389 protein-coding genes, 10 tRNA genes, 18 rRNA genes, 1 other RNA gene, 9 pseudogenes and 1 riboswitch (2 of these 428 only partly in view) are annotated in these 461,373 nt (G+C 46.4%); of the genes and pseudogenes, 251 read left to right on the plus strand and 176 right to left on the minus strand.

Annotation, left to right across the window (positions count from 1 at the left end; all coding sequences use genetic code 11):
- From FJQ87_RS01490 to birA, 5 genes are all read left to right on the plus strand, one after another.
- Window positions 1–2,164 (plus strand): 23S ribosomal RNA (locus tag FJQ87_RS01490) (it extends 728 nt beyond the left edge of the window).
- A gap of 89 nt (window positions 2,165–2,253) precedes the next feature.
- Window positions 2,254–2,329 (plus strand) — tRNA-Val (locus tag FJQ87_RS01495).
- Between the two features lie 34 nt (window positions 2,330–2,363).
- A 5S ribosomal RNA gene (gene rrf / locus FJQ87_RS01500) occupies window positions 2,364–2,479 on the plus strand.
- A gap of 381 nt (window positions 2,480–2,860) precedes the next feature.
- Window positions 2,861–3,883 carry a UDP-N-acetylmuramate dehydrogenase gene (gene murB, locus FJQ87_RS01505; RefSeq protein WP_168195237.1) on the plus strand — a complete coding sequence of 341 codons (1,023 nt, stop codon included), beginning with the start codon at window positions 2,861–2,863 and terminating at the stop codon, window positions 3,881–3,883.
- Window positions 3,880–4,845, plus strand: coding sequence for a bifunctional biotin--[acetyl-CoA-carboxylase] ligase/biotin operon repressor BirA (gene birA, locus FJQ87_RS01510; protein ID WP_140930178.1), 966 nt, complete (start codon window positions 3,880–3,882; stop codon window positions 4,843–4,845). Before murB ends, birA begins: the two co-directional genes overlap by 4 nt.
- On the opposite strand, the gene coaA is transcribed toward birA, so the two are convergent.
- Window positions 4,834–5,781 (minus strand): type I pantothenate kinase, encoded by a 948-nt coding sequence (gene coaA, locus FJQ87_RS01515; protein WP_140930179.1) that lies wholly within the window; start codon window positions 5,779–5,781, stop codon window positions 4,834–4,836. The two genes, birA and coaA, sit on opposite strands and share 12 nt — an antisense overlap.
- A 208-nt stretch (window positions 5,782–5,989) precedes the next feature.
- Here coaA and FJQ87_RS01520 point away from each other — a divergent pair.
- The 45 genes from FJQ87_RS01520 to rplQ all read left to right on the plus strand — a co-directional run bounded on the left by FJQ87_RS01520 (window position 5,990) and on the right by rplQ (window position 38,455).
- A tRNA-Thr gene (locus FJQ87_RS01520) sits at window positions 5,990–6,065 on the plus strand.
- A gap of 7 nt (window positions 6,066–6,072) precedes the next feature.
- Window positions 6,073–6,157 (plus strand) — tRNA-Tyr (locus tag FJQ87_RS01525).
- A 33-nt stretch (window positions 6,158–6,190) separates the two neighbouring features.
- Window positions 6,191–6,264 (plus strand) — tRNA-Gly (locus tag FJQ87_RS01530).
- An 8-nt stretch (window positions 6,265–6,272) separates the two neighbouring features.
- Window positions 6,273–6,348: transfer RNA gene (locus FJQ87_RS01535), tRNA-Thr, on the plus strand.
- A 108-nt stretch (window positions 6,349–6,456) separates the two neighbouring features.
- Window positions 6,457–7,641 (plus strand): elongation factor Tu, encoded by a 1,185-nt coding sequence (gene tuf / locus FJQ87_RS01540; RefSeq protein WP_140930180.1) that lies wholly within the window; start codon window positions 6,457–6,459, stop codon window positions 7,639–7,641.
- A gap of 350 nt (window positions 7,642–7,991) precedes the next feature.
- Window positions 7,992–8,363 carry a preprotein translocase subunit SecE gene (secE, locus tag FJQ87_RS01545; protein ID WP_140930181.1) on the plus strand — a complete coding sequence of 124 codons (372 nt, stop codon included), beginning with the start codon at window positions 7,992–7,994 and terminating at the stop codon, window positions 8,361–8,363.
- A gap of 9 nt (window positions 8,364–8,372) precedes the next feature.
- Window positions 8,373–8,924: a transcription termination/antitermination protein NusG gene (gene nusG / locus FJQ87_RS01550; protein WP_140930182.1), complete on the plus strand. Its 552-nt coding sequence runs from the start codon at window positions 8,373–8,375 to the stop codon at window positions 8,922–8,924.
- A 127-nt stretch (window positions 8,925–9,051) separates the two neighbouring features.
- Window positions 9,052–9,480 (plus strand): 50S ribosomal protein L11, encoded by a 429-nt coding sequence (rplK, locus tag FJQ87_RS01555; RefSeq protein ID WP_140930183.1) that lies wholly within the window; start codon window positions 9,052–9,054, stop codon window positions 9,478–9,480.
- A 4-nt stretch (window positions 9,481–9,484) separates the two neighbouring features.
- Window positions 9,485–10,186 carry a 50S ribosomal protein L1 gene (rplA, locus tag FJQ87_RS01560; RefSeq protein ID WP_140930184.1) on the plus strand — a complete coding sequence of 234 codons (702 nt, stop codon included), beginning with the start codon at window positions 9,485–9,487 and terminating at the stop codon, window positions 10,184–10,186.
- Between the two features lie 244 nt (window positions 10,187–10,430).
- The gene (gene rplJ, locus FJQ87_RS01565) at window positions 10,431–10,928 is read left to right on the plus strand and encodes a 50S ribosomal protein L10 (protein ID WP_140930185.1); all 498 of its coding nucleotides are present in this window, start codon (window positions 10,431–10,433) and stop codon (window positions 10,926–10,928) included.
- Window positions 10,929–10,982: 54 nt separating this feature from the next.
- Entirely contained in the window at window positions 10,983–11,351 is a 369-nt protein-coding gene (rplL, locus tag FJQ87_RS01570) for a 50S ribosomal protein L7/L12 (RefSeq protein WP_140930186.1), read from the plus strand.
- Between the two features lie 239 nt (window positions 11,352–11,590).
- Window positions 11,591–15,619 (plus strand): DNA-directed RNA polymerase subunit beta, encoded by a 4,029-nt coding sequence (gene rpoB, locus FJQ87_RS01575; protein ID WP_140930187.1) that lies wholly within the window; start codon window positions 11,591–11,593, stop codon window positions 15,617–15,619.
- An 81-nt stretch (window positions 15,620–15,700) separates the two neighbouring features.
- On the plus strand, window positions 15,701–19,912 hold the full coding sequence (gene rpoC / locus FJQ87_RS01580) for a DNA-directed RNA polymerase subunit beta' (protein ID WP_140930188.1): 4,212 nt from the start codon (window positions 15,701–15,703) through the stop codon (window positions 19,910–19,912).
- Between the two features lie 179 nt (window positions 19,913–20,091).
- Window positions 20,092–20,466: a 30S ribosomal protein S12 gene (gene rpsL / locus FJQ87_RS01585; protein WP_140930189.1), complete on the plus strand. Its 375-nt coding sequence runs from the start codon at window positions 20,092–20,094 to the stop codon at window positions 20,464–20,466.
- 78 nt (window positions 20,467–20,544) lie between these two features.
- A complete protein-coding gene (gene rpsG / locus FJQ87_RS01590; RefSeq protein ID WP_140930190.1) occupies window positions 20,545–21,015 on the plus strand; it encodes a 30S ribosomal protein S7 in 471 nt (156 codons plus the stop codon).
- Between the two features lie 78 nt (window positions 21,016–21,093).
- Window positions 21,094–23,190, plus strand: coding sequence for an elongation factor G (gene fusA, locus FJQ87_RS01595; protein ID WP_140930191.1), 2,097 nt, complete (start codon window positions 21,094–21,096; stop codon window positions 23,188–23,190).
- 78 nt (window positions 23,191–23,268) lie between these two features.
- Window positions 23,269–24,453, plus strand: coding sequence for an elongation factor Tu (gene tuf, locus FJQ87_RS01600; protein ID WP_140930180.1), 1,185 nt, complete (start codon window positions 23,269–23,271; stop codon window positions 24,451–24,453).
- A gap of 382 nt (window positions 24,454–24,835) precedes the next feature.
- Window positions 24,836–25,147, plus strand: coding sequence for a 30S ribosomal protein S10 (rpsJ, locus tag FJQ87_RS01605; RefSeq protein ID WP_006083601.1), 312 nt, complete (start codon window positions 24,836–24,838; stop codon window positions 25,145–25,147).
- A gap of 27 nt (window positions 25,148–25,174) precedes the next feature.
- Window positions 25,175–25,813, plus strand: a complete 639-nt coding sequence (rplC, locus tag FJQ87_RS01610) for a 50S ribosomal protein L3 (protein WP_140930192.1) — start codon at window positions 25,175–25,177, stop codon at window positions 25,811–25,813.
- Window positions 25,814–25,830: 17 nt separating this feature from the next.
- Window positions 25,831–26,436 carry a 50S ribosomal protein L4 gene (gene rplD / locus FJQ87_RS01615; RefSeq protein ID WP_140930193.1) on the plus strand — a complete coding sequence of 202 codons (606 nt, stop codon included), beginning with the start codon at window positions 25,831–25,833 and terminating at the stop codon, window positions 26,434–26,436.
- Entirely contained in the window at window positions 26,433–26,732 is a 300-nt protein-coding gene (gene rplW / locus FJQ87_RS01620) for a 50S ribosomal protein L23 (RefSeq protein ID WP_140930194.1), read from the plus strand. Before rplD ends, rplW begins: the two co-directional genes overlap by 4 nt.
- A 17-nt stretch (window positions 26,733–26,749) precedes the next feature.
- Window positions 26,750–27,574: a 50S ribosomal protein L2 gene (gene rplB / locus FJQ87_RS01625; RefSeq protein WP_140930195.1), complete on the plus strand. Its 825-nt coding sequence runs from the start codon at window positions 26,750–26,752 to the stop codon at window positions 27,572–27,574.
- A 14-nt stretch (window positions 27,575–27,588) separates the two neighbouring features.
- Complete coding sequence (gene rpsS / locus FJQ87_RS01630; RefSeq protein ID WP_140930196.1) at window positions 27,589–27,867, plus strand: 30S ribosomal protein S19; 279 nt, start codon at window positions 27,589–27,591, stop codon at window positions 27,865–27,867.
- Window positions 27,868–27,882: 15 nt separating this feature from the next.
- Window positions 27,883–28,215 (plus strand): 50S ribosomal protein L22, encoded by a 333-nt coding sequence (gene rplV, locus FJQ87_RS01635; RefSeq protein ID WP_140930197.1) that lies wholly within the window; start codon window positions 27,883–27,885, stop codon window positions 28,213–28,215.
- 9 nt (window positions 28,216–28,224) lie between these two features.
- Window positions 28,225–28,914: a 30S ribosomal protein S3 gene (gene rpsC, locus FJQ87_RS01640; RefSeq protein ID WP_140930198.1), complete on the plus strand. Its 690-nt coding sequence runs from the start codon at window positions 28,225–28,227 to the stop codon at window positions 28,912–28,914.
- An 11-nt stretch (window positions 28,915–28,925) separates the two neighbouring features.
- Window positions 28,926–29,336 (plus strand): 50S ribosomal protein L16, encoded by a 411-nt coding sequence (gene rplP / locus FJQ87_RS01645; protein WP_039036042.1) that lies wholly within the window; start codon window positions 28,926–28,928, stop codon window positions 29,334–29,336.
- Complete coding sequence (gene rpmC / locus FJQ87_RS01650) at window positions 29,336–29,527, plus strand: 50S ribosomal protein L29 (RefSeq protein ID WP_140930199.1); 192 nt, start codon at window positions 29,336–29,338, stop codon at window positions 29,525–29,527. Before rplP ends, rpmC begins: the two co-directional genes overlap by 1 nt.
- On the plus strand, window positions 29,527–29,784 hold the full coding sequence (gene rpsQ, locus FJQ87_RS01655; RefSeq protein ID WP_140930200.1) for a 30S ribosomal protein S17: 258 nt from the start codon (window positions 29,527–29,529) through the stop codon (window positions 29,782–29,784). The genes rpmC and rpsQ overlap by 1 nt, the downstream gene beginning before the upstream one ends.
- Before the next feature lie 177 nt (window positions 29,785–29,961).
- Entirely contained in the window at window positions 29,962–30,330 is a 369-nt protein-coding gene (rplN, locus tag FJQ87_RS01660) for a 50S ribosomal protein L14 (RefSeq protein ID WP_140930201.1), read from the plus strand.
- A 12-nt stretch (window positions 30,331–30,342) separates the two neighbouring features.
- A complete protein-coding gene (gene rplX, locus FJQ87_RS01665) occupies window positions 30,343–30,657 on the plus strand; it encodes a 50S ribosomal protein L24 (protein WP_140930202.1) in 315 nt (104 codons plus the stop codon).
- Between the two features lie 12 nt (window positions 30,658–30,669).
- On the plus strand, window positions 30,670–31,209 hold the full coding sequence (gene rplE / locus FJQ87_RS01670) for a 50S ribosomal protein L5 (protein WP_140930203.1): 540 nt from the start codon (window positions 30,670–30,672) through the stop codon (window positions 31,207–31,209).
- A 10-nt stretch (window positions 31,210–31,219) separates the two neighbouring features.
- Window positions 31,220–31,525, plus strand: a complete 306-nt coding sequence (gene rpsN, locus FJQ87_RS01675) for a 30S ribosomal protein S14 (protein ID WP_140930204.1) — start codon at window positions 31,220–31,222, stop codon at window positions 31,523–31,525.
- A gap of 23 nt (window positions 31,526–31,548) precedes the next feature.
- On the plus strand, window positions 31,549–31,941 hold the full coding sequence (gene rpsH, locus FJQ87_RS01680; RefSeq protein WP_140930205.1) for a 30S ribosomal protein S8: 393 nt from the start codon (window positions 31,549–31,551) through the stop codon (window positions 31,939–31,941).
- Window positions 31,942–31,951: 10 nt separating this feature from the next.
- On the plus strand, window positions 31,952–32,485 hold the full coding sequence (gene rplF / locus FJQ87_RS01685) for a 50S ribosomal protein L6 (RefSeq protein ID WP_140930206.1): 534 nt from the start codon (window positions 31,952–31,954) through the stop codon (window positions 32,483–32,485).
- 10 nt (window positions 32,486–32,495) lie between these two features.
- Window positions 32,496–32,846 (plus strand): 50S ribosomal protein L18, encoded by a 351-nt coding sequence (rplR, locus tag FJQ87_RS01690; protein ID WP_140930207.1) that lies wholly within the window; start codon window positions 32,496–32,498, stop codon window positions 32,844–32,846.
- Window positions 32,847–32,858: 12 nt separating this feature from the next.
- The gene (gene rpsE, locus FJQ87_RS01695) at window positions 32,859–33,362 is read left to right on the plus strand and encodes a 30S ribosomal protein S5 (RefSeq protein WP_140930208.1); all 504 of its coding nucleotides are present in this window, start codon (window positions 32,859–32,861) and stop codon (window positions 33,360–33,362) included.
- A 6-nt stretch (window positions 33,363–33,368) separates the two neighbouring features.
- Window positions 33,369–33,551, plus strand: coding sequence for a 50S ribosomal protein L30 (gene rpmD, locus FJQ87_RS01700; protein WP_140930209.1), 183 nt, complete (start codon window positions 33,369–33,371; stop codon window positions 33,549–33,551).
- Between the two features lie 3 nt (window positions 33,552–33,554).
- Window positions 33,555–33,989, plus strand: coding sequence for a 50S ribosomal protein L15 (gene rplO / locus FJQ87_RS01705; protein ID WP_140930210.1), 435 nt, complete (start codon window positions 33,555–33,557; stop codon window positions 33,987–33,989).
- Window positions 33,990–33,996: 7 nt separating this feature from the next.
- Window positions 33,997–35,337 (plus strand): preprotein translocase subunit SecY, encoded by a 1,341-nt coding sequence (secY, locus tag FJQ87_RS01710; protein WP_140930211.1) that lies wholly within the window; start codon window positions 33,997–33,999, stop codon window positions 35,335–35,337.
- A gap of 21 nt (window positions 35,338–35,358) precedes the next feature.
- Entirely contained in the window at window positions 35,359–35,472 is a 114-nt protein-coding gene (gene rpmJ / locus FJQ87_RS01715) for a 50S ribosomal protein L36 (RefSeq protein ID WP_140930212.1), read from the plus strand.
- Between the two features lie 117 nt (window positions 35,473–35,589).
- Window positions 35,590–35,946 (plus strand): 30S ribosomal protein S13, encoded by a 357-nt coding sequence (rpsM, locus tag FJQ87_RS01720; protein WP_140930213.1) that lies wholly within the window; start codon window positions 35,590–35,592, stop codon window positions 35,944–35,946.
- Between the two features lie 14 nt (window positions 35,947–35,960).
- On the plus strand, window positions 35,961–36,353 hold the full coding sequence (gene rpsK, locus FJQ87_RS01725; protein WP_140930214.1) for a 30S ribosomal protein S11: 393 nt from the start codon (window positions 35,961–35,963) through the stop codon (window positions 36,351–36,353).
- Between the two features lie 31 nt (window positions 36,354–36,384).
- A complete protein-coding gene (rpsD, locus tag FJQ87_RS01730) occupies window positions 36,385–37,005 on the plus strand; it encodes a 30S ribosomal protein S4 (protein ID WP_140930215.1) in 621 nt (206 codons plus the stop codon).
- A gap of 24 nt (window positions 37,006–37,029) precedes the next feature.
- Window positions 37,030–38,019: a DNA-directed RNA polymerase subunit alpha gene (rpoA, locus tag FJQ87_RS01735; RefSeq protein WP_140930216.1), complete on the plus strand. Its 990-nt coding sequence runs from the start codon at window positions 37,030–37,032 to the stop codon at window positions 38,017–38,019.
- Window positions 38,020–38,059: 40 nt separating this feature from the next.
- Complete coding sequence (rplQ, locus tag FJQ87_RS01740; protein WP_140930217.1) at window positions 38,060–38,455, plus strand: 50S ribosomal protein L17; 396 nt, start codon at window positions 38,060–38,062, stop codon at window positions 38,453–38,455.
- A 942-nt stretch (window positions 38,456–39,397) separates the two neighbouring features.
- Here the strand turns inward: rplQ and ccmE are convergent.
- Genes ccmE through ccmA form a run of 5 tightly spaced genes read right to left on the minus strand, consistent with a single transcriptional unit; the run spans window position 39,398 to window position 42,167 of the window.
- On the minus strand, window positions 39,398–39,886 hold the full coding sequence (ccmE, locus tag FJQ87_RS01745; RefSeq protein ID WP_140930218.1) for a cytochrome c maturation protein CcmE: 489 nt from the start codon (window positions 39,884–39,886) through the stop codon (window positions 39,398–39,400).
- Window positions 39,883–40,083 (minus strand): heme exporter protein CcmD, encoded by a 201-nt coding sequence (gene ccmD / locus FJQ87_RS01750; RefSeq protein WP_140930219.1) that lies wholly within the window; start codon window positions 40,081–40,083, stop codon window positions 39,883–39,885. The genes ccmE and ccmD overlap by 4 nt, the downstream gene beginning before the upstream one ends.
- Entirely contained in the window at window positions 40,083–40,829 is a 747-nt protein-coding gene (gene ccmC / locus FJQ87_RS01755) for a heme ABC transporter permease CcmC (protein ID WP_140930220.1), read from the minus strand. Before ccmC ends, ccmD begins: the two co-directional genes overlap by 1 nt.
- A 1-nt stretch (window position 40,830) precedes the next feature.
- Entirely contained in the window at window positions 40,831–41,520 is a 690-nt protein-coding gene (gene ccmB, locus FJQ87_RS01760; protein ID WP_140930221.1) for a heme exporter protein CcmB, read from the minus strand.
- An 11-nt stretch (window positions 41,521–41,531) separates the two neighbouring features.
- Entirely contained in the window at window positions 41,532–42,167 is a 636-nt protein-coding gene (ccmA, locus tag FJQ87_RS01765; RefSeq protein WP_206194358.1) for a cytochrome c biogenesis heme-transporting ATPase CcmA, read from the minus strand.
- A 325-nt stretch (window positions 42,168–42,492) separates the two neighbouring features.
- Here ccmA and FJQ87_RS01770 point away from each other — a divergent pair, with 325 nt between their 5' ends.
- Window positions 42,493–42,786: a c-type cytochrome gene (locus FJQ87_RS01770; protein ID WP_140930223.1), complete on the plus strand. Its 294-nt coding sequence runs from the start codon at window positions 42,493–42,495 to the stop codon at window positions 42,784–42,786.
- A 72-nt stretch (window positions 42,787–42,858) separates the two neighbouring features.
- Here FJQ87_RS01770 and ccmI read toward each other — a convergent pair whose 3' ends face one another.
- Complete coding sequence (gene ccmI, locus FJQ87_RS01775) at window positions 42,859–44,145, minus strand: c-type cytochrome biogenesis protein CcmI (protein WP_140930224.1); 1,287 nt, start codon at window positions 44,143–44,145, stop codon at window positions 42,859–42,861.
- 405 nt (window positions 44,146–44,550) lie between these two features.
- Here ccmI and FJQ87_RS01780 point away from each other — a divergent pair, with 405 nt between their 5' ends.
- The 8 genes from FJQ87_RS01780 (at window position 44,551) to rrf (FJQ87_RS01815) (ending at window position 53,635) form a co-directional block, all read left to right on the plus strand.
- Window positions 44,551–46,518 (plus strand): heme lyase CcmF/NrfE family subunit, encoded by a 1,968-nt coding sequence (locus tag FJQ87_RS01780; protein WP_140930225.1) that lies wholly within the window; start codon window positions 44,551–44,553, stop codon window positions 46,516–46,518.
- A gap of 14 nt (window positions 46,519–46,532) precedes the next feature.
- Window positions 46,533–47,096 (plus strand): DsbE family thiol:disulfide interchange protein, encoded by a 564-nt coding sequence (locus tag FJQ87_RS01785; RefSeq protein WP_140930226.1) that lies wholly within the window; start codon window positions 46,533–46,535, stop codon window positions 47,094–47,096.
- Window positions 47,093–47,566, plus strand: coding sequence for a heme lyase NrfEFG subunit NrfF (nrfF, locus tag FJQ87_RS01790; protein WP_140930227.1), 474 nt, complete (start codon window positions 47,093–47,095; stop codon window positions 47,564–47,566). The genes FJQ87_RS01785 and nrfF overlap by 4 nt, the downstream gene beginning before the upstream one ends.
- Complete coding sequence (locus tag FJQ87_RS01795; RefSeq protein ID WP_140930228.1) at window positions 47,563–48,123, plus strand: TlpA disulfide reductase family protein; 561 nt, start codon at window positions 47,563–47,565, stop codon at window positions 48,121–48,123. The genes nrfF and FJQ87_RS01795 overlap by 4 nt, the downstream gene beginning before the upstream one ends.
- A 459-nt stretch (window positions 48,124–48,582) precedes the next feature.
- Window positions 48,583–50,129 (plus strand): 16S ribosomal RNA (locus FJQ87_RS01800).
- A gap of 299 nt (window positions 50,130–50,428) precedes the next feature.
- A 23S ribosomal RNA gene (locus FJQ87_RS01805) occupies window positions 50,429–53,321 on the plus strand.
- Between the two features lie 89 nt (window positions 53,322–53,410).
- A tRNA-Val gene (locus tag FJQ87_RS01810) sits at window positions 53,411–53,486 on the plus strand.
- Between the two features lie 33 nt (window positions 53,487–53,519).
- A 5S ribosomal RNA gene (gene rrf, locus FJQ87_RS01815) occupies window positions 53,520–53,635 on the plus strand.
- Together the 16S, 23S and 5S rRNA genes with 1 tRNA gene alongside form the textbook arrangement of a ribosomal RNA operon.
- A 149-nt stretch (window positions 53,636–53,784) precedes the next feature.
- On the opposite strand, the gene FJQ87_RS01820 is transcribed toward rrf (FJQ87_RS01815), so the two are convergent.
- From FJQ87_RS01820 to FJQ87_RS01835, 3 genes and pseudogenes are all read right to left on the minus strand, one after another.
- Window positions 53,785–55,287 (minus strand): IS66 family transposase, encoded by a 1,503-nt coding sequence (locus FJQ87_RS01820; RefSeq protein ID WP_140930229.1) that lies wholly within the window; start codon window positions 55,285–55,287, stop codon window positions 53,785–53,787.
- An 80-nt stretch (window positions 55,288–55,367) separates the two neighbouring features.
- A pseudogene (tnpB, locus tag FJQ87_RS01830) lies at window positions 55,368–55,718 on the minus strand (IS66 family insertion sequence element accessory protein TnpB).
- Window positions 55,715–56,071: an IS66 family insertion sequence element accessory protein TnpB gene (locus FJQ87_RS01835; protein ID WP_168195121.1), complete on the minus strand. Its 357-nt coding sequence runs from the start codon at window positions 56,069–56,071 to the stop codon at window positions 55,715–55,717. The pseudogene tnpB (FJQ87_RS01830) and the gene FJQ87_RS01835 overlap by 4 nt, the downstream one beginning before the upstream one ends.
- 450 nt (window positions 56,072–56,521) lie before the next feature.
- Here FJQ87_RS01835 and FJQ87_RS01840 point away from each other — a divergent pair, with 450 nt between their 5' ends.
- Both FJQ87_RS01840 and FJQ87_RS01845 read left to right on the plus strand, forming a co-directional pair.
- Complete coding sequence (locus FJQ87_RS01840) at window positions 56,522–56,794, plus strand: YkgJ family cysteine cluster protein (protein ID WP_140933944.1); 273 nt, start codon at window positions 56,522–56,524, stop codon at window positions 56,792–56,794.
- A complete protein-coding gene (locus FJQ87_RS01845) occupies window positions 56,785–57,219 on the plus strand; it encodes an Rrf2 family transcriptional regulator (RefSeq protein ID WP_140930233.1) in 435 nt (144 codons plus the stop codon). Before FJQ87_RS01840 ends, FJQ87_RS01845 begins: the two co-directional genes overlap by 10 nt.
- Here FJQ87_RS01845 and FJQ87_RS01850 read toward each other — a convergent pair.
- From FJQ87_RS01850 to gpmM, 4 genes are read right to left on the minus strand one after another with little or no spacing between them, the layout of a single operon-like run.
- Window positions 57,211–57,924: a divergent polysaccharide deacetylase family protein gene (locus tag FJQ87_RS01850; protein ID WP_140933946.1), complete on the minus strand. Its 714-nt coding sequence runs from the start codon at window positions 57,922–57,924 to the stop codon at window positions 57,211–57,213. The genes FJQ87_RS01845 and FJQ87_RS01850 overlap by 9 nt on opposite strands.
- Window positions 57,925–57,961: 37 nt before the next feature.
- Window positions 57,962–59,158, minus strand: a complete 1,197-nt coding sequence (locus FJQ87_RS01855) for a S41 family peptidase (protein ID WP_140930234.1) — start codon at window positions 59,156–59,158, stop codon at window positions 57,962–57,964.
- Between the two features lie 20 nt (window positions 59,159–59,178).
- Window positions 59,179–60,315, minus strand: coding sequence for a peptidoglycan DD-metalloendopeptidase family protein (locus tag FJQ87_RS01860; protein WP_240778793.1), 1,137 nt, complete (start codon window positions 60,313–60,315; stop codon window positions 59,179–59,181).
- A 9-nt stretch (window positions 60,316–60,324) separates the two neighbouring features.
- Window positions 60,325–61,869 (minus strand): 2,3-bisphosphoglycerate-independent phosphoglycerate mutase, encoded by a 1,545-nt coding sequence (gpmM, locus tag FJQ87_RS01865; protein WP_140930235.1) that lies wholly within the window; start codon window positions 61,867–61,869, stop codon window positions 60,325–60,327.
- A gap of 288 nt (window positions 61,870–62,157) precedes the next feature.
- Between gpmM and FJQ87_RS01870 the strand changes: the two genes are divergently transcribed.
- The 14 genes from FJQ87_RS01870 (at window position 62,158) to FJQ87_RS01940 (ending at window position 79,602) form a co-directional block, all read left to right on the plus strand.
- Window positions 62,158–62,592: a rhodanese-like domain-containing protein gene (locus FJQ87_RS01870; RefSeq protein ID WP_140930236.1), complete on the plus strand. Its 435-nt coding sequence runs from the start codon at window positions 62,158–62,160 to the stop codon at window positions 62,590–62,592.
- A 151-nt stretch (window positions 62,593–62,743) separates the two neighbouring features.
- Window positions 62,744–63,229, plus strand: a complete 486-nt coding sequence (gene secB, locus FJQ87_RS01875; protein ID WP_140930237.1) for a protein-export chaperone SecB — start codon at window positions 62,744–62,746, stop codon at window positions 63,227–63,229.
- 6 nt (window positions 63,230–63,235) lie between these two features.
- Entirely contained in the window at window positions 63,236–64,258 is a 1,023-nt protein-coding gene (gpsA, locus tag FJQ87_RS01880; protein ID WP_140930238.1) for an NAD(P)H-dependent glycerol-3-phosphate dehydrogenase, read from the plus strand.
- 164 nt (window positions 64,259–64,422) lie between these two features.
- Entirely contained in the window at window positions 64,423–65,616 is a 1,194-nt protein-coding gene (locus FJQ87_RS01885) for an NAD(P)/FAD-dependent oxidoreductase (RefSeq protein ID WP_140930239.1), read from the plus strand.
- A gap of 92 nt (window positions 65,617–65,708) precedes the next feature.
- Window positions 65,709–66,875: a sugar diacid recognition domain-containing protein gene (locus FJQ87_RS01890; RefSeq protein ID WP_206194359.1), complete on the plus strand. Its 1,167-nt coding sequence runs from the start codon at window positions 65,709–65,711 to the stop codon at window positions 66,873–66,875.
- A 121-nt stretch (window positions 66,876–66,996) separates the two neighbouring features.
- On the plus strand, window positions 66,997–68,262 hold the full coding sequence (locus FJQ87_RS01895; RefSeq protein WP_140930240.1) for a GntP family permease: 1,266 nt from the start codon (window positions 66,997–66,999) through the stop codon (window positions 68,260–68,262).
- 11 nt (window positions 68,263–68,273) lie between these two features.
- Window positions 68,274–69,416: a glycerate kinase gene (locus tag FJQ87_RS01900; protein WP_140930241.1), complete on the plus strand. Its 1,143-nt coding sequence runs from the start codon at window positions 68,274–68,276 to the stop codon at window positions 69,414–69,416.
- Between the two features lie 61 nt (window positions 69,417–69,477).
- Entirely contained in the window at window positions 69,478–70,770 is a 1,293-nt protein-coding gene (gene eno, locus FJQ87_RS01905) for a phosphopyruvate hydratase (RefSeq protein WP_140930242.1), read from the plus strand.
- Between the two features lie 124 nt (window positions 70,771–70,894).
- The gene (pyk, locus tag FJQ87_RS01910) at window positions 70,895–72,334 is read left to right on the plus strand and encodes a pyruvate kinase (RefSeq protein ID WP_140930243.1); all 1,440 of its coding nucleotides are present in this window, start codon (window positions 70,895–70,897) and stop codon (window positions 72,332–72,334) included.
- Between the two features lie 219 nt (window positions 72,335–72,553).
- On the plus strand, window positions 72,554–73,453 hold the full coding sequence (locus tag FJQ87_RS01915) for a diguanylate cyclase (RefSeq protein ID WP_140930244.1): 900 nt from the start codon (window positions 72,554–72,556) through the stop codon (window positions 73,451–73,453).
- 11 nt (window positions 73,454–73,464) lie between these two features.
- Entirely contained in the window at window positions 73,465–74,397 is a 933-nt protein-coding gene (locus FJQ87_RS01920) for an ABC transporter substrate-binding protein (RefSeq protein ID WP_140930245.1), read from the plus strand.
- Between the two features lie 11 nt (window positions 74,398–74,408).
- Complete coding sequence (locus FJQ87_RS01925) at window positions 74,409–77,576, plus strand: ATP-binding protein (RefSeq protein WP_140930246.1); 3,168 nt, start codon at window positions 74,409–74,411, stop codon at window positions 77,574–77,576.
- A gap of 144 nt (window positions 77,577–77,720) precedes the next feature.
- Window positions 77,721–78,254, plus strand: coding sequence for a molybdopterin adenylyltransferase (mog, locus tag FJQ87_RS01930; RefSeq protein WP_140930247.1), 534 nt, complete (start codon window positions 77,721–77,723; stop codon window positions 78,252–78,254).
- 343 nt (window positions 78,255–78,597) lie between these two features.
- On the plus strand, window positions 78,598–79,602 hold the full coding sequence (locus FJQ87_RS01940; RefSeq protein WP_140930249.1) for a helix-turn-helix domain-containing protein: 1,005 nt from the start codon (window positions 78,598–78,600) through the stop codon (window positions 79,600–79,602).
- Between the two features lie 139 nt (window positions 79,603–79,741).
- On the opposite strand, the gene FJQ87_RS01945 is transcribed toward FJQ87_RS01940, so the two are convergent.
- From FJQ87_RS01945 to FJQ87_RS01955, 3 genes are read right to left on the minus strand one after another with little or no spacing between them, the layout of a single operon-like run.
- Window positions 79,742–80,890 (minus strand): ABC transporter permease, encoded by a 1,149-nt coding sequence (locus FJQ87_RS01945; protein WP_140933951.1) that lies wholly within the window; start codon window positions 80,888–80,890, stop codon window positions 79,742–79,744.
- On the minus strand, window positions 80,890–81,624 hold the full coding sequence (locus FJQ87_RS01950) for an ATP-binding cassette domain-containing protein (protein ID WP_140930250.1): 735 nt from the start codon (window positions 81,622–81,624) through the stop codon (window positions 80,890–80,892). The genes FJQ87_RS01945 and FJQ87_RS01950 overlap by 1 nt, the downstream gene beginning before the upstream one ends.
- Window positions 81,621–83,123, minus strand: coding sequence for an alpha/beta hydrolase (locus tag FJQ87_RS01955; protein ID WP_240778795.1), 1,503 nt, complete (start codon window positions 83,121–83,123; stop codon window positions 81,621–81,623). Before FJQ87_RS01955 ends, FJQ87_RS01950 begins: the two co-directional genes overlap by 4 nt.
- Window positions 83,124–83,670: 547 nt before the next feature.
- On the opposite strand from FJQ87_RS01955, the gene FJQ87_RS01960 reads away from it, so the two are divergent.
- The 4 genes from FJQ87_RS01960 to FJQ87_RS01975 all read left to right on the plus strand — a co-directional run bounded on the left by FJQ87_RS01960 (window position 83,671) and on the right by FJQ87_RS01975 (window position 87,346).
- Window positions 83,671–85,485, plus strand: a complete 1,815-nt coding sequence (locus FJQ87_RS01960) for a long-chain fatty acid--CoA ligase (protein ID WP_140930252.1) — start codon at window positions 83,671–83,673, stop codon at window positions 85,483–85,485.
- Window positions 85,486–85,720: 235 nt separating this feature from the next.
- Entirely contained in the window at window positions 85,721–86,413 is a 693-nt protein-coding gene (locus FJQ87_RS01965) for an aspartate/glutamate racemase family protein (RefSeq protein ID WP_140930253.1), read from the plus strand.
- A gap of 30 nt (window positions 86,414–86,443) precedes the next feature.
- Complete coding sequence (locus FJQ87_RS01970; RefSeq protein ID WP_140930254.1) at window positions 86,444–86,896, plus strand: isoprenylcysteine carboxylmethyltransferase family protein; 453 nt, start codon at window positions 86,444–86,446, stop codon at window positions 86,894–86,896.
- A gap of 57 nt (window positions 86,897–86,953) precedes the next feature.
- Window positions 86,954–87,346 carry a thioesterase family protein gene (locus tag FJQ87_RS01975; RefSeq protein ID WP_140930255.1) on the plus strand — a complete coding sequence of 131 codons (393 nt, stop codon included), beginning with the start codon at window positions 86,954–86,956 and terminating at the stop codon, window positions 87,344–87,346.
- 36 nt (window positions 87,347–87,382) lie between these two features.
- On the opposite strand, the gene FJQ87_RS01980 is transcribed toward FJQ87_RS01975, so the two are convergent.
- A complete protein-coding gene (locus FJQ87_RS01980; protein WP_140930256.1) occupies window positions 87,383–87,823 on the minus strand; it encodes a thioesterase family protein in 441 nt (146 codons plus the stop codon).
- Window positions 87,824–87,992: 169 nt separating this feature from the next.
- Window positions 87,993–88,673, minus strand: a complete 681-nt coding sequence (gene mtnC / locus FJQ87_RS01985; protein ID WP_140930257.1) for an acireductone synthase — start codon at window positions 88,671–88,673, stop codon at window positions 87,993–87,995.
- A 279-nt stretch (window positions 88,674–88,952) separates the two neighbouring features.
- Between mtnC and FJQ87_RS01990 the strand changes: the two genes are divergently transcribed.
- Window positions 88,953–89,369 (plus strand): BLUF domain-containing protein, encoded by a 417-nt coding sequence (locus tag FJQ87_RS01990; RefSeq protein ID WP_140930258.1) that lies wholly within the window; start codon window positions 88,953–88,955, stop codon window positions 89,367–89,369.
- Between the two features lie 57 nt (window positions 89,370–89,426).
- Here the strand turns inward: FJQ87_RS01990 and hutI are convergent, their stop codons facing one another.
- A complete protein-coding gene (gene hutI / locus FJQ87_RS01995; RefSeq protein WP_140933952.1) occupies window positions 89,427–90,653 on the minus strand; it encodes an imidazolonepropionase in 1,227 nt (408 codons plus the stop codon).
- Between the two features lie 176 nt (window positions 90,654–90,829).
- Between hutI and hutC the strand changes: the two genes are divergently transcribed.
- Genes hutC through hutH form a run of 3 tightly spaced genes read left to right on the plus strand, consistent with a single transcriptional unit; the run spans window position 90,830 to window position 94,784 of the window.
- Window positions 90,830–91,534, plus strand: a complete 705-nt coding sequence (gene hutC, locus FJQ87_RS02000; RefSeq protein ID WP_140930259.1) for a histidine utilization repressor — start codon at window positions 90,830–90,832, stop codon at window positions 91,532–91,534.
- A 44-nt stretch (window positions 91,535–91,578) separates the two neighbouring features.
- Entirely contained in the window at window positions 91,579–93,252 is a 1,674-nt protein-coding gene (hutU, locus tag FJQ87_RS02005; RefSeq protein WP_140930260.1) for a urocanate hydratase, read from the plus strand.
- A complete protein-coding gene (gene hutH / locus FJQ87_RS02010) occupies window positions 93,252–94,784 on the plus strand; it encodes a histidine ammonia-lyase (RefSeq protein ID WP_140930261.1) in 1,533 nt (510 codons plus the stop codon). The genes hutU and hutH overlap by 1 nt, the downstream gene beginning before the upstream one ends.
- A 59-nt stretch (window positions 94,785–94,843) precedes the next feature.
- On the opposite strand, the gene FJQ87_RS02015 is transcribed toward hutH, so the two are convergent.
- The gene (locus tag FJQ87_RS02015; protein ID WP_140930262.1) at window positions 94,844–95,497 is read right to left on the minus strand and encodes a DUF3157 family protein; all 654 of its coding nucleotides are present in this window, start codon (window positions 95,495–95,497) and stop codon (window positions 94,844–94,846) included.
- 175 nt (window positions 95,498–95,672) lie between these two features.
- Here FJQ87_RS02015 and FJQ87_RS02020 point away from each other — a divergent pair, with 175 nt between their 5' ends.
- The gene (locus FJQ87_RS02020) at window positions 95,673–96,041 is read left to right on the plus strand and encodes a VOC family protein (RefSeq protein ID WP_140930263.1); all 369 of its coding nucleotides are present in this window, start codon (window positions 95,673–95,675) and stop codon (window positions 96,039–96,041) included.
- Window positions 96,042–96,068: 27 nt separating this feature from the next.
- On the opposite strand, the gene FJQ87_RS02025 is transcribed toward FJQ87_RS02020, so the two are convergent.
- The gene (locus FJQ87_RS02025; protein WP_140930264.1) at window positions 96,069–97,349 is read right to left on the minus strand and encodes a mechanosensitive ion channel domain-containing protein; all 1,281 of its coding nucleotides are present in this window, start codon (window positions 97,347–97,349) and stop codon (window positions 96,069–96,071) included.
- A gap of 257 nt (window positions 97,350–97,606) precedes the next feature.
- Between FJQ87_RS02025 and FJQ87_RS02030 the strand changes: the two genes are divergently transcribed.
- Window positions 97,607–98,785: a PAS domain-containing protein gene (locus FJQ87_RS02030; protein WP_140930265.1), complete on the plus strand. Its 1,179-nt coding sequence runs from the start codon at window positions 97,607–97,609 to the stop codon at window positions 98,783–98,785.
- 74 nt (window positions 98,786–98,859) lie between these two features.
- On the opposite strand, the gene FJQ87_RS02035 is transcribed toward FJQ87_RS02030, so the two are convergent.
- Window positions 98,860–99,825 (minus strand): alpha/beta fold hydrolase, encoded by a 966-nt coding sequence (locus tag FJQ87_RS02035; protein ID WP_140930266.1) that lies wholly within the window; start codon window positions 99,823–99,825, stop codon window positions 98,860–98,862.
- A 271-nt stretch (window positions 99,826–100,096) separates the two neighbouring features.
- Here FJQ87_RS02035 and add point away from each other — a divergent pair, with 271 nt between their 5' ends.
- Both add and FJQ87_RS02045 read left to right on the plus strand, forming a co-directional pair.
- Entirely contained in the window at window positions 100,097–101,104 is a 1,008-nt protein-coding gene (add, locus tag FJQ87_RS02040; protein WP_140930267.1) for an adenosine deaminase, read from the plus strand.
- A 105-nt stretch (window positions 101,105–101,209) separates the two neighbouring features.
- Window positions 101,210–101,476: pseudogene (locus FJQ87_RS02045) on the plus strand (transposase domain-containing protein); the annotation flags it as partial.
- A 169-nt stretch (window positions 101,477–101,645) separates the two neighbouring features.
- Here FJQ87_RS02045 and hemN read toward each other — a convergent pair.
- From hemN to FJQ87_RS02070, 5 genes are all read right to left on the minus strand, one after another.
- Window positions 101,646–103,022 carry an oxygen-independent coproporphyrinogen III oxidase gene (gene hemN, locus FJQ87_RS02050; protein WP_140930268.1) on the minus strand — a complete coding sequence of 459 codons (1,377 nt, stop codon included), beginning with the start codon at window positions 103,020–103,022 and terminating at the stop codon, window positions 101,646–101,648.
- 226 nt (window positions 103,023–103,248) lie between these two features.
- Window positions 103,249–103,716: a DUF2489 domain-containing protein gene (locus FJQ87_RS02055; RefSeq protein WP_140930269.1), complete on the minus strand. Its 468-nt coding sequence runs from the start codon at window positions 103,714–103,716 to the stop codon at window positions 103,249–103,251.
- Between the two features lie 26 nt (window positions 103,717–103,742).
- Complete coding sequence (gene yihI / locus FJQ87_RS02060) at window positions 103,743–104,294, minus strand: Der GTPase-activating protein YihI (RefSeq protein WP_140930270.1); 552 nt, start codon at window positions 104,292–104,294, stop codon at window positions 103,743–103,745.
- A gap of 52 nt (window positions 104,295–104,346) precedes the next feature.
- Window positions 104,347–105,009, minus strand: coding sequence for a methyltransferase domain-containing protein (locus FJQ87_RS02065; RefSeq protein WP_140930271.1), 663 nt, complete (start codon window positions 105,007–105,009; stop codon window positions 104,347–104,349).
- Between the two features lie 795 nt (window positions 105,010–105,804).
- Entirely contained in the window at window positions 105,805–106,425 is a 621-nt protein-coding gene (locus FJQ87_RS02070; protein ID WP_140930272.1) for a c-type cytochrome, read from the minus strand.
- 158 nt (window positions 106,426–106,583) lie between these two features.
- Here FJQ87_RS02070 and yihA point away from each other — a divergent pair, with 158 nt between their 5' ends.
- Window positions 106,584–107,240 (plus strand): ribosome biogenesis GTP-binding protein YihA/YsxC, encoded by a 657-nt coding sequence (gene yihA / locus FJQ87_RS02075; RefSeq protein ID WP_140930273.1) that lies wholly within the window; start codon window positions 106,584–106,586, stop codon window positions 107,238–107,240.
- Window positions 107,241–107,901: 661 nt separating this feature from the next.
- Here yihA and polA read toward each other — a convergent pair.
- From polA to FJQ87_RS02105, 6 genes are all read right to left on the minus strand, one after another.
- Complete coding sequence (polA, locus tag FJQ87_RS02080; protein WP_140930274.1) at window positions 107,902–110,673, minus strand: DNA polymerase I; 2,772 nt, start codon at window positions 110,671–110,673, stop codon at window positions 107,902–107,904.
- Between the two features lie 536 nt (window positions 110,674–111,209).
- Window positions 111,210–112,052 (minus strand): rhomboid family intramembrane serine protease GlpG, encoded by an 843-nt coding sequence (gene glpG, locus FJQ87_RS02085; protein WP_140930275.1) that lies wholly within the window; start codon window positions 112,050–112,052, stop codon window positions 111,210–111,212.
- On the minus strand, window positions 112,049–112,354 hold the full coding sequence (gene glpE, locus FJQ87_RS02090; protein ID WP_140930276.1) for a thiosulfate sulfurtransferase GlpE: 306 nt from the start codon (window positions 112,352–112,354) through the stop codon (window positions 112,049–112,051). Before glpE ends, glpG begins: the two co-directional genes overlap by 4 nt.
- A 41-nt stretch (window positions 112,355–112,395) precedes the next feature.
- Window positions 112,396–113,421, minus strand: coding sequence for an L-threonine 3-dehydrogenase (tdh, locus tag FJQ87_RS02095; RefSeq protein WP_140930277.1), 1,026 nt, complete (start codon window positions 113,419–113,421; stop codon window positions 112,396–112,398).
- 8 nt (window positions 113,422–113,429) lie between these two features.
- Entirely contained in the window at window positions 113,430–114,623 is a 1,194-nt protein-coding gene (locus FJQ87_RS02100; RefSeq protein ID WP_140930278.1) for a glycine C-acetyltransferase, read from the minus strand.
- A 160-nt stretch (window positions 114,624–114,783) separates the two neighbouring features.
- The gene (locus tag FJQ87_RS02105; protein ID WP_140930279.1) at window positions 114,784–115,425 is read right to left on the minus strand and encodes a TetR/AcrR family transcriptional regulator; all 642 of its coding nucleotides are present in this window, start codon (window positions 115,423–115,425) and stop codon (window positions 114,784–114,786) included.
- Between the two features lie 123 nt (window positions 115,426–115,548).
- Here FJQ87_RS02105 and waaA point away from each other — a divergent pair, with 123 nt between their 5' ends.
- Window positions 115,549–116,826: a lipid IV(A) 3-deoxy-D-manno-octulosonic acid transferase gene (gene waaA, locus FJQ87_RS02110; protein ID WP_140930280.1), complete on the plus strand. Its 1,278-nt coding sequence runs from the start codon at window positions 115,549–115,551 to the stop codon at window positions 116,824–116,826.
- A gap of 21 nt (window positions 116,827–116,847) precedes the next feature.
- On the opposite strand, the gene FJQ87_RS02115 is transcribed toward waaA, so the two are convergent.
- Window positions 116,848–117,579, minus strand: coding sequence for a 3-deoxy-D-manno-octulosonic acid kinase (locus tag FJQ87_RS02115; protein WP_140930281.1), 732 nt, complete (start codon window positions 117,577–117,579; stop codon window positions 116,848–116,850).
- A gap of 80 nt (window positions 117,580–117,659) precedes the next feature.
- Between FJQ87_RS02115 and FJQ87_RS02120 the strand changes: the two genes are divergently transcribed.
- Both FJQ87_RS02120 and FJQ87_RS02125 read left to right on the plus strand, forming a co-directional pair.
- Window positions 117,660–118,715 (plus strand): glycosyltransferase family 9 protein, encoded by a 1,056-nt coding sequence (locus FJQ87_RS02120; RefSeq protein WP_140930282.1) that lies wholly within the window; start codon window positions 117,660–117,662, stop codon window positions 118,713–118,715.
- Window positions 118,712–119,431 (plus strand): glycosyltransferase family 25 protein, encoded by a 720-nt coding sequence (locus tag FJQ87_RS02125; protein ID WP_140930283.1) that lies wholly within the window; start codon window positions 118,712–118,714, stop codon window positions 119,429–119,431. Before FJQ87_RS02120 ends, FJQ87_RS02125 begins: the two co-directional genes overlap by 4 nt.
- Window positions 119,432–119,491: 60 nt before the next feature.
- On the opposite strand, the gene FJQ87_RS02130 is transcribed toward FJQ87_RS02125, so the two are convergent.
- The 3 genes from FJQ87_RS02130 to FJQ87_RS02140 form a co-directional block, all read right to left on the minus strand.
- Window positions 119,492–120,589, minus strand: coding sequence for a glycosyltransferase (locus FJQ87_RS02130; protein WP_140930284.1), 1,098 nt, complete (start codon window positions 120,587–120,589; stop codon window positions 119,492–119,494).
- Between the two features lie 61 nt (window positions 120,590–120,650).
- The gene (locus FJQ87_RS02135) at window positions 120,651–121,415 is read right to left on the minus strand and encodes a glycosyltransferase family 2 protein (RefSeq protein WP_140930285.1); all 765 of its coding nucleotides are present in this window, start codon (window positions 121,413–121,415) and stop codon (window positions 120,651–120,653) included.
- 98 nt (window positions 121,416–121,513) lie between these two features.
- Window positions 121,514–122,551, minus strand: coding sequence for a CDP-glycerol--glycerophosphate glycerophosphotransferase (locus FJQ87_RS02140; RefSeq protein WP_140930286.1), 1,038 nt, complete (start codon window positions 122,549–122,551; stop codon window positions 121,514–121,516).
- Window positions 122,552–122,889: 338 nt separating this feature from the next.
- Here FJQ87_RS02140 and FJQ87_RS02145 point away from each other — a divergent pair, with 338 nt between their 5' ends.
- Together FJQ87_RS02145 and FJQ87_RS02150 are read left to right on the plus strand one after the other, a co-directional pair.
- Window positions 122,890–123,966 carry a hypothetical protein gene (locus FJQ87_RS02145; protein WP_140930287.1) on the plus strand — a complete coding sequence of 359 codons (1,077 nt, stop codon included), beginning with the start codon at window positions 122,890–122,892 and terminating at the stop codon, window positions 123,964–123,966.
- 241 nt (window positions 123,967–124,207) lie between these two features.
- Window positions 124,208–125,302 carry a glycosyltransferase gene (locus FJQ87_RS02150; RefSeq protein ID WP_276613152.1) on the plus strand — a complete coding sequence of 365 codons (1,095 nt, stop codon included), beginning with the start codon at window positions 124,208–124,210 and terminating at the stop codon, window positions 125,300–125,302.
- A gap of 1 nt (window position 125,303) precedes the next feature.
- Here the strand turns inward: FJQ87_RS02150 and FJQ87_RS02155 are convergent, their stop codons facing one another.
- The 4 genes from FJQ87_RS02155 to FJQ87_RS02170 are packed head-to-tail and all read right to left on the minus strand — an operon-like array spanning window position 125,304 to window position 128,963.
- Complete coding sequence (locus FJQ87_RS02155) at window positions 125,304–126,281, minus strand: WavE lipopolysaccharide synthesis family protein (protein ID WP_140930288.1); 978 nt, start codon at window positions 126,279–126,281, stop codon at window positions 125,304–125,306.
- Window positions 126,278–127,012 carry a glycosyltransferase family 2 protein gene (locus tag FJQ87_RS02160; protein WP_140930289.1) on the minus strand — a complete coding sequence of 245 codons (735 nt, stop codon included), beginning with the start codon at window positions 127,010–127,012 and terminating at the stop codon, window positions 126,278–126,280. Before FJQ87_RS02160 ends, FJQ87_RS02155 begins: the two co-directional genes overlap by 4 nt.
- On the minus strand, window positions 127,009–128,592 hold the full coding sequence (locus FJQ87_RS02165; RefSeq protein WP_140930290.1) for a phosphotransferase: 1,584 nt from the start codon (window positions 128,590–128,592) through the stop codon (window positions 127,009–127,011). Before FJQ87_RS02165 ends, FJQ87_RS02160 begins: the two co-directional genes overlap by 4 nt.
- Window positions 128,583–128,963, minus strand: a complete 381-nt coding sequence (locus FJQ87_RS02170; RefSeq protein ID WP_140930291.1) for an HAD hydrolase family protein — start codon at window positions 128,961–128,963, stop codon at window positions 128,583–128,585. The genes FJQ87_RS02165 and FJQ87_RS02170 overlap by 10 nt, the downstream gene beginning before the upstream one ends.
- Before the next feature lie 249 nt (window positions 128,964–129,212).
- Here FJQ87_RS02170 and coaD point away from each other — a divergent pair, with 249 nt between their 5' ends.
- Both coaD and FJQ87_RS02180 read left to right on the plus strand, forming a co-directional pair.
- A complete protein-coding gene (gene coaD / locus FJQ87_RS02175) occupies window positions 129,213–129,692 on the plus strand; it encodes a pantetheine-phosphate adenylyltransferase (RefSeq protein WP_140930292.1) in 480 nt (159 codons plus the stop codon).
- A 7-nt stretch (window positions 129,693–129,699) separates the two neighbouring features.
- Window positions 129,700–131,187 (plus strand): capsule assembly Wzi family protein, encoded by a 1,488-nt coding sequence (locus FJQ87_RS02180; protein ID WP_140930293.1) that lies wholly within the window; start codon window positions 129,700–129,702, stop codon window positions 131,185–131,187.
- A gap of 91 nt (window positions 131,188–131,278) precedes the next feature.
- Here FJQ87_RS02180 and mutM read toward each other — a convergent pair whose 3' ends face one another.
- From mutM to FJQ87_RS02220, 8 genes are all read right to left on the minus strand, one after another.
- Complete coding sequence (mutM, locus tag FJQ87_RS02185) at window positions 131,279–132,091, minus strand: bifunctional DNA-formamidopyrimidine glycosylase/DNA-(apurinic or apyrimidinic site) lyase (protein ID WP_140930294.1); 813 nt, start codon at window positions 132,089–132,091, stop codon at window positions 131,279–131,281.
- Window positions 132,092–132,098: 7 nt separating this feature from the next.
- Window positions 132,099–132,548: a hypothetical protein gene (locus FJQ87_RS02190; protein WP_140930295.1), complete on the minus strand. Its 450-nt coding sequence runs from the start codon at window positions 132,546–132,548 to the stop codon at window positions 132,099–132,101.
- A 99-nt stretch (window positions 132,549–132,647) separates the two neighbouring features.
- Window positions 132,648–133,634 carry a GTP 3',8-cyclase MoaA gene (moaA, locus tag FJQ87_RS02195; RefSeq protein ID WP_140930296.1) on the minus strand — a complete coding sequence of 329 codons (987 nt, stop codon included), beginning with the start codon at window positions 133,632–133,634 and terminating at the stop codon, window positions 132,648–132,650.
- Between the two features lie 9 nt (window positions 133,635–133,643).
- Entirely contained in the window at window positions 133,644–135,473 is a 1,830-nt protein-coding gene (locus FJQ87_RS02200) for a bifunctional molybdopterin-guanine dinucleotide biosynthesis adaptor protein MobB/molybdopterin molybdotransferase MoeA (protein WP_140930297.1), read from the minus strand.
- Between the two features lie 7 nt (window positions 135,474–135,480).
- Window positions 135,481–136,083 carry a molybdenum cofactor guanylyltransferase MobA gene (gene mobA, locus FJQ87_RS02205; protein ID WP_140930298.1) on the minus strand — a complete coding sequence of 201 codons (603 nt, stop codon included), beginning with the start codon at window positions 136,081–136,083 and terminating at the stop codon, window positions 135,481–135,483.
- Window positions 136,070–136,747, minus strand: coding sequence for an energy-coupling factor ABC transporter ATP-binding protein (locus tag FJQ87_RS02210; RefSeq protein WP_140930299.1), 678 nt, complete (start codon window positions 136,745–136,747; stop codon window positions 136,070–136,072). The genes mobA and FJQ87_RS02210 overlap by 14 nt, the downstream gene beginning before the upstream one ends.
- Window positions 136,748–136,758: 11 nt before the next feature.
- A complete protein-coding gene (locus tag FJQ87_RS02215; protein WP_140930300.1) occupies window positions 136,759–137,466 on the minus strand; it encodes an ABC transporter permease in 708 nt (235 codons plus the stop codon).
- Window positions 137,463–138,284, minus strand: a complete 822-nt coding sequence (locus FJQ87_RS02220; RefSeq protein WP_140930301.1) for a substrate-binding domain-containing protein — start codon at window positions 138,282–138,284, stop codon at window positions 137,463–137,465. Before FJQ87_RS02220 ends, FJQ87_RS02215 begins: the two co-directional genes overlap by 4 nt.
- Before the next feature lie 288 nt (window positions 138,285–138,572).
- Between FJQ87_RS02220 and FJQ87_RS02225 the strand changes: the two genes are divergently transcribed.
- Both FJQ87_RS02225 and FJQ87_RS02230 read left to right on the plus strand, forming a co-directional pair.
- Window positions 138,573–139,958, plus strand: a complete 1,386-nt coding sequence (locus FJQ87_RS02225) for a sigma-54 dependent transcriptional regulator (RefSeq protein WP_140930302.1) — start codon at window positions 138,573–138,575, stop codon at window positions 139,956–139,958.
- 39 nt (window positions 139,959–139,997) lie between these two features.
- Window positions 139,998–142,127 carry a HAMP domain-containing sensor histidine kinase gene (locus tag FJQ87_RS02230; RefSeq protein ID WP_240778797.1) on the plus strand — a complete coding sequence of 710 codons (2,130 nt, stop codon included), beginning with the start codon at window positions 139,998–140,000 and terminating at the stop codon, window positions 142,125–142,127.
- 419 nt (window positions 142,128–142,546) lie between these two features.
- On the opposite strand, the gene FJQ87_RS02235 is transcribed toward FJQ87_RS02230, so the two are convergent.
- Both FJQ87_RS02235 and FJQ87_RS02240 read right to left on the minus strand, forming a co-directional pair.
- Complete coding sequence (locus FJQ87_RS02235; protein WP_140930304.1) at window positions 142,547–143,206, minus strand: 7-cyano-7-deazaguanine/7-aminomethyl-7-deazaguanine transporter; 660 nt, start codon at window positions 143,204–143,206, stop codon at window positions 142,547–142,549.
- A gap of 131 nt (window positions 143,207–143,337) precedes the next feature.
- Entirely contained in the window at window positions 143,338–144,675 is a 1,338-nt protein-coding gene (locus FJQ87_RS02240; RefSeq protein ID WP_240778889.1) for an isochorismate synthase, read from the minus strand.
- Window positions 144,676–145,186: 511 nt separating this feature from the next.
- On the opposite strand from FJQ87_RS02240, the gene FJQ87_RS02245 reads away from it, so the two are divergent.
- On the plus strand, window positions 145,187–146,356 hold the full coding sequence (locus FJQ87_RS02245) for an HD-GYP domain-containing protein (RefSeq protein WP_140930306.1): 1,170 nt from the start codon (window positions 145,187–145,189) through the stop codon (window positions 146,354–146,356).
- Window positions 146,357–146,511: 155 nt separating this feature from the next.
- On the opposite strand, the pseudogene FJQ87_RS18790 reads toward FJQ87_RS02245, so the two are convergent.
- Together FJQ87_RS18790 and FJQ87_RS02255 are read right to left on the minus strand one after the other, a co-directional pair.
- Window positions 146,512–147,747 (minus strand): annotated as a pseudogene (locus tag FJQ87_RS18790) (IS4 family transposase).
- A gap of 219 nt (window positions 147,748–147,966) precedes the next feature.
- Complete coding sequence (locus FJQ87_RS02255) at window positions 147,967–148,830, minus strand: YicC/YloC family endoribonuclease (RefSeq protein ID WP_140930307.1); 864 nt, start codon at window positions 148,828–148,830, stop codon at window positions 147,967–147,969.
- 173 nt (window positions 148,831–149,003) lie between these two features.
- Between FJQ87_RS02255 and rph the strand changes: the two genes are divergently transcribed.
- Complete coding sequence (gene rph, locus FJQ87_RS02260; RefSeq protein WP_140930308.1) at window positions 149,004–149,717, plus strand: ribonuclease PH; 714 nt, start codon at window positions 149,004–149,006, stop codon at window positions 149,715–149,717.
- A 137-nt stretch (window positions 149,718–149,854) separates the two neighbouring features.
- The gene (gene pyrE, locus FJQ87_RS02265) at window positions 149,855–150,496 is read left to right on the plus strand and encodes an orotate phosphoribosyltransferase (protein ID WP_140930309.1); all 642 of its coding nucleotides are present in this window, start codon (window positions 149,855–149,857) and stop codon (window positions 150,494–150,496) included.
- Between the two features lie 195 nt (window positions 150,497–150,691).
- Here pyrE and folE read toward each other — a convergent pair whose 3' ends face one another.
- The 4 genes from folE to coaBC all read right to left on the minus strand — a co-directional run bounded on the left by folE (window position 150,692) and on the right by coaBC (window position 153,932).
- Window positions 150,692–151,336 (minus strand): GTP cyclohydrolase I FolE, encoded by a 645-nt coding sequence (folE, locus tag FJQ87_RS02270; protein WP_140930310.1) that lies wholly within the window; start codon window positions 151,334–151,336, stop codon window positions 150,692–150,694.
- 287 nt (window positions 151,337–151,623) lie between these two features.
- A complete protein-coding gene (slmA, locus tag FJQ87_RS02275) occupies window positions 151,624–152,217 on the minus strand; it encodes a nucleoid occlusion factor SlmA (RefSeq protein WP_140930311.1) in 594 nt (197 codons plus the stop codon).
- 35 nt (window positions 152,218–152,252) lie between these two features.
- Window positions 152,253–152,711 carry a dUTP diphosphatase gene (gene dut, locus FJQ87_RS02280; RefSeq protein ID WP_140930312.1) on the minus strand — a complete coding sequence of 153 codons (459 nt, stop codon included), beginning with the start codon at window positions 152,709–152,711 and terminating at the stop codon, window positions 152,253–152,255.
- Window positions 152,712–152,738: 27 nt separating this feature from the next.
- Entirely contained in the window at window positions 152,739–153,932 is a 1,194-nt protein-coding gene (gene coaBC, locus FJQ87_RS02285; protein ID WP_140930313.1) for a bifunctional phosphopantothenoylcysteine decarboxylase/phosphopantothenate--cysteine ligase CoaBC, read from the minus strand.
- A 162-nt stretch (window positions 153,933–154,094) separates the two neighbouring features.
- Between coaBC and radC the strand changes: the two genes are divergently transcribed.
- The 4 genes from radC (at window position 154,095) to argA (ending at window position 156,813) form a co-directional block, all read left to right on the plus strand.
- Entirely contained in the window at window positions 154,095–154,772 is a 678-nt protein-coding gene (gene radC / locus FJQ87_RS02290) for a DNA repair protein RadC (RefSeq protein ID WP_140930314.1), read from the plus strand.
- A 121-nt stretch (window positions 154,773–154,893) separates the two neighbouring features.
- Window positions 154,894–155,130, plus strand: a complete 237-nt coding sequence (gene rpmB / locus FJQ87_RS02295; RefSeq protein ID WP_140930315.1) for a 50S ribosomal protein L28 — start codon at window positions 154,894–154,896, stop codon at window positions 155,128–155,130.
- A 6-nt stretch (window positions 155,131–155,136) separates the two neighbouring features.
- Window positions 155,137–155,310, plus strand: a complete 174-nt coding sequence (gene rpmG / locus FJQ87_RS02300) for a 50S ribosomal protein L33 (RefSeq protein ID WP_007651290.1) — start codon at window positions 155,137–155,139, stop codon at window positions 155,308–155,310.
- 177 nt (window positions 155,311–155,487) lie between these two features.
- Window positions 155,488–156,813 carry an amino-acid N-acetyltransferase gene (gene argA, locus FJQ87_RS02305; protein ID WP_140930316.1) on the plus strand — a complete coding sequence of 442 codons (1,326 nt, stop codon included), beginning with the start codon at window positions 155,488–155,490 and terminating at the stop codon, window positions 156,811–156,813.
- A 101-nt stretch (window positions 156,814–156,914) separates the two neighbouring features.
- On the opposite strand, the gene rarD is transcribed toward argA, so the two are convergent.
- Window positions 156,915–157,838 carry an EamA family transporter RarD gene (gene rarD / locus FJQ87_RS02310; RefSeq protein WP_140930317.1) on the minus strand — a complete coding sequence of 308 codons (924 nt, stop codon included), beginning with the start codon at window positions 157,836–157,838 and terminating at the stop codon, window positions 156,915–156,917.
- A 147-nt stretch (window positions 157,839–157,985) separates the two neighbouring features.
- Between rarD and recQ the strand changes: the two genes are divergently transcribed.
- The 6 genes from recQ to FJQ87_RS02340 all read left to right on the plus strand — a co-directional run bounded on the left by recQ (window position 157,986) and on the right by FJQ87_RS02340 (window position 166,833).
- Window positions 157,986–159,809, plus strand: a complete 1,824-nt coding sequence (recQ, locus tag FJQ87_RS02315; protein ID WP_140930318.1) for a DNA helicase RecQ — start codon at window positions 157,986–157,988, stop codon at window positions 159,807–159,809.
- A gap of 528 nt (window positions 159,810–160,337) precedes the next feature.
- Window positions 160,338–161,906: a 2-isopropylmalate synthase gene (gene leuA, locus FJQ87_RS02320; protein WP_140930319.1), complete on the plus strand. Its 1,569-nt coding sequence runs from the start codon at window positions 160,338–160,340 to the stop codon at window positions 161,904–161,906.
- The gene (gene leuB, locus FJQ87_RS02325) at window positions 161,903–162,988 is read left to right on the plus strand and encodes a 3-isopropylmalate dehydrogenase (protein ID WP_140930320.1); all 1,086 of its coding nucleotides are present in this window, start codon (window positions 161,903–161,905) and stop codon (window positions 162,986–162,988) included. The genes leuA and leuB overlap by 4 nt, the downstream gene beginning before the upstream one ends.
- Window positions 162,988–164,397 carry a 3-isopropylmalate dehydratase large subunit gene (leuC, locus tag FJQ87_RS02330; RefSeq protein ID WP_140930321.1) on the plus strand — a complete coding sequence of 470 codons (1,410 nt, stop codon included), beginning with the start codon at window positions 162,988–162,990 and terminating at the stop codon, window positions 164,395–164,397. Before leuB ends, leuC begins: the two co-directional genes overlap by 1 nt.
- Before the next feature lies 1 nt (window position 164,398).
- Window positions 164,399–165,004, plus strand: a complete 606-nt coding sequence (leuD, locus tag FJQ87_RS02335; protein WP_140930322.1) for a 3-isopropylmalate dehydratase small subunit — start codon at window positions 164,399–164,401, stop codon at window positions 165,002–165,004.
- A 500-nt stretch (window positions 165,005–165,504) separates the two neighbouring features.
- Window positions 165,505–166,833: an outer membrane protein transport protein gene (locus FJQ87_RS02340; RefSeq protein ID WP_140930323.1), complete on the plus strand. Its 1,329-nt coding sequence runs from the start codon at window positions 165,505–165,507 to the stop codon at window positions 166,831–166,833.
- Between the two features lie 71 nt (window positions 166,834–166,904).
- Here the strand turns inward: FJQ87_RS02340 and nrfD (FJQ87_RS02345) are convergent, their stop codons facing one another.
- The 4 genes from nrfD (FJQ87_RS02345) to FJQ87_RS02360 form a co-directional block, all read right to left on the minus strand.
- Window positions 166,905–167,852 carry an NrfD/PsrC family molybdoenzyme membrane anchor subunit gene (gene nrfD, locus FJQ87_RS02345; RefSeq protein ID WP_140930324.1) on the minus strand — a complete coding sequence of 316 codons (948 nt, stop codon included), beginning with the start codon at window positions 167,850–167,852 and terminating at the stop codon, window positions 166,905–166,907.
- Window positions 167,849–168,421, minus strand: a complete 573-nt coding sequence (locus FJQ87_RS02350) for a 4Fe-4S dicluster domain-containing protein (RefSeq protein ID WP_140930325.1) — start codon at window positions 168,419–168,421, stop codon at window positions 167,849–167,851. The genes nrfD (FJQ87_RS02345) and FJQ87_RS02350 overlap by 4 nt, the downstream gene beginning before the upstream one ends.
- 12 nt (window positions 168,422–168,433) lie before the next feature.
- Window positions 168,434–170,728, minus strand: coding sequence for a thiosulfate reductase PhsA (gene phsA / locus FJQ87_RS02355; RefSeq protein WP_206194362.1), 2,295 nt, complete (start codon window positions 170,726–170,728; stop codon window positions 168,434–168,436).
- Between the two features lie 574 nt (window positions 170,729–171,302).
- Window positions 171,303–173,048 carry a sensor histidine kinase gene (locus FJQ87_RS02360; protein WP_140930326.1) on the minus strand — a complete coding sequence of 582 codons (1,746 nt, stop codon included), beginning with the start codon at window positions 173,046–173,048 and terminating at the stop codon, window positions 171,303–171,305.
- 311 nt (window positions 173,049–173,359) lie between these two features.
- Between FJQ87_RS02360 and FJQ87_RS02365 the strand changes: the two genes are divergently transcribed.
- Both FJQ87_RS02365 and glpK read left to right on the plus strand, forming a co-directional pair.
- A complete protein-coding gene (locus tag FJQ87_RS02365) occupies window positions 173,360–174,025 on the plus strand; it encodes a response regulator (RefSeq protein ID WP_140930327.1) in 666 nt (221 codons plus the stop codon).
- A gap of 149 nt (window positions 174,026–174,174) precedes the next feature.
- Window positions 174,175–175,659: a glycerol kinase GlpK gene (glpK, locus tag FJQ87_RS02370; RefSeq protein ID WP_140930328.1), complete on the plus strand. Its 1,485-nt coding sequence runs from the start codon at window positions 174,175–174,177 to the stop codon at window positions 175,657–175,659.
- Here glpK and FJQ87_RS02375 read toward each other — a convergent pair.
- Window positions 175,656–175,973 (minus strand): hypothetical protein, encoded by a 318-nt coding sequence (locus tag FJQ87_RS02375; protein WP_140930329.1) that lies wholly within the window; start codon window positions 175,971–175,973, stop codon window positions 175,656–175,658. The genes glpK and FJQ87_RS02375 overlap by 4 nt on opposite strands.
- A 465-nt stretch (window positions 175,974–176,438) precedes the next feature.
- Here FJQ87_RS02375 and mraZ point away from each other — a divergent pair, with 465 nt between their 5' ends.
- From mraZ to lpxC, 15 genes are all read left to right on the plus strand, one after another.
- The gene (gene mraZ / locus FJQ87_RS02380; RefSeq protein WP_140930330.1) at window positions 176,439–176,909 is read left to right on the plus strand and encodes a division/cell wall cluster transcriptional repressor MraZ; all 471 of its coding nucleotides are present in this window, start codon (window positions 176,439–176,441) and stop codon (window positions 176,907–176,909) included.
- 26 nt (window positions 176,910–176,935) lie between these two features.
- Window positions 176,936–177,874 carry a 16S rRNA (cytosine(1402)-N(4))-methyltransferase RsmH gene (rsmH, locus tag FJQ87_RS02385; protein WP_140930331.1) on the plus strand — a complete coding sequence of 313 codons (939 nt, stop codon included), beginning with the start codon at window positions 176,936–176,938 and terminating at the stop codon, window positions 177,872–177,874.
- 7 nt (window positions 177,875–177,881) lie between these two features.
- Entirely contained in the window at window positions 177,882–178,196 is a 315-nt protein-coding gene (gene ftsL, locus FJQ87_RS02390; RefSeq protein WP_140930332.1) for a cell division protein FtsL, read from the plus strand.
- A complete protein-coding gene (locus FJQ87_RS02395; RefSeq protein ID WP_140930333.1) occupies window positions 178,193–179,929 on the plus strand; it encodes a penicillin-binding transpeptidase domain-containing protein in 1,737 nt (578 codons plus the stop codon). The genes ftsL and FJQ87_RS02395 overlap by 4 nt, the downstream gene beginning before the upstream one ends.
- A complete protein-coding gene (gene murE / locus FJQ87_RS02400) occupies window positions 179,926–181,389 on the plus strand; it encodes a UDP-N-acetylmuramoyl-L-alanyl-D-glutamate--2,6-diaminopimelate ligase (protein WP_140930334.1) in 1,464 nt (487 codons plus the stop codon). The genes FJQ87_RS02395 and murE overlap by 4 nt, the downstream gene beginning before the upstream one ends.
- On the plus strand, window positions 181,386–182,753 hold the full coding sequence (gene murF, locus FJQ87_RS02405) for a UDP-N-acetylmuramoyl-tripeptide--D-alanyl-D-alanine ligase (protein WP_140930335.1): 1,368 nt from the start codon (window positions 181,386–181,388) through the stop codon (window positions 182,751–182,753). The genes murE and murF overlap by 4 nt, the downstream gene beginning before the upstream one ends.
- Window positions 182,754–183,836, plus strand: coding sequence for a phospho-N-acetylmuramoyl-pentapeptide-transferase (gene mraY / locus FJQ87_RS02410; protein ID WP_140930336.1), 1,083 nt, complete (start codon window positions 182,754–182,756; stop codon window positions 183,834–183,836).
- Between the two features lie 5 nt (window positions 183,837–183,841).
- Window positions 183,842–185,206, plus strand: coding sequence for a UDP-N-acetylmuramoyl-L-alanine--D-glutamate ligase (gene murD / locus FJQ87_RS02415; RefSeq protein ID WP_140930337.1), 1,365 nt, complete (start codon window positions 183,842–183,844; stop codon window positions 185,204–185,206).
- Entirely contained in the window at window positions 185,193–186,398 is a 1,206-nt protein-coding gene (gene ftsW, locus FJQ87_RS02420; RefSeq protein ID WP_140930338.1) for a cell division protein FtsW, read from the plus strand. Before murD ends, ftsW begins: the two co-directional genes overlap by 14 nt.
- 44 nt (window positions 186,399–186,442) lie before the next feature.
- Window positions 186,443–187,534, plus strand: coding sequence for an undecaprenyldiphospho-muramoylpentapeptide beta-N-acetylglucosaminyltransferase (gene murG / locus FJQ87_RS02425; RefSeq protein ID WP_140933955.1), 1,092 nt, complete (start codon window positions 186,443–186,445; stop codon window positions 187,532–187,534).
- Window positions 187,534–188,979 (plus strand): UDP-N-acetylmuramate--L-alanine ligase, encoded by a 1,446-nt coding sequence (gene murC / locus FJQ87_RS02430; protein ID WP_140930339.1) that lies wholly within the window; start codon window positions 187,534–187,536, stop codon window positions 188,977–188,979. Before murG ends, murC begins: the two co-directional genes overlap by 1 nt.
- 127 nt (window positions 188,980–189,106) lie before the next feature.
- Window positions 189,107–189,871 carry a cell division protein FtsQ/DivIB gene (locus FJQ87_RS02435; protein WP_140930340.1) on the plus strand — a complete coding sequence of 255 codons (765 nt, stop codon included), beginning with the start codon at window positions 189,107–189,109 and terminating at the stop codon, window positions 189,869–189,871.
- Window positions 189,872–189,874: 3 nt separating this feature from the next.
- Window positions 189,875–191,110 carry a cell division protein FtsA gene (gene ftsA / locus FJQ87_RS02440; protein ID WP_140930341.1) on the plus strand — a complete coding sequence of 412 codons (1,236 nt, stop codon included), beginning with the start codon at window positions 189,875–189,877 and terminating at the stop codon, window positions 191,108–191,110.
- Between the two features lie 25 nt (window positions 191,111–191,135).
- Window positions 191,136–192,338 (plus strand): cell division protein FtsZ, encoded by a 1,203-nt coding sequence (gene ftsZ, locus FJQ87_RS02445; protein WP_140930342.1) that lies wholly within the window; start codon window positions 191,136–191,138, stop codon window positions 192,336–192,338.
- 184 nt (window positions 192,339–192,522) lie between these two features.
- Entirely contained in the window at window positions 192,523–193,446 is a 924-nt protein-coding gene (gene lpxC, locus FJQ87_RS02450; protein WP_140930343.1) for a UDP-3-O-acyl-N-acetylglucosamine deacetylase, read from the plus strand.
- On the opposite strand, the gene FJQ87_RS02455 is transcribed toward lpxC, so the two are convergent.
- Entirely contained in the window at window positions 193,443–193,904 is a 462-nt protein-coding gene (locus FJQ87_RS02455) for a DciA family protein (protein ID WP_140930344.1), read from the minus strand. The genes lpxC and FJQ87_RS02455 overlap by 4 nt on opposite strands.
- Before the next feature lie 27 nt (window positions 193,905–193,931).
- On the opposite strand from FJQ87_RS02455, the gene FJQ87_RS02460 reads away from it, so the two are divergent.
- The 9 genes from FJQ87_RS02460 to rrf (FJQ87_RS02500) all read left to right on the plus strand — a co-directional run bounded on the left by FJQ87_RS02460 (window position 193,932) and on the right by rrf (FJQ87_RS02500) (window position 203,779).
- Window positions 193,932–194,831, plus strand: a complete 900-nt coding sequence (locus tag FJQ87_RS02460) for a M23 family metallopeptidase (protein ID WP_140930345.1) — start codon at window positions 193,932–193,934, stop codon at window positions 194,829–194,831.
- Window positions 194,832–194,891: 60 nt separating this feature from the next.
- The gene (gene secA / locus FJQ87_RS02465; protein ID WP_140930346.1) at window positions 194,892–197,618 is read left to right on the plus strand and encodes a preprotein translocase subunit SecA; all 2,727 of its coding nucleotides are present in this window, start codon (window positions 194,892–194,894) and stop codon (window positions 197,616–197,618) included.
- A gap of 653 nt (window positions 197,619–198,271) precedes the next feature.
- Window positions 198,272–199,816, plus strand: a 16S ribosomal RNA gene (locus FJQ87_RS02470).
- 80 nt (window positions 199,817–199,896) lie between these two features.
- Window positions 199,897–199,973, plus strand: a tRNA-Ile gene (locus FJQ87_RS02475).
- A 67-nt stretch (window positions 199,974–200,040) separates the two neighbouring features.
- Window positions 200,041–200,116: transfer RNA gene (locus FJQ87_RS02480), tRNA-Ala, on the plus strand.
- A 324-nt stretch (window positions 200,117–200,440) separates the two neighbouring features.
- Window positions 200,441–203,333, plus strand: a 23S ribosomal RNA gene (locus FJQ87_RS02485).
- A 100-nt stretch (window positions 203,334–203,433) separates the two neighbouring features.
- Window positions 203,434–203,549: ribosomal RNA gene (gene rrf / locus FJQ87_RS02490) — 5S ribosomal RNA — on the plus strand.
- A gap of 9 nt (window positions 203,550–203,558) precedes the next feature.
- A tRNA-Thr gene (locus FJQ87_RS02495) sits at window positions 203,559–203,634 on the plus strand.
- Between the two features lie 29 nt (window positions 203,635–203,663).
- Window positions 203,664–203,779 (plus strand): 5S ribosomal RNA (gene rrf / locus FJQ87_RS02500).
- A 123-nt stretch (window positions 203,780–203,902) separates the two neighbouring features.
- Here the strand turns inward: rrf (FJQ87_RS02500) and FJQ87_RS02505 are convergent.
- From FJQ87_RS02505 to FJQ87_RS02530, 5 genes and pseudogenes are all read right to left on the minus strand, one after another.
- Window positions 203,903–205,384, minus strand: a complete 1,482-nt coding sequence (locus FJQ87_RS02505) for an IS66 family transposase (protein ID WP_140930347.1) — start codon at window positions 205,382–205,384, stop codon at window positions 203,903–203,905.
- 80 nt (window positions 205,385–205,464) lie between these two features.
- Window positions 205,465–205,815: pseudogene (gene tnpB, locus FJQ87_RS02515) on the minus strand (IS66 family insertion sequence element accessory protein TnpB).
- The gene (locus FJQ87_RS02520) at window positions 205,812–206,156 is read right to left on the minus strand and encodes an IS66 family insertion sequence element accessory protein TnpB (RefSeq protein WP_140930349.1); all 345 of its coding nucleotides are present in this window, start codon (window positions 206,154–206,156) and stop codon (window positions 205,812–205,814) included. The pseudogene tnpB (FJQ87_RS02515) and the gene FJQ87_RS02520 overlap by 4 nt, the downstream one beginning before the upstream one ends.
- A gap of 151 nt (window positions 206,157–206,307) precedes the next feature.
- Window positions 206,308–207,516: an IS4 family transposase gene (locus tag FJQ87_RS02525; RefSeq protein WP_206194382.1), complete on the minus strand. Its 1,209-nt coding sequence runs from the start codon at window positions 207,514–207,516 to the stop codon at window positions 206,308–206,310.
- A gap of 362 nt (window positions 207,517–207,878) precedes the next feature.
- Complete coding sequence (locus FJQ87_RS02530; protein ID WP_140933956.1) at window positions 207,879–209,213, minus strand: MATE family efflux transporter; 1,335 nt, start codon at window positions 209,211–209,213, stop codon at window positions 207,879–207,881.
- Window positions 209,214–209,233: 20 nt separating this feature from the next.
- Between FJQ87_RS02530 and FJQ87_RS02535 the strand changes: the two genes are divergently transcribed.
- The gene (locus FJQ87_RS02535) at window positions 209,234–210,325 is read left to right on the plus strand and encodes a polysaccharide deacetylase family protein (RefSeq protein WP_140930351.1); all 1,092 of its coding nucleotides are present in this window, start codon (window positions 209,234–209,236) and stop codon (window positions 210,323–210,325) included.
- Between the two features lie 22 nt (window positions 210,326–210,347).
- Here FJQ87_RS02535 and FJQ87_RS02540 read toward each other — a convergent pair whose 3' ends face one another.
- The 12 genes from FJQ87_RS02540 to FJQ87_RS02595 all read right to left on the minus strand — a co-directional run bounded on the left by FJQ87_RS02540 (window position 210,348) and on the right by FJQ87_RS02595 (window position 222,623).
- Window positions 210,348–211,367 (minus strand): chemotaxis response regulator protein-glutamate methylesterase, encoded by a 1,020-nt coding sequence (locus tag FJQ87_RS02540; RefSeq protein ID WP_140930352.1) that lies wholly within the window; start codon window positions 211,365–211,367, stop codon window positions 210,348–210,350.
- 1 nt (window position 211,368) lies between these two features.
- Window positions 211,369–212,238 (minus strand): protein-glutamate O-methyltransferase CheR, encoded by an 870-nt coding sequence (locus tag FJQ87_RS02545; RefSeq protein WP_240778800.1) that lies wholly within the window; start codon window positions 212,236–212,238, stop codon window positions 211,369–211,371.
- Window positions 212,239–212,364: 126 nt separating this feature from the next.
- Entirely contained in the window at window positions 212,365–215,364 is a 3,000-nt protein-coding gene (locus tag FJQ87_RS02550; RefSeq protein ID WP_168195123.1) for a methyl-accepting chemotaxis protein, read from the minus strand.
- 21 nt (window positions 215,365–215,385) lie between these two features.
- Window positions 215,386–215,949, minus strand: a complete 564-nt coding sequence (locus FJQ87_RS02555) for a chemotaxis protein CheW (RefSeq protein ID WP_140930353.1) — start codon at window positions 215,947–215,949, stop codon at window positions 215,386–215,388.
- A gap of 12 nt (window positions 215,950–215,961) precedes the next feature.
- Window positions 215,962–218,004, minus strand: a complete 2,043-nt coding sequence (locus FJQ87_RS02560) for a chemotaxis protein CheA (protein WP_140930354.1) — start codon at window positions 218,002–218,004, stop codon at window positions 215,962–215,964.
- Window positions 218,005–218,018: 14 nt separating this feature from the next.
- Entirely contained in the window at window positions 218,019–218,381 is a 363-nt protein-coding gene (locus FJQ87_RS02565; RefSeq protein WP_140930355.1) for a response regulator, read from the minus strand.
- A gap of 11 nt (window positions 218,382–218,392) precedes the next feature.
- Window positions 218,393–218,674, minus strand: coding sequence for an STAS domain-containing protein (locus tag FJQ87_RS02570; RefSeq protein WP_168195124.1), 282 nt, complete (start codon window positions 218,672–218,674; stop codon window positions 218,393–218,395).
- Window positions 218,675–218,794: 120 nt separating this feature from the next.
- Window positions 218,795–219,424, minus strand: a complete 630-nt coding sequence (locus FJQ87_RS02575) for an SCO family protein (RefSeq protein ID WP_140930357.1) — start codon at window positions 219,422–219,424, stop codon at window positions 218,795–218,797.
- An 8-nt stretch (window positions 219,425–219,432) separates the two neighbouring features.
- The gene (cyoE, locus tag FJQ87_RS02580; protein WP_140930358.1) at window positions 219,433–220,338 is read right to left on the minus strand and encodes a heme o synthase; all 906 of its coding nucleotides are present in this window, start codon (window positions 220,336–220,338) and stop codon (window positions 219,433–219,435) included.
- Between the two features lie 10 nt (window positions 220,339–220,348).
- A complete protein-coding gene (locus FJQ87_RS02585; protein ID WP_140930359.1) occupies window positions 220,349–221,332 on the minus strand; it encodes a COX15/CtaA family protein in 984 nt (327 codons plus the stop codon).
- Window positions 221,332–221,871: a hypothetical protein gene (locus FJQ87_RS02590; RefSeq protein ID WP_140930360.1), complete on the minus strand. Its 540-nt coding sequence runs from the start codon at window positions 221,869–221,871 to the stop codon at window positions 221,332–221,334. The genes FJQ87_RS02585 and FJQ87_RS02590 overlap by 1 nt, the downstream gene beginning before the upstream one ends.
- Window positions 221,868–222,623 carry an SURF1 family protein gene (locus FJQ87_RS02595; RefSeq protein WP_168195125.1) on the minus strand — a complete coding sequence of 252 codons (756 nt, stop codon included), beginning with the start codon at window positions 222,621–222,623 and terminating at the stop codon, window positions 221,868–221,870. Before FJQ87_RS02595 ends, FJQ87_RS02590 begins: the two co-directional genes overlap by 4 nt.
- Between FJQ87_RS02595 and FJQ87_RS02600 the strand changes: the two genes are divergently transcribed.
- Complete coding sequence (locus FJQ87_RS02600; protein WP_140930362.1) at window positions 222,622–222,849, plus strand: DUF2909 domain-containing protein; 228 nt, start codon at window positions 222,622–222,624, stop codon at window positions 222,847–222,849. The two genes, FJQ87_RS02595 and FJQ87_RS02600, sit on opposite strands and share 2 nt — an antisense overlap.
- Before the next feature lie 6 nt (window positions 222,850–222,855).
- Here FJQ87_RS02600 and FJQ87_RS02605 read toward each other — a convergent pair whose 3' ends face one another.
- The 6 genes and pseudogenes from FJQ87_RS02605 to lexA all read right to left on the minus strand — a co-directional run bounded on the left by FJQ87_RS02605 (window position 222,856) and on the right by lexA (window position 228,649).
- The gene (locus tag FJQ87_RS02605; RefSeq protein ID WP_140930363.1) at window positions 222,856–223,734 is read right to left on the minus strand and encodes a cytochrome c oxidase subunit 3; all 879 of its coding nucleotides are present in this window, start codon (window positions 223,732–223,734) and stop codon (window positions 222,856–222,858) included.
- Window positions 223,731–224,285, minus strand: a complete 555-nt coding sequence (locus FJQ87_RS02610; RefSeq protein WP_140930364.1) for a cytochrome c oxidase assembly protein — start codon at window positions 224,283–224,285, stop codon at window positions 223,731–223,733. Before FJQ87_RS02610 ends, FJQ87_RS02605 begins: the two co-directional genes overlap by 4 nt.
- On the minus strand, window positions 224,278–225,882 hold the full coding sequence (ctaD, locus tag FJQ87_RS02615) for a cytochrome c oxidase subunit I (protein ID WP_140933959.1): 1,605 nt from the start codon (window positions 225,880–225,882) through the stop codon (window positions 224,278–224,280). Before ctaD ends, FJQ87_RS02610 begins: the two co-directional genes overlap by 8 nt.
- Window positions 225,883–225,965: 83 nt before the next feature.
- Window positions 225,966–227,036, minus strand: a pseudogene (coxB, locus tag FJQ87_RS02620) (cytochrome c oxidase subunit II); the annotation flags it as partial.
- A 510-nt stretch (window positions 227,037–227,546) separates the two neighbouring features.
- The gene (locus FJQ87_RS02625; protein WP_140930366.1) at window positions 227,547–228,032 is read right to left on the minus strand and encodes a SulA-like leucine-rich domain-containing protein; all 486 of its coding nucleotides are present in this window, start codon (window positions 228,030–228,032) and stop codon (window positions 227,547–227,549) included.
- A complete protein-coding gene (lexA, locus tag FJQ87_RS02630) occupies window positions 228,029–228,649 on the minus strand; it encodes a transcriptional repressor LexA (protein WP_140930367.1) in 621 nt (206 codons plus the stop codon). The genes FJQ87_RS02625 and lexA overlap by 4 nt, the downstream gene beginning before the upstream one ends.
- Window positions 228,650–228,807: 158 nt before the next feature.
- Between lexA and plsB the strand changes: the two genes are divergently transcribed.
- A complete protein-coding gene (gene plsB, locus FJQ87_RS02635; RefSeq protein WP_140930368.1) occupies window positions 228,808–231,225 on the plus strand; it encodes a glycerol-3-phosphate 1-O-acyltransferase PlsB in 2,418 nt (805 codons plus the stop codon).
- A gap of 73 nt (window positions 231,226–231,298) precedes the next feature.
- Window positions 231,299–232,549: a tryptophan permease gene (gene mtr, locus FJQ87_RS02640; RefSeq protein WP_140930369.1), complete on the plus strand. Its 1,251-nt coding sequence runs from the start codon at window positions 231,299–231,301 to the stop codon at window positions 232,547–232,549.
- A 74-nt stretch (window positions 232,550–232,623) separates the two neighbouring features.
- On the opposite strand, the gene potE (FJQ87_RS02645) is transcribed toward mtr, so the two are convergent.
- A complete protein-coding gene (gene potE / locus FJQ87_RS02645; RefSeq protein WP_140930370.1) occupies window positions 232,624–233,946 on the minus strand; it encodes a putrescine-ornithine antiporter in 1,323 nt (440 codons plus the stop codon).
- A 505-nt stretch (window positions 233,947–234,451) separates the two neighbouring features.
- Between potE (FJQ87_RS02645) and adiA (FJQ87_RS02650) the strand changes: the two genes are divergently transcribed.
- Window positions 234,452–236,746 carry an arginine decarboxylase gene (gene adiA, locus FJQ87_RS02650; RefSeq protein ID WP_140930371.1) on the plus strand — a complete coding sequence of 765 codons (2,295 nt, stop codon included), beginning with the start codon at window positions 234,452–234,454 and terminating at the stop codon, window positions 236,744–236,746.
- 66 nt (window positions 236,747–236,812) lie between these two features.
- Here the strand turns inward: adiA (FJQ87_RS02650) and potE (FJQ87_RS02655) are convergent, their stop codons facing one another.
- On the minus strand, window positions 236,813–238,147 hold the full coding sequence (potE, locus tag FJQ87_RS02655) for a putrescine-ornithine antiporter (RefSeq protein WP_140930372.1): 1,335 nt from the start codon (window positions 238,145–238,147) through the stop codon (window positions 236,813–236,815).
- 535 nt (window positions 238,148–238,682) lie between these two features.
- Between potE (FJQ87_RS02655) and adiA (FJQ87_RS02660) the strand changes: the two genes are divergently transcribed.
- The gene (adiA, locus tag FJQ87_RS02660; RefSeq protein WP_140930373.1) at window positions 238,683–240,974 is read left to right on the plus strand and encodes an arginine decarboxylase; all 2,292 of its coding nucleotides are present in this window, start codon (window positions 238,683–238,685) and stop codon (window positions 240,972–240,974) included.
- Between the two features lie 101 nt (window positions 240,975–241,075).
- Window positions 241,076–241,870, plus strand: coding sequence for a VOC family protein (locus FJQ87_RS02665; protein WP_240778802.1), 795 nt, complete (start codon window positions 241,076–241,078; stop codon window positions 241,868–241,870).
- 84 nt (window positions 241,871–241,954) lie between these two features.
- Here FJQ87_RS02665 and FJQ87_RS02670 read toward each other — a convergent pair whose 3' ends face one another.
- From FJQ87_RS02670 to FJQ87_RS02685, 4 genes are all read right to left on the minus strand, one after another.
- The gene (locus tag FJQ87_RS02670) at window positions 241,955–243,013 is read right to left on the minus strand and encodes a ribonuclease T (RefSeq protein ID WP_140930374.1); all 1,059 of its coding nucleotides are present in this window, start codon (window positions 243,011–243,013) and stop codon (window positions 241,955–241,957) included.
- Between the two features lie 230 nt (window positions 243,014–243,243).
- On the minus strand, window positions 243,244–246,378 hold the full coding sequence (locus FJQ87_RS02675; RefSeq protein WP_140930375.1) for an efflux RND transporter permease subunit: 3,135 nt from the start codon (window positions 246,376–246,378) through the stop codon (window positions 243,244–243,246).
- A gap of 9 nt (window positions 246,379–246,387) precedes the next feature.
- Entirely contained in the window at window positions 246,388–247,845 is a 1,458-nt protein-coding gene (locus FJQ87_RS02680; RefSeq protein WP_140930376.1) for an efflux RND transporter periplasmic adaptor subunit, read from the minus strand.
- 27 nt (window positions 247,846–247,872) lie between these two features.
- Window positions 247,873–248,373: a heavy metal-binding domain-containing protein gene (locus FJQ87_RS02685; RefSeq protein WP_140930377.1), complete on the minus strand. Its 501-nt coding sequence runs from the start codon at window positions 248,371–248,373 to the stop codon at window positions 247,873–247,875.
- Window positions 248,374–249,306: 933 nt separating this feature from the next.
- Between FJQ87_RS02685 and FJQ87_RS02690 the strand changes: the two genes are divergently transcribed.
- A complete protein-coding gene (locus FJQ87_RS02690) occupies window positions 249,307–249,870 on the plus strand; it encodes a NapC/NirT family cytochrome c (protein WP_140930378.1) in 564 nt (187 codons plus the stop codon).
- Window positions 249,871–249,927: 57 nt separating this feature from the next.
- Here FJQ87_RS02690 and FJQ87_RS02695 read toward each other — a convergent pair whose 3' ends face one another.
- The gene (locus FJQ87_RS02695; RefSeq protein WP_140930379.1) at window positions 249,928–250,218 is read right to left on the minus strand and encodes a DUF1145 domain-containing protein; all 291 of its coding nucleotides are present in this window, start codon (window positions 250,216–250,218) and stop codon (window positions 249,928–249,930) included.
- The gene (gene rsmD, locus FJQ87_RS02700; RefSeq protein WP_140930380.1) at window positions 250,218–250,886 is read right to left on the minus strand and encodes a 16S rRNA (guanine(966)-N(2))-methyltransferase RsmD; all 669 of its coding nucleotides are present in this window, start codon (window positions 250,884–250,886) and stop codon (window positions 250,218–250,220) included. The genes FJQ87_RS02695 and rsmD overlap by 1 nt, the downstream gene beginning before the upstream one ends.
- A 238-nt stretch (window positions 250,887–251,124) precedes the next feature.
- Between rsmD and ftsY the strand changes: the two genes are divergently transcribed.
- From ftsY to rpoH, 4 genes are all read left to right on the plus strand, one after another.
- Window positions 251,125–252,513: a signal recognition particle-docking protein FtsY gene (ftsY, locus tag FJQ87_RS02705; RefSeq protein ID WP_140930381.1), complete on the plus strand. Its 1,389-nt coding sequence runs from the start codon at window positions 251,125–251,127 to the stop codon at window positions 252,511–252,513.
- A 9-nt stretch (window positions 252,514–252,522) separates the two neighbouring features.
- On the plus strand, window positions 252,523–253,197 hold the full coding sequence (gene ftsE, locus FJQ87_RS02710; protein ID WP_140930382.1) for a cell division ATP-binding protein FtsE: 675 nt from the start codon (window positions 252,523–252,525) through the stop codon (window positions 253,195–253,197).
- 18 nt (window positions 253,198–253,215) lie between these two features.
- The gene (gene ftsX, locus FJQ87_RS02715) at window positions 253,216–254,181 is read left to right on the plus strand and encodes a permease-like cell division protein FtsX (RefSeq protein ID WP_140930383.1); all 966 of its coding nucleotides are present in this window, start codon (window positions 253,216–253,218) and stop codon (window positions 254,179–254,181) included.
- A gap of 209 nt (window positions 254,182–254,390) precedes the next feature.
- Entirely contained in the window at window positions 254,391–255,251 is an 861-nt protein-coding gene (gene rpoH / locus FJQ87_RS02720; RefSeq protein WP_140930384.1) for an RNA polymerase sigma factor RpoH, read from the plus strand.
- An 84-nt stretch (window positions 255,252–255,335) separates the two neighbouring features.
- On the opposite strand, the gene menE is transcribed toward rpoH, so the two are convergent.
- Genes menE through menD form a run of 4 tightly spaced genes read right to left on the minus strand, consistent with a single transcriptional unit; the run spans window position 255,336 to window position 260,417 of the window.
- Entirely contained in the window at window positions 255,336–256,706 is a 1,371-nt protein-coding gene (gene menE, locus FJQ87_RS02725; RefSeq protein ID WP_140930385.1) for an o-succinylbenzoate--CoA ligase, read from the minus strand.
- Window positions 256,706–257,752 (minus strand): o-succinylbenzoate synthase, encoded by a 1,047-nt coding sequence (menC, locus tag FJQ87_RS02730; protein ID WP_140930386.1) that lies wholly within the window; start codon window positions 257,750–257,752, stop codon window positions 256,706–256,708. The genes menE and menC overlap by 1 nt, the downstream gene beginning before the upstream one ends.
- Before the next feature lie 8 nt (window positions 257,753–257,760).
- A complete protein-coding gene (locus tag FJQ87_RS02735; protein WP_240778804.1) occupies window positions 257,761–258,690 on the minus strand; it encodes an alpha/beta fold hydrolase in 930 nt (309 codons plus the stop codon).
- 8 nt (window positions 258,691–258,698) lie between these two features.
- Window positions 258,699–260,417, minus strand: a complete 1,719-nt coding sequence (gene menD, locus FJQ87_RS02740) for a 2-succinyl-5-enolpyruvyl-6-hydroxy-3-cyclohexene-1-carboxylic-acid synthase (RefSeq protein ID WP_140930387.1) — start codon at window positions 260,415–260,417, stop codon at window positions 258,699–258,701.
- Between the two features lie 280 nt (window positions 260,418–260,697).
- Here menD and FJQ87_RS02745 point away from each other — a divergent pair, with 280 nt between their 5' ends.
- The 8 genes from FJQ87_RS02745 (at window position 260,698) to FJQ87_RS02780 (ending at window position 271,302) form a co-directional block, all read left to right on the plus strand.
- Entirely contained in the window at window positions 260,698–261,654 is a 957-nt protein-coding gene (locus FJQ87_RS02745; protein ID WP_140930388.1) for a LysR family transcriptional regulator, read from the plus strand.
- Between the two features lie 462 nt (window positions 261,655–262,116).
- Window positions 262,117–263,025, plus strand: coding sequence for a DmsE family decaheme c-type cytochrome (locus FJQ87_RS02750; RefSeq protein ID WP_140933962.1), 909 nt, complete (start codon window positions 262,117–262,119; stop codon window positions 263,023–263,025).
- A gap of 15 nt (window positions 263,026–263,040) precedes the next feature.
- Window positions 263,041–265,044 carry an MtrB/PioB family decaheme-associated outer membrane protein gene (locus FJQ87_RS02755; protein WP_140930389.1) on the plus strand — a complete coding sequence of 668 codons (2,004 nt, stop codon included), beginning with the start codon at window positions 263,041–263,043 and terminating at the stop codon, window positions 265,042–265,044.
- 27 nt (window positions 265,045–265,071) lie between these two features.
- Window positions 265,072–267,588: a DMSO/selenate family reductase complex A subunit gene (locus FJQ87_RS02760; RefSeq protein WP_140930390.1), complete on the plus strand. Its 2,517-nt coding sequence runs from the start codon at window positions 265,072–265,074 to the stop codon at window positions 267,586–267,588.
- Window positions 267,589–267,602: 14 nt separating this feature from the next.
- A complete protein-coding gene (locus tag FJQ87_RS02765; RefSeq protein ID WP_140930391.1) occupies window positions 267,603–268,283 on the plus strand; it encodes a DMSO/selenate family reductase complex B subunit in 681 nt (226 codons plus the stop codon).
- A 68-nt stretch (window positions 268,284–268,351) separates the two neighbouring features.
- Window positions 268,352–269,029 (plus strand): molecular chaperone TorD family protein, encoded by a 678-nt coding sequence (locus tag FJQ87_RS02770; RefSeq protein WP_140930392.1) that lies wholly within the window; start codon window positions 268,352–268,354, stop codon window positions 269,027–269,029.
- 64 nt (window positions 269,030–269,093) lie between these two features.
- Entirely contained in the window at window positions 269,094–269,579 is a 486-nt protein-coding gene (locus FJQ87_RS02775; RefSeq protein WP_140930393.1) for an Lrp/AsnC family transcriptional regulator, read from the plus strand.
- A 367-nt stretch (window positions 269,580–269,946) separates the two neighbouring features.
- The gene (locus tag FJQ87_RS02780; RefSeq protein ID WP_140930394.1) at window positions 269,947–271,302 is read left to right on the plus strand and encodes a sodium-dependent transporter; all 1,356 of its coding nucleotides are present in this window, start codon (window positions 269,947–269,949) and stop codon (window positions 271,300–271,302) included.
- Between the two features lie 99 nt (window positions 271,303–271,401).
- On the opposite strand, the gene dsdA is transcribed toward FJQ87_RS02780, so the two are convergent.
- Together dsdA and dsdX are read right to left on the minus strand one after the other, a co-directional pair.
- Window positions 271,402–272,724 (minus strand): D-serine ammonia-lyase, encoded by a 1,323-nt coding sequence (dsdA, locus tag FJQ87_RS02785; RefSeq protein ID WP_276613153.1) that lies wholly within the window; start codon window positions 272,722–272,724, stop codon window positions 271,402–271,404.
- 21 nt (window positions 272,725–272,745) lie between these two features.
- Entirely contained in the window at window positions 272,746–274,083 is a 1,338-nt protein-coding gene (gene dsdX / locus FJQ87_RS02790) for a D-serine transporter DsdX (protein ID WP_140930396.1), read from the minus strand.
- Window positions 274,084–274,304: 221 nt separating this feature from the next.
- On the opposite strand from dsdX, the gene dsdC reads away from it, so the two are divergent.
- A complete protein-coding gene (gene dsdC / locus FJQ87_RS02795) occupies window positions 274,305–275,261 on the plus strand; it encodes a DNA-binding transcriptional regulator DsdC (RefSeq protein WP_140930397.1) in 957 nt (318 codons plus the stop codon).
- A gap of 20 nt (window positions 275,262–275,281) precedes the next feature.
- Here dsdC and FJQ87_RS02800 read toward each other — a convergent pair whose 3' ends face one another.
- On the minus strand, window positions 275,282–276,157 hold the full coding sequence (locus tag FJQ87_RS02800) for a LysR substrate-binding domain-containing protein (RefSeq protein ID WP_140930398.1): 876 nt from the start codon (window positions 276,155–276,157) through the stop codon (window positions 275,282–275,284).
- A gap of 307 nt (window positions 276,158–276,464) precedes the next feature.
- Between FJQ87_RS02800 and FJQ87_RS02805 the strand changes: the two genes are divergently transcribed.
- From FJQ87_RS02805 to FJQ87_RS02875, 16 genes are all read left to right on the plus strand, one after another.
- Window positions 276,465–276,698, plus strand: coding sequence for a DksA/TraR family C4-type zinc finger protein (locus tag FJQ87_RS02805; RefSeq protein WP_140930399.1), 234 nt, complete (start codon window positions 276,465–276,467; stop codon window positions 276,696–276,698).
- A gap of 242 nt (window positions 276,699–276,940) precedes the next feature.
- Window positions 276,941–278,071 (plus strand): S-(hydroxymethyl)glutathione dehydrogenase/class III alcohol dehydrogenase, encoded by a 1,131-nt coding sequence (locus FJQ87_RS02810; RefSeq protein ID WP_140930400.1) that lies wholly within the window; start codon window positions 276,941–276,943, stop codon window positions 278,069–278,071.
- Between the two features lie 127 nt (window positions 278,072–278,198).
- The gene (gene fghA / locus FJQ87_RS02815; protein WP_140930401.1) at window positions 278,199–279,041 is read left to right on the plus strand and encodes an S-formylglutathione hydrolase; all 843 of its coding nucleotides are present in this window, start codon (window positions 278,199–278,201) and stop codon (window positions 279,039–279,041) included.
- A 569-nt stretch (window positions 279,042–279,610) separates the two neighbouring features.
- Entirely contained in the window at window positions 279,611–280,273 is a 663-nt protein-coding gene (locus FJQ87_RS02820; RefSeq protein WP_140930402.1) for a response regulator transcription factor, read from the plus strand.
- Window positions 280,274–280,277: 4 nt separating this feature from the next.
- Window positions 280,278–281,504: a HAMP domain-containing histidine kinase gene (locus tag FJQ87_RS02825; protein WP_240778806.1), complete on the plus strand. Its 1,227-nt coding sequence runs from the start codon at window positions 280,278–280,280 to the stop codon at window positions 281,502–281,504.
- 281 nt (window positions 281,505–281,785) lie between these two features.
- A complete protein-coding gene (locus FJQ87_RS02830) occupies window positions 281,786–283,543 on the plus strand; it encodes a flavocytochrome c (protein WP_140930403.1) in 1,758 nt (585 codons plus the stop codon).
- Window positions 283,544–283,742: 199 nt separating this feature from the next.
- On the plus strand, window positions 283,743–285,008 hold the full coding sequence (locus tag FJQ87_RS02835) for an MFS transporter (RefSeq protein ID WP_140930404.1): 1,266 nt from the start codon (window positions 283,743–283,745) through the stop codon (window positions 285,006–285,008).
- A gap of 116 nt (window positions 285,009–285,124) precedes the next feature.
- A complete protein-coding gene (locus tag FJQ87_RS02840) occupies window positions 285,125–285,463 on the plus strand; it encodes a hypothetical protein (protein ID WP_140930405.1) in 339 nt (112 codons plus the stop codon).
- A 272-nt stretch (window positions 285,464–285,735) separates the two neighbouring features.
- Complete coding sequence (locus FJQ87_RS02845) at window positions 285,736–286,782, plus strand: lipoate--protein ligase (RefSeq protein WP_140930406.1); 1,047 nt, start codon at window positions 285,736–285,738, stop codon at window positions 286,780–286,782.
- A gap of 114 nt (window positions 286,783–286,896) precedes the next feature.
- Window positions 286,897–287,028: a hypothetical protein gene (locus FJQ87_RS18905; protein ID WP_276613154.1), complete on the plus strand. Its 132-nt coding sequence runs from the start codon at window positions 286,897–286,899 to the stop codon at window positions 287,026–287,028.
- A 392-nt stretch (window positions 287,029–287,420) separates the two neighbouring features.
- Window positions 287,421–289,976, plus strand: coding sequence for a DMSO/selenate family reductase complex A subunit (locus FJQ87_RS02850; protein ID WP_140930407.1), 2,556 nt, complete (start codon window positions 287,421–287,423; stop codon window positions 289,974–289,976).
- A 3-nt stretch (window positions 289,977–289,979) separates the two neighbouring features.
- Window positions 289,980–290,714 (plus strand): DMSO/selenate family reductase complex B subunit, encoded by a 735-nt coding sequence (locus FJQ87_RS02855; protein WP_140930408.1) that lies wholly within the window; start codon window positions 289,980–289,982, stop codon window positions 290,712–290,714.
- Window positions 290,715–290,820: 106 nt separating this feature from the next.
- A complete protein-coding gene (locus tag FJQ87_RS02860; protein WP_168195127.1) occupies window positions 290,821–291,435 on the plus strand; it encodes a molecular chaperone TorD family protein in 615 nt (204 codons plus the stop codon).
- Between the two features lie 66 nt (window positions 291,436–291,501).
- Window positions 291,502–291,972 carry a hypothetical protein gene (locus tag FJQ87_RS02865; RefSeq protein WP_140930410.1) on the plus strand — a complete coding sequence of 157 codons (471 nt, stop codon included), beginning with the start codon at window positions 291,502–291,504 and terminating at the stop codon, window positions 291,970–291,972.
- Between the two features lie 292 nt (window positions 291,973–292,264).
- Window positions 292,265–293,524, plus strand: a complete 1,260-nt coding sequence (yjeH, locus tag FJQ87_RS02870; protein ID WP_140930411.1) for an L-methionine/branched-chain amino acid transporter — start codon at window positions 292,265–292,267, stop codon at window positions 293,522–293,524.
- A 66-nt stretch (window positions 293,525–293,590) separates the two neighbouring features.
- Window positions 293,591–294,415, plus strand: a complete 825-nt coding sequence (locus FJQ87_RS02875; RefSeq protein WP_140930412.1) for an HDOD domain-containing protein — start codon at window positions 293,591–293,593, stop codon at window positions 294,413–294,415.
- A gap of 129 nt (window positions 294,416–294,544) precedes the next feature.
- Here FJQ87_RS02875 and FJQ87_RS02880 read toward each other — a convergent pair whose 3' ends face one another.
- Window positions 294,545–295,000, minus strand: a complete 456-nt coding sequence (locus FJQ87_RS02880; RefSeq protein WP_140930413.1) for a TerB family tellurite resistance protein — start codon at window positions 294,998–295,000, stop codon at window positions 294,545–294,547.
- A gap of 167 nt (window positions 295,001–295,167) precedes the next feature.
- Window positions 295,168–295,704 (minus strand): DUF2780 domain-containing protein, encoded by a 537-nt coding sequence (locus tag FJQ87_RS02885; protein ID WP_140930414.1) that lies wholly within the window; start codon window positions 295,702–295,704, stop codon window positions 295,168–295,170.
- A gap of 158 nt (window positions 295,705–295,862) precedes the next feature.
- On the opposite strand from FJQ87_RS02885, the gene FJQ87_RS02890 reads away from it, so the two are divergent.
- Both FJQ87_RS02890 and FJQ87_RS02895 read left to right on the plus strand, forming a co-directional pair.
- Window positions 295,863–296,597 carry a hypothetical protein gene (locus FJQ87_RS02890; RefSeq protein ID WP_140930415.1) on the plus strand — a complete coding sequence of 245 codons (735 nt, stop codon included), beginning with the start codon at window positions 295,863–295,865 and terminating at the stop codon, window positions 296,595–296,597.
- 7 nt (window positions 296,598–296,604) lie between these two features.
- Window positions 296,605–298,026: a DUF4145 domain-containing protein gene (locus tag FJQ87_RS02895; protein WP_140930416.1), complete on the plus strand. Its 1,422-nt coding sequence runs from the start codon at window positions 296,605–296,607 to the stop codon at window positions 298,024–298,026.
- A gap of 106 nt (window positions 298,027–298,132) precedes the next feature.
- On the opposite strand, the gene FJQ87_RS02900 is transcribed toward FJQ87_RS02895, so the two are convergent.
- The 6 genes from FJQ87_RS02900 to FJQ87_RS02925 form a co-directional block, all read right to left on the minus strand.
- Window positions 298,133–298,468 (minus strand): hypothetical protein, encoded by a 336-nt coding sequence (locus FJQ87_RS02900; RefSeq protein ID WP_140930417.1) that lies wholly within the window; start codon window positions 298,466–298,468, stop codon window positions 298,133–298,135.
- A gap of 206 nt (window positions 298,469–298,674) precedes the next feature.
- The gene (locus FJQ87_RS02905) at window positions 298,675–298,962 is read right to left on the minus strand and encodes a cytochrome c3 family protein (RefSeq protein ID WP_140930418.1); all 288 of its coding nucleotides are present in this window, start codon (window positions 298,960–298,962) and stop codon (window positions 298,675–298,677) included.
- Between the two features lie 11 nt (window positions 298,963–298,973).
- Complete coding sequence (gene nrfD / locus FJQ87_RS02910) at window positions 298,974–299,915, minus strand: cytochrome c nitrite reductase subunit NrfD (protein WP_140930419.1); 942 nt, start codon at window positions 299,913–299,915, stop codon at window positions 298,974–298,976.
- Complete coding sequence (locus tag FJQ87_RS02915; RefSeq protein WP_140930420.1) at window positions 299,912–300,589, minus strand: 4Fe-4S dicluster domain-containing protein; 678 nt, start codon at window positions 300,587–300,589, stop codon at window positions 299,912–299,914. Before FJQ87_RS02915 ends, nrfD (FJQ87_RS02910) begins: the two co-directional genes overlap by 4 nt.
- A 5-nt stretch (window positions 300,590–300,594) precedes the next feature.
- Window positions 300,595–300,918 (minus strand): cytochrome c3 family protein, encoded by a 324-nt coding sequence (locus FJQ87_RS02920; RefSeq protein WP_140930422.1) that lies wholly within the window; start codon window positions 300,916–300,918, stop codon window positions 300,595–300,597.
- Between the two features lie 160 nt (window positions 300,919–301,078).
- Window positions 301,079–301,579 carry a DUF2726 domain-containing protein gene (locus tag FJQ87_RS02925; RefSeq protein ID WP_140930424.1) on the minus strand — a complete coding sequence of 167 codons (501 nt, stop codon included), beginning with the start codon at window positions 301,577–301,579 and terminating at the stop codon, window positions 301,079–301,081.
- 524 nt (window positions 301,580–302,103) lie between these two features.
- Between FJQ87_RS02925 and FJQ87_RS02930 the strand changes: the two genes are divergently transcribed.
- Both FJQ87_RS02930 and FJQ87_RS02935 read left to right on the plus strand, forming a co-directional pair.
- On the plus strand, window positions 302,104–303,531 hold the full coding sequence (locus tag FJQ87_RS02930; RefSeq protein WP_140930426.1) for an IS4 family transposase: 1,428 nt from the start codon (window positions 302,104–302,106) through the stop codon (window positions 303,529–303,531).
- Between the two features lie 42 nt (window positions 303,532–303,573).
- Window positions 303,574–304,488, plus strand: a complete 915-nt coding sequence (locus tag FJQ87_RS02935) for a LysR family transcriptional regulator (RefSeq protein ID WP_276613165.1) — start codon at window positions 303,574–303,576, stop codon at window positions 304,486–304,488.
- On the opposite strand, the gene FJQ87_RS02940 is transcribed toward FJQ87_RS02935, so the two are convergent.
- Entirely contained in the window at window positions 304,448–305,440 is a 993-nt protein-coding gene (locus tag FJQ87_RS02940; RefSeq protein WP_140930430.1) for a LysR family transcriptional regulator, read from the minus strand. The genes FJQ87_RS02935 and FJQ87_RS02940 overlap by 41 nt on opposite strands.
- A 107-nt stretch (window positions 305,441–305,547) precedes the next feature.
- Between FJQ87_RS02940 and FJQ87_RS02945 the strand changes: the two genes are divergently transcribed.
- A complete protein-coding gene (locus FJQ87_RS02945) occupies window positions 305,548–306,783 on the plus strand; it encodes a multidrug effflux MFS transporter (RefSeq protein WP_140930432.1) in 1,236 nt (411 codons plus the stop codon).
- Window positions 306,784–306,986: 203 nt separating this feature from the next.
- Window positions 306,987–307,595, plus strand: coding sequence for a tRNA-uridine aminocarboxypropyltransferase (locus tag FJQ87_RS02950; RefSeq protein ID WP_140930434.1), 609 nt, complete (start codon window positions 306,987–306,989; stop codon window positions 307,593–307,595).
- 27 nt (window positions 307,596–307,622) lie between these two features.
- Here the strand turns inward: FJQ87_RS02950 and FJQ87_RS02955 are convergent, their stop codons facing one another.
- Window positions 307,623–309,674: an EAL domain-containing protein gene (locus FJQ87_RS02955; RefSeq protein WP_140930436.1), complete on the minus strand. Its 2,052-nt coding sequence runs from the start codon at window positions 309,672–309,674 to the stop codon at window positions 307,623–307,625.
- A gap of 359 nt (window positions 309,675–310,033) precedes the next feature.
- Here FJQ87_RS02955 and FJQ87_RS02960 point away from each other — a divergent pair, with 359 nt between their 5' ends.
- The 8 genes and pseudogenes from FJQ87_RS02960 (at window position 310,034) to FJQ87_RS02995 (ending at window position 318,439) form a co-directional block, all read left to right on the plus strand.
- Window positions 310,034–311,590, plus strand: a complete 1,557-nt coding sequence (locus FJQ87_RS02960; RefSeq protein ID WP_140930438.1) for an EAL domain-containing protein — start codon at window positions 310,034–310,036, stop codon at window positions 311,588–311,590.
- Between the two features lie 58 nt (window positions 311,591–311,648).
- On the plus strand, window positions 311,649–312,044 hold the full coding sequence (locus FJQ87_RS02965) for a hypothetical protein (protein WP_140930440.1): 396 nt from the start codon (window positions 311,649–311,651) through the stop codon (window positions 312,042–312,044).
- A gap of 74 nt (window positions 312,045–312,118) precedes the next feature.
- Complete coding sequence (locus FJQ87_RS02970) at window positions 312,119–312,772, plus strand: class I SAM-dependent methyltransferase (RefSeq protein ID WP_140933963.1); 654 nt, start codon at window positions 312,119–312,121, stop codon at window positions 312,770–312,772.
- Window positions 312,773–313,007: 235 nt separating this feature from the next.
- A pseudogene (locus FJQ87_RS02975) lies at window positions 313,008–314,333 on the plus strand (pitrilysin family protein).
- The gene (locus FJQ87_RS02980; protein WP_140930442.1) at window positions 314,330–315,799 is read left to right on the plus strand and encodes a pitrilysin family protein; all 1,470 of its coding nucleotides are present in this window, start codon (window positions 314,330–314,332) and stop codon (window positions 315,797–315,799) included. The pseudogene FJQ87_RS02975 and the gene FJQ87_RS02980 overlap by 4 nt, the downstream one beginning before the upstream one ends.
- A gap of 122 nt (window positions 315,800–315,921) precedes the next feature.
- Window positions 315,922–317,241 carry an IS4 family transposase gene (locus FJQ87_RS02985; RefSeq protein WP_140930444.1) on the plus strand — a complete coding sequence of 440 codons (1,320 nt, stop codon included), beginning with the start codon at window positions 315,922–315,924 and terminating at the stop codon, window positions 317,239–317,241.
- Between the two features lie 129 nt (window positions 317,242–317,370).
- Window positions 317,371–317,946 (plus strand): hypothetical protein, encoded by a 576-nt coding sequence (locus FJQ87_RS02990; protein WP_240778810.1) that lies wholly within the window; start codon window positions 317,371–317,373, stop codon window positions 317,944–317,946.
- On the plus strand, window positions 317,933–318,439 hold the full coding sequence (locus FJQ87_RS02995; RefSeq protein ID WP_168195129.1) for a hypothetical protein: 507 nt from the start codon (window positions 317,933–317,935) through the stop codon (window positions 318,437–318,439). Before FJQ87_RS02990 ends, FJQ87_RS02995 begins: the two co-directional genes overlap by 14 nt.
- A 36-nt stretch (window positions 318,440–318,475) precedes the next feature.
- Here FJQ87_RS02995 and trmL read toward each other — a convergent pair whose 3' ends face one another.
- The 3 genes from trmL to FJQ87_RS03010 all read right to left on the minus strand — a co-directional run bounded on the left by trmL (window position 318,476) and on the right by FJQ87_RS03010 (window position 321,067).
- A complete protein-coding gene (gene trmL / locus FJQ87_RS03000) occupies window positions 318,476–318,937 on the minus strand; it encodes a tRNA (uridine(34)/cytosine(34)/5-carboxymethylaminomethyluridine(34)-2'-O)-methyltransferase TrmL (protein WP_140930448.1) in 462 nt (153 codons plus the stop codon).
- Between the two features lie 73 nt (window positions 318,938–319,010).
- On the minus strand, window positions 319,011–320,384 hold the full coding sequence (locus FJQ87_RS03005; protein ID WP_140930450.1) for an ATP-binding protein: 1,374 nt from the start codon (window positions 320,382–320,384) through the stop codon (window positions 319,011–319,013).
- Entirely contained in the window at window positions 320,384–321,067 is a 684-nt protein-coding gene (locus FJQ87_RS03010) for a response regulator (RefSeq protein WP_140930452.1), read from the minus strand. Before FJQ87_RS03010 ends, FJQ87_RS03005 begins: the two co-directional genes overlap by 1 nt.
- A 189-nt stretch (window positions 321,068–321,256) precedes the next feature.
- Here FJQ87_RS03010 and FJQ87_RS03015 point away from each other — a divergent pair, with 189 nt between their 5' ends.
- Both FJQ87_RS03015 and FJQ87_RS03020 read left to right on the plus strand, forming a co-directional pair.
- Entirely contained in the window at window positions 321,257–321,736 is a 480-nt protein-coding gene (locus FJQ87_RS03015) for a Spy/CpxP family protein refolding chaperone (RefSeq protein WP_140930454.1), read from the plus strand.
- Window positions 321,737–321,835: 99 nt separating this feature from the next.
- Entirely contained in the window at window positions 321,836–322,729 is an 894-nt protein-coding gene (locus tag FJQ87_RS03020; protein WP_140930456.1) for a cation diffusion facilitator family transporter, read from the plus strand.
- On the opposite strand, the gene glnG is transcribed toward FJQ87_RS03020, so the two are convergent.
- From glnG to FJQ87_RS03035, 3 genes are all read right to left on the minus strand, one after another.
- Window positions 322,677–324,113 carry a nitrogen regulation protein NR(I) gene (gene glnG / locus FJQ87_RS03025; RefSeq protein ID WP_140930458.1) on the minus strand — a complete coding sequence of 479 codons (1,437 nt, stop codon included), beginning with the start codon at window positions 324,111–324,113 and terminating at the stop codon, window positions 322,677–322,679. The two genes, FJQ87_RS03020 and glnG, sit on opposite strands and share 53 nt — an antisense overlap.
- The gene (glnL, locus tag FJQ87_RS03030) at window positions 324,106–325,233 is read right to left on the minus strand and encodes a nitrogen regulation protein NR(II) (RefSeq protein ID WP_240778812.1); all 1,128 of its coding nucleotides are present in this window, start codon (window positions 325,231–325,233) and stop codon (window positions 324,106–324,108) included. Before glnL ends, glnG begins: the two co-directional genes overlap by 8 nt.
- A 449-nt stretch (window positions 325,234–325,682) precedes the next feature.
- Window positions 325,683–326,234 carry a DUF4124 domain-containing protein gene (locus tag FJQ87_RS03035; protein ID WP_168195130.1) on the minus strand — a complete coding sequence of 184 codons (552 nt, stop codon included), beginning with the start codon at window positions 326,232–326,234 and terminating at the stop codon, window positions 325,683–325,685.
- A 230-nt stretch (window positions 326,235–326,464) separates the two neighbouring features.
- Here FJQ87_RS03035 and FJQ87_RS03040 point away from each other — a divergent pair, with 230 nt between their 5' ends.
- Complete coding sequence (locus tag FJQ87_RS03040; RefSeq protein ID WP_140930462.1) at window positions 326,465–328,015, plus strand: AbgT family transporter; 1,551 nt, start codon at window positions 326,465–326,467, stop codon at window positions 328,013–328,015.
- Between the two features lie 60 nt (window positions 328,016–328,075).
- Here the strand turns inward: FJQ87_RS03040 and ovoA are convergent, their stop codons facing one another.
- Window positions 328,076–330,181: a 5-histidylcysteine sulfoxide synthase gene (ovoA, locus tag FJQ87_RS03045; protein WP_140930464.1), complete on the minus strand. Its 2,106-nt coding sequence runs from the start codon at window positions 330,179–330,181 to the stop codon at window positions 328,076–328,078.
- A 451-nt stretch (window positions 330,182–330,632) separates the two neighbouring features.
- Window positions 330,633–330,718: riboswitch (cyclic di-GMP riboswitch) on the plus strand.
- Window positions 330,719–330,774: 56 nt separating this feature from the next.
- On the opposite strand from ovoA, the gene FJQ87_RS03050 reads away from it, so the two are divergent.
- Both FJQ87_RS03050 and FJQ87_RS03055 read left to right on the plus strand, forming a co-directional pair.
- Window positions 330,775–332,961 (plus strand): immunoglobulin-like domain-containing protein, encoded by a 2,187-nt coding sequence (locus FJQ87_RS03050; RefSeq protein WP_206194363.1) that lies wholly within the window; start codon window positions 330,775–330,777, stop codon window positions 332,959–332,961.
- 255 nt (window positions 332,962–333,216) lie between these two features.
- Window positions 333,217–334,026, plus strand: coding sequence for a hypothetical protein (locus tag FJQ87_RS03055; RefSeq protein ID WP_140930466.1), 810 nt, complete (start codon window positions 333,217–333,219; stop codon window positions 334,024–334,026).
- 73 nt (window positions 334,027–334,099) lie between these two features.
- Here the strand turns inward: FJQ87_RS03055 and glnA are convergent, their stop codons facing one another.
- A complete protein-coding gene (glnA, locus tag FJQ87_RS03060) occupies window positions 334,100–335,509 on the minus strand; it encodes a glutamate--ammonia ligase (protein WP_140930468.1) in 1,410 nt (469 codons plus the stop codon).
- A 400-nt stretch (window positions 335,510–335,909) separates the two neighbouring features.
- Between glnA and typA the strand changes: the two genes are divergently transcribed.
- The gene (gene typA / locus FJQ87_RS03065) at window positions 335,910–337,721 is read left to right on the plus strand and encodes a translational GTPase TypA (protein WP_140930470.1); all 1,812 of its coding nucleotides are present in this window, start codon (window positions 335,910–335,912) and stop codon (window positions 337,719–337,721) included.
- 536 nt (window positions 337,722–338,257) lie between these two features.
- Here typA and FJQ87_RS03070 read toward each other — a convergent pair.
- Both FJQ87_RS03070 and FJQ87_RS03075 read right to left on the minus strand, forming a co-directional pair.
- On the minus strand, window positions 338,258–338,908 hold the full coding sequence (locus FJQ87_RS03070) for a DUF2959 domain-containing protein (protein ID WP_140930472.1): 651 nt from the start codon (window positions 338,906–338,908) through the stop codon (window positions 338,258–338,260).
- 10 nt (window positions 338,909–338,918) lie between these two features.
- Window positions 338,919–339,140 (minus strand): hypothetical protein, encoded by a 222-nt coding sequence (locus FJQ87_RS03075; RefSeq protein ID WP_140930474.1) that lies wholly within the window; start codon window positions 339,138–339,140, stop codon window positions 338,919–338,921.
- 183 nt (window positions 339,141–339,323) lie between these two features.
- On the opposite strand from FJQ87_RS03075, the gene FJQ87_RS03080 reads away from it, so the two are divergent.
- Both FJQ87_RS03080 and dtd read left to right on the plus strand, forming a co-directional pair.
- Complete coding sequence (locus tag FJQ87_RS03080; RefSeq protein ID WP_140930476.1) at window positions 339,324–340,199, plus strand: virulence factor BrkB family protein; 876 nt, start codon at window positions 339,324–339,326, stop codon at window positions 340,197–340,199.
- 77 nt (window positions 340,200–340,276) lie between these two features.
- The gene (dtd, locus tag FJQ87_RS03085; RefSeq protein ID WP_140930478.1) at window positions 340,277–340,714 is read left to right on the plus strand and encodes a D-aminoacyl-tRNA deacylase; all 438 of its coding nucleotides are present in this window, start codon (window positions 340,277–340,279) and stop codon (window positions 340,712–340,714) included.
- Window positions 340,715–340,972: 258 nt separating this feature from the next.
- Here dtd and FJQ87_RS03090 read toward each other — a convergent pair whose 3' ends face one another.
- From FJQ87_RS03090 to FJQ87_RS03105, 4 genes are all read right to left on the minus strand, one after another.
- A complete protein-coding gene (locus FJQ87_RS03090) occupies window positions 340,973–341,896 on the minus strand; it encodes a DUF3014 domain-containing protein (protein WP_140930480.1) in 924 nt (307 codons plus the stop codon).
- Window positions 341,897–342,035: 139 nt separating this feature from the next.
- Window positions 342,036–344,111, minus strand: coding sequence for an ATP-dependent DNA helicase RecG (gene recG / locus FJQ87_RS03095; RefSeq protein ID WP_140933967.1), 2,076 nt, complete (start codon window positions 344,109–344,111; stop codon window positions 342,036–342,038).
- Window positions 344,112–344,340: 229 nt separating this feature from the next.
- Window positions 344,341–345,273, minus strand: a complete 933-nt coding sequence (locus FJQ87_RS03100; RefSeq protein WP_140930482.1) for a calcium/sodium antiporter — start codon at window positions 345,271–345,273, stop codon at window positions 344,341–344,343.
- Between the two features lie 62 nt (window positions 345,274–345,335).
- Entirely contained in the window at window positions 345,336–347,930 is a 2,595-nt protein-coding gene (locus tag FJQ87_RS03105) for a PBP1A family penicillin-binding protein (protein WP_140930484.1), read from the minus strand.
- A 179-nt stretch (window positions 347,931–348,109) separates the two neighbouring features.
- Between FJQ87_RS03105 and FJQ87_RS03110 the strand changes: the two genes are divergently transcribed.
- The 9 genes from FJQ87_RS03110 to FJQ87_RS03150 all read left to right on the plus strand — a co-directional run bounded on the left by FJQ87_RS03110 (window position 348,110) and on the right by FJQ87_RS03150 (window position 357,385).
- Complete coding sequence (locus FJQ87_RS03110; RefSeq protein WP_140930486.1) at window positions 348,110–349,189, plus strand: pilus assembly protein PilM; 1,080 nt, start codon at window positions 348,110–348,112, stop codon at window positions 349,187–349,189.
- Window positions 349,177–349,767 carry a PilN domain-containing protein gene (locus FJQ87_RS03115; RefSeq protein WP_140930488.1) on the plus strand — a complete coding sequence of 197 codons (591 nt, stop codon included), beginning with the start codon at window positions 349,177–349,179 and terminating at the stop codon, window positions 349,765–349,767. Before FJQ87_RS03110 ends, FJQ87_RS03115 begins: the two co-directional genes overlap by 13 nt.
- A complete protein-coding gene (locus FJQ87_RS03120; protein WP_140930490.1) occupies window positions 349,764–350,381 on the plus strand; it encodes a type 4a pilus biogenesis protein PilO in 618 nt (205 codons plus the stop codon). The genes FJQ87_RS03115 and FJQ87_RS03120 overlap by 4 nt, the downstream gene beginning before the upstream one ends.
- On the plus strand, window positions 350,378–350,893 hold the full coding sequence (locus tag FJQ87_RS03125) for a pilus assembly protein PilP (RefSeq protein WP_140930492.1): 516 nt from the start codon (window positions 350,378–350,380) through the stop codon (window positions 350,891–350,893). Before FJQ87_RS03120 ends, FJQ87_RS03125 begins: the two co-directional genes overlap by 4 nt.
- Window positions 350,894–350,914: 21 nt before the next feature.
- The gene (locus FJQ87_RS03130) at window positions 350,915–352,963 is read left to right on the plus strand and encodes a type IV pilus secretin PilQ family protein (protein WP_140930495.1); all 2,049 of its coding nucleotides are present in this window, start codon (window positions 350,915–350,917) and stop codon (window positions 352,961–352,963) included.
- Window positions 352,964–353,194: 231 nt separating this feature from the next.
- Window positions 353,195–353,710, plus strand: a complete 516-nt coding sequence (gene aroK / locus FJQ87_RS03135; protein WP_140930497.1) for a shikimate kinase AroK — start codon at window positions 353,195–353,197, stop codon at window positions 353,708–353,710.
- A 7-nt stretch (window positions 353,711–353,717) separates the two neighbouring features.
- The gene (gene aroB / locus FJQ87_RS03140) at window positions 353,718–354,797 is read left to right on the plus strand and encodes a 3-dehydroquinate synthase (protein ID WP_140930499.1); all 1,080 of its coding nucleotides are present in this window, start codon (window positions 353,718–353,720) and stop codon (window positions 354,795–354,797) included.
- Between the two features lie 12 nt (window positions 354,798–354,809).
- Entirely contained in the window at window positions 354,810–356,447 is a 1,638-nt protein-coding gene (locus tag FJQ87_RS03145; protein WP_140930501.1) for an AAA family ATPase, read from the plus strand.
- Window positions 356,448–356,512: 65 nt separating this feature from the next.
- Window positions 356,513–357,385 carry a Dam family site-specific DNA-(adenine-N6)-methyltransferase gene (locus FJQ87_RS03150; protein ID WP_140930503.1) on the plus strand — a complete coding sequence of 291 codons (873 nt, stop codon included), beginning with the start codon at window positions 356,513–356,515 and terminating at the stop codon, window positions 357,383–357,385.
- A gap of 45 nt (window positions 357,386–357,430) precedes the next feature.
- Here FJQ87_RS03150 and FJQ87_RS03155 read toward each other — a convergent pair whose 3' ends face one another.
- Entirely contained in the window at window positions 357,431–357,613 is a 183-nt protein-coding gene (locus tag FJQ87_RS03155; RefSeq protein WP_140930505.1) for a DUF2970 domain-containing protein, read from the minus strand.
- Window positions 357,610–357,909: a hypothetical protein gene (locus FJQ87_RS03160; protein WP_140930507.1), complete on the minus strand. Its 300-nt coding sequence runs from the start codon at window positions 357,907–357,909 to the stop codon at window positions 357,610–357,612. The genes FJQ87_RS03155 and FJQ87_RS03160 overlap by 4 nt, the downstream gene beginning before the upstream one ends.
- 181 nt (window positions 357,910–358,090) lie before the next feature.
- On the opposite strand from FJQ87_RS03160, the gene rpe reads away from it, so the two are divergent.
- From rpe to trpS, 3 genes are read left to right on the plus strand one after another with little or no spacing between them, the layout of a single operon-like run.
- A complete protein-coding gene (gene rpe / locus FJQ87_RS03165; RefSeq protein WP_140930509.1) occupies window positions 358,091–358,765 on the plus strand; it encodes a ribulose-phosphate 3-epimerase in 675 nt (224 codons plus the stop codon).
- The gene (locus tag FJQ87_RS03170; RefSeq protein ID WP_140930511.1) at window positions 358,765–359,445 is read left to right on the plus strand and encodes a phosphoglycolate phosphatase; all 681 of its coding nucleotides are present in this window, start codon (window positions 358,765–358,767) and stop codon (window positions 359,443–359,445) included. Before rpe ends, FJQ87_RS03170 begins: the two co-directional genes overlap by 1 nt.
- A 22-nt stretch (window positions 359,446–359,467) precedes the next feature.
- The gene (gene trpS / locus FJQ87_RS03175) at window positions 359,468–360,466 is read left to right on the plus strand and encodes a tryptophan--tRNA ligase (protein ID WP_140930512.1); all 999 of its coding nucleotides are present in this window, start codon (window positions 359,468–359,470) and stop codon (window positions 360,464–360,466) included.
- Window positions 360,467–360,495: 29 nt separating this feature from the next.
- Here trpS and FJQ87_RS03180 read toward each other — a convergent pair whose 3' ends face one another.
- Complete coding sequence (locus FJQ87_RS03180; RefSeq protein ID WP_140930514.1) at window positions 360,496–361,398, minus strand: LysR substrate-binding domain-containing protein; 903 nt, start codon at window positions 361,396–361,398, stop codon at window positions 360,496–360,498.
- Window positions 361,399–361,518: 120 nt separating this feature from the next.
- Here FJQ87_RS03180 and FJQ87_RS03185 point away from each other — a divergent pair, with 120 nt between their 5' ends.
- Window positions 361,519–362,421 (plus strand): DMT family transporter, encoded by a 903-nt coding sequence (locus FJQ87_RS03185; RefSeq protein ID WP_140930516.1) that lies wholly within the window; start codon window positions 361,519–361,521, stop codon window positions 362,419–362,421.
- Here FJQ87_RS03185 and FJQ87_RS03190 read toward each other — a convergent pair.
- The 4 genes from FJQ87_RS03190 to FJQ87_RS03205 form a co-directional block, all read right to left on the minus strand.
- Complete coding sequence (locus FJQ87_RS03190) at window positions 362,390–362,962, minus strand: BON domain-containing protein (protein ID WP_140930518.1); 573 nt, start codon at window positions 362,960–362,962, stop codon at window positions 362,390–362,392. The two genes, FJQ87_RS03185 and FJQ87_RS03190, sit on opposite strands and share 32 nt — an antisense overlap.
- Entirely contained in the window at window positions 362,959–363,552 is a 594-nt protein-coding gene (locus tag FJQ87_RS03195) for a phosphoheptose isomerase (protein ID WP_140930520.1), read from the minus strand. The genes FJQ87_RS03190 and FJQ87_RS03195 overlap by 4 nt, the downstream gene beginning before the upstream one ends.
- A 67-nt stretch (window positions 363,553–363,619) precedes the next feature.
- Complete coding sequence (locus FJQ87_RS03200; protein ID WP_140930522.1) at window positions 363,620–363,949, minus strand: YraN family protein; 330 nt, start codon at window positions 363,947–363,949, stop codon at window positions 363,620–363,622.
- On the minus strand, window positions 363,946–365,757 hold the full coding sequence (locus FJQ87_RS03205; protein WP_140933968.1) for a penicillin-binding protein activator: 1,812 nt from the start codon (window positions 365,755–365,757) through the stop codon (window positions 363,946–363,948). Before FJQ87_RS03205 ends, FJQ87_RS03200 begins: the two co-directional genes overlap by 4 nt.
- Before the next feature lie 108 nt (window positions 365,758–365,865).
- Here FJQ87_RS03205 and rsmI point away from each other — a divergent pair, with 108 nt between their 5' ends.
- Together rsmI and rnpB are read left to right on the plus strand one after the other, a co-directional pair.
- Window positions 365,866–366,732, plus strand: a complete 867-nt coding sequence (gene rsmI / locus FJQ87_RS03210; protein ID WP_140930524.1) for a 16S rRNA (cytidine(1402)-2'-O)-methyltransferase — start codon at window positions 365,866–365,868, stop codon at window positions 366,730–366,732.
- Window positions 366,733–366,807: 75 nt separating this feature from the next.
- An RNA gene (rnpB, locus tag FJQ87_RS03215) (RNase P RNA component class A) lies at window positions 366,808–367,177 on the plus strand.
- Window positions 367,178–367,272: 95 nt separating this feature from the next.
- On the opposite strand, the gene FJQ87_RS03220 is transcribed toward rnpB, so the two are convergent.
- Both FJQ87_RS03220 and FJQ87_RS03225 read right to left on the minus strand, forming a co-directional pair.
- Window positions 367,273–368,991, minus strand: coding sequence for a hypothetical protein (locus FJQ87_RS03220; RefSeq protein WP_240778814.1), 1,719 nt, complete (start codon window positions 368,989–368,991; stop codon window positions 367,273–367,275).
- Between the two features lie 151 nt (window positions 368,992–369,142).
- Window positions 369,143–370,363: a threonine/serine exporter family protein gene (locus FJQ87_RS03225; RefSeq protein ID WP_140930528.1), complete on the minus strand. Its 1,221-nt coding sequence runs from the start codon at window positions 370,361–370,363 to the stop codon at window positions 369,143–369,145.
- A 344-nt stretch (window positions 370,364–370,707) separates the two neighbouring features.
- On the opposite strand from FJQ87_RS03225, the gene FJQ87_RS03230 reads away from it, so the two are divergent.
- The 3 genes from FJQ87_RS03230 to FJQ87_RS03240 all read left to right on the plus strand — a co-directional run bounded on the left by FJQ87_RS03230 (window position 370,708) and on the right by FJQ87_RS03240 (window position 374,234).
- Window positions 370,708–373,104 carry a YgiQ family radical SAM protein gene (locus FJQ87_RS03230; RefSeq protein ID WP_140930530.1) on the plus strand — a complete coding sequence of 799 codons (2,397 nt, stop codon included), beginning with the start codon at window positions 370,708–370,710 and terminating at the stop codon, window positions 373,102–373,104.
- 61 nt (window positions 373,105–373,165) lie between these two features.
- The gene (locus FJQ87_RS03235; protein ID WP_140930532.1) at window positions 373,166–373,492 is read left to right on the plus strand and encodes a YkvA family protein; all 327 of its coding nucleotides are present in this window, start codon (window positions 373,166–373,168) and stop codon (window positions 373,490–373,492) included.
- A gap of 157 nt (window positions 373,493–373,649) precedes the next feature.
- Entirely contained in the window at window positions 373,650–374,234 is a 585-nt protein-coding gene (locus FJQ87_RS03240) for a hypothetical protein (protein WP_140930534.1), read from the plus strand.
- A 180-nt stretch (window positions 374,235–374,414) separates the two neighbouring features.
- Here the strand turns inward: FJQ87_RS03240 and FJQ87_RS03245 are convergent, their stop codons facing one another.
- From FJQ87_RS03245 to FJQ87_RS03260, 4 genes are all read right to left on the minus strand, one after another.
- Complete coding sequence (locus FJQ87_RS03245; protein ID WP_240778891.1) at window positions 374,415–374,960, minus strand: lipid-binding SYLF domain-containing protein; 546 nt, start codon at window positions 374,958–374,960, stop codon at window positions 374,415–374,417.
- A 98-nt stretch (window positions 374,961–375,058) separates the two neighbouring features.
- Window positions 375,059–376,012: a hypothetical protein gene (locus FJQ87_RS03250; RefSeq protein WP_140930538.1), complete on the minus strand. Its 954-nt coding sequence runs from the start codon at window positions 376,010–376,012 to the stop codon at window positions 375,059–375,061.
- A gap of 103 nt (window positions 376,013–376,115) precedes the next feature.
- The gene (locus tag FJQ87_RS03255; RefSeq protein ID WP_140930540.1) at window positions 376,116–376,484 is read right to left on the minus strand and encodes a nitrous oxide-stimulated promoter family protein; all 369 of its coding nucleotides are present in this window, start codon (window positions 376,482–376,484) and stop codon (window positions 376,116–376,118) included.
- An 87-nt stretch (window positions 376,485–376,571) separates the two neighbouring features.
- Entirely contained in the window at window positions 376,572–376,931 is a 360-nt protein-coding gene (locus tag FJQ87_RS03260) for a DsrE family protein (protein ID WP_140930542.1), read from the minus strand.
- A 188-nt stretch (window positions 376,932–377,119) separates the two neighbouring features.
- Here FJQ87_RS03260 and FJQ87_RS03270 point away from each other — a divergent pair, with 188 nt between their 5' ends.
- The 7 genes from FJQ87_RS03270 to FJQ87_RS03300 all read left to right on the plus strand — a co-directional run bounded on the left by FJQ87_RS03270 (window position 377,120) and on the right by FJQ87_RS03300 (window position 382,291).
- The gene (locus tag FJQ87_RS03270; protein WP_240778816.1) at window positions 377,120–377,812 is read left to right on the plus strand and encodes a hypothetical protein; all 693 of its coding nucleotides are present in this window, start codon (window positions 377,120–377,122) and stop codon (window positions 377,810–377,812) included.
- A 106-nt stretch (window positions 377,813–377,918) separates the two neighbouring features.
- Window positions 377,919–378,209, plus strand: coding sequence for a hypothetical protein (locus tag FJQ87_RS03275; RefSeq protein ID WP_140930548.1), 291 nt, complete (start codon window positions 377,919–377,921; stop codon window positions 378,207–378,209).
- 78 nt (window positions 378,210–378,287) lie between these two features.
- Entirely contained in the window at window positions 378,288–379,736 is a 1,449-nt protein-coding gene (locus tag FJQ87_RS03280) for a protein adenylyltransferase SelO (RefSeq protein ID WP_140930550.1), read from the plus strand.
- 15 nt (window positions 379,737–379,751) lie between these two features.
- On the plus strand, window positions 379,752–380,084 hold the full coding sequence (locus tag FJQ87_RS03285) for a DUF3630 family protein (protein ID WP_140930552.1): 333 nt from the start codon (window positions 379,752–379,754) through the stop codon (window positions 380,082–380,084).
- Window positions 380,081–381,079: a serine/threonine protein kinase gene (locus FJQ87_RS03290; RefSeq protein ID WP_140930554.1), complete on the plus strand. Its 999-nt coding sequence runs from the start codon at window positions 380,081–380,083 to the stop codon at window positions 381,077–381,079. The genes FJQ87_RS03285 and FJQ87_RS03290 overlap by 4 nt, the downstream gene beginning before the upstream one ends.
- Window positions 381,080–381,173: 94 nt before the next feature.
- Window positions 381,174–381,788, plus strand: coding sequence for a thiol:disulfide interchange protein DsbA/DsbL (locus tag FJQ87_RS03295; protein ID WP_140930556.1), 615 nt, complete (start codon window positions 381,174–381,176; stop codon window positions 381,786–381,788).
- Window positions 381,789–382,078: 290 nt separating this feature from the next.
- Window positions 382,079–382,291: a DUF1107 domain-containing protein gene (locus FJQ87_RS03300; protein WP_140933969.1), complete on the plus strand. Its 213-nt coding sequence runs from the start codon at window positions 382,079–382,081 to the stop codon at window positions 382,289–382,291.
- Window positions 382,292–382,462: 171 nt separating this feature from the next.
- Here FJQ87_RS03300 and FJQ87_RS03305 read toward each other — a convergent pair whose 3' ends face one another.
- Window positions 382,463–382,687 carry a cell division protein ZapB gene (locus tag FJQ87_RS03305; protein WP_140930558.1) on the minus strand — a complete coding sequence of 75 codons (225 nt, stop codon included), beginning with the start codon at window positions 382,685–382,687 and terminating at the stop codon, window positions 382,463–382,465.
- Between the two features lie 395 nt (window positions 382,688–383,082).
- On the opposite strand from FJQ87_RS03305, the gene FJQ87_RS03310 reads away from it, so the two are divergent.
- The 3 genes from FJQ87_RS03310 to FJQ87_RS03320 all read left to right on the plus strand — a co-directional run bounded on the left by FJQ87_RS03310 (window position 383,083) and on the right by FJQ87_RS03320 (window position 386,913).
- Entirely contained in the window at window positions 383,083–384,591 is a 1,509-nt protein-coding gene (locus tag FJQ87_RS03310; RefSeq protein ID WP_140930560.1) for a Na+/H+ antiporter NhaC family protein, read from the plus strand.
- Between the two features lie 385 nt (window positions 384,592–384,976).
- Window positions 384,977–385,726, plus strand: a complete 750-nt coding sequence (locus FJQ87_RS03315) for a TetR/AcrR family transcriptional regulator (protein ID WP_140930562.1) — start codon at window positions 384,977–384,979, stop codon at window positions 385,724–385,726.
- A gap of 98 nt (window positions 385,727–385,824) precedes the next feature.
- Window positions 385,825–386,913 (plus strand): branched-chain amino acid aminotransferase, encoded by a 1,089-nt coding sequence (locus tag FJQ87_RS03320; RefSeq protein ID WP_140930564.1) that lies wholly within the window; start codon window positions 385,825–385,827, stop codon window positions 386,911–386,913.
- A 105-nt stretch (window positions 386,914–387,018) separates the two neighbouring features.
- On the opposite strand, the gene FJQ87_RS03325 is transcribed toward FJQ87_RS03320, so the two are convergent.
- From FJQ87_RS03325 to katG, 10 genes are all read right to left on the minus strand, one after another.
- Complete coding sequence (locus FJQ87_RS03325; RefSeq protein ID WP_140930566.1) at window positions 387,019–387,360, minus strand: hypothetical protein; 342 nt, start codon at window positions 387,358–387,360, stop codon at window positions 387,019–387,021.
- A gap of 187 nt (window positions 387,361–387,547) precedes the next feature.
- Window positions 387,548–388,741, minus strand: a complete 1,194-nt coding sequence (gene prpF, locus FJQ87_RS03330; protein ID WP_140933970.1) for a 2-methylaconitate cis-trans isomerase PrpF — start codon at window positions 388,739–388,741, stop codon at window positions 387,548–387,550.
- Window positions 388,742–388,832: 91 nt separating this feature from the next.
- Window positions 388,833–391,427 (minus strand): Fe/S-dependent 2-methylisocitrate dehydratase AcnD, encoded by a 2,595-nt coding sequence (gene acnD, locus FJQ87_RS03335; protein WP_168195132.1) that lies wholly within the window; start codon window positions 391,425–391,427, stop codon window positions 388,833–388,835.
- A 164-nt stretch (window positions 391,428–391,591) separates the two neighbouring features.
- Complete coding sequence (gene prpC / locus FJQ87_RS03340; RefSeq protein WP_140930569.1) at window positions 391,592–392,716, minus strand: 2-methylcitrate synthase; 1,125 nt, start codon at window positions 392,714–392,716, stop codon at window positions 391,592–391,594.
- A gap of 145 nt (window positions 392,717–392,861) precedes the next feature.
- Window positions 392,862–393,740 carry a methylisocitrate lyase gene (gene prpB / locus FJQ87_RS03345; RefSeq protein ID WP_140930571.1) on the minus strand — a complete coding sequence of 293 codons (879 nt, stop codon included), beginning with the start codon at window positions 393,738–393,740 and terminating at the stop codon, window positions 392,862–392,864.
- A complete protein-coding gene (locus tag FJQ87_RS03350; RefSeq protein ID WP_240778893.1) occupies window positions 393,733–394,452 on the minus strand; it encodes a GntR family transcriptional regulator in 720 nt (239 codons plus the stop codon). The genes prpB and FJQ87_RS03350 overlap by 8 nt, the downstream gene beginning before the upstream one ends.
- 410 nt (window positions 394,453–394,862) lie before the next feature.
- Window positions 394,863–395,657 (minus strand): tetratricopeptide repeat protein, encoded by a 795-nt coding sequence (locus FJQ87_RS03355; RefSeq protein ID WP_140930575.1) that lies wholly within the window; start codon window positions 395,655–395,657, stop codon window positions 394,863–394,865.
- A gap of 251 nt (window positions 395,658–395,908) precedes the next feature.
- Window positions 395,909–396,850 carry an acyltransferase gene (locus tag FJQ87_RS03360; RefSeq protein WP_140930577.1) on the minus strand — a complete coding sequence of 314 codons (942 nt, stop codon included), beginning with the start codon at window positions 396,848–396,850 and terminating at the stop codon, window positions 395,909–395,911.
- A gap of 1 nt (window position 396,851) precedes the next feature.
- A complete protein-coding gene (locus FJQ87_RS03365) occupies window positions 396,852–397,757 on the minus strand; it encodes an acyltransferase (protein ID WP_140930579.1) in 906 nt (301 codons plus the stop codon).
- A gap of 267 nt (window positions 397,758–398,024) precedes the next feature.
- On the minus strand, window positions 398,025–400,226 hold the full coding sequence (katG, locus tag FJQ87_RS03370; protein ID WP_140930581.1) for a catalase/peroxidase HPI: 2,202 nt from the start codon (window positions 400,224–400,226) through the stop codon (window positions 398,025–398,027).
- 246 nt (window positions 400,227–400,472) lie between these two features.
- Between katG and FJQ87_RS03375 the strand changes: the two genes are divergently transcribed.
- Entirely contained in the window at window positions 400,473–400,895 is a 423-nt protein-coding gene (locus FJQ87_RS03375) for a hypothetical protein (RefSeq protein WP_140930583.1), read from the plus strand.
- Between the two features lie 61 nt (window positions 400,896–400,956).
- Here the strand turns inward: FJQ87_RS03375 and FJQ87_RS03380 are convergent, their stop codons facing one another.
- Both FJQ87_RS03380 and FJQ87_RS03385 read right to left on the minus strand, forming a co-directional pair.
- The gene (locus tag FJQ87_RS03380) at window positions 400,957–402,483 is read right to left on the minus strand and encodes a YifB family Mg chelatase-like AAA ATPase (protein WP_140930585.1); all 1,527 of its coding nucleotides are present in this window, start codon (window positions 402,481–402,483) and stop codon (window positions 400,957–400,959) included.
- On the minus strand, window positions 402,474–403,301 hold the full coding sequence (locus tag FJQ87_RS03385) for a GGDEF domain-containing protein (protein WP_140930587.1): 828 nt from the start codon (window positions 403,299–403,301) through the stop codon (window positions 402,474–402,476). The genes FJQ87_RS03380 and FJQ87_RS03385 overlap by 10 nt, the downstream gene beginning before the upstream one ends.
- Window positions 403,302–403,467: 166 nt before the next feature.
- On the opposite strand from FJQ87_RS03385, the gene FJQ87_RS03390 reads away from it, so the two are divergent.
- Window positions 403,468–404,811, plus strand: a complete 1,344-nt coding sequence (locus tag FJQ87_RS03390; RefSeq protein WP_140930589.1) for a hemolysin family protein — start codon at window positions 403,468–403,470, stop codon at window positions 404,809–404,811.
- 19 nt (window positions 404,812–404,830) lie between these two features.
- Here the strand turns inward: FJQ87_RS03390 and ilvY are convergent, their stop codons facing one another.
- Entirely contained in the window at window positions 404,831–405,694 is an 864-nt protein-coding gene (ilvY, locus tag FJQ87_RS03395) for an HTH-type transcriptional activator IlvY (protein ID WP_140933971.1), read from the minus strand.
- A 124-nt stretch (window positions 405,695–405,818) separates the two neighbouring features.
- Between ilvY and ilvC the strand changes: the two genes are divergently transcribed.
- From ilvC to rrf (FJQ87_RS03440), 9 genes are all read left to right on the plus strand, one after another.
- Window positions 405,819–407,297, plus strand: a complete 1,479-nt coding sequence (gene ilvC / locus FJQ87_RS03400) for a ketol-acid reductoisomerase (RefSeq protein ID WP_140930591.1) — start codon at window positions 405,819–405,821, stop codon at window positions 407,295–407,297.
- A gap of 349 nt (window positions 407,298–407,646) precedes the next feature.
- A complete protein-coding gene (gene ilvG / locus FJQ87_RS03405) occupies window positions 407,647–409,332 on the plus strand; it encodes an acetolactate synthase 2 catalytic subunit (protein WP_140930593.1) in 1,686 nt (561 codons plus the stop codon).
- Complete coding sequence (gene ilvM, locus FJQ87_RS03410) at window positions 409,329–409,577, plus strand: acetolactate synthase 2 small subunit (RefSeq protein ID WP_140930595.1); 249 nt, start codon at window positions 409,329–409,331, stop codon at window positions 409,575–409,577. The genes ilvG and ilvM overlap by 4 nt, the downstream gene beginning before the upstream one ends.
- 9 nt (window positions 409,578–409,586) lie before the next feature.
- Window positions 409,587–411,443 (plus strand): dihydroxy-acid dehydratase, encoded by a 1,857-nt coding sequence (gene ilvD, locus FJQ87_RS03415; protein ID WP_140930597.1) that lies wholly within the window; start codon window positions 409,587–409,589, stop codon window positions 411,441–411,443.
- A 2-nt stretch (window positions 411,444–411,445) separates the two neighbouring features.
- Complete coding sequence (gene ilvA, locus FJQ87_RS03420; RefSeq protein WP_140930599.1) at window positions 411,446–413,005, plus strand: threonine ammonia-lyase, biosynthetic; 1,560 nt, start codon at window positions 411,446–411,448, stop codon at window positions 413,003–413,005.
- A gap of 81 nt (window positions 413,006–413,086) precedes the next feature.
- The gene (locus FJQ87_RS03425; protein ID WP_140930601.1) at window positions 413,087–414,229 is read left to right on the plus strand and encodes an alanine--glyoxylate aminotransferase family protein; all 1,143 of its coding nucleotides are present in this window, start codon (window positions 413,087–413,089) and stop codon (window positions 414,227–414,229) included.
- Between the two features lie 657 nt (window positions 414,230–414,886).
- Window positions 414,887–416,432, plus strand: a 16S ribosomal RNA gene (locus tag FJQ87_RS03430).
- Window positions 416,433–416,731: 299 nt separating this feature from the next.
- A 23S ribosomal RNA gene (locus tag FJQ87_RS03435) occupies window positions 416,732–419,624 on the plus strand.
- 102 nt (window positions 419,625–419,726) lie between these two features.
- A 5S ribosomal RNA gene (gene rrf / locus FJQ87_RS03440) occupies window positions 419,727–419,842 on the plus strand.
- A 128-nt stretch (window positions 419,843–419,970) separates the two neighbouring features.
- Here the strand turns inward: rrf (FJQ87_RS03440) and FJQ87_RS03445 are convergent.
- The 3 genes from FJQ87_RS03445 to FJQ87_RS03455 form a co-directional block, all read right to left on the minus strand.
- Window positions 419,971–421,452, minus strand: coding sequence for an IS66 family transposase (locus tag FJQ87_RS03445; protein WP_140929968.1), 1,482 nt, complete (start codon window positions 421,450–421,452; stop codon window positions 419,971–419,973).
- Window positions 421,453–421,532: 80 nt separating this feature from the next.
- Window positions 421,533–421,883 carry an IS66 family insertion sequence element accessory protein TnpB gene (gene tnpB, locus FJQ87_RS03450; protein ID WP_140929967.1) on the minus strand — a complete coding sequence of 117 codons (351 nt, stop codon included), beginning with the start codon at window positions 421,881–421,883 and terminating at the stop codon, window positions 421,533–421,535.
- On the minus strand, window positions 421,880–422,224 hold the full coding sequence (locus tag FJQ87_RS03455; protein ID WP_140929966.1) for an IS66 family insertion sequence element accessory protein TnpB: 345 nt from the start codon (window positions 422,222–422,224) through the stop codon (window positions 421,880–421,882). Before FJQ87_RS03455 ends, tnpB (FJQ87_RS03450) begins: the two co-directional genes overlap by 4 nt.
- A 199-nt stretch (window positions 422,225–422,423) precedes the next feature.
- On the opposite strand from FJQ87_RS03455, the gene FJQ87_RS03460 reads away from it, so the two are divergent.
- Window positions 422,424–423,402, plus strand: a protein-coding gene (locus tag FJQ87_RS03460; RefSeq protein WP_168195118.1) for an IS630 family transposase whose coding sequence is annotated in 2 segments (ribosomal slippage) — window positions 422,424–422,837 and window positions 422,839–423,402 — 978 coding nt in all. Because the reading frame shifts where the segments join, the coding sequence is not laid out codon by codon here.
- A 53-nt stretch (window positions 423,403–423,455) separates the two neighbouring features.
- On the opposite strand, the gene FJQ87_RS03465 is transcribed toward FJQ87_RS03460, so the two are convergent.
- From FJQ87_RS03465 to FJQ87_RS03485, 4 genes and pseudogenes are all read right to left on the minus strand, one after another.
- Window positions 423,456–424,910 (minus strand): IS66 family transposase, encoded by a 1,455-nt coding sequence (locus FJQ87_RS03465; RefSeq protein WP_140930603.1) that lies wholly within the window; start codon window positions 424,908–424,910, stop codon window positions 423,456–423,458.
- 80 nt (window positions 424,911–424,990) lie between these two features.
- Window positions 424,991–425,341, minus strand: a pseudogene (tnpB, locus tag FJQ87_RS03475) (IS66 family insertion sequence element accessory protein TnpB).
- Window positions 425,338–425,682, minus strand: a complete 345-nt coding sequence (locus FJQ87_RS03480) for an IS66 family insertion sequence element accessory protein TnpB (protein WP_140930349.1) — start codon at window positions 425,680–425,682, stop codon at window positions 425,338–425,340. Before FJQ87_RS03480 ends, tnpB (FJQ87_RS03475) begins: the two are co-directional and overlap by 4 nt.
- Before the next feature lie 171 nt (window positions 425,683–425,853).
- A complete protein-coding gene (locus FJQ87_RS03485; protein ID WP_140933972.1) occupies window positions 425,854–427,122 on the minus strand; it encodes an IS4 family transposase in 1,269 nt (422 codons plus the stop codon).
- A gap of 139 nt (window positions 427,123–427,261) precedes the next feature.
- On the opposite strand from FJQ87_RS03485, the gene FJQ87_RS03490 reads away from it, so the two are divergent.
- The 4 genes from FJQ87_RS03490 to rrf (FJQ87_RS03505) all read left to right on the plus strand — a co-directional run bounded on the left by FJQ87_RS03490 (window position 427,262) and on the right by rrf (FJQ87_RS03505) (window position 434,124).
- A protein-coding gene (locus tag FJQ87_RS03490; protein WP_140930607.1) for an IS630 family transposase occupies window positions 427,262–428,324 on the plus strand; the annotation gives its coding sequence in 2 pieces (ribosomal slippage) (window positions 427,262–427,687 and window positions 427,689–428,324; 1,062 coding nt in all).
- A gap of 845 nt (window positions 428,325–429,169) precedes the next feature.
- Window positions 429,170–430,715: ribosomal RNA gene (locus FJQ87_RS03495) — 16S ribosomal RNA — on the plus strand.
- A 299-nt stretch (window positions 430,716–431,014) separates the two neighbouring features.
- Window positions 431,015–433,906: ribosomal RNA gene (locus tag FJQ87_RS03500) — 23S ribosomal RNA — on the plus strand.
- 102 nt (window positions 433,907–434,008) lie between these two features.
- A 5S ribosomal RNA gene (rrf, locus tag FJQ87_RS03505) occupies window positions 434,009–434,124 on the plus strand.
- Between the two features lie 128 nt (window positions 434,125–434,252).
- On the opposite strand, the gene FJQ87_RS03510 is transcribed toward rrf (FJQ87_RS03505), so the two are convergent.
- The 3 genes from FJQ87_RS03510 to FJQ87_RS03520 all read right to left on the minus strand — a co-directional run bounded on the left by FJQ87_RS03510 (window position 434,253) and on the right by FJQ87_RS03520 (window position 436,506).
- A complete protein-coding gene (locus FJQ87_RS03510; protein ID WP_140929968.1) occupies window positions 434,253–435,734 on the minus strand; it encodes an IS66 family transposase in 1,482 nt (493 codons plus the stop codon).
- An 80-nt stretch (window positions 435,735–435,814) separates the two neighbouring features.
- Complete coding sequence (gene tnpB / locus FJQ87_RS03515; RefSeq protein ID WP_140929967.1) at window positions 435,815–436,165, minus strand: IS66 family insertion sequence element accessory protein TnpB; 351 nt, start codon at window positions 436,163–436,165, stop codon at window positions 435,815–435,817.
- On the minus strand, window positions 436,162–436,506 hold the full coding sequence (locus FJQ87_RS03520) for an IS66 family insertion sequence element accessory protein TnpB (protein ID WP_140929966.1): 345 nt from the start codon (window positions 436,504–436,506) through the stop codon (window positions 436,162–436,164). The genes tnpB (FJQ87_RS03515) and FJQ87_RS03520 overlap by 4 nt, the downstream gene beginning before the upstream one ends.
- A gap of 199 nt (window positions 436,507–436,705) precedes the next feature.
- Here FJQ87_RS03520 and FJQ87_RS03525 point away from each other — a divergent pair.
- A protein-coding gene (locus FJQ87_RS03525; protein ID WP_168195118.1) for an IS630 family transposase occupies window positions 436,706–437,684 on the plus strand; the annotation gives its coding sequence in 2 pieces (ribosomal slippage) (window positions 436,706–437,119 and window positions 437,121–437,684; 978 coding nt in all).
- Between the two features lie 53 nt (window positions 437,685–437,737).
- Here the strand turns inward: FJQ87_RS03525 and FJQ87_RS03530 are convergent.
- The 4 genes and pseudogenes from FJQ87_RS03530 to FJQ87_RS03550 form a co-directional block, all read right to left on the minus strand.
- Window positions 437,738–439,192: an IS66 family transposase gene (locus FJQ87_RS03530; protein WP_140930603.1), complete on the minus strand. Its 1,455-nt coding sequence runs from the start codon at window positions 439,190–439,192 to the stop codon at window positions 437,738–437,740.
- 80 nt (window positions 439,193–439,272) lie between these two features.
- Window positions 439,273–439,623, minus strand: a pseudogene (gene tnpB, locus FJQ87_RS03540) (IS66 family insertion sequence element accessory protein TnpB).
- Window positions 439,620–439,964: an IS66 family insertion sequence element accessory protein TnpB gene (locus FJQ87_RS03545; RefSeq protein ID WP_140930349.1), complete on the minus strand. Its 345-nt coding sequence runs from the start codon at window positions 439,962–439,964 to the stop codon at window positions 439,620–439,622. The pseudogene tnpB (FJQ87_RS03540) and the gene FJQ87_RS03545 overlap by 4 nt, the downstream one beginning before the upstream one ends.
- Window positions 439,965–440,135: 171 nt before the next feature.
- Complete coding sequence (locus FJQ87_RS03550; protein WP_140933972.1) at window positions 440,136–441,404, minus strand: IS4 family transposase; 1,269 nt, start codon at window positions 441,402–441,404, stop codon at window positions 440,136–440,138.
- 139 nt (window positions 441,405–441,543) lie between these two features.
- Between FJQ87_RS03550 and FJQ87_RS03555 the strand changes: the two genes are divergently transcribed.
- From FJQ87_RS03555 to FJQ87_RS18800, 11 genes and pseudogenes are all read left to right on the plus strand, one after another.
- Window positions 441,544–442,606, plus strand: a protein-coding gene (locus tag FJQ87_RS03555; protein ID WP_140930607.1) for an IS630 family transposase whose coding sequence is annotated in 2 segments (ribosomal slippage) — window positions 441,544–441,969 and window positions 441,971–442,606 — 1,062 coding nt in all. Because the reading frame shifts where the segments join, the coding sequence is not laid out codon by codon here.
- 845 nt (window positions 442,607–443,451) lie between these two features.
- Window positions 443,452–444,998: ribosomal RNA gene (locus FJQ87_RS03560) — 16S ribosomal RNA — on the plus strand.
- Window positions 444,999–445,297: 299 nt separating this feature from the next.
- Window positions 445,298–448,189: ribosomal RNA gene (locus FJQ87_RS03565) — 23S ribosomal RNA — on the plus strand.
- 87 nt (window positions 448,190–448,276) lie between these two features.
- Window positions 448,277–448,352 (plus strand) — tRNA-Val (locus FJQ87_RS03570).
- Window positions 448,353–448,385: 33 nt separating this feature from the next.
- A 5S ribosomal RNA gene (rrf, locus tag FJQ87_RS03575) occupies window positions 448,386–448,501 on the plus strand.
- A 173-nt stretch (window positions 448,502–448,674) separates the two neighbouring features.
- Complete coding sequence (locus FJQ87_RS03580; protein ID WP_140930609.1) at window positions 448,675–449,019, plus strand: IS66 family insertion sequence element accessory protein TnpB; 345 nt, start codon at window positions 448,675–448,677, stop codon at window positions 449,017–449,019.
- Complete coding sequence (gene tnpB / locus FJQ87_RS03585; protein WP_140930611.1) at window positions 449,016–449,366, plus strand: IS66 family insertion sequence element accessory protein TnpB; 351 nt, start codon at window positions 449,016–449,018, stop codon at window positions 449,364–449,366. Before FJQ87_RS03580 ends, tnpB (FJQ87_RS03585) begins: the two co-directional genes overlap by 4 nt.
- Before the next feature lie 80 nt (window positions 449,367–449,446).
- Complete coding sequence (locus FJQ87_RS03590; protein ID WP_140930613.1) at window positions 449,447–450,901, plus strand: IS66 family transposase; 1,455 nt, start codon at window positions 449,447–449,449, stop codon at window positions 450,899–450,901.
- A gap of 136 nt (window positions 450,902–451,037) precedes the next feature.
- Window positions 451,038–452,241 (plus strand): annotated as a pseudogene (locus FJQ87_RS03595) (IS256 family transposase).
- A gap of 537 nt (window positions 452,242–452,778) precedes the next feature.
- Entirely contained in the window at window positions 452,779–453,348 is a 570-nt protein-coding gene (locus tag FJQ87_RS18795; RefSeq protein WP_240778817.1) for a LysR family transcriptional regulator, read from the plus strand.
- A 30-nt stretch (window positions 453,349–453,378) separates the two neighbouring features.
- Entirely contained in the window at window positions 453,379–453,663 is a 285-nt protein-coding gene (locus tag FJQ87_RS18800; protein WP_240778818.1) for a substrate-binding domain-containing protein, read from the plus strand.
- 204 nt (window positions 453,664–453,867) lie between these two features.
- Here the strand turns inward: FJQ87_RS18800 and FJQ87_RS03605 are convergent, their stop codons facing one another.
- The 8 genes from FJQ87_RS03605 to pilB all read right to left on the minus strand — a co-directional run.
- Window positions 453,868–455,556, minus strand: coding sequence for an amidohydrolase (locus FJQ87_RS03605; protein WP_240778819.1), 1,689 nt, complete (start codon window positions 455,554–455,556; stop codon window positions 453,868–453,870).
- Window positions 455,557–455,967: 411 nt separating this feature from the next.
- Complete coding sequence (gene mutT, locus FJQ87_RS03610; RefSeq protein ID WP_140930615.1) at window positions 455,968–456,369, minus strand: 8-oxo-dGTP diphosphatase MutT; 402 nt, start codon at window positions 456,367–456,369, stop codon at window positions 455,968–455,970.
- Window positions 456,366–456,584 (minus strand): DNA gyrase inhibitor YacG, encoded by a 219-nt coding sequence (gene yacG, locus FJQ87_RS03615; RefSeq protein WP_140930617.1) that lies wholly within the window; start codon window positions 456,582–456,584, stop codon window positions 456,366–456,368. The genes mutT and yacG overlap by 4 nt, the downstream gene beginning before the upstream one ends.
- A gap of 126 nt (window positions 456,585–456,710) precedes the next feature.
- Window positions 456,711–457,442 carry a cell division protein ZapD gene (zapD, locus tag FJQ87_RS03620; RefSeq protein WP_140930619.1) on the minus strand — a complete coding sequence of 244 codons (732 nt, stop codon included), beginning with the start codon at window positions 457,440–457,442 and terminating at the stop codon, window positions 456,711–456,713.
- Window positions 457,443–457,449: 7 nt separating this feature from the next.
- Window positions 457,450–458,055: a dephospho-CoA kinase gene (coaE, locus tag FJQ87_RS03625; protein ID WP_140930621.1), complete on the minus strand. Its 606-nt coding sequence runs from the start codon at window positions 458,053–458,055 to the stop codon at window positions 457,450–457,452.
- A gap of 7 nt (window positions 458,056–458,062) precedes the next feature.
- Window positions 458,063–458,992: an A24 family peptidase gene (locus FJQ87_RS03630; protein ID WP_140930623.1), complete on the minus strand. Its 930-nt coding sequence runs from the start codon at window positions 458,990–458,992 to the stop codon at window positions 458,063–458,065.
- Window positions 458,993–459,252: 260 nt separating this feature from the next.
- Window positions 459,253–460,515: a type II secretion system F family protein gene (locus FJQ87_RS03635; RefSeq protein ID WP_140930625.1), complete on the minus strand. Its 1,263-nt coding sequence runs from the start codon at window positions 460,513–460,515 to the stop codon at window positions 459,253–459,255.
- A gap of 59 nt (window positions 460,516–460,574) precedes the next feature.
- Window positions 460,575–461,373: the final stretch of a type IV-A pilus assembly ATPase PilB gene (pilB, locus tag FJQ87_RS03640; protein WP_140930627.1), read on the minus strand. It continues 908 nt past the right edge of the window; 799 of the gene's 1,707 nt are visible here — the last part of the coding sequence; its start codon lies beyond the right edge, outside the window; its stop codon occupies window positions 460,575–460,577.

Genomic DNA, 461,373 nt, shown 5'->3' on the forward strand with positions numbered 1-461,373 from the left:
ACTAATGTTGAAAAATTAGCGGATGACTTGTGGCTGGGGTGAAAGGCCAATCAAACCGGGAGATATCTGGTTCTCCTCGAAAGCTATTTAGGTAGCGCCTCGCACGAATACCATTGGGGGTAGAGCACTGTTAAGGCTAGGGGGTCATCCCGACTTACCAACCCTTTGCAAACTCCGAATACCAATGAGTACTATGCGGGAGACAGACAGCGGGTGCTAACGTCCGTTGTCAAAAGGGAAACAACCCAGACCGTCAGCTAAGGTCCCAAAGTACTAGCTAAGTGGGAAACGATGTGGGAAGGCTTAGACAGCTAGGATGTTGGCTTAGAAGCAGCCATCATTTAAAGAAAGCGTAATAGCTCACTAGTCGAGTCGGCCTGCGCGGAAGATGTAACGGGGCTAAGCTAGTCACCGAAGCTACGGGTGCATTTCATTAGAGATGCGCGGTAGAGGAGCGTTCTGTAAGCCGTTGAAGGTGAAGGGGTAACCCACGCTGGAGGTATCAGAAGTGCGAATGCTGACATGAGTAACGATAAAGGGGGTGAAAAACCCCCTCGCCGGAAGACCAAGGGTTCCTGTCCAACGTTAATCGGGGCAGGGTGAGTCGACCCCTAAGGCGAGGCCGAAAGGCGTAGTCGATGGGAAACGGGTTAATATTCCCGTACTTGTGCTAACTGCGATGGAGAGACGGAGAAGGCTAGGCTAGCGCGGCGTTGGTAGTCCGCGTTTAAGGTAGTAGGCGGTATTCTTAGGCAAATCCGGGAATACTTACGCTGAGAGCTGATGACGAGGTCCTAAGGGACTGAAGTAGTTGATGCCATGCTTCCAGGAAAATCTTCTAAGCTTCAGGTTAGCAGGAATCGTACCCCAAACCGACACAGGTGGTCGGGTAGAGAATACCAAGGCGCTTGAGAGAACTCGGCTGAAGGAACTAGGCAAAATGGTACCGTAACTTCGGGAGAAGGTACGCTCCTGCCGGTGATGAGACTTGCTCTCTAAGCTAGCGGGAGTCGCAGATACCAGGTGGCTGCAACTGTTTATCAAAAACACAGCACTGTGCAAAATCGCAAGATGAAGTATACGGTGTGACGCCTGCCCGGTGCCGGAAGGTTAATTGATTGGGTTATCTTCGGAGAAGCTCATGATCGAAGCCCCGGTAAACGGCGGCCGTAACTATAACGGTCCTAAGGTAGCGAAATTCCTTGTCGGGTAAGTTCCGACCTGCACGAATGGCGTAATGATGGCCACGCTGTCTCCAGCCGAGACTCAGTGAAGTTGAAATTGCGGTGAAGATGCCGTATACCCGCGGCTAGACGGAAAGACCCCGTGAACCTTTACTATAGCTTGGCACTGAACATTGAACCTACATGTGTAGGATAGGTGGGAGACTTTGAAGCATGAACGCTAGTTTGTGTGGAGTCGTCCTTGAAATACCACCCTTGTAGTTTTGATGTTCTAACCTAGGTCCCTTATCGGGATTAGGGACAGTGCCTGGTGGGTAGTTTGACTGGGGCGGTCTCCTCCCAAAGAGTAACGGAGGAGCACGAAGGTTGGCTAAGTACGGTCGGACATCGTACGGTTAGTGCAATGGCATAAGCCAGCTTAACTGCGAGACAGACACGTCGAGCAGGTACGAAAGTAGGTCATAGTGATCCGGTGGTTCTGAATGGAAGGGCCATCGCTCAACGGATAAAAGGTACTCCGGGGATAACAGGCTGATACCGCCCAAGAGTTCATATCGACGGCGGTGTTTGGCACCTCGATGTCGGCTCATCACATCCTGGGGCTGAAGTCGGTCCCAAGGGTATGGCTGTTCGCCATTTAAAGTGGTACGCGAGCTGGGTTCAGAACGTCGTGAGACAGTTCGGTCCCTATCTGCCGTGGGCGTTGGATGATTGAGGGGAGCTGCTCCTAGTACGAGAGGACCGGAGTGGACGAACCGCTGGTGTTCGGGTTGTCATGCCAATGGCATTGCCCGGTAGCTACGTTCGGAATCGATAACCGCTGAAAGCATCTAAGCGGGAAGCGAGCCCCAAGATGAGTCATCCCTAGGACTATAAGTCCTCTGAAGGGCCGTCCGAGACTAGGACGTTGATAGGCAAAGTGTGTAAGCGTTGTGAGGCGTTGAGCTAACTTGTACTAATGACCCGAGAGGCTTAACCATACAACCCAGATGGGTTTTACTGAACAAGCCTGATAAAGAATCGAAAAATACTTGATTGAAGATTGAGTACTCAATAGCAAAAAATCCCAGGTCGCTTAGCTCAGCTGGGAGAGCACCTCCCTTACAAGGAGGGGGTCACTGGTTCGAGCCCAGTAGCGACCACCATATTTTTTCACAGCTTTCCGAATTTCCAAATTTGTCTGGAGACCATAGCACTGTGGCACCACCTGATCCCATTCCGAACTCAGAAGTGAAACGCAGTCGCGCCGATGGTAGTGTGGGGTTTCCCCATGCGAGAGTAGGTCATCTCCAGGCGCCTAATTTCTCGCAAGAGAGTCGATAAAGCCTGTTGCTCACGCAACGGGCTTTTTTCGTTTAGATTTTTTAAAGATTTATATACTACTTTTTGCTAGTTAGGGTACACGATGAGCACAGATTTCCAAGAAATTACCACTATCAGCGAGGGCGTAAGCTTCGGATGGCTAACGTTACTTGAAATATAAAGTCGGTTCCTGAGCAAGGTGCCAATGACAAAGCCAATCATTCCTTGAAAAGAGGCAATTACTGGCAATGCCGTCATGGAGCAGAGCAATTCTCATAGCCCTAAATGTCATTGTTTTCGCTATTCACTCCTCACCATGGTCAATTATTTAAAATTGGCTGATACAATGGTGTCATTATTTCTAAATGAACAGCATCATGATTGGTAATTCACTCAAGTCCTTTAACACCTTTGGTATCGATCAATCTTGTCTCGAATTTAAACTGGCCAATAATCGGCAGCTGTTAATTGCTATGGCGCTTGCGTGTCATCAACAAAGCCAACCAATGTTAATCATAGGTGGCGGTAGTAATCTGGTGCTGTTAGATGATTTTCTTGGGTGCGTCATTAAAGTCGATTCCCAAGGGCTAAAGGTGAGTGAAGATCAAGATTGGTATTATTTAGACGTTGAAGCTGGCGTTAACTGGCATGCCTTAATTGAGCAAACGTTAGCGCTGAATATGCCAGGTTTAGAGAATATGGCATTGATTCCTGGCTGTGTTGGCGCTGCTCCCATTCAAAACATTGGCGCTTACGGTAAAGAGTTTTGTGATGTTTGCGCTTGGGTTGAGTATCTTGATTTAACGTCTGGCGAAATCGTTAGATTAACCGCCGAGCAATGCGGCTTTGATTACCGTGAATCGGTTTTTAAGCACGAGTTACAACAGACGGCCGTCATCTTAAGTGTTGGTATTAAATTAGCCAAATCATGGACGCCGCTACTCAATTACGGGCCGCTACAAGACTTTGATAAAGCCACAGTTACACCCAAGCAAATATTTGACTGCGTGTGTGAAGTTAGGCGCAGTAAATTACCCGATCCCGCTATTTACGGTAATGCTGGCAGTTTCTTTAAAAATCCCATAGTCAATGTTGTCACCTACCAGCAGCTAGCTCGTAAGTTTCCGAGTATTGTTGGCTATGCACTTGATGATGGCCGCGTGAAATTAGCGGCCGGTTGGTTGATTGAGCATGCTGGCTTAAAGGGGTTTGAGTTAGGGCGAGCGGCAGTTCACAAACATCAAGCGTTAGTGCTGATTAATCTTGGTGGCGCCAGTGGCGCTGAGGTGGCAGCATTAGCGAATCATGTCGTGGCTAAAGTATATAGTTTGTTTGCAGTAACACTTGAGATTGAGCCCCGTTTAATTGCGAATCAGGGAGTAATAGCAGCGCTATGATAGATCACTGGCAGCGGAAGCGACAAATTTTAGAATTATTAACCAGCGGGCATTTTATCTCTGGTGAGCGCATAGCGCAGGAGCTGGGCGTGAGCCGCAGCGCTATCAACAAACATATTGATGGCTTAATCGCGCTCGGCGTGGCGATATACAGCGTCAAAGGCAAAGGTTATAAACTGGCGAGTGCAGTGCAACTTGCGGATGCTGATAAGCTTAAAAGTGCGATTTCCTCGCGCAGCTTTTATTTCGATCAAATAGATTCAACCAATGCCTTTGTGTTGAGTCATGTTAATGATTTAGAGCGTGGTGATATTTGTGTGGCAGAAAGCCAAACCAGTGGCCGCGGTCGTCGTGGTAAAACTTGGGCTTCGCCTTATGGTAGCCACTTGTATTTTACCCAGTATTGGCAAACCAGTAGCAACATGACTCAATTAATGGGATTGAGCCTAGTCGTTGGCTGCAGTTTAGTTAAGGTGCTTGAGTCTTTTGGTGTCAGCGAGTTAGGATTAAAGTGGCCTAATGATATTTATCGCTCAGGCAAAAAGTTAGCTGGAATTTTAGTTGAGCTGCAAGGACAGGCCGATGGCGGCTGTCATTTGGCCATTGGCATAGGCGTCAATATTTGTATGCCAGAGCAAAGTGGACTAGATATCAGTCAGCCATGGAGTGATTTAGCAGATATAGTCAAAGACTTGAATAAGAGCGATATCATTATAGCTCTGCAGCAAGAGTTAACGCGTGATTTACTGCAATTTGAGCAAGCAGGATTAGCGGCGTTTATGAGTCGCTGGCAACGCAGTGACATCTTTATTGGCAAAACTGTGAATATTCATATGGGCGATAAGATGGAAACTGGTCGCTATCTGGGGATTGATGAGCAGGGAGGGATAAGGCTTGCCACCGAACTGGAAGAAAAAAGCTTTATCGGTGGCGAAATAACCCTGAGACAATCACATTCTTAAAAACACTTGATCCATGCGATGCTGCCCGCCTTTGCGCAAAATAAGGTGGGCTCGCTCTCGCGTTGGTAAGATGTTTTGGCGTAAATTGGGGCCATTAATGGTGTCCCAAATATTACTTGCTGTCTCAATAGCTTGCTGATCGTTAAGGCTTGCGTAGTGATGGAAAAATGATTTCGGATCACTGAAGGCACCACTTCTAAAACGTAAAAACCTATTGATATACCAGTTTTTCAATAAGGTATCATCAGCATCTACGTAGATAGAAAAATCAACAAAATCAGAAACAAAAGGCCGTTTTATATCAACTGGCGCATCAAGACCTGTCTGTAAAACATTGAGGCCTTCGATGATAAGAATGTCTGGTTGATTAATGACTTGCTGCTCAGCCACGCGATCATAGGTGATGTGCGAGTAGATGGGCGCTGTCACATTCTTAAGTCCTGCTTTAATAGCAGACACAAACTCAATCAGCATTTTAGTGTCATAGCTTTCAGGAAAGCCTTTGCGCTTTAGGAGGCCTTTACGCTTAAGGGTGGCTAACGGATAAAGAAAGCCATCGGTAGTCACTAAGTCTACTCTTGGGTGTTCAGGCCAGCGCTGCAACAAAGCCTGTAAAATGCGGGCAGTCGTACTTTTACCCACAGCAACACTACCCGCAATACTGATGATATAAGGGCTACGATGAGGTTGCTGACCTAAAAACTGTTCCACGACTTGGCCGCGAACTTGTTTAGCACCAATAATGAGGTTTAATAGTCGACTCAGAGGCAAATAAATGTCAGTGACCTCTTGCAAGGAAAGATCTTCGTTGAGTCCCTGTAAATCAGCGATATCTTGCTGAGATAAAGTCAAAGGTACTGCATTACGTAACTCAGCCCACTGTTGGCGCGCAAAAGGCATATACAAGGCGGCTTGGGTGCTATTTTGTACTGGCATTCGAGGTCCTCTATTAAGCCCTGCACAGTACACCATACTAACAGTTGTCGACAACCCTTGGCGTGAGTAAATGTTAATGGCATAAAAAATGAACGGCAAGCCTTGTATTCGTTCAAAAAAGCAGCCGTTGATGCAATGTTTGAGAATAATTGCATTTTTCTATTGCGCTCGCGGCAATTATTCCATATTATCCGCTCCGAAATGACACGCCGGCATAGCTCAGTTGGTAGAGCAACTGACTTGTAATCAGTAGGTCCCGAGTTCGACTCTTGGTGCCGGCACCATTTTTCTGGAGGGGTTCCCGAGTGGCCAAAGGGATCAGACTGTAAATCTGACGGCTCAGCCTTCGAAGGTTCGAATCCTTCTCCCTCCACCATATTCCTAGTGTTAGGTAGCCTGATTAGGTTGCGCGGGCATCGTATAATGGTATTACTCCAGCCTTCCAAGCTGATAACGCGGGTTCGATTCCCGCTGCCCGCTCCAAATTTGTTGCTGATATGGCTCAGTCGGTAGAGCGCATCCTTGGTAAGGATGAGGTCCCCAGTTCGATTCTGGGTATCAGCACCATCATTTCAAGCTCCTTTATACTAAATAACGATTCGATGCTAATAATATGCATCGAATTTTTTCACATGTGCAGTTTTCATCACCAAGATGTTGGATTGAGGCAAAACCATGGCTAAAGCTAAATTTGAACGTAAAAAACCCCACGTTAACGTGGGCACCATCGGTCACGTTGACCATGGTAAAACCACTCTGACCGCTGCTATTTCACACGTACTGGCTAAGACCTACGGTGGTGAAGCTCGTGATTTCGCACAAATCGATAACGCTCCAGAAGAGCGTGAGCGCGGTATTACCATTAATACCTCTCACATCGAATATGACACTCCTTCACGCCACTATGCGCACGTAGACTGTCCAGGCCACGCCGATTATGTTAAAAACATGATCACTGGTGCTGCTCAGATGGACGGCGCTATCCTGGTAGTTGCTTCTACTGATGGTCCAATGCCACAGACTCGCGAGCACATCCTGCTTTCTCGCCAGGTAGGTGTACCTTTCATCATCGTATTCATGAACAAGTGTGACATGGTAGATGACGAAGAGCTGCTGGAACTGGTTGAGATGGAAGTTCGTGAACTGCTGTCTGAATACGACTTCCCAGGTGATGATTTACCAGTAATTCAGGGTTCTGCTCTGAAAGCACTGGAAGGCGAGCCTGAGTGGGAAGCTAAGATCATTGAACTGGCAGAAGCCCTGGATTCTTACATTCCAGAGCCAGAGCGTGACATCGATAAGCCATTCCTGCTGCCAATCGAAGACGTATTCTCTATTTCAGGCCGTGGTACAGTAGTAACTGGTCGTGTAGAGCGCGGTATCGTTAAAGTTGGTGACGAAGTAGAAATCGTTGGTGTTCGTGACACTACTAAGACTACTTGTACTGGCGTAGAAATGTTCCGTAAGCTGCTGGACGAAGGTCGTGCAGGTGAGAACTGTGGTGTTCTGTTACGTGGTACTAAGCGTGATGACGTAGAACGTGGTCAAGTACTGGCTAAGCCAGGCTCAATCAACCCACACACTACTTTTGAATCAGAAGTATACGTACTGTCTAAAGATGAAGGCGGACGTCACACTCCATTCTTCAAAGGCTACCGTCCACAGTTCTACTTCCGTACAACTGACGTAACCGGTACTATCGAACTGCCAGAAGGCGTTGAAATGGTAATGCCAGGCGACAACATCAAGATGGTTGTTACCCTGATTTGCCCAATCGCGATGGACGAAGGTTTACGCTTCGCTATCCGTGAAGGTGGCCGTACTGTTGGTGCTGGTGTTGTTGCTAAGATCATCGCTTAATTGCGAACTTAGTTAGACACTAAAAGAGGAGACTTAGGTCTCCTTTTTTGTTTTCTGAATTTAATCAGGGTTAACTAGATTGCTATAGGATTACTGGTCTGAATAAAAATCATCTCATTAAGCGTGGATTTTTAAAAATCTTGAATTAATGCGAGATCATCGAGGCTGTACAACCTTGCGGTTGAGGCTGATTCAGAATACAATCTATGGCCGATTTTTAACCCTTTAACTGTTTCTGCATGGGCAGTTAGCTTGGGCAAGTTGAACTATCCGGGATGCTCTTGTGTATAATGCCGGATATTGGTATTTACTAAACAAGCACAGCTCCAAGCGAATAACGGACTAAACCGATGACAACGAATACTGAAGAACAGGGTAATTCTCTGGATATGGTGAAATGGGGTGTAGTCATCCTGTTGCTGGCAGCCGCTGTGATCGGCAACCAGTATTTTAGCGATACCAGCGTATTGGTTCGCGTTTTAGCGGTTGTGGGTGCGTTTGCTGTTGCAGGCGTAATTGCATTGCAAACAGCCAAGGGCCAGATGGCTCTGGCATTTGCTCGTGAATCGCAAATTGAAGTACGCAAAGTTATTTGGCCAACACGCCAAGAAGCGCTGAATACGACTTTTATCGTATTAGCTGCTACTGGTGTTTTGGCATTAATTTTGTGGGGACTGGACGCCATTCTGCTACGAATTGTAAACTTTATCACTGGCGTATAGGCACCATAGATGACTGAAGCTAACGAAGTAAAAAAAAGATGGTATGTAGTACAGGCATTCTCTGGTTATGAAGGCCGTGTATGTAAATCTCTGATCGAACATATCAAAATGTACGAAATGGAACGCTACTTCGGTGAGGTTTTAGTACCTACAGAAGAAGTTGTTGAAATGCGTGCAGGTCAACGTCGTAAAAGCGAACGTAAATTCTTCCCTGGCTATGTATTAGTGCAGATGGAAATGAATGACGAAAGCTGGCACTTAGTAAAAAGCATCCCACGTGTAATGGGCTTCATCGGCGGTACTTCTGACCGTCCGGCGCCTATTTCTGATAAAGAAGCTGATGCTATTTTACGTCGTTTACAAGAAACAACGGCGTCACCAACTCACCGTGTTATTTTTGAACCAGGTGAAGTGGTACGTGTTACTGAAGGTCCATTTGCTGACTTCAACGGCACCGTTGAAGAAGTGGATTACGAGAAGAGCCGCGTTAAGGTTTCTGTAATGATCTTTGGTCGCTCAACACCTGTTGAACTGGATTTTGGTCAGGTTGAAAAAAACTGATTAAATAAAACACTAAATCCGTTTGGCAACGGGAGCGGATTTCTATATAATCCGCTCCCATTGTTTTCGGGGGAGCTTATTGGCATGTCGTCAATTAGCGTTTGAACCCAAATAGAGGAAATGTCACATGGCAAAGAAGATTGAAGCTTATATCAAGCTGCAAGTTAAATCTGGTTCAGCGAATCCTTCGCCACCAGTTGGTCCAGCTCTGGGTCAGAAAGGCGTGAACATCATGGAATTCTGTAAAGCGTTCAACGCTCGTACAGAAAAACTGGAAAAAGGCATGCCAATTCCAGTTGTTATCACTGTATACAGCGATCGTTCATTCACTTTCGAAACTAAGACTCCACCTGCATCTTTCTTATTATTGAAAGCTGCTGGCCTGAAGTCTGGTTCAAGCCGTCCAAACACTCAAAAAGTAGCTACCATCAAGCGTTCTGCTGTGCAGGAAATTGCTGAATTGAAAGCTACTGATATGACTGGTGCTGACATTGAAGCGATGACTCGCTCAATCGAAGGTACTGCACGTTCAATGGGTTTGGTAGTAGAGGACTAAGACAATGGCAAAGCTGACTAAACGCATGCGCGTAATTCGCGAAAAAGTAGACGTAACCAAGAGCTATGACATCAATGAAGCTGTTGCTTTATTGAAAGAACTGGCTACTGCCAAGTTTTTAGAAAGTGTTGACGTTGCCGTTAACCTGGGCGTAGACCCACGTAAATCTGACCAAAACGTTCGTGGCGCCACTGTGCTGCCACACGGTACTGGTCGTGACGTACGTGTAGCTGTGTTCACCCAAGGTGCAAACGCTGAAGCTGCTAAAGCTGCTGGCGCTGAACTGGTAGGTATGGAAGAGCTGGCTGAGAAAGTTAAAGCTGGCGAAATGAACTTCGACGTAGTTATCGCATCTCCAGATGCAATGCGCGTTGTTGGTATGTTAGGTCAGATCTTAGGCCCACGTGGTCTGATGCCTAACCCTAAGACTGGTACTGTTACTCCTAACGTTGCTGAAGCCGTTAAGAATGCCAAAGCTGGTCAAGTTCGTTACCGCAACGACAAGAACGGTATCATTCACACTACCATCGGTAAAGTGAACTTCGAAACCGCTCAACTGAAAGAAAACCTGGAAGCCCTGCTGTCTGCTTTGAAAAAAGCCAAGCCAGCTGCAGCTAAAGGCGTTTACGTTAAGAAAGTAACCATCTCCACCACTATGGGTGCAGGTGTAGCTGTTGACCAGGGTACTCTGGACGCTGCTAACTAATTTACAAGGTGCGTGTATTAGTCTATAATGCGCGCACTTTGGTGGGTTGAAGTCTGTTTAAACAGATTTCCGTCCAAGACCGCAGGTGTAAATCATTAGATTCACTTAATTTCCTGCGTAGACGGTGTCAGGCCCCAGTTTAGATTTTTATCTGCTGGAATATCTGCGCCGTAAGTCATTAACAACATAAGTTGTTAATAGGTAAATACTGGGGTAACCCAGGTAGAATCCAGGAGTATAGCCAATGGCATTAAGACTCGAAGACAAAAAAGCGATTGTTGCTGAAGTCAACGAAGCTGCCAAAGGTGCGCTTTCTGCAGTTGTTGCCGATTCTCGCGGCGTAACTGTAGGTGCCATGACCACTCTGCGTAAAGCTGCCCGTGCTAACGGTGTATACGTGAAAGTTGTACGTAACACTCTGGCTCGTCGTGCAGTTGAAGGTACCTCTTATGAGTGCCTTAGCGATGTGTTTACTGGCCCAACTTTGATTGCTTTCTCTACTGAGCACCCAGGTGCTGCAGCTCGTCTGTTAAAAGACTTTGCTAAAGAGCAAGCTAACTTCGAAGTTAAAGGCGCAGCTTTTGAAGGGAACTTTATCCCTGCAGCTGACATTGATCGTTTAGCAAAACTGCCAACTTACGAAGAAGCACTGGCACAGTTGATGATGACTATGAAAGAAGCATCAGCTGGCAAGTTCGTTCGTACTCTGGCCGCACTGCGCGATCAAAAAGAAGCCGCTTAATTTTAAGCTGGCTGCTTGAACTAATTGAATTCAGAACAATAGGAAATATTTCTTATGTCTATCACTAAAGACCAAATGTTAGAAGCCTTTGCAGCTATGTCTGTAATGGAAGTTGTTGAACTGATCGAAGCTATGGAAGAGAAGTTCGGTGTTTCTGCTGCTGCTGCTGTAGTAGCTGGCGGCGCTGATGCCGGTGCTGCTGTTGAAGAGCAAACCGAATTCGACGTAGTTATGACTTCACACGGTGCAAACAAAGTAGCTGTTATTAAAGCAGTTCGTGGCGCTACCGGTTTAGGTCTGAAAGAAGCTAAAGCTATGGCTGAAGCTGCTCCAGTAGCAGTTAAAGAAGCTGTTTCTAAAGAAGAAGCTGAAGCTCTGAAGAAAGAACTTGAAGAAGCTGGTGCTTCTGTAGAGATCAAGTAAGCTATTTTAGTTTACTGCCACTCAAAGTAATTTGAGTGAGGCTGACGGTTTTTAACCGTCAGCCTTTTTTGCGCTATAAGCGCTGGCGATTTTTTCACCGTGTGTCGCCGGATTTTTATGCAGTCCCTAGCAGAGATTACTGGTTAGGTTCTTGCCATCAACGGTGATGGGCAAACGTGCTGGGTTAACACATGAGTGTTGGTTCAGTCTTGGTCACATCTCGCAAGCAGAGGAAACCCATGGTTTACTCCTATTCTGAAAAGAAGCGTATTCGTAAAGACTTTGGTAAGCGTCCAAAGGTTTTGGATATCCCTTACCTGTTGTCTATTCAGTTAGACTCTTTCAAGAAATTCACCGATCAAGATCCTACGGGTGAGCGTGGTTTCGAAGCCGCTTTCCGTAGCGTTTTTCCCATCAAGAGCTTTTCTGGCAATTCTGAGCTGCAGTATGTTAGCTACAAGCTAGGCGAGCCTGTCTTTGATGTGAAAGAGTGTCAAATTCGCGGTGTTACTTATTCCGCTCCACTGCGCGTTAAACTGCGCATGGTTCTGTATGACCGTGAAGCTGCACCGGGCACAGTAAAAGATATCAAAGAGCAAGAAGTCTACATGGGGGATATCCCTCTGATGACTGACAACGGTACTTTTGTTATCAACGGTACTGAGCGTGTAATTGTATCTCAGTTACATCGTAGCCCTGGTGTGTTCTTCGACCACGATCGTGGTAAGACTCACTCATCAGGCAAGGTTTTATATAATGCTCGCATTATTCCTTACCGCGGTTCATGGTTGGATTTCGAATTCGACCCTAAAGATGCGTTATTCGTACGTATCGACCGTCGTCGTAAGTTACCTGCGACCATTATGTTGCGTGCACTGGATTTCAGCACTCAGCAAATCTTAGACACCTTCTTCGATCGGGTTGAATTCAGCCTGAAAAAAGACTCATTAGTCATGAGCCTGTGTCCTGACCGCTTACGTGGCGAAACTGCAAGCTTCGACATCAAAGATTCTGAAGGAACTTTGTTGGTTGAATCTGGCCGTCGTATCACTGCGCGTCATATTCGTCAGTTAGAAAAGACCAATACTACTGAACTGGAAGTTCCAGTTGAGTACATCATTGGTAAAGTGGCTGCACAAGATTATATCGATCCAGATACCGGTGAAGTGTTGGTTAGTGCCAACAATCACCTGAGCCTGGAAGATTTAGCTCAGCTGTCTCTGGCCGGCATCAAAGACATTAGCACTCTGTATATCAATGAATTAGATAACGGTGCTTATATCTCTGACACTCTGCGTATCGATTCAACTACCAATCGCTTAGAAGCGCTGGTAGAAATCTATCGCATGATGCGCCCAGGCGAGCCACCAACCAAGGACGCGGCAGAAGCCTTGTTCCAGAACTTGTTCTTCAGCGAAGAGCGTTATGACCTGTCTAAAGTAGGTCGTATGAAGTTCAACCGTCGTTTAGAAATCGAAGAAGACCAAGGTTCTGGTGTTCTGAGCAATGATGATATCGTTGCTGTGATGAAGAAAATCATCGATATACGTAACGGCAACGACGAAGTCGACGATATTGACCATTTGGGCAACCGTCGTATTCGTAGTGTTGGTGAAATGGCTGAAAACCAGTTCCGTGTTGGTTTAGTCCGTGTTGAGCGTGCAGTTCGTGAGCGTCTGTCTTTAGGCGACTTGAACGAATTAATGCCACAAGACTTAATTAACGCTAAGCCAATTTCTGCGGCAGTGAAAGAATTCTTCGGTTCTTCACAGCTGTCTCAGTTTATGGATCAGAACAACCCATTGTCAGAAGTAACGCATAAGCGTCGTATTTCTGCCCTTGGTCCTGGTGGTTTGACACGTGAGCGCGCGGGCTTCGAAGTTCGAGACGTTCACCCAACTCACTATGGTCGTCTGTGTCCAATTGAGACCCCAGAAGGTCCAAACATTGGTTTGATCAACTCATTGGCGACATTCGCCCGTACTAACTCTTACGGTTTCTTGGAAACTCCTTACCGTAAAGTTATCGACGGTGTGGTAACCGATGAAGTGGAATACCTGTCTGCGATTGAAGAAGGTCGCTATGTGGTTGCTCAGGCAAACATCACATTAGACAGTGAAGGCCGTATCATTGAAGAGCAAGTAGCTTGTCGTCATAAGGGTGATGCCACCTTTATGCGTGCTGCTGACATTCAATATATGGACGTTTCTCCACAGCAGATTATTTCTGTAGCGGCATCTTTGATCCCGTTCCTCGAGCACGACGATGCTAACCGCGCCTTGATGGGTGCGAACATGCAACGTCAGGCTGTACCAACTTTACGCGCTGATAAGCCGTTGGTAGGTACCGGTATTGAACGCGCTCTGGCTGTCGACTCTGGTGTAGTTGTGGCTGCTAAGCGTGGCGGTGTGGTTGATTACGTTGACGCAAGTCGTATCGTAGTTAAGGTTAACGAAGAAGAATTACACGCTGGTGAAGCGGGTATTGATATCTACAACTTAACCAAATACACCCGTTCTAACCAAAACACTTGTATCAACCAGCGTCCATGCTGCAGCGTAGGTGATCCTATTGTTCGTGGTGACGTACTGGCTGACGGTCCTTCAACCGACTTAGGTGATTTGGCGTTAGGTCAGAACATGCGTATCGCATTCATGACTTGGAACGGCTATAACTTCGAGGATTCTATCTTAATCTCTGAGCGTGTAGCTCAAGAAGATAGATTCACCACTATCCATATTCAAGAGCTGTCATGTATTGCTCGTGATACTAAATTGGGTAGCGAAGAAATCACGGCTGACATTCCAAACGTGGGCGAATCTGCTCTGTCTAAATTAGACGAGTCAGGTATCGTTTACATTGGTGCAGAAGTGAAGGGCGGCGACATTCTGGTAGGTAAAGTAACGCCTAAAGGCGAAACTCAGCTGACTCCAGAAGAAAAGTTACTCCGCGCTATCTTCGGTGAAAAAGCCTCTGACGTTAAAGACAGCTCGCTGCGTGTACCTAACTCTGTGAAAGGTACCGTAATCGACGTTCAAGTATTTACCCGTGATGGCGTAGAGAAAGACAAGCGTGCCGTAGAAATCGAAGAGATGCACATAGCTCAAGCTCGTAAAGACTTGACTGAAGAGTTCAAGATCCTTGAAGAAGGTGTTTTGGGCCGTGCACGTAACTTGTTACTGGGTGCTGGATTTAGCGAAGCTAAGCTGACCGAAATTCCACGGAAGGAATTACTGGTACAAGTGATCGACGACGAGACTAAGCAAACTGAATTAGAGCAGTTGGCAGAACAGCACGAAGAGCTGAAAGCTGATTTCGATAAGAAGTTTGATATCAAGCGTCGCAAGATCACCCAAGGTGATGATCTGGCTCCAGGTGTACTGAAAATCGTTAAAGTTTACTTAGCGGTTAAGCGTACTATCCAACCTGGTGACAAGATGGCTGGTCGTCACGGTAACAAGGGTGTTATCTCTAAGATCTGTCCAATTGAAGACATGCCATACGATGACAAGGGTAACCCTGTTGACATCGTACTGAACCCGCTGGGTGTACCATCGCGTATGAACATCGGTCAGGTATTGGAAGTTCACTTGGGTGCTGCTGCTAAGGGTATCGGTAATCGTATTACTGAGATGCTTGAAGAGCAACGCGAGTTAGCTGAGCTGCGTGAGTATCTGAAGAAAGCTTACGAGCTGGGTGATGCACTGCAGCGTGTTGATATTGACAGCTTTACCGATGAAGAAGTGTTGCGCTTGGCTAAACACCTGAAAGGTGGTTTACCTGTTGCTACCCCTGCATTCGACGGTGCAAAAGAATCTGAAATCAAGCAGATGCTGGAATTGGCAGGCTTGCCAACTTCAGGTCAGTTGAAACTGTTTGATGGTCGTACCGGTAATGAGTTTGAGCGTGAAGTAACCGTAGGTTACATGTACATGCTGAAGCTTAACCACTTGGTTGACGACAAGATGCATGCCCGTTCTACCGGTTCTTACAGCTTAGTTACTCAGCAGCCGCTGGGTGGTAAAGCTCAGTTCGGTGGTCAGCGTTTCGGTGAGATGGAAGTATGGGCCCTGGAAGCGTATGGCGCTGCTTATACCTTGCAGGAAATGCTTACCGTTAAGTCAGATGACGTGAATGGTCGTACACAGATGTATAAGAACATCGTGGACGGAAATCATCAAATGCAACCTGGTATGCCTGAGTCCTTCAACGTATTGCTGAAGGAAATCCGTTCACTTGGTATTAATATCGAGTTGGATCAGGACTAAGCGAAGCCCGCTTCGTTTGGCAACATAAATTGGTGTCCCGCCTCGGCGGGGCATCCGGTTTAACTCCTTCAGGAGAGAAACGTGAAAGACTTATTAAAGTTTCTGAAACAGCAAAGTAAGACTGAAGAATTTAATGGTATCAAGATTGGCCTTGCGTCACCTGATCTGATCCGTTCTTGGTCATTTGGTGAAGTTAAGAAGCCTGAAACCATTAACTACCGTACTTTCAAGCCTGAGCGTGAAGGTTTGTTCTGTGCGCGTATTTTTGGTCCGGTAAAAGATTACGAATGTTTGTGTGGTAAATACAAACGCCTTAAGCATCGCGGAGTGATCTGTGAGAAGTGTGGCGTTGAAGTGACTCAAACTAAAGTGCGTCGTGAGCGCATGGGTCACATTGAACTGGCAAGCCCAGTTGCCCACATTTGGTTCTTGAAATCACTGCCATCCCGTATCGGTTTGATGCTGGATATGACCTTGCGTGATATCGAACGTGTTCTGTACTTTGAATCTTTTGTAGTTATCGAAGCTGGTATGACTAGCCTCGAGCGCGGTCAAATGTTGACTGAAGAAACCTACTTAGATGCCTTAGAAGAGTACGGTGATGAGTTTGAAGCTAAGATGGGTGCTGAAGCAGTATTAGAACTGCTGCGCGCAATTGATCTCGAAAAAGAAATCGAGCAAATGCGTGAAGAGCTGCCATCAATCAACTCTGAAACACGTCGTAAGAAAGTCACCAAGCGTTTAAAGCTGATGGAAGCTTTCTTCACTTCAGGCAACAAGCCTGAGTGGATGATCTTGAAAGTGCTGCCAGTACTGCCACCTGACTTACGTCCTTTGGTACCACTGGATGGCGGTCGCTTTGCGACGTCAGATCTGAACGATTTATATCGTCGCGTGATCAACCGTAACAACCGTTTGAAGCGTCTGTTAGATCTGGCTGCGCCAGATATTATCGTACGCAACGAAAAGCGTATGTTGCAGGAATCTGTTGATGCCCTGTTAGATAACGGTCGTCGTGGTCGTGCTATCACAGGTTCTAACAAGCGTCCTCTGAAGTCTTTGGCCGACATGATCAAAGGTAAGCAAGGTCGTTTCCGTCAGAACTTGCTCGGTAAGCGCGTTGACTACTCTGGTCGTTCGGTAATTACCGTAGGTCCAACCTTACGTCTGCATCAGTGTGGTCTTCCTAAGAAGATGGCTCTGGAACTGTTCAAGCCGTTCATCTATGGCAAGTTAGAAGGTCGTGGCTTAGCTACTACCATTAAAGCTGCTAAGAAAATGGTTGAGCGTGAAGTAGGCGAAGTGTGGGACGTATTGGATGAAGTGATCCGCGAACATCCAGTATTGCTTAACCGTGCACCAACACTTCACCGTCTGGGTATCCAGGCGTTTGAACCAGTACTGATCGAAGGTAAAGCGATTCAACTGCACCCATTAGTGTGTGCGGCATACAACGCCGACTTCGACGGTGACCAAATGGCTGTTCACGTTCCTCTGACTCTGGAAGCTCAGTTAGAAGCTCGTGCGTTGATGATGTCAACCAACAACATTCTGTCACCAGCAAACGGTGAACCAATTATCGTTCCTTCTCAGGACGTGGTATTGGGCCTGTACTACACCAGCCGTGAAAAAGTTAACGGTAAAGGTGAAGGCATGGCATTTGCCTGTGTGGCTGAAGCTGAGAAAGCTTACCGTGTAGGTGTTGTTGAACTGCACTCACGCGTGAAAGTACGTATCACTGAAACTCACATTGCTGAGAACGGTGAGCGTACTCAGAGCCGTCGCATTGTAGATACCACTGTTGGTCGTGCACTGCTGTCGATGATCCTGCCACAAGGCATGTCATTTGACTTAGTGAACCAAGACATGGGTAAAAAGCAGATCTCTAAGCTGCTGAACACTTGTTATCGTCAAATGGGTCTGAAAGATACTGTTATCTTCGCTGACCAATTGATGTATACCGGTTTCCATTTCGCCACTATCTCTGGTGCCTCTGTAGGTATCAACGACATGGTGATCCCAGATGAGAAGATTGAATTAGTTGCTGATGCGGAAGCTGAAGTACTGGAAATTCAAGAACAGTTCCAGTCTGGTTTGGTTACTGCAGGTGAGCGTTATAACAAGGTTATCGATATCTGGGCCCGGACAAACGAAAAAGTGTCTAAGGCGATGATGGAGAACCTGTCGACTGAAGCCGTTATCAACAAAGATGGCGTTGAAGAAAGACAGAAGTCATTCAACAGTATCTTTATGATGGCCGACTCAGGCGCTCGTGGTAGTGCTGCCCAGATCCGTCAGTTGGCGGGTATGCGTGGTCTGATGGCGAAACCAGATGGTTCGATCATTGAGACCCCAATTGTGGCAAACTTCCGTGAAGGTCTGAACGTACTTCAGTACTTTATTTCGACTCACGGTGCGCGTAAGGGTCTTGCCGATACCGCATTGAAGACAGCTAACTCGGGTTACCTGACTCGTCGTCTGGTTGATGTTGCTCAAGACTTAGTTGTTATTGAAGACGATTGTGGTACTCACGAAGGTCTGACCATGAAGCCGCTGATTGAAGGTGGTGATGTGGTTGAGCCATTACGCGAACGCGTACTGGGCCGTGTGGTTGCTATTGACGTATTCTATCCAGGTACTAATGACGTATTAGCTCCTCGCAATACCCTGTTAGACGAAGCTTGGTGTGACAAGTTAGAAGAAAACAGCGTTGATGAAGTTATCGTTCGCTCTGTGATCAGCTGTAATACTGACTTTGGTGTGTGTGCTAACTGTTATGGTCGTGACTTGGCTCGTGGCCATATCATCAACCACGGTGAGGCTATCGGTGTTATCGCCGCACAGTCAATCGGTGAACCTGGTACACAGTTAACGATGCGTACCTTCCACATCGGTGGTGCGGCGTCTCGAGCGTCTGCTGAAAACAATGTTCAAGTTAAGAACTCTGGTAGTTTGAAACTGCACAATGCTAAGCACGTAACTAACAACGAAGGTAAGCTGGTAATCGTTTCTCGTTCTTCTGAACTGGCCATCATCGATGAGTTAGGTCGTGAGAAAGAGCGCTATAAAGTACCTTACGGTACCGTGCTTGAAAAACTGGATGATACTTCGGTAAACGCTGGCGAAATCATCGCAAACTGGGATCCACATACTCACCCAATCATCACTGAAGTGGCGGGTTATGTTAAGTTCCAGGATATGATCGATGGCGTGACCATGACTACACAAACCGACGAACTGACTGGTTTGTCTTCAATTGTGGTTCTGGACGTTGGTCAACGTAACTCAGCGGGTAAAGAAATGCGCCCAATGATACGTCTGGTTAACGAGCACGGCGCTGATCTGATGATCCCTGGTACCGAGATTCCAGCTCAGTACTTCTTGCCAGGTAACGCGATTGTGAACCTGCAAGATAACGCGCAAATTCGAGTGGGTGATGCGTTAGCTCGTATTCCACAAGAATCGTCTAAGACACGCGATATTACCGGTGGTCTGCCACGCGTAGCGGATCTGTTCGAAGCACGTAAACCGAAGGAGCCTGCTATTTTGGCAGAGATCTCAGGTACCATTAGTTTCGGTAAAGAAACTAAAGGTAAGCGTCGATTGGTGATTACACCGAACGACGGCGATGCTTATGAAGAGATGATCCCTAAGTGGCGTAACCTGAACGTGTTCGAAGGTGAAAAAGTTGAGCGTGGCGAAGTGATTGCTGACGGCCCAGAAGCCGCTCACGACATTTTGCGTCTGCGTGGTATCCACCATGTCGCCAACTACATCACCAACGAAGTGCAGGACGTTTACCGTCTGCAGGGTGTAAAGATTAACGACAAGCACATCGAAGTGATCGTTCGTCAGATGCTGCGTAAGTGTATCATTACCGAAGCCGGTGACACTGAGTTCTTAGAAGGTGAGCAAGTTGAAGTGGCGCGCGTGAAAATCGCAAACCGCGAACTGGAAGCACAAGGCAAGATTACCGCTAAATTCGATCGTGAATTACTGGGTATCACCAAAGCATCGTTGGCAACTGAGTCATTTATCTCAGCAGCATCGTTCCAGGAAACAACTCGTGTGTTAACTGAAGCTGCCGTTGGTGGTAAGAGCGATGATTTACGTGGTCTGAAAGAAAACGTAATCGTTGGTCGTTTGATCCCTGCTGGTACTGGCTATGCTTATCACATTAAGCGTAACCAAGCTCGTGGTAAGTCAGAGGCTAAAGTTGCCCCGACTATCAGTGCAAGTGAAGCTGAACAAAACTTAGCTGATCTGCTGAACATGACATCTGGGCAGGATTAATAACCTCGCGCACTGAAAAAGGCGCCTTAAGGCGCCTTTTTTATCGGAATTTCACACTAAAGTTGGCTATTTCTTGACAGGCTGGCATTAGCTTTCTAAAATTCCGCCTCCCACACTTGTGGGAATAGATTTTTTACACCCTTACAACTTCAGTTATTATCAACTGATTGGAGCTTTAAATGGCAACAGTTAACCAGTTGGTACGTAAGCCACGTCGCGCATTGGTAGAAAAAACCAATGTTCCAGCGTTGGCCGCGTGCCCACAAAAGCGTGGTGTTTGTACTCGTGTGTACACCACTACCCCTAAGAAACCAAACTCTGCTCTGCGTAAAGTAGCACGTGTGCGTTTGACCAACGGTTTTGAAGTTACTTCATACATCGGCGGTGAAGGCCACAACCTGCAAGAGCACAGTGTGATCCTGATCCGTGGTGGTCGTGTTAAAGACTTACCAGGTGTGCGCTATCACACTATTCGTGGCGCATTAGACTGTGCTGGCGTGACTACTCGTCGCCAAGCTCGTTCTAAGTACGGTGCTAAGCGTCCTAAGTCTTAACGTATCCGTTAAGTAAGGCCAAGCTAGATTAATTGAGATTCCAGTTTTGGAAATCCCTGAAGCATACGGAGAATTGTTATGCCAAGACGTCGCGTTGTAGGACAACGTAAAATCCTACCTGATCCAAAGTTCCACAGTGAGTTGCTGGCTAAGTTCATCAACGTCATTATGCAGGACGGCAAAAAGTCGACTGCTGAAAAAATTATCTACAAAGCATTAGATGTTGTTTCTGCCAAAAAAGGCGAAGATCATCTGGTAATCCTGGAAGCAGCTTTAGATAACGTACGTCCAACTGTCGAAGTTAAATCTCGTCGCGTTGGTGGTTCTACTTATCAAGTTCCTTGTGAAGTTCGCCCAGTTCGTCGCAATGCGTTAGCAATGCGTTGGTTGGTTGAAGCTGCTCGTAAGCGTGGTGAAAAATCTATGGCTCTGCGCCTGGCTGGTGAAATGCTGGACGCATCCGACAACAAAGGCACTGCCGTTAAGAAGCGCGAAGACGTGCATCGCATGGCAGAAGCAAACAAAGCGTTTGCTCATTACCGCTGGTAATTGCTTTATATGGGGGTGGGCGCAAGCCCACGCCTTTATCGATTTGCCCAGGACAACCTGGTTAAGAGGGAATAAATCGTGGCTCGTACAACTCCAATTGAGCGTTACCGTAATATCGGTATTTGTGCTCACGTTGACGCTGGTAAAACCACTACGACAGAACGTGTACTGTTTTATACCGGATTGTCTCATAAGATCGGTGAAGTTCACGATGGTGCAGCAACAACTGACTGGATGGTGCAAGAGCAAGAGCGAGGCATTACTATCACCTCTGCGGCCGTGACCACCTTCTGGCGCGGTATGGATGCTCAGTTCACTGAACATCGTATTAATATCATTGATACTCCTGGTCACGTTGACTTTACCATTGAAGTTGAGCGCTCATTACGCGTGCTTGATGGTGCTGTGGTAGTCTTTTGTGGTTCATCTGGAGTAGAGCCCCAATCTGAAACAGTATGGCGTCAAGCTGACAAATACCACGTTCCGCGTATGGTGTTTGTGAACAAGATGGACCGTGCTGGCGCTGATTTTGATCGCGTAGTGAATCAAATTCGTAAGCGCTTGGGTGCGACCTGTGTACCTATTCAAATGAATATCGGTGCCGAAGAGAATTTTAAAGGGGTTGTTGACCTGATTAAGATGAAAGCCATTAACTGGAATGAAGCAGACCAGGGTATGACTTTTACTTATGAGCCAATTCCTGAGCACTTAGTGGCGAAAGCAACTGAGATGCGTGAGTACCTGGTTGAAGCAGCGGCAGAGGCCACTGACGAGCTGATGGATAAATACCTAGAAGAAGGTGATTTGTCAGAAGAAGAAATTAAGCTCGCGCTGCGCCAACGTACCATTAATAACGAAATTGTATTAGCAACCTGCGGTAGTGCCTTTAAGAATAAAGGTGTTCAAGCTGTGCTTGATGCCGTGGTTGAATATCTGCCAGCCCCAATCGATGTGCCTGCCATTAAAGGTATCGATGAGGATGAGCAAGAAGTTGAGCGTCATGCTGAAGATGATGCCCCGTTCTCTGCGTTGGCATTTAAAATTGCAACTGACCCATTTGTCGGTACCTTGACCTTTATTCGTGTATATTCCGGTGTATTAGAGTCAGGTTCAGCCGCTTATAACTCAGTAAAAATGAAACGTGAGCGTATTGGCCGTATCGTGCAGATGCATGCTAATGACCGCAACGAATTAAAAGAAGTACGTGCCGGTGATATCGCCGCATTGATTGGCTTGAAAGATGTGACCACAGGCGATACCTTGTGTGACCCTGATCACAAAGTAATTCTTGAGCGCATGGAATTTCCTGAGCCAGTGATTACTATCGCAGTAGAGCCAAGATCGAAAGCTGATCAAGATAAGATGGGTATCGCGCTACAAAAGTTAGCCGCAGAAGATCCATCTTTCCGTGTAGAGACCGATGAAGAGTCAGGGCAAACCCTGATTTCTGGTATGGGTGAGCTACACTTGGATATCATCGTTGACCGCATGCGCCGTGAGTTTAGCGTTGAATGTAACGTTGGTAAGCCACAAGTTGCCTATCGTGAAACTATCCGCTCAGCGGTTGAAGTTGAAGGCAAGTTTGTTCGTCAGTCAGGCGGTCGCGGTCAATTTGGTCACGTATGGTTAAAGCTGGAGCCGCAAGAAGAAGGCTTTGGTTATGAATTCGTCAACGCTATTGTTGGTGGTGTTATTCCAAAGGAATACATTCCAGCCGTTGACAAAGGTATCCAAGAACAGACGAAGAATGGCGTACTTGCCGGCTTCCCTGTGTTGGACGTGAAAGTCACTTTATTCGATGGTTCATATCATGATGTGGATTCGAATGAGATGGCTTTCAAGGTTGCAGGTTCTATGGGCTTCAAGAAGGGTGCGCTTCAAGCCAACCCTGTGTTGCTCGAGCCTTGCATGAAAGTTGAGGTAACTACCCCTGAAGATTATATGGGTGACGTGGTCGGAGATCTGAGCCGTCGCCGCGGAATAATCGAAGGAATGGACGATGGCATCGGTGGTGTTAAACTGGTCCATGCTGTAGTACCTTTATCTGAAATGTTTGGTTATGCGACTGATTTGCGGTCCGCATCTCAGGGTCGTGCTTCATACTCTATGGAGTTTTTGAAGTACGCTGAAGCACCACAAAACATTGCTAAGGCAGTGATCGAGTCCCGCAATTAATTTTGGCTGGGGCAGGCCTGCAATTTTGACTGATTATCTCCCGAATGACGGGTATTTCTGAAAAGAAAGGAATTTATCGTGGCTAAAGCTAAATTTGAACGTAAAAAACCCCACGTTAACGTGGGCACCATCGGTCACGTTGACCATGGTAAAACCACTCTGACCGCTGCTATTTCACACGTACTGGCTAAAACCTACGGTGGTGAAGCTCGTGATTTCGCACAAATCGATAACGCTCCAGAAGAGCGTGAGCGCGGTATTACCATTAATACCTCTCACATCGAATATGACACTCCTTCACGCCACTATGCGCACGTAGACTGTCCAGGTCACGCCGATTATGTTAAAAACATGATCACTGGTGCTGCTCAGATGGACGGCGCTATCCTGGTAGTTGCTTCTACTGATGGTCCAATGCCACAGACTCGTGAGCACATCCTGCTTTCTCGTCAGGTAGGTGTACCTTTCATCATCGTATTCATGAACAAGTGTGACATGGTAGATGACGAAGAGCTGCTGGAACTGGTTGAGATGGAAGTTCGTGAACTGCTGTCTGAATATGACTTCCCAGGTGATGATTTACCAGTAATTCAGGGTTCTGCTCTGAAAGCACTGGAAGGCGAGCCTGAGTGGGAAGCTAAGATCATTGAACTGGCAGAAGCCCTGGATTCTTATATTCCAGAGCCAGAGCGTGACATCGATAAGCCATTCCTGCTGCCAATCGAAGACGTATTCTCTATTTCAGGCCGTGGTACTGTAGTAACTGGTCGTGTAGAGCGCGGTATCGTTAAAGTTGGTGACGAAGTAGAAATCGTTGGTGTTCGTGACACTACTAAGACTACTTGTACTGGTGTTGAAATGTTCCGTAAACTGCTTGACGAAGGTCGTGCAGGTGAGAACTGTGGTGTTCTGTTACGTGGTACTAAGCGTGATGACGTAGAACGTGGTCAAGTACTGGCTAAGCCAGGCTCAATCAACCCACACACTACTTTTGAATCAGAAGTATACGTACTGTCTAAAGATGAAGGCGGACGTCACACTCCATTCTTCAAAGGCTACCGTCCACAGTTCTACTTCCGTACAACTGACGTAACCGGTACTATCGAACTGCCAGAAGGCGTTGAAATGGTAATGCCAGGCGACAACATCAAGATGGTTGTTACCCTGATTTGCCCAATCGCGATGGACGAAGGTTTACGCTTCGCTATCCGTGAAGGTGGCCGTACTGTTGGTGCTGGTGTTGTTGCTAAGATCATCGCTTAATTGCGAACTTAGTTAGACACTAAAAGAGGAGACTTAGGTCTCCTTTTTTATTGGCTGCGATTTGGATATGGTTAATTGTTCAGAAAAAGCAGATTGTCACGAAATAATTGCACTCATCAAAAAAAGACCGTATAATCCGCGCACTTTAATAAACAGCATTAATGTTGATTATTCGCACAGCAGGGTTGCTATTTAAAAGTAGCCGTGTATAATGTGCCCCTCACTTACTTAAAGTAAGCGAATATATTGATTAAGCAATTGCCTTAATCATAAACAGCGGCTCCGATTGGGAGTCGAACGGTTAAATCATCTCGCTCTGCCTTTCTATATTGAAACGGCTAGAGGGTGATTTTTTATGTGTCCATTTTAGGAGCTCTGGTCAATGCAGAACCAAAGAATCCGTATCCGCTTAAAAGGATTCGATCATCGTTTGATTGATCAGTCTACTGCGGAAATCGTTGAAACTGCTAAACGTACTGGCGCCCAGGTACGTGGTCCTATTCCACTACCTACGCGTAAAGAGCGTTACACCATTTTGATCTCTCCGCACGTTAATAAAGATGCACGTGACCAGTACGAACTGCGTACTCACAAGCGTCTGGTTGACATCGTAGAGCCAACCGAGAAGACCGTTGACGCTCTGATGCGTCTGGATCTTGCCGCTGGTGTAGATGTTCAGATTAGCTTGGGTTAATTGAGATCCAAAGAAGAGGTTTGAGAGATGGCTATCGGTCTTATTGGTCGTAAAGTGGGTATGACTCGCATCTTCACTGAAGATGGCGTTTCAATCCCGGTAACCGTAATTGAAGTTGCCGCTAACCGTGTTACCCAAGTGAAAACTTTGGAAACTGACGGTTACCGTGCACTGCAAGTTACAACAGGTGCCAAAAAAGCCAATCGCATCACTAAGCCAGAAGCTGGCCATTTTGCCAAGGCAGGCGTTGAAGCCGGCCGTGGTTTGTGGGAAGTTCGTCTGGCAGACGGTGAAGGCGAAGGCATTGAAGTTGGTGCTGAGCTGAACGTTGATATCTTCGCTGATGTAGCGAAAGTAGATGTTACCGGTCAATCAAAAGGTAAAGGTTTCCAGGGCGGCGTTAAGCGTTGGAACTTCCGTACTCAAGATATGACTCACGGTAACTCCTTGGCGCACCGCGCGAACGGTTCTATCGGTCAGAACCAGTCGCCAGGTCGCGTATTTAAAGGCAAGAAAATGTCAGGCCACATGGGTGCCGAGCAAGTAACTACTCAAAATCTAGACGTTGTACGTGTAGATGCTGAGCGTAACCTGCTACTGGTGAGAGGTGCCGTTCCTGGCGCTACCAATGGCGACTTGATTATCAAGCCTGCTGTTAAAGCTTAAGGTCTGAGGAGATAGTAATGGAATTGGTATTGAAAGACGCGCAACGCGCTCTTGAAGTTTCCGAAACTACCTTCGGCCGTGACTTTAATGAAGCACTGGTTCATCAGGTAGTTGTAGCATACGCTGCAAACGCGCGTCAGGGCACTCGTGCTCAAAAGACTCGCGCGGAAGTAACTGGCTCAGGCAAAAAGCCTTGGCGCCAGAAAGGTACGGGCCGTGCTCGTGCTGGTAGTGTGAAAAGCCCAATTTGGCGTGGAGGCGGCGTAACATTTGCTGCTAAAACTCAAGATCACAGCCAAAAAGTTAACAAGAAGATGTACCGTGGTGCTCTGATGAGCATTCTGTCTGAATTGGTACGTCAAGACCGTCTGATCGTAGTTGAAGAGTTCTCTGTAGAAGCTCCTAAAACTAAAGAGCTGAAAGCAAAGCTGGCAGCCATGGATTTAGAAGACGTGTTAATTGTTACTGCTGAAGTTGATGAGAACTTGTTCTTAGCTGCTCGCAATCTGTACAAGGTTGACGTTCGTGATGTTGCAGGTCTCGACCCTGTAAGTCTGATCGCTTTCAACAAAGTGCTTGTGACTGCTGCTGCTGTGAAGCAAATCGAGGAGATGCTAGCATGATCCGCGAAGAACGTTTGCTGAAAGTTATTCTGGCTCCGCACATCTCTGAAAAGAGCACCGTGAACGCCGAAAAAACTAACACTGTAGTTTTCCGTGTAGCTATCGATGCCACTAAGGCTGAGATTAAAGCTGCCGTAGCAAAGCTATTCGAAGTTGAAGTTGACTCAGTTCGCACTTTGGTAAACAAAGGTAAAACTAAGCGCACCGGTGGCCGTGTTGGTCGTCGCAGCGATTGGAAAAAAGCCTATGTTACCTTGGCTGCTGGTGCTGATATTGATTTCGTTGGCGCTGAGTAAGCAAAGGGAGAATTATCATGGCAATTGTTAAATGTAAGCCAACCTCTCCAGGTCGTCGCCACCTTGTAAAAGTGGTTAACACCGACCTGCATAAGGGTAAACCTTTTGCTGGCCTGCTGGCGAAAAAATCTAAGTCTGGTGGTCGTAACAACACCGGTCGTATCACTGTCCGTCATGTGGGCGGTGGTCATAAGCAACATTATCGTCTGATCGACTTTAAGCGTAACAAAGATGGTATTCAGGGCAAAGTAGAACGCCTGGAATACGATCCGAACCGTACCGCGAACATCGCGCTGGTTCTGTACGCTGACGGTGAGCGTCGCTATGTTCTTGCCGCTAAAGGCATGAAAGCTGGTGACCTGATCAAGTCTGGTGTTGATGCTGACATCAAAGTAGGTAATGCACTGCCACTGCGTAACATTCCAGTGGGTTCTGTAGTACACGCTGTTGAAATGAAGCCTGGTAAAGGCGCTCAGATCGCACGTTCTGCAGGTGCTTATGTACAAGTTGTAGCTCGTGATGGTGCCTATGCAACTCTGCGTCTTCGCTCTGGCGAAATGCGTAAAGTTCCAGTAGATTGCCGCGCGACTTTAGGTGAAGTTGGTAACGCCGAACACATGCTGCGCCAGTTAGGTAAAGCAGGTGCTAAGCGCTGGAGAGGCATTCGCCCGACAGTGCGTGGTGTTGCAATGAACCCTGTAGATCACCCACATGGTGGTGGTGAAGGTCGTACTTCAGGTGGTCGTCACCCAGTGACTCCATGGGGCGTTCCTACTAAGGGTTATAAGACTCGTAGTAATAAGCGCACTGACAAGTACATTGTACGTCGTCGTAATAAGTAATAAGAGGATTCGCCATGCCACGTTCTCTCAAGAAAGGTCCTTTCATTGACCTGCACTTGCTGAAGAAGGTAGAGAAAGCGATGGAAGCCGGTGACAAGAAGCCAATTAAAACTTGGTCTCGCCGCTCAATGATCATCCCAACTATGATTGGTTTGACCATCGCTGTCCATAATGGTCGTCAGCACGTACCTGTTTTCGTAACTGACGAAATGATAGGCCATAAACTGGGTGAATTCTCACCAACTCGCACTTATCGCGGCCATGCTGCAGATAAGAAAGCGAAGAAGCGTTAATACGGGAGGAATAAGATGGAAGTTTTAGCTAAACATCGTTTTGCCCGTACTTCAGCGCAAAAAGCTCGCTTAGTTGCTGATCAGATCCGCGGTTTGCCTGTTTCAAAGGCCCTTGAGATCTTGACCTTCAGCCCTAAGAAAGCGGCCGTACTGGTAAAGAAAGTAGTTGACTCAGCTATTGCAAACGCAGAGCACAACGAAGGTGCAGACATCGACGAGCTGAAAATAGCCAAGGTTTTCGTAGACGAAGGCCCAACTATGAAGCGCATCATGCCTCGTGCTAAAGGTCGTGCTGATCGTATCATGAAGCGTACCAGCCACATTACTGTGGTTGTATCAGATCGCTAGGAGAGAGCAATGGGACAGAAAGTACATCCTAATGGTATCCGTCTGGGTATCACTAAGCCTTGGATCTCTACCTGGTACGCAGATAAGTCAGACTATGCAAATAATCTGAACAGCGACTGGGAAGTGCGTAAGTTTCTTGAAAAGAAGCTGAAAGCCGCATCAGTATCTAAGATTGTTATCGAACGCCCAGCGAAAAGCATTCGCATTACTATTCACACTGCCCGCCCAGGTATTGTGATTGGTAAGAAAGGCGAAGATGTTGAAGTATTGCGTGCCGAAGTTGCAAAACTGACTGGTACCCCTGCTCAGATTAACATCGCTGAGATCCGTAAGCCTGAAATGGACGCAAAACTGGTAGCTGACTCTATTGCTCAGCAGCTAGAGCGTCGCGTAATGTTCCGTCGTGCTATGAAGCGCGCAGTACAAAACGCCATGCGTATCGGTGCCCAAGGTATCAAAGTAGAAGTTAGTGGCCGTTTAGGCGGCGCTGAGATTGCGCGTTCAGAGTGGTATCGTGAAGGTCGTGTACCTTTGCATACCCTGCGTGCTGACATCGACTATTCTACTGCAGAAAGTCACACCCAATACGGTGTGATTGGCATTAAAGTTTGGATCTTCAAAGGTGAAGTTCTGGACGGTATGCTGCCTCAGATCGAAGAGCCGAAGCAGCAACCTAAGCGCAAGCCTCGTAACAAGTAGGAGAGCCAGCAATGCTGCAACCTAAACGTATGAAGTTTCGCAAGATGTTCAAAGGCCGCAACCGTGGTCTAGCGAACGGTACTGAAGTAAGCTTCGGTACTTTCGGTCTGAAAGCAGTCGGCCGTGGCCGCTTAACTGCTCGCCAGATCGAATCTGCGCGTCGTGCAATGACACGTCACATTAAGCGTCAGGGACAAATCTGGATTCGGGTTTTCCCAGACAAGCCAATTACCTCTAAGCCTCTTGAAGTGCGTATGGGTAAAGGTAAAGGTAACGTTGAATACTGGGTATGTCAGATTCAACCTGGTAAGGTACTCTACGAAATGAATGGCGTATCTGAAGAGTTGGCCCGCGAAGCTTTCGCACTGGCCGCTGCCAAGTTGCCAATCAAGACTACCTTCGTAACTAAGACGGTGATGTAATGAAAGCGAGCGAACTAAGAGAAAAGGGCGTTGAAGAATTAAACGCTGAATTACTTGGTCTGCTGCGTGAGCAGTTTAACCTGCGCATGCAACACGCAACTGGTCAACTGGCTCAAACTCACCAGCTGAAAACAGTGCGTCGTAACATTGCGCGCGTTAAGACCATTATTACTTCTAAGGCAGGTGCATAATGTCTCAGGCAATCCGTACTTTGCAAGGTCGTGTGACCAGCAATAAGATGGACAAGTCCATCACTGTTGCCATTGAACGTCAAGTTAAGCACCCAATCTATGGCAAGTACATCAAACGTACTACCAAGATTCATGCCCATGACGAGCAAAATCAGTGTCAAGAAGGCGATGTAGTCACTATCCGTGAATGTCGTCCTCTGTCTAAGACTAAGTCTTGGACTCTGGTTGAAGTAGTTTTTAGACCTAACGTAGCGTAAGGTCTTTTTAGCGAAACGGCCCCTTTTTTGGGGCCGTTTGTTTTTTAATACTATCCAAGCCTATTTTATGGTGTTATAATTGCGCTCCATTTTTGACCAATATTGGCCAAAAATGAGGTAAGAAAATAACCCCGTCTAAACGGGATTTTGTGTAGTAACGATAGCGGAGCACTTAAAATGATCCAAATGCAATCGACTCTGGATGTCGCGTGTAACAGCGGCGCTCGCAGAGTTCAGTGTATTAAGGTCTTGGGTGGCTCTCATCGTCGTTATGCCGGTATCGGCGACATCATCAAGGTTTCTGTTAAAGAAGCTATTCCTCGCGCTAAAGCGAAGAAAGGTGATGTGTATAACGCGGTGGTAGTCCGTACTAAGAAAGGCGTACGTCGTCCAGATGGTTCTGTCATTCGCTTCGATCGGAATGCAGCAGTTTTGCTTAACGCAAACCTTGCACCGATTGGTACTCGTATCTTTGGACCAGTGACACGTGAATTGCGCAATGAGCAATTTATGAAAATCGTATCGCTGGCACCAGAAGTACTGTAAAGGAGCTTCAAAATGGCAGCTAAAATCCGTCGTCAAGACGAAGTAATTATACTGGCAGGCAAAGACAAGGGTAAACGCGCAAAAGTTTCCCAAGTACTTCCTACTGGTAAAGTGATTGTTGAAGGTATCAATCTCGTTAAGAAGCACACCAAGCCAAACCCACAACTGGGCGTAACTGGTGGCATCGTTGAGAAAGAAGCACCACTTCAATCATCAAACGTTGCGATCTTCAACCATGCCACAGGCAAGGCTGATCGTGTTGGTTTCCGATTTGAAGACGGCAAAAAAGTTCGTTTCTTTAAATCGAACGGTGAACTCGTTAAGTAACTGGAGTAAACGATGGCGAAACTGCATGATAAATATAAAGAGACTGTGATCGCTGAACTGGCTAAAAAGTTCGGTTATAGCAGTGTCATGCAAGTCCCTCGGATTGATAAAATCACCCTGAACATGGGTGTTGGTGAAGCTGTTGCAGATAAGAAAGTTATGGACGCTGCTGTTCGTGACATGACTGCAATCGCTGGCCAAAAGCCAGTAGTGACTGTTGCTCGTAAGTCAGTTGCTGGTTTTAAAATCCGTGAAGGCTACCCTATTGGTTGTAAAGTAACCCTGCGCGGTGAGCGCATGTGGGAATTTTTAGAGCGTTTGGTTGACATCGCAATCCCACGTATTCGTGATTTCCGCGGTCTGAGTGCTAAGTCATTCGACGGTCGTGGTAACTACGCTATGGGTGTGCGTGAGCAAATCATCTTCCCAGAAATCGATTATGATAAAATCGATAAGATTCGCGGTATGGATATTGTTATCACTACCTCTGCGAAGACTGATGAAGAAGGTCGAGCTCTGTTAGACGCTTTTAACTTCCCATTCAAAAAATAAGGGTAGCGTAATGGCAAAAACTTCAATGAAAGCACGTGAAGTCAAACGTGCAAAGCTCGTGGCCAAGTACGCTGAAAAGCGCGCGGCACTTAAGCAAATCATTAACAGCCCACTGACTTCTGACGAAGATCGTTGGGATGCGGTTCTTAAGCTGCAAGCTCTACCACGTGATTCCAGCGCCGCGCGTCAGCGTAATCGTTGTAATCAAACTGGTCGCCCGCATGGCTTCTTGCGCAAATTCGGCTTAAGCCGTATTAAACTGCGCGAAGCAACAATGCGTGGTGAAGTTCCTGGTCTGCGTAAGGCCAGCTGGTAATACTTGTCACGGAGTAAGCTAATATGAGCATGCAAGATCCTATTGCGGATATGTTAACCCGTATCCGTAACGGCCAAGCTGCTAACAAAGTATCTGTGAAGATGCCTTCTGCTAAGCTGAAAGTTGCTATCGCAAAGCTGCTTAAAGAAGAAGGTTATATCACTGATTACGCAGTTGCAGGTGAAGCCAAACCTGAACTGGAAATCACTCTTAAGTATTTCCAGGGTCAGCCAGTCGTTGAGACTATCCAGCGTGTAAGCCGTCCTGGTCTTCGTATTTACAAAGGTAAAGACGAGTTACCAAAAGTGATGGGCGGACTGGGTGTCGCAATCGTTTCCACTTCTCAAGGCCTGATGACTGATCGTGCCGCCCGCCTTGTAGGCATGGGTGGTGAGGTTATCTGCTACGTAGCTTAAGGAGCTAGGAATGTCTCGTGTAGCAAAAGCACCAGTCACTATCCCAGCTGGCGTAGAGGTGACTGTAAACGGTCAGGAAGTTACCATCAAAGGTGGTAAAGGTTCTCTGACTCGAGTTTTCAACAGCGCGGTTGCTGTTGTTGTTGAAGAAGGCGTTATCAAGTCTCAACCTGTTGAAGGCGTTGTTAACGCTTGGGCACAGGCTGGTACTGCACGCGCTTTATTAAACAACATGGTAATCGGTGTATCTCAAGGCTTTGAGAAGAAGTTGAAGTTAGTTGGTGTTGGTTACCGCGCGAAAATCGTTGGTGCTGATCTTGATCTGACTTTAGGTTTCTCTCACCCTCTGGTACACAAGCTGCCCGCTGGCGTAACAGTAGAATGTCCAACTCAGACTGACATCATCCTTCGTGGTGTTGATAAGCAAGTTGTTGGTCAAGTTGCTGCTGAGATTCGTGGTTATCGTCCACCAGAGCCTTATAAAGGCAAAGGTGTTCGTTATGACGACGAAAACGTTCGCCGTAAAGAGGCTAAGAAGAAGTAGGTAACGCGATATGGATAAGAAAACATCTCGCTTACGCCGCGCATTACGCGCCCGTAAGAAGATCCAAGAGCTAGGCGCGACACGTCTGGTTGTACATCGTACACCACGTCACATCTATGCTCAGGTGATCAATGCCGATGCCCAAGTAATTGCAGCAGCTTCTACCGCTGAAAAAGCAGTAAAAGAAGCTCTGAAATCTACCGGCAACGTAGACGCAGCTAAAGCAGTAGGTAAAGCTATTGCTGAACGCGCGATCGAAAAAGGCGTGACTGTTGTTGCCTTCGATCGTTCTGGTTTCAAGTATCACGGTCGTGTAGCTGCGCTGGCAGATGCTGCTCGTGAAGCTGGCCTCCAGTTCTAAGGGGTTATAACAATGGCTAAATTAGAAGCTCAGCAAAAAGACGATCTGCAAGAGAAATTAATTGCAGTTAATCGTGTTTCTAAAGTAGTTAAGGGTGGCCGTATCTTTAGCTTCACCGCACTGACAGTAGTGGGTGATGGCAATGGTAAGGTTGGCTTTGGCTATGGTAAAGCGCGCGAAGTTCCAGCTGCTATTCAAAAGGCAATGGAAAAAGCACGTCGTAACATGGTAACCGTTGAACTGAATAAAGGTACCCTTCACCACCCAGTGAAAGGTCGCCACTCAGGTTCACTTGTTTACATGCAACCGGCGTCAAAAGGTACCGGTATTATTGCCGGTGGCGCGATGCGTGCCGTATTGGAAGTAGCAGGCGTTCATAACGTTCTGTCAAAAGCATACGGTTCTACTAACCCGATCAACATCGTTCGCGCGACTGTAGATGCTCTGGTGCACATGAAGTCACCTGCGCAAATCGCAGCTAAGCGTGGCCTGAATGTTGATGAAATTCGGGGGTAATGCACCATGGCTACTAAAACTGTAAAAGTCACTCAGACTAAAAGTGCTATTGGTCGTTTGCCAAAGCACAGAGCGACCCTGACTGGTTTAGGTCTACGTCGTATTGGTCACACTGTTGAACTGCAAGATACTCCTGCTGTTCGCGGTATGATTAACAAGGTCTACTACATGGTTAAGGTGGAGGATTAATAGATGCGTTTAAATACTCTATCTCCAGCTGCAGGCTCTAAGTCTGCACCTAAGCGTGTAGGTCGTGGTATTGGTTCAGGCTTGGGTAAGACTGCTGGTCGCGGTCACAAGGGTCAAAAATCTCGTTCTGGCGGCGGTGTACGTCCTGGATTCGAGGGTGGTCAAATGCCACTGAAGATCCGTTTACCTAAGTTCGGCTTTACTTCACGTATCGCTTTGGTAACTGCTGAAGTTCGTTTACTCGAACTGGCAAAAGTTAACGGTGATGTTATCGACCTGAACGCATTAAAAGATGCGAACGTAATTACTCGCAACATCCTGTTTGCGAAAATCGTTCTTTCAGGTACCATTGAACGCCCAGTGACTGTTAAAGGTCTGCGGGTTACTAAAGGTGCTCGCGCAGCTATCGAAGCTGCTGGCGGTAAGATCGAGGAATAATACGTCGATGGCAAAACCAGGACTTGATTTAAAAAGCGCGAAGGGCGGTTTTTCAGAATTGAAACGTCGTCTCCTGTTCGTGATTGGTGCGATTATCGTCTTTAGGGCGGGTTCATTTGTACCGATTCCTGGTATTGACGCTGCTGTATTAGCCGAGCTGTTTACTCAGCAAAAAGGAACCATCCTGGGCATGTTTAACATGTTCTCGGGTGGTGCCCTTGAGCGCGCTTCCATCTTTGCACTAGGGATCATGCCGTATATCTCGGCATCGATCATTATGCAATTATTGACTGTGGTACATCCTGCATTAGCTGAATTGAAAAAAGAAGGCGAGTCAGGACGTAAGAAAATCAGTCAGTATACTCGTTGGGGTACACTCGTGCTGGGTACATTCCAGTCGGTCGGTATTGCAACAGGATTGCCGAATCTGGTTCCGGGTTTAGTAGTAAACCCAGGTGTAGGATTCTATTTCACTGCTGTGGTGAGCTTAGTCACTGGAACTATGTTCCTGATGTGGTTAGGTGAGCAAATTACCGAACGGGGCATAGGGAATGGTATTTCGATCCTGATTTTTGCAGGTATCGTAGCCGGACTGCCTTCAGCTATTGGCCAAACGGCCGAGCAGGCGCGTCAAGGCGACTTGAACGTATTAGTATTGCTACTGATTGCGGTTATCGTATTTGCCGTTACTTACTTTGTAGTGTTTGTTGAGCGTGGTCAGCGACGTATTGTTGTTAACTATGCCAAGCGTCAGCAAGGCCGTAAGGTGTTTGCCGCGCAATCAACGCATTTACCGTTGAAAGTGAATATGGCTGGTGTGATACCACCAATTTTTGCGTCCAGCATTATTCTGTTTCCTGGAACCCTGGCTCAGTGGTTCGGTCAGAATCCGTCTATGTCATGGTTAAGTGATTTTTCACTGGCTGTGTCCCCTGGACAACCGCTGTACTCATTATTGTATGCAGCAGCAATTATCTTTTTCTGTTTCTTCTATACTGCGTTGGTGTTTAACCCTCGCGAAACAGCAGATAACTTGAAGAAGAGTGGTGCGTTCATCCCCGGGATCCGTCCTGGCGAACAGACTTCGCGTTACATAGATAAAGTAATGACTCGACTGACCTTAGCGGGCGCCTTGTATATTACCTTTATCTGCTTAATTCCGGAGTTCATGTTAATTGCGTGGAAAGTACAGTTCTATTTTGGCGGTACTTCACTACTGATTATGGTAGTCGTGATCATGGACTTTATGGCTCAGGTTCAGACACATATGATGTCACATCAATATGAGTCTGTGATGAAGAAGGCTAATCTGGTCAACAAAGCGAATTTAGATCGCTTTGGTCGATAAGTTAGCTTACGGAGTGTTGAAATGAAAGTTCGTGCTTCCGTGAAGAGGATCTGCCGTAACTGCAAGATCATCAAGCGTAGTGGCGTTGTTCGCGTTATCTGTGTTGAACCAAAACACAAACAGCGTCAAGGCTAAAAACATTTAATCAGCCCTATTTGATAGGGCTGATTAAAAATTGATTGCAAAACTGTCATCTGTTGAGTATCCTTTCGGGCTTTTCACAGATGGCCTTTAACTTATAAGGAGTGCATAGTGGCCCGTATAGCTGGCATTAACATTCCTGATCAAAAGCATACAGTCATTGCTTTGACTGCAATTTTTGGTATTGGACGTACTCGCGCTAGAGCAATCTGCGCAGCTACTTCAATCGCCGAAGATGCTAAGATCAAGGAATTGAGCGAAGCTCAAATTGATACTCTACGCGAAGAAGTCGCCAAATACACTGTAGAAGGTGACTTGCGTCGTGAGATTTCCATGAACATCAAACGTCTTATGGACCTTGGTTGTTATCGTGGTCTCCGCCATCGTCGTAGCCTGCCTCTTCGTGGGCAACGTACTAAGACCAATGCGCGTACACGCAAAGGTCCACGTAAACCAATCAAGAAGTAACGGGAAGGTAGACAATGGCTAAAGTTCCGTCACGTTCTCCGCGTAAGCGCGTACGTAAACAGGTTGCGGATGGTATGGCGCATATCCATGCGTCTTTCAACAATACAATTGTTACTATCACTGATCGTCAGGGTAACGCATTGTCATGGGCGACGTCAGGTGGTTCAGGTTTCCGTGGTTCACGTAAATCTACTCCATTTGCTGCGCAGGTGGCTGCTGAGCGCGCAGGTGCTGCTGCTCAGGATTATGGTGTTAAAAACCTTGAAGTTTTCGTGAAGGGTCCAGGTCCAGGTCGTGAGTCAGCCATTCGTGCGCTGAACGCTGTTGGTTATAAAATTACCAACATTACCGATGTGACGCCTATCCCTCATAACGGTTGTCGTCCTCCTAAAAAGCGTCGCGTATAACGACGTCTAGCTAGGATATTGGAGAAAGATCATGGCAAGATACTTGGGTCCTAAGCTCAAGCTCAGCCGCCGAGAAGGTACAGACCTTTTCCTGAAAAGCGGTGTGAGAGCAATTGATTCGAAGTGTAAGCTTGAAGCTGCACCAGGCCAACATGGCGCTCGTAAGCCACGTTTGTCTGAGTACGGTACTCAGCTGCGCGAGAAACAAAAAGTTCGTCGTATTTATGGTGTGCTGGAAAAGCAGTTCCGTAACTATTACAAAGATGCAGCACGTGCAAAAGGCAACACTGGTGAAAACCTGTTGCAACTTTTAGAATGCCGCCTGGATAACGTAGTTTATCGTATGGGCTTTGGCGCGACTCGTGCTGAATCACGTCAGCTAGTTAGCCATAAGTCTATTATGGTCAACGGTCGTGTTGTTAATATTCCGTCATTCAAAGTGTCTGCGAATGATGTTGTAAGCATTCGTGAGAAGTCACGCACTCAAGCTCGTATTAAAGCGGCTTTAGAAGTGGCAGCTCAACGCGAAAAGCCTACATGGGTTGAAGTAGATACCGCTAAGATGGAAGGTGCTTTCAAGCGTCTGCCAGAACGTAGCGACTTGTCTGCGGAAATTAACGAACAGCTGATCGTCGAGCTTTACTCTAAGTAAAGCTAACAAACAAGAGAGGACACAATGCAGGGTTCTGTTACAGAATTTCTTAAACCGCGTCTCGTTGATATCGAGCAGGTTAACCCAACGCGTGCCAAGGTGACTCTGGAGCCACTTGAACGTGGTTTTGGTCACACTTTAGGAAACGCGTTGCGTCGCATCCTATTGTCGTCTATGCCCGGCTGCGCAGTTACCGAAGTCGAGATCGACGGCGTGCTGCATGAATATAGCAGCAAGGAAGGCGTACAAGAAGATATCCTTGAAATCTTGCTGAACCTGAAAGGGTTAGCAGTGACTATCGAGGGTAAAGACGAGGCTATGCTCACATTGAGCAAGTCCGGCGCAGGCCCTGTTACTGCAGCAGATATCACCCACGACGGCGATGTCTCTATCGTGAACCCAGATCATGTTATCTGTCATCTGACAGGTAACAATGATATCAGCATGCGTATTCGTGTTGAACGTGGTCGCGGTTATGTACCGGCTTCTGCCCGTGCTCAAACCGAAGACGACGATCGCCCGATTGGTCGCCTGTTGGTAGACGCTTCTTTCTCACCAGTTGCTCGCATTGCTTATAATGTTGAGTCAGCTCGTGTGGAACAACGTACTGACCTGGATAAACTGGTAATTGATATGACCACTAATGGTACTATCGACCCAGAAGAAGCTATCCGTCGCTCTGCAACAATTTTGGCTGAACAGCTAGATGCGTTTGTAGAATTGCGTGATGTTTCTGAACCAGAACAGAAAGAAGAGAAGCCAGAGTTTGATCCGATTTTGCTGCGTCCTGTCGACGATTTAGAGCTAACTGTACGTTCAGCCAACTGTTTGAAGGCTGAAGCGATTCATTACATCGGTGATCTGGTACAGCGTACTGAAGTTGAGTTGCTCAAAACTCCTAACCTGGGTAAGAAATCTCTTACCGAGATCAAGGATGTGTTGGCTTCTCGCGGACTGTCGTTAGGTATGCGTTTGGAAAACTGGCCTCCAGCTAGTTTAGCAGACGACCTATAAGTCCCAGGTTTGTACAGATTTAGGTTATAAGGATTAGGTCATGCGCCATCGTAAGAGTGGTCGTCAACTTAACCGCAACAGCAGCCACCGCCAAGCTATGTTCCGTAACATGGCTTCATCACTGGTTCGTCATGAGATTATCAAGACGACTTTAGTGAAAGCGAAAGAGCTCCGTCGCGTAGTTGAGCCTCTGATAACACTTTCTAAAAGTGACAGCGTTGCAAATCGTCGTCTGGCATTTGCTCGTACCCGCGACTCTGAAGTTGTAGGTAAATTGTTCAATGAATTGGGTCCACGTTACCAGGAACGTCCTGGTGGCTATACCCGCATCCTGAAGTGCGGTCTGCGTGCCGGTGATAAAGCCCCTATGGCTTACATCGAGCTAGTTGGTCGTCCTGAAGCTGCTCAAGCTGTTGAAGTTGAAGCTGCTGAGTAATAATCAGGTTGTATGAAAAAACCGGGCCTAGTGTCCGGTTTTTTATTATCTTAAATCTGTTGAATTCTAAGGTTTGTCTTCGCTCTAGCTCCATTATCTAGCTAAATTAAACTATCCAGCTTTCTCCCCTTATTTACACTGTGCTGTATGCCTGCATTAAGTTTGACTATGCTTATGGTTATTCATTATTGGCAGACTCTTTCTATTGCTGAAAAACACTATGGGTATGACTATACCTGATAAGCCACTTCAGAAAGCTCTCACACCCTGCTACGGGAAAGTTCCACTTCAAACGCATCTCGATTACACAATTTATTTTTAAGCCTGTATCTGGCTCTGTGGGCGTCAGGGTGGCGTTTATATATGTCAAATTAATGAGTTTAATTTGGGGGTAAACTGGCTATTCCCTAAGATTTATCTTTAACAGCCAAGCTCATAGTTAATCACTCTAAAGTACCATGATCCCGATTGATGAAACTTCTTATGTATCGACTTAAGTTAGCGATAATTTTCACCGCCTTGTGTTTTTTGGCTCAATTTGAGTCCAGAACTTTTACTTTGGATTAATCGAGTCTGTAAGCATGCTCTACCGGTCGTTGATACCCTTCAGAATGGCAATGGTAACAATGAACTTAACGTTGGCAGAACGGCGATTGTGGGCGTTTGAAACCTGTAAACCATCAGCGGTATTACATGGGAATCAGTATTTTGTTGGGTTATGGTAAGTAAGGGTGGTTTTTAGGCTATTTATGGGGAAGCTAAGGAAGTTTGCCATACGCTAGATGACAGATGTGCTTGAGGCGCTAATCACAAGAGGCATGACTATGTGCGAGCATCTAATCCATTGACGCCACTAAACTTGTTATTGCTTGAATGTCGGTATACTTAAGCGCGTTATTGCAGTTAAAAAAATGCCGCAAACTGAGTTGCGGCATCTTGGTATTATTGTACTGATTTCACTTGTTCATCGTTATAGTCGAGTTTTTCATGGGTCTTACCCATGGCTTCAGCGACTTCTGGCGGCATGTAGTTTTCATCATGCTTGGCCAATACTTCAGAAGCTTGCAGTTTATAGTCGTCAGTTAATACGCCTTGGGCAACAATACCTTGGCCTTCACGGAATAGATCTGGCAGCAGATCGTCATAAGTCACTATGATTTCGCCACCGGCAGCATCATGCACTGCAAACTCAATGTGTAGACTTTCAGGATCGCGAACTAACGATCCAACAGTAACCATGCCACCAACGCGGATCCGTTGGCCTGGCTCTGGTTTAACGCCGGTATCTTTCTTGCCTTGGGTAATCTCGGTTGGTGTATAGAATAAATTCAGGTTTGAATTTAAGGCATACAATAACAAGGATGCAATTGCAGCAACGCCAGCAATTAATCCAACGGCTAATACGAGTCTCTTTTTACGTCTTGGATTCACTGTTTATTGCTCCGATTCTGTTTAAGTCGTTCTTCGCGTTCGAGCTTCTTCGCTATTTCAGTCAGGACTCGTTTCTTGCGGCCAACACTTGCTATGGTCAAAATTAATAACGAACCAAAGCTCACACCATAGGCTAACCACACGTAGAAGCCGTAACCGCCCATGTTCAGAAATTCACTGAATGAATTAAATTCCATTATTTAGCTCCTTGTGCCAGCGCTAATTGGCGTACCCATGGGCGCATACCGTTACGTGCCAGTACTTCAGCACGGAAGCGGACGATAGTCAGCGCACCTATCATAAGGGCGAAACCTAAAATATTGATTAAAAGTGGATACAGCATATCAGTCGGCATGGCTGATTTTTCAGTAATTCTAATGGTTGATGGCTGATGCAGCGAGCTCCACCAATCCACTGAATACTTAATAATTGGAATATTAATGACACCGACAATGGCAAGAATGCCAGCAGCGCGCGCCGCGAGTACTTTATCCTCAAAAGATGAGTACAAAGCTATTACGCCTAAGTATAAGAATAATAATACTAATTCAGAGGTCAGACGTGCATCCCATACCCACCATGCGCCCCACATAGGTTTACCCCAAGTGGCGCCTGTCACTAATGCAATAAAGGTGATAACAGCGCCGATAGGCGCGATAGCGGCAGCAGCCCAGTCGGCGGCTTTAATTTGCCATACTAGACCAACAAAAGAGGCGGTAGCCATGGCCATATAAGCAGCCATCGACATAGACGCAGCTGGCACATGAATAAAGATGATGCGATAGCTATCGCCTTGCTGATAATCAGTTGGCGCAAATAACAGTCCCCACAGGGTTCCGGTGGCTAACATGCCAATCGCTAGGGCCGCAAACCAAGGCAGTAATTTCCCAGCGAGCTGATATGCTCGTTCTGGATCCGCGTAAGGGTGTAACCATTTCCACATTTTAGTTAGTACTCACTCTTAGAGAGGCGCCAATTGCAAATGGTGCCAAGGTTAACGAACCGACCAACATAGCAGCAATAATCGCTAGTTGACCATCAAAAGGTAGATTCATGCTCGCAGCATCGATAGCACTGGTGGCAAATATCAACACTGGAATATAAAGAGGTAAGATTAATAGGCTCACTAACACGCCGCCTTTGCGTAAGCCAACGGTTAGCGCCATACCAATGGCGCCCAGTAAACTCAGTACTGGCGTACCTAAGGCTAAGGTGGCGATAAGTGCGACATAGCTGTTTTCATCTAAGTGCAGCAATACGGCTAGCAGTGGCGCTATGATGATAAGCGGCACACCAGTTAGTAACCAATGAGCTATTACTTTGGCCAATATCATTAATGGCAGTGGCTGCGGGCTTAACAGCATTTGCTCTAAGCTGCCATCGCTATAATCTGTTTTAAATAGTCGCTCTAACGACAGCATTGAAGCCAATAGTGCGGCCACCCAAATTACCCCGGGGGCAATGCGGCTCAGCATCTGCGGCTCTGGTCCTACACCTAGAGGGAATAGGGTCACTACCATTACGAAAAATAATAACGGGTTAAAAATATCACCGCGATGACGCACCGCAATTTTCAAATCACGATTGAGTACGGTAAAAAATGCTTGGGTGTAATTGAGGTTTCTGCTTTTCATCCAGGTAAACCTTATAGGAAGCGATAATCTAGTCGGATTTTGCGAACTCTATCATGTGCGATAACACCCATGTCTTGGTGAGTCGTCATGATGACGCAGCCGCCATTTGCGGCATGTGCTAAAAATAAGTTCTCTAAATCTTCAACACCTTTCTTATCGATGGCAGTAAACGGCTCATCTAATATCCATATTTTACAATTAGTGTGCCAAAGTCTGGCAAGCGCTGTGCGGCGGTGCTGGCCTGCCGACAAGTGTCCTGCCAGCGCATCCTCAAAACCAGTGAGATTAACATTACTCAAGATGGCAGCCGCTTTGGCGTCATCGTAGCCACTTAAGCGTAAGTTAGTGTTAAGGTTTTCTTCTGCCGTTAATTCACTTTTTACGCCAGCTAGATGGCCTAAATAGAGCAGGTCAGAGTTAAATTCGTCGCGGTAGCGGGTGATATTTTGCTGCTGATAATAAACATCACCGGCATAGGGTCGCGATAGACCCGCTAAAATGCGCAGTAAGCTAGTTTTGCCGGCACCGTTAGGACCTTCGATTTGAACAATATCTCCAGCACCAATATCAAAACTTAAACCATCAAACAGAATGCGTTCTTCGCGAATGCAGGTAAGTTCACAGGCTGATATTAATGGGGAATTCATTTGGTCCGTCACTGTATCCTCTATCGGGTGCTGAAAATCTAACATTAGTGATACTAACATAAAGGTAAATAGGGAGTTACTGTGGTTAAGCGCTATATTCCAGCAATTTGAAGTGCTTCCAAGAAACCAATTAAAGTGGGAACTTTTGCTCAAGTTGCTAATATACAAAATCTTTGACATCAATTTCATCAATGTTGCAAATCTATAGATAGGGATCACAAAAACGTGAGTTTTTGTATAGATTGTAGTAACCTTTGTTTGTCAAAAGGAGTCTGCCCAGTTTTGGCAGCGATGAGCTTTGTATATTAGCATTAGGAAAATAAGCATGAAAAAAATGTTAGCCATGACTGCATTCGCTGTGATGACTATGTCACCAAGCGCTTTTGCTCAGGATGGAGAGGCTGTTTACAACAAGGCATGCCAAGTTTGTCATAGTATGGGTGTTGCTGGTGCACCTAAAGTTCATGATGTAGCGGCTTGGGAGCCTCGCTTGGCACAAGGTATGGATACTTTAGTAGCTACTATAAAAACTGGTAAAGGCGCTATGCCACCAGGCGGTATGTGTACTGACTGTACCGATCAAGATTACAAAAGCGCGATTGAGTTTATGTCTAAATAAGACTCTTTCTGCAATAAAAAAACCGGCTAAGGCCGGTTTTTTTATGAGCTTTTAATGGTGTTAGTGGCAGGCTTAGTTCACTAAGGTATCAATCACTAAAGTGCCGTTACCACCGACGCTGACGTTAGCCAGTTTGCCTTGTAAGTCACCTGCTTGTGGTCTGACGCTACCGTGTTTAGATAAAACTGCGATAATCTCAACCGCAGTAGCATCACTTAACTTCATGTCGCCGCCCATATTGGTGGTGTCATCCAACACGACATTGGCAGGCAAGGCTTTCACGCTGATTTTGGTCGCCGCTAACGGTACCTTGGCACCAGTAACTGGGCGTGCGAAGACAAATAGCATATCTGATGGACCGACTTTATCGGCCAATTCAGGCGCTATACTAATGGCAATAGTCACAGTGGCAGCGCTTGGCATGGTTTTAGGTGCTGGCGCAGTGTTATTTTTCGTCATAGCTTTTTGATGGGTGGCATCTTGTGGCATTTCGCCAGTTTCAGCCCCTAAACGCATTTTTGCGGTTTCAATGGCGTTAATCACAGCGCTGCGATCAACATCAGTGCGATCACTACCTAAGATAGTTTCCCACGCATTAATGGCTTCGCTGTAGTTAGCATTGAAGAAAGCATTCATGCCGACTAATAACAAGGTTGATGGATCTTTTGAGTCTAACGATAACGCTTGATCAATTAAGGCCTGAATAGCTGGCGTCATTTGCTGATTATTTTTATAAAACAAAGCCGTGGCTTTCGGACCAATAAGCTCAGCATGCAATCCAACTAAATCAATCACTTTATCAAAAGAAGTTACGGCTTCATCGTAACGATTAGCTGAAATGTAAGCGTGACCTAAGTTAAACCAAGCCTGGCTATTATCTGGCTGAGCCTTAACTTGCTGCTCCATCATCATCACTTGTTGCGACATGATTTGATCGGCTGTCATGCCTGCATGAGGATTAGCGGCAGTCATAGGTTGATCTAGCATTTGGTAAGCGCCTAAATGCTGATAGCAGTAAGCAGAAATACCGACTAATACTATTGATAAGACGGCTGGGATCAGTGGGCTTTTTGGCTTGATGGTGGCAGTGAGTGACTCATCACTTCCTTGCTTCATGTCCTGCAGCAGACTGATTTCCAGTTCTTGCTTCAGTGCGGCAAACTCTTGCTGATCCAGTAATTCTTCGTCGAGTTCTTTTTCTAACACGGCTAAGCGTTCGTTAAAAAGTTCGATATTGGTCTGGTTGCGTATGCCAGCGGCTTCAGCAATTAGCAACTTTTGCTGCCGAAAATGAGGTACCCAAATCAGCAGTAAGCTGACTAACACGACAAGAGCGATAAAAATCCAAAAGGTGGTCATTATTTCACTTCACGTTAGTTACAAAATTGCGGCAATATTGCCACACATAATGCGGCGATTATACGCAAAGATGCTTCATTGAACATGAATATAAGAGCTAGCTCGCAGTCTATATTCTAGTTTGAGGACTGGTTCACATATTGAATCATAAAGAAAAAATCCCGAAACTTTTGCTGTGATTGACTGTCAGACTGCCGATGCACGTAATTTTTGTTAACGATTTGACAGTTTTGTATTAACTCAGAATGCGACACCTGACCCATTATTCGGTCAAACTAGCAGACAGATACAATAGCAAACACTAAAATGAGCAAAAATTCGTACAATCTAATGTGTGATTCATATTTTTGTGCGTTGATCAGCGTAACGTTGTATCAACATTCACTGTGACACCGAGGAACCCCAATGATCCCTGAACTTGGACACTTCTCACTGATAATAGGTTTAGCGTTTGCGATCTTATTATCTTGTGTGCCCTTAATCGGAATTGCCCGCAAGGACCAATATCTGGTGCGCTATGCCTGGCCATTAACTTATGGCATGTTTTTCTTTATTACGTTATCGGTCATCACATTAGGCTATTCATTTGCTATCGATGATTTCTCTGTTGCATACGTTGCGCATCATTCTAATTCGCAGTTACCAATTTTCTTTAAAATTGCAGCTGTTTGGGGTGGGCATGAAGGATCGCTGCTGTTTTGGGTCTTTTCATTAACTGTGTGGGCTGCGGCGGTAGCGACTTTTAGTCGTGGCCTCGAAGAAGTGTTTACGGCTCGAGTGTTAAGCATTTTAGCCTTTATCACTATAGGCTTTACGCTGTTCATGTTGCTGACATCAAGCCCATTTGAGCGCTTATTCCCAGTTCCTGGGGAAGGGCGTGACCTTAACCCTATGCTGCAAGACGTGGGTCTGATTTTCCACCCTCCAATGCTGTATCTAGGCTATGTAGGTTTTGCCGTAAGCTTTGCATTCGCGATTGCCGCTCTTATGAGTGGTCGTCTTGATTCTGCTTGGGCTCGTTGGAGCCGTCCTTGGATATTATCGGCTTGGGTATTCCTTACCGGTGGTATCGCTTTAGGTTCGTGGTGGGCATATTACGAATTAGGTTGGGGCGGATGGTGGTTCTGGGATCCGGTTGAAAACGCATCGTTCATGCCTTGGTTGATTGGTACCGCCTTAGTTCACTCAGTGATTGTGACTGAAAAGCGCGGCGCCTTCCGTAACTGGACGGTATTACTGTCTATCTTTGCTTTCTCACTGAGTTTGCTTGGCACCTTTATTGTTCGTTCTGGCGTATTAACCTCTGTGCATTCATTTGCTGCCGACCCAAGCCGAGGCATGTTCATTCTATTGCTGCTTGGTTTAGCCGTGGGTGGTTCGCTGACGTTATTCGCATTCAGAGCCAGTGAAATGAGCAGCCCAGCTCGTTTCGAGTTGTGGTCAAGAGAGACCATGCTGCTGGTTTGTAACGTATTGCTGACCGTTGCCTGCGGAACTGTATTGCTTGGAACATTATATCCACTGCTGATTGATGCTCTGAACATGGGTAAGATTTCGGTTGGCCCACCATATTTTAATGCTGTGTTTGTGCCTATCGTTTTAGTGCTGTTTGTGTTTATGGGTATAGGCCCTAACCTGCGCTGGAAAAAAGCTAAAGCCGGTGAACTTAAGCGCTCACTCACAGTGCCTGCTTTGATTGCTGCAGCGTCTGGTATTGTTGCCCCATTTATTTTCGGTAGCGAATTTAATGTTTGGGTGATGTTAGGTGTCGGCACCACTGTATGGGTGGTTCTAGCAACGTTAGTGGCGGCTTACCATATCGTTAAGGGTAAGCAAGGCGATATTAAGTTGACTCGCATGGGTCGTAGTCAATTGGGTATGGTACTTGCCCACTTGGGTATCGCTATGTCTATTTTTGGCGCAACTATGGTGTCTAACTACTCGCTTGAAAAGAGCGTACGTATGGGGCCTGGCGCTAGCCATGAATTAGCCGGTTATACCTTCAACTTCCTTGAAACTAAGAATGTAGTAGGTCCTAACTATACCGCTAAACAAGGCCAAGTTGAGATCCTTAAAAACGGTGAGTTCGTTAGCTTGCTTAAACCTGACCGTCGTCAATATAACGTTCAGGTTATGGATATGACCGAAGCCGGTATTGACTGGGGCTTTACTCGCGATTTGTACGTGACCATGGGTGACCCAATTAGCCCAACGGAATTTGCTGTGCGCTTGAACTATAAGCCATACGTTCGTTGGATTTGGTTTGGCGGCATTTTCATGATGATGGGTGGTTTCTTCGCCGCGTCTGATAAGCGTTATCGTCAAAAGCAAACGGTTAAAGAATCTCATGCAGCAGTAATTGCGACCGCTTAATAGGTAAGAAAGTAATGAATAAAAATAGAGTTATTCTTTTTATTCCATTGTTTATTTTTCTGGGCATGTCAGTCTTTTTATTCAAAGGATTGTTTTTAAGCCCAGAGAAATTAGATTCAGCACTTGAAGGAAAGCCGATCCCGGCTTTCCAGTTGCAACAATTGGAAAACCCGAACCTCATGATTACTAATGAGGATTTAAAAGGGCAGGTCGCTTTGATGAACGTTTGGGCGACTTGGTGCCCAAGCTGCAAATACGAGCATCCTTTCTTAATGAGCTTAGCGCGTCAGAATATTGTGCCAGTTTACGGTATCAATTATCGCGACGAGCGCGGCTTAGCGATTCGTGAACTTAATCGTGAAGGCGATCCTTACGCGAAAAACATCTTCGATAAAGATGGTCGCTTAGGATTAGATCTCGGAGTGTATGGCGCGCCAGAAACTTTCATCATAGATCACAACGGGATCATCAGATATCGCTTCGCAGGTCCTATTGATCCGACTGTGTGGCGTGAAACTTTGCTGCCTATGGTGCAACAGTTAAAAGCCGAAGCCGCTAGCGCAGGAGCAACGTCATGAAATTATCCCACTTAATCATGTCAGCAGTGCTATTAGTCTCTGCGGCTGTACAAGCGACCCCCATAGATACTTATGAATTCAAAAATCAAAGTAATCAGCAGCGGGCGTTAACACTGGCCAATGAATTACGTTGCCCTCAGTGTCAAAACCAGAACTTGGTAGACTCTAACTCACCAGTTGCCCGCGATCTGCGTCTTGAAGTGTATAAGATGGTCGATGAAGGCAAGAGTGATGACCAAATTGTAGAGTTTATGACTAGCCGTTATGGAGAGTTCGTACTCTATAAGCCAAGAATGGAAGCTAAAACCTACGTATTATGGCTAGGTCCTGTGTTGTTACTGCTTATTGGTCTGTTCATTGCGTTTAAATTTATTCGTCGTCAGCGCATTGAGCCTAATGCGCCAGTGAATTTATCCGCCGAAGATCAACAAGAGCTGCAGCGCTTGCTAAAAGGAAAGCAATCTAAATGAGAGTATTAGCTAAGGCATTGGTTATTGGTATGCTATGCGCGAGTCTGCCTGTGAGTGCATACCCTGGCATGCAGGCCGCGTCAGAGCAGGCTAAACCGCAATCAACGGTTGATAAAATTCAAGTGTTACCCAAAGCTTACTCATTAGATAAAGTCAGCTTTAGTGATAATCAAGGTAACCCGATTGATTTTAGCCAATATCAAGGTAAGGTCGTAATGGTTAACATGTGGGCCACTTGGTGTCCTCCTTGTGTCCGTGAGCTACCAGCCCTTGACGCCTTAGCTAAAAAGTTTTCAAACGCCGATTTTGTCGTTCTGCCTATCTCTATAGATGCAGAGGGTCAGAAACTAGTTAAGCCTTTCTTGGCTGACTTAGGCATGAATAACTTCACTTCTTATTATGATCCTAAGCAGGCCTTGGGTGAGATCTTCCCACTTGACTATATACCAGCGACTTTTATCCTGAATAAGCAAGGTGAGCTAATCGCCTTTGTTCGTAGTTATGTCGATTGGGCCGATCCACAAGCTGAAAAGCTGATCCAGCAATGGATTAACTAGCGTTTTAGTTTAGAATTCACTCGCTTTGTCTATAAAATGTCGCTTTTGGCTAAACCCTAGCCGAGCGGCATTTTTTATAGCGAAAAGCGCTTGCGCAATAGCGAACACTCCCTATAATGCAGCCCATCGACACGAGATGATGCGGCAACGCAATTGATAGTGACGACTTACTGACTACTTAAGGTACTCAGTAGTGACGACAAGGTGTTGAATAAAACACTTGACGCACAACAGGAAATGCGTAAAATACGCATCCCTAGCCCGTAGCGGCAACGTTCTTTAACAAGTAGAAGACAAGCAAATCTGTGTGGACATTCACAGTAGTTGATAAATCGACAACGATTTAACACGTCTCGCAAGAGACTTCAACGAAGATGTCCGCATAACATGCAAATTCGGTGATTTATCATCGAATCGACAGAATTCATTGAGCAGGACTTTCGGGTCCGAACAAAACTTTAATTGAAGAGTTTGATCATGGCTCAGATTGAACGCTGGCGGCAGGCCTAACACATGCAAGTCGAGCGGCAGCGGGAAGTAACTTGTTACTTTGCCGGCGAGCGGCGGACGGGTGAGTAATGCCTGGGAATTTGCCCATTTGTGGGGGATAACAGTTGGAAACGACTGCTAATACCGCATACGCCCTACGGGGGAAAGCAGGGGAGCCTTCAGGTCCTTGCGCTGATGGATAAGCCCAGGTGGGATTAGCTAGTAGGTGAGGTAAAGGCTCACCTAGGCGACGATCCCTAGCTGTTCTGAGAGGATGATCAGCCACACTGGGACTGAGACACGGCCCAGACTCCTACGGGAGGCAGCAGTGGGGAATATTGCACAATGGGGGAAACCCTGATGCAGCCATGCCGCGTGTGTGAAGAAGGCCTTCGGGTTGTAAAGCACTTTCAGTAGGGAGGAAAGGTTGACGGTTAATACCCGTTAGCTGTGACGTTACCTACAGAAGAAGGACCGGCTAACTCCGTGCCAGCAGCCGCGGTAATACGGAGGGTCCGAGCGTTAATCGGAATTACTGGGCGTAAAGCGTGCGCAGGCGGTTTGTTAAGCGAGATGTGAAAGCCCCGGGCTCAACCTGGGAATTGCATTTTGAACTGGCAAACTAGAGTCTTGTAGAGGGGGGTAGAATTTCAGGTGTAGCGGTGAAATGCGTAGAGATCTGAAGGAATACCGGTGGCGAAGGCGGCCCCCTGGACAAAGACTGACGCTCATGCACGAAAGCGTGGGGAGCAAACAGGATTAGATACCCTGGTAGTCCACGCCGTAAACGATGTCTACTCGGAGTTTGGTGTCTTGAACACTGGGCTCTCAAGCTAACGCATTAAGTAGACCGCCTGGGGAGTACGGCCGCAAGGTTAAAACTCAAATGAATTGACGGGGGCCCGCACAAGCGGTGGAGCATGTGGTTTAATTCGATGCAACGCGAAGAACCTTACCTACTCTTGACATCCAGAGAATTCGCTAGAGATAGCTTAGTGCCTTCGGGAACTCTGAGACAGGTGCTGCATGGCTGTCGTCAGCTCGTGTTGTGAAATGTTGGGTTAAGTCCCGCAACGAGCGCAACCCTTATCCTTATTTGCCAGCACGTAATGGTGGGAACTCTAGGGAGACTGCCGGTGATAAACCGGAGGAAGGTGGGGACGACGTCAAGTCATCATGGCCCTTACGAGTAGGGCTACACACGTGCTACAATGGTCGGTACAGAGGGTTGCAAAGCCGCGAGGTGGAGCTAATCTCACAAAGCCGATCGTAGTCCGGATTGGAGTCTGCAACTCGACTCCATGAAGTCGGAATCGCTAGTAATCGTGGATCAGAATGCCACGGTGAATACGTTCCCGGGCCTTGTACACACCGCCCGTCACACCATGGGAGTGGGCTGCACCAGAAGTAGATAGCTTAACCCTTCGGGGAGGGCGTTTACCACGGTGTGGTTCATGACTGGGGTGAAGTCGTAACAAGGTAGCCCTAGGGGAACCTGGGGCTGGATCACCTCCTTACCTATGCGATTTAGAATTACTGTTGAGTGTTCACACAGATTGCCTTGTCTTGTTGACGAGCAAAACATTACCTTCCTTTGAAGGGATGTCGTTCTTTAAAAATTTGGAAAGCTGATAGTAGAACTTAGTGCGCGAGCATTAGGTGATACAAAATTGAGTTCTCAAAATACTTTAATCAAGTGTTTTGGATATTCTTTAACTTCAGAAATGAAGTAAATCAAGGCGTTCTTTTGCGAAAGCAAGAGACAGTAAAACCAGCTAGTTGCAATACGCTCAAGTGAAACTCATTTGGGTTGTATGGTTAAGTGACTAAGCGTATACGGTGGATGCCTTGGCAGTCAGAGGCGATGAAGGACGTAGTAACTTGCGAAAAGCGTTGGCGAGCTAGTAACAAGCATTTGAGCTAACGATGTCCGAATGGGGAAACCCGGCCACATAAGTGGTCATCATACAGTGAATACATAGCTGTATGAGGCGAACCTGGGGAACTGAAACATCTAAGTACCCAGAGGAAAAGAAATCAACCGAGATTCCCTAAGTAGCGGCGAGCGAACGGGGATTAGCCCTTAAGTCTAGGGGGTGTTAGTGGAATGGTCTGGAAAGTCCAACGGTACAGGGTGATAGTCCCGTACATGAAAACTAACCTTAGATGAAAACGAGTAAGGCGGCACACGTGATATGTTGTCTGAACATGGGGGGACCATCCTCCAAGGCTAAATACTCCTGACTGACCGATAGTGAACCAGTACCGTGAGGGAAAGGCGAAAAGAACCCCTGTGAGGGGAGTGAAATAGAACCTGAAACCGTATACGTACAAGCAGTGGGAGCGGTTCTTGAGACCGTGACTGCGTACCTTTTGTATAATGGGTCAGCGACTTACATTTAGTAGCGAGGTTAAGCGAATAGCGGAGCCGTAGGGAAACCGAGTGTTAACTGCGCGTTTAGTTGCTAGGTGTAGACCCGAAACCCGGTGATCTAGCCATGGGCAGGTTGAAGGTTGAGTAACATCAACTGGAGGACCGAACCGACTAATGTTGAAAAATTAGCGGATGACTTGTGGCTGGGGGTGAAAGGCCAATCAAACCGGGAGATATCTGGTTCTCCTCGAAAGCTATTTAGGTAGCGCCTCGCACGAATACCATTGGGGGTAGAGCACTGTTAAGGCTAGGGGGTCATCCCGACTTACCAACCCTTTGCAAACTCCGAATACCAATGAGTACTATGCGGGAGACAGACAGCGGGTGCTAACGTCCGTTGTCAAAAGGGAAACAACCCAGACCGTCAGCTAAGGTCCCAAAGTACTAGCTAAGTGGGAAACGATGTGGGAAGGCTTAGACAGCTAGGATGTTGGCTTAGAAGCAGCCATCATTTAAAGAAAGCGTAATAGCTCACTAGTCGAGTCGGCCTGCGCGGAAGATGTAACGGGGCTAAGCTAGTCACCGAAGCTACGGGTGCATTTCATTAGAGATGCGCGGTAGAGGAGCGTTCTGTAAGCCGTTGAAGGTGAAGGGGTAACCCACGCTGGAGGTATCAGAAGTGCGAATGCTGACATGAGTAACGATAAAGGGGGTGAAAAACCCCCTCGCCGGAAGACCAAGGGTTCCTGTCCAACGTTAATCGGGGCAGGGTGAGTCGACCCCTAAGGCGAGGCCGAAAGGCGTAGTCGATGGGAAACGGGTTAATATTCCCGTACTTGTGCTAACTGCGATGGAGAGACGGAGAAGGCTAGGCTAGCGCGGCGTTGGTAGTCCGCGTTTAAGGTAGTAGGCGGTATTCTTAGGCAAATCCGGGAATACTTACGCTGAGAGCTGATGACGAGGTCCTAAGGGACTGAAGTAGTTGATGCCATGCTTCCAGGAAAATCTTCTAAGCTTCAGGTTAGCAGGAATCGTACCCCAAACCGACACAGGTGGTCGGGTAGAGAATACCAAGGCGCTTGAGAGAACTCGGCTGAAGGAACTAGGCAAAATGGTACCGTAACTTCGGGAGAAGGTACGCTCCTGCCGGTGATGAGACTTGCTCTCTAAGCTAGCGGGAGTCGCAGATACCAGGTGGCTGCAACTGTTTATCAAAAACACAGCACTGTGCAAAATCGCAAGATGAAGTATACGGTGTGACGCCTGCCCGGTGCCGGAAGGTTAATTGATTGGGTTATCTTCGGAGAAGCTCATGATCGAAGCCCCGGTAAACGGCGGCCGTAACTATAACGGTCCTAAGGTAGCGAAATTCCTTGTCGGGTAAGTTCCGACCTGCACGAATGGCGTAATGATGGCCACGCTGTCTCCAGCCGAGACTCAGTGAAGTTGAAATTGCGGTGAAGATGCCGTATACCCGCGGCTAGACGGAAAGACCCCGTGAACCTTTACTATAGCTTGGCACTGAACATTGAACCTACATGTGTAGGATAGGTGGGAGACTTTGAAGCATGAACGCTAGTTTGTGTGGAGTCGTCCTTGAAATACCACCCTTGTAGTTTTGATGTTCTAACCTAGGTCCCTTATCGGGATTAGGGACAGTGCCTGGTGGGTAGTTTGACTGGGGCGGTCTCCTCCCAAAGAGTAACGGAGGAGCACGAAGGTTGGCTAAGTACGGTCGGACATCGTACGGTTAGTGCAATGGCATAAGCCAGCTTAACTGCGAGACAGACACGTCGAGCAGGTACGAAAGTAGGTCATAGTGATCCGGTGGTTCTGAATGGAAGGGCCATCGCTCAACGGATAAAAGGTACTCCGGGGATAACAGGCTGATACCGCCCAAGAGTTCATATCGACGGCGGTGTTTGGCACCTCGATGTCGGCTCATCACATCCTGGGGCTGAAGTCGGTCCCAAGGGTATGGCTGTTCGCCATTTAAAGTGGTACGCGAGCTGGGTTCAGAACGTCGTGAGACAGTTCGGTCCCTATCTGCCGTGGGCGTTGGATGATTGAGGGGAGCTGCTCCTAGTACGAGAGGACCGGAGTGGACGAACCGCTGGTGTTCGGGTTGTCATGCCAATGGCATTGCCCGGTAGCTACGTTCGGAATCGATAACCGCTGAAAGCATCTAAGCGGGAAGCGAGCCCCAAGATGAGTCATCCCTAGGACTATAAGTCCTCTGAAGGGCCGTCCGAGACTAGGACGTTGATAGGCAAGGTGTGTAAGCGTTGTGAGGCGTTGAGCTAACTTGTACTAATGACCCGAGAGGCTTAACCATACAACCCAGATGGGTTTTACTGAACAAGCCTGATAAAGAATCGAAAAATACTTGATTGAAGATTGAGTACTCAATAGCAAAAAATCCCAGGTCGCTTAGCTCAGCTGGGAGAGCACCTCCCTTACAAGGAGGGGGTCACTGGTTCGAGCCCAGTAGCGACCACCATATTTTTCCACAGCTTTCCGAATTCCAAATTTGTCTGGAGACCATAGCACTGTGGCACCACCTGATCCCATTCCGAACTCAGAAGTGAAACGCAGTCGCGCCGATGGTAGTGTGGGGTTTCCCCATGCGAGAGTAGGTCATCTCCAGGCGCCTAATTTCTCGTAAGAGAGTCGATAAAGCCCGTTGCTCACGCAACGGGCTTTTTTCGTTTAGATTTTTTAAAGATTTATATACTACTTTTTGCTAGTTAGGGTACACGATGAGCACAGATTTCCAGTAAGCGTCTGGGCAACTACACCTATCTTTTAAAATTCCATGGTAACAGGCTGTCGATATCCGGTGCTGGTTGGCACAGTTCATTAAGACAAGCCATGATGTAATCAAATGGTACTAAGCCATTGACCTTGGCCGTTTCTACTATGCTGTAAAGCGTGGCACTGGCATTAGCCCCATTAGCTGTCTGACTGAATAACCAATTTTTTCGGCCAATCACAAACGGTTTTACGGCTCGCTCTGCACGATTGTTATCAATACTCAGCCTGCCATCATCAACATAACGAATGAGTTTGTGCCATTGATTAGCCAGGTAATTAGCTGCCTCCATCAGTTTGGTATTACCCACTAAATTGGGCTGATTTTGCTCAAGCCATGCTTTTAGCTTGACTAGGATAGGCAGGCTAGCCTCTTGTCTGGCAATGTACTTTTCATCTGTAGTTTTATCTTTGATGTGTGACTCTACACCGTACAATTTCTGGATAAGACTCAATACCACATCCGCTTTGCCGGTTTTGTTTTTACCTTGCAGCTTTTTTGCTTCAATAAATTTACGCCTAGCATGAGCCCAGCATCCCACTAAGGTTGCCTGTGTTTTTTCATAAGCTTGATAACCATCTACGTGCAAGTAGCCTTGATATCCATCAAGATAATTGACCACGCAGGCGGCAGCCCGACTGTTATGGAAGTCGTAAAGTACAATATTAGGGATAGGATTATTCGGGGCTGGTGAATCTCGACCTGAGCAATAGACCCACATGTAGCTGTTTACTTTATCGGATTTCACCACTTTTAATGGCGTTTCATCAGCAAACAACGTGGGCTGTTTTAACAACGCTGTTTTAAGCCGTTCAACTAATGGTGCGAAGAGTGTGGCTGATTTGTCTATCCAGCTGCTCATTGTCTGGCGACTGAGCTCAATGCCATATTGCTTAAACATCGCTTCCTGGCGATAAAGCGGTAACCCGTATTGATATTTACTGGTGATAAGCTGACTGAGTAAACTGCTTGTAGCAATGCCTTTATTGATTGGCATTGCTGGCATTGAGGCTTGTTTAATCGGCGTTTGAGTCGAGGATTTATCACAGTGGCGGCAAGCATATTTAGGCATAATGTGCTCAATCACTTTGATTTGGGCTGGAATAAACTCAAGCTTTTCTGATTTATCCTCGCCCATTTTATGTAACTCACCGCCACAGCAATCACAGGTCTTATCTTCGATATCGTGGATAACCTGCTCACGGGGTAAGTCTTTTGGCAGTGGCTTACGCACAGGCTTTTTACGGGTATAGCTAATGGATTGTTGCTCGGCCTCAACGGCTTCAACAATCTCTTCTACTTCATTGAATAACTCGCCTTGCCCTACAAAGCCTTCAGCACTTTTGCCGAATTGTTTTTGTTGAGCCAAGCGCCAGCGCTCTTCTAAAGCTGCGATGAGTGCATCTTTTTGTAGAGATAATTGACGCTCATTTTCGAGCAGCTTTTCAAGCTCAGCAATGCGCTGTTTAAGGGCGAGTTCATTTTTCATGACGCCTATGTTAAGGCATATCGAAAGGCTTTGTAGTGCTAATTGACCTTGTTTTGATGATCATCAATTGATCGCAAATATTAACGTAGTTGCTTACTCGTCACATCAATTTTACTGTGGCCAATCACATCATAACCCCCTAATAACCAGTGTAATTGCTGCTCGGATAATGTCATGGTGGGTGATATGAGTTTGGGCCATTTGAACTTATGCTTATCTAATCGCTTATACCACAGCGCAAAGCCAGTGTTATCCCAATAAAGTCATTTGAGTTTGTCACGGCCTTTATTACAAAATACAAATAGCGCACCACTGAGCACCGGTAGTTCAAGCTCGGCTTCGACTAAGGCGGCTAATCCATTAATCGATTTACGAAAATCGACAGCATCGGCACATAAATAGACGGAAGGCACATCAACAAACATCCTCATGCCATTAGCCCCTTAATGATGGTAAGGATATCCGTTGTTGCTAAATCCGCTGGAAGAGTGAGTTGGCCGGTTCGCGTATTAAACAGCATAGGTTGTTGGTGAGTTTGCGCGCAGACTTCAGTCGTGGTTTGTTTTAGTTGTATAAAGCGAGATTGAGTGGCGTTAGACGTTTGCGCTGGCACGATTAGATGTTGCTGTTGCTGTTGCTGTTGCTTAACCAGTAAAGCGCGCTGTTTATAATAAGTGGTAATCGAGACATTATGATGTTGGCAGAATTCAACATTAGTGCCTTTGAAATTGCTGCGCTGCTGAAGTAACCCTAGCCACTGTGCCGCTGTTTTGTATGTTTTCATCACCTGCTCCAAATTTATCATTGAGCAGGTATTTTTAGACAATCAGAACATCGATGCGAGGTGTGGTTCGCTAGACGGTCACGATTAATTCAGCTTACCTAGTGATGTTATGGATAGGTTTTGCGATCAAGTGTTAATTGAGTTGGTTCACCTGCATTTTTTGCTAATTATGCTTTAAGATACCTACGAAATATTTTCAAATATTAAGGTTAACTTGAAGCTGAACTTACTGCTTATTTCTGCTTATTTGTTTTGAGACTGAATCATTAATGAAAAGGTTAATGGCTAAATGTTGATGTTAGCTGGGATTAGGCGTGATATTCCATGTGTTTGATTACTGAACTTCGGTTTATTGATGAACTTAGGTTTGATTGATGAACTTAGGCGGGGATCAGGTATAATCGATGGCTACGATTAGCGAGTCGTAATTTCTTTGATATGAGGCTGTTCATGCAATGTCGTCTTGGCTGTGGAGCTTGTTGTATTGCTCCAAGTATTTCTACACCTATACCAGGTATGCCACAAGGTAAACCAGCCGGCGTTCGTTGCATTCAGTTGAGTGGTGACAACCTATGTTTATTATTTGGCTCTGAGACTCGCCCTGCTGTCTGTCATGATTTCGACGCTAGTATGGATGTCTGCGGCACTCATAATGCAGAGGCTATGTGGTTAATAACTGAGCTCGAAGCTCTGACAGGATCTGGTGATAAACAATGCAATTAACTCGTTATACCGATTATGCATTACGCACACTCATGTATTTGGCCATTGAGCCTAATCGTGAAGAATTATATCGTATTGCTGAAATTACTCAGGTGTTTGATTTATCACCTAATCATGTATCTAAGATCATTCATAACTTAGGTAAGCTTGGTTATCTGCATACGGTTCGCGGTAAGAATGGTGGCTTTAAATTAGCTAAGGCTGCGGAGCAAATTAATATAGGTCAGTTAGTGAGAGAGCTGGAGCCGACCATGAATGTCATTGATTGTCATCAGCCAGCTTGTCAGTTAATTAACGCTTGTCAGCTTAAAGGCGCCTTAGCTCAGGCAGTTAAAGCATTTTTGACTGTGCTTGATCACTATAATCTGCAGGATATGGTGTCTAATCGCGATCAATTAGTGCAGCTATTACCATCATTAGCTTGATGGTTTATCTTGCTGAGTTAACGCCAGTTTGTAAGGGAGTAAGCTTGATACTGGCACTAAGCTAATGCCTTCACTCTCTAAACGCTGCAAGTTATTCCTCAAAAATCGAACCGTTTCTGGGTGTGGGTGTGCAATCATTACAGCGTAGCCTTGGCTGTGGCTTAGTTGCATTAAGTGCTTAAATTGCCGCTCAAGTGAGGCGTTATCTAGCTGATTATCTAAGAATATTTGGCGAGTGAGTAATGGAATACCTTGTTGCTCGGCTTTTTGCGCTGCCTTACTAAAACGCGTGGTATTGCTATCAACAAAGAATAAATCATGCTGCTTTAACTCTTGCATCAACCAAGTCATAGGCTCTGCCAGTTGAGTCAATAAACTTCCCATATGATTATTCACCCCAATAGCATGGGGCACGCTACCTACCGATGCCTTGATTGAGCGCCTTATTTGTTCCTCATCCATATGATTGGTTAAACCGCCGAGCCCAAGTGCTTTGCCATTGAGCGCCTGCATGGGAAGGTGCACCATAATGTCATGGCCGTTGTGATGAGCCTGCGTGGCTATGTCTGAGCCAATCTTGGTATGAGGCAAAATAGATAAAGTCACAGATGCTGGCAAACTTAATACTTTACTATCCGTATGGCGATAACCAATATCATCGATAATGATGGCGACTTGTCCAGCTAATACTGGCTTTGCAAGCATCCCACCAAGAGCGGCTAATAACAAAAAAATCTGGGGATTACGGCGAAGCGGAAAACCAATGGATTGCAGTGGCCAAAATCTCATCTGATTGTTTTTCTTTGTTATTGGATGAATTGCCGATTATATCCACATTCTTGGCTGTTAATATATCATTAACATTTATTTTTATGTCGGGCTCTATTCCTTGTTGATGAACCTTGTTGCCTGCAGGGGTTAGATAATTAGCGATAGTGAGTTTCATGGCGCTAAGTTGTGATGCCATAGGTAAGACAGTCTGCACTGTCCCTTTGCCAAAGCTAGTTTCCCCCATGAGTAAGGCGCGGCGATTTTCTTGTAGGGCGGCTGCAACAATTTCAGCTGCTGATGCTGAACCATGATTGATGAGTACAACTATGGGAATGCCGTTAATTATGCTGGCCTCATCGGCAAAGTACGCTGTATTAGCCGCAAAATAGCGCCCTTGGACAGAAACAATCTTGCCATCATCGAGTAATAAATCAGCCACTTGTACGGCTTGATCTAATAAGCCGCCGGGGTTATCGCGTAAATCGAGTATGACACCAGTTAATGTTTGCAGTTGCCATTGCTGTAGAAAACCTTCGAGTTTACTGGCGGTATCTTCTTGAAAATGAGTTATTTTTACGTAGCCGATATTATTTTTAAGCATATCAACCGACACAGATTCAATGTGAATTTCATTGGGTGCTAGCTCAACATTTACGACCGTGCCCTGACGATTTAAACTCAATTCGATATTCTGCCGCTGATGGCTGTAGCGGCGAATCGCTGCTAAGAAGTCGTTAAGCTTAGCGGCGTTAACTGGTTCAGCAAATAGATGTGTGATGATGTCGCCAGGCTCTATACCTGCATGCGCCGCAGGTGAAGAGTAGAATGGGGTAAGTATACGAATTTCATCGGTTTTATTATCAGCAGCCACTTCAAAGCCAAAACCAAAATATTCGCCTTTATTGCTTTGTTCTAACAGTAGTAAATCTGGCTGGGATAAGTAACTTGAATAAGGGTCGAGCTGGCTGACTATGCCTTGCAGGGCCGCGTCTATCAATTGCTGCTCACTCAAGCTATCAACATAATGAGTTTGCACCAGATTAATGACTTCACTTATTGTGTTAGTTGCTGGGACTGGCGGCGCTGCGTCACCTTGATGCCAAAGGGTCGACAGTACGCCTAGCACCGCCCCGCAAATTAGCAGAATTATCGCCTTTACTATTGCCATTCAGCCCCCTGTGGGACTGATTAATTCCGACAATAAGTAGCCGGATTAACGGCTTGTCCCTTATGCCGTATTTCAAAGTATAGGCCAGGCTCGGTTTGTCCACCGGATTGACCGACTAAGGCAACATTGTCCCCTTTGGCTACTGTATCACCAGGGTTTTTTAGCAAGGCTTGGGCATAACCATATAGGCTCATATAGCCTTGACCGTGATCTACCACCAATACCATGCCAAAGCCTTTTAACCAATCGGCATAAATCACTTTGCCTGAGGCAATAGCTTTGACAGTGCGCCCTTCGGGGGCTTTGAGTAACACGCCTTTCCAGCTGACATTGCCCGAGCGTTGACTGCCAAAACTTGCCTGCACTCTGCCGGACACTGGCCATGCTAATTTGCCTTTCTGTTTGGCTAAACCACTCATGCTGGGATTAGCTTTGCTGGCTTCGGCGGCTTGCTTCAATAAATGCTTAATACTGCCTTCTTCTAACTGCAACTGTTCAAGCTGAGCGCCTTGAGTATTGAGCGTTTGTTGTAGCTGGCTTAATGTTTGTTTTCTTTGCGTTTGCTCGTCGGCCAATTGTTCTTGCTGCTGGCGCTGAGTCAAAATGAGCTTATTGAGTTCATCCTGGCGGCTTAATTGCTGCGCTTTGACTTGCTCGAGTTGCGTTTGCGTGTTTTTGAGCGATTCAATAGCCTTGATGCGGGCTTTATTGAGGTATTGATAATAAGCCAGCATTCTTTCTATGGTGGCGGGTTGCTGTTGATTGAGCAGCATTTTACTGTAATCGTGATTACCGGCTAAATAGGCCGCAGACAGTTGTTTTGATAGCGTTTGTTGTTGTTTCTGCTGGTCGGCGTTTAGCTGTTCAAACTCACTAGATAATTGCTCGAGTTGATTTTTTGTGGTCTGTAATTGTTGCTTGGTGAGGTTAGCTTTGCGAGCGATAGTCGCAATGGCTTGCTCGTCTTGCTTCAGTAAAGATTGCAGCTTTTCTCTCTGCTTACTGATTTTCGAGACAGCATTGTGCTGCTTATTGATCTCTTGCTGGATCTGCTTGAGTTCAGCCTGGCGACGACTGAGCTCGCTGGCATCAGCCGGCAAGGATAAGATCAAAAAGCCTGCGATAAGGCAGGCTTTTAATTGGGGTAAAAAGCTCACGAGTTAGTGTTACTCAGTTAAATGGATCAATGGCTTACCAGTCATTTCTGCTGGAATGGCTTGTCCTAACAACTGTAACATGGTTGGCGCTATATCACTTAAGCGGCCGCCAGCATCGATATTGGCATCACGACCAACATAAATAAAAGGCACCAATTCGCTGGTATGGGCTGTGTGTGCTTGGCCTGTGGTTTCATCCACCATTTGCTCAGCATTACCGTGATCGGCAGTAATAATACATTCGCCGCCCACTTTTTGCAGGGCATCGACGACTCGACCAATACAAGCATCAACCGCTTCACAGGCGCTTACAGCCGCCTCAAAAACACCAGTATGGCCAACCATATCGCCATTAGGGTAATTACAGATGATGACATCATACTTAGTGGATTCAATTGCTTCCACTAATTTGTCTGTGAGTTCGGCCGAGCTCATTTCAGGCTTTAAGTCATAAGTCGCGACGTTAGGCGAGTTAATCAGAATTCTGTCTTCACCGACAAAGTTCTCTTCTTTACCGCCATTGAAGAAGAAGGTTACATGGGCATACTTTTCAGTTTCAGAAATTCGTAACTGAGTTAGCCCTTGGTTTTGCAGGGTTTCACCTAAAGTATTGACTAAATCTGTGGATGAGAAAGCAATGGCAGCTTGGATATCGGCGGCATATTCAGTCAGCATCACGAAATTAACATCGGGATGTACTGAACGCTCAAAGCCATCGAAATCAGCATTAATAAATGAGCGGCTAATTTGACGAGCGCGGTCGGCGCGGAAATTCATAAAGATCAGCGCGTCATTATCTTGTAATTTCGCGGCTTGGCCTTGGCTATTAACCATGGCTGAGGCTGCTACAAACTCATCATTCTCATCACGAGCATAGGCCGCATCAAGCGCGTCTAAGCTATTGGCGTAATGGTATTGCGCGCAGCCTGCGGCGATTAACTCATAGGCTTTAGACACTCTATCCCAGCGATTGTCTCTATCCATAGCAAAGTAACGGCCAATAACAGAGGCTACTTTGCCTGTGCCTAAGGTGCTAAATAGGGTTTCAAAGTGAGCTAAACTCGCTTTGGCGCTGCGCGGCGGGGTATCGCGACCATCTAAAAAGGCATGTAAATATACTTGAGTGGCGCCGCGACTGACGGCCATTCTACACATGGCATCAATATGATCTTGATGGCTATGTACGCCGCCTGGCGATAATAATCCCATGATGTGTACTGCGCCGTTAGCCGCAATGGCGGCATCAATGGCTTGGCAAAGTACTGGGTTTTGTTCAAATTCGTTATCTTCTATCGCTTTAGTGATCCGCGTTAATTCTTGATAAACCACGCGGCCAGAGCCGATATTGATATGACCTACCTCTGAGTTACCCATTTGGCCATCGGGTAAACCGACATCCAAACCTGAACCAGAAATAAGGCTATTAGGGTACTGTTGGTAGAGTTTATCCAGTACCGGAGTATGCGCATGATGCACAGCATTCATGTGCTCGCTGTCGCGATGACCCCAGCCATCAAGAATGATCAGCGCCAGAGGGCGTTTTACTGCAGACATAAAGATTCCCTTAGAATTATGAAAATAGAAATCGAAACTGTATGAATCTTACTACTTAAGCGGGCTGTGACAAAGGGAAGTTGTTCGATTAGTGTTATCGGTGCTTTCATTGAGGTTAATGGTTATTTGGCTCAGTGTTTGCCGTCATTTAGTTACTATTGGCTGCGCCTGTGTTGCAACTGGGTTCTGTGACGGGAAATGTTGTCCTAAACTCGCCAGCGAGGGGCGCTTGGGTATATACTCTGCGACCAGATAATTCCAATTAGCTGATACAACAGGCAGAGACAGATGCAAGAGTACATCGAATTTTTGAAAGCAAACCCAATGTTAAGTGTGGCATGGGTGGGTTTATTTATTGCTGTTTTGGTAACTATGGTGAAATCTAGCCTGTCTAAGGTCAAGAACGTCAACAATCACGAATTAACTATGATGATTAATCGTGAAGACGCCAAAGTCATCGATGTTCGTGGTAAAGAAGATTTCAAGAAAGGCCATATTGCTGGAGCTATGAACGTTCCTATGGCTGACATTAAAAATAACCAAGCAACCAGTCTTGAAAATCTTAAAACAAGCCCCATTGTAATAGTGTGTAGCGCAGGCATGACATCATCACAGGCTGCTCAGTTGCTGTCAAAGCAAGGCTTCGAGCAAGTATTTAACCTGAAAGGTGGCATGGGTGAATGGCAAGCCGCTAACTTACCTGTCCAAAAGAGCAAACGCTAATCATTATCTCCGTTCGGCTTCATCCTAATCGGGGGAGCCGAGAGTGAAAAACCTGGGATGGTTCTGAGTTTCCACCATTGGAATTCAGTTATTATCATTAAACCCAAGGTATGTAATATACCGGAAACACATTGATAGGATAAATCGAGTCATGGCTGAAGCAATCAATAACGAACAACAAGCCCCACAATTTCAAATTCAACGCATCTTTACTAAAGACGTATCGTTTGAAACTCCTAATAGCCCAAATGTCTTCCAAAAAGAATGGCAACCAGAAGTTAAACTCGATTTAGATACTCGCAGCAACAAGTTAGCTGATGATGTGTTTGAAGTTATTTTATCTCTGACGGTAACCGCCACTAACGGTGATGAAACCGCTTTCCTGTGTGAAGTGCAGCAAGCCGGTATTTTCTCAGTGTCTGGTTTAACTGAGCCACAATTAGCGCATTCACTGGGCGCCTATTGCCCTAACATCCTTTTCCCATATGCTCGTGAATTAGTTGGCAGCTTGGTTGCTCGTGGTACTTTCCCACAGCTGAACTTAGCGCCAGTTAACTTTGATGCCCTGTTTGCTCAATATGTACAGCAACGTCAGGCACAAGCTGCACCAGCAACTACTGAAGAAGCTAACGCTTAATTATTTATGAAAGACACTGCCGATATTACGGTGTTGGGGGCGGGTTCATACGGCACCGCCCTTGCCATTTCTTTAGCCAGCAATGGCCATAAGACCTTACTCTGGGGTCATGAGCCTGAACATATTGCTGAACTGCAACGTGATCGGGAGAATCGTGAATTCTTGCCAGGTATCGCTTTACCTAAGTTATTGCAGCCAGAAGCTTCACTTGCTAAGGCGCTGAGTGCTAGTCGCAATGTATTAGTGGTCGTTCCTAGCCATGTGTTTGGCTTGGTATTGGCGCAAGCTAAGCCATTATTGCGACAAGATAGCCGGATTGTATGGGCGACCAAGGGCTTAGAGCCTGAAACCGGTCGGTTATTGCAAGATGTGGCCCACGATGTGTTAGGTGATATCTATCCGTTAGCGGTATTGTCAGGCCCAACCTTTGCTAAAGAATTAGCCGCCGGTTTACCGACAGCTATTTCGGTTGCTGGCACTGATACTCACTTTACTCAAGACTTGATTGAATTACTGCATAGCCCTAAGCGTTTACGCGTGTATGGCAATGATGATTTTATTGGTCTGCAGTTAGGTGGCGCGGTTAAGAATGTTATCGCCATTGGCGCTGGCATGTCCGATGGTATTGGTTTTGGTGCCAATGCTCGCACAGCATTAATCACTCGCGGTTTAGTTGAACTGACTCGCTTGGGTGAGGCGTTAGGCGCGCAGGCTGATACCTTTATGGGTATGGCTGGCTTAGGCGATCTGGTATTAACTTGTACCGATAACCAATCGCGTAATCGTCGTTTTGGCTTAGCCTTAGGCAAAGGTCAAGATGTTGATTCGGCTCAAAAAGAGATTGGCCAAGTGGTCGAAGGTTACCGCAATACCAAAGAAGTGCACACCTTAGCGTTGCGCTTAGGGGTGGAAATGCCAATTACTGAGCAAATCTACCAAGTATTGTATGAAGGTAAATCACCTTTTGATGCTGCCGCAGGGTTATTAGCGCGTGAGCGTAAGTCTGAAACCTCAAGTCGCAAAGTTTGAGCGATAGACGCCCCATTAAAGGATGCTAAAATGGCATCCTTTTTTATTGCCGTTATCGCCTAAATCCCGTCATTCACCTGTGCTTGGCCGTTTAGGTCAAATAGTATTTATCCTAAGTACCTTCCCAGCCATGCTGCGGTACCCGTACCAAAATGAGACTTGTTATGTCACAAACCCAATTCGATGTCATCATCATAGGCGCCGGCGCCGCTGGCTTGATGTGTGCACTTACGGCTGGCTATAGAGGCCGCAAGGTGTTGTTAGTCGACAACGCTAAGCAGCTCGGACGAAAAATCCTCATTAGTGGTGGCGGGCGCTGTAATTTCACTAACTATCATACCGATGCTAATGCCTACTTATGTGCTAACCCGCACTTTGTTAAATCCGCCTTGGCGCGTTTTAGTCAGTTTGATTTTATCGCTATGGTTGAGCGTCATGGCATTAATTTCCATGAAAAAACCTTAGGTCAGCTGTTTTGTGATGAGTCAGCGAAAGACATAGTCACTATGCTAACGACTGAGTGTGAATGGGCTGGGGTAACAACGCAGCTGCGCACTGATATCAATGCCATTACCACGAATGCCGATGGAGAGTATTGCTTAGCAACCTCAGCGGGTGCCTTTAGTTGTCAGTCGTTAGTTATAGCGACAGGCGGCTTATCTATGCCAAAACTTGGTGCCACCCCTTATGGCTATAAAGTTGCGGAGCAATTTGGTTTGCAAGTATTGCCGACCACAGCGGCCTTAGTGCCTTTTACTTTGCAGCCAGATGATAAAGCTAAATATGAAGAGCTGTCAGGCATTGCCTTACCCGTAGTGATTACAGCCGAGTGCGGTCAAAGTTTTAAAGAAGCCATGCTATTTACCCATAGAGGCTTGAGTGGACCTGCGGTATTACAAATCTCATCTTACTGGCAACCAGGGCAAGCCGTTGCCGTCAACTTGCTGCCAGAACACGACTTTGTACAGTGGCTAAATACAATCACCCAAGAATCACCAAAATTGTCTTTCAAGAATGCACTAAGTCGCTTATTACCTAAGCGTTTGGTGGAGAGATTAGTGGAGCTGGGGGAGTTACCAGACAAGCCAGTTAACCAATTAGGCAAAAGCGAAATTCAGCAGTTAGGTGAGTATCTGCATCAATGGCGCATTGCGCCCAATGGCACAGAAGGCTATCGCACCGCCGAAGTCACTTTAGGCGGCGTAGATACCGACGAGCTATCTTCCAAAACCATGGAAGCTAAGCGTCAGGCCGGATTATTCTTTATTGGTGAAGTGGTTGATGTCAGCGGTTGGCTTGGGGGTTATAACTTCCAATGGGCGTGGTCAAGTGGCTATGCCGCCGGCGAAGCTGTATAGCTAATTGCTTGAGCTAAAGGCTTATCGGTGTGATGGTTTAGCGCCTATAGCGTTAGCACTCAGTATTGGCGAGCATTTCATTAAGGGACATTATGTTATCCAAGAGTATTGCCCAGAAAATTGTTGAGCGCGTAATGAGTGCGCTCAACTATTCAATCAATGTGTTTGATGCCAATGGCATTATCATAGGGTCGGGGGATGCTTCGCGGATTAATGATATTCATGAAGGCGCCCAACTGGCGTTTAATGATTGCCGCATGGTAGAAATTAATGACAACATCGCCAATCAGCTTAAAGGCGTAAAACCCGGCATCAATGTGCCGATTTTCTATGGCAATAATCCTGTGGGGATTGTTGGGATTTCCGGCAATCCCAATGACATTCGCGAGCAAGTGCCTCTGGTAAAATCCATTGCTGAGCTCATCATTGAGCAAGCCGAAGCTATGTCGCATGTGCAGTGGGACCGGCGCCATAGAGAAGAATTGGTGTTTCAATTGATCAATGGCGACGGTTTTTATGAAGAGCAATTAACCGACATAGCTGAAAGATTAAAACTGGATCTCAGACAACCCAGAATTGCCACCATCATTAAATTGTTCCCTAAAAATGGCCATCAGATCACGTCCGATCACCTTATTCGTTTGGTGTACCTGTTAGAGAATCCAGAGCGCGACAATATTGTTGCCATTAAATCTGTGACTCGAAGAGAAGTAGTAGTGCTAAAACCCGTCAAACTCCTTAATGACTCTTGGTCAAAAGAGCATGAATTGACAAGAATTAAAGCGCTATTTTCCCGGATTGAAGATGATAAAAAATATGCCGCAAAAATCTACCTCGGTGATTATTATCCAAATATCAATGGATTAAGCCTCTCCTATTTGTCGGCAAAAGCCACCATGGAGGTTAATGAGAACTCCACAAGCAATAATGGCAATGAATTTCATTTTTATAATGAAGCCATGATCCCCATCAGTTTGCATTACCTTAAAAATATTAAGTGGCATTCCGATCGCATTCTCAAACCTTATGAGTTACTTAAGGTGCAGGATAAGAAAGGCTTGTTAATTGATACCCTCAAGACTTACTACAAGCAAAACTGCAATATTAATGCGACCTGTGATGCCATGGCATTGCACCGCAATACCATTCGTTACCGACTCGAGCGGATATGCGAAATCACCAATCTTAATATTTTTGACTTTGATGCCAGTGTGCATCTGTATATGTCACTGCAAGCCCATGAAGGGGCTAATTTTTAATTTGTACATGTGCACAAAAAATCGCGATTTTTATTGGTTTGCTTTCCACCATGTACACAAAGACTTAAAAATTTAATATTGTTAAATTACTCCCCGACATTATTCAGTCGGAGAATATATTGTGGTGGAAGTTTCCATGCTCGGCGCGCTGGTGGCGTTGCTTGTAGCTATTTTTCTTATTTTAAAAAAGGTGCCGCCTGCATACGGTATGATGCTGGGCGCATTGGTTGGCGGTATCGTCGGTGGCGTGTCATTAACTGAGACTGTGTCACTTATGATAGGTGGCGCGCAGGGCATAGTTACTGCTGTGCTTCGTATTCTGGCCGCAGGTGTATTAGCTGGCGTGCTGATTGAATCTGGCGCCGCGACTGCGATTGCCGAATCCATCATTAAAAAAATCGGTGAAACCCGCGCCTTGTTCGCGCTGGCACTGGCAACCATGATCCTCACCGCTGTCGGCGTGTTTGTTGACGTCGCCGTTATTACTGTGGCACCTATTGCTCTGGCTATTGCTCATCGCACTGATATTTCCAAAATGGCGATTTTGTTGGCCATGGTGGGTGGCGGTAAAGCCGGTAATGTCATGTCCCCTAATCCTAATTCTATCGCCGCTGCTGATGCCTTTAACGTGCCACTGACCAGTGTTATGGCTGCAGGTATTATCCCTGGGCTGTGCGGTATGTTATTTGCTTACTTCATTGCCAAAAAACTGGTTAATAAAGGCAGCAAAGTAGAAGCCCATGAACTGGTTAGCGTTGATACTCATCTGTTACCAAGCTTTGGCGCTGCCATTGTTGCTCCTCTTGTTGCCATAACCTTACTGTCGTTAAGACCTATCGCAGGTATCGCCATTGATCCTCTGCTGGCACTGCCTTTAGGTGGTTTAGCTGGCGCCATAGCGATGAAGCGCTATAAAGAAATCAACCGATTTGCCATCTCTGGCCTGAGCCGTATGGCACCTGTGGCCGTCATGCTGCTAGGTACTGGTACTTTGGCGGGCATTATTGCTAACTCTGGCCTTAAGTCAGGTCTTATTGATGGCCTTACCGCTTCAGGCTTGCCTTCTTATTTACTGGCTCCGATATCAGGCGCCATGATGTCACTGGCAACAGCGTCGACCACAGCAGGCACCGCCGTTGCTTCTAGCGTATTTAGTCAAACCATTCTTGAGCTGGGCGTTCCTGCGCTGGCCGGTGCTGCCATGATCCACGCCGGTGCCACAGTGTTTGACCATATGCCACACGGCAGCTTCTTCCATGCCACAGGCGGTTCAGTGAATATGCAAATGAGTGAACGACTGAAACTGATCCCTTATGAAACCGCGGTTGGTCTGATGATTGCCTTCGTATCCACCATGATGTTCGGCGTGTTCGGATTCACTTTCTAAGGTAATAAATAATGAAAATTGTAATTGCTCCTGATTCTTACAAAGAAAGCCTGACCGCGATGGAAGTGGCTCAAGCCATTGAGAATGGTTTTAAAAAAGTTATGCCTGATGCGCAGTACATCAAGTTGCCTATGGCTGATGGTGGTGAAGGCACAGTGCAGTCGCTGATTGATGCCACTGGCGGTGAATTGTTCAACTGCAAGGTTACTGGTCCACTTGGTACTCCAGTTGATGCTTTCTTTGGTATCACAGGTGAGCAGGGCGGTAAGCAGACTGCCATTATTGAAATGGCTGCGGCCTCGGGTCTGCATCTGGTGCCAAGCGCCCAGCGCAACCCGCTGATCACTACCACCTTTGGTACTGGCGAGCTGATTAAAGCGGCGCTGGACAAAGGTGTGTCTCACATCATTATCGGTATTGGCGGCAGCGCCACCAATGATGGCGGCATAGGTATGGCGCAGGCTCTCGGTATCAGCCTGACTGATGCTGCTGGCACAGAGCTCGGCTTTGGCGGCGGAGAGCTAGCAAAACTTGCGAGCATTAATATAGCGAAGCTCGACCCACGTTTGGCTGAAGTCACTATTGAAGTTGCTTGTGATGTTGATAACCCACTGTGTGGCCCTAAAGGTGCGTCGCAAGTGTTTGGACCGCAAAAAGGTGCAACGCCAGACATGGTGGCAGAGCTTGATAGCAATCTTGGCCACTATGCCGAGGTGATTGCTAAGCAGCTTGATGTTGAAGTGAATCATGTGGCAGGGGCGGGCGCCGCGGGTGGTATGGGCGCTGCATTAATTGGTTTACTTAAGGCCAATCTGCGCCCAGGCATTGAAATCGTGATGGACGCCGTCAACTTGAAAGCCCATTTGCAAGACGCAGATCTCGTCATCACAGGTGAGGGTCGCATCGATAGTCAAACCATTCACGGTAAGACACCCATTGGCGTAGCACGTTGTGCCAAGCAATTTAATCTGCCTGTTATTGGTATTTCAGGCTGTTTGAGCCAAGACTGCGCCGTAGTGCACGACCATGGCATAGACGCTGTGTTTGCCGTGGTATCTCGCTCGGTATCGCTGGAAGAGGCGCTCAAAGAAGCAGAATTTAACGTTGAATTGACTGCCCGTAATGTCGCGGCTGTATATCAGTTCAAGTGCTGAGACCTAAGCTAGTCTCAGAACCAACAAATTTCATATTTAACAATTAATAAGAATAATCAAAATGACCAAAATAATTCAAATTAAAGCTCGTGAAATCATGGATTCCCGCGGTAACCCAACCGTAGAGGCCGAAGTACACTTAGAAGGTGGTTTTATTGGTATGGCGGCCGCGCCATCGGGCGCCTCTACTGGTAGCCGCGAAGCGCTGGAACTGCGTGACGGCGACAAGAGTCGTTATTTAGGCAAAGGCGTATTAAAGGCTGTGGCTAACATCAATGGTCCAATCCGCGCGGCTTTGCTGGGTAAAGACGCCACAGCTCAAGCTGAGCTTGATGGCATAATGATCGCCCTTGATGGTACCGACAACAAAGACCAGCTGGGCGCTAACGCTATTTTGGCTGTGTCTCTGGCCGCTGCCAAAGCCGCTGCGGCTGCCAAGGGCATGCCACTGTATGCTCATATCGCTGAGCTCAATGGCACTGCGGGTCAGTACAGCATGCCAGTTCCTATGATGAATATTCTAAACGGCGGTGAGCACGCAGATAATAACGTCGATATTCAAGAGTTTATGGTTCAGCCTGTGGGCGCTAAGAGCTTCCGTGAAGCTTTGCGTATGGGCGCCGAAATTTTCCATCACTTAAAGCAAGTGCTGTCAGCCAAAGGCTTGAGCACCTCAGTGGGTGACGAAGGCGGTTTTGCGCCTAACTTGTCTTCTAACGCTGAGGCGCTGGCCGTGATTAAAGAAGCGGTTGCTGCGGCAGGTTATGAGCTGGGTAAAGATGTGACGCTGGCGCTCGACTGCGCGGCCTCTGAATTCTACAAAGAAGGCAAATATAAGTTATCTGGTGAAGGCAAAGAGTTCAGCGCAAACGAGTTTTCAGATTTCCTTCAATCACTGACCGAGCAGTACCCAATAGTCTCTATTGAAGATGGTTTAGATGAGTCTGACTGGGATGGCTGGGCCTACCAGACACAAATCATGGGCGATAAAATTCAGCTGGTGGGTGATGACTTGTTCGTGACTAACACTAAGATCTTAAACCGCGGTATCGAGAATCATATTGCTAACTCGATTCTGATTAAGTTCAACCAGATTGGCTCTTTGACTGAAACCTTAGCCGCTATCCGTATGGCGAAAGAGGCAGGTTACACAGTCGTGATTTCCCATCGCTCGGGTGAAACTGAAGATGCCACTATTGCTGACCTTGCAGTAGGTACTGCGGCTGGCCAAATCAAGACTGGTTCACTGTGCCGCTCTGATCGCGTCGCTAAATACAACCAACTGCTGCGTATCGAAGAGCAGTTAGGTGAAAAAGCGCCTTATCGCGGTTTGACTGAAATTAAAGGTCAGTAATAGCCCTGACTACTAAGCCTAAGGGTTTGAGCGAGTCTGATTAAAAGATTGCCCAAACCCCATCAGGCTTAAACATTGGCAAGCAGTGCCACATGACACAGACATCAGAAATTTGGAAATCAATATGTTTCGTAGAACCAAGATAGTAACCACCTTAGGCCCAGCAACGGATAAAGATGATAATCTCAAGCGCATTATTGCCGCAGGTGCCAACGTAGTGCGTCTGAACTTTTCTCACGGCTCAGCAGAAGATCATCTAGCCCGCGCTGAAAAGGTTCGAGAAATCGCCAAGTTACTCAACAAAAATGTGGCAATTTTGGGTGACTTGCAAGGCCCTAAAATCCGCGTGTCTACTTTTAAAGATGATCAGAAAATCAAACTGAATATCGATGATAGCTTTACCTTAGATGCCGAAATGGCCAAAGGTGAAGGCAATCAAGTTGCCGTAGGTATCGATTACAAATCACTGCCACAAGACGTAATCGTTGGCGATATCCTGATGCTGGATGACGGCCGCGTGCAGTTGCAAGTATCAGCCATTGATGGCGCTAAAATTCATACTAAAGTGACTGTTGCAGGCGTGCTGTCTAACAACAAAGGCATCAACAAGAAAGGCGGTGGTCTGTCTGCTGCGGCTCTGACCGATAAAGATAAAGCCGACATAATCACAGCCGCTAAAATCGGTGTGGATTATCTGGCGGTATCTTTCCCGCGCTCTGGTGCCGATATTGAATACGCTCGCCAATTGGCGACAGAAGCCGGTTGTAATGCCTTAATCGTTGCTAAGGTTGAGCGCGCTGAGACAGTGCAATGCGAAGCGGCTATGGATGATATTATCCACGCCAGTGACGTTATCATGGTAGCTCGCGGCGATTTGGGGGTTGAGATTGGTGATGCTGCGCTGGTTGCTGTGCAAAAGAGCCTTATCCGTCGCAGTCGTCAATTGAATAAAGTCGTGATCACTGCCACTCAGATGATGGAGTCAATGATCACAAGCCCAATGCCAACTCGCGCCGAAGTCATGGATGTGGCTAATGCCGTGCTAGATGGTACTGATGCTGTGATGCTATCGGCTGAAACTGCTGCGGGTGATTTCCCAGAAGAAACAGTAAAAGCCATGGCCAGTGTATGTCTTGGTGCAGAAGAGCACCCAAGCATTCAGTTGTCAGGCCATCGCCTGAACATTCGCTCAAGCTCTACAGAAGAGACCATTGCGCTGTCGACCATGTATGCCGCTAACCATTTAGACGGTATCAAGGCGATTGTTGCCCTGACTGAATCAGGACGCACTGCTAAGCTGATGTCGCGCATTAACTCTAATCTGCCGATTTTTGCCTTGTCTCGTCAGCAGGACGTACTCAATAAAATGGCGCTGTACCGCGGTGTTATGCCAATTGCTTTTGATACCCAAAGCTGCGGAGCAGACAATATCGCCACTAGCGCCCTGAATATGCTCAAGCAAACCGGTCATTTGCAAGCTGGTGATTTAGTACTGCTTACCCATGGCGATGCTATGGATGTGGTTGGTAGCACTAACACACTCAAGACTCTGATAGTAGCCTAAACTAAGGGCTCATGGAGCCTAGCGCCGAACAAACAAAAGCCGTAGCCTTGCTGCGGCTTTTTCGTTTACCGGCTTGAATCTAGCTTCTGCTAAAAAAGGTAAAATTTATTAGCTAAGATTTTTTCATCTATAAATTCATAAACTTTCACTATAAGCCTTGGCTGCTACACTTGGTAAAGGACGAATTTTAGGTTTGAGTTATGAAGGCAGGATGCACTTATGGATGAACTTGAAACTGTGCTGATAGTTGATGATATTAAAATGAATCAACTCATTATGAGCCAGTGTTTAAAAGGGTTATACCATGTAAGAGTGGCGCATAGCGGCCATGATTGCATTCGGCTAGCGAATATTGACCCGCAGCCCGATCTTATTTTGTTAGACGTGGTTATGCCTGAGTTCGATGGTTATCAAGTATGTCGCCATTTAAAAGATGATCCCAATACCTCAAAAATCCCCATCATATTTGTCACAGGTAAAGATACCGATGATGACGAGCAATACGGCTTAGAGTTAGGCGCCGTTGATTATATTACTAAACCTATTCGCCCAGCGATTGTAAAAGTTCGCGTATCCACTCATATCCAGCTTAAAAAACAGCGAGATACCTTGCAGTACTTAGCGCTGCACGATGCGTTAACCGGCCTTTTTAATCGCTATTTTTTAGAAGAATGCGCGCTGCAACGCATTGCTCGTTTTAAGCGCCATGATGAACCTTTATCTGTCGTTATGTTTGATGTGGATAACTTTAAAGCCATTAACGACACCTACGGCCACGACATGGGCGACTTGGTGCTTAAAAGTATTGCTGAATTATTGCGTAAATTAACCCGTAAGGAAGATGTAGTCGCCCGCATTGGTGGAGAAGAGTTTGTGATTTTAATGGATTGTTCGTTAGAAGTAGCGGCCACCAAAACTGAAAAAATCAGGCTAGCTTTAGCTGAGTCATATCCCGGCGCTTTATTAGTGACGGCCAGTTTTGGGGTAGCAACTGCGACTAAAGAGCTAATGGTGTTTGCCGACTTACTTAAAAAAGCTGACTTGGCTGTGTATCAAGCGAAAGCTAATGGTAAAAATCAGGTGGTTTGCGCAGATGACGCCGCATCGACGGCTAAGTAAAGGAATACGGAATGCAAAAGCTATTATGGATATTGGTCTTTAGCTTGCTGGGATGCGGCGCTAAAGAGCCAGAAAAAGTCACTTTAGCCATTAATCCTTGGCCTGGGTACGAGTTACTGTATCTCGCCCATGAAAAAGGTTTTTTGCGCGGCGAAAACTTGCAGATAGAGTTGATGGAAGTGATGAGCTTAGCCGATAGTCAGCGCGCTTATTTAATGGGGAATGCCGAAGGTTTTGCCAGTACCATGATAGAAGCTACGCAAGTGGCCTCTCTTGGCGGCGAGCCGGTGCAAGTGGTGTTATTAACCAATTACTCCAGTGGCGGCGATGTGGTTTTGGGGCAAGCTGGGATCACTTCAATGAAGGATTTGAAAGGTAAGTTAGTCGGCTGCGAGGTCGGGGTGCTTGGCATCTATATTTTAAGTCGCGCGCTGGCGCTACACGGCATGTCGCTCGCTGATGTTAATGTTATCAATGTCGAGCAAGCTGATAGCTTTGACATGATGAATGCCGGCAAAATTGATGCGGTAGTCACTTATGCGCCTTTCATGAGTAAAACCATGAATATTGATGGCGTGCACCCGCTGTTTAGTAGTCTAGAGGTGCCCGGTGAAATTATCGATGTCGTGTCGTTTTCGCAAGCTAGCATCAAGAATCATCCCGATTTAGTACCATTGCTTAAGAGTGCGTGGGAAAAATCCTTAGCACAACTGGAACAATACCCAGAACAATCCATGGCGATTATGGCAAAACGCGAAGGCGTGAGCGTTCAAGATTATGCGGAATCATTAAAATTATTGACCTTATTACCCTTGGCAGAACAGCAAAAAATTAAACAGAACAAGCAGCAGCTCAAGGCTATGGGCAAGGCCTTATGTCAGGCGCTCAACAACATAGGCTCAATAGAATCTGACTGTAAGCATATGGACAATATTTTTAACTAGGATAGTAATCAATGACTGAGATGCTGGCGATTCGACCAAGGCGCAATATTGTCTACAAGTTGAACTTACCCACTATTATCTGTGCGATTTGCGTCAGTATTATTATTTCGATTTTATATCTTACGGATATGAAACAACGTATTCGCAGCCAAGTGGCGCATGAGTTAACTGACTTAATTAGTACGTTAAACTTAACTTTGGAAGCCAATCCTTCGGTCACCAATATGCAGCAGGTGGTAGCAACCTTAGCCTCGAAAGATCATATCAATCGACTCAGCTTGATTGACCCTAAAACCCATCGAATTCTGGCCGATAACCACTTACGCTATGTGGGCGAAGAATTTAAATTACCGTTGGCCGTTAAGGATATTTCCTACAACCCAAGTATCGGATTACAACAGTTTTCGGATGTAGACCTGATGCAGATAGATCATCTTGAGCAGTATTTATTACTGCATTTGATATCACCCACAGAGCAGCGTCTACGCCCTTATGTTGTGTATGTAGATTATGATCTGCATGAGTTACAGGCGCTATATAGCGGTTTATTGCTGACCTTTATCATGATCCAACTGTTTGGTTTTGCCCTATTGCTTGGGGTGAATTTATACATACAGCAAAAAGTTGTCATTCGGCCAATAACCTCTATTCGTCAGCAAATTATTGATAACCATGGCACTGCCGCCATCAAGTTTTCGAGCAATGATGAATTTGAATCTTTAGTAAATGGGTATAACGAGGTAATAGGTAAGCGTTTACAGCAAGAATTAGAGTTAGAAAGCTCGCGGCGCTATATCGATAATATTGCCAAAGTACTGCCTATTCAGATGGCCTATATAGATCAATATTTTCATGTGAGATTCATTAACGCCAATTATCTACAGTGGCTTGAATCTGAATTAGATCAAGTGCTTGGCCAGCAGTTAAGCGAAGTGTTATCGCCCTATGAGCATGGACTCATTAGTGCCTATTTTACTAAGGCGATGGCCGGCGACATTGAAACTTTTGAGTTTGAATGTTTCTCTAAGCGCTTGCAGCGTAAAGAGTATTTTCAGGCGAGTTTAATTCCCGATATAGATAAACAAGACGCAGTGTGTGGCGTGATTATCTGTATCGAAAATTTAAGCAACATTAAGCTCAACGAGATCAAAATTGAGCGTTATGCCCAAGAGTTAGAATTTAATAACTGGGCATTATCCGATGCTACCGAAAAGGCCGAAGCCGCCACACGGGCTAAATCTGATTTCTTGGCGTGTATGAGCCATGAAATTCGCACCCCCATGAATGGCGTCACAGGTATTTTAGCCATTTTGTCTGAAAGCGAGCTCAATGAGCAGCAGCGCCACTATGTCGCGCTTGCCACCAATAGCGCTGACTCCTTGTTATTGCTAATTAACGACATTTTGGATTTTTCTAAAATCGAGTCAGGCAGGTTTGATATTGAGCATATCGCTTTTGATTTTGTGAGCCTGCTAGATGGTGTATTGCAGTCGATGTCGCTTAAGGCTGAAGATAAACACATTAAGCTAATTTATGACATAGGTCAGTTACGGGTGCGCTGGATGGAGGGCGATCCTAATCGCATTCGGCAAGTGCTAACCAATATCATAGGCAACGCCATTAAATTCACTGAAGCGGGCTGGGTTGAAGTCTATGTGACCACGGCAGTGCTCGACGACGGTAAATTGCAGCTATTAGTCAGTATCGAAGACACAGGCATAGGCATTAGCGAGCAAGTGCAAGCTACACTGTTCTCACCTTTTACTCAGGCAGATAGCACCACGACCCGCCATTTTGGTGGCACAGGTTTAGGCTTATCCATTGCTAAGCGACTATGCGAGCTTATGGGCGGCAGCATTAGTCTTGAAAGCTTACAAGGGGTGGGCAGTTGCTTCAAAATTCAGTTAGAGCTTGGCGTGCAGGCCAAGCCGCAAGGCATCTGGCCACCGCAACTACAAGGTAAAACCATTCACTTCTTTGGTCATATTAGTGATGAAGAGCGCTTACTGGTGGATTTGTTTGAGACTTGGGGCGCTGACATTAAGATGGCCGCCTTGCCACCAAACCTTAAGCAAGTGGCGCATGACGATAATACCTTAGCTATTTTCTATTACAGTCATCGCGCTGATAATCAATTACACGACTTGATAACTACTTTTGCCGCGCCTTTACCTGCGAACTCGCCGCCGGTGGTGATTGCCATTACGCATCAGCAGCGAGTGCTACTTAAAAATATTGATGACTCCTATTTAACCTTAACGCGGCCGTTATCGTTAATGCTGCTACTGAATGTTATTGGGCTTGGTAATAATCAAACTCGTAACTACATGATAAATGATGATTTCTATAGTAATGGCACCCACCTTTTATTGGTCGAAGACAATAAAATTAATCAAATCGTCGCGACTGGCATGCTGCAAAAATTTGGGATTAGCGTGGATTATTGCAATAACGGTGTTGAGGCATTAGTTCATTTAAGTTCACCTGATTGCCCGGATTACCCCGCGATTTTAATGGATTGCCTCATGCCAGAAATGGATGGCTATCAAACCACGCGCGCCATCAGGGCAGGGCAAGTGGGCGAAAGATGGCTGCATATTCCAATTATCGCCATTACCGCCAATGCCATGAAGGGCGATAAAGAGCACTGCTTGGAAGCGGGCATGAATGATTACCTGTCTAAACCTTTGCAAGAAAGCGAAATTTCTTTGGTATTAAGTCGTTGGCTAATGCAGATTGAAGCCAATAGCGTAATAGATATTAATCCAGATAAGGCGCTGCCTATGAATAGTCAATTGCCACCGCCATTAAGTGCGGTGGCGGGAGTGAAATCCGCGGGCGAAGTGTTTAATAGCGCCGCTGCCTTAAGGACTATGTCGGGCGACAAGCAATTGCTGGCTGAAGTGTTAGCTATGTTCGTATTAGAGATGCAAGAGTATGAAGATACCGTTGGCCGCAGTATTGAGCATTGTGATTTTACGGAGCTGCGCAATTGCACTCATACCATCAAAGGTGTGGCGGCGAATCTTGCCATGCCGGTGTTATCTGAGTTGGCCAAACAAGTTGAATTGGCGGCTAAGCATGAAGATCAATCCTTAGTCGATGTGCTTGGGCCGGAATTACTGCAGCAAATGCGCTGCTGTATTGATGTCGCTCGCACCTATGATTTAGCGGGCTAGTAGGCAAAGGCTACAATCTGATTTTTGCTGGCAATTAATCCATGATATTTTACGCTAAATATTTGCCTCAGTAGGGCTGCGGTGCGCGATGAGTTGCATTGCACCTGTGATTACTCGAGGCTGGGTTAATAAAGGATATAAATAATGACGGCAGCAAAAATCGGTATCGTGACAGTCAGCGATCGCGCGAGCGCGGGTATCTACGAAGATTTATCTGGCAAGGCGATTATTGACGTGCTCAATGAATACCTGACATCAGCATGGGAGCCTGTGTATGAGGTTATCCCAGATGAGCAGGATGTGATTGAAGCCACACTGAAAAAGATGGCCGATGAATGTGGTTGCAGTTTAATTGTGACTACTGGCGGCACGGGTCCTGCCAAGCGCGACGTTACCCCAGAAGCCACTGAAGCAGTGTGCGATCGCATGATGCCAGGCTTTGGCGAGTTAATGCGCGCCGAGTCGTTAAAGTTTGTACCTACCGCCATTTTATCGCGCCAAACTGCAGGTTTACGCGGTGATACCTTGATAGTTAACTTGCCAGGTAAGCCTAAGTCGATTCGTGAATGTTTGGACGCTGTATTCCCAGCTATTCCTTACTGCATCGACTTAATGGAAGGACCATTTCTTGAGTGCAATGAAGACGTGATTAAGCCGTTCCGACCTAAAGCTAAATAAGCACCTGCAAGCTCAACCACACCGGCATATGCCGGTGTGGTTGTTTATGGGCCATTAACAGCAATGCCGGTTGGCCAGTTTCCAGGCGGCGAAGCCTGTCAGTAACACCAAACTGGGTATGGCAATCAAGTGTGCAAAAATACTCGGCAATATATTGAAGTGTAACCACAACAATAAGCTCCAACTGATTACCATAAAGCCGATAGCGGTAAGCATGGTTGCGATTGGCGATGTCATAGATTTAGCCTCGATATTGTTAACTGATATTCAGTATAAAGACTGGACAAATGGTTAGTGAGAGTCATTATTGACAATATTGGGGTCATAAGTGACAGGTTCGGCGATGAAAACAATTATGATTTTGGCCGCAGGTAATGTGGTAGCTAGCGGTATTACTAGTCTCTTGGATGTCTTTAGTTTCTGTAATATTTATTGGCGTCGCATCCATCCTGAGGTCAATAGTGACTTATTTCATGTCCATATCGTTAGTCCTGATGGCAAGCCTGTCACCACTAACCATGGCTTTACCATCCCAGCTATCGCTTTAGATGAAGTCGAATTGGCCAGTGCCGATGCCGTCTTACTTACCTCGGCATTTGTCACTGATATGGATGAATATATTGAGTTTCGTGATGCCTTTTCGCCGCTGATGCCAGCGTTAGTCGGTTACGCCAAAACGACTAAGCCCATCGCGGCATATTGCTCAGGTACCTTGATCTTGGCCGCTAGCGGCTTATTAGCGCAGCACAAGGCCACCACTGCTTGGTGGCTCGCGGACTTATTTCGCCAGCAATTCCCTGAGGTCACGCTTTGCATGGATTCGCTGGTGGTCACCGATGGACAATTTTATAGTGCTGGGGCAACCAGCTCTTGCCTTAGTTTGGCACTGAGTGTAGTGGAAATGCTTGCAGGTTCGCAGCTGGCTAATCAATTGTCTAAGGTATTGCTAGTGGCCCCTAATCGCGGTTCGCAGCAGCCTTTTATGACCATAGCCATGACCACAGAGTTTCACCAAGACAGCCTGATCACTGAAATACAGCAATGGATGCAAGTGCATTTGGCTGAACAATATCAGCTAGATGACATTGCCGCACACTTTGCCCTAGGTAAGCGCACTTTAATTCGACGCTTTAAAAAAGCCTTACATGAAACGCCAGCCAGTTATTGGCAACGGCTGCGAATTGATGAGGCCAAGCGGCTATTAGAAAGCACAGATCTAGCCCTGGCACAGATAATGATGAAAGTTGGCTATGAAGATGTGGGTTCTTTTCGCAAGTTGTTTATCCAGCAAACGTCATTGTCGCCGCGGGCTTATCGAGCCAAGTTTGCCAGCCATTGTTGCGAATAAAAAGGCACAGTCAATTCTGTGCCTTTGTTTAAACATTAATAACTAAATATGTTATTTAAGGCTGTTTATTTCCTGATTTGGCATATATCCAGGAGCAGTGACATTTTCCATTAGTTCGTCCAGTTTCTTCGCGTTGAGATTACAAACCAAACACTACTTTTTCACTCTTGAGCATACGCTCAAGCCCTAAGGCCATAATCAAGGCTATGACTAAGGTGCCAACCGATGATGCCAGTAATTGCAGCATAGGGATTTCTTTGCCCTTAATAAACGCCATTAAGGCTTGTTGCTGACCTGATACCGGCAACCACTGCAAGGCATCTGGGGCTATGTTGTAGCTGGCTGCCATAGATAAGGCCAAAGGCACAAATAGCACTATGGTGAGATACGACTGCGCCTCTTTAAAGGTTTTCGCCATAAATGACACAAAGATTTGTAAGCTTGCCGCCATTAGCGCCACCGGCAAGCCTATGATCAGCATTAGGCCGATAAACTCAGGGGTGAGATTGATGCTAAAGCCCAGTTGTTGCCAAGGCACTAAGCTGTAAGCAATTTTTGATACCCCAAGAATTAACGCTAAACCTAACATGGCAAATACCGCCACAGCTAAGATTTTGGAAATAACCAATTCACGGGTGGTGATCGGGTGGCTCAAGAGCAAGGCGAGTGAGTTACGTTCCCGCTCACCCGCGCTGGTATCTATGGCGAGATTCATGCCGGAAATAAAGACGGCGTAAATCATGGTAAAGATGGCTATGCCTAAAATCATACCGCCGCGCGAATCGGCCGTAGACTCATCTTGAACTTGCACCTTTAGCGGCTGCACTACGCTTGGGTCTATGCCGCGGGCAATTAATCTTAGGCTTGCCATTTCACTGCTGTAGTTTTGCAATTCACGCTCTAAGCGGCGAATGGATTTTTGCAGTTTCTCGTCAGAATTATCCGCGATTAAGGTTAATTCAGCGCGCTCTGCTTGCGCCATTTGCTGCGGGTACTCTGGGCTTATCTCTAAGCGAATGGCTGATACTTTAGCATTATCACTATTAGCACCATCACCATGAGAAATACCGCGGTTATCTAAGTAGCGCACTAAGTCGGGGGCGCTGGCTTGATTCACCATAGTGATTTTTAAATCTTCTGGACTCGTTAACTGGCCAATCAGCACCATAAACAAACCACACATGATTAATGGCGTGCCTATGGCGTAATAGAGCCCAGCCATCACAGAGCGTTTATCCCGCGCCGCATCAATTAACTCTTTGCGTACTAAGGTGATTATCTTAGTTATCATGCGGCTATCCCCTCATCTGTGCCTATTAACTGGATAAAGGCTTCTTCTAGGGAGTCGTGACCAGTTTGTTGGCACAATTGCTGCGGACTACCGACAGCCACTACCTTGCCTCTAGCCATGACGATGACTTGATCGCACAAGGCCGCCACTTCTTGCATGACATGGCTTGAAAACAGCACGCAGTGACCTTGGTCGCGCAAGTCTTTAAGCATGCCGCGCAGTACGCGGGTGCTCATAACATCAAGGCCGCGGGTTGGTTCATCCAGAATAATGTTGCGCGGTCTATGGACTATCGCCTGCGCCAGCGCGGTTTTCATGCGTTGCCCTTGAGAGAAGCCTTTGCAGCGCCTATCGGCAATATCATCTAACTGTAAATCGTGAATGACTTGGGTTGTCGCTACTTTTGCCTGCGCGCGATTAAGGCCACTTAATTCGGCAAAAAAGCTGATGTATTCCCGCGGCGTTAAACGTTCATATAAACCAAAAGGGTCGGGAAATAGCCCGAGTTGCTGCTTTGCGGCAAGGGGGGAAATGACTACATCTATGCCTTCAACGGTAGCATTGCCGCTATCTGGTTGCAGCAGACCGAAAATGGTGCGCAGGCAAGTCGTTTTACCGGCGCCATTAGGCCCTAATAAGCCGGTGATTTGGCCATCGAGTGCCTGAAAGCTCAGGCCATCAAGCGCCTGCACTTCGCCAATTTTTTTGGATAAATTTGTCACTTGGATCATGGCGTTACTCCGGCATTGGTGCTGGTGGCGGCTGTTGATGGCTTAGGCGCGCTTAAGGTTTCTAGGCTGTTGGCATTAAGATAAAAGCTGCGGCGCACATCTTTTTGTAAACACTGACTATCTAATGCCGTTAAGTTGCCTTGTTTAACTAAGGTCGCGATTAACTCGTTAGCGCAGCTTTGATAGGCCACGCCGTGACCCGCATACGGCGCGACTAGATGCTGGGCATTGGTGAGATTCACTGCCGCTAATTCTCCCCAGCTTGGCGGCGTGGCAGGATCTAGCTTGCCAGATAAGAGTAAGGTCGGGATGTCGCTAGCCACAGCTTGATGAAATTCAGGCGTAACGGCTGGTACTTGCCAAGCGCCGCAGGCAAGAGTTAACGCATGTAGCATGCTTTTGCCTGTAGGGGTGGCATTGGCTTGCGCTGCTAACTCATCGGTAATAAACGGAATATCTTCAGCGCACACTACGCTGGCATGCATCCCCATGGCTATGCCTGCGCCATCTAAGGTTAGGGCGTGTAATCCAAGCAAGGGCTGCACATTGCCCGCGGCGGCTTGCTCTATGGCATAAGGCAGTAAAGCGCGAGTGGTGGGGGAGTAGAGCGCCATCCGAATAGTGCCTAAAAACTTACTGGCAGTCAGAGTAAACTCAGCAGGCTCACCACTTTTAGGCTGCATGATAGTCATTACTTTAGGTTTAAGCTTTAGCTCAGCTTCAACTTGGATAAGCTGCCTAGACAGGTTAGGAAAGCGCTGGTGGCACAAGGCATCTTGCTCGCAGTCGCTTAACATTAAGTGGGTGGCGCGGGCGATGGCATCACTAATCACGATAATGTTTTGCTGCATAGGGACAACGCCATCTAAGGTGACGGTGCGTAGCGCTTGCGGGTATTGCTTCATATAGACTTGTGCCATGCGGCTGCCATAAGAAATGCCATAGAGATCAAGCTGCTTATACCCTGCTTGCTGACGCACAGCTTCAAAATCGGCAATGGCGTTAAGGCTGCCATATTGACTGACATCGGCATCTATCTTAGCTAAGCACTTAGCCATTTCCGCTTTCGGGTCTTGTAATTCATCATTGATAGCAAAGGCATCTAATGTCGTTAACTGCTCGCACCCGAGTAGATGAGATTTACCTGTGCCGCGCTGATCAATCAGCAGTACATCTTTAAATTGGCGCACTTCTTTAAGCATGCGATCAAAGCCGGCGGCATTGTCTATGGCTGATTGCCCTGGGCCGCCCGCAATGGCGAGTAAGGCTTGTTCTGGGTTAGCATTTTTTATGGCAGGCAGAATAACGTAATGAATATCTAACTGTTTGCCATCGGGTTTAGCTGGGTTTTCAGCAACCGACACCTTACCGCACAGTACCTTTTCGGCAATACCATCGACGTAACAGGCGTGTTCTTTCGTGGCGGGCGCTATTGCGGGATTATGATTTTCAGCAAGCGGCGCGCTTTTGGCTAATGCCAACTCAGGAATTGCTAACATTGTGGATACTAGCATGAGAGAGAGTGGTAGCCGTGAGCTTAGGCGCCTAAGCGCTCGGCGCGGTGAACTTTTGTAGGGGTCAATGTGGCTCATGCCTAAGCTTCCTGTTTGCATGCTGCTATCAAAGTAAGTGGTAAACTATATCTCATATCAAAGCGTTAATGGATGTAATGCAGCTGTTAAATTTTGATGCCAGTAAACATTAGTGGCAACTAGCCCAAGTTTTAGCCAACACTCGCCCCCCAATTAATAGCTATTAGTCTGAATTACCGCGCTGAGTTTGTTGGCGAAAGCGAGTTTGCTGACATTTTAAATGCGGGGAAATAACAAAAACAGCGGGTCAAAAAGAGTCATATGTCGCGAATTTTTCGAGGGTTTTTACACACTGGTTTGACCATAAATGAATTTCTGTAAATGTGAAGTGAGGTCAATCCTGAGTAATTGTAGAGCTAAAACTCTTATTATTTAGCATGGCATGGAGTAGAATAGAAAAAAAGCGGTACACATGTAAGCCCAATTTTAGGTTTTCATTAAAGCGAAGTCATCTATGTCCTTACAGCAATATCATATTATCCAACTGCTACAACAACAGTGGCAGGCCCGTCCTGATGCCATTGCCTTAGAAGGTTTTGGTTTGAAAGGTGCTTGGGCAAAAGTCAGCTGGCAAGCGTTTGCTGACATCAGCGAAAAGATGGCGAAGGTACTACTGTCTTTCAATATCCAGCCACAAGATAAGACAGTTATCTTGTCCCAGAATTTACCGCAATGGACCTGTGCCGACGTCGGCTCATTAATGGTTCGTGCTGTGGTTGTGCCTGTGTATCCGACCAGCACCGAAGAGCAAGCGGCCTACATCATCAATGATGCTGGCGCTAAAGTGGTGTTCGTTAATGACGCCAAACAGTATCAAATGGCCTGCGCTTTAGAAGCTCAGTGTCCAAGTGTTGAACAAGTGATTGTCTTTGATCCAGAAGTTAAGCTACAGGCCGCTAACCATTGGCATTTTGATGCGCTATTAGCCACTGAACTGGCAGACGATCAACGTCTACAAGCTGAATTACAGCAGCGCTTAGCGGATAAAAACTTAAATGATTTACTGACCCTGATTTATACCTCGGGCACCACAGGTGAGCCAAAAGGTGTGATGCTGGATTATCGTAATATCGCTTCAACCATTAAGTTGCATGATAACGAATTAGCATTCACCCAAGGGGATGTCTCCTTAGCCTTTTTACCATTAAGCCATGTGTTTGAACGCTGCTGGAGCTTCTATGCCCTCGGCCGCGGCGCGCATAATGTTTACTTGCCAGACACGGTTAAAATAAAAGAGGCCATCGCTGAAGTTAAGCCGCATACCTTATGCGTAGTGCCGCGCTTCCTTGAAAAAGTGTATAGCGCTGTGTACGACAAGGTCGGCAAGGCGCCTAAAGTGCGTCAGCAGTTATTCCACTGGGCCATTAAAGTGGGTGAGCGTCAGTTTGAAGTCAGTCAAGGCCGTCAACGCGGTAACCCTTGGTTAGCGCTGCAATATCAGTTGGCGCAAAAGTTAGTGTTCTCAAAGTTAAGACTGGTATTGGGCGGTCGTCTGAAATTTATGCCATGTGGCGGCGCCGCTTTAGATAGCAAGGTGGCGAGTTTCTTCTATGCCATTGGTGTGCCAGTACTTTGTGGTTATGGCATGACAGAAACCACAGCGACTGTGACCTGTCAGGCGTTGAATAACCAAGTGAAAGGCTCGAATGGACGCGTTTTGTCAGGCTTAGAAATTAAGCTTGGCGCCGATAACGAGATTTTAGTGCGCGGCGATACGGTAATGCGTGGATATTACAATCGCCCACAAGACACAGCCGAAGCCTTAGATGCTGATGGCTGGCTGCGTACCGGTGATGCTGGTCAAATTGATGCTAACGGCAATTTATTTATTACCGACCGTATCAAGGAGTTAATGAAGACTTCTAACGGTAAGTACATAGCGCCGCAGCGGGTTGAAGGTACTGTTGGCAGCTGTCCTTTCATCGAGCAAGTGGCCATTGTGGCTGATGCTCGCAATTATGTGACCGCCTTGATTGTGCCAGCCTTTGAAGCCTTAGAGCATTGGGCCCGTGAAAAAGGCCTGAAGTATGAGTCGCCGATGGAATTGCTGCGTCACAGCTATGTGGTTGAGCATTTTGAAGCGCGTCTTAAGACTATGCAGCAAGGTTTAGCTGGCTTTGAGCAAATTAAGAAATTTACTCTACTGCCTGAAGCCTTCTCGATGGAAGCTGGGTTAATTACTCCGACCATGAAGCTGCGCCGTAAGATGATTTATCATAAATATGCGCATGAAATTAATGCCATGTACGCAACAGCCGCTAGCCGCTAATAGCTAAGGCTAGATGCGACAGCTAAAAAAGGGACGCTTATAGCGTCCCTTTTCTGTATGTAAACTTTGTATGCAAAGACTTTTGATTTTAATGGTATTTAATTTTATCGGTAAAAAACTGTGGATGGCTGCGGCAATTAAAAGCCGTTATGCTGATGCGCAAGAGAGTGGCTAAAGTTCAAGATGGAATAGTAAAAAGCCAATAGCTCAAAAGGGAATAGCGCAGGAGATAGTAATGAAAACCATAGGCTTATTGGGCGGCATGAGCTGGGAGTCCAGCGCGAGTTACTACGCCATGATCAATCAAGGGGTAAAGGCGCAGCTGGGCGGTTTGCACAGCGCTAAACTTGTACTCAATAGCGTTGATTTTGCTGAAATAGAAGCGCTGCAGCATCAAGGTAATTGGACGGGCGCAGCCACTTTGTTGGCGCAGGCGGCGCTGAATGTTGAAGCCGCGGGTGCTGATTTTCTGCTTATTTGTACTAATACCATGCACAAGGTCGCCGCCGAAATAGAGTCGGTCATCAATATCCCGCTGCTACATATTGCTGATGCCACCGCCGATATTTTGTTGCAGCAAGGCATAGATTGCGTGGGTTTACTCGGTACGCGCTTTACCATGGAGCAAGACTTTTACATTAGTCGCCTTGAAGCCAAAGGCATTCAGGTGTTAGTGCCTGATGTCGCGGGGCGCGAATGCGTGCATCAGGTAATTTATCAAGAGTTGTGCCTTGGCAAAATACTTGCTGAATCAAGACAAGCCTATGTAGAAATTATGGAGCAGCTGGTAGCAAGGGGAGCGCAGGGCGTGATCTTAGGCTGCACTGAAATCGGCTTACTCGTGCGTGAGCAAGACACTCATATTCCATTATTTGATACCACAGCTATTCATGCTAACGCCGCGGTAACGCTGGCGTTAACTGAATAACACTGCATATAACCCATGTAAGGTGAGCTTATGTCACTAAAAATACCGCCATTGTTCCTCTTGGTCTTATTTGCGTTTGCGGCGTGGGCGCTCTCCAATGTCTCTCTGGCTTTGGATTTTGCTCCTTGGCTGCGCTGGAGCTTATTGCTAGTTTATGGCGGTGTTGGGATTATTTTTGCTGTGGCGGGTGTGCGCGAATTTAGGCGCTGCAATACCACGGTTGACCCTACTAAACCGAATAACACCTCGGCCTTAGTGACGTCCGGTATTTATAGTGTTACTCGCAATCCCATGTATGTGGGTATGGCCATGTGGTTATTAGGTTGGTCTGGTTTTTTAGCAAGCCCGGTGGCTATGATGCTGGTATTAGTGTTTGTGTGGTATCTCACGCGTTTTCAAATTAAGCCTGAAGAGCAAGTGTTAACTCAGCTGTTTGGTGATGAGTTCAAACGCTATAGCGCAGCAGTGCGCCGCTGGTTATAACCGCATTGAGCTAACGGATAAGGCTTAACGGCTAAAACATAACGACAAGGAATCAACATGTTATCCATTGAATTAGCCCCTAGATTTAATGAAACCGATGCTTTGGGGCATATCAATAATACCGTGATCCCCGCATGGTTTGAGGCTGGGCGCACAGAGGTGTTTGCCGTGTTTAACCCAAGCCTTAGTATTGCGAACTGGAATCTCATCGTGGCAGGTTACACAGTCGCCTTTAAGGCACCGACCTTTTATGGCGCTGTGGTGACTATCACCACCGATGTCAGCAACATTGGTAACTCAAGCTTTGAGCTGCGCCAACGCTGCTGGCAGCAAGGTAAGTTAACGGCGGAGGCTCATACCAGCATGGTGCATTATAACTTTCAAGATGAGCGCAGTGAGCCCATTCCTGCGATCGTGCGCGCCGCTCTCGCCGAGCACTTAATTAGCTGACGATTGAGTGGTTTAAGGGGCTTAGCGCTTAACACCCTATGATTCAATCTCTGCGCGGCAATGCTGCTCTAATACGCTAAGTACAGCGTTTGGCAGCAGAGCTTTTTTGCCAGTACTGAAGTTGAACATTACGACTTGGGCTGAACCTAGGGTGGTAATGGCTTGCTGCGCCTGACTAAAGGCGGCGTAATGCATGGTAAAGCGATCAGACTGTATGTCGCTGATACGAGTACCTATAGTCAGAGTATCTGGGAAGGTCACTGGGCGTTTATAGCGCGCCTGTGTTTCACTGATAACCGGCCCAATTTTTTCATCTTGCAGCAGGCTAATTAAGCCAGTTTGCAGTAAAAAATCGATTCTGGCGGTTTCAAAGTAGCGGAAATACACCACATTATTGACATGCTTAAGGGCGTCCATCTCCCCCCAAGCCACATTTATATCGGTGCGAATGTGGTAATCAGCTAATAACTCTTCCATGAAGTTCTCAATTAACCTGTGTTTGAATCGAGGTTAACAGCTGTTGCTTTTATGAGCAAGCAAGGTGCCGTGCTCAACAATTACCAATTTAAAAGTAGCCATAACAAAAATGGCGGCCAGAGCCACCATTAGGTTATCCATCAACGCTCGCTAAGCGCTAGTTGATGCGCTAGTCGATAGTCAGCTCATCAAAGCTAGTAATCTGGCTAAATTCACCGGTGCGAGTGTTAGGCTCACGCACCATTTGGCAGACTTTCATGCCCGCCGATGCTGCGGCTTTTAATTCGTCCAGATTATCTGATACAAATAAAATCTGCTTACTGGTTAAGCTAATGGTATTGATAATGTTTTGATAGGCTTGCTTATCAAGCTTGCTGCCAGTACGGGTATCAAAATGACCGTTAAATAGCGGGTTCAAATCACCGCCATCACTGTGGCCAAACAGCATAGACTGAGCTTCAGCAGAGCCAGAAGAGAAGCTGTAAATGCGCAGATTCTGTTGCTGATAACGCTTTATCGCTTCAATAAAATCAGGGTAGATATGACCTTTAAATTCGCCCTTGGCATAGCCTTGTTTCCAAATCATGCCTTGCAGGGTTTTTAGTGGCGTTGCTTTGCGATCTTCGCCAACCCACTGCTGCAAAATAGCGATAACTCGGGCAAGGTCAGCTTCAGGTTCAAGCGCGATATCACGCACATCACTCAAACAAAAATCCACTAAGAAATCATTTTGGTGCTGTTGAATAAACTCAGGCAGCATCTTGGCTGAGTAAGGAAATAGAGTGTTATGGATAAAATCTAAATCGGTTGTCGTGCCTGCGGTATCGACTATGATTGCCCTGATTGTCATGCGAACTACTCCAGCCTAAGTCATTTGTTATTTTTGTTACCCAGTGAATTTTGCTTGCCCTTGAGACAGATTAACGGGCGTTAGGTACTGAGTAATGATGCCTGATCCTAAGCTGAAACGCTTGATTTAGCCAGTGTTTATCAAGCAAAACCTGAGCTAAGTGCCGCCTAAAACTAGTAAAGCCTGTGACTATCTGCCATTGTTAATGGTAACTTTTTTTGCGGGTGTAGATTCACAGCAACAGGCTTAGATACTCATAAAGCTTAAGGATAATTATCGATGGATTTGATACAAATTATTTACGCTAGTAGCCACAATCAAATGCCGCCTAATGCCATTCGCGCCATGCTTCAGCAAGCGAGTACGGCCAATCAAAATAATCAGATCAGTGGCTTTGTGTGTGCTGATAATTATTACTTTTTACAGGCTATTGAAGGGGATGCTTACCAAGTCGATAAGCTGTTCGCTGCCATTTGTAACGATACTCGCCACTTTAACATTAGTCTTATCAAGCGGCGCGCCATCCCCCAACGTGATTTTGCGCACTGGGGCATGGGCGCTGTGCTGCAGCTTGAAACCCATAAACACTTGCTCGAGTCGGTACTCCCTGAACCAGAATTTAATCCCTATCAATTAGATAGCTTGCAGAGTATTGCCTTGCTTAAGGGCTTTATGAACTTAAAAACCCTGCGTTAATCTTGCGCCTTTTGTCGCCTACGCTTAGTGGCTTGGGCTGTTAAGCGCTAAGCATATTTACTGATGAATAAGCTTGCCCGCTTTTACTGCATGCTTAAACGGATTAGTGCCATAACTGTAAGCGAGCTCAGCTGGGTGAGTGATATCCCACAAGCAAAAATCAGCCTGCATACCAACGGCTAAGACGCCGACCTTATCTTCTATCCCTAAGGCTTTGGCGGCATGGCGGGTAACGCCTGCTAATGCTTCGGCTGGCGTTAAACGAAATAAGGTGCAGGCCATATTCAGCATCAACAAGGTGGAGCAAATAGGTGATGATCCTGGGTTATAGTCACTGGCTATCACCATAGGTACTTGGTATTGGCGCAATAGCTCTATGGGAGGCAGTTTAGTTTCCCGCAGAAAGTAAAACGCGCCCGGTAACAAGGTGGCACAAGTACCGCTAGCAGCAATGGCTTTGACGCCCGCTTCATCTAAATATTCAAGGTGATCCACCGACTTTGCCCCAAGGCTGGCAGCCAGCTGTGAGCCGCCAAGATTAGATAACTGCTCGGCGTGCAGCTTGATATCAAGACCAGCCGTTTTGGCGGCGCGCAGCAGTTTTGCGGTTTGCTCGGGACTAAAGGCGATATTTTCACAAAAGACATCGAACGCATCGGCAAGGTTTTCTGCCATTACCGCTGGTAGCATCTCGTTAATGATGGCATCGACATAGGCATCGCTATCATGCTGATATTCTGGCGCTACCGCGTGAGCGCCAAGGAAGGTGGTTTTAACATCCACATGATGATGCTTACCTAGCTCGCGGGCAACGCGCAAAATCTTAAGTTCGGTATCAAGTTCGAGACCATACCCAGACTTAATTTCGATAGTCGTTACCCCTTCTTTGGCGAGGGCATTTAAGCGTTTGCGCCCGAGCTCAAATAAGTCAGCGTCGCTAGCGGCGCGAGTGGCTTTAACTGTGGCTAAAATCCCGCCGCCCGCCTTAGCTATGTCTTGATAGCTAGCGCCTTGCAAGCGCATTTCAAATTCGTTGGCGCGATTACCCGCAAAGAGTAAATGGGTGTGGGCATCAATTAAGCCTGGGGTAATCCAGCCGCCACCGCCGCGATAGACAGGGGTTGATAACACATCAAAGGCGGGCAATTGGTCTCTTGGGCCTATCCATACAATTTTGTCATTGATGATGGCCATAGCGGCATCAGTGATCTCACCGTAACCTCCTGAAAGTGCAGGATCCATACTGGCGATATTAATATCAATCCACACTTGATCCCATTCCATGCCCATCTCCACTTGGTTAATCATATGTTCGCCACTTGTTGCTTTTTTAGTCTGCCTTGTATATACAAGATAGCACTCTCTCTGGTTTTTCAATAGAGCTAACTCAGAGGCTCAATACTAGTAATAGCTAAGCAGAGCGTTAGGAATACTTAGATGACAGCTGCCAAGGAATTGCAATGACAGTGCCGATGTTTGCCCAAATCAAACAGATGATCCTAGATCATATTCATGCCGGTGACTGGCAAGAGCACATGAAAGTGCCGTCAGAAAATCAGTTGGCGCAGCGCTTTCATTGCAGCCGGATGACGGCTAGGCGAGCCTTAACTGAATTGGTGGATGGCGGTGTATTAGAGCGTAGTCAAGGCGCTGGCACTTTTGTGGCCTCGCTTAAGTCGCAATCTTCGTTACTGTCCATTCGCAATATTGCCGATGAAATTAAAGAGCGCGGTCATGGTTATAGCGTCAAGGTGCTGACCTTGGAAACTATGCCGGCACTGGCGCCGATTGCCATAGCTTTGGGGATAGAGCCTGCCAGTCCGATTTTTCATTCTATCTTGCTGCACTGCGAGCAAGACTTGCCGCTGCAATTAGAAGAGCGCTTTGTTAACCCAGCGCTGGCGCCAGAGTATTTATCCCAAGATTTTAATCAGCAAACTCCCCACGAATATTTATGCCGCGTAGCGCCGCTGACTGAAGCGCGCCACACCATAGAAGCCGTAGCCGCAAGTGCAGCGCTGCGAGAGCATTTGTTGCTTAAAGAGGGCGAAGCTTGCTTACAGATCATTCGTCGCACTTGGAGTCAGCAAGGGGTGGTGAGTTTCGCCCGTTTAGTGCATCCAGGTAGCCGCTTTCGTTTAGGCGGCCATCTCACATTTCGATAAAACAACAACCTATAACAAATCATCGTTAGTTTGGAGAAGCCTTTATGGATAAGCGTCACGACCCCACTCGCCGCATTATTGCGCCTCATGGTAATCAGCTCACTTGTAAAAGCTGGCTGACGGAAGCGGCCATGCGCATGTTGATGAATAACCTGCACCCAGATGTGGCTGAACGCCCTGAAGATTTAGTGGTATATGGCGGCATTGGCCGCGCGGCGCGCGACTGGCAATGCTATGACAAGATCATCGAGGTTTTGACCCGCCTTGATGATGATGAAACCTTGTTAGTGCAATCGGGCAAGCCGGTGGGAGTCTTTAAGACTCATAAGCAGGCGCCGCGGGTGATTATCGCCAACTCTAACTTAGTGCCTCATTGGGCCAATTGGCAGAATTTTAATGAGCTCGATAAACAAGGGCTTGCCATGTATGGCCAGATGACGGCGGGCTCTTGGATTTATATTGGCACCCAAGGCATAGTTCAAGGCACTTATGAAACCTTTGTGGCCATGGCGAAACAGCATTTTAACGGTAACTCGGCGGGTAAGTGGATTCTCACTGGCGGATTAGGCGGCATGGGGGGCGCGCAAACATTGGCAGGCACTATGGCGGGTTACTCAGTGCTGGCATGTGAAGTCGATGAAACTCGTATCGACTTTAGATTGCGCACTCGTTATGTGGATAAAAAAGCGCATAGTCTGGATGAAGCGCTAGCTATTATCACGGCCGCCAATCGCAGTGGTCAGCCAGTATCGGTCGGCTTATTAGCGAATGCTGCCGATGTATTTAGTGAATTAGTGCAACGCGGCATTACCCCAGATGTAGTGACAGATCAAACCTCGGCGCACGATCCCCTCAATGGCTATTTACCTCAAGGCTGGAGCTTAGAGCACGCCAAAGCCATGCGTAATAGCGATGAGGCGGCGGTCGTTAACGCCGCTAAAGAGTCGATGGCAGTGCAAGTCAGGGCCATGTTGGCCTTGCAAGCCGCAGGCGCTGCCACCACAGATTATGGTAACAACATTAGGCAAATGGCGTTCGAGCAAGGTGTGGAAAATGCCTTTGATTTTCCAGGCTTTGTGCCTGCCTATGTGCGGGCACTCTTTTGTGAGGGCATAGGGCCATTTCGCTGGGTTGCTCTTTCTGGCGATCCCCAAGATATCTATAAAACCGATGCCAAAGTAAAAGAGCTAATTCCTGATAACCCTCATTTACATCAGTGGCTCGATATGGCGCGCGAGCGCATTGCCTTTCAAGGCTTACCTGCCCGAATTTGCTGGGTTGGGCTTAAAGATCGGGCGCGTTTAGCCTTAGCATTTAATGACATGGTGAAAAGCGGCGAGTTATCTGCGCCCATAGTCATAGGTCGCGATCACTTAGATTCAGGTTCAGTGGCAAGCCCTAATCGTGAAACTGAGGCCATGCTCGATGGTTCAGATGCAGTATCGGATTGGCCGTTACTCAATGCGTTACTCAATACGGCGAGCGGCGCGACTTGGGTGTCCTTGCATCATGGCGGCGGCGTAGGTATGGGCTTTAGTCAACATGCTGGGGTCGTGATAGTGGCCGATGGCACTGATGATGCGGCGGCAAGGCTTGGGCGAGTGTTATGGAATGATCCCGCCACTGGCGTTATGCGTCACGCCGATGCGGGATACGAGCTTGCTAAGAGCTGCGCCCATGAACAGGGCCTTGATTTACCTATGCTGGAGAATAATTAATGGAGCATTTTATCTTAACTCCTGGCAGCTTAACCTTAAGTCAGTTACGCGCCATTAGCCGCAACAAGGTGACATTGTCGCTAGCGCCAAGCGCCATCAGTGCTATCAATGGCAGCGCGGCGATAGTGCAACAAGTGCTGGATGAAGGCCGCACTGTCTATGGCATTAATACGGGTTTTGGCTTGTTAGCCAATACCAAGATAGCCCCGCAAGATTTGCAGTTATTGCAGCGCTCAATCGTGTTATCCCACGCGGCGGGTATTGGCCAATATATGCAAGATGCGACTGTGCGCTTGATGTTAGTACTTAAGATTAACTCCCTAGCGCGAGGGTTCTCAGGTATTCGTCTTGAAGTGATTAACTTTCTGATAAGCCTAGTTAATGCCGGCGTGTATCCTTGTATTCCTGAAAAAGGCTCAGTCGGCGCCTCTGGGGATTTAGCGCCTTTGGCTCATATGTGCTTGCCTCTTTTAGGGGAAGGTGAGATGAGTTATCAGGGCGAGCTTATTTCGGCCAGCGAAGGTTTAGCCATTGCTGGCTTAGCGCCGCTCGCTTTAGCCGCCAAAGAAGGCTTAGCGCTGCTTAATGGCACCCAAGCATCGACGGCCTTGGCATTAGAAGGCTTGTTTCACGCCGAAGATTTATTTGCCGCAAGTTCTGTGATTGGCGCCATGAGTGTTGAAGCTGCTATGGGTAGCCGTAGCCCATTTGATGCTCGTATTCATGCCGCTCGCGGTCAACGTGGGCAAATAGATTCAGCCGCCATATTTAGGCACTTACTTGAGGCTGAGTCAGAAATTAGTTTAAGCCATGCCAATTGCGACAAAGTGCAAGACCCTTATTCGCTGCGCTGTCAGCCGCAAGTGCTCGGCGCCTGCTTAACGCAAATTCGTCAAGCGGCGGAAGTGCTAGGGGTTGAAGCCAATGGCGTAACGGATAATCCGTTAGTGTTTCAAGACACGGCTGAGATTATTTCTGGCGGGAATTTTCATGCCGAACCTGTGGCTATGGCTGCCGATAACTTAGCCATTGCTATTGCTGAGCTGGGCTCAATCGCTGAGCGCCGAATTGCGCTACTGATTGACTCGAGCTTATCTAAATTGCCGCCATTTTTAGTTAATAATGGCGGGGTTAATTCGGGCTTTATGATAGCGCAAGTCACGGCAGCGGCTTTGGCCTCAGAGAATAAAACCTATGCTCATCCCGCGTCAGTCGATAGCTTGCCAACGTCGGCTAATCAAGAAGATCACGTGTCTATGGCGACCTTTGCGGCGCGAAGATTAAGGGATATGGCGGAAAACACCCGCGGCGTATTGGCGATTGAGTGGTTGGCGGCGGCGCAAGGCTTAGATTTCAGAGCGCCATTACTGCCAAGCGCGGCGGTAGCCCAAGCTAAGGCTGAGATCCGCGAGCAAGTGGCTTATTACGATAAGGACAGATATTTTGCCCCAGATATTGAGGCGGCCACTGAGCTACTTTATGGCGCGAGCTTGAATCGTTATTTACCAGCAGGTTTGCTGCCAAGTTTCTAAAGCATCAGTTGAGTTATGCAGCCTGAGGCTCTTGGTATTACCAAGAGCCTCAGTGTTAATTACATTCTTGAGTCCATCTCAGTAATGCGTAAGCTTAATAATTGCTGTTGCCATTGCTGCTGATTAAGCCCTTCAATCCAAAACGTGTTACTGGTGCGCTGCTGATTTTTACGCAAATAAGTGTCAGGCATTCTATTAATTGCGCGCCACACGTTAATTGTCTCGGTTGCCATTTCTTGGCCATTATCGTTAAAGAAGCGTACTTCAAGTTCAACCAACACATAATGCTCAGGGCTAGTGCTGGCTAGATCAAAGGTGAGGCCGAGCCTACCATCGTTATCCCACTCGATTTGGCTGACACTCACTTTAACGCCATTTTTAGCTGTGCTTTTAAGTAATTGCGCCTGCACCATAGCGTCGGCAGTCAAGGTCTTAACGCTGCTAAGGACAACGGCGCTCGCGGCTGTGTTTTCAGCAGCCTTAATGGCAGTCGTGCTGGTGTTTAATGGCGTTGATGGGGCGTTTGCTGACGGTATTTGGCTAGTAACTGGCACTTCTTGGGTGTTGGTTAAGATGACGTACTCCCAAGTAAAGTCATCATTCAGCCTAACCTTAGCGCCATTTTCTAAAGTAATTATGCTTAGCTCGGCGGCACTAATGGGTAAGGTGAGCCATAACAGCGCTGCGGTAATGAGTTTATAGGGGGAAATCATAAGCTGGCCAAGGTGATTTTTAGTGGCTATAGAGTAAACGCAATCGCGGATATTTGCATGAATAAGGCGAGGTTTAGAGTCACAGATTTGGCGGCATATTTATGGCAATCGACTAAAATAAGACTGGGTTGGCCGCTAAGCGGCCGCAACATTTAATCTTGATGAGGGTATCAATATGGCAAATCCCGTTGGTTGGTTTGAAATTTATGTCGATGATATGGCGCGAGCTAAAGCTTTTTATCAGCAAGTATTGGCCACTGAATTAACCGCTCTTGAGTTTCCGGGGATGGAGATGCATACCTTTCCTATGGATATGCTGACCTATGGTGCTTCTGGAGCGTTAGTCAAAATGCCTGGCATTGCCGCCGGTGGTAACAGTGTACTGGTGTATTTTAGTTGTGATGATTGCCAAGTTGAACAAGAGCGAGTGACTGCTGCAGGTGGCAGTATTGTGAAGCCTAAGTTTTCCATCGGTGAGCATGGCTTTATTGCCCTAGGTTATGACACCGAGGGCAATATGTTTGGCATGCACTCTAACCGTTAAGCCAGCAATTATTGCAGTGTGTTTTGGTTATTGAGCATCTCTAATAGAATCAGGCGCCAAGCGCATTTGGCGCATATCTTCACCGGTCGGCACTTGGAAGGCACGTAAGCCAAATTCAGGCAAAATGGCATACAAGTGATCAAAGATATCGGATTGAATACCTTCGTAAACATCCCAGCGCGTGTCATTAGTAAAGGCATACACTTGAATGGGCAATCCATCGGGCCCAGGTTGCAGTTGGCGCACTAACAAGGTCATGTTTTTATGGATGCAGTTGTGGTGCTTAAGGTATTCCAATAAGTAAATGCGCAGGGTACCAATATTGGTTAAGTGGCGACCATTAATCAGCTCATCATTGTCGATAAGACCTGTGTTGTAGTCGCTTAGCTCATGGCGCATTTTAGCTATGTAGTCTTTGAGTAGATTTACTTTGGTGAGGCGGGTTAGTTCGCTCTCACTTAAAAAGTGAATCGAGCTGACATCAATATTGACCGAGCGGCAAATGCGTCGCCCCCCAGATTCTGACATGCCGCGCCAGTTCTTAAAGGCGTCTTGCACTAAGCCGTAGGCGGGGATCATAGTTAACGTGTTGTCGAAGTTTTTCACTTTCACTGTGGTCAGGGATATTTCTTCTATGGTGCCATTGGCGCCATATTTATCCATTTGAATCCAATCGCCTAGGCTCACCATGCGGTTAGCCGCTAACTGAATACCTGCCACAAATCCCAAAATAGTGTCGCGAAACACTAACATCACCAAACCCGTGGCCACACCTAAACCACTTAAGAAGTAGATGGGGGATTGGTTGGCTAGAATCGAGATGGCGACTATGACGCCCACAAAGAATAAGAACAGTTTTATTAACTGCACAAAACTTTTAATCGGCAAGCGGCGACTGACAAGATTGACGTCGGCAATCTCGTTAGTGGCATCTAAGGCTGAAAATGCCGCGCGAATAAATAGCATCACAATCAAGATGCTTAAGGTGCGATCTATTAGCACAGACAAAATAGAGTGTGCGGTTAACACTATCGGCACTAACAGATTCATCACTAAGGCGGGCACCAGCAGTGCGAGCTTTTCCAGCACTCGAAAGCGCATAAAGCTGTCGTCCCACGAGGCTCTTGAATGTTTAATCACTATATTGAGGGCGCGGATCACTCCGCGTCTAACGATGAGATAGGCAACAGTGGCTAAGACAATGCACGCCAGTAGCAATACAAAAGTCGGCAGGCCATCTGTCGGCTGGCTATTGATCCCCACTTGGCTGAGCCAGTGAGCAATTTCGCCACGTAATTCGTTATTCAAGTCTTACTCTCCAGCAGCACTATTGGCTCTACTTTAGCATAATTAGTCTAAGAGTTTGTAGGTTGAACATTAATCAATGCAATTGTAAATTAAGCGTTTTTAGCTAAAAGTTGACGTGTTGGTCAAAGACCTTTTGCGTGCTAGCACTTAACTGGTTAGCATAGATGCGAGTAGGTTTGTACTTAACTCACCGGATTGGCGCGGTAGTGATTTCTATCTGTCTTATAGTCGCATAATAATAACTCAAGGATTCACGGGTGCGTTCTTTTTATCGACCGCCGCTTGCGGTACTAGTGCTACTGACAATTGTCAGTTTCTTTTTGATCTTAGTAGTGACAGCCTACGTCTATGAAAGGGATCAAATTCATCGACAATTAATTCAAGAGCATAGTCAGCGTTTAGATAAGTCGTTGGCGCGATTGCAGTATGTAGCAGCAGAAACTGAGCTGCATGGTGGCTCGCATCGTCTTAAAACCGAAGTGTCCTTGGCATCGACGGATTTACAGGTGTTAGTCTTACTTCTGCTTGATAAGCAGCATGTCATTAAACACGCTAACTATTTGGTATGGCGCGGCAGTGTTGCCGATAGCTTTATTGATGGTTATCAAGCCAAGTTACATCAAGAGGCCATTGAGCAGCAAAGCTCGATTTTACAAGTCAATCCGCTGCGCAAAAGCATACAGGCCTATTACCCGATTTTTCACAGCAAGAAAAACCCTAAGATAGATCTCATTTATTTAGAATTTGATTTAACCCCTGTGATGCTTACCGCCGATAGTGAATTACGTGAGCGCTACTTGTGGTTTTGGGGGCTCGCGGCAACTCTGGGGATGGGATTCATGGGGTTATTATACCTGTGGGTCATTCGGCCACTGAATCAGTTATCAGCGCAACTAAAGGGCTATATTGCTGCGGGTTCCTCTGCCTGCCAAAAGCCTGTGTCTATGCGCCCCATTGCGTGGAGCTGTAGTGAGGTGGCGCAGTTGCAATCGGCCATGCATGAAAACCTTGAGCAAAAACAGAAGCTGCAGCAAAAGTTACAAGACTACGAGTATCGCTGGTTCTATGCAGTTGAAAGCTCAGGCAACGGCATTTGGGATTGGAATATCATCACAGGCGCCGTGTATTTCTCTAACCGCTGGAAAGAGATGTTAGGTTTTCAGCAGCATGAGATTAACGATGATTTTCAGGAATGGGAAAGTCGCGTTCATCCCGATGATAAAGAGGCTGTGATGTTGAAATTGCAGGCCTATATCTCTGGCACGCACACTGAATTTGAAAGTATTCATCGTCTCAAACATAAGCTTGGGCATTATATCTGGGTAATGGATAGAGGCATGCTGGTGGAGTGGGACTGTGAAGGTCGCCCCGAGCGCATCATAGGCACTCATACAGATATGACAGAGCTAATGGCGGCTAAAGAGCAGCCGCAGTAACTATGTGCGTTATGTCAGTATCAGCACAGGCTAATGGCGATGCAATATTGCCATTAGCCATTCTCGGCTTAGCTTCAACTGGCTTGGCTAAACCAGTGTAATGCCGCGCTTAAGCCTTGCTCTCGACGTACATCGGTTTCAATAAAGATTTCATGGCGAGCGCCATCAATCCGCAATAACTGACACCGGCCGTTAACCGCCGCCGTTTGGGCGTGATTATCAACAATACTATCGTCCCCCGCTTGCAAAATCAGTAACGGAATGTCTGACTGACTCGCAGCATCCTTGGCCTTATTGGCAGCGCTAAGAGCTTGCAATAACCAATGATTGCTTGGCGCGCCTAGTTGCAGTTGTGGCAACTGCTGATATAACTGCCGATACCTAAGATAACGCACTTGGCTATGAGTGAGCTCATTGCTTTTAAAGGCAATATCTTGGTAGCCCTTACCTGTTAACACATAATGCGGCTGGCCGCCTTTAGGTACTTTATTAAACCAAGTGGCCAGTGGCTTGATGATGCATTCAGGCGCAGGCAAGCGAATACCGTACATAGGCGCGCTAAACGCCGCAGCACTAAAATTATGGCCGTATTGCTGCAAATACAAGGTGCCAATGGCGCCGCCCATGGAGTGACCGAGCATAAATAGCTGAGTATGGCGGTCGGTTAAGACCTTGTTTTGCACAAATTGATGTAAATCTTGGACATAGTCATCAAACTCATCCACATGACCTAAGTGTGGGTTCGCTGTTAATCGCGCCGATAAACCTTGGCCGCGATGATCCATGGCGTAAATGCTAAAGCCTTGGCGGTAGCAATCAAAAATCAGTTCTTGATACTTTAAATAGCTTTCCACTCGGCCACTGCAAAACACAATCGCCGGCGCAATTTTGGGTTGGCGCACGGCGCAGTAGTTGAGCCTAATGCCATCAACACTGGTTATTTCACCTTGTTCAACTTGCTGCCAAAACTCTGCTAACTGCTCCTGATAATGAGCATCTTGCAGTTGAGCTTCTGTGGTGAAAGAACTGGGGGTTAACATGGGATATCCTAGCGTCAATAACTATCCAGAATGCCAGTGTATCAAAAAGTGGCGATGTTGGCAGGCTGTTGAATATCAGCACTATTAAGCTTGGTTCACTTAGCGCTGGGTGTTTAACTCGCCAGCAGATGCTACACCTAACAGAATAAAAGGTTCTTAAAGCGAAAATACCTTGTTAAATAATCTGATGGTGTAATAAAATTCAAAACGGCCGTATGATAATCAGAACAATGGCAAGTGCGACTTGCTAGAGCCTTATTGGAGTAACTAAATGATAAATACCAGCATTCCCTTAGTCGACTTACATCGCCATTTAGATGGTAATGTTCGAGTCGGAACTATTTGGTCGTTAGCCGATCAACACGGTATTGCATTGCCTGCGGACTCGCTTGAAACCTTGGCTCCCTATGTGCAAATTCAAGGCAAAGAAGCCAGCTTAGTGGCTTTTTTAACAAAACTAGATTGGATGGTAGCGGTATTAGCCGACTTAGATGCCGTTAAGCGCGTCGCCTATGAAAACGTGCTTGATGCTGCCATTTCAGGGCTGGATTACACTGAATTACGCTTTAGCCCTTATTACATGGCGATGAACCATAAGTTGCCGCTAGAAGGCGTGGTTGAAGCTGTGATTGAGGGCGTTGCCCACGGCATGCGCGATAGCGATGTAAAAGTGAATCTTATCGGTATTATGTCGCGCTCATTTGGCGTGGATGCTTGCCGCGCTGAACTGAATGCAATTTTATCGCAACGAGCCAAAATCGTGGCGATAGATTTAGCGGGTGATGAGTTGTCATATCCTGGCGACTTGTTTGTGGAGCATTTCCGCCGTGCCCGCGATGCAGGTTTAGCTGTCACAGTGCATGCCGGTGAAGCTGATGGCGCCAGTAGCATTTGGCAGGCTATTCGCTCTTTAGGCGCGACTCGTATTGGTCATGGGGTTAATGCAGTAAAAGATCCGCAGTTAATGGAGTATTTGGCCAAACATAGAATTGGGATTGAATCTTGCCCAACCAGCAACTTACATACTTCAACGGTTGCGAGTTACCAAGCTCAGCCTTTAAAGGCTTTTTATGATGCCGGCGTGTTAGTCAGCATTAATACTGATGATCCAGGTGTGAGCAATATTGATATTGGCCATGAATATCGCGTGGCCGAGCAAGAAATGGGATTATCCGCTGATGTGTTAGCGCAAATTCAGCGTAATGGCGTCGAGATGGCGTTTTTATCTGATAGTGAGCGCCGCGCCATGTATTTTGCTAAAGAAGCCAATTTACCTTAAGCCTTTTGGCTGCAAATAGTAAAAAGCCACTGCATGCAGTAATGCCGATCAGTTAAGACAGATCGCTTGACGATCTCACTGAAAGGATCAAAATCCGATGACCCCATGTCATCGGATTTTTTTATGCAACTTTCAGAAGCTTTGGCGCGTACTCATATCAATCGCCATACCGAATTCACCTGTCTGGCCGATGTGCTTGAGCCAGATTTAATTCAGTCGTGCCTTGATTCACATGGTGTTGCCAGTTTACGGCGACGTAAGTTACCTATGGATGCCATGATTTGGGCGGTGATTGGTATGGCTCTGTTCAGAGGCGAGTCCGTCCGCTCTCTCATCAATAAGCTTGATATCGTCTTACCTCAAGAGGTTGAAGCTTGATGGGAAACGGGATAGAGCCTATCCACGTACGTTAAAAATGAGTAAAAACAAGTATCCCATTAAGCCTAAGAAAAATGCCGCTCACACTAAGTGAGCGGCATTACTGTATGCAGTGGCTTTTTTGTGGATATAGTTCGCGCTAGTCAGTGTGCTTAGCTAGTGATTAGATAACTCGCGAGAACTGCTGCTGGCGCGCTTTGTCGCGGTAATACACGTCAAAGCAAATGCAGATGTTACGAATTAATAAGCGACCGGTTGAGTCGATAGTGATTTTGCGGTCACTAATGTCGACTAACTTATCATCAATAAAGGTCTGCAATAGCTTTAAGTCTTCGCTGAAGTACTGTTCAAATTGAATACCCAGTTTTTGCTCCATATCAGCCATATCGAGCTCAAAGTGACAGATTAATTGCTTGATCACAGCGCGGCGAATTTCATCGTCACGATTAAGGCTGCAACCTTTCCACAATGCATGTCCTTGAGCTTCCACGGCTTCGTAATATGGACGAATATCTTTTTGGTTCTGGGCGTAACAATCACCAATCATGCTGATAGATGACACACCTAAGCCCAGTAAGTCACACTCTTCTTGAGTGGTATAACCTTGGAAATTGCGGTGTAAACGGCCTTCGCGCTGTAACTTAGCTAATTCATCATCTGGCTTAGCGAAGTGATCCATACCTATGTACTGATAACCAGCCTCAGTTAAGGTAGTGATGGTTTGATGCAGCATATCGAGTTTTTGCTGCGGGCCAGGCATATGCTCTTCTTTAATTTTACGCTGCGCGGCAAAGCGGGCAGGTAAGTGCGCATAGTTAAATACCGATAAACGGTCTGGCGATAATTCAATAATGCGGGCGATAGTCGCTGCAAACGTCTCAGGCGTTTGATGCGGCAAGCCGTAAATTAAATCTACGTTAGTGGACACAAAGCCCATAGCTTTGGCTTTGGCCATTAAATCGAAAATAAAGCCTTCATCTTGCTCGCGGTTAACCGCTACTTGTACTTCTTTATTAAAGTCTTGAACACCAATAGAAATACGGTTAAATCCGGCTTCTTTTAAGGTGTCTAGCATTGAGAGTTCAATCTCACGAGGATCGACTTCGATAGAGTATTCACCTTGCTCTTCAAAATGGAAGTGCTGCTTAAGTAATTGGCTTAAGCGCAAGATTTGCTCTGGATTTAAGAAGGTCGGAGTACCGCCGCCCCAATGCATTTGCGTAACCGTATAATTTTCAAATAACGGCGCGCGATTGATAATTTCTTTCGCTAAGAATTCAATGTACTGATCGGCTTTGTGCTGATGGCGGGTAATGATTTTATTGCAGCCGCAGTAATAGCACAGCTTGGCACAGAAAGGGATGTGGATATACAGGGATAATTTATTACTTTTGCTTGTTTTTATCGCCTGCAATAGGTCTTGCTCAGAGAAAGCGTCGTTAAACTCTAATGCCGTTGGATAAGAGGTATAACGAGGACCGCTATAATTGTATTTCTCAATCATAGACTGATCCCAGCTGATCTGTGTGGGCTGCTTCAAGGCGTGACCTCCGGTAATTTAGCAATAGGCGAAGTATGCAGCCTCTACGTCAAAAATACCTTGATCTAGGTTTAAAAATTTAACGTAAAGGTTTCAGAATTAGCGACTATCCAACAAAATGGTGAGCTTGTCTTTGGTTTGATAGAGGTTTTGTGCTCTGACTCACTGGATATGTTGATTTTTATCAATAAAAAAGCCGCATTACTGCGGCTTGTTAATCAATTGCTTAATGAGATTTTGGCAGTGGATGTAGGGCAATCTGCTGAATTTCTTGCATTATGCCTTCAGCTAACTCAGCCTCACTTTTTATCCGCTGCAAATCAAACCGCATCCGTTGCTGTTTATCTAACGCTTTTCTGTCATCCCTGATGGGATGAGAAGCGATGCGTTGAAAATGGCGGAATAGGTGAGGGTATTGCGGCATCACCTGCTCGCTGAGCGATAAGATGCCAAACAACTTACCTATGCGGATCACGCCTTCAGACAATTCACACCTATCTTCAATCACAGCTTGGGCGATATAACTGATATCCCCTAGTATTTGCTCTCGCTTAGCCTTGGCGGCGCTAGCGATTGCCAAAGCTTGCTGAGTGGCGTGCTGTTGCTGTTGGCGTAAGCGCCATAACAAGATAGCCGCATACGCGGCTAAAGGCACTATGATGGTGAATGCGGCAATGATCCAGATGCTATCCAACTAAGCCTCCTTGCAATTGATGCGATTTAGTCTTTATGACGAAACTGATCAAGTAACGACTCACCAGACTCAAACTGAGCTAGCAATTCATCATCATTAAGGGCTTTCTTCGGCGCTGGTGCTGCAAGTTCTTCATCATCAGTGATGCCTAATTTGATCATTAAGGCTTCAATCTTATTGAGTTGCTTATCCAGCCACTCTTGATCGGCCGCATTCAGATCGCGACCTTCTTCCAATGCATCCAGCAATTGGTTTAAGCGCGGATCTTCTTCAAGTTGCAACAGCTTTTGGTCATCGCTTAACTTTGGCTTAGGTGAAGCTTTCACGGCAGCAACATTGACTTTTTCAACGGCCGTTGGCAGAACTAAAGCCACAGGCTTTTTGCTGCCATGACGTGGATCTTTCTTGGTAGTTGAACCGTTTGCCACTTGCTCTAATAAAGTCTCATTGTGACGACTTCCGGTTTTATTACCGGTAACGCGTTTCTTTTTAGCGAGTTCACGCTCGGTTTTTTTCTGTCTTGGTGCCTTGGTTGGGGCGCAACCCAGACCACTGCGGGTTTTCTTGGAACGACTCATACTTTTCTCGACTACTGGTTTTGCCCAGCCTGTTTCAAATGCCAGGCCGAGATCAAAGGGCGGGATTTATACCAGATTCTGATGTTTTTTGCATCAGAATGAAATCATCTGCTGCAAATAATAACGTAAATCCACTATTTTCGGCTAAATAACTAAAGGTCTTGGCGTGGAAAAAGGCCACATGCGCGAGATTATTTTTGTAATGCCATTTTCCAAAGTCGGCATTATCACTCAACATGCGGGTACTTATCGCCAGCCAACCACCGGTTTTTAACAGGCGGCATAATAATGCCCACTCACGTTGTGGGTTTCTAAAGTGCTCAAATACTCGATAACAACAGATAAAATCATAACTGTGGCGCAAGACTTGGTGATTAGGAGCAATGAAGGGATCGTACTGCTCCAGTAAATGGCCTTGCTCAGTAATTATCTGCTGGCTGGCAGCATCGAGAATGCGACCGTAATTTAAACCATGCAATTGACTGGCGGTTAACTGATGGAGTTGATCGAGCAGAGGCAGCACAAAATTAGCTAATTGTTGTTGTTTTTTGGCTGGGCTTGGTTGGCTAAATCGTTGTTTCAATGCTTGTGGGGGAAGTTGGCTGCGGCCATCTGCAAATATCAAGCAACAGCGCGGACAACTATAGAAGCTGCGTTTCTTGTCTTGATAAAATATTGAGCATGATGAATTTTGGCAAAGTGGGCAGCTAAGCATTTACTATCAGTAAGTTATGTCACTATTGCAGGATTATACCAGTAAAGAGGTATCGGTATTGATAACTAATAAAATAAAAATGGCGGCAGTTGCCTGCCGCCATATAAAAATGTCAAAGACATATCAATTTGATTATCCAGTATCCATACTAGCTATGTGACTATCCCAGTCAAAATCCATCTGTTATTGTTTGCTTTCCATGCAATTATTTATAGTTTTTGGTCTTCCAGACACTTAATCTTGTAGCGCTTCAATGTTTCAATTGAAGATTCCCGTAGATGGTCTCAGCCATTTACTTATAGGTTGTCATCTATGACACTCAATCCAACCATCCCTGTTTAGTAACTTCTAGCGACATCTCGATTCAGCGAGGAAGAAAACAACGGTTTTCTAGCAAATTCAAATCCTTTAAATTTGCGCCCCTGCTTGAGTATTTGAATCCAATCTGGATTACCAAGAACACTCCGAAAAACTGACATCATTTGAAGATTTCGACCTAGATTACAAAGGGTAATCATCACTTATTATTATTTTATGTGAGTGGTCTTGAGTTTATTCTTATTATTAACTTTTATTTATTCTTATATCTTAAATGTATGTAATCGATATCAGTGCATGATTATAAGTATTAACATTCGCACTGCTGGGTTTGTATCGTTACGGGGCTCATTAAACCCAAATATGTGAGTATTGTCAAGCAATAGCGCTGCACGCTTTACGTTAACGTAAGCTTTAAGTAAATGAAAAGGGAGCAAGCGCTCCCTTTTTGTAGTCATTTCAATCATTAAGCTTTGTTCATTTAATTGTAGATATATAAGTCGATAATGCGTCGATATCTTGAGGAGATAATTTTTTTGCGATATCACGCATCATGCCATTCATATCATTATTTCTACTGCCATCATGAAACTTAGTTAGCTGAATTTTGATATAATTAGCATGTTGTCCGGCTAAGCTTGGGAAACCGGCTAATGCCATACCATTACCGTCTGGGCCATGACAAGCGATACAGGCAGTTATGCCCCGTGACATATCGCCACCTTTATACAAGGTTTCACCTAATGCCGGTGTTTCGATGGCTGGATTGGCAGTGATGGTCTGACTAGAGAAATAGGCAGATAAATCCTTTATATCTTCATCAGACAGGGCGGCAGCCATGCTACTCATGATAGGATCCATGCGGCCATTGGTACCGCCAGTTTGAGAAGCAGTACGGAATTCTTGTAATTGCTTTTGCAAATAGGTGGCATGTTGTTGGGCAATTTTAGGATACATGTTGATCATGCTGTTGCCGTCAACACCATGGCAGGCAGCACAGGTAATAGATTTGGCTTTGCCCGCCTCAACATTACCTTCAGCAATCGCAGAGGAAGATATAGTGGCGACTACAGACAGCGCTAGAGCTAACTTTTTCATGGCGTTCCAACTTCTTGTTAGTTTAATGTCCTGGTTCGAGAGACAGTCGTGTTAAAATGAGCTAACTGTGATCGAGCCTATATTTTACACGAAATTGTGGAAAAGTAAGCAATTCTTCAACTTTTATGACAAAAGTGATGCATCTACTGGAGTATTACGTGACAGATAATCAAATTGATTTTCGTAAAGCTAAGTTTCTTATCAGCGCTCCTGATATTGCCCACTTAGATAAACATTTACCGGGCGATACCGGTATCGAAATTGCCTTTGCTGGCCGCTCTAACGCCGGTAAGTCGAGCGCGTTAAATGCGCTGACTGAGCAAAAAAGCTTAGCAAGAACCAGTAAGACCCCAGGTCGCACTCAATTAATTAACGTGTTTGAGTTAGATGGCTATCGCCGTTTAGTGGATTTGCCGGGTTATGGTTTTGCCCAAGTGCCGTTAGCGCTGAAGAAAAAGTGGCAACATGCCTTGGGTGAGTACCTGCAGAAACGCGAATGTCTTAGCGGTGTCGTGGTGTTGATGGATATTCGCCACCCACTTAAAGATCTTGATATTCAAATGATTGAATGGGCTGTGGAAAGTGAAATCCCAGTATTAACTTTGCTGACTAAATCAGACAAGTTAGCCCAAAGTGCGCGTATGAAGACAGTCAATGAAGTGCGTGCCGCCTTAGCTGAGTTCGGTGATTGGGTTAATGTTGAACCATTCTCATCACTTAAAGGCACTGGTAAGCAAAAGGTATTATCGATTCTGAATGGTTGGTGCCATCCAGAAGGATGGGAAGAGTTTGAGCCAGAAGAGCAACAACTCTAATCGTTAGCTCTTAAATTAAAGTCTGCCGCGGCAGGCTTTTTTGCCAAAAAAAAGCCGATGACAATAGGGTCAGCGGCATAAAGTTAGCTCTTTTGGGGAGAAGCTAAAATTCAACAAGACTCAAGTTCTGGTGTTTCACAAATGATTCATTTGTTATCAACAGCGCTTAATGACCACAGCATAACTTGAAATTTAGCGGAATTAAAGTATTTACTCTAATTTTTTCAGGGCAAAAAAAAGCCTCAGCAATACAAAGATTGCTGAGGCGCCAGAATTTGGCTGTTCACTAAAAGTGAAATAAAGGTCTGAAAGATAGAACATCTTAACCTCTGTACCCTACGCCGAGAATAATACTGGATTAATCATATTTTGAAAAACTGTTTTTTGCTCAATGACACAATAATGTGATGCCGATCGCGTCTCTCGCTGTTTTTATCAGCAGTTTTTGATCTAAAAATTACATAAAAAAAGAAGATGTCACCGAATGATGACATCTTCTTTTCATGAGCTCTTGGGTGAATTTTAATCAATCCCGTCGCAAGAGCTTGGGATACCTCAAACTGGGTAGCCCTTTTGGAGGGAGCGTTTACCTCACACTTGGTAATTTATTTTCGTAACTTAGTTGCTACGGCAGGCATCGCAAGTGAAGGCTTGAGTGAGCTTAGTGGGCTTCATCCCAGTTATTACCAATACCGGCTTCTGCCAGTAACGGCACATCAAGATTGGCCGCCGTTGCCATCAATTGGCAAATCTTGTCTTTTAGGGTTTCAGCCTGCGCCGCATCAACTTCAAAGACTAATTCATCGTGAACTTGCATTAGCATGGATATTTCTCCATGGGTATGCTCGTTAATCCATTGATCGACCGTGATCATGGCACGCTTGATGATATCGGCCGCAGTGCCTTGCATCGGCGCGTTAATTGCGGCGCGTTCTGCGCCTTGTCGGCGCATGGCGTTACGAGCGTTAATTTCGGGTAAATATAAGCGTCGCCCAAGCAAGGTTGAAACGTAGCCTTGCTCTGCCGCTATGGCGCGGGTTTCTTCCATATAGCGCAGCACCCCAGGATAGCGGGCAAAATAAGTATCAATATAGGTTTGCGCTTCTGCGCGGGGAATATCTAACTGCTTAGCTAACCCAAAGGCTGACATACCGTAAATCAAGCCAAAGTTAACTGCTTTCGCGCGGCGTCTTTGCTCTGTGGTGACAGTTTCAAACGCGACATCAAATACTTCGGCAGCGGTTGCGCGGTGAATATCTTTTCCTTGCGCAAACGCGCTGAGTAAACCGGCATCTTGCGATAAGTGCGCCATGATTCTGAGCTCGATTTGCGAGTAATCGGCAGCCAGAATTTTTTTACCTTCAGGGGCGATAAATGCCTGGCGAATGCGGCGACCTTCAGCGGTACGAATAGGGATATTTTGTAAGTTAGGCTCGCTTGACGATAAACGGCCAGTGGCAGCATTGGCTTGATGATAGCTAGTATGCACGCGGCCCGTTTTAGCATTCACCATCATCGGCAGCTTATCGGTATAAGTGCTCTTTAACTTAGATAGACTGCGATGTTTTAACAAGATTTTCGGTAGCGGATAATCCAAAGACAGCTCGACTAATACTTCCTCGGCAGTGGATGGCGCGCCCTTAGGAGTTTTCTTGATGACGGGATAACCCAGCTTTTCAAAGAAGATAGTCTGCAGCTGTTTAGTTGAGCTTAAATTAAACACTTCGCCTGCCAGTTCATGGGCATCTTGCTCTAACTTATCAATTTTACGGGTTAGCTCTTCACTTTGCTGCGCCAATAATAAGCTGTCAATTAATACGCCGCGACGCTCCATGGCTGACAACACAGGAACTAATGGCATTTCTAAGTCGAGCAATACCCTATCTAGACTGGTTTCTTTCGCCAGTCTTGGCCACAAATGCTGATGCAAGCGCAAGGTGATATCAGCGTCTTCTGCAGCGTAAGTGGCGGCTTGCTCTAATGGAATTTGATTGAAAGTGAGCTGCTTAGCGCCTTTACCGGCAACTTCTTCAAAACTTATGTTGTTATGACCTAAATACTTGAGGGCCAAGCTATCCATGTCGTGGCGAGTCGCCACTGAGTTAAAGACATAAGACTCGAGCATAGTGTCAAATTTAACGCCTTGCAGCGTAATGCCAGCATTAGCGAGCACGCTCATGTCGTATTTTAAATTTTGCCCGACTTTATGAATGGCTGGGTCTTCCAATAGCGGCTTAAGCTGGGCTAATACTTGCTGCTTATCTAACTGAGTCGGCGCGCCTTCATAATCATGGCCTAATGGCAGATAAGCAGCTTCGCCCGCGGTAATCGCAAAGGATAATCCCACCAACTGAGCTTGCATATAATCAAGGCTAGTGGTTTCTGTATCTATGGCGACAAGCTCTGCTTGCTTGATTTTTTCAATCCAAGTATCAAGCTGCGCTTGGGTTAATAAGGTTTCATATTGAGTAGTGATGATAGGTGCGACTTCAGCTTCTTCAGCAGCTGTTGCTAGCGCCACAGCGCTGGCACTAGTTGATGTAGGCGGGCGCGTATCGAGCACTTCAGCCAACCAGCGCTTAAATTCCATGTCAGTAAAATACTGAGCTAAGGCTTGCTTGTCTTCATCTTGGCGCTCAAGTTGCTGCCAAGTTTGCTCCATAGGAACATCTATTTTAATGGTGGCAAGCTCATAAGACAGTTGCAGCATAGCGGCGTTGTCTTTGATTTTGGCGGGCATAGTTTTAGCGCCGCGAAAACCAAGGGTTGCCACAGCATCTGGGTCGCGCAGCAGGTTAGCGACACTGCCGGCACCAGTAATAAGGGCTACTGCCGTTTTTTCACCGACGCCAGGTAAGCCTGGAATGTTATCAGCCTTATCACCCATTAATGCCAGCAAATCTATGATCCTATCGGGACCCACGCCAAATTTTTCAGTGACTTCGAGCGGTCCCATCACAGTATCTGTCATGGTGTTAATGAGGATGACGTTGTCGCTGACTAACTGCGCCATGTCTTTATCGCCAGTACTAATAAGCGTGGCACGACCTTCGGCACAAGCTTGCGAGGCTAAGGTGCCAATCACATCGTCCGCTTCAACACCTGTGATAGAAATCAGCGGTAAGCCCATGGCTTTAATAATTTTATGTAACGGCTCTATTTGGCTGCGCAAATCATCAGGCATAGGCGGGCGCTGCGCCTTGTATTCGCTATACATGTCGTTACGAAAGGTTTTGCCTTTGGCATCAAACACTACCGCTATGTGCGAAGGCGAATATTGGCGCAATAAGCTTCTAAGCATATTAACGACACCATAGACGGCGCCAGTAGCTTCCCCTTTGGAGTTAGTAAGATGCGGCGGAGCATAATAGGCGCGATAAAGATAAGAAGAACCGTCGATTAAGACCAGGGGATTGTCGCTGATGGTAGCCATGTTGATATCGTGTGTCATTGCAAATGAAGTAAGCATGCCACATTGACAACCAATAGGCGAGTTAGCAAATCTTCGCGGTGCATAAGTTAATTTTGAGGTAAATCTTAGGCTTGAAAAACGAACAGCTGAGTATGAAATTCAGACAGTGCTAAAAAAGGTGATTAGCTGTGGATAACTCTGTGAATCAAAATGATCTATATGGGAATAACCGATCGGATCGGAAAAGGGCGGTTTTGTAAGTCATTGAAAATAATGTGGTAAATAAAATTCTGTGAGATCAGATCAAATTTATTTAAAACATCTTGAATTGTGGATTTTTTTGTTAGACAGAAAAAATATCTGCGCTAAAAGTCATCAATTTAAGCCAGTTAGAAACAGGATTTATAACTTAGCATGTTTTTTAAACTGAGCAATCGATTTGTGATGGAGTTGTTAAAATACTTGGTTATATTGATGCCGACCTTATGCTAAATAGGGCTAAGGTCGACAAGCTGTGTGCTAGGTAATGGTTATATGTTGCGACTAACGCGAATTGGCTAGCGGGAATGAGACTGGCGGCGGCTATCAAATAAGCCTTGAGCAATACCAACCAGCAATCCGCCGACATGGGCGCCGTTAGCAATGGATAAGCCAAAGGCATCGGTGAAGCCTAATACTAGCCAAATCATCATAAAGCCCATAAACGAATTTTGCAGAGCAATGCCAGCTTCGGGTTTACGAATTCCCATTACATAGGTGTAGCCAGCTAACGCATAGACCACGCCTGACAGGCCGCCAAAATTGGGGCCTTGTAGTAGATATTGCAGCACATTGGGCAGGGTGCCGGCTACCAGTAAAATCAGTAGCAGTTTGCCACTACCTAATTGCTGCTCGATTTTGCCGCCTAGGTACCACCACCATAATAAGTTGAATATGATGTGCATGGCGGAAAAATGAATGAGGCTAGGAGTAAATACTCGCCAGAACTCATCAAGTCCTGCGCTTGGGGTGACGCCAAAAAAGCCTAAGTGGGTAAATAAGGTATCGGCAAAGCCGAGATTCCAAGCGCCAAAAATAACAATACAGATAGCGAGAATGCTAAGGGTTAGCGGTCCGCTGGTGCTTATGACTTCGGCCAGTAACTGCTTAATGGGCTTACCATAATTCAAATTGCTATGGGTGCTGCCGTACTGCCAGGAGGCTTGCAAGTATTTGTCATCATTGGGATGAGCAATAAAGTTTTGGTACTCAGCTTCCGCCTTGGCAAAATCGCTGGCATCCACCAACAACTGCACTTGCATGCCTTCATCACGCATCTGGCAAACTACACCTTGGCTTTTAAGGTAATCAATCAGCGCTTGGGCAGCCCGGGCGTTAGGTAAGTGACCAAAAATCATCATAAGTTCGCTGCCTGCCAAGCGCTAAAGCCGCCATCGAGACTATAGACTTGATCAAAGCCTTGCTCGCTTAGGTAGTTAGCGGCATTTTGGCTGCTCATGCCGTGATAACAAACAACGACTAGCGGCGCGTCCAAATCGGCTTGCTGAATATAATCCACCAGATTGTCATTGGTAAGGTTAACGGCCGCTGGGATATGCGCTTGCTCAAAGCTTGCTGAGTCACGAATATCAACAATCTGTAACTGTGGATCTTGTTGCTGCATCGCGCGCAGCATGCCGAGATCCATATGGGTAAAAGACATATACACTCCGAAAAAAATGGCGGGCAGACCCGCCATCATAATTATGACCAGTCGAGGATCACTTTTCCTGATTGGCCAGAACACATGGCATCAAAGCCTTGTTGGAAATCATCAATGGCAAAATGGTGGGTGAGAATAGGGCTAATATCGAGACCTGATTGAATTAAGCTTGCCATCTTGTACCAGGTTTCAAACATCTCACGGCCATAAATGCCTTTAATCACTAGGCCTTTAAAGATGACCTTGCTCCAATCAATGGCCATATTGCCACTAGGAATACCTAGCATCGCAATCTTACCGCCGTGATTGATGGTATCAAGCATGGCGTGGAAGGCTGATGGTACGCCAGACATCTCTAAGCCGACATCAAAGCCTTCGGTCATGCCAAGTTCGGCCATGACAGTTTTTAAGTCTTCATTAGCGACATTGACTGCGCGAGTGGCTCCCATTTTACGGGCTAACTCAAGGCGGTATTCGTTCACATCGGTAATGACCACATGACGGGCGCCAACGTGGCGACATACGGCCGCGGCCATAATTCCAATGGGGCCAGCGCCTGTGATCAATACATCTTCGCCAACCAGATCAAAAGATAAGGCGGTATGCACAGCGTTACCTAGGGGATCGAAAATTGCGGCCATATCATCGCTGATATCATCAGGAATTTTGAAGGCGTTAAAGGCTGGGATCACTAAGTATTCGGCAAAAGATCCTTGGCGATTGACGCCAACGCCAGTGGTGTTGCGGCATAAGTGGGTGCGACCAGCACGGCAATTGCGGCAGTAACCACAAGTAATATGGCCTTCACCTGAGACGCGATCGCCAATGTTAAAGCCGCGAACCTCTTGGCCCATGCCTACCACTTCACCGACATATTCATGGCCGACGATCATAGGGACAGGAATGGTTTTTTGTGACCATTCATCCCACTTATAGATGTGCACGTCGGTACCACAAATGGCGGTTTTGCGAATTTTGATCAAGAGATCGTTGTGTCCCACTTCAGGCATGGGAGCTTCAACCTGCCAGATACCTTCTTTAGGATGTAACTTGCTGAGAGCTTTCATAATAATCCTTATATGATGCCTAATTCTTTACCTATACGAGTAAATGCTTCAATCGCTTGATCGAGTTGTGCTTGGGTGTGAGCCGCCGACATTTGGGTGCGAATTCGTGCTTGGCCTTTAGGCACTACCGGATAGGAGAAGCCCACCACATAGATATTTTCTTGCAGTAATCGATTCGAGAACTCAGAAGCAAGTTTAGCATCGCCTATCATCACAGGAATAATGGCGTGATCGGCGCCGCCTAAGCTAAAGCCCGCCGCTGACATATGCTCGCGGAAATAACGGCTGTTATCCCATACCGATTGACGCAAGGCTTGGCCTGATTTCAGCATGTCGAGCACTTGAATCGAGGCATGTACTATGGCCGGCGCTAATGAGTTAGAGAACAAATACGGACGCGAGCGCTGGCGTAACCAATCAATGACTTCTTTCTTGCCTGCAGTAAAGCCGCCAGAAGCGCCGCCCATGGCCTTACCTAAAGTCCCGGTAATTATGTCGACTCGGCTCATGACTTGGCAGTGTTCATGGGTGCCGCGGCCATTTTCGCCGATAAAGCCGACCGCATGGGAATCATCCACCATGACCAAGGCGCCATATTTATCGGCCAGATCGCACACACCTTGCAAGTTGGCAATAACGCCATCCATAGAAAACACGCCATCGGTGGCGATTAAGATGTGACGCGCGCCTGCGGCTTGGGCCGCTTGCAATTGTTGTTCTAAATCTGCCATGTCGTTATTGGCATAACGAAAGCGTTTAGCTTTACATAAACGCACACCATCAATAATAGAGGCATGGTTTAGAGCGTCGGAAATAATCGCATCTTCAGCTCCCAATAAGGTTTCAAATAAACCGGCGTTGGCATCAAAGCATGACGAATAGAGGATGGTGTCTTCCATGCCTAAAAATTCACTGAGCTCGGTTTCTAACTGCTTATGAATATCTTGGGTACCGCAGATAAAGCGCACTGAAGCCATACCAAAACCGTGGGAATCTAAACCCTGTTTGGCAGCGCTAATCAACTTAGGGTGATTGGCTAGACCAAGGTAGTTATTGGCACAGAAATTAATGACTTGCTTGCTATTCACTTGAATGGCGGTTTGCTGAGGCGAGGCAATGATGCGCTCGCTCTTATAGAGGCCTTCAGCCTTTACATCTTGGATTTGCTGTTGAATTTGCTCGAAAAAAGAAGGTGCTGCCACGAAAATCTCCTTGGGTACTTATTTTGATAGTTGGAGTTGTTGGCATTTTAACCTTAATTACCGCGCCGCTGCAGTGATTTTTGTGCCACTTAAGGTAGCAAGTTCACGCCCATAGGGTTTGCTAGTGTGACGCATGTCAATAAATCAGTCGCTAGGGCCATTAAGGCTTGAGGGTTAACTCACGATAATGCCGCTCCATCCGCTCAAAGGTTTCTAATGAGGCGGGCATGGCGTAGCCTTTAAAAATCATTAATACCCGTAGCAGGCCCTCATACAAAGTCGATTTACTGATTTGATGGGTGCTTGATTGCGTGAGTTGATAGCCAATCCATGAGCTCACTATCATCTTTACTGTGTCAGCTAATTCAATCACTTTGCCAGTTTCTATATTCAGAAAACCATCTTGGCATAATTGGCTTAATACTTGGCTTGAACGCTGCAATACTGATTGCTGCGCTTTAAGATAGCGGCGTTTGAGGGCTTCATCGCGGCTCAGAATGTCGGCTAAGTTGGCGTAGATAAAGCGAAATTGCCACATGGTATAAAACATGGCATCAAAGTATTTTAGTAATAGTTCAATATTGACGGGCTGATCGACATAGGGCTGAAACCCTTGCTCTAAATGATCTTCGTACAGGCTGAAGATAGAGCGAATGATGTCTTCCTTGTTGCGAAAGTGGTAATACAAGTTGCCAGGGCTAATGCTTAAGTGGGCGGCAATATGATTGGTGCTAGTGGCGCGCTCGCCGTGTTCATTGAACAACTCAAGACTGGCTAGAATAATTTTATCGCGCGTTTTCATGAGTTCCCCTAAGGATTAACTGCTTAACCTAATTACCTTTTGCGACCTTGAGATGCTCGGCGCAGCTTTATGTTAACATTGGCATTAAGGCCCAAGCAAAATCGATTTTAAGCATAAATTCATATGAACCGAACGCTGTATTCCATTCTCGTCACCTTGCTGACGCCATTATTGGTCGTGTATTTATTACTGCGGTCACGCAAAGACCCTAGCTACAGGCTGCGCTGGGGCGAGCGTTTTGGTGTAACGCGCCTGTTGCCATCTCAAGTATTAATTCATTCAGTGTCGATGGGCGAAACCTTAGCGGCTGTGCCCTTGATTCGGCAATTATTAAGCGCTTATCCGGGCTATCGATTGACGTTAACGACCTCAAGCCCAGCGGGGTCGGCGCAAGTGCTAAAAGCGTTCGCGGCGGAAATTCAGCAAGGGCGAGTGCAGCATGTGTATTTGCCTTTTGATATTCCGCTAGCTATTCATAGGTTTATAAAACAGTTGGCGCCTAAGCTCGTGATCATTATGGAAACTGAGTTGTGGCCTAATTTAATCCATTACAGTCACCAAGCGGGCGCCAAAGTGGTGCTTGCCAATGGGCGACTTTCTGAAAAATCAGCGCAAAAATACCATAAACAAATAACGCTAGTGGCACCTATGCTCAAGCAATTAGCCGCCATAGCGGTGCAAACCCCCGCAGAAGCCGAGCGTTTTATCGAACTTGGGGTAAAGGATGAGCGCATTAGCGTTTGTGGCAGTTTAAAATTTGATTTGAACATAGATGCCAAGCGTCAAGCGGCTTCGGCGGAATTGCGTCGCCATTGGCAAAAAGATAAGGCGCCGGTATGGGTGGCAGGGAGTGTTCATCCCGGTGAATTTGCCGCCATGATAGAAGCGCATCAGTTAGTGCTAGCTCAGTATCCTGCAGCCTTGATGATTTTAGTGCCGCGCCATCCAGAGCAATTTGCACTAGCGGCTCAAACCTTGGCGGCCGCGGGTTTTAAGGTAGCGCGGCGTAGCCAGCAAACGGACATCACAGCGCACACGCAAGTGCTGCTGGGCGATACCATGGGAGAATTACTGGATTTATATGGCTGCGGCGATCAAGCCTTTGTTGGTGGCAGTTTAATTGTCCATGGTGGCCATAATCCGCTGGAGCCAGCAGCCCTTGGGCTGGCCGTGTATATGGGGCCTAACTATCGTGACTTTTTAGAGATAGGCCAACTGCTACAAGATGCCCATAATTTAACGGTAGTTAGTTCGGGGGAGGCTTTAGGGCAGGCGTTATTAGCCAAAATAGCCAATCCAGCCCTAAGACAACAAGCAGGGGATGCTGGCCTTAGTGTGTTAGCGCAAAATCGCGGCGCTTTAGATAAGCAGCTTGCGCTTATCAAGCAGCTTAGTGCTTAAGCTGCTAATAGCATTAATCATTTAGCCTTGAGCGCGGGTAAGGTTATAGCCTTTAAGCAGTTGCATCCACGCACTATCACTAAAGTTAAGCTTAGGCTGCTTGGTTTTCTCTTTAGTGAAAGAGCGCAATAAACGGGCTAAGTTGGCTTGCTGCCATTGATGATTCGCAGGCTTAATTGCGCCGCGATCAAAATCAATTAAATGAAAGCCTTGCGGGTTAAGCATAATGTTTTTTGCGTTTAAATCAGCGTGGTAGACACCGCGCTGGTGAAACTTGGCTATGCAAGCCCCAAGCGCTTGCCACTGCGTATCATCAAGGCTTTGACGCTCAAGAATATCCACCAAATCGCGCGCTTCAGGAATTTTTTCAATCAAAATGTCGGCTTGATAAAACAGCCCGTGATGAATAACCCGCGCGGCTATGGGTTTTGGCACCGGATAGCCTTCAATCCACAGGGTATTTAATAAGGTGAGTTCCGCCGCCGCGCGTGTGCGCTGCAAACCCAGATAACAATATTTATCTTTGGATAGACGAGCAATCGCGCCGCCGCGCCAATAGTGGCGTAACACCCACTGCTCAGACTCATGCTGCACAAACCAAGTGGTATAGCGTCCACAAGAGGTGCCGAACACCGCATTTTGCTGCTGCCAGAAATCAGGCTCAAACCAGTTAGGGCTCAATTGCTGTGGTGCAAATTGAGTCGAAAGTAAGCTTGTTTGATCAAGCTTTTGGATATTGAGCTTAAATGACATATTTAGTTGGGCCAAAACATGGAACACGAGGCTATTCTACATTAAGATCCACGCCTTGCATTAATTAACTGGCGACTGCTATGGAACTTGCACCTCATCAATCTCTTTGTCTTTTACGTCTTTCCGCCATTGGTGATGTGTGTCATGCGGTGGCTATGGTGCAAGCGATTCAAAGACAATATCCAACTGTGACTATCACTTGGGTGATTGGCAAAGTTGAATATCAATTGCTTAAGCATTTGCCTGGGGTTGAATTTGTTATCTTCGATAAATCATTGGGTTGGCGCAGTTATCAGCAGTTAAGAGCTAATCTTAACGGCCGCAAGTTTGATGTGCTGTTGCATATGCAAGTAGCACTGCGTGCCACGGTCGCCTCTTTATGTATTAAGGCTAGAACCCGTATTGGTTTTGATAAAGCGCGCGCTAAAGAAGGCCAGTGGTTAGCTACTAATCAAGCGATTACCCCGCAAACGCAGCCCCATGTACTTGATGGCTTTATGGGCTTTGCTGCTGCCATAGGCGTAAAAGATTTAACGCCGCAGTGGAATATTCCAGTAACTGCCGCTGACAGTGAGTTTGCCGCTGAACATATTCATGCTGATGATAAAACGTTAATTATTTGTCCTTCAGCCAGCAAGGCCGAGCGAAATTGGTTACCTGAGCGTTATGGCGCCATCGCTAACTATGCTAGCGAGCGTGGCTTGCGAGTATTACTGTGCGGCGGCCCAAGCGCCAGTGAGCAGCAATTAGCCGTGCAAATTCAAGCCAATTGCAGCGTTAAGCTAACCAATTTGGTGGGAAAGACCACTTTGTGTCAGATGCTCGCACTATTAAAGCGTGCCACAGTAGTTATTGCCCCAGATACAGGGCCTGCCCATATGGCGGTAACCCAAGGCACCCCAGTGATTGGTTTATATGCCCATTCAAATCCTGGCCGCACTGGCCCATATTTATATCAAGACTTAGTTGTGAGCGTGTATGACCAAGTGATCTTAGAACAGCATCCACAAGGTGATATTCCTTGGGGTAAGCGCGCCAAAGGCAGCGATCTCATGGCAAGAATTAGCGTTGAACAAGTTGAGTTGAAATTAGCCCAGATGCAAGTTTTATCACTGCAACAAATTGAGACTATATGAAAGTATTTGTAATTAATCTTGCGCGCTCAACCGAGCGTCGGCAATTGATGACTGAAAAAATGGCAGTGGCTGGCGTTGAGTTTGAATTCTTTGATGCTGTCGATGCGGCTGTGCCAGATTTCAGTTTATCTGAACGTGCTGCTCCAGAAATAACTCTGAAGCTTAAGGGTTATACTTTACTTTCTAGTGAGGTTGCTTGTTATGCTAGTCATTATTTAATGTGGGAAAAATGTATTGAACTAGGTGAATCAATCGTAGTTCTTGAGGATAACATAGACGTTTCAGGAGATTTTAAACAAGTTATTGATGCTTTATTAAATAAAACTAAGAGTTATGATTACATTAAGTTGTCGGCAACATTAAACGGACGAAAGTTTAAAGCGTTAGAGCCTATCTGTAGTGATACCAAATTGGGTATTTATAATAAGGGAACGTCTGGTGCAACAGGTTATGTTATCACACCAAAAGCTGCAAGAGCCTTCATGGATGCTAGTGCTAAATTTATCTTTCCGTGTGATGATCTTATGGAAAAACCATGGTTACATCGTATTCAAGCTTATAGTGTTTATCCTTCAATTTGTTGGCGTGCTAATATAGTTTCAACAATAGGTAATAATCGCAAAAATAAACAACATCTTGGGTTTATTAACAAGCTATCAGTAGAACTGTTCAGGGTTTATGAATCAGTGATGAAAAATATTTCTTGGAAATACTGATTTTTAAATAAAACTCTCGCTAAAAAACGAGAGTTTTATTTAATTAGTGATTTTATATGGCTATGAGTTTAAAAGATTATTCCAACATTTTAAAACATTCATTGCTGAATATTTGGCAACTTTAACTTCTGCATTTTTAGCAAGAGAAGCTCTAAAATCACGGTCAGACATACGTATTATGTTGTCTGAAAGTTGCTCTATATTCCCAAGAGAGGTTAGTAATCCGTCTACTTCATTTGTTATAATTTCTTTAATCCCAGATTCTGTTTCGAAAGATATCACTGGTACATTATGAGAAAGGCTTTCTAATGCGATCATTGGGAATGCCTCGTATCTAGATGGAATTATTATTGCTTGGTAGTCATTAAATAAGCTATCTAAATTACTTGTAAATGGCATTATTTTCACATGTTCATGTAAGTTTAATTTATTTATTAGTTTGTTTAAATTGTCTATTTCTGGGCCAGATCCGTAAATTGAAAGATTAAAGTTATATCCTTTATTGACTATTTTTTCCCATGCCATGATAAGCATGTCGAAACCTTTTTCGTAAGAAAGTCTTCCTGCAGCCATAAAGTGTTTGTTATTTAATCTTCCATTGGTCGTTGTAGTTATTTCTCTAATGAAGTTAGGAATGGTCACTGAGTTTTTAAGGTTCCACTTGACTCTATCAGACTCAAATAATATGACCGCTAGGTCAAAATTATTTAGTTTTACTTTTAGCATTCTAAATCTATTAAGTTTTATGATCTTTCTTATAAAAGAATTTTTTTTTGCTAAATAGTTTCTGTAAAAGTCATAACTACCATGAATTTCAATAATTTTTTTGGCTGTTGTTTTTATTTTTGGATATATTTTCAACCCTCTATCCATCAAGAAAAATATATGTGTAGGTTCAATAGTAGATAATTGGTTTTCTAGTGTGACTTTTAATTTTGACAAGTATTTAGCTTTGCTATATGACTCTCTTTCTATACCAAGATTAATATAATTAATTTTGGAGCTGTTGCATGATGCTGAAGTGTTTGAAGAAATTCTTGTAGATATAATAGATACCTTAAATCCCTGATTAATAAATAGGTTCGATTTTCCTAGTATACTAGTTCTTATTCCACCGGTTGTGGTAATGTCTTCAATAACATAAACGATATGTTTCATATTTTACCTACGAAGCAACGTGAGGTTTTAGCCACGTAACGATAATATTTGGTTGATGGTCTCAGCATTTTTTTTCTAGCAGCCATAAACCAACATACTTGTTGAAGTTTACTTGGGCGTAAGTCATGGCGACGATAAAGCCAACACTGCCGTCCATAAAGCCGCGGCGAAGGATATAAATATGGAAAAAAGTCCACATTCCTCTGAGTAATGCTAAGGCGAGGCCGTGGGATTTTTTACCTTTACGATGATATTTTTGCGCGCCTAGCCATGCATATTGCCCTGCTTTATGAAGGCCATGACCATAATCTCTGTGGGTGTAATGCAATAGCAACCCAGCTAATTTGCCTGTTTTGCCTGCGCTTGGTATGACAGTTTCATGCACTTCATCTAAGGTGTATTTGGCGCCATCACGCTTAAATAAACGCAGTACAGATCTCGCGCTCCGGCCGTATTTTAAGGTTTTACCATAAAGGGTAACTCCCCAAGGCAGGGTAAAGGCTGTTTCATCAATATGCTCTTGCGCCAGTAAATTGCTAAGTGCCTGCTGCATGGTTTCATCTAAAGCTTCATCAGCATCTATGGATAACACCCAATCACAACTGGCCTTATTGAGCGCGCGTTGTTTTTGCTTACCAAAGCCTGGCCAGTCAGTAATTTCTATGTTGCTGGTATATTTTTGGCAAATGGTAACTGTGCCATCGGTTGAACCACTATCAAGGATGATTATTTCATCGGCAATGTCAGCCACTGATTTTAGGCACGGTTCTACGCGGTCGGCTTCATTCTTAGTGATCAGAATGACGGATAAAGAATGTTTTTTCATAAAAATTGGTCCAGATTATTCACAGTGAGCATATGGCTAGTTTGAATGCCAACCCTTAATTACGTTTGGTTTCGAGATGGGTCGCTGATTTGGCCCACTTACCATTTCCAATAGTTCAGCTTTTTGCGCATTTTCAATTCGCGAATTAAATTGAGGGGCTTAGGCGATAAAGAGCCTAGCCCGCTAGAAATTAGTTCATTGGCAGCGGCTAATACTCTGGCGCTAGATTTACCATCCTTATAGGGATGAATGATCTGTGAATATTTTGTGATTTCATTCATCAAGTCAATGGGTTGTTCTAGAGCGTGTGTTAATGCGGATTCAATCTCTTGGCTGTCTTCTATGTTCATTAAGTGTGGCTGAGGATTGAGGTTCTTAAAGGTCACAACCGGTTTCTGTTGTAATAGAAACATGATTAAAATCGATGAGGTATCGCACAGCATGACATCCGCCGCCTGCAGTAACGGGATCACATTATCTGTCTCAACAAAGGTGAGATTTGGCCCCTGCAGTTCCTTATACATCTCGACCACTTCGATTGGCATTTTCGGATGGAATTGAATTAACCAGCGCCATTTACCTGATTCTGATAGTCTTTTTATTTCATTATACAGATGAGGTGCACAAGTTAAATTGCGTGAGAATGTTGAGCACATTAATACGGTTTTACGCGTGTCATCATTGTCTATGTATGGATTCTTAGTGACAGGGGTAAATAGGGGATCGAGTGCTGGCCAGCCAGTTTGTGTGACTTTAAAAAAACCATATTCATCAGATAAACGATTGAAAACGGATGTGGTGTCATGGCCTTGAGTGCAATAAAGATCAAAGCACCCTCTGATTTCAAAGTGATCTTCTCTACCGCGTCGATTAATTTTGCCTGCGTTGAAACCGTGAAAGACTCCCACTTTAACCCCTGGGATAAAGTTCGGTACAGTATTGCCAGGCACAAAAACAGCATCAGGCTGCCATTGAGTGACATCATCAACGGTGAGTAATCGAGTCTCACTTGACTTGAGTAGACTGGGATTGACTTCGTCACCTTCGAGAAACCAACGGACTTCACCACCTTGCGCGATAATTTCTTGTTGTAATGGCCGCAAAATAGCATAGGAATAATTTTGGGCAATATACATTAAGTAACGTTTGAGGTTAGTAGTCACTAGTATTTTCTCTGGAAACTAAGATTAGGGGATTTTAACCGAATTTGACCATATATTGGATGTAATTTTTATTGTTCTCTTTTAAAATTACCTATTGGGAGTATCGAATTTTTAAAGCATTATTTTAGAAGTGTATTTTTAGTTCTTCCTATTCTTTTTCTTGGCATTTCTAGTAACTTGTTGCTGGTGAATTTTGTGCATTACGTGTGATGCCTGTGGTTTTGATGTTAAGGTGTCGTTACTTTTGTTCGCCATTGAGATTTAATAAGTAATTAGCCTGATTCATAACATCAATTACAAAGAGATCATGCATGTCTTCATCACCAAAAATCTTATTCATTCCTGTGTCATCTGCTGAAGGTATGGGTGAATATATGCGGTGTGTTATCTTGGCTGATGCCATCAATAAAACCTTTCCAAGTGCTGACATTCATTTCATCCTGAGCGAGCAAGCGCCTTATGCATTAGCTTGCCCTTATCCATATAGTTTATTAAAAGATAGTCCTACTAAAGCAGTCACAAGCGTTAATCACATCATATCCAGCTATCAACCGGATGTTGTTTTCTTTGATGCTTCAGGTAGAAAATCGCAACTCAGCCACGCATATAAGCTCGGTGCTAAAGTGATATTTTTAAGCCAGCATAAACGTAAGCGTGCGCGCGGAATGAAAATTGGACGCGCGTTAGTCACAGACTGTCATTGGGTGGTGCAACCTGAGTTTGTGATTGGAGCTATTAGTTGCTTAGATAGGATAAAACTTAAATTAATAAACCGGCCAGAGCCTATCAATATAGGTCCGGTATTTACCCAGCCAGATAAAGTCTCGCAAGTGACCTTATTATCTCGATATCAATTGATGCGTAATGAGTTTGTGCTGTTTAATGCAGGCTCCGGTGGCCATAAGGTTCGCGGTGAGTTAGCCGCTGATATTTTTGCTAAGGCGGCGCACGCCAGTTACCTAACGTCGGGTATTGTGAGTGTGATGGTGTTTGGTCCTAATTACCCTAGTGCTTTACCACAATTCGAAGGTGTTATTGCTATTAAACAGCTTAATAATAAAGAGTTTATTAATATATTGTCAGCAGCCAAGGCTGCAGTATTAAGTGGTGGCGATACTCTATTGCAAGCCATTGCCCTACGAGTACCTACTCTTACCGCCCCGGTATCAAAAGATCAGCCGCCGCGTATTGCCGCCTGTGTATCAGCCCAACTTGCAGTAAGTTCTGCGACCGAATTGGAGATGCTAAAGCTAAATATTGAGCGATTGTTGACCAAGGAAAACATTGTTACCTTGATAACAAGATTAAAATATGAGCCTAATATGAATGGATTAGAAGTTATCATTCAGCAGTTACAACTTTGGTTCGATGTATCGCATAATTTTTGAATCTAGCTGAAATTATCTTATGTAATATGCAGTCAATTAGACTTATAACGAAAGTGCGTAAGATATCAGTCAAATAAAGTAAGAAATAGTATGCAAGATTGGTGATTGCATTGGTGGATTTTTTACTCATTCAAATTTTAGTTTACAATAAATATCAATGAGCATAGAGCTTGAGCTATATCTATCATGAATCCACTTTGGATTTAAGAAGCATCATTAAATATCAATTTGGAGAATTTGGGTGACAAAGCGAATAGCAATTACCATTGATAGCCTGGCTGGCGGTGGCGCTGAGAAAGTGATGCTAACATTAGCCGTAGCTTTGATTAAACTGGGACATGAGCCACATTTATTGGTGTTGAAAAATCATTGTGATCATCAAATTCCTCAAGGCTTACCTGTTCATTTTTGTTTCGATGAGAGTGATAAACATTTAGACAGTTTTTGGCGATTATCACGTTCGGTAAAGCAGCTGAATGATTTTATTGTAGAGTTAGAACAGAAGGTTGGTAAATTCGACTTATTTCTTTCAAATCTTGATAAAACAAATCTTTTGATGTCACGGACACAAGTTTCACCGTTATATTTTGTCGTTCATAATTCAATTGAAGAAGAGTTAGTTCGTCAGCGTAAACTTGGCCCTTTTGCCTATTTGGATATGTTAAGAGCTAAGCGTGCACTTAACGGTAAACACCTGATCACTGTATCGAATGGTATCGCATCAGAGATCACTAAAGTTGGACGAATTAACCCCGCGTCTATCCACACTATTTATAATCCTTTTGATTTGGAACATATAACTCAGCAGGCCGCTGGAGCCTCTGCGGATATACCTCATGAAGACTATATGATCCATGTCGGTCGATTTGCGAAACAAAAACGACATGATGTTTTATTTAAAGCATTACAGCAAATGAAGCAACATTTGCCACTAGTATTGCTGTGTAATAATAAAAAAAAGGCGCTTAAGGCCGCTCGAAAGTATGGTGTTGAAAATCGAGTGATTATCCCAGGGTTTCAAACCAATCCCTTTCCTTGGATAAAACAAGCAAAACTATTGGTGTTAAGCTCAGATTATGAGGGCTTACCGACAGTATTAATTGAATCGCTAGCTGTTGGTACGCCAGTGGTCAGCACTGATTGCCACCATGGTCCTAATGAAATTCTTTTAGGAAATTTAGCTAAGTATTTAGTGCCTAGACGAGATCCAGCTGCCTTAGCCGATAAATTAGATATCGCTCTTGAGGATTATCCAGATTGCCAGCAAGCAGAGATCCTTGCTTTAGTCGATGCAAAAAAGGTTGCTGAGCGCTATATCTCTTTGATTTCCAATTAGATTATTTAAATTTTTTTACTGCTTTAGATTTAAATTTAAGACGGCTTAAGGGTAGTTTAACCAGTCTACGCCAGCCTAAGGTTCTAAATAATTCTAAGCGAGAAGCTTGGGTATTCGGATCACAATACTGTTTATATAGTAACAACCAATCGAGATAGCTCATTTCATTTGGGCGCTTGGATTTTGGGATAAAGCGTTTAATTAACCCAAGCCCAAGTTGTTGTGGCTCTAAAATAACCAAGTTAGATGCCATAAATCGTTGCCACCATGCAATCATAGCTTGTGTCGCATGGTGCCTATGTTCTAGATAAGGAATGCTTGGATTTAATTCGCGTAACCAAGCATTGCAATAAATTTGTTCGGCATGCGGCGCTGTTTTTGGGGCGCCGCGGTACTGCAATTTACCGGTTTTACTCGTATCATACTGCAGGTCAGCAAATGGGGTGATACCCCATATCTTAAGTAAATCTTCAGTTCGACCAAAGTGAAAAAAATCACTTGGATGCATCACAACTTCCTGGCCATCGGCAAAACGGCGAAAGTAACTAGTACACACAATTACGCGCTCGCTAAACACGCTATCTGCGGGATTTCTATGGGTAAACTGTTGCTGGTAGTCAACAAAATGATTACCGGTCAAAAAGTTATCTGATCGCAGTTTTATTGCATAGGGTGTTTTGACTTGTTTAAGACCTGCGGAAGTTGACAGTAACTGGCGATTAAAGTTTAAAGCTCCAGGCTTTCCTTCACGGGAAAATGAAGTGATAGTGCCACCAGGATCTTGGTTTAATAACAGCAAATCAGGTTCAAGACCTTGATAATTTTGACCTTCCCACGTCGAAATTATAATAGTTGCACCAGGTAGGTGCTCTCGTACGCTTTCAATGCACTTCTGCGTGATGCCGGGCTCTTGCGCTCTTGTGGTTGAGGCTTGAACTGGCCCTTGAATCACTACGCTAATATCTTCAAAGCGGATCATTTGGGGATTATCCCTTGAGCAACAAATTGGTCGTATTCACTGGGAACGCCACAAAAAATAACTTGGTCACGCTCAATTAGGTGATAGCGAATATCTTTGCCCGCTTGAATGAGATCATTGTAAAGCGGAGCGATATAAAGCTCTGCTTTTTGCCATTCACTCACAGGTTTGCACACTTCTTGCTCAAATGCGCGCTTGAAATCTGCGGCATGGGCAAAGTGATACAAGCCTGTGCTACAAAGATCTGAGATAGGGTTCTTTTCGGCCGTGGCGACAACTACGTTGCTGGTGGCCGATGCAGGCTTGGCATAGGACCAATTACTGCCTTCACCTTTAAACACTTCCAGATATCCATCGGCATGGCTTGCTATCTCTGGCAGGATAAAATTCGGCCTAAAGGTATCAATATTGAAAATAGTAATAGGGCACTCATCATTTACTTCATCTAAGCCAAGGTAAACGGTTTCTGCCTGACCGCGCGTATCTTGCTCTAATACAACAATTTTATAGTCTGCAATGCCAAGGGCTTGGCAGCGATTGGCAACGAACTCTGGGGTGTTATATAAGTTACGTACAATAAATAGGAATTGAGTGTTGCTAAAGTAGGCTTTAAAACTTAGCACGGCATGATCGAATAAAGGCATACCATGGGCGGGTAACATGTATTTAGGTTCGGTATAGCCCGCGTTAAAAAAACGGGAGCTAAGTCCGGCCATTGGGATAACTATCATAGGTCACCTGGTTGTAGTGCAATCATTTTGGCAAAGAGCCGATACGCATTGCCGATAAAGCTTAGCTGTCTATCTGGACGGTCTTGATGCAGTGGTAGCATAGATAAAAATAATTGAATTTGCATCGCATACAGTTGTTGGCTATTAAGGGCAAATTCTTGCTGCATCATGTTAATAAAATCACGCATGATTTGCTGGCGGCGCTTTGATATCACTAGCTTGAAATCAAGCTTATTATCAACTAGTTCAGCTTCAAAGTAGCCTGCGATTATTACATCATAGAGACCTAAAATCGAATGAGCTAGTTTGGCAATATCATAATAACTATTACCATAGATACTCATCTGATTATTGGCATCTAACCCCCTAGGGTCAATGACTTTTATTTCGCAGGTTCGAAAATCATACAAGATATTACTGAAGCAAAAATCTCCATGTAAGACATTGATATTGCCATTGTCAGTAGGTAAATAAGCGGCACTCAGTCGCGCTAATTCATTGATGCTACAGACTGTCTCGCCATTGATTATTAATGGTGAATCTAACGCAATGAGCTGCTCAGTCGCAAACTCCTGCAGCCGCTCTTGAGTTTTGCCGATAAACAAGTCAGTGAGGGTAAGTTGCTCTGGCTGTGGGTATTGCTGTGCTTGTTTTAAGAAATTACCACAGGCTTTAAGAATATTTCGCCACGCAAAAGCGGGTAATTGACTGAACACATAAAGTTCATTGAGTGCAGTCAGGTGTAAATACTCAATACTATATTGCACGCTGTTGTCGGTTTCTTGGCTGGCTAATAACTGTGGGGTATAGCGACGTAGATCACCTGGAATAGCTTGGTACCAATGAATTTCAGCGGCTAGCTTAATCTTTTTATGGCTAGATTTAGTGACAATTTGACCGCAGATTTGCATTTCATTAAATGATCGTTGAGTGGTCATGCGGCTTTTCGATTGGTAATAGGTGTGGCCGTGACCAAAATCATACCAAGTATCAAATTGTACCGGCGTTAACTTGTGCTCCTTATGATAACCATTAATCCCATCAATAAAATTCCAATTAGCTTGTATTAAATGCCTAACTAAGGCTCGAGGATTGGCAAAGCTAAACACACCATTGGCGATTAAATTGCTGACAGGTGGGCGCTTATCTGAATATTGCTGGAGTCGACCGGTTTCAGGCAAGTATTCGGCCCAATCATAGTTACTGTCAATTTGACTAACACCTATGCTGTCTGGCTCAATGTCGAGATGATCAACTAAAGTATCACCGTGTAATATATATAGCGGCGTTTGTGGATTAAATTCAATAAGATTTAGCGCATAAACAACGGATTCGCCTAAGCATAACTGTGCTGGTAAAAATAACACTTCAACTTGATGCTGCATTAATACTTGTTGATCATAAGCACCGAGTTCAAAACCTTCAGGCAGAGTTAAAATGATCCGCTTATTACTTGGGATTAAGGCTAACTGGTAATGAAATAGGCGCTGATTACCAACAGGTAAAAAACTTGGAGGCAGTGGCCCAAATTCTGATTGTAGGTCATGGCTAATAAGAGCCGCGGAGGTGATCAGGTACATGTTTTATCCTGCTCTATTAGCTGATTGATTTGCGCCAGCGTTAAGCGGGCAAATTCTGATGGACGAATCGCCCTATCATCGACATAAAAACCTTCATGACCACACCAAGGTTTACCCACTAAAATTTCATCGTAAGGAACTTGATGCTCATCAAGCCAAGCCGTAATTATAGGTAAGGTATGAATATTGATTTTACCCACGTTGCCCTCGAAAGTGCGCATATTGCGAGCCGTTGCGATAACGATAGTAAAACCATCAGCATGGTATTGTCTCAGCTTAGCTATCACATCGAGTCTAGGCAAAACCTTTGCATAATCAGAGGTATTTGCTTGAGTTAATGTCCCATCAAGATCCACTATGAGCTTTTTCATGGCTAATCCTCTTAAAAAATAGCGTTATTTTAAGCACTTTGGCTAAAGTGCGCCAAGCAAAATAGAAATTAATGATAATTAATCACTTACTAATAGAGTGGCTATTAGATAGTGTCTAGCCTGTAAGGTGAGTCGTATCTCGCACAAGCATGATATTCTAGAACTTAAATGGGATTAATCATTCACAAACCGCGGTAGGCAAGGTAGGATCTTTGCTCGTTATTTTGCCAACGCGAAAGGAAGCCTGTTATGCACACTCGCGCTATTTATCCTGGAACTTTTGACCCTATAACTAATGGTCACGCTGATCTTATTGAGCGGGCATCAAAGTTGTTTAATACGGTAGTGGTTGCTATTGCGGCCAATCCAAGTAAACAACCTAAGTTTAGTTTAGCCGAGCGAGTCGCTTTGGTTGAAAAGGTCACGTCTCACTTGTCTAATGTTGAAGTGGTTGGCTTTTCAGGTTTATTGGTGGATTTCGCTAAAGCGCAGCAAGCGGGTATATTAGTGCGTGGTTTGCGGGCGGTATCTGATTTTGAATATGAATTCCAACTGGCTAATATGAATCGCCGCTTAAGCCCAGGGCTTGAGAGTGTGTTTATGACACCGGCAGAAGAAAACTCGTTTATTTCATCTACCTTAGTTAAAGAAGTCGCCTTGCATGGCGGTGATGTGAGCCAATTTGTTCATCCAGATGTGGTCACTGCACTACATGCCAAACTTAAATAAGAAGTTAATGACACATATTTATAAGGCCATGATGGCCGCCATACTCTTTTCTAGTTGCTCAGTCGTTGCTGCGCCTTGGGTTGATACTTCTGATATTTACCTAAGGTCGGATATTCAGGCCCTTGCTGATGCTGGTGTGATAACGGTTCCAGTCAATACTTATCCGTTAATGTGGGCGGGTATTGGGGTTGATTTAGCGAAAGCCGAACCATCGTTAATGACACCAGCGCAAGTTGCGGCTTTTGCTCGCGTTAATTTTTATTATCGCAATGCCATTGAAAACCGCGGCAATACTAAAGTAAAACTTGTGGCTGCCAGTGATCCTGCACGTTTTCAGCATTTTGGCAGCGACTATCGTGAGCAAGGTGAGCTAAAAGTTTCGCAAGAATACACAGGAACGCGTTTCTCCTTTAAGTTATCTGGTTCTGCCAATTATGACCCGTTAGATGAGAAAGAGTTTAGATTTGATGACTCCTATATGGCTATGGTGCTAGGTAATTGGGTAATTACTGCAGGAACGTTAGATCAGTGGTGGGGGCCTGGATTTGATACAAGTTTAATCAAATCTAGCAATGCTAGGCCTATGCCATCAATTATGATCAGCCGTAATGATGCCCATGGTTTTGAAACACCTTGGTTATCTTGGCTTGGTCCTTGGACACTAACCTCTGGCTTTGGCATGTTTGAAGAAGAGCGTTTTGCGCCTCACACTTTACTTTGGAATGCTCGAGGAACTCTGCGTCCCATCAGACAATTAGAGATCGGACTATCTTGGACCATGCAGTTTTGTGGTGAAGGACAAGACTGTGGAGTATCTAGTTGGTGGGATGCTATCGCTGGCGGTGGTGAATGTGCTAACGGGGATGTGACTTGTGATCCTGCATTGAATTCCCGTTTAGGTAACCAAATGGCGGGGTTTGATATTCGCTACAGCGATAGTTTCTGGAATGTGCCAGTCGGTTTGTATCTTGAAAAAACCTGTGAAGACTCCAGCGGCCCAAGTCCACTCGATTTAGCTGATTGCGGTTATTTATACGGTGTCGATACTCGCTTTGGTGATGGTCAGCAGCAATATAAGCTGTTTTTAGAATATACCGATACCTTGCGTGCTTGTGGCGAAGACGAAAACGCCTTCAATTGTTTTTATGAACATAGCACTTATTTAAGTGGCTCACGCTACTACGGCCGAGCGTTAGGCTCCACTTATGACAGTGACGCGCAGGTTTATGTGTTAGGTATGGTGGCGCAATTTGCCAATAGTCAGGGCTTAAATGCGTTTGTGCGTTACGCCCAATTAAATAAAGACGGTGTAAGCGTTAATAATGGTTGGGCGCCGATTACACCGAAAGAAGACTTGCTGATGCTGGAATTATCTTACCGTTTGCCATTATGGCAAGGTATGGTCACAGTCGGTGGGGTCGCTTCACGCTCTGAATTTGTGGATAGCAATGACAGTAATGGCGGCGTATTTGGCAGTTACGAATATCGTTTCTAACTTACCAATCTAACTCGCTCATTGACTAGGGCACCCATGACTCGTTGATGAGGTCAGCATAAAAAGGCGCTAAGGCGCCTTTTTTCATGGGCTACGGTTGGCAATGGCGACAAAACACTGTCGCTCGTTGGCCTAATTTTATTTCTGTCAGCAATAAACCGCATTGTTTACATGCTTGATTACCGCGGCCATACACTTGCAGTTCTTGGGCAAAATAACCTGGCTTGCCTTCGGCATTGGTAAAATCTTTTAAGGTAGTTCCGCCTTGTTTAATGGCATTGGCCAAAATGGTTTTTACACATTCAGTCAGTTGCTTAAGCTTAGGCAGAGTAATGTTACCAGCTGCGGCTTGCGGATGAATACCAGCGGCAAAGAGTGCCTCGTTGGCATAAATATTACCAACGCCCACGACGATATGATTATCCATTAATGCCAGTTTAATCGCCTTGCTCTTACCCTTAAGGGCGTTAAACAAGTAATCGGCAGTAAATTCAGGGCTTAACGGCTCTGGGCCTAATTTCGCCAGCACAGGATGGTGGCCATCTGGCAATTCACTCCATAACCATGCGCCAAAGCGGCGCGGGTCGTTTAGACGTAAAGCGCGGCCATTGGCCATGACTAAGTCAATATGGTCATGCTTTTCTACTGGGGTATTCGCGGCTAACACCCGCAAACTGCCTGACATGCCTAAATGGATAATGGCAGTACCAGCATCGGTTTCTAGCAATAAATACTTAGCGCGGCGCTTAATGCTGCGAATGGTGTGGCCTATGATATTGGCCGCGACGTCAGGCACTGGCCAGCGTAAATTTGGATTGCGCACAATAAAGTTAGTCACCTGCTGATCAAGCAAGTACGGACTAATTCCCTGACGCGTGACTTCAACTTCTGGTAACTCAGGCATATGGCCCCTAACTAAGAGTGTTGGCGCTAGGTATTAACGCTGGATTTTGGCTTGGCGGGATAATAAACCAATTACTTGATGGCGACTTTAATAGCCTTTGCTCAGGAAAATACAGCCATAATTGCATCTCACTCAGGTTACCCGCTTGAATTAACAACTCCATTGGTTCTGAGACTATCTCTGGCTCAGTCGTTAACGGTGAAATGGTTAAGCTTTGCCAAGCTTGTACCCATGCTTGGCAATTACTCACGCTGGTGCTGCAGTTCACCACGTGTTTGTCTATGCTGAGCCAGTCTTGTTGTAACTGTAATTGTTGCAGTGGAGTGCTGGCATCAAATAACGCCTGAGTGGGGGCGCTCGGCGGATTAATATATTGATTGATGTAATACATGCTGGAAATAAAAAGCAGACAAAAAATAATGATGAGGTTATTGATTTGCTTTCGAGTGATCGCCATGGCTTAGCCTATCCAGCAGTGGTTTGTGATGGGGTCAATGACAGTGTAACGAGTGTCAGACGCTCAGTCTAGCCACCCGTTATTTGCCATCACTAGCACTTAACCACCAGTGACATTCATAAACCGCAGAATTTGAGTGTCGCCTTCAGCGCCAAAATCGTGCTGCTTCGGCTTATGCCAAATAGCTTCACTAATCACTTGTTTTAGCCTTGCTATATCGCCTGGATGCTCACGCAGCAGCGCTTTTAAATCCACGGCATTTTCATTGCCAAGGCACAAGAGTAACTTACCTTCGACCGTGACTCTGACGCGATTGCACTCATGGCAAAAATTATGGCTATGGGGCGAAATAAAGCCGATGTGGATATCGCTGTCAGCCATTTGATAATAACGTGCAGGTCCAGCAGTGCGTTCTGCCGATAATACCAAGGGATATTTTTGCTCTATGATGGCGCGCACTTCATCGCTGCTGCAATGACGGGCGGTTTTACGTTCAGATATTACCCCAAGTGGCATTTCTTCAATAAAAGCAATATTGAGTGAACGGCCGCGGCAGAAATCAACTAAGTTGATAACCTCATCATCATTGTGACCTTTAAGGATCACAGCATTGATCTTGATGCGATCAAAGCCTGCGGCTTTCGCGGCATCAATGCCCGCAATCACCCGCTCAAGCTTGCCGTTGCGGGTTAATGCGGTAAATTTTTCGGGATTTAAGGTGTCTAAGCTGATGTTCAGCCGCGATAAGCCCGCCGCTTTTAAATTGGGTGCGAGCTTAGTTAAACGCGAGCCATTGGTAGTCATCGATAGCTCGCGCAAATTAGGTAACTGAGCTAAGGCTGATACCAGTTGATCGCAGTCAGTGCGCACTAGCGGCTCGCCGCCAGTTAGGCGGATTTTACTGACCCCAAGCTCAGTAAAGGCTTGGCCGATTTGCGCCAATTCTTCCAAACTGAGCACTTGATCCTTGTTTAAAAAACACGGATCTTCACTCATGCAATATACGCAGCGAAAATCGCATCTATCTGTGACCGACAAGCGTAAATATTCCACTTGGCGATCAAATCTATCGAGCAATAAACTCATGCTTCTGGCCTAGAGCAAATCAGCAAACGGCTGAATATACACAATTTGCCCAGCGGCAATAGCATCATCAGCATCATCAATCACGATTAAGCAATTGGCTTTAACCATGGAATTAAGCATGCCAGAACCTTGGGGACCAGTCGTGCGTACATGTAAACGGCCATCATCGCCAAGATGATAAACACCGCGTAAAAATTCACTGCGTCCCTGGCGGCTTGGCAGCATTTGATCGCTAATAGCTGGCAGCCACTTAGCTTGCCACTGCGCTTCACCAGCGAGCTTTCTTAAGGCTGGTTGCACGAATTGCAAGAAAGACACCATCACAGCCACTGGGTTACCTGGCAAACCAAAGAACAGTGCTTTGTTGACTTGGCCAAAAGCGAGTGGTCGCCCTGGGCGCATGTTGATTCGCCAAAAATTAATTTGGCCAAGTTGGGCGAGTACAGTTTTGATGTAGTCGGCATTGCCAACCGATACGCCGCCAGAGCTAATGACCACATCGGCTTGAGTGGCCGCTTGGCTTAAGGCTGCGCTTAACGCGGCCTCAGAATCTTCGATAATTCCAAGATCGATAACCTCACAACCTAAGGCTGTAGCCATGGCGCTGATGGTATAGCGGTTCGCATCATAAATGCAGTCAGGCTTTAGAGCCTCGCCCGGTTGACTCACTTCATCGCCAGTACTAAATACCGCCACCACAGGCTTTTTAACCACAGTGGCATGGGCAAAACCAAGGGATGCCAACAGGCCAATTTCGGCGGCGCCTAAACGCTGACCTGAGGTAAGGGCGGTGGCGCCTTGGCGAATATCTTCCCCCGCTAAACGTACATGTTGACCGCGAATAACGCCGTCATGGCAACTCATGTGGCCATCTTGCTCTGTGGTGAGCTCTTTTGGTACGACAGTATCTGCGCCTGCAGGAATGGGAGCGCCAGTCATAATGCGCACGGCTTCGCCGGTGTTAAGCGCGCGCTCAAAACTGTGGCCCGCTAAAACTTGGCCAACTATCTGATACTTTGCAATATCCGCGTCATAAGCCAGTGCAAAGCCATCCATCGCCGAGTTAGTTTGCTGCGGTACATCCACTGGTGAAATCGCATCTGTGGCCAATACGGCGCCGTTAAGCTCGGCTAATGGCAGTGACAGATACTCAGTTAATGGCGTGACGCAGTTTAAAATGGCTTGCGCGCCTTGGCTAACGCTTAAGGTTTGACTGGTGTGAGCTGGCGCAACTGTGGTCATTGGACGCTGGGCTAATGCAGGCTCTGCTGTTACGACTAGCTGCGCAGCCTTGTGTGCTGCCTGCCAGTCAGAGACATAGCTCATGACATAATCGGCAATGGCATTGATGTTGTTTAAATCCAACCTTGGCATAGATTCAGGCAGTACTGTGTCATCACAGCAAGCGACTGCAAGAATATTGTCATCATGCTCATGAATAAACGGCTTGCCGTGGGCGGCGCGGTGTAATTCAATCTTAGGTAATTGCAGCTTTTTAAAGCCTTCGACTAAGACGATATCGACTTTATCGGCTTCAATTTGTGCCAATAAATGCGGTAATTGCGGGTCGCCCTCTAGCGCATCTTCGGTCATTAATGCCCAGCGCACATGGGAGGCAACCAGCATTTGTCTGGCACCGGCTTTGCGCATTTCGTAGCTGTCTTTGCCTGGAATATCCACATCAAAATTATGGTGAGCATGCTTGATCACTGCTAAGCGTAAACCGCGGTGGTTTAATTCAGGGATCAATTGCTTCAACAAGGTGGTTTTGCCTGTGCCGCTGTAGGCACAAAATCCAAGTACGGGAATAGACAGCGGATTTGAGAATGGAAGGGTCATTAATGTCTCACTTAACCATGCTTTTAAGAGTGGTAGCCAGTTGCTGTTTCTGCTCTTGAGTATTCACATTGATGAATGCCTGCGGCTGATCAGCAAAGCTTACCTCAGCAACGTTGAGCGGTTGATACCAAAGTTCGATTTTGCGATCGCCGCCATCTAAAAAGGCCTGCATTGAGTCGCGTAAATGGGGTTTAAGCAGCATGATCACAGGCTGAGTTCGTTTGCCATCGGTAGCAACGGCCAGATCGGCGTCTTGGGATTCTAAGGCCGCTTGCATGCGAGTCACTAAATCTAGCGGCAGCAAAGGACAATCACAAGGAACTGTGATCAGGTATTGGGTATTGGCATCGCATTCATTGAGGCCGCTGATAATGCCAGCAAGTGGGCCTAAAAAGCCTGAGTCTTGATCGCTCACCACTAAGTAGCCATAACGCGCATACACGTCTTGATTACGATTAGCATTTATCACTATGTCAGCGACTTGAGTGTTGATCCTGTCGATGACATGCTCAATCATGGCTTTATCGTTTAAGATGACAAGTCCCTTATCATCACCGCCCATACGCTGAGCTCTGCCACCGGCTAAAATCACCGCCTTAATTGCTGACATATTGTTTTTCCTCGTGATGCTTACATAACCAGGGCTGGCTTATCAGTCGCTGATTGTCGATGTGCCAGTGCTGCTCACACATATCGGTTAAGCCGCAGCGCTGATGACTGGTGAGTAATAAGCCCGTGCCTTGCTCGGCAAGTGAGCTCACCATAGTTTGTACTAACTGGCTAGATTCACTATCCATATTGGAAATTGGCTCATCGAGCAGTAATAACTTAGGGTTGAGTATCCAAGCTCTGGCGATAGCTAAGCGTTGGCGTTCGCCGCCCGAAAGAATGGCAGCATTACTGGTAAGTAAGTGCTCAAGTTTGGCCATGCTAATGGCTTGCTCGCGTCTTTGGGCTATTTGGCTTGGGTCGTGACTAAAGCGCGCCGCAAAGGCTAAGTTGTAGTCAACGCTGCCTTCAAAAAGATACGGGTGTTGATGCAGATAAACTACTTGGCCTAAAGGTGAGTGCTTGGCGCCTTGGTTATTGACTACCAACTGCCCTTGAGTGGGCTTAATTAGCCCAGCTAACACTTTCATTAATGTGGTTTTGCCACAACCATTTTCACCTTGCAGGTAAATGCGCTGCCCTTGGCTAAATTGCAATGAGCGGATAGAAAATAAACGACGTTGCTCAAATTGCATCACAAGGTCGGTGGCTTGGAGTGTTAGCATAAAAACCTGTATTAATGACTGCGAGGCTCAGCTTTGCCTCTAAAACTGCCTATTCCAAAATTCAGTAATAGCGCCAGTATCAATAATACCAGACCTAAGGCTATGGCCTGAGCAAAATCTCCCTTACTGGTTTCAAGTGCAATCGCGGTTGGGATATTGCGAGTCACGTACATGATATTGCCGCCCACCATCATAGAGCAACCGACTTCCGTGACTATGCGACTAAATGCCGCAATGATGGCCAACGTTAATGGCGCCCTGAGTTCGCGGCACACCACCCATACGGCTTGAAGTTTAGTGGCACCCATAGTCAGCGGGGTTTCCCACGCGCGTCTATCTACGCTCGAAAATGCGGCCTGACTCATGGCAATGAGCACGGGAGCGCAAATCATCATCTGGCCTAAAATCATGCCTTTTTGAGTGAATAACCAGCCTAAATCGCCCATGGGGCCGGTGCGAGTTAGCAGTAAATATACCAGCAGGCCTATGACCACGGTTGGGATAGATTGCAGCGTTTGCACTAAGTTGGTGACGACCCAGCGTCCAGGAAAGCGGGTAAAAGCGAGTAGGAAGCCTAAAAGAATCGAAGGGATGAGCGTGATTAGCAGTGCGGCGATAGAGACGATAAAAGACACGCCGATAATCGACCACACGTCGTGATTAAGTGAAAACAGCAGGCCAATGGCCTGCTGCATCAAGGCTGTCCAGCTATCAATCATCGCTTGTAAGTAGCCTTGAATAACTGTTCGTCTTGCACTTTATATTGATTAATCATTTGCTGCGCCGCCTCTGAAATCAACCAATCAGACAGGGCCTGAGCACCCTTGTGGTTCAGTTCTGGGTATTTCTTTGGGTTGATTAAAATGATTTGATATGGGTTAGCTAAAGCGCTGCCACCATCAAAATCAATGGCTAAATCAGTCTTATTCTTATAAGCCACATAAGTGCCACGATCAGACAAGGTATAAGCGTGTAATTCGTTAGCCATTTGAATGGTTTTACCCATGCCTTGACCTACAGAAGTGTAACCAGAAAACTCTGGTGACATAGCGGCTTCTTGCCATAAGGCCAGCTCTTTCATGTGAGTGCCTGAGTTGTCACCGCGAGAGATGAAAGGCACATCTGACTGGGCAATACGCTGCATAGCTTCAGCGGCGGTTTTGCTGCTGCGGATGCCAGCAGGGTCATGTTTTGGGCCTAAGATAACAAAGTCATTTTCCATGATGCCGCGTGGCATCCAACCAAAACCTTCTGCCACAAACTTAGCTTCTGCACCTGGCGCGTGAGTCATAACAACATCCACATCACCTTGACGACCTAAGGCCAGCGCCTTGCCAGTACCCGTTGCTATCACTTGCACCTTGTAACCTGACTCTTTTTCAAAGGTAGGCAGAAGGTCGGCTAATAAGCCTGAGTTCTCGGTGCTAGTGGTAGTGGCTAATTTAACCACCTGGTTATCGGCTTTAGCTGGGGCTGCGGCCAAAAATAATACGCCTAAGGTTAGCGCTAACCATTGGCTAATAGTTTTACTTTTCATGAAAGCTCCTGAAGTCCATCTTAAGATACCGCGAGCACTGAGAAATATACGGCTGCGGCTATGTTATGCCATTAATCAAACGTGCGTACAAGCAAAAACAATGCCAAGTTTCAAATGGCGATCTGAGCGTGAATTCTTAAAAAAACGTGAAGTTAGACACTCATCGAGGTCACAACTTTTAGACAAAATGTCCTATTAGTCAGATTTTTTGGTGCATAGTGACCAATCTTGACCAGACATTTGCTAGACTCCCTACCAATTGAGTCAAAATGTCCACCAGAGGACAATATGAGCCTGAACCCATCTAAGTCTATTACCATGCCTACCGCTGTCTCAGTATTAATTGTTGATGATGAGCCTGGCATGCGCAGTTTTTTAAGCAAAGCATTAGCCAAAAAGTTCGCCTTAGTGGAAACCGCAGGCAGTGTCGAAGAAGCTGAGCAATTACGTCAGCGCTGTCATTTCGACTTATTGCTGGTGGATATTCGCCTCCCCGGGCGCAGTGGCATTGAATGGCACGAAGCCTTATCCGATCAAGAGCGCCGCTCTGACGTGATTTTTATGACGGGTTATGCCGACATGGAAATTGCCATTCGGGCGCTGCGCGCTGGCGCTTCTGATTTCATCATGAAGCCGTTTCATTTAGAGCAAATGATGACGGCTGTGGATAGATGTATCGAGCGGCGTTTATTAAAGCGCGAGAACTTGATGCTGCGCCGCGAAGTATCGATTGGTTATGCCAGTACCATAATCGGTAACTCGCAGGCGATGCGAGATGTGAAAGATATTATCGCCAGAGTCGCGCCCACTAACTCAGTGGTGCTTATTCAAGGCGAATCCGGCACAGGTAAAGAGTTGGTGGCGCGGCAATTACATCAGCTTAGCGGTCGCCAAGGCCCATTTGTGCCGGTGAACTGCGGCGCCATTGCCCCAGAATTACTTGAAAGTGAATTGTTTGGCCATGCGGCTGGCGCCTTTACTGGCGCAAAAGCGAGCCGCGAAGGCTTATTTAGCTTTGCTTCTGGTGGCACCATCTTTTTAGATGAAATCGGCGAAATGCCGCTTAAAATGCAAACTGCATTGCTGCGCGTATTAGAGCAAAAATCAGTGCGCCCTGTGGGCAGCGAGAAAGAAGTCGCCATTGATGTGCGAGTGGTTGCGGCATCGAACCGCACCTTGATTGATGAGGTTAACGCTGGCAATTTCCGCCAAGACTTATATTACCGCCTGAATGTGCTCGATATAGTTATCCCGCCGCTGCGCGAGCGACGTGATGATATCGTGGAATTAACCCATTATTTCACTTTAATGCTGGCCGCAGAGCTTGGCGTTAAGGATGTAGTGTGGAGTCATGAAGATTTACTTAAGTTGCAGCAATACGACTGGCCAGGCAATATTCGCGAATTAAGAAACATGATTGAGCGCTGCTTGCTGTTAGGTAAGCCGCCAGCGGAATACTGGCGTAAACCGGCTATTAGTAATGAACCAATTCAATCGGGTTATCCCCTTGATTGGCCGCTGAAACAAGTAGAAAAAGATCATGTTACCCGCGTGGTCGCGGCTTATGATGGCAATAAAAGCGCGGCGGCACGTGACTTAGGCGTGTCGCGCAAAACCTTAGACCGTAAGTACAAAGAATGGTTTGAGGGTGACTCAGGTGAGGTGCAAGGCTAAATGAAGTGGCTGAGTGAAAGGTTTCGGCAGGTTTTCGGCATGAGCTGGTTACAAATGAAGGCCAAAGTGCGCTATCGCATCTTAATTTTAACCTTGCTGCCTATCTTGCTGACCTTAGTCAGCCTAGTGTTTATCACTATTTATTGGAACATTAGCTACACCGGCCAACAGCTATTTATGAAGGTGAAAGCCGATTTAGCTGTGGCGCAAAATACCTTGTCGAGCTTACAAACACGGCAAGCCGCGCAATTGCAAAATGTCGTATCTTCGTGGGCCTTTCAAAATCACTTTCAGCATATGGCGAGCATGCCAAGCACTGAGGTTTTTGAAGCTTGTCTGTCTCAGCAGCAGAAGACATTAGGCTTAGATTTTTTACGCTTGGTGCCAGTAGCCGAAGCGCAGGCCGACCCAGACTTACGCCAGATGCTACCTAAGACTGAGCAAAATCAGGCGTTTTCTGGGTTAATGGTGATGTCAAATCAAGCGCTTGGGCGTTTATCCCCTGAGCTTGCTAAGCAAGCCATTATCGATATTCAAGCGACTCATCATGCCAATCCCCCGGACGTTAGCAAGTTATCGCGCGGCTTAGTGAGTCGCAGCGTATTGCCTGTGGCCGATAGCCAAGGCAATGTCTTTTGGTATCTTGATGGCGGTATTTTACTGAATCGCAATACCAACATAGTCGATGATATTCGTGACTTAGTGTATGAAGAGGGCACCTTGCCTGCGCGCTCCATCGGCGCTGTCACTATTTTCTTAGGCAATGTTCGGATTGCGACTAATGTGCCGCTTAATTTTTATCCGCGAGAAGGCCAAGACCCAGGGCGCGCCTTAGGCAGTTTAGTATCGCAAGAAGTTGAGCAAAAGGTATTGGCCACGGGTAACACTTGGGTTGATCGCGCATTTGTGGTGGATGATTGGTTTGTGTCGGCATATGCGCCCTTAAGGGATGTGCGCGGTAAACGCATTGGCATGATTTATACTGGGTTTTCTGAATCCCCCTTTGTCCATAACTACCTATTAAACATCTTGGAGCTTGGTAGCATTCTAATGTTAGTGCTCTTAGTGTCTGGCTTACTGGTTTATCGCGGCGCTTACAGTTTATTGCAACCCATAGAGCGTATTCATCATGTGGTTAAAGGGGTGCAATCAGGGCGCAATATGCGCATTGGGCCATTGGAGCTAGAGCGTGACAATGAACTATCCAATTTAGCGGCGCAGTTTGATTTGATGCTAGATCAACTCCAAGCCCGCAATCTTGAAATTCAAGCGGCGGCTGAGCAGTTAGAAATGAAAGTGGAGCAGCGCACCTTTAGCCTTCAAGAAAAAACCTTAGAGCTAGAGCGCAGCGTTAAGCTTCTCAATGAAACCCGCCAACAGTTAGTGACCAATGAAAAGCTTACGGCTTTAGGCGAACTAACCGCAGGTATTGCTCACGAAATTAATAATCCGACGGCGGTGATCTTAGGCAACATGGAATTAATTCGTTATGAGCTTGGTGATGCCTCCAATTTAGTGGAAGAAGAAATCGATTTGATTATTCAGCAGGTGGATAGGATAAGCACTATTATCCGCAGCCTGCTGCAATACAGCCGGCCAGGTGAATTTAATGCGCCGCTTGAGATGCATGACCTTAGCCCTATTCTTGAAGAAACTATGGTGTTAGTTAGACACTCAATTTCACAGCAAGAAGTGGTGTTAATTAAAGAATTTAACGCCAAGTGCCTCGTTGAAATTAATCGGCCGCAGTTATTACAAGTGCTGATTAACTTAGTGATTAACGCCACTCATGCCATGGCGGGTAAGGGGCGAATTTGGATCCGTACTTATGATTGGTATCAAGCCAATCAATCCTTTGAGAATGGTCACTCCCCCATAGGCGCGCGTATAGAAGTGGAAGATGAAGGCTGCGGTATTGCCGATAGCGTATTAAACCGAATTTTCGACCCGTTTTATACCACACGCAAAGATGGCACAGGTCTGGGTTTATTCCTAAGTTATGGCATTATTAAGCGCCTTGGTGGCACCATTGAAGTGAGTTCTACCTTAGGTCAGGGCACTAAGTTCATCATAGGTTTGTATCAATTTGCCAAAGAAAACAATGATGGCAATCCCTACGATGGCTTGCATTTTAGTGCAGCCACGAAAGACTCTGAAGCGCAACATTAGCCAAAAAATTCGGCAAAAAAAACCGAGAATTATCTCGGTTCAACAAAAGTGCTGAAGGTAGTCACATGCAGAGGGATGTGACTAAGAGCGAATCATGATGAATGCTCGGAACGCAATTAAATGATAATCATTATCATTTAATTGCGCAAGTAGTTTGTGATGATTTTTGCAATGGCGTGAGTCCACCTCAGCTAATCACTGCTGGCAGCCTGAACGCTTGGCTTGCTAATGGTTTACTGCTTGCTTCTACAACACAGCTTATGACTGACTAGCTGTCAGTATTCTCAAACTATAGCCGCAGAAAAATGCTTAGATAATCCAAGAACAGCAGCCCTAACTGCTGTTTTTGGTTGGTGTCTTTACAGGGAAAGGGGAGTTGTTACTACATGTGCCATGTGGCGCAGCAGTAGCAGGCAGGCTTATGCCAACTTGCTAGTGCTATCGGGCGTGATAATTCTGTCTTGTAATACTCGCAGTAATACCCCGTAGGCAGGTAAGAACAGCGCAAAGCTAATGGCAAGTTTAAAGCCATAATCCACTAAGGCAATCTCAGGCCAGTGCTGCGCCATAAACACATCATTGGATGCGTAAAACGCTATGCTGAAGAACACTAAGGTATCGATAAAATTACCGATAAAAGTCGATGCCGCAGGAGCCACCCACCAACTGCGCTGAGCGCGAATTTTGGCGAATACTTTAATATCCATCAGTTGCCCCACCAAATAAGCGGCAAAACTTGCAAAGGCAATTCTGAACATAAAGGAGTTGAATTCAGTTAAGGATCCCATGCCTTGGAAACTGCCTTGATGGAACAGCACGCCGATGATGTAGGAGATAATTAAGGCTGGTACCATGGCTTTAAAGATAATGCCGCGCGCTTGCTGCTGACCAAAAATACGCACAGTTAAATCGGTTGCCAAATAGACGAAAGGAAAGCTGAACGCGCCCCAGGTGGTGTGATAACCAAAGATTTGGAAAGGTAACTGCACCAGATAGTTGCTGGCAGTAATGATAAAAATATGAAACGCGGTCAATAACAACAGCGCGCGCTGATATTGCGCGTTAGAAAGCATAAGCATCTTGTAGCCTTTTTAGTTTATTGGCGGGGTTAGGGAACCCGCGGATTTCGTGTGCCTTGGTAGCTCAGTACTGGACTGCTACTAAGGGTCGCAAATTATAGGGAGCCATCAACAGAATGCAAGTCTTGAGGCTAGAAATCGATAAGAATTGAGATGATAGTAGCGAGTTTGTTTTCTAACTCCTGCCACTCGGCTTGCGGATCTGAGCCTGCCACTATGCCTGCACCGGCAAACAAATTAATGCGGCCTTGTTCAAACAAGGCGCAGCGAATTGCTACCGCAAATTCACTTTCAAGGGCGTTAAAGTAACCGCAAGCGCCGGCATACCAACCACGCTGATAACCTTCTTGCTCACGAATAAAATCCATGGCGGCGCGTCTTGGTAAGCCGCCAACGGCAGGGGTGGGGTGCAAGGCGAGCAATAAGTCAAAATCATTAATTTCAGACTTGAGCTCGGCGCGGATAGCGCGGTGCAAATGCTGAATGTGTGTCAGTTTAAACACCCGTGGCTGCTCATCGGCGCCAACATACTGGCTGAGCGGGGTCAGCATATCGACAATATGTTCACGGACTAATTGGTTTTCGTATTTGTTTTTATTGTCATCCAACAAGGCGCGCGCCAATTGCTGGTCTTCCTCATCACTTAAGCCCCTAAGCGTGGTGCCCGCCAAGGCTTCGGTAAATAATTCCCGTTGGCGACGACGAAATAACCGCTCTGGCGAACAAGAAATAAAGGAATGCTCGGGAGTAAATTGAAAGCCAAATTGAAAGCTATTGGGATTACGTCCTTGCCAGCAAGCTAACACCATCCAAGGGTTGGCTTCGCCATCAATATCTAGCTGAGTTAAGCGGGATAGCACCACTTTAGGCGTGGCTTGATTAAAATCCGCCTCAGTCACTTGCTGCACTAGCGTTTGCCAGCGATCAAATGAAGGTTGGTCGTGACGCGCTAACAAACTCAGTTTATGGGGCGGCATGAGTGGCCTAGCCGGTTTAATGAGGGCTAAACAGCGCAGCGCATCATCAAGTTCGGCATTGAGTTCAGGGGCATCGACATTAATATTGATCCTTAAACTAAATTGCTCGGCGCTGCGACGCAGTTCTATCCGTGGTAACACGAATCTGGCTTGGCCATATTCAGTCCAACTGGCAATGGAGCGGTCAAAGGCGAGGCCGCCATAATAGCGAATTTGTGGGTTATCACTGAGTTGGCGTTGTCTTTGATAAGCTTGGGCTAACTGCTCATCGCTGCTGTCTTGCTCGAAGAAGAATTCTAGGCAGCGACCAATGGCAGCGACTTCTTCCACTTTATCGCGGCCTTGCCAATAAATTTTCGGGTAGGTTTGCTGGCTAGCTAGCCAAGAAATCAATGGGATAGCATCAATGTCACTGGATAATTGCAGTAAGCTATCTTTGATACCAAACGGCTCATTGCGTAGAGACTCGATTTTTCCCTTTAGGGTTTCAATGGCAGACAACAACGACTGAAAAGGCAAAGAGAACTCCTGCAACGATCAAAGACTCATACCGTGCCCGCTAAGTTAGATTGCAACTTATCTAAGACTAAGGTGAGTTAGCTATTAATAACCGCTCAAATTATGCTGTCAGCGCGGTCAGTGTCAACTAAATCGGTTCAGCTTGTGAACTTAGCCAACATGTGGATGCTTTGGCTGACTAAAGTGATGAATTTATGCTGTGGCTAACAGCGCTTGTTCAAGCATATCTGCAAATCGACTAACGACTACTTAGTCGTGGCGGGTCTTAACACCATTAAGTCTCTCTCTCGTGAAATTTATGTCCATGCCTAAATTTTGAATTGAGCTATCCTTTAGCTATTAATCACATGAAGCGCGGCATTGGCCGTTGTTACGGCGTTTGGCGAGTGATTATGCGGGATTTCAAGGGGTCGCATGTAGGCAAGGAAACATTTCTTGTCGTATGTTTATAGTATTGTCGTTCGCATCTTGGAGTAGACAGTCAATGGAGAGTTCCACCGTCAAGGATGAGCTGCAGAGGGTACCCGTTGCTAAATTAGCCGTAGGTATGTTTGTAGCTGCCATTGATGATTCTGGCAAAGTCACTATCGCCAATGCGGGGCAAATTCAAGATAGAACTGCCATCGCTAAAATCATTAAAAGTGGCATCAAGTTTGTGTGGATAGACCCTAGTAAATCGGCGCCAGGATCAATTGTTCAAGCTAAATCTAAAACCTCAACCACCAGTGGCGGCAATCGCGACGTACGCCAAACCAATGCCAAAAAATTATTAGGTGAAGCCAAGGGCCTCATCAAAAAAGTATTGGGTGAAATTTATGAAGGCAAGGCGATAGAAGTTGAGCCATTTGAAGCCTTAGCAGAGAACATGATTGAGTCGGTAATGCTGGATGTTGATGCCTTTAAATGTATCTCGGCGCTGCGCACTAAAGATGCTTATCTGTTAGAGCATTCAGTCAATGTCGCCTTCTTACTGGTGACTTTTGGGCGCCACCTCAAGCTTGATAAGCAACTTCTTAAAGATATGGCTATCGGCGGCATACTCCATGATGTCGGCAAAATTCGTGTTGATAACAAGGTATTGCATAAGCCTGGTAAGCTTACGCCTGAAGAATTTGAGCACATGAAGCTGCACCAAGTGTATGCCTTAGAAGAAATGAAAGCCGCTAAGGGCTTATCGCAAGTCTCCAAAGATGTGTGTTTGATGCACCATGAAAAGCTCGATGGTAAGGGGTATCCTAGGGGGTTAAACGCTGATCAAATTCCGCTTCACGGGCGCATGAGTTGTATTTGTGACATTTTCGATGCTCTGACTGCTACTCGATGCTACAAGCAGGCAATGAGCCCAGCCTCGGCCTTTAAAATCTTATTGAGTCTGACGCCGTTTCATTTAGATCAACAGCTAGTTTATGAATTTATTCGCTGTGTCGGCGTTTATCCCGTGGGTTCACTGGTCGAGTTGTCCGATGGTCGCGTAGGCATAGTGTGGGATGCTAAAGAGCGCGACGCCCTGCACCCTATCGTTAAATGCTTTTATTCACTTAAGCATCAGCGCTACACCGACATAGAATATCTGGATTTGAATAAATCTGAGTTAGGCATAGAGCGCGGCGTATCGCCAAGTAGTTTAAGTGTTGATCCCGCTCCTTTCTATTAAGCCGTAGTTAGGTCATGCGCCAGTCAAAAGACTCGCCTATTTAGTTTAGTCAGCCTTGATATACCCTCTACATACGCAATTTAGCTAGGCTAGCTAGAAACAAAAATGCGCGTTTATAAACGCAAAACACCCAGCAATGGCTTAATGCCACTCGCTTAAGAGCGAGTGGCATTTTTACTTGGATATTTCACTGTTTTCTTTAGCACCACACGCGGGTAGCTGGGCCGATTCCTCTTTGGGGGTAAAATCAACCTTTTGCCATTTTCCCTCAGTCGTTTTAAGTGCTGTGGGATCGCTCCCGGACTCCCTCTGTCGCTCCAACCAAACTCATCCTGTATTAAAAACAGGGCATTAATGAAACTTATCCTCTGTGGCTCAACTTTATGCTGCACTGCCATTGCGGCCATCTCTAGCCGAACAATATTGTAGGTCGTTAAGATCCCCCATAATTCTTGATACACCCCATCCTTCTTCTTACTGCGCAGGACAGGTTTATTTTCCAGTTGATATTGCTTTAGCTCACTATAACCCCTCTCTATCTCCCATCGCTGCCAATACACCTTGAGTAAATCGTTCACTGGATAGATGTTGGGGCATAGGCAGGACGTGATAAACCCTTTGATATCACCTTTGGGTGACGGAATAAGAATAAGGCGGGCTTGCCAGCTCTCCCCCAGATAAGGCGCTTACTGTTTAGCTTGGGGTGATACCGGCATCTCAACCAGATGGTCATACTCTGAGAATGACTCGATAATTTGATAGCGGGTCTTAGACTTTATCGGGGTTAACCAATGGGTGTTTGCACCGCTTTCTTGCCAGCTGATGAGCAATTCGGCAGACATAAACCCACGGTCAAACAACGTGAGCGAATTCTCGGGAGCTGAGCCAACCAATTGCTGTGCATAGTGAATTTCACTGTGGGTAACAGGCCCGAAAGCCGCATCAGAAAGTAAGTGGCTACGAGTAGACATTAAGGTGACCGCCAGCACAGAGGGAAAAGAAGCCGTGCTTTGTGCAAAGCCAAAGTGATGGTTTTCTTCAGTGTTATGCGTCTTAAAATACGTCCCATCAACACTGAGCAATTTCAATCCCGCTATCTCATCAAATTCGCACTGTGTTTCCCACTGTGCAGCGGTTGTTTTGAACAGATAACGCATGGGCTCTGAACCCAACTTTTCTTTGGCTTTGATGATACTACTGGTCGCCAGTGGCGGGAGCTCCCCCTTGGAGTCGGGAAATGCCAGTGAGAGCGTATCACAGACTTGCTGAATCGAGCGGTTACGCATCAAACCAATGCCTAGAACCAACCAAACAGCTTGCTCTGCAGGGAAACGGCGGGTTCGAAGCGAGGCCCTGCCAGTTTGTTGCACAGCCTCAGCTACCCAATCCATGGGAACATGTTTGGGCGAATACATCAATATCTTGCGCTTGGCAAAATTCAGCGGTAACGAGTAGCTCTTTAGAAAATTCAGACATAAAAAAATCAGCTGCAACTTAGGTTGCGGCTGATTATGGAGCCCTTGAAAGATCGTTCAACTACTTAAAACGATCGGCATTAAGCAATGGCTGGGTGTTTTTAGTTGCGGAGCTTAGCTTAAACTCGTGGTAGGTTATTCCACGTTCTGGATCTGCTCGCGCATTTGCTCAATCAGCACTTTAAGCTCAACGGCGGCTGAGGTGATTTCTGAGCTGATAGATTTAGAGGCTAAGGTGTTTGATTCGCGGTTAAATTCTTGCATCATAAAATCTAAACGGCGACCTTCGCTGCCGCCTTTCTTAAGGATGCGGCGCGCTTCAGTCACATGAGCTTCGAGTCTATCCATCTCTTCAGCAACGTCTTGCTTTTGTGCCAGTAACACCATTTCTTGCTCGATACGGGCTGAGTCTAGCTCGCCTTTAATTTCGGCTAAACGGTTGGTGAGTTTGTCACGCTGATATTGCATTACTTGTGGCATGTGCGCGCGCACTATGGCCACTTGTTCGCTTACGCCATCAAGGCGGGCTTGCAGCATATCGTTGATAGCGGCGCCTTCGCGGCCACGAGCTTCAATAAATTGATCGATAGCAGCATCAAAGGCAGCCATTAAATCGGCGCCAATTGCATCCATATCACGCTCAGCGCTAGAAAGTACGCCCGGCCAGCGTAAGATGTCAGTCAGGTTCACGTCACCTTGACCCGCTTCTTGCTTTAACCACTGCGCCGCGCCCAGCAATTGCTTGGCTAAGGCTTGATTGAGTTGTAATTCATTGTTGGTATTCTCGGCCAACTCATAACGCAAGTTCACTTCGATTTTGCCGCGATTCAGGCGTTTACGAAGGCGATCGCGTAAGGCAGGTTCAAAGCTGCGAAACTGCTCTGGTAAACGCAGGTAAGTTTCTAAATAGCGTTGATTGACTGAGCGGATTTCCCATGAGGCAGTGCCCCAGTCGGCTTTGTGTTCGATACGGGCGTAGGCTGTCATGCTTTGGATCATGCGAAGTTTCCAGATGGCGTCGAAAGTAAATGCAGATTATAGCCTTGGGTCGACTCTGGGGGAACCTTTAACGGCCTAGGCCACGATTTGGCCATGCAAATCATGGCATATATGTGGAAAGTCCTTATAATATGCCCCCAGATTTAATCAAATTATTAAGCACAGGAATTCTCATGCGTCCAGGCAAGCGTACCCCAGCACAAACCCGTCCGATCACCATTACCCGTAACTTTACTGCTCATGCTGAAGGTTCAGTGTTAGTGGAGTTTGGTGAAACTAAAGTGCTGTGTACTGCCAGCTTCACTGAAGGGGTTCCGCGCTTCTTAAAAGGCCAAGGCCAAGGCTGGGTAACCGCTGAATACGGCATGCTGCCGCGTTCAACTCACAGCCGCATGGACCGCGAAGCTGCCCGTGGTAAGCAATCTGGTCGTACTCAAGAAATCCAACGCTTAATTGGCCGCGCCCTGCGCGCCGCGGTGGATATGAAATTACTGGGCGAAAACACCATAGTGATTGACTGTGATGTGATTCAAGCCGACGGTGGTACTCGTACCGCGGCTATTACTGGTGCCTGTGTGGCCTTAGTGGATGCCTTAAATTGGGCGCGCGCGAAGGGCGTATTAAAAGCTAACCCATTAAAATTCTTAATTGCCGCCGTCAGTGTTGGTATTTTTGATGGTGAAGCGATTTGCGATTTGGAATACATCGAAGACAGCGCTGCTGAAACCGACATGAACGTAGTAATGACCGAAACCGGCAAGCTTATCGAAATTCAAGGCACGGCAGAAGGTGAGCCGTTTAGCCATGAAGAGTTATTAGAAATGCTGGAGCTGGCCAAGCACGGTATTCGTGAAATTGTCGATGTTCAGAAAGCCGCATTGAATTGATATGAATTAGGGACCCGTTGAGGGTCCTTTTTTTAAAGCAAAAAGTTAGCCTGTGTACCACGCATAATAAAAATAAGATAAAAAATAAGATCATAAACAACAAAAAACAGATACCCAAAGTAACGTGAGGATTACGAGTGAAAGCTTATCAGCGAGAGTTTATTGAATTTGCCCTTGAGCGTCAGGTGTTGAAATTTGGTGAGTTTACCTTAAAGTCAGGTCGCCACAGCCCGTACTTCTTTAATGCCGGTTTATTTAATACTGGCCGTGATTTAGCCCGTCTTGGTCGCTTTTATGCCGCCGCCTTAATGGATGCGGGCATTGATTATGATTTGCTGTTTGGCCCAGCCTATAAAGGCATTCCAATCGCAACCACTACCGCTGTGGCGTTAGCTGAGCATCACGATGTTGATATGCCTTACTGCTTTAACCGTAAAGAGAAGAAAGATCACGGTGAAGGCGGTTCATTAGTGGGCAGCGAGTTAACCGGTAAAGTGATGCTGGTGGATGATGTGATCACCGCTGGTACTGCCATTCGCGAGTCGATGGATATTATTCAAGCTCATAACGCGAGTTTAGCTGGCGTGCTGATTGCGCTTGATAGACAAGAGAAAGGCAAGGGCGAGTTATCGGCCATACAAGAAGTCGAGCGTGATTATGGCTGCGCCGTGATTGCGATTATTACCTTGGCTGACTTGATAGGTTATTTGTCTGAAAAGCCAGGCATGGAAACTGAGCTTGCAGCGGTAAGTGAGTATCGACAGCAATACGGTATTTAATGCGATAGCAAAAACTGCCCCGAAACGACGTCGCTGCGGGACAAAATTATGAGTCCGCAGCGCCGCATAAGCCTTTAAGCCGGGTCGGTTGCGTCAACTAAAAACTAAAAAGCCTAAGATGTGATGTCTTAGGCTTTTTTACGCGCCGCGCATAGTTCAGCATGTTGTGCCTGCTGACTGGCATTATGCATAGGCTTAGGGGTGCAAAAACTCGGCGCGGGTGGCAGGGTTAGTTTTAAAAATTCCGCCTAAAGCCGTGGTAGTGGTGGAGCTGGTGGAGTCCATCACGCCGCGAGATTTAACGCAGTAATGCACGGCATCCATTTTTACTGCGACATCTTGTGTTTCAAGCAAGGTTTGCAGTGCCACTAAAACTTGCTGAGTTAAGCGCTCTTGCACTTGTGGCCGCTGGGCAAAAAAGCGCACTATGCGATTAATTTTCGATAGCCCTATGATGTTGTTACGCGGCAAATAAGCCACAGTCGCCACGCCATCTATGGTGACTAAATGATGCTCACAAGTGCTAGTCATGCTGATATCTTGCACGCGCACCATTTCATCAAACTGCATTTTGTTTTCGATGACAGTGATTTTTGGAAAGTTGGCATAATCTAGGCCAGAGAAAATCTCATCGACATACATCTTGGCAATGCGTCTTGGGGTGTCAGCTAGGCTGTCATCGCTTAAATCTAGCGACATTAATTCGAGGATTGAGCGCATGTGCTGTTCAATCTTATCTTTGCGAACGTCAGCAGACAGAACTGAGGGCAGCATCGGGGTTTCTAACCCACGTTCTAACAATGCCGTTTGCACTTTGCGTGCTGCGTCTGAGAGTGCCATGTTTCCTCCAACATCAATTGCGAACCCATCTCGACTACACTCATTTATTCAGTGGTAGCGAGCGACTTGGGCTGGTGAGAATACCTTGAAATGCCGTCAATTCATACTCTTTGGCGGATAAAAAAACCGATTAACTTAGTCGGGTATTCGCTATTCTAGGTGCCGCCGCCGAGTTAGGGCTGTCGCTTAACTTGGTTATCTAGGGGCTAGGTTGGCTTAGGGAGAGTCACTTGAAAAAAAAGCGGGTATCCATACTGGACCCGCCTTATCAATAGTGCGTTATGCGCTTAGCTTTGCAGCAATTGCTGCTGAATGAAAATCCACTGTTCATCAAAGTGATGGGTAGGTTTTAATTTAAATTCACTACGCACAAACTGGGCAATTCTGCCGTCAGCAAAGGCCAGTAATAAATTGGCTAAAATGGCCTCATCTAAATTAAAGCCTTGGCCCTCGCGCAAAGTTTTTTCCCGCAGAATTTGCTTTAACTGGGTTTCAATCTTGGCAAATAAGTTACTTACGCGGCTGCGAAGGCGTTCATGTTCACCTAACAGTGCATCGCCATTGAGCAGGCGCGAAATGCCAGGATTACGTTCAGCAAAAATGAGCAACAGTTGTAGGGTCTGTTGGCAGCGGCGCATAGTGTCTTTTTCTTCATCCATGATGATATTGATGCGCGACAGCAAAGAGTCTTCAATAAAGTCGATTAAGCCTTCAAACATTCTCGCCTTGCTGGGAAAGTGGCGATATAACGCGGCCTCAGACACACCCACTTCAGCCGCTAATTTAGCGGTAGTGATCCTCTGGCCTGGATGGGTTTCTAACATGTGTGCTAAGCACTGAAGTATGTGGTCGCGCCGATTAATTTTTTGGCTAACAGCCATGGGCAGTATCCTTCGCTCGTTAACAACTGAACAGGTTATCGGGTGCCTGAATGGCCAAACCCACCGGTGCCTCTATCTGAGCTATCAAACTCATCCACCAATTTAAACTCGGCTTGCACGACAGGGACAAACACTAATTGTGCTAAACGATCACCCACTTGGAGGGTGAATGGCTCGCTGCCACGGTTCCAGCACGACACCATTAATGGGCCTTGGTAATCAGAATCAATCAGTCCGACTAAATTGCCTAAGACAATGCCGTGCTTATGGCCAAGGCCTGAGCGTGGTAAAATCACAGCGGCTAAGCCTGGATCTGCCACATGAATGGCGATGCCTGTTGGGATAAGTACCGTTTGTCCTGGCTCTATGGTCAACTGTGTATCAAGCATGGCACGTAAGTCCATGCCGGCACTGCCTGGCGTGGCATAAGCGGGAAGCTCAAATTCGGTGCCGATACGGGAATCAAGGATCTTTACTTCAATCGGTGTTTTCATGGGGTGCTAGTATCCGGCTAAGTCTAGTTAAGCATGTTTGTGGGTGGCAATTAGGGTCAGTAATTGCTGGGCCAAGGTTAATTTATCGGTTGCGGGTAAGGCTTGCTGGCCTGTGGGCCAAATCACCTGCAGCGCATTGCTGTCAGCGTTAAAGCCTAGTCCTGCCACTGAGACATCATTGGCCGCTATCATGTCGAGGCGCTTGGCGGTCAGTTTGCCTTTCGCGTAGTGCTCAACATCTTGGGTTTCTGCTGCAAATCCCACGCAAAATGGTTTGTTGTCAAGGGCAGCTACGCTGGCCAAAATATCAGGATTGCGCACTAGTGCAAGCGTCATAGTGCTCGATGATTTCTTGACCTTTTGGGTGGCAATATCAGCCACGCGATAGTCAGCGACGGCGGCGCAACCAATGAAAATGGTCTGCTTGGCAATGTCAGCCATCACAGCGCTGAGCATGTCATCGGCGGATTCGACATTAATGCGCGTCACTCCGCTAGGTGTAGCTAATTGCGTCGGGCCACTAACTAAGGTCACGTCTGCGCCCATGGCTTGCGCCGCTTGCGCTAGGGCATAACCCATTTTGCCTGAGCTGTGGTTTGAAATATAGCGTACTGGGTCAATCGCTTCGCGGGTTGGCCCAGCAGTAATCATAATCTTTTGGCCGGCTAATAACTGCGGCGCAAAAAAGGCTTCGGCCTGCTTAGCAATTTCTAATGGCTCGAGCATGCGCCCAGGGCCAATTTCTCCGCAAGCTTGCGAGCCGCTCGCCGGTCCCCATAAATGGATGCCGCGTTGGCGTAAATTGCTGAGATTGGCCTGAGTCGCGGCGTTGATATACATCTGCTGATTCATGGCCGGACACAAGGCGATAGGCGCTGAGGTTGCTAATACGCAAGTAGTAATCAGCTCATCGGCCATGCCAGCATTAAAGCGCGCAATTAAATTAGCCGTGGCTGGGGCGATAATCATTAAATCGGCCCAACGCGCCAATTCAATATGGCCCATAGCCGCTTCTGCGGCAGGATCGAGTAAATCACTAGCGACTGGATGACCACTTAAGGCTTGTAAGGTCAGTGGCGTAATAAATTCTTTCGCCCCTTGACTCATGACGACTCGCACTTCGGCGCCACGCTCTTTGAGGCGTCGCACTAGATCGGCGCTCTTATAGGCCGCGATACCGCCACCGATACCTAACAGAATTTTCTTATTACTCAGACTCACGCACTGTCTCTCGCGCTGCAATGTATGGCGCTAACCTTATCACAAAGCTGAAGGTGAGTGGGATACTTGGCGTGCAAAATCGCGGTGTACGCACAGGGCGAAACGCAGCTAGTGATAATTCAACCATACTTGAGTTTATATAAAGAGCGTTTTGGGTAAGCTATGACCATAAAAGATTGGCCTGAAGGTGAAGGTCCCAGAGAAAAATTGCAAAAAGCGGGACCGCAGTCGTTGTCGGATGCTGAATTATTAGCCGTTTTATTGCGAAATGGTCTGCCTGGCACCAGCGCAGTCGAGCTTGGACGACAATTATTGACACATTTTGGCGGTTTAAGGGCAATATTCTGCGCAACACAGGTGCAGGTGTGTCGACTTCCGGGGATGGGATCGGTAAAATACGCGCAGTTGCAGGCGGCGGCAGAAATTTCTCGTCGCATCGCCCGAGAAAAACTGCATCGAAGTCAGATTTTGTCAAATCCTGATTTAACTCGGGAATATTTAATGCGACAATTGGCAGATCGCGCCTATGAGGTGTTCGCCATCTTATTGCTCGACAGTCAGCACCGAGTAATTCAGTTTGTAGAATTATTTCGTGGAACGATTGATTCAGCGTCTGTCTACCCCAGAGATGTGGTGGCCTTAGTGTTGGAAAAGCAAGCCGCTGCTGTCATCATTTGCCATAATCACCCGTCTGGTATCGCCGAGCCCAGTCAGGCAGATAGGCGAATTACTGAGCGATTGAAAAACGCGTTAACAACGATAGACGTAACCTTGCTAGACCACATGGTTGTTGGGGATCGTGACATAGTGTCGTTTGCAGAACGAGGATGGATAGCATAACTATTGCTTGATCTTTCCTCGTCTATGCTGTATAAAATGCGCCCTTCGTGTGCCTCGGGCGACGGCCATTCGATGCACATTAATGCTCGAGCGTTAAATTTGTTTTTTGGAGAAGATTGACATGTCAAGAGTATGCCAAGTAACTGGCAAGCGACCAATGGTTGGTAACAACCGTTCGCACGCAAAAAACGCGACCCGTCGTCGTTTTTTACCAAACCTGCAAAACCATCGTTTTTGGTTTGAAGAAGAAAAGCGTTTTGTTAAATTACGTGTATCTACTAAAGGTATGCGTATTATCGACAAGAAAGGTATCGAAGTAGTTGTTGCTGAACTTCGTGCCCGCGGCGAGAAGGTGTAATAGACCATGGCTAAAGCTAAAGGTAATCGTGAGAAGATCAAATTAGTATCAAGTGCTAAGACTGGTCACTTCTACACTACTGAAAAGAATAAGCGTAACATGCCTGAGAAAATGGAGATCAAGAAGTTTGATCCTGTTATCCGTCAGCACGTTATCTACAAAGAAGCTAAAATCAAGTAATTTGATTAGCGACTTTTAAAAAGCCCCTTTTAATAAAGGGGCTTTTTTTTGCCTCAATTTCACTCCCCATGACAACGAATTCACCAATACTGTAACTACCTGCATTAAAATTCTTTATTTGTGAATAATAATTCATTAGTATTGCGTGAGTAGTCATTCTGTTGGAAGGAGTTAACAGTGTCATCATTTGTGAGTGAATTAGTGGCCGGCTTTCGTCATTCGGCGCCTTATGTCAATGCCCACCGAGGGAAGACATTTGTGGTGATGCTGGGCGGCGAGGCGATTTTAGAAGGCGAATTTCGCGCCATCATCAATGATATAGCGCTGCTGCACAGTCTTGGGATCAAGATAGTGATTGTCTATGGCGCGCGCCCACAAATTGAAGCTGAGCTTGCTACGCGCGGCATGCGCTGTGATTATCACCACGGCATACGTATTACCGATGAGGTGTGCTTAAAAGTCATCAAGCAGGTGGCAGGCGCGTTAATGCTAGATATTTCGGCCTGCTTATCCATGAGCCTCAATAACACCCCGATGCAGCACGCTAATATCAACTTAGTCAGCGGCAATTATGTGATAGCTCAGCCGCTGGGCGTGGATGACGGCGTGGATTATTGCCTTAGCGGTAAGGTCAGAAAAATTGATACCGAAGCGCTGCATTGTCAATTAAATCAAGGCAACATAGTGCTGATGGGGCCGGTATGCGCTTCTGTCACTGGTGAAAGTTTTAATCTCACCGCCGAAGATATTGCCACCCAAGTGGCGGTTAAGCTTAAGGCTGACAAGATGATAGGTTTTTGTCAGTTACCTGGACTCATGAATGAAGTCGGCGAGCTTATCCCTGAAATTATGCCGAACTTGGCTCAAGGCTATTTACAGCAAACGCATCAGCAGTTGTGCCCCTCCACCCGCGCCTTTGTACACGCCAGTATTGATGCTTGTCGCCAAGGGGTGAGTCGCTGCCATCTGGTGAGTTACTTAACTGACGGCGCTTTGCTGCAGGAGTTATTCTCGCGCGATGGCATAGGCACCCAAATAGTCACAGAAAGCGCTGAAAAATTAAGGCGTGCTGACATTAGTGATATTGGCGGCGTACTTAACTTAATTCGCCCATTGGAAGAGCAAGGGGTGTTAGTGCGCCGTTCTCGCGAACAGCTAGAGATGGAGATAGAGCAGTTTGTGGTAGTTGAGCGTGATAGCTTGATCATTGGCTGCGCCGCCCTATATCCGTTTGAAGAAGATAACGCTGGTGAGTTTGCCTGCTTAGTAGTGCACCCTGATTATCGCGATGCCGATCGCGGCGCCTTGCTGCTCAATACCATCATTAACCAAGCGCGGGCGCGAGGGTATAGTCGCTTATTTGCGCTGACCACCCGCAGCATTCACTGGTTTCTTGAGCATGGTTTTGCGCTGCAAGACGTTGAAGCGTTGCCTGAAAAGAAAAAGCAGCTGTATAACTATCAACGCCGCTCTAAAATCTTGGCGCTCGATTTATTCGCGTGAAGTGTAAATCTCGATAACACTAAGCCCACGGTAGTGGGCTTAGTGGGCATTAAGGCTGAGGTCTTAAATCGTTAACTCAACACCACTTAACTCTTCAACCATTATTTAGTTTTATGTTCAGTGTTAGCCGTATGAGCATGTTGGCGCTGGCGTCGATTGTTAGCCATATCGAAGGTGAAAACCATCAGCGCGCACCAGATAAAGCCAAAGGTCACACTCTTTTCTAGGCTGAAGGCTTCGCCAAAATAAAGCACAGCTAAAGCAAACATTATGCTTGGGCCTATGTATTGGAAGAACCCGAGTACGCTCAGTGGAATGCGTACCGCCGCGCCGGCAAAGCATAATAATGGTAGGCTCGTAATAATACCGGCCGCCATAAGTAACAGATTTAAATCCCATGGGTTAGTTAGCATGCTGGCGCTACCATTGGCTGGCATCCAAGCTAAATATGCTAGTGCCACTGGCATTAAAATCGCGGTTTCTAAAAATAAGCCACTCTTAGCATCGATATTGACCTTTTTGCGCAGCAAAGCATACACCCCAAAAGATACGGCTAAGGCAATCGATACGATAGGGAGGGAGCCAAACGAAATCAGTTGCACTAGCACGCCAAGGGATGCAAGGGCGACCGCTAGCCATTGCAGTGGCCGCAGGCGTTCACTTAAAAACACCATGCCAAGCAGCACATTGAGTAACGGGTTAATGTAATAACCTAAGCTTGCATCCAGCATATGGTTATTGTTGACCGCCCAAATAAATAACAGCCAATTACCAGCAATTAAGGTTGAGGTTACCGTTAAAATGGCGAGTTGTTTTGGCCGTTTAAGCACAGCTCGAATATTGGCGGCGCCACCTGTCACTATCAATACCAGCAACATAAACACAAATGACCAAATGATCCTGTGCAGTAAAATCTCGGTCGGGCTAACGTCACTCAGTAATTTGAAATATAACGGGGCGAATCCCCACATGCTATAGGCGGCAATGGCGAGCATTATGCCTTTACGATTTTCTTGTTCGTTCATTCGAGGGTTCGTTGGGGAGAGTGGCCGGCAATTGTATGAGGATAGCCTAGGTTTGTCAGCATTAGATGCGGGTGGCCACGCTTAACACAAGACAGATGCTGTGCGGTCATTTAGAATAGTCCGCCTGATTATTGGCCCTGAGATAGCATGCAAGAGCAGCAACTAGCAGCGACGTTTGACCCAGCACAAGGCTGTTTACAGCAAGTATTTGGTTACCGAGAATTCCGTCCAGGTCAAAAGCAAGTCATAGAGACGGCGCTAGCGGGCCAAGACAGCTTAGTCGTCATGCCTACAGGTGGCGGTAAGAGCTTATGCTATCAGGTGCCGGCCTTAATGTTAGGCGGGCTGACGATTGTGGTCTCGCCGTTAATTTCCTTGATGAAAGATCAAGTCGATAGCTTGCTCCAGTCTGGCGTTGCTGCCGCCTATCTTAATTCTTCACTGCCCCGCGAGCAGGCCGCCGATATTTTTAGGCAATTGCGCCAAGGCGAATTGACCTTGCTGTACGTGTCTCCCGAGCGCTTACTGCAAGGGGATTTTCTGAGCCGCTTGAATGATTGGCATGTGCGCTTATTTGCCATTGATGAGGCGCATTGCATTAGCGAGTGGGGCCATGATTTTCGCCCAGAATACGCTGAGCTTGGCATTTTAAAGCAAACCTTCCCGCAAGTGCCGTTAATGGCGCTCACTGCCACCGCAGATCAAGCCACTCGCACTAGTATTTGTCAGCGCTTGAACATAGCGCCATTTATTTCATTATCGAGTTTCGATCGCCCCAATATTCGCTATACAGTGGCAGAAAAACTCAATGCCGCCAATCAGTTAAAGCAGTATATTAGTGGTCAGGCGGGGGCTAACGGTATTGTTTATTGCTCCAGTCGCAAACGGGTAGATGAAGTGGCGCAGCGTCTTAGGCTGCAAGGCTTTAATGCCGCCGCTTATCATGCAGGCTTAACGCCGGACGAGCGTGCGCAGGTACAAGATAAATTCTTAAAAGATCAGGTGGAGATAGTAGTAGCTACCGTCGCCTTTGGTATGGGCATCAATAAATCCAATGTGCGCTATGTGGTGCATTACGATATCCCCAAAAGCATTGAAGCTTATTATCAAGAAACTGGTCGTGGTGGCCGCGATGGTTTAGATGCCGAAGCCTTTATGCTGTTTGATCCCGCCGATATTAATCGGGTACGCCATTTTGTGGAGCAGTTGCCAGAAGGCCCGCAAAAGCAAGTGGAGTATCACAAGCTTAATTCTATGGCGGCCTTTGCCGAAGCGCAGACTTGCCGCCGCCAAGTGCTATTGCATTATTTTGATGAAAGCGCGCGTGAGCCCTGTGGTAACTGCGATATCTGCTTAGATCCACCCACCCAATTTGATGCCAGCCTTGATGCGCAAAAAGTATTGTCGTGCATCTACCGCTTAAATCAGGGCTTTGGGATTAATCATGTGATTGAAGTGCTGCGCGGCTCCAAGGCGGCGTCAGTATTAGATAGAGGCCACGATAAGCTTTCAACCTGGGGCATAGGTAAAGACAAGAGCCATGAGTATTGGCTCAGTATCATACGCCAGCTCATTCATTTAGGTTTGGCCAGTCAAGATGTGACTCGCGGCTCACGCCTGCGGTTGAATGCGCCCGCGCGCCCCATTTTAAAAGGCGATCAAACTTTGATGCTGGCTGAGCCTAGGATCATCATTACTGCGCCAGTTAAACGCAGCACTCGCGCTAAAGCGCCGCTTAACTATGACAGACGCCTATTTGCGCGCCTTAAAGTATTAAGGCGCCGACTGGCAGAAGATCATGATGTGGCACCGTATCTCGTGTTTAACGATGCGAGCTTAGCTGAAATGGCGGCGATGATCCCAACCACAGCGGCTGAAATGCTTGCGGTGAATGGCGTGGGCCAGCGTAAACTTGAACGTTTTGGTGACGCCTTCCTCGATGAAATCACTGCCTTTATCAGCGGCGAATAGCTTACTCACTCAATTCTGGCTTAAGGCCTGCGCCAATCAGTTAAAAGCCATTAGTCGAAAGCAATAAGTTAGAGACTATCAATGCAAGAGAGGCACCTCTCTTGCAAATTCCTACTAACACGCTCCTTTGCGGACAAACATCACCATTAGCATTAACCCCGCACTCCCGGTTCTTAGATCATTCACGCCGCGCATCATTGTTGCGACAAATGCTGACATCTGCTTGGTTATGTAAACAAGATGAAAAAATGAGGCTTGACACTTAATAGCTTTGCAGGTTAAAAACTATTCAATGGTTTTTATTTTGGCGCGCGCTGATAGTTAGGTGCCTGCTACCACGGACTTAATCTAATGCCGAGTGTGAATATTTTATTACTCCTTAGCCTACTAACTCTCGCAATGACTGCGCGGAGCGTTTAGTGCTACCAAGATGAAATATTCTCCTCACTAAACCCCGCCAGCCTAGCGGGGTTTTTTTTTCCGCCGCGGGCTACTAACGATAAAGATTACAGCTAGATGGAGAGTGCTATGTCTAACCAGGTCATCATTTTTGATACCACATTACGCGATGGCGAGCAGGCGCTAGCCTCCAGTTTGTCGGTCAATGAGAAATTGCAGATAGCACTGGCACTTGAGCGTCTAGGTGTGGATGTGATGGAAGTGGGTTTTCCGGTGTCATCGCCTGGGGACTTTCATTCAGTGCAAACCATAGCGCGCCAAATCCGCAATAGCCGGGTTTGCGCCTTAGCCCGCGCCTTGGAAAAAGACATAGATGCCGCGGCAGAAGCGTTAAAGGGCGCGGAACAGTTTCGAATTCATACCTTTATTTCAACTTCTACCATCCATGTGGAAAGTAAGCTGAAACGCAGCTTTGATGATGTGCTGGCTATGGCGGTGCATGCGGTCAAATATGCCAGACGCTTTAGTGAGGATGTGGAGTTTTCTTGTGAGGATGCGGGCCGTACGCCGATAGATCATTTATGCCGCATGGTGGAGGCGGCGATTAACGCCGGCGCCAAAACCATTAATATTCCAGATACCGTGGGCTATACAGTGCCATCGGAATTTTCTGGGATTATTCACACCTTGTTTAATCGAGTGCCCAACATAGATAAAGCCATTATTTCAGTGCATTGCCATGATGATTTAGGCTTGTCTGTGGCCAACTCAATTGCGGCGGTGCAGCAAGGAGCGCGCCAAATTGAGTGCACAGTCAATGGCATAGGTGAGCGCGCGGGCAACTGCTCGCTCGAAGAAATCGCCATGATCTTAGCCACCCGCAAGGACTTGCTTGGGCTGAGTACGCAGATAAATGCTAAAGAAATCCATCGCACCTCGCAGTTGGTGAGCCAGCTGTGCAATATGCCAGTGCAAGCCAATAAAGCGATTGTCGGTAGCAATGCTTTTACGCATTCATCGGGCATACATCAAGACGGCATGTTAAAAGCCAAAAACACCTATGAAATCATGACGCCAGAGAGCATAGGTTTAAGTCGCAACAACCTGAATATGACTTCGCGCTCAGGTCGGCATGTGATTAAACATCGCATGACCGAAATGGGTTATCAAGACAGTGATTATGACCTCGACAGCTTGTATGACGCCTTTGTAAAGCTTGCCGATAAAAAGGGCCAAGTGTTTGATTATGATTTAGAAGCCTTGGTATTTATTGGCGCTCGCCAGCAAAGTGATGACCATTTTGCGCTGTCCCAGTTACAAGTGACCTCAAATACTAAGGCTGGTATTGCTACTGCAACTATTGATTTGATGTGCGGCGCGCAATTAGTGCAAACCAGCGCTGAAGGCGTCGGCCCAGTCGATGCCACCTATAAAGCCATCGCCGCTGCCAGTGGTCGGCCAATTGAATTAAACAGCTACAAGTTAAGTGCTAAAGGCGAAGGTCAAAATGCCTTGGGGCAAGTAGATATTAGCGCGCGTTATCAAGCCCAGAATTTTCATGGTGTCGGCTTAGCCACAGATGTGGTCGAGGCCTCGGCGCAGGCATTAATTCATGTGATGAACTTAATTTGGCGGGCCGATATGGTCGCCAGCCAAAAACAACGAATTCAAGAACACAGGGAGATGGGAACGGTATGAGTTATCAAATAGCAGTATTAGCTGGCGATGGCATTGGCCCAGAAGTGATGGTGGAGGCACGTAAAGTCTTGGCAGTAGTGGAAGCTAAGTTTGGCCTAGATATTGAGTACAGTGCATATGATGTTGGCGGTATCGCCATCGACAATCATGGCACGCCGCTGCCAGAGGCCACACTTAAAGGTTGCCAAGCCAGTGACGCCATTTTATTTGGCTCTGTTGGCGGCCCGAAGTGGGAAGGCTTACCACCTTTACAGCAACCAGAACGCGGCGCCTTGCTGCCACTGCGCGCCCACTTTGAGCTCTTTTGTAATTTACGCCCAGCAAAATTGCACTCAGGGCTTGAGTCATTATCGCCACTGCGCGCCGATATCTCAGCCCGCGGCTTTGATCTTATGTGTGTGCGTGAGCTAACTGGCTGCATTTACTTTGGTCAGCCTAAAGGTCGCCAAGGCGCAGGCGACGCGGAAGAAGCCTTTGATACCATGCGCTATAGCCGCCGTGAAATTCGCCGCATTGCCAAAATTGCCTTTGAAACCGCGCGTAATCGTCGCGGCAAAGTGACGTCGGTGGATAAGGCCAATGTGCTTACTACCTCAGTGCTGTGGCGCCAAGTGGTGGAAGAAGTCGCCGTGGATTATCCGGACGTGACCCTTGAACACATCTACATAGATAACGCCACTATGCAGTTGCTGCGCCGCCCCGATGAATTTGATGTGATGCTGTGCTCCAACTTATTTGGCGACATTATTTCTGATGAAATGGCCATGCTTACTGGCTCCATGGGATTACTGGCATCCGCCTCCATCAATGGTACTGGCTTTGGTTTGTTTGAACCTGCGGGTGGCAGCGCCCCGGATATTGCAGGTCTTGGCATTGCTAACCCCATAGCGCAAATTTTGTCGGCGGCATTGATGCTGCGTTATAGCTTAAAGCAAGAAGCTGCTGCACTTGCCATAGAAGCGGCCGTAGCTAAGGCGTTGCAACAAGGCGTAGTTACCCGTGAGTTGGCGCAACATGGCCAAAGCTATAACACGGCGCAAGTCGGTGATTTTATTGCTCAAGCGATTAAGGAGGCTCACTAATGGCGCAAACTCTGTATCACAAAGTCTGGCTGCAGCATTTAGTGGCAGAACCTGCTGGCGAAGCTGCCATCTTATATGTTGATAGGCATTTAGTGCATGAAGTGACGTCACCGCAAGCCTTTGCAGGCCTTAAGGCGACGGGGCGGCGCGTACGCGCGCCTCACAAAACCTTTGCCACTATGGATCATAATACCTCGACCCGCAGCGCCAGCCTTGATGCCTTAAGCAGCGAAGCGCGCATTCAAGTGGATACCTTGGCTGATAATTGCCGCGAGTTTGGCATTCGCTTATATGACATTCATCATCCCAATCAAGGGATAGTGCACGTCATGGGCCCAGAGCTTGGCATTACCTTACCCGGCGCTGTGATTGTTTGTGGTGACTCCCATACTGCCACCCATGGCGCCTTTGGTGCTTTAGCTTTTGGCATAGGCACCAGTGAAGTTGAGCATGTGTTAGCTACGCAAACTCTGCGCCAGCAAGCGGCTAAAACCATGAAGATTGAAGTCACAGGTCAGTTAGGCGCAGGGATCACCGCTAAAGATCTGGTGTTAGCCATCATAGGTAAGCTTGGGCACGCAGGTGGCACTGGCTATGTGGTGGAGTTTTGCGGCGAAGCCATTCGCGCCTTGTCGATGGAAGGGCGCATGACTGTGTGCAACATGGCGATAGAAATGGGCGCTAAGGCGGGCATGATAGCCCCAGATGCCACGACTTTTGCCTATTTAGAAGGGCGCGAATTTGCCCCTAAAGGTGAGCAATGGACTGAGGCCGTGGCGGCTTGGTCTAAGTTGCACTCAGATACTGATGCTCGCTTTGATGCTTGCATTAGCTTAAATGCTGCCGATATCGCGCCGCAATTAACTTGGGGAACCAATCCCGGGCAAGTGGTCGCCATTGATGGCCGAGTGCCAGACCCTAGGGCAGAAATAGATGAAGCTAAGCGCGCCACTATGCAAAAGGCGCTTGATTATATTGGCTTAACGCCAGGCACCTTAATGAGTGAGGTCGCCATTAATAAAGTCTTTATTGGCTCTTGCACTAATTCGCGCATTGAAGATTTACGCGCCGCGGCGCTGGAAGCTAAAGGCAAGCAAGTGGCCGCTGGGGTTAGCGCCATCGTTGTGCCGGGCTCTGGGCAAGTAAAAGCCCAAGCTGAGACTGAGGGTCTAGATAAGATTTTTATCGACGCTGGCTTTGAGTGGCGCTTACCGGGTTGCTCCATGTGTTTAGCCATGAATGATGACAAGCTTGAAAGCGGCGATCGCTGCGCTTCTACCAGTAATCGCAATTTTGAAGGGCGTCAGGGGCGTGGTAGTCGCACTCATTTAGTGAGCCCAGCAATGGCGGCGGCCGCTGCTGTGGCTGGTCATTTTGTGGATATTCGCACTACCGTCAAGGAGCAATAAGATGCAGGCTTTTACTAAAGAAGTCGGGTTGGCTGTGGTGCTTAATAACGCCAACATAGATACCGACCAAATTATCCCTAAACAGTTTTTATCAAAAGTGACCCGCGATGGCTTTGGCGTGCATCTATTCCATGATTGGCGCTACTTGGATGATGCAGGGCTAGTGCCTAATCCTGAGTTTGCCCTCAATCAGCCAAGATTTGATGGCGCTTCAATTTTAATTGCGGGGGATAACTTTGGCTGTGGCTCGAGTCGCGAGCATGCGCCTTGGGCTTTGGCTGACTTTGGCTTTAGAGCTGTCATCGCCTCATCTTTTGCGGATATTTTTTACTCGAATGCCATCAATAATGGGTTGTTACCTGTGGTGTTAACGGCCGCGGAAGTGCAATTACTGATTGATGATGTCGAGGCCGTGGCTGGCACTTTAGTCAGTATCGATTTGGCGGCGCAAACTGTCACATCGCCAACGCGGCGAACATTTGCATTTGCCATAAATCCAGCGAATAAGCAGCGCTTATTAAAAGGGTTAGATGCCATAGGTTTGAGCTTAGAACATGAGAAAAGCATCGCTAACTTTGAAGCGAATACTCAGGTTTGGTATCGATAGTTTAAGCGTACACTTGTACCTAAGTTAGATGGAAATGCCAGTAGATTTAGCTAGCGCTAAAGCTGCTGGCATTTTTGTTGGCGACCTTTTTTTGCCAACTTGTTGATTTTTAAGTGGTGTGACACTTGTTGTGCTTCTGTTGTTTTCTGGTGCTAGTGAAATATGCTAATCACATGGTTATTTTTTAATAAACAGCTGTTTTGCCTATGTGTTTTTGTTTTTACTTTTTTAAACAGTAAGTTATGTCTGTGCTGGTTGCTTGGTTTATGGCGCTTAGCGACGTTAAGCGCGTTTTCGTACGCTGTGTTTTGGCGTCAATGGTGATAGTGGTCACTGATTTTGCTGTCAAGCCGCTCGCTGCCAGAGGATCATCCTGTTTTAATGCGAATGCTTGCAAAGATATGCTGCTAACGTACACTGCCGCTCAATAAGTTGAGTGATTACTCTACTCAATAGCGAGTCGGAAACTCCGGCTAAGTTAAAAAATACAGAGAAGAATAATGAAAAAGCAGATCCATTCTTTGGCCGTGACTTCATTGGCGGTCAGTTCAGCATTACTGGGTATGACGTCAACTGCGCACGCGGCGGGCTTTCAATTAGCTGAAACCTCAGCCACTGGACTTGGCCGCGCGTTTGCGGGTGAAGCTGCCATGGCTGACAATGCTGCTACACAATTTCGCAACCCTGCCATGATGACTTACCTTGAAGGCACGCAAATGACAGCTGGCGCCATCTTGGTGATGCCAAATGTCGATGTTGATGGTCATGTGACAGTTAAAGGGGTTGACTACGAAACGTCAGCTAAAGATATTGCTGGCGATGCGGTGATCCCTAACTTCTTTGTCACTCATCAACTCAATGATAAGTGGCATGTAGGTTTAGCCTTAGGCACCAACTTTGGTATGGCTACCGAATTTGATGATAGCTTTCGTGGCACTCAATTTGGTAACGAAGCCTCTATTACTGCCATCGAAATCAACCCAAACCTAGCTTATCGCATCAACGATCAGTTAAGCATAGGCGCTGGTGTGCGTATGGTTCTGGGTGAAGGCAGCATAGGCGCTAAGAGCTCAGCTGATTTAACCCTGCCACCATCATTAGGTGGGATAACTGTTCCTAAAGGCACCACCCTTAAGTATATGAAGGGCGATAATATTTCTTGGGGTTGGCAGTTAGGCGGTGCGTGGCAAATCAATGCTGATAACCGCATAGGTGTGAACTACCGTTCAGAGGTTGAACAAACGCTGGAAGGGCAAGCTCATGGTTTTGGTTTTAATCCTCTGAACCCGAGTATGACATACGATGGTTCCATGGATTTAACTTTGCCAGCCAGCGCTGAAATTGCTTCTTTCCATCAATTGACGCCGCAGTTCGCTGTGCATGCCAGTGTCAACTGGACCGATTGGAGTACATTCGACAAGTTAGAAGCCTATGTTCCTTCGCTTGAAACGCAAACTCAATTAGTGAAACAAGAAAACTGGGAAGATAGCTATCGTTTTGCTGTGGGCGCAACGTATCGTTTAGATGCTAAGTCTACTCTGCGCGCGGGTGTGGCGTATGACATGTCAGCGGTATCTGATGCTAACCGTACCATTACTATTCCAGAAATGGACCGTGTATGGTTGAGCGCAGGTTATGGCTATCAGTTCAGCAAGCAGTTTGATATGGACTTTGGTCTGACTTACATCATTGCTGATGAGTCACCAGTCAGTGAGCCGCGCTCAGGCATCAGCTCAGATAACTCTTCAGCCTTGTTTGGCGGTAGTTTCAGCGGTACTACTAGTGGCAATATCATTCTGGTGGGCGTACAGGCTAGCTACAAGTTTTAACTTGTATAGACAATTAGCGCTGTAACAAAAAGGGTGCCCATGGGCACCCTTTTGAATATTGGCTTAGCTCATTAGCTGATGTAGCTTTGGCCAGCGTACACCACGAAGTGACGCAGGGCTAACACCCCAAGAATGGTGCAGCTTGACACTGTAATCAAAAAGCCTTTAGTGTGTTTCCACGATTTTGGCGCTAAGGTCGAGGCCAGTACTGGCACAGCTAAGCCAAGACCTACCACACCTATCCAGAAGACACTTGCCCAAGTACCAGTAGTGATAGCTGCGGTCGCGGCTTTGGCGGCAGGGCCTGAGAAGTTTAAGCCCACAAACAAGAGTACCAGACACAGAGCTTCATTAAAGGCGACTGGGTATTCGATACGGTGCACTTGCTCAATACAATCAGACTCTTTTTTGCTAAAGAACAAGGTCGCAATCAAGATATTACCCGCACTACCCACAGAGAGCGCCGAGGCTAAGAACAGCGCTGGCAGTACCGCAGTATTGAGGATAGGGTAGCTAATCATGGCCGACAGTAAGAAGCCGGTATAAACCCCCACACCTAAGGCTAAGGCGAAAATCAGCTTGTTAATGCTGCCTTCTACTTGGCGGCAGACCTTAAGAACACCCGCAAGCCAAGGGGCGAAATGTAGCACTTGCTTGTCAAAGACTAAGGCTGCAAATACAAACACTAAGGGAATGTACAGCAGTAGGGCGATAACCCCCCAAGCCATGACAGAGGTGAGGTTGTAGTTCAGCAGTATGTGATAAAACTCAAACGGCTTAGTTAAGTCGAGCACTAATAACGCCATGCCAAGACAGATGGCCACCGGGCCAATCACGGCCGCCGCCTTAATGACAGGCAAGCCTTCACAGGGTAAGCCGCGGCTTTGCTTGTACCATTTAAGGCCTATGGCCACTAACATAGAACCCGCCGATAAGCCTGCCATAAACAGGTAGACAGCTATGATCCAGTTCCACACCACAGGATCGTATTGCTCCATTGAGCCCCAGATATTGTTCATGCTTGGATCCCTCCCTTACGACCAGGAATGCGATATAAACGCGGCTCAGTGCCGAGGTTAACCTTTTGCTGATAACTTGGTTTAGTGTCTAACACTTTGCGCACTTCGCTGGTGAGATCGTTAGCATCGCCAAACACTAAGGCTTGGGTTGGGCAAACAGTCACACAGGCTGGCTGCTCGCCGCGAGCCAAACGGGTATCTTTACAATAGTTACACTTATCTGGCACTCGGGTTTCAGGGTTAATGAAACGCACCTTGTACGGACAAGCGGCGACGCAATAGAGGCAACCCACGCACTTGCCTTCGTTGATTGAGACAATGCCGTTTTCATCTACATAGGCCGCGCCCGTTGGGCATACCTTAACGCAAGGGGCATTTTCACACTGCTCGCACGACACCCGATTGTACTTAAAATGCAGGTGCGGATAGTTGCCATAAGGCCCTTCAATGCGTACCTGCAGTCTTGTGACTGACTCAGGTACATTATTTTCGCTGCGACAGGCAACATTACAGGCCTGACAGCCAATGCACTTGTTTTCATCGTGCACGAGAACATAACGTTTAGTCATAGTTAACTCCGATTAAATCTTGGCTATCTTCACGCCCGTGGTATGCAGGTTCATGCCTGTAACGGGTGAAGTGACATGAGGAAGTAAGTTGCCACAATGGACACCTTTGCCTGTGGCGCGCGCCAATTCTTTGTTTTTAGAGCCAAAGCCCATGTAAGCGAAAACGGTATCGGTACGAATGCCTGGGGTGATGAGGGCATGGCCTTCTTCAGTACCGGTATCGTTATAAATGCGTATCTTGTCGCCGGTGCGAATATTGAGTAGGCCTGCGGTCAGCGGGTGGATCCACACGCCATTGTCAGACATCAAGTTAGCCAGCATAGGTACGTTTTGGCTGCCGGCGTTGGTGTGCACAGCGACCTTGCCTTGAATAAAGAACAGTTCGTCGGCCTTTTTCATGGTGACTTCACGGTAGCGAATAACGCCGCGCCCTGGGGCCATGGCTTCTACTGTGTCTGAGCTCAGCTCAATCTTGCCACTTGGGGTCTTAAACTTAAGATGACTAGCATAAGTGCCATCGCTATCCGGCACTTGAGCATTAGGGTAGGCGGCCACAAAGTCACGCACCATGCCAGGTTCGCGCAGCATTAATGGCTTACCGTAGCTAACAAAACCGTCTTGCTTAATCTTTTGCAGCAGCGCCACATCGCTATTGACTTGGAACATCTGCAGGGTGTCCATATTTTCCCAAGGGAAATACTGACCTAGGCCTAAGCCTTCACCGACTTCTTTCCAAATTTGCCAGCTTGGGCGGGTATCACCTATCGGCTCAACCACTTTTTGACGGACATAGTAAGCAGGAGTTTTACCTGACTTGTCGGCAATTTCTTCATCGCGCTCAAGGTAGGTGGACTCTGGCAGGAAGATGTCAGCATAAGCGGCACTTTCACTGATATAGATATCGCAGCACACCACAAAATCGAGCTTCTTTAAGGTCTCAACAATGCGGGCGCGATCTGTCATGGTCTGCATTGGGTTAGTGCGGCACATAACCCAGCCATGTAACTGATAAGGCACGGCTGATAAGGTCGCATCGAGAATGGTTTGATAAATACCGCCCGATGTCCACATCATGGCGTATTGCTCATCAACCATATCAATACGCTTAGCATTTGGCTTAGGCATGTCTTTCACGCCAGGCTTAGCTAACACTGGCGCAATGTTATCGCCAGCAAACTTGTTATAACTCGCGGCTTTATTGCCAAAGTACAGGCCGCCTTTACGCTCGATATTGCCAATTAACACGTTGGCGGCATACAAGGCGCGGCGCATTTCAAATTCTTCAGTGGTGAAGGACGATCTATGGCCAAAGTCGACACAAGCGTGTGGCGCCGCATCGGCATATTCATGGGTAATACGGCGAATATCTTTGGCAGGAACGTCAGAAATAGACTCAGCCCACTCAGGGGTATAAGCGCTGACTTCTTTAGCAAAGGCGTCAAAGCCAGTGACATACTGCTCCACAAAGGCTTTGTCATAGAGGTTGTCATTAATCAGCACATGACACATAGCCAAGGCTACGGCGACGTCGGTACCTGGCTTAATGGCATACCACTCATCGGCTTTATCAGCGACGATAGAGAAGCGTGGTTCAAACACCACAAGCTTGGCGCCTTTTTCCATTTGCGCATGCATCATGCCGCGGGTTTCGGACATATTGATACCTTCATAAAGGTTATGGCCGAAGTTGATTATGTATTTTGAATTGCTCAAATCACGGTTAATCTTGCTGCCTAACATGGCTTTAGCGGCAACTTCGTAACCACCTGGGCAAGTCGATGCATGAGTAAAGGTATTTGGCGTGCCAAAGGCTTTGGCTAAATGGAATAAGTGATTAGACAGTGAACCTGATTTTGATGAGAAGGCAACCGCTTCAGCGCCGTGTTGCTGCTTAATCTTATTGAGATTTTCGGTAATGATGGCATAGGCTTCATTCCACTCAATTTCTTGCCACTTGCCTTCGCCGCGCTCACCCACACGTTTAAGTGGCTTAACTATGCGCTGCTTATCATAAAGTTGGCTGTGACCCGCGCCGCCGCGAGCACACACGGCGCCGCCAAAGGCTTTGGCTTTGTCGTTGCCTAAAATCGATACGTTTTTACCGTTAACAATTCGCGCTGAAATTGGGCAGCGGGTTGAACACATTTCACAAATACTGGCGACACTGGTCGCTGAACCTGTGAGTTCGGTGCGCTCTAATGCAGCTAACGATCCTGGCAGGAAGCTTGCCAAGGCGCAAGTGGCGGTACCTGCGCCGGCACCTTTGATAAAGGTTCGCCTATCTAGTTTCATTATTATTATCCCCATGGGTGCTTGCTAAGGGTGAGCCGGTTGACTCGGCGTGTTAATAGCATTGTGGCGAGGGGACTTAAGGCTGGATATTGTGGTAAACCACATGGTGATGTTTGCTGTTATGCAATTGTGAAGCGGGTCAAAGTTTGTTTTTTGAGCAGCAGCAAAGGCTGGCTTTGTCTATTGTGGTTAACCACATATAGGTATTCATTTGCGTAAAAGTGAGCTTTGTTTGGCAGCTTGGCGCTAGGATGTGAGTTAGGTCTTAGTGATAAAGCTCATCTAACTTAAGCGTGATGGGCGTGAGGTTTTTACCAAGATTTAAGTTGCTTGTTGCGGGCGCAGACACAGCGACGCTAATAACTCGCGGTAAATCCATCCTTGGACGCTCGACGACAACATCCCTGTTGTCGACGGTTATTGGTATCGCTATGCCTGCTGCAGGAGTTGTCTGCAGTGTTAGTTTATTGCTTGGTAATCATCTGAATTTCAGCAGATTTGGTTTAGCTCTCTTTTTGTTTTTCTTTCTATTGGAAAGTTACTCTTTTTAAAAACATCACACAGATCAAAGGCGTAGCGTTAGGTTTGATTAGATAATGGCTGCTGTACTGCCTCGGCGTTTTAGTTTGAGGGTGGCGGTGCAGCCGCGCTCTTCATCGCTTCGATTGCTCAGGTTGAAACTACCTTCATGTTGCTTAACTATGTCGGAGCAAATTGCCAGTCCAAGCCCAAGACCATTGGCTTTGGTAGAGAAAAAGGTGGCCATCAGTTCATCGCTGGGTAGAGTCAGACCTGGGCCGTTATCGGTCAGGCTGAGATTTAATTGCTGCTCCAGAAATTCAAATTGCACTTCAATGTGGCCGCTATGGCCAGCAGGCATATCAGAGATGGCATCAAGGGAGTTTTTCAGTAGGTTTACCAGCACCTGCTGTATACCAACCCGATCAGCATGGATAAAAAAGGGTTCGCCTTTGACTTGGGTGTGAATGCGTACTTGTTGGCGCTCTAGCTCTAAGGTTAATAGGGTTATGCTTTCATCCACTAAGGTCAGTAAGTTCACGTCTTGCATTACAGCTTGGCGGCGTTTAAGTAAGCCGCGAATGCGATGCACTACTTCGCCGGCGCGCACCGATTGCTGGTGGATTTTTTCTAACAAGGCTAAACAAGCTTGATTATCTGGGTTATCACTGCGCTGCAAACGCATGATGCCGCCTTCGCTATAGCTAGTAATGGCGGCGATAGGCTGATTGATTTCATGGGCAAGGCCAGCGCCAATTTCACCAATAATACTGGCGCTTTGTAAGCGCTCGAGGGCAACGGCTTGTTGCTTTAGTTGGCGCTCGGTTTGTACTAAGGCTTCGCTCTTTTGGCGAAACTTATATTCAATCCATAAGTGATAAATGGTGGCTATCATAAAAATTAGTACGGCTAATATGCCCCAGTGGCGATTATCATCTAGCCAGCTTTTAACGCCATGCCAATTGGTAGTCACAGCCACTTTAGGCTGTAAATCACTAAAAAGTTTAATGACGGCGAGCTGACTAATAGGTGCCGTCCAGCCCTTGAGATTAGCGCTAATGGCGGCGGGATGGTTTTCATCCAGCGCTAGCAGCGCCGCTGTGATTTGCTGCGCTAACGCTAAGTCCACTTTTTCGCTGGCGGCAAATGACCAGTTGGGATAAAGATTGGTGGAGCATTGGCAATCAAAGCCATTAGGGCGGCTCGGATTTAAAATGCGATAGTCACTTAAGCTAATCTGGCCGCGATTGGCCATATCTTCCAAAGTACATAAAGGGGTGATGGCCGCGTCCACATTGGCATCACGCACTTGATAGATTAAAGCATCAAGCGGAAAGCCTAAAAATTTTATTTGAGCAAAATAGCTGTCTGGCTTCATCCCGAGCTTATGCATTAGCCCTACTGTCGCTTGATAGCCGCCTAAGGCTTGGCGGCCGCTGGCGGCGACTATCTTGTCTTTAAGATCATACAAGGTGCGATAGTTGCTGTCGGCGCGCACAACAATGGCTGAACCTATGGCCGAGGTGCTGCCGTTATGTTGGCGCGAGCGCATAGTGGCGAGCCATGACAGCGGATATTGCTGCGATAAAGATAAATACTGGCCAGGGTTAGTGATAATAAATTGAATATCCCCTTGGTGAAGCGCGTGATTAAGCTCTTCAAAGGAGCCCGGGTGCACCTGAAAATCCACGTTAATTAGCTGCGTTTCAAGGTATGCCATCATAGGTTGCCAGCGCTCTATGGCATCTTGATAACCCCAGTTAGCCAAAACCCCGACTTTTAAGATGACCTGCGGCGGTACTTTAGTGTTGGCCATGGCATTGCTGCTTAAAAGACTCAAAGCCAGCCATACAGCGCAGTGGCATAAGCGGGTAAATGAGCTCTTTTTGAGTGAGCGAAAAAAATAACTTACTGGCAAGGGGCGACTCTATGATGACTAATGGCCTTACCATAATTCAATCTGAGGCTAAGCCTATGTGTTTAATGTCAAAGTTTGCGGCTTTGGAGTCGCTTAATCCTTAAAACTGGGATATCACTCTCTTATTGATAAAGGATGTCTTAGTTATGCTCAGCGCTATATGGCTAGAGTGCGGCATTAGGCTGTTGAGTAACAGAATGAGGTTAGGGATGAATGCTGTGATAGCTAAGCAAGATAAATCAGCAGATGCTGGGGCGACACTTTCGGGTGAACTCTGCGCAGGCCAAGTGTATTTGGTGGATGATGATGCGGCCATTGCCGACTCGTTATGCTTCTTATTGGAAGGCTTTGGCTATCAAGTGCAATGGTTTCAAAGTGGCGACGCCTTTTTAGCGGCGGTGGATTGTCAGCAGCCGGGCTGCGTGATTTTAGATTCGCGCATGCCAGGCTTAAGCGGCCAAGATTTACACTTGTGGATGAAGCAAGCATCAAGTCCATTAGCCGTCATTTTTTTAACCGGCCATGGCGACGTACCTATGGCGGTGGATGCCTTTAAAAATGGTGCCTTTGATTTCTTTCAAAAGCCAGTGGCAGGCCATGCCTTGGCCGCGGCCATTGCAAAGGGTTTACTTCATAGTTGGCGTCAGCATAAGAAGTTATCTGCGCAGCAATTGATAGATACCCTGACTGAGCGCGAAAAAGAGATATTCCAGTTAATAGTTAATGGCTATACCAATAAGCAAATGGCCGAGAGCTTGTTTGTGGTGGTGCGCACCATAGAAGTGCATCGCGCTAAGGTGATGAAAAAATTGGCCGCCACTAATATGGCTGAACTTTTAAAACTCGCGCCCTTGCTGCATAAACGCGGCGAGTAATATGGTAATTAGTGCTGTAATTAAGACCGATAGTCAGCAAAGGCTTAAGCAGTCACTGACGGTAGAGCGCGTACTTACCTGCGCGAAAGATGAATTATCCCTAAGGCTATGGTTAAATTAGCCTAGGACTAGCTAAGCGGACAACCAGATTGACCAAGAAATTTATCCTGGCCTTAGATCAAGGAACCACCAGTTCCCGAGCCATAGTATTTGATCATGACGCTAACCTTGTGGCGGTATCTCAGCGGGAGTTTAGCCAGATTTACCCTAAGCCTGGCTGGGTTGAGCATGATCCTATGGAGATTTGGTCGTCGCAAAGCTCAGTATTGATTGAAGTATTGGCGCGGGCTGGCATTCGTAGCCGCGATATCGCCGCCATAGGCATTACTAATCAGCGCGAAACCACTGTGGTGTGGAACAAGCACACAGGTAAGCCCATCTTTAATGCCATAGTGTGGCAGTGTCGGCGCAGCAGTGATATTTGCGAGCAATTACAACAGCAAGGCTATCAAGACCTCATTCGTGAACGCACTGGCTTAGTGCTCGATCCGTATTTTTCTGCCACTAAACTTAAGTGGATTTTGGATAATGTTGAGGGCGCGCGCGCGCAAGCCGAGCAAGGTGACTTGTTATTTGGCACCATAGATACTTGGCTGCTGTGGAAGCTCACTGAAGGGGCGGTGCACGCCACCGACCCCACCAATGCCTCGCGCACTATGTTGTACAACATTCATCAGCAGTGCTGGGACCCTGAATTACTCGCCATTTTTGGTATTCCCGCCAGCATGCTGCCCAAAGTGCAAGCCTCATCGTCGGTGTTTGGCTCCACCCGCATTGGTGGTCAAGGGGTTGAAATTGCCATTGCGGGTATGGCGGGCGATCAGCAGTCGGCCCTATTTGGACAGTTATGTATTGAAAAGGGCATGGCCAAGAATACCTATGGCACTGGCTGCTTTTTACTGATGAATACTGGCCTTGATGCCGTGCAATCTCATCATGGATTGCTTACTACCATTGCCATAGGCGCCAAAGGGGAAGTGAACTATGCCCTTGAAGGCTCAGTGTTTATGGGCGGGGCGACCATTCAATGGCTGCGCGATGAGCTAGGGTTAATTCGTGATGCTCAAGATACTGAGTATTTTGCCTCAAAAGTAGCCGATACCAATGGCGTGTATTTAGTGCCGGCCTTTGTCGGTTTAGGCGCGCCTTATTGGCGACCCGATGCCCGCGGCGCATTAGTGGGGTTAACCCGCGGCGCCAATCGCAATCATATTATCCGCGCGGCGTTAGAATCCATTGCTTATCAAAGCCGCGATTTACTCGATGCCATGATCAAAGACAGTGGCTTGCCATTAAAGCAACTTAGGGTGGATGGCGGCGCAGTTGCTAATGATTTTTTAATGCAGTTTCAAGCGGATATTACTAATACTCAAGTGATCCGCCCTAAACAGACAGAAACTACTGCCATGGGCGCGGCCTTTTTAGCTGGCCTTGCGGTGGGCTTTTGGCAATCGACCAGTGAGTTAGATCATAAGGCCACGGCCGATAAGTGTTTTGCCCCCACTATTACTGAAAATAGTCGCCAGCAGCTGTATCTAGGTTGGCAGCAAGCGGTAAAACAAACCTTAAGTTAGATTTCAATATCTATATGGCCACCTTGACGCACTGGTGGGCTAGGCGATTCACTCGTGTCATCACTTGCAGTTAGCTTGCTCTTAGCGCGCGATTGATGGCGTCTATCTTGCTGGCGCCTGTCATATTGTCTTTGATTGGCTTTATCAGGCGCCGCAGACTGCGACTTAGGTGGCTGCGGCAAATCAACTAGCTTAGTTTGATGATCATCGGCGCTGCTTGGCGCCGTCTTACTTACCTCAGTTATCTGCGGCTTAGCCTTCATCACCGCAGTCACAGGCCTTGCTAACATGGCATAGAGACTATCTAGACTCATTGCGGCCTCTCTTATCTTGCCTATTTTATTATGATTAATTTCTGATGCTTAACTGGCACTCGTTAACTCTGTATCGGCCAAAGAGACGCAAGCTTGAGTCTTGTGCCGCGAATGATGATCAAACTCTAATAAAAGGGAAAATGGCATTTACCCCTAAGTTTATGGCTGGCTATCTTTCAATGATGTAATTCATCGCCAAAATCTTATGGTAGATTGCGACCACAGATTGCACTTAAGCATCTATTTTCTGGCACATTTAGCTTTTTTTAGAATTCAAAATCCCACATTTTTCCACTCGCCAAAAACATTAATGATTTGTTGCAATCTATGCCAAGGCCGCTTGGTTACTGGCTTCAAACCCCAACGGTATCCTTGACAAAACTTGCCATATATCCATAAACTTAAGTGTTGTGGGAATTTGTGGGTATTGGTGGATCTGAACACTCTATAAAGGAATAAAAATAATTGTTTCGTGGAGCGAGTTTACTCAACTTAGATGCCAAAGGTCGGGTCGCTATGCCAGTAAGGTATCGCGAGCTTTTGTGCGTTGAGAACTCTAGTGACGCGCGTGGCAAATTGGTAATAACAGTCGACATTATCTCGCCGTGTTTATTGCTTTATCCTTTAACTGAGTGGCGCAAGGTAGAAGACAAATTGATGGCCTTGTCAGATACCCAACCAGCCGAACGCGCCTTAAAGCGCTTATTACTCGGTCACGCACACGAATTGGAGTTAGATGCTAACTCCCGTTTATTAATCCCGCCAGCATTACGCCAGTATGCGCAGCTAGATAAGCAATTAACTTTGGTCGGCCAACTCAATAAATTGGAGTTGTGGGATCAAGCGCTATGGCAACAACAATTAGAGCAGGATCAGCAAGTGATCCTCAATGAACCGCTGGCGGAGAATATTCGCCTAGCGGAATTTTCACTTTAAGTGAAACTAAAAAAATAGAGAAAACCATGAGTGAATTTGCCCATTTATCAGTATTACTGCAAGAGACTGTCGACGGTCTGAATATTCGTCCTGACGGCATTTATATTGATGGCACCTTTGGCCGCGGCGGCCACTCAGCGCAAATCCTCAGCCGTTTAGGACCTAATGGCCGCTTAATCGCCATTGATAGAGATCCCCAAGCCATAGCCGCAGCGCAGCGTTTTGCTGACGATAAGCGTTTTCAAATTGTTCACGGCGGTTTTGGTCAGTTGGCCGATTATGTGGCTGAACTTGGCTTAACCGGCAAAATTGATGGGATATTGCTGGATTTAGGCGTGTCATCGCCACAGCTCGATGATGCCGATCGCGGCTTTAGTTTCTTGCGCGACGGTCCATTAGACATGCGTATGGATAACAGTCGCGGCCAAACTGCCGCCCAGTGGCTGGCCAAGGCTGAAATCGAAGATATGGCCTGGGTATTTAAGACCTATGGTGAAGAGCGTAATGGTCGCCATATCGCCCGCTGTATTGCTGCCGATCGTGACGCGACTCCCTTTGAGCGTACTAAGCAGTTAGCTGATTTGATTGCACGTATTACTAAGTCGAAAGAGCGTAATAAGCATCCTGCAACGCGGGTGTTTCAAGCCATTCGGATTTATATCAACAGCGAACTGGATCAAATCGATCAAGCCCTTGATGGCTCATTGCTGGCCTTGGCGCCTGAGGGCCGCTTGTCGATCATCAGTTTCCATTCGTTAGAAGACAGAATAGTGAAACGCTTTATTCGCCGTCATAGCCAAGGTGCGGAAGTGCCATTTGGCTTACCTGTGACTGAAGCCGAAATTAACCGTAATCGCACCTTGAAACCAGTCGGTAAGGCGCAAAAGCCATCGGAGCAAGAGTTGGAGCTGAACCCTAGAGCCCGCAGTTCTGTGCTGCGAGTCGCTGAGCGTTTGGTTAGCTGAGTTGACTATGGATAAGTTGCAGCAGAATTTACTGCGAATTGTGCTGCAAGATTTGTGGCAGCACAGATACGTAGTGATCTTAGCCTTAGTGGTACTGGTTAATGCCGTGTTTGTGGTGCTGATAAGTCATGAGAGTCGCCAGCTGATAAGCCAGTGGGATCAGCTGATGCAAAAGCGCGATCACTTAGATATTGAATGGCGCAACTTGCTGCTTGAAGAACAATCGCAAGCTGAACATAGCCGTATTACTCAGATTGCCACTAAGGAATTGCACATGAATCGACCACTGCCTCGCGAGGAAGTGGTAGTGAGGCAGCAATGAGTCGACAGGCTAAACGTAAGCAAAAACCCGAGTTAATCCAATGGCGTTTGCGAGTCGTGGTAGCGTTCGTGTTGCTATTATTTGGCTTGCTGGCGGCAAGAGCTGCCTATATCCAAGTGATTGAGCCCGATATGCTGCGCCAGCAAAGTGATATGCGTACCTTGCGTACCACAAGCCGAGAAGTGCAGCGCGGCTTAATTACCGACAGAAATGGCGATATGCTCGCGGTCAGTGTGCCTGTGCGCGCCGTGATTGCCGACCCTAAAATAGTGTTTGATCGCAATGGCTTTGCTGACATGAGACGCTGGCAAGCGCTGGCTGATGTACTGCATCTGCCTGTGGATGACCTTGTCGCTCGGGTCAAAGAAAATCCTAAACGCCGCTTTATTTATCTCGCGCGGCAAGTCACCCCAGCCGTGGGTGAATACATCAAAAACCTTAAGATTGAAGGCATTGCCCAGCGCTCTGAATCTCGCCGCTTTTATCCCGCCGGTGAAATCACAGCGCAAGTCATAGGCATTACCAATGTCGATGATATCGGGATTGAGGGGCTTGAGCGCACTTACAATGACTGGTTAACCGGTAAACCCACCAAAGAGAAAGTGCGCAAGTCGCGCGATGGTCACGTCGTTGAACTGCTTGATACTGTGCAAGAAGGTGAGCGTCCCAATGATCTAGTGCTAAGTATCGACCAGCGTATTCAGCAATTAGCCTATAGCGCCTTAAAGCGCGCCACTGAAATCAACCAAGCGACCTCAGGTTCTGCGGTGGTGATTGATGTGCATACTGGCGAAGTGCTGGCCATGGTCAATACCCCATCTTACAACCCCAATTCCCGCGAAAGCTTGCAGCCATTTAGAATGCGCAATAAAGCGCTGACAGATGCGTTTGAACCAGGTTCGACCATTAAGCCATTTGTGATGGCTGCGGCGTTAGAAGCCGGTGTGGTGAAAGATGGCGATACAGTCAACACCTCTCCTGGTTGGATGCGAATCGGTGGCCGCCAAGTGCGCGATTCTAACAATTATGGCGAAATGTCACTGGCCAAAATTCTGGTTAAATCCAGTAACGTCGGCGTGAGTAAGTTGGCGCTTGCCATGCCAGTTGAGCAGTTGCTTGGCACTTATTATGCGATGGGGCTTGGTAACTATTCCGGCATTAATTTAACTGGTGAAAGCGCAGGTCTGATTCGCGAGCAGCATAAGTGGTCTGACTTTGAGCGTGCCACCTTGTCATTTGGTTACGGTTTAACGGCAACGCCGCTGCAATTGGCGCGCATGTATGCCACCTTAGGCGCTGGCGGTGTTTTGCGACCGTTATCCATTCTTAAATTGAAAAAAGCCCCAGAAGGCGAGCAAGTATTAGACCCACATGTAGCACGTGAAGTGATGAACATGCTGGTGGGCGTGACTGAGCCTGGCGGCACAGCTAAACAAGCGCATATTGAAGGTTATCCGGTGGCGGGTAAAACCGGTACCAGTCGTAAAGCGATTGCTGGTGGCTATGGTGATGACTATGTGGCGTTGTTTGCTGGGGTCGCCCCAGTGCATAACCCTAAATTGGCCATAGCGGTCGTCTTAGATGAGCCTAAGGGCGATCGTTATTATGGCGGTGATGTGGCGGCGCCAGTATTTGCCACTGTGATGGCCGGCGCCCTACAAATGTTGAATGTTGAGCCTATTAGCTCAGAAGAAAAATTAAAATTAGTGGCTGCGGGAGGAAAAGTAGAATGATGAGTTTGACTGAACTGCTCTCTCCCTGGATGACATACCAAGGGGCGCAAAGCGTTAAGCAGTTGCAGCTAGATAGCCGCAAGGTGGAAGCGGGCGACTTATTTATTGCTGTGCCAGGTCATGTAAGTGATGGGCGCCAATACGTAGAAACTGCACTAGCCCAAGGCGCGTGCGCCGCGTTAGTGCATACCGATGATGCCAAGTTACATGGCACTCAGCATCAAGGCTCTATCTACTTTTTTGATTTAGCTAAGTATTTATCGCAACTTGCTGCGCGGCGTTATTCATTAGCGGGCAGAGCTATGCGTTTAGTGGGCGTGACTGGCACTAACGGTAAAACCTCGGTTAGCCAATTTATCGCGCAATTAACCGAAAGCTTAGGGCTGCGCGCTGCTGTGATGGGCACCTTAGGCAATGGCCATTGGGGCGAGCTGATTGATAGCGGTAATACCACAGCAGACGCTGTGACTATGATGCGCCAGTTAAGTGAATTTAGTCAGGCTGGTATAGATGTTTGCGCCATGGAAGTGTCAAGCCATGGGCTAGTGCAAGGGCGGGTGGCTGCGGTTCCTTTTGATATCGCCGTATTTACCAATTTAAGCCGCGATCACCTTGATTATCATGGTGATATGGCATCTTATGCCGCGGCAAAATTGCGTTTATTTAGTTTCCCAACGCTTAAATTCAGCGTGCTTAATCTCGATGATGCTTGCGGTGAAAACTGGCAAGAGCAAGAGTTAGCGCGCCATGTCATAGGCTACAGCCTAAAAGGCCATGCCAAGGCCGATTATCAAGTCATTAGCACTCATTATCATGATGGCGGTGTTGACGCGACAATTGCCTGGCCGGGCGGACAAGGGCAGTTAAGCTCGCCATTATTGGGTGAATTTAACTTAGCTAATTTGCTGGCGGCATTAACCTGCATGCATTTACAAGGCCATGATATGCAAGCGTTATTAGCAGCAGTGCCAAGCCTTAAGCCGGTGGCTGGGCGTATGGAGCGCTTTAATGCTGCTACAGGTCAGTGCGTAGTGGTGGATTATGCCCACACTCCTGATGCCTTAGAGCAAGCCCTTAAAGCGTTAAAAGTGCATTGCCGCGGTAAGCTGTGGTGTATTTTTGGCTGCGGCGGTGATCGTGATAAAGGTAAGCGTCCTTTAATGGCCAAGGCTGCAGAAGCGTTTGCCGACAAGGTGATGGTGACTTCTGATAATGCTCGCAGTGAAGATCCAATAGCTATCATCAGCGATGTATTAGCAGGATTTAGCGATCGCGGTGCTGTGCTAATTGAAGCCGACAGAGTTGCCGCGATTAAAAGCGTGTTTGCTAAGGCAGGACCGCAAGATTTGATCTTACTGGCCGGCAAAGGCCATGAGACCTATCAAGAATACAATGGTGTTAAACATCACTATGATGAGCGTGAGTTTGCCGCGCAATTAGTGTCAGGAGTGCAGCAATGATCCCTTTATCCGTCAGTACCTTGGCTAATGTTATCCACGGCCAGTGGCAGGGTGACGATATTGTTATCGAGCAAGTATCGACCGATAGTCGCGATTGCGGCGAACGCGGCTTATTTATCGCGCTGAAAGGTGAAAATTTTGATGCCCATGATTTTGCCCAGTCAGCCATAGACAATGGCGCTGTGGCGTTAGTGGTGGAGCGTGCCTTAGCCTTAAACGTGCCGCAAATTATTGTTGCCAATTGTCATCAAGCCTTAGGGCAGTTGGGCGCTTATATGCGCGCGCAGCAACCGCTATTAAGCTTGGCGCTCACTGGCTCTAACGGCAAAACCAGCGTCAAAGAAATGCTGGCGACCATAGCTAAGCAAAGCCACAAGGTGCTCTATACCGCGGGTAATTTTAATAATGATATCGGCGTGCCGTTAACCTTATTGCGCTTAGATCCGCAGCATCAAGTGGGGGTGTTTGAGTTGGGCGCTAATCATCCTGGCGAAATTGATTACACCTCAGGGCTAGTGCTGCCCAAAGTGGCCATGGTCAACAATGTTGCCAGTGCCCATTTAGAAGGGTTTGGCTCGTTAGCTGGGGTTGCTGCCGCCAAATCAGAAATCTTTAACCATTTAGCTGATGATGGCGTTGCCGTGATTAATCTTGATGATGATTTTCATGGCGTAATGCAGCAAGCCGCTGGCGCGCATCAACAAATTACCTTTGGCATTGAACATAAGGCTGACGTACAGGCGTTAGAGCTTGTGGCTGATAGCCTTGGTTGCTACCAGTTCGTTTTGGCCTATCAAGAGCAGCGTCACCCCATTAAGTTGTCGTTAGCTGGGCGCCATCAAGTTTCTAATGCCTTGGCTGCTACGGCTATGTCATTGGCGGCGGGTTTCACTATGGCCGATATCTTGGCGGGCTTAGCAGAGCTTGAGCCAGTTAAAGGGCGCATGCTGCCTATGACCTTAGGTCGCTTTCGAGTCATAGACGATAGTTACAACGCCAACCCTAACTCGGTGGCGGCCGCTATCAATTATTTGGCGGAAATTAATACGCAGCGCTGTTTAGTACTGGGCGATTTGGGCGAATTAGGCGACAATGCCCCCCTTTTGCACGCGCAGCTAGGCACGCTGGCTCAAGAGAAGGGAATACAAGCATTGTTTTGTACTGGCCAATTAAGTGCACACACCAGTGCTGCCTTTGGTAGTCAACATGCCTCTGATATTGAGCAGTTAGTGGTGAGTTTAATTAGTTATCTCAACCAGTTACCTAGTGATGTTACCGTATTAGTTAAAGGGTCGCGCAGCGCCAGAATGGAGCGTGTTGTTGCTGCCCTCAAAGCCGCCTTTGAGCGACAGGAGTTAGTGTAAATGCTGGTTTATCTGGCTGAATATTTAACCCAGTTTTATACCGGGTTTAACGTATTTTCGTATTTAACCTTCCGAGCCATCTTAGGTTTGCTCACTGCCATGATTTTTAGCTTGTGGTGGGGCCCTAAGATGATTGAACGTTTGCAGTTGCTGCAAATCGGTCAAGTGGTACGTAATGATGGTCCAGAATCGCATTTTAGTAAGCGCGGCACCCCAACCATGGGTGGCTTATTAATTTTGGCGGGCATTTTTATCAGCGTGCTGCTGTGGGGCGATCTTGATAGCCGTTACGTGTGGGTGATGCTGTTTGTGCTGGGCACCTTTGGCGCTATTGGCTTTATTGATGACTATCGCAAAGTGGTGCGAAAAGACACTAAAGGCTTGATTGCTAGATGGAAATACATACTGCAATCATTGGCTGCCTTAGTCATTGCTGTGTATTTGTATTTCTCTGCCAGTCATCCTGGTGAAACGCAGCTGGTACTGCCTTTCTTTAAAGACATAATGCCGCAACTTGGCTTGATGTTTATAGTGCTTGCGTATTTCACCATAGTCGGTAGCAGTAACGCGGTTAACTTAACTGATGGTCTTGATGGCTTAGCAATTGTGCCTACCGTGATGGTGGCCTCAGCATTTGCGTTAATTGCTTACCTTTCTGGTCATGCCCAGTTCTCTAGCTATTTGCATATTCCGTATTTGCCAGGCGCGGGTGAACTCGTGATTGTCTGCACCGCCATAGTCGGCGCAGGTTTAGGTTTCTTATGGTTTAACACTTACCCTGCGCAAGTATTTATGGGCGATGTCGGCTCGTTATCACTAGGCGCAGCTTTAGGTGCCATGGCCGTATTAGTGCGCCAAGAAGTGTTGCTGGTGATCATGGGCGGCGTGTTTGTCATGGAAACCTTGTCGGTGATCTTACAGGTGGGCAGTTATAAACTGCGCGGCCAACGTATTTTCCGTATGGCGCCTATTCATCACCACTATGAATTGAAAGGCTGGCCAGAACCAAGAGTGATAGTACGCTTTTGGATTATTTCCTTGTTTATGGTGCTGCTGGGTCTTGCGACTCTGAAGTTAAGGTAACCAAGATGTCTTCGTTATTGGGTTCTGAATCAAATAAAGCGAGCATAAGTCCCGCCTCACATGTAGTACTAGGACTTGGCGCTACCGGTTTGTCTGTGGTGCGTTATCTTCGCGCTCAAGGCATTACGCCAATTGTGATGGATAGCCGTAACACGCCGCCGGGGCATGAGCAATTAGCCAGTGAGTTTGCTGAGGTGCCGCTATTAACCGGCGGTTTTGATTGTCGCTTTTTAGTGCAAGCGCAGCAAATCATCATAAGCCCAGGCATAGCCTTATCAACCCCAGAAGTGCGGGTGGCTTTGGATATGGGCATAGAAGTGATTGGCGATGTGGAACTATTTGCTCGTGAACTGACTAAGACTCAAGCGGACGCTAAGTTAGTGGCCATTACTGGCTCTAACGGCAAAACCACAGTCACCACGTTAGTGGGACAAATGGCGCAAGCTGCCGGCGTAAAAGTCGCGGTGGGCGGTAACATAGGTGTGCCAGCGCTGGATTTGTTAGCTGAAAACGCGGATCTCTATGTGCTCGAATTATCTAGCTTTCAGTTAGAGACGACCCATAGCCTGAATTGCACTGCCGCTACTTGCCTGAATATCTCTGAAGATCATATGGATAGATATCCAGATTTGCAGTCATATCGCCAAGCAAAATTAGCTTTATATCCGCAAAGCCGCATATGTGTGGTTAACCGCGATGATGCCTTAGCGCAAACATCTGAACCTGGGCATTATCTCAGCTTCGGTTTGAATGCGCCGGATGGCGATGATTGGGGCATTAGTGATGGCATGTTAGTGCGCGGTGAGTCGCGCATTATGGCATGCGCCGATGTGGCCTTAATGGGACGTCATAACTTAGCCAATGTGTTAGCCGCGATGGCCTTGTGTGAACTGGTAGATATTGCGCGCGACGCAATGGTAAGCATTGCCGCGCAATTTACTGGTTTAGCCCATAGATGTCAGCGCGTTGCTACTGTGGCTGGCGTCGATTTTATCGATGATTCCAAGGCGACTAACGTGGGCGCCACGTTAGCGGCGCTCGATGGCTTAGTGGATTTTAGCGGTAACATCATCTTAATTGCTGGCGGCGATGCTAAAGGCGCAGATTTAAGCCCACTCGCGGCGGCGTTTGAGCGTGTGCATCAAGTGATTACTTTAGGGCGTGATGGCCCTAAAATCGCGGCGCTAAAGCCTGATAGCTTAGCGGTAGCCACTATGACCGAAGCCGTGAATGCGGCATTTGCCTTGTGTCAGAGCGGCGATATGGTGCTGTTATCACCGGCCTGCGCCAGTTTAGACATGTATCCCAATTACATGGCGCGTGGCAAAGACTTTAGCGCGGCGGCGGAGGCCTTGCATGGCGCTGAATGAGCCGCAGTTGCACCTCTTTGGTCGCACTTGGTCATTGCCATGGGCGTCGGCATTTAGCCACGTCAAGAGTGAACCTCTGTATGACAGAGGCTTACTCTGCGCTGTGTTATGTTTGATTGGTTTTGGTTTTGTGATGGTGATGTCGGCCTCTATGGCTGAGGCGCAAACCTTAACTGGCAACCCCATGCATTTTGTATGGCGGCATCTGTTCTATTTAGTAGGCTGCGCCGCTATTGCTGCTGTGGTGCTACAAATGGAGATGCACCGCTGGCAACAGTTGAGCCCCTTTATTTTGCTTGGGGTCTTAGTCCTGTTAGTGGCTGTGCTAGTGGTTGGCACCTCAGTAAATGGTGCCACGCGCTGGTTATCTATCGGTCCTATTCGTATTCAGGTGGCAGAACTCGCCAAGTTTGCCTTTATGGTGTACATGGCGGGCTACTTAGTGCGCCGCCATGAAGAAATTCGCGAGCACGCTAAGGGCTTTTATAAGCCGATTGCCGTGTTCCTAATGTTTGCCTTCTTGCTGTTAATGCAGCCCGACTTAGGCACAGTCGTCGTATTATTCGTGTGTACCGTAGGCTTATTGTTTTTAGCGGGCGCGAGACTGTTCGACTTTATGGTGTTGATTTTAGGTGGCGTAGTCGGATTTGTGGTTTTGGTTATGACGGCTGAATACCGGATGAAACGGGTCATGTCGTTTATGGATCCGTGGAAAGATCCGTTTGGCACAGGTTATCAGTTAACGCAATCGTTAATGGCTTATGGCCGCGGCGATTGGCTTGGGCAGGGCCTAGGTAATAGCATTCAGAAACTTGAATATTTACCCGAGGCGCACACCGACTTTATTTTTGCGGTGATAGGCGAAGAACTTGGCTTTATCGGCATTATTATGGTGCTGCTTATGCTGCTGTTTGTGTCGCTGCGGGCTATTCGTCTTGGCAGTTCATGCCTGCAGATGGATAAGCCGTTTGAAGCGTTTTTAGCCTATGGCATCGGCATTTGGTTTTGTTTCCAAACCGTAGTTAATATTGGCGCCAGCATCGGCATGTTACCGACTAAGGGCTTAACTTTGCCTTTTATCAGCTACGGCGGCAGCAGTTTGTGGGTCATGACAGCGGCTGTGACTGTGTTATTAAGAATCGATTATGAACGCCGCGTGCAGTTAACTCAGCCTCAAGGAGGCGCGCAGTGAGCCAAGTAGTCAATGAGACCGCGAGCCCAGTAGTGAGTCAGGCAATGAATCAAAAAAGAATTTTAGTCATGGCCGGTGGCACTGGCGGTCATGTATTTCCCGCGCTTGCGGTAGCTAAAGCCTTATCCCAGCAAGGCTGGCAAGTGCGCTGGTTAGGCACAGCCGACAGAATGGAAGCGCGCTTAGTGCCTAAATATGGCTTTGATATTAATTTCATTGATATCAAAGGCGTTAGAGGGAACGGGTTCATTCGCAAGTTAGCGGCGCCGTTAAAAATCCTGCGCTCTATTTGGCAGGCGCGGCAAGTCATTAACGAATTTAAGCCAGATGTCGTGCTCGGCATGGGCGGTTTTGCCAGTGGCCCAGGCGGCGTTGCTGCCAAACTTGCGGGTATTCCGTTAGTGCTGCATGAGCAAAATGCCATAGCAGGCATGACCAACAAGTTATTAGCGCGCATTGCCACCCGGGTCTTATGCGCCTTTGCTAATACTTTTGATGGGCTGCGCAGCGATGCCATCACAGTCGGTAATCCGGTGCGCACTGAGCTAATAGCGCTGGGGCAAGAAGCTCATACGGTTCATGATGACAGCCTTAATGTGTTAGTAGTGGGCGGCAGTTTAGGCGCCAAAATTTTAAATGATGTGATGCCGCAAGTGGTGGCCAATATTGCGCCGCAACACGCCATTACGGTATGGCATCAAGTCGGCAAAGGTAATGAGAGCGAAGTGCTTTCAACCTATCAGCAATTACGCCAACAAGGCGCAGTTAAAGTCGCTGAATTTATTGATGATATGGAAGCGGCATATCGCTGGGCTGATGTAGTTATTTGTCGCAGTGGCGCGCTAACCGTGTCTGAGTTGGCAGCGGTAGGTTTACCGAGTGTCTTGGTGCCTTACCCACATGCGGTAGATGATCATCAGACGCTAAACGCTAAGGTGTTAGTCTCGGCAGGTGCGGCCTTATTGATACCGCAGTCGATATTAACAGTGGATAAATTGGCCTCGAAACTGGCTTTGCTGGCAAGTGATAAAGCAGAGCTGCAACTCATGGGGCAAAATGCAAGGCAAGCGGCTGTGCTGGATTCAACCGAGCGCGTGGCCCAAGTATGCATTGAACTTGCAGGGAAAAATGATTAATGAAAACAACAGATAAATACCAAGAGTTACGTCGGACTATCCCTGAAATGCGCCGAGTAAAACGCATTCATTTTGTGGGTATTGGCGGCGCTGGTATGGGCGGCATTGCCGAAGTATTAGTTAACGAAGGCTATGACATTAGCGGTTCAGATATCGCCACTAATAGTGTGACTGAAAGATTGGCATCTCTTGGCGCTAAGATTTTAATCGGCCATCAAGGCTGTCACGTGGAAGGCGTTGATGTGGTGGTGGTATCAACCGCTATTGCCGCGACAAACCCTGAATTAATCTCTGCTAAAGAGCTGCGCATTCCTATCGTGCGCCGCGCTGAAATGCTCGCTGAATTAATGCGTTATCGTCATGGGGTCGCGGTTGCTGGTACTCATGGCAAAACGACTACCACAAGCTTAATTGCCAGTGTTTACGGCGAAGCGGGACGCGATCCTACTTTCGTCATTGGCGGCTTGCTTAATAGTGCTGGCACTAATGCAAGATTAGGCAGCAGTCGCTACTTAATTGCTGAAGCTGATGAAAGCGATGCGAGCTTTTTGCACTTGCAGCCTATGGTGACTGTCGTTACCAACATTGAAGCTGACCATATGGCAACCTATGGCGGCGATTTCAATGTGCTCAAGAATACCTTCATTGATTTCATGCATAACTTGCCTTTTTATGGCGTTGCCGTGGTGTGTATTGACGACCCAGTCGTGCGTGAATTACTACCGCGCATTGGCCGCAAACTGATTACTTATGGTTTCAGTGACGATGCTGATGTTAGAGCCACTAACTTTGAGCAGCTTGGGAGTCAGTGCCGCTTTACTGTATGCCGTCAGGGACATGCCGATCTTGATTTATTGGTGAATTTACCAGGGCAACACAATGTACTCAATTCCCTCGCTGCAATTGCAGTCGCTACTGAAGATGACATAGATAATCAAGCCATTATCTCAGCCTTAGCCAAGTTTGAAGGCATAGGTCGTCGTTTCCAGCAGCTGGGGCAGTTTGATACCCCTAAGGGTGATGTGTTGTTAGTGGATGACTATGGTCACCATCCAACAGAAGTGGCGGCGACTATTAAAGCAGCCCGCGCTGGCTGGCCAGATAGACGCTTAGTCATGGCTTATCAACCTCATAGATATTCGCGCACCCGTGATTTGTTTGAAGATTTTGTTGATGTATTGTCGCGAGTCGATTGCTTATTGTTGCTAGATGTATATGCTGCTGGCGAAGATCCGATAGTCGGTGCCGATGGCCGCGCCTTGTGCCGGGCAATTCGCTTGCGCGGTCAAGTCGACCCTGTGTTCGTCTCATCCCCTGAACAGCTAGCTAGCATAGTCAGTGAGCAAGTCATTGGTGGTGATTTATTGCTAACCCAAGGAGCTGGCAATATTGGCGCGCTCTCGAAACAGCTAGCCGCGAAAGGTTTAGGTTTCACAGAAGCGTAAATTAAGATAACTTGATTATATATTAATCGGTTGCAGTGGCTTTGGCAGCTTTTTTTGACCCAAGGCCATAGCTCTATATAATGGTCGGTTTCCCTTGTTTCGACATAGGCGCGGGGCGGATGGCAAAGTGAGCTGGAAGGATAAGCGACAAAAACTGCGTACTAGCCTAACAAAGCTGGATTGGTACTTAATTAGTGGCCTGTGCTTTTTAGGGGTAGTGCTGGTGTCTTTGGCCATATCAGCCATGCATTTGCATAAGTTGCTGAATGATGCCGAAGCTTTGCCCATTGAATCAGTCATTGTTGACGGTGAACGCAGTTTTACGTCAGACCAAGATATTCGCTTGGCATTGCAAGATACAATGAATCGCAGTTTTTTTAGCGCCGATATCGATAAGGTGCAAGCGGCTTTGCAGCAATTGCCTTGGGTCTATGAAGCCTCAGTGCGACGTGAGTGGCCGGCGAAATTAAAAGTGTATCTGCAGGAGCAACATCCTGTGGCGCACTGGAATGGTGATGATTGGTTGAATGTCCATGGACAAGTGTTCGCGGCGCCTGCTAAGCCAGAAATTGGGCCATTACCAAGATTGGCGGGGCCAGAAAACATGGCCGCTGAAGTATTAACGAGTTATCAGCAATTACAACGACTATTGGCGAACAATGGTTTTAGCTTGAGCCAATTAACTGTGAGCCCGCGCCACGCTTGGGAAGCGCAGTTAAACAATGGCATTATTTTGGCTTTGGGCCGTGAAGATAAGATGACTCGCGTGCAGCGATTTATTGACGTTTATCCCATGTTGACTCAAGTCGATAAGACGGTTGACCGCATTGATTTACGTTATGACACAGGTCTAGCCGTAGGTTGGAAAGAGACGCAAATAGAGAGCCGTTAACGAATGACAAAGAATCCAGAAAGAAATCTTATCGTTGGCTTAGATATCGGGACTTCTAAGGTCGCGGTAGTGATAGGTGAAGTCTTGCCAGATGGTGAAATCAGCATCATAGGCCTTGGCAATCATCCGTCGCGCGGCATGGACAAGGGCGGGGTGAATGACCTCGACTCTATCGTTAAGAGTGTTCAGCGTGCATTAGATCAAGCCGAATTGATGGCAGATTGCCAAGTGTCATCTGTTTATCTCAGTATTTCTGGCAAACATATCGATTGTCAAAATGAAAACGGTATGGTGTCGATTAACGATGAAGAAGTGACGCAAGAAGACGTTGATAACGTGATTCATACGGCGCGCTCAGTAAAAATCCCCACCGAACGGCGGATTTTGCATGTGTTACCACAAGAATATGCCATCGATATTCAAGAAGGTATTCGCAGCCCTATAGGCATGTCAGGCATGCGTATGGAAGCTAAGGTTCACATAGTGACTTGTGCCAACGACATGGCCAAGAACATCACTAAGAGTGTGGAACGCTGCGGCCTGAAGGTCGATGACTTAGTGTTTTCAGGGATAGCCTCGGCAGATGCCGTGCTGACCAATGATGAGAAAGATTTAGGTGTGTGCTTGGTGGATATTGGTGGTGGTACCACAGATATCGCCGTGTACACCAATGGTGCTTTACGTCACTGTGCTGTGGTGCCTGTGGCAGGTAACCAGGTCAGTAGTGATATTGCCAAGATATTTAGAACGCCATTGGCGCACGCTGAGCACATTAAAGTGCAGCATGCCTGCGCTCGCAGTTCAGCGGTGAGCCGTGAAGACAGTATTGATGTGCCATCGGTTGGCGGCAGACCGTCGCGAACTATGTCACGTCATACACTGGCTGAAGTGGTCGAGCCTAGATATCAAGAGTTGTTTGAGCTGATCCTCAAGCAACTGCGCGACGCGGGTCTTGATGACCAAATCGCCGCCGGCATAGTGCTCACGGGCGGCACGGCATCGATTGAAGGTGCCGTGGATGTTGCTGAAGCCACTTTTGGTATGCCGGTAAGAGTAGCTTTGCCGCTACCAGTGAAAGGATTATTTGAACGTGTTGAACAACCTGTTTACTCCACTGGGGTTGGGTTGCTTCATTACGGCGCAAGACGGGTGCTGGAACGTCAGTTCGAGCGGCCGCAACGACAAGGGGTAACCAGTCTTTGGAATCGGGTACAAAGCTGGTTTAAAGGCGAGTTCTAAACGCAGACAACACGGAGAACAGACTATGTTCGAGATTATGGAAACGCACTCAGATGAGGCGGTGATCAAGGTCATCGGTGTGGGCGGTGGCGGTGGTAATGCCGTTGAGCATATGGTTAGGCACAATATTGAAGGTGTTGAGTTCATTGCAACTAACACTGATGCACAAGCACTGCGTAAATCACAAGCAGGCTCGACTATTCAATTAGGTCGCGATGTGACTAAAGGGCTTGGCGCTGGCGCTAACCCTGAAATTGGTCGCTTAGCGGCTGAAGAAGACAAAGAAAACATTCGCGCAGCCATTAAAGGTTGCGACATGATTTTCATCGCTGCCGGTATGGGTGGCGGGACTGGTACTGGCGCGGCGCCAGTAGTAGCGCAGATTGCTCGCGAAGAAGGTATTTTAACGGTTGCGGTAGTGACTAAGCCTTTCCCGTTTGAAGGCAAAAAGCGCATGATTTATGCTGAGCAAGGTATTGCTGAGCTTGCCAAGCACGTTGACTCATTAATCACTATTCCTAACGAAAAGTTATTGAAAGTGCTGGGCCGCGGTACTTCCCTGCTGGATGCGTTTGCTGCAGCCAATAATGTGTTATTAGGCGCGGTGCAAGGTATTGCCGAGCTAATTACTCGCCCAGGCTTAATCAACGTCGACTTTGCTGACGTTAGAACGGTTATGTCAGAAATGGGTAACGCCATGATGGGTACGGGTGTAGCTCGTGGTGATGATCGCGCTGAAGAGGCGGCAGAAGCTGCTGTTGCCAGCCCATTACTGGAAGATATCGACTTAGCTGGTGCTCGTGGCATTCTGGTGAACATTACTGCCGGTTTAGACATGACTATCGAAGAGTTTGAAACTGTTGGTAATCACGTTAAAGCTTATGCGTCTGATAATGCAACCGTAGTTGTGGGCGCGGTTATCGACCCAGAAATGAGCGATGAGCTGCGTGTAACTGTTGTTGCTACTGGTATTGGCGCTGAAAAGAAGCCTGATATCCAATTAGTGACTAAGCCTGCTGCGCGCCCTGAGCCTGTGGTTGTTGCGCAGCCTGAGCCAAGAGTAGAGTTCATTAATGAATCTACACCTATGACTGCCACGAATCCTGGTCATAGTGGCCAAGTGGCTAGCTCTCGCAATGCCAATGCCGCCACTAATCCAGCGCCAGTTAATCGTAATGAGCTTGATTATTTAGATATTCCAGCATTCTTACGTAAGCAAGCGGATTAAGAGTGGGCTAAGCCGGCTGTGATAGACAATGGAGTGGGCGCGTCAGCATCTTGCTGTGGGTGATAATTGAGCAATTTTTGCCAATTTGAATACTTGTGGTAAGATATCTGACCAGTTGCGCTGTGCGTGACTGACGCGCGCAATAATTGCCGAATATTAGTAGCAACAAAGTACGGGTAACATAATGATCTTCCAAAGAACTGTGCAAAAAATGGTGAAAACGACCGGAGTTGGCCTGCATTCGGGCAACAAGGTTACGTTAGCCATCAAACCCGCGCCGGTGAATTCGGGTATCAAATTAGTTCGTACTGATTTAGTGCCTGCCGTGGTTATTCCTGCGCTGGCCGATCAAGTGCGTGAAACGACTATGTGTACCGCTTTGGTAAACGATGCCGGTGTCCGCATTTCTACTATTGAGCATTTATTTGCGGCGTTAGCTGGCCTTGGTATCGATAACGCTATTATCGAAGTCGATGCTCCTGAAATCCCTATCATGGATGGCAGTGCTAGCCCATTTGTATTCTTGCTGCAAAGCGCTGGCATTGCTCAGCAAAGTGCACTGAAGAAATACATGCGTATTAAGAAAACGGTACGTGTTGAAGATGGCGACAAGTGGGCGGAACTGCGTCCATTTAATGGTTTCAGAGTGAATTTCAGCATTGATTTTGCTCATCCAGAAATCGCCCGTAGTCAACAACACATGATGTTAGATTTCTCTTCTTCTGCGTTTATTAAAGAAATCAGTCGTGCTCGTACCTTCGGCTTTATGCGCGATATTGAATATCTGCGAGCCAATAATTTAGCACTAGGTGGCAGCATGGAAAATGCTGTAGTGCTTGATGAATATCGTGTTCTCAACCCCGACGGTCTGCGTTATGAGGATGAGTTCATTAAGCATAAGATCTTAGATGCGTTTGGTGATTTGTATGTGTGTGGTCACGCATTAGTGGGCGAGTTTGCGGCTCATAAGACTGGCCATGCCTTAAATAACCAATTGGTTCGAGCGGTATTAGCCCAAGCGGATGCTTGGGACTTAGTGAGCTTTGAGCAAGAAGCTGATGTCCCAGTCAGCTTTACAGTGCCAGGATGGGCGGGTTCGTTCGCCTAATCCTCTGACGATTGCCGACGACGGCTGGCCAATGCAGCCAGCCGTTTTAGTTTCTGCCCCAATTCACCACCGGCTTGATCGGCTAGCGCATCGAGATGATGTGCAGTAGTTTCGCTGATTTGGCGGTTATTAGCCTTAGGTTCAGTCTTACTTACCGCAAGCCCTGGGTTGACTTTAACTTCAATTGCAGTAAGCATGGGCAAAGTGTGTAGTTGGAGTTGTTGCAGAAGTCGAGCTTTCTGGAAATTTATCCGGGTAGCCCAGATGGCTGCAGAGGTTTCTAGCACTAGGACGTTATTACGAAGATTAGCAACTTTCAGCTGATCGACGACGGGACCCGATACCAACTGTTTTAATTCATTATTCAGTTGGTTTAACAGTTCCGCTTTCTCGGCAATTTCAGGTAATTGGCCATTGGCATGTAACAATTGGCACAGATCCTGAGGTAGCTTTTTCATATGATCGTTAAGTTGCTGAGTGAAGTTATGAGTGTAACAGTTTTTATTCAACGCCGAAAAGGTGTTAGCCGGTGGCAGCCGAGTAAACAGTGGTTGCTCTTGCCAATATTCATGATCGCGACAGGTGCGGGAGTCTACCAGCACACGTCTGATCAATTTAAATCACAGCAACACAGTGTCGAATCTGAAAAGTTAGCTCGTGAAGCCCAAGAGCAAAAAGTGCTCGAATTAAAAAATGCTACCGATATGCAGTTAGCCACCTTGGCGCAGCATGTCGCCTTGATGCAGGCTAAGTTGACTCGCCTTGAGGCTCTGGGTCAGCAGCTGGCAGAAGATAATCAATTATCTGAGCAATTCGACTTTACCAGTCAAGTCGGTGTCGGTGGTTTGTCCGGTGTGGGTGAGCAAGTGACCTTAACTGAGCTGATTGCTGAAATAGATTTAATGACGCAACGTCTCGAAATCAACAATCAACAACTGCCGCTACTTGAAACTGTCGCTTCTAATCTCAATATAGGTACAGAGAGGTATATTTCAGGGCGTCCGATCGAAAAAGGTTGGTTGTCATCTCCCTATGGTACTCGTAACGATCCCTTCAATGGGCGCAAGACGAGGCATAAAGGCATTGATTTTGCCGGTGCTGAAGGCTCTAACGTACTTGCCACTGCGGCAGGAGTTGTGACTTGGTCCGGTAATATGTTTGGCTACGGTAATGTGATTGAGATAGACCATGGTAATGGAATATCAACCCGTTATGGCCATAACAAAGATTTGTCAGTTTCCGTAGGTGATGTCGTGACCAAAGGCGAGACGATTGCCATTATGGGCAGCACAGGGCGTTCGACTGGACCGCATGTGCACTACGAGGTGTTACGCAATGGACAGCAGATAGACCCAACTAAGTATGTTCAGCGCAAACCTGTTTAATTAACATTTTGGCTTTCTCAATTTTGTGAAATCGGCCTTTAACAATAATAAGTGAATGTGATGTTTGGAAATTTACTGACAAAAGTCTTTGGTAGTCGTAACGATCGTACTTTAAAAGCGCTCAATAAAACTGTAACTAAAATCAATGCGCTAGAAGCTGATTATGAAAAATTAACCGATACAGAATTAACGGGTAAAACTGCAGAATTTCGTCAACGCCTAGAACAGGGCGAAAGCTTAGAAAGTATTACCGCAGAAGCCTTTGCCGTAGTGCGTGAAGCCTCAAAGCGTGTGTTTGAAATGCGTCACTTCGATGTGCAGTTACTGGGCGGCATGGTGCTTGATAGTAACCGGATTGCTGAAATGCGTACCGGTGAAGGTAAAACCTTAACCGCGACTTTGCCAGCTTACCTTAATGCCCTTAGCGGTAAAGGCGTGCACGTCATTACCGTCAACGATTACCTGGCTCGTCGTGATGCCGAAAACAACCGTCCACTGTTTGAATTCTTAGGCTTAAGTGTGGGTATTAACGTGGCAGGTCTTGGTCAACAGGACAAGAAAGAAGCCTACAACTCAGACATCACTTACGGTACTAACAACGAATTCGGTTTTGACTACCTGCGCGACAACATGGCATTTTCGCCAAACGATCGTGTGCAGCGTCCACTGAACTACGCCTTAATCGATGAAGTAGATTCTATTTTAATCGATGAAGCCCGTACGCCTTTGATCATCTCGGGTGCCGCTGAAGACAGTTCAGTGCTTTATACCAAGATGAATTTATTGATCCCACATTTGATCCAACAAGAAAAAGAAGACTCAGAAGAGTTTGTGGGTGAAGGCGATTACAGCATTGATGAAAAATCTAAGCAGGTGCATTTAACTGAGCGCGGCCAAGAGAAAGTCGAAGACTTGTTAACTCAGCACGGCATGTTGGCCGAAGGCGATTCACTTTATTCTGCGGCTAATATCTCTTTGTTGCATCACGTTAATGCCGCCTTGCGTGCACATACACTGTTTGAAAAAGACGTAGATTACGTAGTGCAGAATGGTGAAGTGATCATTGTTGATGAACACACTGGCCGTACTATGGTTGGTCGTCGTTGGTCTGAAGGTTTACACCAAGCGGTAGAAGCTAAAGAAGGTGTGAACATTCAAAATGAAAACCAAACCTTAGCGTCGATTACCTTCCAGAACTATTTCCGTCAGTACCAGAAATTAGCCGGTATGACAGGTACCGCTGATACTGAAGCATTCGAATTCCAGCACATTTATGGCCTAGATACAGTAGTCGTACCTACCAACCGTCCTATGGTGCGTAAAGATCTTGCCGATCTGGTCTACCTTACCGCGGAAGAAAAGTATCAAGCGATTATTGCTGATGTTAAAGATTGCCGCGAACGTGGCCAGCCAGTCTTGGTTGGTACCGTATCGATTGAGCAGTCTGAGCTGTTAGCGCACCTATTAAAGAAAGAGAAAATTCCACACGCGGTACTGAATGCTAAGTTCCACGAAAAAGAAGCGGACATTGTTGCTCAGGCCGGTCGCATTGGCGCCGTTACTGTGGCAACTAACATGGCAGGTCGTGGTACCGACATCGTCTTAGGTGGTAACTGGAAGATGGAAGTCGATGCACTTGCCAATCCAAGCCCTGAACAAATCAGTAAAATCCGCAGTGACTGGCAGGTTCGTCACGATGAAGTGCTTGCCGCCGGTGGTTTACACATCTTAGGTACCGAGCGTCATGAATCGCGTCGTATCGATAATCAGTTGCGTGGTCGCTCTGGTCGTCAAGGTGATGCTGGTTCATCACGTTTCTACCTATCTATGGAAGACAGTTTGATGCGCATTTTCGCCTCCGAGCGCGTGTCATCCATGATGAAGAAATTGGGCATGCAGGCTGGCGAAGCGATTGAACACCCATGGGTGTCACGCGCCATTGAAAATGCGCAGCGTAAAGTAGAAGCCCGTAACTTTGATATTCGTAAGCAGTTACTTGAATTTGATGACGTAGCTAACGATCAACGTCAAGTCGTTTACGCCCAGCGTAATGAGTTGATGGATGCGCAAAGCATCGAAGAAACTATTCGTAATATCGAAGCGGATGTTATCTCAAGCACCATGAATCAATATATCCCACCACAATCAGTGGAAGAGTTATGGGATGTTCCAGGACTTGAACAACGCCTGCGTCAAGATTTCAACTTAGTACTGCCAATTCAACAATGGTTAGATGCTGAAGAAGACTTGTACGAAGAAACCCTGCGTGAGCGTGTACTGCAGTCTTGGACTGAAGCCTATGCTAATAAAGAGCAGATGGTCGGCGCTTCTGTGCTGCGTCAATTTGAAAAAGCGGTAATGCTGCAAACCTTAGATGGCCTGTGGAAAGAACACTTAGCCGCTATGGATCATTTGCGCCAGGGCATTCATTTGCGCGGTTACGCTCAAAAGAACCCTAAGCAAGAATATAAGCGCGAATCTTTTGAACTGTTTCAACAATTGCTTGATTCATTAAAGCATGACGTCATCAGCATCTTATCTAAAGTACAAGTTCAAGCTCAATCCGATGTCGAAGAGATGGAACAACAGCGCCGCGAAGCCGAAGCTAAGATAAAGCATGACTTTTCACATGCTGAAGCTGAGTCACTAGTGACGGGTGCAGATGAAGCGCCGGAGTTAGCCGCCCATGTACCTATGGTGCGCGAAGGCGAAAAAGTGGGTCGCAATGATATGTGTCCATGTGGCAGTGGTAAAAAGTACAAACAATGCCACGGTAAGCTCAGCTAACTACTAGGCTATTAATAGCAAACTATCAAAAAGCGACTCATAGAGTCGCTTTTTTGTTTTAACTGGCTACATAACACTATTAAGTGCGATGTTTATCGCTGAAATAGTCCCATAGGTTAGTGGTAGTTGATGCTTTAAAACGCCTAAAAATACAGCTTCTGTTGATAACTCTGGGGGTAGTTTGTGGTTAGCTTGTGCTTAACTGCGAAACTATCAAAAAGTTGTATTTTTCTTTCAAAAAGCCCTTGCGCAATTTTCTCAGCTCCCTATAATGCGGCCCATCGACACGACGCAGCAAGCATACAGCTTGATGAGCAGGTTGAAAGGGCAGCTTCTTTATAAGAGGTTTGACCTAGAGAAAAGCGGTTTGAGTAATTAAACAACATTTGAATTACTTACATAAAAAACCACTTGACGCTGAAATAAGGGTGTGTAGAATACGCAGCCCTGACCAGTGAGAAATCACGGTCACGTTCTTTAACAATTTATCAGACAATCTATGTGGACATTCACAGTAGTTGCTAAATCGACAACGATTTAACACGTCTCGCAAGAGGCATCAACGAAGATGTCCGCATAACATGCAAATTTGATGATTTATCATCGAATCGACAGAATTCATTGAGCAGGACTTTCGGGTCCGAACAAAACTTTAATTGAAGAGTTTGATCATGGCTCAGATTGAACGCTGGCGGCAGGCCTAACACATGCAAGTCGAGCGGCAGCGGGAAGTAACTTGTTACTTTGCCGGCGAGCGGCGGACGGGTGAGTAATGCCTGGGAATTTGCCCATTTGTGGGGGATAACAGTTGGAAACGACTGCTAATACCGCATACGCCCTACGGGGGAAAGCAGGGGAGCCTTCGGGTCCTTGCGCTGATGGATAAGCCCAGGTGGGATTAGCTAGTAGGTGAGGTAAAGGCTCACCTAGGCGACGATCCCTAGCTGTTCTGAGAGGATGATCAGCCACACTGGGACTGAGACACGGCCCAGACTCCTACGGGAGGCAGCAGTGGGGAATATTGCACAATGGGGGAAACCCTGATGCAGCCATGCCGCGTGTGTGAAGAAGGCCTTCGGGTTGTAAAGCACTTTCAGTAGGGAGGAAAGGTTGACGGTTAATACCCGTTAGCTGTGACGTTACCTACAGAAGAAGGACCGGCTAACTCCGTGCCAGCAGCCGCGGTAATACGGAGGGTCCGAGCGTTAATCGGAATTACTGGGCGTAAAGCGTGCGCAGGCGGTTTGTTAAGCGAGATGTGAAAGCCCCGGGCTCAACCTGGGAATTGCATTTTGAACTGGCAAACTAGAGTCTTGTAGAGGGGGTAGAATTTCAGGTGTAGCGGTGAAATGCGTAGAGATCTGAAGGAATACCGGTGGCGAAGGCGGCCCCCTGGACAAAGACTGACGCTCATGCACGAAAGCGTGGGGAGCAAACAGGATTAGATACCCTGGTAGTCCACGCCGTAAACGATGTCTACTCGGAGTTTGGTGTCTTGAACACTGGGCTCTCAAGCTAACGCATTAAGTAGACCGCCTGGGGAGTACGGCCGCAAGGTTAAAACTCAAATGAATTGACGGGGGCCCGCACAAGCGGTGGAGCATGTGGTTTAATTCGATGCAACGCGAAGAACCTTACCTACTCTTGACATCCAGAGAATTCGCTAGAGATAGCTTAGTGCCTTCGGGAACTCTGAGACAGGTGCTGCATGGCTGTCGTCAGCTCGTGTTGTGAAATGTTGGGTTAAGTCCCGCAACGAGCGCAACCCTTATCCTTATTTGCCAGCACGTAATGGTGGGAACTCTAGGGAGACTGCCGGTGATAAACCGGAGGAAGGTGGGGACGACGTCAAGTCATCATGGCCCTTACGAGTAGGGCTACACACGTGCTACAATGGTCGGTACAGAGGGTTGCAAAGCCGCGAGGTGGAGCTAATCTCACAAAGCCGATCGTAGTCCGGATTGGAGTCTGCAACTCGACTCCATGAAGTCGGAATCGCTAGTAATCGTGGATCAGAATGCCACGGTGAATACGTTCCCGGGCCTTGTACACACCGCCCGTCACACCATGGGAGTGGGCTGCACCAGAAGTAGATAGCTTAACCCTTCGGGAGGGCGTTTACCACGGTGTGGTTCATGACTGGGGTGAAGTCGTAACAAGGTAGCCCTAGGGGAACCTGGGGCTGGATCACCTCCTTACCTATGCGATTTAGAATTACTGTTGAGTGTTCACATAGATTGTCTGATAGAAGATAGAGAATATTGCGAGACCAAAGCATGGGTCTGTAGCTCAGCTGGTTAGAGCGCACCCCTGATAAGGGTGAGGTCGGTGGTTCAAGTCCACTCTGACCCACCAAATTGTTTTGTTATCAAACCGATTTGGCGGATGTTTTAGGTTTCAATATGTTTTCGACTGCTGCAATGGGGCTATAGCTCAGCTGGGAGAGCGCCTGCCTTGCACGCAGGAGGTCTGCGGTTCGATCCCGCATAGCTCCACCATTTCTCTGAATAGAAATGGACACCATTGCAGATTTTGGAATAGAAATGCCAAAGATAATGTAAAATTTATCTTTGGCTTTTTTAAGCCTAATTTCAACCAAGTCGTTGAAATATGTTCTTTAAAAATTTGGAAAGCTGATAGTAGAACTTAGTGCGCGAGCATTAGGTGATACAAAATTGAGTTCTCAAAATACTTTAATCAAGTGTTTTGGATATTCTTTAACTTCAGAAATGAAGTAAATCAAGGCGTTCTTTTGCGAAAGCAAGAGACAGTAAAAACCAGCTAGTTGCAATACGCTCAAGTGAAACTCATTTGGGTTGTATGGTTAAGTGACTAAGCGTATACGGTGGATGCCTTGGCAGTCAGAGGCGATGAAGGACGTAGTAACTTGCGAAAAGCGTTGGCGAGCTAGTAACAAGCATTTGAGCTAACGATGTCCGAATGGGGAAACCCGGCCACATAAGTGGTCATCATGCAGTGAATACATAGCTGTATGAGGCGAACCTGGGGAACTGAAACATCTAAGTACCCAGAGGAAAAGAAATCAACCGAGATTCCCTAAGTAGCGGCGAGCGAACGGGGATTAGCCCTTAAGTCTAGGGGGTGTTAGTGGAATGGTCTGGAAAGTCCAACGGTACAGGGTGATAGTCCCGTACATGAAAACTAACCTTAGATGAAAACGAGTAAGGCGGCACACGTGATATGTTGTCTGAACATGGGGGGACCATCCTCCAAGGCTAAATACTCCTGACTGACCGATAGTGAACCAGTACCGTGAGGGAAAGGCGAAAAGAACCCCTGTGAGGGGAGTGAAATAGAACCTGAAACCGTATACGTACAAGCAGTGGGAGCGGTTCTTGAGACCGTGACTGCGTACCTTTTGTATAATGGGTCAGCGACTTACATTTAGTAGCGAGGTTAAGCGAATAGCGGAGCCGTAGGGAAACCGAGTGTTAACTGCGCGTTTAGTTGCTAGGTGTAGACCCGAAACCCGGTGATCTAGCCATGGGCAGGTTGAAGGTTGAGTAACATCAACTGGAGGACCGAACCGACTAATGTTGAAAAATTAGCGGATGACTTGTGGCTGGGGGTGAAAGGCCAATCAAACCGGGAGATATCTGGTTCTCCTCGAAAGCTATTTAGGTAGCGCCTCGCACGAATACCATTGGGGGTAGAGCACTGTTAAGGCTAGGGGGTCATCCCGACTTACCAACCCTTTGCAAACTCCGAATACCAATGAGTACTATGCGGGAGACAGACAGCGGGTGCTAACGTCCGTTGTCAAAAGGGAAACAACCCAGACCGTCAGCTAAGGTCCCAAAGTACTAGCTAAGTGGGAAACGATGTGGGAAGGCTTAGACAGCTAGGATGTTGGCTTAGAAGCAGCCATCATTTAAAGAAAGCGTAATAGCTCACTAGTCGAGTCGGCCTGCGCGGAAGATGTAACGGGGCTAAGCTAGTCACCGAAGCTACGGGTGCATTTCATTAGAGATGCGCGGTAGAGGAGCGTTCTGTAAGCCGTTGAAGGTGAAGGGGTAACCCACGCTGGAGGTATCAGAAGTGCGAATGCTGACATGAGTAACGATAAAGGGGGTGAAAAACCCCCTCGCCGGAAGACCAAGGGTTCCTGTCCAACGTTAATCGGGGCAGGGTGAGTCGACCCCTAAGGCGAGGCCGAAAGGCGTAGTCGATGGGAAACGGGTTAATATTCCCGTACTTGTGCTAACTGCGATGGAGAGACGGAGAAGGCTAGGCTAGCGCGGCGTTGGTAGTCCGCGTTTAAGGTGGTAGGCGGTATTCTTAGGCAAATCCGGGAATACTTACGCTGAGAGCTGATGACGAGGTCCTAAGGGACTGAAGTAGTTGATGCCATGCTTCCAGGAAAATCTTCTAAGCTTCAGGTTAGCAGGAATCGTACCCCAAACCGACACAGGTGGTCGGGTAGAGAATACCAAGGCGCTTGAGAGAACTCGGCTGAAGGAACTAGGCAAAATGGTACCGTAACTTCGGGAGAAGGTACGCTCCTGTTGGTGATGAGACTTGCTCTCTAAGCTGACGGGAGTCGCAGATACCAGGTGGCTGCAACTGTTTATCAAAAACACAGCACTGTGCAAAATCGCAAGATGAAGTATACGGTGTGACGCCTGCCCGGTGCCGGAAGGTTAATTGATTGGGTTATCTTCGGAGAAGCTCATGATCGAAGCCCCGGTAAACGGCGGCCGTAACTATAACGGTCCTAAGGTAGCGAAATTCCTTGTCGGGTAAGTTCCGACCTGCACGAATGGCGTAATGATGGCCACGCTGTCTCCAGCCGAGACTCAGTGAAGTTGAAATTGCGGTGAAGATGCCGTATACCCGCGGCTAGACGGAAAGACCCCGTGAACCTTTACTATAGCTTGGCACTGAACATTGAACCTACATGTGTAGGATAGGTGGGAGACTTTGAAGCATGAACGCTAGTTTGTGTGGAGTCGTCCTTGAAATACCACCCTTGTAGTTTTGATGTTCTAACCTAGGTCCCTTATCGGGATTAGGGACAGTGCCTGGTGGGTAGTTTGACTGGGGCGGTCTCCTCCCAAAGAGTAACGGAGGAGCACGAAGGTTGGCTAAGTACGGTCGGACATCGTACGGTTAGTGCAATGGCATAAGCCAGCTTAACTGCGAGACAGACACGTCGAGCAGGTACGAAAGTAGGTCATAGTGATCCGGTGGTTCTGAATGGAAGGGCCATCGCTCAACGGATAAAAGGTACTCCGGGGATAACAGGCTGATACCGCCCAAGAGTTCATATCGACGGCGGTGTTTGGCACCTCGATGTCGGCTCATCACATCCTGGGGCTGAAGTCGGTCCCAAGGGTATGGCTGTTCGCCATTTAAAGTGGTACGCGAGCTGGGTTCAGAACGTCGTGAGACAGTTCGGTCCCTATCTGCCGTGGGCGTTGGATGATTGAGGGGAGCTGCTCCTAGTACGAGAGGACCGGAGTGGACGAACCGCTGGTGTTCGGGTTGTCATGCCAATGGCATTGCCCGGTAGCTACGTTCGGAATCGATAACCGCTGAAAGCATCTAAGCGGGAAGCGAGCCCCAAGATGAGTCATCCCTAGGACTATAAGTCCTCTGAAGGGCCGTCCGAGACTAGGACGTTGATAGGCAAGGTGTGTAAGCGTTGTGAGGCGTTGAGCTAACTTGTACTAATGACCCGAGAGGCTTAACCATACAACCCAGATGGGTTTTACTGAACAAGCCTGAAAGAATCGAAAAATACTTGATTGAAGATTGAGTACTCAATAATTAGCTTTCCGAATTTCCAAATTTGTCTGGAGACCATAGCACTGTGGCACCACCTGATCCCATTCCGAACTCAGAAGTGAAACGCAGTCGCGCCGATGGTAGTGTGGGGTTTCCCCATGCGAGAGTAGGTCATCTCCAGACACCAAATTCGCTGATATGGCTCAGTCGGTAGAGCGCATCCTTGGTAAGGATGAGGTCCCCAGTTCGATTCTGGGTATCAGCACCATAGACAAATGTATAAATGTAAAGAATTTGTCTGGAGACCATAGCACTGTGGCACCACCTGATCCCATTCCGAACTCAGAAGTGAAACACAGTCGCGCCGATGGTAGTGTGGGGTTTCCCCATGCGAGAGTAGGTCATCTCCAGGCGCCTAATTTCTCGTAAGAGAGTCGATAAAGCCCGTTGCTAACGCAACGGGCTTTATTCGTTAGATTTTGTAAGAGTTTTTCATACTGCTAGCCAACTAAGGGTAAGCGTCTGGGCAACTACACCTATCTTTTAAAATTCCATGGTAACAGGCTGTCGATATCCGGTGCTGGTTGGCACAGTTCATTAAGACAAGCCATGATGTAATCAAATGGTACTAAGCCATTGACCTTGGCCGTTTCTACTATGCTGTAAAGCGTGGCACTGGCATTTGCCCCATTAGCTGTCTGACTGAATAACCAATTTTTTCGGCCAATCACAAACGGTTTTACGGCTCGCTCTGCACGATTGTTATCAATACTCAGCCTGCCATCATCAACATAACGAATGAGTTTGTGCCATTGATTAGCCAGGTAATTAGCTGCCTCCATCAGTTTGGTATTACCCACTAAATTGGGCTGGTTTTGCTCAAGCCATGCTTTTAGCTTGCTAAAAATAGGCAGGCTAGCCTCTTGTCTGGCAATGTACTTTTCATCTGTAGTTTTATCTTTGATGTGTGACTCTACACCGTACAATTTCTGGATAAGACTCAATACCACATCCGCTTTGCCGGTTTTGTTTTTACCTTGCAGCTTTTTTGCTTCAATAAATTTACGCCTAGCATGAGCCCAGCATCCCACTAAGGTTGCCTGTGTTTTTTCATAAGCTTGATATCCATCTACGTGCAAATAGCCTTGATATCCATCAAGATAATTGACCACGCAGGCGGCTGCCCGACTATTGTGGAAGTCGTAAAGCACAATATTAGGGATAGGATTATTCGGGGCTGGTGAATCTCGACCTGAGCAATAGACCCACATGTAACTGTTCACTTTATCGGATTTCACCACTTTTAATGGCGTTTCATCAGCAAACAACGTGGGCTGTTTTAACAACGCTGTTTTAAGCCGTTCAACTAATGGTGCGAAGAGGGTGGCTGATTTGTCTATCCAGCTGCTCATTGTCTGGCGACTGAGCTCAATGCCATATTGCTTAAACATCGCTTCCTGGCGATAAAGCGGTAACCCGTATTGATATTTACTGGTGATAAGCTGACTGAGTAAACTGCTTGTAGCAATGCCTTTATTGATTGGCATTGCTGGCATTGAGGCTTGTTTAATCGGCGTTTGAGTCGAGGATTTATCACAGTGGCGGCAAGCGTATTTAGGCCTAATGTGCTCAATCACTTTGATTTGCGCTGGAATAAACTCAAGCTTTTCTGATTTATCCTCGCCCATTTTATGTAACTCACTGCCACAGCAATCACAGGTCTTATCGGTGATATCATGGATAACCTGCTCACGGGGTAAGTCTTTTGGCAGTGGCTTACGCACAGGCTTTTTACGGGTATAGCTAATGGATTGTTGCTCGGCCTCAACGGCTTCAACAATCTCTTCTACTTCATTGAATAACTCGCCTTGCCCAACAAAGCCTTCAGCACTTTTGCCGAATTGTTTTTGTTGAGCGAGGCGCCAGCGCTCTTCCAAGGCTGCGATGAGTGCATCCTTCTGCGCTAACAGTTTTTCAAGTTCAGCAATGCGCTGTTTAAGGGCGAGTTCATTTTTCATGACGCCTATGTTAAGGCATATCGAAAGGCTTTGTAGTGCTAATTGACCTTGTTTTGATGATCATCAATTGATCGCAAATATTAACGTAGTTGCTTACCCGTCACATCAATTTTACTGTGGCCAATGACATCATAACCCCCTAATAACCCGTGTAATTGCTGCTCGGATAATGTCATGGTGGGTGATATGAGTTTGGGCCATTTGAACTTATGCTTGTCTAATCGCTTATACCATAGCGCAAAGCCAGTGTTATCCCAATAAAGTCATTTGAGTTTATCGTGGCCTTTATTGCAAAACACAAATAGTGCACCATTAAGGACGGACAGCTCTAGCTCTGCTTCGACTAAAGCCGCCAACCCGTTAATTGATTTACGAAAATCGACAGCATCGGCACATAAATAGACGGAAGGCACATCAACAAACATCTTCATACCATTAGCCCCTTAATGATGGTAAGGATATCTATTGTTGCTAAATCCGCTGAAAGAGTGAGTTGGCCAGTTCGCGTATTAAACAGCACTGGGTGTTGATGAGTTTGCGTGCAGACTTCAGTGGTGGTTTGTTTTAGTTGTATAAAGCGTGATTGAGTAGCGTGAGATGTTTGCTCTGACACGCTTGGCTGGTACTGTTGCTTACCCAGTAAAGCGCGCTGTTTATAATAGGTGGTAATCGAGACATTATGTTGCTGGCAAAATTCGATATTAGTGCCACTAAAAGTATTGCGTTGTAAAAGTAACTGTCGCCACTGCTGACTTGTTTTGTGAGTTGTCATCACCTGCTCCAAATTTATCAATGAGCAGATATTTTCAAATAATCAGATTAACGATGCGAGGTGTGGGTCGCTGGACGGTTACGATTGAGATGCCTACATATATAAGTCTATTAGCCTTTACGACGTTAAGGCTAAGTGCTGAAGGATCCCCTCATAAATCGGCCATAGCATAGCCATATTTGAGTAACTGATTGGCGAATAATACCCACGCCGCCAGCAATTCTTTCTCCGTGATTTGATAATCAGGCCGCCTGAGTACCTCCAATCCCAAGCGAATCGTTGAGAGTACCGTTCGATGCCCAATGGTATTGGCCTGAAAATGCTTATCCCAGCCCTGTTGCTGTGCGTGTAAACCAACTAGCCACAACAGGCATTGAACCATTAACGCAATCAGTAGGATGATGTCGAATCGCTCTGGACTGTTGGTACGACTTTGGCGTAAGCCAAAGCCGTATGCCGGGCTTTTGAGGTCACGAAAGGTTTCTTCAATTTGCATACGTTTGGCGTACAGGTTTACCAGCTGTTTTGGGCTCCGAGATCCTGGTGGTAAGTTGCTGGCTAACACCCAAGGTTCTCTCGCCGCTGTTGAGTACGTTTTTGCTGATGGATGGTGGCAATTCGTCCTCGTTGAACGCTGATTTGTACGCCCCTTAGGTTTGCTACGATAAAGCGTGAGATGGCAATTGATAGGGTTAGATTTGGTTAAGAGCTTACACCCTAGGCTCTTCGCTCGACTGTTGGCCAAGTCATGTGTACTGCGAACTGCACGCCAATTTTCGGCACCAATATCTGCAAATTGAACGGTACCGCGAATACGGCTTAGCCAAAACCAACCATGTGCCTCAACCTCTTTGTACCAAGGCACTTTGAACCCCGCGTCAGTCACGATGAGAGGGGTAACATGCAAAGGTAAAATCTTGGCTAAGTCCGCTAAAAAACCGTTGTGGGCGGCCTTAGAGCATTGTTCTGATAGGGGATAGGATTTCTCATATAGGGTAATAGAGCGGCCATTGAAGGCTATTGAGGCTCGCAGGGCCATGATGCGTTTATGCTCTCGGATATCTGACCAATCGACGAGCACAATCGGCATAGGGTTACCAGAACAGATAAGGCTGGCATGCCATTGGTAGACCGCTAACCGCTCTTGGTGCAGATGCGTGTTGCCGAGCAAACGATCAATGCGCTTGATGTTTTGCTTGGTTCGAGCCGTGGTTGGTAAATTTCGACCTAACTCAGTCAAGGTCAGTGTCTTACATTCAATCAGTGCCTTAGAGGCCAGCATCAAACTGTTTAATCGTTTTAGGTGAAGTTCTGGGCAGTATTGGTGTAAAGAATGTTGTAGGATATTGGCTTCGCGCATCTTGTTGTCCAAGTGTAGTTTTTGACGAAACCATTTGATCATGCAACAAGATGCGCTTCCACCCTAATTTGATGATTTATTTGTAAATTATCAGGGGATTCCTCAGGGCTAAGTGGCTTGGCTGATGTTTAACGCTGATTGAATACTAAATATTGTATCTAGTTCATCTCAGATTACCGTCGCTAATACTTCCCCGCACCCTCAGTAAAGTTGTTAAAAATTTATGTAATCAGACAATGCTGCAGCTTTTGGCTATTAGCAGCATGAGTCATAGACTGAAGCTCTGGGCATAAAAAATGCCAATCAGTTTCAGTGATTGGCATTAATGCTATTGATTAAATTGATGTCGATTTAATACCAGCTCAGTCGTGGCGACTTAGCTTTAATTGGTAATGCAGTCCTAAAGTGAGGCTTCTGGTAAGCATAAAGGCTGACATCGCGGCCCATAGGGCATGGTTGCCTGACGATTCTAAACACCACCACACAGGGAAGAATACGGCGAAGGTACAAAATATCATGCTGTTACGCATGGTTGCCCCCTGCGCTGTGCCTATATAGACGCCATCAAACAGGTATGATCCAAAAGCTAAGATAGGCATCAAGACTAACCACGGCAGGTAATGAATGGCACTGGCTTGCACACTCGTTATGCTAGTGAGCGAGCTAATCAATGGCGCGCCTAGTAGATAAAAACTTAAACTAAAACATATGGCTATAATCGCTGACCAATAAAAGGCGAGGGCAACGCTATATTTGAGCCCGGCTTTATCTCCGCGCCCAAAGTGGCGCCCACCTTCAGCTTCGGCGTAGTAGGCAATACCATCTAAGGCGTAAGAAATAAGTAAGAGTAAGTTCAGTAAAATAGCATTGGCTGCCAACACAGTATCACCCAAGCTCGCGGCTTTAAAGGTCATAAAGGCGAACACAGCTTGCAGGCATAGACTGCGAATAAAGATATTGGCATTGAGGCTCAGCAGTTGCTGATAGCCATTAAGTTGCAAGCGACAGAGTTGCTCTTTAAGGGCAAAACCCGATTGCAACTTCAGTTGGCGGATGACCATAGTGGCAGCGACTGTGGTTCCTGCTATTTCAGCGATGACTGAGGCGATGGCCGCACCCTTAACTCCCATGTCAAATCCCAAAACCAATACCAAATCGAGTATAATGTTGGCGCTATTAGCGACTATGAGTTGCCACATAGCGGCTTTAGGTTGTTGTCTGCCCAGTAGATATCCCAATAACACTAAATTTAATAGGGCAAAAGGCGCCGCCCAAATTCGGATATAAAAGTACTGTTGGCAATAGATAATCACCTGCTCACTAGCGGCAGAAAAACCTAAAGCAAGTTCAAGAATAGGCTGTTGCAAAGCAATAATGAGTAAGCCAAAAATCAGTGCTAGGCTCACGGCTTGTAATAGCAGGCTGAATTGTTGTTGATTATCTTGTCGACCATACGCTTGCGCGACTAGGCCGGTGGTGGCCATGCGCAAGAATCCGAGTAACCAGAAAATTAGCGTAATTATGGTCGATGCTAATGCAACGCCCCCTAAATAATAGGCATTACTCAAATGACCTATAACCGCAGTATCCACTAGGCCCAATAAGGGCACAGTGATATTCGATAAAATCATTGGCAAGGCTAAGGCCAACAAGTGTCGATTGGCTTGAGCGTTAAGCAGAATTGCTGGACTTGTCATCATAGAGGCGAAAATCTTATATGTTAAATAAATGGCTGAGTGCGATACTCGCTACTTTTTGCTTATGCTTAAGCACCCTAGCATGGGCGCAATTACCGAACACGCCAGTGGCGCAGCGCGGCGCTGTCATTCTACAGTATCATCATGTATCAGACACAGGGCCGCGCAGCACGAGTGTTAGCCTCGCGCAATTTCGTGAGCAGATGCAGTATCTTAAAGACAATGATTTTACCGTTATTCCTCTGAGCCGTTTAATCGAAGCCATTAAGCAGCGTCAACCATTAGCCGATAAAAGCGTGGTAATTACCTTTGATGACGGTTATCAAGACATTGCCGCTAATGCGCATCCCTTATTAAAAGAGTTTGGCTTTCCCTACACTATGTTTGTTGCCATAGCGCCAATTGAGCAAGGTTATGGGGAGATGATGAGCTGGGCAACCTTAACTAAGATTTCCCAAGAAGGCGCCACTATCGCAAATCATAGCTATGCCCATGAACACTTAGTGCGTATGGACGCTGGTGAAACTGAGGCGCAATGGTTGGGGCGCGTTACCGCTAATATTGAACGTACTGAGGCGATGATTTTAAAACACACAGGTCAGTCTCATAAAACCTTAGCCTATCCTTATGGTGAATATAATGCGCAGCTGCAGCAATGGTTAGCTGAACAAGGATATGTAGCCTTAGGTCAACAGTCTGGCGCTGCTGGCTGGTATTCATCACTCACGGCGTTACCTCGTTTTCCGGTGGCTGGCCCTTATGCCGATATGTCATCGCTTAAGGTCAAATTGCACAGTTTGAACATGCCTATCGTCAGCCAAAACATTCACGATCCTATGCTTGCAAATGGCAAGTGGCAGCCCAAGCTTGAGTTAACGTTGGATATGACAGATATCAATCGCAAACAAGTGATGTGTTTTGTGCAAGGGCAGGGCGCGACTGAGCCTGTGTGGTTGAATGCTGAAACTTTTAGTATTCAGGCTGAGCTAGCTTTAGGCGCTGGGCGTTCACGTTACAATTGCACTGCGCCCAGCAAATCCACTGGGCGCTATTATTGGTTCTCACAAGCTTGGGTGAGACCTAAGGATGATGGCAGCTGGCCCAAGTTTTAAGCCGGTGTAAGCAGCTTAGGTTTTAGACTCTAAGTAAGCTTAATAGCCGATTGGCGATTAAATGTAGGGGTTGCTGTTCATGGTGCGCGTCAATCGCCACCGCAGCCCCTGGCATGCCCCACACCACAGATGTGGCTTCATCCTGGCAAATGTTATGCGATCCTTGCTCCTTCATGGCGAGTAATCCCTGCGCACCATCCTTGCCCATTCCAGTTAGCATCACGCCTATACTCTGCTGACCTGCGCATTCCGCCACGCTATTAAACAAGACTTCGACCGAAGGTTTATGGCGATTGACGGGATCGGTATCAAGTAGCTCAGTGTAAAAATGAGTACCTCTTCTAATAATAGTTAAATGCTTATCTCCCGGCGCCACATACACAAATCCTGGTTTAAGTAATTCGCCGCCCACGGCCTCATGAACACTCATGGCGCATTTAGTATCTAAGCGCCGCGCAAACGAGGCGCTAAACGCCGCGGGAATATGCTGGGCTATGACCACAGGTGGAAAGTTAGCTGGTAGCGTACTAATCAATTCTGCAATAGCTTCGGTGCCACCGGTTGAAGCGCCAATAGCCACTAAGCGGTTTTTAAGTTTGGCATTATGGGTACTGATTATCGGTGTAACAGGCATCTTGGGGCGAATGCGGCAACAAGCGGCTTGTCTTACTTTTTCTAATAATTCAGCTTGATAGGTCGGTAAGCTGTTTTGTAAATCGTTTTTTGGCTTAGCGATAAAGTCGATGGCGCCAATGCTTAAGGCCTCAAGGGTAATAGCTGCGCCTTTCTCGGTTAAAGTCGATATCATAATGACCGGCATGGGGCGTAAGCGCATTAAGTTACGTAAAAATGCGATCCCGTCCATCTTGGGCATTTCTATGTCTAAGGTGAGCACATCTGGCGCGAGCGTTTTAATCATGTCTCTGGCTTGCAATGGATTTTCAGCGCCGCCGACAACGCAAATATCATCAGCTTGCTCCAGCATATGGGTCAGTAATTGCCTGACTAAGGCAGAGTCGTCTATGACAAGAACTTTAATCATCTTATTTACCTTCAGTGCCAAATTGGCTCAAAGAATGGGTAGTGTGAGTTTTTGGGCGATAAATAGTGTGGCCGATTAGCACAAACTCATCGGAAATATGATGCAAGGTTTCAGAGTGGCCAATGATTAAATAACCATCATTACTCAATAATTGCCTGAATCTGGCAATGATTTTTTTGCGGGTTTCAGCGTCAAAATAGATCATCACATTACGGCAAAAAATGACGTCAAATGAACCTTTCATTGGCCAAGATTGCAGCAAGTTTAACTGTTTAAAATGAATGTGATTTTTGATCAGCGGCTTGATTTCAAATTGATTACCTAACAAATTGATGCAAGACTTTTGCATGTCGTTGGCAATATGCTCAAGGTTATCTTTGGGGTAAATGCCGGCTTGCGCTTTGGCGAGCACATTAGTATCGAGATCTGTGGCTAAAATCTTAATATCAAGCTGAGCTTGCGCAAGCATAGGTTGTAACGTCATGGCTATGCTGTAAGGTTCTTCACCGGTTGAGCAGGCAGATGACCAAATACGAATGCGCTTTTTACCTTGTTTACGCCATTGATCCATCACCACATCGTTCAAAAAGTCGAAGTGATGTCTCTCGCGAAAAAAAGACGTTAAGTTGGTAGTTAACGCATTGATAAAGTTAGGTAACTCATCATTGTTGTGTTCTAACGTCTGGCAATATTCGCCAAAGTCATTATGGCCTAATACCCGCAAGCGGCGACACAAGCGGCTATACACCATATGTTTTTTGCGTTCAGGTAACACTATCCCTGTTTGTTGGTAAGCGAGTGTTCTTATGTACTCAAAATTTTTATCTGTCATAAGGAACTCGGGTTCATCGTCTAAATGGTTAGTACTCATGTTCATCCCTGACAGTCTGATTGGGAGTCCAAGCTTCCCAATCGCTCCTTGTTATTCTTTATGTAATCGTGTGTCTACGACTCAATGAGCAGGGAATAGGCCAAAATGACCGATTCCCATCTAAGGTTAGAACTCATTCCAGTCGTCATCGTGGTGAGTTTCAAGGCCAGAGACTTTAGCGAAACTGGCCGTCTTAGTTTTGATGTTAGGTGAGTTGTTCATCGCCCCTTTACCCATAGTGAAGAAACCCAACTGACGGCGCATGCTACGCGCTTGCTCTGTCATGGCATCGCCTGCGGCAGATACTTGCTCAACCAAAGACGCGTTTTGCTGGGTCATATCATCCATTTGTGACACAGCCTTATTCACCTCTTGAATACCTATGGATTGCTGATCGGCGGCCACGCTAATTTGATTAATCATCATGGCAACTTTTGATACCGAATCGACTATCTCTTGCAAGGTAATACCCGATTGGTTGACTAAGGCAGTACCGTCTCTCACCTTGCCAACGCTATCGCGAATAAGCTCTTTAATTTCTTTGGCGGCGCCCGCACTACGCTGCGCCAGATTGCGCACTTCACCGGCGACCACAGCAAAGCCGCGGCCTTGCTCACCGGCTCTAGCGGCTTCAACCGCCGCATTGAGGGCTAACAAGTTAGTTTGGAAGGCAATTTCATCAATCACGCTAATAATGTCGACGATACGTTTGCTCGATTGATCGATAGCTTCCATTGCGCTAATGGCTTGCGTCACGACTTCGCCGCCTTGGATCGCCTTAGTGTTGGCTTCTTTGGCGAGCTTATCGGCTTGCACTGCGTTTTCAGCGCTTTGCTGCACAGTAGTGGTCATTTCTTCCATGCTTGAGGCCGTTTCTTCAAGCGATGCTGCTTGCTCTTCGGTGCGCTGACTAAGATCAGCGTTGCCTTTGGCAATTTCTTCGGCGCCAGCTGTCACTGTGGTCGCTGATTCTTGAATGCCAGAAAGCACTTCGGTTAGGCGCTGAATGGTGGTGTTAGCATCGGCTTTTAATTTGCCAAATTGACCTTGGTATTCCCCTTGGATTTCACGGGTTAAATCGCCTTTTGCCATGCCATCGAACACATTAACAACATCGGAAATCACTTCATCGGCAATAGTGACCAGCTTATTTAAGCCATTTGAAAGGTTGAGATAGAAGCCTTCTTTACCCGCTGTTGTTAATCTTGGACTTAAATCACCAGCATTAGCCGCTTGAATGAGCGCATCGACTTCATGCTCAATGGCGACTTCGGCAGTGCGATCTGCCCACTCCACTACTGTGCCTAAACGGTTACCACTGGCGTCTGTAATAGGGTTAGCAATGATGCGGAAGGTGCGACCACCAACCACTAGTTGGCTGGTATAAGTGCTGTTGATCTTGTTTAAGATGTTGCGTTGATGGCTGGGATTTTTATGGAAGACATCAATATTTTGCCCAATCAGTTTGTTGGCATTAAAGTTAGGCAAACTGGTGCGTATGTCGGTTTGCGCCTGATTAAACATATTAGATACCGCGCCATTCATATAAATAATGTTGCACTCGGCATCGGCAAGCATGGTATTGGCGCTGACGTTATCTAGTGCCTGACGTATGCGGGCGTTTTCACTGGCAATGCGGGTTTCTTCCTGCTGCTTTTTCAGTTGATCAGTAATATCGTCCCACTCCACCACTGTGCCTATTTTAGTGCCATCAGGTTGCACTATAGGGTTGGCAATAAAGGTAAAGGTGCGCTCACCTACGGTAATGCGGCTGCGATAAGTGTCCGTCATCTTAGCTAAAAGATGTCTTTGGTGCTGCGGATTGACATGGAACTTATCGATATTGGCACCCAGCAAATTATTGGCATCAAATGCGGGCAGTGATTTTTTCAGTTCAGCGTTTACATCCATAAACATCTTCTGTACAGCTTTATTGAGATAAATGATGTTGAGATCGTTATCTGCCACCATGGTATTAGCGCTGACATTATCTAACGCTTGGCGGATACGCAGGTTTTCATTGAACAAACTCTCTTGCTCATCTTTGAGTTTTAACTGCTCAGTAATATCTTCCCACTCAACCACTGTGCCTATGCGTTTGCCGCCATCAAATACAGGCGTTGCGATTAACGAAAAGACTATGCCGTTGACTGTAATATGAGTTTTATGCACTGAGGTTAATTTCTCGAGCATACTGCGCTGATGCGCTGGATTCTTATGGAAAATATCAATGTTGTTGCCAACCAATTTATCCACATTGAATTGGGGTATAGCTTGTCTCAGTGTGTTTTCATTATGTCTAAAAACTTGAGTTAAAGAGGTATTGAGGTAGGTGATATGGTAGTTTTCATCGGCCATCATGACATTGGCTTGGCAGACATCAAGGGCTTGCTTGATGGCATTATTTTCTTTGGCAAGGGCGTTTTCTTTGGCTTCTTTCGCCAATTGTTCTGTCATATCGTCCCATTCAATCACTACCCCGAGTTTTTGCTGATTATCTTTGTCATACACTGGGCTGGCGATTAAGTTAAAGGTGCGACCACCGACTTTGAATCTGGCAGTATGGGCTGAGCTGAGATTACGAATTAAATGCTGTTGATGCGCAGGGTTTTTATGGAATTGATCCATATGACTGCCGGTTAACTGGCGACTGTTAAACGATGGGATAGCACTTTTGATATCTTGCTCAGCGTGTTGCATTAGAGTTTGTAGCGATGGATTGACGTGCATAATCATGCCGTCAGCGGATGCGAGCATAATGCTGCCCTGGCATTTTTCTAACGCCTGATGACTAAAGCTATATTTATTAAGATTGGTCTGCAGGCTAGTGAGTGCTTGTTTGCACTGCTGCCATCCTGCCACGGCTAACTCGGGCATGGCACCTTGGCCTTGCAGGTGCAAAGAGAGTTGGCTAATAAAATTAGGTAATACACTTTCTTCTTGAGTCGCTTGATACCAACTCCAACCGAGCAAAGCTAAGCCTGCACATTGCAACGCGATTACCGCGATTTGTGGGGCATTAATGACTGTGCAAATTAAACTTATGACTAACACCACTAAGGTAATAGTCAGCAGTTGGGTGCTTTTTACAGCTCCGGTTCCTTGATGATCTTTTGTCGCTTCCATGTTAAATCCTCTGCCTAGCTATTAATCTTCAACGGGAGTGTCTAGTTCTAGATCTTTGATGATGTTTGATAAAGTCCCCGCATCAGGAAGACTGTCTTTACCTAGCAACATATTGATATCAAGCAGAATCACCATTTTTTCGGACACACTTGCAAGACCGCGAATAAAGCGTAAATCTTGGGCGTTACCAAAATCCGGAGTGACCCTAATTTCGTTTTCCGCAATGGTAAATACATCAGACACAGCATCCACCACTATGCCTATGACTTTTTGTTGATTAGCTAACTCAACTTTAAGCACTATCACCACAGTGGTTGAACCATAGGCTAGGCTATCAATCCCAAACCGCTCTCGCAGATCGATAATAGGGACTATGGTGCCGCGTAAATTAATCACGCCTTTAACGTGCTTCGGGGCATTAGGAATACTAGTGGTCGGTTCCCAGCCGCGAATTTCTTGCACCGCTAAAATCGGCACGCCATATTCTTCATTGGCCATCACAAAACTTAAAAACTGGTGATAGTCATGTTCTTTACTAGTGAGTATTTGGTTTTGCTCTATATTGATTGCTGTTGCTTGAGCCATGACTGCCTATCCTTATGCCGCATGTTCTTTGTTATGCCCAATACCAGCAAGTTCAACTAAGCTGGCGACGTCAATGATTAAGGCCACTGTGCCATTGCCTAAAATAGTGGCTCCCGAAATTCCTGGGATCTTGGCATAGTTATCTTCAAGGCTCTTAATAACGACTTGTTGCTGAGCCATGAGTTCATCCACTAATAACCCGACCTTGCTATTGTTATGCTCGACGACCATCACTAGGCCATTCTCCACTTCAGTAGCATCAGCCTTATGATTAAACTCACGAAAGACCTTGATGATGGGGACATAGTCATCGCGTAAGCGAATGAGTTCATGTTCTTCGTTGAGACGATTTACTTTCTCGTTTTTCACTTGCAGCGATTCATAAATCGACATCAAGGGGATCACATAAATGTGCTCGCCAATACGAATTAATTGGCCATCAAGAATCGCAAGCGTCAGAGGTAAGCGAATGGTAAAACGACTGCCATGGCCGCGTTTGGAGCTCAAATCTATACTGCCATTTAAGCTATGAATATTGCGCTTAACTACATCCATGCCGACGCCGCGTCCAGAAAGATCGGAGACTTGATCAGCGGTTGAAAAACCGGGGTGAAAGATAAGCTGATGAATGACTTCGTCGCTGGGTTCTTCGTCGCGGCCAATAAGACCCTTTTCACGCGCTTTGGCTAAGATTTTTTCTGTGTTTAAACCGGCGCCATCATCACTGATTTCAATAATGATATTGCCACCTTGATGGAAGGCATTGAGAGTAATATTGCCGACTTCGCTCTTACCATTAGCGCGTCTCACATCTGGTTGTTCAAGGCCGTGGTCGAGTGAATTGCGCACTAAGTGCACCATAGGGTCGACAATTTTTTCCATCACGGTTTTATCAAGTTCAGTGTCTTCACCCTTAAGTATGAGCTCGACTTTTTTACCTTGTTTTTGGCTAATATCGCGCACTAATCGTGGGAAGCGACTAAAAGCAAAGCTGATAGGGATCATCCGGATTTGCATGACGCTTTCTTGCAGATCGCGGGTGTGGGATGCCAGTTGCTCTAAGCCCAAATTGAGCATCAACATTGATTCACTCGAAATTTGCTCTTGCTGGCCTAATTGACCGAGCATGGCCTGAGTAATCACTAACTCGCCGACCATATTAATTAAGGTATCTATTTTATCTGTGCTGACGCGAATTGAACCGGATTCGGCCTTGGCCTTATTCGCTGGTGGACTGGCCATTTGTTTCGCGCGTTCAGGCGCTTCGCTAACTTCGACCAACTCTTCAATTAAGCCGTCGCAGCTGTCATTTTCAATGGTTTCTGGCACTGAGTCAGTCAGCTCTAGGTATTCGATTTGGCACTCATCAGCCACCCAATCAAATACTTCGGTAATTTTTTTAAGACTTGCTTCAGTGACTAAGGTGAGGCGCCAGCATAAATAGCAATTTTCTGGCTCAAAATCTAACAGCTTAGGCATTTCTGTTGGGAGTAACTCGACCTCAAGTTCGCCCAGTTGTCTCAGCTCAGTAAACATCAACAAGGGGTCATTGCCGCATTTGAGTATGTCTTCACCCGCAATAAAATTAATTTGCCAACGCTGCAAGTTACTCACTGCTAAGGTTGGCTCAATGATCACCGGTGCTGCTGTTACGACGTTATTGTTAGCAATGGCTAAGGCTTCATTTAACCGACGTTCCAACTCTTGCAATTGCGGATCTGAATATTCGCTTTCAGTCATTAAGGCATCTATCATGGCGCGTAAGACATCCACTGAGTGCAGCAGAATATCAACATGATCAGCGGTCATCTTGCGGCGTTTATCGCGAATTTCATCCAGTAAGGTTTCAAGCAAGTGAGTGAAGTTAGCAACGCCATTAAATCCAAAGGTTGCGCTGCCTCCCTTAATCGAGTGGGCGCCCCTAAAGATGGTATTGATAGCTTCATCATCTGGCTCGTCGATATTAATCGCGAGCAGTTCAGTTTCCATCGCCGCCAGGCCTTCTAGGCTTTCTTCAAAAAACACCTGGCTGAATTGACTTAGGTCGATTTCCATATCCGATAACCTTATTAACCTAATACTTTGCGAACAGTGGCCAATAGCTGATCAGGGTTGAATGGCTTGACTATCCATCCGGTTGCACCTGCTGCCCGCCCTTCTTGTTTTTTGTCGCCACCAGACTCAGTGGTCAACATCAACAGCGGGGTAAATTTGTACGCGGGTAGCGTTCTTAAGTTCCGGATTAAGGTGATGCCGTCCATCACAGGCATGTTGACGTCTGAAATCACCAAGTCATATTGCCCTTGTTGAGCCACGGTCAGAGCCTCATCGCCGTTGCAGGCCTCTGTGACATCAAACCCCGCGGTCTTCAGCGTAAAGCCAACCATTTGACGCATTGAAGCAGAATCATCCACAGCAAGTATTTTTTTCATTCGATCCTTCCTTAGCTTGCAAATACGAGCCCTGGGAGCACGATACCCAGGTTAAGACATTGAGTTTTGAGTTCTGAGGTTCCAAGCGAAAAACTAAGATTAACTGAGTGACGTTCGCAATCGACAGCAAGCACATGAAACATCTGCATTCCTGCGGTATCTATGGTTTTGAGTTCGCTAACATCAAGGAATAAGACATGATCAGCGTCGAGCGCCTTAGTGATCATGGCGTAACTTTCGCTGATATTTCTGATGGTCAACGAGTGACCTAGTTTAATTGTATGTTCATCCATAAATTCATTCTTAAAAACGTCCGTGTACATGCAAAGATAGTCGGCTATTTACACAAATTCCTTAGTTGAGCAAAATTTTCTTTTGAACCTAGGCAGTTAACTCGTACTACATGGCGAGCTTTATGACTTGGTGAGTAACCTAAAATCATGGATTATTTGCGCGCTGCTCATGTCTCCTTGGCCCTGAGTATTCGCCATGGTCTTAAATACAGCCACGCGCTCACCTTGTGGATTAATTAACACCAGCGACGCACTGTGATCGACTTGATAGTCAGCGCCTGTGCCTGTCATCGCATACACCATGCCAAGGCTCTGGGTGAGTGGATAAAGTTTGGCGTGCTCACCTGTTACCGCCACAATCTTGGGATGAAAAAAATTGCGATAATCTTGTAATTTTCGAATGCTGTCGCGCGCCGGATCAACCGACAAAAAAATGATTTGTACTGGCGCAATGGCATTTAATTGCTCATACATGCTAGAAAGTTTAGCCATAGTGGTGGGGCAAATATCAGGGCATGAGGTATAGCCTACAAATATCAAACTCCATTGTCCCAGCAAGTGCTTAGCCGTAAAGGGCGCGTCATCTTGATTAGTTAATACAAAGTCAATAATGGGCCGCGGCTTTTCAAATTGATAGCTGGTGGTTAAGGGGTCATCCCCCCCCGTTAGGGCTTGCTGATAGCCCTGATAACTCAAGACGCCCGCGAGCATTATGAAGCCAACAATAATTACCCCAATCAGTATGCGCATACTTGGCCCTATAGGTAGTGGTCTGCTAATAATGCGAGAAATAACAGCATCAATTGATAAATAGAAAAGCGAAATAACCCCATAGCTAAACCGGGTTGGTCATGAAACTTAAGCTGCCAAGCCTTGTAAATAAACATCAGACTTAAGGGAGTTGATAGCGCTAGATAGAGTGCGCCAGACATACCCACAATGACAGGAAATAGACAAGCAATGGCGAGTAACACTGTATAAAGCAAGATACAGGTCTTAGTAAATTCCACCCCATGAGTCACCGGCAGCATAGGGATATTGACCTTGGCATAATCATCGCGCCTATGAATGGCTAACGCCCAAAAATGCGGTGGCGTCCAAGTAAAAATAATGATGACAAGTAGTAAGCCAAAACCGTGGAATTGACCTGTCATGGCCGTCCAGCCTAATAAGGGCGGCATGGCGCCCGCTAAGCCGCCTATGACTATATTTTGCGGCGTGGCGCGTTTTAACCATAAGGTATAGATAAAGGCGTATCCCACTAAACTGGCGCAAGTTAGCCAAGCGGTTAATGGATTTACAAGCAGGTACAGCAGGCCAAAGCCTGAGATAGCAAGGGTTATTGCAAATATCAGCGCGTGCTCTACAGAGACTCGGCCGGTGGCGACTGGGCGATGATGAGTGCGAGCCATGCGGGCATCGATTTGCCAATCAATGAGATGGTTAATTGTGGCGGCTGCCGCTGACATTAACCCTATACCGATTAACCCTAATACTAATGGCTGCCATGGCAGTGGCGCACTGGCTGGCACAGATAAACACATGCCGACCAGTACGGTTAGAAGCATTAAGGCCACGACTTTTGGCTTAGTGAGTTCATAGTAATCTCGCCAAATAGTGGTGCGTGTTCTTAGGTGAAAATTTGCCGATAAGGATTTACTCATAGAACCTCCATTACGGGTTACGCCAGATGGCATAGTTAAGATAAATCACACTTAACAGTAAAAATGCCGCGACTAAGTTGTGGCTCACAGCAATTAGTAGCGGTAGTTGTAGCCACACATTGGCTACGCCAAGGCTGGCTTGGCACACAAGTAATAACAGCATTATGCTGCTAGCGCGTTTAAGCCTAGGCAGGCTTGCCTTGCGCTGCACTTGCCACCATAAACCCACGAGCAACAAAGCCGTGACTAAGGCGCCAAAGCGATGAAATACATGTATGGTCATGCGCTCTGGATAAGCCAGCACCCCAAATTCAAACTGGGTATGGCCTTGAGGCAGCGGATTAAATGCCGTAAGTGGCGCGAGATTCCTCCACCAATTGGCTTCACAAATGGGCAGTTCAGTGCAGGCGAGGGCGGCATAGTTAGATGATGTCCAGCCGCCTAAGCTGATTTGCAGTATCAATACAACTAAGGCAATAACCGCCAGGGGGCGCAAGCATCTCACGCTAGTGTGAGCATAGCTTTTAGGCGGTGGTGTTAAGCGTAAATAGAATAAAAACAATAAGGATAATAAGCTAAAGCCGCCAAGCAGGTGCGCCATGACGACTATGGGCATGAGTTTTAAGGTGACAGTCCACATGCCTAATGCGCCTTGCAATAACACTAAGAGTAAAATGACTAAAGGCAGCTTTTTGGGGGAGTCGGCATTTCTAAACGCTTGAATAACGATAACAATAATCAGTAAACCTAGACTACTTGCCAGATAGCGGTGGATCATTTCTAACCAAGCTTTAGCGGTTTCCACTGGCCGCTCAGGAAACGCTTGTTCTGCATGGGCAATATCTTGTGGCGAGCTTGGCACTAAGATTTTGCCATAGCAGCCCGGCCAATCTGGGCATCCTAGACCTGCATCTTCAAGGCGAGTATAAGCCCCCATAAAGATCACTAATAAGGTCAGTAGTAAGGTGAGTCTGACTAACCAAGTTAATGCCATTAGCCAATCCTCGATAATTTAAGCATTTTGCGCATATCAGCAATCAAGGCCTTACCTTGGAGTAGCTCAAGCTCGATAGTGGCAGTGAGCGGATACTTCATCACTAAGGATCCTAAGGGATCGATAATCACTAAGGCTTGATCCATGAGCCATTGTGATATTTCAGGGTTAGCGACCACCAACTCAAAATCAAAAGGTTCAAGTGCCTTAAGATCGCTGCCGCGCTGTAGCAGTACTAGCGGGCGGACTCTATCTTGATCTGGGCCTAAAGCAGTGTGCGCCTGCTTGAGGATGTAAAGTCGCTGCTGACAACGGCTATCGCATTCGTTTGGCAGTAAATACACTATCTGCCAACGTCCTTGATAATTATTGAGCATCTTAAGTTCAGTTAAGTTTGGACTCGGTGAAATCAGCTGACCTTGGTTAGTGGCGCCTTCTTTGTAAAGATGCAAACTTAAGAATAATTTCGCCAGCAACACAGGGATGACAAACACTAGCGAAATTAACAATAAGGTGCGTTTATTATTAGTTGTAGTCATGCTTCATCCTTATGTTGTTTTAAGTGCTTAAAGCTTAAGGCTAATACTAGACCTGCAAACACAAGAGCCATGGAAAACCACTGCAAGGCGTAGCCAAAATGCTTGGCAACTGACATGGGCGGTGATTGCCATACTCGCGGCCACTGAGGTTGTGAAAGCTCTGTGGGTAACAACACCACAGGTAATAACGGTAAAGATAAGTATTGAGCTAAGGCGGCAAGATTCAGATTTTGAATGCGAATAACCTTATTGTTATGGCTATCTAATAAGGCTTCGGGGGCCAGCGCCTGACTTAAGCGATTGGCTTGTTTGTAATAGAGGCGCCCAACCAAGGCTGGCGCTGAATTAATGCGTGTTAACGGCGGAATGTGGTTGCGATCAGGGCTTGCGGCCACAAAGCCTAATTCAATTAATATGGCGTGAGTAAGCTGTGGCTGTTGCTGCACTTGAAAGATGCGATATCCGACTTGCCCTTGCAAAATTTGATTATCTAAAACAATTAGCGGCGCCTTGCTATCCGCCGTTGTAAGCTGAGCTTGATGACCGTGCAACTCGGCAGCGCTCAGTGCTAATTCATCCCAATTAAGAGGCTCGCGAGAGTGTTTTATGTCTTGCTGTTGCTGCCAAGCTTGTTTGTCATAGCCTTTGTGTAATTGCCACAGGCCTAACTTGACCAGCAGAATAAATATGCCCACAGTAAATATCAGCACTAAGAACACGTTACCCTGATATCGCAGCGAGGAATGGCTCATGACGCTCCTATTGGCCTTCAAAATAGCTTTAGTTTGCCTGTTAGTTATTATCATTATTAATTTAGGCAGAGCCATGTTCCTTATGGTGCGCCGCGGGCAAGGCGAGGAGACTCAATCTATGAGTCATTACCTCGGCCGTCGCCTGATATGGTCGGCCATAGTAGTGTTATTGTTGTTAGTCGCGCTGGGCTTTGGCTTAATAACGCCAAATCCCAGACCTTACTAAGTCCCTTTATAAGATATAAACAAACACGAATAGGCATAGCCAAACCACATCGACAAAGTGCCAATACCAACTTCCTGCTTGGAAGGCAAAATGTCGATTAGTGGTAAAATGACCACTGATAATCCGCGCCAATAGCACACTTAAAAACACTAAGCCTAAGAACACATGGGTACCATGAAAGCCCGTGAGTAAGAAGAAGGTATTGCCATAAATCCCAGCATCTAAAGTGAGATTTAAATCGGTATAGGCATGGTAATACTCATAGATTTGACCACTGATAAAAAACAAACCAAGAATAATCGTTAAGCCTAACCAGAGCTTTAAAGCGGTGCGCTTACCGCGCTCAAGATTGATATGAGCCCAATGTAAGGTAATGGAAGAGGTGAGTAGCAAGATGGTGTTGACTAACGGGACGCCATGCCAAGGCATAGCTTGAGTGGTCTTACCGTCAGGGGTGATAAGTAGTGGCCAAGTATCCACAAAATTGGGCCACAGCACGGCATGTGTCATAGCATTATTGCTCTCGCCAGCAAGCCAAGGGACGGCAATGTTTCGGGCATAAAATAAGGCGCCAAAAAAGGCGGCAAAGAACATCACTTCAGAGAAAATAAACCAACTCATGCCTTGGCGAAACGATCTATCCATTTGCGGTGAATATAAGCCCGACATAGATTCTCGAATGACATTTCTAAACCAGCCTACCAACATAAATAAAATCACAGCAACGCCACTCAGTAGTAAGTAACCGCCGCCACTGCCACCCTTGGCATATTGTTGCACTGTCGTGCCGGCACCTATGGCGATTAAAAATAAGCCGATAGCCCCAATAATTGGCCAGGGGCTTTGAGTGGGAACATAGTACTTTTGGTAATTCTGCGTGCTCATTGCGACACTCCTTTAGGGCTACCGCTGGCGGAATCTGTGATATCAAACAGGGTGTAAGCTAGCGTCAAGGTATTGATTGAGTTAGGTAAGTCTTTATCCACGAAGAAAACCAAGCCAAGTTCGGCACTGCTATGGCCTTCTAGGGGTTGTTGGTTAAAGCAGAAACATTCGGTTTTATTGAAATATGCGGCTCCTTGACCTGGAGAAACCGAAGGTATGGCTTGGCCGACGATATGCTGGCCGGATAAATTTTTAGCATTAAAGTGAGTGCGGACTAACTCACCGGTTCTTACCTGCATGCGTTTCACTTCTGGGGCAAACTCCCAAGGCAAACTCGCTGGAACTTGCGCGATAAATTCAACATTTACTAAGCGCCCTGGGGCGTCAGTGTTTGCTGAATATATTTGCGCGCTATTGCGAGGTTTGCCGTTAATGCCTAATTGTTCACACAACACATCGTACAAGGGCACTAAGGCAAAGCCGAAAGCAAACATGGCAATTGCCCCAGAAACTAACCCTATGATCAGGCGGTTATTGCGTGGCTTATCCATGGCGCACCACAGGCTCTATGGTTGGTGGCGTGGTAAAGGAGTGATAGGGCGCAGGGCTTGGTAATGTCCACTCTAAACCTTCTGCGCCTTCCCAAGGTTTGGCGGGGGCGGGCGCTCCACTACGAATGCATTTAATCACTAACACTAAGAAAATTAGTTGGGATAAGCCAAAAGCAAAGCCGCCGATGGAAACGATTTGGTTAATGTCAGCAAATTGCAATGCATAGTCGGGAATACGCCTTGGCATGCCAGCAAGCCCCAAGAAATGCATAGGGAAGAATAAGACGTTAACTGAAATTACTGAGCTCCAAAAATGCCAGCGGGCTAAGCGCTCGCTATACATGCGGCCAGTCCATTTGGGTAGCCAATAATAAGCGGCGGCCATGATGGAGAATATCGCGCCAGTGACTAGCACATAGTGAAAGTGCGCCACTACGAAATAGGTGTCATGGTATTGAAAATCCGCTGGGGTAATGGCCAGCATTAATCCTGATAATCCACCAATGGTAAATAATATGATAAAGGCGATGGCAAACAGCATAGGCGCTTCAAAACTTAATGCGCCGCGCCACATAGTTGCTACCCAATTAAACACTTTTACCCCTGTGGGCACGGCAATCAGCATAGTGCAGTACATAAAGAACAGCTCGGCAACGACGGGCATGCCGGTAGTGAACATATGATGCGCCCACACTAAGAAGGATAAGATGGCAATACTGGATGTGGCGTAAACCATAGAGGCATAACCAAATAAGGGTTTGCGGCTAAAGGTGGGAACTATGGCGGAAATGATGCCAAAGGATGGCAAAATCATAATGTAAACTTCGGGGTGACCAAAGAACCAAAAGATATGCTGGAACATCACAGGATCGCCGCCGCCCGCGGCATCAAAGAAGCTAGTGCCAAAGAACTTATCGGTTAGCACCATAGTGACAACCCCTGCCAGTACTGGCATAACGGCAATCAATAAGAAAGCAGTAATTAACCAAGTCCACACAAAGAGTGGCAGCTTCATCCATGTCATACCTGGGGCGCGTAAGTTAACTATGGTGACTATGACGTTAATCGCTCCCATGATGGAGCTTATCCCCATAATATGAATGGAGAACACGAATAATGCGGTGGAGTCTGGGCTATAGGTGGTTGATAGCGGCGCGTAGAAAGTCCAGCCGAAATTAGGGCCGCCGCCTTCCATAAACAGTGAACTTAATAAGATTAAGAAGGCAAAAGGTAAAATCCAAAAGCTCCAGTTATTCATGCGCGGTAGCGCCATATCCGGCGCTCCTATCATCATGGGGATCATCCAGTTCGCTAAGCCGGTAAAGGCTGGCATCACAGCGCCAAACACCATGATGAGTCCGTGAACTGTGGTCATCTGGTTAAAAAAGTTAGGTTCAACTAATTGTAAACCGGGTTGAAATAACTCGGCGCGGATCACCATGGCCATGGCGCCGCCGATTAAAAACATCATAAAACTGAACCACAAATACAAGGTGCCAATATCCTTGTGGTTGGTGGTCAGTACCCAGCGCATTAATCCTTTGGGTGGACCTTCGTGGTGATGATCATGAGAATGTTCATTATCATGACTGTCCATTGCTCCGGCGCCCGCGTACTGCAGTTCTTCGCGGATAGGTGTATGTTTTTCAGTTGTCATCACATATCCCCTTATTGGTTCAGTTTGCTAACGTCAGCAGCTTGAATTGCTTCACCGGAATTATTGCCCCAAGCATTGCGCTCAAAGGTAACCACTGCGGCAATTTCTTGTGCGCTAAGCTGTTTGGAAAAGGCTTGCATGGCGGTTCCTGCCTTACCATGCAATACGATATTGATATGATTTGTGGCAGGCCCCTTGATGATGGGGCTGCCAATTAGGCTTGGGAATACACCTGGCAAGCCGGCACCATTGGGTTGATGGCAAGCGGCGCAGCGACTGACATAAATTTGCTCCCCTTGCGTCATCAATTCGGCCATGGTTAAGGTTTGGCTTAATTGCGCTTTGGCTTGCTCTGATGCTTGGGCTTTTAATGCTTGCTGCGCAATCATCCATTGATCAAAAGCTTCTGGCTCCATGACTTCCACCACAATCGGCATAAACCCATGATCTTTACCGCATAATTCTGCGCATTGGCCGCGATAAATACCTACCTTGTCAGCACGTGTCCAAGCTTCATTAATAAAGCCGGGGTTGGCATCTTTTTTTACCGCAAAGGCAGGTACCCACCAAGAGTGAATAACATCTTCAGAGGTCACCAGAAACCGCACTTTACGGTGGGCAGGGATAACAAGCGGCTTATCAACTTCGAGTAAATAGTGTTGATCTTTGGGCGCTAAATTATCGATTTGATCTCTTGGGGTCGAAAGTATGCTGTAAAAGCCAACATCTTGATCAAAATATTGGTAATGCCATTTCCACTGTGAGCCAGTCACTTTTACAGTGAGTTCGGCATCACTAGTATCTTCCATTGCAATCAAGGTGGTAGTAGCTGGAATAGCCATTAAAATCAGAATGATAAAAGGGATTATCGTCCAGGCGATTTCAACTTTAGTGCTTTCATGAAATTGGGCTGGGCTGGCACCCTTGGATTTGCGGTGATAGATGATGGCATAAAGCATGATGCCAAACACTATGAGCCCTATGGCGCAGCAAATGTAGAGAATGGTCATATGTAGGTCATAGACCTTGCCGCTAATGGCTGACACCCCTTGGGTCATATTTAACGGCATACTTGTGGCTGGAAAAATCGGCATGAGTATACATGCCAAAAGAAAATGTATTGGTTTCAAGAGAGATCTCCCCAATTAATTGCCTAAGCAATTACAAAGAAGAGTCACACAGTAAAGTCTAGGTGCTATGTAAGCTCTTCGGTTCCCACAACAGCAAACGATGACAGCAAGTGTTTTGAGGCTAGCACCAAGGTATTCTTGATGATGCTGCCCGATATTGGACACTAATCGTTAATCAGATAAATCCATTATTCATTAAAGTTAGCAGCAACTTAATTTTCCATACCATAGATATATAGCTGAAAAGTCATAAATTTAGAAATCAATAAAGATTGAAAGTATAGGGCGTGGCTTGCTGACTGAAATGAATGCTGGTATTGATGATGAGTAATAGCTAAGACATGCCTGCAGAATTTAATCTGCAGCACTATGTTGGGCTGAACTTGGTTTGCATTTAAATTTTGAGCTTAGGCTGCGAGCCTAGATTTTGAATGAGTGAATTTCGAGCTTAGATTTTTAGATTATGTTTAGGTGCTAATGCATGGCACGCAGTAAGGTCTGCGGGGCCTTAAACGCGAGTTCATCACTACCTGTCAAATTGGTATGTTCAAAAATAAAACCAATCGCCCGAGCATTGCGTTCAACTAATTGCATGCGGCGCTGATCGCGTTGATCTAACATAGAAACCCAAGTTAATACGGCGCTGCAGGTACCATTGGTAAGGGCAATTTCACTCGCCCATAAGGCTTCAACTTCATCTTTGGCTTTTACGAGTAAGACTCTATCTAAGCGAACACCTGCCGCGGCCAACATGGTTTTATAACCTATGTTGGGCGGATTAATTAAGACTATCCATTGGCCTTGGTGACTGAGACGTACCAGTTGTGGGGCAATTTTTTCAAGCTCAATTCGCCCTTGGCTATGGGTTGGTAAGCTTTCTATCATGGTTTGATGAACGCGCCGAGTATTAGCGCACCATAATCCGGGGTGACCTGCTGAATTTACTGTTTTGGTGGTCATAGCCAACCACCATTACGAATAATGCCTACGGCTAAGCCTTCTATAGTCAGTTCTTGATAGCTAGGATCAACAACTATCGGGGAATATTCATCATTTTCAGGGTGTAGATAAATTATTTTCCCTTTCTTTTCAAAGCGCTTAACTGTGACGTCATCATCAACTCGAGCCACCACAATTTGGCCATTGCGAGCTTCTTGCATTTTATGCACGGCTAGCAAATCACCTTCAAGAATGCCGATGTTCTTCATGCTATCGCCGCGAACTTTTAATAAGAAGTCGGCAGCAGGATGGAACATGGTGGCATCAACCTGAAAATAACTTTCGACATGTTGCTGGGCAAGAATAGGCTCGCCCGCAGCAACTTGGCCAATGAGTGGCAGACCAGTCTCAATTTCTACCACTTCTTCTGGCGGCAGACGAATACCGCGAGAAGTACCAGGCATGATTTCAATACACCCTTTTTTTGCCAGCGCTTTTAAATGCTCTTCGGCGGCATTGGCACTGCGAAACCCTAACTGAGTCGCAATTTCTGCACGAGTTGGCGGCATACCAGTTTCGCTGATATTGCGTTTAATCAGTTCTAAAATCTCTGCTTGGCGGGGTGTTAAAGGTCTCATGTTGGTTCCTGTCTTTCTATACAGTTACTGTTAGTATATACAGTATTTGTGCTGGCGCAAGTATTCGCCAAGGTTTGTTTTAAGTAGAGATTCGCTATCAAGTAGCCTGTTCTGGTATTCTATAGGACTATTAACGTGACCTGAATTGCATAATAACAATGGCCAAACAAGACTCTTTCGTAATGACAGTGTTGCGCTGGTTTCAGCGCAAGCTAGTGCACACAATCGTTGTGCCCACAGATCCCTTTGCCGATCTAAATCTTGATCCTAAAAAACCGCTCATTTATGTAATGAAAACTGAATCTTTCAGCGATATGGCCGCCTTGAGCGATGTCACCGCTAAGTTTGGTTTACCTAGCCCTTACGATGAGTTGGAATGCCACGGCAAAGCACTGCCGCGAGTTGTGTGCTTAAATCGCGCTAAACCTATGATTGGCAATCGGCCATCAAGTGATGCCTTCTTAAGTGAATTTAAAACTCTGCTGCAAATGCACAGAGCTAATCCTGATTTGGAAATTCAACTTGTACCTGTGAGTCTGTTTTGGGGACGGACACCAGGTAAAGAAGATGACACTATGAAAGCCGCAGTGTTAGAGCGCGAAGATCCTAATTGGCTGCGCAAATTTTTTATGATCTTATTCTTAGGTCGCCATAATTTTGTGCAATTTTCTAATGCTGTGTCGCTGCGTTATATGGCTGACGAGCATGGCACGGATCAGCAGATCGCCCATAAACTTGCGCGGGTTGCCAGGGTTCACTTTAGCCGTCAGCGCAAAGTGATGACAGGGCCGTCGCTGCCAAGTCGTCAGAATTTATTTCATGCCCTCATTAATTCCGAAGCAGTGCAGAAGGCGATTGATGAGGAAGTTCAATCCAAAAAAATTACTCATGCCGAAGCTAAGGCTAAGGCTGTTGAATATATTGATGAAATCGCGGCAGATTATTCTGATAGCTTGGTAAGAATTGCCGAGCGCATGCTGACATGGCTTTGGAATAAGCTTTACAAGGGCATCAATATTAAGGGCGCGGAACATGTGCGCCAACTGCATCATGATGGCCATGAAATCGTGTATGTGCCGTGTCATCGCAGTCACATGGACTATTTGCTGCTGTCTTACATTTTATATTTCCAAGGTATGGTGCCACCGCATATTGCTGCGGGTATCAATCTTAATTTCTGGCCGGCGGGCCCTTTGTTTAGACGTGGCGGCGCCTTCTTTATTCGTCGCAGTTTTAACGGCAACAAATTATATACCGCAGTATTTCGTGAATATTTAGACCAACTGTTCACTAAAGGCTATTCAGTTGAATACTTTACTGAAGGTGGTCGCTCGCGTACTGGGCGCTTGTTAACCCCTAAAACCGGCATGTTAGCCATGACGTTAAACTCAGTGCTGCGCGGCATTGAACGTCCTATCACTTTAGTGCCTGTGTATTTAGGCTATGACCATGTGATGGAAGTCGCGACCTATCACAAAGAGTTAAGTGGCAAGAAGAAACAAAAAGAGTCGCTATGGCAAGTATTTGGTGCCATCCGTAAATTAGGTAATTTTGGTCAAGGTTATGTGAATTTTGGCGAGCCTATTACCATTCAAAGCTACCTGAATGAGCATGTAGCTGATTGGCGTGAGCAAATGAGCACTAATCCGCAGGCTAAGCCAAGCTGGTTAACCCCTGTGGTCAATGGCTTAGCTAATAAGGTGATGACTCATATTAACGATGCCGCCGCAGTGAGCTCAGTGACTTTAACTAGCATGGTGTTATTGGCGTCTGAGCAAAATGCGCTCGAGCGCAGCCAGCTGTGCCGTCAATTAGACTTGTACTTGCATCTGTTAAAAGAAGTTCCATATACCAGTTATGCCTCAGTGGTTGAAGGCAATGGTGAGTCTCTGGTCGAACAAGGGTTAGAGTTGAAAAAGTTAGTGTCTGAGCAAGATGCTTTAGGCTCGATTATCTCGATTGAAGCCTCGCAGTTGCTGGCCATGTCTTATTACCGTAATAACATCTTACATTTGCTAATTTTGCCATCATTGATTGCTTGTATTTTGACTCAGCATGAAGTGGTCGATCGAAACAAGATTAAGCAGATGTGTCATGGTTTCTATCCGTTATTACAAGCTGAATTGTTTATGGATATTGCTGATCTGGATGGCTATATCGATAGCGTGCTGGATTTATTTATCCAAGAAGGCTTAGTGATAGAAGATCAAGTAATAGAAATTAATGCCAGTAAGATTGATCAGTTGCTCTTGTTAGCCGCCGTGGTAGATGAGTCTATGCAGCGGTATGCCATGTTATTCAATTTATTAGTGGCTAAGCCTCATATTGAGCGCGCTGCGCTTGAAAATGAAGGTCATCAATTAGCGCAGCATTTAGGTCATATCCATGGTATTACTGCGCCTGAGTTTTACGATAAGAAATTGTATGGTTGTTTAAGCTTAAAGTTAAAGGATTTAGGCTATTTGAGTGAATCAGCGCATAGTGCTGAGATTATTCGAATTCGTGATTACGCCAACGGATTGCTGCGGGCCAATATTCGTCAAACCATCATTCAGAGTGTGGCTAAGGCCCACTAAGAATTTACCAATATACTAGCCTGCTTGAGCAGGCTTTTTTATGCGTATTTACGCTCATTTTTTGGAGAAGTACATGGCTAATCATATGAATGCCGAGCCAGCAGGACAATCGTTACTGGGGGGCGCCATGATTATTGCGGGGACCACAGTTGGGGCTGGGATGTTCTCATTGCCCGTAGTCAGCGCCGGCATGTGGTTTAGCTATAGCGTAGTGATGTTAATTGCCATTTGGCTGATCATGCTGCTTTCAGGACTCTTATTATTAGAAACCAATCTGCATTTTAAGCCTGGTGTTAGCTTTGATACCTTAACGCGCGATACCTTAGGGCAGTTCTGGCGGATAGTGACTGGGCTATCGATTGCCTTTGTGCTTTATATCTTAACTTATGCTTATATCAGTGGCGGTGGATCGATAGTTAATCATAGCTTGCAAAGCATGGGGATTAACCTACCTCAACCCGTTGCGGGACTAGTATTTGTGGCGATATTAGCGGGTATAGTGCTTATTAGTACTAAGGCGGTCGATCGTATTACCACCATTATGTTAGGTGGTATGGTGATTACCTTTTTCTTAGCCGCAGGTAATTTACTGATTGAAGTTGAGCCTAGCCGCTTATTTGATCCACAAGGTGAAGCTAGCTTTGCTCCTTATTTGTGGGCCGCACTGCCCTTTGGTTTAGCGAGCTTTGGCTATCACGGTAATGTACCAAGCTTGGTAAAGTATTATGGTAATAATCATAAAATAATCATTAAAACCATATTCTTAGGTACCTTCCTTGCCTTGGTTATCTACCTGTGTTGGTTAGTGGCTACCATGGGTAATATAGGTCGAATTGAATTTATTAGTATTATCAAGGAAGGCGGAAATATCGGCGTATTAGTGGCTGCCTTAGATAAAGTGATGAATAGCGAATGGTTAACCAGTATGTTGACCTTGTTTGCTAATCTAGCTGTGGCATCATCCTTCTTAGGGGTTACCTTAGGTTTGTTTGATTATTTGGCTGATTTGTTTAATTTTGATGATAGTTACTCTGGTCGCACCAAAACCGCCTGCGTGACTTTTATTCCACCGACCTTGCTGGGTTTGCTGTTCCCTAACGGCTTTTTAGTGGCAATTGGCTTTGCGGCTTTAGCTGCTTGTATTTGGGCGGTAATAGTTCCAGCGTTAATGGCCTACCAAGTTCGTAAGCTGTATCCTGACTATCAGGGGTTTAAAGTTGCTGGTGGCAATGTCACTATTTTTATTGTGATAGGCTTTGGCGTATTAACCGCTTGTTGCCATTTATTAGTGATGGCGGCTTGGTTGCCGCAATACGGTAGTTAATTTCTGTATTACACCAATAACCAGTAACCAATAAAAAGCCCCAAGGATTTGGGGCTTTTTTGGTTTTAGGCTAACTAAGAGCGCATGATATTTTCATGGGCATCTCGTCCAGCAATAAAGCCGTAAAAGATATAGCCGATGAAGGTCACTATCACCCCATAAAACACCGCTTCTTGTCCGCAAGCATACACACCATAAATACTGTAAAGCACTGCCAAGGTACCTACGATAGCGCCAGTGCGATATTCACTAGGGCTCACTTTACTATTGCGTAAGATAACTTCGAGCCCTGTCATTGAAAGAATGTAAGGCACCATATTGATAAATACGGCTAGATTCACCAAGACGTTAAACTGTTTAACCAGATTGGGTGAAATGGTCATGACGGCTAAGGCTAACTCAAGGGCAAGCATGATCAGCATGCCTTTAACTGGCGCATTATCTTTAGTGACTTCACCAAATATTTTAGGGAACAGACGAATATCTGCCGCAGCGCGAGATACCTGGGCATTGGTAAATTGCCAACCGAGTAAAGAACCGATACAAGCAATTACTGCTAATGCGGTAATGACTTGACCAACGATAGGATTAAACATGTGAGCATAGACTAAGCCGAACGGAGCATTCGAGTTGGCTAATTCTGCATTAGGGATAATGCCTTGGATAACTGCAGTGGAGGCGATATAAACCACGGCAGTAAAGCTGGTCGCTAACATCACGGCTAAAGGAACGTTTCTTTGTGGGTTTTCTACGGCACCAGAGTTAGCGCCAGCAGATTCAATGCCTAGGAATGCCCATAGAGTTAAGGCTATACCGGATGAAATTGCCCCTAGGGTGCTGACGTTGTGTGGATTCCAAGCTTCGCTAAACATCTTTGGACTAAACCAAAACCAACCTATTACCGATAAACCAACTACGGGGATAATAATGCCCCATACTGTGAAGGTTGAAATCTGACCGGTAAGTTTAGGGCCTTTAAAGTTAGCAAACATAGTCGCTATTAAAATAACGACCACACCAATAAAGGTGTGCACTGGGGTTTGTTTAAGCCAAGGAATAAAGGCTTCAAGATAACCTACCGCAGATACTGCAATGGCTACTGCGCTAATGACTAGGCAGACATAATAGGTATATGAAGCAATAAAAAATGATGATTTACCATGGGCTTCGGCGGAATAGGCAGACATACCACCATCTTTATTACAGTACATGCCGCACTTAGCAAAAGAGTAAGCAATACACATGGCACCGACTGTTGTAACGAGCCAAGCCAACAGAGATATGGCTCCTGTTTGGGCTAGGCTTGAGGGTAGTAAAATAATACCAGATCCCATCATATTGACGGTCACTATGGTAGTGAGACCTATTAGTCCCATCTTATTTGACTCGGACGCCATATTTGAACTCCCAGATACATTTAGTTCTTTCAAAGTTGATAAGACAAACTCAGTGACATGTTGGCAAGTGCCTTAGCGACTGGGTTTATCGGTTTTGCAAATAAGTCAGTGGGTTAATGAGCGGGCAATCTATAACCATGGTTGTTGATCTTTTTTCGGATTTATTTGTTACAGGAAAGTCTAGGTTAGGCGCTGGAGGTTTGCCAAAAATATGGTGAGCATAAATTAAATTAAAATTGGCGATAATTTTTATGTTTATTGCTAATGACTTATGAGCTAAATCCTTGTATTGAACGTTTAATAAATGTGGGCTTGTCAATAGTCGAGGCGATAACACTTAAAAATCCTTGGGCCGTTTTTGGCGAAGTTCATGATTGTCATCTAAATTAAAAGACTGATTTTAACAAACTCGCCAGAAATATAGCTCAATGCTGAGTGTTGCTGTCATTGCGCTAAATCTAAGGTGAAGTGGCATACACATGTCTAACTAGGTGGAGCAATATTAATGAGTACATATGGGAAAAAACTGACTTGCTTGATTCTTGAAGAAGCGCCGAAAGAAGGCGTGGTTGGTAATGCAATTGGGCGGTTAATTGAAGAGCTAAAAAATAATTCTGCCAATGTAATAGTTGCTACCTCTTTTGACGATTGCTATTCCATATTAAATGCCAATACCGCCATAGATTGTCTAATGCTGACATCCGCTATGAGTGGATCGCAAGCGGATGAGAATGAAAAGTTTTATGTGATCATTGATAAACTTAATCGTCGCCAAGAAGGTGTTCCGGTCTTTTTATTAGCCGAACGCAAAAAAATTACTTTATCCGTCAATCGTGAGCTGATGTCAAAAGTCGATGAATTTGCTTGGATTTTAGAAGATAAACCCGATTTTATCGCAGGCCGCGCTGTTGCGGCTATGCAGCGTTATCGCGAACAATTACTGCCACCATTAATGTCTGCGTTGATGAAATATGATGATATCCACGAATATTCTTGGGCGGCTCCTGGTCATCAAGGCGGGGTCGGTTTTACTAAGACCCCAGCAGGGCAAAGATTCTATAGCTATTACGGCGAAGGCCTGTTCAGAACGGACATGGGGATCGAACGCGGATCGCTAGGATCTTTACTGGATCACACGGGTTATTTTGGTGAGAGTGAAAAGTATGCAGCTAAAGTTTTTGGCGCAGATAATTCTTACTCTTTGGTAACTGGCACCTCGGGCGCTAACCGCACCATTATGCAAATTTGTATGCGTGAGAATGCATTGGCCATTTGTGACCGTAACTGCCATAAATCGATTGAACAAGGCTTAATGCTCTCAGGTGCCTTACCTGTGTACATGGTTCCAACTCGTAACCGCTACGGTATTATTGGTCCAATTTATCCCGATCAAATGTCTAAAGCGGCATTAATCGCCAACGCTAAGGGCAGTAAATTATCCCAGCATAAGGCGGGGGATTCAGCTGCTTATGCCGTGCTTACCAACTGTACCTATGACGGCCTTTGTTATAACGCCAAGCGGGCTCAGGATATTCTGGCTGAAAGCTCCAACCGTATTCACTTTGATGAAGCTTGGTATGGTTATGCGCGTTTTAATCCTATTTATGAAGATCACTTTGCTATGCGGGGTGAACCGCAAGCAGATTATGACGGTCCAACAGTATTTGCGACACACTCAACCCATAAGCTGTTAAATGCGTTATCACAAGCCTCGTGGTTACATGTAAGACACGGTAAAGATGCCATTGATTACAACCGTTTCAATCAGGCTTATATGATGCATGCCACCACATCGCCTCTGTATGCTATCAGTGCGTCAAATGATATTGCGGTTTCACAAATGGATGGTAATCGCGGTTTATCCCTCACCAATGAAGTGATTAAAGAGGCCATTGATTTCCGTCAAGCCATGGGGCGGTTAAACAAGGAATGCAATGCTGATGGCGATTGGTTCTTCAAACCGTGGAACGCCGAAGTAGTCACAGATCCCGCTACTGGTAAGAGTTATGCCTTTGAAGAGGCGCCGGTTGAATTACTTGCGACTAATCAAGACTGCTGGATTATGCATCCTGGGGATACCTGGCATGGCTTTAAAGATATGCCTGCCGATTGGTGTATGCTCGACCCGATTAAAGTGTCCATCTTAGCGCCTGGCATGGGCGATGATGGCAATTTATTAGCTAGTGGCGTACCTGCAGCTTTAGTCACCTTGTACTTAGGGCGCTTTGGTATAGTGCCAACCCGTACGACCGACTTCCAAGTCATGTTCTTGTTCTCTATGGGTATTACCAAAGGCAAATGGGCGACATTAGTAAATACCTTGTTGGCGTTTAAAAAGCATTACGATGCCAACGCGCCTTTAGTGCAAGTACTACCGGATTTAGCTAAGGCGCATCCTGAAGTCTATGGCGACTTAGGCATGAAAGATCTGGGGGATAAGATGTTTAACTACTTACGTAAGCATAATCCGTCAGAAAAACTTAATGCGGCCTATTCTATTCTGCCAGAAGCTGTGATTACTCCAAGGGCGGCGTTCCAAGCCATAGTTGAAGATAATGTTGAGATGGTGCCATCCCATCAACTCAAAGGCCGCGTTGCCGCTAACGCGGTTATCCCTTATCCACCAGGGATCCCTATGTTGATGTCGGGTGAAAGTTTTGGTGATGATTCGAGTCCACAAATTGGCTATTTGAAAAGCTTAGAAGTTTGGGATAAAGAGTTCCCTGGCTTTGAGCATGAAACCGAAGGCACCGAAAATGAACATGGGGTGTACTACGTGATGTGTGTTAAAAAAGTCTAAGTATTGCTTTTATAAAAAACCCGCATTTGCGGGTTTTTTATGATGTAAATTTGAGTAAAAATATAGCTAGTTGATGCTGGTATTATCGTTAAGTGCCGTATTTTTATCTCGAGCGGCGATAAAGCCGTAGAAAATATAACCAAACAGAGTTACTAAGGTACCGTAGAATACTGCGTCTTCACCGCAGGCATATACGCCGTATAAACTATAAACTACTGCAATGGTGCCGATAATAGCAGCGTTAAAATATTCACTACGATTGACTTTATTTTCACGCAGAATAATTTCAAGTGCTGTCAGAGATAAGATATAAGGCACCATATTAATAAATACAGCCAAATTAAGTAGCACATTAAATTGTTTAACTAAGCTTGGTGAAATAGTCATTACCGCTAAGCCAAGTTCAAGTAGCAGCATAATTAGCATACCCTTGATTGGCGCGTTATCTTTAGTGACATCAGCAAAGACTTTAGGGAATAAACGAATATCGGCCGCTGCTTTAGATACTTGGGCATTAGTAAACTGCCAGCCCAATAATGAACCTATACAAGCAATTACCGCAAGACCTGTGACTATTTGGCCGACGGTATCGTTGAACATGTATGAATACACTAGACCAAATGGCGCGTTAGATGTCGCTAACACTTCGTTAGGTACAATCCCTTGAATCACTGAGGTTGAGGCAATATAAACTACGGCAGTAAAGCTGGTCGCTAATAAGCACGCTAAAGGTACGTTACGTTTTGGATTCTCGACTGCGCCAGAGTTAGCGCCAGCGGATTCTATGCCTAAGAAAGCCCACAGAGTTAGTGCAATACCTGATGAAATAGCATCACCCGTACCTAAATGATGTGGGTTCCATGCGGCAGAAAATATGCTGTTATCAAACCAGAACCAACCGAAAATAGATAAACCTACGACGGGAAGAATAATACCCCAGACAGTGAAAGTTGAAATACGACCAGTGATCTTAGGTCCTTTAAAGTTGGCAAACATAGTCACTATCAAGATAGATACCACGCCAACAAAAGTATGGATGGGGCCAGATTTTAACCAAGGAATGAAAGGTTCTAAATACCCAACCGCAGAAACCGCGATAGCCACAGCACTGATAACTAAACAGACATAATAAGTGTATGAAGCAATAAAGAATGATGATTTACCATGGGCCTCGGCTGAGTAGGCCGACATACCGCCATCTTTATTGCAGTACATGCCGCATTTTGCGAAGGCATAAGCAATACACATAGCCCCAACTGCAGTCACTAGCCAAGAGAGCAGTGAAATCCCCCCGGTTTGTGCCAAGCTGGCGGGTAACATAATAATCCCTGACCCCATCATATTTACCGTTACTATGGTGGTCAGGCCTATTAAGCCCATTTTATTTGACTCTGACGCCATGACGTTTCTCCCAAGTCATATTAAATTAAAAAACCAAAATAAATTTCAAACTGAATATTGGTGCAAAGTACAGCAGGTTAATTCTGATATATGGGCGCTTTACTTTTTTGAATAGGATTGATGCTAAGGTGTTGCTGAAATCTATCTTTATTTGACGTTAAATCTAACTTGGCAGCAATAAAAAACTATTGTTATTAATTGAAGTTAATTTCATGGAAATGGCGAAATAACATCTACGTTTGAAATAGATATTAATAGAATGAGTTAAGGCGAGTTAATTAAATGGACACGTTTAAATAACTGGTTGAAAATTAATGCTTTTATTTCTGCGTGTGATTGCAAGTTTATGATATTTAAGAATATTAAAATATTTGTTTTTAATATTCTTTTGGCCTAGATTAGAACCATCTTACGAGGTGTTAATCGACTGGTTATTTATCATAAGTGATTAAGTAGTCAATTCAATACTTTTATTATTTAGTTTGCTTTTTAATTCCATATTTTCAATTTTCACTATTTAAGTCGGAGCGTTACTATGAGTGGTTACGGCAAAAAATATATCAGTTTAATTCTTGAAGAGGCGCCAAAAGAAGGCGTGGTTGGTCATGCGATTACTCGTTTAGTTGAAGAACTAGAAACGAGTGGCGTTGAAGTTATTATTGCGACTAGTTATGACGACTGCTATTCAATTTTGAATGCTAATACTGCAGTTGATTGCTTAATGCTGACATCCACCATGAGTGGTTCTCAAACAGAAGAAAATAGTCGTTTCTTTACCTTGATTGAGAAATTAAAACGTCGTCAAGAGAGTGTGCCTGTCTTCTTATTGGCCGAACGCAAAAAGATTACTCTAACGGTAAACCGTGAGTTGATGTCTCGGGTTGATGAATTTGCATGGATATTAGAAGACACGGCTGACTTTATTGCCGGTCGTGCGTTAGCTGCCATGCAGCGCTACCGCGAACGTCAATTACCGCCTTTAATGTCTGCCTTAATGAAGTATGACGACGTTCATGAATATTCATGGGCAGCGCCAGGTCACCAAGGTGGTGTTGGTTTTACTAAAACCCCCGCCGGCCAGCGCTTCTATAGCTATTACGGTGAAGGTATTTTCCGTACCGACATGGGGATCGAGCGCGGTAATTTAGGCTCTCTGCTCGATCACACTGGCTCATTTGGTGAAAGTGAAAAGTATGCGGCGCGTGTTTTTGGTGCTGACCGTTCTTACTCGTTAGTGACAGGTACTTCAGGCTCTAACCGCACTATCATGCAAGCTTGTATGAATGAAGATGATTTAGTCATAGTTGACCGTAACTGCCATAAGTCGATTGAACAAGGCATTATGTTAACTGGTGCCCGCCCTGTGTACATGGTTCCTACCCGTAACCGTTATGGCATCATTGGCCCTATCTTCCCAAGCCAAATGAATGCCGCTGCTCTTAAAGCTAACGCTAAAAACAGCGAATTAACCAAAGAGTTTGCTGAACAAAAACCTGTGTATTCAGTGCTAACTAACTGTACTTATGACGGTTTATGCTACAACGCTAAACGCGCTCAAGATATCTTGGCTGAAAGCTGTGACCGCATTCACTTCGATGAAGCTTGGTATGGTTACGCACGCTTTAACCCAATTTATGCCGATCACTTTGCGATGCGCGGTGAGCCAGCCGCTGATTATCAAGGTCCAACCGTATTTGCGACTCACTCCACCCATAAGCTGCTCAATGCCTTATCACAAGCCTCATGGTTACATGTGCGTAATGGTAAAAATGCCATTGATCATCAGAGATTTAACCAGTCTTATATGATGCATGCGACTACATCGCCTTTATATGCCATCAGTGCCTCAAACGATGTGGCGGTATCGCAAATGGACGGTAATCGTGGTTTATCATTAACGACAGAAGTTATCCGCGAAGCCGTTGACTTCCGTCAAGCCATGGCCAAGCTGCATAAAGAATATCAAAACGATAACGATTGGTTCTTCAAGCCTTGGAATGCTGAAACTGTTATCGACCCAGAAACCGCAAAGAGCTATAACTTTGAAGATGCCCCTGCCGAATTATTGGTAACTAACCAAGATTGCTGGGTTATGCATCCTGAAGATAAGTGGCATGGTTTTGCTGATATGCCAAAAGACTGGTGTATGTTAGACCCTATCAAGGTGTCTATCCTGTCTCCTGGTATGGGCGATGATGGCCAGTTACTCGATAGTGGCGTGCCTGCGGCGCTGGTGACTCAATATTTAGGTCGTTTTGGTATAGTGCCAACTCGTACTACTGACTTCCAAGTAATGTTCCTGTTCTCTATGGGTATTACTAAAGGTAAGTGGGCGACTTTGGTTAATACCTTGCTGTCGTTCAAAAAGCACTATGATGCCAACACACCACTGCGCGAAGTCTTGCCCGATTTAGCCAATGGTCATCCAGCAGTTTATGGTGAAATGGGTCTGAAAGATTTAGGTAATAAGATGTTTGCTTACCTGAAGGAACATAACCCTTCAGAAAAACTCAACGCTGCTTATTCTAACTTGCCAGAAGCCATTATTACTCCAAGAGCGGCGTTCCAATCCATTGTGGCTAACAATGTGGAAATGGTGCCATCCAATGAGTTAGTGGGTCGCATTGCCGCCAATGCTGTGATCCCTTATCCACCAGGAATTCCAATGCTGATGTCTGGTGAAAACTTTGGTGATGAAACCAGTCCTCAAATCAATTATCTCAAGAGCTTAGAAGTGTGGGATAAAGAATTCCCAGGCTTTGAGCATGAAACTGAAGGGACTGAAGTTGAGCATGGTGTCTATCACGTGATGTGTATCAAGCAATAAGTTCTCGATAGCTAATAAAGGTCGCCTCGGCGGCCTTTTTGTATGGGTTGGCATAATGGCAGGTTCCTGACTTTACTTAACTCAAGGTTATGGATTGAGTGATGATTATGGATAACAGCAATATTTGCCATGGCATGCCCTGTTGGAGTGAATTAGCCGCCAAGGATTGGACGCAAGCGAAACAGTTTTATCATGCCTTTTTCGGTTGGAAAATGGATGATATGCCCCTGCCTGTTGGCGCTTATACCATGCTCTCGTTGCAGGGTACTGCCATAGGCGCGCTGTATCCTGCTGAAGATGATCCCTGCACACCTATGTTAGGTTGGAGCACTTATTTTGCGGTGGATGATATTCATGCCAGCTTACAGGCAGTGCAAGCCTCGGGCGGGGTGGTGCGCCTTGGCCCCCATCAAGTGGGAAGCGCAGGTTTTATGGCACAAGTAGCAGATCCCGAAGGCGCGGTGTTTTGTTTATGGCAAGCCAAAGATCATAGCGGCGCGGTGCAAGGCGGCGGTTGTCATCATTTATCTTGGGTTGAGCTTGCCTGCAAAGATGCCGATAGCTGCCAGCATTTTTATCAACAAGTCTTGGGGTGGCAATGCCGCACCTTAATGGTGAATCGACAGCTGTATCGCGCATTTTCAGTCTCTGGAAAGCCAGTGGCTGGCATGCTGCAAATGACCAGCGACTGGGGCGATATGCCCAGTCACTGGATGCTGTATTTCCAAGTGGCAGATTGTGATGACAGCGCGGCAAAGGCAACATCCTTAGGGGCGACTGTGTGTGTGTCGCCCACAGAGATTGCCAAAATTGGTCGTTTTAGCGTGATTAATGACCCTCAAGGGGCGACATTTTCAATTGTTGCTTTAGACGATAAGCGCTTAGCGCAGCAGTAAACTTGCCGTTAATAGCTCAATTTTCAATTGGTTATCAAGCTACCAATGTGCTTGATTACTTAATCGCAGTGCGAGCTTGTTAGGCTAATAGCCTGGCGCATCAATAGTAAATTGCGCTGGGCAAGATCCAGGTTTAATCGGGCGCGCTTGCGCTAATAACTGGCTCAAACTGGTGTCAGTTAAGTCTTTGGGTAAGCTTAATTGGATTTCCATCAATACCCCATTGCGGCATTGCAGGCTGACTTTATTGCTGGCATCAGGGCCAAAGTCTTGGCTAAATGCCTGCATAAACTGTTTGCGACTTATGGTTTGGCCAATGCGCTTTTTTAATAAGTCGCGCACTAATGACGAGTTATTCACTGCTGTGGTTAAGCGAATCGCTTGCTGAAAATAGTCATCTTGGCTAAATGTGGTGCAGCTGCCATGTTTCCAATATTCATGTTTTTGCAAACAAGTGCCAAATTGCGCGCTTGGCATTAACGACTCAAGCGCGGTGCGAGTGGATTCTGACAAGGTAAGCGCTGGGTAATCGCAAAAGTGTTTTGGCTTAGACGTCACGTCAGCGCAGTAACCATAATTGATGCCGCAGCCTTGTTTATTGGGCCACAGGCCATGTAGGCTAAAGTTGTGGTGCGCCGGCAAACTTGCATCTCTCAGCATAGTTGTGCATTCGGCCTTGTTACGGCCACTTAATTCACAAAACGCATTCTGCCAACTTAAGGCTAATAGATTGGAATCATACTGCTCAGGCGTGGAGCATGCTTGGCGTTTATTGCTAGCTGCCACTGGCTGATTTGCGCTTTGAGATAAGGGTTGAGTGAATGTCGCAGCCGTAGGCGAGGCACTTTGTGTTGTCGATGTTAGTGCGCCGCAATTGGCGGCCACCCAGCGCTGCGGGGAAGGGGCAATCGAAGTCTCGAGTCGATACCAGCTAGGATTGTCGCTGCTGCCTAGATATTCAATCACGGCGTAGGTTTGACCCACTTGGGTGTGGTGATCGCCAGGATTGGTTTGTTTGTTTTTGGATTGATAAAGCGGGCACACAGCCTTGGCACTAAACTCTGCCGTCATGGGCGCGCTGTGGCTTGGCATGGCAGTTAGTAATAGCAGGGCAACTAAAGGTAAGCCGTTAACATTCATCATTATTTATCTGGTTTTTGCAGGCAGTTAAGAATCCACAAGCTTAGCATTGTGATGAAAAGAGTGACACTGACTTAAAACATGGGAGTGAGCTGCTCACTCTATGAATAATTGAGCCCAAGAAATTAGCTCAATAAATGAAGCTAAGAATTAAGAGCTCGCAGTAAAAGGGCAAGCCTTCTACTGCGAATTCAACCATAGATAATCTGTGATTTCGCCCTTAAGGCTAAAGCTTAATCCTTAGTCAGCTTACGGCCATAAATCAGCAGATATAAGGCAGGTAATACAAATAGTGATAACAGTGGCGCCGTTACCATGCCGCCTATCATAGGCGCGGCGATTTTTTGCATCACTTCATTACCACTGCCAGCGCCCCACATGATAGGGAGCAGACCAAAGAAGATGGTCGCAACTGTCATGGCTTTAGGGCGAATACGCATTACCGCCCCTTCCATTAGCGCCGCTTTGAGGTCATTGACTGTGTTATATTTCCCTTCTGCCTGATGCTGCTTAATGGCATTGTTTAAGTAAATCAGCATCACCACACCAAACTCAGCCGCAACGCCCGCGAGCGCTATCATGCCAACCGCGACTGCCACCGACATGTTGTAGTCCAGCAAGTAGAGTAACCAGCTGCTGCCCACTAAGGCAAAAGGTAAGCTCACCATGATCATGCTGGCTTGCAGGCTTGAGCCAAAGGTCAGCATTAACAAGATGAAGATCACTGCCAATGTTACAGGCACCACTTGTTTAAGTTTGGCATCTACCCTTTGCATGTATTCATATTGGCCTGCAAATGAATAGCTGTAGCGGGGCGGTACTTTAAGCTCAGCATCTAAGGCCACTTTGGCATTATCTATATAGTCACCAATGGATACGCCTTTAATATCAATAAAGACCCAAGAGATCAGGCGACCATCTTCACTGCTTAACATCGGCGGGCCATCGCTAATACTAATATCAGCAAGGTTACCTAATGGCAGGTAATTACCACTCTTGGTCACCACAGGTAACTCGACTAACTTTTGTAAATCATCACGCAATTCACGCGGATATCTTAAGTTAATGGGGTAACGCTCTGCGCCTTGAATGGATTCACCTATGTTCATGCCACCAATGGCATAGCGCACGACATCTTGAATGTCGCTTAAGTTCATGCCATAACGCGCCGCCACATCAAGTTTTGGAGTGATATCAAGGTAGCGGCCACCGCTTGAGCGCTCAGCGTAAGCTGATTGCGTGCCGGGCACTTTACTTAAAATGGCTTCAATGTCAGCACCTATGCTTTGCAGAGTTTGAACATCGGCGCCACTAATCTTAATGCCCACTGGGGTTTTAATACCCGTTGAAAGCATATCGATGCGGGTCTTAATCGGTTGCACCCAAGCATTGGTGATACCTGGCACTTTTACTGTGGCTTGCAGCTGAGCAATAACATCTTCAAGGGTAACGCCTTCACGCCACTCCTCTTTGGGTTTGAGCATAATAGTGGTTTCGAGCATAGTTAGTGGCGCCGGATCGGTCGCCGTTTCTGCGCGCCCCACTTTGCCAAAGACTCTAGCCACCTCGGGCACGGTTTTAATTAACCTGTCGGTTTGCTGCAATATTTCCGCCGCTTTACCTGCGCTGATCCCTGGCAAAGTAGTTGGCATATATAACAAATCGCCTTCATCAAGCTCAGGCATAAACTCTTTGCCTAAGTTTGATAACGGATAAAAGGCGCTAAGAAAGGCAATGAAGGCCACTAACAAGGTGGTTTTGGGAAACTTTAATACGCTTTGCAGCGCTGGGCGATATAAGGCAATTAAGAAGCGACTTAAGGGATTACTTTGCTCGCTTGGAATTTTACCGCGAATAAAGTAGCCCATTAATACCGGCACTAAGGTAATAGATAAAATCGCTGCCGCCGCCATGGCAAAGGTTTTGGTGTAAGCAAGGGGCGCAAACAAGCGGCCTTCTTGAGCTTCTAAGGCAAATACAGGTAAGAAGCTTAAGGTAATAATTAACAGCGAGAAAAATAGCGCTGGCCCCACTTCAATGGAAGCTTCGCTGACTAATTGCCAATGCTCGCTATTATCAGGACGCCGGCCATGTTTTTGCTCAAAATGCTCAAGATGCTTGTGCATGTTTTCAATCATTACAATGGCGCCATCCACCACAGCGCCAATAGCAATGGCAATACCGCCCAAGCTCATAATGTTGGCATTCACTCCCATGGCATTCATTACCATAAAGGCAATTAAAATGGCGAGCGGTAGGGTAATTACGGCCACTAAGGTTGAACGTGCGTGCAGCAAAAACAGTAAGCACACCACACCAACAACTAGCATTTCCTCAATCACTTTTTGAAAGAGGTTATCAACAGACTTTAAAATTAAGCCAGATCTGTCATAGGTTGGGACTATCTCGACCCCTTCAGGCAGGCCTGTTTTCAGTTGCTCTAATTTGGTTTTCACTGCTTCAATGGTGGCTAATGCGTTTTCGCCGTAGCGCATCACAATAATGCCGCCAACCACTTCGCCTTCACCATCAAGTTCAGCAATGCCGCGCCGTGAGGCTGGGCCTTTACGAATATCGGCCACATCTTTAAGCAATAGTGGCGTGCCAGTGGCGCTTGCCATGCCTAATGGGATGTTGGCAAAATCTTCTATGCTCTGGCGATAACCCTTGGCTCTTACCATGTACTCAGCTTCAGCCATTTCAACCACAGAGCCGCCAACTTCACTGTTAGCATTATCTATGGCTTGCTTGACCCTTGAGATATCCATCTGATAAATAGCTAATTTGCTGGGTTGCAATACGATTTGATAGGTCTGCTCCATGCCGCCAACGGTTGCGACTTCCGACACCCCTTGCACGCTTTGCAGCTCAAGCTTTAAGTACCAATCTTGCAGGGATTTAAGCTGTGATAGATCAAGCTTGCCGGTGCGATCGACTAAGGCATATTCAAAGATCCAACCAACCCCGGAGGCATCTGGGCCAAGGCTTGGTTGCACGCCACTTGGCAGACGGCTACTGACTTGGCTTAAGTATTCCAATACTCGCGAACGCGCCCAGTAAATGTCGGTGCCATCTTCAAAAATGACATACACGTAGGAGTCTCCAAACATAGAGAATCCACGCACTGTCTTAGCGCCTGGCACAGATAACATGGCGCTCGATAGCGGGTAAGTTACCTGATCTTCAACCAATTGCGGCGCTTGACCTGGGTAACTGGTTTTAATAATAACCTGCACGTCCGATAAGTCGGGCAGGGCATCGAGCGGGGTTTTACGCAGCTGATCTATGCCGATCACGGCGATCATTATGGTGATTATCAGCACCATCAGCCTTTGGCGTAAACAGCCTTGGATTATTTTCTCTAGCATGATGCGCTCCTAGTGCTGATGACCTTGGCTTAAGCGTAGTAAACTGCCCTTTAAGCTAGCTTCTGAATCCAGCAGGAATTGACCTGAGGTCACGACCATTTCACCGTCATTAAGACCGGAAATGATTTCGCTCTTACCTTGGGTTTGCATGCCAACTACGACTTCTTTCGCCACAAAGCTAGTGTCGCCTTGTTTGACTATGACGCGGTTTTGCTTGCCAGTTTGAATTAAGGCTTCGCTTGGCACATATAAGGCACCACGCTTAGCGCCGCCAAAGAAGGCAACGTTAGCTAAGGTTTTTGGTCGCAAGCTGGCATCAGGATTACTCAGTACCACTCGAACTCTTAAGCTTCTGGTAATAGGGTCAAGTTCTGGATAGATATAATCAATCTTGCCCTTCATATCGCTGATATTAAGCGCCGGAATGCTAATCTCAGCCTCTTGCCCTAAAGCGAGCCAAGATTGCTCATTTTCAAACACATCAGCCACTACCCACACTTTAGATAAATCCACTAACGAGATAATCTCAGTTTGCGGCTCCACATACATGCCATCACGGATGTTGAGGGTTTCTACCACAGCATCTCGCTTGGCATAAAATGGCACCTTAAACTGGGTCTGCTTAGTGCTGGCTAATTGCTTAATTTGTGCCGCGTTGAAACCCAGTAGCTCTAAACGTAAGCCGGCATTACGGACTAATTGCTGATAATTTTTGCTGTTATTGTTTTGCGCTAAGGTTTCCATGGCCAGCAAGTAATCATTCTGGGCATTGATTAACTCGGGTGAATACAGCTCATATAACAGCTGGCCTTGTTTAATTTTATCGCCCGCCGATTCAACATTAAGTTTTTCAACCCAGCCGCTGACCCGTGGGTGAATATGCTCGATTAGTCTTTGATCATAATCAATGGAGCCGACGGCGCGTACGTATTTCCACAAGGTGCCGCGGGTTGCTGGGGCTACCCGTAGCGCTAAGGCTTGCTGCATATTGCCTGAGACATTGACTTCAATTTCAGTGGCGCTGGTGGCCATATTGACTGGCTCTAAATCCATACCACAAATCGGGCAGCTGCCTTCTTGGTCGCTGACAATATGCGGGTGCATAGGGCAAACATATTTGACCTTGGCAGGCGTTAACTCAGTTAACGGCTTAAGCTCCTTGATGGGGGCTAAGGTCTTGATGTTGCTCGTTGCGCCCGCGTCTTGATGCTGATGTTCAGCACTGGCTTCTTCTTCTTCCTCTTCTTTAACTAAAAACATCTTACAAATTGGGCAACGACCTGGCTCATGGCTGGTTTCTTGCGGGTGCATAGGGCAGTAATAATGCTGCTCTGCGTTGCTGCTGGTGTTAGTGGTGATGGCCGCATCTTGGCTGCTGGCTTGTGCTTGCGCCATAGCGCTTGGCATAGCTACGCTTAAACTCAGTCCAAGTAAGATACTGCTGGCTTTTAGGTTAAAACTATTCATAAAAAATCCCTCACTCCGCCCAGAGTATTAACCGTGATGATGTGTTTTTTTAGACGCAGAAGTCTGCTTAGCTTCTAAGTCCATGCCGCACTTAGGGCATGAATCGCCTTTAACGCCAGTGACTTCTGGATGCATAGGGCAATCATGAGTGGCCGCTGTGGCTACTGGCTCTAAATCCATGCCGCACTTAGGGCATGAGTCGCCTTTAACGCCAGTCACTTCTGGGTGCATAGGGCAATCATAAGGAGTGTGCTGCGCATGTTGACCATGGTGAGCTTGCTTTGCGCTTGGGCACTTATCGCCATCGGCTTTTTTGCTTGGGCAATGTGACTTGCCAGAGGCTGAGGTTTGGGTTAAATCCATGCCGCATTTTGGGCATGAGTCACCTTTAACACCTGTTACTTCTGGGTGCATAGGGCAAGAGTGGCTGGCTGCATGCGCCGCGTGGCTATGATCAGCAGCAAAGGCTGTCGGCATTGAAACCGCGAAGAAAAACGTTAATAAAATAGTTTTGGCAAAAGATAACATAGTAAAGCTCCATCTATGAGATAGCCGCAATTAACCTAGGCACGATTCAATAGGTGCGGTTAGGCCGGGCTGAATTTTTTACAAGGTGGTGATGTTGTTTGCGTGAGGCAAACCTAGCGGACTTAGACTATGGGAGGTCTCAGTTCTGTGGGCAGAGCTAGTGAGTGGAGCGAGGGGATAACAGAAAATAGCTTCTCAGAGTAAGCAAGAGTCGATGGCCACATCTGAGAATCCACTAAAGTGCCAGCAACAGAGATGCTGAGGCAATGGTTACAATCAGATAAACAGGCGCTGTCGCCCTCGCAGCAGGATTTATTGCCTGAGTTAGCAGCGGATTCATCGCAGCAAGCATGAGTGCTTACTGGATCTTGGCAATGAGCATCCATTATTTGCATATGATCCATTGAGTTACTTGCAGGCATTGCCATCACTTGGCCACTGAAAGCCATGCCCTGCACAAGAAGTGCCAGCATAGTTAACATGACGAAAAATGAATGACGGGTTACAGCCAAAGTAAGAATCTCCAATGAATACTCGCAAACTATAACATAGCTAATGATTTTTTAGGCGAGATATTTCACACTTTTATACTATTGATTTAATAAGCATATTCTTATTCTCTTGTGGTTAACCCCAGAATATTGTGTTTATCAATTCTCATAATCAACTTATGACTAGACTGGCGTCACAGTTTTGCTGCCTGGGCCATAGATTGTGAGTTAGATAGATAAAATGACCCAGAATAGGGGGCAAAATCATCACGAAGCCGTTGTTTTGAAAAAATAATGAGCGGATTTGTGCGATGAGGATCCCATTTTTACGATTTTAGTTATTTAAATGTTCATTTTTTGATTCGGAATCAAATTTATTAAAGTTAAATGAACATAAAATAGAAAAATTAAATGATAAATTCCGAAGAATTGGAGAGCTGTGATGAACTTGCGTGCATTATTCAAACCTAGCGCAAAATACTCAATATTCGCCTTATTAGTGGTGGGTATTGTCGTTGGCGTCGTTGGATTTTTTGCCACCCAACAAACTCTGCATGCAACCAGTACAGATGCTTTCTGTATGACTTGTCACGCAGGCCATTCTCTGCAAGATGAAGTGTTAGCTTCACCGCATGGCGATAATCGCGCTGGTATCGTAGTGCAGTGTCAGCAATGTCATATTGCCCAAGAGCCATTTGCTTATTTGACCAAGAAAATCGTGGTATCTAAAGATATCATTGGTTACTTGACCATTGACGGCTTTGAAACTCAAGAATGGTTAGAGACTAACCGTAAAGAGCAAGCTGAATTGGCTCGCGACTATTTACGTTCAATTGACTCTTCAACCTGTCAAAACTGTCATAACCGCATTTATGAAAATCCGTCGGCTAACATGAAGAAGATGGCTGTCAGAATGCATGAAATGAACTTCAAGAAAGCTCCTGAAGACAGAAAGACTTGTATTGATTGTCACAAAGGCATTGCCCACCCATATCCAAAAGGATAAGTTGGCAATTAGCTTATAAAAAACCCGCAGTTAGCGGGTTTTTTTATGGGCACGGCTTTATGAGTGCTGGTTTTTATAAGCGCTGAATTTAAATTCCAGTAAAGCAAAGACGCCGAATATTAATATCTGCAGGCGGGTGCGGCGAAGCTGCGCGAGGGTGATAGCTGGATTGGCGCGATAGCGGTAATGAAATGCTGCGCTAAATAATCCATGCATGACCAAAGTGACTCCAAGCAGCCCCTGCAATAATGGCTGAATCATGCCCGTAAAAGGGTGCGCAAGATTAACTAGCATCAGCCCCCAAGCCAGCAAGGTCGCGCCTTTACCTAAACGAATCAGGCTTATCATTATTCACTTGCCGCTTGATAGCGAAATAAGCGATAGCTTACTTGTCCTGCTTGCTTGTGTTTTAGCGCTTGCCAAGTGCTTGGCAGGTTCATATCGGTTAATTCAGACTCTGTTTCTAAATAAATCAGCGCGTCATCGTTTAACCATAGATTTTTATCAAGTAACTCGATGCACTGCGCCGCTAAGCCTTGGCGAAAGGGTGGGTCGATAAACACAATATCAAAGCCCTTGCTTGGCGCTGGATCATTTTTAGCTAGCGCTGTGGCTGGGCTTTGCTGCAATAACAACAAGCTGTTGCCTTGCACTACATCTGCTGTATCGCATTTTAGGGTAGTGAGGTTAATTTGCAGCTGTTTAGCGGCTTGAGGCTGCAGTTCAAATACGCGCGCGTAGGCTGCGTATCTTGATAAAGACTCTAACGCTAAGGCGCCACTGCCACCAAAACAATCCAGTACGCGACTGTCAGTTAACTCTGCGGCTAGCCAGTTAAATACGGTTTCGCGCACTCTGTCAGTGGTCGGTCTAAGACCTTCTAAATCGTGAATTGGCAGCTTACGAGAACGCCATTGACCGGCGATGATCCGCACTTGGCCGCTACCACCTTTAGGGTTGCTGCTGGCACTTTTAGACGAGGATGTGCCCTTGTTCGCCATTCTGTTCTTGGCCATGGTGCCCCTATGATTTTGCCTGAAGAAAGAAAGTGGTAGACTATGCCACCTTTAAGGCGGCAATTTTACCTTAAGTTGACGGTTTCGGGTGAGTCTTTCCCTAAGCGCAATAAACACAATTATCGTTAGTGAGACTTAAGCTCCATAACGGCAGCCCCTTACGGCTGGTAATAAAAACGAATACTCAGTTGTTGATTAACGTCAGCCACATAATAAATAACAGGTGTCGGTAGCATTTATGGCTAAGAAAGGTTTTTTTTCCTGGTTTCGCAGAGACAAGTCGCAAGATGAAGAACAAGCTAAATTAGAAGCGCAAGCCCAAGCCCAAGCGGAAGCAGAAGCAGAAGCTGAGGCTGAGGCTGAGGCTGAGGCTAAAGCACTCGCGGAAGCGCAGGCACAAGCATTAGCAGAGGCGCAGGCTAAGGCAGAAGCAGAAGCAGAAGCAGAAGCAGAAGCAGAAGCACAGGCTGAAGCTCAAGCACAGGCTGAAGCTCAAGCACAGGCTGAAGCTCAAGCACGACGCGATGCTCTGGCACAAGCTGAAGCTAAGGCACAAGCTGAAGCTAAGGCACAAGCTGAAGCCAAGGCCGTTCGCGATGCTCAAGTACAAGCTGAAGCACAAGCACAAGCACAGGCTCAAGCACAGGCTGAAATCGAAGAAGAGCAGCAGCCAGAGCCACAGGCTAAGCCGGTGAAAGAAGGCTTGTTTGCGCGTTTAAAGCGCGGCTTAATGCGTACCAGTGAGAACATTGGTAGCGGCTTTATGAGCTTGTTCCGCGGTAAAAAGATTGATGATGATCTGTTTGAAGAATTAGAAGAGCAGTTATTGATTGCTGATGTGGGGGTTGAGACCACCACTAAATTGATTAAAAATCTGACCGAACACGCCAGTCGCAAGCAGTTAAAAGATGCCGAAGCCTTGTATGAATTACTGCGTAAAGAATTGCATCACACCATAGCTCCGGTTGCTATTCCGTTAGTGCCAGAAAATGGCGATGGTCCGTTTGTGATCTTAATGGTGGGCGTTAATGGTGTAGGTAAAACTACTACTATCGGCAAGATGGCAAAACAGTATCAAAATCAAGGTAAATCTGTAATGCTGGCGGCCGGTGATACTTTCCGCGCGGCGGCGGTAGAGCAGCTGCAAGTTTGGGGTCAGCGCAATAATATTCCTGTGATTGCCCAGCACACAGGGGCTGATAGTGCCTCAGTGTTGTTTGATGCCTTGCAAGCGGCCAAAGCGCGTAAAGTCGATGTCTTGATTGCTGATACCGCAGGGCGTTTACAGAATAAGAGCCACCTGATGGAAGAGCTTAAGAAAGTGGTGCGAGTAATGAAAAAACTCGATATCAATGCTCCCCATGAAGTCATGCTGACCTTAGATGCGAGCACAGGCCAAAATGCGATTAGTCAGGCGCAATTGTTCCAAGAAGCGGTCGGCATTACCGGCATTAGCATCACTAAGCTTGATGGCACAGCCAAAGGCGGGGTGATCTTCGCCATTGCTGATAAATTTGGCATTCCAATTCGTTATATCGGTGTGGGTGAGCAAATTGATGATTTGCGCCAATTTGATGCTAATGATTTTATCGAAGCATTATTTAACCAAGATGGTGACAAGGCTTAAGGATAACCCATGATACGATTTGAGCAGGTAACCAAGGTTTATTCTGGTGGCCATAAAGCATTGAATGATGTGAATTTTCACCTGCGCAAAGGTGAAATGGCTTTTTTGACCGGCCACAGTGGTGCCGGTAAGAGTACCTTGCTCAAGTTGATCACTGTGATTGAGCGTGCCAACGCCGGTCGCGTGATGATCAATGGTCATGATATTGCCAGCATCAAGCGTGACGATGTGCCTTATTTGCGCCGCGATATTGGCATGATCTTCCAAAATCACCATTTGTTGATGGACAGAAGCGTGTTTGACAATGTTGCCTTGCCGTTAGTGATTGAGGGTTTTACCTTAGGTGAAATTCGCAAACGCGTTGATGGTGCGCTCGATATGGTCGGCCTGTATGGCAAAGATAGGCACAATCCTGTGATGTTATCGGGGGGTGAGCAGCAGCGAGTGGGCATAGCGCGCGCTATCGTCAATAAGCCACCGTTATTACTGGCCGATGAGCCGACAGGTAACTTAGATCCTAAGTTATCTATGGATATTTTACGCTTGTTTGAAACCTTAAATGCCGCTGGCACTAGCGTGCTCATAGCCACGCACGATCTTGGCCTGATTGCACGGATGAAATACCGCACTTTAACCTTAAGGCAAGGGCGGATGTTAGGTGCTCAAGAGCTAGCACACGGATAAGCAACCACAGGATTCTGCATGTCTAATCAGGTGTCATTAAGTCGCAGCAAACTGCCTTTTACTGGGCGGATCATCATGTTTTTTGTGCGCCATCTTCAGCAGGCCATGGCAAGCCTAGGTGAGTTATGGCGCAATCCTGTCTCGTCGATTATGACCATGGCGGTACTTGGCGTGAGCTTAAGTTTACCTGCGGCGCTGCAAGTATTAGTTAAAAATGCCGAAGCTGTGACTGATTCATGGGCAAGCGCCGCTGAAATTTCATTATTTATCAATGAAGGGCGCAGTGAGCAATCGATTAAGAACCTTATTACTCGCATTCAAAGTTACCCAGAAATTAGCGATGTACGTTATATCAGCCGTGACCAAGCCTTAGCTGAATTTAAGCAATTGTCTGGTTTTGGTGAGGCGCTCGATTATTTAGACACTAACCCGCTGCCCGCCGTCGTGCTGGTTACCCCAAGCCAGAAGTATTCCAGTGCGGGCGGCGCGCGCGAATTGCTAAACAAGTTGCAGCAAGAGCCGGAAGTGAGCTTTGGGCGCTTAGATATCGAGTGGCTGGAGCGTTTACAAGCTGTGCTTAAGTTACTGCAACATACTGTGATGGCCATTGCCGTGTTGCTGGTGCTGGCCGTCGTGCTTGTCATAGGTAACACAGTTCGTTTAGCCATTATGGCGCGGCGCGCCGAAATTGAAGTGATGAAGCTAGTGGGTGCTACCGAAGGCTTTATTCAGCGCCCCTTCTTATATACAGGCGTGTGGTATGGCGTGATTGGTGGATTACTCGCTTGGGTGATCATCAATATTTTGGTGTTGTATCTCGATTCTGCGCTGGCTGAGTTAATGGGCTTGTACCAGACCAGCCTTAACATGCAAACCTTGTCGTTTAGTGAGTTGCTGCAGTTAATTGTCCTCGCTTCATTCTTAGGCTGGCTTGGCTCTTACTTATCGGTTAGGCAGCATTTACGCAATATTGAACCTTCGTAACGGTGAACATTTGTTCACTTGCAGCAACGGTGAAATACGGCAGAATAGAATATCAGCGCTAGCTCAACCTTAGGCACACAAAACAAGCCTTAAGGTTGACAGTCAGCGATGAATATTCGATAGTTCGTCAGGTTGCGGCTCAACAAGGAGCCAAACAACCCGATATAAACCACGTTAGTCGCTGGTTTATTTATGTTTTAGGAGCGTGAATGACAATGTTATCTTCCTCTATGACGCTGACGGTTCCCCAAAGTAGCGGTAGTCTTGAAGCTTATATTCACTCGGTTAACAGCAGATCTATGCTGGATGCTGAAACTGAATATGAGTTGGCGAAACGTCTGCAACAAACAGGTGATCTGCAAGCGGCAAAGCAGCTGATCATGTCGCATTTGCGTTTTGTGGTGCATGTGGCTCGCGGTTACGCCGGTTACGGTTTACCACAGGCGGATCTTATCCAAGAAGGTAATATCGGCTTGATGAAGGCGGTTAAGCGTTTTGACCCAGATGTTGGTGTGCGCTTAGTGTCTTTCGCCGTGCATTGGATCAAGGCCGAAATTCATGAATACGTATTGAAAAACTGGCGTATCGTTAAAGTGGCTACCACCAAAGCCCAGCGTAAGTTGTTCTTTAATCTGCGTAAAGCCAAGACTCGTTTAGGTTGGTTTAGCGATGAAGAAGTCAGCATGGTGGCTGAAAACCTGGGTGTGAGTAAAGCTGATGTGACCGAAATGGAGTCACGCATGGCTGCGCAAGACCCGGCCTTTGATTTAGCGAGCGATAATGACGATGAACATGATTATGCCCCGGTGCATTTCCTTGAAGATCATTCATCAGATGTTGCCGCGCAAGTAGAAAACGCTAATTGGGACAACGATGCCCAGTCGCGTTTGCTCGCCGCCATTAAGACCTTAGATGAGCGCAGTCAGCACATACTGCAGGCGCGCTGGTTAGATGAAGAAAATAAGATTACTTTGCAAGAACTAGCGGCTGAGTATCAAGTATCGGCTGAGCGTATTCGCCAGCTTGAGAAAAATGCGATGAATAAGCTTAAGCTGCAAATGTCGATTTAATCATGTGATGAGTCAATGACTCATCACCATAAACAAGCCTGCTGATGCAGGCTTTTTTGTGGCTGTCATTTACTGCTATGGCGCTTAATCAATCCCTTGGCGAGCTAATGCTATGACTTGTTGGCGATTGACTTTAATTCCCATCTCAGGCGCATCTTCTGGCCATAACCAATATTGGCGAGGCCGTTTAAACTGGGCTAATTGCGGCAATATGGCTTGATTGAGCTCATCTTGGCTGAGTCTAGTGTCTCCCGCCCAGCGGATAATGGCCGCGGGCAATAAACCAAATTCATGGTTAGGCACAGGAAACACTATGGCGTTTGAAACTGCATCCAATTGCGTTAATAAGGCTTCGATTTCCTCGGGCTGAATATTTTCCCCGCCGCAAATAAACATGTTATCGCTGCGCCCAGTCACGGTCAGTTGGCCATCATTACTCCAGTGGCCGCAATCGTTAGTGCAAAACCAGCCTTGGGGGTCAAGCGGTAAAGCTAGCCCTGTATCGGATAAATATCCTAAGAATAAGGTCGCGCCTTTTACCCAAATAATGCCATCACGAATGTCTAATTGGCGCTCCGGCAACAAGCGGCCTGATAAGCCGCGGTTATTAATCTGACCTGTGCAGATTTGCGAGCTCATTTCTGTCATGCCATAGCTGCAAAAGGCTTGAATGTGATGCTTTGCTAATACTGCTTGCAGTTGACTGGAAATAGCGCCGCCGCCAAGCAGCATGGCCTTAAGTCCGCTTAAGTCACAGTGATTATCCACTAAGCGCTGTAATTGCGTTGCCACTAACGAGACATGGCTAACCTGTGGCACTTGCAGTGATAACGGCTCATCACTCATTAACTGCACGCAGGCGCCCGCGATGGCGCAGCGATTTAATATGGCTAAACCGCCAATATGAAATAGCGGTAGCGATAACAGCCAGCGATCCCCAGCATGCAGCGGGATGATTTGCGCCGAGCCTTGGGCGCTATGAATATGGTTAGCTAGACTGTGAACCGCAGCTTTAGGTTGGCCGCTAGAGCCTGAGGTTAAAATGACATTGGCGGCTTGGTGACTATCAATATTGGGGGCTTGGATCGCCAGTTGGCCGTTAAAATTAGGCGTAATAGCGCAGCCCACAAGCCCTGCCATTTTCCCCGGATTATAAATATGGTCTATGGAAAAGCGTTGCAGTAATTGATTGATTTGCTTAGGTGGAAACCTTGGAGATATTGGCATAAACACTATGCCCTCATCAATGCAGGCCCAATATAAGCTCACCATAGCTAAGCTGTTGTGACTAATTACACCAAGGCGACAGCCGCGCCCAAGCCCTGCTTGTCGCAGTGACTGCCCTAATGCCAACACCTGCGCGCTTAACTGCCGATAGCTAATACTGCCATTTGAGCTAGCAAGCGCCAGTAAATTGGGGTGTTCGTTTGCGGTTTGGTGTAATGGTGAAATCATCACTTAACCTTTTGCCCGAGTTGTAACACTAAAGTGAGATCGGCTGTTGTTAAGCATGGCTTATTGGCCGTGCTAATCAGCAAGTCTTGGCTAAATGCACTTAAGGTATCTAAGCCTGGCGCTTCATCTGGGGTTAACTGCGCCGCAATTAAGGCTAAATCGTGAATACCAAGTGAGGCTTCAAGGGATGAGCTAATTACGCTGCGCACGCCATCAGCGGCCGCTTGCTCAATCATAGCTTGCAGTTTAGCTAAATCGCCAATGAGCATAGGCTTTAATACCAGTGCTTTTAACCCTGCCATGGGCTGATAGTGAGCATCTGGCGCGCATAGGCTTTCATCCAGCGCAAACCCTATGCCTGTGGCTTGATAAACGGCTTGGCTGTCAGTGACGTTAGCGCAAGGCTCTTCAATGTAATCAATATTGGCTTTAGGTAAGCAGGCACAAAAATCAATGGCATCTTCAAGCGAGTAGTGGCGATTAGCATCTAAACGCAAGCGCAATTTGGGCTTGTGAGCCAGCACTTGGTAGATAAGCGCCAAATCTTGCTGCCAAGGTCTTTGTCCCACTTTAATTTTAAGAAAATTGCCTTGATAGTGAGTTAAATACAGCTCAAGGCGATGAGCTAACTCGGCGTCAGTTTCGCCGCTATGGCCATAAACTAACCCTATTGGGGCTAAGTGTGTGCGCGCCGGCGCTAAACGCTCAGTTAATTTGGCATGAGCTAAGCTCAGGGCGAAATCTAGGCTAGGGTATCTATGTTGAATGCACGCAAGCAGTGCATCTAAGGGCTGATTAAAAAGTAGCGGTAAATCTTGGCTAAGCTGGTGTTCAACTTGCTCAAGGCGCTCGCGGTTAAAGCCATGCAAGGCTTGGCCGTTATTATCTGTGCCTGATAGCGGCGCAATCTCAACCCAAGTATGTTTATCACCACTTGCTAGCTCTAATACCAGCCCAAGGCGCTGATTAATGCGCTGACTAGCAACGGGTAAGCTTGGGCTGAGTGCAATCTGATAACGATAAAGGGCAATAAAATCCAGCATCATAGAAGTACTTATCCTAGGCAAATATTGGCAGCTAGCCGCGCGGCCAGCGCTTGTGGCTGCGCATTATGTATGTTGTGGCCAGCAGCCGCGATTAAGTGCAGCTGCGGGCCGCCACGCGCTTGCCACTGCTGGGCTAGGGCTGAAAACTTAGCATCTTGGCTACCGGCGTAATAGAAGCTTGGGATTAAGCGCGGTAAATGCCATAAATTTGCCTGCAAGGCCAGTGATGTATGGCAATAGCAATCATGTAGCCCTTGGGGAGCTCGCACAATTTGAGCCTCAGCCTTTGTCTCTGTTAGTGCACTCGCTTTTGTATCAACTTGCGCACTTGCTGGTGAACTTGTTTGCGCACTTGTTTGAAGCTGCCGCGCATTATCCAAGCGGCGCTCAATTAATTGCGCTCTAGCATTTGGGCTTAAATCGCTAAACACAGCTTGCTGATACCAGTCTTGTAAAAATTGAGCCATGGGCAGAGTGAGTAACTTATTAGCCCATAATTTGTCGTGAGCTAAGCGCGCCTCTTTGTCATCTAGGTTTTTAAGCCCAGGGTGACAGGACTCTAAATGCAGCGATAACAAAGTCGTTGGCGCCATATGGGCTAAGTGCAGGGCAATACGCCCGCCTAAGGAGTAACCTTGCAGGTGAAACTGATGGATACCTTGTTTGGCTAAGGTATTGATAATTAACTGCGCGCAGCTATCAAAGCCTGGAGATGGAATTAACATATCGCGGCTATCACCATGGCCGGGTAAGTCGATGCAAATGCAATAAAGCTTGTCAGTTAAATGCTCAACATAGCCAAGCCAGTCATGCTTATTGCCTAAAAAACCATGGAGCAAGACTAACGCTGGCGACTTAGGGTCGCCATAACAGCTAAATGCCAATTCAGCTAAGGGCGCGGTATTTGGCTGAGTCTCTGGCGCCATAGATAGCGGCATCTTAATCCCTAATGGCATTGACTGAGTTTGATGTATTGATTGATGGCGGCAATTTGATTGCTGGCTTGCTCTGGCGACACCATCACTTCAATCACAGAGGCGCCTTGATGATTAAAGGCATTCTCTATGGCTTGCTGATATTGCGCTTGATTAGTTACTTGGCTGTAAGGTAAGGAGAACATTTCACTGACGCCCGCAAAGGTTAAGCCATGGCTTAAACGATAATATTGGCTGCGCAGCGCTTCACTCGGAACTGGCAACAGATTAAAAATATTGCCGCCGTCATTGTTTAAAATCACCAGCACCATAGGGGTATCAATTGATTTAGCCAAAGCAAAGGAGTTGAGATCATGCAGTTGCGATAAATCACCTATCAATAAGCCGGTAACGCCCGCGCAGCCCTTAGCTATGCCGCAAGCGGTTGCGAGTAAGCCATCTATGCCTGAGGCGCCGCGATTGGTGTAAACGTTTAACTCAGGGTTTGTTGGCCGCGCATACATATCAAATAAGCGCACCGGTAGGCTGTTACCAATAAACAGTTGCTTAAGGCGTGTATCGGCACTGAATTCTCGCACGACTTGCACCTCACCAAATTCACCTTCATCAATATGCTCAGCAAAGCCAAACTCGAGCGTAGTTTGGATGGTATACAAATCATTAGCCCAATGAGCCTGCGCCGATTGCGGCCAAGCTAACTGGCACAAGCTAGTAAGCGAGCAGTGAAATAGCTGCTTAGGCTTGTGGCTCGGGTCGAGACGCTCTTGCTGCGGTAGCACTTGCCAATAGGCGTGCCATGGCTGCTGCGCTAAGTATTGAATCAAACGTTTTGATAGTAAGCGCCCGCCAAATACCAGTACATGCTCAGCTTGGGCAAGCAGCGCTATGGCTTGCGGTTGCTGCAAGAGGGAATCTATATGGTAAAGGCTAGTATCGTCTTGGCGCAGCTGACTTTGCGCGTCCACGACTAACGGCCAACCAATATTCTTAGCTAATTGCAGCAATTGCTTAGGGTCTTGCTCTGGGGCTAGGGTACCTGCGACTATCACGCCTTTGGCATGACTAAAATTCTCAATTTGCTGCGGCGTAGGCAGCGCATTGGCTTGCCATGTTTGATGGCTGCAATAAGTCTGCTGCGACTGCCTCCAGTGGCTAACCGGCGCGAGATAATCACTGACAACGTCAGTATTGAGCGCACTTGGGTACAAGGGCTCGCGGTACATGCAGTTGATATGTAATGGGGCGTGCAAATTACTCACGGCTTCATCAAGCTGGGTCAGCAGCGCTTGCGGCGCAATATGCCAGTCTGGCGTCGGCAAGCTAATCATTCTGGCGTAGTTAGCAAAAATACCAGCTTGCACTATGGCTTGATTAGCGCCGCAGTCTAATAACTCTGGCGGCCTGTCACCAGATAAAACAATTAACGGCACCTTAGTCAGCCAAGCTTCCACAATCGCAGGATAAAGATTGGCTACCGCGGTACCTGAGGTGGTAATAATAGCGACTGGCGCTTGGCTTGCTTTGGCTAGCCCTAGGGCGAGAAAGCCCAAACCGCGTTCATCAAAATGCAAATGCTGGCTAAGTTTATCCTGATTGGCAGCGGCTAAGGTTAGCGGCGTTGAGCGCGAACCCGGTGCCATACACACATGCTTGACTCCCAGTCTTGCCAGCTCATCGAGAATCATAGAACCCCATAACAAGTTGAGTTCGGCCGTGTGTTGAATTTGCATAGCGTGACAATCCTGAATCGCAAGAACAAAGGGACAATTATCTTAGACTTAGGCCAGATAATCAAAGGTCAGAGTGTAACCCGAAATAACCTAGCTCGCCTATGAGGCTGCTCGGGTTTCAGCAAATGGTGGAATTTCAAACAAGGTTTTAAATGATCCGGTTAATTTAGATATCTAAAATTATAAAAAGCTCAGCATTACCCCTAAAGTAATACACTTATCACAATGAATTTAAGTTTAACTACTTATAATTCATGAAAAATCATCAGGAACCGACCGCATGTTGAATCAAGAACTGAGGGCGTTATTCGTCTTTACCTCAATTTATGAAACCGGTAGCGCTAGGCTGGTGTCAGAAATGTACCAAATATCGCAATCTAAGGTGAGCCGCTACTTGGCTGTACTGCGCGATATTTATGCCGATACCTTATTCATTCGCAAGAAAACCGGCTTCTTGCCGACTGAGCGCGCGCATCAGTTGTATCCGCTGATTAAACAAATGACGCAACTGACGGATCAGTTAGTCGATTTGAACCGCCGCCAAGTGCAAGTTAATGAATGTATTATTGCTGTGCCGGCGTTATTTTCAGTGGGCTTGCCTGAATATCTGCAGCGCACCTTGGGGCTGGCTTACCCTAATCTCAACATCACGCTTAAGCCTAGTCGGCGCGGGATTTGCGAAGAAGTGGTTAAAGGCACGGTATGCATAGCGATTACAAATCGCGAATGCACCCGTACCAGCGATTGTTCTAAGCAAGGCGTGAGCATGATCCAAGCCAATTATGTTGGCGAAAATAAAATATCTTTCTTAATCGCCCATACTGAGCACCCCATTTGGCAAAGCCAACTGACCTTGGAAGATATTGCCTGTCACCCTTATTTAGTGACTCAGACTCCAGGTTACAACGATGTCAGCGATCCGCTAGAAGCTTTTGCAAGTCAAATGCAGCTCAATTTGAAGGTGCATCAGCGCAGTTCGAGCTTAGCAACCTCTGCCGATTGTTTAATGGAAGGGGGGGCGCTGACCTTATTGGGCTCGCGCTGCGCCGCTGAGTTTTTGCAGAAATTTCCAGATCTTAAGATGATGGCGCTTGATGACAAGCAATTTTCAAGGCTGGCTCGCGCTATGGCGCCTGCCAAATACTCGTGTATTTGCCGTCAAGATCGCCAAGACAAAATACCGGCGTTATTGGTATCAGCCATTAAGGATTACATCACTAAGCAGATATCTGAATGAGAGTGATTATCGCTATCTTAGCTTGGCTTGATTGATAAATGGTTAGCAAGCCTGCTAACCATTTATGAATATTGCTAAAACTTTGAACTAGCTATCATTTAGTGGTTGCTAATGTTAACAATGAATTTAACCTTGTTTTATGTGTGTTAACAAGATTTAACACATGAATCGCTGCAAAATACACTTACCCTTATTAATCATGAACTTATATAGTTTATTAATTATACTTAATCATAAGTGATAGTGTGATTTAGGCCAAGATGACTGAGTATTTGCTGAGCTTGTCGCAAATTTCTATGTGCGCAAAGTAACAACTCCGATTCTGGCATTTTCATATCTTAAAATACTCACCAAGAGGTACTTGATGCCTCTACTCGCGAGTATATAAAAATATTGGAAGGCCAGAGAATGATGCAGCGTATAAGCAAGGGCTTAACTTTAAGCCTTAACGCACTTCTTGCCATGGTAATGACCATGGCTTTTTGCGTTCAGGCAACCCCCTGGGATGATCTCAGTGGCGAACAACTGGAACAACAACTGACACAAAAATTTAGTGAGGGTAAATACTCACCTAAAGGCGCGGATTCTTGCCTTATGTGTCACAAGCGCAATGACAAGGTCATGGACATATTTAAGGGTGTGCATGGCGACATGACATCATCCAAATCACCTATGGCTGGATTGCAGTGCGAAGCTTGTCATGGCCCTATGGGTCAGCATAATCGCGGTGGCAAAGAGCCGATGATCGCCTTTGGCGCAGACTCAAAACTGCCTGCTGCCAGTCAAAACAGCGTGTGTTTAGGTTGTCATAATGATCCTAAGCAGATGTCTTGGCATAACAGTACCCATAATCTTGAAGACATAGCCTGCGCTGATTGTCATCAAGTGCATGCGGCAAAAGATCCTGCCTTAGATCGCCTCAGCGTTAATGACACTTGTACTAGCTGTCATACCCAAGCTAAGGCCGATATGAATAAGCGCTCATCGCACCCGCTGAAATGGGATCAGATGACTTGTACCGATTGTCATAACCCCCATGGTTCTATGACTGAAAGCGCCTTAGTTAAACCTAGCCTTAACGATACCTGTTATGAGTGTCACGCTGAAAAACGCGGCCCATTTTTATGGGAACACGCGCCTGTGGTAGAAAACTGCGCAAATTGTCATAACGCTCACGGCAGCGTCAATCAAGCCTTGCTCAATAGCCGCGTCCCGCAGTTGTGTCAGCAATGTCATGCCGATGATGGCCACGCTTCTCGCGTAGTGCCGCAAGCGGGTATGGATGCCTTTGGTGGCGGTAAGAGTTGTTTAAATTGCCACAATCAAGTCCACGGCTCTAATCATCCATCCGGCAGCTTACTGTCGCGCTAATCAGGAGTGTTTAGCATGAGATTTTCATTAAATCTATTGACCTTAGCGCTGCTGACTGCCTGTGGCAGTAGTGTTGCTGCGGATTTTGGTGTGGCCAATGCCAATACCTCGCGGGTAAAAGACGGTGCTTATCAGTGTAAAAACTGTGTTGTGGCAAGCGGTGTTAATGGCGTGGTAACGGCCACTGCTGGCTATATCGACTCCAGCAATAAGCATGCGGGCAATGCCTTTGGCACAGATGATGATGGCGCCAATGCGAGCCTAAGTGGCGATGTGCGCTATCAAAATGGTGCTGGCTATCGCAGTCAAGTTCAAGCGCATCAATTAGGGCTAGATAATGGTTTTGCGACCTTAAGCGCTGGGCGCTTAGGTCAATATCAGCTTGATATGGATTATCAAAGCATTACCACCTATCAAGCGGGCGCGGCGCAATCAAACTTATGGCATAACGATGGCATGTTAGTGCCAAGCCCTTATGGCCGGGTATTTGATTTAGCCCTTGAGCGTCAGCGCGCAGGCATAGGGCTGGATTATGATTTTGGCGATATCGCGGCGTTAGTCGATATCAGCACCTTTGTGCGCTACGACCGGGAAGAAAAGACTGGCACTAAGAGCGCCAGTTTATTGGCCCAGCGGCCAATGAATTTTGGTTTGCCTGTGGATGAGTCGACCGACAAATTAAGTGCCGGCGCTGTTATGTCTGGCGCTAATTGGCTCAGTGAACTTAGCTATCATGGCAGTCAATACAGCAACCATATCAATAACATTAGTCTGCCTTATGCCAGCGATGTTTATGCGGCGACGCCAGGTAATCAGGCGCATCAACTAGCGCTATCAGGCCAGTATCGCTTGGATACTAGCGTGGTTAATGGCCGCGTTGTGGCAGGACGCATGGTTCAAGATGACGCCTTAATCCAGATGAGTGGCAATCCGCTGCAAAACTGGGACGGACAAGTGGATACCTTAGACGCCAAATTAGCCGCCACTTCTATGCTGACTAACCGCTGGCGGGTTGGTGGTAGCCTTGATTACAGCAAGCGCGATAACGACTCCTCTGTGCATGAGTTTATGCAGCTTGATTACAATCCACTTAATGGCAGTTTCACTCAAAACGTGCCACTGGATATCGAGCGGCAAACCGTCAAGTTAAACACTAGCTATCGCATTGCCGCAGGCTATCGCTTGCAGGCAGGTTATGACTTTAAACAAGTTGAGCGCAGCTATGGTGAGCGCGAGCGCACGGAAGATAACTCTCTGTGGGCCGAACTTGATATCCGCACGTTCGAGACTGTGCGCTTTGATATTAAAGGCAGCTATGGCAATCGCGGTGGCAGTCGTTATCAAGCCAATGAGCTGACATCAAGTGAAGAGAGCAGCTTACTGCGCAAGTTTAATTTGGCCGACAGAGAGCGCACTGAAGTTGAAGTTGGCATGCAATACACGCCGCTCACTTGGCTGGTTCTAGATGTCACCACACGTTACGCCTTTGATGATTATTACCACACTGACCTAGGTCTTAATGAGTCGCGCGATTATGGCTATGACATCAACTTAAGCCTGCAACTGACTGAGCAGCTTAATGCCTATGGTTTTGCTGGGCAGCAGTGGATTGATTCTCAGCAAAGCGGCGATCAAAGCGCGCGCTGGCAGGCTGATATCAACGACAGCTTTATCAATCTTGGCGCCGGCGCATCTTATAGCGGTTTGCTCGATGACAAGTTGACCTTAGGGCTAGATTACCTATTTGCCAACTCTAACGGTGAAACCTTAGTGAACCAAGAGCAGGCAGGCGCTTACGGCGATTACTTCAGCTTTAACCACAGCCTTGAGCTGTATGGTCAATACGCCTTAAGCGACACCATGCAACTTAAGCTCGCGTATCAGTTTGAGCGCTATTTCGATACCGATGCTAGTCAAATGCAGCTCGACTCCCTCACAGGTATCACCACTTTGGGCATGGTAGACAATAACTACAACGCCCATCAGCTGATGTTGTCCTTCAGCTACTTGCTGCCGTAAGCAGAATTATTCTTAGAGGAAAAAATAATGGAACGCAGAAGTTTCTTAAAAATGAGCGCCGCCATGAGCTGCGCCGCGACAGTAACAGGTTGTAATTCAAGCTCGAAGGACGCGAATCTGGTACCGCCACAGCCACCAGTCAGTGAAGAAGCCATTAACTGGTCATCTTGCTTAGTTAACTGTGGCTCTAACTGCCCAATTAAGGTCTTTAGCCGTGATGGCGTGATCACTCGGGTTGAAACCGATCATGAAGTTGACGATGTCTACGGCCTGCATCAAGTGCGTGCCTGTGCCCGTGGCCGCTCTTTGCGCCAGCGCACCTATGCGCCAGATCGCCTAAAAACTCCTATGAAGCGAGTCGGTAAGCGCGGTGAAGGCAAATTTGTGCCTATTAGCTGGGATGAAGCGACCTCGATAGTGGCTGAAAATCTGCAGCGGGTAATTAACCAATACGGTAACCAAGCCGTATTTCGCAGCTATGGTTCTGGCGCTTATTATGGTTTTGCCTCTAACGCTAACTTTAATCGCCTGTTTAACTTAGTCGGTGGCTGCCTCAATGCTTATGGTAACTATTCTTGGGCGCAGCAAATGGAAGCGGCTCAGCATACCTTTGGTACTGGCAGCACTATGGGTTCATCAACATCGACCATAGCCGACAGTGATTTCTTCTTAGGCGTTGCTTATAACCCAAGTGAAATTCGCCAATCTGGTTCAGGCGAAGGCTATGACTTCTTGCAAGCACTGCAAAAGAATAATGACCTTAAAGTGGTGATGATTGACCCGCGTTACACTGACTCCATGTTAGGCAAAGAGTCTATGTGGCTGCCAATCCGCCCTGGTACTGACGCAGCGTTTGCCGAGGCTGTGGCTTATCAGATGATTAGCACTGACTGGGTAGCGAAAAACTCACTGGATTTTATCAATACGCATGTAGTGGGTTATGACGCAGCTTCTATTGCAGTGCAACAGGCAAAGTTTGAAGCTAGCAATGATGCGACTAAGCAAGAATATGCCAAGATTATGGATAGCCAAGATAACTACCATGACTACATCTTAGGTCTGAATAAGTTTGCAGGGCCGGCGCGCACTCCTGAATGGGCTGAGAGCATTACTGGTATTTCAGCTGATAAAATCCGTGAAGTTGCGGATGATTTAATGGCTGCCAAAGCGCCTTACATAGTCATTGGCGCTGGCGTTAACCGTCAGGCGAACGGCGAGCAAAGCATGCGCGCCTTGTACATGTTATCAGTACTGACAGGTAAACTTGGTACTCGCGGCGCCTCTAACGGTGAGCTGCCTTATATGAGTGGCATGGGCCGCGCTGGTATTCCAACGGGTAGCAATCCAGTAGAAGAATCCATCTCTTTCTTCACTTGGTCAGAAGCCATAGTCAATGGTAAAGACTTTACCGCCCGCACTCATGGTCTGCGTGGTGTTAAAGGGCTAGATACTAAGCTTGGCACTAACATTCACTTTATCTTGTCAGCCTCAGACAGCTCACTGTTAAACCAGCACGCTGAAATCAACAACACAGCGCAAATTCTGCGGGATGCCGAAGACTTATTTGTGGTGAGCTGTGATTGCTGGATGACCCCAGGCGCTAAATTTGCCGACATCATTTTGCCAGATACTAGCTGGTTAGAATCTAACGACTTAGTAGATAACTCCTATGCTGCTGGCGCGCTTGGTTATTTAACCGCTATGTCTGCTGCGGTTGAGCCTATGTGGGATTGCAAGTCTATGCATGACGCCGCGGCTATGATTGCCGACAAGATGGGCGTGGGCCCGCAATTTACTGAAGGTAAAACTGAAGCGCAGTGGTTAGAAGAGCTGTATCAAAAGACGCGCGTAATGAGCCAAAACCAAGGGGTAGTGCCACCGTTCCCTGCCACCTACAAAGAAGCGCAGGCTCAAGGTTTATTCCGTAAAGACATGCAGTTAAACCATGTGGCCTTGGCCGATTTTGTCCATGAAGGTAAGGCGTTAAGCACGCCATCGGGCAAGATTGAAATCTACTCAGCTGAGCTTGCGTGGCGCGCAGCTAACTGGAACACCGAAGATAAGACCGGCGTTAAAGGCGACACCATCACAGCTATCCCTCAGTACACAGTAACTTGGGACGGTTATGAAGATGCTGAAACCTCAGTAGCTTATCCATTGCAGTTAGCTAGCTATCACACTAAAGGCCGCACCCATTCAAGCTATCACAACGTGCCTTGGCTGCGTGAAGCCGTAGAAGATGCGCTGTGGATCAATCAATTTGATGCCAATGCCTATGGCCTAAAATCTGGTGACAAGGTTGAAGTGTATAACGCGCGCGGCTCGATTGAAGTGCCGGTGAAAATCACCCCGCGGGTAGCACCTAATGTGGTGGCGCTCGGTCAAGGCGCTTGGTATTTAGCAGACGCGAAAGGCCGCGTTGGCGCCAGTGGCAAGGTGATAGATGTGGGCGGAGCGGTGAATTCTTTAACTCGCTATCAGCCAAGTCCTGTGGCCAAAGGTAATCCACAGCTCACCATTCGTGTACAGATCAAGAAAGCTTAAGGGAGCACTTGTAAATGACTCAACCAACTCAATATGGTTTCTACGTTGATACCACCAAGTGCACCGGCTGTAAGGCTTGTCATGTGTCTTGTAAAGACCGTCAGGCCGATACTATTCGCGCAACCCATAACCCTATGAATGGCGGCGTGCCAAGCTTAGCGGGCGTAACTTGGCGCCGAGTGTACGAATATGGCGGTGGGGAATGCAGCATGAATCCTGCCACTAAAGTGTTCGAGAACAATGTGTTTGCTTACTACATGTCCATAGGTTGCAACCACTGCTCTGAGCCTGTGTGCGTCAAAGCGTGCCCAACAGGCGCTATGCATAAGCGCCGTGAAGATGGTTTAGTGCATGTGGCGCAAGACTTGTGTATTGGCTGCGAAAGCTGCGCCCGCGCTTGCCCTTATGACGCGCCGCAGATTGACCGTGAGCGCAAAGTAATGACTAAGTGTGATGGTTGTTATGAGCGCTTAGCTGAAGGTAAAAAACCTACCTGTGTTGAGTCTTGCCCGCTGCGCGCGCTGGATTTTGATACCATGGAAAACCTAGAAGCTAAGTATGGCAAAGGCGATAGTCATATTGCGCCGCTGCCAAGCCCAGCGATTACGTCACCCAATCTTATCATCAAGGCTAATCGCCATGGCCAGCCTGCGGGCAGCAACATGGGTCGCATCTTGAACCTGAGTGAAGTGTAAAATCACAGAGTTTAATATTGCTAAGACAAGCGCCTAAGGGCGCTTGTCTTTTTATAAAAGAGACACTTATGACCAGCACCACAATCGATTTTATTGAATATCAAGGGATTGCTCGCATACTGCACCATGTCTTGTGCCATTATCCTGAAATATCCTTGCTCAATGAATTTATTGGGCATGACGTAGCGGGCAGTTGGCCAACCTTGGCGGCGCGCGCATCTAATACTCAAGGCCGAGCTGCCCTAAGCGGTTATTTAAGCCAGTGGCAAGCGCAAGATAGTCACGCTAAAGACAGTCAATTAATTGAGTTACAACTAGATTATGGCCAATTGTTCTTTGGCCCAGGTGAGCCTAAGGCGATACCTCAGGGCTCTGTGTATTTAAGTGAAGAGCAACTGCTAAACGATAGAAGCACAGTAGCGCTCATGGACTTTTATAAGACCCACGGCGTGGAATTAACCCTTAACTATCGTCAGCCACTTGATCATATTGGTTTATTTTTTAGTGTGTTAGATAGTAGCTTTGGCCGCTTAGCCAAGGAGCCAACCAATTTAGAATTGACTCAATTTATTCAAATTCTGCTGCAGCAACACTTGCTGCCATGGTCTGGACGCTGCTTAGAGCTTGCCGCTAAGCATGCCGATAGTAAGTTTTATCAAGGCATGGCTTTGTTAGCGGATGATTTTTTATGTCAGTTAGCGGCTGATTTTAAGGTAGTGGCTATGCCCATGCGTTTGTTTAGGTAAGACTTGTCAGCTTGCCATAAAGGGCTTAGGCTCGCCCCAGAACAAAGGTTACTGAGAACAGTGAATGGCGCAATTAGTCTTAGATAAGCTCGACCTGCAAATACTGAAATTAATGCAGGCCCATGGCAAGTTATCCAATCAAGAATTGGCTGAAAAAGTCGGCTTGTCGGCATCGCCTTGCTCGCGCCGCGTTAAGGCATTGGAAGAGGCGGGCTATATTGCTGGTTACGCTACTTTATTAAATCCTGAGCACTTTAATCTGGTGCTTACTGCCTATGTGCAAGTGCGCCTTGATAAGCATTCTGGCGAAGTGCTAGATAACTTTGAGGCTAAGATGGCCAGTTATGATGAAGTGCAGGAATGCTGCCTATTAACTGGCAGTGACTTTGATTATCAGCTTAAAGTGCTGATCCGCGACATGCCAGAGTACAAAGTTTTTCTGCTGGATAAACTCACTAGCATTGAGCATGTGAGCGGTGTGCGTTCAAGCTTTGTGCTAAAACAAGTGAAAAATCAGACCCGTATTCCGCTGCCCCATGACCTCCCATGATTTAGCTTAAGGTTACTGTTAGCGCCGTATGTTAGGCGGCGCTGTTAGTTGCCTTCGAGTTGCCATCCAAGCTGTAATTCAGGCCAATGGTAATGAGTTGTTTGAACTCACTCACCCATAAAAGCGTGATTCATGTCGCAACTTTGGTTGTTTGTGACGACTACAGATAATTGCGCAGCACTCAAGTTAGTTACTCATCTGCGCAATCATTCGTTCTTTATTAAACATAAGTTGAAAGTTAATCTCTCCAAAAAGCCATTTGAAAGCTAAAAATGCTCTGATTCATAAAATTAAAGCTGATTTATCGCGTTGACACTTGGGCGTGAGGCATTAAGATGCGCGCTCATTTCAGTGGTCGAGGTTAACCATGGCATCAACAGCAGCTACGCAATTTAGCTCGCGTATTGGCTTTATTATGGCGGCAGCAGGTTCTGCCGTTGGGGTAGGTAATATTTGGGGGTTTCCAACCCAAGCAGCCACTCATGGCGGCGGCGCCTTCTTGCTGGTGTATTTATTGCTGATCTTGGTTTTAGGTTATCCCATGCTGCTGGCGGAACTTATGATTGGTCGTCACGGCCAAACTAATCCTGCCGATGCTATGGCCAAGGTGGCTAAGGGCGCTTTGGCTAAAAAAATCGGTAAGGCCATAGGCATATTTTCGATTATTACCGCCACCTTGATTTGCACCTTTTACAGTATTTTATCTGGTTGGTTCGTGAGTTATGCCATGGCGCCGGTGGCGCAAATGGCGGGCATGAATGATGTGAGCGCTTGGCTGACGGACTTTTCAGTATCGCGCAATCTGGTATTTACCTTAGTATTTATTGCCATGGTGATCTTGGTCATCCGCCAAGGCGTACAGCAAGGTATTGAGCGCTGGTCAAAGCGTTTGATGCCGCTATTACTGCTGATTTTGGTGGCGGGCGTTGGCTATATTCTGACGCAAGATGGCGCTATGGAAGGCTTAACCGTGTTGTTAGTGCCTGACTTTTCAAGAGTGTGGGACGCGGATGTATTAATTGGCGCGCTTGGGCAAACCTTCTTTTCTTTAACCATAGGCACAGGCGCCATGATGGTGTACGGCGCTTATGTGAGTCAGCAAGAAAACTTAGGCAAGCTGACTGCTTATGTCAGCTTAACTGATACTTGCGTGGCATTTTTAGCGGCCTTAATGGTGCTGCCAGCCATGTATGTGGCGCAGCATAATGGCGTTGAGATTTTTGCTGCCGATGGCAGTTTATTGAATGCCGACACCTTAGTCTTTACTGTGCTGCCAGCCTTGTTTGAAACCTTAGGCGGCGTGAGTCAGTACTTGTTAGCCATAGTGTTTTTTATGCTGATGACTATCGCCGGACTGACTTCAGCCATTTCTATTGTTGAAGTGCCAACCAGTTATTTAGTGGAGAAAACCGCGTTAGGTCGCAATCAAGCCAGCGCCTTAGTGGGGTTAGTGATTGCCGCGTTATCTGTGCTGGTGGTGTGTTATTTCGATAGCTTGTTTAGCTTGATTATTACCTTAACCACAGAGCGCGCACAGCCGTTAATTGCCTTAGGCATCGCTATTTATGTGGGTTGGGTGTGGAACCGTCAGCAGTTATTGGCTGTGATAGTGCAGCAAGATGGCGTAGATACTAGCCATTGGTTTTGGCGCTGGTGGCCAAGTTACGTTAAGTTTGTGTGCCCTGGCTTAATTTTGCTGATTATCGTGCAGTTATTGCAATAAGCTTTAGGTTATAGCACTAGCATACATATCAAAATGGCGACCCTTAGGTCGCCATTTTTGGTTTAGATCAAGCTTAGCCTGTGAATACTGAACAAAATATTAGGCAGTCGCGCGGGCTAAATATTTTGCCATTTCAGCCTCTGGTACCATGCCGCCGCCAGTGGCCCATACCAGATGCGTGGCATTGGCCATCCTATCGGCTGTGAACCCCATGCGCGCTTGATAAGCTGTATCGGCGCTAACTTGAGCAGGGCCTGGCATACCGGCTAAGGCTGATGGTTCAAGACGTATGCCTTGGGTGTTATCTAATAATCCCAGCAAGTCATACATGTGCTGATCATGCAGCGTGATATAACCATCTAACATGCGCTCCATGGCGCGGCCGACAAAACCTGAGGCGCGGCCAACGGCTAAACCGTCAGCGGCAGTAATGTTATCAATGCCTAAGTCTTGTACGGCAATGTTGTCATGCAGACCTGTGTGTACGCCAAGCAACATGCAAGGCGAATGGGTGGGTTCGGCAAAGATACAGTGAACATTATCGCCAAAGGCTAATTTGAGGCCAAAGGCTACGCCACCAGGGCCACCGCCTACACCGCACGGCAGGTAAACAAACAGTGGATGCTCGGCATCAACCTTAATATCCGCCCCCGCAAACTGCGCTTTTAAGCGCTCTCCCGCCACTGAATAGCCTAAAAATAAGGTGCGTGAGTTTTCATCATCAATGAAGAAACAGCTTGGATCAGATTCTGCCGCCTTGCGTCCTTGTTCAACCGCGACGCCATAGTCTTGTTCATATTCATGCACTATAACGCCGTGGCTACGCAGCTTATCTTTTTTCCATTGGCGTGCATCGGCCGACATGTGGACGCTGACTTTAAAGCCTATCTTGGCGCTCATGATGCCAATCGACATGCCTAAGTTACCGGTTGAACCGACAGCGATACTGAACTGGCTGAAGAACTGGCGCATTTCTTCGCTGAACAGTTTCTGGTAGTTATCTGCTGTGGTCAGCATTCCGGCTGCAATTGCCAGCTTCTCGGCGTGGGTCAGTACTTCATAAATACCGCCGCGGGCTTTAATTGAGCCAGAAATTGGCAAGTGACTGTCTTTTTTCAGTAATAACTGACCAGTAATTTCTTGATTATAACGGCTTTCTAAGGCCGATTTCATGGCTGGAATAGTTTCAATCTCAGACTCAATAATACCCTTGGTGACTGCCGTTTCTGGGAAGGCAAGGCTTAGATAAGGCGCAAAGCGTTGCAGGCGCGCGCTGGCATCTGCCACATCAAGGCTAGTTAAACCCACGTAAGGCAAAGCGACATCAAGAGTCGTGATATTCGGGTTAAACCAGCTCACTTCTTCAAGCTTGATAAGCTTAGTGACTAGCGGGAAGTTGGTAATTAATTGTTCGGCATTCATAATGTTATCTCCGCCAGGGAATTAAATGATATAGGACAAAGCAAAGGTTGCGGCCAGTGCTATCAGCGAGGCAATAAAGGTCGCTGTGGTGTAATACATAAAGGTCTGTTTTAAGGTGGCACCTGTGTACTGCTTGACTAGCCAGAACAAGGAATCTGTCACTATGGTGCAACCAATCGCGCCTGAACCAATGGCTAAGGTCACAATCACAGGGCTTAACTCTGGGTAAAGCACTAATAGCGGTGACACGATAGCGGTAGCACCCATCATGGCAACTGTGGCTGAGCCAACGGCCGCATGCAGTATGATGGCGACTAACCAGGCTAGCAGAATTGGGTGCATATCTAGGTTAGCCAAAATCTGCGCTAAGCTGTCGCCCATGCCGCTACCACTTAAAATGCCGTTGAACGCACCGCCCGCACCGATAATCAGCAAAATATTGGCAATAGAAGCAAAGCAGTCTTCGGTTTTAGTCAGTAAGCCTGTCATGGTCATTTTCTGACGCAGACCCAGCAGATAGTAAGCAACGAAAGCCGCGATAAACATGGCGGTAATTGGGTTACCGATAAATTCTAATGCCGTGTACAAGCTTGACTCTGGCGCTATATAAAGCTCGGCCAGAGTTTTTATCAGCATCAACATAATCGGCAGTAAAATGGTAAATAAGGTCACAGCTAACGATGGCAGTTCGCTCTCAGGCTTAGTCGAGACTTCATTAAACTGCTCAGGCACAGTTAAAAATGGCAGTCTATCGCCGCACAATTTTAAGAACAGTGGACCTGCGATTAATGACGCCACTAGGCCAATCAATAAGCCCCAAATAATGACAGAGCCTACATCTGCGCCTAAGGCGTTAGTCACAAATAAGGCGGCAGGGTGCGGTGGCACAATGCAATGCACCGCCATCAGCGCAGTACACAGGGGAATGGCAAGTTTTAGTAACGAGGTATTGGTCTTGCGCGCAATGGAGAACGCTAGCGGGATTAACAGCACTACGCCCACTTCAACAAATAAGGTAATGCCGCAAATTAGGCCGACTAGCACCATGATGACATCTGGGCTTAAGTAGCGTGATTTCAGCAAGGTGATGCCAATGCGCTCTGCTGCGCCTGAGATTTCCATCATCTTGCCAAGAATAGTGCCAAGACCAATGACAATCGCTAAGAAACCTAAGGTGCCACCTATGCCAGATTCCATGGCCTTAATCATGTCTAGCGGCGCCATCCCCATCATACCACCCACATAAAAACTGGCGAGTAACAGGGCTAAAAATGGGTGAAGTTTGCATTTAACTATGCTCACTACAATCAGCAAGATACTGCTGATGAGGGTGGCAATGATCCAAAGTTGGGATTCCATATTATTATCTCTTTGTCGGAAAGTGCGGCTATTGAACCCAATTGCGGCGGCACTGACAAAAGATCAATCTAGCGGTTCGCATGAGCTGGATAATGGCAACTTGGTTGCTAGCATCACGTTTGTGCGTTTTGCTGCGTGCTAGCTCGCAATTTAAGCGTTGATTTAGGCTGACTAAGGCGGCTTGGCGTAATATAAACCGCATCTAAAATGAGAGTTATGTCATGTATTCCCAGCAAGAGTATTTTCAGCGCAACCGCCTACTGAGCAGCTATCAGCTCGCCAAGTTACATACCTTTGAAGTGGTGGCTCGCCATCAGTCGTTTGCGTTAGCGGCGGCGGAATTGTGTGTCAGCGCTAGCGCCGTTAGTCACAGAATCGGCGCCTTAGAAACTGAACTTGGGTTTAAGTTATTTGCCAGATTTCATCGCCGTATTGAATTAACTCCAGAAGGTAAGCGGTTGTATGTGCAGTTAAAGGACAGTTTGCAGCGACTTAATCAAGAAGTGCTGGAGATTAAGAATCAAGAAATTATCGGTAAGTTAACTGTGTATTCGCGCCCATCGATTGCCCAGTGCTGGTTAGTGCCTAAAATTGCCATGTTTTGTCGGCGTTACCCAGCTATCTCGATTAATATTTTAACCGGCAATGAAAATATTAACTTTAATGGCTATCAGATTGATTTAGCGATTTATTACGATAATAAGCAGCATCCTAAATTGCACTGCCAGCACTTAATGCACGAAACCATAATGCCGGTGTGTAGCCCAAGTTATGCCAAAGAATTGGGCTTAATTGATAACCCCAGTAAGCTCGCAGATTGCACCTTACTGCATGACAATCAGGCGTGGGAATATGATTCTGATGGTGATGAATGGCAGTATTGGGCCGATCATCATGGTATCTCTCTAGCGGGAGTCAGCAGCGCCATTCGCTTTGATCGCTCAGATCTGGCGGTGATCGCCGCTATTAATCATGCTGGTATTGCCATGGGGCGCGGCCAACTGGTGAGTAAGCGCATTGCTAGCGGCGAGTTAATTGCCCCGTTTGGGACGCGCCAAGTGGAATGCGAGCAAAGTTATTATGTGGCAAGCCGCGACAGCGATTTAAATCCTAAGGCCAAGTTATTTATGGATTGGCTTAAGCAAGAAGCCATAAAGCCAAAGGCTGTGCTGAGTTAATCTCTCGCTGAGCTTTGGCTTTATTGCTCATTTAGCTGTTCGCTTAAAAAGTCGATTAGCATGCGCACCTTGGGGGATAAGTAACGGTTTTGCGGATACAGCGCCCAAATGCCATCGTCTGGTTGGCGGTGCTGCTCCAGTAGCGGTACTAGGCGGCCATCGAGCAGATAATGTTCAACATAGTAATCAGGCAGTTGCACTATGCCTAGGCCTTTAATCGCCGCATCAACCAAAGCTAAGCCACTGTTACAGCTGAGATTACCTTTCACTCTAATGTTACGAGTCTTACCGTTTTCTTGAAATCGCCAGTAATCTAACGTGCCTTGAATGCAGTTATGCCTATCAAGCTCTGACAATGAATGCGGTATGCCAAATGCCTGAATATAGTCAGGCGATGCGCACACATATTGGGTACGGGTGCCTAAGCGTTTGGCTATTAAATTTGAGTCTTCGAGTATTCCTAAGCGAATTGCCAAGTCGTAACCGCCATCGACTAAATCAACCTTCTGATTAGTGAGGTTAACTTTCACTTCCAGCTCAGGATATTTAAGCAGAAAGTCATTTAATAGCGGCGCCAGCGTTCTTTCACCATAAGTGATAGGGGCGGTAATTTTTAACAGGCCGCGCGGTATGGTCTGCAAATTGGTAATGGCGCGCTCAGCGTCTTCCAAGCCATCTAACACTTGGCGGCAATGCTGATAATAGATGTGGCCAACCTCAGTGAGTGACACTTTGCGGGTAGTGCGATGCAAGAGTTTAGTGGCAAGGCGCGTTTCTAACGCACTCACTTGTCGACTCATTTGCGCTATGGATATTTCAAGGCGTTTGGCGGCTTGAGTAAAACTTTCGGCCTCGGCCACCGCCACAAATTCGCTGACTCCTTCCCAATTAACCATGTGTATTCCTTGATGTGAGTGTGGCCGCGTTGCTGACTCTGTTTTAGTGGCCGCATCGTGTATCGACTAAAATAAACTATCTCAGTTGCTGGGTTTGGCTGATGAAGCCAAAACTCTTGTTTGGCAATATAGCATTATTACTTATAGGTAAAAGTCATTGGCACGATGCACGGATTATTATTTCATTCTTGATGAATATAGCGGGTAAATATAGTGGCTAAATGCTCGTAAACATATCCAAAACATTGGCCTATTGGCGATTTTCTATGGCTTGTGGGCAAGTGTCTATGGCTGAAAGGGGGATGTCATGGCAGGAGGATGGGCAAAAGAAGGGGCAGTGCAAGAGCAAATCGATAGCAGTATTGAAGAGGGCATTACCGCGGCGAGGAAGCGCTTGCCTGTAGGCCCAAGTTTTGAGATTTGCCAAATGTGTGAAGCGCCAATTCCAGCGGCGCGCCAACAGGCCATTCGCGGCGTGCGCTTGTGTGTTGCTTGCCAAAATGAGCAAGATTTACAGCAAAAAAAGGGTTCAAAAAGGTGATAGATGATAAGTGTGGTTTTGCTTAGTTTATTTGCGCAGCAATAACGCATTAATTGCTGTTATTTTGAGCATGCAGGCGTATAGTTTTTCACCCAAGTAACGCCCCATTATTACCCTATGGTAAAAGCGCTTTACTCCAGCATGGGATTATCAATTATCGAGTGCTAGTTATACTACTTGCCATTAATCACGGCACAGATCCAGATAAGACCGTTTTTCAGTTTCAATGTGAGGATGTATCTATGACAGCACAAATAATTAAATCCAAAGCTGCAGTCGCTTGGGCAGTCGGTCAGCCATTAACTATGGAAATAGTTGATGTTATGCCGCCGCAAAAAGGCGAAGTGCGAGTAAAAATGATAGCCACAGGTGTGTGTCATACCGATGCCTTTACGTTATCGGGTGATGATCCTGAAGGTATTTTCCCTTGTATTTTGGGACACGAAGGCGGCGGCATCGTTGAGTCTATCGGTGAAGGTGTGACTAGCGTGCAAGTGGGCGATCATGTCATTCCGCTCTACACCCCTGAGTGCGGCGAATGCAAATTCTGTAAGTCGGGCAAGACTAACCTCTGCCAAAAAATTCGTGAAACCCAAGGCAAAGGCTTAATGCCAGATGGAACTAGCCGTTTCTCTAAAGATGGCCAGATTATTTATCATTATATGGGCACCTCGACTTTCTCTGAATACACAGTCTTGCCTGAGATTTCCCTTGCCAAGGTTAACCCTAGCGCGCCACTTGAAGAAGTGTGTTTATTGGGCTGCGGCGTGACGACTGGCATGGGCGCCGTAATGAATACCGCCAAAGTGGAAGAAGGCGCGACTGTGGCTATCTTCGGCATGGGCGGCATTGGCTTGTCGGCCGTGATTGGCGCCACTATGGCAAAAGCGTCACGCATCATAGTGGTGGATATTAACGAGAGTAAGTTTGAGTTAGCCGCTAAACTGGGCGCGACCGACTTTATTAATCCGAAAAACTACAACAAGCCGATTCAAGACGTGATAGTTGAGCTCACCGATGGCGGCGTAGATTACTCGTTTGAATGTATTGGTAACGTCAATGTCATGCGCTCAGCCCTTGAGTGTTGCCATAAAGGCTGGGGTGAATCTGTGATTATTGGGGTGGCGGGCGCCGGCCAAGAAATCTCTACGCGACCATTTCAATTAGTCACAGGCCGGGTATGGAAAGGCTCTGCATTTGGTGGGGTCAAAGGCCGCTCAGAATTGCCAGATTATGTTGAGCGTTACTTGCAAGGCGAGTTCCAATTAAGCGATTTCATTACTCATACTATGGCGCTTGAGCAAGTGAACGAGGCTTTTGAGTTAATGCATCAAGGTAAGAGTATCCGCACTGTCATTCATTTCGATAAATAATCAGTGACTTAATACTACAAGCGCCGCTGGCGCTTGTAGTGCTTACTTTGAAATACAAGCTTTGAAATACAAGCTTTGAAATAAGTGCACCTAAGCACTGACGCAAACATCGAGAGGAGTCGCCATAGTGATAGTTGACAGTATTAGCGTGAACAAGAGTTTTGGCGGTTGGCATAAGCAATATCGGCATCATTCCAGCACCTTACATTGCGACATGCGCTTTGCTATCTATTTGCCGCCACAAGCATCGCCCATCAACAAGGTGCCTGTGTTGTATTGGCTTTCTGGCTTAACCTGCACCGATGAAAACTTTATGCAAAAAGCAGGCGCGCAGGCGCTAGCGGCTGAACTTGGAATAGCGATAGTGGCGCCAGATACTAGCCCTAGAGGCGATGATGTCGCCGATGATGCCAGTTATGACTTAGGCCAAGGGGCGAGCTTTTATGTCAATGCCACCCAAGCGCCGTGGAATCGCCATTATCAAATGTATGATTATGTAGTGCATGAACTGCCGCGCTTGATTGAGTCTATCTTTCCGGTTACGGATAAACGCGCCATCTCAGGCCATTCTATGGGCGGGCACGGCGCATTAATGATAGCGCTGCGAAACCCTGAGCGTTATCTGTCAGTTTCTGCCTTTAGCCCGATTACCAATCCCATGAATTGCCCTTGGGGTAAAAAAGCATTCACGGCTTATTTAGGTAAAGATACCGCCGCTTGGGCAAACTATGACGCTAGCGTGTTAATGCGCAGCGCAGTGCAAACTGTCCCAGCATTAGTGGAACAAGGGGATGCGGATAACTTTTTAGCTGAGCAGTTAACGCCTGAGATACTTGTTGCTGCCGCTAAGGTAAGTCAGTACCCGTTAACTCTGAATTATCGCGAAGGCTATGATCATAGCTACTATTTTGTCTCAAGTTTTATGGCAAACCATCTGCGTTTTCACGCCAAGCATTTGTATAAGCCATAACTCTTTCACTACTAGATAATGATTAACAAGGTGTGGTTCTACTCAGTCCTCACCTTGAATAAAACCTCCGCTTTTAAACATCATTAGTTAAGCGCTGTGATGATACTGTCTTACCTAATGCCACTACCTACTAGCTATCATTAACCGCGGGGTATGAGTCCTATGCGTGTGGCATTTATGTTTGATCACGCTTTGAAATTATAAGGATTATTGAGATTGTAAGGCTGTTTGTTGACTCAAGCTTCTTTGGTGACAGTGTTAGTATTGATTAGAGTTGTGACCTACTTATTACCTCGCATTAACCTCTTGTGATGCTGCTCGCGGTTTAATCGCGACAGTTCTAGTTTAATAAGCTTTGACTGTAATACGTAAAAATCACTGACTATTTCCAGGCGGGTCATTGCGCCTATCATTGCCTTATTACGATAAAGACCGCCTATTTACACCAGATGTCGACATCGCCACTAAGTTCCTGATGCAGTACTAATTTCAGTCTTTAGCTTCGAGCACCCGCTGGCCACAGGGTGCTCATTTATCTTTTCCTCATCACATCATCTAACGGAATTATCATGTTTGTTTTATTGGTTGAAGATAATCGTCTACTTGCCAACAATCTAATCCAGTATTTGGCGATAAAAGGTATCGAGTGTGATTACGCCGAGAATTTAGCCCAAGCCGAACAGCGTCTTTTACAGCAAACATTTGATGTTATTGTATTGGACTTAAACTTGCCGGATGGTGATGGCATAGTGGCCTGCGCCCGTTGGAAGGCTCAATGCATAGGCACTCCAGTCATCATGTTGACCGCCCGCAGCCATTTAGACGACAGGCTTAATGGTTTTGAAGCGGGTGCAGATGATTACTTGATTAAACCTTTTGCTATGGAAGAGTTAGTGGCGCGGCTTAAGGTATTGGCGCATAGACGTGCCCCCAGTATTAATCTGACCATAGGCGATTTGGACATAGATTTTAGTGCTCACCAAGCATTTCGCCAGCAACAAGTATTGCCACTCAGTCCAACCGCTTGGCAAATACTGGCATTACTCGCTAGACGTAGCCCTGAAACGGTCAAAAAGGCAGAAATAGAGCGCATGCTTTGGCCTGACTCGCCGCCTGATAGTGACTGTTTGCGCGCGCATATTCATTTATTGCGGAAAATTGTTGATAAACCATTTGATTCGGAATTACTGCACACTATTCGTGGCGTCGGTTTGTGCCTGAGGGCGAGTTAATATTATGCCTAAGTTCAGCCTTAAGCGCAGTTACCAGTTCTATGGTCTAGTATTTTTGGCCGTAACCTTACTGATTAACATGATTATCCCCTTGTGCATGATGTGTACTGGCATGTTTTCTATGCATCAGGTTGCGCTGCGCAATACTGCGCAAGCCGCTGAAGTGATGTTCCAAAATGGCTTAACTGAACTCTCGACCGACAATATTCATATTTATGCCGATTGGCAGCAAGTGCCAGACAAAATCAAGGCGCTAAACAACTATCAAATACCTGATGAGAATACAGGCATAGTCAATGCCCATGAAGATGGCCCCTTTGTTGATACGTTATCGGTACACATCACTCAGGATGGCCGCCCTTTGTATATGTGGCTGCATTATGATGTCACTCATGATTTATTGTTTGCCCCCAAGAATATGACGGCGATTTTATTGCTGGTGATCATGACCTTTGGGGTGGTGGCTAGTCTAGCCTTTCATATGCAGAAGAAAGTGATCAATCCAGTTCATAAAATAAGCCAAGCAATTAAGCTGCATGACTGGCAAAGCAGTAAAGATTTTAGCTTTCCTAAGCAAGGGTATGCTGAATTGCAATCCATTGTTGATGCTCTTAATCATTCCTTGCAGCAATTACAGCAGACCCAGCAGCGGGAACTGGATTTTCTGCGCTTTGCTAGCCATGAGTTGCGCACTCCAGTGGCTATATGCCAGTCATCATTTGAGTTGATCACACTGCAGCAAGGTGAGTTAACAGGACCGTTAAAGTCAGCGAGCCAAGCGACTTCGCAAATGAAATCCCTGATTGAGACTTTGCTATGGCTGACTAATAAAACCAGTGTCAACTTAGCGCCTCGAAGCATTAATCCTTGTCATCTGCTTAAGCAACTGGTTGCCGAACAGGAATACGCGCAGGATAAACCTGGCTTAGTGACGATAGATAGTGATGATAGCCCATTGATTCTATTGGTAGAGCCTTTGAGCATTATGCTCAATAATCTTATCCGCAACGCACTAGAGCATGGTGATAGTCAGGTATTACTGACTCAACAACATGGTCTGTTTACCATAAGTAATCCCATATGCGCCCACAATACTGTGGGCTTTGGTCTTGGCTTAATCTTGGTTGCTCGCTTAGCCGAGCAATTGAATTGGCCATTTACCTCACATATTGATGGCAAGCAGTTTGTCGCATCACTAAAAGTCGATACGGCTCCCAAATTTGGCCACTGACTTTTACGTAATTTTGACGTTAGCAAGTTCATTATGGGAGTGAAGACAGGGAACCCCCTGTTATCAAACCTCTTTGAACTGTCGCTGTAGGCTCTGAGATAAAGGATGTTTTCTTTATTCTTCATAACAATCAAGCTTGGCGGCCTTCATTAAACTCTGTCACGGTTTATAGACGCAGTACTGTCATTCTCTCTATAAATTACGCAGGTATGACGCGAGCCCAGGGCGCTAATGTCAAGCATTGACGGTTTCATGGGTCGTACTTCAGCAGGAAATGGATTATGCAATTGAAGAACTCAGTTCTGGTTATCAGCTTGGTTGCTACGGCAGTCATTGCAGGCTGCGCCGCCACCAACGAAATCATTAAAACCAAAGGCAAAGCTCAGGGGAAACATGGTGAACTGGTGGTCGAAACGACTTTCACTAACGGTCAAATCACCCAAATTGATGTTATTGAGCAAAAAGAAAATAAAGTACTAGCCAAAGCGGTATATAAGGATGTTCGTCAAGCCATCATAGCTACCAATTCAGTCGACGTAGATGGTATTTCAGGGGCAACAGTTACTTCTAATGCACTGAAACAAGCCGTCGCAGATAGCGTTAAAGCTGCAGGTGTCACTTTAGTGGCTGCTGCCGCTGTTGGTGGCAAACAGCAAGCAGCGCAACCTACTGATTACACTTATGATGTAGTAGTGATTGGCGCCGGCGGTGCGGGCTTTAGTGCCGGTCTGGAAGCGATTGAAAGCGGCGCCTCTGCAGTCATCATAGAAAAAATGCCAATCATTGGTGGCAACTCGCTAATTTCTGGCGCTGAGATGAATGTTGCTGGTAGCTGGGTTCAAAAAAATATGGGCATTACAGACTCCAAAGCCCTGTTTATCGAGGACACACTCAAAGGTGGCGACTACCAAGGTAATCCTGAAATGGTAGAAACCATGGTCGACAATGCGGTCGATGCCGCCGAGTGGTTACGCGATTATGTAGAAGTGGAGTTTTACCCTAATCAACTATTTCAGTTTGGTGGTCACAGCGTGAAACGTGCTTTGATCCCTAAAGGGCATACTGGCGCTGAAGTGATCGGAAAGTTTGCGACTAAGGCTGAAAACGTCGGCCTGCCAGTACACACACATACTACCGCCGATCGCCTGATTATGGACGACCAAGGTCGTATCGTTGGGGTTGAAGCCACTAAGAATGGGCAAAAGATTACTTATCACGCGACCAAAGGTGTCGTGGTTGCTACGGGCGGTTTCTCGGCTAACATCGAAATGCGCAAAAAATTCAACCCAGAGCTTGATGAGCGTTATGGCACCACAGGTCACTCGGGCGGTATGGGGGATGGTATTGTGTTGGCCGAAAAAATCAAAGCAGCCACTCAAAACCTTGGTTATATCCAGACTTACCCTATCTGTAATCCAGAATCTGGTGCTATTGCCTTGATTGCTGACTCGCGCTTTTTTGGTGCAGTGCTGATTAATCAGGAAGGTAAGCGCTTTGTAGAAGAGCTTGAACGTCGTGACGTGATAAGTCACGCCATTCTGGCGCAAACAGGCGCTTATACCTATGTGCTGTGGAATCAAGCGATTGATAATATAGGTGGCACTATCGATATGCACCCAGGTGAATTTGCTGACTTGCACAGTCGTGGCTTGATGTTCAAAGTTGACTCGCTTGAAGAAGCCGCAGCCAAATTCAATATCCCACTAGAAAGCTTGATGAGCACAGTGACGGACGTTAACCATTACGCTGCCACAGGTAAGGATGAGGCGTTTAATCACAGAGCGGGTTTAGTGAACTTGAGCCAAGGTCCTTACTGGATAATGAAGGCTACCCCTTCAGTGCATCACACTATGGGCGGTTTAGTTACGGATACTAAAACCCATGTGATTGATACTAAAGGCAAGGTTATTCCTGGTCTCTATGCCGCTGGTGAAGTTACAGGTTTGACTCATGGCACTAACCGCCTAGGAGGCAATGCCTACACAGATATTATTGTGTACGGCCGAATTGCTGGCCAAATGGCAGCTGCCGCTAAGTAACACTCTTTTTCTGCCAAACCCTCGGCATATTCAATATGTTGAGGGTTTTCTTTTATGGGGACATCTTGTTTGTGGCTGTTAGTCTCTGATGCCATCAATTTATAGCGGCTATTAAGATTTATTTTTAACATTAGCTACTTTTTACTCAATTGCTCCGTATATTTAACCACCGATTAAATGCCTTAAAAGTTTGGCCTAGATGCATTCAGACGTGTCACTTGCCCGCTTTAAACAATTTCCGCGCCTCATGTGGATTTTATTATTTGGCTCGTTTATTACCCGCGGCAGTTATTACATGGTATGGCCTTTTCTAGCGGTAATTCTTTATGAGAAGTTTGCGCTAACAGCCACCGAAGTCGGCTTAGTCTTATCTAGCGCAGCGTTAATTTCTGTGGTTACTAGCTTTGTTGGTAGCTCGTTATCGGACAAAATTGGTCGGCAGAAATTAATGTATTTCACTGGTGTGCTTTACGTCATTTCATTTTCACTGCTGGCGGAAGTGGATACTGTGGTGGGCTATGTCGTGGTCATGACATTATGCTCAATAGCTACTGCGCTGTGGCGGCCACTTACTTCAGCAGCCGTGGGCGATATTATTGCCGATGTCAAAACCCGCGAATTAGCCATGCAATCTTTGTATTTTGTGGTCAATGTCGGCTGCGCCTTAGGGCCATTACTTGGCATTTGGTTTGGCGTTACCGGTCAGCAATCGAGTTTTTATATCACAGCTGCGGCTTTTGCTTTGCTATTAGTACTGCTATTTTTTGGCTTTAAACATCAGACAAAACAGGGCGCTAATGACTTAAGCAAAATCTGCGCTAATCCTAAGGCTGACGATGGTATGGCTTCTGCCGTTATTGGGCGGCGGCAGATAATGCGGGTGTTATTGCAAGATAAATTGCTGCAATGCCTAATAGTTGCCAATATTTTATGTATGTTCATTTATGCGCAAATGGATAGTTCGCTGATTCAATATTTAACCCGCGCCAATGCCCCCAATTTGCTGGAGCTCATTTCATCACTGATTTTGACTAATGCGTTAGTGATTATCTCGACTCAGTATTTATTATTAAAATTGCTGGCACGGTTTGAACTAACAGAGCGCATTCGCATGGGCTTAGTATTATTAATGCTGTCGCAGTGTTGGTTAGCGGCCAACCCCATAGATTTATTCTGGGGCTGGGTTAGCGCCATTATCGTAATGAGTTTGGCTGAAACTATTTTATTCCCGACCATGAATGTGCATATTGACCGCCTCGCCCCCGCTAAGTTACGCGGCGCCTATTTCGGCGCGGCCTCATTTTATGACTTAGGCTTTGCGCTTGCGCCGCTCGGTGGCGGTATCATTCTCGATCACTTAAGCGGCACTTGGTTATATCTCATCGGCGCCGCCCTGTGCGGATTAGTATTTTATTTGTATTCCATACTCAACCGCCTCTCGCGCCCAGATTTCAGCAAGCTGTGATATGGTTAAGTTATGAGCAACGATTTTTTAAAGCGAGTGATGCGCTATCAAGGCTATTATTGATGCTATGAATGGCGAGGTAACTGGCATGAAATTCACTATAAGCGGGAGTCTGTATGAATAAAATATCAAGATGGGTTATTGGCTGCGTGTTATCAAGCTTACTCGTGCCAGCCATAGCTACGGCTAATTCGGGTGGTGAACATCATAAAAAAGACAAAGGCTTGCCACCGGGTTTACAAAAGAAAGTGGATCAAGGGCAACCTTTGCCACCAGGCTGGCAGAAGAAACTGCGCCGCGGCGATATTTTGCATAGCGATATTTATGATCGCGGCCATATAGTGATGCCCCTCGATAGAGATGGGCGAATTAGTATTCGAGTCGATGATTCGATTATTAAGCTTGATGAAAAAACGCGAAAAATCTTAGATATAGTAAATGTGATTACCCGCTAATCATCCTGCATTCCAATACGGGCGTTTGAATAGCTAGTGTGTTGTCGTGTTCGAAAACCGCCGAAGCGAGGTGGCGGTGAGCCTAGATATTGATAAAACAGTAGCCGACAACACAGTAGCCAATAAAGCAGCGCTCGTGGCAGGATAACCGGATAAAAACTCCCTAAAGACAAATATACCCCATCAATCAGTCATATCGTGCCATGACTTATGGCACTCACCACCCCTTGGGGTCTAAAATCCTGTCATTATCGTTTTTGGGCCACTGACTTATGCATCGCACTCGCATTCTGATTTCTACCTCCACTAACCCTTGGTTTAACCTTGCGGTTGAAGACACTATTTTTCGCAATATGCCGACCGATCAGCGGGTGCTGTTTTTATGGCGCAATGCCGATACTGTGGTGATTGGCCGTGCGCAAAATCCTTGGCGTGAGTGCCGCACCGATAAGATGGCCGAAGATGGGGTGAAACTAGCGCGGCGCCAAACGGGAGGCGGCGCAGTATTCCACGATTTAGGCAATTCTAACTTCACCTTTATGGCGGCCAAGCCCGAATACAACAAAGATATATCCACCCAAATTGTTCTCGATGCTTTGGCAAATTTAGGTATTCAAGGCTGCGCCAATGGTCGTAATGATTTAGTGATAGATGATGGCGATGGCGTACGTAAATTTTCAGGTTCAGCGTACCGTGAAACCCAAGAGCGGGGCTTTCATCATGGCACTTTATTACTGAGTGCTGACATGCAGCGTCTTGGGGATTATCTAACGCCAGATCCGAAAAAATTGCAGGCCAAGGGCATCACTTCGGTGAAATCGCGGGTGATTAACCTTAATACCGTTAAGAGCGATATAGATCATCAGCAAGTGTGTGATGCCATGATTGCTGCGTTCAGTGACTATTATGGTGAGTCAGTGGCGCCTGAATATATTTCTGATGATGATTTTGCTGCGGGTAAGGGCGTTGATTTACCGGGGTTAAGTGACAAGTTTGCCACCCAGCAAAGTTGGGATTGGAACTTTGGTCAAACGCCGCCGTTTACTCACAGCCTAGATGAGCGCTTTAGTTGGGGCGGGGTTGAAATGCTGTTTGCCGTGGAAAAAGGGCAGATTATGACGGCCACCTTATTTACCGATATGCTCGAGCCTACGCCATTTGAATGTTTGACCCAAGAGTTGGTAGGCTGCGCTTATCAAGCCACGAGCTTACAGGCCAAAATTGCTGAGGTGATGGCGACTAACACCCTCGCAATGGACGCGCAAACCCTTGAAAATATGGCGCAGTTTAGCCAGTGGTTAACCACGCAAATCGATTAGTCGATACATTAATGGTTTAACACTGCCCTTGATCACAAGCTGCCCTTTTATTGCCTTTTTATTGCAGCTTAGCAAGCCACAAGCCACTTAACCTATTAGTGGCTTGCGTGCTTTTTGGCTGGCACTTTTATTAGCACAGCTATTGTTGGCATAGCTATTATTGGCGCAGCTATCGGCACTGTTAATGACATTCCCAATGGCGCTGTTAATGGCGCCACTAATAACAACCTGCGCTACCTAGTTTGAGTCATATAAAATGTCTTTTTGTTCAAAATTTGACTAAAGCGATGTTTTTTTAATAAGCGGCTCGGCGGGTTTTGTAACAAGCGTCGATCAAGTTGGCAACTTGCTCTTGGCCTTAGATATTAGTAACTGTATTAATGTTTTATTTTTCAGCAGTATAGGCTCTATTGATTTAGTTCGATTATTTAGCCTTAAGCGTGAGTCAACTCAAGTTTTTGGCTAATTTGCTGCTTGCGCCACAATTCTACCTAGTGAAAAAGTAACAACTGCAGTTTGAACCCTGAGATCTCTTACAATGGATATCACTAATACAGCTTGATTTGATTACCAAAGTTAGCCAAAGCCAAGGCTATCACCAATCAAATAGGCTGTGGATTCTATTGAGGTCATAAGTCATGGAACGTAGAAGTTTCTTAAAAATGAGTGCCGCCATGGGGTGCGCTGCTACCGTTAGCGCCTGTAACCCTAGCACTAAAACTCCTGCATTTAGCAAGCCACTGCAACCTACTGCTGATGAAGTTCAGCACTGGTCCGCCTGTTTGGTAAACTGTGGTTCTAACTGCCCTATCAAGGTTTTCAGTAAAGATGGGGTGATCACTCGGGTTGAGACCGACCACGAGACTTCTGATCAATATGGCGAGAATCACCAAATTCGTTGTTGTACTCGTGGCCGCTCACTGCGCCAACGTACTTATGCCCCAGACCGTTTACGTACCCCAATGAAGCGTATTGGCGCAACTCGCACTGGTGAGCTTGATCAATTCGTTGCCATTAGCTGGGAGCAAGCCTACCAAGAAGTGGGTGAAAAGCTGATGCAAATCCGCCGCGATCATGGCCCAGCATCCACTTACTTCCATTACCGCAGCGGCGCCTATTACGGCTTTGCTGGTTATCAGGTATGGCAGCGCTTACTCAATAAAACTGGCGGTTACTTAGATCACCATTGGGATTACTCGTGGGCGCAGCTGTATATGGCGGCCGAAGCCACTTATGGTGATGCTGGCCATGCTTACTATGGCTCGCGTTTAGCTGAAATTGCTAATGCTGACTTATTTTTAGGGGTTGCCTTTAACCCGAATGAAATGCGCATGAGTGGTAGCGGTGAAGGCTATGACTTTGTGCAGGCACTGAATAACCACCCAACGGGCATTAAGGTATACATGGTTGATAGCCGTTATACCGACTCTATGCTGGGTAAAGAGCACCAGTGGTTGCCTATTCGCCCTGGCACAGATGCGGCATTAGCCGAAGCCATAGCTTATGAAATGATTAGCAGCGGCTGGATTGAAAACAATTCTAAAGCCTTCTTAGATAAGCATTGTTTAGGTTATGACTATGAGTCACTGGCGAGCTTTAAAGCCTTGTGGGCAGCGTCTGATGATAGCGAACAGCAGCGCTACGCGGCGTTAATCAATCCAGAAGAAAACTATCGCGATTATATTCTTGGCACCTATAGCAAGTTAGCGCGCACCCCAGAGTGGGCGGCGGCGCGCACAGGTATTAGCGCCGCGCAAATTCGTGATTTAGCCAATGCCATTATGGCCGCTAAAGCGCCGTACATCAGCATAGGCGCTGGCGTTAGCCGTCATGCCAATGGCGATCAGGCCACGCGCGCCTTGTACATGTTATCGATTTTAACCGGTAAATTAGGTCAGCCTGGGGTTAACACTGGCGCTATGCCAATGAACTACGGTTTAGGCGTGGCTGGTATTGATATTGGTGATAACCCAGTTAAAGCCACTATTCCAGTATTTACCTTTAGCGAAGCCATTGAGCGCGGTAAAGAATTCACCCCTTATACCCATAACCTTAAGGGCGCTGAAAGCTTAGATTCCAACATCAAGGCCATTATCAATGTCAGCGGTAATGCCATTGTTAACCAGCATTCAGACATTAACGGCACCACTAAGATTTTAAGCGACACCAGTAAGTGTGAGCTGATTGTGGTGTGTGATTGCTGGATGACGCCATCGGCGCGCTACGCAGATTACATTTTACCTGCTGCCACTTGGCTTGAGTCTGATGACTTAGCGGGTGACTCTTATGCATCAGGCCAAATGGGTTATATGACCATGATGAGCACTGGGGTTAAGCCGCTGGGTGAAGCCAAAAACATGTACGACATCTGCACTGGCTTAGCTAAGGCTATGGGCTGTGATGATTATACCGAAGGCAAAAATGTTGCCGATTGGAATAATACCTTGTACCAGCAAACCCGCGCTAACAACCCAGATATTGGTTTGCCAGCAACCTATAGCGAAGCGCAAGAGCAAGGGGTATTCCGCAAATACATGCCTGAAAGCTTTGTGGTGCTTAAAGATTGGGTAGCCGGCAAAGATGATGCCTACGGGGTTAAAACATTATCAGGCAAGATTGAAATCTATTCTTTGTCACTGGCAGATAAACGCGCCAACTGGCAGTTACAAAATTATTGGAGCGTGGAAGAGCAGCAACGCTTTAGCAGCGAGCAGCAGCAAGAGCGTTATCAAATCACGCCATTACCTCAGTATGTGGTGACTTGGGATGGCTATGAAGATAAGCAAACTGCGGTGGAATATCCTTTGCAGTTAATTGGTTATCACACTAAAGGCCGAGTGCATTCAAGCTATGACAACGTGCCTTGGCTGCGTGAAGCGGTAGAAGATGCGGTATGGATGAACCCTATGGACGCAGCAGCGCGCAACTTAGTGTCTGGCCAAACAGTGCGAGTATGGAATGATCGCGGCATGACCGAATTGCCTGTGCGTATTACTCCGCGTATTGCTCCTGGCGTTACTGCCATGGGTGAAGGCCGCTGGTATAAGCCGGGGACAGATAAAGATCAGCAAGGTCGCCCAGTGGATATCAATGGCGCCTTAAACGTTCTGACCAAGTATCACCCAACCCCAGTGGTTAAGGGCAATCCTCAGCACACTAACCGCGTGCAAATTGCTGCGAAACAGGAGGCATAAGCCATGAAAGCAAATGTTCAATATGGTTTTTACCTAGATACTACTAAGTGTACTGGTTGTAAGACTTGTCATGTGGCTTGTAAAGATCGCATGGTCGGGCTTGAGCGCGGTGAAGGCGAAGGTGCCACGGGTATTTCAGCCATGAAAGGCGTGTTGTGGCGCCGTGTGTATGAATACGGCGGCGGTGAGTGGACCACAAATGATGATGGTAGCTTTAGCCAAAACGTGTTTGCTTACTATATGTCGATTGGTTGCAATCACTGTAATGAGCCGGCGTGCGTTAAGTATTGCCCAACGGGCGCTATGCATAAGCGCGCTGAAGATGGTTTAGTGCATATTAAGCAAGACTTATGTATTGGTTGCGAAAGCTGCGCTTGTGCTTGTCCTTATGACGCGCCGCAGCTCGACCCTGATCGTAAAGTCATGACTAAGTGCGATGGTTGTTTTGAGCGTATCGCCATTGGTCGTCAGCCGATTTGTGTTGAATCTTGCCCGCTGCGCGCGCTGGATTTCGATACCATGGATAAGCTTAAGGCCAAGTATGGCGAAGGCGATGGCCATATTGCGCCGCTGCCATCTCCAGACATTACTAAGCCTAACTTAATCATTAAGGCTAACCGTCATGGTCGCCCAGCGAAAGAGACCATAGGCTTGTGTTATAGCCAGCCATGGCCATCAAATAGCGAGCCTAAGCTTAACTTAGTGGAAGGCAGCGTACTTAACCCTGCTGAAGTGTAAGTCTTAAACCTCTAAGAGTAAGCATTAAGGCCAAGGTGCTGTGCGCCTTGGCCTTTTGATTGCTAACTTATTCAACGCCTTAGGCGTTAACTCAGTGGAAGCCAGTATGACTATCTCCCGTGAAGAAATGCAAGCCATGGCCCAAGTGCTCCATAACTTGTGGTTTCAGCCGCCATCTGCCGAATTATTGGCTCAGTTTAGTCAAGTCGATTGGTGTCAAGAATGGCCGCTCGCCCGCAGCCAAGCAAGTATGCAGGGCTGTGAGTTACTGTCTAAACCGCAAGCCAGTCTAGATGAATTGCTTAAAGACTATAGCCGTTTGTTTATTGGCCCAGGCGTGCCTTTATGTCCGCCTTGGGGCTCAGTGTATTTGTGCGAAACTGGGCTGCTCAATGATGTTAGTACCCAAGCCTTGATGGCGTTTTATCGTCAAGCGGGCATTAATATTGATAGTGAGCGCAATGAGCCGCTAGATCATATGGGGTTGTTATTGGCCATGTTAGCCAACGGTCTTGGCGCAGATGCCGCCCTTGGCAGCGATGAAATTTATTGCAGTGACGCTTGGCTTGCGCAGTTATTAGCGCAATTTATTATGACGTTTGCTCCTGCTTGTATTGACCGTTTAGCTGATCATAGCGATACCGATTATTATCGGGCATTAGCCTTGTTAACTCGCGATTATTTGCAGCAGTTAACTGTATGGTTAGAATTGCAAGGGTAAGCTGCGGCATAGTTTATGAGTGTCAAAAGATTGCTTAAGAGCATGGTTAACGAGTGAGTGCTAATTATGAGTGTGATTAATGCCTTGGCGGCACAGCGCATAAAAGCGGATTTTGCCCAGCATCTAGCTAGCTATTTAGTCGCTAATCAAGACATTAGCGCCTTGTTTGTTGGCGCCACCAGTTTAACTACTGTGACTAATTTAATTGCCGCCATGAGTTATCGAGCGCTTGATGGTGAAAGCGATTGGCGATTTGAGTGTGATGCCAATACAGAACTCGCCGATGAAGTAGTGATGAGCGTGCTGCTCGATGCCTTTAGGTTATTGTTTGTTAAGGCGTCGCAGCAAAACCTGTCTCAGCCTGAGCAGTTAATCGTTAATATCGCCATTAAGCTTGCCAAGCAATGGCAAGCGCAAGGATTGGCGCCAGAGCAGCAAGCGCTGGCTTCATCCTTAAGCGTGATTTTGCATTTAGCCGAAGTGCTGGCGCAAGGTCAGCAAGTTAGACGTCAACAAAGCCGCAATATGGGGCGCTAAGGCAGCCCCCATACTTCCAATCCCCCTCTTAGTTGCCATCTTGAGTTGCTATGTTTAGTCGCCATGTTTATTTGCTATGTTGATTTGCCATGCGGCAAGACAATAGAAAATTGCTGGTGGCAAATAGCGCCTGGCAAACCGCTATGAGTAAAACCTGTCTCCCTGCAAATCGTTAACTGGCTTAGATTGACTGATTAGATGTTATTTGTGGTTAAAATACCCACAAATGCTGACGGCTTGTTAATGGATTGGCGATATACTCAGGCCCTTAGCGTTATCTCAAGGGATATTCATGAGTCATAAACTTGGCCGGCTTCAAGGCGCGGCTATGATGGCCACAACTTTGCTCGGCACTGGCGTGTTTATTTTGCCGCAAATGACCCTAGCGTTAGCGGGCAGTAATGCTGTTATCGCTTGGCTGGTATTAACCTTAGCCATCTTACCTGTAGCTTGGGTTTTTGGTCGTTTGGCCGCGACGTTTAGCCACGCGGCGGGGCCTGCCTATTTTACTGAGCTGGCATTTGGCGCTGTGCTTGGGCGAGTCATCGGCTTGATGTTTTTGCTGGTGGTGCCCATTGGCGCGCCGGCAGCGCTATTAATGACTTATGAATTTATTGAGCTTTTTTGGCACTTTACGGGCGCTTGGCCGCTCTTGATCCAGCTGTCTATGTTAGCTCTGCTGTGGTGGGTAAATCGCGGCGGTATTCAAGTGTCGGCCAAATTACAGCTCGGCTTAACTCTGCTAATAGTGGCCGTGGTGGTGGCATTAATTGCAGGCGGTTCAAGAGAGATAAGCCAATTATCTATGGCAGTAGTCAGCAAGATAGAAGTCAATGCCGTCATGGCTGCTATGGCCATAGGTCTGTGGAGCTTTCTTGGCATAGAAGCCGTCACTCATCTGAGCGATGATTTTATTGACCCCAAACGCGACATGCTGGCTGCCATCATAATCGGCACGTCATTAGTTGGGGTGATTTATCTACTTTGTACTTGCTTATTGCTGTGGTTTCCCATGAGTCATGCCACTAATAGTGCTGAGGCTATGGTGATGCTGTTTAATCACTTTTTTGGGGCGGGCGGCACTGTGATTATTGGCATTTTAGGGGTAGCAAGCGGTTTGGCCACGGTTAACGTCTATAGCGCAGGCTGCGCCCGATTAATGGCAAGTTTTGCCGAGCAAGGCTTGTTGCCTGAAGCTCTGTGTCATAAAAATGCTAAAGGGGTGCCCATCAATGCGCTTTCACTGTTACTTATCGCTATGGCAGTTATTTTAGTGATTGCAGAGTTTTATGGCGCTTCTCTTGAAACCTTAATTAGTTGGAGTAACGGCGTATTTGTGCTGATTTATAGCTTGTGTATGCTGGCCGCCGCCAAGCTACTTAAGGATAAAGGCATATACTGGATAGTCGCATTCTCAGCGGCTTTTTGTGGCTTATTAGCTTGGTCAATCGGTGCCGGCATGCTTTATGGTGGCCTGATATTTAGTGGCTGCGTTATGCTGTTATGGACACTGCGAAGAGTGAGAGCCGTTAAGCTAAATTCAAGAATTTAAATAGTAAAGTGAGTGCGCATGACAATTGTTGACTATATTTTTAGAGACAACAAAAGGAGAAAGGTCATGGATGCAGCACTACTTTTATCTAAAGTGGATGAATTACCTCGGTTACCAAAGGCCATCAGTGAATTATTAGATGTAGTCAATGATAGTCAGGCGACAATTAAGGGGATTTCCAGCAAATTGGCACAAGAGCCTATCGTCAGCGCTAAGGTGCTGCGGATGGCAAACTCAGCATATTTTGGCAATAGCCGCGAAGTTGCTTCCTTAGATGAAGCCGTGGTGCGCTTAGGGATGCAAAAACTGCGAACCTTAGTGATTGCCTCTGCCTTAGTTGGCGCCGTTCCTAAATCAAACCATGTCGATCTCAGTGAATTCTGGGGTAATACCTTTGAAGTGGCATGTTTTTGTCAGGTGGTGGCTAAAGTCGCCAAAAGTCAGCCAGAAGAAGCCTTCACTTGCGCCATTTTGCACAATATTGGTGACTTATTAATTGCCACTATGATGGCCGATAGTGCCGTTGAAATTAAAGCCTTAATTGATGCTGGTGGTGGTTTGGAAGCCAGCCAAGTGGCAGTGCTTGGTTACGCGGCCGCTGATATTGGCGCGTTAATGGCTGACAACTGGAAGTTCCCAGTATCCTTAGTGGATGGTATACGTTTTCAAAATCATCCCGATGAAACCTCTCCTTATTGCGAATTGGCTGGTCTATTGTACTTTGCTAAGAAAGTGATCGCCGATTGGGACACGATTGAAGACCATGGGCGCACTTCTTGGTTAGCTACCACAGCTAATGTTGCGGGCCTAAAAATTCCTATGGATGGCTTAGCTGAGCGTTTAGCTGCGATTCGGGGTCAAGGTTATGCCATGGGTAAAATGCTCGCTTAAGCCGAGGCTTGAGTCTAGCGGCAGTGAGTTACTGCGATGAAACAATAAATAAAGGCTTCACCTTAGGGTGAAGCCTTTATTTTTGTGGCGTTAGCTATGACGTCTGGCGCTGCGTTGGTATCTAATGCATTAGAGATTGAGGCTGTCGCGCGCTTGATTGCGTAATTGAATCAGCTCGCTGTGTTTTAGATAAAGTAAGTCGGCGCAGCGGCGAATAATTTGATCTTCATACTGGCATAAACGGCCATCGGCATAGGCAAGTTTCCACATGGCTAAGATCAATTGCCGTTTTTGCTCCAAGCTAAATTTATCATTAAGCTCATTGGTAAATTCATACAAGGACGTGGCCTGATGGCGGCTAAGCTTGGCTTCTTCTGTCAGTTGCTCTGCCTGATCTTTATCTAAATTGAGCAGTGAACTTAGTAGGTCTGGTAATAAATCAGCTTCTGCATCTGAGACTTGTTCATCAGCAAAAATCACTTCGCACAGCATACTTGCCGCCGCAATATTAAGGTGCTGTTGTTGCTGCTCTGGCGTTTGTGGCTGCAAGTGCGATAGCAATAATTGTTTGAGTTTTGAAATCATGACCGAGAGTTTTGGCAATAGAACACATATTGAAGACTAGCATATGGACACTAAGTTCAGACGGATGGGGGATTAAACCTAGTTCATTTGTGGTGTGCTGGCGCTACTTGCATCCAGCTAGCACGGTTTGCCGCGCTAGCTGGTGATAAATTACGGCTAACACTCGCTTAGAGCAGGCTTTCTAAGCCTTTATTCAGTAATCCTAATGCGCCAGTATCGCCTTGAGATTCAAGATAAGACTTCACGCCATTGATCATAGGCACCACCATGTCTTTAGGGATGCCGAGCTTCTCGAACGAATCATAGACCATAGCTCCGGCTTGTAATCCTTGACCGACATTGCCGGCTTTAGACAATAAGCCTGTGAGACCATCGTTACCGCCAAGCGCAGGCGCTGCGGCTAATAAGCTATCGGCGCCAGGAATGGATTGGCTTAAGGCGCTAAAGTCGCTGGCACCTAAGGTGCTTTTAGCCACATTTAATAAACTGCCAATCCCGCCTTCAGTTTGCGCTGCATTTAAGCCTAGGGATGACAGGCTATTAACCAAGGGATTAGTGCTTAGACCTGATGTCGCCGCGCTTTGGTTAGACGTTGCTGTATCTGCGCTGCTTGAACCCACCAAATCATTGAGCCAACTCGCATGAGCTGCGCTCATAGTGAGAGTGGCTGCGAGCAGAGTAGCTAGAGTAATAGATTTTTTCATTGGAACCTCAGTTCAGAATACCTAGCGCCATCTTAACGGCAAAACATTCCGATAACAGCTTTTTCTTTATGTAACGGCAAGCTATTTGTATTGTGCATTGCAGCGGGATATTGGGTATCCTAGCGGCAGTTTATGTTGAATATGTTATGGAAGGGCGCATGTCTTTGTCCGCTATCTTAACCGAAGCGTTTTATTTCTTTAAAAATCATATGGGGCAGCTGGCTAAGCTGACTCTGCCAATCTTAGTGATCCAAGTGGCGATTCAAGTGTGGCTGGGCGCAGAACTGCGCGGCGCTGACTTAGAAAATCCGCAGTTTGGTGCCGGTCATGGCGCGGCCATGATGGTGCTGTTACTGGTGTTTTCACTGCTAATTGCGGCATTAACCTTGTTTATGGAATGGCGCAGTGAAGGTCATCAGCCAACGGCTATGCAAGTGTTAAGTCACAGCTTTGCGTTTGTACCGCCATTATTATTGGCGGGCGTTTTTTCAGGCTTAGCGATTTTAGCGCCATTTTTTATCTTAACCGCCTTTGCGGGTGGCTTAGGTATCATAGGCTTAGGTGTGAGCGCTTATTTGTTCTCGCGTTTGGCCTATGTCAATTTCATGGTAGTGACTGAGCGCTTAACGCCGCTGGAATCTATTAAGGCGAGCTTTAACTTTAGTGGTCCTATTGCCTTAAAAACCATGTTGATCTTATTTTTGTACATGCCATTTTCGTTAGTGGGTGGCTTAGTTGCCTCGGCCTTGCTGCCACTGGGATTACCGGTACAAATTGTTGTTGATACTGGCATCGCTTTCTTTAGCTTATTCGTCAATATCGCCTTGTTCCGCTTATACATGGTTAATCGCGCTCCTAAAGCCGTTAACTTAGATAACTGCGACAATCAATAGGATACGCATGCAAACTGACAGCCAATGGGTAGCTAATATCGATGCGGTATTGGCAAGTGAATATGATAAAGCGCGGGATTACGCCTTTGAGGTGCCGACCCAATGTCTATTACATATTCGCGCCTTTACCCATAGGCTGTGTCAGTTATTAGCAGGCGAGCGCATTTTTGATAGCGTTAACTTGTTCGATAGAATTGAGCAGCTCAATAAGCAGCGGCTCATTTCGGTGCGTCTCGCGCGATCGCTACACAAACTCAGAGGTCACGGCAATCGTGGCGCTCATCCTGAAAAATATCACCTCACTCAAGAAGCCTTATTAGCGCTGGCCGAAAAATCCTTAAGCGATGCTCGCCAAGTATTAGCCTTAGCCTGCGAGCAATTGCACCCTAAGCTTAATTGTCAGTATCAGTTGCAACCCTTAGGGCAAGATGCTGGACGCGAATTGTGCTATCGCGCTGTGATGGAAGATGATTGTCGCTCGCAATATTTACTCGGTATGTCATTTAAAGCCAAAGCCTTGCTTCTACAAGAGCAAGAGCAGGCCTTAGAGGATGACTTACCTGACGCTGGAAGTTTACACCAAGGCAGTGATGAGTTTTTAGCTAAAGCTATGTATTGGTTTAGTTTGGCTTATCGCTGCGATATGGATGCACGCTTTGAGTACGGCGTGGCCTTATTGCACGGGTATCAAGGTGATGCTGACGCTGACCAAGGCGAAGCCTTAATTGCAGAGGCAGCAAATGCCGGGGTAATTAATGCTAAAGCTTTGCTTGGTTATTTTTATTTAACGGGCACCTTGCATACCGCCGCCGATAAAGCGTTAGCGCAGCAGTATCTTGAAGCCGCCGCTAAGCAAGATAACGCTGAGGCTATGTGTAATCTTGGGGTGCTGTATTATCAGCAAGGTCAGTTAACGCTGGGCTATGACTGGAGCTTAAAGGCCGCGGATGCTGGCTTTGCTCAAGCGCAATATCATTTAGCCTTAATGCTCGCCAAAGGTGAGGGCTGCACTAGCAATCCAAGTTTAAGTGAATACTGGCTGACGGAAGCGGCCACCCACGGGCAGTTAGATGCCATGCTGCTGCGAGCGCAGCAATTATTAAATGATGAAAGTTTAAGTGCACAGGAGCTTAGCGTTGCCGAAGATTATCTGCGCCAAGTCATTCGTTTTGGCCGCAGTGTGCCCGCTATGATTGAGCTCAGTGTTGCGCTTACCGATGGCATGCTCGGGCGCATTGATGTGGTTGGCGCCGCCGCCTTATTGGCCTTAGCTAAGCGCCACGCCAATGATGAACATCACGAGATTATTACTGCGCTGCAGCAGTCATTGCAGCAACAGTTAGCGCAAGTTATGCCGCTGACTGATAATCCGCAAGAGCTTAGCGCCATGCAGCGCGCCGCCCAGTTACTTGATATGCCGATAAATTAATGTCTAATGCTTAATGGCGCTCAATGCTCGCGCTACTAAATCGTTAACCTCTGTGTTAACTATCTGCACTGAATTAGCTGCTTTGCCACCTAGCTTATCTTTGCATTTAGTCTTTACGTTGCCATTCGCTGCTAGGTAAATCGACTATCTGCGCCTCATGCTGCTTAGGAATAAAGTTGTCATCAAATGGATGGCTTTGGTCTGAGTCCATCTGCTCAGTGTAGGTTTCACTTTGAGCATAAAATGCCTGCTGACGTTTTTGTAAGCGCCGCCATGCTAAGTTAATGGCAATCATGGCGACTGCGCCAATTAACAGTAGTAATGGCAACGCCACCATAGTGACGGCAAAAGTAGCGACTAACAGCAATACTGCCAGCACGAGTTTCATGGGGGATGCTTTAAATAACTGGCCGCTGGAATTGGCTGAAGTAAAAGTGACCATAGACTCTCCGATAGAGGTTCGCGTGAGTGAATCACATAAGATGCTCGAAAAAATGTATGCCCGAGCAAATCGAAACAAGAGTCTGACACTGGGTGTGATATAGATCACGTTAATTGCCGTTAATGAAAACGACACTCAGCAATAAAGTTGAGTGTCGCTCAAGACGCAATCTTGATAGGTATTGCTGTTATTTTAGTGGCTTGCTCTTAATGGCATTGGGAGCACAGGGCATCGGGCTTCACGTCTTTATGGGCAATATGGCAATCATTACAGCCGATAACGCCATCATGGATCTTATGGTTATCGCCAGCAATATCCTTCATCGCACCGTGGCATGACTGACATTGCTGTAACTCATGCACCATGTCGCTTGAAGGTTCACTATTGACGTGGCAAGCATCGCAGCCTGACATTTCTGTGTGGGTGTCGGCAATATTGGCCGCGGCAACGCTGAATGAACTACAGATAAGCACCATTATTATTTTTTTCAACATATTGATTTCCTTTATGCTAATGTCATTTGGCCTGTATATAAAATGAAATGTCTAAGCAGTAACACCCCAAGCAGACTCATGCTGGCGGTGAAGGCGACGTAAGAAAATTTGCGCTGCGACGAGGCGCTCATGAATAAGTTCATGGCTAACGGAATCGATAATCCTAGGCCGATAATTCCGCCCCAAAAAATCCAGCCCCAGAACCCTTGACCTATGGCATTGAAGGCTGCCACTTGCTTTTGGCCACCACTTAAAATGAGGCCGAGGAAGAAGGTAAATAGCAGTACCAACTCAATTAAAATCAGCGGAATTTCAATCTTATGAATGAAATGCACTTCTTTACTGTCGGCCGCACCTTTAAGTAGCACGCCCAGCAATAACGAGCCTGCAGCTCCCGATGACAAGCCTGAAGCTAAGAAGAGTAAAGGTAATACTGGGTTGTTAAGCATGGGATAACCAGGTAATGCCGAGAGTAAGAATCCAGTGTAGGCCCCAAGTGATATTGAAAGGATTAATAATAATCCGGTAATCGTGGCTTGATGATGTGCAAGCCAACGCAATAAGCGGCTGACGATTGCCAAGCGACCCGCTAGGAGTTCAGTGAGTGATTTTTGATAGATGGCGCCTATCCAAGCAAACATAAAGACTTGGTAGATCATCAAGACTATGACACCAATGGACATCACAGATAAAGGATTGTAGAAAATTAAAATCTTCCAGAAATCCAGTGGCTTAGTTAAATCTACCACTAAAATACCAAGACCCGCCCACACGGCAATCGGCGCTATGATACATGCGCCCAAAATAAAGCGTGAACCTTCAGCTTTATCTTTTACACAAAAGTACTTAAGTAAGATGGCAAAGAAAATGGAACCTGCAGAAATACCAGCAAGAAACAGGTAAATCGCAATGGGCCAATGCCACACTAAAGAATCGAAATGAAAGGGGCTCATATCACTACCTCGCCATTAGCGGCCAAAATTTTAAAGACTTTAGGGCGGGTGCCTAAGGCTTCTTTATCGCGATTAACGGCCACAGTTTGTAGTATTTTGCTGACCTGGGAACTTGGATCTTTACTATCACCAAAAATAAGCGCTTGTGTTGGGCAGGCTTGAACGCAGGCTGGTAATTCGCCCTGCATTAACTTAGTTTCTAAGCAAAAATCGCATTTATCAGCAGCCTTGGTGGTTGGATGGATAAATCGAATTTGATAAGGGCAGGCGGCCAGACAATATTGGCAACCCACACATTTCCATTCGTTAACTCGCACTATGCCAGTGGCTTCATCGCGATAGGCGGCGCCAGTTGGGCAGACTTTAACGCAAGGCGCCTCTTCGCAGTGCTGACATGAAATACGTTCAAAACGATAGCTTTGGTTAGGGTATTCACCATAAGGGCCATGACGTTTAATTTCTAATCGTGCCACGCCTTCTGGCACTTGATTAGTTTCGCGGCAGGCCAAGCTGCAAGCATCGCAACCTATGCACTTGTTCTCATCGTGAATGAGCACCAGTTTTTCAATTTTGCCCACAGTGGCTGCTTGGGTAGTCGCTGACATTCGGTAGATTGAAAACCCTAATGCTAAGGCTCCCGCACCTTTAAGAAACATTCTTTTACTCTTTTGCATAGAGATTATTCCGCTGAGGTTTGATGACAGCTACTGCAAAGTTCAGCGCGTTGCTGGGCTGAGATTGCGACCATAGGATCTATGTTTGGATGCAGTTGATGGCACTTGGCACAATCGATTTTGTTGGAGTGAACATTATGGGTCCACTCTTGCTCGCCAATCACAGAGGCTTCATGGCAAGTTAAACAGCGAGAAGTTTGTTGAAGACTTGTACTTTTATCTGAATTAAAAATCACTAACTCAGAAGGTTGGCGAGGATGGCCTTGTTTTTCACCATGGCAATCATTACAGCTAATATCGAGCGCAACGTTGGCGTGCACACCTAACATTTTTCCGTTCTTTTTATGGCACTTAAAGCAAGCGTTGTCATGCATTGGTGACAGAGGTTCCTGGGCGTGTGCCCAGGAGATTCCAGTGCCCACTAGCATCAGCCCTAACATTAATGGCTTCAGTAATGTGAACATATAGCGACTCCCTGACATAGTGTAATTAGGCCGCTAATGCAGTTTTGATTAAGTTGAAGTCATATGGCTGGTTGGGTTTAACATTAATGTGGTTAATGTTAAGTTTTCTAAAAATATTACGAATAGCCCTATTTTCATTATGTTCATTGTCTGTGATGACTAATTTTATTTCTGATGACTTATGGTCAATCACGACATAGTTCATTTTATATTGATGTAAGACTTCTTTTAATTCGTCATTGTTTTTTACTTCGATCACTTCATCTAAATTAACACCATACAGAATGTCATATTTGTCTTTTGCAAGCGCATTTAAGTCATGAAGTTGGTTTAACACCTGCTTGTTACTAAAGTGTGGCGTAGCACTTGCGCCTAATTGTTCAAGAGTTAAGTTTTCAATGTTATATATAGATTCGTTTTTGAAAAACTTAATGCAGGTGAGGGTAAAACTCACAATTAACAGTGGCACAATTAAAAATAAGACGAAATACATAAAGGCATAATTGGTAATCACTGAAGTAGACATGATGTTCTCCTTGTTAATCTTGTCCACTTCAGTATTGTTTTTTTTACCTAGGATAATGTTGATAGAAGTCAACATTTCCGTATCTTGAGAAAGTAAATGTTAATAATATGATGTTGTTGGGGTTTGCGAAAACAACATACATATATTTTGCATTTTATAATCAAGAATTGCTAACAGCAGAATTCTTAATGGCTAGGTATGTAGTAGGAGTGATTTCTATGTGATTGATTTAAATGGTACTTGTTGATAGTGGAATTGTTATTTGCATAATCCGGTGTAAGTGTTGGATTTTGTTAAAAATAAAATTGTGATCTTGGTTGATAATTGCTGTGCAACTAGTTGATTACTTTTTGTATAGATGAAATTGTGTTAATTATAATTATAATTATAAATCAGAAGGAGCTGGCTGTGGTGAATGTTGAAGGCGTTGACCTGTCTCTTCTACACAAATTATTAGCAAAAAATGGAACTTTCTTGACTGGCGATGATCAGATCATGCAAATTCACTCACTTCATCATTTTTAATGTCAATTTTTAACCCGAACAAATGGGCATATGATCACTTTCATCATGCTGAGCTAGGTGATAAACGACGAGCGGCAAGGTTAACCGTCGTCGCTGAACACATGGCGGTTGGCAGCGGTAAATCGGTTGCCAGATCTTGTAATGGTGAAGATGCCAAACTCGAAGGAGCCTATCGATTGATCCGCAATGATAATGTTAGCCCATCTATGATCAGAGCCGCCGGTTTTGCTCGCACCGCCCAAGCGATTGAAAATATAAATGAAATACTTGCTCTCGAAGACACGACAGCCCTGAGTTATAAGCACAGTGTGGCGTCTGAATTAGGGAAATTAGGCAAACCTACCGATAAGTCTCGTGGTTGGTGGGTTCATTCTGTCTTGCTACTGGATAGCCATACTTCTCGGACCTTGGGCTTGATCCACCAAGATTGGTGGTGTCGACCTGATAATCCCAACGAGGCCGATGAAAAAGAGAGCGGTAAATGGGCCGATGCATCCTATTTTACGCGGCAACGCTTGCAGGCTCACATGTCGCGAGTGATCTCAGTGTGTGATAGAGAAGCGGATATCATGCATTATTTATCGGATAAACAATCACATAGTGAACGGTTTGTGGTGCGGGCAAAACATGCAAGAAACCTAGTAGAATACGAGGCTAAGCTGTTTGAGCACATGGATAGTCATCCCGTTACCGGCGGATACACCATCGCCATCCCACAAAAAGGCATAAAGGAAGCCAGTGGGAAAAGCAAGAATCGTCCCTCGCGAACAGCCAAACTCACCCTCAAAGCCAGTGCGGTTAACATCAAACATAATCGTCAGCAGCATGCGATTAATGTGGTGTACGCACAAGAGCTCAATCCTCCCCAAGGTGAAGATGGACTATCTTGGATGCTACTGACCAGTGAGCCGATTGACACGTTGGCGCAGCAACTTCATGTGATTGATATTTATACCACTAGATGGCGCATTGAGGACTTTCATAAGGCGTGGAAAACCGGCGCGGGGGTTGAAAGGTTACGCATGACATCGCCAGACAACCTTGAGCGAGCGGCCTCGATACTTTGCTTTATTGGTGTGCGGCTACTGCAACTTCGGGAAGTGATGAGCCTGCCAATTTATCTGAGAAAAAGAGGGCAAATCGAAGCAGCGCAAAGCATGGAAAATCAAAGCTGCAGCAATGTCTTAGAGAATGATGAATGGCGAGTACTGATGCAGCTCTACAAGCCAAGGGGACATAAAGGCAAAGAAGCCCCAAATATGAAGTGGGCTTATCAATCCTTGGCCAAACTAGGAGGCTTTAATGATAGCAAGCGCACGGGAATGGCCAGCTGGTCCACGATTTGGGAGGGATGGGATGATCTTCAGGCTCAGGTAAAGGGGTATCGCTTAGCCAAAGCCCTATTTGAAGCCGGAGAAACGCTATGAGATCTGATCAAGAGACAGGGCGTTGACCTTTTAAGTCTAAGTATATTCGTACTCTTGTACGAGTCCGAATCCGCAACCGTTGTTTCTCGACAATTAAATATTCCAGCCCCTAAAATTAGTCGTTGCTTAAAGAGTTTGCGCGAATCATTTGATAATGAATTATTTGTGCGTCGTCGATATGGTATGTGCCCCAATGCGGTAGCATCACAAATATATCCAATTGCTAAAGGTATAATCGCCAGTGCAGAGGCTTTTAATCATATTCACGCTGAGGCTAAAGTACTAACTAATCAGTTTGTGATTGCTTTGCCTGATTATTTTGCCTGTTCTTTAACTAAGGATTTACTGGTTAAGCTTAAGCAGTTTAATGATAAATTCAATTTAGTCCTGGAGCAGTGGCATGCTAACTCTTGGCAAGAAGTCATCAACGATAAGTTATCTTTTACCTTATGCTGCCATTCATCCCTTGATGAGTTGCAATCCTTAAGTGATAAATTAGATGTTATTCCGCTCATTCAGTTATCTAATTTATATTTATTAGCATCATCAGAACACCCTATTTTGTCACAAGAGATTAGTCTTGAATCTATTGCTCAATACCCTTATGTCGATACTGAATTTGCTAAATTGGATGAGTACACCCCGTTTCAGCGCTTCTGTAATAGCCAAGGGATTGAGTTACAGACAGAGTTAACTGTGCGTAATACCAGTAGCCTGATAGATTATATGTATTCCCATACCAGCTTAGCGCTAACCTCTTATCGCACCTTGTACGATAAGTTTGCGATGATCCCAGGCTTACATGCTTGCCAAATATCGAAAGTCGAAGCGGCTAGGTTGCATCAAGGTCAGGATACGCCTTGGTTATTTTTATTAAAAAAACGCGGCAATAGCGATCCTAAACTTGAGCAGTTGATTATGACGTTGTCAGAATTGGTGAAAGATCATTTGGAGTGATCTGATCTTGCTTAGCGCAGGCCATGAGTGATTCTCTCACCCAGCGATGCCCTGGGTCTTCCCTGTGTCTTTGATGCCATAACAACACATACGCCATCGGGCTAAATGGCGTGGGCAAAGGTAATTCCACCAAGGGATAGATTTTTACGGCGTGCTTGGCAAAGCTTTCTGGCAAGGTAAACACTAAATCGCTATTGGCGCAGATATTGGACGCCCCATAAAAATCCGGCACTATCACGCTAAGCTTGCGATGCTGACCAGAGCGCGCGAGGTGATAATCTAATGCCCACCAATCGTTACCTTCACAGCGCACTTGTACATGCGACAGACTGAGATAAAAATCCAGATCCCAATGACCTTTGTCATATGCCAATAAGGCCGGATGATCTTTACGCACCAAACACACTTGTTGATGAGTAAATAAGGTTTGGCAGACTAATTCTTTCGGCAAATTATCAAAAAGCTCGCCAGTTTGCGGGGTTAGATCTCGGCCTGTAATGCCAAAATCCACTTGTCCCATGAGCAAGGCTTGCAGTGAATGCTCGGTCCACACATAAGAGCTGAACCTAATATTGGGCGCCTCGTTCAATGCCTTGCCAATAAAGTGCGTTAATAAGGTTTCATAGGCACTTTCAACCATGGCAAAGCTAAATTGGCGATCGCAACTGGCAGCGATAAATTGCGGTGGCTGGGTGAGTTCGGCAATGCCTTGCAACAGCTTGGGTAAGCGCTCTGCAATTTGCTGGGCATGGGCCGTAGGCTTTAAGCCATGGGCGGTGCGCTGAAACAAGGGATCATCAAGCATGTCCCGCAATTTGGCGAGTTGCTTACTGAGCGCCGATTGGCTCAAGTTGAGGCGGCGAGAAGCGCGGGTGACATTTTGCTCTTCTAAGAGCACCTGCAAAATAACCAGTAAATTAAGATCTAGCCTGATCAGTTTATCCAGCTTCATCAGTTATTCCAAAATGGAAATTCATTTAGTAAAGAATATCATTTCATTCATAACTTGGGCAGGGCTTACAATAGTTGCCATATTTTTAGTGTGAATTCAGAGATTGTATGCGACCCAATTTATTACCTTTATTGATGTTTATGGTGCTGTTAAGCCCTATGGCCATAGATATTTATTTACCTTCTATGCCAGTAATGGCGACCGAATTTGGTGTTAGCGCCAGTGACGTGCAATCTACCTTAGTATTGTTTTTATTCGCCATGGGTGTCGGGCAAATTGTGATCGGCCCGCTCGCCGATCGCTTTGGACGTCGCCCTGTGGTGCTTGCTGGTATCAGCATGTATGTATTAAGTAGCTTGATGGCTGTATTAGCTCAGGACTTTAGTTACTTGCAGTTAGCTCGGGTACTGCAAGGATTTGCCGCCTGCGCCTCATCAATAGTGGTATTTAGTGCGGTGCGTGATTGCTTTAGCCCGCAAGAAAGCGCCAAAGTATACAGCTATTTAAATGGCGCAATTTGCGTGATCCCAGCCTTAGCCCCGACCTTAGGCGGCTTGTTAGCCTTGCAGTTTGGCTGGCGCTCAACCTTTATGTTTATGGCGGTTTACGGCTTAATCATGTTAAGTGTGGTTGCGCTGCGTTTTAAAGAAACTCGCCCTGAGCATACCATTAGCACTGGCCCCTTATATCGCTGGAATCGTTATCAGCCAGTGCTCAGCAACAGCCATTTTATGTTTTATGCGCTGACATGTATGTCAGGCATGGGCGCTATCTTGTGTTATGTCTCTTACTCGCCAGTATGGTTGATTCATCACTTAGGTATTTCGGAATTAGGCTTTAGTGGCTTGTTTGGCCTTAATGCCATAGTCAATGTGATTGCCTGTTTTGCGGCGCCGTTAGTGATTAAGCGCTTAGGGAATCGCATGACTGTGATAGTGGCGCAGGGATTAATGCTGTTAGCGGCGTTATTGCTTTTGGTATTGCATCAGCTTATTCCCGCGCAAGGCATGGCGGGCGCTTTGAGCTATATGCTACCTATGATGCTGTTATGTAGCGGTTTTGCCTTATTGCTTGGGCCTGCAACATCAATGGCGCTTGCGCCTTTTGGTGAGCGCGCTGGTACGGCGACCGCTATGCTGGGCTTTATTCAAATGAGTGGCGCATCAATTGTGGCTGGCATTATTCAGCAAACCTCACTGGAGGCGCCAGTAGCGGTTGCCACTGTGATGGGCGGTTTATCGGCGGCATTTATTGGCATTATGTTGATGAATCGCTTTGGTCATTGGCACCGCGAGCCTGAAGCTGAATTAGACGCTGAGCTTGAAACTGCTGCTGAGCGTTAGAGCTTGATTTGTGACTTGATAATTTAAAGCCCAGTTACTGGGCTTTTTTTATGCTTATCTTTTTATGCTTAAATGGTGTGAATTGGCAATTTAGCCGTTGGCTGTTGCTGCCAAAACTTATGCGCATCTAATGCTGACGCACTCTTAACCTCTGCGGCAGTTTGACGTAGACTAGCGCGCTTAATTTTCCCACTGTGAGTGACATGTCTAAACGTCGTTATTGCCTTGATTGCGAGTATCCGCAAAGCGCGTGTCTGTGCGCCAGTATTAACGTGATGCAAAGCCAGGTGCAATTAGTCGTGCTGCAGCACCCTTCAGAAGTGCAGCATGCTAAAAATAGTGTGCGTCTGTTAAAGCAAGTGTTGCCTCAGTGCGAAGTGCATGTGGGTGAGTTGCCTGAAGATTTTGACTGTTTGCGGCAGCGCCTAACGCAAACATCCACTCAAGTATTAGTGGCTTACCCCAGTGAGTCGAGTGTGGCCATTGAAACTGTGGCGATCGAAAATCCTGCCCATACCACTTTGTTGTTGATTGATGGCACTTGGCGTAAGGCTTTGAAGATACTTAAGCTCAACCCTTGGCTACAAGAGTATCAAGCTGTGCATTTAGGGGATGATTACCAAGGGCGTTATCGTATTCGTAAGGCTAAACGTAGCGATAGTCTCTCAAGCTTAGAAGCGGCGGCTTATAGTCTAGCCGCGCTTGAAAACGAGTTAGATATCAGCCCTATGTTAGCGGCCTTTGATGCTATGGTGGCGCGCCAGATTGCCGCAATGCCAGCGGCAGTCCAAGCCAGATACCAAGAGTTCTAACTCCTAATCCCAATGCTAATTGACTCATTAGTCCAAATACTTCTGTGTAAACTCAGTGGCAGGGCAGGGATGATTGAACAGAAATCCTTGGCCAAATCCGTGACCCATAGTTTTAAATTGCTGCCATTGGCTTTCAGTTTCTATGCCTTCGGCCACGAAATTAAGATCGAGCGCTTTAGTCAGAAATACCATAGCTTGATAGAATTTCATCCCAGTTTCTGTGTCGATTTGTTGGGTAAAATCAGCATCAATTTTAATACTATCAATCGGTAAACTGCTTAAGCGGCTAAGAGATGATAGGCCGCTACCAAAGTCATCAATGGCAATCCCCACGCCTTTACGCTTCAGTGCCATTAAAGTTGCTTTGACGGCTTCAGGTCGTCTGATTAGGGCGCTTTCGGTGATTTCAATGCTTAATAAATTGGGCGGCAATTTAGCTCGCGCGAGCGCATTGTCGACATGCTCAATAAAATCTGGGTGCTCTAACTGTAGCGGTGAGACATTAACGCTAATACGCACGCCGCGCTGATACTGTTTACGCCACTGCGCGGCTTGCTGACAGGCTTGCGATAATACCCAATTGCCCACGCTGATAATTAGGCCAGATTCCTCTAATTGCTGAATAAAATCTATCGCCTCAATCACATGGTCTTTATCTATTTGCCAACGTAATAAGGCTTCGGCCGCCATTAATTCGCCGGTGTCATTGGCTATGATGGCTTGATAGTAGAGCATAAATTGATTAAGGCTTAAGGCGTGCCTTAAGGCATTCAAAAAGGTGACTTTTTGCTCCGCCATCAGTTGCAGTTCTTGGCTGTAGAAGACGATATGATCGAGACTCTTTTTGGCGCTATACATAGCGGTATCGGCGCGGCTAATTAATTGCGTTGCTTGCTCGCCATGCTCAGGGAATAAAGTGATGCCTATGCTAGTACCGAGATAAAACTTCTGACCTTCTAATTCAAATGGGGTATCAAACAGACTCAGCACTTGGCGCGCTAACTTAGCCACTTGCTCACGACTATCGCATTGGTTGATGAGTAAGGTAAATTCATCGCCGCCTAAACGGCAGCATAGATTATCCACTGGGCAGCCGGCTTCTAATCGCGCGGCAACAAGTTGCAGTACCATATCGCCCATGGCATGACCAAAACAGTCATTAATATTTTTAAAACCATTGAGATCTAAAAACATTAACGCGCCCATGCCGGACTTGGCTCTGTCAATTTTGGCAAGCGCATCTTGCAGTGACAGCTTAAGCTGCCTGCGATTGGCAAGCCCAGTTAAGCTGTCATGGGTGGCTTGATAAGTAAGGTGATGTTGCAACGCTTTTTTGTCGGTGATATCCGAGAAAATATTGACGCAGTAGCTATCGCCAGCATTGGATTTGAGCCAGCGTTGACTTAGCCATGCCGGGAAGCGGCTACCATCGGCCTTAGTTTTCATGACTTCGCCTTGCCAAGCCATGCCCATTTGCATTAATTGGTTCTGGCCTTCAAGAAACAGCGTTTGCTGCGCTATACCTATCAGTTGTTGTTGGCTATAACCGCTGATCCTAAACATAGCATTATTGGCCGCTATGATGGTGCCAGCGGCATCTGTGATATACACAGCCTCGGCGCTATGGCCAAGCGATGCATCGAGTATTTCTCGCGGAATATCACTAAAAGTCGTGTCTGCTGATTGCTGGCTACGCTCTTGTAAGCGTCGCTCTAATAGTCGAATCGCCAGTAAATGACAGTCTTGATGGTGATAACTAGTGGCTCTTAATTGGCAAGCCATTAATTTTTCATTGTTATTGCCATCAACAAATAGCCACTGGAAGTGGTGATCGCGCTTAGGGCTCCATAATGACAAGCATTCTATGCTCTGTTGACCATTGGATTGTAAGCGCGCAGACAATTGTGAAATATTTATGCCGTTGATTTCATCGGGGCTGACAGCCAGGGCGTCAGCGAAAGTGGCTGAGCACCCTAAAATCTTACCTTTACATAAGAGCGCCAGCGCGGCGTTCTCATTGGCAAGAGGCGTGAGTGCTTTCGATGAAAGTTGAGCGAGTATCTGTTGCCAAGGACTCATGGAATAAGAGTCTCCCTAAATGTTCCTTATTAGCGCGGGTGATTAGTCGAGTATTTCCCTATGTACTAATCTTTGAGTATTAAATCTTCTTATTAAATCCGCCAATGAATGATAAAATCTCAATGAACGTCTACATCCATTACGGTTGTGAATATTTTGTAGAAAGTTTTGATTAAATATAAAGATTATTTCTTTAAAAATTAAAGCTTATTTTAGCCGCTATGACTATTATTTTTTGTTGATTTTTAAGGGTATGTCGCATTCGTCAGATAGAATCTGGTTGTCACAATGTTAAATGGACTTATTCCTCTTACTAGTTAATGGATAACTGTTAATTTTTAAAGCGAGAATGGCGCTCATTGCAAAATTTTACTGAATCATGGAAAACCTGCTTAGAGGTGTTCGCGCTTTTGTTAGCGGCCGCGTTACTCTCTTTTGGTTTTAGTTATTGGCTGATTGAGATGGAAGTTAGTGATGATCTCGATGATTTCATTCTGTCGGTGGAGAATCAGTTAGACACCGCATATCAAGATCTTAGGGTGATGGATGCACTCAGTTTTGAGCAATGCGATGAAAAAGGGCAAGAAGTGCTAAAAGAGCACATGTTTAACTCTATCTATGCAAATCTGTTTTTTGTGCGCTCATTATCAAGCCCACCCTTTGAGTTTTGTAGCGTGATGGGGCAAGTTAGCTTTGATCTCAGTATTAACACTAAGCCTAAACTTTGGGAAATTCCCGCATTGGAAAATACCAAGCTAACTAGCTCATATTTGCCCGGGCAATCTTACCAAGATTTATATATGTGGCATCAAGGTCGGCAGGTTAATATTCGCCGAATTTCTTTATTGAGTCATTATTCATTCTTTGAGCCTGAGCGCCATAGTGACAGGCGGATTTATATTCATCTTGGCGATAATGAGCTTATCTTAGATATAGGTAGTCTTGATGGTGATGGCATTAAATCTATCCAGATTAAAAGCGATAAATATCCCATTGAAGTCACGTCAGTGATTGGTCTTTGGCGAGTATTTAGTTTATCTAAAACCTATTTTTTACCGTTTTTGTTGTTATTGTCGACTTTTATCTTATTGATGTTCCATTCATACCGTCTTCGCAAAGAATTGCATAAGAGTATTCATTTTAGATTGGCAAAAGCTATTGATAATGGGCAGTTGCAGCCCTTCTATCAGCCGATAATGAATGCTAGAACCGGTGAAATCGTTGGTGCAGAAGCCTTGATCCGCTGGATCCTGCCAAGTGGTGAAATATTATCGCCTGCTATCTTTATCAATGAACTAGAACAAAGTGATATGGTTTATCAGGTCACCACCAAAATCTTGAATGATATTCCTCAAGATTTAGCAGTAGTGCTTAACGCTAATCCAGAATTTCGCTGTGGGATCAACTTAATCGCAGCGCAAATTGAAACGGCTAAATTTAGCAATTTATTAGCGCAATTAAGTGAGTTCGGCTATCCCGCTTATCATTTGGCGCTAGAAATCACTGAGCGTTCTCCTATTCAAGACATGACTGTTGCGTCAGCCAATCTTAAACAGTTGCAGGAATTAGGCTGCTTGATTGAGCTTGATGATGCAGGAACTGGTTATGGCGGCGGCCAATATGTGCAGCAACTGCCATTTAATATCATGAAAATTGATAAGCTATTTATTGATACCTTAGTGGAAGAAGAAAACCGTACTCAAGTGTTAGATGCTTATGTAGGAATGGCCAAAAGCTTAAATATGGGAGTGATTGCCGAAGGGGTTGAAACCCTTGCTCAATCTCAGGCACTATTAAGTCGCGGCGTATGTTTGCAACAAGGTTATTTGTTTGCTAAGCCTGTGGCCGCCAAAGACTTTGTGGAGTTTTGGCAACAAAGCCAGCAAGCTAAGCTAACACTAAATACTGAGCACTAAAGCCACTAAGTATTTAATCAAGTCAGCACTTAAGCACTTAAGACAATAAGGACTAGCAATGAAACACCAAGGATGGATGATGGCCGCTATGCTTTTAAGTGTTAATGTGAGTGCTGGCGCGCAAAACGTGCCGCCAACAACAAGTAGCAAGCCTCATAAAGTGCTGTTGGTTCCCGCTAATAAGTCACTGACCTCAAATCATCAGCCCCTAACTTCGGCCAATGACATCAAGCCTAATTGGGAAGCGGAGCAATTACAAAAAGCTAAAACTGCGGCCAGCAATGAGCGCCAATTAACATCCAAGGCTGATGAAGCGCGTCCCACTTGGGAAGCTGAGCAATTAAAAAAAGCCCAAGGCGCCTTACAAAGTGATGAAGAGCGAGCGCTAAAAGAGGCAAAAGCTGCGGCCACTCAATCTAGCACTCTTACCCCTGTGCTTAAGCCTATTCCTTAGCCCATCCAATTTAAGCTAAAAAATGCTATAAAGAGCGCCATTATTTCTTGAGCGAGCCTCATGTGACTCATCCAATGTTATGCCCCTTATGCGGCGGGCAGCACTTAACTCTTTTTTGCCAAGATGCGCGGCGGCGCTATGTTTGCTGTCAGGAGTGTGAACTCGTTTCAGTTCCTGCATCTTTTCATTTATCCCCAAGCGCCGAGAAAGCTGAGTACGACAAGCATGATAACTCGAGTGCTGATGCTGGTTACCGACGCTTTTTAAGCCGCACTTGGGCGCCACTATTAGCGCGGCTACAAGGCACTCATGCGGATATTACTCGCTTACAAGGGCTAGATTTTGGTTGCGGAGAAGGCGCGGTATTAAGCCAGATGGCAAGAGAAAATGGAGTGGCGATAGCCAATTACGATCTCTATTACCATAACCATGGCGCGCTGCTGCATCAGCAGTATGACTTTATTACTTTGACGGAAGTGATTGAACATATTGCCGATGCCGCGCAATTATTAGCGCAACTCAATACCATGTTAAAGGCGGGCGGCGTATTAGCTGTGATGACTAAGCAGGTGACTAGTGCCGATGCCTTTAGTCGCTGGCACTATAAAAACGATCTCACCCATATTAATTTCTACAGTGACGCTAGCTTTGGCTGGCTTGCCAAGCATTATGGCTGGCAACTGGAATTGATTGATAATGATGTGGTGTTTTTAACCAAGGCGCGCTAGCTATTCCTCCACCAATTATTGGTGGCATATAAAGTTATCCCCTTAGCGCTAGATTAAAGCATTCAGCGGCCACTATTTTTGCTAATCAAACCTCGGTCTTTGGCTAAGGTTGCGTTTATGTTGCAATTTTGCTTGCGTCTCTTAAGTATTTGTCTTTAATTGGTGGCTGAATAATGGCTCCACTAGTTGTCAGATGTTGCGGGCTGACTTAACAAGACTTTGGTGAGGTGTGCTGATGAAGCTCCTATGGATTGGATTAGCGTTAATTATGGTGCAAGCATGGACGCCAGCGCGCGCCACGACGAGCGCGGACATTAACAGTTTTACGTTAGCAAACGGCATGAAAATCATGGTGTTGGAAGACAGTTCGATTCCAAACGCTAACATGTATATTTTCTGGAAAGTGGGCTCGCGCAATGAAGCGCCAGGCATTACAGGCATTTCTCACTTCTTTGAACATATGATGTTCAATGGCGCCAAAAAGTATGGTCCAAAAATGTTTGACCGTACTATGGAGGCCGCAGGCGGCGCTAATAATGCTTATACCACTGAAGATATAACGGTTTATACCAACTGGTTTCCTGCATCAGCCTTAGAAACCATATTTGATTTAGAGGCCGACCGCATAGCTCACTTAGATATTTCTGCGGCTATGGTCGAAAGTGAGCGCGGCGTAGTCACCTCTGAGCGCACCACTGGGCTTGAAAATTCTAACTTTAGAGTGCTGCATGAAGAGCTTAAATCTGTGGCCTTTAATGCTCATCCTTATTCTTGGCCTGTTATCGGCCATGAATCAGATATTCAGGCTTGGACCATAGATGATTTACGCCAATATCATAAAACTTACTACGCGCCCAATAATGCTGTGATGGTGATAGCAGGCGATGTAAAGCTTGCTGAAGTCAAAGCCCTTGCCGAAAAATACTTAGCCCCCATACCCGCGCAGGCGCCGCCTCGCGCGATAAAAACCATAGAGCCAGTGCAAACCGGTGAGCGCCGCGTGTTTGTGCACAAGGCTTCTGTGAGTACTCCCAATGTGATGCTGGCGTATCATATTCCAGCGACTCAATCTGAAGATTATTACGCGTTGAATTTATTGGCCGCCATTTTAGGGGAAGGCAATAGCTAGCGTTTGCATCAGGCGTTAGTGGATAAGCAAGTCGCTTTGTCGGCAGAAACCTATATGCCTGAAAGTTTTGATCCTAATTTATTCTATTTTTATGGCGTAGCTGCGCCAGAGGTGACGGCACCTAAGCTAGAGCAAGCCATGTTGGCTGAGGTTGCAAGCGTGGTGAATCAAGGCGTGACGCAGCAAGAGTTAGATAAGGTAAAAAACTTACGGCTAATGGGTTTTTATCGCAACATGGAAACCATCAATGGTAAGGCCAATACCATAGGTACCTATGAGTTGTATTTTGGCAGTTACAACCAGTTATTTGAAGCGCCAGCGGCTTATAACAAGGTCACCCCCGAAGATATACAAAGAGTCGCCGCTAAGTATTTTACCCGCGCGAATCGCACCGTCGGCGTGTTGGCAGCAAATGAGGAGCAAGATCAATGAGCAACATCAGATTTGGCTTAGTGGCGCGCTTGATGGCAGCCTCATTCACTATGGTTATTGGCTTAACGGCCTGTCAATCAGTACCTCAATTATCTAAGGCGGCAACGGCAAGCTCACCTGCCTTTGTGATGCCAAGCTATGAAACCGTGACTCTGGCTAACGGGTTAACCTTAATGTTAATGCCGCAAACCGAAGTGCCCCTGATTACTGTTAATGCCGTGGTGCGCTCTGGAAGTGTTAATGACACCCAAGCAGGCCTTGCGTCTATGACGGCTGCAAGCCTGCTACTGGGTAATAGCCTCAAAAGTAAGGCCGAATCTGAGCTCTTTGTGGATTCCCTTGGCGCGAGTGTCGCCTCTTACTCTAGTGCAGAAGGCAGTGTAGTCACTATGGATTTTATGGCTAACGATGCCATAAAAATATTGCCTTTACTTAAGGCGATATTAATCACTCCAAGCTTTGATAGCGCTGAGTTTACTAAGCTCAAGCAGCAGCAAATCGCCGCCCTGACTCAAGCTAAAGAAAGCCCGCGCGCCGTGATTCATGATTACTTTCGCGCGCAAGTGTTTGGCTCGCATCCTTATGGCAATGCAACTGATGGTGATGAGCAATCATTGCAACCTATGACTACAGAGGCGGTGCAGCAATTTCACCAGCAGTATTATCAGCCCAATAACGCCGCCATCATAGTGGCTGGCGATTTTGACCTCACCACTATGAAGGACTATCTCACAGGCTTGTTTGCTGATTGGCAAGGAGGGAGCACTAATGTGAGCAGCAATGTCAGCGCTAATGCGAATGTAAGCCTTGTCGCAGCACCCGCCGCACTAACTCAGGCGCGAGTTTTAGTGGTGGATAAAGCTGATGCCATTGAAACTACCTTTATGATTGGCGGCTTAGGTATCAGCCGTAATAATCCTGACTACGTATCACTGCAAGTTATTAATACCATTTTGGGCGGGCGTTTTACCTCTTGGCTTAATGATGAGCTGCGGGTCAACAGCGGTCTCACTTATGGTGCGCGCTCAGGTTTTAGCCCTTATCGGGATAGTGGCTTATTTAGTATCAGCACCTTTACTAAAACCGCCAGCACAGAGCAAGCCATAGACTTAGCTTTAGCTACTTATGCCAAGTTGTGGCAGCAAGGGCTAGATCAAGCCACCTTAGATTCTGCTAAGTCTTATGTAAAAGGCCAATTTCCGCCGGAGTATGAAACCAGTGGCCAGCTCGCCAATCTCATGAGCACTATGTACCTTTATGGGGTTGATGATTCTTTTATCAATAACTTTGAGGCGCAGGTAAATAACCTTGATTTAGCAGAGGCCGCGAGTCTAATAAAACGCTATTTCCCGCAGCAACACTTGCAACTGGTATTAATAGGCAAGGCTGATGAAATAGAAGCTATGGCAGCCAAATATGGTAAAGTTAAACGTATCAGCATTGATGATGTTGGCTTTAGTCATTAATTAATCGTCGAAATTTATCGAAAAAACCCACCTTTAGCTGTAATGCCGATCGTTTTAAGTAGTTGAACGATCTTTCAAGGGCTTCATAATCAGCCGCAACCTAAGTTGCAGCTGATTTTTTTATGTCTGAATTTTCTAAAGAGCTACTCGTTACCGCTGAATTTTTCCAAGCGCAAGATATTGATGTATTCGCCAAACATGTTCCCATGGATTGGGTGGCTGAGGCTGTGCAACAAACTGGCAGGGCCTCGCTTCGAACCCGCCGTTTCCCTGCAGAGCAAGCTGTTTGGTTGGTTCTAGGCATTGGTTTGATGCGTAACCGCTCGATTCAGCAAGTCTGTGATACGCTCTCACTGGCATTTCCCGACTCCAAGGGGGAGCTCCCGCCACTGGCGACCAGTAGTATCATCAAAGCCAAAGAAAAGTTGGGTTCAGAGCCCATGCGTTATCTGTTCAAAACAACCGCTGCACAGTGGGAAACACAGTGCGAATTTGATGAGATAGCGGGATTGAAATTGCTCAGTGTTGATGGGACGTATTTTAAGACGCATAACACTGAAGAAAACCATCACTTTGGCTTTGCACAAAGCACGGCTTCTTTTCCCTCTGTGCTGGCGGTCACCTTAATGTCTACTCGTAGCCACTTACTTTCTGATGCGGCTTTCGGGCCTGTTACCCACAGTGAAATTCACTATGCACAGCAATTGGTTGGCTCAGCTCCCGAGAATTCGCTCACGTTGTTTGACCGTGGGTTTATGTCTGCCGAATTGCTCATCAGCTGGCAAGGAAGCGGTGCAAACACCCATTGGTTAACCCCGATAAAGTCTAAGACCCGCTATCAAATTATCGAGTCATTCTCAGAGTATGACCATCTGGTTGAGATGCCGGTATCACCCCAAGCTAAACAGCAAGCGCCTTATCTGGGGGAGAGCTGGCAAGCCCGCCTTATCCTTATTCCGTCACCCAAAGGTGATATCAAAGGGTTTATCACGTCCTGCCTATGCCCCAACAGCTATCCAGTGAACGATTTACTCAAGGTGTATTGGCAGCGATGGGAGATAGAGAGGGGTTATGGTGAGCTAAAGCAATATCAACTGGAAAATAAACCTGTCCTGCGCAGTAAGAAGAAGGATGGGGTGTATCAAGAATTATGGGGGATCTTAACGACCTACAATATTGTTCGGCTAGAGATGGCCGCAATGGCAGTGCAGCATAAAGTTGAGCCACAGAGGATAAGTTTCATTAATGCTCTGTTTTTAATACAGGATGAGTTTGGTTGGAGTGACAGAGGGAGTCCGGGAGCGATCCCACAGCACTTAAAACGACTGAGGGAAAATGGCAAAAGGTTGATTTTACCCCCAAAGAGGAAGCGGCCCAGCTACCCGCGTGTGGTGCTAAAGAAAACAGTGAAATATCCAAGTAAAAATGCCACTCGCTCTTAAGCGAGTGGCATTAACCTTTAGCTGTGGGTTTTTTATTGGCTTATCCCGCGTTTATCTAGATGCTGTTCTACACTTATTGTTATTACAAAAGTGGCAGTTAGTTTTAATCGAGTAACAGGGATGATACTTATGGCTATGAATAAACATCAGGAACACGCTGAACTCGGGATGGATCTTGAGGGCAAAGAGGAATTATGTACCCTAGTGAATTGGTTGCATGTGCATGAAACCGTGAAAATGATCCTCGTTTCTATGGCGCAAATCGAACTCACCCTATCTGATGGCGACCATAATGTGACTGGACTTGGTGAATATTTCACCTTAATGGCAGCTCACTTAAGACAGATGAATGCTTTTTTAGAAAATAGTCCTAGCGCCCCGCAAACTGTAAAAACCCATGGCCAAGTGCTCGAAGCCCAGATAGATCAAGGCATAATGGCATTTCAATTTTACGATCGCCTGTCCCAACGTCTGGTACACGTTATCCATGGCCTTGAGCTGACCGAGCGTGTGTTGCGGGATCCTGAAAAGCGCCTTAGCCGAGCTTGCTGGGAAGACGTTCAAGCCGAAATTAAACTCAACTATACTCTTGATTGTGAAAGAAAAATGTTCGACCTCGTCCTTCAAGGTGCGCCATTGGCAGTCGCGATAGCCGCCTATAAAGATGATCAACATATTCCCAAAGATGATATTGAATTATTTTAGGTGCATGCTGGTATGCGCTTGCCTAAGTAGCAACAGCCTTGCTGTTGCTAAGGAGCAAGCCACTTTTGCTGATGTGTGTGGTGTGATTGCTGGACAATGGGTAGGGCCTGCGGCAAGTACGGCGCGGCGCTACCTTGCTGCTCAAGTTGAAGCCATTTGTAGTCATGATGGCAAGCAATTGATGCTGATGACGACCTTAGAAACGGATGCTGCGACCTCAAGCTGGTGGTTTGTGCAGCTTCCTGATCGTATTCAATTGATGCAACGCGATAACCATGGCAAGTTCCGACAGATTGATGTGAGTCTTTATGATTATGGCGATGGGTTTTCGTTTTTAGGGCTGACAGAAGTCAATGGCAGGGAAGCATTGCTTAAGCTGATTTTTGAGCCCTTAGCTGTGGGCTGGCAATGGCAACAGCAATTACAGTACCTAGATGATGACTCTGAAACCTATCAAGTATTTTTAAGTGTCGATCTTGTGCCTAAGGTTTAGGACTTAGGCACACAGCAGTATTTAACTATAAAGAATTTAGCAGCCTGGATAACCTAATTGTCTCAGCGCTTCGTAGCTAATAATAGCAACCGAGTTTGACAAATTAAGGCTGCGGCTTTCTGGCAGCATAGGAATGCGTAAGCGTAAATCGGCACTAATGCTTTCAATGATGCTCATAGGTAAACCGCGGGTTTCAGGGCCAAAGAGCAACACATCACCGTCGCAATAGCTAAGTTCACTGTGGGGGCGACTGCCTTTAGTGGTGCAGGCTAAAATTCGCTGCCCCTTAACTGTTTCCAGAAAAGCGTCAAAGTTAGGGTGGCGCACCACATTGACCATATCACGATAATCTAAGCCCGCACGGCGTAACTTCTTTTCTTCTAAATCAAACCCTAACGGTTCAATCAGGTGTAACTTGCAGCCATTGTTGGCACACAAGCGCATAATATTGCCCGTATTCGGTGCAATTTCAGGTTCATACAAAGCAATATGGAGCATAGACGGCCGCTTTAGTTAAAGTGAATCATCAAACAGGCCGTCATTATACTCAGTTCGCTCAAGCAGACCAGTATCACAAGGGCAAGCTTATCTTTAGTAGTAAACCGTTGGGTGCTTGTTGATACGCGCCAATATCACCATCATGGGCGGCAATGGCCGCTGCTGCTATTGCCATGCCAAGTCCCCAGCCGCCGCTGTCGCGTTGGCGAGCGCTATCAGGTCGGTAGAAAGGTTTAAATAAATGCGGTAACGACTCAGCATCAACCCCCAGGCCATCATCGAGAATGCTAATGTGCAGGCGGTTATTTTGCACTTCAGCTGAAATCCAAATATTGAGCTTGGCGTAGCGAATGGCGTTACGCAGTAAGTTTTCAATGGCGCGACTAAGCGGCCTTGGATAATGGCTAAACACTAATTCTGCGGGCAGTTGAATATGCAGCACCTTGCCTTGATGTTCGGCTTCAAATTCGGCGTCGCCTAACACTTGATCTAAGGTTTCATTGAGCTCCAACAATTTACGCGACTCAGGCAAATTGGCTTTAACGCGAGAGAGCTCTAATAGCTCAGCTATCAAGCATTCAAGTTGGTCGGCTTCATGGGCAATGCGGGCTAACTCTTTACCTTCTAAGCCTTGTTTGCGTGCGAGCGCGAGCGCTAATTGTAAGCGAGTAAGCGGAGTGCGCAGTTCATGGGAAATGTCGCCAATGAGGCGCTGCTGAGCAAGCACCATAGCCTCAATACTGTCTCCCATTAAGTTAAAGGCTTGCGCGAGTTGGCCGATTTCATCTTTGCGATGAGCGATAGCATCATCGACGCGGGTGGTTAAATTGCCACTCGCTATGGCATCGGCGCTTTGCTTAAGTAAGCGCAGGGGTTTACCTAAATGCCAAGCTAATAAGCCGCACAGTAGGCCAGATAATAAGATGGCGAGTGCGAGAGTCAGTCCTTTATGTTCGGCTAAATATAAAAACCATGGCCGTGGATGATGCTCAGGAAAGCGGCCATAGAGGCTATATACTTGGCCTTTGACGCTAAATTTATAGGGACCAAACATCAAGTCGTTGCGAAACTGATGACTTATGGGGTGGCCGACATCATCAACCATTAATTGAAAATGGCGTAATAGCTTAGTGTTAGCGTGGGAGTTCAGCAGGTTGTCTTGGCTATCAAGCAGATACAGTTTTAAGTGTTTATTGTTAAATCTGGGATGGCGGTTAAGCCAACTATTGAGCGCTCGCATTGGATTACGCTGGCCGAAATCTTGCTGAGATTGCAGCTGCGCCGCGGCTTCAGCCAATAATTGCTGCAACTGGGTAGGAATGGCTTGTCTATCATAGTTTTGCTGCATTAAAGGCAGTAAGGCAACGGCGGCAATAATGACAGAACTGCACAGCCAAAATCCCACTAATAATTTGATAAACAGTCGGTTAGGTGTTTTATTTAGCATTAAGGTATCCAGATGTAGCCCTTGCCACGTAAGGTTTTCACTCGCGGGCGGCCATCTTCCCTTGGCGGGAGTTTTTTGCGTAAGTTAGACAGATGCATATCTAGGCTGCGATCAAAGGGCATGAGTTTTTTGCCCAGTACCACTTCACTTAGCTGCTCTTTACTGACTTGTTGTCCAGCATGGGTAACCAGTTCTGCCAGTAGTGCAAATTCAGTGCTTGTGAGCATGAGTAGTTGCTGATGACAAAAGGCTTCTTGGCGCGCATGATCAAGGCTCAGATCGCCCAGTTGCTGAGTAGTCTCTGCTTGCTTGGCGCTCGGGTTGTGGGCGCGGCGTAAAATGGCGCGAATTCTTGCAATTAGCTCTCTATCGTTAAAAGGCTTGGGTAAGTAATCATCGGCGCCGATTTCAAGCCCCACAACTCTATCAATTTCATCACCTCTGGCGGTCAGCATCAGCACCGGAGTTTGTTTGTCTTGGCGAATGGCCTTAAGGACTTCAAAGCCGTTGAGTTTTGGCAGCATGACATCAAGCAAGATTAAGTCGTAATTATGGCGGCGCGCTTGCGCTAGCCCTTGCTCGCCATCATGGGCTAAATCTAAGCGAAAGCCTTCAAGCTCTAACAATTGGCTTAGTAGTTCACTTAAGCCGATATCATCATCAATTAGTAACAGAGAATTCATGGTAACGATTTTACTCAATGGAATTAGGGGCATCGCAAGGTGCTGGTGCGTTAGCACTCAATGTACGCGAAAGTAAAAATCTTGGACAGACATCTTTACCTAGCTTTACCTAGTCTTAGCACTGGCTGACATTGGGCTGGGTATACTGTTTGGGTCCCGTTAATTTGATGAAGCTAAAAAGGAATCCCTATGAAAATTAAAAGTATTTTATTACTGGTAGCCACGGCATATTTTTCAACAGCGGCCATGGCCAAAGATACAGGTGAAGGCTCAAGCGAGCACCAAAATCGTTATCATCAACAGCATCACCAGAGCCATGGCTGTGACGGCATGAGTGCTAAAGGCATGCATAAGATGTTTAAAGGCTTAGATTTAAGTGATGAGCAGCGCCAGCAATTTAAGCAACTGATGGAAAAGACTCACTCTGATGAAGGTAAAGAGTCACGCCAGCAGGCTCGTGCTGAAAATAGACAAGCTATGCACGCCCTCATCACAGCGCCACAGTTTGATGAAACTGCCGCCAAAGCCTTATTGGAAAAACAGTCTGAAACCCGCCAAGCACGAGCGATTGATAACTTAAGAGTGCGCAATCAAGCTTACAATCTGTTGACGCCAGAGCAGCAGCAACAGTGGCAACAGCGCATAGATACCTGCCAAAAAATCCGATGATTTCAATCGATTCACTGAGTAAGCTTAGGCGAGTTACTCAGTGTGATTTCGATAAGTTTGGGTATACAATAGCCGATAAATTTTGCATCTATCGTGACTATGACTAGTTCTTCTTATGATTTTTGGGTCAAGCTTGCCAGCCGCGCGTCGGTAGCCACTGCCTTGACCTTAATTGCTATTAAATTATTCGCTTGGCAATATTCTGGCTCTGCCAGTATGTTGGCTTCGCTCACTGATTCCTTCGCGGATGCGCTTGCATCTATCGTTAATTTATTAGCCATTCGCTACGCAATTGTGCCTGCTGATAATGACCATAGATATGGCCATGGTAAAGCTGAGCCCTTGGCTTCGTTAGCGCAATCGGCCTTTATCGCAGGTTCTGCATTACTACTGTTTTTACACGGTGGTCAACGCCTGTTTGATCCGCAGCCCGTTGAACATGCCGATGTGGGTATTTGGGTGTCTGTGATTGCTATAGTGATGACACTCGCCTTAGTGCTGCTGCAGAAAAAAGCCTTAAGCATGACATCAAGTTGTGTGGTTGAAGCCGATTCTTTGCATTACAAATCTGACTTATTGCTAAATGCCGCAGTGTTAATTGCCTTAGTGCTGGCAACACAAGGCTGGTTATGGGCCGATGGCTTATTTGCGGTTTTGATTGCCTTTTATATTGGCTATCAAGCCATAGGTCTTGCCTATCGCAGCGCTAATTTATTGTTAGATAAAGAATTAGATCAAGAAACCCGCGATAAAATCGTGGCGTTAGCCATTGAAGATGGGCGAGTACTCGGGGTGCACGACTTGCGCACTCGGCAATCGGGTAAAACCACTTTTATTCAGCTGCATCTTGAGTTAGATGGTAATCAGAGCCTATTTAAGGCGCATTCAGCCGCCGATGCGGCTGAAAAACGCATAATGAAAGCATTTGATTCTGCTGAAGTTATTGTCCATCAAGATCCAGTACAGTTAATGCCTCACCATCAAGTTCCTTAAGCTTACGGGTGAGGGTATTACGCCCCCAACCTAAGCAGCGCGCCGCATCTTGCTTGTGCCCTTGAGTATGCTCAAGGGCGCAGGCCAATAAAATTCGCTCAAACTCTGGGGCAAGTTGATTCAGAATATCAATTTCTTGCGCCGCTAATCTTTGCTGTACTTCTTGCTGTAACAAAGCTTGCCAGTTACTAGTTACAGGCGCGCTCGCCATCGTGCTTACTGGGCGCTGCAATAATTCCGCGGGTAAGTCTTGCACTAAAATCTCTTGACCAGAAGCCATAACCGTGAGCCAGCGGCAGGTATTTTCTAGCTGCCTAACATTACCCGGCCATGGCAGGCTTTTAAGAGTATCAATGGCGCCTTGGCTTAACACTTTGCCTTCAACGCCCATTTCACGCGCCGCGGCCGCTAAAAAATGTGTGGCTAATTGCGGTATGTCTTCCCGTCTTTGGGCAAGGGATGGAATATGTACGCGAATAACATTGAGACGATGAAATAAATCTTCTCTAAATAGCCCTGCTTCTACCCGACTTTCTAAATTTTGATGGGTTGCTGCGATAATGCGCACATCCACAGAAACTGGTAAATGGCCACCAACTCGATAAAATTGACCATCAGCCAATACCCGCAGCAGCCGAGTTTGCACATCCAGTGGCATATCGCCAATTTCATCCAAAAACAAGGTGCCACCATTGGCTTGTTCAAAGCGGCCATGGCGCACGGCACTGGCGCCAGTAAAGGCACCTTTTTCATGGCCAAAGAGTTCTGACTCAATTAAATCTTTAGGTATGGCCGCCATATTAAGAGCAATAAATGGCTGATTTTTACGGGGGCTGTGTTTATGCAGGGCGCCCGCGACTAGCTCTTTACCTGTGCCCGACTGACCATTAATCAGCACGCTAATGGATGAACGCGAGAGGCGGCCGATGGCGCGAAACACTTCTTGCATGGCAGGCGCTTCACCGATGATTTCTTGATGGGCGATAATAGGCGCTTCAAGGGGTTGCGTCTTAGTATCACTTGCGTGTGACAGTGCGCGCTCCACTAAGCTAATGGCTTCATCAATGTCAAAAGGCTTAGGTAAGTATTCAAAGGCGCCGGTTTGATAGGCATTCACTGCACTATCAAGATCTGAGTGCGCTGTCATAATAATCACAGGAATACGCGGGTAATGCTGCTGCAAGCGGCTGAGCAAAGTTAAGCCATCGGTTCCTGGCATGCGAATATCTGAGATGATGACCTGCGGCTTAGCATCTGTCAGTGCCTGCCATAAGGATTCGGCGGCGCTAAAGCTCGCATTGCTAATGCCTGCGCCTTTTAATGCCCGCTCTAAGACCCAGCGAATCGAAGTATCATCATCTAAAATCCAGACTTGTTCATTCATCGTGGGTCTCGCTTACGCTTAAAGTTGAGTCGAAATGGCTCGGCGCCAATTGTGGGCCTTGACTGCGAAGTGGCAATAATAAGGTAAATTCAGTGTGTCCGGGTTCCGACTGGCAATCGATGCGCCCGCCATGAAGACGCACTATGTTATGAGCAATAGAAAGCCCAAGGCCATTGCCATCGGCCTTGCCGCTCACCATAGGATAAAACAAGGTATCCATTAAGGCGTCAGGGATCCCGGGGCCATTATCTATCACTTTAATTTCCATCACTAATTTGTGGCGTTGACTGCCAAGAGTCACTTGATGCTGAGTGCGAGTGCGCAAAGTAATAGTGCCAAATTGCTTGCCCATGGCTTGAATCGAGTTTTGAATGAGATTGAGCAAGGCTTGTTGTAACTGCTCGGCATCCATCACGCTATCTGGAATAGAGGGGTCATAATCGCGCAGTAATGTAATATTGCTTGGCAAAGTGACAGTGATCAGTTGCAGTACTTTTTGAGTTACCCAATGAATATTATTGTAAGCGTGCAAGCTTGGCTTTTGCGGACCAAGTAACCTGTCCACCAGATTTCTTAGGCGGTCGGCTTGCTCAATAATCATTTGGGTGAATTCTTGCAACTGTGGGTCACTGAGCTCGCGCTCTAATAACTGCGCCGCGCCGCGTAAACCGCCTAAGGGATTTTTAATTTCGTGGGCAAGGTTGCGCACCAAAAACTGCGCCGCTTGCTGCTGAGCTTCTTGATTCAGCTGCTGATCAATGCGCCGCTGTTGATCTACTTGTTTAAGCTCTAATATCGCAAGTGTGTCATCTGGCAGCGGGCTTAAGGTTAAGTCAACGCTAAAGGGATGGCCTTCTTGGGTGATGATAGTGATAGCACTGAAATACAAGCCCACCCCATTTTCTACCGCCGCAGCTAAGCGCTCACTTAAGGCCTCTGGTAATTGGCAATGATCCATCAGGCTAAGCTCGCTGAGCTTGTGGCGATTAATGCTAAATAATTGCTCTGCGGCCGAATTGGCATAATGAATATGGCAGCGACTATCTATGACTATCACAGCCGTCATCATATGATTGAGTAGCTTATCATCATCCCAGCGGCGCATATCTTTGGCGGTCATAGACGGTTTCCTTGGCGATAAGCAGGGGTTAACGCTTATGATGCACCAACTTGGTGCAATGGACAAGTGCGAAGCCTTGCCGTGTCAGCCCTTATGGCTAGCGCTTTATGCCCTGAGTCAGTGCCTCACAACTTAATTATTTCCCTTGTGCCTCTGGCGCATGCAAGTTTACTGCCGCTTTTAGGTAGCAATAAAAATTTGGCTAAAAGTTAGGTTAATTAACATGAGGTTAGCCGAGGTTGCAGCTAACTTGATTGGACAATCAGTTAACTGAGTACAAATTGTGTTTCGCTCGGGGGATGTAATGACTAGCCACATTTATGCCCGCGGCTAATTATGCTGCTAGCCACTAGGCTAAGGGGTAAATTGCAGCGGGCGATTTAGCTTGCCCAATTGATGACTCCATTGATGACTTCATTTTTTACTAACACTTAGCGTCGCAAATGTAACTACTTAGCAGTGCGCGGCTGTGGTCTCGGTGGATGATAAACCGCTTGATGCATGAAAATAGTAATTACGCCGCTTTGGGCCAAGGTCTGGCCATTGCCAGTCACTAACAAGGCTTGCAGGGTATGACTACCGCGATTAACACCTGTTAGCTCAAATGAGGAAGAGGCTTGGCCTTGGTTATAAGGCGCGCCATCAAGCAATAATTGGTAAAGCGCGCCGCGAGGCCGCTCCTGAGCTAGGGTGAGCGTCACAATAAAATTGCCATTATTGTCGCGGATGGTTTCTTCATTGCTTGGTGAGCTAATGCTGAGCTGATAATTAATACTGGCGGTCAAATCTACCGCTTTGACTTGTGCGGGTGGCAGTAAGATTTGATTGCTCGTTTCAGGCTTAAGCTCAACTTTTATGGCGCCTTCAACCGGTACATCGGAAAAATGTACGCCTCCTTTGGCATCAACCCAGCGATACACTTTAGCATCGGCCGTTGAACTTGCAAGGAGTAGCGCTATCACTACAGCGGTAAGAGAGGAAACGCGGTATTGTGCAGACATAGTTAGCATCCTTAAACTGTGTTGCTTAAGGTTACTCATTTTGGGCGAATGTGCCTAGTTGTTTGATGGATTTTGCAGCAGCTCGTCCATAGGTAGACAATGTTTCAGCTAAGTAACCGCCAAATATGGCTAAGGTTATCGACTTTGGCTACGTTCCCAGGCTTGTAAGCTTGTATCTCACGAGCTTTGTCTCTAAGGTAGCAGCCTAAAAAAAATTAGAGGAGATCAAGATGGCGACGTCAGGCGAGAGTCAAGAATCGAACGGCATACTAAGCCGAATGCTAAATAGCATTGAACGAGTGGGGAATAAACTCCCCGATCCTGCGGTAATCTTTTTACTGGGGATGTTATTAATTTGGGGATTATCTGCCATTTTTGCGCAGATGGACTTTGCGACCATAGATCCTCGCACCGGTGTACCGTTAGAAGTCAATAACTTGCTGACAGGTTCTGCCATTGTGGGATTTTTATCCTCTATGGTGACCACCTTTACTAGCTTTGCGCCGCTTGGCGTAGTGTTAGTGGCCATGTTAGGTGTCGGTGTGGCTGAGCATTCTGGCTTTATTAATACAGCATTGAAATTGATGTTGAAAGTCACGCCAGCTAAGTACTTAACCCCATCGATTATTTTAATCTCTATAGTTAGCCATACCGCAACTGATGCGGGCTACGTGTTAGTAATCCCATTAGCTGGGGTTATTTTCTTTGCTGTGGGTCGTCATCCGTTAGCGGGTATTGCGGCAGCTTTTGCTGGCGTGAGCGGCGGCTTTGGCGCTAACTTTGTGCCATCGGGATTAGATCCGTTATTACAAAGTTTCACCCAGAGCGCGGCGCAAATTATCGACCCTGCCATTTCAGTCAATCCACTCAATAACTGGTTCTTCACCTCAGCATCGAGCTTATTTATCGTGCTGTTAGGTTGGTACATTACCGACAAGATTATTGAGCCTAGACTGCAAAAGACTAAGGTTGACGGCGATACCAGCGGTTTACCTTCATTTGATGAAGTGGGCCCGAAAGAGAAACGCGCCTTTAATGTTGCCTCTATGGTGATGGTCTTAGGTTTAGTGCTGTTGTATTTAGCGAGCGCTCCAGCGGATTCTGCCATGCGCGCCGCTAACGGTGAGCTGACAGATTTTAAAGCGCCATTAATGCAATCTATCGTGCCGCTTATCTTCTTACTGTTCTGGATCCCTGGCGCCATTTATGGCTTCATGGTTGGCACTTTCACTAGCTCACGCGACATGATTGCTGCCATGAGCAAGTCTATGGGTGGCATGGCTTACTACATAGTCATGGCATTCTTCTGCGCCATGTTTGTGGCGGCGTTTACTAAGTCTAACTTGGGGGCTTTGCTGGCCATTGAAGGCGCTGAAGTATTAAAAGCATTAGCCTTGCCAAGTTCAGTGACTATCGTCGGCATCATCTTCCTGACAGCCTTTGTTAACTTGTTTGTGGGTTCAAGCTCTGCCAAGTGGGGATTATTAGGGCCTATCTTTGTGCCTATGTTGATGCAGCTGAACATTTCACCCGATTTAACCCAAGCCGCTTACCGTATTGGTGATTCAAGCTCTAACATCATTACGCCGTTAATGCCTTACTTCCCGTTAGTGGTGGTGTATTGCCAGAAGTACGTTAAGGACACAGGGATAGGTACCTTGATTGCTATGATGCTGCCGTATTCGGTGGCCTTCTTAGTGGGTTGGACCTTGTTCTTACTTGCCTATTGGGGTCTTGGTATTCCATTAGGATTACAAGCCAGCTACACCTACGGTCTGTAATAATAGAGTCAAAGATAAGGCCCGCATTATGCGGGCCTTATGCTATCTGGCGTATGCTCTTTACTGGCGTTTACGCCAAATCGATAACTGCGAAATGCTGTGTTGGAATTTGCGTTTAGTTTCGCGAATGACAAAGGGAATGTCCTTCACGGCGCACAGTTCAAAGTCTTGATGCAGCGCCTCATTAAGCCCATCTAAGCTAGTAAAGTTCTCCGCATCGCGCTTAAAGCCGCCGAGCCAATTGGCTTTATTTGTGTACTGCTCCAGCCAAGTGTAGGGGGATAAGATCACTAAATAGCCGCGACTATTAAGCCTTGCAGGCATATCTGCCAAAAACTTATGGGGGTCGGTTAATCTATCAATTAAGTTGGCAGCATAAATAAGATCATAGCCACTCAACCTAGGCTTGAGATTACAAGCATCCCCTTGCTGAAAATGTATGTTAGCGGCTAAGTCTTGGTAGTTTAGCTGCGTTAGACTTACGCTCTTAAATTCTTGCAGCTCGCCTTCAGTGGTAATAGTCCAGCGCTTTTGTCCTTGCTCACATAAATCTATGGCTTGAGAAATAAAGCGCGCCGAAAAATCGATAGCGTCCACTTGCTGATAATGCTTAGCCAGTTCAAAACTAGCGCGCCCCACAGAGCAGCCAATATCCAGCGCCTTAAGAGTGCGGTTTGGTTCAATTTCAGCCATAACACTTGCCACTGCATTGACGCAGAAATTGGCCACACCAAAGTGGCTATCACCATAATGGAATTCTAAGTACTGGGAAATAAGCTCATCGGTTTCGTAAATATTCACTGGCTCATTGCTGGGTAATGCTTGCGCTGAGCGCACATAGCGAAAGCCTGCATGCTGATAAAAGTGCCGTCTGAAGGCGTAGCGACTGGCATGCTGCATTTCATTGCCGGTTGAAATCCAGCTGCCACCTTTAATGAGGTTATGGCGGCCATCAAAGGTTGGGGTGGAGAAGTCATCATACATGGGATGCACTTCAAAGCCGTTAAGGCCATTGATGGCGGTTTCGCTCCATTGCCAAACATTACCGATAACATCATAAAATCCTTGATGCTCAAAGCGATTGACAGGGCAAGATGAGGCAAAGTGTGCCAGACCTAAGTTGGCAGGGATTTCTTGCCAATCTTGGCTATCGCCACTGACGTTTTGGCGTAAACAATACCATTCAGCTTCTGTCGGAAGGCGTAACTGACTTTGCTGCACTTCGCTTAAGTAATGGCAAAAGGCCTTGGCTTCTAAGTAATTAACTTCTACTGGCCAGTTTAAGGGCAAAGGGATTTCTTCGGTGAGGTTGCGTTGCCACCATAGACCTTGGTGTTTACGCCAAAATCTTGGATGCTGCGCTTGGGTGTAATTTAGCCACTGCTGACCTTCTTGGGTCCACCATCTTAAGGTTTGATAACCACCCGCCTCAACAAAGGCCAGGTACTCTTGATTGCTAACTAAATAGCGACTCGCTTCAAAGTCATTCACTGTGACTGACTGCTGGCCGTACTCATTATCCCAACCATAAGTCATGTCGGTAGCGGCTTTGCCTAACGTCATAGTGCCACCGCTTTGATGCAGCAACTGATTGCTGGGCGCTAGAGCCATGCTCTCGCAAGCATGCCAGTTGCTTGAGGGCGTCACTAAATGCAGCGGCAGCTGGCGGATAATGACAGACGATGTTTCAAGATGAATTCTTTCATGCTCTATGCCCATTAATATGAGCCAAGCCGGCGATTGCGCCGTAATAGGTAAGCTCAGCGCTAGGTTATCTATGACTTGATTGACACAAGCGCTCACTTCATCGCGATAGCGCCGCACTTGACAGACGCTTGGCCAGGCATAGTGCTGACTGTTGACATCATCCCAGCTCATTTCATCCACGCCTATGGCAAACATAGACTCAAATTCAGGGTTGATACGCTCATCAATGAGGCGAGCCAGTTTAAGTTTGTTGATATAAAAAGTGGCGGTATGGCCAAAATAAAAAATCAACGGATGACGTAACGGTTCAGCCTTAAGAAAATAGGCGTCATCGGTATTGATAAGGTCGAATAACTGCTGATATTGCTGCCAAGTATGGTTGAAATAGCGCTTAATCTCGGCGCGTTTACTTTCAACATCGGTACCATCAAGAGAAACACTTTGATTGAGTGAGGTCACGAGCAATCCTTAATCTGCGTATCCGTGTGATTGAATATACACCATAGGTGATAATGATTGATGGCGATAATGTTTACGTTTATAACATCTTAATAAACATTATCAGTTGTGGGATGGCGACTCAATCTGCTTCAGTGGATTGAGTGTTTTAAAGCCTAAATTTATTTCAATATTCAAGCATGGTTAGCGCTTAAGCGTTAGTCGGCCTAAACCAGTAGATAGTGGCGATTAGTTGTTGTTTTAGCATGAAGTTAGCGAGCGAAAGGTTCGGTAGATGTGGGTTATTTGCTTTTATAAGTAAATGATTTGAGTGCGAATTATGCTATTAATCATATTTAAGCATGGTTTTAAGCTTATTTTAAGATTAAAGGTGACAATCATAACTACTTAGAGCCAAGCTTGTTGCGGCTCAAGTTATTGTAAAGGCTGATTCATCTTGTCATGAAGCTGCTTGCGATAAAGGCAAAATGCGTGAAAGCGCATGACGCAAAACCTCCGGTCTAAGTGGTGAAACCATAAGATAGCGGGGCTTCCACAGGTAGTGTTCGAGTGCAAAAACTCGCGTTACCTGTTTCTATTTGAAACGGGAAATAATGATGATAAAGAAATTAACACTGAGTGCGTTAGTCTTGGCTCTGACTGGGCTAGCTCAGCCGCTACAGGCGCAAATGGTAAACCCTGAAGCCGGTGTCGTCGTAGGCTACTGGCATAACTGGTGTGATGGCAGCGGTTACAAAGGTGGCGTAGCGCCATGCGTTAAACTAAGCGACGTTAACCCTATGTATAACGTCGTCGACATCTCTTTTATGAAGGTCTATGACACAGCTGAAGGTCGTATTCCTACCTTTCGTTTAGACCCGCAAGTGGGTTTATCAGAAGCAGAATTTATTGCTGAAATTGCCGAATTAAACCGTCAAGGCCGCGCCGTATTATTAGCCTTAGGTGGCGCCGATGCCCATATCGAATTAAAAATCGGTGATGAACAAGCCTTTGCTGATGAACTGATTCGTCTTACCGATATCTACGGTTTTGATGGTTTAGATATAGATTTAGAGCAAGCCGCGGTGACTGCTGCTGATAACCAGACGGTTATCCCAGCGGCGTTAATCATGGTGAAAGAGCACTACCGCGCTCAAGGTAAAAACTTCTTAATTACCATGGCTCCAGAATTCCCATACCTGACAACGGGTGGCAAATACGTTCCTTATTTAGAGCGTTTAGAAGGCTACTACGACTGGATCAACCCGCAGTTTTATAACCAAGGTGGCGATGGTATCTGGATTGATGGGGTAGGTTGGGTTGCTCAAAACAACGATGAACTCAAGCAAGAGTTTATCTACTACATTGCGGATTCATTAATTAACGGCAGTCGCAGTTTTTATAAGATCCCTCACGACAAGTTAGTGTTTGGTATCCCAACCAGCAACGATGCCGCGGCCACTGGCTATGTTAAAAATCCACAGCATTTATACAGCGCTTTTGAAGCCTTGAAAAACCAAGGTCAGCCGCTGCGTGGTGTTATGACTTGGTCTGTTAACTGGGATATGGGGCGTGATGCGGCTGGTAATGAATACAATGAGTCCTTCATTAAGGCTTATGGCCCATTTGTACACAGCCAAGTGCCGCCAGTACCAGAAGCGGGTAAGCCAGTATTCACAGGCTTAGGTCATGCGCGCGTGCTGCATGCCACAACATTTGATCCTATGGCAGGCGTGACTGCTATGGATACCGAAAATGGTGATTTAACCTCGCGCATTGTGATTGAAGGCCAAGTTGATACCAACACCTTAGGTGAATATGTACTGACTTATCGCGTCAGTGATAATGATGACAACGAAACTGTTGATGCCCGCAAAATTGAAGTTTATAGCGTGAAGCCTGTCTTTAGTGGATTAGATAATCGCGTCGTGCCATTAGGCGCCGCATTTGATCCCTTAGCTGATGTGACGGCATTTGATGCGGAAGATGGTGATCTTACTGCTCAAATTCAGGTTTCTGGCAAAGTGGATGTGAATACTGTCGGCCGCTACAGCTTAACTTACTCAGTGACAGACAATGCTGGTCAACAAGTGACAGCCTCGCGTCAAGTGCGCGTGACTGATGACTCGCTGGTGTGTGGTAATGCCTGGCAGGCGGATAAAGTCTATTTAGCTGATGAAGTGGTTAGCCATCAGGGTAAGAGCTGGAGCGCTGGCTGGTGGACCCAAGGTGATGAGCCTGGTAGCACAGGTGAGTGGGGCGTGTGGCGCGTTGCTGGCGATAGCGATTGTGACGGCGGTGTATCGCCTGAACTGCCAAAGTTAAGCGTTTCACTTAGCGGTATCGCTGCTGAGTATCACATCAAAGATGGCGCCGTGGATTTAGCGGTGACTGTTAAAACTAACCGCAGCGCTATGGTTACTATGAAAGTGACCGATACTGGCGGAATGATAGTTAACGGTGGCGATTTCGCCGCGCAAATTGCAGCAGAGCAAACGGTAAATCTGTCTTTAGCACAAGTTATTGCTGGTGAGTATCGCCTGCAATTGGCGGCAACTGATACTGATGGTAACGAGTCTAAGCAAGCCTTTACGCTGATGCTGAAAGAAAGCGAGCCTTTGCCACCGGGTGATTATCCAGCTTATGTGGCTGGTACCCAGTATGCCGCTGGTGACATGGTTACAGGTAGCGATGGCAATATTTACCAGTGTAAGCCTTGGCCATATACCGCTTGGTGTGCAAGCGCTGCTTACGCGCCAGGTGCCAGTGCTTATTGGATGGATGCTTGGGACGCGCGTTAATCCCGCGAGTCTAACTATCAATAAATACTGCTGTTAATTAAAGCCGCCCTCGGGCGGCTTTTTTGTGGCCGAGAGTTAAGTATTCATGCGGGCTAAGCCTTGCGCATATTTAAGTCGCTAATGTTCTGCACTCTGTTTTTAATCTGCTTTATAAGCTGTTGTTTTAGTAAAACATGTTATGAATATGACGCTTTATTTTGGTCAAACTTGATGTTAACGTGCTGTGGGTTTTATGTTGAATTGGTGGTGGTCGCTATGAAGTTCACTCATATAGTCGGATATCCAATCGCCATAAGCTTAAGCTTAGGTTTGGGCTTGGTCGGCGCCGAGTTAATGGATGCTAAGTTAGCGGCGTCTATGCCAGCGCCATCGATTCTTGCCGAGCAAAGTGTTGATGCTATTGAGATTGCGCGCCTGCAGCAAGAAGTGGCTATGCAGCAGCAAGAAATTGAATGGTTACTGCGCATGGTCAAAGCTGGGCTAAGCGGTGATATGGCAGGCCACATGCAAGCTTATCGCGCTAAACCTAGCGACAATCTTGCGCCGCAACCGAGTGCCACAGCAATTGCCCCCATTGAGGATGCCAAGGCCAAGGCGTTGCGCCTGCAAAATGCTCAAGCGTATGTTTCCCGCGTGCAACTGGCTGATGTAGCATTACAAAAGCAAGCGTTAGCCGAGGGCTGGGCCAATGAAGGTCAGCTAGCTGATGCAAGACGCGCTTTATGGCAGCAAGCCCGAGATGAATTAACAGAGGCTGAATACATCCATGGGCTTCATGGCGCGCAGTTACCTAATGTAATGCTTGTCAGTCATGCCAGCCCTGAATTAGTGACTACTGCCGGGGTTGCTCGCGGTGATGTGTTATTAACGATAAACAGTGTGCGGGTGTTTAGTCGTGATGATATGCAGCGGCAATTGCTAAATATTGATAGTAGCGCGAGTGTTGAAGTGACGCTTAATCAGCAGGGTAAGACTATCAGCTTAGTGGTAACTGATTTTAATAAGAATATTGAGTTTTATGGCGACTCAATCGCTTTAGATAAAATGCCAATATTGAGTAATTAAGATTTTTTAAGTGTTACTTCTGTGAGATAAAAAAGCCCTGCATCGCAGGGCTTTTTGGTGTTAATTCAACCAATTACAAGCTGTAATACATTTCGAATTCAAGTGGGTGCGTGGTGCGAGCAACGCGCTCAGCTTCAGCAGTTTTCAGGGTAATGTACGAATCAATGAAGTCATTGCTAAATACGCCGCCACGAGTTAAGAACTCACGGTCTGCATCTAAGTGCGCTAATGCATCTTCCAGTGAACGTGCCACCTGCGGGATTTCTGCTGCTTCTTCTGGTGGTAAGTCATACAAGTCTTTATCCATAGCTTCGCCTGGATGGATCTTGTTTTGAATACCATCAAGTCCTGCCATCAACAGGGCTGCAAAGCCTAAGTATGGGTTGGCATGTGGATCTGGGAAGCGCGCTTCAATGCGACGACCCTTAGGGCTTGGTACTACCGGAATGCGGATTGAGGCGCTGCGGTTACGGGCAGAGTATGCCAACATCACAGGCGCTTCAAAATGCGGTACTAAGCGCTTATAAGAGTTAGTGCTTGGGTTAGTGAAAGCATTGATGGCGCGAGCGTGCTTAATAATACCGCCAATGTAGAACAGAGCTAATTCACTTAACCCTGCGTACTTGTCGCCAGCAAATAAGTTAACGCCATCTTTAGACAGTGACTGGTGCACGTGCATGCCGCTACCGTTATCGCCTACGATTGGCTTAGGCATGAAAGTTGCGGTCTTACCATAGGCGTGAGCCATGTTATGAACCACATACTTAAGAATTTGAATTTCGTCGGCTTTTTTAGTCAGGGTATTAAAGCGAGTTGCAATTTCGTTTTGACCTGCAGTCGCCACTTCATGGTGATGCGCTTCAACCACTTGACCCATTTCTTCCAGCACTAAACACATAGCGCTACGTAAGTCTTGTGATGAGTCTACAGGTGCTACTGGGAAGTAACCGCCTTTGACCATAGGGCGATGGCCAGTGTTGCCGCCTTCATAGCTAGTGCCTGAGTTCCATGCCGCTTCTTTGGCATCAATTTTTACGAAACAGCCTGACATGTCAGTACCAAAACGGACATCGTCAAACAGGAAGAATTCTGGCTCTGGACCGACTAATACGGTATCAGCAATGCCGGTGGCACGCAGATACTCTTCCGCTTTCTTAGCGATAGAGCGTGGGTCACGATTGTAACCTTGCATTGTGCCTGGCTCTAAAATGTCACAGCGGATCAGTGCAGTAGTTTCTTCGGTGAACGGATCTAACAAGAAAGTGTCTGGATCTGGCATTAACACCATGTCAGATTCACTGATGCCTTTCCAACCTGCAATCGATGAACCATCAAACATTTTGCCGTCTTCAAAAAAGTCGGCATCTACTTGATGGGTAGGAATAGTCACGTGCTGTTCTTTACCTTTGGTATCGGTAAAACGTAAATCAACAAATTTTACTTCGTGTTCTGCTAATTGTTGTAAAACTGCTTCATACGACATTGTTTAAGCCTCCGGTAGGGTAAAGCACTCACTAATCAATTTATTATTGTCTGCCTAAATGGCTTTCGACAGGGTTAGCCAATATAAAGCGAAAGTCGTGCCAATTATTTAAGTTATTGTTTATATTGTGTTTGGTGGTTCTTGTTGAGCGAGGTTGACTCGGTTTGCACCAATATGGTGCGCACGATGATATATTTTGGGGCAGGAGCAGATAACTTCACCATTAGGGTGCATTTGGGAGCAGATGAGCGAGCTGGCGAAGGTTTCCATGAGTGGCCAAAAAATAATCCTGTGCGGCAAGGCTCCCGTAGAGTAGAATGTACCACTTTTTATTGCAACCACTATACTGTTTAGCGGTGGCAAATGCCCTTAATGTTTTTGATGGTAAGAGGTTTTATCTGTGCTAGAAAAATTACGTAACATCGCAATCATTGCGCACGTTGACCATGGTAAAACGACCTTGGTTGATAAGCTGCTGGGTCAGTCAGGTACTCTGGCGACTCGTGGCGAAGCAACAGAGCGAGTAATGGACTCCAACGATCTGGAAAAAGAACGTGGGATCACGATTCTGGCAAAGAACACTGCCATCAAATGGAATGATTACCGTATTAACATCGTTGACACTCCTGGTCACGCCGATTTCGGTGGTGAAGTAGAGCGTGTTATGTCGATGGTTGATTCAGTATTATTGCTGGTTGATGCGGTTGATGGTCCTATGCCACAAACTCGCTTCGTGACTCAGAAAGCTTTTGCTCAAGGTCTGAAGCCAATCGTTGTTATCAACAAGATTGACCGTCCAGGCGCTCGTCCTGATTGGGTTATCGATCAAGTATTCGACCTGTTCGATAACTTAGGCGCTACCGATGAGCAGTTGGACTTCCCAATTGTTTATGCTTCTGCATTAAACGGTTTCGCGACTTTGGATCCGGATGTTGCTAGCGATGACATGACTCCACTGTTCCAAACTATCATTGATCGCGTATCTCCTCCAGATGCTGACAGTGACGGTACCTTCCAGATGCAGATTTCTCAGCTGGATTACAACTCATACGTGGGTGTTATCGGTATCGGCCGTATTAACCGTGGTAGCATCAAAACTAACCAACAGGTAAGTATTGTTGGTGCTGATGGTAAAGTTCGTAACGGTAAAATGGGCCAAGTATTAGGTTACATGGGTCTGGATCGCCACGAAGTTGAAGTTGCTAACGCTGGCGACATCGTAGCTATCACCGGCTTAGGCGAACTGAAGATTTCTGATACTGTATGTGCTGCTGGCGCTGTAGAAGCTATGACGCCACTGTCTGTTGATGAGCCTACTCTGACCATGACTTTCCAAGTAAACACTTCTCCGTTTGCTGGTAAAGAAGGTAAGTATGTAACTTCACGTAATATTCTTGAGCGTCTGCAGCAAGAATTAGTGCACAACGTAGCACTGCGTGTTGAAGAAACTGACAGCCCAGATCGTTTCCGCGTTTCTGGCCGTGGTGAACTGCACTTATCTATCCTGATTGAAAACATGCGTCGTGAAGGTTATGAATTAGCCGTTTCTCGTCCAGAAGTTATCATCAAGGATATCGATGGTGTTAAGTGTGAACCATTCGAAAACCTGACTGTTGACGTTGAAGAAGAGCATCAAGGCAGCGTGATCGAGAAGCTGGGTACCCGTAAAGCTGACATGAAAGATATGCAGTTAGATGGCAAAGGTCGTGTACGTATCGACTTCGTTATCCCAAGCCGTGGCTTAATCGGTTTCCAAACTGAGTTCTTGACTGCTACTTCTGGTACTGGTCTGCTGTACCATAGCTTTGATCACTACGGTCCACACAAAGGCGGTGACATTGGTCAACGTGCTAACGGTGTATTGATCTCTAACGCTACTGGTAAGGCTCTGACATTCGCTCTGTTCGGTCTGCAAGACCGTGGTCGTCTGTTTATTGGCCATGCGGCCGAAGTTTATGAAGGCCAAGTAGTTGGTATTCACAGCCGTTCTAACGATCTGACAGTTAACTGTCTGAAAGGTAAGCAGCTGACCAACATGCGTGCTTCTGGTACTGACGAAGCTCAAGTACTGACCACGCCTATCTTGATGACTCTGGAACAAGCTCTTGAGTTCATTGATGATGACGAATTGGTAGAAGTAACGCCTAAGAGCGTACGTGTCCGTAAGCGTTTCTTAACTGAAAACGATCGTAAGCGCGCTAGCCGCGGTTAATATCGTGACTCTTTGAGTCATTCAGTCAAAGCCCCGCAGAGGTAACTCTGCGGGGCTTTTTGTTATCTTAAATATTATATTCTTTGTTCTAACCGCTGTGCTTTAGGCTTTAGGGGGTAGTCTTTTGGGGTTGGGGTTTAGCTCTGCTCATTTAGACTGGCATTAGTTATGCCGCCAATCGGCTGCTCATGAGTTTTAGGGCTAACGAAAGTCACTATGGTTTTTCCAACAAGTTATTCATTGTAACCATAACCGCAGCGCGCGAGGTTAGCGCTAGTTAGAACTAAGGGGAGCTAGCCGCAGTCATTAAAAGGTGGATGACTTAGCTAAGTAACCGTTGAATGACGTGATAATGCCATTTGTTACTGCTGATGACGCCTGTAGTGCATCTAGAGGGTTAAGCGCTGGTTTGTGAGGTTAAGACGTGACTTAAAGTGAAAGCAGCGTTCAGGCTAACGACAGCGCCTTATTTGATAAGGTTTGATGCTGCTCGCTAACCCAAATGCTTATATAGAGTAAATAGTTAACCGTAAGACTTAAGATTTGCTTTTAATATTCTTAATAAATTGATCTGAGGCCGCAATCGATTGATTCATATCTTCAATCAGATTTGAAATGTTAGCCTGTAAGCTTGAGAATTCCCCTTGAATCGCGCCTATCGCCTGAGCATTCAAATTATGCTTAAGGAACAGCATATTATCTTTCATTGTCACTAGCACTGGCTTCATTTTTGATTCAGCCCGGCGCATGCTACTGAGCATTTGCTTGTAGTAATCGCGGGTTTCTCTAAGCTTTTCCTCACTTGAACGACGTAAATTAGGGTTACTAATTTGGCCGATTTCAAGCTTCCACTCTTCAAATAATGCTTCAGCAACATCCCTAACTTTATTGATGCGATTAGTCACTTCATCGGCAGCACTTTGGGCCGATTCATATTCATCACTGGCTTTTTCATAGGCTTGCTGCAAGTTGCGACCATCGTGCTGTAACAGACTTTGCATCTCGGCAAGCGCGCTGGAGAACTCTTGTTTCGCATCATGCTGGGCTTCATTGGCCGCTTCAACGCGGTCAACCATAATGTCTCTTTTCTGGTAGCCCACTTTTTCCATGGCACCATAATAAGCACTTTGACAGCCGACTAAGCTCAAGCCTGCGATTAAACTGAAGGCAATTAATTTTTTATTCATTATGTGTCCTTTAATCTGCTTTAAATAATGCCGCATCAATGATGCTCCAGATATGGACTGGTACGGCAACAATTAAGGGAAATATCAACCACGACATGGCGTAAAAGCCCGCGCCAAAAATAAAGAATAATAACGCCGGCAGGATGCGACCTTGTACCAATTGTCCTAAGCCTGGAATAAAAAAGCTGGCAATGGCAGCGATGACATTTCCGGTAGAACCTTGTTGAGACATGACAACTTCTCCTAGTAAAAATTGATGCAAGTCATTTAAATAAAGACTAATGCTAGCATATTCATTAGAGTCATAAGCTGCCTAAACAGGCTTTAATCAATAGAATAACACTTGTAAATGAACTGTTGTAAGCAGTATTGTTGATTTGTTTACAAATTTCCTATGTGTTAGCTGGTAAATCTCATGTCTAAAAATGTTAGTGTTCATCAATTAAAACTTCTTGCTGTGACATTTTGGCAATTCTTACTGTTTCTGTTTCAGCGCCTGCTCAAAGATCAAATTAATGTGCGTGCGGGTCATCTCGCCTATGTCACCTTATTATCATTAGTGCCGTTAGTCGCCGTGACCATGTCTATCTTGTCTGTATTTCCAGTATTTGAAGGCATACGTAAACAGATAGAGCATTTTGTCTATAGTAACTTCCTGCCTGCTGCGGGTGATACAGTGCAAATTTATATCAATCAGTTTGTTAGTAACGCCTCGCAAGGTACGGCTATGGGCATAATCGCCTTAGTCGTGGTGGCTTTATTGCTGATCTCAGCCATAGATAAATCGTTAAATGCTATTTGGGAAATTACTGAGCAGCGCCAGTTAGTGGTGTCTCTCTCCATGTATTGGATGGTGTTAACCTTAGGGCCAGTGCTGATGGGCGGCAGTATTGTGGCATCTTCTTATCTAGCTTCTATGCGCCTATTTGAAGAGCCGCATCTGACCAGTGTGACCAATGAGTTGATTGGACGTTTACCTTTTCTGTTTTCCGTCGCCGCATTTTTGCTGTTATATACTGTGGTGCCAAATACTCGGGTTAAGTTTTTACATGCCTTGGCTGGCGCCATAGTGGCAGCGTTATTATTTGAGGCGAGCAAGAAAATATTCACTGTGTATTTAGCTCAATTCCCATCTTATGAGGCCATTTATGGGGCATTAGCGACCATACCTATCCTATTTGTGTGGGTGTATTTAAGTTGGATGATAGTGCTATTTGGCGCTGTGATTACGGCGGCCTTACCTGAGTTTCTTAATAAAACTCAAGCCCTATTGGAAAGCGATAGTCATTAGCGGCTATGGCAAAGGTATCTTCTAAGGCATTGACGCTGTTATGATCCAGTTCATTAATTGGGTTTACGAGAAAGCGAATGATAGCGTTAATTCAAAGAGTGACTAGTGCCAGCGTTACCGTTGAGCAGCAAGTGATAGGCCAAATTGATAAAGGCTTATTAGTGTTACTTGGGGTAGAGCAGAGCGATACTGTAGATAGCATGAAAAAATTGGCCGAAAAAGTCGTTAAATACCGAGTATTTAGTGATCAAAATGGCAAGATGAATTTAAATGTGCAGCAAGCTCAAGGCCGTTTATTAGTGGTGTCGCAATTTACTTTAGCGGCAGATACCAGCCGTGGTTTGCGGCCAAATTTTTCAGGCGCAGGTACGCCTGCGCTAGCGTTAGAGCTGTATCTGGCGTTTGTTAATTATTGCCGTGAGCTCGGACTTGAAGTGGCAACCGGTGAGTTTGGTGCCGATATGCAAGTGGCTTTAGTGAATGACGGCCCTGTTACTTTTCAGCTGACGAGCTAAAGGCCCTTGGCAAATGACTCTTGGCAAATGGGGCTAAGCAATTTAGCTTATGTACAGGCTTTGTATTGGCTTTAAGAGCTTATCGGCTGACTAATTCCGTTGCTAGTTTGCTAAGTCTTGCACTGTCATTGTTGGCACTGTAATGCCGCCGCCAACCTCATCATTATTCCACTTAGCTGTTCCCCAAATAAATATCGCCACTTTACAGTGGCGATATAAGAGTGGCGATATTTTTAGCCGTTGAATAAACCTTACTAGTTACTGATTAAGTTTTGCTTGGCCGCTTCTCACTTGATTGAGTTTACGCAGGCTGTGTTTAACCTTAGCGGCGTTTTCTGGTCCCATGCGGATCATTAACTTTTGCGCTGCAGGCAGAGCCTCAAGAGCTGGGTCGGCAAACTTATAATTCACGCTCACTGATGTTACTTCGATAGGCGTTTGAATGATAGGCGCAGCTAACAATACGCTAATGGCTTCATCTAAGCGGCCATCAAAGGTCATGTCTTGATAACCAAGCTCAGTAAAGGCTTGCTCTAACAAAGGCAGTAACTGCTTATAAGTGGCTTGTAATTGCTGCGGATTCAAGCTTGCAAAGGCATTTGAGTATAAGTCATATCTTTGATAACTATCAGGATCAAGATACATCTTATCGGTAATGTCACTGGCCGTGAATGGCAAGGTCGGGCCCTTGATAGGGGTTAATTTACGGATAACTTGGCCTTGAGCTAAGTTATCAACAAACACCACAAATTGACGCGCCATGTCTTGAGTCATTAACAGTGGCGCCAGCCCTGTAGTGGCGGTTAAGGCTTTGGCCTTTTGGCTGATAAACTCATCGCTATTATCAAGCTCTGGCAAAATTTCCGCAGGGATAGTTGGCACTATTAGCGTATCTGATGCTGTTTCATCATCAGTGGAGATTGGCAATGTCTCCATGTCTAACTCAGTCTCATCTGGAGTAACCACATCTGTCTCTGTGGTTTCAATCTCCATAGCTGGCGCCATCGGCGTGACTATGGGTTCAATCAATACCGTTTCTTCTGACTTATTGGGTGCAAAGTAAAAATAACCGCCAAGCGCTGCAATAGCTAAAACAGCTAATACCATCAAGGCCATGTTATTACTGCTACTACTGCTAGCAGGTGCCGGAGGTTGAATTCTATCGTCTTGATCAGCTTGCATGCTACATCCTTCACTGTGAGCCTAGATTGCTTAACACCTCAATCAGGCTGGGAAACCACTTATGGTTAGGCTGGTTTCATTCTGCCAAAACACTGAGTAATGTCTAGTGCAAGGCGCATAAATTCAGGTTAATCAGGCATCAAGCTTGGATAAATTGTGTTCTGTGTCCAAGCCAGCGCGTAATAATGGCATCGACTTGTTCCGGCGCTTGCTGCATGACATGTTGCGCCAGTTTTTGAATATGGGGAATGAGTGCTTGATCTCTAACGAGATCAGCAACTTTGAGTTCAGCAAGGCCAGTTTGTTTGGTGCCAAGCACTTCACCGGGCCCGCGAATTTCTAAATCTTTTTGTGCAATCACAAAGCCATCGTTACTTTGGCGCAAAACCCCAAGGCGCTTAGTGGCTGTGGCTGACAGCGGCGTTTTATATAAAAGCACGCAGTGACTCGCCACTGCGCCGCGCCCAACACGGCCGCGTAACTGGTGCAATTGTGCGAGTCCCAAACGCTCTGGGTTATCAATAATCATTAAGCTGGCATTGGGCACATCAACGCCCACTTCAATCACAGTAGTTGCTACCAGCAAATCAATATTACCTTGCTTGAAATCACCCATGACCTGCTGTTTTTCAGCGCTTTTCATGCGGCCATGAACTAAACCAATACTGAGTTCTGGCAGTAATAACTTAAGCTCAGATGCGGTATCTTCAGCCGCTTGGCATTCAAGTACTTCGGATTCTTCAATCAAGGTACACACCCAATAGGCTTGGCGCTTATCGTTAATGGCCGCTTGTTTAACGCGCTCAATGACTTCTGGGCGGCGGCTATCAGCAACTGCCACTGTGGTTATAGGCGTTCGCCCCGGTGGCAGCTCATCTATGATGGAGGTATCTAAATCTGCATACGCCGTCATGGCCAGAGTTCGCGGAATTGGCGTTGCCGTCATGATCAGTTGATGCGGATAAAAGCCTTGATGTAAGCCTTTCTCTCTTAAGCCTAAGCGCTGATGCACGCCGAATCTGTGCTGCTCATCGATAATGACCAAGGCTAAATGCTTGAACTGTACTTGCTCTTGGAAAATGGCGTGGGTGCCAACCACCATTTGCGCTTCACCGCTAGCAATGCGCTCTAAACTTGTGGCTCTGGCCTTGCCTTTAAGCTTGCCGGCTAACCAGCCCACTTGAACGCCTAAGGGCGCGAACCAAGCGTTAAAATTATTGGCGTGTTGCTCAGCAAGTAGCTCGGTCGGCGCCATTAAAGCCACCTGAAAACCATTAGCTATGGCTTTTAACGCGGCAAGCGCTGCCACTAAGGTTTTACCTGAACCAACATCCCCTTGAACTAAGCGCATCATAGGTTGGCTGAGTTGCATGTCATGATGAATATCCGCTACCACTCTTTGCTGCGCGCCTGTGGGGGTAAACGGCAGGCTTTCAAGAAAAGGAATAGTCAGTGCGCTAGCATCAGCCATGGCGATGGCACGATCGCGATTACTGCGTTGGCGTAATTGCAGCATAGATAAATTGTGCGCCAGTAACTCTTCTTGAATTAAGCGTTGCTGCGCCGGATGTTGGCCTTGTTCTAATTGCCACAGCGCGACATCGGCTGGCGGGCGATGCAATAAGCGCAGCGCATCACTGAGTTGTAAGTGATTAGGGCGCAAGGGCTCTGGCAATAATTCCGGTAGACTGCCTTGGGCTAATAACTCAAGTGCTTGGTTGGTGAGTTTTTTCCAGCTGCTTTGCTTTAATCCCTCAGTGGTGGGATACACAGGCGTTAAGCTTTCTTCGGCCGTAAAAATTTCACCCGCATGCACTAGTTTATATTCGGGATGAACGATTTCTAACTGGTGCTGGCCGCGCCTAATTTCACCATAAGCCCTAATAAACATGCCATTTTGCATGCTATTACGCTGGGCGGCGCTAAAGTTGAAAAATCTTAGGGTAGCGCTGCCGCTTGCATCTTGCACCTGACAAACCAGCATACGCTTGCGCCCTTGCAGAACTTGGCTTGAGATGATTTCAGCTTCAAGGGTCGCCTGATGGCCTGGCATTAATTGCGCAATAGGATAAATACGGGTGCGGTCTTCGTAGCGCAGAGGTAAGTGGAACAGCAGATCCTGAACAGTGTGAATGCCTAGCTTGTTGAGCTTTTCAGCCATTTTAGTAGCAACACCTTTAAGCTCGGTGATTGCCATAAGATCCAATTGTGGCAACGCTTTAGTACCCAATCACTGTGAATTTATACATATATTAACAGAGTCTGGGTTTTAGGCAATCAATGGCGTATTGCTTGAGGGAAGGGGCAGGGATCAAAAAGGCATAAACGATACATCTGACGCGGCTAGAAGCCAATGTCAGCACTGATTGCTGACATTGGTTCAAGCTTAATTGTTTTGATGTCTTGCTAGGCCAATTCGACAAGCCATGCAATTAAGATGGTTATTAGATAGTTACTTGGCTAACTAAATAACTAATGTAAGCAATATAACCCGCTAACATGACCGCCCCTTCTCGGCGACCTAAACGCAAGCCAGTATAAGCAAAAGGCAATAAAATAGCCGCTAACGCTAACATCACAATAAAGTCTAAGCTTTGAAATCCGGCTGACGAGATAGGTGAAATTAAGACGGTAATACCTAAAATCCCCAGAATGTTAAAGATGTTAGAGCCAACTATGTTGCCAATGGCGATATCACTTTGGCCTTTGAGGGCGGCAAGCACTGAGGTTACAAATTCAGGCATACTGGTGCCGACAGCGACAATAGTTAAGCCAATAATAACTTCACTAATCCCAAAGGTGCGGGCTAAATCCACTGCGCCATCCACAAACAGAATGCCGCCACCCACTAATAAGGCAATACCGCCGACAATCAGTAATATTGATAACCACGGCGCTTGTGGTGAGTTATCAATTTCTACTTCGGTATTCTGTTTTTTGGAGTCTATATAGCTAAAGACTAAATAGGCAATTAACAGCCCAAATAACAGTGCGCCATCGAAATGCGATAACTCGCCATCAATTAATACTACCCATAACAAGATGCTCACGGCAATCATGATGGGAATATCACGCTTAACCATTTGCGATTGCACTGTGATTGGGCGGATTAACGCGGTAATCGCCAAAATTAAGCCAATGTTGGCAATGTTGGAACCAATCACATTGCCTAATGCTATGCCTGAATTGCCTGCCAAGGCTGACTTGACACTGACGGCGAGTTCTGGGGCACTGGTGCCGCCCGCCACAATAGTAAGACCGATAACAAGTGGGGTAATGCCTAAACGTAAAGCCAGGGCACTAGCACCACGCACCATAGCTTCCGCGCCTAAGGTGAGAATAATAAAACCGCCGATGAGCGATAAAAAAATCATCATGTTATTGTTATGTCCTTATAAAAATGACAGCCAGTCAATCGCTTGACTGGCTTGGCATTTGATTACTGAAAAAGATCCTCGTTCGGCGAATCTTTAAAAAGATCGCTGTTATCTGTTTGCTCACTCACATATTCAGTCGGTTCAGTCCCCGCAGTAAAATACTCAAAACGGCTGGTGTAATCGGTTTTATGGGTAAGCTTGCCAGTGGCGCGATCAATACGCACAGACACTATGCCAGCAGGTGGCTGACTTGCCTTTTCTGGCACGCCTTCTAGTGCATGTTTCATAAAATCATTCCACGCCGGGCCTGCGGTTTTTGCGCCAGCTTCAGCGCCAGAAATTTGATCCGCAGGACCGGTTGGATCCCACGCTGTGCGACCTAATTGCCGTCCATGATCATCAAAACCAACCCAGATAGTGGTAGCCATACCAGGACCAAAACCACTGAACCAAGTGTCTCTTGATTCGTTGGTAGTACCTGTTTTACCTGCAATATCATGGCGTTTAATGGTTTTGGCAGCGCGCCACGCTGTGCCACTCCAACCAGTTTTATGGCTCCAATTACCACCACCCCAAATAACGCTTTTAAGTGCCTCTGAAATTAAGAAGGCCGTTGGCTCGGAAATAATCTGCGTGGCATGGCGAGCATCAGGGCTGTGGCAGCGCGCCAATGGATTACTTTGCTCTTGCGCTTGGGCAAGTGTCATAGCGCTGTCTTGCTCAGTTAGTGTTGCGTTAGCTGTATCCTCTGCGTTATCTGTGAGCATGTCAGATGCCAGAGAGTCAGCAGTCTTGAGTTCAGTACCTGCCGCCGGTGCGCAGGCTAAGGTTGGGTTAGAATGCTCTAACACTTCACCTGTGGCTGATAGCACTTTATCAATGAAGTAAGGTTCAACCAGATAGCCACCATTATCAAAACTTGCAAACGCTGTGGCGACTTGCAGCGGCGTGACCGATGGCGAGCCTAAGGCAATGGATTCATTGCGTGGTAAATCGGCAGGGTTAAAGCCAAATTCAGTAAGCTTTTTAATAGTGTTATCTAAGCCCACATGACGCATGGTACGCACCGACATCACGTTGATGGACTGAGCTAAACCTATGCGTAAACGAGTCGGTCCGCCATAAACATCAGGCGAATTCTTTGGCCGCCAAGCAATACCTTGGCGAATATCAGGCTCATTAATGGGCGCGTTATTGATAAGGGTCGCTAAGGTATAACCTTGTTCTAATGCCGCGGCATAGATAAAGGGTTTGATGTTGGAACCCAGCTGACGTTTAGCTTGAGTGACGCGGTTATATTGGCTGTGCTTAAAGTCAAAGCCGCCCATCAAGGTTAAAATGGCGCCATCATCAGGTCGCAAGGTTACTATCGCACTTGAAACTTCAGGCACTTGCGATAACTGCCAAGCATCATCTTTTTGGCGGATCCACACTTGTTGACCGACAGCTAAAATATCGGCGCTAGTTTTAGGTGGCTTGCCTTGGCGTTGATCGTTAATAAAGCTACGCGCCCAGCTTAATCCCTGCCAAGGCAAGGTAAGTTGCTTACCAGAGACAGTTAATACGGTTGCAGTCTTGCCATCTAAAGCAATCACAGCAGCAGGTATTAGGTCGGGCAACGCTTCTGTGCGCTTTAAAGTATCAATAATGGCTTGTTCGCTTGGCGAGGCTTCATCTGGCGCCCATAACACTGCCGTTGGACCGCGGTAACCATGACGCTCATCATAAGTGAACACGTTATTGCGCAAGGCTTGTTGCGCCATCAACTGTAGCTTGGAGTCTATGGTGGTATAGACATCAAAACCGCTAGTGTAAGCTTGCTCTTCACCGTATTTCTGCACCATATAGTCTCTGACCATTTCAGACACATAAGGAGCATATAAGTCGATTTCGGCGCCATGGTATTTAGACACCACAGGTTGCGCTATGGCCTCTTCATATTCAGCTTTGGTGATATAGCCGACTTCTAGCATTCGCCCCAGTACCACATTACGGCGATTAAGCGCACGAGTAGGTGAGGTGATAGGGTTCATGGATGATGGTGCTTTAGGCAGTCCAGCAATCAAGGCTTGTTGGGCTAAATCCAATTCAGACAGATTTTTACCAAAATAGACTTGCGACGCAGCGCCCACGCCATAGGCACGCTGGCCTAAATAAATGCGATTAAGGTAAAGAGATAAAATTTCATCTTTAGTCAGCAACTGCTCAATGTGCAGTGAGATAAAAATTTCTTTCACTTTACGGATATAGGTTTTATCGCTACTTAAAAAGAAGTTACGCGCAACCTGCATAGTAATGGTACTGGCGCCTTGTTTCTTCTCACCCGTGGTCACTAACACTACGGCCGCGCGGATAATACCCACGGGATCTATGCCTTGGTGTTCATAAAAACGTGCATCTTCTGTAGCCAGTACAGCTTCAATTAAGTGCTTAGGCACTTGATTTAATTCAACTGGGATGCGGCGTTTCTCGCCAAATTGCGAAATAAGTTTGCCGTCACGGCTGTAAACCCGCAGTGGGGTTTGTAATTGCACCGTTTTTAAGGTGGCAACATCAGGTAAATCCGGCAGTACGTAATAGTAAGCCGCCATAATGGCTGCAATCCCCAGTAATGCCAGACTAAAAAATGCTATTAATACGCGTTTAAACCATTTCACCTAAAGTACCTGAGCCGCTATTTTAACTTGTTAGTATATAAGCCTTGTTCATTTCCGAGAAGTATCTTCAGCTTCTGCAAACTTCTTGGTTAAAACCTATGTGCAGATGTGTTTGTTGGCTTATAAATTGTTGTTTTTATGCTAACATGTTTTTGTGTATATAAAAATGGCAAGGAAATATGCTTTCAAAACTATGGAAGCGCCAAGCACCTCAAATGGTCGGGATTGATATCGGCTCTTATGAGGTTAAGGCGATATTGTTAGGGAAAACTCCTGATGGTTTTTCAGTTCTCCATCATGTTGCTGTACCCATTAAAAAGGGTGCAGTAAATGATCATGATATTCGCGATCGCGAAGCTGTCGTTGAGTGCCTAAGACTCGTTAAGCTATCCTTGCCAAAAAGTATCAAATTTGCCGCCGTTGCCGTCTCTGGTTCTGCGGTAATGACGAAAGTCATTTATATGGATGCGTCCTTGAGCGAGCAAGAAATGGCTGCTCAAATTGATATCGAGGCTGAGAATTTAATTCCTTATTCACTCGATGAAGTCAGCATAGATTTTGAAACCTTAACCACTAATAACGTCGACCCATCTAAGGTGAATGTGTTATTAACCGCGTGCCGTTCTGAAAACGTGGACGGCCGAGTGGATGCACTCGATTTAGTTGGGCTTGAAGCTAAAGTGGTTGATGTTGAAGGTTATGCGCTTGGGCGGGCTCATCAATTAATTCTGGGGCAATTACCTGAGGGCGCAGATAAAAAAGCCATAGCTATGATTGATATTGGCGCGAATATCACAACGTTTGCCGTTGTCGATAATGGTGAAACTAGCTTTATTCGCGAACAAGCCTTTGGCGGTGAGCAATTCACACAATCGATTTTATCCTTCTACGGTATGAATTACGAACAAGCTGAACAAGCTAAGCTTCAAGGTGAACTACCTCGTAATTATATGTTTGAGGTGTTATCTCCGTTTCAAACTCAATTACTCCAGCAAATCAAACGTACCTTACAAATTTATTGCACTTCTAGTGGCCGCGATAAAGTTGATTATATCGTGCTTAGCGGCGGCACTGCCGCTTTAGAAGGCATGACTAATTTACTGACGGCTGAGTTTAGTATTACGTGTATATTGGCCAATCCTTTTCAGGGGTGTTTGTATGCCGATGAAGCAATAAAAGCCAGACTGCAACCTGAAATCAATAAATATATGGTTGCTTGTGGTTTAGCCTTAAGGAGTTACGGCCAGTGGCGAACATAAATTTATTGCCTTGGCGTGAAGAGGCAAGAGATAAGCAAAAAAAGGATTACTTAGGCGCTCTAGCATTAGTGTTTCTCGCGTCGGGCTTAGTTGTGTATTTAACCTTAATGTTCATTGATTTTATGCATACTAAACAAGAAGCCAGAAATGCCTATTTAGCTCATGAAATTAGTTTGCTTGATAAACAAATTGCAGAGATAACTATCATTACTGAGCGTAAAAAAGATATTGAGCGGCGCACTGAGATTATTTTAGGGTTGCAAGCGTCGCGTAATTTACCTACTCATGTATTAGATGAGTTAGTGCGCTTAACGCCTGCTGGCATTTATTTATCTCGCATCGAAAAGAAAGGCAGCATGGTGTGGATAGAGGGGCGCAGTGAATCCAATAATAATGTCGCTAATATGATGCGTAAAGCGGAAACATCAGACTGGTTACACGAACCTACTATGCAGTCCATAGTTTCGAATGATGAAGAACTCAGGCAATTACATCAATTCCATCTCAATATTACGGTACAGCAAAAAAATGCATTAGCCACACAAGCTGCGCAGTCAACAGGTGGGGTTAGCAAATGAAATTTGATATTCAGCAATTTAACGATCTTGATTTTGAAAATGTTGGCGGCTGGTCATTTCAGGTAAAAGCCTTTTTTGCGACTGTATTAGTTGTCCTTGTCTGTTTTGGTGGTTATTTTCTTTTTATCTCTGATGCGCGCGAAAATCTTGCTCGGGTAGAACAACAAGAACTAGATCTGCGTGAAGATTTTAAAAATAAATATCGATTGGCCGCTAACCTTGTCTTATATCGAGAACAGCTTATTGTCATGGAAGAGCAATTTGCTGAATTACTACAAATGTTGCCTTCTAAAAATGAAATGCCAGGTTTGCTCGATGACTTAACTTTTGTGGCGACAGATTCAGGCTTAAAAATTAACAGTCTGAATTGGCAGCCGGAAGTTGAACTCGATTTCTATTTGGAGTTTCCCATCAACATGTCGGTGCGTGGTGATTATCATATGATGGGTAAGATGGCTGCCGGCGTGGCTAAATTGCCTCGGATTGTGAGCCTGCATGATTTTACTATCATTAAGCAGGAGTCTGGTGAGCTTGAAATGAATATTCAAGCTAAGACTTATCGCTTTAAAGAAGGGGCTGAATTGCCTCAAAATGCTAAAGGAGTCAAACCATGAAACCGTTAATAGTTGCGGTTATCTGTTGTGGTTTACTCGGGTGTTATGGGGATAAAAGCGATTTAGAGTCGTTTGTCACTACGACCAAGGCTCAACATGTCGCGCATATTCCGCCCTTAAAAGAACCGCCTAAATTTGAGCACTTTGAATATCAAGCTGAGTTGATGCGCAGCCCATTTGTGCCGCCGTCACGCGAACTCACCGAAGAGGTTGTTGATTCATCGAAAGACTGTATACAACCGGATATACGACGACGTAAAGAAAGATTAGAAACCTACCCACTCGATAACCTTAAGATGCGTGGTAGCCTTAAGGATAAAGATAAAGTTTGGGCATTAATTCAAACCAATGATAACAATGTATATCGCATGGGCGTTGGTGAATATTTAGGGTTATTCCACGGCAAAATTGCCAATATCACCCCTTTAAATGTGGAAATTTTAGAATTAATTCCGGATGGCACTGGTTGTTGGACTGTACGCAGCAGCAACATGGAACTTACCGGTAAATAACCTGGGAAGGATGAATAAATAATGGATGCAGTTGTCAATCGCGCGCGCTTATTAAAGTGTGATACCAGGGCCATGATAGGTTTGGGTTTATGGCTAGGAGCCATCCCCATGGCGATGGCAGCTAATCAACTGATAGATATTAAATACCATGGGCTCGCTGGGCAGCAGTTAACCATGGAATTAGTGTTTAGTGAGCCCATTATTCAAGCGCCAGTGTTAGCCATAGCCAACGACCCATCAGGATTATTGCTTAATTTTGCTGATGCGAATTCAGGCCTAGCGACTTCGACAGTCACCATTAATAAAAATGGGGTCGAAGGAGTTGAAACTCAGCAACTGGCTCAAGATTTACAAGTTAAATTACTGATGAACAGCATTTTGCCATATCAAGGCGAAACCATAGGTAATAGCTATAAATTAACCCTCAATGACAATCAGGCTGATGCTAATTCACCAGGTACCAGTCAATTTATTAATGGTGTTAAAAATCTAGATTTTCGTCGTAATGCGCAAGGTGGTGGCGAATTATTAGTCTATTTTGATAATGATCAAATCGCGGCAGATGTTGAGCAAGTTGGGGCTAAAATCGAACTTAAGTTCTTTAATACCAAAATCCAAAATGATTCCTTGTATGTGATGGATGTGCAAGATTTCGCCACCCCAGTCACTAGCTTTGAAACTTTCAGTGATGAATTAACGTCGCGAGTGTTGGTCGATGTAAAAGGCAATTACGCTTTTACTCATAAGCAAAGTGGCAACTTGTTTACGCTTGATATTAATCAGGTCAATCAGGTCGCTGCGGCGGATGCTAAGAAAGAATATAAAGGTAAAAACCTGTCACTGGATTTTCAAAGCATTCCAGTAAGAACCGTGTTACAGATTATTGCTGATTATAATAATTTCAATTTAGTCACCAGCGATACGGTAGAAGGGGATATTACTTTACGATTAGATGATGTGCCTTGGGATCAAGCATTAGAGTTAATTCTAAAAACCAAAGGGCTTGATAAGCGCATTGATGGCAATATTCTGATGGTGGCCCCCGCAGAAGAATTGGCTATCCGTGAATCGCAGAATCTTAAAAATAAGCAAGAAGTGGAGGAGTTAGCTCCTTTATATTCAGAGTATTTACAGATTAATTATGCCAAAGCTTCAGACATTTCACAGTTACTTAAAGGCAGTGATTCCAGCTTATTAACCACCCGCGGTAGTGTGGCGGTGGATGAGCGCACTAATACTTTATTAGTGAAAGATACCGCAGAATCATTAGCTAATATTGCCAGATTAGTTGAAGTTTTAGATATCCCAATTCGTCAGGTGCTGATTGAATCGCGTATGGTGACGGTAAAAGATAACGTCTCTGAAGATCTCGGAATTCGTTGGGGTATTTCTGATAAACAAGGTGATAAAGGTACTTCGGGTACGCTCGAAGGCGCGCAGGATATAGTTAACGGTAAAGTGCCTTCGATCAATGATCGTCTAAACCTGAACTTACCATCGGCCGCGGCAAACTCGGCTAGTATTGCCTTTCATATTGCCAAGCTTGCTGATGGCACCATTTTAGATTTGGAATTAAGTGCGTTAGAGCAAGAAAACAAGGGTGAGATTATTGCAAGTCCTCGCTTAATGACCTCCAATCAAAAGGCGGCCTACATAGAGCAAGGGGTTGAAATTCCTTATGTAGAATCAACCTCGAGTGGCGCAACTTCAGTCACCTTTAAAAAGGCCGTGTTATCGCTGCGAGTAACGCCGCAGATCACTCCAGATAATCGGGTGATTTTGGATTTGGAAATTACCCAAGATTCGCAAGGTAAAACTGTAGATACACCAACCGGCCCCGCGGTAGCTATTGATACTCAAAGAATTGGTACCCAAGTTTTAGTCGATAATGGTGAAACTATAGTGTTGGGTGGGATTTATCAGCAAAACCTGATAAATCGAGTGAGTAAAGTGCCATTATTAGGTGATATTCCCTACCTTGGCTTAATGTTCCGTAACTCATCAGACCAAAATGAACGCCAGGAATTGCTTATTTTCGTGACCCCTAAAATTGTCACTGAGAAAATTTAATCTCTAAGGGTGGCAGTGCTTAGAGCGCTGTCACCGCGCGGTTTCCTGCTAGGTCAATAGGGTTAATAGTCGTTTTCCCTGATTATTCCGACAGCAATCACTTGCTTTGATAGGCCTTAAACTGAGATAATCTATGGTCAAGTCTCATATAGAGCAAGGTAACAATTCAAGGCCGGTTAACTCTGTTAGCTGGTGTAGGCACACTGATCATCAGATTCAGACGTAGAAGAAATGGCTGAAAAACGTAATATTTTTCTGGTAGGCCCAATGGGCGCAGGTAAGAGCACCATTGGTCGTCATCTGGCGCAAATGCTGCACTTGGAATTCCATGATTCAGACCACGAGATTGAGAAGCGCACAGGTGCTGATATCGCATGGGTATTTGATGTTGAAGGTGAAGAAGGTTTCCGTCAACGCGAGGCTCAGGTTGTTGCAGACCTGACTGAAATGCAAGGTATCGTTCTAGCAACAGGCGGCGGTTCTGTTCAGAGTAAAGATATCCGTAATTTTCTGTCTGCCCGCGGTATTGTGGTGTATTTAGAAACCACAATTGACAAGCAAGTCGCTCGCACTCAACGTGATAAGCGTCGTCCACTACTGCAAGTAGATGACCCAAGACAAGTTCTGGAAGAACTGGCAGAAATTCGTAATCCTTTATATGAAGAAATCGCCGACGTCATCGTTAAAACCGATGAACAAAGCGCTAAAGTGGTTGCGAATCAAATCATTGAGCAATTAGGATTCTAAGTGAACTATGCAGCAACTTCAGGTTGAATTAGATGAACGCAGTTATCCAATTTATATAGGCCAGAAGTTGTTGAATGATAGTGAGATTTTGTCTCGCTATTCACTTAACAAAACCGTTCTTATTGTCACAAATGACACCATAGCACCACTTTTCCTTGCAAAGCTTACCCAAGCCTTGCAGGGATTGAGTGGTGCCATTTATTCTCATATTTTGCCTGATGGCGAAGTATTCAAAACCCTATCTCAGCTTGAAGGTATCTTTGCGACAGCATTGGAACATACCTTAGGTCGAGATTGTGTGTTCGTTGCCTTAGGTGGCGGCGTAATTGGTGATATGACAGGCTTTGCTGCCGCATGTTACCAACGTGGCGTGGATTTTATACAAATACCTACCACTCTCCTTTCTCAAGTTGACTCCTCTGTTGGTGGTAAAACTGCTGTTAATCATGCCCTTGGCAAGAATATGATCGGTGCTTTTTATCAGCCTAAACAGGTGATTATTGACATCGACTGCTTGAATTCATTACCAAGTCGCGAATTTGCGGCCGGCATGGCTGAAGTCATCAAGTACGGCATCATGTGGGATGGCCATTTTTTTGATTATCTCGAGCAACATGCTGATGCCATCTTGGCTCTTGAACCATCTGCACTTACCACTGTAATTAAGCGCTGCTGTGAAATCAAAGCTCAAGTGGTTGGCGAGGATGAAACTGAGCATGGCGTGCGCGCCTTATTGAATTTAGGCCATACCTTTGGTCATGCTATCGAGTCTGAAATGGGCTATGGCAATTGGTTGCACGGTGAAGCTGTTGCAGCTGGCACAGTACTTGCTGCTAAAACTGCGCAGGCGTTAGGTTATATAGATGAGTCAAAGGTTTGGCGGATTTGTCAGCTGTTTACTCGTTTTAATTTGCCAATTGCGGCGCCTGAATCAATGAACTTTGATAGTTTTATCAAGCATATGCGGCGTGACAAAAAGGTGTTAGCGGGTAAGTTACGTTTGGTACTACCAACCGATATAGGTAGTGCTCAAATTGTCACTGGAGTTGAAGACTCCTTACTGGCTAAGGTCATAGATCGCCGCTAACTAAGGTGAGCTGTGGATCTATTTGCAACATCATTACTGCCATCTCAAGAATCGCTGTTACAGCGGTTACAGCATCTCGCGAGTTTTAATAGCCAGCTCTACTTATTGTGCGGCGTTGCTGGTGCGGGCAAAACTCAAATACTCACGGCCTTGGCTGAGCACTGCACTGGTAAACTCGTGTGGCTGTCTTGCCCTAAACACGCTAAACCCCAAGAAATCCGCCGTAAGCTGTTAGTGCAAATCTGTAGCGATAGCATATTTGATGATGAGCAATCGTTAGTGCATACCCTCGGCCGCCTTAAGAATCAACAACATCAAAGTTTTCATCTATTGATTGATGATGCCGATAATCTCAGCGCTGAGCTCTGGGCGGAATTACTGGTGTTAAGCCAGTTACAAGTCGCAGGCTTGCAATTAGCGTTTACCTTGTCTTGTCATCACGATTTTGCCAAGCATATGCTCGCGCAATTAACTCGCGCGCAGCAGTCCCAGTTAGTGTTACTGCAAATACCGCCTCTGTCCTTTGAAGAGCGAGTGGCGCTTTATCATATGTTAGCGAGCCGCTGTGAGGCTTTACCTCAAGTCACGCGGCAACAAATGCAGAATGAACTTAGCAAGCAAGCGGGCACGCCGAATGAAGTCGTTAGTTGGCTAAGCTTACAACTGCTACCTACGCCATCATCAGGTTTCAAGCGAGGCGCATTTATCTTGCCGGTCTTTGTGGTGATAGCAGCTGTGATGAGTGGTTATTGGTGGTTAGATCAGCAAACTAAACAGCTAACTTTGCCAGTGACTAATTTGGTTTCACTATCAGCTTCTGCAAGCATTTCTTCCTTCGCCGCCCCCTTAATCGCGAAAATAACTGCGCCATACGTGCTGGCTCATATCTATCCCGCTAAAGACAACAAGCCAGCATTTGCAGTTAACTATGTGGTGATGGATGGCAAAGACTTATCGCTTACACCTTTAACCATTACGCCTAAGTTGGCTCATGCTGAGCTTATCCAAGTCAAAGCGTTTCCAGTTAATGTGGTGTTAGTGCAGGGGGTGCCAGTAGCAACCGTGCAGCCTAAGGTTGTCCAAACTAAGGTTGTTCAAACTAAAGCCATTGATACCAAAGCTGTTCAAAATAAGCCTAGCGAACCTGAACTCATTAAGAGTGAAATATCACAGGCTTCGTTAGTCACGGCTAAATCTGATTCAATTAACATTGTTACGCTTGAGTCTGAGCCTAAGCCAGCAGTCACTATCAAAGAGCCTCAAATTAAAGCCATGAGTAAAGAGCGTGATCCTGTGGCTAGCAATGAGGTGCTAGCTCCGGTGCTTAAGGCAGAGCCTAGAGCCAATCAAAAATCCGAACCTGAGCTTAAGGAAACACTGCCTAGTGCAATACCTAAGCTTGGTTATACGCTGCAACTGGCCACATTAAATAATGCCGCATCGGCTAAAACGGTAATGCAGGGCTTATCGTCACCGCAAGTGGCATATCTAGTGGCTGAAAAGCAATGGCAGGTATTATTACTTGGACAATTTGACAGCTACAAACAAGCCTTGGCTTATGGCGATCAACTCGTTAAGCAATATGGCATAGCAAAACCTGGGGTTCGTTCGTGGAAAAATCTGCAAACCTTAGCCGTTAAGCCATTATAGGGCGGTGAAATTTACCAATAAACAGAGTACAATCGACACCTTCATTTTTTGGTATCCGTAGCTCAATGAAACAGAAACAACGTGCCTTCCTAAAATGGGCCGGGGGTAAATACAAGTTAGTTGACACCCTCCGTCAATATCTGCCAACAGGTAAACGTTTGGTAGAGCCTTTTGTGGGCGCAGGATCTGTGTTTCTGAATACCGATTATGACAGCTATTTGCTGTGCGATATCAACCAAGATTTGATCAACCTCTACGAGATAGTCAAACATAGCCCTGATGCTTACATCAAGGCGAGCAAGGCTTTATTTGTGCCTGAGATGAATCAAAAAGAAGCCTACTATCAAAACCGCTTAGCTTTTAATGCGAGCACGGACAGTTTTGAGCGCTCAGTGTTATTTTTGTATCTCAATCGCCATGGTTTTAATGGTTTATGCCGTTACAACCGTAAAGGTGGCTTTAATGTGCCTTTTGGCTCCTATAAAAAACCTTATTTCCCAGAAGCGGAATTGCGAGCCTTTGCGGTTAAAGCCCAGCGCGCTGAATTTAAATGTATTAGTTATCAGCAAGCTTTTAGCTTAGCTAAAAGTGGCGACGTGATTTATTGCGATCCGCCGTATGCGCCACTGTCATCCACCTCAAGTTTTACTACTTATGTGGGCGCGGGCTTTAGCTTAGACGACCAAGCCTTGCTGGCGCGTTTTTCACGCCATACGGCGATTGCTCGCAGTATTCCCGTAGTGATTAGTAATCATGATATAGCGCTGACGCGTGAGCTTTATCATGGCGCGCGCATGGGTAAAATTCAGGTGCAGCGCAACATTAGTCAAAATGGCGCCAGTCGCACTAAGGTTGATGAGTTAATTGCTTTATATGATGAGACTTATCATGGCGAGTTTGATATTAACGACAGCAAGTTGCCGCAAGTTAAGGCTTGATCGGCCTTTTAATGGCTAGCTTAAGCGTTTTTGAAGCTCTGCCGATTACGGCAATACCGATTGCACAATCAACAACAGAGCTATTACCAACAGTAGCGTTAATACAATTCCCGCGATGATAAATGGCAACGGGGAGTGCTCGGCAAAATCGGCTTGTCGCTGTTTGTCAGACTGCACCCCTAAAAACGCCGCTGCAGCACTTAACATGGCTTGCCAAAATTTACTCATGTTCTCGGGCTAGGCTTAATATCTTTATTGTCTGCAGGTGGGCTCACCTTAGTCATTAATTCAAGCAAATCAATAAAGTGAAACTGCATTGAGCGACTATTGCCCATGATCCACTGCATCCAACTTACAGGCTTGGCCACTAAGGCGCAGCGATTAAGCGGATGGCTACTGGGTAGGCTGGTATTGAGCTCAGTAGTAACACCATCGCAATGAGTCGTTGTGCTATCAGGTTTTAGAACATTCAGCGACAGTAGCGCAGTCAATGCGATAGCTACTGCTATAAATCCCTTGGCCATAATAGTGATTCCTTGCGGCAATGTTAAAAGTTAACGAATTATAACAAGTTTGCTTAAAAATTAAACTGTCACAAGGTGTTAATTAACACTTGGCGCCCATTTTTTATGCGTAGAATTGGTATTTGAACGAACTTGAGCGGTAGAATAACGGCTTTGCTACCCGACTTTTCGAGATAATAATATGCGCCCTTTCTTAATTGCTCCTTCGATTTTATCTGCTGACTTTGCCCGTTTAGGGGATGATGTTGCCGCTGTTTTAGCTGCGGGTGCCGATGTGGTTCATTTTGATGTTATGGATAATCACTATGTACCTAATCTGACCATTGGCCCTATGGTGTGCCAAGCGCTACGAGATTACGGTATTACGGCCGATATTGATGTGCATTTAATGGTTAAACCTGTCGATCGCATAGTCCCTGATTTTGCTAAAGCTGGCGCCTCAATTATTACGTTTCATCCAGAAGCCTCAGAGCATGTTGATCGCACCTTGCAGTTGATTAAAGAGTCGGGTTGTAAGGCCGGGTTAGTGTTTAATCCAGCAACGCCGCTGCATTATCTTGATCATGTAATGGATAAACTCGATGTCATCTTACTGATGTCAGTTAATCCGGGGTTTGGTGGGCAGTCATTTATTCCAGCGACCTTAGATAAGCTGCGCCAAGTGCGCGCACGTATTGATGCTAGCGGCTTTGATATTCGCCTTGAAGTGGATGGTGGCGTTAAAACCGATAATATTGCTGAGATAGCTGCGGCTGGCGCCGATATGTTTGTGGCGGGTTCAGCGATTTTCAGTCAACCAGATTACAAAACAGTGATCGATGCCATGCGCCAGCAATTGGCTAAGGTTGATGCCTGATGATAAATGCCAAAGCCATTCGCGCTGTTGCCTTTGATCTTGATGGCACTTTAGTTGATAGCGTGCCGGATTTATGTTTAGCGACGCAGGCCACACTTGCCGACTTAGGGCTTAAGACGTGTACAGAAAACCAAGTGCGCGCTTGGGTAGGCAATGGCGCTCATATGCTGATGCGCCGAGCCATGACACATGCGTTAGAGACTGAGGTTGATGAAGCTGAGCTCACTGCCGCTATGCCATTATTTATGCAGTATTATGAGCAGCACTTGCATGGTCGTAGCTTGCTTTATCCCGACGTGCTCGCAGTGTTAACGCGCCTAAAGCAATCAGGTTTACGCTTAGCCGTAGTCACCAATAAGCCTTATCGTTTTACCGTGCCATTATTGGCAAGTTTAGGTATTAGCGATTTATTTGAACTGGTATTAGGCGGGGATTCCCTTGCGGCGATGAAACCCGATCCTATGCCATTAAATCATCTATTAACTGAATGGTGCTTAAAGCCTGAGCAGTTATTAATGGTCGGTGATTCAAAAAATGACATTCTAGCGGCAAAAGCTGCCAATCTTGCCTCAATCGGCTTGACCTATGGCTACAACTACGGTGAAGATATTGGGCTCTGCGGCCCCGATGCCGTATATGATCAATTTTCAGAGATATTGACCTGGTTCCCCCAGGCATAATCAATAGCGGAGCGATGTTTCAATGACTAAACCCATAGTGCTAAGCGGTGCCCAGCCGTCAGGTGAATTAACCATAGGTAACTACATGGGCGCACTTCGTCAGTGGGTCGCCATGCAAGATAGCCATGACTGCCTATACTGCGTGGTTGATTTACATGCCATTACCGTTCGCCAAGAAGCCGCTAAATTAAGACAAGCTTGTCTTGATACCTTAGCCCTGTATCTAGCGTGCGGCGTTGATCCTAAGAAGAGCACTGTCTTTATTCAATCGCAAGTACCACAGCATGCGCAGCTAGGCTGGATTTTAAATTGCTTTACCCAAATGGGTGAGCTTAATCGCATGACTCAGTTTAAAGATAAGTCGCAAAAGCATGCCAACAACATTAACGTTGGCTTGTTTGGTTATCCTGTGCTGATGGCGGCCGATATCTTGTTATATCAAGCCAATGAAATTCCTGTGGGCCAAGATCAGAAGCAACATTTAGAGCTGACGCGCGATATCGCTAATCGCTTTAACAATGTCTATGGCGATACCTTTGTGGTGCCAGAGCCTTTCATTCCTGAGCATGGCGCCAAGGTAATGTCGCTGCAAGAGCCGCTAAAGAAGATGTCTAAGTCAGATGACAACCGCAATAACGTCATTGGCTTGCTTGAAGACCCAAAAACTGTGCTCAAGAAAATCAAGAAAGCCATGACTGACGGCGATGAGCCACCAGTCGTGCGTTATGACTTAGAAAATAAAGCGGGCGTTTCTAACCTGTTAAGTCTGATGTCTGGCGTAACGGGTGAATCCATTGCTAGCCTTGAAGCTCAGTTTGAAGGCAAGATGTATGGCCATCTTAAAGTGGCGACCGGTGAAGCCGTAGTCTCTATGTTAGAGCCGCTGCAGCAGCGTTACCATGAGTTCCGCAGCGATGAAGCGTATCTTAATGCTGTGATGAAAGATGGTGCTGAGCGCGCGCAAATCCGCGCCGCTAAGACCTTAAAAGACGTGTCTGAAAAGATAGGTTTGTTGGTGTAATTAAGTTTTACGCTAACCATAATGCCGGCTTATGCCGGCATTTTTATTGCGGTGTTAGCCAATTGCTGGTGTAGCCAAGAGCGGACTTTGGCTATGGCTGGATCGTCAGCGCGCTGACGGCGGCAGCAAAAGAGAAACTCAAATCCGGTATGAATATCAGGCCAAGGGAGGGCGATTAAGCGGCCTTGGGCTATGTCTTGCTCCACCATAAAATCTGACGCTAAGGCAATACCAAGACCAGATGCAGCCGCTTCAATTGCCAGTAATACGTGGCTAACCACCTGATGGGTAGCGTTATTATTTAAGGCGATATTATTGCGCTCGCACCAACGCGGCCAATCTAACCCCCAAGCATCTTCATCAACAATCAATAACATGTACTGCTGGAAATTTTCCAAGCTCATGGGCGAATGCGCTAACGCATAACTTGGACTGCACACAGGGATTAAGCGCTCTTGCAGTAGACACTCTTGATGATACCCCCGCGGCATTTTCTGACCGGTAATAAGCATGTCACCATCCAGCGTGGCTAAGTCTGGGTCGTGACTCACCATATTGAGTCGCAGCTTCACCTCAGGGTGACGGCGATTAAAATCCGATAAGCGTGGAATGAGCCATTTAACCGCAAATGAGCTGTAAACCACTAAGGTGAGCTCTTGGCTCGGGCTGTCGTGCGCTTGCTGGCATAGCGCTGCTAAGTCATTGAATCCTTGCTCTAGCCCTTGGGCTAATTGTGCGCCTTTAGGGGTTAATGTCAGTTGGCGGCGGCTGCGATCAAATAAATGGGTACCAAAATACTGCTCGAGCGAGCGAATTTGATGGGATACCGCGCTTTGGCTAATGCATAACTCATCACCCGCTTGCGAAAAATGTTGTAATCGAGCCGCAGCCTCGAAGACTTGCAAGGCGCGCAGTGGTGGCAGTTTTCTCATGTAAATTTCATCTATTTAGTACCCATCATGAATTTAACTCATGAGTTGATAAAAAACATCATTTTTAGCCGCAAGCTGCGCTCGCTATCATGGGCACCTTTCCTTTTTAGAGCCATGGTCATGAAAAACAAGGTTGTTTTTGGTTTGCTCTTACTAGTTGCAGGCAATCTTTTTAGCGCGTTGTACGACGTTAGTATTAAGTGGTTGCCTACCGACACTAATGCCACCACTTTTCTATTAGTTAGGCAATTAACCTCAATCCTGATGTTGGTTCCTTTATGGTATTTGGTGGGTAAGCCTAAGCCGCAGGCGTGGCGCATACATTTCTTTCGCGCCAACATTGGTGCGTTAGGGGCGCTGGGCTTAGTGATAGGTATCATGGCCTTGCCATTAGCGAGCGTCAGCGCGCTTTTTTATACTGCGCCGTTAATGATTATGGTGCTTGGTTATATCTTCTTAAAAGAGCGCGTGACTATAGGGCAATGGATTTGTGCGTTACTGGGTATGCTGGGCGTGCTGTTGATCTTAAAACCGGGCGCCATGGCGATTGCCGGTGTCGCGGTATTATTCAGTGCCTTAACTTTTGCCATCTGTCAGTTAACCCTGCGTAAAGTGTCTTTTGATGACCATCCTATCATACCTATCATGCTGTATAACTTGCTGGCACTGCCGCTGGTTGCTGTCATGACATTGATTCAGGGCATTGAAGGCTTAAGCTGGCAGTTACTTATGGTGGCGCTCGTCAGTAATGTTTGCTTGATGGTGTATCACTGGTTTTGTGTGCTCGCTTATCGGCAAGCGCAGGCGGGGGAAATTGCCATTGCTGAATATTCAGGGCTGATATTTATCGTGTTCTTTGGTTGGTTATTGTTTGATGAATGGTTAGATAACTTAGCTTGGCTGGGCGCGGCTATGGTAGTTTTGCCCTCTTTATTACTGCCGCAATGGCAAAAATTGCAGCAGTTACTTAATAAAAAGTTAAATAGAAATCTTAAGATTGCTCAGGATATTCAAAAACTTTAATCACTTTACGTACGCCCGCAGTATTGCGCGCTACTTCAACAGCAAGCTCAGCTTGCTGCTTGGAGACTAAACCCAGCAAATAGACTTCACCATTTTCGGTGAGCACCTTGATGCGGCTGGTATCTAGCCCTTTATGATTGAGCATTCGACCTTTGACCTTAGTGGTTATCCAAGTGTCATTGCTGCGAGTAGTAAAGGACGTGGGATTACCAATGCGAATTTGATTATGAATTTTGCCGCCAATCTTGAGGCTTTTCACCGTATCAATGGCTTTATCGCGCAGCATGGAATTGGGCGCTTGGCCAACCAGCAAGGTATTGCCATTGATCACAATGCCTGAAATATTGGTCTGAGCCTTTAAGTCTGGATGCTTAGCGAGGGCGCTGGCGATATCAAAATCGGCATTGGTATCGTCAAGCTGAGTGCGCAGGCTGCGTTCGTCATTAATGGCGACAGCGCCGCCCACAGCGCCCACCATCACCACTCCGGCGCAGCCGGAGAGGATTGGCACTAACAAGATTAAAGGCAGCAGCCTTCTCACGCTTGCTCGTCCTGTGGAAACAGGGTGTGGTCAATGTTGTCACATAAGCAGTGGATCACTAATAAGTGCACTTCTTGGATGCGGGCAGTAACATTTGATGGCACGCGGATTTCTACGTCATTGCCACCTAATAAACCGGCCATAGCGCCGCCATCTTTACCGGTTAACGCTACGATAGTCATGTCGCGGCTCAGGGCTGCTTCCATGGCTTTAATGACGTTGCTTGAGTTACCACTGGTTGAAATCGCCAGTAATATGTCACCTGGTTGACCCAAGGCTAAGATTTGCTTAGAGAAAATCTCGTCATAGCTGTAATCGTTGGCAATGGCCGTAATGGTTGAGGTGTCAGTTGACAGGGCGATAGCAGGTAATGGCGGACGCTCAATCTCATAACGGTTCAATAGCTCGGCAGAGAAATGCTGGGCATCACCTGCGCTACCACCATTACCACACGCCAGAATTTTATGGCCACCTAATAGGCAATGAACCATCATTTCAGCGGCCATAGCGATTGAATCTGGCAGAGCTTCTGCGGCATCAATTTTGGTTTGGATGGACTCAGTGAAACTGCCTTTGATACGTTCTAACATCAACTAAACCTTACTCATTCTTGGAGATCTTCAGTAGACACTGTCTACCTTTTAGCGATCGCTTAGGTTAAAAGGCATCTTTTAACCACTGATAATCTTGGTTGTCGATGGCTAATACATCGCAACGACAAGGTGCATCTATGTGCTTGAGCTGCAGATAATGACTGGCAGCTCGACGTAAACGTTGAATTTTTTGCGGACTCATCGCGGCTAACGCCCCACCGTATCCTTGGTGACTGCGGTATTTTACCTCGACAAACACCCAATAGTCATTGTCTCTCATTACGAGATCTAATTCACCAAAAGGGTAACGCACATTGCTGGCGACGAAAACCAGTCCTTGCGCTTGCAAATACTGACAAGCCAACTGTTCTGCCTCTGCGCCGCTTATTGTCATAGTGGAATTAAGCTACCTTGTTGATACTTCCCCCAGCTAAGGTGGCGAATTATCTTACCATCTGCCTGTACCGATAAGTTACCTGTTAGTCCTTGATATTGATAGCCTGAAAACGCGCGCATCTGCACTAACTTATCAACTAATGACAGCGAATCATACCCCATAGCAAATAAACGCTTTTGGCTATTTTGCCAACGAGGGAACAGGGCGCTCACAGCTTTAGTTTCTTCGGTGGGGGCAATCAGCCATGGAATGTCACTTACCCTTAAGTTATTAAACTCGATGGCATTTCTATCGCCTTCCAAGCGGCTGCGGCTGCTGGTGTATAAGGGCGCTGGCGTACTAAACACGCTGACATTCACATCAATAAAGGGTTTTAGCAAACTTAAATCATTGGGGCCAGAAATCATGTAAATAGCATCAACATCTTGGCGCGAACGGAAATCGGCTTCGACCTTAGTGCCCAGTAACTGCTTGATGCGGGCAATGCGCTCTTGGCTATCTTTAACGCCAAGGGCTTGCTGCACAGCTAATTTCATCTTATCACCCGCTTGGTAATAATGAATTTCGGCCTTGGTATGGCTTAATTGCTGCCAGGTTTGGGCAAAGCTTTCGGCCATGCGTTTACTGGTTGAATCATCACTAACCAGCACGAGCGGATGACGAATGCCGTTGTGATAGAGGCGATTTGCGCCGTCACTGGCTTCTTCTGATGGCGATAAGGCAAAGAAGTATTGATCCTTGCCACTGATTTGCTGTTCAGTGTGATTAAGGTAAAGCTGAGGAATACTGTGTTGCAAGCGGTTAACTTCATCCACAGAGTTTGGCAATAACGGCCCGATAATAAATTCAGCCTTGGCATTGACTGCTTGCTCATAAGCCGTGGTGGCGCTCACTGCCGTATCAAAAAACTTAAGGTTAATACCGCGCTCTGGCGCTGCTAAAAAGGCGGCCATTATGCCTTGTCTTACCGGGTCTGCCAGTGCTGCAAACTTGCCCGATAACGGCAGTAATACCGCTATGGTTTTAGGGTTGTAGGGCTGAGTATTCAGCGCACTTTGCAAATCTTGTGGCAACTTTTTAGCGGCAGGGTGCATAGGGTTGCGCTGCTGCCATTGGCCTAAATGGCGCACTAATTGATTAGGGTTAACGCCATAATGCTTGGCGATATAAGCAAGCTGTAACCAACCAGCAAACAGAGGGGCTTGATTAACTTGAGTTTGCGCCAATTGATCTAAGGGCAAGCTTTGCAATATTTGCCACAAGTTATTATTCACAGCTTCTGTGGTTTCGGCAGGAACATAGCGGCTGAGTTCAACTAAGGCTTGAGCTTGCTGAAATCCCTGACCCAACACGCCATAAATTTTAGCTTGTAACTGCCAGCGATTAGCTTGCTGCCAGTTCTGAAGTTGCCATTGGCTTGGGTAATTTAACAGTTCAAGGGCGGCGCGTTCTTGCCCCTGCAAATGTTGTGACCACGCGGTGAGGTAACGGTACTGAGCTTGCACTTGCGGCTGCGGGCTCAACTGCTTACCAATCGAGGTTAAAATTTTATCAGCCGCAGAATAATCGCCTTGTTGCAGGTAGGCTTGCGCTGCTAATAACAACAGTCGGTGTTTATTTTCGCTATGAGTGGCCAGTTGCGCCTGCGCTAAATACTCCTGCGCCGGCAAATTAGCTTCGGCTAAGGACACCAGTTTTTGTGGCTGTGATGGCTTAGGCGCCGATGATTGACTCGCGCAGCCCCCTAACGTTAAGGCAAACACAGTCAGACAAATAAGATGCGATCGATTTAGGCTTTTCAACACTTGGCGATACTCATGGTAAGATGCTGGCTTTAGTTTAACCTTGTCTCTGGCCCCGCGAAAGTATTGGATCAATATTGTGGGTCTGGCAGTTTGATTTCAGAGGTAAATATGACCCTAGCGGCCAATGCGGAATCGTCACTTAATCTTGCACTTTATATCGTGCCGACCCCGATAGGTAATCTTGCCGACATGAGTCAGCGCGCCCAAGAGGTGTTGCAACAGGTTGACTTAATCGCTTGTGAAGATACCCGCCATAGTGGCAAATTGTTAAGCCATTTTGGTATCAGTACTAAAACCATGGCGTTGCATGATCATAATGAACGCGCGCGCGCCCAGTATTTAGTGGACTTATTGAGTCAAGGTAAGCGTATCGCCTTGATTTCAGATGCGGGCACGCCGCTGATTTCAGATCCTGGTTATCACTTAGTGTCGCACGTGCGTAATGCAGGCTTCCCTGTGGTGCCGTTACCAGGGCCATGCGCTGCCATTACCGCTTTAAGCGCTTCAGGCTTACCTTCTGATCGTTTTAGTTTTGAAGGCTTTTTGCCATCAAAAGAAAAAGCGCGCATAGACAAGCTCACTATCTTAATGGAAGATCCGCGCACCTTGATTTTTTATGAGTCGCCGCATCGCATTGAATATAGTTTGCAGGCCATAGTGCAAGTGTTTGGCGCCGATCGCCAAATCGTGATGGCGCGTGAAGTCACTAAGACTTTTGAGACCTTCTTATGCGGCGCTGCTGAAGAAGTCTTAGCTAAAGTGATGTCAGACCCTAATCAGCAAAAGGGTGAAATCGTCTTGATGTGTCACGGTTTCTCCCAAGCCGATGACGAAGCTATTGCTGCGCCTGTGCTTGCGACTTTAAATTTGTTATGCACTGAATTGCCGCTTAAAAAAGCCGCTGCCTTGGCCGCGCAAATTCATAACGTTAAAAAGAATGCCCTGTATAAATACGGCTTAGAGGCGGGTTTATAAGCAGTTGGTTGGCTTTTGCCCTATGTAGGCGTAATAAGGGTTGGAGCATGTGAGTGCTTAGGCTATAATCGCCGCCGAGTTGGCCAGACAGTCGCTGCGTTCGTAAGAACGGGGAGGAAAGTCCGGGCTCCATAGAGCAGGGTGCCAGGTAACGCCTGGGCGGCGCAAGCCGACGACCAGTGCAACAGAGAGCAGACCGCCTGCCTGATTTATCAGGTCGGTAAGGGTGAAAGGGTGCGGTAAGAGCGCACCGCGCGGCTGGCAACAGTTCGTGGCATGGTAAACTCCACCCGGAGCAAGATCAAATAGGGTTCCACTGCTTACTTAGGTAAGTTAATGCGTGGCTCGCGTTGGAACCGGGTAGATTGCTTGAGCCGTTGAGCGATTAACGGCCTAGATGAATGACTGTCCAAGACAGGACCCGGCTTATCGGCCAACTCACCTCATTCAATAAAAAAGCCTCACAGCAATGTGAGGCTTTTTTGTTTTCTAACATTTTATTTTCTCAATATTTTTGCCTGTCATTGATTGTTCAGTCGTTTAAAACCGGTTTTTCACTTGAAAACGCCACTCCCAACTACTGACATTGGGGCCTGTGGTGATCGGCACTGAAATATCTATATGAGCGACGTTGCCATAGCTGGAACGCGATGAATACAAGCGAGCGCCAACACCGACACTTCCTATGGGGCCGGTAATGGCATTGTTGCTATCATCGCCGCCAAAGGCTTGACCTATGTCGGCAAATGCTGTCCAGCCAAGTTCAGCAAATTGATAGAGATTGATATTGGGGTAATGTCGCAGCTCTGTGGTAAACAGCCATTGATGGTCGCCATATTGATAATCGTTGGCATAACCGCGCAGCCCGGTATTGTCGCCAAGGGCGCTTGGCATATCTAATGGCAAGTGTTGGCTAGTGCTTAAGGCTAACCTGTTAAAGCTGGTCCATTTCGGATTGATGTTGTAATAATATTCACCGCTCATTTGCGCCCAATAATAATCTTCTATGCCGGTATTGAGCACGGCCTTGGCGCTAATTTGGGCAAGAACTAAGTGATTATCGCGCTCAAACCCCATGCTAGTTAAGCCTTTGATATGGTAGCCAGGCGCTGAGCTGCGGCGATCGCGAGTTTCTAACCCCACTTGCAGGTAGTGATAAAAGCCTAAGTTAATATCTTCACTGTGATTGATGAAATTGACGTTATTAAGCACCTTAAATTCATCTTCAATGGACTCCCACGCGAGCCACGGATAAAGAAAGTCGCGGTCTTGGGGTAATGGTCCATCTGGGTATAAAAAGTTTGGATAAAACTGGTGTTGATCAGCCGTGACTCCAGCAATTATGCGCTGGGTATGGTGTTTATCGTAATGATATAACCAGCCGTAATCGGCGCTGTAAAACTGAGTGTCGTGCTGGAATTTATTAATATCAACGCCGTTTTGCTCTAGGGTGTCGATACGCACATCTTCTAAATATTCTACTTGATAGCTATGGCTGCCATCTAAGCTAAAAAAGGGTTTATTAAATAGCAGATGGCTGGCTTGGCCGTCGCTATTGTCATAAAAATCTAAGAGTAAGTTTGAGTGTGGGATCCAATTAATCGGAGCATTAACGGCTAACTTATAACCTGTGCGGTCTTGATCTGACTGATATTTAATATCTGTGCTTATGCCGGTACCTAACAAGTTGTCTTCTTTGATGCCAAAGGAAAGCTTATTTTCACCACTTGAGCGCCCTGCGCTAAAGGTGGGCAGCAGTGACCAGTTATCCCAAGTTTCGACCAATAAGTCTTGCTGGACACAAGGAGGATTATCGCCGCCAATCTTGTTGTCAGCGATTGTATTGGTTGGAGTGTTACCGCCCACAGTCGCACTTTTGCCAAGGGAGCCTTGAGTGGTTGCAAGATTACCTTTGGCAACCAGCGATACTTTGGCCTCGCGAATGTGGGGTTGGGCTCTGAGTAAACGCTCGGCTTCATTGATTTGTGCGGCGGTGACGGTTTGGCCTGCGCTAATACTGAGGTGGTTGGCGATGACACTAGGTAAGGTGTTGATATGCAGTGCATTGGCCCAGCGATGGATAAAAAAACTATCGTCTAAATTTTCGTCAAAAATGTCATTGCTTTGGATATGAATTTTATCAATCTTAACCACAGGCTCAGCTGCCGAGGCAGCGCCAAATTCACAGTCTTCTATCTCGGCCGAGATGGCCGTCAATGGTAGTGACATAGCAACTAGCACGACGAAATACTTGTCCACTTGACGGCTCCATGCTTAGCGGTAAGTTACATTTTAATAACATACGCATTCTGGTCTGCCGTCAAGTGAATTACTCAAGCTTTTATCCATTGCGATGAAAAAAGGCTTTTTATAACAGTAAGTAAAACTTATCGTCGGCTTGGCTGTTGGGCTACAAGGTGGATCTGGGGGGCACGGCTACATTGGCAAAAATCAGCCCAGCGATAAGCGACATAAAGATTAAGAATAACTGCGAGCCCACATTCACTTGGTTTAGGATCATCTCGCCAGAGACTAAAGAATTAAGGCCAATATAAGTTTTACTGCCGGGCACTAAAATCACTATGCCTTGAAGTAGCGCGATAGTCGCGGGTGCGTGCATCCAGCGACTATAGAGATTGGCATAAATGCCGACGGCCAAGGCGCCGACAAAAATACCGATAGATTCGCCTAAATACATACCGCCTAACATGGCAAATAAGAAGGCGATGATGCCCGCGCTAATGCCCCATGGCGCATCTTTCGGGCGAGCTTTAAACAGCACGACCAGTAAGCAGGAAAGAAATGGTACAGCGCTCCAAATTACCCAGCGCGCTAATGGTTCATCTGGAACTGTGGTTGGTGTGCCAAAAATCGCTTGAGCAATCATGATGCCAAGAAAGCCGCCGAAATAGAGCTTACACATCAGCATTAAGGCGTCCATGATGCGCGCTGTGCCTGAAATCAGGTCGCGCGCCGCTAATTCGGCTAAGCCTAAGGTCAAGGCTAAGCCCGGCACAAACACTATGATGCCAGAGAGAATAAGCACGGGAATATTGACCAAGGGATCGATAAAGGCAATGGTGGTGGCACCAAAGCCGCAAACAATGGCCGCTAACGGTTCAAGCATTTCGGTTAAGCGCGGCGATTTTTCTGACAGCTTCACTAACACAAACACCAAAAACCCCAGTAAGCATGACCAATAGACATCATGCCAACCAGTCGCTATTAACATGGCAAAGGCGGCTGGCGTCAGGGTATAAGCTATGCCTGTGACTAGGCTGTTGTAGTCAGATGGCCGCTTAATAATATCGCCAAGTCTTTCATTGGCTTCCATTAGGTCGCGCCTGCCATCGAGCACTTCATCCACGAGATCATCGCAGCGCGCCAAAGATCCTAAATCAAGATCGCCAGGTTTCACCCGCGCGACATGGTTATATTCCTGATCTTCGCCATGATTGAGCACGAATGTCATCGAGGTTGGGGAAATTAAAAAATAGCCTTCTAAGCCTAAATGGGCTGAGACACGACGTAAATGTGCTTCGAGGCGATAGGCTGGAGTGCCGTATTGATGCAAGGCTTTGCCTAATTTGATAATGAAACGGCGCTTTAAAGAGAACTCTATCGGATCCATGAATGTCGCATGTTAGCTAAAAGGCGAGCGGATTTTAGCGTGAAGCGCCTAAGTTGTTAACGTATTTATTTGAATTGTGAGTCATTTGCAGCATATTTAGCTTTGATTGAGTAGATGTTGCTCGCTGAGGCAGTGTTTCCTTGGTGATGGCATGTTTAGCGGGAAGCTTATGGCTGCGGTGATTATTAGAGGCATAGCACCAGTTAGCTGTTTTTTTAGTCGCTCCTTAATAACCTTGCCTGTTATAATGCGCGCCATTTTGGAGGCCGAGCACTTAGCGATTTAGCTATGCTTATTGTTTGTCATGCCTCCTGTTGCTGAATATTGAAGGTTAACTAGTCACTATGCATGTTGAATCCAGCTTGTTTTCTTACCCTAAATTTTGGGCTGAGTGCTACGGCATTGCGCCGTTCTTGCCCATGTCTCGCAAAGAGATGGATAAATTAGGTTGGGATAGTTGCGATATTATCTTAGTGACAGGGGATGCCTATGTCGATCACCCAAGCTTTGGTATGGCCGTGATTGGCCGCATGCTTGAAGCCCAAGGCTTTAGAGTGGGCATTATTGCTCAGCCTGATTGGTCGAGCAAAGATGACTTTATGCGCCTAGGTAAGCCCAATTTATTTTTTGGGGTGACGGCTGGCAACATGGATTCGATGATCAACCGTTATACCGCCGATCGCAGAATGCGCCACGATGATGCTTATACCCCAGGTAACGTCGGCGGCAAACGCCCAGATCGCGCCGTGACTGTGTATACCCAGCGCTGTAAAGAAGCCTTTAAAGACGTGCCGGTAGTGATTGGCGGCATTGAAGCCAGTTTGCGCCGCATAGCGCACTACGACTATTGGTCAGACAAAGTGCGCCGCAGCGTAATTTTTGATGCTAAGGCCGATTTACTGATTTACGGTAACGCTGAGCGCCCATTAGTCGAAGTGGCCCACAGATTAGCGGCAGGTGAAGCGGCAGCCGATTTAACCGATGTCCGCGGCACCGCCATTATTGTTAAGCAAGCCTTGCCTGAATGGCGTGGCATGGATTCGCGCAAGTTAGATCAACTGCATAAAATCGATCCCATTCCCAACCCTTATGGCGCCGATGACGTTGGTTGCAAGAATTTATCTGGCCCAAGTGATGCCAAGATTTTTGATAATGACGCGCCTAAAGCCATCAGTGTGCAGCCGCCTAAGCCGCGCCCTTGGGAAAAAACCTATGTGTTGCTGCCAGCCTATGAAAAGGTCAGTACCGATAAATATCTGTATGCTCACGCCTCACGGATTTTGCATCAAGAGCAAAACCCAGGTTGTGCCCGCGCCTTATTGCAGCCTCATGGCGATCGCGCCGTGTGGGTTAATCCGCCGGCTTGGCCATTAAATACCGATGAGATGGATGCGGTCTTTGATTTGCCTTATCAGCGCATAGCGCATCCTGCCTATGGCAATGAAAAAATTCCTGCCTATGACATGATTAAAACCTCAATCAACATCATGCGAGGCTGTTTTGGTGGTTGTTCTTTCTGCTCTATTACTGAGCACGAAGGGCGAATTATTCAAAGTCGCTCGCAAGAGTCGATTATTAAAGAAATTAAAGATATTCGCGATAAAGTTCCAGGCTTTACTGGCGTGATTTCCGATCTCGGTGGCCCGACTGCAAACATGTATCGTTTGGGTTGCAAGAGCGAAAAAGCTGAAAAAACCTGCCGGCGTTTATCTTGTGTCTATCCCGCCATTTGTGGCCATTTGGACACAGATCATCAGCACACTATTGATTTATACCGCGCCGCGCGTGATGTACCTGGTATTAAAAAGGTACTGATTGCCTCTGGCGTGCGTTACGATTTAGCCATTGAAGATCCTCGCTATGTTAAGGAGCTCGCTAAGTATCATGTGGGTGGCTATTTAAAGATTGCCCCAGAGCATACCGAAGAAGGGCCATTATCTAAGATGATGAAGCCTGGCATGGGGTCTTATGACAAGTTTAAAGAGTTGTTTGATAAGTTTTCCCTAGAAGCGGGCAAGCAGCAGTATTTAATTCCTTACTTCATCTCGGCGCACCCTGGCACCACAGATGAAGATATGGTCAACTTGGCCTTATGGTTAAAAGAGCGCCGTTTTAAGCTAGATCAAGTGCAAAACTTTTATCCATCGCCTATGGCCAATGCCACCACTATTTATCACACTGAGCTTAATTCGCTTAAAAATGTGAAGCATGGCAGTGAGCAAGTATCTGTGCCGAAAAAGGGGCGGCAGCGCCGCTTGCACAAAGCCTTATTACGCTACCATGACAGCACAGATTGGCCATTAATCCGTGAAGCATTGCAAGCCATGGGTAAAGCCTATTTGATAGGTACTGGCCCTAATTGCTTAGTGCCGCCTGAAGGTCGCAATGAAGCTAAAAGCTGGGGTAATAAGCCTGCACCAAAAGGCCAGCAAGCGGCAACGCGTTTTAGCGATAATCAACATGATGCGCGTAAGCCAAACTCCAATGTTAAAGGCGGCGCTAAAGGCAATGCTGCCGCTGGTAAAGGTCATGCGGATAAAACTGGCTCAGGCAAGCCTAATGCCGGCAAAGCGAATGCTGGTAAGTCAGATATTGGTAAGTCAGATGCGCTTAAGCCTAGTAATAAGCCTAGCAGTGCAAAGCCAAAGTCCGGCGCCCGCGGTCCGAGACCGATTTTTGGTAAAGCGCAGCCAGCAGCAAGTAATGGCAACAAGGCGAATAAAGCCAATAAGACGAAGTAGTTAATTCTAGGGCTGCCAAGTATCAAGCTTGGCAGTCGCAAATTAGCCATCAGGGGATGATATGAGTCAAAGCGAATATAGTGAGCAGGGCTTTTGGCAAAAGCTGAAAATGTTTGCCCTCAAGGCCGGTCAAGAAGTGGTAGAAAAAGCCTTATGGCTGTTTTATGCCGCGCAGCGCCCTGATACTCCTAAATGGGCTAAGGCCGTTATTTTTGGCGCCTTAGGCTACTTCATTATGCCACTTGATGCTGTGCCGGATATTACGCCGTTAATGGGCTTTACCGATGATCTCGGTGCACTAGCCGCGGCCGTAGGCATGGTGTCCTTGTATATTGATGATGAGGTTAAGCGTAAATCGAGCGAAACCTTAGCGCGCTGGTTTAGTTAGTCTCTTTTTGGCTGGTCGTTAAGCATCTTGACCTCAGCCACTTTGCTTGATAGTTAGCTCTTAGTATTCAATGCATTATTGGTTTGGTCATTTATTCTGCGACTAAGCCAAGCTTATGCTAGATTGTGACCTCCCTATAAGAGAGGTAATAATCATAATGACACCTAAACTCCCTCTGTATTTGTTACTTGCTGGCAGCCTGCCATTTTCCGTATTAAGCCAAGAATTAGATTCAAAGCAATTGGCATTTTTTGATGCCATTAAGGCGCATTGCGGTAAGGCTTACGCCGGCACAGTTGTTAATGCGAGTGCCGCCGATGCTAGCTTTAGCAATAAGAGGTTAATCATGCATGTGCGTGAATGCAGTGAGCAGCAATTAAAAGTTCCTTTTCATGTGGGCGATGATCATTCTCGCACTTGGGTCATCACCAAAACTGCCCAAGGCCTGCAGTTAAAGCATGATCATCGTCATCAAGATGGCAGCTCAGATACAGTCACTATGTATGGCGGCGATACGGCCACCACGGGGAGCGCCACCTTGCAATCATTTCCTGTGGATGAGTTTTCAATTGCCAACTTCATGGCCAATGGCTTGAATCAATCGGTCACTAATGTGTGGCATATGGGCATAGACAGTAATAGCTTTAGTTATCGCCTTAATCGCGCTAATCGTGACTTTTTGGTGGAATTTGATTTAACCCAGCCAGTGGCTTTGCCGCCCAGCCCGTGGGGGCATGAATAGTGTCGCTGAACCCATAAGTCGCTTTCAGCGACAAATAGGCTGAGAGTCAATGAGGACTTAATGACAGGCCAGCCCAGCTACTATAAATCTAGCCTCTGGGCTGCGAGTGACTTGATGACTTAAGCTCGGTTTAAATTAAGCTCACTAAATAAGATTGAGCGCATTAAGCAAATGATGAACTTAACGCGGGCTAAAGCTAAACGCTTGGCCTGCTAGCGCGGCTTCATACATCAAGCCACCTTTGGCAAGGGTAAACACTGTCATACCATTAATGTACTGAGCAGCAACTGCATTGCCGGCCTTGGCGCTGGTACCTGTACTTCCTGCTTGAGCGTTAACGCCCACATTTAAGGCCACGGCTGATGCCTGCGCGCCAAATTCAAACTCGCCACTGGTAAAGGTTTCATAGGCCTTTTGATGCTGAAAGAAAATAATCTCACTATAAGCTTGGCCGCCGAGCTGAAACCCTATAGATACTTGACTTAAGCTGGTGTTGCCTGTGGCTTTTCCTGCCACAAATACCTTACCTTCGCCATACGCTGCGCCAATGCCAAAGCCACCTTTGGCAACGGTTGGGAATAAAGCATAACCATAGGCATTATTAAAAAATGGGGCGGTTTGCGGCGCTTGCTTAAAATGGCTGAGGGCATCTTGATAGCTTGAATCGGCCCAAGCGCTAGACATGCTAAACACTTGGCAAATTCCTGCGCTGAGCAACACTAGCATGGCTTTAATTGAGGTGGTCATTGAGCATCTCCCTGATAAGTGCGATTGGTTAGACTCATCTCATCATAACCATAAGTCGCCACTGCGCTAGCTAAATATTAGTCTTTGCTTAATGGTGATTGATGTATGACTTTTTGCAAATAGGCGAGCTCTTCTGAACTTAATAATTGCGAGCTGGCTTTATTGGCATTAACGGGTTGCTGGCTCAGTAAACCGCGTAAATAGGCGGCTTGGGTAATTTGTTTAAGGCCATAAAAGGCTAAACCGTACAGGCTAATTAGCATCAATAATCTGGGCAGGATTAAGCTTGCGACCGTAATGTCGCTATTGAAATAAAAAGGGATGAATACGAGTGCATTGCGCACTAACCAGTTGGCGAGTAAACACAGAGTTAATACCAATAACCAGTGACACTTGATATCTTTCAGGCTCATTTGATGAGCGCGACTGGCGCGGCTAGTAAAGTGATTAAGTAGCCTAAATGTCGCGACAAAATAACAGCCGCTCTGCAGCAATAAGCATAGGGGTAGCACTATGGCTAAGAGGCTAAATTGAGTGGCTTCTTGAGGCGCGGCAATTAGCGGATCATTCACGTTGACGGCGCTTAATGCTAAAGCCTTGGATTCGAGAGCATTAAATTCAAAACCACTCAGTCCCAATCGTTGCCAGCTGGCGGCAACAATTACTAAGACAATCGCGATAATGGTTGGCAGTAGATGCAAGTTAAGATTTATGGGGGAAGTGATTTGATGCAAGCTGCGATAGCAATACAGGTACAGCACTGGCATCACTAAAAAATAAATGGGAAATAAGCTTAAATGCAGTAAATGCGATTGCACTAGATGGGATAAGCTATCAAGCTCGACTATGGGTAAAGTACCGCTAAAAAAATACAATCCAATCAAGCTAATAAGAGCGACCAGTAAGGTGTGATGCTGCTGGCGCCCGCGATAAATATAACGAATATATACGCCCAATAGCAGGCAGTGAATACCCGCGATGAGCGACAACCACCAAAAGGACTGCTGCAAATACTGATTAAATTCGAGCATCGAGTCACCTCACGAATCGTTATAACCGGCACTGCGAGTCTTAGGTCATCTCAGTGATAAGGGTAAACCGAGTGCTAGCTTAATCTGAATGTTAGATCAATGGCTAGCGCTGGTGGCGGTTGGATGCGCCTTTAGGAGGCAAACCTGGCGTGGCTTTACGCTCTTTAATTAAGTGCTGCAGCGCCAGTATCGGGTGATAAATTAACATTCTTGGCCCCGCAAATATCATCACCTCGCGCATTAAGGCTTTGGGCTCAGGCTTATAGCAATGAACTGGGCATTTGTTACAGGTCGGCTTAGTCGCGCCATAAGGACAGCGGTCTAAGCGCATGTTGGCATATTCGAGCAATTGCTGACAATCATCACACAGAGGTTTGCCGCCATGTTGATGGTGGCAATAAATGGAGATCATGGCCGTGAGGGTTTTGAACTCATTTAATAAAGGGCCTTGAAAACGAATCAGCGCTGCCATTGCATTAACCTGTATTTGATAAGTATCTTAATAATATCGCAATCATTTGCTTGCCGTCGGGATAAACGGCTAAAGCTTGAGCTAGCTCTAAATATGAATGACTTTATCTGCCGCAATCGTCCATTGGCTTAATTGTTGTAAGTTACCTATCTGGCAGTCGCTAGTGAGTAGCTCAGAAGTAATGCCGCGCGCTTCACAGCAGGTTTTGCATAAGCTTACCGGTACGCCTTGCGCGGTCAGAATATCGAGCATTTGTTGAATGTGATAACTCAGCGCTGGGGTTTGCTGATGCGTCATGGCGCCATACACAGCATCTGACATTAAAAACACTTGCAGTGATACTTTGGGCTCGGTTTGCTCGGCTAATGAAATTGCAATTCTTAGGGCATTAAATAATTTTTCGCTGCCATAAGGGCTTGAGTGAGCAACTAACAGTATGGTTTGCATGCAATAAACCTTAGTGAGTGAGAGCTAGGATAGCAGTGCTTAGTCTACTGATATTAGCGTTAGCTAACCTTGACCTTAGCCAAAGTGTTAATGATTAAGCGCTAGATATTTAGCTGAAAATCCGCATAATCCAAGAGAAATGATAATGGAATGAGACTGATAACTCATTTCGCGACAAGGATATCGCCATGAAATTATTTGTCCTAGTGTTATTAGTTGCCCTCGGCGTTTACTTGTATATACGAGCTCAGCGCTTAGCCCGTGAGGAAGAAGCCGAGGAGGCACGCGCCGCTAAGCTTGCTGCTGACAATGAAAACACCATCAATACCAGCGCTGCCAGTAGTGTTGGCGCCAGTGATGTTATCGCCAGCGGAGTTGGTGTTAGTGAAGTTAGCGCCAATGAAGTTAGTGCCAGAGAAGTTAGTATGAGTATCGCTAATATCGAGGCTCATCTAGAGGCTAGCAATGAAGCTAAGCTGCAAGATTTGCAAGCACAAGAGCAGGGCGGCAAGCTTGCTGGCCAAGTGCAATTGACTGACCCAAGCTTGCAAGCCTTGGTCAGTGAAGTCATGGGCGCCACGTTAAATGATGCCTATCCGCGCTTATGTGGCTTAATCAAGCGCTGCTACAAGGCGCGCAAACAAGCGCAAGTATTGTCACAATCTTTGGCGTTAAGCCGTTGGCATAATGAATTGCTAGTGCTCACAGACACGCCATCTGGTCACGCGTTTAAGCATTTAGCCACTTTACTTGCCGATGCTGGCCATATTGATGCTGCCATAGAGGTGTGTGACAGGGCACTGGCATTGGGCTTAAATGATGGCACTGCGACTGGTTTTAGTGGGCGTAAACAACGCTTACAGCAAGCAAGGCCTTCATAATTCTCTTAAATCATCTTCCTAATACCCCGACAAAATTTAGCGTTATTTTTTCATGACTTAGCGCGTAGAATGCAAGCTATCGCTAGATTAAGCCTGTGGGGCGCTTGTGTTTAAACAATTACTGATTTTTGTAGGGGTGTTATTGCTCTCTGGCTGCAGTCAGCCATCGCAGTGGACACTGTTTTACTATCCTGGCGTTGCCGCCGCGCCAAGTGTGATAGAAGCCAAAGCCAAAGCCATAGGCGGTTATTACCAAACCTTAGAGCAATGTCAGAGCAAAGGCGCTGGCATGCTGCGTATATCTGGGCAAAACCTTGGGGTGTTTGTGTGCGCGTTAGAGTGCGAGCAAACAGATTCAACGGTGAGTTGTAAGCAACTCAATAGCTCAGTCATTTAATAACTCAATCACTCAATCATTTAGTCTTAGTCTTGGCTTTGAGTAACAAATCATTTAACTAGGCACAGGGGCGATAAGGTGACGGCATTACAATTCAAGCAACCCTTTTTTAATGAGTTACCTAAGCTATTGTCGCCAGTATTGCCGCAAGGACTAGGGGCTAGTCGCTGGATTGCTTGGAGTGATGATGCGGCGCAGTTACTTGGCGGTATTAAACCCACCGCCAGCTTGCTTAACCAATGCGCGGGCAATCAATTATTTGATAATGGTTTGGGGCATTATTTTGCGCAAGTCTACAGTGGCCATCAATTTGGTGGCTATAGCCCGCAATTAGGTGATGGCCGCGCCATGATAGTGGGCAGTTTGCAGGCGCCAGAAGGCGCATTTGAAATGTCGCTAAAAGGCGCAGGTATCACGCCTTATTCTCGCCATGGTGATGGCCGCGCGGTATTGCGCTCTGCCTTACGGGAGTTTTTAGCTTCTGAAGCGTTACATCATTTAGGCATAGCCACGACGCGGGCGCTAGCTGTGGTGGGCTCTGATTTATCCGTATGGCGTGAAACGGAAGAAACCGCCGCCATTACTGTGCGGTTGGCGCGCAGTCATATTCGCTTTGGTCATTTTCAATATGTGACTCATGGGCTACAAAGTAAGCCGCAGTTACAAGCCTTAATCGATTTCACCATTAAGCAGCATTATCCTGAGCTCACTTTAGATAGCCAAGGTTATAGCGCTTGGTTTGCCAAAGTGGTTGATAGCACAGCGCTTATGATTGCCAAATGGCAAGCGTTTGGCTTTACCCATGGGGTAATGAATACCGACAATATGAGCATACTTGGGGACACGTTAGATTATGGTCCCTTTGGCTTTTTAGACAGATATGATGAAGATTTTGTATGTAATCATTCTGATAGCGAGTCGCGCTATAGCTTTGTGCGTCAGCCTGGGGTCGCGCTGTGGAATTTGCAGCGCTTAGCGCAAGCGCTGGCGCCCATTATAGCGTCAGACTCGCTTGTCTCTGGGTTAGACAGTTTTGAGCCACGCTTGATTGAGCATTATGTGACTATTATGTCTGGGCGTTTAGGAATGGCGCGCCATGATAATGATAGCGATTTAGAGCTGATCTCGGCCTTAATGCGGGGATTGCAAGCCAATGGCCTAGATTACACTCGCACTATGCGACAGTTAAAACTTGTGAGTCACGCTGATAAACAGCTGCCCTGGCAAGATGATTGCGTGCAGCCGCAACTCATGAGTGATTGGTGGCGCGCTTATAAGACACGCTTAGTCGGCGTTGATGATTGGGACGGCTGGCAAGCGCAGCGCCAGCGCACTAACCCTAAGTATATTTTGCGAAATTACTTGGCTCAGCAAGCCATTGAAGAGGCAGAACGTGGCAATCTTGAGATGGTCACATCGCTGATGGCCGCGCTGCAAAATCCTTTTGATGAGCAAACACAATATGAGCAATATGCCCAATTGCCGCCTGATTGGGCGCAAGGTCTGGTATTATCTTGCAGTAGTTAGCCTTGGGAGATGAGTATGCCAGCGCAATTGAGTTTGAATTCATTAGAATATCAAGCAGAACAACAAGTCATAGCCTTTACCGCCGCTGTGGATTACGACAGTTTTTCGTCGTTTGCCGAACGCTTATGCCAAGCGCTTGATTGCCGCGTCATCGAAAAGCAGTGGGGCGCCGATAGGCATCAATGGCTGCTCGACTTTGAAGATACTTATCTTGAACTGCATTACGAAGACTATGGTCAAGTCAGCTGGCTGACGGCTAAGAGTCATCACCCACAAAGCGCAGAAGTGCTAGTTTTTTTACTAGGCTTAATGCGTCCTTACCTTCAAGCAAAGAGGTCGCTTTCATGACAAGCGTTGCATGTGATTTTGGGTTTCATGAGCTCACACCTGATTTGCAATTAGATGCGATTGAATCTTTAGGTATTTATCCGCAGTCTGGGCTATTGACGCTCAATAGCTATGAAAATCGCGTCTACCAGTTTCGCTGTGATAACAATCAGCGTTATGTGGTTAAGTTTTATCGCCCCGGGCGTTGGACCAATGCGCAAATTCAAGAAGAACACGATTTTGCCGCCGATTTACAACATGATGAATTGTCAGTGGTGGCACCGTTAATCATTAATGGCGCGAGCTTACATCATTTTAAGGGGTATAGATTCTCGCTGTTCCCATCCATGGGCGGGCGGGCGTTTGAAGTGGATAACTTAGATCATCTAGAAATAGTGGGTCACAGTTTAGGCCGCATGCATTTGCTCGGCGCTAACAAGCAGTTTGTTCATCGAGAAACCTTGCGCCCTGAAGTGTGGGGCCAAACCGCCATCGACATTTTGGCGCAATCGCCACTGATCCCATCGGCCTTAAAAGACAGGTACCTTAGCGCCGCCTCACGCTTATTGTCCTTAATTAATCAAGCCTTTACTAAGCAGTCTTATACGCCGATTCGCCTGCATGGGGACTTGCACCCAGGCAATATTTTATGGACAGATGATGGCGCAACCTTAGTGGATTTAGATGATGCCTGCATGGGGCCTGCCATCCAAGATATGTGGATGATGTTGTCAGGCGATCGCGCTCAGCAGTTATTGCAGCTTGATGTCATCATTGAGGCTTACAACGAGTTTAATGAGTTTAACTTAGATGAATTGGCATTAATTGAACCGCTTCGGGGCTTAAGAATGCTGCATCACAATGGTTGGTTGGCTAAGCGTTGGAGCGATCCTGCCTTTCCGCACCATTTCCCTTGGTTTGCAGAAGCTAACTATTGGCAGCAAGCATTGAATGATATCGATGCCCAGTGTTTAGCGGTTCAAGCGGCGCCACTCACTTTAGGTCCAAGTTGGTAGTCGGGAACTTTATTTAAAGGATTTAATCCAACTGGTTGATATGTTAATCTTTTGAGCAATAACGATTGCTTTATTACACTTTACAGGGAATACGATGAAAAAAGCACTACTGGTGGCGTTAGCGTTAGTGATAGCACCTATGGCAGCCATGGCTGCTGATTATAAAGAAGGCGTGCATTACACTGTGATTAATCAAGGGCCTGCGACTGCCAAGCCTGAAATCAAAGAGTTTTTCTCTTTCTATTGTGGTCATTGCTTTAATTTTGCTAAAACTGTGGTGCCACAAATTAAGTCAACCCTGCCAAAAGGTGTGGCGTTTAATCAAGCTCACGTTGAATTTATCGGCCGCGAAATGGGCCCTGAAATGTCACGCGCCTTTGCGGTTGCTCGCCAACTGGGTGTGGAAGAAAAGATAGAAAACGCTATGTTCAGCGCTATTCATGAGAAGCGTCAAAACTTCACGAATCGTGATGATATTCGCGCTTTATTCATAGCTAACGGTGTTGATGCTAAAGATTTTGATGCCGCGGCCAATTCATTCATGGTTAATGCGCAAGTGGCTAACATGAAGCGCGATACTGAAAACGCTAAAATCCAAGGCGTGCCAGCGCTGGTGGTGAACGGTAAGTATTTAGTGAAGACAGATGCCATCAAGTCTTACGATGAAATGTTAGATATCGCTTACTTCTTAGCTGAAAAGAAAGACTAAGACTGGATGCGAAACATAGCTGTTAATTAGGAGTCCTTCGGGGCTCCTTTTTTATGGGCGCTGGCCGAGATTTCCCATTGCAATGAATGTTAAGTTTATCATTTGTCAGTGTTTGTGTGTGATTGTGTTAACATTGGCTACAATGGTATATACAATTTTTTTTGAGCTAGCCCTCAAAAGCACAGATTGTTAGGAAACCAATGGCACCATAGAGTGTCATAATACTAGACAAGCCATAGTATTAATAATGAGTGGTTATGGCGCAGCAAGAAGTAATACAAGGAGGTTATATGAGAGTTTTCCCCGTTTATGCCCCAAAGCTAATGATTAAGCATGTCAGAATTTTTTTGAATGGGGCGATTTGGGTAAAAGATCTCGGGCGACTTGAGTTTGAGAAAGGGCGATTTATGTTGCCTAAAAAGAGTCAACCTAAGATTAAGCAGGCGGTAGTTGAATTGAATGCGTTGATTGAAGCGCAAAATCAGTTAGCTCTTCTGGCTTAATTTAGCACTTAGATAATCTGTTTCATCCTGTCTTCAGACATAGTTATCTTGATGCTTGGCACCCTTTGTAGGCTTCTACAATGGGTGCTTGCATGCTAATCATAGTGCTTAACTGGTAACTACTAGCTAGGTACTCACACTATGATTCCTCGCTATGACTCACAGTTAACCTTAGTCAACTTGGTTGTTCAGCAGTCCTACTAAACCAGTCACTTTTTCATTCCATGAATTCAGTTCCAGTTGCAAATGTTGGTTTTGCGCTTGTAACTGCTCAGCTTGTTGCGTCATTTCTGCTGATTTCTGTTTCTCTTCTTCTAATTCCATCTTCTGTAATTCGATAGTTTCGAGTGCAGCTTGGATTTTAGTTTCCAGTTTTGATAATAATTCGAGGCTCATGGTAAGTCCTAATGAGGTGGTCTTGGTAACTGCGATTCTAACAGTGTCCAAGGCTGATGGAATAGGCGATTCGCTTGAGCGGCTAAAAATCCAGCACTTAAGTGAGTAATCATAAAATTAGTTAGAATTTTGGGGGCTTATGCCACATTTACAGGGCAATCCAGTGAATGCTTAGGGCTAATTATTATGGTTAATGACGAGCATTTTGCTTAGGTTAATGGACATGTTTGCCCAAGTTTCAATTTTATGTGCCTAGATTTAGGCGGCGTGAGTGAGTTGTCTTAGTCTTTAGTTACTCTTTTTAAGTAACATCAAGCACACATTGGTTAAAATCTGCCGATTGGCTGAGGTATGATAACGGCTGCATATTCTCTTTTTTGGAAATATTTAGTCTCATGGATGTCAACCCAATCGTATTGTTACCGTTAATTTTTACCTTGGTATTGGCCCTAGTCACGCGGCAAACCTTAGTGGCACTAATTGGCGGTATAGTAAGCGGCGCCTTATTGGTTAAGAGCTTTGATGTCATTGCGACGCTGCAATATCTAGCAGCATCTACCCAAGGGTTATTCTATGACGGCGGCGCTTGGAAAACTTGGAATCTGAATGTGCTGGCGGCGATGTTAATGCTGGGAATGATGACGCGCTTATTAAGCATTAGCGGCGCGGTTGATAGTTTTAGCCAATGGTTATACCTGCGCATTCAAAGCGGCCGGCAAGCAAGGCTTGGCGTGGTGCTACTCGGTTATCTCGTCTTTATCGACGGTATTTTTAGCTGCCTTGCCGTGGGGCATGTGTGCCGGCCATTAAAAGATAAATATGCCATCAACTCGCCGCAATTAGCTTATCTGGTTGATTCCAACGCATCGCCCTTGTGCTCGTTAGTGCCTATATCAAGCTGGGGGCCGTATGTGATGGCGCTGCTTGCTAGCATTAGCTTTCTTAATTTGCCGCCGTTAGCGGCTTTTGTTGTGGTGGCTCAAGGTAACTTTTATGCCATTTTAACGTTAGTCTTTGCCTTATGGCTGGCTTATAGCGGTAAGGGTTTTGAGCAAGTGACTCAGGCGGCGCCCAAAAGCGAGCCTGACACTGCGCCTGATACGACTAAAATCGGCGCTATCGGCCCTTGGATGCTGCTGTTGCCTATGCTGACCTTATTGCTCAGTGCTATTGGTTTTACCTTAACCTCAGGCATGATGGCAGCGCCTGATGGGAGTATTGCCCAGTGGATAGCGCAAGCCGATATTGGCGCCGCTATGCGTAACGCTTGCTTACTGGCTTTAGTTGTCACTTTTGCCAGTATGATGTTTTCAGGCCAAGGCTTGTCTTTGATGGTCAAAGGTGTTGCTAGTGGCATAGGTATGATGCTGTTTGCCATTGGCATCTTGTTATGTACTTGGATGATTGGCAAGGTGATTGCCGATCTTAATGTTGCCTCTTTACTCGCTTATTGGGCTGAGCTCTATATTAATCAGCGCTTATTAGTACCTGGACTCTTTGTGTTATGTGCCTTGATGGCGTTTACCACAGGTTCAAGTTGGGGCACTTTTGCCATTATGATCCCCATTGGCGCTCAAATTAGTCATCAATTGGATGTCAGTATGTTATTGCCAGCGCTGAGCGCCGTGATGGCAGGTTCAGTGTTTGGCGATCATTGTTCACCGATTTCTGATACCAGCGTAATCAGCGCAACTAGCAGTGGCTGTAGCCCTCATGAACATGTGATTACCCAAATCCCCTTAGCCTTAGTGACAGCCACTGGCGCGCTGGTGGGCTTTTGGTTAGTGAATCAAGGCTGGGATTACTTGCTCAGTGGACTAGTGGCAGGCTTTGTTGGCTTTGGCTTGTTACAAGGCTTGCTATGGCGGCGTAAGTTAGTCTCTAGGGTTTCTATGTCTAATTGAAGATGACTGCTATATAGCTGAGTCAAACCATAAGTCACTCTATTCATAGGAGTGACTTTTAGTTTTTTAGTAGCAACTTACTTTGCTCAATGTTCACTGATGCCAATACATCAGCACATATCGCTGACTCAAAGCCGCAATTGATTCAATGGCTTGAATTATGGGTGTTGTGCTTGTTTGCTTTCTGTCGCTTGATAAATCCCCTCTGCCTGCTTCTAGCATTATGCATCGGCATTTAACAACTAAGCCCTTGTTCACGCTTTTTGATAAATAGCGGTAAATAATGTGAATTAGGCTGGCCTTCAGTCATGATGAGATTTGTTATCTACAGGCTTCATTTCATAATCAGCTAAAGTAGCCTATTGAAATCATTGAAAGATAATTTATGAAGTGTCCAGCCGATCCCGTGAGCCTATTGAGATGTAATCAGATATTGGATGTCGCTGAGCATTTAATTGCTACTCAAGGCATAGTGTCGTTTAAGTTCTCGCAAATTGCCCATGATGTGGGCTGCTCGACCGGCACCTTGTATAAGCATTTCAAAGGTAAAGAAGACATTTTAGTGTGCTTGTTTATGCGCCACGCGACCTCTAATCATTTGTCTTTATGTGTGCAGCAGCACCCTGAGCTTACTGAGCAGCACAAAGTATTACTGCCGATTTTATTTACCTTTGAGACGATTAAGCGCAGCCCGATATTTTTTACGTTAAGGTCTGTATCAGTCAATCATATGGTATGGCCGCTGGCCAGTGATGAAAAAGTGACGCGCTTTAAACGCCGTATTAATGCCTTCTGGCGCTGGTTACATCATCACTTAACCCAAGCGGTAGTCAAGCAAGAATTGGTGGCCACGCCGCTGCAAGTTAAAGAGTTAACCCAAGGCATAGTGTTTTATCTCACCGGCGTATTAACTCAGTTTGAGAGCCAATTGATTGATGATGAGTTTTTAAGTGCGCAGCAACACACTTGTTATCGTCATTTGGCTAAATTGATGTCGCAGTATGCGTGGCAGCAAGCCGTGACTATTGAGGTGTTTGAATCCTTGCAGGCATTAACTCAGCAATATTTTATCGGTAATCAAGCTATCGCCATGAATTGCAGTGCCTGTAACGCCCTTGAAGCTAAGTGTGACTAAATTGTTTACAGTCCTTTTTCAGCGAGTTAATGGCTAAGTCCTTGACTTTATTTTCACCGCTCCCTAGTCTGCTGACATAGGAAAAAAGGTGAAGCATCATGGAAATAAGCTATCGTTTGAAAAATGCGGCCGAGCGTCGCCAGCAGCAATTTGAGCCAGAAGGCAATGTTGGCTTTGGTAAGCTCAGAACCGATCACATGTTTGTCATGGATTATCGCGATGGAAAGTGGTGTGATGCGCGCATTGTGCCTTACGGTCCATTTGAGATGGCGCCTGGCGCTATGTGTTTGCATTATGGTCAGGCGATTTTTGAAGGCGCCAAAGCCTTTATGCATGAAGATGGTGAGATTTATTCATTTCGTTTAGATCAAAATGCCAAGCGCATGAATAGTTCGGCCGATATCGTCTGTATTCCTAATATTCCTGAAGCGTGGCAAGTGCAAGCCATAGAAGCCTTAATCGATGTGGATAGATTATGGTTTCCCAAGCAGCAAGGCGCTTGCTTGTATATCCGCCCATTTATGTTTGCTACCGAAGATAGATTATCGGTGAGCCCCAGTCAGGCTTATACCTTTTGCGTAATGCTATCGCCAAGTGGCGCCTATTATGGTGCAGGCTTTGGTGAGGCCATTCGCTTACTCATTAGTAAAACCTTTCATCGCGCGGTTTCTGGCGGCACGGGCGCTTCTAAAGCTGCGGGTAATTACGCGGCGTCGCTGCGTGCTGGTAAAGCGGCGGCGCAGTTTGGTGCGGCGCAAGTGCTCTATCTTGATGCGACTAATACCCAGATTGAAGAAGCGGGCGCCATGAACCACTTCCATATTCTTAAATGTGGCACTGTGATTATTCCAACCTTTACCGATACCATTTTGCAGTCGATTACTTCGCGCTCCATCATGGAGTTAGCGCCTTTGCTCGGTTGCGAAGTCCGCCAAGAAACTGTGACGCTAGATAAATTTATTGCTGATATTGAATCTGGTGAGATTATTGAGGCAGGTGGTTTTGGCACCGCAGCGGTAGTGTCACCCGTAGGCTCTTATATTTTTGAAGATGGCCACATTATTACTATTGGTGATGGCAAAGTGGGTAAACATATTCAGCGGATTTATCAGCTCTATACCGATATTCAATTGGGTAAAGTTAAAGGCCCTGAGGGCTGGGTGCGCCCCGTTCCAAGGTCATGTTAATCTCTGATTGATACCTAAAAATAAGGGCAGCCTAGGCGGCCCTTATTTTTAATCGCAACGCTCTTTGCATGTTTTGATGTTAGTTATTTAAGAATATTTGCAAGACTAGAGCAGCTGTACTTGTGTCGCTACCACTATGCTTTTGCGGTCAACATTATTTTTAGTGGGCATAAATTGCGTCTGTTTAATGGCATTGAGCTGCTCATCACTCACTGCCACTTTTGGCTCGATATTTGATAATTGTAAGTCTTGCATCTGACCATCAGTATCTATGGTCCAGCGCACATCAAAACTCACGGGTTGTTTAAACACTGTTTGCCAGTTGAGTAGTTCGCCTTTGATTACCCATAGTTGATTTGCTTGCAGCAGAGTTAGCGCACTTTGTTGTGGCATAACGCTGCAGCCTAGCCCTGAAAAAATAAATAAACACACTACTAACAATCGCATTATCATCCCGTCTACTTGCTAAGTTAACATCCATAAAACCTAGGTTTAAGTGTTTCATCTTGCTTGGTTTTTGTAAATGCTTTGCCAGTAAAGTTGGGGTTGTGTTTAAAGTCTTCGTTTGAAGTTATCGGCCGAAAATGGTGGTATATTCGGCCGATAATACCTTTTCATTGGCTTTATTAAGTGGTTATTGCTGGTGGTTTGGCAAATCAACACATATTTTGCCTTCCATTAATACTCGCGCGCTGCGACTCATCATCGCCTTAGTGACTTGCCACTGACCGCCCAAGTATTTAGCTTCGGCGCCTACGGTTAAAGTGCCTGATGGGTGGCCAAAGGTTACCTTGTTACGCTCAGTGCCGCCTGAAGCTAAGTTCACTAAGGTGCCTGGAATAGCGGCTGCAGTCGCTATAGCCACAGCCGCTGTGCCCATCATGGCATGATGCAATTTACCCATGGATAAAGCGCGCACTTGCACATCAATATCAGCGCTTGCAACCTTCTTGCCGCTTGAGGTGACATAATCCATCGGCGGGGCAATAAAAGCGATTTTAGGAATATGCTGCTGAGTTTTCGCTTGTGCTACATCTGTCATTAAGCCCATCTTGATGGCGCCAAGGGCGCGCAAGGCTTCAAATTTGACTAGCGCTTTCTCGTCGTTATTTATCGCCTCTTGCAATTCATTACCTAGATAACCGAGTTCGCGAGCATTAATAAAAATGGTGGGGATACCGGCATTGATTAAGGTGACATTTAATGCGCCGCTTGCCACTAAATGAGTTGGCACCTCAAGCACATCAACTAAGTTGCCTGTGGGGAACAGGGCGCCATCTTCAGCGGCGGGATCCATAAATTCTATGGCAAGTTCGGCCGCTGGAAACGTCACGCCATCCAGCTCAAACTCGCCAGTTTCTTGCACTTGGCCATGGCTAATAGGCACATGAGCGATAATAGTTTTGCCAATGTTGGCCTGCCAAATTTTTATTGTGCATAGGCCAGATGGCGGGATGTTATCGGGATTGATAAGGCCGGCATGAATCGCAAAGGCGCCAACCGCGGCCGAAAGATTGCCGCAATTGCCGCTCCAATCCACCAATGGCTTATCTATGGCGATTTGGCCAAAGAGGTAATCGACATCATGGCCTGCCTGCTGACTGCGACTGACAATCACAGCCTTTGAGGTTGAAGAACTGCCGCCGCCCATGCCATCAATTTGTTTGCCATAAGGGTCTGGGCTTCCTAGTGCCCGCAGCAATAAGGCGTCGCGATAAGCGCCCGGCGTTTGCGCAGGAATCGGCAGGTCGGTGAGTTTAAAAAAGAGGCCCTTACTGGTGCCGCCGCGCATATAAGTGGCGGCAATTTTAAGTTGTGGTGCAAACATGCTTAATCCCTTAGTGATAAATGGAATGAGTGTCACAGCATTTATCCATGACACTCATGCCGTTAGTCATTCACTCATTCACTAATTAACTTTATGAATGCGCTGAGCTAGCCAAAAAGTCTTGTGCAAAGCGTTGTAATACACCGCCAGCGTTGTAAATTGAGACTTCTTCCGCGGTATTTAGGCGGCAAGTCACAGGCACTTCTAGGTTTTCACCATTTTGGCGGCGAATCACTAAGGTTAAGATGGCGCCTGGGGTACGCTCGCCAAACACATCAAAGGTTTCAGTGCCATCAATGGCTAAACTATGGCGATTCGTCCCTGGGATAAATTCCAGCGGCAATACGCCCATGCCTACCAAGTTAGTGCGATGAATGCGCTCAAAGCCTTCGGCGACTATGGCTTCAACTCCAGCGAGCCTCACGCCTTTAGCCGCCCAATCTCGGCTTGAACCTTGACCATAGTCAGCGCCAGCAATAATGCATAATGGCTGCTTTCTGGCCATATAGGTTTCTATGGCTTCCCACATACGCGTTACGCGCCCTTCTGGCTCAATGCGAGCCAGCGAGCCTTTAACTATGTTGCCATCCTTAATCGCCATTTCATTGATCAGCTGTGGATTAGCAAAGGTGGCGCGCTGGGCGGTGAGATGATCGCCTCTATGAGTCGCGTAAGAGTTAAAATCTTCCTCAGGCAATCCCATTTTAGATAAGTATTCCCCCGCAGCGCTGTCCGCCATAATTGCATTGGAAGGAGATAAGTGATCGGTCGTAATATTATCCCCAAGTACGGCTAAAGGACGCATACCCTTAAGGCTACGATCTCCTGCGAGCGCCCCTTCCCAGTAAGGTGGGCGGCGAATATACGTGCTGTGTGGGCGCCACTGATATAAGGGATTAATGTGCGCGCCGTAATCGACATTAAGCTTGAACATGGGCTCATACACTTGCCTAAATTGCTCAGGTTTAACGCTCGCGGCCACTATGGCATCTATTTCGGCATCGCTTGGCCAAATATCGTTAAGGGTGACGGCGCGCCCCTCTTTATCAATGCCAAGCACGTCTTTTTCGATATCAAAGCGCGTGGTGCCGGCAATGGCGTAAGCCACCACTAATGGCGGTGAGGCTAAAAACGCCTGTTTAGCATAAGGATGAATGCGACCATCAAAGTTGCGATTACCCGATAACACTGCGGTTGTGTAAAGGTCGCGGTCAATAATTTGCTGTTGAATCACAGGATCTAAGGCGCCGCTCATACCGTTACAAGTAGTGCAGGCAAAGCCCACTATGCCAAAGCCTAAGGCTTCAAGGCTTGTCAGTAACTGCGCTTCTTTAAGATAAAGCTCAACGGTTTTTGAGCCCGGTGCCAATGAGGTTTTAACCCAAGGCTTACGGCTCAAACCTTTAGCTAAGGCGTTGCGTGCCAAGAGGCCTGCGGCAATCACATTGCGGGGATTACTGGTATTAGTGCAACTTGTAATGGCAGCAATAATCACGGCACCATCGGGCAGCAAAGCGCCTTGTTGCTGGTAAGCACCAGTAATGCCTTGCGCGGCTAATTGACTGGTCGCTACCCGTTTATGTGGGTTGGAGGGACCTGCGATATTGCGCACTACGGCTGATAAATCAAAGCTAAGAGTGCGCTCATAGTGGGCGGTTTTCAGGCTATCAGCCCACAAGCCCGCTTGCTTGGCATAGATTTCCACTAACTCTACTTGCTTATCTTCGCGCCCAGTGAGCTTTAGATAATCTAAGGTGTGTTGATCTATATAAAACATGGCGGCCGTGGCGCCATATTCTGGGGTCATGTTAGAGATAGTGGCGCGATCACCTAAGGTTAAGTGACTGACGCCCTCGCCATAAAACTCAAGATAGCAAGACACCACTTTTTGCTGGCGTAAAAATTCAGTCAAAGCTAACACTAGGTCAGTGGCAGTAATGCCAGGGGTTGGTTTTCCTGTGAGCTCAACCCCAACGATATCAGGCAAACGCATCCATGAGGCGCGGCCAAGCATGACGCTTTCTGCTTCAAGTCCGCCCACACCTATGGCTATCACGCCAAGGGCGTCCACATGGGGAGTATGGCTATCTGTACCCACTAAAGTATCTGGATAGGCGATGCCATGATCATTGTGAATAACCGGTGACATCCGCTCTAAGTTAATTTGATGCATGATGCCGTTGCCGGGCGGGATCACATCCACATTCTTAAAGGCGGTTTTAGTCCAATTGATAAAATGAAACCTGTCATCGTTGCGCCTATCTTCAATGGCGCGATTGTTGGCAAAGGCATCGGCTTCAAAGCCCGCATGTTCAACGGCAAGTGAGTGATCGACAATCAATTGAGTCGGCACCACAGGGTTCACTTTGGCAGGATCGCCGCCCATATCGGCAATGGCATCCCTAAGGCCGGCGAGATCCACTAAGGCGGTTTGGCCAAGAATATCGTGACACACGACTCGGGCTGGAAACCAAGGAAAATCTAGCTCTTGTTTACGCTCAATAATTTGGGTTAAAGATTCAGTTAAGCTGGCAGGATTGCAGCGGCGCACTAAGTTTTCGGCAAACACCCGCGAGCAATAAGGTAAGGCATCATAAGCGCCCGGCTTAATGGCATTAACGGCTGCGCGAGTATCAAAGTATTGCAGCCCTGTGCCTGGTAAAGGTTTGAGATAGGCAGTATTCATGAGTTTATCCACTAAAGGGTGAGACTGACCCAGGGCTCAGTCTCGTGATTAACTGTGTGCCGCTAAGCGGGACTTAATTCTTAGTCATTAGTCATTAGCCATTAGCAATTAGCAATTAGTCATTAGTCATTAGCCATTAGCAATTAGCAATTAGCCATTAGCCATTAGCGATTTTCGATGGCGATAACAGTGCGCGGCGCAACCCCAACATAGTCAGCACTTGGGCGAATAATGCGGTTATTTGAGCGCTGCTCCATCACGTGCGCCGCCCAGCCAGTTAAACGTGAGCACACAAAAATCGGGGTGAATAACTTAGTTGGTATGCCCATAAAGTGATAAGCGCTGGCATGGAAAAAGTCAGCATTACAGAACAGCTTCTTTTGCTCCCACATTAGTTGTTCGCAAGCTACCGACACATCATAAAGGCGGGCATCGCCATATTCTGCCGCAAGCTTTTGCGACCAGACCTTAATGATGGCGTTGCGTGGATCAGATTCTCGATAAATGGCATGACCAAAGCCCATGATTTTATCTTTACGCTCAAGCATACCCATTAACTTAGCCTTGGCATCGCTAGCATCTGTCATGGTTTCAATTAATTGCATGGCCGCTTCGTTAGCGCCGCCATGCAAGGGGCCGCGCAGTGAACCTATGGCGCCTGTCACACACGAATGCATATCCGACAAGGTCGAGGCGCAGACACGGGCAGTAAAGGTTGAGGCATTAAATTCATGCTCAGCATAAAGAATGAGGGATGCGTCCATGGCGGCCACGTGTAAATCGAGCGGGCGGCGGTCATGGAGTAAATGCAAGAAGTGCGCGCCAATTTGCTCATCATCGGTTTCGGTATTAATGCGCACGCCGTCATGGCTAAAGCGATACCAATAACAAATGATGGAAGGGAAGGCGGCAAGCAAACGATCAGCTACCTGACTTTGCTGCGAAAAATCGTGCTCAGGCTCAAGATTGCCTAGCATAGAGCAACCGGTGCGCATCACATCCATAGGATGAGCCGAGGCAGGAATGCGCTCTAACACTTCTTTCAGCGCTTGCGGTAAACCGCGCAGGACTTTGAGTTTAGTGCGATAGTCCTTAAGCTGGCTGACGGTCGGCAGTTCACCGTACAAAATTAAATAGGCAACTTCTTCAAAGGTAGTATTAGCCGCCAGATCTTTAATGTCATAACCGCGATAGGTTAAGCCAGAACCCGACACGCCCACTGTGCTTAATGCAGTGTCTCCCGCCGATTGCCCGCGAAGTCCTGCGCCACTTAATTTCTTGTCCGTCATAAATATCCCTCTTTAACGTGTTCTTATTATCCATTGCCTCAGATAGCTGAGCTAACTGATAGGGTTAACAACGACCGCGGGCTACGCCCCTGTTGTGAAGCTAGTTTTACTGTTGCTGACTACTGTTGCTAATTAATGTATTTGTCTATGGGTTTTGCTTAAAAAGCTTATCTAACTTGTCTTCAAAGGCGTGATAGCCCAAGAAGTGATACAGCTCTTTGCGGGTCTGCATTTTGCTGACCACATTGCGCTGATGTCCATCGTTAAGCAGCGCCTGCATGACTTCTAAGCCTGCTTGGTTGGCGGCGCGAAAGGTACTGAGTGGATACAAGACCATGTCGGCGCCGGCATTGCTGAGTTGCTCCGTGCTAAATAATTCGGTTTGCCCAAATTCGGTCATGTTGGCCAAAATCGGGGCGTTAACGGCGGCGCGAAAGCGGGTGTATTGCTCTAATTCAGTCAGCGCTTCGGCAAAAATCATATCGGCGCCTGCTTCTAAGTAAGCCTGTGCGCGGGCAATGCCAGCCTCTAGCCCTTCAACGGCGACTGCATCGGTGCGCGCCATGATCACAAAGTCTTTGTCGGTGCGGGCATCGACTGCGGCCTTAATCCTATCGACCATTTCATCTATGCTCACCACAGCTTTATTGGGGCGATGACCACAGCGTTTTTGGGCGACTTGATCTTCCATGTGCACAGCGGCAACGCCGGCCTTTTCAAATTCTTTAATGGTGCGGCCAATGTTAAATGCGCCGCCCCAGCCAGTATCAATATCTACCAGTAATGGCACTTGGGTGGCCGAAGTAATGCGGCTCGCATCAATTAAGACATCATTCATCGAGGTCATACCAAGATCGGGCAAACCAAATGAAGCGTTAGCCACGCCAGCGCCTGAAAGATAAATGGCTTCAACGCCCGACAGCTCAGCCATTTTGGCAAAGTAGGCATTCATGGTGCCGACTATTTGTAGTGGCTTAGCATTGGCAAGAGCTTGTCTAAATCGGCGTCCGGCGCTGTTATTCATGGCTTGATTCCTTAGGTAATGATGACTCAAGGCTTGCGCCTTGTAGGGCTCTGAGTTTGAGTTCTGTGCTTTGCCGCCCACGCTCTATATGGCGGCGCATTAATAGCGCCGCTAATTCGCCATCTTTGGCGGCTATGGCTTCAACTATTAGCTTGTGTTCGGCAATGGCTTGAATTGGGCGTTGGTGATTTGAGGTTTGATAGCGATACATGCGCAGTAAATGATAAAGGCTGCCCATTAAGGTTGCTTGCAAGTGGCGATTACCACTGGCCTCAATGATTTGATAATGAAAGTCGATATCCCCTTGCTGCTGAAAATATGGGTCGCTATGACTCAGGGCTAACTGCTGGATATCAATTAACTTGTATAGCTTGTCTAATTGCTCAGGAGTAATGTTTTGAGCCGCAAGCTCACAGGCCATGGCTTCCAATACGCTGCGCAGTTGATACAGCTCATTAAGTTCAGTGATGGATAATCGCGCGACTCTAGCGCCTATATGGGGGATAAGAACCACTAAGCGTTGGCGCTCAAGGGCTTGCAAGGCTTCACGGGCAGGGCCGCGACTAATGCCATAGCGCTCAGCGACCTCTTGCTCGTTGATTTTACTGCCAGAGGGAATTTCGCCTTTGATTATGCTGGTTTGCAGTTGCAGCAAGAGTCTATCGACCAAACGGCCTAATTTCGCCGGTTTAAGATGGGGGGCTGCTGGCATCAAAGTATCGTTATCCATAACAATCGCATTTGGCTAAAAGTTAATCAGAATTTATGCCCGCACACCCACCTTGTCAACAATAAATTAACCAAAAACCAACCAAATGGCTTGGGTAGTTATTTAAATCTCTATAAATCAATTGCTAACATTGTTTGAATTTTTTTGTGAACATTTATTGTTAACAATGTTTGGTGTGTTAGCTGCCTAGTAAAGGCTGGGAAGATGAATTTGGATAATCTTCAGCAGGCATGAGTAAGGTTAGATGTGGTTGAACAAACTATGACAGGAGGATTTAGTCGAGGGCGATGGCGCCAATCTGCTATTTTTTGATGCCTTGATGCCATAAAGGCGCTAATGGTTAGTTAGCGCCGTTATTAAGGCTCAAGCTTGGCTGGTTGCAATCGAGCAGGCTAGCGACTCTCGCTAAGCTTATCGCAGCCTTTGTATTGCTGCTTAAGGCAAACACTCGACATTTCAATTGCTTGGCGTCTATCGCTAGCTTTCATCTTATGGCTAAGCATTTCAGTGAGTTCATCGCCTGTGCCGCCGTTATAATGCGACAAATTAGCCCACATGTAAGCCAGTTTATCGTCAGCTTCCACGCCGCGGCCCAAGGCGTACATGATACTTAAGTTGTTTTGCGCATCGGCATAGCCTTGCTCTGAGGCTTGAGTAAACCAGTGCACGGCTTGTTTATCATCTTTAGTAACGCCCTGACCATTGGCGAACATAAAACCATAGTTTAACTGAGCTTCAGCATGGCCAAGTTCAGCGGCCTGACGGTATAACGCCATGGCTTGGCTGATATCGGCTGTCATGCCGCGGCCATTTTGATACATGTTGCCTAGATGAAATTGGGCATTGGCGTTGTCTTGCTTGGCCGCTTGTTGCAGCCATTGCATGGCTAATTGATCATCTTTAGCCACGCCGCGCCCTAAGGTATGGCTAATGCCTAAGTTAAATTGCGCTTGGCTATGGCCTTGTTCGGCGGCTTGTTGAAACCAATGGGCTGCTTGCTTGTTATCTAACGGCGTGCCTTGGCTGCGAGAATACATGGTCGCAACTGTATATTGAGCCTCGGCGTTACCTTGCTCGGCTAAGCTCAATTGCTGCTTGAAAGACTCAGTCGCCGTAGGCTGTGAGTTAGCATGAGTGCCAACACTTGCGACTAATAACATTAAGGTAGCGGACAGAGATTTCTTCATGATAACTTCTTATTTTGGCATATTAGCATAAGCTAAGTTATTGTTTGTATTGTAAGATTTTATCATTTATCTAAAGCTGTTAGGTGCGATCCGCTCAGCACTTTACGCATTGTTGTGTGAACTCTCGGCCGAATATGGCGCTTAGGAAGGCTAAAAATCGGGGCGGAATAAATGGCAGGGAATAAAAGGGAGTAAAGAGATGAGCCTGAAAAATAGCATCTTCAGGCTCATGTTGCGCTCAAGGTTAAAAATTAGCTTTGTGAATTGATTAAGGCCGGGTAGCTGGTGGTTTTAGCTTGATATTCAAGTAATAGCTGATGGATTTCGTCATCTTTTTCAGCCCAAATTTGATTGAGCCAACGCTGAAACTCAACGCGATAACTGGCATCCTGTCCATAGCGCTGGTCATCAACTACTGGCACGGGGCGCGGCTTAATACGCATCACCACTTGCTTGACCTTGCCATGCATCACGCTTGATAAAATATCTTTAGGGGCATCGGGATACACTATGGTGATGTCTAAAACATGGGTAAATTGTTCGCCCATGGCCGACAGGGCAAAGGCACTACCGCCAGCTTTTGGCCGCAATAAATAGCGATAAGGTGATTGCTGGCGCAGGCGTTTTTCTTCATTAAAGCGGCTACCTTCGACATAGTTCATTATGGTGGTAGGTAATAAACGAAAGCGCTCGCAAGACTTACGAGTGGTTTCCATGTCTTTACCCTTAAGTTTAGGGTTATTTTTTAATTTTTCTGCGCTGGTGCGGTTCATAAATGGCATGTCGAGTGCCCAGCAACCAAGCCCCAAAAATGGTACATACAGCAATTCTCGTTTGAGAAAGAATTTCAGCATAGGAATGTGGTTACGCAGCACATAAGTTTGGGCGGCGATATCAAAACCACTAAGATGATTGCTGATGATTAAGTACCAAGCATTGTTATCTAAGTGTTCTAAACCTTTGACATCCCACTCAATATTGGCAATCAGTTTTAGAATGCCGCCATTGCCTGTGGCCCAAGCCCACATAAAGCGATTTAATACTCGGGTCAGTTGAGTGCGCGCCGCTTGCCAAGGCAGCAGTAATTTGAGTAACCCGCCAAGACTAATCAGCCCGGCCCAAAGGGTAGTGTTAATGATGAGCAAGCCGCTTGAGAGTAAAAATAACAATGGCCCTGGTAGAAAATTCAACATCTTAGTCTTCGCCTCTCATGCGATTTGGCTCGGTATGTAATTGACATAACAGCTGATCTTTACTGTGCCAGAGCGTATTTAGTTCTTGTTGAAACTGCTGCTTATAGTCGCGATCATGCTGATAATCGCCGCGCATAGCCGCGGTAATGGGCCGCACTTGAATATCCACATTGACCTTACCGCCCTTGCCACTTAAGTAGTCAAAGAAGCTCGGCACACCATCGGCATAATGAATGGTGACATCCACTAAGGTATTGATTTCATCCATGGCTGCTAACGCAAACGACATGCCGCCGGCTTTAGGTCTTAATAGATAATTAAACGGCGAGCTTTGCTTGGCATGCTTTACCGCTTTAAAGCGCGTGCCTTCGACAAAATTCATCACGCTCACTGGCGTATGTTTGAATTTACTGCAGGCCTTGCGGGTGATTTCAATGTCTTTGCCCTTGAGGATTGGATTCTTTTTAATTTCAGCTGGGCTATAGCGGCGCATAAACGGAAAATCTAATGCCCACCATACCAGCCCAAGTACTGGCACATAAATCAATTCACGCTTAAGAAAGAATTTTAGGAAAGGAATTTTGCGGTTAAATATTCCCTGCAAAATCAAGATATCAACCCAAGATTGATGATTGGCTATCACCATGTACCAGTTATCTTTACTGAGCTTTGCATTGCCAGTAACCGTTAATTGAATGGGATGCAGATTTCTTTCCATCCAACCATTACAGCTAATCCAGCAGCTGGCGAGAAAATTAAGTACATTGCTGCAATGCGCTTGTAAGCTGGTGGCTGGGATCAACTTAAGCAGGCTGATTAGCAGCAGTGGCGTTGCCCAAAAAAAAGTGTTGATAATGTAACCGGTAAAAACCAATGAGCCTCGAATGCGCGACAACAACAGCGTCATGTACTTTTTCCTCCCACAAATTGAGGCGTCATGGTAACTCGTGTGTAGCATTTCCTCAAACTTTGGTTGCATAGTCTGGTGATAAGGCGGTTTTTTGTGGTTTGTTTCTGCAAATCATTAACAAGTGTTCATCTAAGCTAAGTTTTGGGTTGCAGCTGTTGAGCCCGTGAGCTTACTTGGCGCTGAGAGCAAAAAAATAGCCCATCGCATAGATAGGCTATTTAGATTTAAGCTAGCGCGAGCTTAATGGCTTGGAGCGCAAGCTAATCAGTTAAGATCGAAACGATCGGCATTCATCACCTTGTTCCACGCCTTGATAAAGTCATGCACAAACTTAGTCTTGGCATCGCTAGCGCCATAGACTTCGGCAATGGCGCGTAGCTGCGAGTTTGAGCCTATGACTAAATCGACCCGAGTCGCAGTCCATTTAACTTTGCCGCTAGGATCTCGACCTTCAAAGACTTCAGCCTCCGCTGAGCTTGGGCGCCAATCGGTCGTTAAGTCCAAAAGATTAACGAAAAAGTCATTAGAAAGAACGCCAGGCTTATGGGTAAACACGCCATGGGCGGATTGCTCGAAATTGGCGTTGAGTACGCGCATACCACCAATCAGCACTGTCATTTCTGGGGCACTTAAGCCTAATAACTGAGCGCGATCGATAAGCATTTCTTCACTGGGCACTGTATAGCGGATTTTACTGTAATTTCTAAAGCCATCGGCCGCAGGCTCTAATACCGCAAAAGATTCTGGGTCGGTACTATCTTGATTGGCATCAGTGCGACCTGCGCTAAAAGGCACAGACGCTTTGACTCCCGCATCGGCAGCCGCTTTTTCTATGGCGGCATTACCCGCTAACACTATGATGTCGCTAAGGGATACGGCTTTATTGGCTTGTTGCGCGGCATTAAAGTCGGATTTTATCCCTTCGAGGGTGGCAAGGACTTTAGCTAATTGCGCAGGTTGATTGACCTGCCAATCTTTTTGCGGCGCGAGGCGAATGCGCGCGCCATTAGCACCGCCTCTGTGATCTGAGCCGCGATAGGTAGCCGCGGATGACCATGCTGTATATACAAGTTCTGTTACTGTTAAGCCTGAGCTTAAAATCGTGTGTTTCAGGCTTTCAATGTCTTTGGCATCAATCAGATCGTAAGTATTGGCTGGCAGTGGATCTTGCCAAATTAAATCTTCAGCGGGCACTTCTGAGCCTAAATAACGGGATTTGGGTCCCATATCCCTGTGGGTCAATTTAAACCAAGCGCGGGCAAAGGCGTCGGCAAATTCAGCGGGGTTTTTATGAAAATGCTGGGAAATTTTAAGATATTCAGGATCTTTTCGCATCGCCATGTCGGCGGTAGTCATCATGATGCGCACTTTTTTACTGCTATCGGCAGGATCTGGCGCGTGATTGCTATCGCTAAGATTAATCGCCGCCCATTGCTGCGCGCCAGCAGGGCTCTTAGTTAGCTGCCACTCATAACCGAGTAGCATATCAAAATAGCTGTTATCCCATGTGGTTGGGGTCGGAGTCCAAGCGCCTTCAATACCACTAGTAATAGCATCGCGCCCTTTACCGCTGGCATAGCTGCTTTTCCAGCCTAAGCCCATTTGCTCTATGGGCGCGGCTTCTGGCTCAGGCCCTACTAATGAAGCGTCACCCGCGCCATGGCCTTTACCAAAGGTGTGACCGCCTGCAGTTAAGGCCACAGTTTCATAATCATTCATGGCCATGCGGGCAAAGGTTTCGCGCACATCGCGCCCAGATGCGACTGGATCTGGATTGCCATCAGGGCCTTCTGGATTGACATAAATTAGTCCCATTTGCACGGCGGCTAATGGATTTTCAAGTTCGCGATCGCCGCTGTAGCGCTTATTGCCCAGCCACTTATCTTCTGCGCCCCAATAGATATCTTCTTCAGGGGCGTAAATATCTTCGCGACCGCCAGCGAAACCAAAGGTCTTAAAGCCCATGGATTCTAATGCCACGTTGCCAGTTAAAATAATCAAATCAGCCCAGGAGAGTTTGTTGCCGTATTTTTGTTTAATGGGCCAAAGTAAGCGTCTGGCTTTATCTAAGTTACCGTTATCAGGCCAGCTATTAAGCGGGGCAAACCTCTGATTACCTGTGCCTGCGCCGCCGCGACCATCGCCAGTGCGATAGGTGCCTGCGGCATGCCATGTCATGCGGATCATCATAGGGCCATAATGACCATAATCGGCAGGCCACCAATCTTGAGAATGGGTGAGTAGATGCTCGATATCGCGTTTTACCTCGCTTAAATTTAGCGTCATAAAGGCTTCGCGATAATTAAAATCATCGTCCATGGGGTTAGCTTGACTACTATGTTGATGCAAAATGTTAAGATTGAGTTGGTTTGGCCACCACTGCATATTTTGACTACCTTGCCCACCAACATGGGTGTTACCACCGTGCATAACCGGGCATTTACCGGCACCATTACTATTGCTCATATTAGTTACCTCGTGCTGTTTGGGGTGAAAGTATGAACTAGCTATACGCATCGTCCGTGAATTTGAATATAGTTGAGCCTCAATCACTTACTCTGATGTTTTAGCAATCGTGGTAATCGGTTATTTAGGAGCAGTAGTTTTACCAGTGCAATATTAGTAGCTTAGCTAGAGAGCTTAAGCTTGCCGTGATGGATGCTGTTGCTGGTGGGAATTTAAGAGTTCTGCGACAAAGCATAAGCCCAAGGTTTGGGCTTATGCTTTGGTTGTCTGGTTAAAGCTCGCTTAAATGCGCAAGTTAACTTTAGCGGGCCTGTCGATATCGCTGCGCTTAGCGAGCTTGGCTTAATTAAGCACCCAGATGCTATGCAGTATTTATCGCTATTTTGTAGTCATTGCGGCAATGATGATTTGCTCAAGCTGCAATTAGATACATTGCCTGTAAGTGGCTACGTAAATCAATTGACGCAAATTTTAGCGCCTGTGTCATTAGGCTTAGGTTTTACGGTATTGCCTAAGAGTGCCGTTGATAATTTTGCCATTGCAACAAGCATACAATGTTATCAATCGCCCTTAAGCGTGAATGAAACCCTTTATGCCGTGCATAAACGCTATTGGCAACTGCCTGCGCGTTATCACGCCTATGCCGGTAGAGGCTTAGTCATAAGTTAGGTGCAAGGCACAGCTTAATAGCAAGGGCGTTGGTATAGGTGTTCCGACAGGGTATCTACGCTTAGTACTGACTTAAGCTATGCATTAATCTATCCATGGCTCTGAAGCCTAAGGCTTGCGCCACATGGCGACGCTCGACTTTTTGGGAGTGCTGCAAATCTGCAATGGTGCGGCTTACTTTCATGATGCGATGAAAGCTGCGTACCGATAGCCCAAGTTTTTCAATGCTGGTTTCTAAAAAGAAGCGATCGGACGCACTCAGTTGGCAGGCATTATCTAGTTGCTTGCCCGTAAGGTATTTATTCAGTTTTCCTTGGCGCTCAAACTGCACTTGCCTTGCGAGCAAGACTCGTTCGCGCACTTGCGCCGTGGTTTCCCCTTGTTGGCTGCTGGCCTGAGATAAGCTGCCCGTAGGCAGTTTGGGCACTTCAATACTTAAGTCAAACCTATCCAAAAACGGCCCAGACAGCTTACTTAAGTAGCGCAAAACTTGATCCGGCGTTGAGCGCCGCTGGCCTTCAATATCACCGCAAGGGCTTGGGTTCATGGCGGCAATTAATTGAAATTGGCAGGCAAAGGTGAGCTTAGCTTTGGCTCTGGAAATCACGACTTCACCGGTTTCTAGTGGCTCCCTTAGGGTATCTAGCACTTTTCTTGGAAATTCAGCCAATTCATCCAGAAACAAGACACCTTTATGGGCCAAAGATATTTCACCGGGCTGCGGCTGAGAGCCTCCGCCCACCAATGAAATAGCAGAGCTGGTGTGATGCGGATTCCGAAAGGGGCGCATGCATAATTGCGCTGGCGTTAAGTTAATGCCAGCGATGGAATACAGTGAGGCCACTTCTAAGGCTTCTTGGTAATTAAGCTGTGGCAATAGCGGCAAAATACGATTGGCCAGCATGGTTTTGCCAGTCCCAGGAGGGCCGATAAGTAATAGATTGAAGTCTGATGAAGCCGCTATTTCAAGCGCTTGTTTAGCTTGATGCTGACCAATAATATCGCTTAAACATAAAGGGTTGTGGCTGGCAGGAGGTTCTTGCCAGTGAGCCGCGGTGGCATTATTGGCAAGCTCGATGCGGCCATGCAAATAATCGGTCACTTGTTGTAAGTGACCTGCCATATAACAGGCGTGATGCCCCACCAACTCGGCATCGAAATGATTATCAATGGGAATAATTAGCCGATGCTGAACATTTTTAGCGCCGACAATCGTTGGTAGTAAGCCTTTGCAGCCATTGATTTGACCTGATAATGACAACTCCCCGGCAAACTCAGTGTCTTTAAGGCTAGCTAAGGGTACTTGGCCTGAGGCGGCTAAAATCGCAATGGCTATGGGTAAGTCGTAGCGGCCGCCTTGTTTAGGAAGTTCTGCTGGCGCTAAATTAACTGTGATGCGGCGCATGGGGAATTCAAAACCAGAATTGATAATGGCGCTGCGCACTCGCTCTTTGGCTTCTTTAACGGATGTCTCTGGTAGGCCCACCAATGAAAAGCTCGGTAGACCGTTGCCAATATGCACTTCCACTTTTACCTGTGGCGCTTCTACTCCAAATTGGGCGCGGGTTAAGCTAGTAGCTAGCGACATGAAGTGTATTGATCCATGTCGAGGTGGGATTGATAGATTTGATAGTGGCTGTCATTGCGTTTGGCTTGATACATGGCGATATCGGCGTTAATCATTAGACTAGTTTTATCATTACCATCTGTGGGGTACTGGGCGATACCTATGCTAACCCCAATGCTGAGAACTGCGCCTTCGTATTCAATGGGAGCCATTAAGCTCTGCTGTATGGTTTGGGCAATACGTATGGCCATTTCACTGTCATAACCTGGCAATAATACCGATAACTCATCACCGCCTAAGCGCGCAGTAATGGCATCTTCAGGCACTGCCCTTAGCAATCTTTCGGCGACCACTTGAAGCACATGGTCGCCATAGCTATGACCATAGTTATCGTTGATGAGTTTGAATTTATTAAGATCTAACATCATGCAGCAAAAGTAGGGGGTTTGTGAGGCAAACATTTGTTCTAAATCAAGGTAAAACTGATGGCGATTAGCGAGCCCAGTTAGGCTATCGTGATGGGCCTGAAAATGGTTTTGTTGCAGAGTTTTCATTAAATCGCCTATGGTTTGACGACTCATGCAGGTAATGACAAACACAAACGCGCCGCCACCACAAAAAATCGCTGCGACTACCAGCTCAAGCATGGAAACTTGATGATCAATCAGCATATAGATGAAGCCGATATAGCCGAAAATGAACATGGATATCATAGCCACTAAGGCTAACCATCCCTTATGTTGATAGTCTGATAAATGGAGAATGGCATAGGCCGGCTTGATTGAGGCGATTAAGCCCAGTAAACCTAGCAAGACTAAGCTAACCGCAATTATTGTCATGTAAATCACCGTGATTAACGTGATTTAAGTATAGTCAATCGCCTAAAAATGCTATTTTTACATTGTTTGTTAACTAGACAGTAGCGACCACTGGCCGTTAAGCATATATTTAGCAGTTGTTTGTCTACGCTGTGCGCGTCAATTCCTTTTTGTTCCGGGTGTATCCATGAGCTTGTTCGAGAATTTGTTAATCATATTCCTTTTGATCAGTATTAGTAGTTTCTTTTCTATGTCTGAAATTGCCTTAGCGGGCTCGCGTAAAATGCGTCTGCGGCAACTATTTGATGAGGGAGACTTAAGAGCGGGTCGAGTATTACAACTGCAAGCTCAGCCAGGAAACTTCTTTACTGCGGTGCAAATTGGCTTAAATGCCGTGGCTATCTTAGGCGGTATTGTCGGTGAATCTGCATTTACGCCATATTTTACACTGATGTTAACTCCATTATTGCCGGAACCTTATCTTGGGCAAATCAGTTTTGTCCTGTCATTTGTGATGGTTACTAGCTTATTTATTTTAATTGCCGACCTTATGCCTAAGCGCGTAGCCATGGCTATGCCTGAACAAATCGCCATGGCATTAGTTGGCGCTATGTCTTTTTGTATTGTGCTATTAAAGCCTTTAGTCTGGATGTTTAATGGTATATCCAACACTGTCTTTAAATTGCTGGGTATCTCTATGGCGCGTAATGACGCCATTACTGAAGATGATATTTACGCTGTAATGGCGGCGGGTACTGAGGCGGGCGTGCTGCAAAAAGATGAGCAGCAACTCATGGAAAACGTGTTTGAAATGCAAAGCGTACCCGTCACAGCAGCCATGACAGTGCGTGAAAGCTTAATTTTCTTCCTGCAGCAAGACACAGAAGAAGATATGAAGCGCAAGATTGCGCAAGACCCACATAACAAGTTCTTAGTGTGTGATGGGCAGCTAGATCAAATTAAAGGCTTTGTGGATGCTAAAGAATTGCTGATGCGCGTGATCAATGGCGAAGTCATTGACTTGAAAAAGGGCGATTTACTGCATCCAGTATTAATAGTGCCTGATACCCTTAATTTATCTGAGGCGATGGAATACTTTAAAAATAATCGCGCAGATTTTGCGGTTGTGATGAATGAATATGCCTTGGTCGTTGGGGTAGTGACCACCAACGATTTACAAAGTGCTGTGATGGGTTCATGGAACTTAGCGGAAGGCGAAGAGCAAATTGTGGCGCGCGATCTTAACTCTTGGTTGGTGGATGGTTTAACGCCGATTACTGATGTGATGCGCTCATTTGGTATTGAAGAATTTCCTCAGAGCCAAAACTATGAAACTATCGCCGGTTTTATTATGTATATGCTGCGCAAAATACCTAAGCGCACCGATTATGTGGTGCACAGTGGTTTTAAATTTGAAGTGGTAGATATCGACTCTTACCGAGTAGATCAATTACTGGTTACTCGCATTGAGCCTGAAAAATCACCTGCTGAAAGCGCTTTGGCGTTAGCTAACGCAGATATCAAGGCATAAAGTTTTACCAGTTAACATGCTAGTGCTGAGGCAGGGTTCGTAAAAATGCCTCGAGCAAAGGGTCCTGCCGCATAGTGCGGCGGGATATGCAGCCGAGTTTTAGCGGCAACACTTGCGCTAGCGGCAACGCCTGCAACCTATCCCGCACAGGACTGTGCTGTATGACCACCTCAGGTAAAATACTTATTCCACACCCAAGCGCCACCATAGAAGCCATGGCTTCATGGCCAGAAACCTGCGCATAAATCCGCATACTTATACCTAATTGCTTATATAAAGCTTCGGCACTATCTCGGCTTGGCCCGCGCTCAGGCAAGATTAAGGGCTTATTGAGCCAATCATTGATCGTTAAATCATCACGCCATTCGCTCTTAGGTACGACTAAGCACATAGGAATGGAATCTATCTCTAAAAAATCCAGACTCGTTGCCAATAGGGCAGGTTTAGCGGCGATAGCAATATCGGCCAAGTTTTGCTGTACCTGCTCGGGGGCGTTGGCGGCATCACCTGTGGTGAGATTGATTTCAACCAGTGGCTGCTGACGCCTAAAAGTATCAAGCAAAGATGGTAAGTGGCTGTAAGCCGCCGTTACTGAGCAGTACAGCCTAAGTTGACCAATCAATTCAGTGCTGAGGGTGAGTTGCTGTTGCAGCAATTGCCAATGGTTAACTGTTTCTTGAGCAAAAGTGCGAAATGCCATTCCCGCTTGGGTTAAGCGTACTTGGCGGTTATCCCGTTCAAATAATTGACTTCCAGCTAACTGCTCTAAGCGCTGTAATTGGCGGCTTAAGGTCGATGGACTGACATGCATCCGCTGCGCCGTATGACCAAAATGCAGGCTGTCACATAAGTGCAAATAGATTTTAAGGCTGCGGATATCCAAGGTGAACTCCATGTTGCAAATTATGCAATGCTGTGTAGCGAATATATCATTTTAAGCAATGAAAGATAGGCGATATAGTGAATTCAGAGCATTCATTTTCAATATTCAGTGGCAGGGATTAGTAATGACAAATTATTTCAACTCGTTGAGTTTACGAGAGCAATTGGCTCAGTTAGGTCAGTGTCGATTCATGCAAGCAAGCGAATTTAGCAATGGCTGCGCAGCTATTCGCGATTGGAATATTGTTATTTTGGGTTGTGGCGCACAGGGGTTAAATCAAGGCCTTAATATGCGTGATTCAGGCTTAAATATTTCTTACGCCTTGCGCCAACAGGCCATTGATGAGCAGCGTGATTCCTTTAAGCGGGCGACCGCTAATGGCTTTAAGGTTGGCAGCTTTGAAGCGCTGATCCCAGAGGCGGATTTAGTCTTAAACCTGACCCCAGATAAGCAACATAGTGCCGTCGTCAATGCGGTTATGCCGCTAATGAAGCAAGGCGCCACCTTATCTTATTCCCATGGCTTTAATATTGTGGAAGAAGGCATGCAAGTGCGCCCAGATATTACAGTGATCATGGTGGCGCCTAAGTGTCCAGGCACTGAGGTGCGCGAAGAATACAAGCGCGGCTTTGGAGTGCCAACACTGATTGCTGTGCATCCTGACAATGATCCTAAAGGCCAAGGATTTGAGGTTGCTAAGGCTTATGCCAGTGCTACCGGCGGCGATCGCGCTGGCGTCTTGCATTCATCCTTTATTGCCGAAGTAAAGTCTGACCTGATGGGCGAGCAAACTATCCTGTGCGGCATGCTGCAGACCAGTGCGATTCTAGGTTATGACAAAATGGTGGCCGATGGCTTAGAGCCAGGTTATGCCGCCAAACTTATCCAACAAGGTTTAGAAACCATTACAGAAGCGCTCAAGCATGGCGGCATCACTCATATGATGGATAGGCTGTCTAATCCTGCCAAACTAGCAGCTTTCAAAATGGCCGAGGAATTAAAACAGCAGCTTAAACCCTTATTTGAAAAGCATATGGATGACATTATCAGTGGTCAGTTCTCAAGTACTATGATGACTGATTGGGCCAATGATGATGCTAATTTGCTGCACTGGCGCGCTCAAACAAATGACACAGGTTTTGAACAGGCGCCACAAAGTAGTGAAGTGCTCGAAGAGCAAGCCTATTTTGATAAAGGCATCTTCTTAGTGGCTATGATCAAAGCTGGGGTTGAGTTGGCCTTCGATACTATGGTGGCCGCCGGCATTATTGAAGAATCTGCCTATTATGAGTCGCTGCACGAAACGCCTTTGATTGCCAACACCATAGCCCGTAAACGTTTATACGAAATGAACGTGGTGATTTCTGATACCGCTGAATATGGCTGTTATTTATTTAATCACGCCGCGGTGCCGTTACTGCGTGATTATGTGATGACCATGTCACCTCAGTATTTAGGTGCTGGCCTTAAGTTTGATGATAATCAAGTCGACAACCAAGAACTTATTGCTGTTAATCAAGCGATTCGCTCAACTCAGGTAGAGCAAGTGGGCGCTAAGCTGCGCGGTTATATGAAAGCGATGAAGCGCATTAATGTAAATTGAGAATGTAACATTGCTTTAGATAGCAGGCTTACTTGAGGAAATTTCAGTTGGGCTTGAAAGTTAATTGTGCTAAACATGTATAGATAGATGTAAATACTAAGTATTAGCACCACAGATAGGAATTCAGTGTTAAATGACTAATCAAGCCCAAATCATGCAGTTGCTATCAGCAAATAAGCTCAGCCTTGTTGGCGGCTTAGCTGTGCTCCTGTCTGTGATTATTAGCATAGTGATTATTATCTCACCCCGGGGGCGGCCGAAGGTGCAGTGACCACACTGAAAGCAGTAACGTCAACCCCCCGCTCCCACAGGACCGGGGGGTTTTGTTTTATCAGGCAGAGGTAAACCAATGGAACATGAGCACGAAATCAATGGCGCGCAAGCGGTGATACGAGCGCTAATCGCCCATGGCGTAACCCAAGTATTTGGTTACCCAGGCGGTGCTATCATGCCCATTTATGATGCCTTACATGGCAGCGAGCTTGAGCATATCTTAGGGCGACACGAACAAGGGGCGGCATTTGCGGCGCTCGGTTATGCCAGAGCAAGTGGCAAAACTGGGGTGTGCTTTGCAACTTCTGGCCCTGGAGCTACCAATCTAGTGACTGTACTAGCCGATGCCTTGTTAGATTCTGTGCCACTGGTCGCTATCACAGGCCAAGTGCCACAAAGCCTGATAGGAACTGATGCTTTTCAAGAAGTGGATGTATTAGGTTTATCCCTTGCGTGCACTAAACACAGTGTCATGGTGCGCCATGTCGATGAACTTTTGCCTGCGCTTTATCAAGCCTTTGAGCTTGCCGCCAGTGGTCGCCCTGGCCCAGTGCTGGTGGACATTCCTAAAGACATTCAATTAGCCGCCCTTAAATATCGCGCTCCCTTAATGGCGGTTGAAGAGCTGCCAACTCTTAACCCTAATGAGCTCGCATCTGCAAAGCAGTTATTGCAATCATCACTGCGCCCCATAGTTTATGCGGGCGGCGGTGTAGGTATGGCTGGCGCGGTTGGCGCGCTGCAACAATTTCTTCAGCAAACGGGCATGCCATCGGTGGCCACCCTTAAGGGGCTTGGCTGCATTGATGCCCGTAATCCGCATTATTTGGGCATGCTCGGCATGCACGGTTTAAAAGCTGCCAATCTGGCTGTGCAAGAATGCGATTTACTGCTGGTGGTCGGCGCGCGATTTGATGATCGCGTGACGGGTAAATTAGCGCAATTTGCGCCGCTGGCTAAAGTGATTCATCTGGATATTGATCCCGCCGAATGCGGTAAGTTACGCCAGTCTGAGTTCTCTTTTTGTGGCGATCTCACCCTTGCCCTTAATCAATTAAGTTGCACGTTATCTATTGATGCTTGGTTAACGCGAGTGACTGAGCTAAATCAGCAATATCAATGGGATTATAACCATCCTGGTGAGCTAATTTATGCGCCTAAGTTACTGCGCACCTTAGCGAATCAATTGCCTGACAACAATGTGGTTAGCTGCGATGTTGGTCAGCATCAAATGTGGGTCGCGCAGCATATGTGGTTTCGCCGCCCTGAAGATCATTTATCCAGCGCCGGCTTAGGCACTATGGGCTTTGGTTTACCAGCCGCCATAGGCGCGCAGTTTGCAAGGCCAAAAGCGACCGTAGTGGCTGTGTGTGGTGATGGCTCCATCATGATGAATATTCAAGAGCTTGCCACCATTAATCGCTATCAGCTTGGGGTCAAGATAGTCGTCATAGATAACAGTAAGCTTGGCATGGTGAAGCAGTGGCAAGAATTGTTCTTTAATGGCCGCTTATCTGAAACCGACCTTTCGGATAATCCTGATTTTGTGGCGCTCGCCGCCGTCTTTAATATCGCTGGCCGCTGCATTAGCCGCGCCGATGAAGTGGAGCAAGGCCTTGGGCAAATGCTCGCTCATGCAGGGCCATTTTTACTCCATGTCAAAATCGATTCAGCATTTAATGTGTGGCCTTTAGTGCCGCCTGGGGCTGCGAATCATCAAATGTTAGATCAATCACACGCTGTTAAAGGGGAAGCACTATGATCCATCACATCAATTTAGTGACTCGTAATCGCCCAGAAGTCGTAGAGCGAGTATTACGGGTAGTGCGCCACCGCGGCTTTACCTTAACGGCTATGGCCATGAGTTGTCATGGCGGACTTAATACCCTTGAAATACATGTAGAAGCTGAACGCGCAATTGAATTATTGACCCGGCAGTTAACTAAATTATTAGATGTCACTGAATGTCAGGTGATCACAGCATTGGCGCAGCAAGCCAGAGGATAAGGACATAGTATGGCAAAATTACGATCAGCAACCACAACGGAAGGGCGCAATATGGCTGGGGCGCGGGCATTATGGCGAGCCACTGGCGTAAAAGATGAAGACTTTGGTAAACCCATAATTGCGATAGCGAATTCATTTACCCAATTTGTGCCAGGCCATGTGCACTTGAAAGACATGGGCGCGTTAGTGGCTAGCGCCATTGAAGAGGCTGGCGGCATAGCTAAAGAGTTTAATAGTATCGCCGTTGATGATGGCATAGCTATGGGCCATGGCGGCATGCTCTATAGTTTGCCATCTCGAGAGTTAATTGCCGATAGCTTAGAGTATATGGTCAATGCCCACTGCGCTGATGCCTTAGTGTGTATCTCTAATTGCGACAAGATAACCCCTGGCATGTTAATGGCCGCGCTGAGGTTAAATATCCCTGTGGTGTTTGTTTCGGGCGGGCCGATGGAAGCGGGCAAAACTAAGCTTTCAGATAAAATTATTAAGCTTGATTTGGTTGATGCCATGGTGGCGGGGGCCGATAGCCGCGTGTCTGATAGTGATAGCGCTCAGATAGAGCGCAGCGCTTGCCCAACCTGCGGTTCATGCTCGGGCATGTTTACTGCTAATTCAATGAATTGTCTTACTGAAGCCTTAGGTTTGTCGCTACCTGGTAACGGCTCATTACTGGCCACCCACAGTGATCGCCGTGAACTGTTTTTAGAAGCGGGGCGGCGAGTGATGGCCCTTGCTAAACGCTATTATCAGCAAGATGATGAATCGGTTTTACCGCGCAACATTGCCAATTTTAACGCCTTTGAAAATGCCATGACCTTAGATATCGCCATGGGCGGCTCGTCCAATACGGTATTGCATCTATTGGCCGCCGCCTATGAGGCGGATATTAACTTCACTATGGCCGATATCGATAGACTATCGCGCCAAGTGCCGCATTTATGTAAGGTCGCGCCTTCTACCCCTAAATATCATATGGAAGATGTGCACCGCGCTGGTGGCGTAATGGCGATTTTAGGTGAGTTGCAGCGAGCGAATTTACTCCATACCGATGTTGGCCATGTGGCGCTAGATAACGGCACCTTAGCGGATTTACTGGGTCAATATGATGTGATGCAAACGCGTGATGACAACGTCAAGCACATGTTTAGTGCAGGCCCTGCCGGTATTCCTACCACTAAAGCATTTAGTCAATCATGCCGCTGGCCAAGTTTAGATACTGACAGACAAGAAGGTTGTATCCGCAGTCTTGACCATGCCTTTAGCCTTGAAGGCGGCTTAGCTGTGTTGACGGGTAATTTAGCCGCTGATGGCAGCATAGTGAAAACCGCAGGCGTTGATGCCGATAACTTACGTTTTGTCGGGCCTGCGCGGGTATATGAAAGCCAAGATGATGCGGTCGCTGCGATTTTAGGCGGAGAAGTAATCGCAGGTGACGTAGTCGTTATTCGCTACGAAGGCCCTAAAGGTGGCCCTGGCATGCAAGAAATGCTTTATCCCACCAGTTATTTAAAATCCCGCGGCTTAGGTAAAGCCTGCGCCTTGATTACTGATGGCCGTTTTTCTGGTGGTACTTCTGGACTGTCCATTGGTCATGTGTCACCAGAGGCTGCTGCTGGTGGCGTGATAGCTTTAGTGCACACTGGCGATATTATTGAGATAGATATTCCCACTCGCCGCATGGAATTAATGGTAAGCCCTACTGAATTAGCGGCGCGGCGCATGGCTATGCTGGCTAAAGGCGCACAGGCGTGGAAGCCTAACAATCGACAACGCAGTGTTTCTTGGGCATTAAAAGCCTACGCCTTGTTAGCCACTAGCGCCGATAAAGGTGCGGTGCGCGATCGTAGTCAGTTGGAGGGGTAACTATGTTAGCGTTAGCGCGAGAATCACAGCTGACTTTAGCTAACTATTATCTGCAGCAGATTTTACGTTCTAAAGTCTATGACGTTGCTAAGGTGACGCCACTATCTAGCTTGCCAAAGTTATCATCGCGCCTTGGCTGTCAGGTTTATTTAAAGCGTGAAGATTTGCAACCTGTGCATTCCTTCAAAATTCGCGGCGCTTACAATCGCATTGCCCGCTTATCGCAAGAAGAGCGCCAACGCGGGGTGATTTGTGCATCCGCCGGTAATCATGCTCAAGGGGTCGCTCTATCGGCGACCAGTTTAGGCATAAGCGCTGTGATTGTGATGCCAACCACTACGCCCGCTATCAAGATAGATGCCGTAAAACGCCGCGGCGGAGAAGTGCTGCTATATGGTGATGGTTTTGATCAAGCCAATACTTATGCCAAGCAATTAGCGCAAGAGCAAGGGCGGGTGTATGTCGCCCCCTTTGATGATGAAGCGGTTATTGCAGGGCAAGGCACAGTAGCGCAAGAAATGCTGCAGCAGCAATCTGACTTACAAGCTATTTATATTCCTGTGGGCGGCGGCGGCTTAATTGCCGGCATGGCCGCTTACTATAAAGCTGTGATGCCTGAAGTGAAGATTATAGGGGTTGAACCTGAAGATGCCGCCTGTTTGCAGGCGGCTATGCTTGCTGGGCATCCCGTTACGTTAGAGCAAGTGGGGTTATTTGCTGATGGCGTCGCGGTTAAGCGCATTGGTGATGAACCGTTTCGCTTGGCCAAAGAGTATGTGGATGAAGTCATTACCGTAAGCTCAGATGAAATCTGCGCGGCGGTAAAAGATATCTTTGAAGATACCCGCGCGATTGCCGAGCCCGCTGGCGCTTTAGCGTTAGCTGGGCTTAAAAAGCATGCTGGCAATAAATTTAATAAAGCGGGCGCTATCTTAAGCGGCGCTAATGTCAATTTTCATAGCTTGCGTTATGTCTCTGAGCGCTGTGAGCTCGGTGAACATAAAGAGGCGGTGTTAGCGGTTATCGTTCCTGAGCAGCCCGGCAGCTTCTTGCGCTTTTGCCAGTTGTTATCGCCGCGCGCCATTACTGAATGTAACTATCGCTTCAACAATCGCCAACAAGCTGTGGTGTTTGCCGGTGTGCGCATTACAAGTCTTAATGAGTTAGCCGAGCTTATTGGTTCATTAAAGCAAGCGGGGTTTGGCGTGCAAGATTTATCGCAAGATGAAACCGCCAAATTACATATCCGCTATATGGTGGGAGGGCGCCCACCACAAGCATTAACTGAGCGCTTATTAAGTTTTGAATTTCCAGAGCATCCTGGCGCACTATTAAAGTTTCTGACCACGCTGCAAAGCCAATGGAACATTAGTTTGTTTCATTATCGCAATCATGGCGCCGCTTATGGCCAAGTGCTGGCGGGGTTTGAAGTACCGAGTACTGACGAGTTAGCCTTTCAGCGCTTTTTAGATGAGCTTGGCTTTATCTACCAAGAACAGACTGGCAGCCCTGCCTATCAATTGTTTTTGCAGCATGTCGACAGTGACGTTAGTAACAAATAGCTTATCGAGGCGATGCTGCGGCTGATACCTATGGTAACTTAGCCTCATTGAGCCGGTATGGATAATAAACAAGGAGTTCTAATGATAGTTGCACCAAAAGTTGCGGCCTTTATGCCGCCAAGAAGAATATTAATGGGGCCAGGGCCTTCTGATATTTATCCTCAAGTGCTTGCGGCGCAGTCGCGGCCAACGGTTGGGCATTTAGATCCCTTGTTTGTGGGCATGATGGATGAATTAAAATCCCTCATTCAATACGCATTCCAAACCCGTAATGAAATGACGGTAGCGATTTCAGCGCCGGGTAGTGCTGGCATGGAAGCATGCTTTGTTAACTTGGTGGAGCGCGGCGATAAAGTCATCGTTTGTCGCAATGGCGTTTTTGGCGATCGCATGCGCCAAAATGTCGAGCGCATTGGTGGTCAAGTCATACTGGTTGATAACACTTGGGGTGAACCCGTTAATGTTGATGATGTAGCCGCCGCATTGAAGGCGCATCCTGATGCCAAGTTTGTCGCTTTTGTTCATGCTGAAACATCAACGGGGGCATTGTCAGATGCCAAAGCGTTATGTGCACTGGCAAAGTCGCACGGCTGCCTCACTATCGTTGATGCCGTCACCTCATTAGGTGGCAGTGAACTATTAGTGGATGAATGGGGCATAGATGCTATTTATTCCGGCTCACAAAAATGCTTATCTTGTGTTCCTGGTTTATCGCCAGTGTCCTTTTCAGTTGCTGCCGTTGCCAAATTAACCTCAAGGCAAACCCCAGTGCAAAGTTGGTTTCTCGATCAGAGCCTAGTGATGGGCTACTGGAGCGGTGAAGGCAAACGTAGTTATCATCACACTGCGCCTGTCAATGCTCTCTATGCATTACATGAGTCACTGCGTTTATTAGCTGATGCAGGGTTGGAGCAAGCTTGGCAACGCCATATAGTGATGCATCAACAACTAAAAGTTGGCTTGCAGCAACTTGGGCTCAGCTTTGTTGTTGCCGAAAACTGCCGTTTACCGCAACTCAATACTGTTTATATCCCAGATGGCGTGAATGATGCGCAGGTTCGTAAAGTCTTACTTGAGCGTTATAACTTAGAAATCGGCGCAGGCCTTGGTGAATTGGCGGGTAAAGCGTGGCGTATTGGCCTTATGGGCTACGGCGCGCGCGCCGAGAATGTCGCCTTGTGCCTCAAGGCGCTGGAAGACGTATTAAATGAGCAAAGAAATTAGCAAGGCTTAAGCGCATGTCAGTCAATTAAGTGTGCCGATACTATAAAGGTTGGCAGATTTACACCATATTCTGGGTAAATGCTGGGCGAGTGACTGGCATTTACCTTTTTTATGGCGTTTAACTGCTTCTTATTAGCTAGGGTTTTGCCATGAAAATCTAGGCTTTGTGGATAACTCTGGGGGTAATTTGTGTGCTTCATGGTTGTAAGTTGAGTGTAAATAAATAATGACACTTTATGATGAAAAGCGCTTGCGCTATCGGTTTAACCCCCTATAATGCGCCTCACTGACACGGACAACGGCGCTGTAAGGCAACGATGCTGAGTCAGGATGGAACTTGCGAAGTAAGTTAACCATGAGTGATTAAGGGTGTTAGGCGAAAGTTTGACCGCTTGAATCCAAGCCTGAAATAAGGGCTTGACCCACTCAGGTTTATGCGTAAAATACGCATCCCCAGCCCATCGCGGCAACGTTCTTTAACAAGTAGAAGACAAGCAAATCTGTGTGGACATTCACAGTAGTTGATAAATCGACAACGATTTAACACGTCTCGCAAGAGACTTCAACGAACGATGTCCGCATAACATGCAAATTTGATGATTTATCATCGAATCGACAGAATTCATTGAGCAGGACTTTCGGGTCCGAACAAAACTTTAATTGAAGAGTTTGATCATGGCTCAGATTGAACGCTGGCGGCAGGCCTAACACATGCAAGTCGAGCGGCAGCGGGAAGTAACTTGTTACTTTGCCGGCGAGCGGCGGACGGGTGAGTAATGCCTGGGAATTTGCCCATTGGTGGGGGATAACAGTTGGAAACGACTGCTAATACCGCATACGCCCTACGGGGGAAAGCAGGGGAGCCTTCGGGTCCTTGCGCTGATGGATAAGCCCAGGTGGGATTAGCTAGTAGGTGAGGTAAAGGCTCACCTAGGCGACGATCCCTAGCTGTTCTGAGAGGATGATCAGCCACACTGGGACTGAGATACGGCCCAGACTCCTACGGGAGGCAGCAGTGGGGAATATTGCACAATGGGGGAAACCCTGATGCAGCCATGCCGCGTGTGTGAAGAAGGCCTTCGGGTTGTAAAGCACTTTCAGTAGGGAGGAAAGGTTGACGGTTAATACCCGTTAGCTGTGACGTTACCTACAGAAGAAGGACCGGCTAACTCCGTGCCAGCAGCCGCGGTAATACGGAGGGTCCGAGCGTTAATCGGAATTACTGGGCGTAAAGCGTGCGCAGGCGGTTTGTTAAGCGAGATGTGAAAGCCCCGGGCTCAACCTGGGAATTGCATTTTGAACTGGCAAACTAGAGTCTTGTAGAGGGGGTAGAATTTCAGGTGTAGCGGTGAAATGCGTAGAGATCTGAAGGAATACCGGTGGCGAAGGCGGCCCCCTGGACAAAGACTGACGCTCATGCACGAAAGCGTGGGGAGCAAACAGGATTAGATACCCTGGTAGTCCACGCCGTAAACGATGTCTACTCGGAGTTTGGTGTCTTGAACACTGGGCTCTCAAGCTAACGCATTAAGTAGACCGCCTGGGGAGTACGGCCGCAAGGTTAAAACTCAAATGAATTGACGGGGGCCCGCACAAGCGGTGGAGCATGTGGTTTAATTCGATGCAACGCGAAGAACCTTACCTACTCTTGACATCCAGAGAATTCGCTAGAGATAGCTTAGTGCCTTCGGGAACTCTGAGACAGGTGCTGCATGGCTGTCGTCAGCTCGTGTTGTGAAATGTTGGGTTAAGTCCCGCAACGAGCGCAACCCTTATCCTTATTTGCCAGCACGTAATGGTGGGAACTCTAGGGAGACTGCCGGTGATAAACCGGAGGAAGGTGGGGACGACGTCAAGTCATCATGGCCCTTACGAGTAGGGCTACACACGTGCTACAATGGTCGGTACAGAGGGTTGCAAAGCCGCGAGGTGGAGCTAATCTCACAAAGCCGATCGTAGTCCGGATTGGAGTCTGCAACTCGACTCCATGAAGTCGGAATCGCTAGTAATCGTGGATCAGAATGCCACGGTGAATACGTTCCCGGGCCTTGTACACACCGCCCGTCACACCATGGGAGTGGGCTGCACCAGAAGTAGATAGCTTAACCCTTCGGGGAGGGCGTTTGCCACGGTGTGGTTCATGACTGGGGTGAAGTCGTAACAAGGTAGCCCTAGGGGAACCTGGGGCTGGATCACCTCCTTACCTATGCGATTTAGAATTACTGTTGAGTGTTCACACAGATTGCCTTGTCTTGTTGACGAGCAAAACATTACCTTCCTTTGAAGGGATGTCGTTCTTTAAAAATTTGGAAAGCTGATAGTAGAACTTAGTGCGCGAGCATTAGGTGATACAAAATTGAGTTCTCAAAATACTTTAATCAAGTGTTTTGGATATTCTTTAACTTCAGAAATGAAGTAAATCAAGGCGTTCTTTTGCGAAAGCAAGAGACAGTAAAACCAGCTAGTTGCAATACGCTCAAGTGAAACTCATTTGGGTTGTATGGTTAAGTGACTAAGCGTATACGGTGGATGCCTTGGCAGTCAGAGGCGATGAAGGACGTAGTAACTTGCGAAAAGCGTTGGCGAGCTAGTAACAAGCATTTGAGCTAACGATGTCCGAATGGGGAAACCCGGCCACATAAGTGGTCATCATACAGTGAATACATAGCTGTATGAGGCGAACCTGGGGAACTGAAACATCTAAGTACCCAGAGGAAAAGAAATCAACCGAGATTCCCTAAGTAGCGGCGAGCGAACGGGGATTAGCCCTTAAGTCTAGGGGGTGTTAGTGGAATGGTCTGGAAAGTCCAACGGTACAGGGTGATAGTCCCGTACATGAAAACTAACCTTAGATGAAAACGAGTAAGGCGGCACACGTGATATGTTGTCTGAACATGGGGGGACCATCCTCCAAGGCTAAATACTCCTGACTGACCGATAGTGAACCAGTACCGTGAGGGAAAGGCGAAAAGAACCCCTGTGAGGGGAGTGAAATAGAACCTGAAACCGTATACGTACAAGCAGTGGGAGCGGTTCTTGAGACCGTGACTGCGTACCTTTTGTATAATGGGTCAGCGACTTACATTTAGTAGCGAGGTTAAGCGAATAGCGGAGCCGTAGGGAAACCGAGTGTTAACTGCGCGTTTAGTTGCTAGGTGTAGACCCGAAACCCGGTGATCTAGCCATGGGCAGGTTGAAGGTTGAGTAACATCAACTGGAGGACCGAACCGACTAATGTTGAAAAATTAGCGGATGACTTGTGGCTGGGGGTGAAAGGCCAATCAAACCGGGAGATATCTGGTTCTCCTCGAAAGCTATTTAGGTAGCGCCTCGCACGAATACCATTGGGGGTAGAGCACTGTTAAGGCTAGGGGGTCATCCCGACTTACCAACCCTTTGCAAACTCCGAATACCAATGAGTACTATGCGGGAGACAGACAGCGGGTGCTAACGTCCGTTGTCAAAAGGGAAACAACCCAGACCGTCAGCTAAGGTCCCAAAGTACTAGCTAAGTGGGAAACGATGTGGGAAGGCTTAGACAGCTAGGATGTTGGCTTAGAAGCAGCCATCATTTAAAGAAAGCGTAATAGCTCACTAGTCGAGTCGGCCTGCGCGGAAGATGTAACGGGGCTAAGCTAGTCACCGAAGCTACGGGTGCATTTCATTAGAGATGCGCGGTAGAGGAGCGTTCTGTAAGCCGTTGAAGGTGAAGGGGTAACCCACGCTGGAGGTATCAGAAGTGCGAATGCTGACATGAGTAACGATAAAGGGGGTGAAAAACCCCCTCGCCGGAAGACCAAGGGTTCCTGTCCAACGTTAATCGGGGCAGGGTGAGTCGACCCCTAAGGCGAGGCCGAAAGGCGTAGTCGATGGGAAACGGGTTAATATTCCCGTACTTGTGCTAACTGCGATGGAGAGACGGAGAAGGCTAGGCTAGCGCGGCGTTGGTAGTCCGCGTTTAAGGTGGTAGGCGGTATTCTTAGGCAAATCCGGGAATACTTACGCTGAGAGCTGATGACGAGGTCCTAAGGGACTGAAGTAGTTGATGCCATGCTTCCAGGAAAATCTTCTAAGCTTCAGGTTAGCAGGAATCGTACCCCAAACCGACACAGGTGGTCGGGTAGAGAATACCAAGGCGCTTGAGAGAACTCGGCTGAAGGAACTAGGCAAAATGGTACCGTAACTTCGGGAGAAGGTACGCTCCTGCCGGTGATGAGACTTGCTCTCTAAGCTAGCGGGAGTCGCAGATACCAGGTGGCTGCAACTGTTTATCAAAAACACAGCACTGTGCAAAATCGCAAGATGAAGTATACGGTGTGACGCCTGCCCGGTGCCGGAAGGTTAATTGATTGGGTTATCTTCGGAGAAGCTCATGATCGAAGCCCCGGTAAACGGCGGCCGTAACTATAACGGTCCTAAGGTAGCGAAATTCCTTGTCGGGTAAGTTCCGACCTGCACGAATGGCGTAATGATGGCCACGCTGTCTCCAGCCGAGACTCAGTGAAGTTGAAATTGCGGTGAAGATGCCGTATACCCGCGGCTAGACGGAAAGACCCCGTGAACCTTTACTATAGCTTGGCACTGAACATTGAACCTACATGTGTAGGATAGGTGGGAGACTTTGAAGCATGAACGCTAGTTTGTGTGGAGTCGTCCTTGAAATACCACCCTTGTAGTTTTGATGTTCTAACCTAGGTCCCTTATCGGGATTAGGGACAGTGCCTGGTGGGTAGTTTGACTGGGGCGGTCTCCTCCCAAAGAGTAACGGAGGAGCACGAAGGTTGGCTAAGTACGGTCGGACATCGTACGGTTAGTGCAATGGCATAAGCCAGCTTAACTGCGAGACAGACACGTCGAGCAGGTACGAAAGTAGGTCATAGTGATCCGGTGGTTCTGAATGGAAGGGCCATCGCTCAACGGATAAAAGGTACTCCGGGGATAACAGGCTGATACCGCCCAAGAGTTCATATCGACGGCGGTGTTTGGCACCTCGATGTCGGCTCATCACATCCTGGGGCTGAAGTCGGTCCCAAGGGTATGGCTGTTCGCCATTTAAAGTGGTACGCGAGCTGGGTTCAGAACGTCGTGAGACAGTTCGGTCCCTATCTGCCGTGGGCGTTGGATGATTGAGGGGAGCTGCTCCTAGTACGAGAGGACCGGAGTGGACGAACCGCTGGTGTTCGGGTTGTCATGCCAATGGCATTGCCCGGTAGCTACGTTCGGAATCGATAACCGCTGAAAGCATCTAAGCGGGAAGCGAGCCCCAAGATGAGTCATCCCTAGGACTATAAGTCCTCTGAAGGGCCGTCCGAGACTAGGACGTTGATAGGCAAGGTGTGTAAGCGTTGTGAGGCGTTGAGCTAACTTGTACTAATGACCCGAGAGGCTTAACCATACAACCCAGATGGGTTTTACTGAACAAGCCTGATAAAGAATCGAAAAATACTTGATTGAAGATTGAGTACTCAATAATTAGCTTTCCGAATTTCCAAATTTGTCTGGAGACCATAGCACTGTGGCACCACCTGATCCCATTCCGAACTCAGAAGTGAAACGCAGTCGCGCCGATGGTAGTGTGGGGTTTCCCCATGCGAGAGTAGGTCATCTCCAGGCGCCTAATTTCTCGCAAGAGAGTCGATAAAGCCCGTTGCTCACGCAACGGGCTTTTTTCGTTTAGATTTTTGATTAGCTTACACTCATAACGTCTGATACCAATCCGGTAAGCGTCTGGGCAACTACACCTATCTTTTAAAGTTCCATGGTAACAGGCTGTCGATATCCGGTGCTGGTTGGCACAGTTCATTAAGACAAGCCATGATGTAATCAAATGGTACTAAGCCATTGACCTTTGCCGTTTCGACAATACTGTAAAGCGTGGCACTGGCATGGGCCCCATTAGCTGTCTGACTGAATAACCAATTTTTTCGGCCAATCACAAACGGTTTTACGGCTCGCTCTGCACGATTGTTATCAATACTCAGCCTGCCATCATCAACATAACGAATGAGTTTGTGCCATTGATTAGCCAGGTAATTAGCTGCCTCCATCAGTTTGGTATTACCCACTAAATTGGGCTGGTTTTGCTCAAGCCATGCTTTTAGCTTGCCTAGGATAGGCAGGCTAGCCTCTTGTCTGGCAATGTACTTTTCATCAGGACTTTTATCGTTGATGCGTGACTCTACACCGTACAGTTTTTGGATAAGGCTTAATACCATATCCGCTTTGCCGGTTTTATTTTTGCCTTGCAGCTTTTTTGCCTCGATAAATTTACGACGAGCGTGTGCCCAGCATCCCACTAGGGTTGCCTGTGTTTTTTCATAAGCTTGATATCCATCTACGTGCAAATAGCCTTGATATCCATCAAGATAATTGACCACGCAGGCGGCAGCCCGACTGTTATGGAAGTCGTAAAGCACAATATTAGGGATAGGATTATTCGGGGCTGGTGAATCTCGACCTGAGCAATAGACCCACATGTAGCTGTTTACTTTATCGGATTTCACCACTTTTAATGGCGTTTCATCCGCAAACAACGTGGGCTGTTTTAACAACTCTGTTTTAAGCCGTTCAACTAATGGTGCGAAGAGGGTGGCTGATTTGTCTATCCAGCTGCTCATTGTCTGGCGACTGAGCTCAATGCCATATTGCTTAAACATCGCTTCCTGGCGATAAAGCGGTAACCCGTATTGATATTTACTGGTGATAAGCTGACTGAGTAAACTGCTTGTAGCAATGCCTTTATTGATTGGCATCGCTGGCATTGAGGCTTGTTTAATCGGCGTTTGAGTCGAGGATTTATCACAGTGGCGGCAAGCGTATTTAGGCCTAATGTGCTCAATCACTTTGATTTTGGCTGGAATAAACTCAAGCTTTTCTGATTTATCCTCGCCCATTTTATGTAACTCACCGCCACAGCAATCACAGGTCTTATCGGTGATATCATGGATAACTTGCTCGCGAGGTAAGTCTTTTGGCAGTGGCTTACGCACAGGCTTTTTGCGGGTATAGCTAATGGTTTGTTGCTCGGCCTCAATGGCTTCAACAATCTCTTCCACTTCATTGAATAACTCGCCTTGCCCAACAAAGCCTTCAGCACTTTTGCCGAATTGTTTTTGTTGAGCCAAGCGCCAGCGCTCTTCCAAGGCTGCGATGAGTGCATCCTTCTGCGCTAACAGTTTTTCAAGTTCAGCAATGCGCTGTGTAAGGGCGAGTTCATTTTTCATGACGCCTATGTTAAGGCATATCGAAAGGCTTTGTAGTGCTAATTGACCTTGTTTTGATGATCATCAATTGATCGCAAATATTAAAGTAGTTGCTTACCCGTCACATCAATTTTACTGTGGCCAATGACATCATAACCCCCTAATAACCAGTGTAATTGCTGCTCGGTTAATGTCATTGTGGGTGACATGAGTTTGGGCCATTTGAACTTATGCTTATCTAATCGCTTATACCACAGCGCAAAGCCAGTGTTATCCCAATAAAGTAATTTGAGTTTGTCACGGCCTTTATTACAAAATACAAATAGCGCACCACTGAGCACCGGTAGTTCAAGCTCGGCTTCGACTAAGGCGGCTAATCCATTAATCGATTTACGAAAATCGACAGCATCGGCACATAAATAGACGGAAGGCACATCAACAAACATCCTCATGCCATTAGCCCCTTAATGATGGTAAGGATATCCGTTGTTGCTAAATCCGCTGAAAGAGTGAGTTGGCCAGTTCGGGTATCAAACAGCACTGGGTGTTGATGAGTTTGCGTGCAGACTTCAGTGGTGGTTTGTTTTAGTTGTATAAAGCGTGATTGAGTAACGTGAGATGTTTGCTCTGACACGCTTGGCTGGTACTGTTGCTTACCCAGTAAAGCGCGCTGTTTATAATAGGTGGTAATCGAGACATTATGTTGCTGGCAAAATTCGATATTAGTGCCACTAAAAGTATTGCGTTGTAAAAGTAACTGTCGCCACTGCTGACTTGTTTTGTGAGTTGTCATCACCTGCTCCAAATTTATCAATGAGCAGATATTTTCAAATAATCAGATTAACGATGCGAGGTGTGGTTCGCTGGACGGTTACCCAATCCGTACTAAATTGTGATCTAATACACTCATCATTTTCAACTCATTCTATTCTGTGAAAAATTACACCTCTGTTGAACTCGTTAGATTATCAAAGTCAGAAAAAGACGCCCGCATGCGTATTCGCATTTTGGCTGTTTCTTGCTTCTTGGAATGTCACAATCGTGCTCAAGTTGCTCGGCAACTCAAGGTTAGTCGTCGCAGTGTCAATGAATGGGTTAAAAAGTACTTAGATTCTGGCATTGATGGTTTGAAAGCCAATATGAGATCGACAAATGCGAGTAAACTTAGCGAACAGCAAAAGCGGACTCTTTATCAATATATAGACGATTTAAGTCGCTCAGAATTAGGTGGACGATTAACGGGCGTCGATATTCAATCCTATATAGAACAGCAGTTTGGTATCCATTACCATCTAAACCATGTATATAAAATATTGAAAAGTATAGGTTTAAGCTGGATTACCAGTCGTTCTAAGCACCCCAAACAATCCTTAGAAGCTCAAGCTGAATTTAAAAAAACTCATTTCTAAAACGATCGCAACGATCCCTGTTTATATTTCTTTAGATAGTGTCGATATTTGGTTTCAAGATGAAGCGCGATTTGGTCAGCAGAATACAACGACCAAACTGTGGGCAACAAAAGGCTCTCGCCCCAGAGCGGTAAAGCAGCAACAATTTGAATATGCTTATCTGTTTGGGGCTGTTTGCCCATCAACGGGGGCAACTGAAGCGTTGGTCACTCCCTTTGTTAACCGGGAGGCGATGAGGCAACACTTGAAGCAAATTTCAGAAGCAACCCACTCGGATAGGTATGCTCTTGTTATCATCGATGGCGCGGGGTGGCATACAGACGATATAGCCAAAGACTTTGATAATTTATCAGTTCTCAAATTACCTCCCTATTCTCCAGAGCTAAATCCAATAGAGCAGGTATGGCAATGGCTAAGACAACACTGTTTAGCCAATAGATGTTTTGAAGGCTATAACGATATCGTTGAGCAGTGTTGCAGTGCTTGGAATACATTTATTCAGTGCAAGGACAGAGTAAAAAGTTTGTGTACAAGAGACTGGGCCAAAGTGGGCAATATTTAATGCGGATTGGTATGATACCAATTGAACTAAAGTAAGCGTCTGGGCAACTACACCTATCTTTTAAAATTCCATGGTAACAGGCTGTCGATATCCGGTGCTGGTTGGCACAGTTCATTAAGACAGGCCATGATGTAATCAAATGGTACTAAGCCATTGACCTTGGCCGTTTCTACTATGCTGTAAAGCGTGGCACTGGCATTAGCCCCATTAGCTGTCTGACTGAATAACCAATTTTTTCGGCCAATCACAAACGGTTTTACTGCTCGCTCTGCACGATTGTTATCAATACTCAATCTGCCATCATCAACATAACGAATGAGTTTGTGCCATTGATTAGCCAGGTAATTAGCTGCCTCCATCAGTTTGGTATTACCCACTAAATTGGGCTGGTTTTGCTCAAGCCATGCTTTTAGCTTGCCTAGGATAGGCAGGCTAGCCTCTTGTCTGGCAATGTACTTTTCATCTGTAGTTTTATCTTTGATGTGTGACTCTACACCGTACAATTTCTGGATAAGGCTTAATACCATATCCGCTTTGCCGGTTTTATTTTTGCCTTGCAGCTTTTTTGCCTCGATAAATTTACGACGAGCATGAGCCCAGCATCCCACTAAGGTTGCCTGTGTTTTTTCATAAGCTTGATATCCATCAAGATAATTGACCACGCAGGCGGCAGCCCGACTGTTATGGAAGTCGTAAAGCACAATATTAGGGATAGGATTATTCGGGGCTGGTGAATCTCGACCTGAGCAATAGACCCACATGTAGCTGTTCACTTTATCGGATTTCACCACTTTTAATGGCGTTTCATCCGCAAACAACGTGGGCTGTTTTAACAGCTCTGTTTTAAGCCGTTCAACTAATGGTGCGAAGAGTGTGGCTGATTTGTCTATCCAGCTGCTCATTGTCTGGCGACTGAGCTCAATGCCATATTGCTTAAACATCGCTTCCTGGCGATAAAGCGGTAACCCGTATTGGTATTTACTGGTGATAAGCTGACTGAGTAAACTGCTTGTAGCAATGCCTTTATTGATTGGCATTGCTGGCATTGAGGCTTGTTTAATCGGCGGTTGAGTCGAGGATTTATCACAGTGGCGGCAAGCGTATTTAGGCCTAATGTGCTCAATCACTTTGATTTGGGCTGGAATAAACTCAAGCTTTTCTGATTTATCCTCGCCCATTTTATGTAACTCACTGCCACAGCAATCACAGGTCTTATCTTTGATATCATGGATAACTTGCTCGCGAGGTAAGTCTTTTGGCAGTGGCTTACGCACAGGCTTTTTGCGGGTATAGCTAATGGTTTGTTGCTCGGCCTCAACGGCTTCAACAATCTCTTCTACTTCATTGAATAACTCGCCTTGCCCAACAAAGCCTTCAGCACTTTTGCCGAATTGTTTTTGTTGAGCCAAGCGCCAGCGCTCTTCCAAGGCTGCGATGAGTGCATCCTTCTGCGCTAACAGTTTTTCAAGTTCAGCAATGCGCTGTTTAAGGGAGAGTTCATTTTTCATGACGCCTATGTTAAGGCATATCGAAAGGCTTTGTAGTGCTAATTGACCTTGTTTTGATGATCATCAATTGATCGCAAATATTAAAGTAGTTGCTTACCCGTCACATCAATTTTACTGTGGCCAATGACATCATAACCCCCTAATAACCAGTGTAATTGCTGCTCGGTTAATGTCATTGTGGGTGATATGAGTTTGGGCCATTTGAACTTATGCTTATCTAATCGCTTATACCACAGCGCAAAGCCAGTGTTATCCCAATAAAGTCATTTGAGTTTATCGTGGCCTTTATTGCAAAACACAAATAGTGCACCATTAAGGACGGACAGCTCTAGCTCTGCTTCGACTAAAGCCGCCAACCCGTTAATTGATTTACGAAAATCGACAGCATCGGCACATAAATAGACGGAAGGCACATCAACAAACATCTTCATACCATTAGCCCCTTAATGATGGTAAGGATATCTATTGTTGCTAAATCCGCTGAAAGAGTGAGTTGGCCAGTTCGCGTATTAAACAGCACTGGGTGTTGATGAGTTTGCGTGCAGACTTCAGTGGTGGTTTGTTTTAGTTGTATAAAGCGTGATTGAGTAGCGTGAGATGTTTGCTCTGACACGCTTGGCTGGTACTGTTGCTTACCCAGTAAAGCGCGCTGTTTATAATAGGTGGTAATCGAGACATTATGTTGCTGGCAAAATTCGATATTAGTGCCACTAAAAGTATTGCGTTGTAAAAGTAACTGTCGCCACTGCTGACTTGTTTTGTGAGTTGTCATCACCTGCTCCAAATTTATCAATGAGCAGATATTTTCAAATAATCAGATTAACGATGCGAGGTGTGGTTCGCTGGACGGTTACGAACTAAATATGTGATCTAATTAGTGCCTCCACTATGAATAGGTACCTATATGTCTATTACAGAGTTAGAGCGCTTCATAGACTGAACCTTAAGCATTAAGCTGTTCATAAATTCCATCTAACGTTATGTCTTTCTTAGATTTTCTCTGTTGTGCTTTTGGGGCGTTCTTCGTTATATAACGGATCGCCCAATCAATCTTATCTATTATTTCTGACCATGATTTGTGGCTAATGCACTCAAATATGGGCAGCAGCCACACATCAACATTCTTTGCAGCCTTGAATAACGAAACTGAAGGCATTATCTGCAGTGCCGTACTGCGTCTAATGCACAATGCCAATAAACTGGCCCAGACTAAGCCATCAACGATGGCTTTTTGTGCTGTAGCAAATCGCTGCCAGTTAGTATGAGATTTCAACTCTTTAAACATCAGCTCTATCTGCCAGCGACAGCGATAAATTGCCATAATATCATCTGCAGAGTAGGTTTCTCGTGGCAGATTAGTAAGCCAAATGCAAAATCGTTGTTCTTCGGCAAACCAGCGTCTTATTACCCGAAATGTCTGATTGCCTCTACAAACCGCCAAATCAAGCACCTCTGTCCGATTGGTGCGGCGCGTAATCTCTTTGAGTTTTTTGCCTGCCAACTTAGTCAGTGTTCGACCTTTACAGTTCCTCGCTTCGATGACCGTCGGGTTGAGGGATTTGGCTCCCCGAAAAATGTAGAACCCTCCATGCCGCTCAAGCTCGGCAAAGTAATCAAAGTCTGGGTAACCTGCATCTGCTAGCAGCAATTTGTTGTCCATCGTTGCTGGTTTAGGAAGATAATCTCTCTCCGAAGCCGTGTCGGCACTAATCGTCATTGCAGTAGGACTAAAGGTTTTGAGAGACATGGTCATATGGCACTCTATCGCTGCAGGGTTACGCTTAAAGCGGCTTGGATAAACAGATGCCAACTGCCTATGAACGTGAAAAGAACTACCATCTTGGAGCAACACATCATTAAAACAAGACATCTTATCGGGTAATTGAGCACATTGCTGCCGGGCAAATTGTGCGATAGCAAACTGTACTAACTGACGCATGAATAGAGGAAAAGCTTCTTTTCTGAGCTGATTGTGAAAAGGTTTGTAAGCCACATTATCCATTTCGGTCAGACACATCCCGTTGAACTGCCTGAGCAGATCGGCAATTGAAGTACAATTCCCCTTACTGAGCGCCGAAATCAGACTGAGTACAAGTTGTTCGGGCAAAATCGCTCGACATCGTTTCATGAGGCCAATATTTTTTGCCGTTTTTTGAAGAAAGTGAGCGCTAAAGAATTGCATAAACTGCTTTTTAAGAGAGATAATCAACACTGGCCTTTTTGTGTTTGATGGTTTGTTTGGCGACAATTATCAGATCACAAATAAGGCCATTTTTCTATCTAAATAAAAGCGTTAACTCTTAAGATCCTGTCTATGAGAGCGCTTAGCAAAAAAGGAAAAACGCACTCGCATTAAAGTTCGTTATCTTGCCATCTGCCATCTGCCATCTGCCATCTGTCATTTTCTTGAAGGCAAATCAAGAACAGAGATCGCAAGGTACCTAAGGGTTGCTAGAGGAAGTGTCAATAAGTGGGTCAGCCTCTACTTGACGAACGGAATTGATGGTTTAAAGGATAAGCCTAATCCAGGTCACCCATCTAGGTTAACCCCACAACAATTAGAAATGGTCGCTAGTTTTGTAAAGGAAAGAAGTGTTGCTAGTCATGGTGGACGACTACAGGCAAAAGAAGTTGGTGAGTTTATACAGGCTCAATTTGGTGTTGAATATGAAGGTAGAAATGTCTATAAGCTACTTCATCAATTAGGATTTTCTTGGATAACAAGCCGCTCCAAGCATCCTAAACAAAATGAAGAGGCTCAACGCCTTTTTAAAAACCTTCCATATGGAAACGATCCTTAACACCCCTGGCCACTTAGCGCTTGATCGGATCGATGTATGGTTTCAAGATGAAGCCAGATTTGGCCAACAAAATACGACAACTCGTGTTTGGGCGATAAAATGCTCAAGACCAAGACCAAGACCAAGACCAAGACCAAGAGCAAGAGCAAGAGCAAGAGCAAGAGCAAGAGCAAGAGCAAGAGCAATTAAGCAACAACAATTCGAATACGCCTACCTATTCGGTGCAGTCTGCCCCAGCAACGGTAAAACTGAAGCCCTAATCACACCATGTAGTAATAAAGATGTGATGATTGAGCATTTGTCATTGATCTCTCAAGCTACTCCTTCAGGGCGACATGCTGTGGTTATTATGGATGGTGCAGGTTGGCACCAACAGTATTTAGCAGACGAGTTCGATAATCTCACCATCATCAAATTGCCACCGTATTCACCTGAGCTCCATCCTGTCGAGCAAGTATGGCAATGGATGAGACAAAATGAACTAGCCAACCGTTGTTTTGATGGATACGAGGATATAGTGAATCAATGTACTAAAGCATGGAATCGTTTTAGAAGCGAGCCAAGCCGAGTAATTAAAATGTGCCATAGATGTTGGATTAATCTGGTCAATTAATTAATTCAATTGGTATAAACATCTTTCTCTTATCAATTCTTATGGGATGGACTGTTTGGCAGCAACACTGCCACCAAAATTAGGTTAAATGTTCACTCAGCGATAAGTTTAATTGTCATTGCGATGATTGACTCTTGCCACAAAACGCTGACTCAGAGCCGATGAAAATTATGTAAGGTTTCCATTGGGTTCACTTTGAAGTGTTTTTTGTGCCAAAGAAAGCTTGGTTAGAGTTTTTTATTGCGCGATAAGTGAATTATGGTGCTTTTTGATGATGGTGGCTTAGCGAAAACCAAAGGGATTAGCCCTTTCACTGGGGAAGTTCGTCATGGATAACCTTGATAGAGCGAGAGATCCGCGAGGTCCAGCCTACTGAATTTATGAATGCGCTGTGGGTAACTCTGGGGGTAAGTTGTGCGCGTCATGGTCGTAAGTTGAGTGTAAATAAATAATGACACTTTATGGCGAAAAGCGCTTGCACAATAGCGAACACTCCCTATAATGCAGCCCATCGACACGAGATGGCGCGGCAACGCAGCCGATAGTGACGACTTACTGACTACTTAAGGTATTCAGAAGTGGCGACAAGTTGTTGAATAAAACACTTGACGCACAACAGGAAATGCGTAGAATACGCATCCCTAGCCCGTAGCGGCAACGTTCTTTAACAAGTAGAAGACAAGCAAATCTGTGTGGACATTCACAGTAGTTGATAAATCGACAACGATTTAACACGTCTCGCAAGAGACTTCAACGAACGATGTCCGCATAACATGCAAATTTGATGATTTATCATCGAATCGACAGAATTCATTGAGCAGGACTTTCGGGTCCGAACAAAACTTTAATTGAAGAGTTTGATCATGGCTCAGATTGAACGCTGGCGGCAGGCCTAACACATGCAAGTCGAGCGGCAGCGGGAAGTAACTTGTTACTTTGCCGGCGAGCGGCGGACGGGTGAGTAATGCCTGGGAATTTGCCCATTGGTGGGGGATAACAGTTGGAAACGACTGCTAATACCGCATACGCCCTACGGGGGAAAGCAGGGGAGCCTTCGGGTCCTTGCGCTGATGGATAAGCCCAGGTGGGATTAGCTAGTAGGTGAGGTAAAGGCTCACCTAGGCGACGATCCCTAGCTGTTCTGAGAGGATGATCAGCCACACTGGGACTGAGATACGGCCCAGACTCCTACGGGAGGCAGCAGTGGGGAATATTGCACAATGGGGGAAACCCTGATGCAGCCATGCCGCGTGTGTGAAGAAGGCCTTCGGGTTGTAAAGCACTTTCAGTAGGGAGGAAAGGTTGACGGTTAATACCCGTTAGCTGTGACGTTACCTACAGAAGAAGGACCGGCTAACTCCGTGCCAGCAGCCGCGGTAATACGGAGGGTCCGAGCGTTAATCGGAATTACTGGGCGTAAAGCGTGCGCAGGCGGTTTGTTAAGCGAGATGTGAAAGCCCGGGCTCAACCTGGGAATTGCATTTTGAACTGGCAAACTAGAGTCTTGTAGAGGGGGGTAGAATTTCAGGTGTAGCGGTGAAATGCGTAGAGATCTGAAGGAATACCGGTGGCGAAGGCGGCCCCCTGGACAAAGACTGACGCTCATGCACGAAAGCGTGGGGAGCAAACAGGATTAGATACCCTGGTAGTCCACGCCGTAAACGATGTCTACTCGGAGTTTGGTGTCTTGAACACTGGGCTCTCAAGCTAACGCATTAAGTAGACCGCCTGGGGAGTACGGCCGCAAGGTTAAAACTCAAATGAATTGACGGGGGCCCGCACAAGCGGTGGAGCATGTGGTTTAATTCGATGCAACGCGAAGAACCTTACCTACTCTTGACATCCAGAGAATTCGCTAGAGATAGCTTAGTGCCTTCGGGAACTCTGAGACAGGTGCTGCATGGCTGTCGTCAGCTCGTGTTGTGAAATGTTGGGTTAAGTCCCGCAACGAGCGCAACCCTTATCCTTATTTGCCAGCACGTAATGGTGGGAACTCTAGGGAGACTGCCGGTGATAAACCGGAGGAAGGTGGGGACGACGTCAAGTCATCATGGCCCTTACGAGTAGGGCTACACACGTGCTACAATGGTCGGTACAGAGGGTTGCAAAGCCGCGAGGTGGAGCTAATCTCACAAAGCCGATCGTAGTCCGGATTGGAGTCTGCAACTCGACTCCATGAAGTCGGAATCGCTAGTAATCGTGGATCAGAATGCCACGGTGAATACGTTCCCGGGCCTTGTACACACCGCCCGTCACACCATGGGAGTGGGCTGCACCAGAAGTAGATAGCTTAACCCTTCGGGGAGGGCGTTTGCCACGGTGTGGTTCATGACTGGGGTGAAGTCGTAACAAGGTAGCCCTAGGGGAACCTGGGGCTGGATCACCTCCTTACCTATGCGATTTAGAATTACTGTTGAGTGTTCACACAGATTGCCTTGTCTTGTTGACGAGCAAAACATTACCTTCCTTTGAAGGGATGTCGTTCTTTAAAAATTTGGAAAGCTGATAGTAGAACTTAGTGCGCGAGCATTAGGTGATACAAAATTGAGTTCTCAAAATACTTTAATCAAGTGTTTTGGATATTCTTTAACTTCAGAAATGAAGTAAATCAAGGCGTTCTTTTGCGAAAGCAAGAGACAGTAAAACCAGCTAGTTGCAATACGCTCAAGTGAAACTCATTTGGGTTGTATGGTTAAGTGACTAAGCGTATACGGTGGATGCCTTGGCAGTCAGAGGCGATGAAGGACGTAGTAACTTGCGAAAAGCGTTGGCGAGCTAGTAACAAGCATTTGAGCTAACGATGTCCGAATGGGGAAACCCGGCCACATAAGTGGTCATCATACAGTGAATACATAGCTGTATGAGGCGAACCTGGGGAACTGAAACATCTAAGTACCCAGAGGAAAAGAAATCAACCGAGATTCCCTAAGTAGCGGCGAGCGAACGGGGATTAGCCCTTAAGTCTAGGGGTGTTAGTGGAATGGTCTGGAAAGTCCAACGGTACAGGGTGATAGTCCCGTACATGAAAACTAACCTTAGATGAAAACGAGTAAGGCGGCACACGTGATATGTTGTCTGAACATGGGGGGACCATCCTCCAAGGCTAAATACTCCTGACTGACCGATAGTGAACCAGTACCGTGAGGGAAAGGCGAAAAGAACCCCTGTGAGGGGAGTGAAATAGAACCTGAAACCGTATACGTACAAGCAGTGGGAGCGGTTCTTGAGACCGTGACTGCGTACCTTTTGTATAATGGGTCAGCGACTTACATTTAGTAGCGAGGTTAAGCGAATAGCGGAGCCGTAGGGAAACCGAGTGTTAACTGCGCGTTTAGTTGCTAGGTGTAGACCCGAAACCCGGTGATCTAGCCATGGGCAGGTTGAAGGTTGAGTAACATCAACTGGAGGACCGAACCGACTAATGTTGAAAAATTAGCGGATGACTTGTGGCTGGGGGTGAAAGGCCAATCAAACCGGGAGATATCTGGTTCTCCTCGAAAGCTATTTAGGTAGCGCCTCGCACGAATACCATTGGGGGTAGAGCACTGTTAAGGCTAGGGGGTCATCCCGACTTACCAACCCTTTGCAAACTCCGAATACCAATGAGTACTATGCGGGAGACAGACAGCGGGTGCTAACGTCCGTTGTCAAAAGGGAAACAACCCAGACCGTCAGCTAAGGTCCCAAAGTACTAGCTAAGTGGGAAACGATGTGGGAAGGCTTAGACAGCTAGGATGTTGGCTTAGAAGCAGCCATCATTTAAAGAAAGCGTAATAGCTCACTAGTCGAGTCGGCCTGCGCGGAAGATGTAACGGGGCTAAGCTAGTCACCGAAGCTACGGGTGCATTTCATTAGAGATGCGCGGTAGAGGAGCGTTCTGTAAGCCGTTGAAGGTGAAGGGGTAACCCACGCTGGAGGTATCAGAAGTGCGAATGCTGACATGAGTAACGATAAAGGGGGTGAAAAACCCCCTCGCCGGAAGACCAAGGGTTCCTGTCCAACGTTAATCGGGGCAGGGTGAGTCGACCCCTAAGGCGAGGCCGAAAGGCGTAGTCGATGGGAAACGGGTTAATATTCCCGTACTTGTGCTAACTGCGATGGAGAGACGGAGAAGGCTAGGCTAGCGCGGCGTTGGTAGTCCGCGTTTAAGGTGGTAGGCGGTATTCTTAGGCAAATCCGGGAATACTTACGCTGAGAGCTGATGACGAGGTCCTAAGGGACTGAAGTAGTTGATGCCATGCTTCCAGGAAAATCTTCTAAGCTTCAGGTTAGCAGGAATCGTACCCCAAACCGACACAGGTGGTCGGGTAGAGAATACCAAGGCGCTTGAGAGAACTCGGCTGAAGGAACTAGGCAAAATGGTACCGTAACTTCGGGAGAAGGTACGCTCCTGCCGGTGATGAGACTTGCTCTCTAAGCTAGCGGGAGTCGCAGATACCAGGTGGCTGCAACTGTTTATCAAAAACACAGCACTGTGCAAAATCGCAAGATGAAGTATACGGTGTGACGCCTGCCCGGTGCCGGAAGGTTAATTGATTGGGTTATCTTCGGAGAAGCTCATGATCGAAGCCCCGGTAAACGGCGGCCGTAACTATAACGGTCCTAAGGTAGCGAAATTCCTTGTCGGGTAAGTTCCGACCTGCACGAATGGCGTAATGATGGCCACGCTGTCTCCAGCCGAGACTCAGTGAAGTTGAAATTGCGGTGAAGATGCCGTATACCCGCGGCTAGACGGAAAGACCCCGTGAACCTTTACTATAGCTTGGCACTGAACATTGAACCTACATGTGTAGGATAGGTGGGAGACTTTGAAGCATGAACGCTAGTTTGTGTGGAGTCGTCCTTGAAATACCACCCTTGTAGTTTTGATGTTCTAACCTAGGTCCCTTATCGGGATTAGGGACAGTGCCTGGTGGGTAGTTTGACTGGGGCGGTCTCCTCCCAAAGAGTAACGGAGGAGCACGAAGGTTGGCTAAGTACGGTCGGACATCGTACGGTTAGTGCAATGGCATAAGCCAGCTTAACTGCGAGACAGACACGTCGAGCAGGTACGAAAGTAGGTCATAGTGATCCGGTGGTTCTGAATGGAAGGGCCATCGCTCAACGGATAAAAGGTACTCCGGGGATAACAGGCTGATACCGCCCAAGAGTTCATATCGACGGCGGTGTTTGGCACCTCGATGTCGGCTCATCACATCCTGGGGCTGAAGTCGGTCCCAAGGGTATGGCTGTTCGCCATTTAAAGTGGTACGCGAGCTGGGTTCAGAACGTCGTGAGACAGTTCGGTCCCTATCTGCCGTGGGCGTTGGATGATTGAGGGGAGCTGCTCCTAGTACGAGAGGACCGGAGTGGACGAACCGCTGGTGTTCGGGTTGTCATGCCAATGGCATTGCCCGGTAGCTACGTTCGGAATCGATAACCGCTGAAAGCATCTAAGCGGGAAGCGAGCCCCAAGATGAGTCATCCCTAGGACTATAAGTCCTCTGAAGGGCCGTCCGAGACTAGGACGTTGATAGGCAAGGTGTGTAAGCGTTGTGAGGCGTTGAGCTAACTTGTACTAATGACCCGAGAGGCTTAACCATACAACCCAGATGGGTTTTACTGAACAAGCCTGATAAAGAATCGAAAAATACTTGATTGAAGATTGAGTACTCAATAATTAGCTTTCCGAATTTCCAAATTTGTCTGGAGACCATAGCACTGTGGCACCACCTGATCCCATTCCGAACTCAGAAGTGAAACGCAGTCGCGCCGATGGTAGTGTGGGGTTTCCCCATGCGAGAGTAGGTCATCTCCAGGCGCCTAATTTCTCGCAAGAGAGTCGATAAAGCCCGTTGCTCACGCAACGGGCTTTTTTCGTTTAGATTTTTGATTAGCTTACACTCATAACGTCTGATACCAATCCGGTAAGCGTCTGGGCAACTACACCTATCTTTTAAAGTTCCATGGTAACAGGCTGTCGATATCCGGTGCTGGTTGGCACAGTTCATTAAGACAAGCCATGATGTAATCAAATGGTACTAAGCCATTGACCTTTGCCGTTTCGACAATACTGTAAAGCGTGGCACTGGCATGGGCCCCATTAGCTGTCTGACTGAATAACCAATTTTTTCGGCCAATCACAAACGGTTTTACGGCTCGCTCTGCACGATTGTTATCAATACTCAGCCTGCCATCATCAACATAACGAATGAGTTTGTGCCATTGATTAGCCAGGTAATTAGCTGCCTCCATCAGTTTGGTATTACCCACTAAATTGGGCTGGTTTTGCTCAAGCCATGCTTTTAGCTTGCCTAGGATAGGCAGGCTAGCCTCTTGTCTGGCAATGTACTTTTCATCAGGACTTTTATCGTTGATGCGTGACTCTACACCGTACAGTTTTTGGATAAGGCTTAATACCATATCCGCTTTGCCGGTTTTATTTTTGCCTTGCAGCTTTTTTGCCTCGATAAATTTACGACGAGCGTGTGCCCAGCATCCCACTAGGGTTGCCTGTGTTTTTTCATAAGCTTGATATCCATCTACGTGCAAATAGCCTTGATATCCATCAAGATAATTGACCACGCAGGCGGCAGCCCGACTGTTATGGAAGTCGTAAAGCACAATATTAGGGATAGGATTATTCGGGGCTGGTGAATCTCGACCTGAGCAATAGACCCACATGTAGCTGTTTACTTTATCGGATTTCACCACTTTTAATGGCGTTTCATCCGCAAACAACGTGGGCTGTTTTAACAACTCTGTTTTAAGCCGTTCAACTAATGGTGCGAAGAGGGTGGCTGATTTGTCTATCCAGCTGCTCATTGTCTGGCGACTGAGCTCAATGCCATATTGCTTAAACATCGCTTCCTGGCGATAAAGCGGTAACCCGTATTGATATTTACTGGTGATAAGCTGACTGAGTAAACTGCTTGTAGCAATGCCTTTATTGATTGGCATCGCTGGCATTGAGGCTTGTTTAATCGGCGTTTGAGTCGAGGATTTATCACAGTGGCGGCAAGCGTATTTAGGCCTAATGTGCTCAATCACTTTGATTTTGGCTGGAATAAACTCAAGCTTTTCTGATTTATCCTCGCCCATTTTATGTAACTCACCGCCACAGCAATCACAGGTCTTATCGGTGATATCATGGATAACTTGCTCGCGAGGTAAGTCTTTTGGCAGTGGCTTACGCACAGGCTTTTTGCGGGTATAGCTAATGGTTTGTTGCTCGGCCTCAATGGCTTCAACAATCTCTTCCACTTCATTGAATAACTCGCCTTGCCCAACAAAGCCTTCAGCACTTTTGCCGAATTGTTTTTGTTGAGCCAAGCGCCAGCGCTCTTCCAAGGCTGCGATGAGTGCATCCTTCTGCGCTAACAGTTTTTCAAGTTCAGCAATGCGCTGTGTAAGGGCGAGTTCATTTTTCATGACGCCTATGTTAAGGCATATCGAAAGGCTTTGTAGTGCTAATTGACCTTGTTTTGATGATCATCAATTGATCGCAAATATTAAAGTAGTTGCTTACCCGTCACATCAATTTTACTGTGGCCAATGACATCATAACCCCCTAATAACCAGTGTAATTGCTGCTCGGTTAATGTCATTGTGGGTGACATGAGTTTGGGCCATTTGAACTTATGCTTATCTAATCGCTTATACCACAGCGCAAAGCCAGTGTTATCCCAATAAAGTAATTTGAGTTTGTCACGGCCTTTATTACAAAATACAAATAGCGCACCACTGAGCACCGGTAGTTCAAGCTCGGCTTCGACTAAGGCGGCTAATCCATTAATCGATTTACGAAAATCGACAGCATCGGCACATAAATAGACGGAAGGCACATCAACAAACATCCTCATGCCATTAGCCCCTTAATGATGGTAAGGATATCCGTTGTTGCTAAATCCGCTGAAAGAGTGAGTTGGCCAGTTCGGGTATCAAACAGCACTGGGTGTTGATGAGTTTGCGTGCAGACTTCAGTGGTGGTTTGTTTTAGTTGTATAAAGCGTGATTGAGTAACGTGAGATGTTTGCTCTGACACGCTTGGCTGGTACTGTTGCTTACCCAGTAAAGCGCGCTGTTTATAATAGGTGGTAATCGAGACATTATGTTGCTGGCAAAATTCGATATTAGTGCCACTAAAAGTATTGCGTTGTAAAAGTAACTGTCGCCACTGCTGACTTGTTTTGTGAGTTGTCATCACCTGCTCCAAATTTATCAATGAGCAGATATTTTCAAATAATCAGATTAACGATGCGAGGTGTGGTTCGCTGGACGGTTACCCAATCCGTACTAAATTGTGATCTAATACACTCATCATTTTCAACTCATTCTATTCTGTGAAAAATTACACCTCTGTTGAACTCGTTAGATTATCAAAGTCAGAAAAAGACGCCCGCATGCGTATTCGCATTTTGGCTGTTTCTTGCTTCTTGGAATGTCACAATCGTGCTCAAGTTGCTCGGCAACTCAAGGTTAGTCGTCGCAGTGTCAATGAATGGGTTAAAAAGTACTTAGATTCTGGCATTGATGGTTTGAAAGCCAATATGAGATCGACAAATGCGAGTAAACTTAGCGAACAGCAAAAGCGGACTCTTTATCAATATATAGACGATTTAAGTCGCTCAGAATTAGGTGGACGATTAACGGGCGTCGATATTCAATCCTATATAGAACAGCAGTTTGGTATCCATTACCATCTAAACCATGTATATAAAATATTGAAAAGTATAGGTTTAAGCTGGATTACCAGTCGTTCTAAGCACCCCAAACAATCCTTAGAAGCTCAAGCTGAATTTAAAAAAACTCATTTCTAAAACGATCGCAACGATCCCTGTTTATATTTCTTTAGATAGTGTCGATATTTGGTTTCAAGATGAAGCGCGATTTGGTCAGCAGAATACAACGACCAAACTGTGGGCAACAAAAGGCTCTCGCCCCAGAGCGGTAAAGCAGCAACAATTTGAATATGCTTATCTGTTTGGGGCTGTTTGCCCATCAACGGGGGCAACTGAAGCGTTGGTCACTCCCTTTGTTAACCGGGAGGCGATGAGGCAACACTTGAAGCAAATTTCAGAAGCAACCCACTCGGATAGGTATGCTCTTGTTATCATCGATGGCGCGGGGTGGCATACAGACGATATAGCCAAAGACTTTGATAATTTATCAGTTCTCAAATTACCTCCCTATTCTCCAGAGCTAAATCCAATAGAGCAGGTATGGCAATGGCTAAGACAACACTGTTTAGCCAATAGATGTTTTGAAGGCTATAACGATATCGTTGAGCAGTGTTGCAGTGCTTGGAATACATTTATTCAGTGCAAGGACAGAGTAAAAAGTTTGTGTACAAGAGACTGGGCCAAAGTGGGCAATATTTAATGCGGATTGGTATGATACCAATTGAACTAAAGTAAGCGTCTGGGCAACTACACCTATCTTTTAAAATTCCATGGTAACAGGCTGTCGATATCCGGTGCTGGTTGGCACAGTTCATTAAGACAGGCCATGATGTAATCAAATGGTACTAAGCCATTGACCTTGGCCGTTTCTACTATGCTGTAAAGCGTGGCACTGGCATTAGCCCCATTAGCTGTCTGACTGAATAACCAATTTTTTCGGCCAATCACAAACGGTTTTACTGCTCGCTCTGCACGATTGTTATCAATACTCAATCTGCCATCATCAACATAACGAATGAGTTTGTGCCATTGATTAGCCAGGTAATTAGCTGCCTCCATCAGTTTGGTATTACCCACTAAATTGGGCTGGTTTTGCTCAAGCCATGCTTTTAGCTTGCCTAGGATAGGCAGGCTAGCCTCTTGTCTGGCAATGTACTTTTCATCTGTAGTTTTATCTTTGATGTGTGACTCTACACCGTACAATTTCTGGATAAGGCTTAATACCATATCCGCTTTGCCGGTTTTATTTTTGCCTTGCAGCTTTTTTGCCTCGATAAATTTACGACGAGCATGAGCCCAGCATCCCACTAAGGTTGCCTGTGTTTTTTCATAAGCTTGATATCCATCAAGATAATTGACCACGCAGGCGGCAGCCCGACTGTTATGGAAGTCGTAAAGCACAATATTAGGGATAGGATTATTCGGGGCTGGTGAATCTCGACCTGAGCAATAGACCCACATGTAGCTGTTCACTTTATCGGATTTCACCACTTTTAATGGCGTTTCATCCGCAAACAACGTGGGCTGTTTTAACAGCTCTGTTTTAAGCCGTTCAACTAATGGTGCGAAGAGTGTGGCTGATTTGTCTATCCAGCTGCTCATTGTCTGGCGACTGAGCTCAATGCCATATTGCTTAAACATCGCTTCCTGGCGATAAAGCGGTAACCCGTATTGGTATTTACTGGTGATAAGCTGACTGAGTAAACTGCTTGTAGCAATGCCTTTATTGATTGGCATTGCTGGCATTGAGGCTTGTTTAATCGGCGGTTGAGTCGAGGATTTATCACAGTGGCGGCAAGCGTATTTAGGCCTAATGTGCTCAATCACTTTGATTTGGGCTGGAATAAACTCAAGCTTTTCTGATTTATCCTCGCCCATTTTATGTAACTCACTGCCACAGCAATCACAGGTCTTATCTTTGATATCATGGATAACTTGCTCGCGAGGTAAGTCTTTTGGCAGTGGCTTACGCACAGGCTTTTTGCGGGTATAGCTAATGGTTTGTTGCTCGGCCTCAACGGCTTCAACAATCTCTTCTACTTCATTGAATAACTCGCCTTGCCCAACAAAGCCTTCAGCACTTTTGCCGAATTGTTTTTGTTGAGCCAAGCGCCAGCGCTCTTCCAAGGCTGCGATGAGTGCATCCTTCTGCGCTAACAGTTTTTCAAGTTCAGCAATGCGCTGTTTAAGGGAGAGTTCATTTTTCATGACGCCTATGTTAAGGCATATCGAAAGGCTTTGTAGTGCTAATTGACCTTGTTTTGATGATCATCAATTGATCGCAAATATTAAAGTAGTTGCTTACCCGTCACATCAATTTTACTGTGGCCAATGACATCATAACCCCCTAATAACCAGTGTAATTGCTGCTCGGTTAATGTCATTGTGGGTGATATGAGTTTGGGCCATTTGAACTTATGCTTATCTAATCGCTTATACCACAGCGCAAAGCCAGTGTTATCCCAATAAAGTCATTTGAGTTTATCGTGGCCTTTATTGCAAAACACAAATAGTGCACCATTAAGGACGGACAGCTCTAGCTCTGCTTCGACTAAAGCCGCCAACCCGTTAATTGATTTACGAAAATCGACAGCATCGGCACATAAATAGACGGAAGGCACATCAACAAACATCTTCATACCATTAGCCCCTTAATGATGGTAAGGATATCTATTGTTGCTAAATCCGCTGAAAGAGTGAGTTGGCCAGTTCGCGTATTAAACAGCACTGGGTGTTGATGAGTTTGCGTGCAGACTTCAGTGGTGGTTTGTTTTAGTTGTATAAAGCGTGATTGAGTAGCGTGAGATGTTTGCTCTGACACGCTTGGCTGGTACTGTTGCTTACCCAGTAAAGCGCGCTGTTTATAATAGGTGGTAATCGAGACATTATGTTGCTGGCAAAATTCGATATTAGTGCCACTAAAAGTATTGCGTTGTAAAAGTAACTGTCGCCACTGCTGACTTGTTTTGTGAGTTGTCATCACCTGCTCCAAATTTATCAATGAGCAGATATTTTCAAATAATCAGATTAACGATGCGAGGTGTGGTTCGCTGGACGGTTACGAACTAAATATGTGATCTAATTAGTGCCTCCACTATGAATAGGTACCTATATGTCTATTACAGAGTTAGAGCGCTTCATAGACTGAACCTTAAGCATTAAGCTGTTCATAAATTCCATCTAACGTTATGTCTTTCTTAGATTTTCTCTGTTGTGCTTTTGGGGCGTTCTTCGTTATATAACGGATCGCCCAATCAATCTTATCTATTATTTCTGACCATGATTTGTGGCTAATGCACTCAAATATGGGCAGCAGCCACACATCAACATTCTTTGCAGCCTTGAATAACGAAACTGAAGGCATTATCTGCAGTGCCGTACTGCGTCTAATGCACAATGCCAATAAACTGGCCCAGACTAAGCCATCAACGATGGCTTTTTGTGCTGTAGCAAATCGCTGCCAGTTAGTATGAGATTTCAACTCTTTAAACATCAGCTCTATCTGCCAGCGACAGCGATAAATTGCCATAATATCATCTGCAGAGTAGGTTTCTCGTGGCAGATTAGTAAGCCAAATGCAAAATCGTTGTTCTTCGGCAAACCAGCGTCTTATTACCCGAAATGTCTGATTGCCTCTACAAACCGCCAAATCAAGCACCTCTGTCCGATTGGTGCGGCGCGTAATCTCTTTGAGTTTTTTGCCTGCCAACTTAGTCAGTGTTCGACCTTTACAGTTCCTCGCTTCGATGACCGTCGGGTTGAGGGATTTGGCTCCCCGAAAAATGTAGAACCCTCCATGCCGCTCAAGCTCGGCAAAGTAATCAAAGTCTGGGTAACCTGCATCTGCTAGCAGCAATTTGTTGTCCATCGTTGCTGGTTTAGGAAGATAATCTCTCTCCGAAGCCGTGTCGGCACTAATCGTCATTGCAGTAGGACTAAAGGTTTTGAGAGACATGGTCATATGGCACTCTATCGCTGCAGGGTTACGCTTAAAGCGGCTTGGATAAACAGATGCCAACTGCCTATGAACGTGAAAAGAACTACCATCTTGGAGCAACACATCATTAAAACAAGACATCTTATCGGGTAATTGAGCACATTGCTGCCGGGCAAATTGTGCGATAGCAAACTGTACTAACTGACGCATGAATAGAGGAAAAGCTTCTTTTCTGAGCTGATTGTGAAAAGGTTTGTAAGCCACATTATCCATTTCGGTCAGACACATCCCGTTGAACTGCCTGAGCAGATCGGCAATTGAAGTACAATTCCCCTTACTGAGCGCCGAAATCAGACTGAGTACAAGTTGTTCGGGCAAAATCGCTCGACATCGTTTCATGAGGCCAATATTTTTTGCCGTTTTTTGAAGAAAGTGAGCGCTAAAGAATTGCATAAACTGCTTTTTAAGAGAGATAATCAACACTGGCCTTTTTGTGTTTGATGGTTTGTTTGGCGACAATTATCAGATCACAAATAAGGCCATTTTTCTATCTAAATAAAAGCGTTAACTCTTAAGATCCTGTCTATGAGAGCGCTTAGCAAAAAAGGAAAAACGCACTCGCATTAAAGTTCGTTATCTTGCCATCTGCCATCTGCCATCTGCCATCTGTCATTTTCTTGAAGGCAAATCAAGAACAGAGATCGCAAGGTACCTAAGGGTTGCTAGAGGAAGTGTCAATAAGTGGGTCAGCCTCTACTTGACGAACGGAATTGATGGTTTAAAGGATAAGCCTAATCCAGGTCACCCATCTAGGTTAACCCCACAACAATTAGAAATGGTCGCTAGTTTTGTAAAGGAAAGAAGTGTTGCTAGTCATGGTGGACGACTACAGGCAAAAGAAGTTGGTGAGTTTATACAGGCTCAATTTGGTGTTGAATATGAAGGTAGAAATGTCTATAAGCTACTTCATCAATTAGGATTTTCTTGGATAACAAGCCGCTCCAAGCATCCTAAACAAAATGAAGAGGCTCAACGCCTTTTTAAAAACCTTCCATATGGAAACGATCCTTAACACCCCTGGCCACTTAGCGCTTGATCGGATCGATGTATGGTTTCAAGATGAAGCCAGATTTGGCCAACAAAATACGACAACTCGTGTTTGGGCGATAAAATGCTCAAGACCAAGACCAAGACCAAGACCAAGACCAAGAGCAAGAGCAAGAGCAAGAGCAAGAGCAAGAGCAAGAGCAAGAGCAATTAAGCAACAACAATTCGAATACGCCTACCTATTCGGTGCAGTCTGCCCCAGCAACGGTAAAACTGAAGCCCTAATCACACCATGTAGTAATAAAGATGTGATGATTGAGCATTTGTCATTGATCTCTCAAGCTACTCCTTCAGGGCGACATGCTGTGGTTATTATGGATGGTGCAGGTTGGCACCAACAGTATTTAGCAGACGAGTTCGATAATCTCACCATCATCAAATTGCCACCGTATTCACCTGAGCTCCATCCTGTCGAGCAAGTATGGCAATGGATGAGACAAAATGAACTAGCCAACCGTTGTTTTGATGGATACGAGGATATAGTGAATCAATGTACTAAAGCATGGAATCGTTTTAGAAGCGAGCCAAGCCGAGTAATTAAAATGTGCCATAGATGTTGGATTAATCTGGTCAATTAATTAATTCAATTGGTATAAACATCTTTCTCTTATCAATTCTTATGGGATGGACTGTTTGGCAGCAACACTGCCACCAAAATTAGGTTAAATGTTCACTCAGCGATAAGTTTAATTGTCATTGCGATGATTGACTCTTGCCACAAAACGCTGACTCAGAGCCGATGAAAATTATGTAAGGTTTCCATTGGGTTCACTTTGAAGTGTTTTTTGTGCCAAAGAAAGCTTGGTTAGAGTTTTTTATTGCGCGATAAGTGAATTATGGTGCTTTTTGATGATGGTGGCTTAGCGAAAACCAAAGGGATTAGCCCTTTCACTGGGGAAGTTCGTCATGGATAACCTTGATAGAGCGAGAGATCCGCGAGGTCCAGCCTACTGAATTTATGAATGCGCTGTGGGTAACTCTGGGGGTAAGTTGTGCGCGTCATGGTCGTAAGTTGAGTGTAAATAAATAATGACACTTTATGGCGAAAAGCGCTTGCACAATAGCGAACACTCCCTATAATGCAGCCCATCGACACGAGATGGCGCGGCAACGCAGCCGATAGTGACGACTTACTGACTACTTAAGGTATTCAGAAGTGGCGACAAGTTGTTGAATAAAACACTTGACGCACAACAGGAAATGCGTAGAATACGCATCCCTAGCCCGTAGCGGCAACGTTCTTTAACAAGTAGAAGACAAGCAAATCTGTGTGGACATTCACAGTAGTTGATAAATCGACAACGATTTAACACGTCTCGCAAGAGGCTTCAACGAACGATGTCCGCATAACATGCAAATTTGATGATTTATCATCGAATCGACAGAATTCATTGAGCAGGACTTTCGGGTCCGAACAAAACTTTAATTGAAGAGTTTGATCATGGCTCAGATTGAACGCTGGCGGCAGGCCTAACACATGCAAGTCGAGCGGCAGCGGGAAGTAACTTGTTACTTTGCCGGCGAGCGGCGGACGGGTGAGTAATGCCTGGGAATTTGCCCATTGGTGGGGGATAACAGTTGGAAACGACTGCTAATACCGCATACGCCCTACGGGGGAAAGCAGGGGAGCCTTCGGGTCCTTGCGCTGATGGATAAGCCCAGGTGGGATTAGCTAGTAGGTGAGGTAAAGGCTCACCTAGGCGACGATCCCTAGCTGTTCTGAGAGGATGATCAGCCACACTGGGACTGAGACACGGCCCAGACTCCTACGGGAGGCAGCAGTGGGGAATATTGCACAATGGGGGAAACCCTGATGCAGCCATGCCGCGTGTGTGAAGAAGGCCTTCGGGTTGTAAAGCACTTTCAGTAGGGAGGAAAGGTTGACGGTTAATACCCGTTAGCTGTGACGTTACCTACAGAAGAAGGACCGGCTAACTCCGTGCCAGCAGCCGCGGTAATACGGAGGGTCCGAGCGTTAATCGGAATTACTGGGCGTAAAGCGTGCGCAGGCGGTTTGTTAAGCGAGATGTGAAAGCCCCGGGCTCAACCTGGGAATTGCATTTTGAACTGGCAAACTAGAGTCTTGTAGAGGGGGGTAGAATTTCAGGTGTAGCGGTGAAATGCGTAGAGATCTGAAGGAATACCGGTGGCGAAGGCGGCCCCCTGGACAAAGACTGACGCTCATGCACGAAAGCGTGGGGAGCAAACAGGATTAGATACCCTGGTAGTCCACGCCGTAAACGATGTCTACTCGGAGTTTGGTGTCTTGAACACTGGGCTCTCAAGCTAACGCATTAAGTAGACCGCCTGGGGAGTACGGCCGCAAGGTTAAAACTCAAATGAATTGACGGGGGCCCGCACAAGCGGTGGAGCATGTGGTTTAATTCGATGCAACGCGAAGAACCTTACCTACTCTTGACATCCAGAGAATTCGCTAGAGATAGCTTAGTGCCTTCGGGAACTCTGAGACAGGTGCTGCATGGCTGTCGTCAGCTCGTGTTGTGAAATGTTGGGTTAAGTCCCGCAACGAGCGCAACCCTTATCCTTATTTGCCAGCACGTAATGGTGGGAACTCTAGGGAGACTGCCGGTGATAAACCGGAGGAAGGTGGGGACGACGTCAAGTCATCATGGCCCTTACGAGTAGGGCTACACACGTGCTACAATGGTCGGTACAGAGGGTTGCAAAGCCGCGAGGTGGAGCTAATCTCACAAAGCCGATCGTAGTCCGGATTGGAGTCTGCAACTCGACTCCATGAAGTCGGAATCGCTAGTAATCGTGGATCAGAATGCCACGGTGAATACGTTCCCGGGCCTTGTACACACCGCCCGTCACACCATGGGAGTGGGCTGCACCAGAAGTAGATAGCTTAACCCTTCGGGGAGGGCGTTTACCACGGTGTGGTTCATGACTGGGGTGAAGTCGTAACAAGGTAGCCCTAGGGGAACCTGGGGCTGGATCACCTCCTTACCTATGCGATTTAGAATTACTGTTGAGTGTTCACACAGATTGCCTTGTCTTGTTGACGAGCAAAACATTACCTTCCTTTGAAGGGATGTCGTTCTTTAAAAATTTGGAAAGCTGATAGTAGAACTTAGTGCGCGAGCATTAGGTGATACAAAATTGAGTTCTCAAAATACTTTAATCAAGTGTTTTGGATATTCTTTAACTTCAGAAATGAAGTAAATCAAGGCGTTCTTTTGCGAAAGCAAGAGACAGTAAAACCAGCTAGTTGCAATACGCTCAAGTGAAACTCATTTGGGTTGTATGGTTAAGTGACTAAGCGTATACGGTGGATGCCTTGGCAGTCAGAGGCGATGAAGGACGTAGTAACTTGCGAAAAGCGTTGGCGAGCTAGTAACAAGCATTTGAGCTAACGATGTCCGAATGGGGAAACCCGGCCACATAAGTGGTCATCATACAGTGAATACATAGCTGTATGAGGCGAACCTGGGGAACTGAAACATCTAAGTACCCAGAGGAAAAGAAATCAACCGAGATTCCCTAAGTAGCGGCGAGCGAACGGGGATTAGCCCTTAAGTCTAGGGGGTGTTAGTGGAATGGTCTGGAAAGTCCAACGGTACAGGGTGATAGTCCCGTACATGAAAACTAACCTTAGATGAAAACGAGTAAGGCGGCACACGTGATATGTTGTCTGAACATGGGGGGACCATCCTCCAAGGCTAAATACTCCTGACTGACCGATAGTGAACCAGTACCGTGAGGGAAAGGCGAAAAGAACCCCTGTGAGGGGAGTGAAATAGAACCTGAAACCGTATACGTACAAGCAGTGGGAGCGGTTCTTGAGACCGTGACTGCGTACCTTTTGTATAATGGGTCAGCGACTTACATTTAGTAGCGAGGTTAAGCGAATAGCGGAGCCGTAGGGAAACCGAGTGTTAACTGCGCGTTTAGTTGCTAGGTGTAGACCCGAAACCCGGTGATCTAGCCATGGGCAGGTTGAAGGTTGAGTAACATCAACTGGAGGACCGAACCGACTAATGTTGAAAAATTAGCGGATGACTTGTGGCTGGGGGTGAAAGGCCAATCAAACCGGGAGATATCTGGTTCTCCTCGAAAGCTATTTAGGTAGCGCCTCGCACGAATACCATTGGGGGTAGAGCACTGTTAAGGCTAGGGGGTCATCCCGACTTACCAACCCTTTGCAAACTCCGAATACCAATGAGTACTATGCGGGAGACAGACAGCGGGTGCTAACGTCCGTTGTCAAAAGGGAAACAACCCAGACCGTCAGCTAAGGTCCCAAAGTACTAGCTAAGTGGGAAACGATGTGGGAAGGCTTAGACAGCTAGGATGTTGGCTTAGAAGCAGCCATCATTTAAAGAAAGCGTAATAGCTCACTAGTCGAGTCGGCCTGCGCGGAAGATGTAACGGGGCTAAGCTAGTCACCGAAGCTACGGGTGCATTTCATTAGAGATGCGCGGTAGAGGAGCGTTCTGTAAGCCGTTGAAGGTGAAGGGGTAACCCACGCTGGAGGTATCAGAAGTGCGAATGCTGACATGAGTAACGATAAAGGGGTGAAAAACCCCCTCGCCGGAAGACCAAGGGTTCCTGTCCAACGTTAATCGGGGCAGGGTGAGTCGACCCCTAAGGCGAGGCCGAAAGGCGTAGTCGATGGGAAACGGGTTAATATTCCCGTACTTGTGCTAACTGCGATGGAGAGACGGAGAAGGCTAGGCTAGCGCGGCGTTGGTAGTCCGCGTTTAAGGTAGTAGGCGGTATTCTTAGGCAAATCCGGGAATACTTACGCTGAGAGCTGATGACGAGGTCCTAAGGGACTGAAGTAGTTGATGCCATGCTTCCAGGAAAATCTTCTAAGCTTCAGGTTAGCAGGAATCGTACCCCAAACCGACACAGGTGGTCGGGTAGAGAATACCAAGGCGCTTGAGAGAACTCGGCTGAAGGAACTAGGCAAAATGGTACCGTAACTTCGGGAGAAGGTACGCTCCTGCCGGTGATGAGACTTGCTCTCTAAGCTAGCGGGAGTCGCAGATACCAGGTGGCTGCAACTGTTTATCAAAAACACAGCACTGTGCAAAATCGCAAGATGAAGTATACGGTGTGACGCCTGCCCGGTGCCGGAAGGTTAATTGATTGGGTTATCTTCGGAGAAGCTCATGATCGAAGCCCCGGTAAACGGCGGCCGTAACTATAACGGTCCTAAGGTAGCGAAATTCCTTGTCGGGTAAGTTCCGACCTGCACGAATGGCGTAATGATGGCCACGCTGTCTCCAGCCGAGACTCAGTGAAGTTGAAATTGCGGTGAAGATGCCGTATACCCGCGGCTAGACGGAAAGACCCCGTGAACCTTTACTATAGCTTGGCACTGAACATTGAACCTACATGTGTAGGATAGGTGGGAGACTTTGAAGCATGAACGCTAGTTTGTGTGGAGTCGTCCTTGAAATACCACCCTTGTAGTTTTGATGTTCTAACCTAGGTCCCTTATCGGGATTAGGGACAGTGCCTGGTGGGTAGTTTGACTGGGGCGGTCTCCTCCCAAAGAGTAACGGAGGAGCACGAAGGTTGGCTAAGTACGGTCGGACATCGTACGGTTAGTGCAATGGCATAAGCCAGCTTAACTGCGAGACAGACACGTCGAGCAGGTACGAAAGTAGGTCATAGTGATCCGGTGGTTCTGAATGGAAGGGCCATCGCTCAACGGATAAAAGGTACTCCGGGGATAACAGGCTGATACCGCCCAAGAGTTCATATCGACGGCGGTGTTTGGCACCTCGATGTCGGCTCATCACATCCTGGGGCTGAAGTCGGTCCCAAGGGTATGGCTGTTCGCCATTTAAAGTGGTACGCGAGCTGGGTTCAGAACGTCGTGAGACAGTTCGGTCCCTATCTGCCGTGGGCGTTGGATGATTGAGGGGAGCTGCTCCTAGTACGAGAGGACCGGAGTGGACGAACCGCTGGTGTTCGGGTTGTCATGCCAATGGCATTGCCCGGTAGCTACGTTCGGAATCGATAACCGCTGAAAGCATCTAAGCGGGAAGCGAGCCCCAAGATGAGTCATCCCTAGGACTATAAGTCCTCTGAAGGGCCGTCCGAGACTAGGACGTTGATAGGCAAGGTGTGTAAGCGTTGTGAGGCGTTGAGCTAACTTGTACTAATGACCCGAGAGGCTTAACCATACAACCCAGATGGGTTTTACTGAACAAGCCTGAAAGAATCGAAAAATACTTGATTGAAGATTGAGTACTCAATAGCAAAAAATCCCAGGTCGCTTAGCTCAGCTGGGAGAGCACCTCCCTTACAAGGAGGGGGTCACTGGTTCGAGCCCAGTAGCGACCACCATATTTTTTCACAGCTTTCCGAATTCCAAATTTGTCTGGAGACCATAGCACTGTGGCACCACCTGATCCCATTCCGAACTCAGAAGTGAAACGCAGTCGCGCCGATGGTAGTGTGGGGTTTCCCCATGCGAGAGTAGGTCATCTCCAGGCGCCTAATTTCTCGCAAGAGAGTCGATAAAGCCCGTTGCCATGCAACGGGCTTTTTTCGTTAGTTTTTTGAGAGGTTTTTTATGCAGTTAGTGTAACCGTCCAGCGAACCACACCTCGCATCGTTAATCTGATTATTTGAAAATATCTGCTCATTGATAAATTTGGAGCAGGTGATGACAACTCACAAAACAAGTCAGCAGTGGCGACAGTTACTTTTACAACGCAATACTTTTAGTGGCACTAATATCGAATTTTGCCAGCAACATAATGTCTCGATTACCACCTATTATAAACAGCGCGCTTTACTGGGTAAGCAACAGTACCAGCCAAGCGTGTCAGAGCAAACATCTCACGCTACTCAATCACGCTTTATACAACTAAAACAAACCACCACTGAAGTCTGCACGCAAACTCATCAACACCCAGTGCTGTTTGATACCCGAACTGGCCAACTCACTCTTTCAGCGGATTTAGCAACAATAGATATCCTTACCATCATTAAGGGGCTAATGGTATGAAGATGTTTGTTGATGTGCCTTCCGTCTATTTATGTGCCGATGCTGTCGATTTTCGTAAATCAATTAACGGTTTGGCGGCTTTAGTCGAAGCAGAGCTAGAGCTGTCCGTCCTTAATGGTGCACTCTTTGTGTTTTGCAATAAAGGCCACGATAAACTCAAATTACTTTATTGGGATAACACCGGCTTTGCGCTATGGTATAAGCGATTAGACAAGCATAAGTTCAAATGGCCCAAACTCATATCACCCACAATGACATTAACCGAGCAGCAATTACACGGGTTATTAGGGGGTTATGATGTCATTGGCCACAGTAAAATTGATGTGACGGGTAAGCAACTACGTTAATATTTGCGATCAATTGATGATCATCAAAACAAGGTCAATTAGCACTACAAAGCCTTTCGATATGCCTTAACATAGGCGTCATGAAAAATGAACTCGCCCTTAAACAGCGCATTGCTGAACTTGAAAAACTGTTAGCGCAGAAGGATGCACTCATCGCAGCCTTGGAAGAGCGCTGGCGCTTGGCTCAACAAAAACAATTCGGCAAAAGTGCTGAAGGCTTTGTTGGGCAAGGCGAGTTATTCAATGAAGTAGAAGAGATTGTTGAAGCCGTTGAGGCCGAGCAACAAACCATTAGCTATACCCGCAAAAAGCCTGTGCGTAAGCCACTGCCAAAAGACTTACCTCGCGAGCAAGTTATCCATGATATCAAAGATAAGACCTGTGATTGCTGTGGCAGTGAGTTACATAAAATGGGCGAGGATAAATCAGAAAAGCTTGAGTTTATTCCAGCCCAAATCAAAGTGATTGAGCACATTAGGCCTAAATACGCTTGCCGCCACTGTGATAAATCCTCGACTCAACCGCCGATTAAACAAGCCTCAATGCCAGCAATGCCAATCAATAAAGGCATTGCTACAAGCAGTTTACTCAGTCAGCTTATCACCAGTAAATACCAATACGGGTTACCGCTTTATCGCCAGGAAGCGATGTTTAAGCAATATGGCATTGAGCTCAGTCGCCAGACAATGAGCAGCTGGATAGACAAATCAGCCACACTCTTCGCACCATTAGTTGAACGGCTTAAAACAGAGCTGTTAAAACAGCCCACGTTGTTTGCGGATGAAACGCCATTAAAAGTGGTGAAATCCGATAAAGTGAACAGCTACATGTGGGTCTATTGCTCAGGTCGAGATTCACCAGCCCCGAATAATCCTATCCCTAATATTGTGCTTTACGACTTCCATAACAGTCGGGCTGCCGCCTGCGTGGTCAATTATCTTGATGGATATCAAGCTTATGAAAAAACACAGGCAACCTTAGTGGGATGCTGGGCTCATGCTCGTCGTAAATTTATCGAGGCAAAAAAGCTGCAAGGCAAAAATAAAACCGGCAAAGCGGATATGGTATTAAGCCTTATCCAGAAATTGTACGGTGTAGAGTCACACATCAAAGATAAAACTACAGATGAAAAGTACATTGCCAGACAAGAGGCTAGCCTGCCTATCCTAGGCAAGCTAAAAGCATGGCTTGAGCAAAACCAGCCCAATTTAGTGGGTAATACCAAACTGATGGAGGCAGCTAATTACCTGGCTAATCAATGGCACAAACTCATTCGTTATGTTGATGATGGCAGATTGAGTATTGATAACAATCGTGCAGAGCGAGCAGTAAAACCGTTTGTGATTGGCCGAAAAAATTGGTTATTCAGTCAGACAGCTAATGGGGCTAATGCCAGTGCCACGCTTTACAGCATAGTAGAAACGGCCAAGGTCAATGGCTTAGTACCATTTGATTACATCATGGCCTGTCTTAATGAACTGTGCCAACCAGCACCGGATATCGACAGCCTGTTACCATGGAATTTTAAAAGATAGGTGTAGTTGCCCAGACGCTTACCAGTTAGTTAGCTAACGCGCTAGATGCAATGGATTTATGGCTTCTTGATAAGCCGTTGGTAGTGTTCATAATTCTGTGTCATTTCAGTAAAATATACAAAAACAGGAATGACACATGACCCAACCTTTTAACTTCGAACAAGCCCTTAAAGATCTGCAGTCAGGTAAAAGCCTCACAGGTAAAGACAGCATTCTTGGTCCACTGATCAAGCAACTCACTGAAGCGGCTCTCCAGGCTGAGCTTGAGCAGTATTTAGCGCATGATCCTCTGCCTAATCGTAAAAATGGCAAAACCCCTAAGACCATTAAGCATCCGTCCGGTAACTTTGAGTTAGACACCCCTAGAGACCGCAATGGCACTTTTGAGCCTCAGTTGATTAAGAAAAACCAAACTACGCTAACCGATGAAATCGAACGTAAAGTGTTATCGATGTTCAGTATAGGTATGAGCTATCGCGATATTAATCAACATGTTGAAGATATGTATGGGATCAATGTGTCTAACGCAACCGTCAGTGCTATCACTGATAAACTCATCCCCGAACTTAAAGCGTGGCAACAGCGCCCATTAGATAGCCATTATCCTATCGTTTGGCTTGATGCGATACATTCATAAAGTCAAAGAGGATGGGCGTTACGTCAGTAAAGCCGTTTACACATTGTTAGCGCTTAATATGAAAGGAAAAAAGGAAATTTTAGGGCTTCATTTATCCGAAAATGAAGGCGCTAATTACTGGCTATCCGTACTGACCGATCTTAATAATCGTGGTGTAAAAGATATTCTTATCGCCTGTGTTGACGGCTTGACCGGTTTCCCTGAGGCGATAGCCAGTATCTTCCCTAATACGGAAACACAGCTAGGTGTTATCCACCAGATCCGCAACTCAATGAAGTATGTCGCCTCAAAACATCAGAAAGCGTTTATGGCTGATTTAAAGCCTGTGTATCGAGCCGTGAGTAAAGAAGCCGCAGAGATGGCATTGGACGAACTGGAGGCCAAATGGGGTGATGCTTATCCGCTGGTAATCAACTCTTGGCGTCGCAAATGGCATAATTTGTCCCATTATTTTAGGTACCCAGAACATATCAGGAAAGTGATTTACACGACCAATGCCGTTGAGGCGGTACATCGCCAATTTAGAAAGCTCACCAAAACCAAAGGTGCTTTTCCTAATGAAAATAGCTTGTTGAAGCTACTTTATGCAGGCATATTAAACGCCTCAGATAAATGGACCATGCCAATCCACAATTGGAGCCTTTGTTTATCTCAGTTAGCGATTTATTTTGAAGGGCGTTTAGATAGCGTGCTAGAAATTTAAAAATTAGCCTGACACAGAATTTTGAACGCCCTCGGATTTATGGCTTCTTGATAAGCCGTTAAGTTCTAACTCCTCATCAATGATTCTTGTGCTATGTCGTCGGCCAGTAACTAATACAATTCAGCGCTTAGTACTAGCTACCGAATTTATAACCCTGTTCACATTAAGCTAATTGGCTATCAAAACTTCATTCCTGCAATGCATGTACACCGACCTCTGTGGTTTTAATGCCTTAATTGAGATGGGGTCGTCTTTAGGTGCTATTTAACTATAAATTTGCAGTCATCTGAGTTTCTGGGGGCTGCGGGAAGTTCGGATATATATTGGCTTGATGGGCTTGAGACCGCTAGGCAGTGGCATATCGGTGTTGAGCCTATTACAGGCTGTCGATAAATGGATAACGCAATATTTGGCGTAAGGTAAGTGGTTGTTGTGAATTACTATAACAACCACTGCGACTCTGATATGGTACTTATTAATCAATGGCTTTGATAAAAATTAATCTGTCGGAGCGGCTGTTATTTTGAGTATTTCCTGATGAATGCACTTCACTTAAAAGCTTTGTTGTTATCTATAGAAACGGGTTCGATTTCGGCGGCGGCACGTAAGCTCGGTAAGAAGCAGTCGCAGGTGAGCCAATGGATTTCAGATCTGGAAATTGATCTTGGGATCAGTTTTTTTGATCGCACTGGTAATAAAACGAGCTTGAGTAACGATGGCGAGCGCTTATTGCCGCACTTAACGCAGACCTTGAGTCAGATGGATAAGTTTGTGTGCAGCGCGGCTATGTTGGCGCAAGGTGAACCGACTTCGCTCACTATTGGCGTTGAAAACTATATTCCTGACAGGGTGTTTACCGAGCCTCTGGCGTTAGTGCTCGGTATCGCGCCATTAAGCGTTGAAGTGTATCGCGATGATAAAACTAAGCTCGAGCAAGATTTAAGGGATGGCTATGTGGATGTTGTTATCAGCCATGAGTCAGTAACCTTGCACCATAAGCATTTTGACTATTGCCGCTTAGGCCATTATCAAGAAATTTTAGTGTGTCATCATGACCATCCGCTAGCAAGGCTGGCTGAGACCCGAGCCATTAACAGCAATGATTAAAGTGAATATCGCGAGCTGGTGTGGGGGTGGGTGAAGGATGATGACAACGATGGCTTTAGCCCAAGTTACGGCGTATTTGCTGATATCTCGTCACTGATTGCCATGCTTAAACACAATAAGGGTTTTGCCTTTTTGCCGGCAGACAGTGTGGCCGCGCTGATTACTAGCGGTCAACTGGTAGAGCTTAGTTGTGACTTTGAGCTGACTGCGATTGCGCGCAAGGTGGAACTCTGTTGGCGCAGCGGCTTTACGCTGTGCGAGATTGGCCGTCAGGTGATAAATACTTTTAAGCAACATAATCAGTTAAATAGCTAAATTGGCGTTCATACCTAGAACTTAAAGCCTAGAACTTAATACCTAGAACTTAAAACTTAGCGGCTAATGATCGAGGTACCAGCTAGCAGCTATTGCATAACCACTTAACTAACCATGCCGCCCAAAATGTTGGCGGCATGGTGTTAGTTGCTGATGTTAGCTGCTGATGTTCACTGATGGGTTTACTGTTTAGCTGAGCGCTGGCTATTCATCGGCATCAAAAACCACTTCGCCTTGCAGCAAGGTCATTAAGATTTCAGTGTTAGCAATGGCATTGATAGGTAGGCGGGTAATGTCTTGCGCTAAGATCACTAAGTCTGCCGATTTCCCTACTTTAATTGAGCCAGTAATATCGCTAATGCCTAAGCTTGCGGCGGCATTGATGGTATAAGCATCTATGGCAGCATCAATATTGCTAAGGCCAGTACTTCCCATGTTAAGGCTGTTAGCTATGCCGACTAATGGGTTGATATCACGCACATTCCAGTCGCTACTTAAAGTGATGTTAGCGCCTGAATCAAAGATAGGTTTTAAGTTCATCATGGCGTGGGTGCGCTCGCTGCCAAGAAGCGGCAATGCCCATGGATGGTCGTGATTGGCCACATAATCTGAGCCTACCTGAAAATCTGCGATCACATCGAGCTTGGCAAAACGTGGCACATCTTTGGCATCCACTAATTCTACATGGGTTAAGCTATAAGCTTGCTGCGAGCCAAGGCTGCGGACATATTCAATAGCATTCAATGACTCACGCACCGCACCATCACCAATGGCATGAATATGCGCGCTATAACCAATCTGATTGAGCTTATCGAGCCAAGTGGTCATTTGCTTGGGCGCAATGTAGTTGATGCCATAGGGTTCATCTGGGATATAAGTCTCTAAATACGGAGCCAAAGTTTTAGCGGTGCCGTTAATGAAAATGCCATCGCTATACATTTTGGCTTGGTTTATCAGTAGTAAGCGCGACTTATCACTGGATTGGATTTTCTTTAAATAGGCTAATTGCGGCGCCATGGCATCGGCTGGGTAAATCCATGGCCGTAAAGAGACGCGCGCAGTTAAGTCACCGTCTTTCTCCGCTTGTTGCCACACTTCAAACCAGCCACGTTTCCAATATATGCGGCCATCGCCTATGGTAGTAATTCCATGGGCGGCGGCTTCAGCAAGGCCGGTCATTAAGCCGTCATAGCTTTGATTAAACTGATCATTGAGGCTGTTCCATGCCATCTCCATCACTATATCGCCAGCGTTATCAAATAAGATGCCATTAAGCTCGCCGTGTTCATCTTTAAGAATTTTGCCGCCTTGTGGCTCAGGGAAATCTTTAGTAATGCCTGCGCGTTTCAGCGCAACTGAGTTAACCCACATGGAGTGAGATGTTTGCTCCATGATGATGACGGGCTGGTCGGGAAAAATGCTATCAATAACGGCCAGCGGCGTAGTGCTATTAGCGTCATTTAAAATCGCGTCCAGTGAAAAGCCATAACCCAGCACCCAAGCGTTTGGAGTCGCTTGCTTACGGCATGCTGTTAAATAGGCAATTTGCTCAGTGAGCGCGGCACTGATGTTGAGCTCGCAGCTGCTACCCGCTGGCGATGCTGCTTCAAACACATGGTTGTGATTATCAATAAATCCTGGCATGACAAAGGCTTGCTCAATATCTATTACCTCAGTGGCGCTAGTGTGATACTCATCTACTTCATCTTCATGGCCAACAAAGACAATCTTGCCAGCAGCAATGGCAATAGTATCAGCCTCATCAAAACCATAAATCTTGGCGTTAGTGATAATCATGTCGGCGCTTGCCTTATCATGCGCCAGCAGCTCTTGCACCCTCTGTTCTTGTACCGATGGGGTTTTAGCGCTTTGAACTTGCGCGCCTATAGTCACGCATTGCGAGCAATGCTAAGCTGTATGCCTTCTTCATAGTTTCTCCCGGTAATAGTTCGTAATCTTATTGCCTATAAACAGCAAGGCTGGTATGAGGTAATGCTAGCGCGAGACAATCCACAAGGAAAAATAGTGAGTATCACAAGATTGGGATAGCAAGAATGCAGCTTGGATGGAATTAGCAATTAACGATGAAATGACATTCAATAAATGCCGCCGCAATATGGCTAGAGGATTATTGACGGAGGATTGGTTGATTGTGAGGCATTAACTCAAGTAGGTTAAAGTCGTTTACGGCCAATGGGTGTTAATCCTTAGCACTGGTTACAGCGGCTCAGCTAAGTATGAGAGGTTACCGCCAAGGACAGTGAGATTGCTATCTTGGCGGTATTGCAGCGATTATTTTGAATGCTAATGGCTACTAAGCTCTAGCAGTTTTTCTACTATGGCTTGATTGGCGGCAGGGAAATCAAAGCTTGGTAATTCAGCTTGGTTTACCCAGCGCACTTCTTGGCCTTCAAGCCCAATGGCATCGCCACTAAAATCGCTAATCAAGTGAATATCTAATAGCACTTGTTTATCTGAGTAATCAAAACTTTGCAGCATAAACGGCGTGCTGGCATGCACGGTGAGATTCACTTCTTCAGCGAGTTCACGCACTAGTGCATCGGTTACTTGTTCAAGTGCTTCAACTTTGCCGCCCGGAAACTCCCATTTACCGCCTTGATGTAAGTGCGCTGGCCGTTTGGCCAGTAACACTTGGCCGCGGTCGTTAATAATGACGCCGACGGCAACATGTACGCGTTGACTCATTTATCATCCTGTTTGAAAAAGTCGCCTTCATCATAACCAATGTCATCTAAGGCATCGATATCAAACTCTTGCTTAACGGGAATGGCATAGCTTTCACTGGCCCATTCGCCTAAATCGATAAGCTTGCATCTTTCGCTGCAAAAGGGGCGGAACAGGCTATCACTATTCCACGGGACTAAGGTTTGGCAGGTGGGGCACTTAACTGTGAGTGTCATAAGATTTGCGCCTAAGGTAAATGGCGCTAGTGTATCAGCTCATGTTGCGAGTGCAATCTGTCTGCTGATGAACTTGGGCGCAATCGGGTTAAGTTAAATTGGCGGCCAGCTGACTAAGTTAATAAGTTAGCGGCAATAGGCGACATCAAAAGCGATATCGGCATCTGTGTGTTTTTGGCTGCTAAAGTCGACAAAATGGATAGAAAAGCGATTGCGCAGGCCACTAATAGTTGGGTAACAACTTACGTTGGCTGGCACGCGCACGCGCAGTAAATTCAGCTCTCCTTGGCTTTGTTCTTGATAAAAGCCTCGGTTGGCAAGGTGCGGCACAAACTGCGCATTAGCGCGACTTAAGGTCAGTATGATGCGAATAGGAGTGAGTAGCGGCCAAAAGTGTTGGCACCAAGCTTGATACTCTTGCTGGCGCTGTGGCCAGCTTTTGGCGAGCCAAAAGTGCAACTGAGGTAAGTCAAAGTTGCAGCTTGCCCCAGGCATGCTAAGCCTTTGCTTGAGCGCCGCTAAAAACTTATCTTGTTTTAAAAAGCTGCCTAAACGCTCAGGTTTTTGTAGCTGCTCGCGGGCTAAGGTTAAATCCGCGGCAAAGCTTGCGAGTTCGCTGTTATCTATGTCGGGATACTGGTTCCACTCATAAATCGCCGCAAGGTGCCTATCAATATCCTTAATCACATCGCTGCGATAATCGCAGCGCTCTGTGAGTTCGCATAAGGAAAATAGCGGTAAAAACCCTTGATGTTGATGATCATTCTCTAAGCTCAGCTTAAGCTGCTCGGCTAAGTAATCTAAGCGCAAGTAACTGCGCATTTTTTCGTTAAGCGGCTGTTCAAAGATAATACTCATAAGCGGTTTAAGCCTTGCTAGCTAGCGTTAAGTAGTGTTGGTGAAGCGCGGCCACTCTGGCTTTAAGCGCTACAACATCTTGATTATTATTGATTACATCATCAGCCATTTTAAGTTTGTCGGCGCGTGCCATCTGGCTATTAATGATGTTTTGCACTTGCTCATTGGTTACTTGGTCGCGCGCGGCTGTGCGGGCAATTTGCTGCGAAGGGTCAACATCGACCAATAAGCTGCGATTAACTAAGCTATCTAAGCCGTTTTCAAATAGCAAGGGCACGACCCAAATCACGTAGCTAGATGTTGCTGTGTTGGTTTGCTTGAGCATCTCTTCGCGAATCAGTGGGTGCAGTAAACTGTTAAGCCACAGCCTTTGCTCGGGCTCACTAAATATCAGTTCTCGTAAGCAGCTGCGATTAAGCGCGCCGCTGTCATCCAAAATATCTGCGCCAAAGTGGGCAGTAATTGCCTTAAGGCCAGCAGTGCCAACATCCACCACTTCACGCGCCACAATATCGGCATCAATTAAATCAATGCCAAAGCTTGCAAACATATTGGCGACTGTGGTTTTGCCACTACCTATGCCGCCGGTAAGACCGATAATCATCTGGCTCATAAATCCTCTACGCTAAGCTTGCTAAATACCACTGAGTAATAGACTCACCAAACAGTAGGGCTATCCAACCTGCGAGTGCAATATAAGGGCCAAACGGCATAGGGCTACCTTGCTCCATGCGTTTACTTAGCATTAAACCTATGCCAATAACGGCGCCTAAAACCGATGATAATAAGATAATTAATGGCAGCATTTGCCAACCAAGCCAAGCGCCAAACAGCGCCATTAGCTTAAAATCACCGTAGCCCATGCCTTCTTTGCCTGTGAGTAATTTAAAGCCCCAAAATACTGACCATAAACTTAAATACCCTGCCATGGCGCCAATCACGGCTGAGTAAATATCGGTATAAAGACCATTAAGATTAAGTAGCAGCCCTAACCACAATAGTGGCAGCGTGAGTTGATCAGGCAGTAGCATCTCATCAAAATCTATCCAAGTCATGGCAACCAAGCCAAAGGTTAATAAGCTTGCCCAAGCAAAAGCGCTGGTGGCGCCAAAATGCCAAGCGAGCACAGTCACTAGTAATCCGGTTAAGGCTTCCACTAACGGGTAGCGACTAGAAATTGGCGTGCTGCAATGGCCGCACCTGCCTTTTAATAACAACCAGCCAAGCACAGGGATATTTTGCCAAGGCTTAATGGCAGTGTGACACTTGGGGCAGGCCGAACCTGGCACGATTAAATTGTATTTAGCGGGGTAGCCATCTTGTGGCGCTCTTAAGGCGCTTAAGATAGGTTTGAGCTGCTTAGGGTCTAGCTTAATATTCTCGTTATGCTCAAGATAATCATGGCATTCTTGCTGCCATTCGCGCTTCATCATAATCGGCAGGCGATGGATAACCACATTAAGAAAACTGCCTATGGTGGCGGCAAAGATAAAACTTAGGCTATAAAACAGCCAAGGTTGGGAGTCCATTAAGGCGATAAATTCGGTCATAAAGTTATTCTTTGGCTGTAAGCCCAGTAGTTGCGGGCGTCTGGATTAAGGACTTAAAAACAACTAAGCCCTTAGTGATAAAGGGCTTAATCATTAATGGTTTATTCTTTTGGCTATTAAGCTATGTTACCGCGATTTTGCAGGCTTGGAACGCAAATTTATGGGCTAATGAATGCGCTAGTTGATACGCTAACATACTTAAGCCTGATAATAGGCTTAATTGGGGCTTAACGTAGCCAACCATTAGTCGCCAACCACTCTTAGCTAACCACATTACCCATTTCAAAAATAGGTAAGTACATGCCTACTATCAGGCCGCCGACTAAGGTACCAATTACTACCATCATGATAGGTTCAATTAAGCTTGATAAGCCATCAACGGCGTCATCCACCTGCATCTCATAGATATTGGCGACCTTGTTGAGCATGTTATCAAGGGATCCCGACTCTTCACCTATCATCACCATTTGGATCAGCATGTCAGGGAATAATTTAGTGGTTTGCATGGCAACGTTCATTTGCATGCCGGCCATCACTTCTTGGCGGACCTTTAGTAAAGCCTGGCGGTATACGGCATTGCCAGAGGCGCCGGCAGCACTTTCTAGGCCATCAATTAATGGTACGCCCGCGGCAAACGTGGTAGCTAAGGTGCGGGCAAAGCGTGCCATCGCCGCTTTATGCAAAATATCACCTATGGCGGGGATTTTGAGTACCATTTCATCGACGCGATCGCGAAATAATTGTGAGTTATGGTGGGCGCGTTTAAATAACCAGATGCCAATAATAATGCCGCCGGCAAAGTAATGCCACGAGGCTTGCAGCGCTTCAGAAATGGCAATAATAAACTGGGTAAAGGCGGGCAGTTCGGCGCCAAAGCCATTAAAGATTTCTTGAAATTGCGGCACTACCATTAGCAATAATAAGGTGGTTACGCCAATTGCCACTACTACCACAGCGGCAGGGTAAAACATGGCTTTTTTAATTTTAGACTTTAAGGCTTCGGCCTTTTCTTTATAAAGGGCAATGCGGTCAAACACTTGCTCAAGGGCGCCGGAATGCTCGCCTGCTGCCACTAAGTCGACATAGAGTTCATCAAAATACTGGCGATAAGGGCGAATCGAGTCAGAAAGTGGAATACCGGTTTTTAGGTCGTTAATGATATTGGCCAATAATTCGCGCATTTTAGCTTTTTCATGGCCGCGCCCTAATAGTTCTAAGGTAGTCACAATCGGCACGCCAGCGGCTAACATGGTTGCGATTTGACGAGTGACCATAGCGATATCCATGGCCGTTATTTTCTTCTCACTTTTAAATAATGGTGCCGACTTTTTGTTAATAGATTTAGTGGTAATACCTTGTGTCTTAAGTATGGCTTTAACTTCAGCGTTACTTGTGCCCTTGAGCTCACCGCTGGTGCGTTTACCGTCGCGATTTATGCCTTTCCAAGCAAAGGTAAATACCTTAGGTTGAGCTTTAACGGCTTTGTCGCTGGATTTTTTGCTTTTGGCAAGTGAGCTAGCCATTCGAACCTCTTGGAAATACTTGAATGTTGAATAACACTGCTTAAAAAGCTTAAGCGTACTTAAAAACTAGTGACGCGGTTAATTTCTGCCAAGCTGGTCATGCCTTGAATCACTTTTAATAATCCAGATTGGCGCAAATCATTCATGCCTTGCTGCTTGGCAACATCATTGATTTGTAGGGAATTACCACCCTCCATAATGATGCGGGATATTTCATCACTCATCTTTAGGGTTTCATAAATACCTACTCGGCCTTTGTAACCGCCAGCGCAAGCATCGCAGCCCACTGGCTTATAGAGGGTAAAACCGTGGCCAATTTGCTCTTCACTAAAGCCTAAACGCAGCAATTCATGTTGGGGTACATCTTCTGGCTCGCGGCAATGGGGGCAGAGCCTACGGGCTAAGCGCTGGGCAATAATTAAATTGACAGAACTTGCTATGTTGTAACCCGGCACGCCCATATTGATTAAGCGGGTTAAGGTTTCGGAAGCCGAGTTGGTATGTAAGGTGCTTAATACTAAGTGACCGGTTTGCGCCGCTTTAATGGCAATTTCAGCGGTTTCTAAGTCACGGATTTCACCCACCATCACCACATCTGGGTCTTGACGCAAGAATGAGCGCAAGGCGGACGCAAAGGTTAGCCCCGCCTTTAAATTAATGTGAACTTGATTGACGCCTTCTAAGTTTATTTCTACCGGATCTTCGGCGGTAGAAATATTGCGCTCTGTGGTATTAAGAATATTAAGGCCAGTATAAAGGGATACGGTTTTGCCTGAGCCCGTGGGGCCTGTGACTAAAATCATGCCCTGAGGTTTGGCTAGCATCTCCATATACAAGGCTTGTTGCTCGGGCTCATAA

Origin of the sequence: Shewanella sp. SNU WT4 (assembly GCF_006494715.1) — a bacterium.
Classification (GTDB): domain Bacteria; phylum Pseudomonadota; class Gammaproteobacteria; order Enterobacterales; family Shewanellaceae; genus Shewanella.

What these genes read in the sequence shown, in the direction of transcription:
- birA (WP_140930178.1), top strand. Translation starts at nt 3,880, where the DNA reads ATGATAGATCACTGGCAGCGGAAGCGACAAATTTTAGAATTATTAACC.
- coaA (WP_140930179.1), bottom strand. Translation starts at nt 5,781, where the DNA reads ATGCCAGTACAAAATAGCACCCAAGCCGCCTTGTATATGCCTTTTGCG.
- tuf (WP_140930180.1), top strand. Translation starts at nt 6,457, where the DNA reads ATGGCTAAAGCTAAATTTGAACGTAAAAAACCCCACGTTAACGTGGGC.
- secE (WP_140930181.1), top strand. Translation starts at nt 7,992, where the DNA reads ATGACAACGAATACTGAAGAACAGGGTAATTCTCTGGATATGGTGAAA.
- nusG (WP_140930182.1), top strand. Translation starts at nt 8,373, where the DNA reads ATGACTGAAGCTAACGAAGTAAAAAAAAGATGGTATGTAGTACAGGCA.
- rplK (WP_140930183.1), top strand. Translation starts at nt 9,052, where the DNA reads ATGGCAAAGAAGATTGAAGCTTATATCAAGCTGCAAGTTAAATCTGGT.
- rplA (WP_140930184.1), top strand. Translation starts at nt 9,485, where the DNA reads ATGGCAAAGCTGACTAAACGCATGCGCGTAATTCGCGAAAAAGTAGAC.
- rplJ (WP_140930185.1), top strand. Translation starts at nt 10,431, where the DNA reads ATGGCATTAAGACTCGAAGACAAAAAAGCGATTGTTGCTGAAGTCAAC.
- rplL (WP_140930186.1), top strand. Translation starts at nt 10,983, where the DNA reads ATGTCTATCACTAAAGACCAAATGTTAGAAGCCTTTGCAGCTATGTCT.
- rpoB (WP_140930187.1), top strand. Translation starts at nt 11,591, where the DNA reads ATGGTTTACTCCTATTCTGAAAAGAAGCGTATTCGTAAAGACTTTGGT.
- rpsL (WP_140930189.1), top strand. Translation starts at nt 20,092, where the DNA reads ATGGCAACAGTTAACCAGTTGGTACGTAAGCCACGTCGCGCATTGGTA.
- rpsG (WP_140930190.1), top strand. Translation starts at nt 20,545, where the DNA reads ATGCCAAGACGTCGCGTTGTAGGACAACGTAAAATCCTACCTGATCCA.
- rpsJ (WP_006083601.1), top strand. Translation starts at nt 24,836, where the DNA reads ATGCAGAACCAAAGAATCCGTATCCGCTTAAAAGGATTCGATCATCGT.
- rplC (WP_140930192.1), top strand. Translation starts at nt 25,175, where the DNA reads ATGGCTATCGGTCTTATTGGTCGTAAAGTGGGTATGACTCGCATCTTC.
- rplD (WP_140930193.1), top strand. Translation starts at nt 25,831, where the DNA reads ATGGAATTGGTATTGAAAGACGCGCAACGCGCTCTTGAAGTTTCCGAA.
- rplW (WP_140930194.1), top strand. Translation starts at nt 26,433, where the DNA reads ATGATCCGCGAAGAACGTTTGCTGAAAGTTATTCTGGCTCCGCACATC.
- rplB (WP_140930195.1), top strand. Translation starts at nt 26,750, where the DNA reads ATGGCAATTGTTAAATGTAAGCCAACCTCTCCAGGTCGTCGCCACCTT.
- rpsS (WP_140930196.1), top strand. Translation starts at nt 27,589, where the DNA reads ATGCCACGTTCTCTCAAGAAAGGTCCTTTCATTGACCTGCACTTGCTG.
- rplV (WP_140930197.1), top strand. Translation starts at nt 27,883, where the DNA reads ATGGAAGTTTTAGCTAAACATCGTTTTGCCCGTACTTCAGCGCAAAAA.
- rpsC (WP_140930198.1), top strand. Translation starts at nt 28,225, where the DNA reads ATGGGACAGAAAGTACATCCTAATGGTATCCGTCTGGGTATCACTAAG.
- rplP (WP_039036042.1), top strand. Translation starts at nt 28,926, where the DNA reads ATGCTGCAACCTAAACGTATGAAGTTTCGCAAGATGTTCAAAGGCCGC.
- rpmC (WP_140930199.1), top strand. Translation starts at nt 29,336, where the DNA reads ATGAAAGCGAGCGAACTAAGAGAAAAGGGCGTTGAAGAATTAAACGCT.
- rpsQ (WP_140930200.1), top strand. Translation starts at nt 29,527, where the DNA reads ATGTCTCAGGCAATCCGTACTTTGCAAGGTCGTGTGACCAGCAATAAG.
- rplN (WP_140930201.1), top strand. Translation starts at nt 29,962, where the DNA reads ATGATCCAAATGCAATCGACTCTGGATGTCGCGTGTAACAGCGGCGCT.
- rplX (WP_140930202.1), top strand. Translation starts at nt 30,343, where the DNA reads ATGGCAGCTAAAATCCGTCGTCAAGACGAAGTAATTATACTGGCAGGC.
- rplE (WP_140930203.1), top strand. Translation starts at nt 30,670, where the DNA reads ATGGCGAAACTGCATGATAAATATAAAGAGACTGTGATCGCTGAACTG.
- rpsN (WP_140930204.1), top strand. Translation starts at nt 31,220, where the DNA reads ATGGCAAAAACTTCAATGAAAGCACGTGAAGTCAAACGTGCAAAGCTC.
- rpsH (WP_140930205.1), top strand. Translation starts at nt 31,549, where the DNA reads ATGAGCATGCAAGATCCTATTGCGGATATGTTAACCCGTATCCGTAAC.
- rplF (WP_140930206.1), top strand. Translation starts at nt 31,952, where the DNA reads ATGTCTCGTGTAGCAAAAGCACCAGTCACTATCCCAGCTGGCGTAGAG.
- rplR (WP_140930207.1), top strand. Translation starts at nt 32,496, where the DNA reads ATGGATAAGAAAACATCTCGCTTACGCCGCGCATTACGCGCCCGTAAG.
- rpsE (WP_140930208.1), top strand. Translation starts at nt 32,859, where the DNA reads ATGGCTAAATTAGAAGCTCAGCAAAAAGACGATCTGCAAGAGAAATTA.
- rpmD (WP_140930209.1), top strand. Translation starts at nt 33,369, where the DNA reads ATGGCTACTAAAACTGTAAAAGTCACTCAGACTAAAAGTGCTATTGGT.
- rplO (WP_140930210.1), top strand. Translation starts at nt 33,555, where the DNA reads ATGCGTTTAAATACTCTATCTCCAGCTGCAGGCTCTAAGTCTGCACCT.
- secY (WP_140930211.1), top strand. Translation starts at nt 33,997, where the DNA reads ATGGCAAAACCAGGACTTGATTTAAAAAGCGCGAAGGGCGGTTTTTCA.
- rpmJ (WP_140930212.1), top strand. Translation starts at nt 35,359, where the DNA reads ATGAAAGTTCGTGCTTCCGTGAAGAGGATCTGCCGTAACTGCAAGATC.
- rpsK (WP_140930214.1), top strand. Translation starts at nt 35,961, where the DNA reads ATGGCTAAAGTTCCGTCACGTTCTCCGCGTAAGCGCGTACGTAAACAG.
- rpsD (WP_140930215.1), top strand. Translation starts at nt 36,385, where the DNA reads ATGGCAAGATACTTGGGTCCTAAGCTCAAGCTCAGCCGCCGAGAAGGT.
- rpoA (WP_140930216.1), top strand. Translation starts at nt 37,030, where the DNA reads ATGCAGGGTTCTGTTACAGAATTTCTTAAACCGCGTCTCGTTGATATC.
- rplQ (WP_140930217.1), top strand. Translation starts at nt 38,060, where the DNA reads ATGCGCCATCGTAAGAGTGGTCGTCAACTTAACCGCAACAGCAGCCAC.
- ccmD (WP_140930219.1), bottom strand. Translation starts at nt 40,083, where the DNA reads ATGGAATTTAATTCATTCAGTGAATTTCTGAACATGGGCGGTTACGGC.
- ccmC (WP_140930220.1), bottom strand. Translation starts at nt 40,829, where the DNA reads ATGTGGAAATGGTTACACCCTTACGCGGATCCAGAACGAGCATATCAG.
- ccmB (WP_140930221.1), bottom strand. Translation starts at nt 41,520, where the DNA reads ATGAAAAGCAGAAACCTCAATTACACCCAAGCATTTTTTACCGTACTC.
- ccmA (WP_206194358.1), bottom strand. Translation starts at nt 42,167, where the DNA reads ATGAATTCCCCATTAATATCAGCCTGTGAACTTACCTGCATTCGCGAA.
- FJQ87_RS01770 (WP_140930223.1), top strand. Translation starts at nt 42,493, where the DNA reads ATGAAAAAAATGTTAGCCATGACTGCATTCGCTGTGATGACTATGTCA.
- ccmI (WP_140930224.1), bottom strand. Translation starts at nt 44,145, where the DNA reads ATGACCACCTTTTGGATTTTTATCGCTCTTGTCGTGTTAGTCAGCTTA.
- FJQ87_RS01780 (WP_140930225.1), top strand. Translation starts at nt 44,551, where the DNA reads ATGATCCCTGAACTTGGACACTTCTCACTGATAATAGGTTTAGCGTTT.
- FJQ87_RS01785 (WP_140930226.1), top strand. Translation starts at nt 46,533, where the DNA reads ATGAATAAAAATAGAGTTATTCTTTTTATTCCATTGTTTATTTTTCTG.
- nrfF (WP_140930227.1), top strand. Translation starts at nt 47,093, where the DNA reads ATGAAATTATCCCACTTAATCATGTCAGCAGTGCTATTAGTCTCTGCG.
- FJQ87_RS01795 (WP_140930228.1), top strand. Translation starts at nt 47,563, where the DNA reads ATGAGAGTATTAGCTAAGGCATTGGTTATTGGTATGCTATGCGCGAGT.
- FJQ87_RS01820 (WP_140930229.1), bottom strand. Translation starts at nt 55,287, where the DNA reads ATGAAAAATGAACTCGCCCTTAAACAGCGCATTGCTGAGCTTGAAAAG.
- FJQ87_RS01835 (WP_168195121.1), bottom strand. Translation starts at nt 56,071, where the DNA reads ATGAAAACATACAAAACAGCGGCACAGTGGCTAGGGTTACTTCAGCAG.
- FJQ87_RS01840 (WP_140933944.1), top strand. Translation starts at nt 56,522, where the DNA reads ATGCAATGTCGTCTTGGCTGTGGAGCTTGTTGTATTGCTCCAAGTATT.
- FJQ87_RS01845 (WP_140930233.1), top strand. Translation starts at nt 56,785, where the DNA reads ATGCAATTAACTCGTTATACCGATTATGCATTACGCACACTCATGTAT.
- FJQ87_RS01850 (WP_140933946.1), bottom strand. Translation starts at nt 57,924, where the DNA reads ATGCTTGCAAAGCCAGTATTAGCTGGACAAGTCGCCATCATTATCGAT.
- FJQ87_RS01855 (WP_140930234.1), bottom strand. Translation starts at nt 59,158, where the DNA reads ATGGCAATAGTAAAGGCGATAATTCTGCTAATTTGCGGGGCGGTGCTA.
- gpmM (WP_140930235.1), bottom strand. Translation starts at nt 61,869, where the DNA reads ATGTCTGCAGTAAAACGCCCTCTGGCGCTGATCATTCTTGATGGCTGG.
- FJQ87_RS01870 (WP_140930236.1), top strand. Translation starts at nt 62,158, where the DNA reads ATGCAAGAGTACATCGAATTTTTGAAAGCAAACCCAATGTTAAGTGTG.
- secB (WP_140930237.1), top strand. Translation starts at nt 62,744, where the DNA reads ATGGCTGAAGCAATCAATAACGAACAACAAGCCCCACAATTTCAAATT.
- gpsA (WP_140930238.1), top strand. Translation starts at nt 63,236, where the DNA reads ATGAAAGACACTGCCGATATTACGGTGTTGGGGGCGGGTTCATACGGC.
- FJQ87_RS01885 (WP_140930239.1), top strand. Translation starts at nt 64,423, where the DNA reads ATGTCACAAACCCAATTCGATGTCATCATCATAGGCGCCGGCGCCGCT.
- FJQ87_RS01890 (WP_206194359.1), top strand. Translation starts at nt 65,709, where the DNA reads ATGTTATCCAAGAGTATTGCCCAGAAAATTGTTGAGCGCGTAATGAGT.
- FJQ87_RS01900 (WP_140930241.1), top strand. Translation starts at nt 68,274, where the DNA reads ATGAAAATTGTAATTGCTCCTGATTCTTACAAAGAAAGCCTGACCGCG.
- eno (WP_140930242.1), top strand. Translation starts at nt 69,478, where the DNA reads ATGACCAAAATAATTCAAATTAAAGCTCGTGAAATCATGGATTCCCGC.
- pyk (WP_140930243.1), top strand. Translation starts at nt 70,895, where the DNA reads ATGTTTCGTAGAACCAAGATAGTAACCACCTTAGGCCCAGCAACGGAT.
- FJQ87_RS01915 (WP_140930244.1), top strand. Translation starts at nt 72,554, where the DNA reads ATGGATGAACTTGAAACTGTGCTGATAGTTGATGATATTAAAATGAAT.
- FJQ87_RS01920 (WP_140930245.1), top strand. Translation starts at nt 73,465, where the DNA reads ATGCAAAAGCTATTATGGATATTGGTCTTTAGCTTGCTGGGATGCGGC.
- FJQ87_RS01925 (WP_140930246.1), top strand. Translation starts at nt 74,409, where the DNA reads ATGACTGAGATGCTGGCGATTCGACCAAGGCGCAATATTGTCTACAAG.
- mog (WP_140930247.1), top strand. Translation starts at nt 77,721, where the DNA reads ATGACGGCAGCAAAAATCGGTATCGTGACAGTCAGCGATCGCGCGAGC.
- FJQ87_RS01940 (WP_140930249.1), top strand. Translation starts at nt 78,598, where the DNA reads ATGAAAACAATTATGATTTTGGCCGCAGGTAATGTGGTAGCTAGCGGT.
- FJQ87_RS01950 (WP_140930250.1), bottom strand. Translation starts at nt 81,624, where the DNA reads ATGATCCAAGTGACAAATTTATCCAAAAAAATTGGCGAAGTGCAGGCG.
- FJQ87_RS01955 (WP_240778795.1), bottom strand. Translation starts at nt 83,123, where the DNA reads ATGTTAGCAATTCCTGAGTTGGCATTAGCCAAAAGCGCGCCGCTTGCT.
- FJQ87_RS01960 (WP_140930252.1), top strand. Translation starts at nt 83,671, where the DNA reads ATGTCCTTACAGCAATATCATATTATCCAACTGCTACAACAACAGTGG.
- FJQ87_RS01965 (WP_140930253.1), top strand. Translation starts at nt 85,721, where the DNA reads ATGAAAACCATAGGCTTATTGGGCGGCATGAGCTGGGAGTCCAGCGCG.
- FJQ87_RS01970 (WP_140930254.1), top strand. Translation starts at nt 86,444, where the DNA reads ATGTCACTAAAAATACCGCCATTGTTCCTCTTGGTCTTATTTGCGTTT.
- FJQ87_RS01975 (WP_140930255.1), top strand. Translation starts at nt 86,954, where the DNA reads ATGTTATCCATTGAATTAGCCCCTAGATTTAATGAAACCGATGCTTTG.
- FJQ87_RS01980 (WP_140930256.1), bottom strand. Translation starts at nt 87,823, where the DNA reads ATGGAAGAGTTATTAGCTGATTACCACATTCGCACCGATATAAATGTG.
- mtnC (WP_140930257.1), bottom strand. Translation starts at nt 88,673, where the DNA reads ATGACAATCAGGGCAATCATAGTCGATACCGCAGGCACGACAACCGAT.
- FJQ87_RS01990 (WP_140930258.1), top strand. Translation starts at nt 88,953, where the DNA reads ATGGATTTGATACAAATTATTTACGCTAGTAGCCACAATCAAATGCCG.
- hutI (WP_140933952.1), bottom strand. Translation starts at nt 90,653, where the DNA reads ATGGAATGGGATCAAGTGTGGATTGATATTAATATCGCCAGTATGGAT.
- hutC (WP_140930259.1), top strand. Translation starts at nt 90,830, where the DNA reads ATGACAGTGCCGATGTTTGCCCAAATCAAACAGATGATCCTAGATCAT.
- hutU (WP_140930260.1), top strand. Translation starts at nt 91,579, where the DNA reads ATGGATAAGCGTCACGACCCCACTCGCCGCATTATTGCGCCTCATGGT.
- hutH (WP_140930261.1), top strand. Translation starts at nt 93,252, where the DNA reads ATGGAGCATTTTATCTTAACTCCTGGCAGCTTAACCTTAAGTCAGTTA.
- FJQ87_RS02015 (WP_140930262.1), bottom strand. Translation starts at nt 95,497, where the DNA reads ATGATTTCCCCCTATAAACTCATTACCGCAGCGCTGTTATGGCTCACC.
- FJQ87_RS02020 (WP_140930263.1), top strand. Translation starts at nt 95,673, where the DNA reads ATGGCAAATCCCGTTGGTTGGTTTGAAATTTATGTCGATGATATGGCG.
- FJQ87_RS02035 (WP_140930266.1), bottom strand. Translation starts at nt 99,825, where the DNA reads ATGTTAACCCCCAGTTCTTTCACCACAGAAGCTCAACTGCAAGATGCT.
- add (WP_140930267.1), top strand. Translation starts at nt 100,097, where the DNA reads ATGATAAATACCAGCATTCCCTTAGTCGACTTACATCGCCATTTAGAT.
- yihI (WP_140930270.1), bottom strand. Translation starts at nt 104,294, where the DNA reads ATGAGTCGTTCCAAGAAAACCCGCAGTGGTCTGGGTTGCGCCCCAACC.
- FJQ87_RS02065 (WP_140930271.1), bottom strand. Translation starts at nt 105,009, where the DNA reads ATGCTTAGCTGCCCACTTTGCCAAAATTCATCATGCTCAATATTTTAT.
- FJQ87_RS02070 (WP_140930272.1), bottom strand. Translation starts at nt 106,425, where the DNA reads ATGAAAAAGTTAGCTCTAGCGCTGTCTGTAGTCGCCACTATATCTTCC.
- polA (WP_140930274.1), bottom strand. Translation starts at nt 110,673, where the DNA reads ATGGCTACCATCAGCGACAATCCCCTGGTCTTAATCGACGGTTCTTCT.
- glpG (WP_140930275.1), bottom strand. Translation starts at nt 112,052, where the DNA reads ATGATGATTTTTGGTCACTTACCTAACGCCCGGGCTGCCCAAGCGCTG.
- glpE (WP_140930276.1), bottom strand. Translation starts at nt 112,354, where the DNA reads ATGTCTTTTACCCATATGGATCTCGGCATGCTGCGCGCGATGCAGCAA.
- tdh (WP_140930277.1), bottom strand. Translation starts at nt 113,421, where the DNA reads ATGAAAGCTCTCAGCAAGTTACATCCTAAAGAAGGTATCTGGCAGGTT.
- FJQ87_RS02105 (WP_140930279.1), bottom strand. Translation starts at nt 115,425, where the DNA reads ATGAAAACGCGCGATAAAATTATTCTAGCCAGTCTTGAGTTGTTCAAT.
- waaA (WP_140930280.1), top strand. Translation starts at nt 115,549, where the DNA reads ATGAACCGAACGCTGTATTCCATTCTCGTCACCTTGCTGACGCCATTA.
- FJQ87_RS02115 (WP_140930281.1), bottom strand. Translation starts at nt 117,579, where the DNA reads ATGTCATTTAAGCTCAATATCCAAAAGCTTGATCAAACAAGCTTACTT.
- FJQ87_RS02120 (WP_140930282.1), top strand. Translation starts at nt 117,660, where the DNA reads ATGGAACTTGCACCTCATCAATCTCTTTGTCTTTTACGTCTTTCCGCC.
- FJQ87_RS02125 (WP_140930283.1), top strand. Translation starts at nt 118,712, where the DNA reads ATGAAAGTATTTGTAATTAATCTTGCGCGCTCAACCGAGCGTCGGCAA.
- FJQ87_RS02130 (WP_140930284.1), bottom strand. Translation starts at nt 120,589, where the DNA reads ATGAAACATATCGTTTATGTTATTGAAGACATTACCACAACCGGTGGA.
- FJQ87_RS02135 (WP_140930285.1), bottom strand. Translation starts at nt 121,415, where the DNA reads ATGAAAAAACATTCTTTATCCGTCATTCTGATCACTAAGAATGAAGCC.
- FJQ87_RS02140 (WP_140930286.1), bottom strand. Translation starts at nt 122,551, where the DNA reads ATGTATATTGCCCAAAATTATTCCTATGCTATTTTGCGGCCATTACAA.
- FJQ87_RS02145 (WP_140930287.1), top strand. Translation starts at nt 122,890, where the DNA reads ATGTCTTCATCACCAAAAATCTTATTCATTCCTGTGTCATCTGCTGAA.
- FJQ87_RS02155 (WP_140930288.1), bottom strand. Translation starts at nt 126,281, where the DNA reads ATGATCCGCTTTGAAGATATTAGCGTAGTGATTCAAGGGCCAGTTCAA.
- FJQ87_RS02160 (WP_140930289.1), bottom strand. Translation starts at nt 127,012, where the DNA reads ATGATAGTTATCCCAATGGCCGGACTTAGCTCCCGTTTTTTTAACGCG.
- FJQ87_RS02165 (WP_140930290.1), bottom strand. Translation starts at nt 128,592, where the DNA reads ATGTACCTGATCACCTCCGCGGCTCTTATTAGCCATGACCTACAATCA.
- FJQ87_RS02170 (WP_140930291.1), bottom strand. Translation starts at nt 128,963, where the DNA reads ATGAAAAAGCTCATAGTGGATCTTGATGGGACATTAACTCAAGCAAAT.
- coaD (WP_140930292.1), top strand. Translation starts at nt 129,213, where the DNA reads ATGCACACTCGCGCTATTTATCCTGGAACTTTTGACCCTATAACTAAT.
- FJQ87_RS02180 (WP_140930293.1), top strand. Translation starts at nt 129,700, where the DNA reads ATGACACATATTTATAAGGCCATGATGGCCGCCATACTCTTTTCTAGT.
- mutM (WP_140930294.1), bottom strand. Translation starts at nt 132,091, where the DNA reads ATGCCTGAGTTACCAGAAGTTGAAGTCACGCGTCAGGGAATTAGTCCG.
- FJQ87_RS02190 (WP_140930295.1), bottom strand. Translation starts at nt 132,548, where the DNA reads ATGGCGATCACTCGAAAGCAAATCAATAACCTCATCATTATTTTTTGT.
- moaA (WP_140930296.1), bottom strand. Translation starts at nt 133,634, where the DNA reads ATGAGTTTATTGCTCGATAGATTTGATCGCCAAGTGGAATATTTACGC.
- FJQ87_RS02200 (WP_140930297.1), bottom strand. Translation starts at nt 135,473, where the DNA reads ATGACCCTTCCATTCTCAAATCCGCTGTCTATTCCCGTACTTGGATTT.
- mobA (WP_140930298.1), bottom strand. Translation starts at nt 136,083, where the DNA reads ATGTCAGCAATTAAGGCGGTGATTTTAGCCGGTGGCAGAGCTCAGCGT.
- FJQ87_RS02210 (WP_140930299.1), bottom strand. Translation starts at nt 136,747, where the DNA reads ATGCTAACACTCCAAGCCACCGACCTTGTGATGCAATTTGAGCAACGT.
- FJQ87_RS02215 (WP_140930300.1), bottom strand. Translation starts at nt 137,466, where the DNA reads ATGATTGATAGCTGGACAGCCTTGATGCAGCAGGCCATTGGCCTGCTG.
- FJQ87_RS02220 (WP_140930301.1), bottom strand. Translation starts at nt 138,284, where the DNA reads ATGAAAAGTAAAACTATTAGCCAATGGTTAGCGCTAACCTTAGGCGTA.
- FJQ87_RS02225 (WP_140930302.1), top strand. Translation starts at nt 138,573, where the DNA reads ATGAGCCTGAACCCATCTAAGTCTATTACCATGCCTACCGCTGTCTCA.
- FJQ87_RS02230 (WP_240778797.1), top strand. Translation starts at nt 139,998, where the DNA reads ATGAGCTGGTTACAAATGAAGGCCAAAGTGCGCTATCGCATCTTAATT.
- FJQ87_RS02235 (WP_140930304.1), bottom strand. Translation starts at nt 143,206, where the DNA reads ATGCTTATGCTTTCTAACGCGCAATATCAGCGCGCGCTGTTGTTATTG.
- FJQ87_RS02245 (WP_140930306.1), top strand. Translation starts at nt 145,187, where the DNA reads ATGGAGAGTTCCACCGTCAAGGATGAGCTGCAGAGGGTACCCGTTGCT.
- FJQ87_RS02255 (WP_140930307.1), bottom strand. Translation starts at nt 148,830, where the DNA reads ATGATCCAAAGCATGACAGCCTACGCCCGTATCGAACACAAAGCCGAC.
- rph (WP_140930308.1), top strand. Translation starts at nt 149,004, where the DNA reads ATGCGTCCAGGCAAGCGTACCCCAGCACAAACCCGTCCGATCACCATT.
- folE (WP_140930310.1), bottom strand. Translation starts at nt 151,336, where the DNA reads ATGGCACTCTCAGACGCAGCACGCAAAGTGCAAACGGCATTGTTAGAA.
- slmA (WP_140930311.1), bottom strand. Translation starts at nt 152,217, where the DNA reads ATGGCTGTTAGCCAAAAAATTAATCGGCGCGACCACATACTTCAGTGC.
- dut (WP_140930312.1), bottom strand. Translation starts at nt 152,711, where the DNA reads ATGAAAACACCGATTGAAGTAAAGATCCTTGATTCCCGTATCGGCACC.
- radC (WP_140930314.1), top strand. Translation starts at nt 154,095, where the DNA reads ATGACCATAAAAGATTGGCCTGAAGGTGAAGGTCCCAGAGAAAAATTG.
- rpmB (WP_140930315.1), top strand. Translation starts at nt 154,894, where the DNA reads ATGTCAAGAGTATGCCAAGTAACTGGCAAGCGACCAATGGTTGGTAAC.
- rpmG (WP_007651290.1), top strand. Translation starts at nt 155,137, where the DNA reads ATGGCTAAAGCTAAAGGTAATCGTGAGAAGATCAAATTAGTATCAAGT.
- rarD (WP_140930317.1), bottom strand. Translation starts at nt 157,838, where the DNA reads ATGAACGAACAAGAAAATCGTAAAGGCATAATGCTCGCCATTGCCGCC.
- recQ (WP_140930318.1), top strand. Translation starts at nt 157,986, where the DNA reads ATGCAAGAGCAGCAACTAGCAGCGACGTTTGACCCAGCACAAGGCTGT.
- leuA (WP_140930319.1), top strand. Translation starts at nt 160,338, where the DNA reads ATGTCTAACCAGGTCATCATTTTTGATACCACATTACGCGATGGCGAG.
- leuB (WP_140930320.1), top strand. Translation starts at nt 161,903, where the DNA reads ATGAGTTATCAAATAGCAGTATTAGCTGGCGATGGCATTGGCCCAGAA.
- leuC (WP_140930321.1), top strand. Translation starts at nt 162,988, where the DNA reads ATGGCGCAAACTCTGTATCACAAAGTCTGGCTGCAGCATTTAGTGGCA.
- leuD (WP_140930322.1), top strand. Translation starts at nt 164,399, where the DNA reads ATGCAGGCTTTTACTAAAGAAGTCGGGTTGGCTGTGGTGCTTAATAAC.
- FJQ87_RS02340 (WP_140930323.1), top strand. Translation starts at nt 165,505, where the DNA reads ATGAAAAAGCAGATCCATTCTTTGGCCGTGACTTCATTGGCGGTCAGT.
- nrfD (WP_140930324.1), bottom strand. Translation starts at nt 167,852, where the DNA reads ATGAACAATATCTGGGGCTCAATGGAGCAATACGATCCTGTGGTGTGG.
- FJQ87_RS02350 (WP_140930325.1), bottom strand. Translation starts at nt 168,421, where the DNA reads ATGACTAAACGTTATGTTCTCGTGCACGATGAAAACAAGTGCATTGGC.
- phsA (WP_206194362.1), bottom strand. Translation starts at nt 170,728, where the DNA reads ATGGGGATAATAATAATGAAACTAGATAGGCGAACCTTTATCAAAGGT.
- FJQ87_RS02360 (WP_140930326.1), bottom strand. Translation starts at nt 173,048, where the DNA reads ATGGCCAACACTAAAGTACCGCCGCAGGTCATCTTAAAAGTCGGGGTT.
- FJQ87_RS02365 (WP_140930327.1), top strand. Translation starts at nt 173,360, where the DNA reads ATGAATGCTGTGATAGCTAAGCAAGATAAATCAGCAGATGCTGGGGCG.
- FJQ87_RS02375 (WP_140930329.1), bottom strand. Translation starts at nt 175,973, where the DNA reads ATGAGTCTAGATAGTCTCTATGCCATGTTAGCAAGGCCTGTGACTGCG.
- rsmH (WP_140930331.1), top strand. Translation starts at nt 176,936, where the DNA reads ATGAGTGAATTTGCCCATTTATCAGTATTACTGCAAGAGACTGTCGAC.
- ftsL (WP_140930332.1), top strand. Translation starts at nt 177,882, where the DNA reads ATGGATAAGTTGCAGCAGAATTTACTGCGAATTGTGCTGCAAGATTTG.
- FJQ87_RS02395 (WP_140930333.1), top strand. Translation starts at nt 178,193, where the DNA reads ATGAGTCGACAGGCTAAACGTAAGCAAAAACCCGAGTTAATCCAATGG.
- murE (WP_140930334.1), top strand. Translation starts at nt 179,926, where the DNA reads ATGATGAGTTTGACTGAACTGCTCTCTCCCTGGATGACATACCAAGGG.
- murF (WP_140930335.1), top strand. Translation starts at nt 181,386, where the DNA reads ATGATCCCTTTATCCGTCAGTACCTTGGCTAATGTTATCCACGGCCAG.
- mraY (WP_140930336.1), top strand. Translation starts at nt 182,754, where the DNA reads ATGCTGGTTTATCTGGCTGAATATTTAACCCAGTTTTATACCGGGTTT.
- murD (WP_140930337.1), top strand. Translation starts at nt 183,842, where the DNA reads ATGTCTTCGTTATTGGGTTCTGAATCAAATAAAGCGAGCATAAGTCCC.
- ftsW (WP_140930338.1), top strand. Translation starts at nt 185,193, where the DNA reads ATGGCGCTGAATGAGCCGCAGTTGCACCTCTTTGGTCGCACTTGGTCA.
- murG (WP_140933955.1), top strand. Translation starts at nt 186,443, where the DNA reads ATGAATCAAAAAAGAATTTTAGTCATGGCCGGTGGCACTGGCGGTCAT.
- murC (WP_140930339.1), top strand. Translation starts at nt 187,534, where the DNA reads ATGAAAACAACAGATAAATACCAAGAGTTACGTCGGACTATCCCTGAA.
- ftsA (WP_140930341.1), top strand. Translation starts at nt 189,875, where the DNA reads ATGACAAAGAATCCAGAAAGAAATCTTATCGTTGGCTTAGATATCGGG.
- ftsZ (WP_140930342.1), top strand. Translation starts at nt 191,136, where the DNA reads ATGTTCGAGATTATGGAAACGCACTCAGATGAGGCGGTGATCAAGGTC.
- lpxC (WP_140930343.1), top strand. Translation starts at nt 192,523, where the DNA reads ATGATCTTCCAAAGAACTGTGCAAAAAATGGTGAAAACGACCGGAGTT.
- FJQ87_RS02455 (WP_140930344.1), bottom strand. Translation starts at nt 193,904, where the DNA reads ATGAAAAAGCTACCTCAGGATCTGTGCCAATTGTTACATGCCAATGGC.
- FJQ87_RS02460 (WP_140930345.1), top strand. Translation starts at nt 193,932, where the DNA reads ATGAGTGTAACAGTTTTTATTCAACGCCGAAAAGGTGTTAGCCGGTGG.
- secA (WP_140930346.1), top strand. Translation starts at nt 194,892, where the DNA reads ATGTTTGGAAATTTACTGACAAAAGTCTTTGGTAGTCGTAACGATCGT.
- FJQ87_RS02505 (WP_140930347.1), bottom strand. Translation starts at nt 205,384, where the DNA reads ATGAAAAATGAACTCGCCCTTAAACAGCGCATTGCTGAACTTGAAAAA.
- FJQ87_RS02520 (WP_140930349.1), bottom strand. Translation starts at nt 206,156, where the DNA reads ATGACAACTCACAAAACAAGTCAGCAGTGGCGACAGTTACTTTTACAA.
- FJQ87_RS02525 (WP_206194382.1), bottom strand. Translation starts at nt 207,516, where the DNA reads ATGCGCGAAGCCAATATCCTACAACATTCTTTACACCAATACTGCCCA.
- FJQ87_RS02530 (WP_140933956.1), bottom strand. Translation starts at nt 209,213, where the DNA reads ATGACAAGTCCAGCAATTCTGCTTAACGCTCAAGCCAATCGACACTTG.
- FJQ87_RS02535 (WP_140930351.1), top strand. Translation starts at nt 209,234, where the DNA reads ATGTTAAATAAATGGCTGAGTGCGATACTCGCTACTTTTTGCTTATGC.
- FJQ87_RS02540 (WP_140930352.1), bottom strand. Translation starts at nt 211,367, where the DNA reads ATGATTAAAGTTCTTGTCATAGACGACTCTGCCTTAGTCAGGCAATTA.
- FJQ87_RS02545 (WP_240778800.1), bottom strand. Translation starts at nt 212,238, where the DNA reads ATGAGTACTAACCATTTAGACGATGAACCCGAGTTCCTTATGACAGAT.
- FJQ87_RS02550 (WP_168195123.1), bottom strand. Translation starts at nt 215,364, where the DNA reads ATGGAAGCGACAAAAGATCATCAAGGAACCGGAGCTGTAAAAAGCACC.
- FJQ87_RS02555 (WP_140930353.1), bottom strand. Translation starts at nt 215,949, where the DNA reads ATGGCTCAAGCAACAGCAATCAATATAGAGCAAAACCAAATACTCACT.
- FJQ87_RS02560 (WP_140930354.1), bottom strand. Translation starts at nt 218,004, where the DNA reads ATGGAAATCGACCTAAGTCAATTCAGCCAGGTGTTTTTTGAAGAAAGC.
- FJQ87_RS02565 (WP_140930355.1), bottom strand. Translation starts at nt 218,381, where the DNA reads ATGAAAAAAATACTTGCTGTGGATGATTCTGCTTCAATGCGTCAAATG.
- FJQ87_RS02570 (WP_168195124.1), bottom strand. Translation starts at nt 218,674, where the DNA reads ATGGATGAACATACAATTAAACTAGGTCACTCGTTGACCATCAGAAAT.
- FJQ87_RS02575 (WP_140930357.1), bottom strand. Translation starts at nt 219,424, where the DNA reads ATGCGCATACTGATTGGGGTAATTATTGTTGGCTTCATAATGCTCGCG.
- cyoE (WP_140930358.1), bottom strand. Translation starts at nt 220,338, where the DNA reads ATGAGTAAATCCTTATCGGCAAATTTTCACCTAAGAACACGCACCACT.
- FJQ87_RS02585 (WP_140930359.1), bottom strand. Translation starts at nt 221,332, where the DNA reads ATGGCATTAACTTGGTTAGTCAGACTCACCTTACTACTGACCTTATTA.
- FJQ87_RS02590 (WP_140930360.1), bottom strand. Translation starts at nt 221,871, where the DNA reads ATGACTACAACTAATAATAAACGCACCTTATTGTTAATTTCGCTAGTG.
- FJQ87_RS02600 (WP_140930362.1), top strand. Translation starts at nt 222,622, where the DNA reads ATGACGCTCCTATTGGCCTTCAAAATAGCTTTAGTTTGCCTGTTAGTT.
- FJQ87_RS02595 (WP_168195125.1), bottom strand. Translation starts at nt 222,623, where the DNA reads ATGAGCCATTCCTCGCTGCGATATCAGGGTAACGTGTTCTTAGTGCTG.
- FJQ87_RS02605 (WP_140930363.1), bottom strand. Translation starts at nt 223,734, where the DNA reads ATGAGCACGCAGAATTACCAAAAGTACTATGTTCCCACTCAAAGCCCC.
- FJQ87_RS02610 (WP_140930364.1), bottom strand. Translation starts at nt 224,285, where the DNA reads ATGGATAAGCCACGCAATAACCGCCTGATCATAGGGTTAGTTTCTGGG.
- ctaD (WP_140933959.1), bottom strand. Translation starts at nt 225,882, where the DNA reads ATGGACAGTCATGATAATGAACATTCTCATGATCATCACCACGAAGGT.
- FJQ87_RS02625 (WP_140930366.1), bottom strand. Translation starts at nt 228,032, where the DNA reads ATGACCACCAAAACAGTAAATTCAGCAGGTCACCCCGGATTATGGTGC.
- lexA (WP_140930367.1), bottom strand. Translation starts at nt 228,649, where the DNA reads ATGAGACCTTTAACACCCCGCCAAGCAGAGATTTTAGAACTGATTAAA.
- plsB (WP_140930368.1), top strand. Translation starts at nt 228,808, where the DNA reads ATGGCCAAACAAGACTCTTTCGTAATGACAGTGTTGCGCTGGTTTCAG.
- mtr (WP_140930369.1), top strand. Translation starts at nt 231,299, where the DNA reads ATGGCTAATCATATGAATGCCGAGCCAGCAGGACAATCGTTACTGGGG.
- potE (WP_140930370.1), bottom strand. Translation starts at nt 233,946, where the DNA reads ATGGCGTCCGAGTCAAATAAGATGGGACTAATAGGTCTCACTACCATA.
- adiA (WP_140930371.1), top strand. Translation starts at nt 234,452, where the DNA reads ATGAGTACATATGGGAAAAAACTGACTTGCTTGATTCTTGAAGAAGCG.
- potE (WP_140930372.1), bottom strand. Translation starts at nt 238,147, where the DNA reads ATGGCGTCAGAGTCAAATAAAATGGGCTTAATAGGCCTGACCACCATA.
- adiA (WP_140930373.1), top strand. Translation starts at nt 238,683, where the DNA reads ATGAGTGGTTACGGCAAAAAATATATCAGTTTAATTCTTGAAGAGGCG.
- FJQ87_RS02665 (WP_240778802.1), top strand. Translation starts at nt 241,076, where the DNA reads ATGATTATGGATAACAGCAATATTTGCCATGGCATGCCCTGTTGGAGT.
- FJQ87_RS02670 (WP_140930374.1), bottom strand. Translation starts at nt 243,013, where the DNA reads ATGATGAATGTTAACGGCTTACCTTTAGTTGCCCTGCTATTACTAACT.
- FJQ87_RS02675 (WP_140930375.1), bottom strand. Translation starts at nt 246,378, where the DNA reads ATGCTAGAGAAAATAATCCAAGGCTGTTTACGCCAAAGGCTGATGGTG.
- FJQ87_RS02680 (WP_140930376.1), bottom strand. Translation starts at nt 247,845, where the DNA reads ATGAATAGTTTTAACCTAAAAGCCAGCAGTATCTTACTTGGACTGAGT.
- FJQ87_RS02685 (WP_140930377.1), bottom strand. Translation starts at nt 248,373, where the DNA reads ATGTTATCTTTTGCCAAAACTATTTTATTAACGTTTTTCTTCGCGGTT.
- FJQ87_RS02690 (WP_140930378.1), top strand. Translation starts at nt 249,307, where the DNA reads ATGAACTTGCGTGCATTATTCAAACCTAGCGCAAAATACTCAATATTC.
- FJQ87_RS02695 (WP_140930379.1), bottom strand. Translation starts at nt 250,218, where the DNA reads ATGATAAGCCTGATTCGTTTAGGTAAAGGCGCGACCTTGCTGGCTTGG.
- rsmD (WP_140930380.1), bottom strand. Translation starts at nt 250,886, where the DNA reads ATGGCCAAGAACAGAATGGCGAACAAGGGCACATCCTCGTCTAAAAGT.
- ftsY (WP_140930381.1), top strand. Translation starts at nt 251,125, where the DNA reads ATGGCTAAGAAAGGTTTTTTTTCCTGGTTTCGCAGAGACAAGTCGCAA.
- ftsE (WP_140930382.1), top strand. Translation starts at nt 252,523, where the DNA reads ATGATACGATTTGAGCAGGTAACCAAGGTTTATTCTGGTGGCCATAAA.
- ftsX (WP_140930383.1), top strand. Translation starts at nt 253,216, where the DNA reads ATGTCTAATCAGGTGTCATTAAGTCGCAGCAAACTGCCTTTTACTGGG.
- rpoH (WP_140930384.1), top strand. Translation starts at nt 254,391, where the DNA reads ATGACAATGTTATCTTCCTCTATGACGCTGACGGTTCCCCAAAGTAGC.
- menE (WP_140930385.1), bottom strand. Translation starts at nt 256,706, where the DNA reads ATGATTTCACCATTACACCAAACCGCAAACGAACACCCCAATTTACTG.
- menC (WP_140930386.1), bottom strand. Translation starts at nt 257,752, where the DNA reads ATGATGCTGGATTTTATTGCCCTTTATCGTTATCAGATTGCACTCAGC.
- FJQ87_RS02735 (WP_240778804.1), bottom strand. Translation starts at nt 258,690, where the DNA reads ATGCCGCTATCTATGGCGCCAGAGACTCAGCCAAATACCGCGCCCTTA.
- menD (WP_140930387.1), bottom strand. Translation starts at nt 260,417, where the DNA reads ATGCAAATTCAACACACGGCCGAACTCAACTTGTTATGGGGTTCTATG.
- FJQ87_RS02745 (WP_140930388.1), top strand. Translation starts at nt 260,698, where the DNA reads ATGTTGAATCAAGAACTGAGGGCGTTATTCGTCTTTACCTCAATTTAT.
- FJQ87_RS02750 (WP_140933962.1), top strand. Translation starts at nt 262,117, where the DNA reads ATGGTAATGACCATGGCTTTTTGCGTTCAGGCAACCCCCTGGGATGAT.
- FJQ87_RS02755 (WP_140930389.1), top strand. Translation starts at nt 263,041, where the DNA reads ATGAGATTTTCATTAAATCTATTGACCTTAGCGCTGCTGACTGCCTGT.
- FJQ87_RS02760 (WP_140930390.1), top strand. Translation starts at nt 265,072, where the DNA reads ATGGAACGCAGAAGTTTCTTAAAAATGAGCGCCGCCATGAGCTGCGCC.
- FJQ87_RS02765 (WP_140930391.1), top strand. Translation starts at nt 267,603, where the DNA reads ATGACTCAACCAACTCAATATGGTTTCTACGTTGATACCACCAAGTGC.
- FJQ87_RS02770 (WP_140930392.1), top strand. Translation starts at nt 268,352, where the DNA reads ATGACCAGCACCACAATCGATTTTATTGAATATCAAGGGATTGCTCGC.
- FJQ87_RS02775 (WP_140930393.1), top strand. Translation starts at nt 269,094, where the DNA reads ATGGCGCAATTAGTCTTAGATAAGCTCGACCTGCAAATACTGAAATTA.
- FJQ87_RS02780 (WP_140930394.1), top strand. Translation starts at nt 269,947, where the DNA reads ATGGCATCAACAGCAGCTACGCAATTTAGCTCGCGTATTGGCTTTATT.
- dsdA (WP_276613153.1), bottom strand. Translation starts at nt 272,724, where the DNA reads ATGAATGCCGAACAATTAATTACCAACTTCCCGCTAGTCACTAAGCTT.
- dsdX (WP_140930396.1), bottom strand. Translation starts at nt 274,083, where the DNA reads ATGGAATCCCAACTTTGGATCATTGCCACCCTCATCAGCAGTATCTTG.
- dsdC (WP_140930397.1), top strand. Translation starts at nt 274,305, where the DNA reads ATGTATTCCCAGCAAGAGTATTTTCAGCGCAACCGCCTACTGAGCAGC.
- FJQ87_RS02800 (WP_140930398.1), bottom strand. Translation starts at nt 276,157, where the DNA reads ATGGTTAATTGGGAAGGAGTCAGCGAATTTGTGGCGGTGGCCGAGGCC.
- FJQ87_RS02805 (WP_140930399.1), top strand. Translation starts at nt 276,465, where the DNA reads ATGGCAGGAGGATGGGCAAAAGAAGGGGCAGTGCAAGAGCAAATCGAT.
- FJQ87_RS02810 (WP_140930400.1), top strand. Translation starts at nt 276,941, where the DNA reads ATGACAGCACAAATAATTAAATCCAAAGCTGCAGTCGCTTGGGCAGTC.
- FJQ87_RS02820 (WP_140930402.1), top strand. Translation starts at nt 279,611, where the DNA reads ATGTTTGTTTTATTGGTTGAAGATAATCGTCTACTTGCCAACAATCTA.
- FJQ87_RS02825 (WP_240778806.1), top strand. Translation starts at nt 280,278, where the DNA reads ATGCCTAAGTTCAGCCTTAAGCGCAGTTACCAGTTCTATGGTCTAGTA.
- FJQ87_RS02830 (WP_140930403.1), top strand. Translation starts at nt 281,786, where the DNA reads ATGCAATTGAAGAACTCAGTTCTGGTTATCAGCTTGGTTGCTACGGCA.
- FJQ87_RS02835 (WP_140930404.1), top strand. Translation starts at nt 283,743, where the DNA reads ATGCATTCAGACGTGTCACTTGCCCGCTTTAAACAATTTCCGCGCCTC.
- FJQ87_RS02840 (WP_140930405.1), top strand. Translation starts at nt 285,125, where the DNA reads ATGAATAAAATATCAAGATGGGTTATTGGCTGCGTGTTATCAAGCTTA.
- FJQ87_RS02845 (WP_140930406.1), top strand. Translation starts at nt 285,736, where the DNA reads ATGCATCGCACTCGCATTCTGATTTCTACCTCCACTAACCCTTGGTTT.
- FJQ87_RS02850 (WP_140930407.1), top strand. Translation starts at nt 287,421, where the DNA reads ATGGAACGTAGAAGTTTCTTAAAAATGAGTGCCGCCATGGGGTGCGCT.
- FJQ87_RS02855 (WP_140930408.1), top strand. Translation starts at nt 289,980, where the DNA reads ATGAAAGCAAATGTTCAATATGGTTTTTACCTAGATACTACTAAGTGT.
- FJQ87_RS02860 (WP_168195127.1), top strand. Translation starts at nt 290,821, where the DNA reads ATGACTATCTCCCGTGAAGAAATGCAAGCCATGGCCCAAGTGCTCCAT.
- FJQ87_RS02865 (WP_140930410.1), top strand. Translation starts at nt 291,502, where the DNA reads ATGAGTGTGATTAATGCCTTGGCGGCACAGCGCATAAAAGCGGATTTT.
- yjeH (WP_140930411.1), top strand. Translation starts at nt 292,265, where the DNA reads ATGAGTCATAAACTTGGCCGGCTTCAAGGCGCGGCTATGATGGCCACA.
- FJQ87_RS02875 (WP_140930412.1), top strand. Translation starts at nt 293,591, where the DNA reads ATGGATGCAGCACTACTTTTATCTAAAGTGGATGAATTACCTCGGTTA.
- FJQ87_RS02880 (WP_140930413.1), bottom strand. Translation starts at nt 295,000, where the DNA reads ATGATTTCAAAACTCAAACAATTATTGCTATCGCACTTGCAGCCACAA.
- FJQ87_RS02885 (WP_140930414.1), bottom strand. Translation starts at nt 295,704, where the DNA reads ATGAAAAAATCTATTACTCTAGCTACTCTGCTCGCAGCCACTCTCACT.
- FJQ87_RS02890 (WP_140930415.1), top strand. Translation starts at nt 295,863, where the DNA reads ATGTCTTTGTCCGCTATCTTAACCGAAGCGTTTTATTTCTTTAAAAAT.
- FJQ87_RS02895 (WP_140930416.1), top strand. Translation starts at nt 296,605, where the DNA reads ATGCAAACTGACAGCCAATGGGTAGCTAATATCGATGCGGTATTGGCA.
- FJQ87_RS02900 (WP_140930417.1), bottom strand. Translation starts at nt 298,468, where the DNA reads ATGGTCACTTTTACTTCAGCCAATTCCAGCGGCCAGTTATTTAAAGCA.
- FJQ87_RS02905 (WP_140930418.1), bottom strand. Translation starts at nt 298,962, where the DNA reads ATGTTGAAAAAAATAATAATGGTGCTTATCTGTAGTTCATTCAGCGTT.
- nrfD (WP_140930419.1), bottom strand. Translation starts at nt 299,915, where the DNA reads ATGAGCCCCTTTCATTTCGATTCTTTAGTGTGGCATTGGCCCATTGCG.
- FJQ87_RS02915 (WP_140930420.1), bottom strand. Translation starts at nt 300,589, where the DNA reads ATGCAAAAGAGTAAAAGAATGTTTCTTAAAGGTGCGGGAGCCTTAGCA.
- FJQ87_RS02920 (WP_140930422.1), bottom strand. Translation starts at nt 300,918, where the DNA reads ATGTTAGGTGTGCACGCCAACGTTGCGCTCGATATTAGCTGTAATGAT.
- FJQ87_RS02925 (WP_140930424.1), bottom strand. Translation starts at nt 301,579, where the DNA reads ATGTCTACTTCAGTGATTACCAATTATGCCTTTATGTATTTCGTCTTA.
- FJQ87_RS02930 (WP_140930426.1), top strand. Translation starts at nt 302,104, where the DNA reads ATGTCAATTTTTAACCCGAACAAATGGGCATATGATCACTTTCATCAT.
- FJQ87_RS02940 (WP_140930430.1), bottom strand. Translation starts at nt 305,440, where the DNA reads ATGAAGCTGGATAAACTGATCAGGCTAGATCTTAATTTACTGGTTATT.
- FJQ87_RS02945 (WP_140930432.1), top strand. Translation starts at nt 305,548, where the DNA reads ATGCGACCCAATTTATTACCTTTATTGATGTTTATGGTGCTGTTAAGC.
- FJQ87_RS02950 (WP_140930434.1), top strand. Translation starts at nt 306,987, where the DNA reads ATGTCTAAACGTCGTTATTGCCTTGATTGCGAGTATCCGCAAAGCGCG.
- FJQ87_RS02955 (WP_140930436.1), bottom strand. Translation starts at nt 309,674, where the DNA reads ATGAGTCCTTGGCAACAGATACTCGCTCAACTTTCATCGAAAGCACTC.
- FJQ87_RS02965 (WP_140930440.1), top strand. Translation starts at nt 311,649, where the DNA reads ATGAAACACCAAGGATGGATGATGGCCGCTATGCTTTTAAGTGTTAAT.
- FJQ87_RS02970 (WP_140933963.1), top strand. Translation starts at nt 312,119, where the DNA reads ATGTTATGCCCCTTATGCGGCGGGCAGCACTTAACTCTTTTTTGCCAA.
- FJQ87_RS02980 (WP_140930442.1), top strand. Translation starts at nt 314,330, where the DNA reads ATGAGCAACATCAGATTTGGCTTAGTGGCGCGCTTGATGGCAGCCTCA.
- FJQ87_RS02985 (WP_140930444.1), top strand. Translation starts at nt 315,922, where the DNA reads ATGTCTGAATTTTCTAAAGAGCTACTCGTTACCGCTGAATTTTTCCAA.
- FJQ87_RS02990 (WP_240778810.1), top strand. Translation starts at nt 317,371, where the DNA reads ATGGCTATGAATAAACATCAGGAACACGCTGAACTCGGGATGGATCTT.
- trmL (WP_140930448.1), bottom strand. Translation starts at nt 318,937, where the DNA reads ATGCTCCATATTGCTTTGTATGAACCTGAAATTGCACCGAATACGGGC.
- FJQ87_RS03005 (WP_140930450.1), bottom strand. Translation starts at nt 320,384, where the DNA reads ATGCTAAATAAAACACCTAACCGACTGTTTATCAAATTATTAGTGGGA.
- FJQ87_RS03010 (WP_140930452.1), bottom strand. Translation starts at nt 321,067, where the DNA reads ATGAATTCTCTGTTACTAATTGATGATGATATCGGCTTAAGTGAACTA.
- FJQ87_RS03015 (WP_140930454.1), top strand. Translation starts at nt 321,257, where the DNA reads ATGAAAATTAAAAGTATTTTATTACTGGTAGCCACGGCATATTTTTCA.
- FJQ87_RS03020 (WP_140930456.1), top strand. Translation starts at nt 321,836, where the DNA reads ATGACTAGTTCTTCTTATGATTTTTGGGTCAAGCTTGCCAGCCGCGCG.
- glnG (WP_140930458.1), bottom strand. Translation starts at nt 324,113, where the DNA reads ATGAATGAACAAGTCTGGATTTTAGATGATGATACTTCGATTCGCTGG.
- glnL (WP_240778812.1), bottom strand. Translation starts at nt 325,233, where the DNA reads ATGACCGCCAAAGATATGCGCCGCTGGGATGATGATAAGCTACTCAAT.
- FJQ87_RS03035 (WP_168195130.1), bottom strand. Translation starts at nt 326,234, where the DNA reads ATGTCTGCACAATACCGCGTTTCCTCTCTTACCGCTGTAGTGATAGCG.
- FJQ87_RS03040 (WP_140930462.1), top strand. Translation starts at nt 326,465, where the DNA reads ATGGCGACGTCAGGCGAGAGTCAAGAATCGAACGGCATACTAAGCCGA.
- FJQ87_RS03050 (WP_206194363.1), top strand. Translation starts at nt 330,775, where the DNA reads ATGATGATAAAGAAATTAACACTGAGTGCGTTAGTCTTGGCTCTGACT.
- FJQ87_RS03055 (WP_140930466.1), top strand. Translation starts at nt 333,217, where the DNA reads ATGAAGTTCACTCATATAGTCGGATATCCAATCGCCATAAGCTTAAGC.
- glnA (WP_140930468.1), bottom strand. Translation starts at nt 335,509, where the DNA reads ATGTCGTATGAAGCAGTTTTACAACAATTAGCAGAACACGAAGTAAAA.
- FJQ87_RS03070 (WP_140930472.1), bottom strand. Translation starts at nt 338,908, where the DNA reads ATGAATAAAAAATTAATTGCCTTCAGTTTAATCGCAGGCTTGAGCTTA.
- FJQ87_RS03075 (WP_140930474.1), bottom strand. Translation starts at nt 339,140, where the DNA reads ATGTCTCAACAAGGTTCTACCGGAAATGTCATCGCTGCCATTGCCAGC.
- FJQ87_RS03080 (WP_140930476.1), top strand. Translation starts at nt 339,324, where the DNA reads ATGTCTAAAAATGTTAGTGTTCATCAATTAAAACTTCTTGCTGTGACA.
- dtd (WP_140930478.1), top strand. Translation starts at nt 340,277, where the DNA reads ATGATAGCGTTAATTCAAAGAGTGACTAGTGCCAGCGTTACCGTTGAG.
- FJQ87_RS03090 (WP_140930480.1), bottom strand. Translation starts at nt 341,896, where the DNA reads ATGCAAGCTGATCAAGACGATAGAATTCAACCTCCGGCACCTGCTAGC.
- FJQ87_RS03100 (WP_140930482.1), bottom strand. Translation starts at nt 345,273, where the DNA reads ATGATGATTTTTTTATCGCTCATCGGCGGTTTTATTATTCTCACCTTA.
- FJQ87_RS03110 (WP_140930486.1), top strand. Translation starts at nt 348,110, where the DNA reads ATGCTTTCAAAACTATGGAAGCGCCAAGCACCTCAAATGGTCGGGATT.
- FJQ87_RS03120 (WP_140930490.1), top strand. Translation starts at nt 349,764, where the DNA reads ATGAAATTTGATATTCAGCAATTTAACGATCTTGATTTTGAAAATGTT.
- FJQ87_RS03125 (WP_140930492.1), top strand. Translation starts at nt 350,378, where the DNA reads ATGAAACCGTTAATAGTTGCGGTTATCTGTTGTGGTTTACTCGGGTGT.
- FJQ87_RS03130 (WP_140930495.1), top strand. Translation starts at nt 350,915, where the DNA reads ATGGATGCAGTTGTCAATCGCGCGCGCTTATTAAAGTGTGATACCAGG.
- aroK (WP_140930497.1), top strand. Translation starts at nt 353,195, where the DNA reads ATGGCTGAAAAACGTAATATTTTTCTGGTAGGCCCAATGGGCGCAGGT.
- aroB (WP_140930499.1), top strand. Translation starts at nt 353,718, where the DNA reads ATGCAGCAACTTCAGGTTGAATTAGATGAACGCAGTTATCCAATTTAT.
- FJQ87_RS03150 (WP_140930503.1), top strand. Translation starts at nt 356,513, where the DNA reads ATGAAACAGAAACAACGTGCCTTCCTAAAATGGGCCGGGGGTAAATAC.
- FJQ87_RS03155 (WP_140930505.1), bottom strand. Translation starts at nt 357,613, where the DNA reads ATGAGTAAATTTTGGCAAGCCATGTTAAGTGCTGCAGCGGCGTTTTTA.
- FJQ87_RS03160 (WP_140930507.1), bottom strand. Translation starts at nt 357,909, where the DNA reads ATGGCCAAGGGATTTATAGCAGTAGCTATCGCATTGACTGCGCTACTG.
- rpe (WP_140930509.1), top strand. Translation starts at nt 358,091, where the DNA reads ATGCGCCCTTTCTTAATTGCTCCTTCGATTTTATCTGCTGACTTTGCC.
- FJQ87_RS03170 (WP_140930511.1), top strand. Translation starts at nt 358,765, where the DNA reads ATGATAAATGCCAAAGCCATTCGCGCTGTTGCCTTTGATCTTGATGGC.
- trpS (WP_140930512.1), top strand. Translation starts at nt 359,468, where the DNA reads ATGACTAAACCCATAGTGCTAAGCGGTGCCCAGCCGTCAGGTGAATTA.
- FJQ87_RS03180 (WP_140930514.1), bottom strand. Translation starts at nt 361,398, where the DNA reads ATGAGAAAACTGCCACCACTGCGCGCCTTGCAAGTCTTCGAGGCTGCG.
- FJQ87_RS03185 (WP_140930516.1), top strand. Translation starts at nt 361,519, where the DNA reads ATGAAAAACAAGGTTGTTTTTGGTTTGCTCTTACTAGTTGCAGGCAAT.
- FJQ87_RS03195 (WP_140930520.1), bottom strand. Translation starts at nt 363,552, where the DNA reads ATGTTAGAACGTATCAAAGGCAGTTTCACTGAGTCCATCCAAACCAAA.
- FJQ87_RS03200 (WP_140930522.1), bottom strand. Translation starts at nt 363,949, where the DNA reads ATGACAATAAGCGGCGCAGAGGCAGAACAGTTGGCTTGTCAGTATTTG.
- rsmI (WP_140930524.1), top strand. Translation starts at nt 365,866, where the DNA reads ATGACCCTAGCGGCCAATGCGGAATCGTCACTTAATCTTGCACTTTAT.
- FJQ87_RS03225 (WP_140930528.1), bottom strand. Translation starts at nt 370,363, where the DNA reads ATGGATCCGATAGAGTTCTCTTTAAAGCGCCGTTTCATTATCAAATTA.
- FJQ87_RS03230 (WP_140930530.1), top strand. Translation starts at nt 370,708, where the DNA reads ATGCATGTTGAATCCAGCTTGTTTTCTTACCCTAAATTTTGGGCTGAG.
- FJQ87_RS03235 (WP_140930532.1), top strand. Translation starts at nt 373,166, where the DNA reads ATGAGTCAAAGCGAATATAGTGAGCAGGGCTTTTGGCAAAAGCTGAAA.
- FJQ87_RS03240 (WP_140930534.1), top strand. Translation starts at nt 373,650, where the DNA reads ATGACACCTAAACTCCCTCTGTATTTGTTACTTGCTGGCAGCCTGCCA.
- FJQ87_RS03245 (WP_240778891.1), bottom strand. Translation starts at nt 374,960, where the DNA reads ATGCTAGTGTTGCTCAGCGCAGGAATTTGCCAAGTGTTTAGCATGTCT.
- FJQ87_RS03250 (WP_140930538.1), bottom strand. Translation starts at nt 376,012, where the DNA reads ATGCTCGAATTTAATCAGTATTTGCAGCAGTCCTTTTGGTGGTTGTCG.
- FJQ87_RS03255 (WP_140930540.1), bottom strand. Translation starts at nt 376,484, where the DNA reads ATGGCAGCGCTGATTCGTTTTCAAGGCCCTTTATTAAATGAGTTCAAA.
- FJQ87_RS03260 (WP_140930542.1), bottom strand. Translation starts at nt 376,931, where the DNA reads ATGCAAACCATACTGTTAGTTGCTCACTCAAGCCCTTATGGCAGCGAA.
- FJQ87_RS03270 (WP_240778816.1), top strand. Translation starts at nt 377,120, where the DNA reads ATGAAATTATTTGTCCTAGTGTTATTAGTTGCCCTCGGCGTTTACTTG.
- FJQ87_RS03285 (WP_140930552.1), top strand. Translation starts at nt 379,752, where the DNA reads ATGCCAGCGCAATTGAGTTTGAATTCATTAGAATATCAAGCAGAACAA.
- FJQ87_RS03290 (WP_140930554.1), top strand. Translation starts at nt 380,081, where the DNA reads ATGACAAGCGTTGCATGTGATTTTGGGTTTCATGAGCTCACACCTGAT.
- FJQ87_RS03295 (WP_140930556.1), top strand. Translation starts at nt 381,174, where the DNA reads ATGAAAAAAGCACTACTGGTGGCGTTAGCGTTAGTGATAGCACCTATG.
- FJQ87_RS03300 (WP_140933969.1), top strand. Translation starts at nt 382,079, where the DNA reads ATGAGAGTTTTCCCCGTTTATGCCCCAAAGCTAATGATTAAGCATGTC.
- FJQ87_RS03305 (WP_140930558.1), bottom strand. Translation starts at nt 382,687, where the DNA reads ATGAGCCTCGAATTATTATCAAAACTGGAAACTAAAATCCAAGCTGCA.
- FJQ87_RS03310 (WP_140930560.1), top strand. Translation starts at nt 383,083, where the DNA reads ATGGATGTCAACCCAATCGTATTGTTACCGTTAATTTTTACCTTGGTA.
- FJQ87_RS03315 (WP_140930562.1), top strand. Translation starts at nt 384,977, where the DNA reads ATGAAGTGTCCAGCCGATCCCGTGAGCCTATTGAGATGTAATCAGATA.
- FJQ87_RS03320 (WP_140930564.1), top strand. Translation starts at nt 385,825, where the DNA reads ATGGAAATAAGCTATCGTTTGAAAAATGCGGCCGAGCGTCGCCAGCAG.
- FJQ87_RS03325 (WP_140930566.1), bottom strand. Translation starts at nt 387,360, where the DNA reads ATGCGATTGTTAGTAGTGTGTTTATTTATTTTTTCAGGGCTAGGCTGC.
- prpF (WP_140933970.1), bottom strand. Translation starts at nt 388,741, where the DNA reads ATGTTTGCACCACAACTTAAAATTGCCGCCACTTATATGCGCGGCGGC.
- acnD (WP_168195132.1), bottom strand. Translation starts at nt 391,427, where the DNA reads ATGAATACTGCCTATCTCAAACCTTTACCAGGCACAGGGCTGCAATAC.
- prpC (WP_140930569.1), bottom strand. Translation starts at nt 392,716, where the DNA reads ATGACGGACAAGAAATTAAGTGGCGCAGGACTTCGCGGGCAATCGGCG.
- prpB (WP_140930571.1), bottom strand. Translation starts at nt 393,740, where the DNA reads ATGAATAACAGCGCCGGACGCCGATTTAGACAAGCTCTTGCCAATGCT.
- FJQ87_RS03350 (WP_240778893.1), bottom strand. Translation starts at nt 394,452, where the DNA reads ATGCCAGCAGCCCCCCATCTTAAACCGGCGAAATTAGGCCGTTTGGTC.
- FJQ87_RS03355 (WP_140930575.1), bottom strand. Translation starts at nt 395,657, where the DNA reads ATGAAGAAATCTCTGTCCGCTACCTTAATGTTATTAGTCGCAAGTGTT.
- FJQ87_RS03360 (WP_140930577.1), bottom strand. Translation starts at nt 396,850, where the DNA reads ATGTTGAATTTTCTACCAGGGCCATTGTTATTTTTACTCTCAAGCGGC.
- FJQ87_RS03365 (WP_140930579.1), bottom strand. Translation starts at nt 397,757, where the DNA reads ATGACGCTGTTGTTGTCGCGCATTCGAGGCTCATTGGTTTTTACCGGT.
- katG (WP_140930581.1), bottom strand. Translation starts at nt 400,226, where the DNA reads ATGAGCAATAGTAATGGTGCCGGTAAATGCCCGGTTATGCACGGTGGT.
- FJQ87_RS03380 (WP_140930585.1), bottom strand. Translation starts at nt 402,483, where the DNA reads ATGTCGCTAGCTACTAGCTTAACCCGCGCCCAATTTGGAGTAGAAGCG.
- FJQ87_RS03385 (WP_140930587.1), bottom strand. Translation starts at nt 403,301, where the DNA reads ATGACAATAATTGCGGTTAGCTTAGTCTTGCTAGGTTTACTGGGCTTA.
- FJQ87_RS03390 (WP_140930589.1), top strand. Translation starts at nt 403,468, where the DNA reads ATGAGCTTGTTCGAGAATTTGTTAATCATATTCCTTTTGATCAGTATT.
- ilvC (WP_140930591.1), top strand. Translation starts at nt 405,819, where the DNA reads ATGACAAATTATTTCAACTCGTTGAGTTTACGAGAGCAATTGGCTCAG.
- ilvG (WP_140930593.1), top strand. Translation starts at nt 407,647, where the DNA reads ATGGAACATGAGCACGAAATCAATGGCGCGCAAGCGGTGATACGAGCG.
- ilvM (WP_140930595.1), top strand. Translation starts at nt 409,329, where the DNA reads ATGATCCATCACATCAATTTAGTGACTCGTAATCGCCCAGAAGTCGTA.
- ilvD (WP_140930597.1), top strand. Translation starts at nt 409,587, where the DNA reads ATGGCAAAATTACGATCAGCAACCACAACGGAAGGGCGCAATATGGCT.
- ilvA (WP_140930599.1), top strand. Translation starts at nt 411,446, where the DNA reads ATGTTAGCGTTAGCGCGAGAATCACAGCTGACTTTAGCTAACTATTAT.
- FJQ87_RS03425 (WP_140930601.1), top strand. Translation starts at nt 413,087, where the DNA reads ATGATAGTTGCACCAAAAGTTGCGGCCTTTATGCCGCCAAGAAGAATA.
- FJQ87_RS03445 (WP_140929968.1), bottom strand. Translation starts at nt 421,452, where the DNA reads ATGAAAAATGAACTCGCCCTTACACAGCGCATTGCTGAACTTGAAAAA.
- tnpB (WP_140929967.1), bottom strand. Translation starts at nt 421,883, where the DNA reads ATGAGGATGTTTGTTGATGTGCCTTCCGTCTATTTATGTGCCGATGCT.
- FJQ87_RS03455 (WP_140929966.1), bottom strand. Translation starts at nt 422,224, where the DNA reads ATGACAACTCACAAAACAAGTCAGCAGTGGCGACAGTTACTTTTACAA.
- FJQ87_RS03465 (WP_140930603.1), bottom strand. Translation starts at nt 424,910, where the DNA reads ATGAAAAATGAACTCTCCCTTAAACAGCGCATTGCTGAACTTGAAAAA.
- FJQ87_RS03480 (WP_140930349.1), bottom strand. Translation starts at nt 425,682, where the DNA reads ATGACAACTCACAAAACAAGTCAGCAGTGGCGACAGTTACTTTTACAA.
- FJQ87_RS03510 (WP_140929968.1), bottom strand. Translation starts at nt 435,734, where the DNA reads ATGAAAAATGAACTCGCCCTTACACAGCGCATTGCTGAACTTGAAAAA.
- tnpB (WP_140929967.1), bottom strand. Translation starts at nt 436,165, where the DNA reads ATGAGGATGTTTGTTGATGTGCCTTCCGTCTATTTATGTGCCGATGCT.
- FJQ87_RS03520 (WP_140929966.1), bottom strand. Translation starts at nt 436,506, where the DNA reads ATGACAACTCACAAAACAAGTCAGCAGTGGCGACAGTTACTTTTACAA.
- FJQ87_RS03530 (WP_140930603.1), bottom strand. Translation starts at nt 439,192, where the DNA reads ATGAAAAATGAACTCTCCCTTAAACAGCGCATTGCTGAACTTGAAAAA.
- FJQ87_RS03545 (WP_140930349.1), bottom strand. Translation starts at nt 439,964, where the DNA reads ATGACAACTCACAAAACAAGTCAGCAGTGGCGACAGTTACTTTTACAA.
- FJQ87_RS03580 (WP_140930609.1), top strand. Translation starts at nt 448,675, where the DNA reads ATGACAACTCACAAAACAAGTCAGCAGTGGCGACAGTTACTTTTACAA.
- tnpB (WP_140930611.1), top strand. Translation starts at nt 449,016, where the DNA reads ATGAAGATGTTTGTTGATGTGCCTTCCGTCTATTTATGTGCCGATGCT.
- FJQ87_RS03590 (WP_140930613.1), top strand. Translation starts at nt 449,447, where the DNA reads ATGAAAAATGAACTCGCCCTTAAACAGCGCATTGCTGAACTTGAAAAA.
- FJQ87_RS18795 (WP_240778817.1), top strand. Translation starts at nt 452,779, where the DNA reads ATGAATGCACTTCACTTAAAAGCTTTGTTGTTATCTATAGAAACGGGT.
- mutT (WP_140930615.1), bottom strand. Translation starts at nt 456,369, where the DNA reads ATGAGTCAACGCGTACATGTTGCCGTCGGCGTCATTATTAACGACCGC.
- yacG (WP_140930617.1), bottom strand. Translation starts at nt 456,584, where the DNA reads ATGACACTCACAGTTAAGTGCCCCACCTGCCAAACCTTAGTCCCGTGG.
- zapD (WP_140930619.1), bottom strand. Translation starts at nt 457,442, where the DNA reads ATGAGTATTATCTTTGAACAGCCGCTTAACGAAAAAATGCGCAGTTAC.
- coaE (WP_140930621.1), bottom strand. Translation starts at nt 458,055, where the DNA reads ATGAGCCAGATGATTATCGGTCTTACCGGCGGCATAGGTAGTGGCAAA.
- FJQ87_RS03630 (WP_140930623.1), bottom strand. Translation starts at nt 458,992, where the DNA reads ATGACCGAATTTATCGCCTTAATGGACTCCCAACCTTGGCTGTTTTAT.
- FJQ87_RS03635 (WP_140930625.1), bottom strand. Translation starts at nt 460,515, where the DNA reads ATGGCTAGCTCACTTGCCAAAAGCAAAAAATCCAGCGACAAAGCCGTT.